This window comes from Ruegeria sp. CDSA141 (assembly GCF_059612005.1).
In genome coordinates, this window is sequence record NZ_JBXWPT010000001.1 from 56,082 (window position 1) to 509,354 (window position 453,273).

Consider the following 453,273-nt stretch of genomic DNA (forward strand, 5'->3'; position numbering starts at 1 on the left):
GAGCAGCTGAACGCACCGATTGATGTAATGGGATTGGCGGCTGATTCTGGTACGCCGTTCAAAACGCAGATCTATGCAGCATCTCTGGCCGCGATCCGTCTGGATAACACGCGCGAGGCATCATACCTGCGGCAACTGTCCACCGCGTTGGGCCTTTCGGACGCTGAAAGAGACCAAATTCACACCTATATGGGCGCTCCAACACTGCCTGGTTGAATCTGCACCCGATTCCTGAGCCGGTATCATCGGATTGGCCTTGACATGGGCGGTGCAGCGCGTAAAAGCGCACGCTCATAGGAATTCAACCGAAAGGCCCCTGCCTTTTCGGACGCAGGAGATAACCATGGCGAAGCCGACGACAATCAAGATCCGTCTGAACTCGACCGCGGGCACGGGCCACTTCTACGTGACCAAAAAGAATGCGCGCACCATGACTGAGAAAATGACCATTCGTAAATACGATCCGGTCGTTCGCAAGCATGTCGAGTACAAGGAAGGCAAGATCAAGTAATCTGCCGTTCCAAATGGAAATTCCGAAAAGGGCTCTGGTTCACAGAGCCCTTTTTCAGTTCTGATTTCCTGTTTTTGACAGGTGGCAATCCAAGCAGTCCGTTGCAGTGGCGCATCAGCGTTTGGTGCAATCGCATCCCCTGCGGCTTGCTTTTTGTGGGGACCTGCAAGTACGTTTCAGCAAACCGCCACAAAATGTTGACCGCCATGAAAAAAATCTTGTTATCCACAATCGCCGTTCTAACCCTAACGGCCTGTGAAGACCCGTTTAACCGCGAAGGTGTCGGGTTTACTGGAATCGATGGCGAACCACGCACGATTTCGGACGTACCCGGAGCCGTAGCCTTTCTGCCAGATGCGACCAACGTTCCTGCGGAACTGGCGGAACTGCGGACAGTCACGCTTTTGAGTGATGAGGTGGAATCTTCCAAGGTAGCATCGGTTGCAATCGATAACGGCGGCCAGACGCCAGACAACGCGGTGCAATTGCAAGGTAGCGACACGAACCTGTTCCTGAGCACTGTCAGCGTGAACGGCACTTTGTTTGGTGTGCTGCGCACGCCCTCCAACAGTGTGAAAGTCGACAATTCGATCGGTGTGAGCTTTGCGGAAGAAACAGAGCGTTTTACCGGCTGTCTGCCGGCTGGCAATGTCTTCCGCAAAGGTACATCCGAGAAGAGCTCGGGCTTTGCCATACCGCTAAACTGCAGTTGAACACATAAACGCTTCGGAAACAGAAAGCCCCGCCTGGTCAGGCGGGGCTTTTCATTTCCGGGCAAAAGAAGTCCGGTGCGCAAAGAAAAGGGCCGGTCAATGACCGGCCCCAAACCAATTCAGGTGTCAACAAGGGCTATTCTTGCTGGCCCATGAACATCAGCAGGAACTGGAACATGTTCAGGAACGAGATGTACAGGCTCAGCGCGCCGTCAAAGGCCGCTTTGTCCAGCCATTCCTGGTCGCCATGCGCAGCATGGGCGACGTACGTGTTCTTGATGTCCTGTGTGTAGAACGCGGTCAGACCGGCAAAGATCAGGATGCCGATGGCCGAAATGGCCAGCATCATCACACCAGATTGCAGGAACAGGTTGATGATCATCGCAACCAGCAGACCGATCACACCCATCATCAGGAAGGTGCCCATTCCGCTGAGGTTCCGCTTTGTGGTGTAGCCATAGAGGCTGAGGCCAGCAAAGGCGATCGACGTCACCAGGAAGGTCTGGGTAATCGAGTAGGGTGTGAAGACCAGAAAGATCGAGCTCATCGAGATGCCCATCACGGCGGCAAAGACGAAGAAGCCAAGCTGAACTGTCGCCGCCGAGCCGCGGCGCATCAGGGCACCCCAGCCAAAGAGGATAAAGGCCAGCGGCGCGAACATGACCACCCATTTCAGCGGTGACAGGAACAGCGTGCCGCCCAGGCTGGTCAGATAGCGATCTGCGCCGATCTGTGCGACCGCGTTGCTTGGATCGCTGGTAACAGCCAGACCCGCAATAGCCCATGCCGCCAGTGCAGTGATCAGCATGCCGACGGACATCGTGCCGTAGACTTTGTTCATGTGGGCGCGCAGGCCCTGATCAATCTCGGCGGCGCGCGCGCCGGATGCCGTCCGGATCGTATCGAATTGTGCCATCAAAGGGTCTCCCTAGTCGTCAAGTTACATCGCCCCGGCTATGCGGGGCGGTTTTCCATCTAAATATCGGCAACAAGGGGCTGTGTTTCAAGAGATTCCGGGCGAAAACCGACTAAAACACGCAACAAAAATGGCGACAGGCTACTCAAGGCCTCCTATCGCCATAAAAATATGAGTTTCACGGTTACCTTTTCCAGAATTGGGGGGCATCCCAGAAAAAGCGATTTGCTTCTGCAGATGCTTCTTCCCGGGTCACGCCGATATCTTCCAGCACGGCGTCGTCCAGCTGTGCCAGCTTCCGCCGCTGTCTGGTCAGCTCGAAGGCTTGAGAGATCAGGGTCACAAAAGAACGTTTGGCTGGTTTGCAAGGATGATGGATCGCGAGTTGGGTCATAACTTGTCCTTTCTGCATTCTCGATGGTTTCGCCGGTTGTCATCAATTTCCTTGATTGATATGGGTGAGTATGACATATTTTTAAAACGAATATTTTTGATGGAATGCATAAGGAATCGTGAAGATGCGAAACTTGGACATTACCACCCTGCGATCCTTTGTGGCGGTTTCGGATCAAGGCGGCGTTACCCGCGCTGCCGGATTTCTGCACCTGACGCAATCTGCGGTTTCCATGCAGCTGAAACGGCTGGAGGAGCTGTTGGGCCTGGAGTTGCTGGACCGAAGCGGCAGAACAATTGCCCTGACCGCATCCGGTGAGCAGCTGTTGGCTTACGCGCGCCGTATGATTGCCTTGAATGACGAAGTTATCTCGAAACTCACCGACCAGGCTTTTGAGGGTGAGGTGGTTCTGGGCGTTCCCCATGACATCGTCTACCCCGCGATCCCTCGGGTCCTACAGCGGTTCAACGCCGATTTTCCCCGCGTCAGGGTGCAGTTGGTGTCGTCCTATTCACTGCAATTGAAAGACATGTACAAGCGGGGCGAATGTGATGTGATCCTGACGACCGAACCGTCTTCGGCCGATGGCGCGGAGACCATAGCAGAGTTGCCGTTGCGCTGGATTGGTGCGCCGGGCGGATCTGCATGGCGCAAACGTCCGTTGCCTCTGGCACTTGGACGGCGCTGTCTGTTCAGACCGCAGGTCATTTCAGCACTGGATGCCGCCGGAATACCGTGGGAACTGTCGGTAGAAACCGAAAACGACCGTACAATAGAAGCCACGGTCAGTGCCGATCTTGCCGTACACGCAATGCTGGACGGGACCGAGGCCGCACATCTTGAACAGATCGACTCGGGCGGTGCTCTGCCGGATTTGCCAGCGCATATGATCAATCTATACGGTGGGGAGCCGGGCCGGGATGCGGTTGTCGAGGCTCTGGCCCAGTTGGTACGTCAGAACTTCAGACTGCTGGGCGGTACCCAATTGCGGGCAGTGGTTGGGTGATCGCGATCAGGGCGTGATCACGATCTTGCCTGTCGATTTGCGCTCTTTCAACAGCTGCATTCCGTGTGCGACGTCTTCAAGTGGCAGGACATGACTGATGTGCGGTTTTATCCGGCCCTCTGAATGCCATTTGAACAGGGTTTCAAAGCTGTTGCGCACAGCTTCGGGGCGGAACTTCAGATATCCGCCGATATAAACCCCGATCACACTCAGGTTTTTGACCAGCAGATGATTGGCGGGGATCTGCGGAACGTCACCCCCGGCAAATCCGATGGGCAGCAAGCGTCCCTCGGGGTTGGTGGCGCGGAAAGCGGCCTTGAACACATCTCCGCCGATGACGTCATAGACGACATCCGCGCCGCCCAGAGACTTGACCCGTTCCCGCAAGTCTTCGGAAGCATCGATCAGATGATCGGCACCGGCAGCTCTGGCAACGGCTAGCTTGTTCTCGCCTCGTGCCTGGGCGATAACTGTGGCGCCCATGAGTTTACCGATTTCGACGGCGGTCAGGCCAACGCCACCTGCAGCACCCGTGACCAGAAGGGTTTCGCCGGATTGCAGACGCGCCCTGTGTTCAAGGGCTATGTGACTGGTCGCATATGCGATCTGGATGGCGGCGGCATCTTCGAAACTGGTGCTGTCCGGCAGCAGGATCGCGCGGTCCGCGTCGAAAACGCCGTATTCCGCCAACCCGCCCTGACCTGAATAGACCGCGATCCGGTCGCCCGGCCTCAGCGTTGAAACTCCGGGTCCGACTGTATCCACGACGCCGGCGACCTCCATTCCCAGAGTGAACGGGGCAGGTGGAGTGTCCTGATACGAGCCCTTCTGCATCAGCAGGTCAGCGAAGTTCAGGCCACAAGCTTTTATCGCGACCCGCACCTGGCCTTTTCCCGGCTCAGGTTTATTCACGTCACAAAGCCGGGCAGACGCCCCGTGGGATGGAATGCAATAGGCCCGCATACGGTTCCTCAACAGTTTGCGACATAGGCGCGTGTGCCGTCAGAAAAGTCAATCCGTTTGCTTCGAAGAGGGAAAGGACCGTAGTTTCCGGGGGGGCGAAATCAAGTGGCCGAAAAAGAGATGCGCAAAGGCCCAAGGTAATACAACCACAAATCCCTGTAAGGTGTGCTGGACTCAACCAGCTTGAAAAAAATCTCAAAACCGGCATTATATACAGTCAGTGCTGCAAACGGGGGGGGGCGGTACAGTCCGTATTAGGGAGCGGTTAAGTGGAGCTCTCTAGAATTGCGATATCGGACGTCGCAAAATCCCGTGCAGATGTTTGTGTAGTATAGGAGAATACCAATGACTCATCACGTCGATGTCCATGTGGGCAAGCGCGTTCGGCATCGCCGCTGGCTGATTGGGATGACCCAGCAGCAGTTGGCACAGCAAGTTGGTATCAAGTTTCAGCAAATCCAGAAATATGAGACCGGTGCCAACCGAATCAGCGCATCCCGCCTGTGGGACATCGCCGAGGCGTTGGATGTTCCGGTCAGCTTTTTCTTCGAAGGTCTGGAAGAAGCCCAGAAAAGCGACGCGGACAAGAAATCTGTCCCTGCTGACCTGATGGGTGACAAAGAAGCTTTGGATCTGGTGCGCTCTTACTATGCGATTCCGGAAAACCAGCGTCGCCGCCTGTTCGAGCTGGCGCGGGTTCTCAGCGACGTTGCCTGACTGACTTGACTTTGTCGCGGATTGCCCGCACCTCAAGGGCATGCAACCGACGACACCGAGCGATATCGAAATTGCCGAAGAAATGGCCGAAGCAGCGCGAGCGGCCATACTCCCTTTTTTTCGTCAAACAAACCTAGAAACTGCCAACAAACTGGCCGACGGGTTTGACCCGGTCACCGTGGCTGATCGGGCCGCTGAACAAGCGATGCGGGAAGTTCTGGCGCGGCAACGCCCGGATGACGGTATTCTGGGCGAAGAGTTCGGCGAGCATAAGGGCACCAGTGGCCGCACTTGGGTATTGGATCCCATCGATGGGACTCGCGGGTTTATCAGTGGCACGCCAACCTGGGGCGTTCTGATAGCGCTGAGCGATCACGATGGGCCGTTCATGGGTGTGATCGACCAGCCTTATATCCGAGAGCGTTTTGTTGGATCGTCTTCCGGTGCTCACCTGACCGGTCCGCAGGGCACCAGCAGAATGCAAACGCGCAAGACCAGAACGCTGGATCAGGCAACTCTGTTTACCACCTTCCCCGAGGTTGGAACCCCGAAGGACCGCGCTGGGTTTCAGGCCGTGTCCGAGCAGGTGCAACTGACGCGCTATGGAATGGATTGCTACGCCTATGCGCTTCTGGCTGCCGGGCAGGCGGATTTGGTGATCGAGGCGGGCTTGAACTCTTATGATATTCAGGCGCCGATTGCCGTTATTCAGGCGGCCGGCGGTATTGTAACCGATTGGCAGGGTGGCCCTGCTCATGAAGGTGGCCGGGCCTTGGCTGCGGCAAACGCTGACCTTCATGCCGCAGCGCTTGAGATACTCCGCCAGTTCTGAATTCTGTTGCCCAGTGCGCCAAAGGCAACTAAACCGGTGATGGCCGGTTCTTGAGCCCGTTTTCCACCGGTTGACGCACTTCTTGCATGAGACGGGCAGATGCAGGAGCGCGAAATGACGGAAATCCTACTCAAGAATGCTGATCTGATCCTGACGATGGACGAGTCCCGGCAAGAGTTGTCCCGGGCTGATGTTCTGGTACGCGACGGGCAGATTGCCCGGATCGGGTGGGGGCTGGAAACACAGGGTGAGGTGCACGATGCCTCGGGCTGTGTGGTGACACCCGGCCTGGTAAATACCCACCACCATCTCTATCAAACTCTGACACGGGCGGTGCCCGGCGGACAGGATGCGTTGCTGTTTGGGTGGCTGCAAACGCTCTATCCGATCTGGTCGCGTTTTGGGCCGGAAGAAGTGTTCACCTCGGCCCAGATCGGTTTGGCAGAACTGGCGCTGTCGGGGTGCACGCTCAGTTCCGATCACCTTTACCTCTACCCCAATGGCGCGCGGCTTGGGGATACGATCGCTGCCGCGTCCGAGTTGGGGATGCGGTTCCATCCGACGCGTGGCGCGATGAGCATTGGCGAAAGCGACGGCGGCCTGCCACCGGACAGTCTGGTGGAAAAGGAAGCCGCCATTCTGGACGACATGATCCGGGTTGTTGATACGTTTCATGATTCATCCGAGGGTTCAATGTGCCGCGTTGGCCTTGCTCCGTGTTCACCGTTTTCCGTCAGCCGGGACCTGATGCGGGATGCAGCGTTGCTGGCGCGGGACAAGGGCGTGATGCTGCATACCCATCTGGCCGAGAATGATGAGGATATCGCCTATTCGCAGGCGCAATTCGGCTGCCGCCCGGGGCAATATGCCGAGGAATTGGGTTGGACCGGCCCGGATGTCTGGCACGCCCATTGCGTCAAGCTGGACGGGGCCGAGATCGATCTGTTTTCACGCACCAAAACAGGTGTGGCCCATTGCCCCTGTTCAAATTGTCGTCTCGGATCAGGCATAGCTCCGGTGCGGGCAATGCGGGATGCCGGTATCAAGGTTGGCCTCGGCGCGGATGGATCGGCCAGCAATGACAATGGCAACCTCATGCTTGAGGCGCGCCAGGCCATGTTGCTGCAACGGGTTGCCAATGGTGCAGATGCCATGTCGGCCCGCGAAGCGCTTGAGATTGCGACGCGCGGCGGGGCGGATGTGTTGGGACGTCCCGATTGCGGACGGCTGATGCCCGGAAAACGTGCCGATATTGCGGTGTGGGATACCCGCGGCATCGAAAGCGCGGGCAGTTGGGATCCGGCGGCGCTGCTTCTGGCGGGGCCGATGTCTGTGAAACACCTGTTCGTCGAAGGCCGCCAGATCGTGCGTGACGGGCACATAACGACCATCGATCTGCCCCGCGTGATCGAACGCCAGAACACGCTTGCCCGGGCGTTGCAGGCCTAAGTCGCCTGCTGTCCGCCGATCCAGACCTCTGCCACGGCGCGATCATCGCCCATCATGATGGTTGGGAAGATCGCCTCCCAAACATCTTCTGCATGGGCCTCGCGCTGGGCGATGGCGGGGGTCGAGGCGAGGTCGATCACGACCAGATCCGCCTCCATCCCCCGAGTGATGTTTCCGATGCAGTCGTCCATACGCAGGCTCCGGGCCGATCCGACCGTGCCCAACCACAGCAATTGCGCCGGATGCAGGGGACGACCGCGCAGTTGACCGATCTCATAGGCGGCGGCCATGGTGCGCAGCATCGAAAAGCTGGACCCGCCGCCGGTATCCGTGGCCAGACCGATCCGGTGGCCATCATGGATCAGCCCGTTCATGTCAAACAATCCCGATCCGATGAACGTGTTCGACGTGGGGCAATGAATCAAAGAGGCATCGACCTCGCGCAGCCGATCCCGTTCCCGGTCTTCCAGATGGATGACATGGCCATACAGGCCGTTCTGGCCCAACAGGCCAAATTTTTCGTAGGTGTCCAGATAATCCCTTGCATCAGGGAACAGGGACCGGACCCATTCGATTTCATCCGTTTGCTCGCTCAGATGAGTTTGCATGAGACAATGCGGATGCTCGGCCCAAAGCGCGCCCATGGCCTCGAGCTGTTCCGGGGTCGAGGTTGGTGAAAAGCGCGGCGTGATCGCATAGGACAAGCGATCGACGCGATGCCATTTTTCCAGCAGGGCGGCGGATTGGTCATAAGCCGTCTGCGCGGTGTCGCGCAGACCTTCGGGCGCGTTACGGTCCATGCAGGTCTTGCCGGCGACGACACGCTGCCCACGCTGTTGCGCCGCGGTGAAAAAGGCATCCACGCTTTCAGGGTGAATCGTGCAAAAACTGCACATGGTCGTGGTGCCGTGGGCGGTTGTGAGGTCCAGATACCGGTTGGCGATCTCGGTCGCATAGTCGAAATCGCCGAACTTCATCTCTTCCGGGAAGGTATAGGTGTTCAGCCAGTCGATCAGCCGTTTGCCCCAGCTGGCGATCATCGCCGTCTGTGGATAATGCACATGCGGGTCGACGAACCCAGCCATGATCAAGCGCGTTCCGTGATCCTTCGTGACTGCGTCAGGGTGGGCTTTTTTCAGTGTATCGACGGTGCCGACCTCTGCAATTCGCCCGTGTTCGACCACGACCGCTTCGTCCAGCCGGGTCGCCTCGGTCGGCTCTCCGTCAAAGGGTGAGCCTGTGAAACTCAGAACACGCCCTTTCAAAAGCGTCTTTTGCGCCATTTTCCCTGTTCTCCACCTGTTTGGAACCGCGCACTAGCATAGGCGGACGAAAGAAGTGGGTAAATCGGCGCATTGTCATTGTTTTCTGGTAGCTGCTTCTTCTATTTAAGGGCAAATCGAAAAAAAAGGGGCAGAGCATGACGACAGGCAGTGACGAAGCCGGACACGATCCGCCCCGGGATGAGGACGTCTATGCGCTCGATCCCAAGGCTGTGGCCGCGATCCTTTATGCAGTGGATATTGACGACCGCGATAAGCTGATCGAGTTGATGGAGCCGCTGCATTCGGCCGATATTGCTGACCTTCTTGAGCAGATCAACCCGTTTGACCGTTCCCGCCTGATCCGCCTGTACGACAAGGAATTTGACGGCGATATCCTGTCTGAACTGGATGAATCGGTTCGTGAAGAGGTGATCTCGGTTCTGAAGCCGGACGTTCTGGCAGAAGCCGTGCGCGAGATGGAAAGCGACGATGTCGTTGACCTGCTGGAAGACCTTGAAGAGCCGCAGCAGGAAACCATTCTGGACGCGTTGGAGGATTCCGAGAGGATCGCCGCCGAACAGGCGCTGTCCTACCCCGAGAATTCTGCCGGTCGTCTCATGCAGCGCGAAGTCGTCATGGCGCCTGAGCATTGGACCGTTGGACAAGCCATTGATTTCATGCGCGCCAATGACGATCTGCCGGAACAGTTCTATCACATTGTTCTGGTCGATCCGCGCCTGAAGCCTGTGGCGCAGGTGACGTTGGGCAAGCTGATGGCGACACGGCGTGAGGTGCCGCTGCTTGATCTGGCAGAAGAGGAATTCCACAGTATCCCCGTCGATCAGGACGAGGAAGACGTGGCCTATGCCTTCAACCAGTACCACCTGATCTCGTCCCCGGTGGTGGATGCCGATGGGCGTCTGGTTGGCGTTATCACCATCGACGACGCGATGGTGGTTCTGGATGAAGAGCACGAAGAAGACATTCTGCGTCTTGCCGGTGTCAGCAACGAAAGCTCTTTGTCCGACAGCGTGGCGGCAACCAGTCGGCGGCGATTGCCGTGGCTGGCGGTGAATCTGTGTACGGCGATCTGTGCCTCGCTGGTGATTTCACAGTTTGAGGCGGCGATTGATCAGTTGGTCGCCCTGGCCATCCTGATGCCGATTGTGGCCTCGATGGGCGGCAATGCGGGCACGCAATCGCTGACGGTAGCCGTGCGCGCACTGGCGACGCGCGACCTGACCAATGCAAACGTGATGCGGGTGATCCGGCGCGAGTTGCTGGTCGGTATGCTCAACGGGCTGTGTTTCGCCATCGTGTTGGGAACCGTGGGGATGTTGTGGTTCGATTCTCCGCTCCTGGGTGTCGTGATCGGGTCGGCCTTGGTCGTGAACATGATCATCGCAGGGTTTGCAGGTACGGTAGTACCGGTCGTGCTTGACCGCTTGGGCATCGACCCGGCGCTTGCATCGGGGACCTTTGTGACAACCACGACGGACGTCATGGGGTTCTTCATCTTTCTTGGGCTTGCCAGCGTGGTGCTACTGTGACCGATCTGACCGAAATCAAAGCCACAGCGCGCAAAGCGGCCTTTGCCCGCCGCAAGGCCGCGTTTGATGCCCGCTTGCCGGGTGCAGCCGGGCGCTTGTCCGAGGTTCTGGCAGGCCATCGCGGTGTGCCCCTGTCAGGTTATATGCCGATCCGGACCGAGATCGACCCGGTCCCCGCCATGGCCGAGGCGTCGGCCTATGGCCCGGTGGGTGTGCCTGTCATTCAGGCAGCCGGTCTGCCGCTGAAATTCTCTCGCTGGACACCAGAAGGCGCGCTCAGGGATGGTCCCTTTGGTGCAAAAGTGCCCCAGGTGGATGACTATTTCGACCCCGAAATTCTGATCGTGCCGCTGGTCGCCTTCGATGCAAATGGTGGCCGCCTGGGTTATGGCGGCGGGTTTTACGACCGGACACTGGAAGGTCTGCGCGCCAAACGCCCGACGCTTGCCATCGGCTTTGCTTTTGATGCGCAAGAGGCTGCGGACCTGCCTCTCGAACTGACCGACCAACCGCTGGACATGGTTGTCACGGAAAGCCGCGTGCTGACCTTCTAGCTGCTACTTCTCGAAGTGGCTGCGCAAGTAATCCCAGGCATCCACCTCGGTGCCGTCCTTTAGGATGCAGATGCCGTAGACGCTGCCGTCTTCGTTTTTTCGAAGTTGGTAGGTCCCGTCGTTTTCAATGCAAAAGGTCGCAGCGGGGTTGGGCATGGATGTCTTGGTGCCTTCGGCCGCGGCAGCAGTTGCCGCCAGAAGGCAGCCTGTCAGAACAATTGACGACTTCACGAAGAATTCCTTCCGTATTCAAGAGATGTCTCGAAACATTGCCGCGGCAGAATTTGATTTCAACCCCGAAGTCTGCCGGAAATTTCATGCTTCCGCCTTGTTATTGCCCTGCGCAGCCCCTACGACCCGGATCATGAGGATTTTATTTCTTGGTGATGTCATGGGGCGCGCGGGCCGCGCAGCCGTTCAGCAGCATTTGCCGCGTCTTCGCGACGAATGGCGGCTGGATTTTGTTGTGGTCAACGGTGAAAACGCGTCGAACGGAATGGGGCTGAGCGGTGATCACGCCAAGCTGCTTCTGGATGCTGGTGCGGATTGTCTGACGCTGGGTGATCATGCCTTCGACCAGAAGGATATGTTGCAATACATCGAGAAAGAACAGCGTATCGTGCGTCCGGTGAACTTTGCCAAAGGAGCACCGGGCCGGGGGCATCGACTTTTCAACGCGGCGGGCGGGCGCAAGGTTCTGGTGGTGCAGGTGCTGGGGCAGGTCTTCATGAAACGGCCGTTTGACGATCCGTTCTCGGCCATTGAACCGATCCTGAAGTCGCATCCTCGCGGAGGGCAGGCGCAAGCCATCATCGTGGACATGCATTGCGAGGCGACGTCCGAGAAGATGGCTATGGGCCACTATTGTGACAAGCGCGCAAGCCTCGTGGTGGGGACGCATACCCATGTGCCGACTGCGGATTCTCAAATTTTGCCCGGTGGCACAGCGTATCTGACGGATGCGGGCATGTGCGGCGACTACGACTCGGTCATCGGCATGGACAAGCAGGAACCGATGCGCCGCTTCATCACCGGTATGCCCAAGGCGCGGTTCACCCCTGCCAATGGTGAGGCCACGCTGAGCGGCGTGTTCGTGGAAACCAATGATCGCGACGGTCAGGCTAAATCTGTGCGTATGGTTCGCGTCGGGGGGCGTCTTGAACAGGCTGGACCTGATTAATCAACGTCAGGCTTGCTCTGCTGCGCTCAATGCGTGAAACTGCATGTCATCAGGCGCTTGGGCCCGGGTTCGGACAGAATACCACGAATGAATTTCCTTTCACTGACAGACACAGGCAGCGCAATTCTGGCGCTGCTCATCGTTGCGGGCATGTTCGTCATGTTCCTGCGCGAGGTTTATCCGACCGAGGTCGTGGCCATTGGTGGCGTCTCGCTGATGCTTGTCACAGGCATCCTGCCCTATCAAAGCGCGTTGGCGGTTCTGTCCAACCCTGCGCCCTGGACGATTGGCGCGATGTTCATCATCATGGGGGCTTTGGTGCGAACGGGGGCGTTGGACTCGTTCACCTCGACTGCGCAGAAACAGGCTCAGGTCAACCCGCGTTTCGCCATCGGGTTGCTTATGGCGTTTGTCGTGCTGGCTTCGGCGGTGGTGTCGAATACACCTGTTGTTGTGGTGATGATCCCGGTCTTTGTTCAGATCGCCCGCACGCTGAACGTACCTGCGTCGAAACTGTTGATTCCGCTGAGCTATGCCGCCATTCTGGGCGGCACGCTGACGCTGATCGGCACGTCGACCAACCTGCTCGTTGATGGTGTCGCTCGCGCTCAGGGGATGAAAGCCTTCACGATTTTCGAAGTCACGCCACTGGGGATCGCGCTGGTGATCTATGGCATGATCTATTTGCGGTTCATTGCGCCCAAGCTGTTGCCCGAGCGGGACAGCATGGCGTCACTGCTCAGCGATCGGTCCAAGATGAAGTTCTTCACCGAAGCTGTCATTCCGCCGGACAGTAACCTGATCGGGCGCGAAGTAACCGGGGTACAGTTGTTCAAACGCCCTGGTGTGCGTCTGATCGATGTCATTCGGGGGGACGAGTCGCTGCGGCGTAACCTGAAAGGCGTCGAACTGAAAGTTGGCGATCGGGTGGTTTTACGCACCGAGATGACCGAACTTCTGAGCCTTCAGAGCAACAGGGAACTCAAACGTGTGGATCAGGTATCTGCCGTTGAAACCAAGACGGTTGAGGTGTTGATCACACCCGGGTGCCGTTTGGTGGGGCGGACCCTTGGAATGATGCGGCTTCGGCGTCGCTATGGCGTTTACGTGCTGGCGGTGCACCGCCGTAACCAGAACATTGGTCGCCAGTTGGATGATTTGGTGGTCAGGGTTGGGGATACGTTGCTTTTGGAAGGTGCCCCGGCGGATATCCAGCGGCTTGCGGCTGATATGGACATGGTGGACGTCACACAACCATCGGCTCGAGCATTCCGTCGAAGCCATGCACCCATTGCGATTGGTGCTCTTGTAGGGATTGTCGTCCTCGCCGCGCTGGGCATTGCGCCCATCCTGTTGTTGTCGATTGTGGCCTGCGCCGTGGTTCTACTGACCCGCTGTATCGACGCGGATGAGGCGTTTTCCTTTGTTGAAGGTCGCCTGTTGGCGTTGATCTTCGCGATGCTGGGCATAGGGGCTGCGCTGGACAGCTCTGGCGCGGTTTCTCTGATCGTCGAAGCTGTTGCGCCGGGGCTCAGTGCCTTGCCGCCATTCCTGATTATCTGGGCGATTTATCTGCTGACCTCGGTGCTGACCGAACTGGTCTCCAACAACGCCGTTGCGGTTGTCGTCACTCCGATCGCCATCGGTCTGGCGCAGGCTGTCGGGATAGATCCGCGTCCGCTGGTCGTTGCGGTTATGGTGGCGGCCTCGGCATCGTTTGCAACACCGATCGGGTACCAGACAAACATGATGGTCTATGGTCCCGGAGGCTACAGGTTCACCGATTTCATGAAGGTAGGCGTGCCGCTGAACCTGACGGTCGGATTGTTGGCGTCCCTGCTTATCCCATTGATCTGGCCGTTATGATATCGGCACAGATTTGCCGCTTTGCTCGCGGCGTACTTGTAAATGTCGGATGAACAGCAATCTTTTGTAGAACTGATATTTAAAGGGTACTGCTATGCTGACACTCGTCCGCGCCACGTTTCCTGCGGTTGCTTTCGCCACCGTTTTGAGCGGCACATCGCTTGCTGGAACCGTCGAAGGAACTGCAACCTACCGAGAGCGTATTGCGCTTTCGCCCGACACGACCTTGTTCGTCGAGCTTCAGGATATCTCATTGGCGGATGCGCCGGCCGAAACGCTTGCCGCGCAGAGATATGCCCTGACCGGTGTGCCGGCGCAGTTTGAACTGACCTATGATGATGCGTTGATTCAGGACGGGCGCAACTATGCCGTGCGCGCTTCGGTCATGCAGGGGCAAAAGCTGTTGTTCACCACCGATACTGTCTATCCGGTTCTGACACATGGGGCCGAGAATTCAGCTGACCTGCTGATGATACAGGTGCAACACCAAGGTGCCGCGATGCTGGAAAACACCGAGTGGTACGCCTCGGGCCTCAATGGTGCGCCTATTGAGACAGAGAAACGTCCTGAACTTGCTTTCGGGCAGGGCGGGGCCTTTTCAGGAAACGGCGGTTGCAACCGGTTCAGTGGCCAGGCCGAGATTTCTGCCAATCGGATCGAGTTCCCGGACAATATGGCCGCAACGCTCATGGCGTGCCCACCCCCGCTGGATGAGGTCGAGCGGCAGTTTCTGAAAGCGATGCAAAGAGTCACGACCTTCGCGGTGCAAGGCAACGCGCTGGCCTTGCTGGATGCTCAGGGTGAGCCGGTGATCAAACTGGTACGCAAGTAAAAGGGCAGGGTTGTCAGGCGACGGCCCTCGATCGCCCTGCGTTGCGACCTGAAAAGATGCAGCCACCCAGGAACGTTCCCTCCAGCGCGTTGTAACCGTGATAGCCACCACCACCGAACCCGGCGACTTCGCCGGCAGCGAAGAGGCCGGGCACCACTTGACCGTCGGCACCGATCATCTGACTGTCCAGATTGGTCTGCAAACCGCCCAGCGTCTTGCGTGTCAGAACATGCAGCTTGACCGCGATCAACGGGCCGTTGGACGGATCAAGGAACTTGTGAGGTTTGGCGGTGCGGATCAGTTTGTCTCCACGATAATTGCGGGCTGCAAGGATCGCCATCATCTGCGCGTCTTTTGAGAAGGGATTGTCGACCTGAGAATCCCGCGCTTCGATCTGGGCGCGCAAATGGGCCTCGTCTATCAGCCCCCCACCCAAATGGTTCATTCCGTTGACCAGCTCGGTCAACGTGTTGGCAACAACAAAATCCTCGCCTTTCTCCTTGAATGCCTCGACCGGGGCGGTCGCTTTGGACCCGGACAGAATTCGTTGACGAATAACCTCTTTCCAGCTGCCTGACGTGAAGTCTGGGTTCTGCTCGGACCCGGACAGGGCGAATTCCTTCTTGATCACCTTCTGGGTCAGAACAAACCAACTGTATTCATACCCGGTTTTCAGGATTTCGCGCAGTGTCCCCAGCGTATCGAACCCGGGCAGGCAGGGGGGGTGCAACCGGTTTCCGCGTGCATCGAACCACATAGAGCTGGGGCCGGGCAGAATGCGAATGCCATGGGCGGGCCAGATCGGGTCCCAGTTGCGAACGCCTTCGGTGTAATGCCACATGCGGTCACCATTGATGACATGGCCACCTGCTTTTTCACTGATAGCGATCATACGACCGTCGACGTGAAACGGTACCCCTGCCACCATGTCCTGTGGCGGTTCCCCTAGACGATCCCTGGGCCAGTTCTGGCGCACCAACTCAAAATTGCCACCAATACCGCCAGAGGTGACGATCACAGAAGGCGCATAAGCCTCGAACTCGCCGACCTCGTCGCGGTTGGTTTTGCCGCCGCGCTGGGCGGTGTCATCGGCCAGAACCTCGCCGGAGACGCCTTTGGCGGTGCCATTCTGCATGATGATATGGCTGACCTGATGACGGTACTTCATCTGGATCAGCCCGGCACTGGCATGGTCGCGGACGCGACGGATGAAGTGTTCCAGCACTCCGGGGCCGGTGCCCCACGTGATGTGAAAGCGCGGGACAGAATTGCCGTGCCCGTTTGCGTAGGACCCGCCGCGCTCGGCCCAGCCTACGACCGGAAACCAGCGCAGCCCCATCTCGTGCAGCCAGGGGCGCATTTCGCCAGCTGCGAACTCGATATAGGCTTCGGCCCATTTGCGAGGCCAGGTATCTTCTTCCCGGTCAAACTGCGCGCTGCTCATCCAGTCGCGCAACGCCAGATCGTGGCTGTCGCGGATACCCATACGGCGTTGTTCCGGGGTGTTGACCATAAACAGGCCACCCAGGCTCCAGAATGCCTGACCGCCCAGAAAGCCTTCTGGTTCCTGATCGAGTATGATTACCTTTTTACCTCGGTCGCCCAGTTCAGCTGCGGCGGCCAATCCGGCCAGACCAGCACCGACAACGATCGCATCAGCAGTGTTGTTTGTCATAACGGTCCTTTCAGCGCCTGCGGAACCAGACAAGAAACGGCAGAACCACGGCGTACATCGTAATACCATAAACCGCCGAGGGCAGGGCCAGCGGGCTGAACCCGCTTTCGGTATTCGTAATCAGCGCCGCCAGTGTAATGCCCAGCGTGGAATTTTGAATTCCGGTTTCGATTGAAATCGTCTTGCACTCATTCCAGGACAGGTTTGATATCCTCGCCAGCCCTAATCCACAGAAAAGCAATACGATATTCAGAGAAATCAAGCCGGCGCCCATGATGCCGAGATTTTCGACGAACAGTTGCCAGTTCCCGGCCAGTGCAGCGGCAACGATCAGCACGAACAAAACGGTCGCGAGCGCCGACAACCCCGGCTCCACACGGTTTGCAAACCCCGTTGCAAAGTTGCGAATCCCTACACCAATGGCCACCGGTAACGTAGTGATCAGGAACAGAGCAACAGCCAGCCCGGTGATGGAAACGTCAGGGGCTTCGTCGCCCATGAAATGCGCGATCGACCAGGCGGCCAATATTGGTACGGTTACGATCGACAGAAGGCTGATCACGGCGGTCAGGCTGACTGAAAGCGCGACATCGGCCTTGGCGAGCTTTGACAGGATATTGCTGGTTACGCCGCCTGGACAAAAACTGAGCAGCATGAAACCAACCGCGATTTCAGGCGGCAAAGCAAAAATTTTGACCGTCACAAAGGCCGCCACCGGCAATAGAACAACCTGACTTGCCGCCCCGATGGCAAAGGCGCGACGTCGGCTCAGGACACGGCGGAAATCTGCGACCTCCAGTCCGATACCCAGAGACAGCATGATAACGGCCAGTGAAACCGGCAGGCCGACGTTAATAAGCAGATCCAAGGACAACTCCTCCCAAAGTTGCTTCAGATCAGCCTAAGCGAGGCGGGAAGGCTCAGGCAACCGCGCCGTTGGGTCACTCGTATCGTCTGACGAACCGGCGCAGGATCTCGCCGGGTTGTGTGACATCGGCAGAATGGCAGTGGTCGATCAGTTTCTGCGCGTCTTCAGGCGGGAAATAGCCGTGGTTCTTGTAGATATTGATGCGCTGTTCAAAATCCCTGGCGTCGGCTTCGGGATGGAACTGCGTGGCATATACGTTCTGCCCCCAGCGGATCATCTGGAACGGGCAGGGGTCTGACGCGACAAGGTGCACGCACCCTTTCGGCAGAGCCTGAACCGCTTCCTTGTGACCAACGAAAGCGTCAAAGGTGGCCTCCAACCCTGCGGTCAACGGGTCCTGCTGGCCTTCCGGGGTCAGATGGCAAGTGGATGGTCCGACGGGTTCGCCATATCGGGCCTTGCTGACGTCGCCGCCCAGATGCGCAGCCAGAATACCAAGGCCATAGCAGCAACCCACGAACGGGTGATCCCGTGCGATGATCTGCGGCATCAACCCCATGATCGTCGTCTCGATCCGGGCATCCAACGGGGATTTGGTCGCCGGGTTGTCACTGACGCATCCCGGTCCGCCTCCTACGATGACACCGGCGTAGTCCGTGACATCCAACCCCTCGGGCAGGTTTTCGCAGTCCAGACGGACGCGATGGGTCTGATCGGGCGACAACCCGCTCCGGTTCAGGATCGAGGCGTACTCGGCGTCGGACGCATCGGTTTCGGGGCGCAGTTGCAGAATCAAAAAGCGTTTCATGCGCAGCCTTTACCTGTCACAGCGGCCAGAACACAAGAATGGCAGGAACAGAAACGGCGATGATCAGCATCTCCAGCGGCAATCCCATGCGCCAGTAGTCACCGAATCGATAGCCGCCGGGGCCCAGAACCAGCGTGTTGTTCTTGTGCCCGATGGGGGTCAGGAACGCAGCCGAGGCCGCAACGGCCACGGTCATCAGAAACGGGTCGGGCGATACCTCAAGGGTACGTGCCATTTGTATCCCGACCGGCGCGGCGACAATGGCAGTGGCGGTGTTGTTCAACACGTCCGACAACGTCATCGTGACAACCATCAGTACCGTCAGAATGGCCCAGGCAGGCAAGCCGTCGGTCAATTGGATCAGAGCGTTTGCGATCAGTTCGGTGCCGCCGGATGTTTGAAGGGCACTGCCCAGCGGGATCATTGAGCCCAACAAGACGACCACAGGCCATTCGATATGATTGTAGATGTCAGCGATTGGCATGATCTTGGTCAATACATAGGCAATGACGACCAGCCCCAATGCGACAGGCAGGTAAATCAGCCCAACACTTGCCGCCAAAACAGCCGCAGCAAACAGACCAATAGCCAACCATGCCTTTTCATTTGCAGTTACGCTCAGCCCACGTTCAGCAAGCGGCAGGCAGCCAAGCCAATCGGTCACATCGGCAGAACGATCTCGGGGGCAAAGCAAAAGTAGGATATCGCCCGGCTCCACCTCGGTCTTGCGGACCTGCTCGGTAATGCGACGCCCTTGTCGAGAGATGCCCATCAGGACGGTGCTTTGGCGCCAAGCCAACCCGACACCTTGTGCCGTGCGTCCGGCGATGCGGGCGTTTTCCGGGACTACGATCTCGATTACCTCCAATCCATCGCCCTCGGCCGTCAACAGTTCCTGCCGTCGGGTGTCCGAGAAATCGAGGTTGAGGGCGGCACGAAACTCATCCAACGCTTCCGGACGGGCTTCTAATACCAGCGCATCACCTTCTTTGAGAGTGGCGTGCGCCGACCTGCCATAGCGACGTTTGCCATCGCGGATAAGGCCGATGATCGCCACGTCTGATTTCTCGGCAACTTCATAAAGCTCGCTGACCCGTTTACCGATATGAGCAGAGTCGGGTGGGACGGTCAGTTCGGCGATGTATTCGGCCAGTGCCTCAGATGTCTCGGCTTGCGGCCCGCGATTGGGGATCAGGCGCCATCCTACCAGAGCGACAAAGGCAAGGCCGGCGATCGCGGCCAGCCCACCGACAGGGGCGAAATCGAACATGTGGAACGGTTCGCCCAGTGTTTCCTGCCGGATCGATGCGATGATGATGTTCGGGGGGGTCCCGATCAGCGTGGCCATCCCCCCAAGAATGGTCGCAAAGCTCAGCGGCATCAGGGTCAGACCCACAGACCGGCCTGCTTTGCGTGCGGTCTGAATGTCCACGGGCATCAGCAGCGCCAATGCGGCCACGTTGTTCATGAAGGCCGACAAAACCGCGCCGATCCCGCCCATCAGCGCAATATGCGCGCCGAGGCCACGCGAGGCATCAACCAAAGTGCGGGTAATCAGGAAAACGGCTCCCGACCTGACCAGACCAGCAGAGACCACCAACACCAACGCCACGATGATGGTGGCGGGATGGCCGAACCCGGCAAAGGCATCATCCACCGGCACGACGCCCAGCACGACGCCGATCATCAGCGCAGCAAAGGCCACAAGGTCGTATCGAAACCGACCCCAAAGCAGCATTCCGAAGACCGTGATGAAAAGCGCAAAAAGAATGATCTGATCTGTCGTCATGCCGTCACCATACAAGCCAGTGAAGCCGTCGCAAGCCACTCTCTTGATCCTGCCCCCCGCAAACGTCTATATGAGCGCCGAACACGCAATCACGATGACGAGGACGCATTATGGCAGGCCACTCCAAATGGGCCAACATCCAGCACCGCAAGGGGCGTCAGGACGCCGCGCGGTCCAAACTGTTTTCCAAACTGTCGAAAGAAATCACCGTTGCCGCCAAGATGGGCGACCCGGATCCGGAAAAGAACCCGCGCCTGCGTCTGGCGGTGAAAGAGGCCAAGTCGAACTCGGTCCCCAAGGACGTGATTGACCGCGCGATCAAGAAATCCGTTGCAGGCGAAGGCGACGATTACGAAGAAATCCGCTATGAGGGCTACGGCCCCAACGGCGTGGCCGTGATCGTTGAAACCATGACAGACAACCGCAATCGCACCGCCTCGACTGTGCGTTCGACCTTTTCCAAGAACGGCGGCAATCTGGGTGAGACGGGCTCGGTCGGGTTCATGTTCGAACGCAAGGGCGAAGTTTTCTATCCGGCTACTGCGGGTGACGCAGACACCATTTTCGAAGCCGCAATCGAGGCCGGCGCGGAAGATGTCGAAAGTTCAGAGGATGGTCACGTAATCTGGTGTGCAGATACGGATCTGAACGAAGTTTCGAACGCGTTGGAGGCTGTGCTGGGTGAATCGGAATCCACCAAGTTGGTCTGGAAACCGACCACCACGACCGAGCTGGGTCTGGAAGACATGCAAAAGCTGATGAAACTGGTGGATGCGCTGGAAGACGATGACGACGTACAGCGTGTCACGACCAACTTCGAAGCCACTGATGAGGTGATGGCGCAGCTCTGAGCTGTTACAGAACCTGATTGTGAGACCCGGCTCAACAGACCGGGTTTTTTCGTTTTCGGACAGTTTCGAAGAGGTGTTGGCTGAACCCTTCGAAACGCTTAGGCTGGTACAACTTGGAAGTTCTGGGACGATGCCACCGAAAGATCCATGACGGATGTGACTGCTGATAAGACCAAGCGAAACGTGCCGGTTCTTGCTGGGCAGAGTATCGTGTCTCAGGTTGCGTGGACTCTGGGCAGCCCATCGGTGGTTTTGCCATTTCTGGCCGTGTCATTCGAATTGCCGATGTTCGTGGCGGGCGCGCTGGTTTCGGTGCGGATGATTGGCAGCATGATTTCCGACTTTTTCCTGGCGCAACCCATAGCGGCGAAATCGCAAAAGAAGCGCGCCATTGCTCTGACCGAAGCCGTTATCGGTGCCTGTCTTGTTCTGGCGATGGTGGCTGCCGCGACCGGGAACGTTCCGTTGATCGCAGTGGTTTTCGTGGCGGTCTTTTTCGTGATCGGCCTGGTGGATGAAGTTCAGAACCTGATGCTCACCGATCTGTTGGGCGATCATGTCCACTCGCGTTCGCGCATGGTCATGCATTACCTGCAACTTGGGGGCGGGGGCCTTTGTGCCATCGGTCTAGCCCTGTTGGTGCATCAGATCACCAAGGAAAACCCACCTTTTTCACGCCATTCAACCATGATCGGCGTATCGGTTGCGTTTTTCATGCTTTCAGGAGTTTTGATGCTGGCAATGACAGAGAATACCCGCTCTGCGGAACCGGTAAAAAAGACTGGAACCAAACCCAAGCTGTCGTTCACGGCCAATGCCCGGGGTATCCTTGGCATGTTCGAATACACCTGGTTTCGGCGTTACATGGTTATGCGTATACCTTTGGTGGCTGTGTCGCTATCCGTCCCGTTCTTCGCGCTGATAGCGGCAGAGGCGCATCATGGCTCGGCCAGGGGTCTGACCGCGATGATTGTTTCATCTGCTTCGGGCTATCTTGTCTCGGGGCCGTTGTGGCAGGTCGTGAATATGAAATCTCATCGTGCCGTCATGGTGGTCGGGACACTCCTGGTCGCCGTTACCGGAGGTGTTCTGCTGGCATTCCACTACATGGGTATCGATCACGATGTACACCTGCATGCGATAGCGCTGTTTGTTGTCACCGTCGCGGTGACCGGGATCAGCAGCGTGCGCAAGCTCTATTTTCTGGACGTCGCGCCCAAAGAGCAACGCGTTCAGGGATCCGCAGCTATCAAATCGTTTACTCGATTGTTGGCGGTGCTGCTTTCGGCAGGGCTGGCCGCAGTCGCCCATATGCATGAGGTTGCCTTGGCTGTCGCGTTCATAGTCGCGGCCAGTCTGATGGCTTGCGTGACGTGCTACCTAACGATGTCGCCCGACCGGGAAGATTCTCCCCGGCCACAGAGCTAATGCAGGTACATTCAGAAGAACGAGGAAATCTCTTCCAAAGGCTTCTTTAGCTTTGCCACAGAAGGTACGGTCGCGGTTTCCGAGGGATGACCAACTGCGATGATCATGGTTGGTTTCTCTGATGCGGGCCGGTCCAGTGCGTCGTTCAGAAAGCGCATCGGGTTCGGGGTATGGGTCAGGGTGCTGAGGCCGGCGTGATGTAGCGCGGTCAACAGAAAGCCGGTGGCAATGTTCACACTCTCGGGCACGTAGTAATTCTTGTACCGCGTCCCGTCTTCGAATTGCCCCCAGCGTTGGGCAAAGACCACGATCAGCCACGGGGCGGTGGTCAGGTGCTCTTTGACCGCGTTGGTCCCGATGGGTTCCAACGCCTTGATCCATTCATCGCCCGCCCCTCCCGCATAGAACCGGCGCTCTTCTTCTTCGGCTTCCTCGCGGATGCGCAGTTTCAGCTTTGGGTCCGAGATGGCAGCAAAGTGCCAGGGTTGATGGTTTGCACCTGACGGCGCTGTTCCCGCGGTGCGCAGGCAGGTTTCGATCACATCGCGAGCCACCGGGCGAGTGGAGAAATCCCGAACGGTATGTCGCCGGCGCATCTTTTCAAAAAAAGCCACGGCCGCGCCCAGCATGTCTGCATCACTGATCTCGCATCGGTCGGGCAGGGGAATGGGGTCATAACTGAGGGCGTCGCGTGAGAGCATTGGTTCCTCCGATCGAATGAGTCTGACTATTTGCCTTGCGACGGGAGCAAAACCCGTTGCGCAGCATGCTGGACCGCTTGTGTAAGGGGTTTGAGCGCTGGCGCAAGAACCCGTCCGACCTGCCAGCTAAGGGCGACGTCCAGTGGCGCATTGGGAACGATAGGGCGCAACTGTCCACGCTCCATGGCGTTTTGCACAAGGGCTGCCGGGTTCATGCCCCAGCCAATCCCGGCGATCGCGGCATCAACGAACCCTTGAGAAGATGGCAGGAAGTGCGAAGGCGGTGAAAGACGACTGCCGGTGCGATGTGCGATCCACGCTTTTTGCAGGCCGTCTTTCCTGTTGAAGACAAGGCAAGGTGCTTTGCTGAGCGTCTTCTCGGTCACGCCGTCCTTGAACCACGCATTGATAAAGTCCGGGCTGGAGGTTGGCAGATACCTCAACACGCCCAGTTCAATCGCGTCACAACCGCTTATGGTTTGTCCGCCGACGGTGACGGCGGCGCTGACCTCGCCTCGCCTCAGCCAGTCTGCCGAATGGTCCTGATCGTCGATCACAAGGTCGAACAGCATGTCGGGAACACGCGCCATCGCGTCAATGAACCAGGTCGCCAGAATGTCGGCGGGAACCGCAATGCGAACCCGCGCGGACCCGGGTTCTTGTACCAGCGCCAATTCACGGGCCAGTTGCGCCTCCAGCAGCCCGACATCTTCGGCGTATCGCGCGATGCGCTGACCTGCCGGCGTTCCGGTGCAAGGGGTTCCCCGATGTATGAGCGAGGCACCCACCCGATCCTCTAGCGCCTTTATCCGCTGGGATATCGCTGACGGGGTCACGGCCAGTTCCGCCGCCGCTGCATCAAAACTGCCATGGCGCAGAATGGCTGACAAAGCGGCCAATTGGTGAGGGTCCAGCAACATTAGCAGAGCTTAACCAAGGGAAACATCTTTAATTTGATAGATCGTATCGCGGCCATTAGTCAACGCAATGGCAACGCAGGAGATACCATGCCTACATCCGTGATCGCCGGTTTTGCGCTGGGTTTCAGCCTGATCCTCGCCATCGGGGCGCAGAACGCCTTTATTCTGAGGCAGGGCTTGCGGCGCGAGCACGTTTTTATTCTGTGCCTGACTTGTGCAGTGTCTGATGCCATTCTGATAGGAGCGGGCGTGGCAGGTTTTGGCACTCTGGCACAGGCTGCACCCTGGTTTGAGGCTGTGATGCGATACGGAGGGGCGGCATTTCTGATTTGGTACGGCGCGCGCAGCCTCCGGTCGTCCTGGCTGGGTGGTTCGGTGATGGAAATCGGCAATGGTGAGCGAACCAGCCTCAAGGCTGCGCTGCTGACGGTATTCGCGTTCACCTGGCTGAATCCGCATGTGTATCTGGATACGGTCGTGCTCATCGGCTCGATCTCGGCCCAATATGACGACCGGCTGGGTTTCGCCCTTGGCGCGATGACATCCAGCTTCGTGTTCTTCTTTTCGCTTGGTTACGGCGCGGGTATTCTGTCCCCGGTTTTTGCGCGTCCCCGGGCGTGGCAGGTTCTGGACGCCGGGATCGGCGTGGTCATGTTGGGTATCGCACTGAAACTTGTTATCATGTGAAGGGTTGTTCCCGGTTGGATTTCGGTGTTCAACCTAAACCATGTCAACACTCGCCGTATCGTCTCGCCCGCTTGCCGGAATGTTCTGGATGTTTGCCGCCGGCTTGTCCTTTGTTGTGATGACCGCGCTGGTGAAGTCGCTGGGAACATCGATGAATTCCATCCAGGCCGCCTTTCTGCGGTATGTGCTGGGTTTGGTGTTTCTTTTGCCAGCTATGCGGTCGATCATGGCGACACATCTGACACCCCGCCTGTTGACGCTGTTCGGTTTGCGAGGGGTCGTGCATGCGGTTGCGGTCATGCTCTGGTTCTTTGCCATGACACAGATACCATTGGCCGAGGTCACAGCTATGAATTACATGACGCCGGTTTACGTCACCCTGGGGGCAGCCCTGTTTCTGGGCGAAAAGCTGGCCTTTCGCCGGATTGCGGCGATTCTGGTCGCTCTGGGTGGCGTCCTGATCATTCTGCGACCAGGGTTTCGCGAAGTGTCACCGGGTCATCTGGCCATGCTGGGAACGGCCCTGACGCTGGGGGGGTCGTATTTGTTGGCCAAGATTCTGGTGCGTGATGTACCGCCATCCGTCGTCGTGGCGCATCTGTCGATCTGGGTGACCGTTGCCCTGATACCTTTTGCGATTGCCGTTTGGACGCAGCCAAGCCTGCGGGATCTCGGGGTTCTTTTTCTGGTGGCCAGCTTTGCGACAGCTGGGCACTATTTCATGACCTTGGCGCTTCAGGCGGCACCGGTGGCCGTTACACAGCCAGTAACGTTTCTTCAGCTGATATGGGCCACGATCTTGGGCGCTGCAGTGTTCCATGAAAGCGTTGACGTGTGGGTTGTCGCGGGCGGCACACTGATCCTTGCCGCCGTAAGCTTTATCTCATGGCGCGAATTCGTGCTGAACCGCAGGGACTTGACGCCTCCGAGTATTGCGCCGAAGCTGTAACGACACTGCTCCCCGATTTTTCATTAATTGACGAGTCAATAAAAACCCCCTAGCGTGGTCCCGTGACGCCTGCTCAAGGGGAGAACGATGCCAAAAGTCGGAATGGAGCCAATCCGCCGGGATGCGATTGTTCGTGCGACAATCGCTGAATTGGGCGTGAAGAAATCCCTTGATGTAACAGTCAGTCAGATTGCCAAGCGTGCGGGCATGTCCAGCGCTCTGGCGCACCACTACTTCGGCGGCAAGGATCAGATCTTTCTGGCTGCAATGCGGCAGATCCTGTCGGACTTCGGCAAAGAGGCGCGGGGCGAACTGAAAGCAGCCGCGCCGGACGACAGGGCGCAGGCAATTGTCAGGGCGTGTTTTGCGCCCTCTTGTTTCACACCCGATGTGATTGCGGCCTGGATGACCTTCTACGTGCTGGCTCAGACCAATGATGACGCTCTGCGCCTGTGGCAGATCTATCAGGCTCGCATCAAATCCAACCTGACCGACGCCCTGCGGCACAAGTTGGCCGACCCTCAGGAGGCGGCCGAGAACATGGTTGCCCTGATTGACGGTCTGTACATCCGGGCCGCACTCAGCGCCCCTGAAGAACCGCAACTGGCCGTGAACCACGCGATGCGTGTGCTCAACACTCTGCTCGAGGCTGAAAAATGACAAAACCGAACATTCTGATCCTGATGGTGGATCAGCTCAACGGGACTCTCTTTCCAGACGGTCCCGCTGACTGGCTTCACGCTCCGAACCTGAAGAAACTGGCAGAACGGTCAACCCGGTTTGCCAATGCGTACACGGCGTCGCCCTTATGCGCGCCAGGGCGGGCCAGCTTCATGTCCGGTCAATTGCCTTCGCGCACAGGCGTCTATGACAACGCAGCCGAGTTTCGCAGCGATATCCCCACATACGCACATCACCTGCGTCGGGCCGGGTATTACACCTGTTTGTCCGGAAAGATGCATTTCGTAGGCCCTGACCAGATGCACGGGTTCGAGGATCGCCTGACCACAGACATTTACCCGGCCGATTTTGGGTGGACCCCGGACTACCGCAAGCCGGGGGAACGGATCGACTGGTGGTATCACAACATGGGGTCCGTCACCGGCGCGGGCATTGCCGAGATTTCCAACCAGATGGAATATGACGACGAGGTCGCCTACAATGCCAAAGCCAAGCTTTATGATCTGGCACGCGGCAAGGATGACCGCCCATGGTGCGTGACCGTCAGCTTCACCCATCCGCATGACCCATACGTAGCCCGTCGCAAGTACTGGGATCTGTATGAGGATTGCGAGCATCTTCTGCCCAAGGTTTCTGACATCGGCTATGACAATCAGGACCCGCACGCTCAGCGGATTTTTGATGCCAATGACTGGCGCAGTTTCGACATCACCGAAGATGATATCCGCAAGTCCCGCCGCGCCTATTTCGCCAATATCACTTATCTGGACGACAAGATCGGGGAAATCCTCGAAGTGCTGGAAACGACCCGGCAAGAGGCGATCATCCTGTTCGTTTCGGATCACGGAGACATGCTGGGCGAACGGGGCTTGTGGTTCAAAATGAACTTCTACGAGGGTTCGGCGCGGGTGCCGCTGATGATCGCATCGCCTGATCTGCCTGCCGGGCGGATCGATACACCGGTTTCAACAATCGACGTGACACCAACCCTGGGGGCCCTGGCAGGTGTAGACATGGCCGAGATCGCCCCCTGGACCGACGGCGAAAACCTCGTGCCACTGGCGAAAGGCGTAGAACGAACCGCGCCAGTCGCCATGGAATACGCGGCCGAGGCATCCTACGCGCCGCTGGTCTCGGTGCGATATGGCAAGTGGAAGTACAACCGCTGTGCATTGGACCCTGATCAGTTGTTTGATCTTGAAGCCGACCCGCACGAACTGACCAATCTGGCAGACAACCCCGAACACGCGGGCACGCTGCAAACTCTGCGTGCCAAATCCGAGGCCCGTTGGGATCTGGATCACTTCGACGCCGACGTCCGCGCCAGCCAGGCGCGGCGCTGGGTTGTGTACGAAGCGCTGAGGCAGGGCGGATACTATCCGTGGGATTATCAACCGCTGCAAAAGGCGTCGGAACGCTACATGCGCAATCACATGGATCTCAACACCGTAGAGGAAAACGCCCGGTTCCCGCGCGGCGAATAACCTCTTCATATATTTGAAAATACTCCCGTCGAACATATCACGTCTCGGCGGGTCAGGAGTTGTGGAAATGGAAGCAGATTTTGTCATCGTCGGCGCAGGGTCCGCAGGCTGCGCAATGGCATATCGTCTGAGCGAGGCCGGGGCCTCGGTTCTGGTGATCGAACACGGCGGCACCGATATGGGGCCGTTCATTCAGATGCCGGCTGCACTGAGCTATCCGATGAACATGTCGCGCTATGACTGGGGCTATCAATCCGAGCCCGAGCCACACCTGAACAATCGCCGCCTGGCCTGTCCGCGCGGCAAGGTGATTGGCGGGTCTTCCTCGATCAATGGCATGGTCTATGTTCGCGGTAACGCGCGCGATTTCGATACCTGGGCGGAGATGGGGGCTGACGGGTGGTCTTATGCGGATGTTCTGCCTTATTACAAACGGATGGAGACCTGGCACGACGGTGGCCATGGGGGCGATCCGGCGTGGCGTGGCACCGACGGCCCACTGCATGTGTCGCGCGGCCCGCGCGCGAATCCTTTGTTTCAGGCCTTTGTGGACGCAGGCCAGCAGGCCGGTTACGAGGTCACAGACGACTATAACGGAGAAAAGCAGGAAGGCTTTGGCCCGATGGAGCAGACCGTCTGGAAAGGACGGCGCTGGTCTGCGGCGAATGCCTATCTGAAACCTGCGCTCAAGCGCGACAATTGCGATATCGTGCGTGGTCTTGCGTCTCGTGTTGTCATGGAAGACGGTCGCGCCATTGGGGTCGAACTGACCCGCGGCGGCAAGAAAGAAGTCATCAAGGCCCGGCGCGAAGTCGTTCTGGCGGCATCGTCTATCAACTCGCCCAAGCTGCTGATGTTGTCCGGTATCGGCCCAGCAGCGCATCTGGCCGAGCATGGGATCGACGTCGTTGCGGATCGTCCGGGGGTTGGGGCCAACCTGCAGGACCATCTGGAACTGTATATTCAACAGGCGTCGCTGCAACCTATCACGCTCTACAAACACTGGAACCTGTTCAGTAAAGGTCTGATCGGGGCGCAATGGCTGTTTACCAAAACGGGATTGGGCGCATCGAACCAGTTCGAAAGTGCGGCCTTCATCCGGTCGAAACCGGGCGTGGAATACCCTGACATTCAATACCACTTCCTGCCGATTGCGGTTCGCTATGACGGACAGGCCGCGGCCGAGGGGCACGGGTTCCAGGCGCATGTTGGTCCGATGCGGTCCCCGTCACGCGGGGCGGTCACATTGCGCTCGGCCCAAGCAGCAGACGCGCCGGTGATCAAGTTCAACTACATGAGCCATGAAGAAGATTGGGAGGACTTCCGCACTTGCATCCGGTTGACACGCGAAATCTTTGGGCAGGACGCCTTCAAACCCTACGCGGGCAAAGAAATCCAGCCTGGTGCCGCTGTCCAAACGGATGAAGAACTGAATGCGTTTATCGCGGAACATGCGGAAAGCGCCTATCACCCCTGTGGCACCTGCCGAATGGGGCGCGCGGATGACAAGAACGCGGTGGTCGATCCCGAAGGCCGTGTGATTGGTGTGGATGGGCTGCGCGTCGCGGACAGTTCGATCTTTCCACAGATCACCAATGGCAACCTGAATGCGCCGTCGATCATGGTGGGCGAAAAGGTGTCGGATTCGCTTTTGGGCAAAGATCCGTTGCCCAAAGCCAACGATCGCCCGTGGATCCACCCCGGCTGGGCAAAGGCGCAACGTTAACCTTTCCATACGGCCCCCGGTTGAATGCGCACGGAATACCGCGCATATCGGGGGCATGTTAAGGATTTGTTTAGCTTTTGTTCTTCTCATGCCAGGTCTGACCCACGCGGCGGAACGACTGACAGGCCGGGTTGATGTCATTGATGCGGATACCTGGGATGTCGGCGGCGTCCGGGTTCGGCTGCACGGCATTGATGCGCCCGAGCTGGATCAGACCTGTCAGGATTCCAACGGATCAAGCTGGCCATGCGGGGCGTGGGTCACTCATATGGTTCAGGAACAATTTCAGGGACGGATGACCACATGTGTCCCGCTGGATAGAGATCGCTACGGGCGCATCGTTGCTCGGTGCAGCGTTGAACACGAAGACGCCGCTGCCCAGATTGTAGAGCAGGGATTGGCCTTTGCGTACCGCAAATATTCGGACGCGTATGCAGGCGCCGAGCGGGTCGCGAGGATTGGAAGCAGGGGATTGCACAAGACACAGATTCGGGTGCCTTGGGTGCACAGGGCACGCAAGAAGCCGAAATCCTCTGAAACATGCCTTATCAAGGGAAATGTTTCGTCAAAGGGCGAAAAGATCTTTCACGCACCGGGCCAGAGGTACTATGCCAAGACCCGGATCAGTGCAGCCAAGGGCGAGCGATGGTTCTGCTCTGCTGCCGAAGCACGCGCCGCGGGGTGGCGTGCTACGCGACGCTGAATTCTGCAAGAATCCTGTATGAAATTGATCCGCGTCAAAGAAGGCGACGCGTCACGCTTCTACCACTGATATGCAACGACATATGAAGGAGCGAACAGAGATGTCCCACACCCCGCATGAACTGGCCGAAGAGTTTCCGGACAAGGTTGAACTGATGAGCCAGCTCAAGCAAACGGACGCGCATTTTGCCCGTCTGTCTGATGAGTATCACGAGGTCAATCGCATTGTGCATCGGGCCGAAACCAATGTCGAACCAATGGAAGAACTGGCCGAAGTTGATTTGCGCAAGAAGCGGGCAGCTCTGAAAGATGAAATCTGGGCGATTTTGTCCAAAGCTTAAAAAAACAGTGCCGGGGGCACTGTCCCTGTCCCGGTCTGGGTCGGGCTCCCCCGGCACACTTCTGGCCATGTGAAGATCAGGTGACTTCGTAGGGCAGGGTACCGCGCGTGTGGGTGTCGATGCTGAGGCGGCGTTCCAGCGGCGGGACCGAACGCTGGTGGCAGTTTTGTCGCTCGCAGATGCGGCAGGAAATGCCGATGGGCTCGTAGGCGCTGGCGTTGTTTATGTCGAGGTTGTCGGCATACACGAGCGCCGGGGCATGGCGTACCTCGCACCCCAGCGCAATTGCGTACCGTCTGACCGGCGCGCCGAATGAGCCTCCTGATTTCGACACATCCCGTGCCAGCGAGATGTAACGCACACCATCCGGTGTTTCTGCCAGTTGCCTGAGGAAATGGCCCGGCGTTTCAAAGGCCCGATGCACGTTCCAAAGGGGACAAGCGCCACCGAACCGCGCAAATTGAAGGCGCGTGGCCGAGTGCCGTTTCGTGATCGTCCCGGCCTGATCCACGCGAACGAAAAAGAACGGGATACCTTTTGCGCCGGGGCGTTGCAGCGTCGACAGTCGGTGTGCAACCTGCTCGATCGAGGCGCCGAACCGGTTGCTGAGCAGCTCCAGATCGTGGCGCTCTTCCTGAGCAGCGGTCAGAAACGCGGAATAGGGCATCAAGGAAGCGCCCGCGAAATAATTGGCAAGGCCGATCTTTGCGATGGACCGCGCCTCTTCGCTTTGGAACTTGGCAAAATCCAGAGTCGCTTCCAGCAGTTTGTCCTGACTGATCAGTGCGACTTGCAACAGCAGCTGAAACACTTGCGTTTGCGGAGCCGAGCGGGACGAAAGGCGAAGGACCTTGCTTTCGGCGTCATATGTGCGCAAGGGGGCGATGTCAGAGAACATCACTTGAATGCCGCGCTCCGTCAGGCTGTTCAAAGCAGCTTGCCGGATATTGCCCGGCCCTTCAGCGCGGTTGGCGAACAGTTCTGCCGCCCTGTCCACGGCGTCGATATAGTTGTCGCAATAGTGAAAGAAGTCCCGTACCTCCTCCCAGGGGCTGGCCTGCATACGGGCGTCTTCCCGTCCCAAGGCTTCGTCCAGAGAGGCGAGACGCTCATGTGTCTGCCGGTAGGTTTTGTGCAGCTCGATAAATGCGCGGGCCAATGCCGGGGCGTTTGATGCCGTCAGGCGTAAATCGGCGAGTGGCGGTAGAATATCCGCGAAAACCGGGTCGGCCAGAGCTTCGCGCATATCCGACACCAGCCGCTCGCTGTCACCGGTGCTGAGCTCGGTGACATCCATGCCAAACTCTTGCGCCAGAGCCAACACAACCGTCGTCGAGATCGGCCTGTTGTTGTTCTCCATCTGGTTCAGATAGGGGAGTGAAACACCCAGTTTCGCCGCGAATTCGCGTTGTGTCAGGGCCAGTCGCGTGCGCATTTCACGCAGTTTCGCGCCGGCATAGAGCTTTTGGGTGGCCATGAGGTGCCTTTGCAGGTTTCCTATTTTGGAAGACTAACTTTGCAAAGTTCTCGGGGCAAGTCGTTACAGCCCCAATTGACGCTCTCGCCGAATGACGGAACCAATTGCGAAAATCGCCAGAACTGCGGATGTGAGCATCAGCCAGAGCAAGGGCATGGCGCCGGTTTCCCGGGTCAGCAGGGTGCCTGCCAATGCACTTAGCCCGGCGCCGCCACCCAGCATGATCGCTCCGCTCAACCCCGAGGCGGTTGCCGCCAGATGCGGACGAACCGACAGTGCGCCGGAAGTTGCATTGGGGATGGCCATGCCGTTTCCGACGCCTACAAAGGTCATCAAGCTGAAAAAGCTGAGTGCGGTGCCCTGACCTGTGAGAAACAAAGATGCTGAAAGCGCAACACCCAACGCGTTAAGCAAGCTGCCCCACAGCACCATTCGGTTGATGCCAATCTGCATGGAAAAACGACCGCTAAGAAAGTTGCCAACAAAGTAGCCGACTGCGGGGGCGCCGAAATAAATGCCTACCTGCGCCGCGCTTAGTCCAAACAATTCGGTTCCGATAAAGGGTGCGCCGCCGAGATAGGCAAAGAAGGTGCCTGACGAAAAGGCGCAGGACAACGAATAGCCCCAAAAACGTGGCGATGTCAGAAGCTCGGGGTATTCCTTGAATTGCTGAACCAGGGTCTTGCCGCTTTTGGCTGATGTTTCTCCGAAATCCGCGAACGTCAAGGCAAGCGTCAAAGCCCCGATGGCAAAAGGCAGCCAGAAGTTTGCTTTCCAGCCAAAGCTTTCCTCCAGAAGTCCGCCGATCGCCGGGCCGATCATCGGAACCACGGCCATTCCCATGGTTACGTAACCGATCATGGATGCGGCCTGATCCTGATCGTACATGTCCCGGACAGCGGCACGGCTGAGAACCATGCCTACAACGACGACCGCCTGGCACATTCTGAAGGCCAGAAAGATTTCAGCGTTGGGGGCATAGATGCATCCCAGAGTAGCCAGCAGGAACAAACCAATCCCCCACAGCAGAACTGGCCTGCGACCAGCCTTGTCTGCAAGCGGTCCGATCAGGATTTGAAGAACTGCATTGACCAGAAGATACAGCGCGATCGACAGCTGCATGACCTTGTAATCGGTGCCAAAATACACTGCCATATTCGGCAGGCTGGGCAGGAACAGGTTCATGCTTAGCGCGGACAAGCCCGCGAGCAATACAAGTGTCGCCAATGTGGGTGGTGTGCGGTGAACCGCGCGAAAGCTGAACTGCATAGTTCACATGTATAGTCACGGAATTTTGGATTGCCAGCCATCCATCAATTCCATCGCAAAACTTAGCAAATTTACAGTTATCCAGATTGTTGTTGCTGAAAGTTTGCAAATTTGCCGAAAAGGGCTTTGGATAAGAAGGCCGAAAGGGTAGGGTCCCGGCAAATTTTACAAGGGATAATCGCCATGAAAGACATCCTTTCCGAGTTGGAAAACCGCCGCAACGACGCACGATTGGGTGGTGGGCAGAGGCGGATCGATGCCCAGCATGCGCGCGGAAAACTGACAGCGCGAGAGCGGATCGAGTTGCTGCTGGATGAGGGCAGCTTTGAAGAATTCGACATGTTCGTCAGCCATCGATGCACTGAATTCGGAATGGAAAATCAAAAGCCTGCCGGTGATGGCGTTGTCACGGGCTGGGGCACCATCAACGGGCGTATGGTCTATGTGTTCAGCCAGGACTTTACAGTCTTTGGTGGGTCGCTGTCCGAGACGCACGCCCAGAAGATCTGCAAGATTATGGATATGGCGGTCCAAAACGGTGCTCCGATTGTCGGAATCAACGACTCGGGCGGTGCGCGAATCCAGGAAGGTGTGGCATCTCTGGCGGGTTATGCCGAAGTGTTTCAGCGCAACATCACTGCGTCCGGCGTAGTACCACAGATCAGTGTGATCATGGGCCCATGCGCAGGAGGTGCGGTCTACAGCCCGGCGATGACCGACTTCATTTTTATGGTCAAAGACACCTCTTACATGTTCGTGACGGGCCCAGATGTGGTCAAAACCGTGACCAACGAAGTCGTCACAGCCGAGGAACTGGGCGGTGCCTCTACCCACACCAGGAAATCCTCGGTCGCCGATGCCGCGTTCGAAAACGATGTCGAGGCGCTGGCCGAAGTGCGTCGATTGGTTGATTTCCTGCCGCTCAATAACCGCGAGAAACCCCCGGTCCGCCCGTTCTTTGATGACCCTCACCGGATCGAGGCTTCGCTGGACACCTTGGTTCCGGATAATCCCAATACGCCCTACGACATGAAGGAACTCATCACCAAAATAGCGGATGAAGGTGATTTTTACGAAATTCAGGAAGATTTCGCCAAGAATATCATCACCGGCTTTGTCCGGCTGGAAGGTCAGACCGTCGGCGTCGTGGCCAACCAACCGATGGTACTGGCGGGATGTCTGGATATCGACAGTTCGCGCAAGGCGGCGCGGTTCGTACGGTTCTGCGACTGCTTTGAAATCCCGATCCTGACTCTTGTCGATGTTCCGGGCTTCCTGCCAGGTACGCAGCAGGAATACAGCGGTGTGATCAAGCACGGAGCAAAGCTGCTTTATGCATATGGTGAGGCGACTGTGCCAAAGGTCACCGTGATCACGCGCAAGGCCTATGGCGGTGCCTATGTGGTTATGGCATCCAAACACCTGCGTGGTGATTTCAACTATGCCTGGCCGACCGCCGAAATCGCGGTGATGGGTGCCAGGGGTGCAACCGAGATCATCCACCGGGCGGATCTGCATGATGCAGAAAAGACTGCACAGCATGTCGCAGATTACGAAGATAGGTTTGCGAACCCATTTGTCGCCGCCGAGCGCGGGTTTGTCGACGAGGTGATCATGCCGCACTCGACCCGCCGGCGTGTGTCCCGTGCCTTTGCCAGTTTGCGCGGCAAACAGCTTAAGAACCCTTGGAAAAAACACGACAATATTCCGCTTTGAACCATTCGGGGCGGCGTTGGTCGTCTCGGTTTGCTTGACCTTGGCAACCCAATTCCAGGCAAAGAATGCTCAAATATGCGGCGGAATTGACAAAAAGCGACAAATGGTTGAATGATCCGACCCGTCAGACATAGAACCGCGCAGGCCAAAAGCACTGCGCGCGCGATCCCGGAAGGAGGAGCCTGCCTTCGGCGGGTCCGGGATCGTGCCATGTGTCTGGTGTTGTGCGCGCTCGGCACTTCCGTTTTTGCCCAGACAGATAGTTTATTGCCGGTGCCGTCCGGTCAGCCGGTTCAGCTGAGCGATGTCCTGCTGGACAACAACCCGGGTGAGCTTTGGGTGCGTTTTCGATTTGTCGCCCCGAAAATCGGAGCATCTGTGGGGCGGATTGGCTATGATGTAGCGTCGAAGGACATGGAGCATCTGTGCCAGATTCTTGCCGTTCCCTATGTGGCTCAGCACGAATTGCAGCCATCTAGAGTTGTCATTTCCCTGTCTGATCGCCCGGTGGAATTTGGTGACAACGCTCCGGACGCGACACAGTATTTTGAAGCCTACCGGCTGGAGCAGTCCCGGTGTATCTGGGAGGGGCTTTGACCATGTACTTACGCTGTCATGTCTCCAAAGCATCTCAGACCAACGGTGCGGCTTTGGAGGTGCGCAACATGATCCCATCCCAATTCGGGTTCGAACTATTATTGTCTGCGACAAACAGCTGTGGAGTGTCGCCATGCTAAAACATCGCGGATTCCCCGGTCGTCTTTCGGGCACCGATTATCAGTTCACAATTCGGCGCGCCAATCCCAAAGGCGTTACACCGCTGACACGGCGGGAACGGTTCCGGGACCGGAAACCAGCGGACAAGCGCGCAGATATCGCGTTCATGGAAGCTTTGTGGGCCCATTTCGGCGATCAGCCATTCGAGCGGGGCAATCTGGATGCGGGGCGTCTCAGCTGGTTGTTCGGGCGCGAAGTCATTCCGGCGGAAGACCCATTTGATCCCGCAAGTTATGACGCAATGCTGGTGATCGATGTGAACGCTGCACGTGCGTCTTTTCCGGACATAATCGACGGGACAGGCTGATTGTGATTCAAACCGCCGCATATCAGCCCTTTAAGACCGGTTTCGGGATGACCCTGCCCGAAGCCGGGCAGGATCCGTGTGCGGAATCAGAAGTTCAACTGAGCGGCGAGCTGAACGCGGCTTCCGTCAAAGGTTCTGCCGGTCGGCGCGTCGTTCCGTTCGCCATAGATGTACTCGGCGCTGAGTGTCAGATCCTCAGTTGCCTTGTAAAATGCGTTGACGTGGATTGTTTCCAGCTCGGTAAACGACAGGGTTCCGGTCGAAGTCGGCAGGTCATAGTCTTCTTTTCCGTATGCAATGCCAACATTCCATTTCGGGCTCAGATCCTGCCGGAATTCGATGGTGTAGCCATCCACGTCGTTGGCCAGGCCATTCACGATGGGATCACCAAGGCCGATCAGGTACGGGCCGAGTGCCTCGCCGTTTACATAGTTGACCTGGAACAGGCCGCCCTGCCATGGGCGAACAGAGCCGGATATCGTGAACCCGGTTTGATCGACTTCGACATTGCCGGATTGCGCCTTGCCGTAGAGGCCGGACACACGCGCGACATACGTCCCGTCATTGTACTCGGCGGATGCGGTCAAAACCGGATCATCCGAATTCGAACCGCTGACATTCTCTTCGATCGAAACTGCGAAGGACGTGTTCGTTCCGAAAGAGTTGGTATAGCGAACCTGCGGAACCCGTGCGAAGGGAATACCAACAGGGCCGTTGAACTCCACCGAGGTCGGGTAGGTATCCAGCGGCATGAAGTTGGTCCAGGTCTGACCGATCAGCCAGTTGTCACCGATGGTGATATTGGCGTGGCGTACACGCAGTTCGGCTGTTCCGCCCGAACCAAACAGATCAAGTTCCAATTGCCCGCCGATATCGCCGATGCCGCTTGGGGTGGTGGTTCGCAGGCCGATCCGCGATTGGCGGACGGTGGCACCAAATGTGCCATCGGTCGCAGCCGAGGGTTCCCCGATGACATTCACGAACGCCGTATCCCCCTGATCGAAATCGAAGTCGTAGAAGAAGTCGGCCTTCACGTAGCCATAAACATCCAGAACGGTGTTACCGATGCGGAAGTCTCCGTTGGCGGGGCTGCTCTTGCCAGATTCCAGCGCCTCGACCCGGGCGCGCAAGGCGTCAAGCTCGGCTTGAGTTCCGGCATCCTGAGCAAAGCCAAGCGTGCCGGTCACACTGAGAGCAGAGGCAGCAAGCAGGAGTGCTTTTTTTCTAGTCTTCGTCATGTGGGTGTTCCTTTGAGTGCGAGTGTGCACAAGGACCGTTTCACGAGGTGCAAATCTTGGGAAATCACGAGAATGGGAAGTGAAGACTTTGATTTTTCAAGCAAATGTGTGTTTTTCACGGCGCTGAAACACGACGTCTTGAGCCGCTTGGATAACTCATTGGCGCAAGGCGGTTCTGTATGTCCAACGCTGACAGAGGGTCGTGATGCTGCAACTGCGAAACGTGCTGACAGCAGCTTGATCTGTCACGAAACCGTGACGGCAAAGCAGCTTGAAATGCCCGAGCAGTATCGAACGGGTATCGGCGCGAAGTTGCGCGGCATTTCCCGGTGTGGGCAGATTCCAGCCGAAATCCCGATTGGAAACAATACTGTGTTTGCTGGCAATATTGTGCTGTGCAAACTGGATGAGCCGTGCGGCTCTACTTTGCCTGCGCCGCACATGCACCTACTATTCCGTACCCCTTCCTTGCGCGGGCAGGCTTGTGTTCCCCACATAGTCCTGTCCGCGTTTTTCTTTTTGCTAGTAACGGACAAAAAGAGGCAAAATCCCGCACAAAATTCGCCTGCGCGTCCGTTGATATTGAATAACAATGCGTGTTTCGCGCATCTGACCCGAAAAGGACCAAGAAACCAAAAAGGGCAGATACTATGCGATTCTCACGCTTCATCCTTGTTGCGACGACCTGCGCGGGCCTGGCCGCCTGCGGAGACACCACGGGCGAACAGGCAATCCTCGGCGGAGGTGCCGGGGCAGTGGGGGCAGCGGTCCTCAGCGCGGACCCGTTGTTTGGCGCAGCAGTCGGTGCGGCGGGCAACGTGCTTTACTGCAAAACACAGAACACCTGTAACTAACGCATATTTTGCGGGGCGCGTGTCGTCCCGCCCGTCATCGCGTATCACGCCGTCGTGGGGATTGTTCTCTGCGGCGGCGTTTTGCGTTTCCAGAACACCAAGCCAAAGGACGTTCCATGTTCAATAAGATCCTGATCGCCAACCGGGGCGAGATCGCCTGCCGGGTTATCAAGACTGCCCGCAAGATGGGTATCGGCACCGTCGCCATTTTCTCCGACGCGGACAAGAACGCGCTGCATGTGTCGATGGCGGATGAAGCCATTCATATCGGCCCGCCACCTGCCAACCAGTCTTACATCGTGATCGACAAGGTCATGGATGCCATCCGCCAGAGCGGCGCGCAGGCGGTCCATCCGGGTTATGGCTTCCTGTCCGAAAACGCCAAGTTTGCCGAGGCGCTGGAAGCCGAAGGCGTGGCTTTTGTCGGTCCCCCGAAAGGTGCGATCGAGGCGATGGGCGACAAGATTACCTCGAAGAAAATCGCTCAGGAGGCAAACGTATCGACAGTTCCCGGATACATGGGGCTGATCGAAGACGCCGACGAGGCAGTCAAAATCTCGAACCAGATCGGCTATCCTGTCATGATCAAGGCCAGCGCCGGGGGCGGTGGCAAGGGTATGCGGATCGCGTGGAATGATGACGAAGCGCGCGAGGGCTTTCAGTCGTCAAAGAACGAAGCCGCAAGCTCGTTCGGGGATGACCGGATCTTCATCGAGAAATTTGTGACCCAACCGCGTCACATCGAAATTCAGGTTCTGTGCGACAGTCATGGAAACGGCATCTATCTGGGCGAGCGCGAATGCTCGATCCAGCGCCGGAACCAGAAAGTCGTGGAAGAGGCACCGTCGCCGTTTCTGGACGCAGTGACACGCAAGGCCATGGGGGAACAGGCCGTGTCTCTGGCCAAGGCCGTGGGCTATTCCAGCGCGGGCACAGTCGAGTTCATCGTTGACGGTGAAAAGAACTTCTACTTCCTTGAAATGAACACGCGCTTGCAGGTGGAACACCCTGTTACCGAATTGATCACCGGCGTTGATCTGGTCGAACAGATGATCCGCGTCGCAGCGGGTGAGAAGCTTTCAATCACGCAGGATGAAGTGGCGCTGACCGGATGGGCGATCGAAAACCGCCTGTACGCCGAGGATCCGTATCGCGGCTTCTTGCCGTCGATTGGCCGTTTGACCCGGTACCGCCCGCCACAGGAGACGGCAGCCGGACCGATGCTGGTCAACGGCAAATGGCAAGGGGATGCGCCCGAAGGGGATGTTGCCGTTCGAAATGATACCGGCGTCTATGAAGGCGGTGAGATCAGCATGTATTACGACCCGATGATTGCCAAGCTGTGTACCTGGGCTCCGACCCGCGAGCAGGCGATCGAGGCGATGCGCGTGGCGCTGGACAGTTTCGAGGTTGAAGGCATTGGCCACAACCTGCCGTTCCTGTCCGCCGTGATGGATCATCCGAAATTCATCAGCGGCGATATGACCACGGCGTTCATTACAGAAGAATACCCGGACGGGTTCGAAGGCGTGGAGCTTCCCGAGGCGGACCTGCGTCGGATTGCAGCGTCCTGCGCGGCGATGCATCGCGTTGCCGAAATTCGCCGGACCCGTGTGTCGGGCCGGATGGACAATCACGAACGCAAGGTCGGCACCGATTGGGTTGTCACCCTGGGGGGCGAGATCCAGTGGCCTGTCAAGGTGATGGCGGATCAGGATGGGGCTACGGTCAGGTTCGACAATGGTCAGGAAATGAGGGTGACGGGCGATTGGACCCCGGGCGATCAGCTGGCCACCATGATGGTCGACGGCGCGCCGCTGGTCATGAAAGTGGGCAAGGTCTCGGGTGGGTTCCGCATCCGTAACCGCGGCGCGGACCTCAAGGTGCAGATACGTACCCCGCGTCAGGCCGAACTGGCGCGTCTGATGCCCGAAAAACTGCCGCCCGACACCTCGAAAATGCTGCTTTGCCCGATGCCCGGCCTTGTCGTGAAGATCGACGTCGAAGTGGGGCAAGAGGTGCAGGAAGGTCAGGCGCTGTGCACAATTGAGGCGATGAAGATGGAAAACATCCTGCGCGCCGAGAAGAAGGGCACCGTTGCCAAGATCAATGCGGGCCCCGGCGACAGCCTCGCTGTGGACGAAGTGATCATCGAGTTCGAGTGATCATGATCGCGCGTTCGTCATACCAGTCAAAGCCTCCGGCATTCCGTGCCGGGGTCTTTCGGGGTGGCGAAAGCGTTCAGCCGCCTTCGCGGCGATCGCGGATTTCGCGTTCGCGCAGGGGGGTCTTGTCGATGGACCGGCCAATCTCGCGCACGCTCCACGGAGAAGGTTTGCGCAGTTTGACCACACCGTCCTTGTCGACGAATACCATCTGGAACCCACGCGGCCGCAACTGTGACCGGATCGGGGACCGCGCCGACGGATCGGTATCGGTCAGAACCACCACGTCGCGTTCACGCATGGCGGCCTCACCTTCGAGCAACATGTCGATCTGTTGTTGGAACCGCGGGTCCGCCGGCGTGTCGGCAAAGACCACGATCGGGCGGCTGACCCAGAGAAAATCGCTGAGTTCGCTGTCACCTACCGGGCGGACAAAGCTGTTATCCGTCGTCGCTGTGCCATCCGCCGCCCAGACGGACAGCGGGATTAGTGCCGAGAAAACAAAGGCAAGCGTGCGTATCATGTGGCCTCCTGTTCCTTCGAATATAGCCTCTGTGCCACCGATTGCGACCGACGATTTGTACCAAACACTCAAAATGTCGCGCTTGCGCCTGAATGAAACGGCCAAGTGCAAGACCTCAATGCGGAAGCTTTCGACTGCCGCCATCCGAATTGACGAGAGGAAACCGAAATGACCGACACGAAGGACTGGAAAGCGCTGGCCGAGAAAGAGCTGCGCGGACGTCCGTTGGACGACCTGACCAAAGAGACTCTGGAAGGCATCGCAGTCAAGCCGCTCTATACGCAGGAAGACACCGCCGCTTTGCCGCATATGGGCTCGCTGCCGGGCTTTGGTCCGTTTACACGCGGCGTGAAGGCCACGATGTATGCGGGCCGTCCGTGGACGATCCGCCAATATGCGGGCTTTTCCACCGCCGAAGAATCCAACGCATTCTACCGCCGCAATCTTGCGGCCGGTCAGCAGGGGGTTTCGGTCGCGTTCGATCTGGCGACGCATCGCGGCTATGACAGCGACCATCCCCGGGTGGTTGGTGATGTTGGTAAGGCTGGCGTGGCCATCGACAGTGTCGAAGACATGAAGATCCTGTTCGACGGCATCCCGCTCGATAAGGTCTCGGTCTCGATGACCATGAACGGTGCGGTGATCCCGATTCTGGCGAATTTCATCGTTGCGGGTGAAGAACAGGGGCACGACAAATCTGTCCTGTCCGGCACCATTCAGAACGACATTCTGAAAGAGTTCATGGTGCGCAACACATATATCTATCCGCCCGAACCGTCGATGAAGATCATCTCGGACATCATTGAATACACCTCGAATGAAATGCCCAAGTTCAATTCGATCTCGATCTCGGGCTATCACATGCAAGAGGCCGGGGCGAACCTGGTTCAGGAGCTGGCCTATACGCTGGCCGATGGGCGCGAATACGTTCGGGCCGCGACCGAAGCAGGTATGGACGTCGACAAGTTTGCAGGTCGCCTTTCCTTCTTCTTTGCCATCGGCATGAACTTTTTCATGGAAATCGCCAAACTGCGTGCCGCACGCACGCTGTGGCACCGGGTCATGACCGAGTTCGGGGCAAAGTCCGAGCGCTCAAAGATGCTGCGGACACACTGCCAGACTTCGGGTGTCAGCTTGCAGGAACAGGACCCCTACAACAACGTCATCCGTACCGCCTATGAGGCCATGAGTGCAGTACTGGGCGGCACACAGTCGCTTCACACCAACGCGCTGGACGAGGCGATTGCCCTGCCCACGGATTTCTCGGCCCGCATCGCACGGAACACGCAACTGGTGCTTCAGGAAGAAACCGGTGTAACCGATGTGGTCGATCCGCTGGCCGGGTCCTACTATGTCGAAAGCCTGACCAATGAGTTGGTCGAAAAAGCCTGGGGCCTGATGGAAGAGGTCGAGGAAATGGGTGGTATGACCAAGGCCGTGGCCTCGGGTATGCCCAAGCTGCGGATCGAGGAAAGCGCGGCACGCCGTCAGGCCATGATCGACCGGGGTGAAGAGGTCATCGTCGGCGTCAACAAATACCGTAAGGAACAGGAAGACCCGATCGATATCCTGGACGTCGACAACGTGGCCGTACGCGAAGCTCAGGTCGCACGGCTGGAACGTATCCGTGCAACGCGGGACGAGGCCGCCAGTCAACAGGCACTGGACGCACTGACCACGACCACCCGCGAGGGAGGAAACCTGCTGGCCGCCGCCGTCGAGGCCGCCCGTGCCCGCGCATCCGTAGGAGAGATCAGCATGGCAATGGAGAAGGAATTCGGCCGCCACCGCGCCGAGGTGAAAACCCTGGCCGGCGTTTATGGCGCGGCCTATGAGGGTGACGAAGGCTTTGCCGCGATCCAGAAATCCATTGAGGAATTCGCCGAGGCCGAAGGCCGCCGCCCCCGTCTGCTGGTGGTCAAGATGGGGCAGGACGGACACGACCGGGGTGCCAAGGTCATCGCGACCGCTTTTGCCGATATCGGGTTTGACGTGGACGTGGGCCCCTTGTTCCAGACACCGGCTGAGGCTGCGCAGGACGCGGTCGACAATGACGTGCATGTGGTCGGCATTTCCTCGCAGGCGGCAGGGCACAAGACATTGGCCCCGCAACTGGTGGAAGAGCTGAAAAAGGCCGGGGCCGAGGACATCATCGTGATCTGCGGCGGGGTGATCCCGCAGCAGGACTACCAGTTCCTATACGATCATGGGGTCAAGGCCATCTTTGGTCCGGGCACCAACATTCCCGAGGCCGCTCAGGACATCCTGCGCCTGATCAGCGAAGCGCGCGGCTGACGAAGGTCAGGTTTTTCTTCGAAACCTCTTGTGATCGCGCCTCTTTGGCGAAAACATACGGCCAGATCCGCAAGGATCTGGCCGTAAAACTTGCAGGAGGTGGCGCATGTTACTGGATCATCTGGCCGTCGCGGGTGAAACGCTGGAAGACGCAACTGCCCATATCGAACAAGCGCTTGGCGTTGCGCTGCAACCCGGCGGCAAGCACGAGACGTTCGGGACATACAACAAGTTGCTGGGTCTCAGGGGCGGGCTCTATCTGGAAGCGATTGCGATCGACCCGCAGGCGCAAACTCCGGGCAGAACGCGGTGGTTCGATCTGGACCGCTTTGAGGGCAGCCCGCGTCTGACCAACTGGATTTGCCGGGTCGAGGATATCGAAGCCTCGCTTTCGATGTTTCCAGATGGTGTCGGGAAACCGATCGACCTGACCCGGGGGGCGTTACGATGGCGCATGGCGGTTCCGCCAACCGGGCGCTTGCCGTTCGACAACCTGTTTCCCGCACTTATTGAATGGCAGGGCGACCTTCACCCGGTCGACATGCTGCAAGACAGCGCCTGTCGGCTGCGGCGTTTGGTTGTGTACCACCCGGATGCATTGACGCTGGCCAAACATCTGGGTGCATTGGATCATGTGGTGTTCGACACCGGCCCGGCCGCGCTCAGGGCGGAATTCGAGACTCCTCATGGGATTCGGGTGCTGGAATGATCATTCGCCCGGCCATGCGGGCGGATGCGCCCGCAATCGCCAGGATCACCAATGCGATCATTCGCGAGTCCTTGATCACGTTCACGACCGATGAGCGCAGCACGACGCAAATCACCGAGGACATCTCAGCGCGGGGCACCGGATTTCTGGTCGCCGAACATGATGGGCAAGTTGTTGGTTTTGCCACCTATGCCCAGTTTCGTGCGGGTCCCGGATACGCGCAGACGCGCGAACACTCGATCCAGCTGTCACCGGACGCGCGCGAAAAGGGCGTTGGGCGTGCTTTGATGCAAGCGCTGGAGGAGGCCGCACGAACCGACGGGCTGCATGTGTTGGTTGCAGGCATCTCCTCGGCCAATCCGGGCGCTGTGGCGTTCCACGCGGCGCTGGGCTTTTTGCAGGTTGGTCGAATGCCCGAAGTAGGGTTCAAATGGGGTCAACGGCTGGATCTTGTGCTGATGCAGAAAATTCTTTCGCCTGAGTGATCTGTCGCACCTGACAGTCCCGGATTGTGACGCTAGTGTATGCCCATGTCGATCTGGACCCGCATATCCGAAGCGCTCAGTGCGCTGGCCCAAGGCGAAAGCCTGACCGCAGTTTTTGAAAAACTGCGTTCGCCCCCGGAACGTTCGGTGGCGTTCACGATTGCAGTGATTGCGCTGGGCGCAAAAATGGCCAAGGCAGACGGTCAGGTGACACGAGACGAGGTTACGGCCTTCCGCGATGTGTTTCAGATCGCGCGTGAAGACGAAGAAGGTGCCGCGCGGGTCTTCAACATGGCCCGCACGGATGTGGCGGGGTATCAAGACTATGCCCGCAAAATCGCCCGGATGTTTGCCGAAGACAGCACCACGCTTTGCGACCTGATGGAAGGGCTGTTTCACATCGCCATGGCCGATGGGTTCTACCACCCCAATGAGAACGCGTTTTTGGAAGAAGTGAGCAAGATCTTCGGGCAGACCGACGCTCAATTCAAAGCATTGCGGGCGCGATTTGTGCCGGATGCTCCAAAAGATCCTTACACGGTTCTGGGTGTGCCGCAGGACATGCTATTGCCCGATATCCGCAAAGTCTGGCGACAACTGGTCCGCGAAACGCACCCGGACGCCATGATGGCGCGCGGTGTCCCGGAAGAGGCGATCAGACTGGCCGAGAAAAAGATGATCGATATCAACCGCGCCTGGGATGAGATCAACGGGGCGCGGGCCTGACAGGATGCGGCTGGCGACCTATAATATCGAATGGTTCGCAAATCTTTTTGATCAAAAAGACAATCTGATTGTCGATGACACCTGGTCCGGTCGGCATGACGTCACCAAGGCGCAGCAGGTCGAGGCGATTGCCAAAGTGCTGACCGCGATTGACGCAGACGCGGTATTGATCGTCGAGGCTCCGAACACCGGTAAACGCCAGAATACGGTGCGGGCCCTGCAAACCTTTGCCGAGGCATTTGATCTGCGCACCTCTGACGCGGTGATGGGGTTTGCCAACGACACGCATCAGGAGCTGGCGCTGCTTTACGACAGGACCGTTCTTACCGCGCGCCATGATCCCAGGGGTGACATCGACGACCCGTTGGCCCCCCGGTTCGATAGCGAGTTCAGGATCGATCTGGATATAGATGCGACCGAGGATGTTGTGCGGTTTTCCAAACCACCGATGGAATTGGCGGTGACCACGCAATCGGGCCGCGAGGTCCGGCTGATCGGCGCTCATTTGAAATCCAAGGCTCCGCATGGGGCTGAGTCGCGGGATGAGGCGATCCGTATCTCGATTGCCAACCGCCGCAAGCAACTGGCGCAGGCGGTCTGGCTGGCCAGGCGGGTCGAGATTCACGTTGCAAGCCAAGAACCTGTCATTTTGCTGGGAGACCTGAACGACGGTCCCGGGCTGGATGAGTTCGAACATCTGTTCGGCCGGTCTTCGGTCGAGATTTTGCTGCAAGCGGGGTTGTTCGACCCGCACGCGGTGACTGCTCATGGATTTCGGCCCGGATCGATACCCTCTACGGCCCGCTTTGCCCGCCCGAAAGAAGGCAGGTTTCTCGAGGCTCTTCTGGATTATATAATGATTACCCAGGATCTGCGTGCATACCGCCCGGGCTGGCGTATTTGGCATCCGTTTCGCGACGCGGTCTGCTGGTCCGCACCGGACCTGCGACAGGCGCTGTTGACGGCGTCGGATCATTTCCCGGTCACGCTGGACATCGACCTGTGACCTTTCACGCCTGCGGCAGGGGGACTATATATCAGGTATGAAACACGTTTTGCTGATCAGCATGATCACGGCTGGCATTGCCGCACCCGCCATGTCGCAGGAGGAAAACAGCAAATCCCTGATGGAGCAGGGGGCTGAACTGTTTTTTGAAGGTCTGCGCAAGGAAATGGATCCGGCGCTGGATGAGCTGCTGGGCCTCGCGGATGAGTTTGGCCCGGCGTTGCAGTCGTTCTTGCGGGAAATGGGCCCAGCATTGGCCGAGCTGGGGGCTGAGATCAAGGACTGGAGCGCTTATGAAGCGCCCGAGATCTTGCCCAATGGCGACATCATCATCCGAAGGAAGCAGGCCGAGGAACTGCCAGAGCCTGAAGACGAGAGTGATGAGTTGCCCGAAGGGGCAACTGATATCTGATCGGATCGATGGTCAGCCCTTGATGATCACGCGCGTATCGGATTTCAGGGCGTTTGCCAGAGAATTCAGGCGCGCTTCGGCAACTTCGCTGAACAGGGGGGCCGCTGCTTCGGGCAGATACAGCTCCAACTCGCGCTTTTTGGGGTAGAATTTCAGGCGCCCCATATTGGCGTCATTATGCATCCACAGCATCGCGCCAAAGCGCATCGCCTTGCCCAAGATCTCGGCCTCTTTCTGGCCTTTTTCGTCCAGCAGATCATACAAGGGTGCAAACCGGTTGCCCTCGCGTTTGTTGCGATACCGGTGCTGCAAGGCCAGCCCGATAAAGACACGTTCGGAATGCTTCAAACCACCCAGATTGGCGCGGGTGACGTTGTCGAAACAGACTTCGGCCCGGTAGTCGGGATGAGCACGCCAGCTGACATCGTGCAGAAGGCACGCAGCCTTGATCAGTCGAACGCTGCTGGGGGGGGCAGATTTGAACAGCGGCATCACGAAATCGTAGAGGTTGCGACCAAATCCGGGCAGGCGGGCATCCTTGGATTCGGAAAAAAGGCTTGCTTCGATCAACGGGTCGCGGTCGCGTAATTCCTGCGACATCTGTTCATACAGCAATCCTTCACGGATACCGTAGCTGGAAATGGCGATATCCTTTGGTTTGAACGTTCGGATCAGCCGGGCCAGAACATCCATCGCGTAGGGGATGAGCGACATGCGCGAGCTGGATACACCGGCCTGGCTGCGCAGCTTTTCATGATCGTTCTTTTCAATGAACTTGATCGTTTCGCGGACCTGTTTTGTCGTCATGCGGTATTCATGCAGAACGATCAGCGGATAGCCTCGCCGCAGCATGTCCAGCCGGGCAAATGCCCGCCAGCTGCCGCCAACCAGAAACAGACGATCCCGCTGCGGACCCATCTCATCGCGCAGCTTTTCCATCGTGCTTTTGATATGGGCCTTGCGTGCACGCCGTCCGCCCTTGATATCTCGCAGTTTCAGTGGCCCGAGCGCCGAGGTCAGGCGGCGGCCCACCTGACCGTCCCCGATCTCGGCCAGCTCCATCGAAGATCCGCCGATGTCGCAGATCAGGCCATAGGCGCCGGGCCATCCCAGCAACACACCCTGAGCTGAAAAACGGGCTTCTTCTTCTCCGGTGATGACTTCCACGTGCAGCCCGGTTTCCGCCTTCACCTGATTGCAGAAATCCGGTCCGTCCTTGGCCTCGCGTACAGCTGCCGTGGCCACGACATGCAGACCCGGCAATTCCAGATCCACCGCCAGATTCTGAAACCGTCGCAGCGCCGCCAGCGCACATTCGCGTCCACGCGGATTCAGTCGACCGGTCTCGGACAGGCCCGCGCCCAATTCGCACATGACCTTTTCATTGTAGAAATAGGCCGGCGATCGGGCCGCACCGTCAAAGATGACCATTCGGACCGAGTTGGATCCGACATCGACAACTCCGACACGCGACAATGCCCGGGTTCCAGGCTCGTCGAACAGTGGCTTTCCGAAAGGCCCCCAATCAGGGATGTCGGTTGCAGCGGTCTGATCCATGTGTCTTCCAGATAATGCTGTGTGAGGATGCGAAATTGGCGGGTGCGGGTCAATCACCCGTCTCGATCTCATCCGGGCTCATGTTCAGGACCCGCACGGCCAGGGAACGGGTGATGTCGCGCTTTTCCATGAGGGCCAATTGATCCAGCTGCGCAACCACGTCGGCCGCAGTTTCAAATCGCCGATCCATGTGTTTGACCAGATAGGCGATTACCTCGGGGCCGGGGTTCAGCTGCCGATCTACGAACAGTTTGGCCAGAACCGCACCCAGCAACGCATCGTCGGGCGGATCCAGCGCCACGTGATGGGCGCCTTCGACCCGGCTTTGCAGGTCGGCCAGTGGCAATTCCCAGAATTTCGGGGCCAGCCGACCAGTCATCAGCAGGGCGTTCCCTTCGGCCAGAACCAGATTGTGCAGATGAAAAAGCGTTTTTTGCTGGTCGGTATCGTCGGCGATCATGGGCACGTCTTCGACGGCAATTGGCCTGCGTGCCAGATCCGGGACGTCGTCATACCGCAGGTCAGCGGCCTGAATGATGCGTCCGCCGGTTTCCGCAGCCCAGACATGCGCCAGATGGGTTTTTCCTGCGCCAGCCGGGCCAGTCAGAACGAGCTTGTTTCCCGGCCAGGATGTGGCCGAGATCATCGTCACGGCCAAAGCATTGGCTGGCGACACAAAGAAATCTTCTCGCCCGAGCGCAGTCTTGGCGGGCAGATCAAAGCTGAGTTGTCGGGCCATTTACTCGGTTTCCTGATCCTGACCTTCAAGACCGGTATAAAGTCGGCTGTCCAGGTACAGCGATGTGGCAAATCGGGTCAGCACGCCCAATGCTGCGGCCACGGGCACGGCGATCAGCATGCCGACAAACCCGAACAAAGCCCCAAAGACAGACAGGGCCAGCAGCAGCCAGACCGGGTGCAGCCCGACAGAGCTGCCCACCAGCTTGGGTGTCAGGAAATTTCCCTCGGTGACCTGTCCGATGGCAAAGATGCCCGCGATCAGCCCGATATGAGCCCAATCACCCCAGAACTGAAACAGCGCCAGCCCGATGGCCAATGAGCCTCCGATCAGGGCGCCCAGATAAGGGATGAACGTGACCAATCCCGCAATGAAACCCACAATCAGGCCAAATTGCAGACCGGCAAGCATCAGGGCAACCGCATAATAGGTGCCAAGGATCAGGCAGACCGTTCCCATCCCGCGCACGAAAGAGGCCAGCACGGCGTCAATCTCACCGGCCAGCCGCCTGATGGTGGGGGCATGGTCACGCGGCAGGAGCTCTCCAATGCGGGCGATCATGCGATCCCAGTCCAGCAGCAAGTAAACAGCCACGACGGGTACGATCACCAGAAGGACAACAATATTTATCGCAGACCCAAGTGAAGCAATAACCGTTTCCAGAACATCCCCTGTCTTGGATTTCAGTGTTTCGCCGAAGGACAAAAGCATCTGATGCGTGTTCGACTCCCGATCCAGTAAGGACGGGAACTGTTTTTCAATGAACCCGCGCAATTGCTTGAACAGATCGGGCAGAACGTCGATCAGATCCAGCAGCTGGGTGATAAGAGCAGGTACCACCATCAAAATTGCAAGTACAAATCCCAAAACACCTACGACGGTGATAATTGCCGTGGCGGCCATACGCGACAGGCCCAGCCGCTCCAGCCGATCCGCAACGGGATCAAGGAAGTATGCAATTGCTCCGCCAATGACGAAGGGCAGCAGGACATCCCCCAAGGCCCAGAGGATCAACACAAAGACCGCAGCGGCGACGCTCCAGTATCTCAGCTGATCCTTTACCGGCAAAGCCATGGCGATCCCCTTGTTCAGGCCCTTGCCGGTGTTCTTGGCGTATCAAAGCCCATGATGCAAGCGCTTCATTGGGAAGGGCTTTGCCGGCTTCAATCGTGCAACGTCCCCAGTTCCGGGGTGCCTTCTTCCGCGGTTTCATCGGGCCAGTTGGTGCGCCAGATTTCCGCCGACCAGTGACCACAATGAACTGCCGGACGGTCGAAGCCGGGCAGGGCGGGCAACAATGGTTCAACAATGACGTCATGGCGGGGTACGGCGAAATAGGGGAACGAGTACCGCTCTTTGCCCGATCTGTTCACCACCCGATGTGGCGTGGATTTCAACCGCCCGCCTGACCACAGCTCCAGCATGTCGCCGATATTAACCACAAAGCCGCCAAGTGGGCAGTCCGGTGAAATCCACTTGCCGCTGCGGGTCTGCACCTCGAGCCCGCCCACCGGGTCAGGCGCGATGATGGTCAGTGCGTCCGTATCCTTGTGCGGATGGATGCCATAGCCCGCTTCATCCGCAGCCTGCGGGGGATAGTGTAGCAGTGTCATATTGGTCATCGGGTTTCGGAACGCGTCGCGCAAAATGCCAGAGGTCAAGCCCAGGCCGGATTCCAATGCGCCCAGCAACAGATCAGTGACACGGTCCAATTGACTCCAATAACTCAGGATGACCTCTTTGGCCTCGGGGACTTCAGCGGGCCACAGGTTCGGGCCGTACAGGGCACACTCAGCGCGCACGGGATCGGTGGCGGCAACCTCGTGGTGCAGTTTGTAACCCTCGTATTTGTCGGCTTTCCCGGATCCATCGTTGGGTGTGAAAAAACCCATCGGGATAAAACCGCGATAATTCTCGCGCGTGATGGCCTGATCCCATTTGCGGGAGTCTGTGATGGCAAAGATCTCTCGTGTGGTCTGACGGACGTGATCCACACATTGCTGAGACACATCTGTCCCGGTGATGGACAGAAACCCGATCCCCGCGCAGGCTTCAATAATGCTCTGTACCGTCGCATCAAAGGCTGCGGTGCCATGATCGTACAGCGGCGAGATGTCTATTGTCGGAATGTTGTCCATTAGTGAATCCTGACCCCCTGACGCTCTAGTTCCGTGTGTACAGGTGCCAGATTCAATTGATCCAGTTCCTGATTGCCCTTCAGCGACATCGCGGCTGCAACGCCCGCGCCCTGACCCATGACTGCGCAGCAGGCCATGTTTCGCGTGGCAGCATGGGCCACCCGGTCGGCACCGTGTGACCGTCCCGCAACCAACAGGCCTTTGATGCCCCTAGGCAGCATCGAGCGGTACGGGACCTGCATATACCGCCCCGTGGTCGGCAGGATCAGGATGCCATACCCGTCGATGAATTCGGGGTAGATGCCGATCGTGTCCTCGAACCGGCCCTGATGACGGGCGTCGTTTTCGGTCACGTTGTAAATCGCATCGATCTTGCGGGTGTCACGAATACCGATGGTCATCCCGAAATTCCGCAGCCGCGCGTTCTCGCAACCGGGCATAAACCGGCGCAAAGCTTCGATAGCCATCATCGATTGGCGGCGCCCTTCGATTTCACCGCGCGTCAGGCTGTCGGGGTCGGTACCATCGATCTCGGCCAGGTGGATGAGGTTCATGTAGGTGAGTTCGCCTGTGTCATGCATCGCGCCCCAGGTGCCGGCGATGGTGTTCAGATTCGGCGGGATCAGACCTTCATCAATCGCCTGCTGGAAGGGCTTGTGCACGAAGGGTGAGAACATGTCGTCCTCTTTCCCGCTGGTTTCGATATTCCACTCACCGCCGCCGCCCCAGTCCTTGTAGGTCTGCGGGTCTGCTTTGACGCCCTCGATAAAGGCACGTTTGTCGACGCCCGCCAGGTGGAACATGACAGACGCGGCCATCATGTCTTCCCGTGGCGTTTTATGCGTCGGAGCCCCCGCGCGATGGGCCACATCGGCGTCGCCGGTGGCATCGATTACCACCTTGGCCAGTATCGCCTCACGCCCGGCCTTGGATTCGGTGATGATGCCGATGATCCGGTCACCTTCCATGATGGGGGCGACGAATTGCCGGTGCAGCATTGGGTAAACACCCGCCTCTTCGACCAGCTTGTCCGCCACCAGCTTGAACCCCTCACTGTCGAGTTCATAGCTGAGCGACTGGCTTTCGGGCACCGCCGCGCCCATCTCTTTGGCGCGGGTTTCAAATTCCATCCCGATGCCGCCTGCCTCGACGGTTTGCTCGTGTCGGTACCACGCGAATCCTTCGACGCCGACGGCGGTGATGTTGCCGCCCATGCACCCGAACCGGTCAACCAGCGAGACGTCCACACCGGTCCGCGCTGCGGCCAGTGCTGTGGCCAAACCGGCAGGACCGGACCCGACGACCAGCACGTCTGTAGAGTGGATAACGGGAATGCTGCGGGCGGGTTCCTGAATGGTCTGCATCAAGGCCTCATGGGTTTTGAGTTTGCGCCACAATTGGAGTTCCTGATTGGAGGGTCAATCAAAAAACCGACTGATGCGAAGTCGCAAAAACACCAATGCCCGATTGCCCCCGGCGGTGGTTTGACATAATCACCTTTGAAGTCGAAATTTACCTTTGAAGGTTAACCCATGCGCCTCAGCCGTTACTTTCTGCCCGTTCTCAAGGAAAACCCTTCCGAGGCCCAGATCGTCAGCCATCGGCTGATGCTGCGTGCCGGGATGATCAAGCAGGCCTCTGCCGGGATATATTCCTGGCTGCCGCTGGGTTTCAAAGTGCTGCGCAAGTTGGAAAACATCGTCCACGAAGAACAGGCGCGGGCCGGTCACATCGCGATTCAGATGCCCATCATCCAGTCGGCGGATCTGTGGCGTGAATCCGGGCGGTATGATGATTATGGTCAGGAGATGCTGCGGATGAAGGACCGACATGACCGTGACATGCTGTTCACACCCACAGCCGAAGAATTGGTAACTGATATCTTCCGTGGCCACGTGAACAGCTACAAAGACCTGCCGCTGACGCTCTATCAGATTCAGTGGAAGTTCCGTGACGAAATCCGCCCGCGTTTCGGCGTGATGCGGGGCCGTGAGTTCTATATGAAGGACGGATATAACTTCGACCTCACGAAAGAAGACGCGTTGCACGCCTATAACCGCCATCTTGTCAGCTATCTGCGCACCTATGAGCGCATGGGCCTTCAGGCGATCCCGATGCGCGCAGATTCCGGACCCATCGGCGGCGATGATACGCATGAATTCCTGGTTCTGGCCGATACCGGCGAATCCGAGGTCTTCTATGACAGCGCCGTCACCGACCTGACCTTTGGTGATCGTGAGATTGACTATGACAGCCACGAGCAGTGTCAGGCCATTCTGGAAGAGTTCACCTCGAAATATGCACGCACTGATGAAACGCATGACGAGGCGCTGTTCAATCAGATCCCCGAAGAACGCCGCCGCGTGGCGCGTGGTATCGAAGTTGGGCAGATCTTCTACTTCGGCACGAAGTATTCCGAGCCGCTTGGCGCGACTGTGCAGGGCCCTGATGGAAAACCGGTTCCGGTGCATATGGGCAGCCACGGGATAGGCGTCAGTCGTCTGGTCGGCGCGATCATCGAGGCCAGCCATGACGACAAAGGCATCATATGGCCCGAGGGTGTGACCCCGTACCATTGTGGCATCGTGAATCTGAAGCAGGGTGATGAAGAAGCTGACGCCGCCTGCGACAAAATCTATAACGCTCTGACGGCCTTGGGGCTGGAACCGCTCTATGATGATCGCAACGAACGGGCAGGGGGCAAGTTTGCGACCATGGATCTGATTGGTCTGCCGTGGCGGATCACGGTCGGTCCGCGTGGTCTGAAGAATGGTGTTGTTGAACTGACCTGCCGCCGGACCGGCGAAAGCGAGGAACTGAGCCCCGAGGTCGCCGTTACCAAAGTTGCTGAAATCTACGAGCAGATTGCCTGAGCACAGGCATCCGTACCTGCTCTGATTGTCACGTTAAACTGACCTGATCCATGAAGGCGGCCATGATATTGCTCTGGCCGCCACTCGCGGCCTGACCAGGACACCCGGTTCAGACTTCAGCTTTGGTCCGCTGTCGGACGCTTTGCCAGGATGTCCCCATTGGCCCCGTCGCCCCGTGCCACCACGATCGGTCGGCCCAGTCGACTGACCAGTTCGCGAAACTCAAGGCCCAGAAACTGCAACCCGCAAACCCGCGCGTCCGTGGTTCGATCCGTTAAACACAGACGACCTTGCCGGAAAACCAGACGGTACCCTTTGTCTTTCAGAATATCCGTCAGATTGCCCCAGCTTGCCGCGCTGGCAAAGATTGGCCGAATGGCCGCACGCAGCAGCGCCGCTGTCTCGCAATCCAGTTCTGTCGATGCTTGGCGGGACGGAATAACCCCCGCACCGTTGGTTGAAATTTGAAAATTCATTGAGCGACCCCCGCTCCTTAAATGTGTTCCCCCGTAGGCAGGGTGACAAAGTTTCTGAAAATAATCAAAAAGAGTAATAAAATTTCGCGCCCATTGTTGCCTTTTCGATTCAGGAGCTCACAAAGCGCGATGATTAACTTCATACATGAAACAATATCGGTTTGTCTGTGATGCGCTTCACAACTCATGGTGTAACGCCAGCTTCCGAAGTCATCCGTTTGGCTCAATCGTTCCAGTTGCACACCGAGTTGATTCGGCTCATTCAGGCTGAGGAGTCGGGTCAGAGGGACAACCGGCTTGACCATCGGGTGAAATGCCGAAACTGTCCCCGCGAACAAGAACACCCGGAGCAGGTATGGCCAAGACCCCCCCGCCCTTTGCCTCTTTTGAATGGAAAATAGCCTGGCGTTATCTGCGGGCCCGCAGGGCCGAAGGCGGCGTCAGTGTGATGACCTGGATTTCGCTGATCGGGATCACACTGGCTGTGTTTGCCCTGATCGCGACACTGGCGGTCCGGTCCGGATTCCGTTCGGAATTTGTCGGCACCATTCTGGGCGCCAACGCGCATGTGACGGTCTATTCGTCAGGCGAGATCGATGCCCAGGGGCGGGTGGATCGCATAATCGCCGACTATGAGGAACGCGCCGCCCGTATCGCACAAGTGCCCGGCGTTCAACGCGCAGCTCCTTTGGTGAAGGGGCAGGTGCTGATCACCAACCGCGACCGCAGCAGCGGCGTTGAGGTGTTTGGCATCCGTCCCGATGATCTACTCGATCTGCCGGGTATTGCCCAGGCAGAGCAGGCTGTGGGGGACTTGTCAGAATTTCAGACGGGTGAGGATGTCATTGCAATTGGGTCAGGCGTGGCGCGCAGCATAGGCGCCACCGTGGGGGACGTCGTCAAGTTGACCTCGCCCAACGGGGTAAAAACCGCCTTCGGTACTTCGCCCCGCGTGAATGCCTATCGCGTTGTCTATGTGTTCTCGGCCGGGCGCTATGACATCGACCGCACGCGTGTCTACATGCCGTTTTCGCAGGCGCAGGGCTTTTTCAATCGCGAAGGTGTGGCGGATGAGATCGAAGTGATGGTGGAAAAGCCCGAAGAACTGGGCCCGATCCTGATTTCCATCCTCGAGGCATCAGGCGAGCGCAGCCAGATCTGGACCTGGCAGGATGCATCCGGTGGGTTCCTGCGGGCATTGGAAGTCGAGGATAACGTAATGTTCATCATCCTCTCGATCCTCGTTCTGATCGCCGCGATGAATATCGTCTCGGGCCTGATCATGCTAGTCAAGAACAAGGGCCGCGATATCGGCATCCTGCGCACCATCGGCCTAAGCGAAGGATCGATTCTGCGTGTCTTTTTCATCTGCGGCGCTTTTACCGGTCTGATCGGAACGGCTTTGGGGGTCATCCTTGGGTGCCTCTTCGCGATCTATATCGATCCGATCTTTTCGTTCGTGAATTACGTGATGGGCGGCGGCGTCTGGGATCCGTCGATCCGGGGCATCTATGCTTTACCTGCCGAGCTGCACCTGAACGATGTGCTCAAGGCCATCGGTCTGTCGCTTGGCCTGTCCTTTGTCGTCACCTATTTTCCTGCCCGTCGAGCGGCGCGGCTGAACCCGGTCGAGGCGTTGCGCTATGAATGATGTCACATTGCGTCTGAAGGGTCTGACCAAGACCTATCTGAAAGGCAAGCCGGGCGAAGTGCAGGTCTTGCGCGGAGTTGATCTGGATCTGCGCGCGGGTGAGGCCGTAGCGATGGTTGCACCCTCAGGGGCAGGTAAATCAACGCTTCTGCATATCGCTGGCCTGCTGGACATGCCCGACGAAGGAACCGTCGAAATCGGCGGGCGGAATGTGTCGGGCAAAGGCGACCGGATCAGAACCGCATTGCGTCGTCAGGATGTCGGGTTCGTATATCAATTCCACCACTTGCTGCCGGAATTCACGGCATTGGAAAACACCACTCTGCCGCAACTGGCCAATGGTGTGTCGGACAAGGCCGCACAGGCCCGAGCGCTGGACCTGCTGGACCGTGTCGGCGTGGCCGCACGCGCCAGCCACCGCCCCGCGGCGCTCTCTGGTGGGGAGCAACAACGGGTGGCGTTTTGCCGGGCATTGGCCAATGCGCCCCGTGTTTTGTTGGCGGATGAACCGACGGGCAATCTGGACCCCGAAACCTCGGATCAGGTCTTTGATACATTGATGAAGCTGGTACGGGACGAAGGGTTGTCGGCGTTGATAGCTACCCACAACCTTGACCTGGCGGCTCGCATGGACCGGATGGTTCGGCTTGAGAGCGGGGTCCTCAGGCCAGTTGAGTGATCGCAACGCCAATGGCCATGACAGCGATCCCGCCCATCCGCATGAAAGTAAGCGGCTCGACCTGTGCGCCGAACAGGCCGAAATGGTCGATGGCCGCGGCGCTGATCAATTGCCCGAGCAGCACAAAGAATACAGCGTTGCCCACGCCAAAATGTGGTGCGACGTGGGTGATCGACAGGACATAGAAAGCAATCAGGACACCTGCAAGCAACAGGTGTTTCGGCGCCTGGGCAACCTTGGACAAGGCCGCAAATCCGGGAAACAGCGCCATGATCAACGCCGAGGCGATGAAGGCAATGGCAAACAGCACAACAGCAGCCGTCGTTGGCGACCCGATGACTTTGCCCAGCGCCGCGTTAAGCGCGGCCAGGATCGGAATTCCAAATCCGGCGGCCAGCATGATGGCGGCGTATTGTGTCATTGCCCGAACCCTCTGCAGCATTTTCGTTGATCTGGATCATTGCGCCAAGACGCCCATCGGGCAACCCTGCAAATGTCAATCTTGGCAGGAGGATACGATGTTCAAGGCAACAATCGGAGTACTGGTTCTTGGGGTTTCGGCTGCTGCTTGGCAGGCCGCTTGGGCACAAGACGCGAAGACCGGAGAAGAACTTTATTTGCACCATTGCGCGACCTGCCATGGGATCGATGCAATGGGGCAGGGTCCGATGGCAGCCGTGTTGGTGGTTCAACCGAGCGATCTGACCACTTTGTCCAACGAAGAAGGCGTGTTCCCGACTGCCAGCGTTGTCGCCCGCATTGATGGTCGGGACCCATTGGTCAGTCATGGTAGCCCGATGCCGGTTTATGGCCCTTATTTTGATGGGCAGGACACATCCATGAAAACGCCGCAAGGTCAGCCTATTCTGACGAGCCAGCCCATCGTGGATCTGGTGGCCTATCTGGAAACACTGCAGCAGAACTAGGTTCCGCTGCAAATTCCGTCGATCTCGGCCTCGCTCCAGGGAAGTAAGATTGCGCGCTCACGCCCTTTTTGCGGAAGCGGTGACAGATCAAAATGCGCGCTCAGCATCGCGTGCAGCCGTTTGGTTCGGGTGGCCTGAGGGTCCAGCGCACGGCAGCAAACGTATTCCTCGACAATGGCGCCCTGCTGTTCAAACCCGTAGGACAGGAAGTCCGGCGACGTTTCGAGGTCGAATAGATACGGATCGCTGCGCCCACCATGTTCCGCCGCAGCACGCAGCGGGTGGTAACCGGTGGTCCGGCGGTTTTGCCACTGCCAGACATGCGTCAGTTCATGGGCCAGCAACATCGCGGCCACCAGGTTCATCTGATCCGGAAAATCAGACATGTAGTCTTCCAGATACCAGTCGCGCGCAAAGTAAACCTTGTTGAACAGGGCCACGGCTGCTGGCCTGCCTGTCACAGGCCCGGGTTCCACCGGAGGAAGGATACGCTCGCGGCAGGCCAGACGTGGGCGCTCCTCGCGGAAATACGTCACGTTGGCAACCGGCGCACCTTGGACCAATCGCACGCTGTCAAGATTAAGGGTTTCGCCCTGAATGGCATCCGCAAAATCACGCTCTTGCTTTGTCAATTGACGACCGCAGGAGGGCAGCAACAAAAGAGCACACAGGAATACGCGCAGAACCATGAGGTGAATCCTAGTCCGCTGCTTGCGATCCGCAAACCGTTTTCACAGGCTCATGGCCAAAACCCGGCTGATTTCCGTCAAAGACCGGCTGGATTGATCCATCCATGAATTAAAGGCCCGTTGCACCGCCGCCATGGCTTTTTTCGACGTGGCGGGCTTGTCGATCACGCCTTCGGCGATCAGGCGGGCGGTGACGTCCCGAGACAGAATGAAACTGTCGCGCCCTGCGAAACGCATCGCATACTGCGCCGAAGCTCCGCCAAGACGAGACCCGCGTTTGGCCAGCATGGCAAGAAGGTTGATATAGTCGTCAGAGGGCCAGCCGCCCAGAACCTTGCCCGCGCCGCCTTCTTCGCGCAGTTCCAAAAGGAACGCCGCGTTGTCCCGCACTGCTGCGATCTTGGTTCCATTGCGGACAATGCGTGTGTCTTGCAGTAAGGCATCAAATTTTTCATCATCCATGAACGCGCACCGACCCACATCGAAACCGTCAAAGGCGGCTTCGAACCCATCCCATTTGTTTTCGATGACCTTCCAGTTGAAACCGGCCTGAAAGACGCATTTCGTGATGATCGATAGCCACCGGTCCTCGGGCATTGCCGCCAGTTCTTCGTGGCTTTTGGGCTTGTTCAGCTGTGCTTCAAAGGCTTCGGCCCCACCGTGGCGAGAGGCGGTAATATCATAGATCTCTTTAAATGAACGCATAGACCCAACCTCAAAGCTGTCATGTAAAGAGTGTTTTGTTTTGCCTTCCTTTTGCAATGGGAATTTTGAGTGTTTGAAACTCACCCGTCAGGGCTAAAAACTCGAGCTCAACAAGAAAAAAGATTTATTACCGTCAAAGAAATCCTCGACAAACGGGCTTAAAACGGTTTGTGATTGACTCGTCAGTCAACATTCCGTGCCCGGGGCTAGGGATAATGACGAGTCGGGCAGGGGCCTTTGCGGCGTCTGCGGGGAAACATCAACGGTTTGGCGGGAAGAAAACTGCGCCGTTACAAACTGATCACTTTCCTTTTCCGACTGAACTTGTGCATGTTGCGGCATGGTATTGTCATCAGACAAAGATACCGGCGGGAAAAACCTCGCCGGGGTGGGCAAAACAAATAAGACAGGGAGAAAATCCATGAAAAAACTAAGTGTAAGCCTTATGGCCCTAACCGTTGCCAGTGCAGCGCACGCGGCGGATATGGGTGCCGTGGACGAGCCGATCAAACTGGCGATCAACGAATGGACTGGTCAGCACGTGACCACGCATGTGGCGGGTGAGATGCTCAAGGCAGCTGGCTATAACGTGGAATATGTGACCGCTGGTATGATGAACCAGTTCCAGGCGCTGGCCGATGGAGACATCGACGCGACGCTGGAAATCTGGTCGTCCAACGTGTCGGATGAATATGCCAAGAAGATCGAGGAAGGCACGGTTGTCGAAATCGGCGATCTTGGCCTGGATGCCAAGGAAGGTATCGCATACCCGGCGCATGTCGCCGATCTGTGCCCGGGACTGCCCGCGTGGGAAGCGCTGAAAGACTGTGCGCAGGTCTTTGCCACTGCGGAAACTCTGCCCGGTGGCCGTCTGGTCGACTATCCGGCCGATTGGGGCACACCTGGCGCGGATCGTATGGTCGGCCTGGAACTGCCGTTCAAGGCTGTCCCCGCCGGGTCCGAAGGCGCCTTGATCGCCGAACTTCGTGCTTCGACCGAGCGCAAGTCGCCACTGCTGATCACATTCTGGCAGCCGCACTGGGCGATGTCTGCCTATGACGTACAGTTCGTTGAACTGCCCGCAGGTGAAGAAGCGTGCTTTAACGATCCGGCGTGGGGTCCGAACCCGAACGCGGTGAACGATTGCGACTTTTCGCCCTCACGCATTTTCAAAGCTGGCTGGAGCGGTATGGAAGAGAAGTGGCCGGCCGCCTATGAAATTCTGACCAATTATCAACTGGCGGTCGAAGACCAGCAACCGATGATGGGCGCGATCGACGTTGACGGCGGAAAGGTCGAAGAAGTCGTCGCCGCCTGGATGGCAGAGAACGAAGGCAAGTGGCGTCCGGTCGTAGACGCAGCAACCCAGTGAGCGCACGTAAGTGACTGACGCGACTATGCCAGCCATCGCCTGCCGGAATCTCTGGCAGGTCTTTGGCCCCGGCGCTGACAAAGCCCTGACCGACGCGCTGTCTCGGTCAGGGAACGACGCCGAAAAAGCCGCCACCGACCTGCGCGAACGAGGGTTTATCCCAGCCGTTCAGGACGCCAATTTCGAGGTCAAGGAAGGCGAGCTGTTCGTCATCATGGGCCTGTCGGGCTCGGGTAAATCCACGCTGATCCGCTGTATCTCGCAACTGTTACCCGGCACGGGCGGTGAGATCCGGGTAGATGGCGAAAACGTCATCGGTGCCTCAAAAAAGGCCCTGACCGATCTGCGCCGTAAAAAGCTGGGCATGGTGTTCCAGCATTTCGGCCTGTTCCCACACATGACCGTTGCTGAAAACGTCGCATATCCTCTGCGCGTTCAGGGCGTTGGCAAGAAGGAACGGCTGGATCGTGCGCAGGAAGTGATCTCGCTGGTCGGACTGGAAGGGCGCGAAGACAGCTTCCCCCGGCAACTGTCAGGTGGTCAGCGTCAGCGTGTGGGGATTGCGCGATCTTTGGCCGTGAACCCCGATATCTGGTTTCTGGACGAGCCGTTTTCTGCGCTTGATCCGCTGATCCGTCGCCAGTTGCAGGACGAATTCCTGCGCATACAGGCGACCCTGAAGAAGTCGATCGTCTTCATCACTCACGATATTCAGGAAGCACTGAAGCTTGCTGACCGCATCGCCATCATGCGGGACGGCAAGATCGTACAGATCGGCACGCCTACAGATATCGTCCTGCGACCCGTTGATGACTATGTGCGCGAATTCTCCAAGGATGTCGCCAAGGGGCAGCATGCCAAGGTCGCCTCGGTCATGCGGAGCGAGGCAGAATGTGGCCCGGATGATCCCGGCCTGACCACGTCGATGACACTGGACGCAGCCCTGGCCCATTGCATGGAACTTTATGAACCCGTGCCGGTGCGTGATGTCGATGGCAATGTCGTTGGGACGGTGCACCCGTCTGATCTGGCTGCCGCACTTCAGGTGGATGAAACATGACCGCCTTGACTGACTTTCCGACGCAACGCAGCGCGCAGTTGACGGCGGGTGCGAAGGCCGCCCTGATCACGGTTATCGTCGGTGCGGCCTGCCTTGCTCTGGAGGGCATCGCCCCATGGCTGGTCAAATGGCCCGCCGCGTGGGAGTTGCCCGCAACCCAATGGGTGGGCGCGTTTCTGGACTGGTTTCTGAACCTGATCAAACCAGCGATGCGGTTGTTCTCGGATATGATGACCTATCCGATGAACTGGGCGAATTACGTGCTTGGCAACACACCATGGCCCATCCTGATCGGAATCGTGACCGCGTTGGGCTGGTACCTGGGCGGCTTGCCCATGGCCGCTCTCGGCTTTCTGGGCCTCAGCTTTGTGTTGGCGTCAGGCTACTGGGCTGAGAGCATGAACACGCTGGCCTTGGTCGCAGTATCCGTTCCGGTGGCGTTGATATTGGGTGGTGGCATCGGCATCCTCGCCAATGAGGTGCCGCGGGTCAAATCCTTCGTGCAGGCTGTTCTGGATGTGATGCAGACTGTGCCGACCTTCGCATATCTCACGCCTCTGTTGTTGCTCTTTGGCTTTGGTCCTGTTGTTGGCCTGATCGCCTCGGCCATCTACGCCGCGCCGCCCATGGCGCGCAACGTGATGCTGGGGCTGGAGCGTGTCGAGCCCGAGATTAAAGAGGCCGCCATAATGTCCGGCGGCACCCGGTTCCAGCAGTTGTTCCAGGTGGAAATCCCGGCGGCTGCGACGCAGATCATGGTAGGCGTGAACCAGTGCCTGATGGCGGCGCTGTCGATGGTGATCATCGCCGCCGTCATCGGCGGGTTCAACGACATCGGCTGGGAGGTCCTGCTGACCATGCGCAAGGCGCAGTTCGGGGAATCTCTGATGGCGGGTTTGGTCATTGTGGTCTTTGCCGTGGTGATAGACAGAATGAGCGGCACCTTGGCGACCGAGCGCAAACGTTATGACAGTCGTGTTGTCTGGGCAATTCTGGGGTTTGCCGTGCTTTTCACTGCCGCCTTCTCGGCATGGCTGCCGAACCCATCCGAACTGACCTTGCTGGACCCGATGGCCGAAGCCGTGGACAGTGGCCTGACTGCGTTCACTCAAGCCAATGGCCCATGGTTGGATGCGCTCAAGAACAATTCACTGTTCTATGTGCTGCTGCCTTTGCGGATCGGTCTGGATCAGGCCGTTCTGCCCTTTACCTGGGGCTTCCAGTGGACGCCGGGCATGAGCTTTGGTCTGTTCGCCGCAGGTGCGGGGATCGCGCTGTTGATGGCTTGGCGTGGTCGGCTGACAGGAGGTCTGATCGTCCTGATCCTGATCGGGATGTTGGAAACCGGTATTGCCAACCTGCCGTGGCTCTTTGTCCTGACCGGTGCCGCTGCTCTGGGCTGGGTGGCGGGGGGCTGGCGCCTGGCGGCGCTGTGTGTGGGGCTGCTTTGCACCATCCTCGTTTCGGGACTGTGGGAGAGAGCGCTGCTATCGCTCTACCTCAGCGGTGCGGCAGTGTTTTCCTGTGCGGTCGCCGGCGGACTGATCGGTCTTGCCAGCGCGGTCTGGGAGCCGGTCTGGAAAGTGGTTCGTCCGATCTGCGACATGTTGCAGACAATCCCGCTGTTCGTGTTCCTGATCCCGGTTCTTATGGTGTTCCAGATCGGTGAGTTCTCGGCCTTTCTGGCGATCTGTGCCTATGCGATCGTCCCGATGATCCGCTACACGCGGCACGGGCTGGTCAACACGCCGGACGAGATGATGGAGGCCGCGATTTCAAGCGGTGCGACCGAGTGGCAGATCATGCGCGACGTCCGTGCGCCCTATGCCGCGCCGACCATCCTGCTGGGACTGAACCAGACCATCCTCTATGCCTTTGCGATGCTGGTGATCGCCGCACTGATCGGCACCACGGGTCTGGGCCAGTCGATCTATCTGGCGCTGGGTCAGGCAGATGTGGGGCTTGGCATTTCGGCCGGGGCCGCGATGGCGATTCTGGCGCTGATTGCCGACCGGATCGTGCAGGGGTTCGCCGAAGAACGCCGTGCGGCGCTTGGGTTGTAACACAGCACGGGGGCGGTGAACCCGCCCCTATGCCTGACTTGATTTCGGACAAGGATACCACCGCCATCCTGATCTAGACCGACCCCAATAACGCGGAGATCTCCATGACCGGTTGGGCCCTATTCCTTGCAGCGCTCATTACATTTCTTCTCAGCCACGCGATTCCCGTTCGGCCCGCCGTGCGTGGATGGCTGATCGATACACTCGGACGCCGGGGGTATTTCACAGCCTATTCGGTTCTGTCGTTGGCCGTCCTGGCGTGGTTGATCATGGCCGCTGCAAACGCCCCTTATGTCGAGGTCATCCCGCCATTCGCGCTGCTGCGTTGGGCGCCGGTTCTGATCATGCCTATGGTCTGCTGGCTAGCTGTTGCAGGGCTGATTATTCAGAACCCGTTCTCTTTCGGAGGGCTGGGCAATCGGCCCTTCGATCCAGAGCAGCCCGGTATCCTGCGCACCACCCGACACCCGATCCTTGCCGCGCTGATGCTGTGGGCGGTGGCACATCTGCTGGCCAATGGCAGCCTGTCACATGTGATTCTGTTCGGTCTGTTTGCAGGTTTCGCGGTCATGGGCATGGCCCTTGTCGACCGGCGCAAGTCGAATGAGATGGGCTTTGAATGGGTCCGCTTGTCCCGCAACACGGCGCGGTTCTCACTGTGCGCACCACGTCCCTGGCCTCGTACCGGGGTGTGGCTGGCCGCGTTTGCCGTCTATGCGGTTCTGCTTCACCTGCACGCTCCTGTGATTGGTCTGTCCCCGCTTCCGTAAACGAGGGTGTGGCCGGGCGGTGCCTTGCGTGCTATTTGAGACGTCACAAACGAATTACAAGAGGTCCAAGATGCATCTGGCCTATGTCACCACCACCGATCGCGGCGCGACGGACCGCCTTCTGAGCGCCGTCGCGGAACGTCTGCTGGCGTCCGGAGCAAAACTGGCCGGTGTTGTGCAAACAAACACGGAATGCGCCGACAGCAGCAAATGCGATATGGATGTGCGGGTGCTGCCTGACGGTGAAACCATCCGCATTTCGCAGTCGCTGGGCACCCAGTCGCGCGGCTGCCGTCTGGACCCGGCAGCGCTGGAACGGGCGGTGGGATATGTGACCGCCTCTCTGGAGGGCGCGCCTCAGCTACTGATCATCAACAAATTTGGCAAGCACGAATCCGACGGTCGAGGGTTCCGCCCCGTGATCGGCGAAGCGCTGGCAATGGATATCCCGGTGCTGGTCGGCGTGAACGGTTTGAACGAGGAGAAATTCCAGACCTTCGCGGATGGTTCCGCGCAAGCCCTCCCGGCGGATCTGGATGCAATCGAGGCGTGGTTCAACAAGGTCTCGGAACTGCGCCCGGCGGCGGAATAGAACCTTCCAAACCGTTGTCTTACTGAAAAAAACGGCGCTGAAAAACAATCAGCGCCGCCTTATCTTTGGTGTTGGGTGCAACTAGGTTGTCTTAAGCCTGCGGTATCCGAACAGGCCCAAAACCGCCCCGATCAAAAGCAGTCCGCTTGCGGGAAGAGGCACCGGCGCAACCTGCAAATTGTCCACATTGAATTCGCCACACCATTGGTCGCACCAAACGGTATTGGACCCAAGGCCAAAGGGGAATTTGACGGCGTTGGGGATGTTCAGCGTGATCAACAGTTGATCAATGGCCGTGAACCCACTGGAAAAACCAAATGTGTTCCAAGCCGAAGGTCCGAACGTCTGCGTCGCAACTGTGGCACCGTTCAACAGGCCCGAAAATGTCAGGGTCGGGACTTTCGCAGTCCCCGCCATGAGCCATTGGTTGTAAGCCTGCGTTCCAAGCGCGGGTGCAGGACCGGATCCGGTCTTGTACACACGCGACAAGCCCGACAGATCCACGGATTGTGCCGTGAATTTCGAACCGTTTACTGCCTGCACCACCGTTGACAGCACGCCGTTGTCGTCGTGGAAGTTGATCTGATTTCCAAAGTTGTAGACAGCGGCATAGTCAAAAGTGAAACCCTGGCTGGTTCCTTGAAACGTTGTCAGCCCGCTTTGCGGATCATTCGGAAAGTTGTTGTCAAATGTAACGGTCAGCGCATTCGCTGCGCCCGCGATACAAACGGCAAGCGCCGCCAATAGCAGTCTCATAACAAGTCCCTCGCAAAAACGTGTTCAGACTAGCGGGCCACGCCCGGTTTCGCAACTTTTACGAGTCCTTGAAGTCGCATGTGCGCGTGCACCTGTAACGGAATCGTGCTGACAGGGCATTGTGACCATCTTTGAAACCTGCTGGAAAGATGGTGGGCGACCCTGGAATCGAACCAGGCGTGCGTCTCCGCGAGGGAGTTACAGTCCCCTGCCACACCTTGCGGCCTGTCGCCCACTGTCAGGCGTTGCACCTGACGTGGAGGCGTGATTACTAGCGCACCAAAGAAGCGTCAACAGGAAAAATTCGCTTTGACGCAGGAAACCGAACTCTTGGCCCGGAGGCCTGAAAAATGAAGAAACCCAAATGGGTCGTTGAAAAGGAACAGGCGCGTAAAGCTGCGGCTGCTGAAACCGTCTGGCTGTTCGGTCTGCATGCGGTTCGCGATGCTTTGATGAACCCAAATCGGCAGAAATTGCGCCTGATCGTAACGCGCAACGCGCGGGATAAACTGGCGGAAGCGATTGAATTCTCTGGTATAGAACCCGAGATGGTTGATCCGCGCAAGTTTACGGCGCCCATTGATGCAGGTTCGGTGCATCAGGGGGCCGCGCTGGAGGTGAAGCCACTGGACTGGGGCGGTTTGGCTGAAAACTGCATCGGTCGGGAAAACCCGCGCGTTATTCTTCTGGACCGTGTCACAGACCCGCACAATGTCGGCGCGATTCTGCGCTCGGCCGAAGTTCTGGGTGCCAGTGCCGTGATTGGCACGCGCCACCATTCCGCGCCTGAGACCGGGGCACTGGCAAAAACCGCCAGCGGCGCGCTGGAGCGTCAACCCTATCTGCGGATGCGCAACCTCGCCGACACAATTGTTGAACTACAGAATATGGGCTTTCTGGTCCTTGGGCTGGACGGTGAAGCAGATGTAACGATCGAAGGCGCGCTAAGCGACGGTCGGGACCGCCCCGTCGCACTTGTTCTGGGAGCGGAAGGCCCGGGATTGCGCCAAAAGACGAAGGAAACCGTGGATCAATTGGTGAAAATTGACGCAGCTGGGGGGTTCGGATCGCTGAATGTCTCAAATGCGGCGGCAATCGCCTTATATGCATCCCGGCCCTGACAAAAAAGGAGAGCGCTATTTCCGGTCCATCAAAAATCGCGACCTGCTGCTATTGTGGGACCCGGGCTGCCTTGGTCCTGAGAGGCAAAGAGCGGCACGAGCTGAGCTGTTCCAATTGTGGCGCCCCTTTGCACGATCTGAAGATGCTGCCAAAGCGGAAGGCTGCGCCTTCCAAATCGGTGCGATCTGCCATTTCTCACACTCCTTCGCGGAAGACCAAGCGAAAAAAGAAGAAAAAGAGCATGTTCTCGCGCGTTTTCGATGAAGCCTGGGATGTGATCGAAGATATCTTTGATTGAACGTATTTGGGTGAAGATCGTTCACATCCACGTCAACAGGGGTTCCGCATGCAGCAAAAAATTGCATCTTGATACCCCAGTGAATTCAGATTCTGACATGACAATGCTGACCCGACGTTCCACACTTGGCGCGCTGTGCGCCTTTTTTCTGGCTCCTGCCACCTACGCGCAAGATATGCCGGTCTATTACACCACCGAAGGGGTGGCGTTGGCCGGGTATGATGCCGTGTCCTATTTCGACAGTTCTACGCCCATAATAGGCATGCCCGAGAATTCAGTAATGTGGAAAGGGGCGCGTTGGCATTTCACCTCGCAGGAGAACCGCGAACTTTTTGAAAGCAATCCCCGTGCTTTCGCACCGCAGTTTGGCGGTTATTGTTCTTATGCGATGGCGATGGGGGTTCTGAAGAGTACAGACCCCAAGGCCTGGAAAGTTGTGGATGGTCGTCTTTACCTGACGCACTCGAAGGAGATCGAGGAGGTTTGGCAGCAGGATCAGGCGGAATACATTGAGATGGCTGAACAAAACTGGCCGGCGGCCCTCTATCGGGAATGAGCGGGAATCAGATAATTGTGAAGAGTCATCACAAAAATGCGCGTGCCCCCTTTTTTTTAACAAAGATATGCCTAAATGTCACAGTGACCGCGGAACGGAACTGCCGCGGGTCATTTCACTGTCCCTCGTTCCAACAACTGGCGCCCAAGGCTTCTTGGGCGCTTTTTTCTTTTTGGAACCCTGCTAAGGATAGGGCATGCCCCACTATTCCGATCAGCACCTGAGAACCATTCTGCAACGCACCAAGACCGTTGCCGTTGTTGGGGTGTCCATGAACCCGGTGCGACCCAGCTATTACGTCGCCCGCTACCTGTCGTTGAAAGGTTTCAACGTGATCCCGGTCAATCCGGGCCATGTCGGGAAAGACCTGTTTGGCCAGACGGTACGCGGCAGCCTTTCGGAGATATCCGAACCCGTGGACATGGTAGACATTTTCCGTCGATCCGAGGCCGTGCCTCCCATAGTGGATGAAGCGCTGGACGCTTTCCCGTCGCTAGGCACAATCTGGATGCAGATCGGGGTTGAACACCCCGAAGCAGCAGCCAAGGCCGAGGCCCGCGGTGTAGATGTCGTGATGAACCGCTGCCCTAAGATCGAATATCAGCGCCTGTTTGGCGAGCTGCGCATGGGCGGGTTTTCGACCGGGATCATCTCGTCCAAGCTTTAAGGCGTTTCAGGCTTGTATGGCTTCAGCCGGGCCACCTGTTCCTGTCGTCGTTTTTCCAGCACGACGTCACGTGGCACCCACTCATAGCGGGTATCCTCGACCAGCGGAGACCAGAAAAGCACCCCGCCATAGCGCCAGGGGTCCAGCACGACGCCCTCATACAGCGACTCTCCCTTGCGACTGATAATCGCCGTGCTGTGGTCGATCCTCAGCGGATTGTCGGCGTTGGCGATGGCGCGGTGCAACTCCAGCGTCTGGAAGTTTTCCTGTTTCAGACGACGTTCAATATCCTCGGCCCAATGCCAGCACAGACCACGCGGGCGCAAGCCCTTGTTGACCTTTGCATTGTGGATCAGCGGCGGATCGGTGATCTGGTATTCGCCCACCAGCTGCGCGGTATAGGAATAGGCGACCTGCGCTGCCCGGCGGGCCTCTTCAGGATCGATATCTGGGCCAAGCAGCTGAATCTCGGCTGTCAGGCGTTGCACCTCATCCCCGGTCGAGGCGGGAGGTGCAGAGCAAGCTGCACCAAGAGCAAGTGTTGCCACAAGCATCAGTACTCGGATCATGTCGCGCCCTCGGCCTGTCAGTCTGACGCCCGAGTATAGCGGCCATTGTAACGGCGCGGAACCCGGTCCTTACCCTTTGGGTCGGGCGGCTTTTTCGGCAATGCCGCTGACGCCCTGACGGCGCGCAAGCTCAGCCAGGACATCCTCCAGCGCTACGTCTCGCGCGGCCAGCATGACCAGCAGGTGGTACAGAACATCTGCCGCCTCAGCGGTCAACTTGGCCTTATCGCCCCTCGTGGCTTCAATAATGGCTTCGATGGCTTCTTCACCAAATTTCTCGGCGCATTTCTCGGGACCCTTTGCAAGCAGCTTGGCTGTCCAGCTTGAATCCGGATCCGCCCCTTTGCGCGTCTCAATCGTGGCAGAAAGGTCGTGTAGAATACTCATGTCAGCCTCATCGGAATGCCAGCGGCGGCCATATGTTCTTTGGCTTCGCGGATCGTGTATTCGCCGAAATGGAAGATCGAGGCAGCAAGCACTGCACTCGCGCCGCCTTCGGTGACGCCTTCGACAAGATGGTCCAGATTGCCGACACCGCCGCTTGCGATTACCGGCACGTCGACTGCATCGGAAATCGCGCGTGTCAGGGGCAGGTTGAAGCCAGCCTTGGTGCCATCGCGATCCATCGAGGTCAGCAGGATTTCACCGGCGCCTTTGGCGACAACGGTTTTTGCGAACTCTACCGCGTCAATGCCCGTGGGCTTGCGTCCGCCATGGGTGAAAATCTCCCACTTGCCGGGACTGACAGTTTTCGCGTCGATGGCGCAGACGATGCACTGGCTGCCGAATTGATCTGCCGATTCCGCGATCACATCGGGATTGGCAACGGCAGCCGAGTTGAAGCTGACCTTGTCTGCCCCGGCCAGCAACAGGGCGCGTACATCATCCTTGGTACGAACGCCGCCGCCGACTGTCAGAGGTACAAAGCACTGCTCGGCTGTGCGCTGTACCACATCGAACATGGTGCCGCGGTTTTCGTGGGTGGCGTGGATGTCCAGAAAACAGATCTCGTCCGCGCCTGCGGCGTCATACGCCTTGGCCGATTCAACGGGATCGCCTGCATCGCGCAGACCAACGAAATTCACGCCTTTGACCACGCGGCCATCGGCAACATCAAGGCAGGGAATGATCCGGGTTTTCAGCATCTGATCGTCCTTCGTTGCCGGACCTTTACCGGCAAAGCGTCGCTGATGCCACAGACGTTTTGACGCCCACGGCCCGGATCGCACCGGCCATGGTCAGCGCAGGTGTCCTGCTTTAGTGATTCCGGTTCTTCAGCAGTTTCAGCGCCGAGAGCAAGTTTGCCTTGTCATCGGTCCACGGCTGCGCGCCGTCGGTTTCAACGACTTGCCAGTTTCCGTCCTGCACAAAACTCTCAATTCGGGATTTGTCCGGGCTCAGGATCACAACGCTGCTGGTGGCGGCTCCGGTTTCAACCTGCTCTTCACCCACGGCCAGCCGTTGATGCGCAGCTGTCAGGTTCAAACTGTCGGCAATTCGTGCCAAAGGCTGGACCAGATCGTAGAACCGGTTCGTGATGTGGAACACCAGAACCCCATCGTCGGCTAGGCGGCTCGTGTACATCTCTACCGCCTCCCGTGTGATCAGGTGAAGCGGAATCGCGTCCGAGCTGTAAGCATCCAAAACCAGGATATCGAAGGCAAATGGCCTTTGCTTCAGGACGATCCGGGCATCACCCAGATGGGTTTCTGAATCGGGCGTGCATTCAGACAGATAGGTGAACAGCGAAGGGTCGCGTGCGATCTGGTCTACAGTCGCGTCGATCTCGAAGAAGTCCCAGTTTTGCGAAGGCTGCCGGTAACAGGCCAGCGCCCCTGTTCCCAGACCAACTATTCCGATGCTGCTGGATTGTTTGCCGAAATCTGACGTGATGACCTGCGCCATTGGTCCTTCGGGGTGATAATAGGACAGCGGTGTGGGCCGAGTGCCATATTCGGATTCGCGTTGCCAGCCATGCACCGTGGTGCCGTTCTTGTAGACGCGGTAGCCCTCACTTGAATACACCGAATGCACACCAAAGAAGCTGCGGTCTTCGAACACCGGATTGTTCTTTACTGCAAATGCAGGCAGCAGAACGACGGCAAGAACCACCGGGATACGCAAGGCCTGAGTCCGGAACAGGTACAGTACTGCAAATATCAGCACGAACAGGGCGCCTGCGCGCGGGATGTCCGCGCTCAGGGCCGCGACGCCCCGTGTCGCACCCGCGATGACGAGGATGAAAACACTTGCCGCAATGCCCATGATGACGTGGCGAAGGGCAAATCCCGGCGCGCGGACAAGGAATAATCCTCCGGCCAGGATCATGGTGATTGGCGCCTCCAACTCACGTGTGAAGGCAATTGGCGCAACGATCGAGTTGAACAACCCGCCAATCGCTCCGCCCACGGAAAGGGCAATGTAGAACACGGTCAACTGCTCGGCTGACGGACGCATGTCGTAAAGCAGGCGATGTGCAAAAAGAGCGATGACGAACAACACCGGGACATAGAGCAGGATGACCACCGGCGCGTCATGTTCGCTGACCACTTTGGACACCAGTACGACACCCGCCGCCAGCGCCGCCAGCATAGGCAGGTTCAAAGCGTCAAGCGTCAGGTGTTTCCATTTGGCGAAGGCAATGATGAAGGACAGGATGTAGACCGCCAGCGGAACGACCCAGATCAGCGGGAGAGCACCAAGGTCCGTGCTGACCCGCGTTGTGAAGGACAGCATCAATGAGGAGGGAATGAATGCGACGAACACCCAGATAGCTATTTGCCGCAGGGTGGGGAAACTGGCTTTAAGTGCTGTTTGCACCGACGACTCTGTGTGACGTGACCCCCGCAGGGCGATCATGCCACTGCCAAGCAAGAGCGCCCCGAACAACACAAAGCCGATCCGCCACACGCGGCTGATCTCAGCGGCCCCAAAAAATGGGTCTGCAACCAGGGGGAAAGCCAGCAACGCCAGCAATGATCCGACATTACTGGCGCTGTAAAGGAAATACGGATCATCCGCCGACGGCCCGCCCGACTTGGCGTACCATGACTGCAACAGGGGCGCATTTGCCGACAACACTGCAAAAGGTACACCTACACCTACGGCGAACAGGCCAAGCGTTTGCACTGCGGTCGAGGTCGTGGCGTTATAGCTCCAGCTTTCGCTGGTGGACAGCGGCAGGAAAGTCAGCGCTGCGACCCAGAGGGCAAAATGGGTAACGATCTGCCAGCGCAAGGGCAGAAATTTGGTCAAAAGATGTGCGTACACATATCCGAGAATCAGCACCACTTGGAAAAACAGCATTGCGGTGGTCCAAACTGCCGGCGCACCGCCAATTTTGGGAAGAACCAGCTTGGCAAAAAGCGGCTGGACAAAGAAAAGCAGACTCGCGCTTGTGAAAATCGCCGCGCAGAAGATCGCAATGGTTGCTGATCTGAATCTGGACGTGTTGGGAACGTCTAGGTTCGAAATACTCACGTTTGCCACCCGGGTTGTTGTGTTTGACGAGGGAATTAAGCGGGGATTCCGCCCGAATTATGGCTCAACGCAGTAAAATGTTTGGCTTTTGGTCGGATTGTTCGCAAAAGCAAGGGTAAAATGGGCATCTCCAATTCAGGCAAGGCTTTGCTGATGCCAGACTTGTGATTGTCAGATTTCCAAAACCTGTGAGAATTGGGGTGAATTTTATAGAAGGAAAACCGATATGCGTACTTTGATACTGGCTTCAATTCTTTCGTTCGGAGGGGCTCTTGCCGCCATGGCTGACGACATCATCAAAGTTCAAACGAATAAATCCGTAGTCGAGGCGCTGGATGATCTGGAGGCAGCGGTAGGCAACGCAGGAGCCACGGTGTTCGCCCGCATCGACCACGCGGCGGGGGCGGAAAAGGTCGGAACGCCCATCCCGGCCAATCAAGTGCTGGTATTCGGCAATCCTGCGCTGGGTACGCCGGCCATGCAGATCGATCCGCGTGCGGGGTTGTTCCTGCCGCTCAAGGTGCAGGCATATGAGGACGGCAACGGTCAGGTCTGGCTGGCCTATGAAGATCCCAAAGAGACGATGGATGAACTGGATGCTGTCGAAAAATCACCCGTCATCGAGAAAATGCGCGGCGCACTGGCCAAGCTGACCGCCGCCGCTGCGGGTTAAGACCTTTTTGGTTATGCGCTTGCGCTTTTCACACGCGCAAGCGCGTTTCGCGCGATCAGGATGTGAAACGGCAGGATCGCAGCAAGGTACAGTCGCCCACCCCAATTGTGACGATGTACCCAGGTGGCCAGCGAGATTCGGCCGTTTTCTGACAGGATTGAGACACGAAAATCCAGATGGCGGTCGTTGAATCCTGCAATCACTTCGGCCTCACCATCATATTCAACCGGAAAAATCCCCAGCTTGTCCGCAGCCTCAGGTCCTTTCGAGCTGAGGCCGAAAGGTGCGACCAACGCGCCACGCAATCGCACCAGCGCCATCGTCCATGCCGGAAACGCGGTAATGATTTCTGCGGCTCGACGAGGCGAGAGTTCCGATTCGACGCTGAAGCAGTCCAGAAAATCGCCGTCTTTATACCGTTTGTGCAGCAGGCTTTGCGCGGACAAATCAGAACGCTTTACAGGCGAATGGAACATTGAACTATTCTCTGAGAGTTGTCAGAGCCTCTTTCAGATCAATCGCCCCATCATAAAGCGCACGTCCGGAAATGGCACCGTTCAGGGCTGCGCCACAATCGCGCAGGGCGATCAGATCGGCGATCGATGACACGCCACCGGATGCGATAACAGGAATGTCTACCGTTCTGGCGAGGTCTGCCGTGGCCTCGATATTGGGGCCCTGCATGGCGCCGTCACGGTTGATATCTGTGTAGATGATCGCGGCCACGCCCGCGTCTTCGAAGCTGCGGGCCAGATCAGTCACCTGAACATTGGTTTCTTCGGCCCAGCCTTTTGTGGCCACCATGCCGTTGCGCGCGTCGATGCCCACGGCGATCTTGCCCGGGAACGCCTTGGCTGCTTCACGCACCAAGTCAGGGTTTTCGACGGCAACCGTGCCCAGAATAACCCGCGCCAGACCCTTTTCGACCCAGGTTTCGATGGTCGCCATGTCACGGATGCCGCCGCCCAATTGCGCAGGCACATTGCAGGTTTCCAGAATCGCCTCGACCGGGGCGGCGTTGATCGGTTCACCCGCGAAGGCACCGTTCAGATCGACCAGATGCAGCCACTCGCACCCGGCCTCGACAAAGGCGCGCGCTTGTGCCGCCGGGTCTTCGTTGAACACGGTGGCCTTGTCCATGTCACCGCGCAGAAGGCGCACGGCATTGCCGTCTTTAAGGTCGATGGCGGGGTAGAGGATCATGTCGGGCGGCCCTATATCACTGTTACACGCGCGGGATATCGCACAGGCAGGGCAGGGGATGCAACGCGACGCTGGGTCATTCTTGCCCGTCGCTGAATGCCGGGTCAGACTGCCCTCAAAACAGGGAGAAAACTATGAAGAGATTTACTTTTGCAGCGGGTTTGATGTTTCTCGCAACCGGCGCGATGGCTGCAGATCCCGTCGACGGTCTGTGGAAGACTGCACCCGGTGATACCGGCGGCTATCTGCACGTGACGATTTCCGAATGCGGTAGTGCGATCTGCGGAACCATCGACAGCGCGTTTGATGCGGATGGCAACGAGCAGCTGGAATATGAAAACCTCGGTAAGAAGATCATCTGGGACATGGTGCCCGAGGATGGCGGAAGCTATGACAGCGGCAAGATCTGGGCACCGGACCGGGACAAGACATACAATTCGAAAATGTCGCTGGACGGCCAGAACAAACTGACCGTCAAAGGGTGTGTGGCGGGCGGTCTGATCTGCCGCGGACAAACCTGGACGCGTGTTCAGTAGGCCTCAGGGTTTCCAGGTCAGGAAGTTGCCCAGCATGCGCAGGCCAACGTCCTGACTTTTCTCGGGGTGGAACTGCATTCCAACCATCGTGTCGCGGCCAATGACGGCCGTGACTTCCTGCCCGTAGTCCACATAGGCCAATCGCTGTGCCGGGTCGGATACGCGGAAGTGGTAAGAGTGGACGAAATAGGTGTGATCGCCGGATTTCACCCCGTTGAACACCGGGTGATCGCTGTCCAGAACAAGATCGTTCCAGCCCATATGCGGCACTTTCAGCGCTGTGTCTGACGGTTCGATCCTGACGACATCGCCGGAAATCCAGTCCAGACCATCCGTTTCGCTGTATTCATGGCCTTTGGTTGCCATCAACTGCATGCCCACACAGATGCCCAGAAACGGGCGGCCTTTCTGTTCGACCGCCTCGACCATCGCGTCATAAATACCCTTGTGACCACGCAGCTCGGCGGCGCATGCCGGAAACGCTCCGTCGCCGGGCAAGACCAAACGATCCGCGCGTGCCACAACATCCGCGTCCGAGGTGACGACAACCTCACCCGCGCCGACCTCTTGCGCCATGCGCTGAAACGCTTTTTCCGCCGAGTGCAGGTTGCCGCTTTCGTAGTCGATAATGGCGGTCAGCATTTACAACGCGCCTTTGGTCGACGGAATCGCGTCTGCCTTGCGCGGATCGGTTTCGACGGCGTCGCGCAGCGCGCGCGCAACGGCCTTGAATGCAGCCTCGGCGATGTGGTGGCTGTTGAAGCCGTGCAACTGGTCGATATGCAGCGTGATGCCGCCATGGGTGCTGAGAGCCTGAAAGAATTCACGCACAAGCTCTGTGTCAAACGCGCCGATTTTCTGTGTCGGCAGCTCCACATTCCAGATCAGGTAGGGGCGGCCCGACAGGTCCAGCGCACAGCGCACCTGAGCGTCATCCATCGGCAGGTGGCATTCGCCATACCGCCGAACACCTTTCTTGTCGCCCAGAGCTTTCGTCAGTGCCTGCCCCAGCGCGATGCCGGTATCTTCGACCGTGTGGTGGTCGTCGATGTGGTAATCGCCCTTGGCTCGGATCGTCATGTCGATCAGTGAATGACGTGCCAACTGGTCCAGCATGTGGTCAAAGAAGCCTACGCCGGTCTGGTTGTCATACTGGCCGGTGCCGTCCAGATTGACCTCGACCGAAATTTCGGTCTCGGCGGTCTGACGGCTGATCTTTGCGCTGCGCATGGGCGAATTCCTTTTGCTACAGGCGCGCTTATAGACGGGGTTGGTCCAGTTGATCCAGTGCCCGCGTCGCGATCGCTTCAAACTGTTGCAGGGGATTGCACCCAGGTCCGCGCCATGCCAGCCTGCCGGAAACTCGATTCAAAAGGCCCGGCTCATGTCCACCTGCGTTTTCATACAAATCCGTTGCAAACCCGGTACCACCTACAAGGTCGCCGAAGAGATTGCGTTACGCGAAATTCACTCGGAACTCTATTCCACCAGCGGTGAGTATGATCTGATGCTCAAGCTCTATATCCCCGAAACCGAGGATGTGGGCCATTTTATCAACGAGCACCTGCTGGTGATTCCAAACATTGAGCGGTCGCTGACCACGATGACGTTCAAGGCGTTCTAGCCCAACTCAAACGTCGTTACGCCAAAGATGCGAGTCAGGTCGATATCGGGTTCGTGATCGGAATACATTCGGGCCGTTTCGAACACCTTGTCCAGCCCAAGCTCGTCGGCCAGCGCAAAAGCAGCTGTGTTGGGCTGAGGCATATCGACGAAGACCTCATGTTCGCTGTGGTCTTCAGGAATTGCCTCCAAAAGTGCCCGCAGCAAAGCCTTCGCAATTTTGGAAGTATCTGCGAACAGCGGGCCAACCTTATAGCCGGTTAGGCAGGGGCGCAGAGTCGCGTAGCCGCGGACTTTACCATTCTCAGTGTAGAGTTTCGAGACATGGCTAAAGGCACTCAACCAGCTTTCCAGAAACAGATCGCGCGGGGCAGGGAATAGCTTGCGGTCGTAAGCTTTCAGGTCATCAGATGCGCTGTTCAGATCGGTTATGTGGTCAATCGGCGCGGTGCCCAACTTCGCCAAAACCCGTGTCTTCGTCCCGGAAAAACGGTAGTTGTTGTAGGCGAAGGTGAAGCCGGATTTGCGATAGTTGTCCTGTTGTTCCACCACACCATCCAGACCCATATTCCGGCCGGTGCAATGCGCCAGCGCGTGTCCCGCAATCTCAAGCCCGTGTCCGTGATGCCGGAAATCAGGTTTTACGATGTAGAAGCCAAGAAACGAAAACGCGTCGTTGTAATTAACTGCCGAAACCGAGGCGATCATCTCACCATCCAGGAACCCGCCCAGAAACCCTTCCGGGTCGGTCGGCCGAAAGCATTCGGCATCATGCACCCCCGGGTTCCATCCCTCACGCCCAGCCCAATCCACGGCGTGTTGGACTTCTTCGAAGGTCAGAGGGCGGATGATGTAATCAGACATGGGTAATGATCCTATAGTGCGCAATGCATCCAGAATGGCGCAACGCTCCACAAAGAACCAGCTTGTTTGGTGAGTTTGGTATCTGGAGCGGGCGAGGCGATTCGAACGCCCGACCCTAACCTTGGCAAGGTTATGCTCTACCCCTGAGCTACGCCCGCATCAGATACATATGTGGTCCAAAGACCTCTCAATGGAGCGGGCGAGGCGATTCGAACGCCCGACCCTAACCTTGGCAAGGTTATGCTCTACCCCTGAGCTACGCCCGCGCCGTTGAGTGAGGAGGGATGTATAAATTCCCACGCGGGGCTGCAAGCGGAAAAACACAAAAAAGAGGAAAAATCTTTCGACGGAACCCGGCTTCCGGTCCGTTCAATCTCAAACGCAGATCAAAAAAGACATGGGTGGAAGGGCTTTCATGATATCCGTTGCAGACATGAAGATAATGGCGCTGGCCGCAATGATTTTGCTGGTCACCGCGATGCCAGAACCGGACAATCACGCACACAATCGGATCACGCCCGTTTTGTTGAAAGCGCCCTATGTGATGACGACGGATCTGACGGGATAGCATCCGCCAGCCAACCTATAGCGCCAGAATCAGGTTTGTGATGGCCGAAATCAGAATGGCCAGGAAAGTCAGGCTCATGCCAGCCTGCCGCAGGATGACGATCTGGGGCGTGCGCCCAAATCCGTATGCGTGCAAAAGACGCCCGGCCAGCAACATCAAGCCCAGTCCATGCAAAATCAACCCACCTGCGCCCTGCAACTCTACCATAGCAATCAGCAAAAGGGCGATTGGGGCGTATTCGGCGCAATTTGAATGTGTCCTTATCGCCTTGATCATCAATTTGCTGCCCCCATCCCCGACAGAGATTTTATCGCTGCGGCGCTGCAGGATCACTTTGACGCTGAGTGCAACGTAAAGGATAGCAATCAGGGCCGCATAGATCGGGGTGATAGCAAGCATGGTGTTTCTCCGGTTCAGCATAGTAAAAGGGCCGCGTGGTTTCCCGCGCGGCCCTTTGAACTGTAACCGGTTCGTCAGCTTATTCCAGCTCGACCAGAAGGTCCTTTGCGTCAATCTGGCCGCCGGGCTGCACATGAACGGCCTTGACGGTCGCATCGCGCTCGGCGTGGATTCCCGTTTCCATCTTCATCGCCTCGATGGTCAGCAACATGTCGCCTTCCTTGATCTGTTGACCCGCAGTCACTGCGACGGTGGCCACAACACCCGGCATCGGCGCGCCGATATGATCCGGGTTGCCAACCTCGGCCTTGGGGCGCGCTTGCGTGCTTGACGTGACCATCCGGTTCGGAACCCGGATCACGCGCGGCTGGCCGTTGAGTTCAAAGAACACTTTGACCTCGCCCTTTTCATCCGTTTCGCCAATGGCCTGACAGCGGATTTCCAACGTCTTGCCGGGGTCGATTTCCGCCGTGATCTCTTCACCGGGCTCCATGCCGTAGAAGAAAGTGCGCGTAGGCAGCGTACGGACCGGGCCGTAAATCCGGTGACGTCCCATGTAGTCCAGGAACACCTTAGGATACATCAGGTATCCGTTCAGATCCTCGTCATCGACCTCTTTGCCTTCCAGTTGCTTGGACAGCTCTACGCGGGTGGCCTCAAGATCAACCGCAGTCACGTCCTTGCCGGGGCGCTCGGTGTTGGGGGCTTCGTCCTTAAGCACCTTCTTGATGATGGTGTCCGGAAAACCGCCCGGAGGCTGACCCAGATTGCCGCGCATCATGTCCACGACCGAGTCCGGGAAGGCCACGTCGGTATCGGGGTCCTCGACCTGTTCGCGGGTCATGTTCTGGCTGACCATCATCAGCGCCATGTCGCCAACGACCTTGGAAGACGGCGTTACCTTCACGATGTCACCGAACATCTGGTTCACGTCAGCATACATCTGCGCCACTTCGTGCCAGCGCTCTTCCAGACCCAGGCTGCGCGCCTGTGCCTTGAGGTTGGTGAACTGACCGCCGGGCATCTCGTGCAGATAAACTTCCGAGGCCGGAGCCTGCAGGCTCGACTCGAACGCCGCGTACTGGCCGCGGACGACCTCGAAGTAATCGCTGATTTCACGGATCGCCTTGATGTCCAGACCGGTGTCGCGGTCTGTGTGGCGCAGCGCTTCGACCACCGTACCCAGCGTCGCCTGGCTGGTGTTGCCCGAGAAGCTGTCCATCGCGCAGTCAACAGCATCCACGCCCGCTTCGGACGCGGCCAGAATGGTCGCGCTGGCAATACCGGCAGTGTCATGTGTGTGGAAGTGGATCGGCAGCCCGACCTCTTCTTTCAGCGCGCGGATCAGGATCTTGGCCGCGGCGGGTTTCAGCAGGCCCGCCATGTCTTTCAGGCCCAGAATATGCGCGCCGGCGTCGCGCAGCTCTTTCGCCATGCCGACATAGTATTTCAGGTCGTACTTGGCACGGTCCGGGTCAAGAATATCGCCAGTGTAACAGACGGTACCTTCACAAATCTTACCGGTTTCGACGACCGCATCCATCGCCACGCGCATGTTCTCGACCCAGTTCAGCGAGTCGAAGACACGGAACACGTCAATTCCTGTCGCCGCCTGACGCACGAACTCCTGCACCACGTTATCAGGGTAGTTCGTATACCCCACTCCGTTTGCGCCGCGTAGCAGCATCTGGGTCATCAGGTTCGGCATCGCCTCGCGCAGGTCGCGCAGGCGCTGCCATGGACATTCCTGCAAGAAGCGGTAGGCGACGTCGAAGGTCGCACCGCCCCAGCATTCGACCGAGAACAGCTGCGGCAGGTTCGCCGCATAGGTCGGGGCCACTTTGATCATGTCGATTGACCGCATCCGGGTCGCCAACAGAGACTGGTGCCCGTCGCGCATGGTGGTGTCGGTGATCAGCAGTTGGCGCTGGGCTTTCATCCAGTCTGCCACCGCCTGCGGGCCCTTCTGCTCCAGCAGGTTGCGCGTACCCATCTGCGGTTCGGCTTTCAGCGCGGGCGGCTTGGCCTCTTTCAGATCGGCGCGCGGTTCGGGGCGGTCCTTGGTCTCGGGATGTCCGTTCACCGTGATGTCGGCTATATAGGTCAAAACCTTGGTGCCTCGGTCGCGCCGCTTCTTGAAGGTGAACAGCTCGGGCGTGGTGTCGATGAACTTGGTTGTGTATTCGTTCGACAGGAAGGTCGGGTGCTTGAGCAGGTTGATGACGAAATCGATATTGGTGCTGACACCACGAATACGGAATTCTCGCAAGGCACGGTCCATCCGGCTGATCGCTTTTTCGGGCGTCGGGGCCCAAGCGGTAACCTTGGTCAGCAGCGAGTCATAATACCGGGTGATCACACCACCCGCATAGGCCGTCCCGCCATCCAGGCGAATACCCATACCGGTGGCCGAGCGATACGCGGTGATGCGGCCATAGTCGGGGATGAAGTTGTTCTGCGGGTCTTCCGTCGTGATGCGGGTCTGCAGCGCGTGGCCGTTCAAATGCACGTCTGCCTGGCTTGCAGCGCCGATCGCCTCTGCCAGAGGTTTGCCCTCGGCGATCAGGATCTGCGCCTGCACAATGTCAATGCCGGTGACTTCTTCGGTGACGGTGTGTTCCACCTGCACACGAGGGTTTACTTCGATGAAATAGAATTTGCCGGTTTCCATATCCATCAGGAACTCGACGGTTCCGGCACATTCATAGTTCACATGAGCGCAGATCTTGCGGCCCAGTTCGCAGATTTCGGCGCGCTGTTCGTCGCTCAGATACGGGGCAGGGGCGCGTTCAACGACCTTTTGGTTCCGGCGCTGGACCGAGCAGTCGCGTTCATAGAGGTGATAGATTTCACCGTGTTTGTCACCCAGGATTTGCACCTCGACATGGCGCGCTCGGATGATCATTTTCTCCAGATAGCCTTCGCCATTGCCGAAGGCGGCCTCTGCCTCGCGACGGCCTTCCAGGACTTTCTCTTCCAGTTCTTCTTCCGACTGGATCGGGCGCATGCCGCGCCCGCCGCCGCCCCAGGACGCCTTGAGCATCAGCGGGTAACCGATCTCGGCGGCCTCCTTGCGGATCGCGTCCATGTCATCGCCCAGAACTTCGGTGGCAGGAATGACCGGAACACCTGCTTCGATGGCTACGCGTCGCGCGCTGGCCTTGTCGCCGAGCGCACGCATGGTGTCCGCCTTTGGACCAATGAAGGTGATACCGTTCTTGACGCAGGCATCGACGAAATCCGGGTTCTCGGACAGCAGGCCATAGCCCGGGTGGATCGCGTCGGCACCACATTGCTTGGCAACACGGATAATCTCGTCGATCGAAAGATACGCGGCGACCGGCCCCATGCCTTCACCGATCTGATACGCCTCGTCCGCCTTGAACCGGTGCAGGCCCAGTTTGTCTTCTTCAGCGTAAACGGCGACGGTTCGTTTTCCCATTTCGTTTGCTGCGCGCATGACGCGGATGGCAATCTCGCCGCGGTTGGCGATCAGGATCTTGTTGAAGTCTGTCATGATAGGTCCCGGACTTTCGTGTATAGGCGTCTTATTGGGCGGAGAATACGCACACGTATATCCGTTCTTCTGGGTAGAACCGGCATGTTAACGCTCGCAAACGCCCTTTGGTCGCAGTGCCTTTATACTTATGCCGCGCCGCAGCATCAAATATTAAACGTTAACTCTCAATCTGACACAGGCTTGCCAATCCCATCTGACCCATATTAGCGTGCAGATCCTGTCTTAGGATATCGATGACATGTGCGGGCCCTTGTGCGCCAAGTGCGGCGAGTCCATACAAAAAAGCACGCCCGAGCATGACGAAATCCGCGCCAAGTGACATTGCCCTCAAGATATCCAGGCCGCCTTCGACGCCACTGTCGAAGATCAGGGGCAGGCGGGTCGCATCCCGGATAGAGGGAAGAATCTCAATGCTGGCCGGGGCCGCGTCAAATTGACGACCGCCATGATTCGACACCCACAAGGCGTCGACACCAACCTGTTCTAACCTGCTCGTATCCTCCGGGCGCAGGACGCCTTTCAGGACAAGCGGCCCGTCCCAATGGTCGCGCAGCCATTTGACATACTCCAGGTCTGGCGATGTTCGAAGCAGGTATCCGACATGTGCAGTCGGGGGCAGATCTCCGGGGTTTTCAATATACTTGTCCAGCGTTCGCATGTGCGGCACACCGTTGCGCAGCATGCCCATCGCCCAGGCGGGTCTCTGGGCGATCTGCGCCAGCACGCGCGGGGTCAGCTTTGGCGGTTGCCGCAAGCCCGATCGTGTCTGCCTTTCCCTGCGCGATGCGACGGGAACATCCGCTGTGAGAACCAGGGTTTTGAACCCGGCCTTGCGGACCCGGTTCAGCAGGTCCTTTCGAATATCCGGATCTCGGGGCGGATAAAGTTGGAACCAGGCATTGTCCCCAAGATGCGGTGCCATGTCTTCGGGGCTTTGGCTGGCTACTGTCGACAGAGTGTAGGGAATACCCGCCTTTGCGGCCGCGCTGGCAAGCAGCTGTTCCGCGCGAGGCCAGACCAGACCGGACATTCCGATCGGTGCGATCCCGAATGGCAACGGATACGGAGCCTCAAGAAACGTCTTTGACGTATCAAAGTCCAGCTCACCGTGCAGGATCGAGGGGCAGAGGCGCACGTCATCCAGGGCTTGGCGGTTCCGGTGCAGTGTCGTTTCCATCCCGGTTCCACTGTCGATATACTCCCACACAAAATGCGGCAGGCGACGGCGCGCACGGTGTTTCAGATCCGGTATGCCGGGATAGGTGCTGTGCAAGTCCATGCAGATTGATCCGACCTGCCAAGCGATTCGGCAAGTTTTTTAAGCTGCATCCTTAGATGGTTGCTGGCTTTCAGGTGACGTACGTTGGGCCTGGTTCTTGGTGCCACTTGAGACATGCACTTGGTTGCGGCCCTTGTCCTTGGCGACATAAAGCGCATCATCGGCCGCGCGCAGCAAGTCCTGCGGCATGGTGCCGTGGGCCGGGTAATGTGCGACCCCAAGCGATATCGTAATGCGCGGCAATGCCTTCTCACCATACCGTACGGATACAGCCTCGACCGCCTGGCGCAACTGTTCGGCGCGGGTCATGGCATCTTCGGGGCTGTTGTCAGGCAGGATCAGCATAAACTCCTCACCACCGATGCGGCAGGCGACTTCGTCCCGGTCGCACCCTTGCTCCAAGGCGGCGCCGACTGCGCGCAATACCATGTCGCCAGCATCATGCCCGTGAGTATCGTTGAACTTCTTGAAGTGATCCACGTCCACTGCGATCAGGCTTAGTGCAGCGCCCGTCTGCTGGCTGCGGCTGATGGACTTGCGCAGCATCTCGGTCATATGGCGGCGATTGAACAGCCCGGTCAGCGGGTCTCGTACCGATTGGTCATGAAGTTGATCCCGCATCCGGACATTGGCGATAGCCATACTGATCTGTTCGGCGCACAATTGGGCCAACTTGCGGCTCTTGTTGAAGCAGTCTTCGCGCCCCTCAAGTGCCCGCAGATGCAAGAGGCCAACGGTTTCCCCATGGGCCAGAATGGGAAAGCAGAAATAGGGCCGACCGTCATGCGGTTCGGCGTGTTCGCAGACAAAATCAATCTCGGATGCGCCGAACTCATAGGTCCGGCCGCGCCGCAAGCCCCAGCATCCTTCGGGATGAATGTGAGATTTATGAGTTCCACCGTTCCAGCTTGCGCAGCCATCCAGCACGTCGCGTGAGTTGGAGTAGACATACACACTGCCTTCGGCCTCTGGCAGGATATGGGTCATGAAGCGAGACACCATGTCGAACAGTTCATCCAGCGATCGGCTTGATTGCAGCCATTCGTTCAATTCACCCAGCAGGCGGACCTCGCGGGCAAGGCGCATCTGTTCGTCCATCAGTTCCCGCTCTTTTTTGGCCCGTTTGCGCAGATCGCGAACCTGTCGACGATTGGTGCGATGAACAATCAGGATAACTGTCGTCAGCGCCAGCAGGGCTATCCCGCTGAGCAGCGCCAGGGACAGGCGAACGCGGGTGATGAACAGGTTCCGCAGGTCCGTAATGTCAGAATAGAACTCGATGGCGCCCAGGAACGTCGCATCCTTGATGATCGGCGTGTAGACCTCGGCCACATGGCGGCTGCTCAGTTCCGTATCCCGGGAATTGCCGACAACAAAGGAATCAACTTCGGCAATCGGCTTCTCTTCGTGTTTGTAATAAACACCCCCGGCGGCGACGATCGACTGGAAATAGGGTTTCGTATTCACGAACCCGACGTCGCTTGCACGGGTCGACCAGGACACTTGCCCCGAAGCATCAAACAGCTTGAAGCGGTAAATGTCCGTGGTTTCGGGCAGTAGCTCCAAAAACTCCTGGTCATGCTCGGTCAATGCGTGAAAACGGAATGTCTGGCCAAGATCGTTCAGATGGCTTTCGATCTGGCGGCTCATCCGCATCGCGTTTTTTCGCAGGTCTGCTTCCAGCATGCGATCAACCACTGGCGCCGGGGCGGTATAGATCCCCCAGCCCGCTGCTGTTGTCAGCACGAGCAGCATCAGGGCCACGCCCATCATTTTAAGCCTCGAGGACTGACCTGTCAGTTCCGCCTGTTTCATATGTCCGCTCCCACAACACTCTGACAAGCATCACAGTCAGGATTTGACAGAGAGTTAACAGGGGCGCAGGGCGGTGGCGTCTTTGTTTAGAATTGAATGTAAAAAGAAGTGTGAAAAGTCTGCGAACAAGCCGTGAACAAACCCTTTCCCTTCGCGCTTTTCCAGCGTAGTTTGGGGCCATGAGCAGTTTTGACGAAATGGACGCCTTCGAGGGCGCATCGCTGTCGGCGCGGGCAATGGCTGCGCGCCCTTCGCCCTATCTGGATGAGCTGAACCCGGCACAGCGCGATGCGGTCGAGCGGCTGGACGGTCCGGTTCTGATGCTGGCCGGGGCTGGCACCGGCAAGACCAAGGCGCTGACGGCTCGGATCGCACATCTTCTCAACACTGCGCGCGCGCGTCCGAATGAGATTCTGTCGGTCACATTCACCAACAAGGCCGCGCGCGAGATGAAAGAACGGGTTGGCCGCCTGCTGGGACAGCCCGCCGAGGGGATGCCATGGCTGGGTACGTTTCATTCGATCTGCGTCAAACTGCTGCGCCGCCATGCGGAGCTGGTCGATTTGAAGTCGAACTTTACCATTCTTGACACCGACGACCAGCTGCGCCTTGTTCGCCAGATTTTAGATGTGGAAAAAGTGGATCGAAAGAAATGGACTGACCGTTGGTTCCTCCACAAGATTGGGTACTACAAAAACAGGGCGGAGTCGGCAGAAAAGGTTGGTGCCGGGAATGGGCAGCGAACTGATCGTATCCCAGGGGCCGCAGCGGATGGTACTGGATACCAGCGCTCAGTGGGTGATGTTTATATCCAATATCAGACCCGCCTGCGCGAATTGAACGCCGTCGATTTTGATGACCTACTGTTGCACATGATCACGATCTTCCAGACCCATCAGGATGTTCTGGAGCGATACCAACGCTGGTTTCGTTATATCCTGGTGGACGAATACCAGGACACCAACGTTGCCCAATATCTGTGGCTGCGCCTGCTGGCCGGGGGGCACAAGAACATCTGTTGCGTCGGCGATGACGATCAGTCGATCTATGGCTGGCGCGGGGCCGAGGTGGGCAACATCCTGCGCTTCGAAAAGGACTTTCCCGGCGCGTATGTGGTGCGACTGGAACAGAACTATCGCTCGACCCCGCATATTCTGGCGGCTGCGTCGAACGTCATTCGGGGCAATGAAAACCGTCTGGGCAAAGAGCTCTGGACCGATGCCGAGGAAGGCCACAAGGTCAACCTGATAGGCCATTGGGATGGTGAGGAAGAGGCCCGCTGGATCGGCGAGGAGATTGACGCGATGCAGGGCGGTACGCGGGGTATTCGCCCTATGAACCTCGACGAGATCGCCATCCTCGTCCGAGCCTCGCACCAGATGCGGGCCTTCGAGGACCGGTTCCTGACCATCGGTCTGCCCTACAAGGTGATCGGCGGCCCCCGATTCTATGAACGGATGGAGATCCGCGATGCCATGGGCTATTTCCGGCTTGTGGTCAGCCCCGAGGATGATCTGGCGTTCGAGAGAATCGTGAACACGCCAAAACGCGGACTTGGTGACAAGGCGCAGCAGACGATTCAGATGACAGCGCGTGAGAACGGGGTGTCTCTGATCGACGGCGCGCGGATTGCAGTCGATAATGGGCTGATCAAGGGCAAGGGCGGTAAGGCGCTGCGCGAGTTCATCGACGGTCTGGCGCGTTGGAATGCGATGACGCGTGGACCACGGATTGAAGTGGACGACGAGTCCGTGATCGATGACGGTTCACCCATGCGGTTCGGTGCGCCCGAACACACGCATATCGAGCTGGCGCAGATCATCCTCGACGAATCCGGTTATACGGCCCATTGGCAGAACGACAAGACGCCCGAAGCGCCGGGGCGCCTTGAAAACCTAAAGGAACTGGTCAATCAGCTGGACAATTTCGAGAACCTGCAAGGGTTTCTGGAGCATGTCAGTCTGGTGATGGACAACGAGCAGGACAGCGACGGGGCCAAGGTCTCGATCATGACCCTTCACGCGGCCAAGGGGCTGGAGTTTCCCGCCGTTTTCCTGCCGGGATGGGAGGACGGGTTGTTCCCCTCGCAACGGTCAATGGACGAATCCGGCCTCAAGGGGCTCGAGGAGGAACGTCGCCTGGCCTATGTTGGCATCACCCGTGCCGAGGAGGTGTGCACGATTTCTTTTGCCGCCAACCGGCGGGTGTTCGGGCAGTGGCAGAACTCCATGCCATCCCGGTTCATCGACGAATTGCCGGAAGATCACGTTGAGGTGCTGACTCCTCCGGGTCTTTATGGTGGCGGTCAGCACACTGCGGGCATTGAAACGCGTGCGGTCGAAGCCAATGTCTACAACTCGCCGGGCTGGAGGCGGTTGCAGGCGCGGCAGGGGCAGCATGGCATGTCGCAACCCAAAGAAAGCCGGAACACGGTCATCGACGCCACCGCAGTGGCCAGTTTCACACTGGGCGAACGGGTGTTCCACCAGAAATTCGGCTATGGTGCGGTGATCGGGATCGAGGGTGACAAGGTCGAGGTCGACTTCGACAAGGCCGGCACCAAGAAAGTGGTCTCGCGTTTTCTGAGCAACAAGGATGACGTCCCGTTCTGAGGCGTCATATCCCTTCGACCAGAATCAGATTGGTTGCGGCGGTGGCCTGCCGGATCTTAGCCAGTTCGATGTATTCCGGGTCGTCTTTCCAGGCTTTCGCCGCCGCAAGGTCCGGAAACTCCATCAATACAATCCCGCCGTCGGGCCAAACGCCTTCGATCCGTTCGACCGGTTTGGATGAGATTGTCAGCAAGCGGCCTCTGTGGCGGTCGAAAATCGGCATGAAGCCAGCCAGATAATCCTGATGCCCGTCCGGGTCGTGGATGTCGATCTGCGTGATGAAATAGGCTGCTATAACGTCCTCCGGATCAGAAATCAGGACGCTGTTTTACACCCCTGCTCGAAAAATAAAAAAACGGCGGTTCCCAGGGAGGAGGAGGGGAACCGCCGTCTTGTCAACATCAGAGCAGGGAGGAGGAGAGCCCCGATGTATTCGTGCCCGGGTTTGAGCCCGGTATGAGGAAGACGCGGCGACGTCAGGGAGGAGGAAGACGTCGCCGCGCGCTTTCAACATCGAGGCAGGGAGGAGGAGAGCCCCGATGTATCAGGATCCGGCGGGTTGGGGCCGGTATAGGGTGCGGCAACGTCAAGGAGGAGGAAAGACGTTGCCGCTGATTACAGACCCTAAGGGAGGAGTAAGGGCCTGATCTCAGTATTCGTGGCGCGCTTATTGCGCGATGTGATCGTTGGCGGCCTGCATGGCCACCCGGCGGATCATGGACCGATGCAGGCCCAGATCGGCCAGTTCACGATCCGACAGCCCTGCCAGTTCATTGACGGTCTGGCGATACATACGATAGCGGGCAAAGCGCGTCTTAGCGTTCTCCACCAGGGCTGCGATTCCGAACGCCGGTGCGCTCTTGGGTGCTGTATGTGTGCTTGCGACTGCCATGCTCATCATCCGTGTCTATTTGCTTTGCCGATAACGTTCGGCCCTTGCTTGAGATTGAAAATAGGCAAATGCTGCAATTGCACAATAGGTCACGTCGTCAATGCTGCTATGCAGCAAGCGCATAGATTGGTTCAGTTTTTTGCCTCGACTGGAAATGCGCCTTGAAAAATTGGGCATTACCCTGGGTCACTGGTGATGGTGCAAACATGGCCTTCTGGCGGCTTGCCCTCTAATTGAGCGGTGTTGGCTGGAATTTGGGCGAATAAACAACTCGAGTAGCTCCCGTGAGAGAAGCGGCAAGGCGAAGCGTGGCGCTTCACCAGCCCCTGAAGCTCAGTTTGCCGGTTTCAGGTTGCGGCGCGTGCAGCCGGAGATCCGCGGGAATTCATGGGCAGGTGTGGTTTCCGAGGGCACATTTCGCCGAAAACGCGCACGAACTTCGAACGATTCTGTGAGGCCGCAGCACAAAGACACGCAGTATTTCCACCCTTCAAGGCGGATTCCAGATTATTTCGGGAAATCATGGGAAAAAATTTCACGCCTCAAATTATCTATATATAGAGGTCGTGCCGTCATATTCTTCCACAAGTGGTGTCATTGCGTTCCGATTTCAGAGTGATACTGTGTCTTGAGCGTGTTTCATGGGGTGCGGTTCGTAAAATTCCTGTTGATTTCCATGAATTCCCATGGCATCCCTTGTACATCCGATGAGGACGAGGCAGCAGGGGCACCAAACGACCCCGACCAAAAATAATCAGGTTTCATACAGGCATCTCGCTTTCATCAATCAAGAGATCCGGCGCGCGGGCGAGCAGACATCCCCCCAGGTGGCGCGTGCAGCTGGACATCCCGCGAAGCGGGTCAATGCGGCGGGTTGATCAGTGGCAGCAGATCAACCCGCCGTTTTTCATCCGGGGGAACGTGAATTTCAAGTGGGGCGCAAGCGAAAGGGACAGTCGTCTTGGCGCGCAGGTTTAGAGGTGAAAGCCACCATAAGGTGGACACGAAGGGCAGGGTCTCGATCCCGGCCTCGTTTCGCCGTGTGCTTGAAGCGTCCGATCCCAACTGGCAGCCCGGAGACAATCCAGAGCTTGTGATCGTCTACGGCGATCATCGCCGCAATTTCCTTGAATGCTATACCATGCAGGCCATTGACGAGGTTGATGCCAAGATTGATGCCTTGCCGCGCGGGTCAATGCAGCGCCGGATGTTGCAGCGCATGTTCCATGGTCAGTCCTTTCCGACAAATGTGGATGAAACCGGGCGTCTGGTGTTGCCTGCCAAGCTGCGCAACAAGATCGGCCTTGAAGGTGAGGCGTTCTTTATCGCCGCCGGTGATACATTTCAGATCTGGAGGCCCGAGACCTACGAAGTCGAGGAGCTGGCCAAAACCGAAGAATGGATTAACGATCTGCCAGAGGACTTCGATCCTATGCAGTTCCTTGATGGCACCGAGGATGCGTAACGGCATGGCCGGCGCTGAGATCTCCTCCGACAAACCTCACGTTCCCGTTCTGTTGCGCCCCCTGCTGGCCGCGGTCGCACCTGTGTCCGGCGTCTGGCTGGACGGCACCTTCGGCGCAGGCGGGTACACCCGCGGATTGCTGGAGGCCGGGGCAGACAAGGTCATCGGCGTTGATCGTGATCCGCTGGCTTTTGATATGGCGTCAGAATGGGCGGGCGCCTATGGCGACCGGCTGGTGATGCAGCCCGGTGTGTTTTCTCGTTTGGACGAATATGCGCAGGATCTGGATGGCATTGTGCTGGACCTTGGCGTTTCCTCAATGCAATTGGATCAGGCCGACCGTGGATTTTCCTTCATGAAGGATGGCCCCTTGGACATGCGCATGAGCCAGGAGGGCGAAAGTGCCGCCGATCTGGTCAGCACCGCAACCGAGGCGCAGCTGGCCGACATCCTGTTCCACTATGGTGAAGAACGAGCCAGCCGCCGGATTGCCAAGGCGATTGTCAAAGCGCGCGCGGAAGAGCCGATCACCACGACCCTGCGTCTGGCCGAGATCATCGAATCCTGCCTGCCACGTCCGAAACCGGGGCAATCCCACCCGGCCACGCGCAGCTTTCAAGGGCTGCGGATCGCCGTGAATGCAGAATATGAAGAACTGTTTCAGGGGTTGATGGCCGCTGAGCGCGCATTGAAGCCTGGCGGGCAACTGGCTGTTGTCACATTCCACTCCATCGAAGACCGGATGGTGAAACGGTTCTTTCAGTCCCGCGCAGGCAAGACGGGGCGTGCGAACCGCTATGCGCCGGAAATTGAACAGGAACAGCCCCAATTCACGTTGAAAACCCGCAAGGCGGTGGGTCCTGACGAACAGGAATTGCGGGAAAACCCGCGTGCACGGTCAGCCAAACTGCGCGTGGCAATACGAACAGAGGCTCCGGCGGGGGAAATCGAATCGCGGGCCATCGGGATGCCGCAACTGGGGGGAAGGGCAAGATGAAGAGTGTTTTGTATGTGTTGACAGCTCTGTCCGTATTCGGCCTTGCCTTGTGGGCCTATCAGGAAAACTACCGAACCCAACAAGTGGTAAAGGAAACGCAGTCTTTGCAGCGCGAGATCGGAATGGCACAGGTGCGGCTGGCCGTTCTGGACGCGGAATGGGCCTATCTGAACCGCCCGGACAGGCTGCGCGAACTGGCCGACCTGAACTTTGAGCGCCTTGGCCTGCTGCCTTTGCGGGCCGAACAGTTCGGACGTGCGGATCAGATCGCCTATGCCGAAGACCCGGACCTGCCCGTGGTTGATCCGATTGAATTGCAGGCCATCACCGATATTCAGGCTTTGGGCGAGGTGCAGATTCCATGACACGCACCCCTTTGCGCCCCCTAGCCCGAATCCTTGATGCCCGCGCCCGGGGCGAAAACCCCAAGGCAATCGAACGTGAGAACATCCGCAAGCGTCACGAAGAGATGAAAGATCGCGCCCGCGCCCGCGCCGAAGGGCGTTTGCTGGTGCTTGGTCTGTTCTTCTTCTGCGCTTTTTCAGTCGTTGGTGTCCGCATGGGCATGTTGGCAACCTCAGAAGCACAAGAGCCTCTGGCCAGCGCGCCAGGGGCGGCGATTGCCATGCAGCGCGCCAATATCGTCGATCGCGAAGGGCGCATACTGGCCACCAATCTGGACACTTATTCCGTCTACGCGCAGCCCCCTCTGATGATCGACCCCGTGGCGGCTGCGGACCAGCTGGTCGCGATCTTTCCTGATCTGGACAAAGAGCGGCTGATCAAGGACTTCACCAGCAATCGCAAATTCCTGTGGATCAAGAAACGCATTTCGCCCGAGCAGAAGCAGGCCGTGCATGACATCGGCGATCCGGGCATCCTGTTCGGCCCGCGAGAAATGCGGCTTTACCCCAACGGGCGGCTGGCCGCTCATATCCTGGGCGGGTCCGGTTTTGGGCGTGAAGGCGTCAGCGCCGCCGAAGTGATCGGCGTGGCCGGTGTGGAAAAGCAGTTCGACGACTATCTGCGCGATCCGGCCAATGGCAACAAGCCTCTGCAACTGTCGCTGGACCTGACCATTCAGGCCGCAGTTGAACAGGTTCTCTATGGCGGCATGAAGATCATGAATGCCAAGGGGGCTTCGGCCGTTCTGATGAACGCGCATACGGGCGAGGTCATTTCAGCTGCTTCGCTACCTTCTTTTGATCCGAATGACCGTCCGCGTCCGCCGACCTCGGGCTTTGACCCCTCGGACAGCCCGCTGTTCAACCGTTATGTGCAAGGCGTGTACGAACTGGGGTCCGTTTTCAAGATTTTCACCGCCGCGCAGGCCGTTGAACTTGGATTGGTGAATTCGAACACCATCATCGATACGTCCGGGCCGATGAAGATCGGCCGCTTTCCCATCGGCGAATTCAACGGCAAGAACTACGGCAAGATCAGCGTGGCGGATGTGATCGTCCACAGCTCGAACCGTGGCACGGGGCGTTTGGCTTTGCAAATCGGGGCCAAACGGCAGCAGGAGTTTCTGGACGCGCTTGGCATGTTCGATCCGACCCCTTTCGAGATTGTCGAGGCCAAGGGCGGCGTGCCGCTGAAGCCGAAGAAATGGGGCGAGCTCAGCACCGTGACAATTTCCTATGGCCATGGCCTGTCGACCAGTCCGATGCATCTGGCCGCCGGATATGCGGCGATTGCCAATGGCGGGCACTACGTAAGTCCGACCATCCTGCGCCAGAACGGCTCGCAATACGGGCCTCGTGTTATGTCGCAGGACACCGGGCGTCAGGCGCAGAAAATGCTGCGCAAGGTGGTAACGGACGGCACCGCCAGTTTCGCCGAGGTCAAGGGCTATGACGTGGCGGGCAAAACCGGTACGGCCGACAAGCCCAAACCGCGCGGCGGGTATTACGACGACAAGGTCATTGCCACCTTTGCGACGATCTTCCCGGCCTACGACCCGCAATACGTTCTGATCGTCACGTTGGACGAGCCTTCGATCGTGGCCTACGGTGAAAAGCGTCGCACGGCCGGTTGGACTGCGGTGCCTGTTGCCGCCGAACTCATCGGTCGCGTCGCACCGTTGTTGGGGCTACGTCCCCGGCTTGAGCCTGAGGCGGGCGCTGCTATAACGCTGACCTCAAACTAGGCTGTCCGGAAGAGGTGGGTCATGGGCACAAGGACGAAGAAACTCAGCCAGCTGGCCCTGACCGCAAGAGAGGGCGCAAACCCAGATATCACTGGTCTGGCCGTTGACAGCCGCGAGGTGAAAGACGGTTTTCTGTTTGCCGCGCTGCCCGGTTCCCGCGTTCATGGCGGAGAGTTCATCCAGTTTGCCCTGCGCATGGGGGCCACTGCGATCCTGACCGATGCCAGAGGGGCAGAGATCGCCGAGGCCGAGCTGGCAGCCTCAGACGCAGCGCTGGTCGTGGTGGAAGACCCGCGTCAGGCGCTGGCCGGTGCCGCGGCGCTGTGGTTCGGGGCGCAGCCGCAAACCATCGTGGCCGTCACGGGGACGAACGGCAAAACGTCTGTTTCCACCTTTGTCCAGCAGATCTGGACCGAGCTTGGCCATGCCGCCATCAACCTCGGCACCACCGGGGTCGAGGGCGCCTGGACAGCGCCGCTGGCCCATACCACGCCCGAGCCGATCACCTTGCACCGCTGTCTGGCCGAGGCGGCTGAGAACGGCGTGACCCATGCCGCAATGGAGGCGTCGTCCCACGGCCTTGAACAGCGCCGTCTTGATGGCGTTCACCTGACCGCCGCCGGTTTCTCGAACTTCACGCAGGATCATCTGGATTACCACGAAACCTTCGAGGCCTATTTCAACGCAAAGGCCGGTCTGTTCGACCGGGTTTTGCCGCAGGATGGAACAGCTGTCGTCAACCTGAGCGACCCTAAAGGGGCTCAGATCAGGCGGATTGCCGAGGCGCGTGGTCAGTCGGTGCTCACGGTCGGGCTGGGCGATGCTGATCTGTGCCTGATCAACCAACGGTTCGACGCGACGGGGCAAGACCTGCGCTTTGCGTGGCAGGGTCGTGCGTTCCAGACCCGCCTGAATCTGATCGGAGGATTTCAGGCCGAAAACATTCTGCTGGCCTGTGGGCTGGTCATCGCAGCCGGGGACGGCCCCGAACGCGTTTTTGAAACTCTGCCCCACCTGACAACGGTTCGCGGGCGGATGCAACTGGCCGCCACGCGTGACAATGGCGCGACGGTGTTCGTGGACTATGCCCACACGCCTGACGCTGTCGCCACAGCACTCAAGGCGCTGCGCCCGCATGTGATGGGCCGTCTGATTGCCATTGTTGGCGCGGGCGGGGATCGCGACGCCACCAAGCGCCCGTTGATGGGCAAGGCGGCAGCCAACCACGCTGATGTGGTCTTTGTCACCGACGACAACCCGCGCAGCGAAGATCCGGCTGTGATCCGTGCGGCCGTGATGGCAGGCGCTTCAGAGGCCGCCGGCAAAGCCAGCGTGACCGAAGTCGGCGACCGTGCCGAGGCCATATTGCGTGGAATTGATGCGTTGCAACCGGGCGACGCTCTGCTGATTGCCGGAAAGGGCCATGAATCCGGACAGATCGTGGGGGATCAGGTTCTGCCCTTCGACGATGTGGAACAGGCCAGCATTTCCGTGGCAGCACTGGACGGGAGGGTCGCATGACGCTCTGGACAGCATCTGATGCGGTTGAAGCGACCGGTGGGCAGGCCACGATCGACTGGGTGGCAAATGGTGTTTCCATCGACACCCGCACCCTTCAGCCCGGCGATCTGTTCGTGGCGCTGAAAGCGGCGCGGGACGGGCATGATTTCGTAGCTCAGGCGTTGGAAAAAGGGGCAGGCGCCGCGCTGGTTTCCCGTGTTCCGGACGATGTACCCGTAGGAGCCCCCCTGCTGATCGTCCAAGACGTGCAGGCAGGTCTTGAAGCGTTGGGGCAGGCGGCACGGGCACGAACTGGTGCGCGCGTGGTCGGCGTGACGGGCAGTGTGGGTAAAACGTCGACCAAGGAAATGCTGGCGACAATCTTGGAAACGCAAGGGAAAACCCACGCCAGCGTCGCCAGTTACAACAACCACTGGGGCGTGCCACTGACCCTTGCGCGGATGCCGCATGACACCGAGTTTGCGGTGATCGAGATCGGCATGAATCATCCGGGTGAAATTGCCCCTCTCGCCAAACAGGCCCGCCCGCATGTGGCGCTGGTTACGACCGTGGCGGCGGTGCATCTGGAAGCCTTCGAGTCGGTGGCCGACATTGCGCAAGAAAAAGCGGCGATCTTCGAAGGGCTCGAACCCGACGGGGCTGCAATCGTCAACGCAGATATCGACCACGCGGACATCTTGCGCCAAACAGCGGTGGCGCAGGGGGCAGGGGTTGTCGATTTTGGCCGGAACGCAGCGGACTACCGGCTAACCGATGCTCGGGCAGAAGCCGACGCAGTGAATGCCGAAGCAAAGGTTGGTGATCACGTGATCCGGTTTGAGGTGAACTCTGCCGGTACGCATTTCGCCATGAACGCTCTTGGCGCACTGGCGGCCTGCGTCGAATTGGGGGTCGATCTGGATCAGGCCATCGCGGGCCTGAATGCGTGGTCGCCCGTCAAGGGGCGCGGGGTACGCGAAAGCTTGCCATTGTCAGGAGGTGGGCGGATCGAACTTTTGGATGACAGCTATAACGCAAACCCGACCTCGATGGAGGCTGCTCTGGATGTATTGGCCGCCTCTGGCGGTATCCGCCGCATTGCGTTTTTGGGTGACATGAAGGAACTGGGCGCCCAGGAAGAGGCCATGCATGCCGCCATGGCAGGTATCAAGGCGATGGAGCATGTAGATCAGGTCCATTGCATCGGGCCGTTGATGCAGTCGATGTACCACGCGCTGCCAGAAAAGAAACGTGGACTCTGGTTCGCAACCAGCGCCGAAATGGCCGAACATCTTCCTGCGTTGATCCGGGATGGCGACACGGTGCTCGCCAAGGGTTCACTCAGCATGGCATTGGCCGTGATTGTTGACGGTCTGCGCAAAATGGGGCAAGGGCGCGCGCTTGATGGGTGAACATGCCCGCGCGCCTCGTGTGAGAAAGGTATTGTCATGCTGTACTGGTTGACCGCTCTGTCGGACGGAGGGGATTTCTGGAACCTCTTCCGGTATATCACCTTCCGCGCAGGCGGTGCCTTCATGACCGCGCTGATCTTTGGGTTCATCTTCGGAAAACCCCTGATCAACGTGCTGCGCAAGAAACAGGGCAAGGGCCAGCCAATCCGTGACGACGGCCCCGAAGGGCATTTTTCCAAGGCAGGCACACCGACAATGGGCGGGTTGCTGATTGTCGGCGCTCTGGTCACGTCAACCCTTGTCTGGGCGCGGTTGGACAACCCTTATGTCTGGATGGTTCTTTTTGTGACCTTGTCATATGCGGCAATCGGTTTCGCGGATGACTACGCCAAGGTTTCAAAACAGAACACCCAAGGGGTTTCGGGCCGGATGCGTCTGGCTTTGGGCGTGATCATCGCCGTGCTGGCCTCGCTTTGGGCCACGTTGCACCACCCCGAAGCCTTGCAGAACCAGCTGGCGGTTCCAGTGCTCAAGGATACGCTGCTCAATCTGGGAATTTTTTACATCCCGTTTTCGATTGTCGTGATTGTGGGAGCTGCCAACGCGGTGAACCTGACCGATGGTCTGGACGGGCTGGCCATCATGCCGGCGATGATTGCGGCCTCGACTCTGGGCGTGATCGCCTATGCGGTGGGTCGGGTTGACTTTACCGAATATCTCGATGTGCATTACGTCCCGGGCACAGGTGAGATCTTCATCTTCACCTCCGCGCTGTTCGGAGCCGGCCTCGGGTTCCTGTGGTACAACGCCCCCCCGGCAGCAGTGTTCATGGGCGACACTGGGTCGCTGGCCCTGGGCGGCGCATTGGGTGCCATTGCCGTGGCCACCAAGCACGAGCTGGTTCTGGCCGTGGTCGGCGGCCTGTTCGTGGTCGAGGCGCTGAGCGTGATCATTCAGGTCCTCTATTTCAAGCGCACCGGCAAGCGGGTCTTCCTGATGGCCCCGATCCATCACCACTATGAGAAAAAAGGCTGGGCCGAGCCAACCATCGTCATCCGCTTCTGGATCATCTCGCTGATCCTGGCGATGATCGGTCTGGCGACGCTGAAGGTGCGGTGAAGTGATCAATTTTCTTGAATACCTACGACCACACATTGAATGGGTTGCCAATTCAATTCGATCACTTGTTGCCGCATTGGTTCTGGCGTGGGGTGTTTGGTACGTGGCTGAGTTGTTTGCAACGGAGAGTAACGCGAAGAGGTGGTTAGCCTTTTTCTCGGCAATAGCGGTGATTTTGCCGTTCATTTATTGTTTGTTGTGCAATGCACTCCTGATTTCGCTTCGAGGGCTGAAATATATTTCTCAGGATCAAGGCTTCAAAGCTGTTGAGAAGTTGGGTTGGGGTCTGCAGTTGCGGGTAATAGCCATAGCCTTAGGAATCGCATTGATCTTGTTGCCCTTTACGGTTGTAACACTCTTTGACGGATACAGGGCCGCGTTGTCGATTTCTTGGGGTATCCTGATTGTCTACACGATCGTTGCTGCTCTGTTAGTATTGTTGTGGAGCAAAAAAGGAACGAAGGTTTGATCCCGGTCAAAGGCTTTTCAGGACAGAAAGTTGCGGTTCTGGGGCTGGGCCGGTCCGGCTTGACCACAGCCCGCGCCTTGCACGCAGGCGGGGCAGAACCGGTCTGCTGGGATGACAACCCAGCGGCCCGTGATACCGCCGAGGAAGAAGGCTTCACCTGCGCCGACCTGCGCAAGCATGGAGCGTTTGAAGACATCGCCTCGCTGATCGTCTCACCGGGCATTCCGCATCTCTATCCCGAACCGAACCCTGTGGTGGCCGCAGCCCTGGAAGCTGGCGTGCCGGTCGATAACGATATCGGCCTGTTCTTCCGCTCTTTCGCGGGACCGGAGTGGAACAACTACGACACTCCGCCACGCGTGATCGCGGTGACGGGATCGAATGGAAAATCGACGACCGCCGCTCTGATCCACCACATTCTGACCGAGGCCGGTCGCGAGGTGCAGTTGGCGGGCAATATCGGGCGCGGGGTTCTGGATATCGATCCGGGCGGCGACGGTTCGGTCGTGGTGCTTGAACTCAGCAGCTATCAGACGGAACTGGCCCGTTCGCTGACCCCCGATGTGGCGGTATTCACCAATCTGTCGCCCGATCATCTGGACCGACATGGTGGTATGGGTGGCTATTTCGCAGCCAAGCGGCGTCTCTTTGCCGAAGGCGGCCCCGACCGCGCGATCATCAGTGTCGACGAAACCGAAGGCGCGTTTCTGGCGGGGCAACTGGCCGAAGGGCCTGCGGATGACCGGGTGATCCGTGTCTCGGTCGCGCGGAAACTGACCGGGCCGGGCTGGCAGGTTTTTGCGCGCAAAGGGTTCCTGTCGGAATACCGCAAGGGGCGGCAGGCGGGGTCTATCGACCTCCGCGCGATCAAGGGTTTGCCTGGTGCGCATAATCACCAGAATGCTTGCGCGGCCTACGCGGCCTGCCGGTCGCTGGGCCTTGCTCCCCGCGTGATCGAAGACGCGCTGCATTCCTATCCGGGTCTGCCGCATCGCAGCCAGATCATCGCCGAGGCGGATGGGGTCACCTATGTCAACGACTCCAAGGCGACCAATGTCGACAGCGCCCTGAAAGCGCTTATGGCGTTCAAAAAGATCCGATGGATTTGCGGCGGTCTTGAGAAAGAGGGCGGCATATCAGCCCTGAACACGGCGACGGGCGAGGTCATCAAGGCGTATGTGATCGGACGCGAAGCGGCTGGTTTTGCGATGCAGCTCGAGGCGGATACGCAGGTCTGTACGACGATGTCTGAAGCCGTTGAGCAGGCCATGGCGGATGCCCGACCTGGCGAGACAGTCCTACTGGCACCGGCTGCTGCCAGTTTCGACCAGTATGACAACTTCGAACAGCGCGGAGAGGATTTTGCAACGCAGGTCAGGCTCAGGCTGACAGAATAGCCATTTGCAATAGACCGCCGGCTGGGCCAAACTTGGATGCTATCAGCTTGACGCGGCACCACTATTGGTTTTGCTTGCCTGCAGACTCAACACGAGGTTATGACTATGCCATTTCGTAGACTTTCTCTGATCCTGCCTGCCATTCTTGTTGCGGGAGCCTGCACCAATACGGGTGCCAACTATCAGCCTATCGTGGACGGCCCGGTCGGTCCGAACTACAACGTGGATCTGCAGCAATGCCAACAACTGGCGGCATCGCAGGGCAGCGTTGATGGCTCTACCGCAGGGAACGCAGCAATTGGCGCAGTGGGTGCCGCGGCCGTTACTGGGATCGTTCAGGACAGCAGCGACAATCTTGGTCGCGCGGCTGTGGCAGGTGCCCTGGTTGGCGCTGGCGCAGATGTCATCAATAAAAACCAGAACAAAGAAGTCGTGGTGCGCAACTGCATGCGTGGGCGCGGGTATAACGTCGTAGGCTAATGCCCGGCGGCAATTGCAATACCTGCGGCATGGCCTGATGACCATGCCCACTGGAAATTGTAGCCGCCCAACCACCCGGTGACATCCACCGCTTCACCAATCGCATAGAGGCCGGGGACATCCTTGGCCTCCATCGTTTTCGAGGACAAGTCATCCGTGTCGATCCCGCCCAAGGTGACTTCGGCGGTGCGATACCCTTCGGTTCCCGACGGCACCAGTTGCCACGCAGACAGGGCCGAGGTCAGCTCGGCCAGTTTCGTGTCTGACTGATCCGCCAGCTTCCCGGACATCGGAATGATCCGGCACAGGTAGTCGACCAGCCGGGCCGGCAGATGCCGCGCCAATTCAGTGGTCAGCGCCTTGCGACCTGCGCTTTGCCGCTGTGCGCGCAACAGATCAAGCAGGGGCAGATCGGGGATCAGGTTCACCCGGATGGCCTCACCTTCGCGCCAGTATGACGACAATTGCAAAACTGACGGTCCGCTGAGGCCGCGATGGGTGAACAGCAGCGCCTCGTCAAAGCTGATTCGATCATTCGACAGTCGCACTGGCAGGGAAACGCCGGACAGGTCCCTGAACCGCCCATCCGAGAAGGTAAATGGCACCAATGCAGCGCGTGTTTCGGTCATACGCAGACCGAATTGCCCGGCAATGTCATAGGCCAGCCCGGTCGCGCCCATCTTGGGGATCGATTTTCCGCCCGTTGCCAGCACCAGATTGGTGCAGGTCAGGTGCTGCCGCTGTCCTTCACGTTCAACCTCCAGTGCAAAGCCGCTTTCGGTCTTGCGCAGATCACGCAGAGAGGTTTGAACCCACAGCTCTGTTCCTGCACCGCTCAATTCATCCAGAAACATCCGGATGATCTGTTTCGAAGAGCCATCGCAGAACAGCTGGCCCAGGGTTTTTTCATGCCAGGAAATGTTGTGACGTCCGACCAGATCGATGAAATCCCACTGCGTGTACCGTGCAAGGGCGGATTTGCAGAAATGCGGGTTCTGCGACAGAAAATTGCCCGGCCCGGCATACATGTTGGTGAAATTGCAGCGTCCACCGCCCGAGATGCGGATTTTCTCGCCGGGTGCCTTGGCGTGATCAATCACCAGCACGCGCCCACCGCAATGGGCCGCACACATCATGCCGGCAGCCCCGGCTCCAAGGATGATCGTATCGTAGGTCATGTGCTGCGCATGGCGTGGATTAATCGGGATGGCAAGGCCTCATGCCGAAGTAGTGCATGAGACGCACTACCCGCGCATTCCCAGATTTGAGGTCGACCGACATGGCGATTGCCAGATGTTCAGCGTGCTGTCATGCTGCGGCTTTAACGCAAAGAGGCTTTGACAAAACAAGCTGGCAAAAGGAATTTCCAATGCAGTTTCCCGAATTTATTTCGTCATTTCCAAAACTGGATGTGCCTTTTCCTGAAGACGTGGTGCAAACGGCCGTCATTCGATCAGATGCAGGGCTGGTCGCTTTCTTCACTTTCCTCAAGGACATGGAGCTTCCCCTGCATTCGCATGGTGCCCAATGGGGGACAGTGGTCGAGGGGGAAATTGAACTCACTATCGGTGGCCAGACCCGCACGTACCGCCCCGGCGACAGCTACTCGATTCCAAGCGGTGTGGAGCACGGAGGGATCATCAAGGCGGGGTCTCGTGTCATCGATGTGTTTGAAGAGCCCGACCGATATCCGATCAAAGGTTAGCGCAATGAGCAACGCCTTGTAGGTTTAATCACACGCCGCTCCACCAAGTGGCGCGGCTAACACTGCAATTTCCTAGGTCAGCCAGATGCAGAAGGGGGACACCTTGGGCAAGGCAGGTTGATTTCTGCCTTATTGCTTCATTCTGCTAGCCCAAAAACAAAAATCCCTGTAATGTCTCAAGCAGACCCCGAAAACGGGGCGTTGACGAGGCAGAGAGTGGCGGTATCTCATGACTGAGATGGTGTATGGCGCGGTCCAGGACCAGCGCGGCGAACCGATTCTACCGAAATGGTGGCGTACAATCGATCGCTGGACGATGTCCTGCGTTCTGATCCTGTTTGCCATCGGTCTGTTGCTGGGGCTGGCGTCTTCGCCACCGCTGGCCGGGCGAAACGGGTTCGATCCGTTCCATTATGTCGAACGTCAGGCCATCTTCGGCGGAATGGCGCTGATTGCGATGCTGCTGACCTCGATGATGTCGCCGACGCTGGTGCGGCGGCTGGCAGTGCTGGGCTTCCTGGGGGCATTCGTGGCGCTGGTTTTCCTACCCGTGTTCGGAACTGATTTTGGCAAGGGCGCGGTGCGCTGGTACTCGCTGGGGTTTGCCTCGCTTCAGCCGTCCGAGTTTCTTAAACCCGGCTTCATCGTCGTCGCTGCATGGCTGCTGGCTGCCTCACAAGAGATAAACGGCCCACCGGGGCGGATCTGGTCGTTTGCCCTTTGCATGGCGATAGTCGGCATGCTGGTGATGCAGCCTGATTTCGGCCAGGCCTGCCTGATCCTGTTCGGCTGGGGGGTGATGTACTTTGTCGCCGGGGCGCCGATGCTGCTGCTGGTCGGAATGGCCGGGTTTGTTGTCCTGGGTGGTATGTTTGCCTATTCCAATTCTGAACATTTTGCCCGTCGTATCGATGGCTTCCTGAATCAAGAGGTCGATCCGACCACGCAGTTGGGCTATGCCACCAACGCCATTCGTGAAGGTGGTTTGTTCGGTGTCGGGGTGGGTGAGGGGCAGGTGAAATGGTCTCTGCCGGACGCGCATACCGATTTCATCATTGCCGTCGCGGCCGAGGAATACGGCCTGATCCTGGTGCTCATCATCATCGCGCTCTATTCGTTGATCGTGGTACGCTCGCTGCTTCGCCTGATGCGGGAACGCGACATGTTCATCCGTCTGGCGGGCACCGGTCTGGCGTGCATGTTCGGCGTGCAGGCGATGATCAACATGGGTGTTGCGGTACGTCTGCTGCCCGCGAAGGGTATGACGCTGCCTTTTGTCAGCTATGGCGGCTCATCGCTGATTGCAGGCGGTATTGCGGTCGGCATGCTGCTGGCCTTTACCCGAAACCGCCCACAGGGCGAACTTGGCGATATTCTACGCGGACGAGGATAATGGGGACTCCATATCTGTTGATTGCGGCTGGTGGGACCGGGGGGCACATGTTCCCCGCTCAGGCGCTGGCCGAGGCGATGCTGAACAAGGGCTGGCGAGTGCGCCTGTCTACCGACCCGCGCGGCGCCCGCTATACCGGAGGTTTCCCGCATTCGACCGAGATTGTCGAGGCGTCCTCAGCCACTTTCGCGCGTGGCGGCCTGGTGGCCAAGGCTATGGCCGGTCCCAAGATCGCGGGCGGCATCGCCAGCACGGTGTTCCAGATGATGCGGGACAAGCCCGATGTTGTTGTGGGCTTTGGCGGGTATCCTTCGATCCCGGCGCTGAGCGCAGCGACCATGCTTAAAATCCCCCGCATGATCCACGAACAGAACGGAGTGTTGGGGCGTGTGAACCAGTTGTTCGCCACCCGCGTCGCGCAGGTGGCCTGCGGTGTCTGGCCCACGGGCCTGCCCGAAGGCGCACGTGGCATCCACACTGGCAACCCGGTCCGGGCTGCCGTTCTGGACCGCGCCGCAGCCGGTTACATTCCGCCCGGTGATTACCCGATGTCGGTCCTTGTCATGGGCGGGTCGCAAGGCGCCCGCATCCTCAGCGATGTTGTGCCCGGAGCCATCGCCGAACTGCCCGAAGACATCCGCAATCACATCCGCGTCTCGCATCAGGCGCGGGACGAGGACGGCGAGCGCGTCACAGCCTTTTACAACGACCACGGCATTCGCGCCGATGTGCAGCCCTTCTTCGGTGATGTCCCCCGTCGCATGTCGGATGCCCAGCTGGTGATCTCACGTTCAGGCGCGTCCAGCGTTGCCGATATCTCGGTCATCGGGCGCCCGTCGATCCTGATCCCCTTTGCCGCAGCCGCCGGAGATCATCAGACTGCCAACGCACGTGGGTTGGTACAGGCGGGCGGGGCCATCATGATCCCGGAAAAGGCACTTGACGTTCCTGCGTTGACACAGCAAATCACCACGGTTCTCACGAACCCTGAAGCCGCACAGAAAATGGCCCACGCCGCCTTGTCTGTCGGGGCACCTGACGCCACCGAGCGTCTGGCTGCCCTCGTCGAGCAATTGGCGCAGAAGGAGACCACATGAACCCAGCAACCAAACTTCCGCAGGACGTGGGGCCGATTCACTTTGTGGGGATCGGCGGGATCGGGATGTCAGGTATCGCCGAGGTGCTGCTCAATCTGGGTTACCGGGTGCAGGGCTCGGACCTCAAGGCATCGAAGATCACCGACCGGCTGGCAAGTTTGGGGGCCGAGATCTTTGTCGGTCAACGTGCTGAGAACCTTGAAAATGCTGCGGTTGTAGTTGTTTCGACCGCGATCAAACCGGGCAATCCGGAACTGGACGAAGCCCGGGCGCAGGGCCTGCCTGTTGTCCGCAGGGCTGACATGTTGGCCGAACTGATGCGCTTGCGCTCGAATATTGCCATCGCGGGGACTCATGGCAAGACGACCACGACCACCATGATGGCAGAACTGATGGTGGCGGGGGATTTCGACCCGACTGTGATCAATGGCGGCATCATCCATGCCTATGGCTCGAATGCCCGTATGGGACAGGGCGAATGGATGGTCGTCGAAGCGGATGAATCCGACGGCTCGTTCAACCGCCTGCCCGCGACCATCGCCATCGTCACCAATATCGACCCCGAGCATATGGAGCATTGGGGCGATTTCGACAAATTGCGCGACGGCTTCCATGAATTCGTATCGAACCTGCCTTTCTACGGTCTGGCCGTCTGTTGCACGGATCACGCCGAGGTGCAGGCGCTTGTCGGGCGTATCACCGACCGTCGCGTGCGCACTTATGGCTTCAACGCGCAGGCCGACGTGCGGGCCGAGAACCTGACCTACAAAGTCGGCGTTGCGCATTTTGATATCCATCTGCAATACGAAGACAAGGTGATCGAAGGCTGCACCCTGCCGATGCCCGGAGACCATAATGTCTCGAACGCGCTGTCCGCCGTGGCCGTTGCCCGCCATCTGGGCATGAAAGCCTCGGAAATCCGCGAAGCGCTGGCCAATTTTGGTGGCGTCAACCGCCGCTTCACCAAGGTCGGAGAAGTCGACGGCGTCACCATCATCGACGACTACGGCCACCACCCGGTCGAAATTGCGGCTGTTCTGAAAGCCGCGCGTCAGGCGACCGAAGGCCGCGTGATCGCTGTGCACCAACCGCATCGCTATTCGCGCCTGTCCAACCTGTTCGACGATTTCTGCACCTGTTTCAACGACGCCGATGTCGTGGCCATTGCCGACATTTTTGCCGCCGGCGAAGACCCGATCGAAGGCGCATCGCGTGATGATCTGGTACAGGGCCTGATCCGTCACGGTCACCGTCACGCCCGCGCGCTGCTGGACGAAAACGATCTTGAACGACTTGTGCTGGAACAGGCCCGTCCTGGCGATATGGTGGTCTGTCTCGGGGCCGGCACGATCAGCGCCTGGGCCAATGCTCTGCCCGAGAGATTGCAACGAAAACAAGCTGTTTGACGTCCCTTCTGTTTGGCGCACAACCTGAAAGTGTGGTAACCTGCCCGCAACTGTCGCATATCCTCGGAGGGGACAAGTGGACTATTCGATGATCCTTGCCGCCCTCTGGGTGATCTGTGCCACGATCGTGGCGTTCTTACCGATGCGCCTGCAGTTCCCGCCGGGTGTGACCCTGCTGATCTGTGCTCCGGTTCTGATCGTCTGGCTGGGTTATGACCACGGTTGGTTCTGGTCCGTTTTTGCCTTTGGCGGTTTCGTTTCGATGTTCCGCAACCCCATCCGGTTCTATTGGCGGAAATGGGTGCGAGGGGAGGTTATGGAGTGAACTGGTCCATCGCCCTTGCCGGTCTGTGGGGCGTTTCCGCGAATCTGCTGGCAATGATCCCCAGCAAAGACAACCACTGGACGCGCGCCTATATCCTGATCGCCGTGGGCATTCCGATTCTGGGGTATGTCACCTATCAAAACGGCCCGTGGATCGGCTTGCTGGTGCTGGCCATGGGGATGTCCGTGCTGCGCTGGCCCGTCATTTATCTGACCCGTTGGACAAAGACGAAAATGCAGGGCATGAAGGCGGCTGACGAATAACCGGCCAGTTTCAGGAGGTCCGCCATGGCGTCGGTCGCTACATTTGCCTATCTGCCAATTCTGTCTTTTCTGCTTGGTGCCGCCGCCGGTTTCACCGCGGGCCGCTGGCTGGGCCTGCGCGGCTTGTTATGGCTGATCGGTCTGGCCTCGGCCGTCGGCTTGGCGTTGATGGTCGTGCTGGCCGGAATTGGCACTGGTGAAGAAGAACAGGCCTTCGGCCCTCTGGTCTGGCTGACCGCCGGCGTACTTCCCTTTCTGTTCGCCACGGTCATGGGGGGTGTGGGCGGACGCAGCCTGGCGGTGCGCGCAGACATATGACAACGCTTCCTGCTCCCAAAGGTCGCCTGTCTCGGGCGCGTCCTCTCTCTGACCTCACGTGGCTTCGTGTTGGCGGTCCGGCCGATTACCTGTTCCAGCCTGCCGATATCGAAGACCTGCAAGCGTTCCTGCGGGAACTGCCCGCAGAAACCCCGATCTTTCCGATCGGTGTCGGTTCGAACCTGATTGTTCGGGATGGGGGTCTGCGGGCCGTCGTGGTCCGGTTGGGGCGCGGGTTCAATACGATCTCGGTTGACGGCAATACGGTTACGGCAGGGGCTGCGGCGCTGGATGCGCATGTGGCGCGCAAGGCGGCGGACGCCGGTGTCGACCTGACCTTTCTGCGCACCATTCCGGGATCCGTCGGCGGTGCGGTGCGCATGAATGCAGGGTGTTATGGCAGTTACACGGCGGATGTGTTGCGTAAGGCCATCATTGTCACCCGGCAAGGGGACCTTGTGGACCTAACACCCGAAGACTTGAATTTTCGCTATCGCCAGACGGACCTGCCGGAAGGTGCAGTGCTGATTTCGGCTGTGTTCGAGGCTCCTTCAGGCAATCCCGAAGATCTCCATACCCGTATGGAGGCGCAGTTGAAAAAACGCGACGAAACCCAGCCCACCAAGGATCGCAGCGCGGGGTCGACCTTTCGCAATCCGGCCGGGTTTTCCTCGACCGGGCAGGCGGATGATGTGCATGATCTCAAGGCGTGGAAGGTGATCGATGACGCGGGCATGCGCGGCGCGACGCTTGGCGGCGCGCAGATGAGCCCGAAACACTCGAATTTCCTGATCAATACCGGCTCGGCCACCGCTGCCGACCTCGAAGGCCTTGGCGAAGAGGTGCGAAAAAAGGTTTACGAAACAAGCGGCATCACGCTAGAGTGGGAAATCATGCGGGTCGGAGATCCGCTGAAAGAATAAAGCCCGGACCGTCAGACCAAAACAGGCAAATTCAGGCGACGGATCAAAGGCATAAACGCAGTACGGACCACCATATAAGGTCCGGGGACATTGAGGCGCACGTTGGGTATGTCGAGCAGGACAAACCCCAAAGTGGCGGTATTGATGGGTGGCCCCTCGGCGGAACGCGAGGTGTCTCTCAGCTCTGGGCGCGAATGCGCAGCCGCCCTTGTGGGAGAAGGCTTTGAAGTGGTCGAACTGGACGCAGGTCCCGACCTCTGCGCGCGCCTTGCGAACATCAAGCCAGATGTGGTTTTCAATGCCCTGCACGGCCGCTGGGGCGAAGATGGCTGTGTGCAGGGCCTGCTGGAATGGATGCGCATTCCTTACACGCATTCCGGCGTGTTGGCCTCGGCCCTGGCAATGGACAAGCAACGCAGCAAGGACGTCTATCAGGCCGAAGGTCTGCCCGTAGTTCCAAGTGTGATCGTTCCAAGGCTTGAGGTGATCGAAGCCCACGTGATGGAGCCGCCCTATGTGGCCAAGCCAAACAACGAAGGCTCCAGCGTTGGGATTTACATCGTCCACGAAAATGCCAATGGCCCGCCGCAGCTGTCCGAAGACATGCCCGATCAGATCATGGTCGAGAAATATGTTGCGGGGCGTGAACTGACCGTAACGGTGATGGGCGACCGCGCCCTGACCGTGACCGAGATCATGACCGATGGTGGTTGGTATGACTATGATGCCAAGTACAAACCGGGCGGATCATGGCACGTTCTGCCTGCCGATGTGCCACCGGACATCTTTGATCGCTGCATGGATTACGCCCTGCGCGCGCATGTTGCCTTGGGGTGCAGGGGCGTCAGCCGCACCGATTTCCGCTGGGATGACAGCATGGGCGCCGATGGGCTGTTCCTGCTTGAGACCAACACCCAGCCCGGCATGACGCCGACATCTCTGGCCCCGGAACAGGCCGCCCATCTGGACATGACATTCGGCCAGCTTTGCGCCTGGATGGTGGAGGACGCCTCATGCGACCGCTGACCGCCAGACGCGCGTTGGAAATCCATCGAACCAAACCCGTTGCAGGCCCGGATGCGGATTTTGCATCGGCCGACACTGAACAGCGCGATGGTCAACCGCTTCTGCGTCTGCGTGGCGCGCGGGTGTTTTCCCGCCCGGCCCGTCGCAGCGACCCGGCGCCGTCGCGCCTCAGCTACCGGCTCCAGCGCTGGATGCTGACACCTGGCATTCGCCTTGGTGTCAAGGTCGGCCTGCCGATCTGCGCCATTGCTGCAACTGTCGGCATCTTCTTTGCCTCGCAGGACCGTCGCGACGCACTTGCCGCTTATATCGCCGATGTGCGCACTTCGATTCAGGAGCGCCCCGAATTCATGGTCAACCTGATGGCCATCGATGGGGCGGGAACCGGCCTGTCCGAGGACATCCGCGAAATCGTGCCGCTGGATTTCCCGATCAGTTCCTGGGATCTGGATGTGGAACAGATCCGCGACACGATCACCGGGCTGGATCCGGTAAAATCCGCAACCGTCAGAATCCGCCCCGGAGGCATCCTGCAAGTCAATGTCGTCGAGCGTCAGCCAGTAATTGTCTGGCGAACGCATGACGGGCTCGAGCTTCTCGATGAGACAGGCGCGCATGTCAAGGAAGCCACTTCTCGCAAGGACCACGCTGATCTGCCGCTGATCGCGGGGGCGGGCGCCAGCGATCATGTGGGTGAAGCGCTGGAGCTTCTTCAGACCTCGCGCAGCCTGGGCAATCGCGTGCGCGGTTTGGTGCGCGTGGGAGAGCGGCGCTGGGATCTGGTGCTGGACCGTGGTCAGCGCATCATGCTGCCGACCGAACGTCCGGTGCGCGCGCTGGAACGCGTGCTTGCCGTGAACGAGGTGCAGGACCTTCTGGAACGTGACGTGGCCGTGGTCGACATGCGCCTCGGGCAGCGTCCAACCATCCGAATGACCAAAGCCGCCAGCGACGACTGGTGGAACACAAAAGTGACAGTGAGTAACGGGCAGTAACGACCATGATGACCGATCTTTATCAGTCCCAACGCGCCATGCGTCAGATGCGGCGGCAGGCTTTGCAACGCGGTGTGATTGCGATTCTGGATGTGGGCAGTTCGAAAATCGCCTGCCTAGTGCTGCGCTTTGACGGAACTGGTCGGCTGAGCGAGGACAACACCATCGGCTCCATGGCGGGTCAGACGGGCTTTCGCGTCATCGGCGCCGCGACCACCCGGTCGCGGGGTGTCCAGTTGGGCGAAGTTACCGCCATGCAGGAAACCGAACGTGCCATCCGAACCGCGCTTCAGGCCGCACAGAAGATGGCCGATATCCGCGTCGACCATGTGATCGCATGTTTCTCGGGCGCGAACCCGCGCTCTTACGGGTTGGATGCACAAGTCGACCTGGACGGTCAGATCGTGACCGAGGCCGAAGTGGGTCGCGTTCTGAACGCCTGCGACGTGCCGGATTATGGCGACGGGCGCGAAGTGCTGCACGCTCAACCGGTGAATTTCGCACTCGACAACCGCTCGGGCCTGATCGACCCGCGCGGGCAGATGGGCCAGAGCCTTGCAGTCGACATGCATATGCTGACCGTGGATTCGACAGCGATCCAGAACATCGTGCGCTGTATCAAGCGCTGCGATCTTGAACTCGCAGGTATTGCCAACTCGGCCTATGTCTCGGGCATCTCGGCGCTGGTTGAAGACGAGCAGGAACTGGGCGCGGCCTGTATCGACATGGGTGGCGGCACCACGAGCGTATCGATCTTCATGAAGAAGCACATGATTTATGCCGATTGCGTGCGCATGGGCGGCGATCACGTGACGGCCGATATCTCGATGGGTCTGGGTGTGCCTGCCGCCGTGGCGGAACGGATAAAGACATTCAATGGTGGCGTTCATGCCACCGGGGCCGACGACAGGGATATGATTGATATCGGTGGTGACACCGGTGACTGGGAACACGACCGCCGCACCGTCAGCCGTGCCGAGCTGATCGGTATCATGCGCCCGCGTGTCGAGGAAATTCTTGAAGAGGTTCGTGTACGGCTGGACGCCGCCGGGTTTGAACACATGCCAAGCCAGCAGATCGTGCTGACCGGCGGTGGCAGCCAGATCATGGGGCTGGACGGGCTTGCCACCCGCATTCTGGGCCAGCGCGTGCGCCTCGGCCGCCCCTTGCGCGTGCATGGCCTGCCGCAGTCAGCCACCGGGCCCGGGTTCTCGTCCGCTGTCGGCCTCAGCCTGTTTGCGGCCCATCCTCAGGACGAATGGTGGGATTTTGAAATCCCGGTCGACACCTACGCCGCGCGCCCGTTCAAGCGCGCCGTGCGGTGGTTCCGTGACAATTGGTAGGCACCTGCGCGGGTGTGCACTGGGCGCGGCCTTGCTGCCCGGCGCGGTCTCGGCCCAGACCATATTTACGCCCGAGGCGTTTCTGGATGCGGCTGTCGGCAAAACCCTCACGTTCTACGAAATTCGCAGCGGCGGTCTGGTCGGAACAGAACAGTTCCTGAACCGAAGTGTCTCGGTCTGGCGCGAAGAGGGGCAGGGCTGTGTCTACGGGCAGATCACAACGCCTAACGGTCAGATATGCTTTCTATACGACAATGACCCGGACGGCATTCCGGTCTGCTGGTGGCCATTTTTGCACGAAGGCCGGCTGATGGTGCGACTTGCCTCTTTCGCCGAGGGGGAAATACAGGAAGTGCGCTCCATGACCGAGCGCGGCCTGAACTGCCCAGGTGCTCCGCTCAGCTAAAGAAACCGGTTGCAGCAATTCAATTTATCCCTCAAGATATCCACAAGGCCCGGCAGAGGCCTCGCGGCAGGACCTGAGCAGTTTTCCGCAATGTAAATGACATTGGATCAGAGCGCGATGAACGAATGAGTCCTCGCGTTCATGTCGGTTGTCTTGTGATGGTCGCCGTTGTTTCCGCTATATCTGGCATGTCCTGCGAAATGCCGCCGGTTTCTGCCTTATTTCCTCCATATTTTGTGGGAAAACGCGATTTTTGACGTGACCTTTTGGCATCAGGCCGCTAGAATCGGACAAGGATAGGTAAGAAAAACACCGCTTTGGCGGGACATAAATACAGGCGGACAGAGCATGACATTGAATCTTTCGATGCCCGGGCACGACGAACTGAAGCCTCGGATTACAGTATTTGGCGTTGGCGGTGCAGGCGGGAACGCTGTCAATAACATGATTGAGAAACAGTTGGACGGCGTTGATTTTGTGGTCGCCAACACCGACGCGCAGGCGCTGCAACAAAGTCAGTCCTCGGCACGTGTGCAATTGGGTGTTAAAGTCACCGAAGGTCTGGGGGCAGGGGCCCGTCCGACCGTCGGTGCTGCCGCCGCCGAAGAAAGCATCGAACAGATCGTTGACCACCTTGCCGGCGCGCATATGTGCTTCATCACCGCTGGTATGGGCGGCGGTACCGGCACGGGCGCTGCTCCGATCATTGCGCAGGCCGCTCGTGAGCTGGGTGTTCTGACCGTCGGTGTTGTCACTAAACCCTTCCAGTTCGAAGGCGCCAAGCGGATGCGTCAGGCCGAAGACGGCGTTGAGGCATTGCAGCAGGTTGTCGACACGCTGATCATCATCCCGAACCAGAACCTGTTCCGTCTGGCCAATGAAAAGACCACCTTCACCGAGGCGTTTTCGATGGCCGATGACGTTCTGTATCAGGGCGTCAAGGGTGTGACCGACCTGATGGTGCGCCCTGGCCTGATCAATCTCGACTTTGCGGACGTTAGAGCGGTGATGGACGAGATGGGCAAGGCAATGATGGGCACCGGCGAAGCAACCGGCGAAGACCGCGCCGTCCAGGCGGCGGAAAAGGCCATTGCAAACCCGCTGCTGGACGAAATCAGCCTCAAGGGTGCCAAGGGCGTGCTGATCAACATCACCGGTTCACACGACCTGACCCTGTTCGAGCTCGACGAAGCCGCCAACCGCATCCGCGAGGAAGTGGACCCAGAGGCCAATATCATCGTTGGCTCGACGCTGGATACGGCCATGGAGGGCGGAATGCGTGTATCGGTTGTTGCAACCGGTATCGACGCCAGCGAAAAAACGACGGAAGTCCCTGTGGCTCGCCGCTCGATGTCAGAACCACTGACCCGCACGGTTTCGGCCGAAGATCATTTTCAGGAAGAAGCACCGGTTGCTGCGGAGGTGGCAGAGCCTGCCCCGCAGCGGGAAGAAAACCGCGAGCCTTCGCTGTTTGAAACCGCTGAAGAACCGGCGCAACCGCAATTCCAGCCGCGCGACGAGCGTGAAGATGACAGCCTGCCGCCGCCGGCCTACCAGCCGCGTGTTGCCGAATTCGAGCCGCAACCCGAGCATATTGAGCCAGCGCCCGAGGCATTTGTGGCACCGCGCGGACATGCCGCCGGCACCCCGTCGCCCGAAGCACTGCAGCGTTTGCAGGCTGCTGTTCAGAAGGTTCCGTCAGCGCCGCAGCCTCCAGCGGCGCCCCGACAATCCGATCCGGTTTCGCAGTCGGAACCCGAGGAGCGCTCGCGTTTTGGCTTCAATCGTCTGATCGATCGGATGACTGGCCATGCGTCTGATACGCCGGCACAATCGCCCCGGCAGCAACCCGTTTTGCGGCAGTCCGAGGCTACGGCGCCAATTCAGGAAGAGGTTGATCCTGATCAGGAGCGTATCGAAATTCCGGCCTTCCTGCGCCGTCAAGCCAACTGATCGCGGTAACAAAATCCACTCAAGGGGCTGCCATTTGGCGGCCCTTAATCATTTATTAACAGCATCTTGCAGGCATGTAAGCAGGGTTTTGCCGATCTGTCACATACATGTTTCAATCGGTTGCAAAGAGTGAGTTGAGCCTTGACGCGGGCTTCCTTAACTGAGTGTCCAACACAGTCCAAGCAGGCTGGACACCACTCACCGAGGCCCATTTTGCAACATACGCTCAAATCTCCGGTCACGTTTACAGGCGTCGGACTGCACAGTGGCAAGCCGGCGACCATGGTTCTGAAACCGGCGGCAGCTGGTCACGGGATCTGGTTCAAGCGGACGGATATTCAACTGGGCGATGCGATGATCCCGGCGCTCTACCATGTGGTCGAACGGACCCCGCTTTGTACGCGACTGGTGAATGATGCGGGTGTTTCGGTTTCCACGGTCGAACATATCATGGCTGCTCTGGCTGGTTGTGGCGTGCACAACGCGCTTATCGAGATCGACGGTCCCGAAGTTCCGATCATGGACGGCTCCTCGATTGAATTTGTGCGTGGCATCATGGCCAGGGGCGTGCGCCGTCAGGCCAGCCCGGTATTGGCCTATGAGGTATTGAAGACTGTCACCGCATCACGCGAAGGTGCCAGCGCCAGCATTGCACCCGCTGACGGGCTGATCATCGACTTCCACATCGATTTCGAAGACAGTGCCATCGGCAGCCAGAGCAAGACGCTGGACATGCGCAACGGTTCGTTCGCGCGCGAACTCAGCGATTGTCGCACGTTCTGCCGTCGCACAGATGTCGAGGCGATGCGCGAACACGGGTTGGCTTTGGGTGGCACGCTTGAAAACGCCGTGGTCGTTCAGGGCGTCGAAGTTCTGACACCGGGCGGTTTCCGCCGCGTGGACGAGGCCGTGCGCCACAAGATGCTGGATGCGCTGGGTGATCTCTATCTGGCTGGTGGGCCGATTTTGGGTCACTTCACCGGAAACAAGTCGGGTCATTCGCTGACCAACACATTGCTGCGCAATCTGTTTGAAACGCCGGGTGCGGTGCGCCCGGTACTGTGTACGCCGGAACAGGCCGCGCGCCTGCCGGGGCAGGGGTTGGTCGTGCACGAAATTCCCGAAGTGGCCTGATCAGATCAACTCTGACGACATTTGCGCCAGAAGTCGCATAAGGCGTTTTGCACCGGAATTTTATGTGCTAGACCATGGCTCAAATCGGGGCAAACCCCATTAAGCAAGACGACAAGGATGGGCGGTATGGTTGGCAGCAAAGCGGCAGTCAGATTCGCGGGTGCGATTCTTCTGGCAGCAGTTTTGACGGCATGCGGCAACGGCGGCGGCCTATTTAGTCGCAAGGGCGCTGACCGTGATCAGAACCTGGAAGGGTTTACGCCGGAACAGATATATACCCGTGGTGAATACGAACTGTCGCAGAATCGGTCGGACGATGCGGCGTGGTATTTTTCGGAAGTCGAACGTCTGTATCCGTATTCCGACTGGGCCAAGCGTGCGCTGATCATGCAGGCGTTTTCGTTCCATTCGGACCAGAATTACGAAGAAAGCCGCGCGGCGGCTCAACGCTATATCGACTTCTATCCGACGGATGAAGATGCGGCTTATGCGCAGTATCTGCTGGCACTCAGCTATTATGACCAGATTGACGAAGTCGGGCGGGATCAGGGCCTGACCTTCCAGGCGCTGCAATCTTTGCGGACCGTGATCGAGGTTTATCCAGACAGCGAATACGCCACATCTGCGGTTCTGAAATTCGATCTGGCTTTCGACCATCTGGCGGGCAAGGAAATGGAGATCGGGCGCTATTACCTGCGTCAGGATCACTATATCGCAGCCATCAACCGGTTCCGTGTTGTGGTCGAAGACTTTCAGACCACCTCCCATACCGCCGAAGCGTTGTATCGTCTGGTCGAGGCCTATCTGTCGCTTGGCCTGCTGGACGAAGCGCAGACTGCTGGCGCCATTCTTGGCTACAACTACCAATCCACGGAATGGTATGACGATGCGTACAAGCTGTTGACATCTCGCGGGCTTGATCTCAAGAGCCGTGGCAACAATTGGCTTAGCACGGTCTATCGTCAGACCATCAAAGGTGAATGGTTGTAATCGCGATGGCCTCGGGTCCGGGACGCTGAAGACCTTATGCTGCGCGCCCTAGATATCCGCGACATGCTGATCATCGACCGGCTGGAACTCTGCTTTCAGCCGGGCCTGAACGCCTTGACCGGCGAAACCGGTGCGGGCAAATCGATTTTGTTGGATTCACTGGGTTTTGTGCTTGGCTGGCGTGGTCGGGCTGAACTGGTGCGGCAGGGTGCCGCGCAGGGCGAGGTCGTCGCCGAGTTCGAACTTTCTGCCGATCATCCCGCACATGCGGTATTGGCCGAAGCTGGCCTGCCGGGTGGCGAAGAACTGATCCTGCGCCGGGTAAATACTGCCGAGGGGCGCAAGACCGCCTGGGTCAATGATCGCCGGTGCTCGGGTGAGGTGCTGCGGGCGCTGTCCGAGACCCTGATCGAACTGCATGGTCAGCATGATGATCGTGGTTTGTTGAACCCACGTGGTCATCGGGCGATGCTGGACGAATTTGCCCAGGTCTCGGAGCCGCTGTCAAACGTGCGAACGGCCTGGGCCGCGATGTCCCGTACCCGAAGAATGCTGGCCGAGACCGAGGCCGCTCTGGCTGCCGTCCGCAGCGAGGAAGAATTCCTGCGCCACGCGGTCGCCGAGCTTGACCAGCTTGATCCACAACCCGGTGAGGATGCCGAACTGGATTCCCGCCGCCGCATGATGCAAGGGGCCGAGCGGATTCGCGACGATGTTGCGCGTGCTTTTGCCCTGTTGTCCGGGGACGGGGCGGAAGGGGCCATGTCCGACGCCATCCGCTGGCTGGAAGGCGTCTCGGACAACGCGGCCGGCCAGCTGGAAGAACCGATTGCAGCGCTCGGGCGCGCAATGATCGAGTTGGGCGAGGCGCAGGACGGTGTGAATGCCTGCCTTCAGGCGCTGGACTTCAATCCGGCAGAATTGGAACAGGCCGAAGAACGCCTGTTTGCCATCCGTGCGCAGGCCCGAAAGCATGACGTGGCCCCGGATGATCTGGGTTCGTTTGCCGACACACTGCGTGACCGGTTGAACCGGTTGGAGGCAGGAGATGCCGACCTGGCCGACAGACGTGCGGCCGTGGACGCGGCGCAACAGGCCTATGATGCTGCCGCAACCGAACTAAGCGCCGCGCGCAAGGCCGCCGCCGGGCAGCTTGACGCGGCCGTCATGGCGGAACTGGCCCCGCTCAAGATGGAACGTGCTGTGTTCCAGACCGAAATCACCCCGGCTGAACCCGGCCCCGAGGGCACCGACGCGGTGGCATTCACCGTGGCCACCAACCCCGGTGCGCCGGCGGGGCCGTTGAACAAGATCGCTTCGGGGGGTGAGCTCAGCCGCTTCCTGCTGGCGCTCAAGGTCTGCCTGTCTGGCGACGACAGCGCCCGGACGATGATCTTTGACGAGATTGATCGCGGTGTCGGTGGGGCAACCGCCGACGCGGTCGGGCGCAGGCTGGCGTCATTGGCGCAGGGCGGGCAGGTTCTGGTTGTCACACACTCTCCGCAAGTTGCCGCACGGGCAGCGCATCACTGGCGGGTGCAGAAACAGGTCGCGAATGGGCAAACCCTGTCCACGGTTGTCCCCCTGGCCGAATCGGATCGGGTGGACGAAATCGCCCGCATGGTGGCGGGCGATACCATTACCGAAGAAGCTCGTGCCGCAGCACGGGCTCTGTTGCAGGCCTGATGGGGCGGTGGCGTAATTTGGTGCTCACACTGTCGCTATCTCACTTTTATATGGACGCCCCGTGGCTTACTAAGGGTTAAGTGATGATCCCTGAGGGCCAATGACCCAATCGACCCGCACCGTTCTGCGCAACCAGTTCAATCAGGCTCTGGCCGCGATCAAGGATGCGTGGCGGGTGATGCTGCGCCGGGGGCCAAGCCAGATCCAGTTCTGGTTCATCGCACTGGCCATCGGGATCGCAGCGGGTTTCATGGCGCTCGGCTTCCGCAAGGCCATCCGTGCGTTGCAGGCCTATCTTTACGACACCGATGACATACTGCTGCTGCACAGCCACGCCGAGAAACTGCCGTGGTTCATGGTTCTGATCATTCCCATCATCGGCGGTTTGATCGTCGGCGTGATCCTGAACCGGTTCACCAATGACGGGCGCGTGAGGTCGGTTGCCGATGTGATTGAAGGTTCGGCCATCACTGACGGGCGGGTCGAGGTCAAGGCCGGCATCGCGTCGTTTTTTGCCTCGCTGATCACTCTCAGTTCGGGCGGGTCAACGGGGCGCGAGGGCCCGGTGGTGCATATGGCCGGGGTCATCTCCACATGGGTCAGCAACCGAATTCACGCGGATGGGATCACGGGCCGTGACCTGCTGGGCTGCGCCGTCGCTGCGGCCGTGTCGGCCAGCTTCAACGCCCCCATCGCCGGGGCATTGTTCGCGCTCGAGGTCGTGCTGCGCCATTTCGCCGTTCACGCCTTTGCACCAATCGTCATCGCCTCGGTCGCGGGAACGGTGATCAACCGGCTGGAATATGGCGACGTGACCGAGTTCACTCTCGAGACGCCGGGATCGCTGCAGTTTTATGTCGAGCTTCCGGCCTTCCTGATCCTGGGCCTGATCTGCGGATTTGTCGCGTTGCTGCTGATGCGGTCGATCTTCTTTGCCGAGGATATCGGCAGCCATATCCAGAACCGTCTGTCAATTCCGGGCTGGCTGCGCCCTGCGGTGTCCGGGGCGATGCTGGGGCTGATGGCAATCTGGTTTCCGCATATCATCGGCGTTGGGTATGAAACCACCATCCGCGCTTTGACCGGTGATCTTGTGCTGACAACGGCAATCCTGTTTGCGGTGACCAAAACGGTTGCGGTTGCCATCACGATGGGGGGGCGCATGGGTGGCGGTGTTTTCTCGCCTTCTCTGATGGTTGGCGCGCTGACCGGGCTGGCCTTCGGGCTGATCGCGACCGGGTTGTTGCCGGACGTTTCGGGCACGCACACGCTTTATGCCTTTGCCGGTATGGGGGCCGTGGCTGCGGCGGTGCTTGGGGCGCCTATCTCGACCACTCTGATCGTCTTTGAGCTGACCGGCGACTGGCAGATCGGCCTTGCGGTTATGGTCAGTGTGTCCATGTCCACGGCGCTGGCCTCACGCCTGGTGGACCGGTCTTTCTTCCTGACCCAGCTGGAACGACGTGATGTCCACCTGGCCGCGGGGCCGCAGGCGTATCTGCTGGCAATGCTCCGAGCCGGGGCAGTGATGCGTCCGCTTGGGGATCAACGGTCGATCACGAAGGAAGAGGCACAGGGGCTGATCGAACAGGGCATGTGCATTCAGGCCAGCGCCACGCTGGAAGCCGCCATGCCTTACTTCGATCGTGACGACATCCCCTGCATTCCGGTTATCATTCTGGAAAAAGACGGATCCGAGACACCCGTTGGCGCGCTCTATCACGTCGACGCTCTCAAGGCATATAACAGGGCGCTTGCGGCAACGGCCGCTGAAGAGCATTCCTGAGTTTCACTCACCATACACGCTGGCTGCGTCACCCAGATAATTGTCCCACGCAAACCAGTACGAAATATGCCCGGCGACCCGAGGCAAACGCGCGCCCTCAGGCCCGATCAAAGCCTCTTCCGTGACGGTCCAACCGTTCCCTGCGCTATCCTGCAACCCGCTTTGTGTTGCCCGGAACTCATGAAATTTTCGTTCATAAGCACGCACACTACGCTCTTTGGGATCGCCAATCAGAACCAAAGGTGTTTGGCCGATCGCATCGTTGATCACAGGTTTGCCCTTGAACGCATCCAGAGGCCAGGCGCGGGCGGCACCAAACTGGCGCACGGCAAAGATGTAATCCTTCTGCCGATGCCGGGACCGATCCACAACAGCCGGGAACATCAGCTCACTCGAGGCGAAATAGTCGCGATAAACAACGCCCGATCCGTAGTTGCGCCGATGCCCGGTGTTCAGCGACAGAACACGGGTTTTGGGATGCGAGGTCTTCCAGCTGGCCCATGTCGTGATCACCACCGGGCGCTGTTTCAACGTGATGCCGCTGTTCACCAAAGGCCCCACAACAGGCTTGCCGGTATACTGGTTCCACAGCGAATGCGTTTCGCGGTCAAACATCAGCTTGTTCGAGCGATAGAGGAAACCTGACGACCCGAAAATGAACGGCTTTCGCCGCCCCGCCACTTGGGTTTCGAACAGGATGCCCGACCCGCAAAGCGTGCAATAGGCCAGCGCCACGGGCACGCCTCCGATCACCTCGTTGAACATCTCGTGCCATCCCATGATCCGCAGGGGATAGGCACGCTCATCGCCGTTGATGGCCACGCCAAACACCAGATCGTCGCCCTTCAGATACCCCGCATTTGAAGCAGAGATCAGGGTTGGGTTGTCCAGGGACGGAATACCATCCTTGGACACGCCGCCCCAGGCGATCTCTTCCAGGCGGATCTTCATCCTGTCACGTTGCAGATACTCAGACCGCAGAAACAGATCGAAATTCGGGTCGATCCCCAACAGAACCTCGCGCTTGAACGGGATCAGCGAAGGATGAGGGACAATTTGTGGGTTTCGTTCCTGCCACAGCATCCACTCGAACCAGTCATTGCCATAGCGCTGCCCGGTCACAGCCTGCATCACCTCGACGATCTCGTCCCGCCGCCTGTCGGCATAGCGCATCGCGGTCAGCAACCCGGCCACAACATCCGGCTGGCCGCGATCTTTCAGGTACGCCATCTGTGCCTCAAACGCGGTCCGACGCCCGTTCAGCGTGCTGCGCAATGCCTCCAGAACCGGATCCTGCTGCGCCCAAAGCGCTCCGGGTGCAATTGCTCCAGCCCCGATCATCCCGGCTAAACCGCGTCTTGAAATCTGCATGGAAGCCTCCGGTGGATATCCGGAAGAAGTGTGCCGCAAATGCCGCTCACGTGCATGCCACAGCTGCGTGAGGTGGGCTTCGAAGCAAGATTTCTTGCGAAGCTGAAATAAGAACCGGCTGGATGAACAATGAGTCGTTTCCGGAAATACTCCGGCCGGCTTAGCTTTTCCGCGACCAAGGTTGCGCCATTTTTGCAAGCCAAACACCAGCCGGACTTTTCGCCCAACGCGTCATTCGCTGCTGTGCTGGATTGATTTTCGTTGACGCGAAGATTGCGAACAGGCGAGGTTTAAGGGTCAGTTCGGATCATCTGAATGCGAGAATTCATGCGCCTACTCATCTTTGTTCTTCTTCCAATTCTGTTTGTCGGGATGATTGCGTTTCTGATTCTTGGATTGAAACCACCCAGCAGCATACGGCTAGCGACCGGGGTGAGCGGCGGGGGGTATTGGCAGATCGGCCAGCTTTACAAGGCAGAGCTGGCGCGAGACGGCATTCACATTGATTTGGTTGAAACCGCAGGTTCTGTAGAGAACATAAAGAAGCTTGTTTCCGGTGAAGTCGATGTAGCGATTGTTCAAGGTGGTCTGAATCTTCCTCGGGAAAGTGGATTGCAATCGTTGGGGGCCATTTTTCTTGAACCAATGGTGGTGTTTCGAGGAAAGCTCAGCCCAATTGGTGGCAATGCGGGGGAATGGGAGGGCATCCGACTTGCCGCTGGGGCAGAAGGGTCCGGAAGCCGTGCGGCTGCCATCGCCCTGATAGAAGCGGCGGGGCATAGGGATACCGGCATTACGCTTGTGGATGCAGGAGGACCTGATGCTATCGATGCGCTCTATTCCGGCAAAGCCGATGCTGCGTTGTTTGTTGCACCACTGGATGCGCCATATCTCATGGATGCGATTTTTGACCCTAACATAGAATTCGTCCCCATGGCGTTGGTCGACGCGCTTGCATTGAAACTCCGGGGGGCAAGTTCGGTTACCGTGCCCGCTGGGTCAATCACTCTCGACCCTCCAAGACCGCCCGAGGACGTAAAGATCTTAGCTTTGAGGGCATCAATGATTGCCGGGCCTGATCTGCACCCGGCAGTCGCAGATCGGTTGGTTACCGCAGCGAAGATCGTTCATGGTCAGCCCGGCATATTGCAGAGTTCAAGGGAATACCCGAAAACGGAGTCTCCGCCCGCTCCACTAAACGAAGTTGCTGAAGAGCTGATAAACACCGGGCCAAATTTTCTACATGCCGTTTTGCCCTATTGGATTGCTGCTCAGTTTGGCCGGGTTCTTTTATTGCTGTTGCCTTTACTTTTTCTCGCTCCGCTTTTGCGGCTCGTTCCATCCGGGTATGTGTGGTTCCAGAAACGCCGTGTCTGGCGTTTCTATCAGAAAATCGCAGCGCTGGAGGAAGAATTGGGGCAGGCTCGGACGCTGGGCGACGTAGACGCAGTGGCGGACAGCATTGAGGAACTGGATACCAGCATTGCTAACCTCAACCTACCGCTTGCCTACCGTCAGGTCGCGTATGACGCGCGATTGCATATCGATTTGATTCGACAAGAGATTGCGCGCCGCAGAGCTGCCAATGGGTCACCGGCGGTCGACAGGATGTCAAATGAGGGCTTTAAATCTGCTCCACCTTCACCGACTCGACGGGATAAAATGCCAGATGGTCCTTGATCTCGGCCACTGCCTGGGCCGGGTTTTCATAGCTCCAGACCGCATTGGCGGTCACGGATGACTTGTTGACGATGGAAAAATGCGTCGCGTCGCCCTTGCCAGAGCAGTGCGTTACCTTGTCGGTCCGGTCCAGAAATGCCATCGCAATATCACCGCGCGGGAAATAGATCACCGGATCCTTGTCGCCTTCATGCAGTTCCAGCGCGTTGTTCGTTTCGCCCAGAATCGCACCGCCCGAGCGGACACACCATTTGCCCGGCGCTTTCCGGATCGTGATCTCAGCCATTCCATTTCCTTCCGTCGTCGTATTTGGGCCTCTCCTCTGCCCGTTCTGTGTAACAGACCGGTGTCAGATTGGGGCAGTTGCGGCATCCAACCACAGTTGCGCGTCTTGTCCCAGCCTTGGGCGGACTTTTTCCGCAACGTCGCGGTGATAGGCATTCAGCCAGTCGCGTTCGTCCGCCGCCAACATTTCGACCATGATCAGCCTGCGGTCAATCGGCACAAAGGTCAGAGTACGCCAGTTCAGCATTGCGCGTTCGGCGTCGCTGGAGGGCAGGGCAGGCGCCTCTTCGACCACCACAAGGTTCTCGATTCGAATGCCAAAGGCATCCTCGCGGTAATATCCGGGTTCGTTTGACAGGATCATGCCGGGTTGCAGCGGTACATGGCTGACTTTCGACAAGCGCTGCGGCCCTTCGTGCACGCTCAGATAGGCTCCGACCCCATGCCCGACCCCATGATTGAAATCCTGCCCCGCCGACCACAGCGGCGCGCGGGCCACGCATTCGATATCCCGCCCTGCAAGGCCCGCAGGCCAGCGCAGCATCGACATGCCAATCATGCCCTTCAGAACACGGGTAAAGCAGGTTTTCTCCTCTGTTCCGACGTCACCAATGGCAATGGTTCGGGTGATGTCGGTGGTGCCGTCCAGATATTGCCCGCCACTGTCCAGCACCAGAATATGACCGTTTTCCAACTGGCTGTCGGTCTCTTCGGTCACACGATAATGCATGATCGCGCCGTTCGGACCCGTGCCTGCAATGGTATCGAACGAGATGTCCTGAAGCGCATTGTCCTTACGCCGGTTTTCTTCCAGCCGGGTGACAACCTGTGTTTCGGTCACGCTGCCAGGGGCCTTTTCGTCCAGCCAGCGCAACGTTTCGATGACCGCCACTGCATCGCGCAAATGCGCCTCGGCGCTGCCCGCGATTTCAGGCGCATTCTTGCAGGCTTTGGGCAGGGCACAGGGGTCGCCGCCATCCGTCATCGCATCGCCTAACGCATCCGCCACGATCTGAGGCACCGAAGCGTTATCCACTTGCACCGGCCCGGCCAGAGCCGCAACCGCATTCAGAAAATCTTCCGGCGCGCGCAAGGTCACCAGTGTGTCCAGATGATCCCTTACCCCGGCCAGTTTCGCGGCCGCCATGAACAGATCGACCTGACCTCCTGCATGCAGTATGGCAAAACCGTGGGCCACCGGATTGTAGGCAATATCCGACCCACGGATATTCAACAGCCACATGATCGAATCCGGCAAGGTGATCACCGCTGCCGTGTGTCCGGCCCGCCGTAGGTCGCCGGCCAGACGGGCGATCTTGCTGTCCGCACCTTCCCCGGCAAACTCAATCGGATGCGCCTTGACCGGGTTCATCGGTGGGGCCGGCTGATCTGCCCAGACCCGGTCCACAAGGTTCTCGCATCTCACCAGATCGATGCCCGATCCTTCCAGATCGCTTACTGTGCCTGAAATTTGCCCCGCCGCATGCAGCCACGGATCAAAGCCGATCCTTCCCCCGTTTGGCAACCGCTCTTTCAGCCAGGCGCTCAGGCTCACCTCTGGCCAGGGGACCGGAGTGAAATCCTCTGCAACCTGTGCCTTGACCTGGGTGCGATACCGCCCGTCGACAAAAACTCCGGCCACGTCGCGCAGGGCGGCGCAGAACCCGGCCGAGCCCGTGAACCCGGTCAGCCAGGCCAGACGCTCATCGTGTGCCGCGACATATTCGCCCTGATGCGCATCCGCGCGGGGGATCAGAAATCCGTCCAGCCCTTCTGGCACCATCTGTTCGCGCAAGGCGGCCAGCCGCGGGGGACCCTGTTCCGGTCGGGCGGTCACTTTGAAGGATTGGAACATGGGCGGCCTCATTCACAGCTTTTGGGCGTGACCCTGAGGCGCATTTCAAAAAAAGTCCAGACGGGATCACCCCGCTTGAAAAAGCCGATGTTCAGCAAAGCCAAACACCCCATCATTGGGAAAATACCCCCGCTGGACGCAAAGTCAGATTCAGCTGACCTTTCTCATCCCCATTACCCGCGCCCGTGCCCGCGGGTCACTGTCGAAAAGGGCTGCCAGTTGTTCGGTCATTGCACCGGCCAGTTGTTCAACATCGGTAATCGTAACGGCCCGGTCGTAATACCGGGTCACGTCGTGGCCGATCCCGATAGCCAATAATTCGACCATCTTGCGCTTCTCAACCATAGCGATCACGTCGCGCAGGTGTTTTTCCAGAGAGTTGGCCGGGTTCACGCTCAGCGTAGAGTCATCGACTGGTGCGCCGTCTGAGATCACCATCAGGATCTTGCGTTGCTCGCGCCGTGCAAGCATCCGCCGGTGCGCCCATTCCAGCGCCTCGCCGTCGATGTTTTCCTTCAGCAGGCCTTCTTTCATCATCAGCCCCAGATTGGGCCGCGCGCGACGCCAGGGGGCATCGGCCCCTTTATAGATGATGTGACGCAGATCGTTCAGACGCCCGGGTTGTTGCGGGCGGCCATCATTCAGCCACGCTTCACGTGCCTGACCGCCTTTCCACGCCCGCGTGGTAAAGCCCAGAATCTCGACCTTCACATTGCACCGCTCCAGCGTCCGCGCCAGTACATCGGCACAGATGGCGGCGATCGAAATCGGCCGTCCCCGCATAGACCCCGAATTATCCAGCAAAAGCGTGACAACCGTGTCGCGGAACTCTGTGTCTTTTTCGACTTTGAAGCTCAGCGGTGTGGTTGGGTTCGCCACAACGCGTGCCAATCGGCCCGCGTCCAGAATACCTTCCTCGCGGTCGAATTCCCAGCTGCGGTTCTGCTGCGCTTGCAGGCGGCGTTGCAGTTTGTTGGCCAGACGCGATACCGCCCCCTTCAACGGTTCCAACTGCTGATCCAGATAGGCCCGCAGGCGTTCCAGCTCGGCAGGTTCCGCCAGGTCTTCGGCGGCGATCTCTTCGTCATGGGTGTCCAGATAGACCTTGTAATCCGGGTCTGCCTCGGATGCAGGCGGCGGGGCAGGTGGCTCCAGCGGCGCTTCGCCATCCGGCATCTCAGCCTCGTCGCCCATCTCGTCCTCGGCCATTTCATCCATCGAGACCTGGGCCTGAGACTGATCCTGCTGCTCCTCCTGAGTTTGCTCAGGGGTCGCATCCGCGTCCTGATCGTCCTGATCGTCCTGGCCGGTACTGTCGGGATCGGGCTGGTCTTCGGCGTCTTCCTCGGCCTGGTCTTCCTGCTCGTCGTCCAGCTCATCTGGGTCATCCCCAAGCTGGTCGCCATATCCCAGATCCTTGATCACCTGACGGGCGAATTTGGCGAATTCCGCCTGATCCGAGAGGATTTCGTCCAGATTTTCCAGCGTTCCGCCAGCTTGCTCTTCGATGAACCCACGCCACAGGTTCATGATGTTTTCAGCGGCAGGGGGTAGATCACGCCCGGTGGCCAGATGCCGGATCAGGTACCCTGCCGCAACCGACAGAGGAGCATCGGCGGGTTGTTTGCACTGATCATACCCCCGCCGGATCGCTTCGTGCCCGATCTTCACATCAATGTTGCTGGCGGTGCCCGGCATATCCCGCGCGCCCATCGCTTCGCAGCGGGCGGTCTCCATCGCCTCGTACAGATCCCGCGCCATATCGCCCGGGGGCGCATAGCGCGCATGGGTCGCGTCGTCATGATACTTGCGCTGCAACGCCAAGGCATCCGCCGTGCCGCGCGCCAACAGCACTTCTTCGCGCGTCATCCGGCGCGAGACCTGTGGCAGCCGCATCGACTCGCCCGACATGCCCGAAGGGTCGACGGTATAAGTCACCGACAGCTCGGGATCATCGGCCATGACCTTGGTGGCTTCGGCCAGGGCCTTCTTGAACGGATCAGCAGGGTTGTCGTTCTTCTGTGCCATGTCCTTAAGACCTCATCAAAATGACCTGCCCGGCGTTGAAAACTGTAACGGATCCGACTTCATCTGGCCCAAAATATCCCCGCCGGAGGCATTGCGCCCAGAACGGGCGCAATTTGGGTGCTTACCCCAAGCTTGCACTCGCGGCACTCTCAGGCAACTCCTCATCGAAGCAGCGCTGATAGAACTCGGCCACGGTCTGACGCTCCAACTCATCGCACTTGTTCAGGAAGGACAGGCGGAACGCATAGCCCACATTGCGGAAGATCTCGGCGTTTTGGGCCCAGTTGATGACGGTCCGCGGGCTCATGACGGTGGACAGATCGCCATTCATGAAGGCGGTTCGGGTCAGGTCGGCGACGGTGACCATCTGGCTGACGGTCTTGCGGCCCTCTGCGGTGTTGTAATGCGGCGCCTTCGACAGAACGATCATCGTCTCTGCATCATGGCTCAGGTAGTTCAGGGTCGACACCAGCGACCAGCGGTCCATCTGCGCCTGGTTGATCTGCTGCGTGCCGTGATACAGACCCGTCGTGTCGCCCAGACCGACCGTGTTGGCAGTGGCAAACAGGCGGAAATTCGGGTTCGGCGTGATGATCTCGTTCTGGTCCAGCAGGGTCAGCTTGCCGTCATGCTCCAGCACGCGCTGAATCACGAACATCACGTCGGCGCGGCCCGCATCATATTCGTCGAACACGATGGCGACCGGGTTGCGCAGCGCCCAGGGCAGGATGCCTTCGTGGAACTCAGTCACCTGCTTGCCGTCGCGCAGTTTGATCGCATCCTTGCCGATCAGGTCGATCCGGCTGATATGGCTGTCCAGATTCACTCGTACGGCAGGCCAGTTCAGACGGGCGGCCACCTGTTCAATGTGGGTCGATTTGCCGGTGCCGTGATACCCTTGGATCATGACACGACGGTTATGGGAAAAGCCCGCCAGAATCGCCAGCGTGGTTTCCGGATCGAACTTGTAGGTATGGTCGATGGCCGGCACTCGGTCGCTGCGCTCGGCAAAACCTTTGACCGCCATGTCGCTGTCAATGCCGAACACGTCACGGACCGAGATATCCTCGGTAGGTTTTGCGTTGATATCGATCGATCCGTCAGCCATGCGCCTTGTCCTTATCCTTTGCCCCGCCTTGCCGGGTTTGAACCCGTGTGTGGTGCAACATATTGCGGGCAAGGGCAAGGGAAAGAGGCGCGTGTGCGAACTTAGGCGGGTGTTTCTTTGAAACTGGCCTTATTGACACCGGGCTACCTTACGCTCCGATATTCGCGGCTCGCTACGCAGATCTCAGATGGTGCAATTTCCAACGTGAGGCGTAGGTCATCCAATTTCTGAATTGCTCAAATTGCAATTTGAGAATTCATCGAGTTAAACTATTTCATTGTCTGCGCATAAGTAGCTTTCGGCTTGGTGTTAAACGGTAGAGGTTCGAATGTCGCTAACAATTCAGGGTCCCTCTTCGATTGCCATCCCAAGTGGATCGTCTTCCGTTATGCAGCAATACACGGCCACCAAAGCAGGCGCTTCGTGGAATGTGATTGTTTCAGGGACAGGAGGACTGGCCCCAAGTGATTATTCCGTTTCGATTTCACCGAACGGCGTTTTGACTGTCGATCTGACCTCTGGTGTTGTTATTCCTCCAAACACGCAACTGACCGTCGAGGTATTCGCGTCGACAGGTCCCGGTAACGGTAACAATGACTCTCTCATCGTGACCGTCGCTCTTCCGGCCGGAACAGTACCGTGTTTCGTGAAGGGTACGCTGATCGAAACTGAAAAGGGCTATCGTGCTGTTGAGGAACTATCAGTTGGGGATAAAGTGCGTGCTTCCAGTGGGGAAATTCTTCCAGTTAAGTGGATCGGAAAAAGGACTCTGAAGGCGGAAGATTTGAAACGTAACCCGCAATTGAGGCCCGTTTGCATCGAAAAAGGAGCGATAGGAAAAAACTTGCCTAGCCGTGATTTGTACGTTTCCCCGCAACACAGAATTGTTCTGGAAGGGTGGCGCGCAGAATTGTTGTTTGGAGAGGCAAAAATCTTCACCGCAGCAGTTCATCTGATCAACGACAAAACCATTCATCGGGTTCGATCCAATGAGTGCGTCACTTACTACCATATTGCCTGCAGTCGCCACGCCATACTGATGTCGAACGGATTGCCAACCGAAAGCTTGTTTCTGGGTGATATGGCGCTGAAGTCTTTTCGCCGTGAGGACGTTGAAGAACTGCTCGCACTGTTCCCCGAATTGCGTGACGGCACTGCAGAGTCGCAACAGACTCGCTTAAGTTGTTTGAAGCGCCGGGAAGCAATCGCATTGCGAAGCTCATACCCGGACAAAAATCCGAATAGTTGAAATTCGAACTGACTCTGGTCTGATCCTTTGTCTCAGCAAGTTCCTTCAAATGTGTTTTCTCGGATCGATTGCCATGGGCTACTTCAGGACGCAGCGCCATTTTCATGGCCTTGCGCGTTTCTGCCTTGCATCGACCGTCGCTTGCCTACAGCGAAAACCAAAGCTGGTCTTTGCGAAAGCCGCCTTTCACGAGGCGATCCGCGTTCAACACATCCGGAAACTCGTCTACCCAATCCCGAAACCTGTCATTTGTGACGATGCGTGCCTTGCTGTCCCGCGCCGCCTGCAAAATCAGCGGGTCCGCTGGCGTGCCTTTGGGGGCGACCATGACCTGCTTGGCGCGCAAGCCCAGGGCGCGGCTCAGCGTCCGGTCGTTCATATAGTGACCTTCGACCTTGTACCCGACATTCGCATCGAACATGACGCCCGGTTTGAACCCGGCTTGCTTCAAAGTCTCAAGGACCTTCTTCAACGTGCCCAGATCCGGGGTGCCTTCTTTCCAGTGCATGACGTTCGACCCGTCCACGATGATCCATGTATTGGCCCTGCGCCACCTGAACCAGGCCCTTACGAAAAGGATTGCGCTGGCCATCACGCAAATCAACGCCAAAAGGAACAGCCAATCGGCATCAGTCGGAATGAAACTGGCAGCGATGAGCCCGCATAGCGAGACGAGCAACAGGAAAATGGTCGTGCGCACGAAACTGGTCCTTGGAAACTCCTGTCCCAAATCCTCCACCACTTTCGCGTCGAATGAAACAGGGTTCCTTACAGAAATTGCGCAGTTTTTTTCAGGTTGTGTCGTCCGCGGCACCCAACCATTCAGGTTGAGCGTGTCGCGGAGGTAAAGCAGGGAAAGCTGTGACCGTTACTTGAAGTTCCGGCTGTCCTTGATCTGATCCCAGGCCCAGACGACCTCTTGCAATTGTTCTTCCTGCGAGCGGTCGCCACCGTTCATGTCCGGGTGCAGCACTTTGATCAGTTTCTTGTATGCCTTGCGGACTTCAGCCTTGGTCCAGCCGTCATTTGCCTCGAGAATCTCGATCGCACGGCGTTCGGTCGGCGGCAGGCGGCGTCCGCCACCCGTGTTGCGGCCCTTGTTCTGCGTGCTGTTGGCGCCGAGCACCTGATGCGGATCCTCGATCCCCAAACGGGCCCAGGCGCGCGCTTCGGGGTCGCCCATCGGCTTGGTCTCGCGCTCCCACACTTTGTCTTTTGATCGCTGCGCGTTCAACTCGGCCTCGGTGGTGCCGTCAAAGAAGTTCCATTTCTGGTTATACTCCCGCACGTGCTGTTGACAGAACCAAAAGAAATCATCCAGGACATCAGGTGCCTTCGGCGCGCGGAACTTACCCGGCTCTTCACATCCCTCGTGATCACACACCCGGACAGAGGTTTCGGACGCACCTGACATGCCTCGACGACCCCGCGGATTCTTCTTCTTGGCGCTGGAAACGGACATATCGAATCCGAAGGGGTCTGATTTCGCCATGCTCTAATCCTCAAGAACGCGTCTTTTCGACTCGGAGGCAGCAGTTTAATCTAAGCAGCCGAAAGTAGAAGAGGGGTGCGGCAATATTTTTGCCGCTGAGCGAAAAAATGAGTGTGACAGACGAAATCCGAACCCGCCTGCAAGCCGCCTTTGATCCGCGCGAGCTTGAAGTGATCGACGACAGCGAAAGCCACAGGGGCCATGCGGGCTATCAGGAAGGCGGCGAAAGTCACTTCAACGTCCGCATCCGTGCCAGCGCATTTGAAGGTAAATCCCGCGTCGCCCGCCACCGTGCCGTACACAAGGCGCTGGGCGACATCGTGCCGCGCATCCACGCGCTGGCTCTGGATATTGGTGACTGATGATCTTTGCGTGTCAGTCCGCCTTCATCTGTGCGGACGGCGTCGATGCCGAGATGGAATATTCTTCCTCCGTCATGCCCTCTTCGATTCCCTCGAATAGCGGGGTCGACAAGTAACGCTCGCCGGTGTCCGGCAGCATGACCAGCATAACGGACCCTTCCGGCGCGGATTCCGCCAACTTCATGGCCACCGCAAAGGTTGACCCGCCTGAAACCCCTGTGAAAATCCCTTCCTCCGAGGCAAGCCGGCGAGACCATTCTATCCCTTCTGGCCCGGGAATGGGGATCAGCTCATCATAGTAGGAATTGTCGATGGCTTCCTGCAGGACCCACGGGATGAAATCCGGTGTCCAGCCTTGAATCGGATGGGGTTCGAAACTGGGATGGCTTTCGGTCGGCTGGTGATCATCGTTTCGGGTGTTGACGTAACCCGATGACACGATGGCTGCGTTGGCCGGTTCGGTCAGTATGATTTTTGTTTCGGGACGCTCTTTCCGCAATATACGTGAAACACCCGAAACGGTGCCGCCGGTCCCATAGCCCGTCACCCAATAATCCAGTCGTTGCCCTTCGAAATCGGCAAGAATTTCCCGCGCCGTCGTGTTTTCGTGAATATCGGCATTGGCAGAAGTTTCAAACTGGCTGGCAAGGAACCATCCGTTTTCCTCGGCCAGTTCCTTGGCTTTGGTATACATGCCGAACCCTTTTTGCGCCTTTGGCGTCAGAACAACCTTCGCGCCCAGGAACCGCATCAGCTTTCGCCGCTCGACCGAGAAGCTCTCGGCCATCGTCACGACCAGAGGGTATCCCTTGGCCGCGCATACCATGGCCAGCCCGATCCCGGTGTTGCCAGAGGTCGCTTCGACAACGGTTTGTCCGGGTTTCAGCCGCCCGTCCCGTTCTGCTGCCTCGATGATATTCAACGCCAGCCTGTCCTTGACCGAGCCTGCCGGGTTGAAGGCCTCGAACTTTACATAGACGGTCACATGCTCTGGCGCGATCCGGTTGACCCGAATGCACGGCGTGTCACCGACCGTGTCGAGAATGCTGTCATACAGGCGTGCCTGCCCTTGTGTCTGCCGAATAGCCATTTCGATGTCCCTCCAGAATATCCGGCTAACATGCCACAGATTCCCTGAGGGTATAGCCCTTATTGCTTGCCAATATGGTTATGAAGACACGGGCCGTACCCGGATCGACTTGACGAACGTCAGGGCAAAAACGGACGTTCTGCACAAGGCCACAGGCCGATTGCATTCGGTCCGGCGGCCGTACCAGTCCCCAAGACTATGTTTTCGACGTGCCGCTTGCATCAGGTGCGTCATCAGACCGCTTCAACGACAAAGGAGGCTCGTCCGCCTCTGCTGCAATTGGTTTCGGCGCCTGCACCTCGTCGGGGCCCGGGATCGGCTGGGCCAGTGGGGTGTCATCCATCTCAGGTACTGCACCGACCCACGAGGCATCGACTTCTTCTTCCACCACGCGGCGAAAAACCAGCACATTGCGCCAGTTCGTGGTCGATCCGGTCAGACCCGAGCGTTCCTCGCTGGGCAGCAGTTCGGCCCGCTGGTATTCCCACCCATCCTGACCCATCTGATTCAGCAGTTGCTCGACCGAGACGGCAAAGCGGCCCTCAGCCGTCTTCACGCCTTTGGCTTTGACACCTTTTTGCGGGGCGGGGATGACCTTGTATTCGTAGCGCTTCATCTACTGTTCCTAAATGCGTTTCCGCGCCAACTTAACACGCTGCCCCCCGGGTGAAAGGGCCGTTGCCCATCTGGCGGAATTCAGCACGGACCATTCGCTTCAGCCTGTGCTGCCTTGGCCACAACCGACAGGCACAGTTCCGTCGCCAGCGCCATGTCCTGCACTGAAATCCACTCCAACGGGCCGTGGACGCATTGCATCCCGGTGAAGATGTTGGGGCAGGGGGTGCCGAATTCGGTCAGGCGCGATCCGTCCGTGCCGCCCCTGATCGGTACGGAAAGCGGTTCAATCCCCAACTCGCGACACGCATCCCGCGCCAGCTCGACCGGGGTCATGTCGTTTTCCAGCCAATAACGCATGTTGCGGTACTGGTGGCTGATGTCGCAGGTGATGGATGCGCGCGGTTCCGTGGCCTGCACGGCGGCGCAGACCTGACGCACGATGTCCCGTTGCGCCTCCAGCCCGTCCATCTCGAAATCACGCAGGATCAGCTTGATCTCCATCTCGGATGATCCGCCGTTCATGTCAGTGACATGGATGAAGCCTTCGCGCCCGTCTGTGGTTTCGGGCGTCATGGTGGCCTGAGGCAATGTCTGCACGATCTTCGCCGCCAGATGCGTGGCATTCACCATCTTTTCCTTGGCTAGCCCGGGATGGATCGAAACGCCCTCGATCCTGATCACGGCGCGGTCGGCCGAGAAACTTTCGTACTCGATCTCACCCGCTTGCTGCCCGTCCAGCGTATAGGCAAAATCCACTCCCAGATCCTTGGGCAATTGCTCCGTGACACCCCGGCCGATCTCTTCATCCGGAGTAAACGCGATGCGGATCGGACCATGTGGGATGTCCTGATTTTCGATCAAGTGCCGTGCCATGGTCATCAGAATCGATACACCGGCCTTGTCATCCGCACCCAGCAGAGTCGTGCCCGATGCGGTGATCAGGTCATGGCCGATCTTTTCGGCCAGATAGGGGTTTTCGTCCGGGGAAAGAACCAGGTCCGGGTTGTCGGGGAAGGTGATATCGCCACCGTTATACCCCTTGATCACCCGCGGCTTGACGCCGGTCGCGTTGAACTGAGGAGCCGTATCGACATGAGCCAGAAAACCCACGGTCGGACCCGGTGCTGTTCCGGGAATGGTCGCGACAACCACACTGTCGCCTGTCATCTTCACATCCTGCGCGCCGATCCCGGTCAGTTCATCGCGCAACAGGTTCAGCATGTTGAACTGGATCTCAGTGCTCGGTGTCGATGGGGATGTCTCGTCACTTTGACTGTCGATGGCGGCATAACGCACCAGCCGGTCTTCAAGTTCCTGATCAAATCTGTCTTGCATAATGGCGCACCTCTCTGGAACGGAAGAAAGAGCGCAAACAGGGGGAAGTCAAGCCGAAGGCTTGACCTCAAAACACAAGAAATCGCGATGTTTTCCATTGCACAAACCCGCCAAAGATTGCTGGCAGGCTTTTACAAAATGAAAGGTTTACGACCCCAGCTTCTTGCTGACCAGTTCGTTGACGGCTTTCGGGTTGGCCTTGCCGCCGGTCGCTTTCATGACCTGGCCCACGAACCAGCCCGCAAGCTTCGGGTTCACCTTGGCCTTCTCGACCTGTGCCGGGTTGGCGGCGATGATCTCGTCCAAAGTGGCTTCGATGGCACCGGTGTCGGTCACCTGTTTCATGCCACGATCTTCAACGATCTGCGCCGGATCACCGCCTTCTGTGTAAACGATTTCGAACAGATCCTTGGCAATCTTGCCCGAGATCGCATCCGACGAGATCAGGTCGATAATCCCCCCCAATTGTGCTGGTGACACGGGTGAATCGGTGATGTCGTGGTCTTCTTTCTTCAGCCGACCGAACAGTTCGTTGATGACCCAGTTCGCAGCCAGTTTGCCATTGCGGCCCTTTGCGACCTCTTCAAAATAGGCGGCGGATTCCACCTCGGCGGTCAGAACCGAAGCATCGTAATCGGTCAGGCCATATTCGCTGATGAAGCGCGCCTTTTTGTCGTCGGGCAATTCCGGCAGTTTGGCGGCGATATCATCAACCCAAGTCTGTTCGATCTCCAGCGGCAGCAAGTCAGGGTCGGGGAAGTAACGGTAATCATGCGCTTCTTCCTTTGACCGCATGGAACGGGTTTCGCCCTTGTCCGGGTCATACAGACGCGTTTCCTGCTCGACGGTGCCTCCTCCTTCGACGATGGCGATCTGTCGGCGGGCTTCGACCTCGATCGCCTGCTGGATAAAGCGCATCGAATTCATGTTCTTGATCTCGCAACGTGTGCCGAGATGCGAAAAGTCCTGTGTTTCCTGATACTTCTCATACGCACCGGGCAGACAGATCGAGACGTTCACGTCGGCGCGCAGGTTGCCGTTTTGCATGTTCCCGTCGCAGGTGCCCAGATACCGCATGATCTGGCGCAGCTTGGCGATATAGGCAGCGGCCTCTTCGGGGCCGCGAATATCGGGACGCGAAACGATCTCCATCAGGCAAACGCCCGTCCGGTTCAGGTCGACGAAAGACATATGCGGGTCCATGTCGTGTATCGATTTGCCCGCATCCTGTTCCATGTGGATACGCTCGATCCGCACCATTCGTGCGGTGCCGTCCCCCATCTCGACCAGCACTTCGCCTTCACCCACAATCGGATGATAAAGCTGTGAGATCTGATATCCTTGCGGCAGGTCGGGGTAGAAGTAGTTCTTGCGGTCAAAGGCTGATTTCAGGTTGATATTCGCCTTCAGGCCCAGCCCGGTGCGCACCGCCTGTTCCACGCAGTATTCGTTGATCACCGGCAGCATCCCCGGCATCGCCGCGTCCACAAAGGCCACGTTTGAATTCGGTTCGGCCCCGAATTGGGTGGATGCACCCGAAAACAGTTTGGCATTGGATGAGACCTGAGCATGCACCTCCATCCCGATTACCAGTTCCCAATCGTGCTTGGCCCCGGCAATGGTTTTGGGTTTGGGCATTTCGTATGTCAGATCGAGCATGGCGCGCCTCATTTCCGCAGAAGTCTAAGCCTGCGTATTAGGCCCGGCAGGGCCTAGGGGCAAGGGGGAATCCTGTCGTGTTCAGTTCTGGGAAAACTGCAGACCCGATGGTGTAAATGTCACATCCATACCGCTGCGCAGTTCTTCCCGAAACAGATCCGAGATCGCGCGCAAGGCATCGCGCTGACCGCGCGCAGCAAATCGTTCGGGTGAGTTGATGCGGACAGAGTTGTTGAACCCGTTGGCCGCGTGCGCCCAGATCAAGGGGTGCAATTCTGTCAGATGATCTCGGATTAGCCAATTTGCCGTGTCGCGCATCTGAGACCGGACAAGGTCAGCCTGATCGTTCAGACCCTGGCCGTTCTGGACGGTGATCGCACAGTAAGATGATAGCATGTTAATCATCTGCTGATCGGGCCGCAGGCGCACGATATCGCGCAGACCTTCAAGAAAATACTCTATATCAACGCGGGCACAGGCCTCGTCGTCCAGTGCGATGGCGTCAAACTGAACCCATGTGTATCCACCCGCGCCCCAGATATCCTGTGTTCTGGCGGCCGTGCGCAAGGCTTGCAGCTCCAGCTCTTCGTAACTGCCGAACCAGCGGGGCAGAAGGTGGCTGCCCATAGCGCGCATGTGGCGCTGATTGTGTGGATCCAGAGTGATCAGGCGTTCATATTCGTCAGACACCCGCGCGTTGGATTTGCGTTGACCAGCCAGTAATGCACACCGGGCCGCTGCAATCAGGGGGCTGTCGGGGGCGTTTTTCCTGCACTTAGGCAGGATCGCTGCGGCGCGGTCAAAATGAGCGGCGCAGCGTGACCGGTGCAAGGGTGGCAGCGTCGTGTCCGAGGCCGTGCCGCGCCAAGCCCATGCCAGATCGATATGGGCAAGGGCTACGACGGTGGCGATCATTGGATCATCGGGGTTGTCCGCCATCTCGCCTTCAAGTTCCGAGATGCCGCCCAACAGGTCGTAATCCGAGATGGCCTTGCCATCCGAAAGCGCATGTTCAGCAGCCAGGACCACGTCAGATCTGGCGCCGAACGCCAACAGATCGGCAACCGGCATACCATCTGAAACAGCGGCGCGATCCTGATCAGCCACGCGCATCTTTTCCGACAATTCCGTCCAGCGGTCCTGCCGGGTCAGGTAACGGCCATGTTCGATTGTGGAATGTCCGATCAGATCGTCGCTACCGGTTTTTGCGACAGGAATATTGAGCTGGCCCTGCTCGGGCAAGGCTGCCGCCAGCGCGGATTTTGTCGCGCACAGGTCTGCTGAAGTATTTGTAGGACTGGCTGTGGATGGGGCGAACAGTGCCCTTAGCGACCGAAACATGGCGAAACTCAAAACTGAAAAAACTGATAACTGACACCGAAGTCTGGCGGGATATCGGGTTCAAATCAAGTATATTGCCGAATAGTTTTCCTTTTTAGTGTCCAATTCACCCTTCAAAGGTCCAGTGTTTCAGAAAACGGTGAAATGATGCCGTTCTACGCGAATTCCGGCTTGGTTTAGAAGGGTTTCCAAATCCCGATGCGCCGGACGCGACTCATCCGGCAGACGGATTCGTTTACCGCAATGCAGAACAATCGACACACGAACGGAGAAATCCCAACGGGTGTCAAAGCGGAAATGGTCGATGTCGCGCAATGCGATCTCTCCCTGTCGATTTCCCGTGAACCAGCTTATTGCATCCTGATCCACGTGCATGCCCGCGCCGGTGTTCTGAACCAAGTCCCAAAGTGCGGGCAAGGTGGCCAACGAAAGCAGCCCGGCGATCCACCAGGCCGTGTCAAACAGGACAACCAATGCCAGCAACGCCACGTAAACACTGGCCAGGATGGCCAGCGTTTTTAAGTTCCGGTTGCTACGGGCGAAGCTGTAAGGCGTCATGCGCCGAGGATGCGGGACACCATTTCGGTTGTGTCCCGCGACAGGTTCGGTGTTTCCGCAATGCGGGAAAGCTGCGCACGCATCAGGGCCTGACGATCTTCATCATACCGTTTCCAGGTCTGGAACGCAGAGCACATTCGAGCAGTGGTCTGTGGGTTCACCGGGTCCAGACGGATCAGCCAATCTGCCAGCAGGGCATACCCGGCACCATCCGGCTGGTGGAACCCTGCGTGGTTCATCGCCAGGGCGCCCATGACGGCGCGGAACCTGTTCGGGTTTTTCCAGTTGAAATCTGAATTCCTGGTCAGAGTCGCGGCTGTTGTGGCTGCCGCCTCTGGTGCCGCCATTGCGATCTGCAAGCCAAACCACTTGTCCATCACCAGTCGGTCGTGCCGCCACTGGTCGTGGAAGGCAGCCAACTGAGCCTCACCTTTGCGGGCGCGAAGAAGGCAAGACAATGCAGTCAGTTGCAATGTCATGTTGTCTGCCTTGTCATACGCCTCAGCCGCCATCGCCCCGCCGTCCAGACGAGAGGTCAGTGCCAGCGCGGCGCTGCCAAGTGCCCGTTTGCCGGACTGTTCGGCGTCTGGGCTGTAGGGACCGTCCACCAAAGCCTCACTATCCAGGCGGGGCAGCAAATCCTGTACGTTCTGGGCAGTTGCCTGTCGCAGCGTTTCCACCGCGGCCCAGATCGCCATAGGGTCGGGCGTTTGACCGCGGTCATGCAGGGCTGCTGCCAATTCCGACTGTGTCGGCAATCCCAGCATCAACGCACGATAGGCCGGGTCAAGTTCGTCATTGCGCAGCACGGCCAACACTCCGTCAAGGTAATCGGTATCCGGTGCCGCATCCTCCAGGATCATCCGCATCAGGGTGTCCTGTGCCAGATCTCGTCCAGCCTGCCATCGGTTGAACGGGTCCGTGTCATGCGCCAGAAGAAACGCTCGCTCCGCGTTCGACTGGTCATGCTCCAGGATAACAGGTGCCGAGAAATCGCGCAGGATCGAGGGCGTGGGTTTCGCCGTTAGGCCGGTGAACTCAAAGCTCTGTTCGGCCTGTGCAAGTTCCAGCACTTCGGTCGCGTGAACCTCATCGCCGTTGGGTCCAAGCAAGCCAATTGCGACGGGGATGACCTGCGGCAGTTTCTCATCCTGTCCCGGCGTGGGGTCGGTTCGCTGTTTCAGCGTGAGAGTATACGTGCCGTCGGCCCAGTCTTCCTCGACCCTGACGCGCGGAGTGCCCGACTGGCTGTACCAACGTTTGAATTGTGTCAGATCACGCCCGGTGGTGTCTTCGAAAACCTTCAGCCAATCCTCGATCGTGCAGGCCTGACCGTCATGGCGTTCAAAATAGAGGTCTAGCGCCTTGGCATAGGCCGCATCCCCGACCAACCGTTTCAGCATGCCGATGACCTCGGCACCCTTCTCATAGACGGTAGCGGTGTAGAAGTTGTTGATCTCCTGAAAGCTTTCTGGGCGCACAGGATGCGACAACGGACCGTTGTCCTCGGGGAACTGCCGGGCACGCAGGTCTATGGCATCGTGGATGCGTTTCACCGGGGCCGAGCGCATGTCGGAGGTAAATTGCGCATCCCGGAATACTGTCAGACCTTCCTTGAGGCACAGCTGGAACCAGTCGCGGCAGGTGATGCGGTTGCCGGTCCAGTTGTGGAAATACTCATGCGCGATGATCGCCTCGATTCGTTCGAAATTGGCGTCGGTCGAAGTTTCGGGACTGGCGAGAACGGCGGACGAGTTGAAGATGTTCAGCCCCTTGTTCTCCATCGCGCCCATGTTGAAGTCATCGACGGCGACGATGTTGAACACGTCCAGATCGTATTCGCGGCCATAGACGTCTTCGTCCCATTTCATCGATCTTTTCAGAGCCTCCATGCCAAAGGCGCACTTGCCCTCGTCACCCGGGCGAACCCAGAGGTTCAGCTCAACGTTTCGGCCCGAATTGGTGGTGAACTGACCGGGATGTGCGATCAGGTCACCGGCGACCAGCGCGAACAGATAGGCAGGTTTGGGCCATGGATCGACCCATTCGGCCCAGCCTTCATCCTTGCCCGACGGGTTGCCGTTCGACAGCAAAACCGGCAAGTCACCATTAATGCGCACGGTGAACGTGGACATCACGTCCGGCCGGTCAGGATAAAAAGTTATCTTCCGGAAACCTTCCGCCTCACACTGTGTGCAGTACATCCCGTTCGACATGTACAGACCCTCCAGCGCGGTGTTGTTGCCGGGGTCGATTTCCACCTCGGATTCCCACAGGAACGGCGCGTCGGGGACATCCGCGGTTAGTCCTTTGTCGGTCACGTCTGGCTCGACGTCGGCACCGTCAATGGCGGCGTGGATCAAGTTCAGTTCTTCCCCGTGCAGAAAGAATGTGCGGTCAGTGGCGTCGGGATTGGGCCGGAACGCAATGCGCGAGGTGACGCGCGTGGCGTGCGCGGCCAGATCAAAGGTCAGGTGCACGCTGTCCACCAGGTAGCCAAACGGTGTGTAGTCTTTCAGGTAGATCGTGGTGGGGGCAGCGTCGCGCATCTTGGGCCTCGTGTCTGTTCGGGACTTGCGCGACGTTAGGGGCTTCGTTCGGGCGCTGCAACCGGCCCCCGCCATTGCCTTGTGGTTTTTGAAACAGCTTCAAGCTGAAGCGAATGCCCCAAATGACGGGATGAAAGTTGCCTATCGGAAACTTTCCGCCTAAGTCACGATGCATACAACGGCGCACAATCGCAGGAGAGCAGGAAAATGACGGACAGACAGACCCTGAGCGGACTGCAGATCGATCCGGTTTTGGCTGAGTTCATCGAGACGCAGGCGCTGCCGGGCACGGGCGTCTCTTCGCAGAAGTTCTGGGCTGGCATGGCGCGGATGGTGAGCGAACTGGGACCGAGAAACCGTGAGTTGCTGGCCAAACGGACCGAGATCCAAAGCCGCATCGATGGGTGGCATATGTCCCGAAAGGGGCAGAACACCAATGCCGCTGAATATGCGGCTTTCCTGGAAGAGATCGGGTATCTGGTTGAAGAAGGCGACGAGTTCCAGATTGAAACGGCCAATGTCGACCCCGAGATCGCCCTGACCCCAGGTCCGCAACTGGTTGTGCCGATTACCAACGCACGCTTTGCCCTGAACGCGGCCAACGCGCGCTGGGGCAGCCTGTATGATGCGCTTTACGGAACGGATGCAATGGGTGATTTGCCGGCAAGCGGTGGCTATGATGCGGCGCGCGGCGCGCGGGTGGTCGCATGGGCCAAGGCGTTTCTGGATGATGCTGTGCCTGTGGCGTCGGGATCATGGGCAGATGTCACCGAATTGGGTGTCACCGACGGTGTGTTGACCCCTGCGCTGGGCGATCCCGCCCAATTTGCCGGGTTTGGTGGTTCGGCGGACGAGCCCGACTTCGTGCTTCTGAAAAACAACGGTCTGCACATCCAGATCATGATCGACCCCACAAGCAACATAGGCGCGACCGACCCCGCAGGCATTGCAGATGTCCGGTTGGAATCCGCGCTGTCCACTATCATGGATTGTGAAGACTCAGTCGCCTGCGTCGATGCTGCCGAAAAGGTTGTGGCCTATGGCAACTGGCTGGGCCTCATGAATGGCGACCTGACCGAAGAGGTCACCAAGGGCGGCACCACGTTCACTCGGAAACTGGCAGAGGACCTGAGCTTTACCACTCCGTCGGGTGATCAGGCCAGGCTGAAAGGCCGGTCCTTGATGCTTGTGCGCAACGTTGGTCACTTGATGACCAACCCGGCCGTGCTTGACGCAGAAGGGCGCGAGATCGGCGAAGGTTTGATGGATGCACTGTGTACCACCCTGATCGCCATGCACGACCTGAAGCAAGACGGGGGCAATTCTGTCGAAGGTTCTGTCTATGTGGTGAAGCCCAAGATGCACGGGCCCGAGGAAGTCGCGCTCTCGGTCGAGATATTCGACATGGTCGAAGACATTCTGGGCCTGCCGCGCAATACCGTGAAACTGGGCATCATGGATGAGGAACGCCGCACCTCGGTCAACCTCAAAGAGTGCATTCGCGCTGCAAAATCACGGGTTGCCTTTATCAACACGGGTTTTCTGGACCGGACCGGCGATGAAATACATACCTCGATGGAGGCGGGTCCGATGCTGCCCAAGGGCGACATCAAGAATACGCCATGGATTGCGGCCTACGAAGATCGCAATGTCGATATTGGTCTGGCCTGTGGTTTGAAGGGCAGGGCGCAGATCGGCAAGGGTATGTGGGCCATGCCGGATCGCATGGGCGATATGCTTGAGGCCAAGATCGGCCACCCGATGGCCGGAGCGACATGTGCCTGGGTGCCGTCGCCCACGGCCGCGATCCTGCATGCAACGCATTACCACAAGGTCGATGTGCTGGCCCGTCAGGACGAGCTGGCGGCAGGGGGTGCGCGTGGCACGTTGAAGGATCTCTTGACCATCCCTTTGCTGGCTGGACGCAACCTGAGTGACGAAGAAATCACGCGTGAACTTGAAAACAATGCGCAGGGTATTCTGGGCTATGTCGTGCGTTGGGTCGATCAGGGCGTGGGCTGTTCCAAGGTCCCTGACATCAACGATGTCGGCCTGATGGAAGACCGCGCGACCTGCCGGATTTCGTCGCAGGCGCTGGCCAACTGGCTGCATCACAGCATCGTGGATGAAGCCCAGGTAATGGCTGCTCTGCAGAAGATGGCCGCCGTTGTGGATCGCCAGAACGAAAACGATCCGGGTTACACCCCGATGGCTCCGGGATTTGACGGCATCGCCTTTCAGGCGGCATGCGATCTGGTGTTCAAGGGTCGGGTTCAGCCCTCGGGCTATACCGAGCCGGTCCTGCATGCGCGCCGGCTGGAGTTGAAAGCCAGCCAAAGATAATCCCAATCAAGGCTCTCAGGCGGGTCGTTTGAGGGCTTTTTCGAACTCCAATCCGACAAGAGGACCATCAGATGTCAATTTCCCTACGCAAAGCCCGCACCATTATCCGCAAAACTCTGGAAAAGGGCCACGAGATGGAGTTGAAGCCGCTCTCTGTCGTAGTGCTGGATGCCGGTGGGCACGTTATTGCGTTTGAGCGCGAGGATGGTGCTGCACCGGGCCGTTTCGGGATTGCGCAGGGCAAGGCCTATGGGTCGGTCATGCTGGGAATGGCGGGCACCGCGCAGATGCAGCGCGCCGAAGCACAGGCCTATTTCATGGCCGCTGTGAATGGCGTCTATGGTGGTCAGGTCGTGCCGGTTCCGGGCGGAGTTCTGCTGCGTGATCGCAAGGGGGCCGTGATCGGCGCCGTGGGGGTTACCGGCGACACATCTGACAATGATGCGCTGGCCGCAATGGTGGGAATTGAGGCAGCCGGCCTGATCGGCGAGATTTAACAAGAGCGTTGTATTTATGCGTCTTTCCAGTTGAAGTGTGGATATATTCCTTCTTTTTGCTTATTTTCGGGAAATAATTCCGATTAATCAGGAAAGATCAGGACATATAGTGCGTGTTCGAACACGTCCCTGCGCTTTCATGCAGGGCGTGTATTCTTGCACGTTAAAACTGCTGCCGCTAGCTTCCTTGACAGTCATAACAACAGCAGGGAAAGCGGAATGTCTCGGCCTGTCGTCGGTATCATCGGCAACTCGTATCTCATGAACGACCAATACCCCACACATGCTGGGGGAACGATGAACTCGGATGCCGTGGCCAACGTGTCAGGATGTCTGCCGCTGCTGATACCGGCAGATCCGCGTTACGTGTCGGTCGATGAGTTGCTGGAGGTCTGCGACGGCTTTCTGCTGACTGGCGGTCGCCCGAACGTGCATCCGGAAGAATACGGTGAACCTGCAACCGATGCACACGGCGAATTCGACCGGGCACGAGACGCCATAACTCTGCCGCTGGTTCGCGCTTGCGTTGAAAGGGGTACGCCGTTTTTGGGCATCTGCCGGGGGTTTCAGGAAGTCAACGTTGCCATGGGCGGAACGCTTTATCCCGAGATACGCGATCTGCCGGGGCGGATGAACCACCGGATGCCGCCCGATGGAACCCTGGAGGAAAAGTTTGCTCTGCGTCATGTTGTGACACTGGAAAACGGAGGCGTTTTTCACAAACTGTTCGGCGCAGCCGAGGTCATGACCAACACCTTGCACGGTCAGGGCATCAAAACGATTGGGCAGCGCGTGGTCATTGATGGCCATGCACCGGACGGGACGCCCGAGGCGATTTACATCAAGGATGCGCCCGGCTTTACCTTGTCGGTTCAATGGCACCCGGAATGGGACGCGATCAATGATCCGGTCTCGCGCCCCCTGTTCGAAGCCTTCGGCGATGCGGTTAGAAACTGGAATTGTAGCAATCGTTCTGCAAGGCTAAGGCAATCTGCTTGACCGGCGCCTGCGGGCTGCCCTCGATTCCCCGTCTCTGAATCGCAACATTCGAATATTTGTTTATGAGACGAACCCAATACCCTTGTTTATCCGCCAGCAGGTCTGAATGCTTGCCCCCAAAGCCACGAAACGGTGCGAGATTGAGATATGCAAAGGTCAACCCAAAGGCGACTGCGTTCAGTTAGGTTTCTGGCAGCGACATTTTTTGCAACTTCCAGTTTTGCAGCTGAAGTGATGGCGCAGCAGTGCGGTTCTTTAGGTGAGTTGCTTTACATCGGACGCACGCGTGATTCAGCATCCTCCGTTTGGTTGTCCGCGACTGAGCAAGGCGGTTTTCGTTTGGAAGCCGCGCAAGGCAACACAACGGTGGACACTTGGAACAAGTCTCGCAGAGGCGTTCATCTAAGCTTTTCACCCTTTGTCTCAAACGGAAATGGTGGAGTGCACCGATTGTTCGAAATCGGTGGAGCACCAAATGGCAAGGATTGCCTGATCGATACGCAAAACCAACAGAGAAACTGGAGCTTGCCCGGTGGAGGTGGCGGCGGAGGCGGCTCCGGTGGCGGTTCAGGTGGCTCTGGCGGCGGCTTTGGCGGTGGAGGCGGTTCAGGTGGCTCTGGCGGCGGCTTTGGCGGTGGAGGCGGCTCAGGTGGCTCTGGCGGCGGCTTTGGCGGTGGAGGCGGTTCAGGTGGCTCTGGCGGCGGCTTTGGCGGCGGTGGCGGTTCCGGTGGCTCCGGCGGCGGCTTTGGCGGCGGTGGCAGTTCAGGTGGCTCCGGTGGCGGTTCCGGTGGCGGTTCCGGTGGCTCTGGTGGTGGTTTTGCTGGAGGTGGAACTGCGGCCGCTGTACCTCGTACTCGACCACAAAGTGCTGCTGACGGGGTATACGCTGTCGGTGTTGAGTGTGTTGACGCAGCGACGGGTAAACTTGACGCGGCTTTATGTGATCCCTCTGTTACTGCTCCTATTGTGGGCCCTCCTTTGACCGAAGGCCGAGATCTCGCGCTGCCGTCCACATGGAATGTATGGACAGATTTCACCTATACCGAAATCGAAGACACGCGCGGGGTCGGAGAAGTCGACATAAATGACAACTATTTTGCGGCAGGGTTTGACAGGCTTGTCAGGCCGGACTTGGTCGTTGGATTTCAGGTTGAATATGAAAACCTTGATGTCGAAGGGTTTCAGGGTCAATTCAGACAAGACACTAAAGGGCTTGCTGCGGGCCCCTATTTTGCCTGGCGCATGTCCGAGAGGTGGGTGCTGAATGGACTGGCGACCGTCGGCGAGTTTTCGACGGATGTGAACGTGCTGGGCTTAAGTGGCGATTTCGACCGGACCCGGTGGCGAGCCAATCTGGAGGCGATCGGTCAGTACGAGGCCGGGAATTTCCTGTTACGTCCGTCGATTGCCTTTGACTATTATAACTACAGCGCAGAAGACTATGATCTGAGCGGCACTGTGGCAGGTGTTCCGGTCAACATAATTGGCGAAGTTGCTTCAGCGACTTACAGCGCCTTAACCCCTGAGTTGGAAATCAGCAGGCCATTTGTCACTTCGCGATCGATCGTGTCTCCTTTTGCGACGCTGAGCGCGACATACTGGTTCGACCGGGACAATGTTGGAATAGGCGCTGGATCCCAGACCGACTTGACTTGGGCCACGCGCTTAGGGGTGCGCGGGCGCGCGAGTGAGGCCGTTTATGTCGAGGCGACACTGGGATATCTGAGTTTGTTCGAAGATGATTTGGATACGACCGAAGCGTCCGTTTTTCTTTCTGTCAGCTTCTGAACCTCAAGGGGCGAAAAAGGGGGGCGCCGCCTCAAGTCAAGAGGCGGCGCCAAAACGATCAGACCAGCAGGTTGAACTGATTGATCAGCGGAAGCGAGCGTGCGCGCTTGCCCGTCAGGTCGAAAAGCGCATTTCCGAGCGCCGGCATCGAAGGCGGTGTTCCGGGTTCGCCCGCGCCGCCCATATGCCGATTGGTTTCCAGTACGCGCACCTCGACCTGCGGGGCAGTGTGCATTCGCATCGCGTCATAGTCGGGGAAGTTGAATTGCTCGACTTCGCCTTCCGCAAAGGTGATCTCGCCGAAACATGCGGCAGACAGGCCGTACATCATACCGCCGAACATCTGCGCCTTGACGTTTTCCGGGTCCAGCGCCAGCCCCATGTCGCAGGCAATCCAGGCCTTGCTGATGCGGATGGTGCCGTCTTCGTCGACCACTTCGATGACCTGAGCCACCGGGGTGCCGAAGCTATATGTGAAGGCCACGCCGCGGCCGACGCCTTCGGTCGTCTGGCCGGCCCAGCCTGACATCTCCTTCACGGCTTCCAAACATCCCGCCGACGGCGCGTGTTCGTTCTTCATCAGATCCAGCCGGAACTCCAGCGGATCGCGGCCTGCGGCGTGAGCCATCTCATCCATGAATGTCTCATGAAAAAAGCCGTTATGGCTGTTGCCGACCGAGCGCCAGAAGCCCACGGGGACAGCCAGATCAGCAATGTGACCGCTCATGCGGTAATTCGGTACTGCGTAGGGCTGGTTGAAGAAACCTTCGACCAGCACTTTGTCGGGGCCGCCGCCGGGGAACCCGGTGTAGCGCTCGACCGCCTGTTGGGTCGGAGATTGCGCAGCGACCTTCCCGTCTATGAGAACGGCCGTGCCGTCCTGAACCGCGCCGCGCATCCGGGCGATGGCGCCGGGGCGGAAATAGTCGTGACGCATGTCTTCTTCGCGGCTCCAGGTTGTCTGAACCGGCGTGCCGGGCATGGCCATGGCAACCTTGGTGGCGATTTCGCCGAAATCCAATTCTCCGCGGCGTCCGAACCCGCCACCCAGATAGGTGGTGTGGATTTGGACGGCTTCGGTATCCAGACCGGCGGTGTTGGCAACGCGGAACTGGATCAGGGTCGGGGCCTGGTTTCCGCACCACAGTTCCAAAGCGTCGCCGGTAAACAGCGCGGTGGCGTTCATCGGCTCCATCGTTGCATGGGCCAGATAGGGCACGCGATATTCGGCGGTGATTTCCGTCGCGTTTTCCGGGCTTGCGCTGACATCGCCGTCGTCGCGCATGGTCGAGTTCGGTGCGTCGTCAAACGCCTCGGCGATCCTGGCAAAGATGCCCTCGGTTTCCGGCGGATAGGGCGCGTCGCCCCAATCAACGTCAATGGCCTCAACCGCCTGATTGGCCAACCATGTGTTGCTTGCGATCACGGCCACGCCTGTGCCCAGATCGACAACCTTCTCAACCCCGGGCATGGATCTTGCGGCGCTGTCGTCAAAACCATTCATTGCACCGCCCAGTTTGGGATTCATTCGGACGCTGGCGAATTTCATGCCGGGCAGGCGAACATCGACGCCGAATTCAGCGGTGCCCGTCGCCTTGCCCACCATGTCGAGACGCGGTTGGCTTTGGCCCAGATAACGCCATTCAGACGGGTCTCGCAACGGCACCTCAACGGGCTCCAGCCCGGAGGCATCCTCGGCAAGCATTGAATAGGCAATCTTGTCGCCGTTGGGGGCAATGACATGGCCTGACGCCGTTTTCAGATCCGAGGGGTCGACACCCAGCCGGTCTGCGGCAGCACGTTTCAGTGTTTCACGAGCCGAAGCACCGGCTTGCCGCATCCGGTCAAACCCATCTTTCATCGAGGTCGAGCCACCCGTGACTTGCAGGCTGAGCGTTTTGCCCAGAACGCCCAGTGCCTCGCCCAGATTGTGCTGGAAATTCGAGATATCGTACCCTTTGTTTGGCAACCCTTCGCCCACAAGGGCCGAGTTGTAATAGGCCGCCGCAGCGGGACCGTGCAGAACGGTGATCTGATCCAGATCGACATCCAGTTCTTCGGCGATCAGCGCGGCCCATGTGGTTTGGACGCCCTGACCCATTTCCGCGCGGGGCGCGAACAAGGTGACGCCGTTCTGGTCAATCAACACAAACGGGTTCAGTGCCGCCTCGCCCTCGCCGGGTTTCAAGGGGTTGGCCGCGGGGCGGGTAACGTAATAGGTGCCAAAGGCCACGCCGCCAACTATCGCGGCAGAGCCGATCAGGAACGTACGGCGGAGGATTTTTCCAACGGAAGCCATTGCTTACGCCTCCTTCAGCTTGGATGCCGCGTCATGGATCGCTGCGCGGATAAGGGGATAGGTGCCGCAGCGGCACAGGTTGCCCTGCATCGCTTCGTCGATGTCTGCGTCAGAGGGGTCCGGGTTTTCCGCCAGCAATGTAGCGGCCTGTATGATCTGGCCCGACTGGCAGTATCCGCACTGCGCGACCTGATGTTCGATCCAGGCCTGTTGGATCGTGGCCAGCGCGCCCGGTGAGCCGAGCCCTTCGATCGTGGTCACGTCACCCCAGACATCCGACAGTGCCACCTGGCACGAGCGCACGGCCTCGCCATCGATGTGCACGGTGCAAGCCCCGCATGCGGCCACGCCGCAGCCGAACTTGGTGCCGGTCAGGCCGACCTCATCCCGCAGAACCCAAAGAAGGGGGACGTCATCAGGCAGGTCCACCTGATGTTGCTTTCCGTTGATCTTCAGGGTCGTCGCCATGGCGCACCTCGTGTTGCTGTGGCTGGTTATGACATAATTGTATAAAAGTGTCAGGATGTCAATTGACAAATTGAGCAAAAAATGTCAGATCTTCAGGCATGAAAGATAACAGTGACGGCTCACGGCAACAGGCGATCCTAAATTCGGCGTTTCAGGCCTTTTCCACTTACGGATACCGAAAGACCTCAATGGACGACATCGCGCGCGGCGCGGGGATGTCTCGGCCGGCGGTGTATCTGCATTACAAGAATAAAGAGGCGATCGTCAGCAAGCTGACTGAGTTGTACTATGCCGAAAAGAGCGTCGCGGTGGCCGAAGCGCTGGCGACGCAGGGGTCGGTGCCCGAGGTTTTGACCCGTGCAGTTCAGGCGCAGACCGAAGGGATGGCAAAAATTCTGGCCTCTCCTCATGGGCTTGAGATACTCGACAACACAAAGTCTCTGTCTTCGGAAATCATAGCGGCGGGTGAGGCGAAATTGGCCGCGCTCTATGCGGACTGGCTGACGCAACAAGAAAAGGCGGGCCGGGTTCGCCTGCTGGCTGACGCGGCAGAGACCGGTCGGACGATCACTGCCACGCTCAAGGGGTTGAAGCTCATTGGCGCCGGTGCCGAGATCTATGAGCAGCAGGTCGCACAGGTTGCGGCCCTTTTCGGCGCCGGGCTCGAAGTCAGGTAACGCGCTGACGGATCTTGTATTCGGGCGTGTCCCACAGGCGGTTCTGCATGATATCGGCGATAATCTCGACGGCGCGTTCGACATCGCCTTCGTCGATATACAAAGGTGTAAAGCCGAACCGCATTATGTCGGGTGAACGAAAATCTCCGATCACGCCGCGGGCGATCAGGGCCTGCATGGCGGCATACCCTTCCTTGAAACGGAACGAGATCTGGCTGCCACGCAGCTCTGGATTGCGGGGGCTGGCCAGTTGCAGATCCGGGCAGGTTGCCTCGACGCGTTCTATGAAAAGCTCGGTCAGTTCAACCGATTTGGCGCGAACGTCGGTCATGTCCGCCATATCCCAGATGTCCATGGCGGCCGACAATGCCGTCATCTGGATGATGGGTGGCGTTCCCACCCGCATCCGCTCAATGCCGTTGCCGGGGCGGTAATCGAGATCGAAGGCAAAGGGCGCTTCGTGCCCCAGCCAACCGGACAGGGCGGGGCGTGTGTTGTCTGCCAATCTGGGTGCGACATAGATGAAGGCCGGTGCGCCGGGACCTCCGTTGAGGTACTTGTAAGTACACCCGACCGCTAAATCGGCGTTGCACCCTGAAAGGTCCACGGGAATGGCCCCTGCGGAATGGGCCAGATCCCAGACCGTCACTACACCGTTGGCATGTGCCAGTTCGGTCAGCGCCTTCATGTCGTGCATGCGGCCCGAGCGGTAATCCACCTCGGTCAACGTAAGAACGGCGACCTCTTCGGTGATCGCGTCGGCTACGGATTCGGGATCGACAATCCGCAATTCGTAGTCGTCGCCGAGTGACCGCAACAGGCCATCCGCCATGTACAGGTCCGAAGGAAAGTTCCCGTTATCCGACAGAACCACTTTGCGATCCGGATTCAGTTCAAGGGCCGACGCCAGGGCCTGATAGACCTTGATCGACAAAGTGTCCCCGGTCACCACGCTGTCGGGCTCTGCTCCGATCAGACGACCAATCCGGTCGCCAAGCCCGGTGGGCAAGCCCATCCAACCTGCCTTGTTCCATCCGGTGATCAGCATTTGGCCCCATTCTTCGGTCAGCATCCTTTGTACTCGCGCGCCTGCCGATTTCGGCAGAGGGCCCAGAGAGTTGCCATCCAGATAGATGACACCCTCGGGCAGGTCGAACATGGCTTTGGTTGCTGCAAAATCAGTCATGAAGGCTCGCTAACTTGTGTGAACGTCGGTGATTGCTTTTGAGGTAGTCGATCCTCAAACGTGAGTCCATGCGATGCGACATACTGGTCTTTTGCCATTTTGACCCAAAAGCGGTAGGACATCGCTCAGATGCGACATGTGCTCGATCTTGTCGTCACTCAATGAGGGCTCTGCATGCGCTGGATAGATGTGCCGCCGGTTTGGCTGATTGCTTTTGCTGCGCTTGCCTGGTTGCAGGCCAAGTATCTGAAACTCGGCCTGTCGCTTGAGGGCGGTTTGACGGATCTTCTGAGCGGGGTGTTGATCGGAGGTGGCCTCCTGATGGCTGTCTTGGCAGTGGTCGAATTCCGCCGCCACAAGACAACTGTCGTTCCGCATGAAACACCGTCGTCTATGGTGCAATCAGGTATCTACAAGCGCAGTCGGAATCCGATCTATGCAGGCGATGTTCTGATCCTTGCAGGTCTTATTCTTCGTTTTGACGCCGTATTATCCCTGGTTCTTGTACCAGTCTTCGCCTGGGTGTTGGAGCGTCGGTTCATCCTGCCGGAAGAAGATCGCCTGCGTCGAACCTTTCGCGCCGACTTCGCGCGTTATGAACGCAAGACACGGCGCTGGGTCTAGGGTGAATTCTGCAATGACATCACGTCAGAAATGCTGCGCTTGCGAAATAATGTTGCGCAGGATACATCTTTGCTTAACAAAGAATACCGATCACCCGCTCAGACAGAGTAAGAATTAGGGGGACTGCCAGTGAAGATAGGCACGCCAAAGGAAATACTGGACGGCGAGAACCGGGTCGCGATGACACCGGACTCGGCCGTGCAACTTCAGAAACTGGGCTATGAGTGCCTGATCGAAAAAGGAGCGGGTGTTGCCGCCGGTTTTTCGGACGCGGCGTATGAGGCTGCGGGCGTAGAGGTGGTCAAGACTGCAGCGTCGCTGTGGAAAACCGCAGATATCATCGCCAAGGTTCGGATCCCGACCGAGACCGAGCTGAAACGTCTGACCAAGGGCAAGACACTGATTTCCTTCTTCAACCCTGCGGGCAACGAAGAGGGGATGGAACTGGCCAAATCCAAGGGCGCGAATGTAATCGCCATGGAAATGGTGCCGCGTATTTCACGCGCGCAGAAGATGGACGCATTGTCGTCGATGGCCAATATCGCGGGCTACCGCGCGGTGATCGAGGCGGGCAACAACTTTGGCCGTTTCTTCACCGGTCAGGTGACGGCGGCCGGTAAGGTGCCGCCTGCCAAGGTTCTGATTGTTGGCGCCGGTGTGGCCGGTCTGGCCGCGATCGGGACGTCGACCTCGCTGGGTGCGATCACCTATGCCTTTGACGTGCGCCCGGAAGTGGCCGAACAGGTCGAATCGATGGGGGCCGAGTTCGTCTATCTGGACTTTGAGGAAGACCAGCAGGACGGTGCGGCGACCGGTGGCTATGCCAGCGTTCAGTCCGAGGAATTCCGCGAGGCGCAGCTGGCCAAGTTCCGTGAACTGGCGCCCGAGATGGACATCGTCATCACCACGGCGCTGATCCCCAACCGCGAAGCGCCTGAGCTTTGGACCAAGGATATGGTCGAGGCGATGAAGCCGGGCTCGGTCATTGTTGATCTGGCGGCGGAAAAGGGCGGCAACTGCAAGCTGACCGTGGCCGATGAGAAGATCGTGACCGACAATGGCGTGACCATCATCGGCTATACCGACTTCCCCAGCCGGATGGCGGCGCAGAGCTCGACGCTCTATGCGACCAACATCCGTCACATGATGACCGATCTGACACCCGAGAAGGACGGTCAGATCAATCACGACATGGAAGATGACGTGATCCGAGGCTCGACCGTGACCTATGAGGGTGAGATCACCTTCCCGCCACCACCGCCCAAGGTGCAGGCGATCGCGGCGCAGAAGAAACCCGAGGTCAAGGAACTGACCCCGGAAGAGAAAAGGGCGCAGGAGGTTGCGGCCTTCAAGGCACAGACCAAGCAGCAGTTTACCCTGCTGGGGGTCGGCGGTGCGCTGATGCTGCTGGTGGGGCTGGTTGCTCCGGCCAGTTTCATGCAGCACTTCATTGTTTTTGTGCTGGCAATCTTTGTGGGCTTCCAGGTGATCTGGAATGTCTCGCACTCACTGCACACACCGCTGATGGCGATCACCAACGCGATCTCGTCGATCATTATCGTTGGAGCCTTGATGCAGATCGGATCGGGGTCGTTCCTGGTTATCCTGCTGGCGGCGCTGTCTGTCTTCATGGCCGGGATCAACATCTTTGGCGGCTTCCTCGTAACCCGGCGCATGCTTGCCATGTTCCAGAAATCTTAAGGAGGCCGGGCACATGGATTATGGCTTCACTACTGCCGCTTATGTCGTTGCGGCTGTCCTGTTCATCCTTTCGCTCGGCGGTCTGTCGAACCAGGAAAGCGCCAAGCGCGCGGTCTGGTATGGCATCGTCGGTATGGCGCTGGCGGTTTTTGCCACGCTGGTCGGCCCCGGTTCCGGTCTGTGGCTGCTGTCGTTGCTGTTGATCGCGGGCGGTGGCTTTATCGGCCAGTATGTCGCGAAACGCGTGCAGATGACCGAAATGCCGCAGCTGGTGGCCGCGATGCACTCGCTGGTTGGTCTTGCGGCTGTGTTTGTTGGCTTCAACGCCCATTTTGAGATCGGCAACGTGGCGCAGGTCATGGCCATTGCTGACAGTGCAAGCCAGGCGGACCTGTCTGACCTGGGGGCTTTCGCCAAACTGATCGCCAAGAAAACCCCGGCTGAGCTGGCAATCCTGCACGTGGAACTGTTCCTGGGCATCTTTATCGGTGCGATCACCTTTACCGGTTCGGTCGTCGCCTATGGCAAGCTCGCAGGTAAAGTGACCTCGGCAGCGACCAAGCTGCCCGGAGGCCATGCGCTGAATGCGACGGCGGCAGGTCTCTCGCTGATCTGCCTGATCTGGTACACTGCCTCGGGCGGTCTGCTGCCGTTGATCCTTATGACGCTGGCGGCGCTCTTCATCGGTTATCACCTGATCATGGGCATCGGTGGTGCTGACATGCCGGTGGTTGTGTCGATGCTGAACAGCTATTCCGGCTGGGCGGCTGCGGCGATTGGCTTCTCGCTGGGCAACGACCTGCTGATCGTGGTCGGTGCGCTCGTGGGCTCGTCAGGTGCGATCTTGTCCTACATCATGTGTAAAGCGATGAACCGTCATTTTGTCAGCGTGATCCTGGGCGGCTTTGGCGGCCCGCAGGGTGAGCAGATGGCCGTTGAAGGCGAGCAGATCGCCATCGAGGCCGACGGTGTGGCTGCGGCCCTGAACGACGCTGACAGCGTGATCATCATCCCCGGTTACGGCATGGCCGTGGCGCAGGCGCAGCAGTCGGTTTCTGAGCTGGTGCGCAAGCTGCGTGCCAAGGGCAAGAATGTTCGTTTCGCTATTCACCCCGTTGCGGGCCGCTTGCCGGGCCACATGAACGTATTGCTGGCCGAGGCGAAGGTGCCGTATGACATTGTTCTGGAAATGGATGAGATCAACGATGACTTCCCGGACACGGATGTGGCCATCGTCATCGGCTCGAACGACATCGTGAACCCTGCGGCGCAGGAAGACCCCAACAGCCCCATCGCCGGGATGCCGGTTCTGGAATGCTGGAAGGCCAAGCAGGTGTTTGTGTCAAAGCGTGGTCAGGGTACCGGGTATTCGGGTATCGAAAACCCGCTGTTCTTCAAGGAGAACACCCGCATGTTCTATGGCGACGCAAAAGCCAGCTTGGACAAGCTGCTGCCCATGATCGAATGATCGCCAGGTTTGATCAGAGTGCAAAGGGCGCCTTAGGGCGCCCTTTTCTTTTTGAGTGTGCATGGGGGCGTTGCCCCCAAAACCCCCGGGATATTTCCAGCCAGATGAAGCAGGCGGAGTGTGGTAGTCTGGGGTGGAGCCGAGGATTGCAGGAGGTCGAAGATGGAGAAGGTGAACGGCATTGGCGGTGTGTTCTTTCGCGCCCGCGATCCAAAGGCGTTGAGCGCCTGGTATGAGAAGCACCTGGGCGTCAATTACTATGACCCCGTGCCCTGGAAGCAGCGTGAAGGCTATACGGTCTTTGCGCCATTCGCCGAAGACACCGAGTACTTCGGTCGGGCCGATCAACAGTGGATGATCAATTTCCGTATTGATGATCTGGCCGCGATGACGGCGCAGCTTGAGCAAGCTGGAATTACAGTGGAAGCCAATCCGGACTGGGACAGCGAGGTTGGAAAATTTGCCCGCATTCATGATCCCGAAGGCAACCCCATCGAGCTGTGGCAGCCAAATCAATGAGATAGCAGTGTTGTATACTATTGTATCCTTGTAAGTATATGAAATAAAAAGATAATTGATGTATCGTTTATGTGTCGTATAGTGCGCGTGACGAGGCGGAGCCCTGAATGACACCGATAGATGACCATCCCCTTCGCTATGCGCTGGCCAATGAACTGCATGCTCGACCGTTCCCGGTCGCGTCAATGCCCTGTACGGTGGTCTTTCTGGCGATCAAGAAACCAGAGGCTGCGGTCGCTCGTGATCGTCGTGAGGATTTGGCTCACTTGATCGACCTGCTGGACCGCCACGGCGCGCAGCATCCTCAACCTGATGCAACACATTACGCGGGTCAGATTGGTCGCCACTGGTTGAAGTGGGAGCAGCATACCGAATTCGTGACCTACACCGCGATCGCTCAGAACGTGAGTGATCGCGCCTTCAACCCGGCCGACTTTGAAGTCTTTCCGCCTGATTGGCTGATGGCCAGCCCGGGGCAAAGGGTAACGTCAGCGATGGTGCGCGTCGTTAAACGCGAAAGTGACGATGTGGTGAAGTCAAAACTGCTGGATTGGTTCGAGCCGGAAAGCCTGGCCGTGGCCAGAGTATTGGACGATGCCGCCATTTGCGCCAGTGACTTTCGTATCGATCCGGCAGGACATATGCGTTTTGCTTTGTTCGTGGCCGAGGGCACCGGACGGCGCCGGACGGGGCGAATTATTCAGCGCCTATGCGAAATCGAAACGTATAAGGCGATGTCGATGCTGGGTTTTGCGCGCGTCAAGCAGCTGATGCCGCGTATCGGGGAACTGGACGGGCAACTCACCCGGTTGATGGGGCAGATGACCGACAACTCGGCTCAGCCTGACGTGCTTTTGCAGGATTTGCTGTCAACGTCGATTGAACTCGAAACTTTGTCGGCCCGGTGCTCCTTCCGGTTCGGCGCCACGGGCGCTTATGAGGCTATCGTCAACCAGCGGATCGAAGTGTTGCGAGAACAGCGTTTCGAGGGTGGTCAGAATTTTGCCGATTTCATGATGCGTCGCTATGACCCCGCAATTCGCACCGTGAAATCTACGGAACGCCGCCTTCAGGCCTTGTCGGACCGGGCCATCCGTGCTGGTGAACTGCTGCGGACTAGGGTGGATGTTGAACGCAGCGCGCAAAACCAGGCGTTGCTGGAAAGCATGGACCGTCGCGCCGATCTGGCACTTCGTTTGCAGCACACGGTAGAGGGGCTTTCTGTCGTTGCCATCAGCTATTATGCGGTTTCGCTGGTCAGCTACCTTTTGTATCCGTTGACGGCCTCTGGCATCAGCAAAGGCATGCTGACAGCGGCGGTTACGATCCCTGTTGTCGCCGGGGTGTGGTACGCGGTCCGACGTATTCGCAAACGGCTCGGTTAAGCCGCAATTGCCAAGTTTCATCTGGCCTGTAGAAAGCGGGCACTTGGAACGCAGAGCGAGGGAGTCACATGATAAGCGTAGTTGCCGCATGGCGTGCTGTCGCCGCCATGTTCATTCTGAATGGTGCCCTGTTCGGGATCTGGGCGTCACGCATTCCCGCCGTGCGAGACAGGTTGGAACTGTCTCATGAGGCACTGGGATACGGTCTGTTGTTCATGGCGGCGGGGGCCGTCTGCTCGTTTCCGATAACCGGGCGACTGACGGATCGTTTCGGCGCTGTCGCAATCACCCGGATCATTGCGGTTCTGTACACAGTGTCGCTGATCTTGCTTGCCCTGGCTGATGGGTTCTGGGGGCTGGCGGTGTTCCTGTTTATCTTTGGCGCCTTCCACGGGTCCATGGATGTTGCGATGAATGCGTGGGCCGCTGAGGTTGAGCAGGCGTACGACAAACCCGTAATGTCCTCTTTCCACGCAATGTGGAGCCTTGGGGCCGGTCTTGGCGCACTCAGCGGGTATGTTGCGGTTCAGATGGGGCTAACAGTTCTTGAGCATTTCCTCTTTGCTGGTGGTGTGGTTGTTGGTCTGGCACTTGCCTCATCAACGGTAAGCTGGACGTCGAGACGATCCGATGGCCCCCAAAGTTCAGTCTTTGCGTTGCCGTCGGGCACGTTGATACTGGTCGGCTTTGCGGCCCTGTGCGGTGCCTTGGGGGAAGGGGCCGTCGCGGATTGGAGCGCGATTTATCTGCGTGACATCACGGCGGCATCTGAAAGTGTCGCCGCCTTGGGCTATGCGGTGTTTTCAGTGACCATGGTGGCGTTTCGACTTGCAGGTGCCGTTGTTATCACGCGGTTCGGCCCGGTCGTTACGGCCCGTTTCGGCGGTATTTGCGCCGCGTTCGGGGTTTTCGCGGTGGTTTCTGCGGCGACGCCTTTGACTGCGTTGGCCGGGTTTGCCTTGATGGGAATAGGCTATGCCGTGATCATGCCGCTGGCATTCAGCCGGGCGGCCAGCGATCCGAATGTGCCGCCGGGGCAAGCCATCGCAAGCGTTGCGACTTTGGGGTATGGGGGGCTGTTGATCGGGCCGCCGTTGATCGGTCTTCTGGCGGAATTGTTTGGCCTGCGTTTGGCTTTTGCCGTACTGCTGCCATTGGCCGTTCTGATCGTGCTGTTGGCCGGCGCACTGAAGCGCGCCGGCTAGGTTTAGTTCAACGACCGCGGATGCGCGGATCCAGCGCGTCGCGCAGACCGTCACCCAGATAGTTGACGCTGAGAACGGTAAGCGAGATCGCCAGACCGGGCCAGAACACGCGCTCGGGGTATTGCTGCAGATAATCGACACCGTCAAACAGCAGGCGGCCCCATGTCGGGAAGTCAGGTGGGAAGCCCAAGCCCAGGAACGACAACGCGCTTTCGGTGATGATGGCCGTGGCAATCCCCAGCGTCGCCGATACCATGATCGGAGACAACACGTTCGGCAGGATATGCCGCGCGATGATCTGCGAATTGCTGGTACCGATGGACCGGGCAGCCAGAACAAATTCGCGCTCTTTGATGGCCAACACGTCACCGCGTACGATCCGTGCTGTAGGCATCCACGAAGTGATGCCGATGGCACAGACGATCAGGATGAAGATCCCCCGCTCCAGCCCGAACGCGGCCGACAGGGGTTCGCGGAAGAGCAGCATCATGACCAGCAGCAAAGGCAGCAGGGGCAGGGCCAGAAACAGATCGGTCAGGCGCATGAGCGGGCCATCCAGCCGTCTGAAGAACCCCGCCAGAACGCCGATGAACGATCCCAGAAACAGCGCCAGCAACATCGCTGTGATGCCCACGGATACCGAAGTTTGCCCCCCCGACATCATGCGGGCCAGAATATCCCGGCCCAGTTGGTCCGTGCCGAAAGGATGCCCCCAGCTGGGTCCCTGATTTCGGGCTCGGATATCGATCTGCGTCGGATCAATGCTCCAGAGATATGGCCCCAGATACACGCCCGCCACGATGAAGATGAACAGGATCGCCCCGATCATTGCGCCTTTGTGTGTCTTGAACTGATCCCACACATCGCGCCATTGGCTGCGGGGTGGGGTGGCAAGTTCTTCCATCACGTCAGCAGTCGGCAGTGCGGTCGAGGCAGGAGCAAGCCCTTCGTCCGGGACCAGCGTATCGGTACGATCATGATCAGTCATAGCGAATCCTCGGGTCCAGAATGCCATAGAGAACGTCCGCGATCAGGTTGAACAGGACGATCAACACGGCAAAGATGAAGGTCAGGGTTTGCACCATGGGCAGGTCGTTTGCCTGAATTGCCCCGATCAGCAACTGACCGATACCATTCACCTTGAACACCTGTTCGGTGATGATTGCGCCACCGAAGATAGCCGGGATACCCAGCGCAATAACCGTCACCACGGGGATCATCGAGTTCCGCAGCACATGGACCATGACCACCGTGTATTCGCTCAGGCCTTTGGCGCGGGCGGTTCGGACGTAATCCTGATTGAGATTGTCCAGCATCGAGGCGCGCATGAACCGGCTGAGCTGCGCCGTGATTTGCAGGGCCAGAACCATGACGGGCATGATCATCTGTTTTAGCTGCAGCATGAAGCTGTCCCAACTGTTGACCACAAGCGTGGTGTCATAGATCGACGGGAACCAGCCCAGTTGGACCGAGAAGATCACGATCACCAGCACACCCGAAAAGAAGGGCGGGACAGAAAAACCGACCATCGACACGAAAGTACCCATCTGGTCAAACCAGGAATACTGACGATAAGCCGAATAGATCCCGATAGGCAGGGCGATCAGGATGGCGACCACGTATGCGGTGCCGACAACCCACAGGGTCTGGGGAATCCGCTGAACGACGATGTCCATGACAGGCGAACGGGTCTGCCAAGATATCACGCGCAGGTCGCCTTCGGAAAAGGTTGTACCGAACATCGAGTCGATCAGAACCTGCGGTTCGATCCAGAAGAACTGCACGATCCACTTCCAGAACCGGATATGCATCGGTTGGCCGAGGCCAAGCGCCTCGCGCATCTTTTCTTTGACTTCGGGGGGAACGGTGAGCGGAACCTGCGCCATCGGATCGCCGGGTGCGAGTTCGAGGAGCAGGAAGATGACGAGGCTGATGAACAGCAGTGTTGGAACCGCCAGCACCAGTCGTCTGATTGTAAAATTAAGCATTAAGAGGCGCCTTTATATGCGTCTTCTTGTTGGGGTGGTATGCAAATGACCGCGCCCCGATAACGATCGGGGCGCGGTTTTGCAAGGTCAGGGCTTAGGAACCGGTCTTGCGGTACCAGTCCGCAATGTTCCACAGCTCGCTGTCCCAAACGTTCAGGACAACGCCACCCAGGGTGTTTGCGTGCGCCGACAGACGACCACGGTGAACCAGCGGGATCATGCCACCGTTTTCAACCATGATGTCGTTCAGCTTTTTCGCGATCTCGGCACGTTGCTCAAGACCCGCAGTTTCAGCCAGCTGACCGTGCAGCTTGTCGAACTCTTCGTTGCAGAAGCGGCTGATGTTTTCACCCTGCCACTGGGTCTCGGGGCGAGGTGCCTTATCGCACAGGCCGTTGCCCAGATAGGACTGCGGGTCGGTGCCGTTGAAGGTGTTGGCGTACATCTCAACGTCAGCATAGAACTTCTGGAAGGTGTCAGGCGAGCCCGGGTCACCACCGAAGAAGACCGACGCGTTGATGTTGCGCAGTTCGGATTCGATACCGATCTGGCTCCACCACTCCTTGATCAGCGCCTGGAAGTCCTGACGGACAGCGTTGGTCGAGGTCTGGTAGACGATTTTCAAAGGAACACCGTCTTTTTCGCGAACGCCGTCGCCATCGGTATCCACGATACCCGCATCATCCAACAGCTTTTTCGCGCCTTCGATATCCTGCGTGTCGCAGGTCATCGAGGTCGAGTTGAACGCGGCAGGCGCCGGAACCCAGTTGCAGGTCACTTTACCAGCCTGACCATAGCCGATCTCCACCAGCAGCGGACGGTCGATGGCCATGGACATGGCTTTGTAAACGGCCGGATCCTTCAGGAACGGGTGCGGGTGCTTTGCGGTCGAACGCTCGCCTTCCGGTAGGTCGGGCGACGGGTTGGTCTGGTTCATCATGATACGCTCGACCAGCGGGCCGAAGCCTGCAACCGGCGTACCTTTGCCACCTTCCTGCATCTGTGCGATCACTTCAGGCGCCAACTGAAGGTTCCAGGCATAGTCAAATTCACCGGTTTCCATGACGGCACGACCAGCAGCAGTTGCGTCACCACCGCCCTTGAAGGTCACAGTCGCAAAGGCCGGTTTGGCCGGGTCACGATAATTGTCATTTGCCTTGAATGTAATCACGTCGTTCGGTTTGAACTCGGTGACGACAAATGGGCCGGTTCCGATGGGGTTGAAGTTCTGGTCGGTGCATTCAGGCGCTTTCGCACCAAGGCAATCGGCGAACTGTGCGGCCTGAATGATCGGGCTTTCGCCGCCGACAAACGGGCCATAGGGGAACGGTGTTGGCTTGTCGAAGGTAACTTTAACGGTCAGGTCATCAACAGCTTCGACCGAGGTGACGCCTTCGAACTTTGTCACCTGCGCGCAGCCACCTTCCGGGTGCATACAGTAATCGGCGGTGAACTTCACGTCAGCGGCGGTGAACGCAGAGCCGTCCGACCATTTGATTCCCGGCGTGATTTTCCATGTGATCGACGTCAGATCTTCGCTGACACCGCCATTTTCCACGGTCGGAATCTCGGATGCCAGATACGGCACCATGTTGCCGTCCTGATCGTAGCGGGCCAGAGGCTCGATCACCAGCGAAGCTGATTCCACGTCTTTCGTGCCGCCGGACAGGAACGGGTTCAGGATCGACGGAGCCTGCCAATAGATGATGCTGACATTGCCGTCCGAACCGCGCTCGGCAAAGGCCGCGGGGGCCATTGCCGTGCTTGCGATCGCACCAAGCAAAAGGGTTTTGATTTTCATAAGTCACTCCCGAATTGGACACGTTCGTGTCTCGATTATCTCCGCAAGGCCTGCGGGTTTGGCGTTGCCGTCTTGGGTTAAGGCTTTGACTAGCAAAGATAATAGCGCTAACGGTTTCCGTTGGCACCGCCGCCCCAAGCCGGTTACGTTGGGTATCGAAACAGAACTTGAGAAAAATGCAAGTGGTGCCGTCGCGAAAATGTGTAATGGGTTTGACTTTTCCCAGTGGCCCGCCGTAGCGTTCGGCATTCAGAACAAGAATAACGTCGTCAAGGGAGCGCGCACGTGCTGGATCAGCCTATTGCTCAAATCAGAAAACTACGGGTGGAGTTTCAGACGAAGGACGGTCCTGTTGTCGGCGTTGAGGACGTTTCGTTCGAGGTCAAACCAGGCGAAACCGTTTGTATCGTTGGCGAATCGGGCTCGGGAAAGTCGGTTTCGTCATTGTCTTTGATGCGGCTGGTCGAGTTCGGTGGCGGCAAAATCGCGGGCGGAGAGCTGCTGTTTGATCGTCGCGATGGCGAAGAAGTGGACCTGGCCAAGGTCGATCAGGATCTGATGAAACAGATTCGCGGCAATGAAATCGGGATGATCTTTCAGGAGCCGATGACCGCCCTGAACCCCGTTTTCACCGTTGGTCGCCAGTTGACCGAAGGACTGCGTATCCACAAGGAAATGTCGAAGTCACAGGCAGAAGCGCGGGCGCTTGAATTGTTGCGCCAGGTTCGCATACCTGAGCCTGAGCGCCGCCTGAAACAGTATCCGCACGAGCTGTCGGGCGGGATGCGTCAACGCGTTGTCATTGCGATGGCTATGGCCTGTGAGCCGCGCCTGCTGATCGCCGACGAACCCACCACAGCGCTTGACGTGACCATTCAGGCCGAAATTCTCGCGCTGATGGACCGTCTCAAGCGGGAAACCGGCACGGCTGTGATGTTCATCACCCACGATATGGCTGTGGTTGCCCAGATGGCCGACCGTGTCGTCGTCATGTACCGCGGCAACAAGGTCGAAGAAGGCACCGTCAAAGAAATCTTTGAAAACCCGCAGCACGACTATACCAAAGCCTTGCTGGCCGCGGTGCCGAAACTGGGCGAGATGCAGGGTAAATTTGCGCCCGAGCCGATGAAACTGCTGGGGGTCGAAGGGCAGAACATTGCACCGATCCCGGGCACAGACGAGGTTCTTCTGACCGTCAAGAACCTGACGACCCGGTTCCCGGTCAAAGGCGGGCTTTTGCGGCGCACGATCTCGAACGTTCATGCGGTCGAGGATGTCTCGTTCACACTGAACAAAGGTCAAACGCTCAGTCTTGTCGGCGAATCCGGGTGCGGCAAGTCTTCGGCGGGGCGCTCGATCCTGCGACTGGTCGAGCCTCTGGCGGGCGAGATTGATATGGACGGTGTTGATATCATGAAGCTTGAACCGTCTGGCTTGCGCAAGGCGCGGCTGGACATGCAGATGATCTTTCAGGATCCGTTCGCCTCGCTGAACCCGCAGATGCAGCTGGTCGATCAGGTGGCCGAGCCGATGCGCAACTATGGCGTGGCATCGGGATCGGAACTGCAGGACCGCGTGGCGCAACTGTTCGACAAGGTGCAACTGCCGCGCAGCTTCATGCGTCGGTTCCCGCATGAAATGTCGGGCGGTCAGCGGCAGCGGATTGCCATCGCGCGGGCTCTGGCCCTGAACCCCAAGCTTATCATCGCGGATGAGGCGGTTTCGGCCCTCGACGTGTCGGTGCAGGCGCAGGTTTTGAACCTGATGATGGAATTGCAGTCCGAACTGGGCCTGTCTTATCTGTTCATCAGTCACGATATGGCCGTGGTTGAAAGGGTCAGCCATTATGTCGGGGTCATGTATCTGGGTCGAATTGTCGAACTTGGGCCCCGGGCGCGGGTATTCGAGAACCCGCAGCATCCCTATACACAGGCGCTGATGAAGGCGGTTCCGATTGCGGACCCGAACAAGCGGAAATCGGAAAAGGATCTGAATTTCAAACCGATCCCATCTCCGATTCATCCCACTGACTACACGCCGGAACCTTCGCAATATCGAGAGGTTGAGGCCGGGCACTTCATTCTGACCACCGACAGCGGGTATTGACCCCAATGGCGAAACGCTTGACGCCGCTTGAGATCATGACAAAGTTGATCTCATTTCCGACCGTAAGCCGTGACACCAATCTGCCGCTGGTGGATTGGGTTGAGGAATATCTGCAAGGTCATGGAATCGCACCCCATCGGTGGCCGGACCCGGATCAACCGCACAAGGCTGCAATTTTTACGCATGTGGGTCCGATGGAAGAGGGTGCGCTGGTTCTGTCCGGGCATACGGATGTCGTGCCGATCGAAGGGCAGCCTTGGGATTCCGATCCGTTCACGGTGACCGAGAAGGACGGCAAGTATTTCGGTCGCGGCACCTGCGACATGAAGGGTTTTGACGCTCTGGCGATCTGGGCTCTGGTCGAGGCGCATTACGCTGAAATAAAGCGGCCGCTGCAACTTGCGCTCAGCTTTGACGAAGAGGTCGGATGCACCGGTGCGCCGCCCATGATTGAGGCAATGCAACAGGTCTTGCCCAAGGGATCAGCAGTGATCGTGGGTGAGCCGTCAATGATGCAGGCTGTGACGGGGCACAAGGGCGGGTTCGGCTTTGATACTCACATCGTGGGGTTCGAAGTGCACAGTTCGATCATGCATACCGGCGTGAATGCGATCATGGCGGCGGCACCTCTGATCGACTGGGCAAATCACAGAAATGCCGAAAGCATGGCCGCTGAGCCGAGCGAAATCGCGGTCGTATTTGACCCGCCGTGGACAACCTGTCATGTCGGAATGATAGAAGGCGGGACAGCCCACAACATCACTGCCAAAGACTGTCGGTTCATGATGGATTTCCGCACCGTGCCGGATGAGTCAAAGGCGCAATGGCAGGAAGCGTATTTTCAGCAGGTCCGCGCGGCCGAGGCACGGATGCAGGCTGTCCACCCTGAAACACGCATCGAACTGAAGGAACATTTTTCAATTCCGGGACTGGTGCCTGAACGGGACGGAGAAGCGGAAGCTTTAGTGCGCACGCTGACCGGGGATAATGCAAGCCACGTTGTCAGCTACGGGACAGAGGCGGGGCAGTTTCAGGAGGCCGGGTATTCAGCCGTGATTTGCGGTCCTGGTGATATTGCCCAGGCTCATCAGCCGAACGAGTTCATATCGATCGCGCAGTTCGATGCGGGGCACAAGTTTATGCAACGACTGGTTGAAAAGCTCGGCGCGGCGTAAGATTCAACATAGCATCAATTGTTCAGAGGAAGGTCTTGAGATGCCTGTCAAAAACAGACTTGCAGAAATGCACGGCGATATTGCCGCGTGGCGCCGCCACCTGCATGCGCATCCTGAATTGATGTATGACGTGCACGAAACCGCTGCTTTTGTCGTCGAGCGCCTCAAGGAGTTTGGTGTTGATGAGATCACTCCGGGAATTGGCAAGACCGGTGTCGTGGCCGTTATCCGCGGGCGGCAGGACACGACCGGGCGCGTAATCGGACTGCGCGCAGATATGGACGCACTGCCGATCGAAGAGGCGACTGGGCTGGACTATGCTTCTACCGTTTCGGGCAAGATGCACGCCTGCGGGCATGACGGGCATACCTCGATGCTGCTTGGGGTCGCCCAGTACCTGGCTGAAACCCGAAACTTCGATGGCACTGTTGTTCTGATTTTTCAGCCCGCAGAAGAAGGCGGTGCAGGCGGTCTGGCCATGTGTCGGGACGGCCTGATGGAACGCTGGGGCATTGATGAGGTCTATGGCATGCACAATATGCCGGGGTTGCCAGTGGGCGAGTTCGCGATCCGACCCGGCGCATTGTTGGCCTCATCTGATGAGTTCGAAATCACGATCACCGGCAAGGGCGGACACGCCGCCGCACCGCATGACGCGGTAGACACGACTTTGGTGGCCTCGCATATTGTCGTGTCGTTGCAATCGGTTGTGGCGCGCACCGTCGATCCGATCAAACGCGTCGTCCTGACCGTGGGCACGTTCGAAACGGACAGCGTCGCGTCGAACGTGATCGCGCACACCGTCCGTTTGCAGGGGACCGTCCGGACACTCGACCCAGAATACCGCACGATAGCAGAAGAGCGCGTGCGCAGGATCGCCGAGGATACGGCCTCGGCCTTCGGCGCAAAGGCAGATGTCGTCTGGACGCCGGGGTATCCGGTAACGGTTAACTCCGAGGCTGAGACGGCGTACGCTGCCGAGGCAGCCGAGGCCGTCGCGGGCAAGGTCAATGACAACACTGATCCGATCATGCCCTCGGAAGATTTCGCCTACATGCTTGAAGAACGGCCCGGAGCCTACATCTTTATCGGGAACGGGGACACGGCCATGTGCCATCACCCGGAATACAACTTTGACGACGACGCGATTCCCGCCGGCTGTAGCTGGTTTGCCGAGATCGTGGAACGACGATTGCGCGTCGCTTAAATCAGGGAGAATGCCATGCCGATCAAAAACCGCCTCGCAGAGATGCACGAAGAGATCACAGGTTGGCGGCGTGACATTCACCAACATCCGGAAATCCTGTACGACACGCACCGCACCAGTGCACTGGTGGCCGACAAACTGAAGGAATTCGGCTGTGACGAGGTCGTAACCGGCATCGGGCGTACCGGCGTGGTCGGGGTTATTCGCGGCAAAAGCGACACGCAGGGCCGCGTGATTGGTTTGCGGGCCGATATGGATGCCCTGCCGATGCAGGAACAGACCAGGCTGGACTATGCCTCGAAAACACCAAATGCGATGCATGCCTGCGGGCATGACGGGCATACTGCCATGGTCTTGGGAGCGGCAAAGTACCTGTCTGAGACGCGCAATTTCGATGGCACCGCAATCGTGATCTTTCAGCCCGCCGAAGAGGGCGGGAATGGCGCAGAAGCCATGTGCAAGGACGGTCTGATGGACCGGTTTGGCATTCAGGAAGTTTACGCGATGCACAATGTGCCGGGCGTGGCGACCGGGCAATTCGCAATCCGCTCAGGCCCGTTGCTGGCGGCGGCGGACGAGTTTGACATCCATCTTGAAGGGCGCGGAGGCCACGCGGCAAAACCCCATGAGACGGTCGATACAACCGTGATGCTGTCGCAACTGATTGTCGCGTTGCAGACGATCGTGTCGCGCAATGCGGACCCGATCCTGCAAGCCGTGCTGTCGGTGACGTCCGTTGAGACGTCTTCGACAGCGTTCAACGTGATCCCGCAATCGGCGCAGATACGCGGTACCGTGCGGACCCATTCCAACGAGATGCGTGATCTGATCGAACAGCGCCTCAAAGAGGTCGCCGAAGGGATTGCAGGAACATTCGGTGGTTCCGTGAAAGTCAATTACACGCGTGGCGTGCCGGTGACGATCAACGCCGAAACTCAAACGGGATATGCGGCAGAAGCCGCGGTCTCGGTCGGGGGCAGCTGCATCGAGGCACCGATGGTGATGGGGGGTGAGGATTTCTCGTTCATGCTGGAGGAACGGCCCGGAGCCTTTATCGTTCTGGGCAACGGTGACAGCGCCGGGTTGCACCACCCTGAATACAACTTCAACGACGAGATCATCCCGATCGGATGCTCATGGTTCGCAGAAATGGTCGAGCGCCGAATGCCGGCGGCTTGAACTGAATTAGGAGAGAGAAGACATGCCAGTCAAAAACCGCTTTGCCGAGTTGCAGGATGAGATCACCGCGTGGCGACGGGATCTGCACGAAAACCCGGAAATCCTGTTCGAAACGCACCGTACCAGCGCAATGGTGGCCGAGAAGTTGAAGGAGTTTGGTTGCGACGAGGTCGTCACCGGCATCGGGCGAACCGGCGTTGTTGGCGTGATCAAGGGCAAGTCGGACAGCAGGGGCAAGGTGATCGGTCTGCGGGCAGATATGGATGCGCTGCCTATCCATGAGGCGACGGGATTGGACTATGCCTCGAAAACACCGGGCGCGATGCATGCCTGCGGCCATGATGGCCACACGGCGATGCTTTTGGGTGCTGCGAAATACCTGTCGGAAACCCGAAATTTCGATGGGACGGTTATTGTGATCTTCCAACCTGCCGAAGAGGGCGGCGGCGGTGGTCGTGAAATGTGTGAAGATGGCATGATGGACCGCTGGAGTATTCAGGAAGTCTACGGCATGCACAACTGGCCGGGTCAACCTGTAGGTAAGTTCGCAATCCGTCCCGGTTCCTTCTTTGCCGCAACCGATCAGTTTGACATCACTTTTGAAGGGCGAGGTGGTCATGCTGCCAAGCCGCATGAAACAGTAGACACCACGGTACTGGCTGCGCAGGCGGTTTTGGCGCTTCAGACCATTTCCTCGCGCAATGCCGATCCGATCGATCAGGTCGTGGTGTCGGTGACGTCGTTCGAGACCTCGTCGAAAGCGTTCAATGTGATCCCGCAGACTGTTCAGATCAAAGGCACCGTGCGCACCATGAGCAAGGATATGCGGGATCTGGCCGAAAAGCGGATCAATGAGATCTGCAATGGAATCGCGGCCACGTTCGGAGGCACCGCAAACGTGACCTACATCCGCGGGTACCCGGTGATGGTGAACAGTGAAGAACAGACAGAGTTCGCCGCAGCTGTTGCCCGGTCGGTATCCGGCGATTGTGACGATGCGCCTTTGGTCATGGGAGGCGAGGACTTTGCCTTCATGCTGGAGGAACGTCCCGGGGCCTATATTTTAATGGGTAACGGCGATACGGCCATGGTTCACCACCCGGAGTACAACTTCAACGATAAGGCGATTCCCGCCGGGTGCAGCTGGTGGGCAGAGATCGTTGAGCAGCGTATGCCGGCGGCCTGATCGGACGAGTGGGGGCTCTGCCCCCACACCCCCGGGATACTTTTGGCCAGATGAAGAGGGATCCCGCCCGGTCACGTCAGGTCGAGCGAACAGGATAGCGTGTCAACAACAGAGTCCAGAGCGTTGCTTTGGGTCTTGACGCAGGTTTGGGCGGCGCTGCGGGCCTTTTTCAGGGCCTGACCGTCTGAAAGCCAATGCTCGACCGCCGCGGAGAGATCTTTTTCGGTTCGAACCTCCATGGCGCCACCGGTTTTGATCAACGGCGCGAATGTTTCTGCAAAATTGAAGTATCCGGGGCCGGTAATCACGGCGGCTCCGGCCTGTGCCGGTTCGAATGGGTTGTGACCGCCGATGTCTTTCAGAGAGCCACCCAGGAACACGATGGGACACAGCGCGTACCATGTGCCGGTCTCACCCAGTGTATCCGCGACATATACCTGGGTCTCGGCTTTGATCGGGGAATTTTCGGATCGGAACGCGGCGTTGAGATCGGAGGCTTCCAGTAGTTTGGCGATATCGCCGCAGCGCTCTGGGTGGCGCGGGATCAGCAGCAGCATCAGATCGGGCCAGCGTTCCAGAAGTGATTTATGCGCGGCCAGAACGCTTTCCTCTTCGCCTGCGTGGGTCGAGCTGGCGATCCACACCGGTCTGCCAGAGACTTGAGAACGTATGTCATCCAGTGTGTTGTGGTCCACGGGAAGGGGATCGGACATGGCTTTGAGATTGGTGCCGGGCCGGACGCGATCGGCAGGGGCACCCATCGACGTGAGGTTGGCTGCGGTTTTGTCGTTCTGCGTCAGGAACAGGTTGAATTTGTTCAAGACGAACCGCGCTGTTCCGGGGCGCTTTTTCCAACCAGCGACGGACTTGTCCGACAGTCGTGCATTCAGAAGGGCGAGCGGAATGCCGCGTTCGGCACTTTCAACAATCAACCGTGGCCAGATTTCACTTTCGACGAAAACCCCGCCCTCTGGTTGCCAATGGCTCAGAAAGCGCCGGACCGGACCTGAAGTGTCAAGCGGCGGGTATTGATGCCGTGTGCGGGGCGGCAGGCGTTTTTCGATAAGAGCCGCTGAGGTCGGGGTGCCGGAGGTGATCAGAAATTCGGTTTCGGGCAGGCGGTCAGCCAGCCGTCTGATCAGGCTGAGGACCGAAAGGCTTTCGCCAACGCTGGCGGCGTGGAACCAGATCAAACGCCCATTTGGCCTAGGCAGGCTGGCATGTCCAAGTCGTTCTTGTTGCCGCTCAACAGGTACGTTTGCTGCCCGCAACTTATTCCGAACAATTCGCCATATCAGAGGTGCTGCAAGAGACGTGAGGGTGCAGTACACATGATACAACGCCGTGGGGCGGCCGTTGTGATCCGGCATATCAGCCGCCTGTGTGACTCATGTGACGGCTCATCCTGCCATCGACGGCTTGGCGCGAATAGTCGAAGTCATGCCCCTTGGGCTTGAGATTGATGGCAGATCGGATCGCGTCTTCAAGTGGCTGTTCGGTATCAGGATGATCGCGCAGGGCTCCGCGCAGGTCAGACATATCTTCCTGACCCAGGCACATGTAAAGTTCGCCCGTGCAGGTCAGGCGGACCCTGTTGCAGCTTTCACAGAAATTGTGCGACAGCGGCGTGATAAAGCCGATTTTCTGGCCGGTTTCCTCGAGCCGCACGTAACGGGCCGGGCCACCGGTGCGTTCGGCCAGATCGGTGACCGAATAGTGGTTTTCGTATTCTTTCCGCACGTCTTTGAGCGACCAGTACTGATCCAGGCGGTCTTCGTTGCCGATGTCGCCCATAGGCATGACTTCGATCCAGGTCAGATCCATGTCCCGCTCGGCACACCAGTCCGTGATTTTCGGAAGTTCGGGTTCATTGAACCCTTTCAGCGCGACCGCGTTGATCTTGATCCGCAGGCCAGCCTTTTGCGCGGCGTCAATTCCGTCCAATACCTGTTTCAGGCGACCCCAGCGCGTGACCTTGGCAAACTTGTCATCGTCCAATGTATCCAGAGAGACATTCACCCGCCGCACGCCAGCGGCATACAGGTCTTCGGCGAAGCGGTGCAGTTGCGATCCATTTGTTGTCAGCGTTAGTTCTTTTAAAGCACCGCTGTCCAGGTGGCGTGTCATCGAGTTGAAGAACGTCATGATATTCCGACGCACCAACGGCTCACCACCCGTGATGCGCAGCTTTTCGACACCCATCCTGACGAAGGTCGAGCACATCCGGTCCAGTTCTTCCAGTGTCAGCAGGTCTTTCTTGGGCAGAAAGGTCATGTTTTCGGACATGCAATACACGCAGCGGAAGTCGCAGCGGTCCGTGACGGAGACGCGGAGATACGTAATGGCGCGGGCAAACGGGTCGATGAGCGGAGCTGTCATGATGTAATAGGTAAAGCCGTAACATGCCCGCGACAAGGGCGAACTGTGCTTTGCGCTGGAACAGATAGGCGCAGGGCTGTAGGTTTCAGCCATGAAGAAAACACTTGTTTTACTATTTGTGGTCATGGCTGGATGCGACGCCGTGCGGTCAACGACTGACCGAGTTTTAGGCCGTGGCGACGCGCCTGCCCAGACGGCACCCGACGCTGAAGTAGGTACCGCAGTTGCTGAAGAGGTGCTGCAACCCGAACCGGTTTCCGCGCGGCCTAACTGGGTCGGGGCGAAAACCACCATAGCCGGGCTTGGGGATCCGACCACTCCGGGGCGCTGGATGCAGACACCGCTGGTGGACACCGAAGTTACGGCGCGCGTAGTAGTGCCACGAACAGGGGCGCAGGCCTACATCACTTTGGTCCCGGTCTCCGGCCCGGACAGTAGCGGCAGCCGCTTGTCTCTGGACGCTATGAGGGCGTTGTTGGTGCCTTTCGACGAACTCGTTGAGGTCGAAGTCTACGCAGATTGATTTTTCAGGTATTTACCTGCTTCACGGCGGGCAAAGGGTTTCATGGTACCGCCGTGTTGGTTCAGAAAGGTGATGACACGCTTTGGGTCGTGTTTGGACAACTCTCGCAGCCACCAGGCGACGGATTTCTGAATGAACCAGTTGCGGTCCGGAACATATCCGGCAGCCCAGCCAAGGATGCGATCACGGCGGTGCAGGTCGTCGGGCTTGGGGTGGTTCTGTTTGGTCCAGGGCAGGGTTGCAACCAGGGCCGCGCGTCGGGTCCACATGTGATCGGACTGGGTCCAATGTTCAACCTGATCCAGTCGGTCAGGATCTGCTGAAAGCCGCTTTTGCATCGCCATGCACGCGTGATCCGCGACGGCCCATGCATCGAAATCCGGCAGCCAGCTTTGAAGCAAGTCCCAAACCGTCGCGTCAGGTCGGATGCGCGCCTGAGTCAAAAGCTTGGATGCAGCAAGACGCCCTTCGTGGATGTTTGTTTGCCATAACGCGCCCGCCAATGCGATCCGCGCCGGCACATCCAGTTCTTGCCGCCACGCCTTGGTCAGGTCGTTGAGAACCGGGTTTGCGACGCCCAGATAGATGCGATCCGCCTTATGATAACTAGCCATCTGGCTCGCCCGTTCGGGGTCACCATGCGCTTTGATCTGATCGAGATATCCGGTCAGCATGGGGATCACAATGGAACGCCTGTTGGTTTCCCATCAATCGTCTGGCCGTTCCTTTCCATCCAATAGGAACGGATTTCCTCATCTGATTTTCCATCTACCCATTTCTGCATTGTATCTCGGTCGGATTGGAACTCCATGAAAGGCACGGCATAGCCGCAGGAGGTCTGCACCATTTCGATGGACTGGTCATAGATTTGCCGTGCACTGCGGTGACTTGGGAAGAGACCGGCTAGGTCGTCCCAACCTTCGTTGCCAACATGCAGGCAACGCGCTGTTCCATAGGTGCGCAGAATCATCGGACGCGTTGCGAAAGAACACCACATCAGCGTCATCCGGTTGACCTGCAAAAGATGCCCCGCAGTTTCGTTGCCACTGCCAGTCAGGTTCATCCAGACAATACGGTTTGGTCCCAGTATACGCAGCGAGTCCATTCCTTTTGGGGAAATATTGACCCGACCTTCGGCCCCGGCAGTGCCGACGAAGAACATATGCTGTTCTTCAATGAACTTTTGATGCGCATCATCAAGCTGCGGGAACTGCTTGGCCATAAATCACTCCACCGTTACCGACTTTGCCAGATTGCGCGGCTGATCCACATCCGTGCCCTTGGCAACAGCCGTGTGATAGGCCAGCAGTTGTGCGGGCACCGAGTAGAGGATCGGTGCAAGGCTGGTGTGAACATGTGGCATGCGGATGGTGCTCCAGACACCGTCGCCGGCCTCGTCAATGCCATCATCATCAGAGACAAGGATCACTTTACCTTTCCGTGCCATCACTTCCTGCATGTTCGAGACGGTCTTGTCGAAAACCGTATCACGTGGAGCCATGACAACCACGGGCATATGCTTATCGATCAGGGCGATAGGGCCGTGTTTCAACTCTCCCGACGCGTATCCTTCGGCGTGGATATAGCTGATTTCCTTGAGCTTCAGCGCGCCTTCCATTGCCAGCGGATACATCAGGCCACGGCCCAGAAACAGGACGTCGCGCGCCTCGGACAGGCGTTGGGCGGCCTTGCGGATTGCCCGGTTCTGATCGAGTGCCGCGTTCAGTACAGTCGGCAACCCACGCAGCGCAGCGGCATGATCGGCGATTTCCTCATCCGTCAGCGTGCCCCGGTCTGCGGCGGCCTTGAGCGCCAGCATCAGCAGCACGCTCAACTGGCAGGTGAAGGCCTTGGTCGAGGCGACGCCGATCTCGACACCGGCATGGATCGGCAAGGCGATATCGCTTTCCCGAGCGATCGAGCTTTCGGGGACGTTGACGACCGAAACGATCTTGTCGGCCTTGCCCTCGCAATAGCGCAACGCGGCCAGGGTGTCGGCGGTTTCACCCGACTGGCTGACGAACAGGGCCAGCGTCCGGTCCGTGATCGGAGGTTCGCGATAGCGGAACTCGCTGGCAATATCGACCTCTACGGGCATTTTGGCCAGTTGTTCGAACCAGTACTTCGCGATCAGGCAGGCGTAAAACGCGGTGCCACAGGCCACCATGGTCAGGCGATCCAGCTTGCTGAAATCCAGATCCGTGTCCGGCAGCACCACGCGGTCGCCGCCCGTGGGCAGGTAGGACCGGATTGCTTCCGCCACAACGATGGGCTGTTCAGCGATTTCCTTGGCCATGAAGTGCTTGTGTTCGCCCTTGTCCGCGCGCGCATGATCCAGCTTGATCTTGCGCTTTTCCCGGTTTGCCAGCTCACCGGCCTCGTTGCGGATTTCAAGTGACGTCCTGGTCAGAACCGCGCGGTCGCCTTCTTCCAGATATGTGATCTGATTGGTCAGCGGGGCCAGAGCAATGGCATCAGACCCCACATACATCTCACCATCCCCATGGCCGATGGCCAGTGGTGATCCCTTGCGGGCCGCCACGATCAGGTCGTCCTCACCGTCGAACAGAAAGGCCAGTGCAAATGCGCCTTCCAACTGGTCGATTGTCTTGAAGGCGGCCTCAACCGGGGACAGGCCCAAGTTCAGGTGGTGTTCAGTCATAAGAGCAACCGTTTCCGTGTCGGTTTCGGTTTGGAAATCAATACCATGTTCGGCTAGTTCGGCCCTCAGGTCGCGATAGTTTTCGACGATGCCGTTATGAACGACGGCCACCGGGCCCGCCTTGTGCGGATGTGCATTGTTGACTGACGGGGCGCCATGTGTGGCCCAGCGGGTGTGGCCAATGCCGGATTTTCCGGGAAGAGGATCATGAACCAGTAGGTCGCTGAGGTTGACCAGCTTGCCAACCGCGCGCCGCCGGCCCAATGCGCCGTCGTTGACGGTTGCAATCCCGGCGCTGTCATAGCCGCGATATTCCAGCCGTTTCAGGGCTTCTACTAGAATGGGGGCGGCCTCGTGCTGCCCCAAAACACCTACTATTCCACACATTTCTCAGGCCTTTTTATCGTGGCGAGCCTTTTTCGCCTTCAACATATCAAACAATTTACGCGCATATCCGGGCTTGTTTTCCTGCTTGGCGCGGGCCACGGCCAATGCCTCGGGGTCCACATCCTTGGTCACGACAGTGCCCGTTGCGGTCATCGCCCCATCTCCTACAGTAACCGGGGCAACCAGCATGGTGTTCGAGCCGATAAAGACGTTCTCACCAATCGTGGTTTTATGCTTCATCACGCCGTCATAGTTACAGGTGATCGTCCCCGCGCCGATGTTGGTCGCAGCGCCAACGGACGCGTCACCGATATAGCTGAGGTGATTGACCTTTGCGCCTTCGGCGATTTCGGCATTCTTGATCTCGACAAAATTGCCGACCCGAGTGTTTTCAGCGAGTTCGGCGCCGGGGCGCAGGCGAGCGTAGGGGCCGACGACCGCGCCCCGGCTGACATGGCAGCCCTCAAGATGCGAAAAGGCCCGGATCGTCGCGCCGCTTTCAACAGTGACGCCCGGTCCGAACACCACATTCGGTTCGATCACCGTATCGCGCCCGACCACCGTATCCGCAGCCAGGTACACCGTCTCTGGAGCCATCAATGTGACGCCCAGGTCAAGAAGCTCAGCTCGGGCGCGCGCCTGAAACACGGCATCTGCAGCGGCCAGATCAACGCGAGAGTTCACGCCCAGTGTCTGTGCCTCATCGCAAGCGACAGCGGTCACGTTCAGTCCACGGCTGCGCGCAATTTCAACCACGTCAGTCAGATAGTACTCGCCCGAAGCGTTGTCGTTTCCGACCTCATCGATCAACGAAAACAGCAGCTGCGCGTTGCAGGCCAAAAGCCCTGAATTGCAGAAACTTATGGATCGTTCTTCATCTGAAGCATCTTTAAACTCGACAATGCGTTCCAGCACATCGCCATTCATGACCAACCGGCCATAACGGGCAGGGTCGACCGCCTCAAAGCCAAGAATGACCAAGTCATTCCCGGACCGTGCATCGATCATCCTTTCCAGCGTGTCGGGCTGCAAGAACGGGGTGTCGCCGTAAAGAACAATCACATCGCCATCGAATCCGCTCAATGCGTTCCGGGCCTGAGCGACCGCATGGGCTGTTCCCAACTGGTCTTCCTGAACGGCGATTCGCACATCTTCATCCTCGGCCATTGCAGCCTTGGCCACAGCTTCGGACCCGTGGCCGGTAACGATCACAGTACGTTCGGGCGACAGGACGGATCCGGCGCGCATCGCATGGATCAGCATCGGAACCTGAGCGATGGGATGCAGGACTTTGGGAAGATCCGAATTCATCCTGGTGCCTTTTCCGGCGGCAAGGATGACAAGGGCATTGCTCATGAAATCGTTTTCTCTTTGTGTTTTGTTGCGGTCCGTTTTATCCGCTGAGGTCAAAGGCGCAAGCCGTTCGGCAATCAAACAAGATTGCCGATTGAAACAGGACACGGCGAAAACCTGCCGAGCAAGGGGGCTAAATGCGCACCGTCATCTTCGATCTAGATGGTACTTTGGCGGATACATCCGGCGATTTGCTGGCTGCTGCGAACCATTGTTTCCGCGAGATGGGGCACGGGGATGTACTGGTCCATGGCGCAGATTCAGGTATAGCGCTGCGAGGTGGACGCATGATGTTGACCCACGGGTTAAAACGTGTCGGGGCCTATGACGAGGATACAGTCCAGGCCTACTATCCGGTTCTGCTTGAAGCTTATGCTCGGGACATCGACACCCACACCAGTTTCTATCCCGGCGCACTACAGGCGGTCGAGTTGCTGAGCAACGCAGGTTACGGTGTTGGCATTTGCACAAACAAACCGGAACATCTGGCCGAATTGTTGCTGACACGCATGGGGGTGCGGGACCGTTTTGCTTCTTTGGTCGGGGCCGATACGCTGCCGGTCCGCAAACCGGACCCGGCTCCGCTGCGGGAAGCTGCGCGCCGTGCCGGGGGCGATCCGGACTGGTGCGTGCTGGTCGGAGATTCGGATACTGACCGCAATACCGCAAAAGCGGCAGGCGTTCCTTCGGTGCTGGTTACCTTCGGCCCATCGGGGGATGACATGGCGGCTTTGGAACCCGAAGCACTGCTGCATCATTTTGATGATTTGCCCGGCCTCGTGCCCGATCTGATCGGTGCGGCAGCCTGAAACCTTGACCGGACCCTTTCGGAGCCTCAGAACAAGACCATGACCGACGTATTCTCTGGCAGCTTTACGCAGCAGGAACCCCTTCCGGAAGATGCAATCGACGCGGCTCTGGCCGTTCTGCGCCATGGGCGTCTGCATCGTTACAATGTCGCCCCCGGAGAGTTGGGGGAAACGGCCTTGCTGGAGCAGGAGTTTGCCGCCCAGATGGGGGCCAAATACTGCCTGGCGGTTTCGTCTGGCGGTTACGCTCTGGCCACAGCCTTGCGCGCGGTTGGCGTGCAACCCGGCGATCCGGTTCTGACCAATGCGTTTACACTGGCGCCGGTGCCGGGGTCGATTGCCTCAGTCGGAGGGCGGGCAATCTTTGTCGGTGTGACGGACGGCCTGACAATTGATCTGGATGATCTTGAGGTCAAGCTGGATCAGGCTCGTGTTCTGATGCTCAGCCATATGCGCGGACATCTGTGTGATATGGACCGGCTAACGCAGATGTGTGACGCAGCCGGCGTGATCGTGATCGAGGATTGCGCACACACGATGGGTGCAGCCTGGCGCGGTCAGTTGTCGGGGCGGCAGGGTGCAATCGGGTGTTATTCCTGTCAGACCTACAAGCATGTCAATTCGGGCGAAGGGGGCTTGCTGGTCACCGATGACGAGGAACTGGCGGCCAAGGCCACGATGTTGTCGGGGTCATACATGCTGTATGAACGCCACTTGGCCGCCCCGGGGCCAGAAGTGTTCGAGCGGATCAAGTACACCACACCCAATGTCTCGGGCCGGATGGACAATTTGCGCGCGGCGATCCTGCGCCCGCAATTGCGGGATCTGGACCGGCAGGTGGGCCGGTGGAACGAGCGCTATCGCGAGATCGAAACCGGGTTGCGCGGCACTCCGGGCCTGACGATTGTCGAGCGGCCCGAGGCGGAAACCTATGTTGGGTCTTCGATCCAGTTTCTGTTGCTGGATTGGTCGCCTGAACGGATAGCTGAAGTCATCAGCCGTTGCGCGGCTCGTGGGGTTGAGCTGAAGTGGTTCGGAGGTGCTGAGCCGACAGGTTTCACGTCGCGCTATGACAGTTGGCGATATTTTGAAAGCCAGCGGATGCCTGAAAGTGACCGCGTTCTGGCCGGCGTGATGGATATGCGCGTGCCTTTGACGTTTTCCCTGGAGGATTGTCGATTGATCGCCCGGATCATCCGGGCTGAAGTGAGTGCGGTTTATCAGTCTTAACTAAGCGGAGTGCGCCTGCGGCGCACGCTCGATCTTTTGAAACGCCGCCTGTTTCGGGCGGCGTTTTCCATTTCAGACGAGCTGTCACAAAGATTGACCGGGAACAGATTCGCTGCTAGAGATTTATTGAACACTTGTTCATTAAAGCGGAGGGAAGACGCAGATGTTCATGGCCACGATGAAGTTCGATCTGGGTGAGGATGTGAATGCCCTGCGCGAGATGGTGCATCGCTGGGCGCAGGAGCGTGTCAAGCCGATGGCGGTTGAGATCGACGCCACGAATGCCTTTCCGAACGAGCTGTGGAAAGAGATGGGAGAGCTTGGTCTGTTGGGTGTCACCGTGCCTGAAGAGTATGGCGGTGCAGGCATGTCTTATCTGGCGCATACGATCGCCGTGGAAGAGGTTGCGCGTGCATCGGCCTCGGTTTCCTTGTCATACGGGGCTCATTCCAACCTGTGCGTGAACCAGATCAAGCTGAACGGCACCGACGAGCAGAAGCAGAAATACCTGCCACGCCTGATTTCCGGGGAGCATGTAGGAGCGCTGGCAATGTCAGAGCCCTCGGCCGGGTCGGATGTGGTGTCGATGAAGCTGCGCGCTGAAAAGCGTAACGACCATTACCGCTTGAATGGCAATAAATACTGGATCACCAATGGACCGGACGCGGATACTCTGGTGGTTTATGCCAAGACGAATCCCGATGCCGGATCGAAGGGCATCACGGCATTTCTGATCGAAAAAGAGATGAAGGGTTTTTCGACCTCGCCCCATTTCGACAAGCTGGGTATGCGCGGATCGAACACGGCTGAGCTTATCTTTGAAGACGTAGAGGTCCCGTTCGAGAACGTGTTGGGCGAAGAGGGCAAGGGTGTGGCCGTGCTTATGTCGGGGCTGGATTATGAACGGGTCGTGCTGGCCGGCATCGGGACCGGCATCATGGCCGCTTGCCTGGACGAAGTGATGCCCTATGTGGCTGAGCGCAAGCAGTTCGGCAGACCCATCGGCAGCTTTCAGTTGATGCAGGGCAAGATTGCCGACATGTACACCGCGATGAATTCGGCGCGGGCCTATGTCTACGAGGTGGCCAAAGCCTGTGATCGGGGCGATGTGACCCGGCAGGATGCGGCGGCGTGCTGCCTTTACGCGTCGGAACAGGCGATGGTTCAGGCCCATCAGGCGGTTCAGGCGCTGGGCGGGGCGGGTTTCCTGTCGGATGCGCCGGTCAGCCGGATTTTCCGGGATGCCAAGCTCATGGAAATCGGCGCAGGCACCAGCGAGATTCGCCGGATGCTGATCGGCCGCGAAATGATGAATGAAATGCTCTGAGAGCAAAAAACGCCCTGCGGATGAGGAAACCGCAGGGCGTTTTGGAGACGGGATCAGAACCGATGGACGTAGGAAACACCGACCAGCCAGGGATCGATTTCCGCAGTGCCGATGGGGGCGCCGTTGAGCGAGACGTCCGAGTCAATGTCGAACCAGCGCACGTTCAGGCGGATCGCCCCGTTGTCGGTGACCATGTAATCCAGACCGGCCTGCAACGAGACGCCGAAGGAGTCATCGACCTTGATGTTACCCAGGGGCGATTGCTCGTCGAAGAAGATCGTATAGTTGAGGCCGGCACCGACATAGGGTTTCCAGGCGCTGTTGGTCGGGAAGTGATAGTTCAGCGACAAGGTGGGCGGCAACTGCTTGACCGTGGCCGCGTCCGTACCGCCAAGGGCAACGGTGTGTTTGAACGGGGTCGCAGCCAAAAGCTCGATACCCAGGTTGTCGCGAATAAAATACTCAGCAGTGAAAATCGGGCGGGTGTCCGCGTCGATCGTTGCTGCCGCACCAGCCAGCGTGCCGTTGTCGGATTTCGGGTCCAGATAGCCAACACCGATGCCCAGCGTCCAGTCCCCTTGCGACTGGGCCAAAGCTGGAGCCGCCAGGGCGACCAGTGCAGTAGACAGTGTCAAAGCGGCGAGTTTCTTTGTCATATTCTTGCCTTTGGTTATGTTGATGCTCTTGGTTTCGCAAAGGCGGTGTCCGGCCACTCTGATCTGCATCAAGTTTGCGTGATGCGTCCGCCCAAGATCACGTCGCGAAGCATCAGGAAAACAAGGGGAATTCGCGTTGCTGCACGCTGAACGCATACCGGGTTTGCGCTCAGAAGGAGGTTGGGACATACCGGACCGGCTGAACATGGCGCAGCAATGTCTGAACCATCCGGCCGATCAGGTGGCGCTTATCGATCTGACCGGATCAGGGCGGCGGCTGACAACCTATGGGCAACTGGCGCAAATGACTGATGGGATTGCCCGCGCCCTGCTGGCCGGCGTCCGGCCCGGTGATCGGATCGGAGTGCTGCTGAGCCAGTCTCCCTGGTGCACAGCGGCGCATCTGGCAATCTGGAAGATCGGCGGGACTTCGGTGCCCTTGTTCAAGTTGTTCAAGCAGGATGCGCTGCGGTCGCGGGCTGGCGATGCAGGCGTTCAGATCGTGCTGACCGATGCCGAAGGGGCGGATCTGCTGGGCGATCTGGCCGAACCTCTGATTGCATCCGAAATTGGCGAGGCGGGTCCGGCTGTACCGTTTGCAGCGACCGGGCCTGAAGATCCGGCTGTATTGATCTATACCTCAGGCACCACGGGCAGCCCGAAGGGCGCGCTGCATGGGCACCGGGTTCTGACCGGGCATCTGCCGGGCGTCTCGATCAGCCACAATCACCTGCGCGAAGGAGACTGCCTTTGGACCCCGGCGGATTGGGCGTGGATCGGCGGGCTGTTCGATGTGCTGATGCCGGGCCTTGCGCTGGGTATCCCGGTTGTCGCGGCACGGCTTGAGAAGTTCACCCCCGAAGCCTGCGCCGAAATCATTGCGCGGGGCGGGGTGCGGAATGCTTTCTTTCCCCCGACCGCGCTGCGGATGCTCAAGGCCGCGAATCAGGCGATCCCCGGTTTGCGCTCGGTCGCGTCCGGGGGTGAGCCGCTGGGGGCCGAGATGCTAGCCTGGGGCCAAGGTGCGTTTGGACTGACGATCAACGAGTTCTACGGCCAGACCGAATGCAATATGGTCGTATCCTCCTGCGCCAAGGATTTCCCCGTTCAACCCGGCTGCATCGGCAAGCCGGTGCCCGGGCATGAGGTCGCGGTGATCGACGATGACGGCAACCCGACCAGCGAGGAAGGCGATGTCGCCATCCGGCGCGGCTCGGCCTCGATGCTGTTGGAATACTGGAACCGACCCGAGGCGACGGCTGAGAAGTTCCGGGGTGATTGGTTGATCACCGGGGATCGTGGTGTTTGGGAGGGGGACTATCTGCGCTTTGTCGGTCGCGATGACGACGTGATCACCTCAGCCGGTTATCGCATTGGCCCCGCAGAGATTGAGGATTGCCTGCTAACCCACCCGGCGGTCGCAACGGTCGGCGTAGTCGGCAAGCCTGACCCGCTGCGGACCGAGATCGTGAAGGCTTATGTGGTGTTGAAACCGGGTGCTGAGGCCACGGGTGCCGAGTTGCAGAAGTGGGTCAAGGACCGTCTGGCGCAGTATTCCTATCCACGCGAGGTGGCGTTTCTGGAGGAACTGCCGATGACGGTGACGGGGAAGGTGATCCGCAAGGAGTTGAAGGCGCGGGCGGCGGGGGAGATTCATGAATGAAACGACTGCTGACACTTTGTGTTTTGACTTTTTGTGCCGCCGGCGGGCTTGTTGCTCAGGGAACGACAGAAACACTGGATGTCCCAACTTGGTTTGACAAATGCACGGCGCTATCCAGCACGGTCATAGCGAACGAAATGGATACTCGATGTATGTCTTCAGCATATGACTATTGCGAACTTGGACATCCGCCCGAGGAACGGCGCGCCTGTATGGAGAAGTTAAACGCTCATCTTCTATCCAAAACTGAAGCAATAGCGGAGGGCTTGCCTGATCAAGTAATAGGTTTGAGTGGCTTCAGGAAATGGTCTTACCCGCGGCGTTTAGAGGAATTCAGAAATGATGAATTCGATCCAGACTGTTCCCAAATGACAGAATTTATGTGCGAGACTTTTAACATCATCGTGCGATGGAGCGCAGCCAGAGATCTTGAACGATTGTCAGTTGCGCCTGGAGGACTGGAAGCAGAATGAAACTCACATCCAAAGCCATGCCCGCCTCTGAGGGCTTCAAGGCAAACCGCGCGGCCCATCTGGATGCGCTGGCGCAAATCTCTGCGGCTGCCGAAGCGGCCCGCATGGGCGGTGGCGAGAAATCCCGCGTGCGGCATGAATCGCGGGGCAAGATGCTCCCCCGTCGGCGGGTGGCGAACTTGCTGGACCCGGGGTCTCCGTTCCTTGAAATCGGGGCGACGGCGGCGCATGGGATGTATGGAGATGCCGCGCCCTGCGCCGGGGTGATCGCGGGGATTGGCCGGGTGCAGGGGCGCGAGGTCATGGTGGTCTGCAACGACGCCACCGTGAAGGGCGGCACTTACTATCCGATGACGGTCAAGAAACACCTGCGCGCGCAGGAGATTGCCGAGGAAAACCATCTGCCGTGCATCTATCTGGTGGACAGCGGTGGCGCGAACTTACCCAATCAGGATGAGGTCTTCCCCGACCGCGATCACTTTGGTCGCATCTTCTACAATCAGGCTCGGATGAGCGCGAAGGGTATCCCTCAGATCGCTGTCGTGATGGGCTCCTGCACGGCGGGCGGGGCCTATGTTCCGGCGATGTCGGATGTGACGATCATCGTGAAAGAGCAGGGTACGATCTTTCTGGCCGGACCGCCTCTGGTCAAGGCTGCGACCGGTGAGGTCGTCAGCGCCGAAGATCTGGGCGGCGGCGACGTGCACACGCGCTTGTCCGGCGTGGCCGACTATCTGGCTGAGGACGACGCCCACGCGCTGGCCTTGGCGCGTCGCGCGGTCGGGTCGCTGAACCTGCGCAAACCGCAGACGGTGGATTGGGCCAGCCCCGAGGACCCGGCCTATGATCCCGACGAGATTCTGGGTGTTGTTCCTGCCGACCTGCGGACCCCTTATGACATCCGCGAGGTGATCGCGCGTCTGGTCGATGGCTCTCGGTTCGATGAGTTCAAACCCCGGTTTGGCGAGACACTGGTGACCGGTTTCGCTCATGTCAAAGGTTGCCCGGTCGGCATCATCGCCAACAACGGTGTGCTGTTCTCTGAGGCCGCGCAGAAGGGCGCGCATTTTGTCGAGCTGTGTTCGCAACGTAAAATCCCGCTTGTGTTCCTGCAAAACATCACCGGGTTCATGGTGGGCAGGAAATACGAAAACGAGGGGATCGCGCGGCATGGGGCCAAGATGGTGACGGCGGTGGCGACCACTTCGGTGCCCAAGATCACGATGCTGGTCGGTGGCTCGTTCGGGGCCGGGAACTATGGCATGGCGGGTCGCGCCTATCAGCCGCGCTTCCTGTGGACCTGGCCGAATTCGCGGATTTCGGTGATGGGTGGTGAGCAGGCGGCTGGCGTTCTGGCCACCGTCAAGCGCGACGGGATAGAACGGCAGGGTGGCACGTGGTCCGCAGAAGAAGAGGCCGAATTCAAACGCCCGACGCTGGATATGTTCGAGGAACAGTCGCATCCACTCTATGCCTCGGCCCGTCTGTGGGATGACGGCATCATCGACCCGCGTAAAAGCCGCGATGTGCTGGCGCTGTCGCTGAGCGCCGCTCTTAATGCCCCGATCGAGGAGACACGTTTCGGCGTGTTCAGGATGTAAGATGAGCGAGAGTTTGAAAGACATCATGGCCCGCTATCCCGGTGCGCAAACCTTCAAATTCGGCGACAACCTCTTGCTGAGTGCAGAGCTTCTGGCTTTGGTCCGTTCTGGCCGTAAAACAGCGACCTGCGATGCGCTCTGCAACTATCCAGACGGCAGTCCTGAAATGCCGAAGCCCGGTCGACGCGATATTGCGCTGAACTGGGATGACACACCGGCTTTGGTCATTGAAACCGTCGATGTCTCGATCAAGCGTTATTGTGATGTGACCGAGGAATTCGCTTTGGCTGAAGGTGAGAATGAAACGCTTGAAGGATGGCGGGAAGATCATCGCCGTTATTTCCAACGAAACGGCGGCTTTGATCCCGAGATGAAACTCGTGTGCGAACGGTTCCGTCTCGTCGAAGATCTGGCAGTGGAAGGGTGAAAGACATGTTCAGTAAAATCCTGATTGCCAACCGGGGTGAGATCGCCTGCCGGGTGATGGAGACGGCTCAGAAGTTGGGCGTGTCCTGCGTTGCTGTCTATTCCGATGCGGACGCGGCGGCAAAACATGTTCAGATGGCGGACGAGGCGATTCATATTGGCGGTCCCGCCCCGGCAGATAGCTATCTGAAAGGGGATGTGATCATACAGGCGGCGCTGGATACCGGTGCACAGGCGATCCATCCGGGCTATGGGTTTCTTTCAGAAAACCCCGGTTTCGTGGATGCGGTTCAGGCTGCGGGTCTGACCTTTATCGGCCCCTCGGCGGATGCGATCCGCAAGATGGGCCTCAAGGACGCGGCCAAGGTGTTGATGGAGCAGGCCGGCGTGCCAGTCGTGCCAGGTTATCACGGGGACAATCAAGACCCCGAACATCTGGCAGGTGCGGCGGACACGATAGGCTATCCGGTTCTGATCAAGGCCGTCGCAGGCGGCGGCGGCAAGGGGATGCGGCTGGTCGAGAAACCGGAGGACTTCGCGGCCGCGCTGGACAGCGCGCGGGGTGAGGCCCGGACCGCCTTCGGCAATGATGCCGTGCTGGTCGAGAAATTCGTGGCCAAGCCCCGTCATATCGAGGTTCAGGTCTTTGGCGATGGTACGCATGCAGTGCATCTGTTTGAACGCGACTGCTCGTTGCAACGCCGCCACCAGAAGGTGATCGAAGAAGCCCCGGCCCCGGGCATGACATTCGAAATGCGTGAGGCTATGGGGCAGGCGGGCGTTCGCGCCGCCGAGGCGATCGGCTATAAAGGCGCAGGCACGGTCGAGTTCATCGTTGATGCCTCTGACGGGCTGCGCCCAGACAGGTTCTGGTTCATGGAGATGAACACGCGCCTGCAGGTGGAACACCCGGTAACAGAGGCCATCACAGGCATTGATCTGGTCGAATGGCAGTTGCGCGTAGCCTCAGGCGAAAACCTTCCCAAAAAACAGGATGATCTGGCGATCTCCGGCCATGCATTTGAGGCCCGGCTTTATGCCGAGGACGTTCCGAAAGGGTTCCTGCCAGCGACGGGAACGCTGACTCATCTGGTTTTCCCTGCCAATTGTCGCGCCGATAGCGGCGTTCGCGCGGGGGACACGATCAGCCCGTGGTATGACCCGATGATCGCCAAAGTAGTGGTGCATGGATCGACACGCGCCGTCGCGCTTGAGACGTTGAACCGGGTGCTGCAACAGACTGAAGTTGCAGGTGCTGTCACAAATCTGGCTTTTCTGGGCGCGTTGACGCGTCACGAAGGATTTGCCTCGGGCGATGTCGATACGGGGCTTATCGGTCGAGATATCGAAGCGTTGGTACAGGAACCTGAGCCATCGGTTGCAACGGCAGTCGCAGCTGCGATGACTGCACTGGATCTTGTGGATGTCGACCCGGAAACCGGGTTTTCTCTCTGGGCGCCGCTGCATCGCGCTGTGCAACTGTCCAGTAACGATGAAGTGCTGAAGTTGGACGTGCAGGTCGATGGGCCGGATCGCCAGATTTGGCAGATTGGCGAGGATCGCGTTGTTGCGGAACGTGCCGCCGGGCGATGGGCGTTGAACGGTAGGCAAATGCCTCGCGTTGCTGCAAACAATGGGACACTGACGGTTTTCACCAACTACGGTCAGAGCTTCGACATCATCGATCCGCTGGACCGGGATGCCAGCACCACAGGCGACACCAATGTGATCGAGGCTCCTATGCCCGGTCTGGTCAAAGCCGTCTTTGCCACAGCGGGACAAACCGTACAGGAAGGTGATCGTCTGGCCATTTTGGAAGCGATGAAGATGGAGCATTCTCTGCTTGCGGCGCGGGACGGGGTTGTTGCCGAGGTGCTGGTCGAGGACGGTTCGCAGGTCGAAGCCGGGGCTGCCTTGGTGAGGTTGGAGGAAGAAGCTTGACCTGTACCCGCGCAACGCGGCGTGCAAAGGTCAGACGATCTTTGTTTGAAGCGACAACAATCCAGAAGGAGGGGCGACATGGGTGACCTGGTCGAAATCTACGAGGTCGGGCCGCGCGACGGGCTGCAGAACGAAAAGCGCGAGATACCGGTGTCAGACAAGATCGCCTTGGTCGATTGCCTCAGCCGTGCGGGTTTCCGCAGGATCGAGGTCGCAAGCTTTGTCTCTCCGAAATGGGTGCCGCAGATGGCGGGATCGGCTCAGGTTCTGGGCGGAATCACCCGAGTGGATGGGGTGCGCTATGCCGCGCTGACGCCGAACATGCATGGATATGGCGATGCGCTGGCGGCCAAGGCGGACGAGATCGCCGTGTTTGCCTCGGCCTCCGAAGGATTCTCGAAAGCCAATATCAATGCCTCTATCGCCGAGTCGATTGAGCGGTTTACGCCGATTCTGGAGGCGGCGCGCCATGTCGACCTGCCTGTTCGCGGTTATGTCTCATGCGTGACGGATTGCCCATACGACGGTCCGACTCCGCCCGAAAAAGTGGCCGAGGTCGCTGATCGGCTTTTTGCGCTGGGCTGTTATGAGGTTTCACTGGGCGACACGATTGGACAGGGGACGCCGGATAAGGTCGCGCATATGCTTCTGGCGGTTCGCGAGAGGGTTCCGGTGACGCGACTGGCGGGGCATTTTCATGACACCAATGGGCGTGCGATCGATAATATCGACGCTGCATTGGCGCTTGGTGTGCGGGTGTTTGACGCAGCCGTGGGCGGGTTGGGCGGTTGCCCCTACGCCCCGGGTGCCGCAGGAAACGTAGCCACCGAGGCTGTTGTGGCGCACTTGCATCGCCTGGGATACGAAACCGGTCTGGATATCGACGTGATTGAAGAGGCGGCGCTGATGACCAGGGCTTTGAGAGGCTGACATGTTTGAAACGATCACGGTCTCGACAGATGTGCGTGGTGTTGCCACGCTCACTCTGAACCGGCGGGAAAAACACAACGCCATGTCGGGGCAAATGATCACTGAATTGACCGAGGCTGCATCACAACTGGGTCAGGATGACGCTGTCCGGGTGGTCGTTCTGGCAGCGGCGGGAAAGACGTTCTGCGCCGGCGGTGATCTGGGATGGATGCAGGACCAGATGGCGGCCGACAAAAAGACGCGTTTTGTCGAGGCGCGCAAGCTGGCCGAGATGTTGCAGGCTCTGAACACAATGCCAAAGCCTTTGATCGGGGCGTTGCAGGGCAATGCCTTCGGTGGTGGTGTGGGAATGGCAGCCGTGTGCGATGTCGCGATTGGGGTCGACAGTCTGAAGATGGGGTTGACCGAAACGCGCCTGGGGCTGATCCCCGCAACAATTGGCCCCTATGTCATCGCCCGCATGGGCGAAGCCCGCGCGCGCCGGGTGTTCATGTCAGCCCGTTTGTTCGATGCTTCCGAGGCCGTTGATCTGGGCCTGCTGGCGAAAGCCGTTTCGGCAGATCGGCTTTCGGACGCGGTTGAAGACGAAATTCGCCCCTATTTGTCTTGCGCGCCCGGGGCGGTTGCCTCTGCCAAGGCGCTGGTACGCTCTCTGGGTCCGCGCATCGACGATGCCGTGATCGATCAGACCATAGGCGAGCTGGTCGAACGGTGGGAAACACAAGAGGCACGCGAAGGGATCGCGGCGTTTTTTGAAAAACGAAAACCTGCATGGAATAAGTAGGTTTTACCAGGTTCCGCCAAGCCAAAGCCAAACGCTGGTACTGCGATTCTATGCCGCGCTGTCAAGCGCAGGTTTGATTGCGAAGGGGGCTGTGTTCGGTTGACCCTCTGACCCCGCAGGGATAGAGAATGTCCAGTCAACATGCCAATTGACGGCGCACCCGACAAGATGCGTGCGCAGGAAAGGAGCTATTCGTGGAAGACCTGCTGCGGGAGTACCTCCCGATTCTGGTGTTTCTGGCCGTTGCCGTGGGCCTTGGGATCGTCTTGATCCTGGCCGCCGTCGTACTGGCCGTCCGCAATCCCGACCCCGAAAAGGTCAGCGCATATGAATGTGGTTTCAATGCCTTCGACGACGCGCGGATGAAATTCGACGTCCGATTCTATCTGGTCTCGATTCTGTTCATCATCTTCGATCTGGAAATTGCTTTCCTGTTTCCCTGGGCGGTGGGCTTCAAGGACATCAGCGATGTCGGGTTCTGGTCCATGATGGTGTTCCTGGGCGTTCTGACCATCGGCTTTGCCTATGAATGGAAGAAGGGGGCGCTGGAATGGGAGTGATGACAGGTGCCAACACTGCCGGTGTCGACAAGGAAGTCGCCACCCAGGCCCTGAACGCCGAGTTGCAGGACAAAGGTTTTCTGCTGACCTCGACCGAAGACATCATCAACTGGGCGCGCACTGGCTCGCTGCATTGGATGACCTTTGGTCTGGCCTGCTGCGCGGTTGAGATGATGCATACCTCTATGCCACGTTATGATGCAGAACGGTTTGGTATCGCGCCTCGGGCGTCCCCGCGCCAGTCGGATGTGATGATCGTGGCAGGAACACTGACCAACAAGATGGCCCCGGCTTTGCGCAAGGTCTATGACCAGATGCCTGAGCCACGCTATGTGATCTCGATGGGCTCCTGCGCGAATGGCGGTGGGTATTACCACTATTCTTATTCCGTCGTGCGTGGATGTGACCGGGTTGTTCCTGTGGACATCTACGTGCCCGGCTGCCCTCCGACGGCTGAGGCCTTGTTGTATGGCCTGATGCAGCTGCAGCGTAAAATCCGCCGTACCGGCACAATTGTCCGCTGAGGAGAGAGCTGATGAGCGAAGCACTCAAGGAACTCGGCACACAGTTGGAGCTGAAACGGTCTGATTGTGTTCTGTCATGGGACGTAACCCACGGCGAACTGAACGTGGACGTGGCACCGTCGAATCTCGTGGAATTCGTCGAATTCCTGAAATCCGACCAGAACTGCAAATTCTCGACTCTGGTGGATATCACCGGCGTGGATTACCCCGAGCGCGCCAAGCGGTTCGACGTGGTGTATCACTTCCTTTCGATGTACCAGAACCAGCGCATCCGGCTGCGGGTCTCGATCCGTGAAGACGACATGGTGCCGTCAATCGTTGACGTGCACCCCTCGGCCAATTGGTTCGAGCGTGAGGTGTTCGACATGTTCGGCATCCTGTTCTCGGGCCATCCGGACCTGCGGCGCATCCTGACCGACTATGGGTTCCGTGGTTACCCACTGCGCAAGGATTTCCCAACCACCGGCTATACCGAAGTGCGCTATGATGAGGCGCAAAAGCGCGTGGTCTACGAGCCGGTCAGCCTGGTGCAGGAATACCGACAGTTTGATTTCATGTCCCCGTGGGAGGGTGCGAACTACATTCTGCCGGGGGATGAGAAACAGGAGACCGAATAATGGGTGGCATCTGGTGGCTGATCCTGTCTGCGCTGACCATCATTCCGATGGTGAAGATTTTGCCGTTCTTCGGGATCAACAAATACTGGTGCCTGCTATGTCTGGTTCCCTTTGGCACGATAGCCTTGCTGTGGTGGGTCGGGCTGAAACTGCAAGAGTTGGAGCGCCGCTGAGATGATGGGTGAGTTGATCATTCTGGGCGCGTTGGGGGTTCTGCTGGCGGGGGCCGCAGCCAAGGCCGCCGAGGCGGAAAAGGTTCGGGTTCGGGCCGATGCGAAAAAGAAACGAGGGCGTTGATGGACGGCTCAAGATACGATGACGGCAGCACGGACGCGCTGAGCGGAGAACAGAAGATCCGCAATTTCAACATTAACTTCGGCCCGCAACACCCTGCGGCGCACGGGGTTCTGCGTCTTGTGCTGGAACTGGACGGTGAGATCGTCGAACGCTGCGATCCGCATATCGGCCTGCTGCACCGTGGCACCGAAAAGCTGATGGAAAGCCGGACCTATCTTCAGAACCTGCCGTATTTCGACCGGTTGGATTATGTGGCGCCGATGAACCAGGAACATGCCTGGTGCCTGGCCATCGAAAAGCTAACCGGGGTCGAGGTGCCGCGCCGGGGCTCGCTGATCCGGGTTCTGTATTCCGAAATCGGACGCATCCTGAACCACCTGCTGAACGTGACCACACAGGCTATGGACGTGGGCGCATTGACCCCGCCGCTCTGGGGTTTTGAAGAGCGTGAAAAGCTGATGGTGTTCTATGAGCGTGCCTGTGGCGCCCGCTTGCACGCGGCCTATTTCCGCCCCGGTGGTGTTCATCAGGATTTGCCGCCGGAACTGCTGGACGATATCGAGGCATGGAGCCACGAATTCCCCACCGTTCTGGACGACATCGACGGCCTGTTGACCGAAAACCGCATCTTCAAACAGCGCAACGCCGATATTGGCATCGTGACCGAGGATGACATCCAGAAATACGGCTTCTCGGGCGTGATGGTGCGCGGATCCGGTCTGGCATGGGATTTGCGCCGCGCGCAGCCCTATGAATGCTATGACGAGTTCGAGTTCCAGATTCCCGTCGGCAAGAACGGCGACTGCTATGATCGCTATCTGGTGCGCATGGAAGAGATGCGCCAATCGCTGCTGATCATCCAGCAGGCCATCGTCAAAATCCGCGACTGCCCCGGTGACGTTCTGGCCCGAGGCAAGATCACCCCGCCGAAACGGTCGGACATGAAGACCTCGATGGAAAGCCTGATCCATCACTTCAAGCTGTACACCGAAGGCTTCCACGTCCCCGCAGGTGAAGTTTATGCCGCTGTCGAAGCCCCCAAGGGCGAGTTCGGCGTCTATCTGGTCGCCGACGGCACCAACAAACCCTACCGCGCCAAGCTGCGCGCACCGGGTTTCCTGCACCTGCAAGCCATGGATTACGTCGCCAAGGGCCATCAGCTGGCCGACGTCGCCGCCATCATCGGCACCATGGATGTCGTATTTGGAGAGATTGACCGCTAATGCTCCGCCGTCTTCATCCCGAACAACCCGAAAGCTTTGCCTTCACCGCTGCCAACCAGCAATGGGCCGAAGCGCAGATCACCAAATACCCCGAGGGGCGTCAGGCCAGCGCGGTCATCCCGCTGCTGTGGCGCGCGCAGGAACAAGAGGGCTGGTTGAGCCGTCCGGCGATTGAATCCGTCGCAGATATGCTGGGCATGGCCTATATCCGTGTGCTTGAGGTTGCCTCTTTCTACTTCATGTTCCAGCTTCAACCGGTTGGCTCGGTGGCGCATATTCAGGTCTGCGGCACGACCTCCTGCATGATCTGCGGGGCCGAAGATCTGATCGCGGTCTGCAAGGAAAAGATTGCGGCGAAAGCACATGCACTTTCTGCCGATGGCAAGCTGAGCTGGGAAGAGGTGGAATGCCTCGGCTCGTGCACCAACGCGCCGATGGCGCAAATCGGCAAGGATTACTACGAGGATCTGACGGCCGAGAGCTTTGGCAGGATCATCGACGATCTGGTGGCGGGCAAGGTGCCGACGCCCGGTCCTCAAAACGGACGTTATGCGGCTGAGCCGTTGAAGGGCCTCAGCAGCCTGACCGAGCATGAAGCTGGCAAGCCGCAATACAACGCCAGTGTTGAGCTGGCGACCGATCTGGGCGACACGGTCAAACGTATCGACGGGACTGAGGTTGCGATCCTGACGCCGTGGCTTGGCAAGGATGGCAAGCAGGCGGGTGCGTCGGCGGCAGCAAAACCTCCGAAATCGCCCGAGGCGCCGAAGCCGGCTGTGAAACAAGCGGCTGAGGCGAAAGCCAAACCTGTTGCCAAGGAAGCCGCGGCCAAGCCCGCAGACGTCACCGAAGATCAGCCCGAGACTCTGACCGCTGCACGCGACGGCAAGGCAGATGACCTGAAGCTGTTGAAAGGCGTCGGTCCCAAGCTGGAGCAGACACTGAACGAGCTGGGTTTCTATCACTACGATCAGATCGCTGCCTGGACGACCGAACACGTGGCGTGGGTTGATGCGCGTTTGAAATTCAAGGGCCGGATCGAGCGCGATAATTGGATTGAACAGGCGGCCAAGCTTGCGGCGGGTGAAGAGACCGAATTTGCCAAACGTGCCAAATCTGAGGGCACGTACAAAGACTAGACGGATGCCCGTCCGGGGTATCAGGGGAATATGGACAAGGACAAGGAACAGGCCATAGCCCGCAAGGGCCGACATATCGGGGTGGTCATCGCTGTGACCATGCTGATCTGGCTTGCAATGAACCTGTTCATTGGCCCCGAGCTGGGTTTGACGACCCGGCACGCTCTGCTGTTTGATCTCGCTGCTCTGGCGGGGTTCATCTATGCGGGGATCAACATTTTTCAACTCTGGCGCATGCGTCAGGACAGCTGAAGGTAACACGCGATGCTGAAGGATCAGGACCGGATCTTTACCAACATCTACGGGATGCATGAGCGCACGCTGAAAGGTGCGCAGGCCCGCGGGCATTGGGACGGCACTGCTGGCCTGATTGATAAGGGGCGCGACTGGATCATCCAGACGATGAAAGACTCGGGCCTGCGTGGTCGCGGCGGCGCGGGCTTTCCAACCGGTCTGAAATGGTCATTCATGCCAAAGGAAAGTGACGGGCGCCCGTCCTATCTGGTGGTCAACGCGGACGAATCCGAACCCGGAACCTGCAAAGACCGAGAGATCATGCGCCACGATCCGCATACGCTGATCGAAGGTTGCCTGATCGCGTCTTTCGCGATGAACGCCCACACCTGTTACATCTACCTGCGTGGCGAATATATCCGCGAGCGTGAGGCGCTGCAGGCGGCGATTGATGAGGCTTATGATGCCGGCTTGCTGGGCAAGAACGCCGCCGGTTCAGGTTGGGATTTTGATATCTTCCTGCATCACGGCGCTGGTGCCTATATCTGCGGCGAGGAAACCGCCCTTATTGAAAGCCTTGAGGGCAAGAAGGGCATGCCGCGGATGAAGCCTCCGTTTCCAGCAGGCGCTGGCCTGTATGGTTGCCCGACAACTGTGAACAATGTGGAATCGATTGCGGTCGTGCCGACCATCCTGCGCCGGGGGGCCGACTGGTTCGCTGGCTTCGGTCGCCAAAACAACGCGGGCACCAAGCTGTTTGCGATCTCAGGCCATGTGAACAACCCCTGCGTCGTGGAAGAGGCAATGTCGATTTCCTTCGAGGAGCTGATCGAGACCCATTGCGGCGGCATTCGCGGCGGCTGGGACAATCTGCTGGCCGTGATCCCCGGTGGATCCTCGGTTCCGTGTGTGCGCGGTGAGAACATGCGCGACGCGATCATGGATTTCGATTATCTGCGCAACGATCTGGGCTCAGGGCTTGGAACGGCAGCGGTGATCGTGATGGACAAGTCCACCGACATCATCAAGGCGATCTGGCGCCTGTCGAAATTCTATAAGCATGAAAGCTGTGGTCAGTGCACCCCATGTCGCGAAGGCACCGGTTGGATGATGCGGGTCATGGACCGTCTGGTGCGCGGCGAAGCTGAACTGGAAGAGATCGACATGCTGTTTGACGTGACAAAGCAGGTCGAGGGTCACACGATCTGCGCGCTCGGCGATGCGGCAGCCTGGCCGATCCAGGGTCTGATCCGCAATTTCCGGGAAGAAATCGAAGGCCGCATCAAGGCACAGAAATCGGGCCGTATGGGTGCGATGGCGGCGGAGTGAACGGGATGGACATGTTTGCAGAATACAGCCACGCGATTTCATCGGTTGTGCTTTTCACACTAGTGGTTCTGTTCCTGGCCCCGTTTTCAGCGCTGGCCAAGCAGGGCAAGGGCCTCGCGCCGGGGGCGACTCCAGAGCAGGATTATTCTGACCAGGCCTATCGTCTGAACCGGGCCTATCTGAACGGAACGGAAACGCTTCCGGCGTTTGTGGCCGTTGTGACCGCGGCGGTTTTACTGGGCGCCAGCCCGTTCTGGGTCAATCTTCTGGCGTCTGTCGCTTTGGTCGCGCGTTTGGTGATGCTGGTGGTGCACTTCAAAGGCATAGGTAAGCCAAACAGTGGCCTGCGGTCCGTGCTGTATGTATTGGGCTGGGCCTGCATGTTTGTGATTGGGCTTATGGCATTGGTGGCGGCGTTCTGATGGCGACCCGGCAGATGAGAACACTAAGAGGGATAATATGACGGTCCGAAAAACCCTTGTAGTCCTGCTGGTACTGGCAAGCGTGTCCGCCTGCGGCATCATCAAGCCGTCGGAAGATCGTCTTCTGTTCGACGGAAAGTCGTTCAAGGCCAAGGCGAAGCCGGTCGACAAGAAAGCATCGCCCACGGACTTTACTGTTGTGGTGAAGGGCGCGTCCGCGTCCTTGGACGGCGCGCGTGAAGCCGGTCGCCATGAAGGAACCAAGTTCTGTGTGCAGAATTTTGGATCTTCCCGGATCGATTGGAAAGTGGGGCCGGATACCGAGCCGCAAAACCTGCGCATCAGTGATGATCAATTGACGTTTGCAGGAAAATGCCAACGGCCATGACACGCATTTTTGCATATCACGACGTGGATTGCAGGCCGTTATTGCCTAGCAAGACCGGACCCTTTCGTTTTGGAACATCCAAAACGAAAGGAAGAACCATGTCTTTTGCAAAAACACTCGCCTTGGCCGCCGTGATCACGTTTCCGGCTGTTGCAGAAGCAAAGCCGCCCTTGAGGGATGTCAAAGAGATCGACGACGAACTCTATTACATCGCCATCGCAAATGAGATCTCCGAATTCTGTCCGTCGATCAGCGGGCGGCGATTGAAAGCGATCAGTGTTATGTGGGGGCTGCGGTCCAAAGCGAACAAACTGGGGTACTCGGACAGTGAAATCCGCTCATATGTCGACTCGGATTCAGAGAAAGACCGGATGCGCGCCAAGGGCGAGGCGTATCTGGCTTCGAATGGCGTGACCTATGACAACCCCAACACGTTCTGCACTCTAGGGCAGAAAGAAATCCAAAGAAACAGCGCTATTGGCGTTTATTTGAGGGCGAATTGAGAGCCATGTCTGACCTCCGCAAGATCAATATCGACGGACAGGAAATCGAAGTCGATGGCGCGATGACCCTGATCCAGGCTTGTGAACAAGCCGGGGTCGAAGTGCCGCGCTTCTGTTACCACGAGCGCTTGTCGATTGCCGGCAATTGCCGGATGTGCCTGGTCGAGGTTGTGGGGGGGCCGCCGAAACCTGCGGCCTCCTGCGCAATGCAGGTGCGTGACCTGCGTCCGGGGCCTGAGGGCCAGCCCCCGGTGGTCAAGACGAACTCACCCATGGTCAAAAAGGCCCGCGAAGGCGTGATGGAGTTCCTGCTGATCAACCATCCGCTGGATTGCCCGATCTGCGATCAGGGTGGTGAATGCGACCTTCAGGATCAGGCGATGGCGTATGGCATGTCCGGATCCCGTTTCAAGGAAGCAAAGCGGGCGGTCGATGATCTGGATCTGGGACCGCTTGTGGGCACCGCAATGACCCGCTGCATCAGCTGCACCCGCTGCGTGCGCTTCACCACCGAAGTTGCCGGGATAACTCAGATGGGTCAGACCGGGCGCGGCGAGGATGCCGAGATCACCTCGTATCTGAACCAGACTCTGGATTCGAATTTGCAGGGCAACATCATCGATCTGTGCCCGGTTGGGGCGCTGACTTCCAAGCCCTACGCCTTTACCGCGCGTCCGTGGGAACTGACCAAGACCGAAAGCATTGATGTGATGGATGCGCTTGGTTCGAACATCCGCGTGGATACGAAGGGGCGCGAAGTGATGCGGTTCCTGCCGCGTAACCATGATGGCGTGAACGAGGAATGGATCAGCGATAAAACTCGTTTTGTCTGGGATGGGTTGCGCCGCCAGCGTCTGGATAGACCTTATGTGCGTGAAAACGGAAAACTGCGCCGGGCCACCTGGCCCGAGGCACTGACCAAAGCCGCAGAGGCCCTGAAAGGCGCCGAGAAGCCTGCCGGTATCGTGGGCGATCTGGCTCCCGTCGAGGCGGTATTTGCGCTAAAACAGCTGATCGAAAGGCAGGGCGGTGTTGTTGAGTGCCGTACCGATGGCGCCAAGCTGCCTGCGGGCAATCGTGGTGCTTATGCCGGGACCGCAGCGATCGAAGATATCGACAGCGCCGAGCGCATCCTGCTGATCGGGACCAACCCGCGCGACGAAGCGCCGGTTCTCAACGCCCGCATTCGCAAGGCCTGGGCACATGGTGCCGAGGTTGCTCTGGTCGGTCCGGCGGCAGATTTGACCTACGATTATCATCATATGGGTGATGACCGTGCCGCGCTGCAAAAGGTCGTCGACATGGGCGGTGATGACGTGATCAAAGGCAAGGCATCTTTGATCATCGTCGGGCAGGGCGCCTTGCAAGAGGCTGACGGCGCTGCTGTTCTGGCTGCCGCGCAAACCATTGCTACCAATACTGAAAGTGGTCTGATCGTTCTGCACACTGCTGCGTCGCGCGTGGGGGGGATGGATGTGGATGCCACCAACGAGGGTGGCATGGACGCCGTCAGCGCCGCTGATGTGATCTACAACCTTGGTGCAGACGAAGTCGAAATTGGCGAAGGTGCCTTTGTTATTTATCAGGGCAGTCATGGAGACCGGGGCGCACACCGCGCCGATGTGATTCTGCCGGGCGCAGCCTATACCGAGGAAAACGGTCTGTTCGTGAATACCGAGGGTCGCCCGCAGCTGGCAATGCGCGCGGGGTTCGCACCGGGCGACGCCAAGGAGAACTGGGCCATCCTGCGTGCCCTGTCTGCCGAATTGGGTGCAACACTGCCCTTCGATTCGCTGGCGCAACTGCGCATTGCGCTGATCGAGGTGGTTCCGCATCTCGCCCGGATTGATGAAGTGGCGCAGAATGAGGTTCAGGCACTGGACGCCGGACCTCTGGGTAAGGCAAATTTCCGCAATACGGTCAGGGATTTCTATCTGACCAACCCAATCGCGCGTGCTTCGCAGTTGATGGCCGAACTTTCGGCGCAGGCACAGGCCCGTAAGTCAGAGAAGATTGCGGCTGAATGAACCACTCCTGTTTCATATCGCAACCAGATGTGGCAGCCGGGTGGCAGATGGCCGCGCCCGAATTGCGTGTGAATTTGAAGATTAAGGGTGGCGCAATGACGGCAGATGCTGTTTACACCAACGCGCCGACCCAGCCGCAAAATGCGCAGGCATCTGGCCTTTGCATCACACGCGGAAAACGGAATACCCACGGTGTGAGGACCAATGGCTGAATTCTTTAACACCCCAGGCGGAATAGCCATCATCATTCTGGCGCAAGTGCTTGCCGTTGTGGCCTTTGTGATGATTTCACTGTTGTTCCTTGTTTACGGAGACCGCAAGATCTGGGCTGCTGTCCAGATGCGCCGCGGCCCCAACGTGGTTGGCGTCTACGGCCTGCTGCAATCGGTGGCGGATGCCCTGAAATACGTGGTAAAAGAGGTCGTGATCCCCGCGGGCGCCGACCGGACTGTCTTTATCCTCGCGCCGCTGACATCCTTCGTTCTGGCGATGATCGCCTGGGCGGTGATCCCGTTCAACGATGGCTGGGTTCTGTCGGATATCAACGTCGCCATACTCTATGTCTTTGCCGTGTCTTCGCTCGAGGTTTATGGCGTGATCATGGGCGGTTGGGCGTCGAACTCAAAGTACCCGTTCCTCGGGTCGCTGCGCTCGGCTGCGCAGATGATTTCCTATGAGGTTTCGATCGGCCTGATCATCATCGGCGTGATCATCTCAACCGGGTCTATGAATTTCGGTGACATTGTACGTGCACAAGATGGCTCGTTCGGGTTCTTCAGCTGGTACTGGCTACCGCATTTCCCAATGGTGTTCCTGTTCTTCATCTCGGCCTTGGCTGAAACCAACCGTCCACCGTTTGACCTGCCCGAGGCGGAATCAGAACTGGTCGCCGGTTATCAGGTCGAATACTCGGCCACACCCTTCCTGCTGTTCATGGCCGGTGAATACATCGCAATCTTCCTGATGTGCGCGCTGACCTCGCTGCTGTTCTTCGGCGGCTGGCTGTCGCCGATCCCGGGCTTGCCTGATGGCGTGCTGTGGATGGTTTCCAAGATGGCGTTCTTCTTCTTCATCTTCGCAATGGTCAAGGCGATCACACCCCGCTATCGCTATGACCAGTTGATGCGACTGGGCTGGAAAGTCTTCCTGCCATTCTCGCTGGTCTGGGTGGTGTTCGTGGCCTTCGCGGCGAAATTCGACTGGTTCTGGGGCGCGTTTGCCCGTTGGAGCGTAGGAGGCTGATATGACCCAAATCGACTACACCCGCGCCGCCAAGTACTTTTTGCTGCAAGACTTCTGGGTCGGCTTCAAACTGGGGCTGAAGTATTTCTTCGCCCCCAAGGCCACCATCAATTACCCACATGAAAAGGGACCTCTGTCCCCGCGTTTTCGCGGCGAGCATGCTCTGCGTCGCTATCCGAATGGCGAGGAACGCTGCATTGCTTGCAAACTCTGCGAGGCGATTTGTCCGGCCCAAGCGATAACCATCGATGCCGAACCGCGCGAAGACGGCAGCCGCCGCACCACGCGCTATGACATCGACATGACCAAATGCATCTATTGCGGTTTCTGCCAGGAGGCCTGCCCGGTCGATGCCATCGTCGAAGGCCCGAACTTCGAATTCGCCACCGAAACCCGCGAAGAGCTGTTCTATGACAAGGAAAAGCTGCTGGATAATGGTGAACGCTGGGAAGCCGAGATTGCCCGCAATCTGGAATTGGACGCGCCGTACAGATGACTGACAGCCCGACAAACCCGTTCGAGCTGATGATGAAGCAGGCTCAGGACATGGCCAAGGCGATGAACCCGGCGATGGAAAACTTCTCGCCCAAGGGTTTCGAGGCGCTGTGGCCGACCATGCCCAAAGAGGTCATGGAGATGATGTTCGGCAACACCGTCAACACCGACGGGCTGGACGCCAAAACGCGCCTGCTGCTGACTCTGGCCGGGCTGACCTGTCAGGGCGCTCAGGCGGACTCGGCGGTACGTCAAACCGTGCGCCACGCGCTTGAGGCAGGTGCCAAGAAACAAGAGATCGTGGAAACGATCGGTCAGATGTCGGTCTTTGCCGGCATCCCGGCCATGACTCGCGCGCTGGATCTGGCGCAAGAGGTCATGGGTGACAACGAGGATGAGGATTAATGACCGTCTTTGCCTTCTATCTGTTTGCCATCAGCGCCATCACCGGCGGGCTGTTCACGGTGATCAGCCGCCAGCCGGTGCACTCGGTGCTGTGGCTGATCCTGTCCTTCCTGTCTTCGGCAGGGTTGTTCGTGCTGCTGGGGGCCGAGTTCGTGGCGATGCTGCTGATCATCGTCTATGTCGGCGCGGTCGCGGTTCTGTTCCTCTTCGTGGTGATGATGCTGGACGTGGACTTTGCCGAGCTGAAGGCCGAGATGGCGCGCTATATGCCGCTGGCCTTGCTGATTGGTCTGGTTATCCTGATGCAGTTCGTCATGGCCTTTGGGGCATGGGACAGCGCGCAGGGCGCGGCGGCCAATCTAGCCCAGCCGGTGCCAGTGGATCGCCACAATACCGAGGCGCTTGGCGTCATCCTTTATGATCAATACTTCCTTCTGTTCCAGCTTGCGGGCCTGATCCTTCTGGTGGCCATGATCGGCGCGATTGTTTTGACACTGCGCCACCGCAAGGACATCAAGCGTCAAGACATCATCGGCCAGATGATGCGCGACCCGGCCAAGGCGATGGAGCTGAAAGACGTGAAACCGGGGCAGGGACTTTGAGACCATGATCGGACTTGAACACTATCTTACGGTCGCGGCGACGCTGTTCGTCATCGGCATCTTCGGTCTCTTCCTGAACCGCAAGAACGTCATCATCCTGCTGATGAGCATCGAGCTGATGCTGCTGGCGGTGAATATCAACCTCGTGGCGTTTTCCAGCTTCCTCGGTGATCTGGTCGGGCAGGTATTCACCCTGTTCGTGCTGACCGTTGCGGCGGCCGAGGCAGCGATTGGTCTGGCCATTCTGGTCTGCTTCTTCCGCAACCGTGGCACCATCGCGGTTGAAGACGTCAATATGATGAAGGGCTAAGAGAACTATGGAAACCACCATCCTCTTTGCCCCGCTGGTGGGCGCGCTGCTCTGCGGGTTCGGCTGGAAGTTCATTGGCGAGAAAGCTGCCATGTGGACGGCAACGGGCCTGCTGTTTCTGGCCTGTTTGCTGTCGTGGATCGTGTTCTTGACCTTCGACGGGGTAACCCAGCAGATCGAGATCATGCGCTGGATCGAAAGCGGCTCGCTGTCGACAAGCTGGGCCATTCGTCTGGACCGGCTGACCGCGATCATGCTGATCGTGGTGACGACCGTCTCGGCGCTGGTGCACCTCTATTCCTTTGGCTACATGGATCACGACCCGCAGTGGCGTGAGGGCGAAAGCTATAAGCCGCGCTTTTTTGCTTATCTGTCCTTCTTTACCTTTGCGATGCTGATGCTGGTGACAGCGGACAACCTTGTTCAGATGTTCTTTGGCTGGGAAGGCGTGGGCGTCGCGTCCTACTTGTTGATCGGCTTCTATTACCGCAAACCGTCGGCCAATGCGGCGGCGATGAAAGCGTTCATCGTGAACCGAGTGGGTGACTTTGGCTTCGCTCTGGGCATTTTTGCGCTGTTCTTCTTGACCGACAGCATCAATTTCTCGGATATCTTTGCGTCAGCCCCCGCGCTAGCAGAGGAAAAACTGCACTTCCTGTGGGGCGAATGGACCGCCATCGAAGTGATCTGCGTCCTGCTGTTCATCGGTGCTATGGGTAAGTCGGCGCAGCTGATCCTGCACACCTGGTTACCGGATGCGATGGAAGGCCCGACGCCTGTGTCGGCCCTGATCCACGCCGCCACCATGGTAACTGCTGGCGTGTTCCTCGTCTGCCGCATGTCGCCGCTGATGGAGTTCGCACCGGGCGCGACCGGGTTCATCACCTTCCTTGGGGCCTCGACAGCGTTCTTTGCGGCAACCGTGGGTCTGGTTCAGACCGATATCAAACGCGTCATCGCCTATTCGACCTGTTCTCAGCTGGGGTACATGTTCGTTGCCGCCGGTGTCGGCATGTATTCAGCCGCGATGTTCCACCTGCTGACCCATGCTTTCTTCAAAGCGCTGTTGTTCCTCGGCGCGGGGTCGGTGATCCACGCCATGCATCACGAGCAGGAAATGACCGAGTATGGCGGGTTGCGGAAGAAAATCCCGTACACGTTCTGGGCGATGATGATCGGTACGTTGGCCATCACGGGTGTCGGCATTCCGCTTACCACGATCGGTTTTGCCGGGTTCCTGTCGAAAGACGCGATTATCGAAAGCGCGTATGCTGGCGGCACTGGCTATGCCTTCTGGATGCTGGTGATCGCGGCGATGTTCACCTCGTTCTACAGCTGGCGTCTGATCTTCCTGACCTTCTACGGCAAACCGCGTGGGGACAAGCACACCCACGACCACGCACATGAAAGCCCGATGACCATGCTGGTGCCTTTGGGCGTGTTGTCACTGGGTGCGGTGTTTGCCGGGATGATCTGGTACGGCAATTTCTTCGGCCATGCGGACAAGGTCGGCAAATTCTACGGTATTCCGGTGGCAGAAGCGTCAGAACATGCTGAGGCCGGTGATCATGCTGCGGCGGATGCTTCACACGATGAAGACAGCCATGCCGATGAAAGCCACGCAGACGACGGCCATACCGACAATGCAGAACATGGCGAGAAAGACGCGCATGGCAGTGACCACCACTATGTGTTCGCGGGCAAACCGGGTGAGGGTGCGCTTTATATGGCGCCGGACAACCATGTTCTGGACGAAGCGCACGCAGCTCCGAATTGGGTCAAGGTATCACCGTTTGTCGCCATGTTGCTGGGCTTTGTCGTGGCCTACTGGTTCTACATCGTGAACACATCGCTGCCGGCGCGTCTGGCTGCAAATCAACATCCGCTTTACCTGTTCCTGCTGAACAAGTGGTATTTCGACGAAATCTATGACGCTGTCTTCGTCAAACCCACTTTGGCGCTTGGCCGCTTCCTGTGGAAACGCGGTGACGGCAACACAATCGATGGCTTCCTGAACGGAGTAGCTATGGGCGTTGTTCCCTTCTTCACCCGCCTCGCCGGCAAGGCGCAGACCGGGTACATCTTTACCTATGCCTTCTGGATGGTGTTGGGCATAGCGGCCCTTGTGACCTGGATGACGATCGGCGGAGGGGCCCAGTAATGGACTATATCCTTTCGATCGTCACGTTTATCCCCGCCATTGCAGCAGGCATTCTGGCCTTGTTCCTGCAGGGTGACGATGCGGCCGCACAGCGGAACGCCAAGTGGATTGCTTTGCTGGCGACCACGGTGACCTTCCTGGTTTCCATCGGCATCTATACCGGCTTTGACTCGTCGAATCCCGGCTTCCAGATGGTGGAAGAGGGTGAGTGGCTGATGGGCCTCCAGTACAAGTTGGGCGTTGATGGCATCAGTGTTCTGTTCGTCCTGCTGACCACCTTCATCATGCCGCTGACCATTCTGGCCAGCTGGAACGTGACGGATCGCGTCAAGGAATATATGGTTGCCTTCCTGCTGCTGGAGACCCTGATGCTGGGCGTCTTCATGGCGCTTGATCTGGTGCTGTTCTATCTGTTCTTCGAAGCGGGCCTGATCCCGATGTTCCTGATCATCGGTATCTGGGGTGGCAAAGACCGGATCTACGCCAGCTTCAAGTTCTTCCTTTACACCTTCCTTGGCTCGGTTCTGATGCTGGTGGCCATGGTCGCGATGTATGCCGATGCGGGCACTACGGACATTGCCGCGCTGATGACGCACCAGTTCTCGTCCGAGGGCTTCAGTGTGCTGGGTATCTATGTTGTCGGCGGCATGCAGACCCTGATGTTCCTGGCATTCTTTGCCTCGTTCGCGGTGAAAATGCCGATGTGGCCGGTGCACACCTGGCTACCGGATGCCCACGTTCAGGCGCCCACGGCGGGATCGGTCGTACTGGCCGCGATCCTTTTGAAAATGGGCGGCTATGGTTTCCTGCGGTTCAGCCTGCCGATGTTCCCGGTGGGTTCAGCAGTGATGACCGATCTGGTGCTGTGGATGTCAGCGATTGCCGTGGTCTATACCTCGCTTGTGGCGTTGGTGCAGGAGGATATGAAAAAGCTGATCGCGTATTCCTCGGTCGCGCATATGGGCTTTGTGACCATGGGTATTTTCGCGGCGAACCAGCAGGGCATCGATGGCGCGATCTTTCAGATGCTCAGTCACGGGTTCATTTCGGCCGCGCTCTTCCTGTGTGTCGGCGTGATCTATGACCGGATGCACACCCGCGACATCGAGGCTTATGGCGGTCTGGTCATCCGGATGCCCGCATACGCGCTGGTCTTCATGCTGTTCACCATGGCCAATGTGGGACTGCCGGGTACATCCGGGTTCATCGGCGAGTTCCTGACCCTGATGGGCGCATTCCAGGTCAACACCTGGGTAGCGGCAGTGGCCGCGACCGGTGTGATCTTCTCGGCTGGGTATGCACTGTGGCTGTACCGTCGCGTGGTCTTTGGCGATCTGATCAAGGAAAGCCTGAAGGCGATGACTGACATGAGCGCCCGAGAGCGGCTGATCTTCGCCCCGCTGATCGTGATGACCATCCTGCTGGGTGTCTACCCGTCGCTGGTGACCGATGTGATCGGGCACTCCACAGCGGCGCTGATTTCGAACTATGACACGGCTCTGGCCGCGGCCGAGGCTGCGACCCAGACAGCCGCTTCGCATTAAGGGAGCTTTGGAGAAATGATCCAGGCTGATCTGACAATTATCCTGCCGGAAATCGTTCTGGCGCTTTATGCGATGGCGGCGCTGCTGGGGGCTGTCTACACGACAAAGGACGGGTTGGCGCCTCTGCTTGTCTGGACCACGGCAGGTCTTATGGCCCTTCTGGCAATCTGGATTGCGACTCAGGGTGAGGGTACAAACGTCGCCTTCAACGGCATGTTCGTCGATGACGGCTTTGCCCGTTTTGCCAAGGTGGCCATCCTGCTGTCGGCGGGAGCCGTTCTGGTCATGAGCCAGGAATACATGGCACGCCGTGATCTGCTGCGATTTGAATACCCGTTGCTGGTGGCACTGGCCGCCGTGGGTATGATGATGATGGTCAGCGCAGGCGATCTGATGTCCTTGTATATGGGCCTCGAGCTGCAATCGCTGTCTCTCTATGTCGTGGCGGCACTGCGTCGTGACAGTGCGAAATCGACCGAGGCAGGTCTGAAGTATTTCGTGCTGGGGGCGCTGAGCTCGGGTCTGCTGCTCTATGGTGCGTCGCTGGTCTATGGCTTCACCGGTACTACGTTGTTCTCGGGCATCATCCAGACAGTTCACCATGGCGATGTTTCGCTTGGTCTGCTGTTTGGCCTGATCTTCCTGATCTCGGGTCTGGCCTTCAAGGTCTCGGCCGTTCCGTTTCATATGTGGACACCGGACGTTTATGAAGGTTCGCCTACGCCGATCACGGCCTTCTTTGCCACGGCGCCCAAGGTTGCGGCGATGGCGTTGTTCGCGCGCCTGTTGCATGACGCGTTCGGCGGCATTGTCAAAGACTGGCAGCAAGTGATTGTCCTGCTATCTGTCCTGTCGATGTTGCTGGGTGCCGTGGCAGCTATTGGACAGCGCGATATCAAGCGTCTGATGGCGTTTTCGTCCATCGCCCATATGGGCTATGCGCTGATTGGTCTGGCCGCCGGTACCGAGCTGGGTATCAAGGCGATGCTGATGTATCTTGCCATCTACGTGACCATGAATATCGGCACCTTCGCCTTCATTCTGATGATGGAACGTGACGGCAAACCCATCACCGATATCGACGCGCTGCGCCAGTATTCAAAACGTGATCCGGGCAAGGCACTGGCTGTTCTGATCCTGATGTTCAGCCTCGCAGGTGTGCCTCCGATGCTTGGTTTCTTCGCGAAGTTCGGTGTCTGGCAGGCCGGTGTCAGTGCTGGTTTAACCGGGCTTGTGATCGTCTCAGCCATCGCTTCGGTTATCGGTGCCTTCTATTACCTGCGGATCGTGTTCTACATGTATTTCGGGGCCGAGAACGAAGAGCCAATCGAAACCCGGTCGACCCCTGTTCTGTGGGTGGCATTGATGGGGTCTGCAGCCCTGATGCTGATCGGTATCTTCTATCAGTTCGGCGTCGAGGGCGCGGCAGCAGCCGCGGCGGCCACGCTTGTCAACTGAACGTTTTGCACAACCGGAAAGAGGGGCTCGGTCGCGCGACCGAGCCTTTTTGATATGACCAAGTGGCCCCAAGGTTATGGCCTGCACGAAGTGCAGGAAGTCGACAGTACGCTGAATGAAGCGGCGCGGATTGCTCCGAATGCCCGTGGCCCCGTCTGGATCATGGCGCATCATCAGACGGCAGCGCGTGGGCGGCGCGGACGAAACTGGGCCAACCCGATGGGCAATCTGGCAGCGACCTTGCTGATGCGCCCTCAGGGCGCGCCGGATCAGGCGGCCTTGCGCAGTTTCGTGGCTGCGCTAGCCCTGTTTGACGCTTGCGTGGCTGTTACAGGGCGGGCAGCAGGTCTGTCTCTGAAATGGCCCAATGATGTCTTGCTCAATGGTGGCAAGCTCGCCGGTATTCTGCTGGAAAGCACGGGGCAGGGGCGTGGTGTAGCGCATTTGTCCATCGGCATCGGCGTGAATCTGGCAACTGCCCCCGACCCCGACGCTGTGGAACCCGGCGCGCTCCGCCCCGTTTCACTGTTGTCGGAAACCGGTGCGCATGTCTCGCCCGAGGACTTTTTGACTGAACTGGCCGCGGCCTACGCCAACTACGAAACCCAATTCGTTACCTACGGGTTCGAGCCGATCCGCACTGCCTGGCTGTCCCGGGCGGCCCGTTTGGGCGAGGTTATCACCGCTCGTACCGGAACGTCAGAAACGGTTGGGACCTTCGAAACGGTGGACGCAAGCGGTAACCTTGTCTTAAACACCGCCAAGGGCCGCGTGAGCATTCCTGCGGCGGATGTCTTTTTCTGAGAGGGGCGCAGATGCTTCTGGCCATCGATTGCGGCAATACCAATACCGTTTTCTCGATCTGGGACGGTGAGGAATTCCTGTGCACCCTGCGCACCTCGACCCACCACGCGCGCACTGCAGACGCGTATTTCACCTGGTACTCGACGCTGGTGAAGCATTACGGGATCGAAGCGGACATCACCGACGTGATCATCGCCTCGACCGTGCCGCGTGTGGTGTTCAACCTGCGCATCTTCGCCGATCGTTTTTTTGGCTGCCGACCATTGGTCGTGGGTAAACCCGATTGCCTGTTGCCTGTTCCGCCTCGTGTGGATGAAGGGACAGTGCCCGGTCCGGATCGACTGGCCAATGCTGTTGGCGCTTTTGATCGTCATGGCGGCAATGTAGTTGTCGTGGATTTCGGTACTGCAACGAATTTCGACGTCGTCGCTGCCGATGGTGCCTATGTGGGTGGTATAATCGCCCCAGGTGTAAACCTGAGCCTTGAGGCCTTGCACCAGGGCGCGGCAGCACTGCCGCATATCGATATCACCCGACCGGACAAGGTGATCGGAACGAATACGGTTGGTTGTATCCAGTCGGGCGTGTATTGGGGATATTCTGGTCTGATCGAGGGGCTGATCGCCCGGATCAAGGATGAGTACGGAATGCCGATGAAAGTCGTTGGAACCGGAGGGCTGGCCCCCTTGTTCGATCAGGCCGACGTGGGGTTCGACGCAATCGAAGATGATCTGACGATGCACGGGCTGACCGTGATCCATCGCTACAACAAGGATAATGGCTCCATATGAGCAGTGAAAGATTGATCTACCTGCCGCTGGGTGGCGCAGGCGAAATTGGCATGAACGCCTATGTTTATGGCTATGGTGAACCGGAGAAGGAGCGCCTGATCCTTGTGGATCTGGGGGTGACTTTTCCTGATATGGATACAACGCCGGGCGTTGACCTTATCTATGCCGATATCTCATGGCTGAAAGAGCGTGCCGACCGGTTGGACGGTGTTTTCATCACGCACGCCCATGAAGACCATGTCGGCGCCGTGGCCCATTGTTATGAAGCCTTGGGTGCACCGGTCTATGCGCGGGCCTTCACGGCCAATATTGCGCGACGCAAGATGGAAGAAAACGCGCACCCGACCGAGGCGGTGACGACCGCTTCCGCCTGGCCTGAACAGGTTTCCGTCGGGCCGTTCACGGTTGGCTTCCTTCCGGTTTCGCACTCGATTCCCGAAAGTGCCGCACTGGTCATCGATACACCCGCGGGGCGTGTTGTGCATTCGGGCGACTTCAAGCTCGATGCGGCCCCAGTCGTGGGCGAGGCTTTTGATCCTGACCTGTGGGCCGAGGTCGCCAAGCCCGGCGTCAAGGCGCTGGTCTGTGACAGTACGAATGTGTTTTCTACCCATCCGGGACGTTCAGAATCCGAAGTTGGCCCCGAGATCGTCAAGCTGGTCGAAGGCGCGGAAGGCATGGTCGTGGCAACCACCTTTGCCTCAAACGTCGCGCGGGTCAAAACGCTGGCCGAAGCGGGTGCACAGGCCGGGCGTTCAGTCGTTCTGTTGGGTCGCGCAATGCGCCGGATGATCGAAGCCGCGACCGAAACGGGTATTCTTGCGGATTTCCCAAAGGTGATCAGCGCCGAGGAAGCTCTGGATCTTCCGCGTCAGAACCTGATGCTGATCGTGACCGGCAGCCAGGGGGAACGACGGGCCGCAAGCGCCCAACTGGCCCGTGGCAAGTACCGTGGTCTGGAACTGGCCGAGGGCGATTTGTTCCTGTTTTCCTCGAAGACCATTCCCGGGAACGAGCGGGGCGTGATCTTCATCATGAACCAGCTCAGCGAGAAGGGCGTGGATGTCGTCGACGACAGTTCAGGCCTCTATCATGTCTCAGGCCATGCCAACCGGCCAGATCTTGAGAAAGTGCACGCACTGACCGACCCGCAAATTGTTATCCCGATGCATGGTGAGCACCGCCATTTGCGCGAGCACGTCAAGCTGGCAGAGCAGGGCGGTAGAACCGGAGTGCTGGCAGTGAATGGCACCATGCTGGACCTCAGCGGCAATGAACCGGTGGTCGTCGACTATGTCGAAACCGGTCGTACCTATCTGGACGGTACAGTGAAAATCGGTGCCCTTGATGGTGTGGTGCGGGATCGCATCCGTATGGCTCTAAACGGCCATGTTACGGTGACGGTTGTTCTGGACGAAGAAGACGAACCGTTGGGTGAGCCATGGTGCGATACCATGGGCCTGCCCGAAACCGGAACCTCGCGCGCTGCTTTGATCGAAGTGTTGGAAGAGGACTTGAACCAGTTCCTGATGCGGGCTGCTGCCAAGACCCTGCGCGACGACGACAAGCTGGAAGACGAAATGCGCCGCATCGTGCGGCAGACAGCCAAAGCCGAGATTGGCAAAAAGCCCGAAGTGACGGTGGTGATCAGCCGGATGCGGTGAAACCGATCCGTCAGTCGTGGGTTGGCATCGGATAGCCCCTGAGACGCAGGAACAGGTTGGCTTCTTCGTTGTTTTTGTAGAATGGAACCGACGATGGCGGCTCGGGGGACGTAACCCGGGCCGCGATTTCCGCCAGAACGACCTCGGTGATAAACGGCAGATCCAGATCCCGTGCCCGATCCAGTGGCACCCATTGCAGGTGCGACAGTTCATCCGAGGCGTGACTGAAATCATCCACATCACCTTGCAGAGCTTCGGCGTCGACCAGAAAGAACCGCGCATCGAACCGGCGGGGACGACCCGGTGGAGTTACCGCGCGAAAGACGAACTGAAGTGCCGCCGCAGTTGGCAGGTAACCCAATGCGGCAAAGCTCTGCCAATCGGCAGTAACATGCCCGGGCCAGGCACCCGGCTGGCCGAGAACAAGGCCAGTTTCTTCCCAAAGCTCGCGTATGGCGGCAGCGGCGAGGGCGTGTTGAACCTGTGGCTTAGCCTGTTCGCCCAAACGTTCAAAACACAAATCCGGCAAGTCCGTTGCCAAGGGAACATCCGCGTCAGCCGGATCAACCGCGCCACCGGGAAATACGAACTTATTCGGCATGAAGGCCGCCTTGGACCCACGCTGACCCATAAGGATCGTTGGGTTTTCCCATCTGTCCCGCAGTACGATAACAGTCGCTGCGTCCCGGATGGCGGATTTGTCAGGTGTCATGTCCAAACTGATCAACTGGTTCGGTTCACGCGGATTTTTCAAAGCCATGCATGCGACGCGCCCACTGATACGCCACCACGGCACCTTTCAGGCGCGGCAACAGGAACAGGGACAGGGCAACGCAAGCGATGGAGAAGCCAATGGCCATTGTCCACGGATCGGGCCGCCAATGAACATAGGACACGTGCAGAGCCGGCGCCAGCAAATGGCCCACCAGCAGGATTGTCAGGTAGGCAGGCCCGTCATCAGCGCGATGATGAAACAGTTCCTGCCCGCAGTTCGAGCAGGAATCATTGACCTTGAGATAGCTGTGCAGCAGCTTTCCTTCCCCACAGTTGGGGCATTTGCAGCGAAACCCTTTGATCAGGGCGGGCCATGTTTCACGCTCATCTTCGGTGGTCGTCTCGATCGTCTGATCCGTCATAATATAACTCGCGCATTAATCTTTGCCGGATAATGGGCCTGATCGTGCGGATTTAAAAGGGGGGTGCGTCGCTTTGCAACGCCTGCCTGGCACGTCGGCTCAGGGTGATTCCGGACCTTTCAAAAAAACATACCGGGTTCAGCGACGGAAATCCCGGCACAGTCCGTTTGAATGGGTATGAGCGGCGGCACTCGGGCCGCGTCAACAAAAGGAAACGGAAATGAAAAACGTTACATTCATCTCGGCCATTGTTATGTCAGCGGTTGCGATTACCGGTACTTCTGTTCTGGCCGCTGGCCCGGGTGGCCGTGAGCCGGTGTCCTTTCAGGAACTGGACGCCAATGGCGATGGCCAGGTGACGCAACAGGAGATGGAGGCGCATCGCGCTGCGCGTTTCACAGAGGCAGACACCAATGGTGATGGACAGCTGAGCCAGGAAGAAATGCAGGCCGCTGCCCAAAAGAAAGCAAGCGATCGGGTTGCCAGGATGTTTGAAAACAACGACGCGAACAAAGATGGCTTCCTGAGTCAGGATGAGTTGCCGAAACCGCGCCGGGCTGACAAGATGTTTGATCGGATGGATGCGGACAACAGTGGCGGAATCTCGGAACAGGAATTTGCCGATGCCAAAGACCGGATGGGACGGCACCAAAAGAAAAAGCATCACAAGTCGAACGCAAGCGATAACTGATGCAGGATGGAGGACCTGACCTCCCACCAACAAGACGCTCGCGGTGCGGATTGCGCCGCGAGCACACTCAGCGACGATGCGTTGCTGAGGCAATTTGCCGACGGCGAGGCGGGGGCTGCGCGGATCCTGACCGATCGTTTGGGGCCACGCTGTTACTCGGTTGCATTGCGCATGTTGGGTAATCGGGCCGAGGCGGAAGACGTGACGCAGGATGCGATGATGCGATTATGGCAGATGGCGCCGGATTGGGTGTCGGGTCAGGCCAAGGTTTCGACCTGGCTGTATCGGGTGACGTTGAACCTGTGTGTGGACATAAGGCGCAAGAAGACACCCGACAGGTTGTCGGACGTTCCCGAACCTGAAGACGGCAAAGCCAGCGTGGTTGAACGTATGCAGGATGAGGCGCGCAAGGATGCCTTGCAGTCGGCTTTGGCCGAGTTGCCCGAACGGCAGCGACAAGCGGTCGTGCTGCGCCATATTGAAGAGCTGCCCAACCCCGAAATTGCCGGGATCATGGGCATTTCGGTAGAAGCAGTTGAAAGCCTGACCGCAAGAGGCAAGCGAAGCCTGACCGCGATTTTGGCCGGACGACGAGAAGAACTGGGGTATGAAAATGGCGGATGAAGACCTGCAACTGGATCATTTGTTTGCACAGGCACAGCGGCAGCGACCGGCACTTCCGGACGATCTTGCTGTGCGAATCCAGACAGATGCTGAAACTGTTCGCCTCAGTCGCCTTGCGCCTGCGCCGCGCCCGAAACCTTCGATATGGAACAGGTTGATAAGCAATGTAGGAGGATGGCAGGGCCTTGGCGGGCTTGTCGCCGCAAGTGCTGCGGGTGTCTGGATCGGGTTTTCCGCGCCAACCTTTCTGCCTGATCCGGCCAATCTGCTGACGTCGGAAGAGACACCCTTCCTGGTGGCGGACCTTGGATTTGACTCGAGTTTTCTGGAGAGCACGGAATGAATGCTGATCCCAAGCCCAAACGCAGGTGGATGCCTGTCTTCCTGGTCGTGTCACTGGCGCTGAACCTGCTGATTGCGGGTGTCGCTGTTGGAACAGTGCTGCGCCTCAAGGGTGGGGACCATGCCAAAGCGCCGCCTGGCTTTGGTCCGGCTTTGTACCGCGCCCTACCCAAGGACGATCGAAAGGCGATGCGAGCCGAATTGTCGGGCTTGTACAAAACAGGGTCCAAGGGTCGCACTCAGGATTTTGAAGTGCTGAGTCAGGCGTTGCGCGCAAAGCCCTTTGACCCGGTCGCAGTCCAGGTTCTGTTGAAACAGCAAGCGCAGGCCACCGCCAATTTGCAACAAGCCCTGCAAGCGCAATGGCTGGCGCGCGTGACGGCCATGAGTGACGATGAACGGCAGGCCTATGCGGACCGATTGCAGGAGGTTGTCCGACGGGGGCCGCACGGGCACAAGAAAAGAGATTGAACAGATCAGGCGGCGCTTTGCCTGATACTCACCTGATTACGTCCTGCTTTCTTCGCGGCATAAAGTGCTTTGTCTGCGGACTTTATCAGGTTTTCCACGTTCTCGGCTGCACAGTCTTGCCGGGTGAAACCGGGCTGAGACAACTTCAACCCGATACTGACCGTTACTTCAACTTGTGCCCCCTGATCGGGCAACAGGAACGGGGCCTGGCAGATGCTGTCACAAATGGTTTCGGCCAGGTTCAACGCCTGTTTGAGCGACACATCCGGCGCACCGATCATGAACTCTTCACCCCCGATGCGAGCGACAAAGCCGCGGGACCCCAAGGCATTTTGCATACGTTCCGCCGCTTGCGTCAAAACGTAATCGCCGCTTGCATGGCCATGTCCATCATTGATTGCCTTGAAGTGATCCAGATCGGCCAGCATGATCGCAAAGCTGCGCCCCGTTCTGGCGGATTGGCGCGCGATCTGATCCAGTGCTCGCATGGCGTAGCGGCGATTGTGCAACCCGGTCAACGGGTCGATCCAGGATTCCGCGATGCCTCTTTTGAGAGAGACCCGCATTTGATCCAGCCGCGCTTTGCGGGCAATCTGGTTTTCCAGCCGCAGCAGAATCTCCTGCGCGCAGAACCCGCCGAGACAGACGGCATAGGCCCCTCGGTCCAGAGCTTCCGAAGCCTGTCCGGCGTCTTCGTCTTTCAGCACCCCGATCAACACTGTATGCCGAGTAACAGCACGTGATCTCAGGTCGGCAAGGATATTCAGGTCGGACGGGTTCGACCCCAGCTCAACCACGATCGCATCAGGAACAGACCCGGACAATACACCCCGCAGGTTTGACTGAAGATGCCAGTTCAAATCAAATTGACGTTGATCATCCAGGGCCTTTTGCCAAAGCGCGCCGGTTCGGGCCGTATGGGTCAGAATATCAACCCGCGCCGCTTTGGACGGTCTGATGATCGTTGGGGCTGGTTCTGCGAAGCCAATTGGTTGCGATCCGTTGCTGGCCTGCAGGTCCTGGGTGACTGCACGCGCACGCAATAGGCTGCGAATGCGCGCCAACAGCAAGGTGTCTTTGAACGGGTGTGTCAACACATCGTCCAGCCCATCCTTCAGTGCCCGCAAACGGGCGTCCCGGTCATTTTGCGCGGCAAGCGCCACGACCGGGACGTCATCAAGGCCGGGCTCCTTCACAATCGCCCTCTTCACATCCGCAGCCGTTCCGTCCGGCAACGTCTGGGCCGTCAGAACCAGATCAGGTTGCGTACGGCGCACGAGTGCGGGCAACCCTTCAAGCTTTTCACCCTGCACTACGTGATACCAGGCCGCTGTCAGCTGTACCTTCAGCATAATGCGATTGGTTGATACCCCGTCGAGGACAAGGATGGTTCCCTGCACAGACATAGTTGTTCACCGTTGATTGCATGCGTGAACAAAGTGTTTATGAGTCTGGTTAACAAACCCTTTCCAAGACCGAATCTGACCCAAGTTTATGCCGATATCCTCCGATTCCGCCGAAACTCTTGCGTTGACTGCCCTGGCCTGGCTGGTCAGCAATGACGAGCTTTTGCCTGTTTTTCTGGGCTCCACAGGTGCATCGATCGAGGATGCACGCGATCGGGCAAGCGATCCCGAGTTTCTGGCGTCGGTTCTTGATTTTCTGGTGCTTGACGATTCGTGGGTCATGGCGTTTTGTGACGCCAATTCACTCGCCTATGATCTTCCCGCCCAGGCAAGGGCGGTATTGTCCGGCGGCGCTGAGGTACACTGGACATAACCATATTTTTCCGCAGGAGCACCGGATGCCGATAGATGCGATCATCTTTGACAAAGATGGCACGCTGTTTGATTTTGCAAATACTTGGGGAGGGTTCGGACGCTCCATGCTGTTGCGCCTGTCCAACGGGGACGAAGATCGCGCGACCGATCTTGGCCGTGTCATAGGATATGATTTCGCTCAAGAGAAGTATACCGAAGACAGCATTGTCATCGCTGCTACGGTCGAAGAAATCGCAGGGGTTCTGGTTGCCCATGTCGATGGCGTGACCTTGCAGGAGATCATCGATTTGATGAACTCCGAGGCCGCCTCGGCCCCGCAGGTGCCCGCCGTTCCATTGGTTCCTTTCCTGGAAGGTCTGCATAATGCCGGAATAAAGCTGGGCGTTGCGACGAATGACAGTGAACATCCCGCTTTGCAGCATCTCGAATCTGTCGGGATAAGAGGGCATTTCGATTTCGTCGCCGGGTATGACAGTGGTCACGGGTTCAAGCCGGGACCGGGCCAGTTGCTGGCGTTTGCCGCGCATATCGGGGTCGAGCCATCTCGTATCGCGATGGTCGGCGACAGCCTTCATGACTTGCAGGCCGGGCGTGCGGCGGGGATGACCACGATCGGTGTTTTGACTGGTTTGGCCGAGGCCGATGCATTGGCACCGATGGCGGATGTGATTTTGCCGGATATCGGACATATTCCCGAATGGTTGGCCAAAATTTAATTTTCAAATCCGGGATTCGGCAAAACGGAATGAAAAACCGACATATTCTGTCGCAGACGGAGCGGCCATAGGCGTCTCTTCGGGTCTTGCTTGACGAAAGCAAGAACAGGAGGCACCGATGGCCGACACCAAGACACGCAAACGCCGCGGAGGAGGGCGTGCAGGGGCGGCTGCGCGCAGGGGCAGTGCAGCGATTGACCAGATGCCCTGGGACCCGCCGGTCAGTATCGATCGACCCACAGAACCTTTGGATCAGGCCGGAATCGAAGCGATCCATGAAGGGGCGATGCGCATCCTCGAAGAGATCGGGATCGAGTTTTACAACGAAGAGGCAATAGGCATCCTGCGCGAAGCCGGTTGCACCATCGACGGCGACAATGTCCGTATGGGCCGCGACTTTGTCATGGAGATGCTTGCCAAGGCTCCCAGCCAGTTTTCAATCACCCCTCGCAATCTGGATCGCAAGATCGAAATTGGCGGGAAGAACATCCTGTTCGGCAACGTCTCTTCCCCGCCGAACTACTGGGACATGGAGATCGGGAAAAAAGTGCCGGGCAATCGCGAGATGTGCCGGAATCTTCTGAAGCTGACACAGTACTTCAACTGTATCCATTTCGCCGGCGGATACCCGGTCGAGCCGGTCGATATCCACGCCAGCGTCCGCCATCTGGACGTGCTGTACGACAAGCTGACCCTGACTGACAAGGCGATGCACGCCTATTCGCTGGGCAAGGAACGTGTCGAAGATGTCATGGAAATGGTGCGCATTGCAGGCGGTTTGAGCCACGAAGAGTTCGAAGCCGCGCCGCGCATGTACACCAATATCAACTCAACCTCGCCGCTGAAACACGATCACCCGATGATAGACGGATGCTTGCGCCTGGCGCGGCGGGGACAAGCGATTGTAGTCACACCCTTTACGCTGGCCGGGGCCATGGCACCTGTAACTATGGCAGGCGCAGTGGCGCAGTCCCTGGCCGAGGCGCTATGTGCTATTGCGCTGTTCCAATATGTGCGTCCAGGTATCCCTTGTGTGATCGGTACCTTCACGTCGAACGTGGATATGAAATCCGGTGCGCCCGCCTTTGGAACGCCGGAATACATGCGTTCGACCCAGATGACCGGCCAGATGGCGCGGTTCTATGGTTTGCCCATGCGGTCTTCGGGTGTTTGCGCGGCAAATGTGCCGGACGGGCAGTCGGTGTGGGAGACTTCGAATTCTCTTTGGGCAGCCGTGCAATCGGGCACCAATATGGTTTACCACGCAGCCGGTTGGCTTGAGGGCGGTCTGATCGCCAGCCCGGAAAAGTTCATCATGGACTGCGAAATCCTACAGCAAATTCAACGCTATATGAACCCCGAGTTGACCGCCACAGGGCCGGACGAGATTGCATTGGATGCGATCAGGTCGGTCGGTAATGACGGTCATTTCTTTGGTATTCAGCATACCCAGGATCGCTATACCACGGCGTTCTATCAACCCTTCCTGAGTGACTGGAAAAACTATGAAGGATGGGAGGCCGCTGGCGGTATCTGGACGGCAGAACGCGCGCATCACATGTTCAAGGAGATCATCTCAAGCTTTGAGCCCCCTCCGATGGATGAAGGTATTCGCGAGGAACTGGCCGCATTTGTCGAACGTCGCAAATCGGAAGGCGGCGCGCCCACTGATTTCTGACCGGACAGGTGATATCGAACTGATACTCGGTTGCATTCGCTACAACTCAGGGTGGATTTTGGCTATTTGTTAAGATTTTTCGGGCCACAGTGCAAAGAACACCAATCTGGGGCATTTCATGCATGGTCTGATCAATCGGGCGATACAGTCCTTTGTCTGTGCGACCTACGGGCGATCCTGCTGGTTGCGCGTGACCGAAGCTGCAAGGCTGGAGTTTGTCGAGTTTGAAGCCATGCTCGTCTATGACGATGACATGACGTCCCAGGTAATGGAGGCGCTGAGTGCCGACCTTGATCGGCCGCAAGCCGAAGTTTTCGAGGACCTAGGGACGTATCTCGTGTCGCACCCGAATATGGAAGGATTGCGACGTCTTCTCAGGTTTGGCGGCGTCAGCTACGTGGAATTTCTTCATTCGCTCGACGATCTGGCGGATCGCGTGCGGCTGGCCGTGTCTGATTTGACCCTGCCAGCCGTGGAATTGAGAGAGCTGTCAGCCACGGAATTTCAGCTGAGTTGCTTCCGGGGCCTGCCGGGATATTCCAATGTCATGGTTGGGGTCCTGCGCGCAATGGCGGATGACTATGGTGCGCTGGTGATGCTGTCACACGAGGGGCAGCAGCAAGGTAGTGACGTCATTTCCATCATGTTGGTTGAAAGCGCTTTTGCTGAGGGGCGGCATTTTGATCTGGGGGCTCGGAACGGATGACAGATACCCAAGAACTGGCTGGTCTTCTGGAAACGCTTTGCCCGATGTTCCTGTTGGTGGACCAAAACGGGCATATTCAGCAAGCGGGTCCGACCTTGCAAAAGTTGCGACCTGAATTGCCGCTGGTGGGGCAGGGTTTTCTGGATGTGTTTGAACTGATCCGTCCCAGAACGATCACAACCGTTCCCGCCTTGATGTCAATGGCGGGGGCGAAGTTGCACCTGAGGTTTCATGATGAACCCCGCACAACCCTCAAAGGGTTGGTCGCTCCTTTGCCGCATTCCGGCGGCGCGGTCATCAATCTGTCATTTGGTATTTCAATATTGGATGCGGTGCGGGACTATGCGCTGACAAGTGCAGATTTCTCGGGCACGGATCTCGCGATTGAGCTGTTGTATCTGGTCGAAGCCAAATCCGCCGCGATGGAGGCATCCCGCTCTCTCAACCTTCGGCTACAGGGGGCGATGCTGGAAGCCGAAGAGCAGGCCTATACCGACACTTTGACCGGATTGAAGAACCGCAGAGCAATGGACCACTTGCTCGAGCATTTGGTTTCGGGAAATTCCACCTTCGCGTTAATGCATCTGGATTTGGACTTTTTCAAAGCCGTGAATGACAAGCTGGGTCATGCGGCTGGTGACTTCGTCTTAAAGGAGGCCGCCCGCATCATGCAGGAGGAGACACGAAACAATGATACTGTTGCCCGGGTTGGCGGGGATGAGTTTGTAATTGTTTTTAAAGACCTGACACGCGAAGATACCCTGTTCTCCATCGCAGGGCGTCTGATTTCAAGGTTGAACGAACCGATGTTGTTCCAGAATCAGCTCTGTACCATCTCGGTCAGTATTGGCACTGCCTTGTCCACGCAATTCAAAAGCCCCAACGCCGCCGACATTCTTCACGCAGCGGACTTGGCCCTTTATCAGGCCAAACGCGATGGCCGGTCTTGCCATCGCCTGTATTCAACGTTGAGCAAGGCGCAAACCTGAATTCGCCCAGAGAACAGGATGGGGATCGTATCGGGGCTTCAGGCAGATTCGAATGCCTCTGTCAGCTTTTTTGCGATCTGGGCCCGGATCGGAGGCGACTCTCCCACCACAGGCAGTAGGACGCCAGAGAACCCTGCACGATCCAGCTCTTGCGGTACATCTTCCTGAACATGTCCTCCGGTACAGGCAAAGAACGGAAGGCACAGCGCCTGATCTCCGGTACCGTTTGCCGCGTCAGAAATGGATGGTGGCTCTTCGACGAAACCGACGCAAACAGATTTGAAAGCAACCAAACCTCCAAGCTGTTCTGCAAACTGCAACGCTACGGTCGATGGGTTCCGACTGCGACCGGAACCATGCGCCGCAATGACCAGATCTGTGGACTGAGCGGCCCAGTGTTTGTCAGACAATTCCGTTCGCAGGGCCTCTGCGGTCAGGGCCGGCAGTTCTGGGTCGATTCCCAGCGGGTCTAAAATCTGCGTCGGATGATTCCCAAGCCGTTTGGGTAACGCGCTGGTGACAAACCACCCTTTTGCCATGAAAAGTGGGTAGATGACCGGGTTCTCTGGCACGCGTTCCAGCTTTGCCTCCAACGCGCCCGGTGCAGCCATAGTGGCCGAATGGACAACCACATTCTCTGCCAGCGCGTTGACCTTGGCGGCGAATGTCGCAAGTGCAGCTTCGGCCGGTTCCGGGTCTGATGGTTGGCCATGAGCGACGATAATAGCATGTGACATTCGGATCTCCTGCTGTGTTGTGCGATAGGTGTTTCACGTCGACCTGAAGTCAACACCACAGTTAGCCCAGAAGTGTCAGCCATAGCCAGACAGTCAGAATAGACGAGGCTGTACCAATAAGTACGGCCGACGCTGCTACCCGTTTTGCGCGGCCGTACATATTGGCGAAGATATAGGCGTTGAAACCCGGAGCCATGGCGGCATTCAAAACGCCCGACCGAAACAGGTCCTGCGGCAGGCCCACGGATTTGCCGAACATCCACACCAGACTGGGGTGCAGCATCAACGAGATACAGCAAACAAATGCGATGGTGCGCAGGTCGCCTTCAGGCTTGTATTTGACCAGCACACCGCCCAAGGCAAACAACGCCCCGGGCAGGGCAGCGCGTGTGATCAACCCCAGTGCTTCGTCGACCACGGCAGGGATCGCCAGGCCAGACAGGTTGACCAGAAACCCAAGGGCGATACCAAGGATCAGTGCGTTCTTGAACATTGCGGACAATACAGACCGTGCCATACGCATGCCTCCATGACCGCGATTTCGCACGACCTCCATCACCGTGATCCCAACGCCGTAACAAAACGGAGAATGGAAGGCGATGATCGCATAGTTGCCAGTCAGGTTCTCGGGCCCATATGCGCGTTCGGTAATCGGCAAGCCCAAGAGGACAGAGTTCGAGAACAGGCAACAAAACCCTATGGCGACGCAATCTTCCCAATCGCGACCGAAAATTATGCGCGCGCCGAACAGACCTGCGGTGAAACATAAAGCAGCGGCGGAATAGAAGCTGGCCAGAAGCCGGGGATCGAAACTGGCGCTGAGGTCCAGATGCGCGATGGCCAGGAACAAAAGGCACGGAATCGCAAAGCCTTGGGTGAACTTCATCAGCCCATCGACATGCGTTTCTTTGAAGTATCCTGTGCGGGTTGCAGTATACCCGGCTCCGATTACAAGGAAAACCGGAAGAATGACATCGATCAGGCTTTGCAGCATATGACCCCCGTGCGACGGGCCTGCAGCGATATCATGCGGGGGGCGGGCAGCGGCCTACTGCGACTGATGGATCACCATCCCGTCGAAGGCGGGGGTGATGTGATCGGGGGTTTCGGCGTCGACGGTCGCATAGTCGAGGTCGATATGCATGTTGGTCAATACCGCGCGCTTCGGTTGCAACTTTTCGATCCACCCGAGCGTCTTTTCCAGATGCGCATGCGTCGGATGAGGTGAGCGGCGCAGGGCGTCAATGACAAGGCAGTCCAGCCCTTTCATTTCGGGCCAGGCGTCGTCGTAAATCTCGGCAACATCCGGCAGATAGGCGAGTTGCCCAATGCGGAATCCAAGGGAATCGATCGAACCGTGATTCACCTTGAAAGGGCGAAACGGAATCGCGCCACCGGGACCGTCGATTTCAAATGGACCGTCGATAGACTTAAGCTCGAGGATCGGAGGATAGGGGGAGTCTTCCGGCTGAATGAACGCATATCCAAACCGCCCCAACAAAGCGTTCTGGGTGTCGCCATCCGCCCACACAGGAACACGGGTTTTCATGTTGAACACGATCATGCGCAAATCATCGATTCCATGCACATGGTCTGCGTGGGAATGCGTATAGACGACCCCGTCCAATCGCCCTGTACCTGTTTCAAGCAACTGGCTGCGCATATCAGGCGTGGTGTCGATCAGAACCGAAGTTGTGCCATCTGGCCCGTCGCGTTCGACCAGCATCGAACAGCGGCGCCGGACATTTTTGGGGTTCTCAGGGTCACAATCACCCCACTGACCGCCCAATCGCGGCACGCCGCCAGAGGATCCGCAACCCAAAATTGTAAATCGCAATCCGGTCATGCAGCGGCCTTGTACAGTGCTGCTTTGGTGAACAGCCGGTCGAAGTTTGCCTGCGTCTGGTCAGCAAAAGCGGCATAGTCCATGCCAAAGACTTCGGCCCCCTTACGCGCTGTGTGCGCGGTGTAGGCCGGTTCGTTGCGCTTGCCACGGTACGGCGGTGGAGCCAGATAGGGGGCGTCGGTTTCCACCAAAACGCGATCCACCGGGGCGCTTGCGAAAATGTCCCGTAATTCCTGGCTCTTGGGGAAGGCGGCTATGCCGGACATGGACAGGTAAAAACCTAAATCCAAGGCGGCCTTGGCCAGTTCAGCTGAGGATGAGAAGCAGTGCATCACGCAGGAATACGGCGCGTTGCGATATTCTTCGGCCAGAATGCTGGCCATATCTTCATCAGCTGCGCGGGCGTGAATGATCAGAGGTAACCCGGTGCGCTGGGCTGCTTCGATATGGATGCGCAAGGACTGTTTCTGAACTTCCGCGCTATCGGCGGTATAGTGATAGTCCAAGCCGGTTTCACCGATACCGACTAATTTTGGATGCTTTGCCAGGGCGACCAGATCTTCGACCGAGACCAATGGCTCGTCCGCGGCACTCATCGGGTGTGTGCCGGCGGCATAGAAGACCGGCGCGTGGGTTTCGGCAATCGCACGGACAGCGGGTTCGTTGCGCAGCTTGGTGCAAATCGTCACCATGCGGGTCACGCCAGCCTGGGCGGCACGCGTGATGATGTCGTCCAACTGGCCGTCGAAATCCGGGAAGTCCAGATGGCAATGGCTGTCAGTAATCTGGGGGGTGTCGCTCATCTGTTCTGACCGGCGGTTTCCTGTATCTTGAACACCGTATCTAGGACCAGAGCAGCAGGGTCAAGGTTGACAGCCTGACCATGTCGCGCCCGGGCTGTGATCGTCGCGGCGACCTCGGCCCAGCGACGGGCTTGATCCGGCGATGCTGACAGACGCGCCAGTGTTTCACTCTCGTTGGGGGCGGCTTCAGGAACCGGTGGTGTGCCTGTTGCCCCGGTCAGGGCCAGCCGTGACAGAGCAACGTCGATCAATGTTAGCAAAAGTTCAAACCGGTCTGCCGCGCCGCGCTGCGCCGCCGCTTCGGCCAAAGCCAGCGCGCGCTGGCGGTCCATACGGGGCAGGGTGCCCAGTATGGCGATCAGTTCGGCATAGATGTCCAGACCACCCAGATTGATCAAACGCACGGCGTCTCCGACTGAACCCGCCGCAAGCGCAGCAAGGTGTTCAGTCTGAGCGGGAATTTCGGTTTCCGTTTGTGAAAGGGCGGCTTGCATGTCTTGCGCGTTCAGCGGGCCGAGGCGCAGCGTGCGACAGCGCGAACGGATGGTTGGCAACAGGCGCGAGGGTTGGTGTGACACCAACAAAAGGGTGGTGCGCGCAGGCGGCTCTTCCAGCATTTTCAGCAACGCGTTGGCAGCGCTGACGTTCATTTCGTCCGCTGAATCCACGATCACGACGCGGCGGCCGCCGTCAGCAGAGGACAGGCCAAAAAACTTCCCGAGCTTGCGGATGTCATCCACGACGATCTCACTGCGCAGCCGTCCCTGATCGTTCAGCGATCTGGCTATCGCTGCCAAACCCGGTTCTGCCCCGGCCTGAATGCGATGGGCTACCGGGTGGTCAGGATCAATGTCGAGCGTCTCGGGCGGAGGCGGCGCGCCGAACAACCCGTCATCCTCTGCCGGAGGTGTAGCAAGCAGGAACCGCGCAATTCGCCAAGCCAGTGTCGCCTTGCCGACACCGCGTGGCCCTGTCAGCAGCCAACCGTGATGCAGACGGTCCGAAGTGTAGGCGGTCAGAAATGCCTGTTCAGCCGCGTCCTGGCCAAAAAGCCGAACGGTTTCGCGCGGATGTGGTGCACCCGGCACCTGATCCGGGGAAGGGATATCGTCGCTCATCGTCTACCGCAGTGCTGCCTGAACGATTTCTGTAACATCCTGCGCCACGCTGTCCATGTCCCTGTTGCCATCCACGATGTGAAACCTGTCCGGGAATTCATCGGCCAGCGCCAGAAAGCCGGCGCGCATCTTCTTTTGCAATTCCGGGCCAAAGTCCTCGAAACGTTCTTCGGTGCCTTGTCGCCCCTTGGCGCGTGCCAGGCCCGTTTCAGGGTCCATGTCGATCAGCAGCGTCATATCCGGTTCGCGCCCGATCATCATGCTGTGCAATTGATCCACGAGATTTCGCAGGTCGCCTCGGGACAAGCCCTGGTACATACGTGTGCTGTCTGCAAAGCGGTCGCAGATCACGACCTTCCCTGCTGCCAGCGCGGGTTCGATGGTACGCTCCAGATGGTCGCGACGGGCCGCGGTGAACAGCAGAATCTCGGTTTCGGCCGACCAGCGATCCGGGTCGCCTTCCAAAACCAGGCTGCGAATTTCCTCGGCCCCCGCAGAGCCGCCGGGTTCGCGCGTCAGTACCACCTCGTGACCCTGCGCACGCAGATGTTCCGCCAGCATCCGCGCCTGGGTTGACTTGCCTGAACCGTCAATGCCTTCGAAGGTCAGAAATAACCCCGCTTTCGTCACATCGACTCCAGCGGGTTGTTGATCACGTCTTTCAATACGATACTGCCAACAGTCAGCATACGTACCAAAAAACCGCCGATCGCAACATCTTCAGCTGCCACCAGCGGTCGCCGGATTTCCGGCAGACCTTCGGGTTTGATCACCAGTTCGGCGAGTTGCTGGCCTTTCTTGACGGGCGCATTGATCGGGCCCTCATAGACCACTTCGGCCTCGACATTCTGTGTGCCCAGAACCGGGAACAGCACGTTCAGATCACCATCGGGGACAAGCCCCACGGTCTTTTTCTCGCCCATCCATAGTTTGGCTTCGGCTATCGGCGTTTCCGCGTTGGCAACTGTCCTCTCGACAAAATTTCGAAACGACCAGTTAACCACGGCTTCAGCCTCCTCTGCCCGCTGGCCGGTGCTGTCGAGACCCGTCAGCACAAAGATCACCCGCCTGTCACCTTGTTTGGCGGACCCGACAAGGCCATAGCCCGCTTCTTGCGTGTGGCCGGTTTTCAGACCATCCGCACCGATATCAAGTCGCAGCAATGGGTTGCGGTTACGGGCATTGGACGGTGCGCGGCCATCGAACTCGAAAACCTCTTCGGCGAATAGAGGGTAGTATTCTGGAAAATCGGAGATCAGACGATCCGCAAGAACGGCCAGATCATGAACCGACATCATATGCCCGGCGGCGGGCCAACCATTTGAATTTGCGAAGTTCGAATTGTTCATGCCCATTTGCTTGGCTCGCTGGGTCATGTATCGCGCAAACCCCGCCTCGGTGCCATCCGGACTGAGCGCTTCGGCGATGACGACGCAGGCATCATTGCCCGACAAAACAATAATGCCGCGCAGCAGATCCTCGACACGAACGCGATCTTGCGTGTTCAGGAACATGGTCGATCCGCCATAGCTCATCGCGTGTTCTGAAACGGGCAGAGTTTCGTCCAGCGTCAAGCGTCCGTCCCGCAACGCTTCGAACGCAACGTAAAGCGTCATGAGCTTGGACATCGACGCGGGCGGCAACGGCTGGTCGGCCTCTTTCGACAGCAGTACGGTACCGGTGGTTTGGTCGATCACATATGCCGCACGGGCAGATGTATCAAAAGCCTGGGCAGGTATCGCCAGAACGGCTAACCCGAAAGCCAGAACGGATGTTCGCATTGAGGATAGCATGTTACGCCTCCCTGAATTAGTCGGTTACCGTGAACGCGTCTTTGAAGCCAAGGTCTTTCACGTCCTTTTGAAAGGCTTTTCGCTCGGCCCGGGTTGCGGCGGGGCCAACCAACACTCGCCAAACAGTACTATTTGCTGTTTTCAATTCTCGTACAACTGTGGGCATGCCGTTCCGACGCACTTTTTGGGCGGCTGACTTGGCGTTCGCCTCGACGCTGAAGGTTCCGATCTGAATAAACGGTTTGCTCAGAGGTGTCGCCGACGTTGTGGCGGCTGCGACAGGAGTGGCTTCTGACGCATCAATTGCGGCTGCGGCCCCCTCTACCGGATCCAGTGGGGTTTCGGTGATCGCGGCGGGGTCTTTCTTTTGCCACCATTTCCGTTTGGCAGGTTGCTCAGCTGGAGGCGTGACCGGTGCATCCGACAAAGAGGGTGACACCACGGCTTCGGCGGCTACGTCTGCGCTGTCAGTCGCCGTATCTGCCGCAGCCACGGCAGTTCCCGCGGCAGCAGCTGCGGGGGCTTTCTTCTGCCACCATTTCCGCTTGGCTGGTTTTTCGGCAGGTGTGTCGACTTGATCGTCCGTAGAAGTGGGCGTCTCGGCGTCTTCGCTTGCGGTCTCGGCGTTTTCAGCCGTTTCATCCGATGCACTGTCAGTCCCCGCTGCAACCGCAGCCGTACCAGCCGCAGCAACGGCAGGTTCCTTCTTTTGCCACCATTTTCGTTTGGCCGGTTTTTCCGAGTCTGTAGAAGCTTGAGTGTCGGAAGCTCCATCAGCAGCCGCGGCGGTGGTTTCAGCTGCCGATTCTTCTGCCTCCGGCGCATCCTCCGGCGATGGTTCTTCCAGCTTTTCCCGGCGCAGTGCGACGACGCTGACTTTTGTCGGCGCGCCCGCAAGCATTCCGAGCTCTTTCGCAGCAGCGGACGAGACCTGAAGCGCGGGTCCGGGCAGATCGCGCTCGCGCCGGAACAGGGCGCCAGTCACGGATTTGTTGTTAGAGGTGTTTCTGATCACGACACGCTCAGGTTGTGAAACGTCCGGGTGAGCAACCCAAACCCCGCCAAGGGACGGGCGGCCATCCCAAAGCCCTGCTTCGGTTGTCTGAAAAACCTCAGGGGCTTCGACATCACGCTTAGAGCTGGTGGTCACGTCGGGCAGGAGTTCTGTTTTCCCCGAATTTTCTTCCGGTTTCTCAGCCGATTCAGAAGTTGAAAAAGCCTCTTCGCATCCGGCCAGTATCGTCAAAGTCAACGCCAGATACGCCAGCCGTTTCGGCCCCGGGCGTGTCTCGATCGCTCGCTTCATCTGCTTATCCCTTGCCTGAAGGGGTTTCGTTTTCCGAACCCCGCTGCCGGTCTGCCGGTTCTGTATGCCAGCCTGTTACGGTCTTTCGAACGGATCATAACGTGGCTGAAGTGTCATGGAAAGACCGCTGCACAGGCTTCGGCAAGATTTCCCGATTTCGGCTTGCCTCTGGTCGAACTTCGCCTTAGACCCTGCTGTCGACGGGGAGGTGGCAGAGTGGTCGAATGCGGCGGTCTTGAAAACCGTTGAACGTGAGAGCGTTCCCAGGGTTCGAATCCCTGTCTCCCCGCCACTCATACCTGCCTCACTTCAGCGGTGTTTTCTAACCCGGAATCGTGCCGCAATTCCCGCGAGTTGGCGCATGCGTTTTCAATCAGAGACGGAGCAAACCGTACATTCAGAGGACACTTAACGCCCCAGTCTCAGTGCCGCATATTGGCGGGTTCGCTTTGGGCGGGATTTCCCTGATACCCGGCAGTTTACAGGGAATTTTCGTGAGATGGGCCTGGGACCTAGAGTTTATCCTATCAGAACCGTATGCTTTTCAGAGGTTTATGCTGCAAATTCCCTAAAAGGTGAAACAGGAAATTTTCTTGAGCGAACAGGGAATTGTTCCCACGGATCAGGGGGGCGAACCCTGTATCAGGGAGGCCGGTTCTTGAGGTGTCAAAAGTCGAACGGAAATTCCTGTTCAACCCAATCAAGTGCGAGGGTAACGCTGACCAGTCGCTTGAGTGTGAGTTCGGGCGACTGGGTTCCGAAGCTGAACTGGTCAAGGCGCAGGAGTTCATTGAGGGAACCTTGCTGTCGCGCTTTGACAACCCGGCCGAGGGGCGCGTCGTCATGGTTGCGCAGCGGCTGCACGAGATGGATCCGCCGGGCTACTTGCTCAAACGCGGAACCTATCGGCATCTGAACCTGCCTACCATCGCGCAAGAGCATGAGACGGTTCATCTCGGTCGAGGAAAGGTCATGCGCCGCAAACCGGGTGATCTGCTGTGCCCGTCGCGTCTGGATCAGGACACGTTGGATACCAAGCGTCGCGAAATGGGCGCGGTCGTGTTCAATTGCCAGTATCAGCAGAAAACCCGATTGCACCAGACGGCTCGCCCCTGCGCTGGGAGTGGTTCGGTACTTACGAAACCATCGATGATCCTCGCTGGCTCCAACTGGTTGTTCAAAGCTGGGGTACGGGCATGTCTGCGGATTCCCGGTCCGACTTCTCGGTCTATACGACCTGGGGCTTTCGCGAAAACGCATGGTACCTGCTTGACGTCTGGCGAGGGCAGGTGGTCTACACGGACCTGAAGTCCAAGCCATTGAGTCTTGTCAACCGCTGGGATCCCGACCACGTTCTAATCGAAGATGCGGCAAGCGGAAAACCACTCTTTGACGAGTTGTTCTTTGACGATCGCAGGCGGTACGAACGCATTAAGCCTGACAAAGATAAGGAAACCCGGTTCCAGTCAGCTTGTGCACCGGTGGAGGAGGGCAGGGTGATGTTGCCAATTGATGCGCCCTGGCTGGTGGCATTCAAACGCGAGCTGCAATCCTTTCCACGCGGACGCAACGACGATCAGGTCGACAGCGTCTCTCAATTCCTGAACTAGTCCAAAGGTCTGGGTTTCTATCGGCCCTTGGTCGCGATCACCAGATCAACATCGAACGACGGGAGCGCAGCCGTGAGCGGGTCAGACGGCGGTAGTTATATGAGCCAGACCAGGGGCGGGGCAGGGTTCGCTTGGGTGACACCTGATGCACCTGCTGCGACCGTTCTACATCGAAATTGGGAGGTGTCTCTCTGATCAAAGTTTGCCCGGGAACAAGTTGTGCCTAGGTCAGGAGAGGACCGGCCGCTACTAAAGATGTCTCCGGAAGAATTGGCGGAAAACAGACATTAGCTGCGCATTGCGCGAATGTCCGCAATGCGGACAAAGCGGTCATTCAGTCAAACCATTGCGGGCAACTTGGGTCAAATTGAACCATGGGCAATTATTTCATCGATTAATTAGATGTCCCAACTTCGATCCTTCCCGAACCAGTGCCAACTAAGTTGAAAATTGCATTCAATCTACGCCTGCACACCGCAAAAAAGCGGTCAAACCAAAGCCTGGCAACAGTGCGTCACCGCCAATCTAAGTTTACTCGGCTGGGGACCAATTTGGGCCGGGATCATAGGTCGATATCTCAGCAGTTTTATCAAGCGTATCCGGGCCAAAGTCTGCCTCGAACACGGTGCCGTTTTCACCCACGAGAAAAGAATGGATACCCGTTACTCCGTAATCCGCAGGCACCGCAAGCAAGGCGTGACCTGCGACGAACCGATCGCCGACAAAATAGGAATAGGCACCACCCGGAGCATTTGGCCCTTGCCCCTGCAAAATTGCAAAGTAGTAACCGAGGAAAGGTTCGGGTTCGAAATCAACCGCACCGTCGCTCCAGCCCGAGGCGGCGGCGCGGGCAAGGGCTGCGCCGACAAAACTGTCTTCTTCTGGCCAGAAGAGGCCGTTTCGTGCGCCGGGATCCGATATGATGGTTCGGGCAAATTCCATGACGCCATCGCCATTGTGATCCACAAGACGAAACGCCGCCTGAAGATCTACATAGGCCTCAAGCGTTTCGATTACTTCCAATTCATTCAATCCGATTTCACGGGCCGAAAGCTCCTCTAACCCGGCTTCCAAATCAAACTTCCAACCATTTTCAGCTTGTAGAATTGGGATCGGAAAGGGCCAACTATCTTCGCCAAGCAGAAGAAAAACCCCATTATCCTCGGGCTGAAAGCGGTATCCTTCAGCATACATGCCAAGCACCTCCTGCCTTCTTTGCTGATCTTCCACCGGATCACCTGTTCCGATTAGATCTTCTGCCTCTGGTCCGAAAATCTCGAGTAGCTTGTTCTGATTATCGGCCGTTAACGCTTCTACAAAAGCGTCCAGTGCGGTTTGCGGAGTTTCGAACAGGGCGCCGTCGGAAAACGCAGGTCCAGTAGTCACAGCGAGCACTAAAAAAGAATAAACCGATTTACGCATATTACCGCCTCCCCTTGCCTTTAGCAGCATGTCCCCGTTTGGACGCCTTGTGAGCTTTGCCGCCTGAAGATTTTTTCTTCATAGCCTTACCTTTGGACGCTGCTGGCTTGTGCTGAGCCGTGGCCTTTTTTACTTGAGGTTTCTTGGCTGCTTGCGGTTTCTTTTTGACAGACTTCTTCGCCGCATCCGGCCGTTTCGTCCGGTCGATGGCCTGCTGCTTGGCAGCAGCCTTGTCCAGATCAACGTTACCGCGATTCACCTGCGGCAAGGGCTTGCTCCCACTACCTCGATTGGCCAGAGCACCGCTCGCGATAGCCCCCGCCCCTGCACCGGCTGCAACTGCTGCCGCGCCTCCCCTGCTGATGTCGGCAGCACCGGACTCACGGCTCAGTTTTGCGCGGAGTTCGTCCGTGCGACCCTCGGGGCGGTTGACAGGCAGGTCGCCGCGACCACCTACCGGCCTTTTGTGATCAGAGATCTTGTCCTGGGCTTCCTTTTTTCGGTCAGGATCGGGGTTCCATCCGATGTTTGTACGGTCGCCAAGATCGATGTCATTGCCAATATTGACGTTGCCGTCGACGTCTATGTCGATATCTGGGTTTCTGTATATCGGGCCACCGCCCCATCCGCCGCAATTCCGGCACCCCCAGTAGCCATACCAGTCGTCGTCATCGTCGAAAATCTCGTCGATCAGCGCCACGGTGCCAAATGTCAGCAACGCCGCGCCGACTACGTCCCCGGTCGACGGGCCCGTATAGACAGTCTCGGGATTATACTGCGGGACGTACACTGTTTCGGTTTGTGTCGGAGTAATTACAACTGCGTCATCATCAGACACCTCGACAGTTTGCTCTGGCCCCGAAACAAGGGCTCCACTGTCAATTGCCTGATCCCGCATTACCTGTACTGCATCCAGCATATCATCGGATTGGGCGAGCATGGCGGTGCCGACTGTCTCAGTCCAATCGATGTGGGTGGCCATTTGACCAACGACTGCGGGGAACGCCGTGGCCAATACACTTACAGATGGATCCCAGCCCATAGCTTCGATTTCCGGCTCGAGCTCTACGGGGTCGCGGTCGGCGTTATCTAACAAATACCGTTCTGCTTTAACAATCTGCAGTGGCTGAGTGGCCGCAACAAGTATCTGTATGAGTAGAGTGTCGGGGAAAAGAGCCACCGGGGCTACCAAAGTTTGCAATTCAGCATCAGATAGAAGGCCGGATGAAGTCTCAGACGTATCTTCCGTTGCAACAGTATCGGACGCCTCTTGTGCAAACAGGGCGTTAGATGCGCTTAAACTGAGAGCAAAAATTATATATCTAAACATATTGCGATCCTTCAATTTATCGAAGGATCGCCTAAGAGCGTGATTCTGGCAACTGGCATGCCAAATGCAGGATCATTTAGTAAAACACGGTCATTGGCCAATCTGGCTTGAGCCGTCAATTTGCCTACAAGCCAGCTTCAATGGCGCAGGGCGATTAACTCCCAACAATACTGATTTGCGCGGCAAGACTCAGGGATTAATGGGGGCGATAACATACAGAGCTTTTAGTGCTTCGCTCGGCTCCACCCCCGGCAAAGCGAGACGGAAAATCTCTTCCATTGTGCCCTGAGCATACATTTCTGACAGAACACTATCGACAAAGAGTCGAAAATCATCGTCGCCCCTCGCAATGGCCAATCCTTGCTTTTCTATCGTCAATATTTCCTGGGATAGTTTGAATTTACCCTTCAACCCCGCAGAAATATAGTTGACCAGCAAAATCGACTGATCTGCAAAATACGCGTCGATTTCGCCGTCTCGAAGAGCTTTGATACCGTCTGGATGTGAAGCGAAACGAACCATAGCTGCGTCGATACCAGCGGATTTAAATGAATTCTGAACAGACGCCTCTGTTGTTGTGTTGCTTCTCATGCCAATCTTCTTTCCCGCGAGGGCACCCATGGTGCCCGCGGCCTCGATTGGTAACAATATGGACGTGCCATCGACATAAATTGGTATTGAGAAATCTACAATTTCGCGTCGGGAAAGTGTTATCGTCGCTGCCCCGCAGAGCATATCCACCTCTCCGGAAGCAACTTTGTCGAAACGATCTTTCGCGTCGACCGGAATGAACTGAACATTTAGATCCTTCAATTCCAGTTTCTTCGCAATAGCCTTCGCTACTTGATCGCAAATCAGCGGTGAGAGGCCAAACGGGCGACCTTGGTTGTTAATGTAAGACAACGGAGCAGCATCCGTTCGAAAACCAAATCGGATTTCGTTGTTCTTTGTTATCCTGTCGATTGTCTGGGCAACCGCGCCGGTTGTGAATAATACCGTCACAATAAGTATAGAAAGCAAGCGCATGGTTTTTCCTTATTTGGTAGCGTAACACCCTTGTGGAGGTGAAAAACACTCTGTGTCGAGAGTAAAACACATTCTGTCGCTTAGGAGTTGGTTTGTTGGTAACAAGGGCTGGCCCGGCAACAGAAGGAAAGCAAATCCTCGCAGTCGCGACAGCTAACGGGATACAACGGCACCTACTTGGGGCTTGATGCGGGCGCGGGTTCTTGCGTACCGGGCATATGTGCGAAATCTTCAAAGATCCTGTTTCAACTACAGGTCGTTGCGACAACACAAAACCGCAACAGTTTCTTTTAGTGGTGTAAACTATTGACCATCGCCGTGACACAGTACGTTAGGGTTTGTATTCGACGGCTAAGTTAGGCGAGGTATAATGGGTACTGATCTGCAATGGAGTTTGGCCAAACTTGGAACGCGCAATGCCGGGCCTTTTGCCTTAGTGTGCTTGTTTCTCTTCGCCTCCTGCGCAACCACAGACCCAGAACTTTTGAAGTCCGAATTGAATGCTCGACCCACTGCACAGAGTGCGTCGCCAAACGACTACGCTGGCGAAGTTCAATTTAGCATCTCCGACAAGATCCCCACACGAGAAAAAAGCGTACCTTACACGCTTAACGCCGGCATCAGCAGCGTGACGTCGACGCGCCTGGGTTTCCGCGGTCTCCTGGATCTGCGAGAGTTCCAAGTCCAAGCGCCCGCGCTCCTGTCGGGCACCTTAGAACAAAGTTGCTCTCTGAATGTTGACGTTAAACTCGACGACACCAGCGCCAAAGGTGATCTCATCGAGCTCGTAGGCTCAGTGGACGTCGAGCTTTATCGTTGTCGGGACAAGGAATCCGAGGGTGGCAACGGGCGTGGAGCACGCCTTATCTCGACGACTATCGGAGTCGCCGCAGCGGCACGCGCCAATGTTCGAGGGCAATGCGTCCACTTTGATCTTGCTGATGTCGTGCTTCAACCCACTGGGTTTGTCGGAGGGTTGTTTAATCTCATTGGCCTCACAGAACGCGTCGAAGAGGTCGTTCTCACCAAGGGAAAGGAGTTCACCGAAGAGAATGAGATTTGTCCGAAATTGCCCTCGGAGCTTTCGTCTCTGAAACCGGTTTTCGATTCTGGCGGTACCCGTGAGATTGGTGACGGTGGTATCGGTGTTGCGTTGAGCGGCTCAATCGACACCAGTGCGGTGACGATGATGGAGCTCCTGGCGGTTATGCAATCTCGCGGTATTGTTGGGGGGGAAGGATGATGCAGCGGATCTTTCTTCTGATACTTATTTCTGCCGGGTTTCTCGGAACTGCGCTGCTGGCTGAAGAGGTTAGCTTCATAGCAACCGGGGACGTCAATCTGGGAGATCGTGAGTTCCCGGCGGATTTGGCGTTGCGACTAAAAGATGTGAACGCGACAAGGATCTCGATCGAAAGTGTCGTCGACCTACGCCGGGCACAAGAAATACTTGTGGAGGAACTCAAAGGAGCCCCGATTGTAGACGTCTGCAACGCACTGATCGGTGTGACCGAAGCAACAGTTCGTACCGACGATACAGTGCTTTCGCTAAGCGGGAGGATCGAAGCAAAGCTCTTCCGATGCGAAAGCCGTAACGGCGGAAAATCTATACGCGGTAAGAAACTCTTCGCTGGTGGTTTAACGATGGGTGCTTCCGCTTCGGCAGAATTCAGAGATGACTGCCTTTATTTCCGTCTGAATGACCTGAGACTTGCTCCAGATCAACTCACCGATACGTCCGATGCAAAGGGCAATGTCGAAAAGGTTCGGCAGGTATTCTTCGAGACCGCGAACGCAATACTAAAAAGAAACCCGGTATGCCCAGAACTTCCTCCCGAACTTGTCTCTCTCTCGCCAGCTTACGACGCCGGTGGCACACTGGAGTTAGGGGAAGGTGGTGTAGGACTGTTCTTCCGAGGTTCAATCGAAACGAGTACTGAGGCGATTATTGACATCCTTCAGGTACTCCAGTCGAAGAAAGTGCTTCCACCTCCGCCCCGCTGAACCTAGCCAACGGCTTAGTGCGGCAGATAGAACTAAAACATTTCGAAGAAAAAGAGCGAGTCGTAGAAATATGCATGTAACGTAGTATCCAGCGTGCAATAGATGAGGTTGAAAATGTTCCGTTTTGCATCTGTTCTTACCATTTTGCTTGCTTTTTGCGCGCATGCCGAGGACATACCGAGCACTCAACCCGGCGACAGGCAGTATTCACCTTATCCACGGCAGAGCTTCCCCAATCAGGTCTTTTTTGGCGACACTCATTTGCATACGTCTTACTCTGCAGATGCCGGTATGATCGGCAATGTGCTAGGCCCTGATGAAGCGTACCGCTTTGCCAAGGGCGAGGTGGTGATATCCAGCACCGGTGTCGAAGCTAGGCTGCGCAGACCATTGGACTTTTTGGTGGTTGCCGATCATGCTGAGAACTTGGGTCTCGCGCCGCTGTTGGCAGCGAAAGACGCCACGCTTCTCACGACTGAATTTGGGCAACAACTTAATGCTGCCGTTGAGGCTGGTGATCCCGCTGGTGCATGGTCGATTTGGAGTGCCGCCAAATCGTCTGGTACAGACCCTTTGGCGGACTATCAGGAAATTTATGAGACCGCCTGGAGCAGTGTCACAGCTGCGGCTGAAACACACAATCAACCGGGGTTGTTTTCCGCGTTAATCGGGTTTGAATGGACGTCAAATCCACAGAGAAACAATCTGCATCGGAACGTAATATTCAATGGCGGGAAAGAGGGCGCCGACAAAATCATCCCGTTCTCAAATTTTGATAGCTTTGATCCTGAAAACCTTTGGGTGTGGATGGAACAAGCCGAAAAGACAACCGGCCAAAAGCTACTAGCCATCCCGCACAATGGTAACTTGTCGAACGGATTGATGTTCGATGAAGCCCGTTTGTCGGGGGAACCGTTCGATGTTGAGTACTTTGATCAGCGTGCCAAGTGGGAGCCTATCTATGAGATCACGCAAATGAAAGGTGACGGCGAAACACACCCGATGCTATCGCCAGATGACGAATTTGCTGACTTCGAGACATGGGACAAAGGGCAGCTTGGGCCTGAGCCCAAGACACCTGAAATGCTCCCACGAGAATATGCGCGCGCCGCCTTGCGCAGAGGACTGGGATACGAGGCGGAAACGGGAACAAACCCATTTAAGTTCGGCGTAATTGGCTCGACAGATGCGCACACGTCGCTTTCTACTGTTGGCGAGGACAATTTCTTCGGAAAAGTGGCTGCCGTTGAACCCACTGCGGACCCGATCCGATTCGAAGAAGTCGTGGGCGGCATCGGTGGGGACGAGAAGGTTGCCCAATATGCATGGCAAACTTCGGCGTCGGGAATGGCGGCAGTTTGGGCAAGAGAAAACACACGCGAGGCCATTTGGGACGCTCTTGCTCGGAAAGAAGTCTACGCAACCACAGGTCCGCGCATGCGCGTTCGCGTTTTTGCCGGATACGATTTTGAAGAAACGGACCTGCCACGTGCAGATTTTGCCGCGTATGGATATGAAAGAGGCGTTCCGATGGGGGCAGATTTGCAAGCAGACAATGACGGTCGTTCTCCACGGTTCCTCGTCCGTGCGCTGCGTGACCCCGATGGAGCCAACCTAGACCGCATTCAAATCGTCAAAGGGTGGTTAAATAGTGACGGGACAACTTCGGAACGTGTTTACGATATATCTTGCGGCGAGCGAGAACTAGTGAACGCGAAGTGTGGCGGGCCGGTTGGCGATACGGTTGACGTTGAGAGTGCTACTTGGACAAACGATATTGGTCAGGCAATTCTAGCAGGGTATTGGGAAGACCCGGATTACGATCCGGAACAAAGCTCTTTCTACTATGCCAGAGTGTTGGCAATACCAACGCCACGTTGGACAACATACGATGCAATTGTGTTCGGATCGGAGATCCCTGACGAAGCCCCGCGGTCGATACAAGAGAGGGCATACACATCGCCAATTTGGCACACACCTTAGGGACGATTGTAATAAGGCTGAAACCAGAATTTATTGGTCCGCTTTGGGCTTGAACCAGACCTTCGATGCGGCTGACGCAAATGGCCGCTTTGGGCCGTCCTCATCGAGGCGGTCCGGGCCTAGTTGCAAGATGCTGCGGATGCTCCGATGGCGGCTGCGAGCCTAAAGGGTCATGGGCAACGCCACAAAAGTCCGCGGAAATGTGCATTTTTGCGGTATTCCCAGAAATGTGTTGTGATGCTCTTTCCCAAAGTTGAATATGACCTCCTATTCAGAGGTGTTATACTTGGAACGCAAACTCGCCGCCAGGCGAAGGGCAGAAAAGTCCGCAACCCGGACGCCGGTCCTGATAAAACTAACGTCCGGTTCCAGCAAAAGCGGTTAGTGGGAGGTCACGCGGGCTTAAGCACCTCGCGAAGAATGAGTTTGAATGTCCGGTTCGGGCTGGCGACCGGTCTCTGATGCACGTGAAACGAACGGTTGCTGAGAGTCCAGCGAGAATCCATCAATATGCTTATTGATCCTTGTCAAGATTTGAGCGGGCAAGAAGTGGTACAGTCAATGGTAAATATGGGGGGATTCATGGAAGAGTTGATTGAAATCGGTAGGTCCTTCGTTCAGGCCATGCGTGAGCGCAGGGGCCTTGGAAGTGTTGATGAAATGTATGCCGAAAACGCACAGTCGATAGAGGCTGTCGTGCCTCCAGTTCGACAATTCCGCGTTTCAAAGGGGCGAGAAGCCATCAAGGGAAAAAGAGAGGATTGGTTGGCGTCGCATGAAATCCAAGAACTAGAAGTGGATGGCCCCTACGTCCACCCACCCAACCGCTTTGGAGTCCGCTTCAGAGCTGAAGTGATTCAGAAGGCTACGGGTGAGCGTATGACCCTGCGCGAGATCGCAGTGTATTCGGTGGCGGAAGGCAAGATTGTGCTGGAAGAGTTCTTCATGCTGCCGAAATAAGAAGAGCGAGCAACAACATTGTCTCTTCGTTGGTTAAACCCGTGCGCGCGACTCTTGGGCGAATTGAATTTCCGGAAGGAGGTCGGGAATGCAACACAGAACAGTGGCATATTATGTAGGAGTTGATACTGACGATGCGTCGATTTTGGAATGCGCTGAAACTGCCCGTAACCAGAACAGTCACTTGAATTGCGTGTTGATCGCGGACTTGCCCAACCTGCCTTACCTAAAGTATGGATCAAACAGGTTCGTTGAGGCGGGTCTTCCTTCAAACTGGTTGGATGTTCTTTACGGAAAAAATGCCGCCTTGAAGTCCCGCGCCACAGAAGTTGAAGCGCTTCTGGTCGGGCAGGGCGTATCTGCAAATGTAAATGCCTTTATGGGATCTGGAACAGAGTTACAGCATCTTGTGGCAGGCGAAGCCAATAGTTCAGATATCGCCTTTCTAGACGCTGAATTGCGAAAGGACCCCGATCTATTCCATAAGATCGCGTACGGAGTATTGTTTCATTCACCGGTCGCCCTGATGGTCAATGGAGATCCGTTTGCCCAACGCGACTGCATTTTTTTAACATGGAATGATAGCCTGCCTGCGTCTAGGGCTGCGCATTTAGCTTTACCCATTCTTCTGGCGGCCAACGAAGTTGTGATTGGGTGTTTTGATTTGCCGACGCCTGATGACGTAGAAGGTCAAGTGCCCGGAACTGACCTAGCTGGATGGCTCAGCCACCACGGTTGCACCGTGACCGTCTCGCAGTTCCCGCGCGGCGGGAATTCAATAGAACATTGCATTCAGGAACGCGCACGAGAATTGGGGGCCGACCTCGTTATTATGGGCGCTTACGGGCATTCCCATTTGCGTCAGTCGGTATTTGGGGGAACGACGCAAGCAATGTTGGAGCAGACAAGGTTGCCAGTGCTTTTCGGACACTGATGAAGTGAACGGGCGACTGTGACTTTCTGGGAGCCATAGCTATTAGAGTTCATCGGGTAATACGGGAGCAGCCAGTTGTTTTTGGGGGCTCGCTTGAGATTGATGCCGGTTTTCCCGACCGTTTCCGCTTAGAAATCTATCACAATTGACGTCAGCTCGTCCTAGTCTGTAAGTTCCCGTGCACCATCTCGTGGGTCGAAATTTTGACCGAGCAAGACGACGTGTTTTAGAATCTCCCTCTCAAAGTATCCGTAGTTTTCGGGCCTTACCTCGCCTGCGATCAACGCTGTCGCATTTGGTTCAAAACCTGTTCGCATAAGCATTTCATTGAGATAGTCGCACGCTTCTTCTCGACCTGGCGCGAAAGCAGCTTTTAGGCCGATGGAATCGATGTCCAAGAAATGGATTCTGCGATTGTCCTGACGGCTGAATTGCCTGGGCTCGAAGAGGATGATGTGGAAATTGAAATCAAGGATCGCAGGCTAATCCTGCGCGGTCAGAAGAATATTGCGCATGATGATACGGGCGATCTGCGTGTCAGCGAAAGAAGCTATGGGAGCTCTTCCAGAGCCATGCCGCTGCCAGACGCAGTGGAAATCGATAAGATTTCAGCAACATTCGACAAAGGCGTTCTGCATATCGAAATGCCGAAGACTGAGCCACACGATCCAAGCCGAAAGATCAAGGTATCGTCGAAAAAGACGGTCTGTTGGCGCGATACGGTGCTTGAAAATGCCAAAGCAGAGGGTCGATCATGGATCGGCCTTCTTCGAGTTGCGGACTGATGGTTTTCTTTGGTAAAATCCGGGAGCAATTCTTAAGTTATTGTATATATATGTTTTTTAACGCTCGCGCCAGACCATGGGTTTGGTGAAGCAGCGTGGTAGAATGCTCTCACGCGTTTGGATAGGGGACCACAATGCGAAAACCAGAAGAGAGCGGCATGACACCCTCAGGGAATGGTGGTGAAGGTGAGGTACGGGCCTTTCTGGAGAGCCTGACAGGTCCATCGCGCGGAAACGTGAACTGGCTTTTCGATAAAACCTTAACTGTTTCAGTTGACGGTGGAAGGGTGCTAAGCCTTCGACCTAGGGATGACCTGCCTCCCCATGATAACGATATTGCCACCCTACATTGGGCTGACGAAGGTTACACGATAACCGCGTCAGCAGGGCGCAATGTATGGGTAAACGGGCAAAATGCCTCATCGGCGTCTCTGAGGCATGGCGACATGATCGAGTTCGGCGAAAAGGGCCCAATGTCTCGATACAGATTGTGCGACCACTCATTTCCCGCACATCACACAGTCGAAGATATCCTCAGTGACGCATATGCTTACACCCGAACGAGCCGTCGACCTTTCGCTAAAAAGATGTCTGGTGCCCTGCGCGATAGCGGGCGGCGTCTTGCGTCTCAAACCACGGTACTGTTCAGGATCACAGTTCTTGCCACGCTTTTTGTGATCGCGGGGTTTGGGTACCTGCTTTATCAAAACGACCAGCGCTTGGCGGATAGTATCGAACAGGAGTCCCGCAAGATCGAAGCGGTCGCGTTTCTGCTCGCCCAGACGAGAGAAGATGCACTTACGCCTGATGACTTGGCTTCGTTGCGTGACGCTTTTGAGAACCAGGTTTTGTCGACCGAGCAGCGTCTTGGAACCTTGGAGCAACGGGCAGGGGCACCCACGCGGGTGATCGCTGCCTCCACTCGATCCGTCGCTTTCCTTCAAGGGGCTTATGGGCTGCGCCACGTGGAAAGCGGGAAGATTTTGCGGCACGTGCTGGGGCCGAAGGAAGAAAACCTGAAAACCCCGTTTGGCCAGCCTTGGATCGAACCGGACGGGACCGGCGAACCTGCGGAATTTCAGTTCACCGGAACCGGGTTTCTGATTGAAGGGGGCTCATTGATGGTCACCAACCGTCATGTTGCGTTGCCTTGGACCTCAGGGGATCGAGAGAAGGCGTTGAACGACGCTGGTCTCGAGCCTGAAATGTTGAGGCTGCTGGCCTATTTGCCTGATCAGACCGAACCAATAGAGGCGCGTTTGGTCAGGTTCAGTGACGTGGCAGACTTGGCGATTTTGGCAGTTGAGCCAAGCCGCGTTCAGGGCCTCGGAATTCCGTTGGCGGATGCCGCATCGCGCGTCGGCGAAGAGCTTTACCTGTTGGGATATCCAACGGGTTTGAAAGCTTTGATCGCGCAGGCTGGGCCAGGCTTTTTAGAGGAATTGGAAGCAGAAGGAACGTTGAACTTCTGGTCGATAGCGTCCCGGCTTTCTACACAAAGCAGGATACACCCGTTGGCAAGCAGAGGGATTGTTGCGCGGATAAGTGGGAGCGCCATCGTTTATGATGCCGAGACCACGACCGGTGGGAGCGGGGGCCCTGCATTGAATCGGCGGGGTGAAGTCGTTGCCATCAATGCTGCGATCCTGCCCGAGTTCGGAGGCTCAAACATCGGCGTCCCGGTCTCACATCTCAGAGCTCTGCTAGGAGAGGTAGAAAGCCAGTGATCATTCGCTCGTTCGGAAGCGTGAGTTTTGAACAAAGAACACTGTGGCCAGTGGAACGATCACTGAGATTAGGGCCACGGAGATCAGCAAGTACCCAAGCTGACTGTAGTCTGCAGTCGACGTGACCTCACCGGTCTCAGGGTTGGTGACAGCGCGCGTGATTACGTACGTCTGGTTGAGGTACTTGGTGCTGAGGCTGCTGGCCGACAATGCCATGTTTGTGAACGATGCCATTACCGCAAAAAAGGTCGCTTTCAACTGAACGGGTGCATTGCGGGCGATCCAAGCCAACATGGGGACCATGGCAATCTGCCCAAGCGGCGATTCAACGGCTGTATCAAGAATGGCAATGAACCTTGCGTCGACAACTCCGCCGGTACGCGCGGCTGTCCATTCATGCACGCCGTAGTAGAGGGCAAGGTTGGGCAGGGCTAGAACGCCCGCAGCGATTGTCAGCAATACGACCACATGCGCAATCGAACGATTGGCCATAAACGGTCGGAGAACAATCAACCCCAGCAACGCCAGTAGCGAAGTCAACAAAGCCAGGATTGCCAGGAACTGTTCATCGAACCCCAATTCATCGATTTCAAACCAAGTCAGGCCTGGTCCCGGCAGAGGAACGGCACGGAATACAAAAATGATTGTCGCTGTCCCGATCAAGGCTTTGGCTTGGGCTGGTTCCAGCTCTTTCAGTAGACGCGACATTAGGTACAGGATCACAGTCAGGGAAACCGCAAAAACAATCTCTTGCGCAAATTCGAAATCTGCGGTCCCCAGCACGATGCTAAGCACAACGAATGCGAGACCGCCGAGCAATATGGACCATTTGACTTCCGTGACTTCATCCGGTGTGCGGGGCGGGTGACCTCGCTTGGCAAGTTGACGCTGGATCAAGCTGTGAAGAACGACTCCGCTGACCGACAACAAGGGTATGGCCAGTGCTATCAGGTACACTTGGCCATAAAGCGCAAGGCGTTCGGGTTTTTGCAGTTCTTCGGTTCCAGAGAATATCCAGATGTTTACAGCCGCAACCGCCGCAAACCCGGAAATGATCGAGACTCTGCCCAAGGTTTGCATTGTTGTGTGCTGTGCACGGGCTTCTTCAGGCGTAAAGGGTAGGCCGTGCTGGTCAACCTTTGGGACCGCCTCAACGGTCATGGCGTCAGCAACTACGTCCTGAATGGCATAGCCCGAAGGCGCCAACAGCAACGCGACGACATACCAGTCTTCCAGTGGCATAATTGATGCCATTTGCGCAGGCGCGGTCACAAGCCCATACATTAAGAGCAGAGACAACGTGATCAGGGATGCGCCGAACAGGATCAGCAGGGACTTCCAGCGCCAGAACAGGTCCACGACATGGCCAAGCGGCATTTTGAGTATCCAAGGGATACCGGCCCAAAATGCGAGTCCTGCAACGAAAGAGGCGGATAAATCCAGATAGTCTTTTAGGAAGAAAGCGCCAACGACTGAGGTCAGCCCGGACACGCCGGCCGCAAAATAGACCATCAATGGCGGCAGATAGGACCATTGCAGCTGCTGAACCAGATCCACAAACGTTCTATGCCACCAGGCCGAAAGTTTTGATCCTATGGAAGTTTGGTCAGTCGTCATATGCCATGGCAGCTCGTTGAGGCCTTTGGGTTGTTTTGTCTAGTTAGAGAAATCCAGATCCGAAAAGCAATGCACTGGTGATCACCCCAAGGATCGGTACCACAATAGGAACGCGGAAATGCTTGGCGGCCTCGTCCGGCTGCATCTTCAGCTGGATCAGCGAAATGTTGACGAGCACAAAGACGCCCAGAACGATCTGGGATGTGCGCTCTGCCAGAGTCCCAATCGGCACAGTTTGGGTCAGCAGAACGATGATTACCACGACCAGCAAAGTAGCAACAACTGGAGTCTGCGTTGCTTTAGGCACTATCGCCAGAACCTTCGGCAAATGGTCACGGTCTGCTAGTCCGTAGATCACCCGCGAGGCCATGATCATCTGGATCAGTACTCCATTGACTGTCGCCAAAATCGCGACTGCGGAAAAGCCCTGTTTAATCACCTCGGGGGCGTTTGAAAACACAAGCGCGAGGGGTGCTGCGGACGTCGAAAGAACATCGATCGGAACAACAAGTAGAACCGTCATTGAGGTTCCAAGATACAACACGGTTGCCAGAACGAGCGTTAGCATAATCGCTTTTGGGATGGTGCGCACGGGGTCTTTAACCTCTTCCGCGACATTGGCCATGTCCTCGAAGCCAACAAATGCAAAGAAGGCGAGGAGTGATGCCGCGAAAATGCCTCTCCACGCGTCGAGTTCAAGCGGGGGAAGCATTGAACTGATCCCGTATCCCTGCGGATCTTGAATCGACATACCCCAGCCAATCACAAAGAGAAGGCCTGCGATCTCGATGATTGTAATGACAGCCGCAACGAAGACCGACTCAGTGATCCCCCAAAGCGCGATTAGACCCATAATCAAAACGACGCTGATGGTCAAAACAGGGATCGCAAATCCGGTTAAAGCGTGCAGGTATGACGCTGCGCCAATTGCAACAGCAGAGGCCGAGATAATCCCCGAAGCTGCGACCGCGAGCCCGACGAAAACCGCCATCCATCTCTTCTGAAATCCCGCCTCAACATAGGCGGCTTCACCTGCGCTGACAGGAAATTGTGTTGCGAGTTCTGCATACGAAAGCGCGGTGAGTGATACGACAAGCGCGGCTACAACGAACGAAAACGCCGCAAACGGTCCGGCAATGTCTGCTGTTGCGCCGACTAAAACGTAAATGCCCGCTCCGACCGTTACCCCAAGGCCATAAAGCGTGAGCAACGGGGTAGTAAGGGCTCGTCTGAGTTTCTGTTCGTTTGGATCAACAGAGTTCATAAGCGATTTCCACCAACTGCCCATTCAGAACGTCGTCGGTGGCGTCCTTCTCGGTTTTGTCCGCGATTGGCGGAGCGGCTCAATCCGATGGTCAAAGCTCCACCGAACGCCTTGTGTCTCAACGTCTGGGCGCATTGTGCGCCAATAAACTAACTGGGGGCTCGCCACCACTTCTGCCGAGCCCCCGGTGGGTGGAACTTCCACTCCTTAAGAATTCCGTTCACCTTTGTGTTTGCTTGGGGACAGACCGGTGAACGTAGAACACGCTAAAACATTCGTATTTCACTATGTGATTCCTGTTGGTGCTTTGATCTATGTCAATCAACTCGCGGTCGCCGGTCTGCGAGGCTGAATCCCAACCAACTGTCGTTTGCCTTCGGCCTCAAAGGCAAAGCAAACATGTGAGGCGGTTTGAGATTTAGGGTAGAATGCTATTCTGAATGCTCTGGAACCTGTTACCAACCTTGGGCTCGACTGGATGCTCTCAGATGGTAGCATCGCGTGTCGCATCACCTCTGGCGAATTCGTTGGCATTTGAACGCACTGGAAGGACTGCTGCCAGGGCGCAAGGGGGGTGAGGTCAATGACGAAGTGGCGTAGTTGGAGGCCTCCTGGATTGGACTTGGCGCGCGCTCAAGCGCCATTCGACCGAAAAACCAATCTTCGTGCTGAAGCGTGCAACATGAGCAAGGTCAAAGAAGTTTCTTAAGGATGCGGTTTAAATAGATCTGCATCCGGGGCAGTAAATTGGAGGAGCATATGCAGATTGTTAGCGGGATTTTACTGGCACTGTTCGTCACGGGACCCGTTCTGGCGCAGGACGTCAGCGTCGATGAGGGACGTGATTTGTATCGGACGTATTGCTGGCAATGTCACGGTTTCGAAGCGACCGGAGACGGGCCAATGGCGGAAATGCTGGCTATTCGAACGTCCGACCTCACCAAGTTGGCGGGCCAAAACGACGGTGTGTATCCAATAGATCGCATAGCTGAACAGATTGATGGTCGTTCACAATTGCTCGCCCATGGTGGCGAAATGCCAATCTTTGGCGCGGTGTTTGAGACAGACCAACAAATCGCGGTGGCTTTGCCCAATGGGCAACGGATAATGGTAGGCCTGCCGTTGGCGAATTTGATTGCCTTTTTGGAATCGATCCAGACTGACTAGTCACAGGCCGATTTACTAATCCGTATCAGCCGTGCGTCTGATTGACATGAGAGTCAGTGGCGGCCCCAACACTTCGAAGGCCACAGTGCTGGCTAGAGTAAAGGCCATGATGGACGCGGCCCAATTCGGAAATTGCTCTCCGGCAACGAGTGCCATTCCTACCGCGACACCAGCTTGTGGCAACAAAGCGGGACCGTACCAGTGGGTCTGACGGCGAGGCAGGCCGCCCAGTCTCGCTCCGCAATAACCCCCGACAAGGCGGGCAACGGCGCGCAAGATCAGGAAAAGAGCACCAGCCCAGCCCATCAAGCCGAAGGCTTCGATATCCAATGTGGCGCCAGCCAACAGGAAGAACAGGATCATGAATGGCCACTGAATGTGCTCGATCTCATGAAAAGCACGGTTGTGATGGCGGGCAAGATTCCCGATAACTGCGCCCGCAACCATGCCTGCTACCAAGAATGAAACCTCCAGCCAAAGCGCGAGGCCCGCTGTAAGAAAGACTATGCCCACTGCTTCTGCCTGCATTGGCTCTCCCGGGTTCAAGCGGCCGGTCAGGTAAGCGGATGGCGTGCCTAGTGCGAAACCCAACAGTATCGCCCCTCCGAAGTCCCACATCGCTGTGGTCGTGACGGTGGCCCAACCGTCCGAATGACCGGCCAGAACCAAGGCGATGCTGAAAACGATCAGACCCCAAGCGTCATCTATTGCGACTACGCCTTTTAATGTCTCAGTGAAGCTGCTGGACACCCCGGATTGTTTGATCACGTCTGTCATAGCGGCCGGAGCTGTAGCCGTGGCAATTGCCGCCAGCACCAACGCCAACCCGAACGGTACGCCAATCGCGGCCAGTCCAGCAGACACAATAACAAGGGTTGCAACCACGATTGAAATCGAAATCGTCAGAATGGCTCGACCATGCCGAACCAGGTTCTCGCGGGTCAAAGATCCTCCAAGAAGGAACGCGACCATCGTCAAGGCCACAATGGATATCTCGTCGAACCACATTACAAAGTCGATTGGGATTAACCCCATTCCAGCGTTCCCTGCGATCAGACCGAGGAAGAGTAAGGTTGTAACACGAGGAAGATGCGTGGCCCGGCCAAGTTGGTCGGCCGCCAATCCGGCAAGGAAGAGGACACCAAGGGCAATCAGAAAGCCGGCAATGTGCATAGAAAACCAAGCGTTAAGTTCTTGTCTAGACTACTCTAACCCCAACCCTGCCTGCTAGGAACCGATGACGGAGAGAATGCGAGTGTCCCGTCGCAGCTTAGGCCAAAGATACCTAAAAAGGGATATTGATCTGTATTAAGGCGAAAGCGCGCCGCACTTGGCACAATAACTCATTCGGAAATGAGGAAGAACTTTCGATGCCGACAACGAAATCTAACACAAATAGCTCGACCTCACTTTTGGGTGCTTTCAAGAAAATGCAGCCGCCCATGTCCGGCAATCCGGCCTTCGGTGCCCAGATCGAACAATATTGGGAAGCACAAGAAAAACTGCTCGAAGAAACAGAGGCCTTTGCGCAGCATTGGTTCGAACGGCGTCATGAGGCAGTCCGGACGGCTCTAAAAGCTGCACGCAATGTGTCTTCCGCGAACCCGTCCGATCCATTGAAAGCCCTTCAGAGCATGGCGGAATGGCAGCGCCATTCGGCTGAGCGGTTGGTTGCTGACGCGCAGGAATGGTTCGAAACCGTGTCCCGTTGTGCATCTTATGTCGCTGAAACCGAAGCTGAAGCTGTTAAGAAAACAGTTGATGATGTTGTAGCCGCTACAAAGAGCGCGGGGAAATCTTCAAAGTCTGAGCCTGTGTAGGTTTCCTGCTGCCGAGTAACCAAATTGAAGTCATCGGAGCAGTAGATAGGAGGTCAAATGTACAAGAATATCCTGATCCCGGTTGCTCTGGACCAAGAACACGACACACAAGCGTCGTTTGAGGCCGCGCGCCAATTGGCTGATACGGACGCTGTTTTCACCGTTGTACACGTCCAAGAGCCCATTCCGGCATATGTAGGGTCTCAGATTCCAAACGAAGTGCTTGCACATACGCGGCATGAGATATTGGAAAACCTGTATCAGACTGCCTCTGAAATTTCCGGCGCGAAGGTACAGCTCATCTCCGGGCATGCGGGTAGGGTTATTGTCGACTTCGCAAATCAGATCGACGTTGATTGCATAGTCTTGGCTTCGCACAAGCCGGGATTCGAGGATTTTTTTCTAGGTTCCACTGCGAACAGAGTTGTGCATCATGCCAGGTGTTCGGTTCACGTAATTCGGTGATCCAAAGATAGCGATGGTCTTGTCAGAAGAACTCTGCTTGAGCGGGGTAGGGGTGTTGCGTAGCTTTTGCCCATGACCAGACCCGCCTCTTTCAAATACTTCAAAACCAGTCCCGAGGTCATCCGCCTTGCGGTGATGCTGTACATCCGTTTCCCGCTCTCGCTTCGGAATGTCGAAGATCTGTTGCACGAGCGAGGCATCGACGTGAGCCACGAAACTGTCCGATATTAGTGGAACAGGTTTGGCCCGATGTTTCTGCTGAGATAAGGCGGAAGCGTGTTTAGCAGCTGCGCTCGTTCTCCAAATGGCAGTGGCACGTTGACGAGGTTTTCGTGAAGGTAAATGGTAAGCGGCATTATCTTTGGCGGGCTGTTGATCACGAAGGTGAGGTGCTGGAAGCCGTAGTCACCAAACGACGAAACAAAGCTGCAGCGCTGAAATTCCTCAAGAAATTGTTGAAGCGGCACTGTAATGCGGAAAACGTCGTCACGGATCGCTTCGCCTCATACAGAGCCGCGCTCAGAGAGCTGGGCGCGCTCAAAAAACAACAGACGGGCAGGTGGTTCAACAACCGCGTTGAGAATTCCCACCTTCCTTTCCGACGACGCGAACGCGCGATGCAACGGTTCAGACGCATGCGAAGTTTACAGAAATTCGCTTCCGTCCACTCCTCCGTCAACAACCACTTCAACCAGGAAAGATCGCTGACCAGCCGAGAATCCTTCAAGTTGAAACGCAGCGCCGCTCTTGCCGAGTGGCGCGAACTTGGCGCTGGATAAAGGACAGCGTCACTGGCCTAATAGAGACTGGTTCGAATTCGTCTGACAGCACCGTCACTCATACCCATCTCACGTTTCTTCCGTTTCCTGATCCGGATTCATGACGTAATTCCAGCCGGTTACGCGGCCTATTCTCGTGCAGAGATTATTCTGATCGCGCTCAGTGAATACTGTTAAAGCCCTGGTCCCTTGTGAGTGTCTGATCAATTGGGCCGCTCATTCCTGCAAGCGTTTCCCATTTTGGCCCACAGAAAGGGTGCCGCCATCCAGCACCTCAACGTAAACACCCATATCCATATGGCCCAGGTGCTTTCGAAGTATGAACGGGATTTTCAAGTCTCGTTGGGCCGTCTCAGGATTCACTTCGGTAGCGGCGCATCTCTTCGTCCGCGAAAGTATTCGCAGCCTGACATTGCCGAAAACAAAGGTGGAACCGACAGCGTCCAGCTCAGAAAACGGAGGTAATCCATCAATTTCAATATTCGCCCGAAATCTGGCCGGGTGGATGTCTGTGCCCAGCTTTCTGCTTAACGCATCAACAGAGCTTAAATTGAGAACCGATATCGCATTCATCATCTTCGGTGAAACGACTGAAACATCAGTGAAACGATGTGGGTGCGAAGACACGAATCTTGGCGGTTCAGGATCCTGTAGGCCCAGCGTATCGTAAAGGAGTCTGGCGGCGTCTGTTTCCCCCTGGGGTTCACTCATGTTGAAGTAGTGGGTGCTGCCGTCCACATCAATTTCCAACTGCCGAGTTGCGGCGTCGAAACGTGACTTGAGGCCGGCTAGTCCGGCTTCTTTCAGCAACACAACAAAGCGGTCTTTGGGAAGTGGCTTGGGGGCAGTTGGATCAAAGCCGGAATTGTAGCGAGCAAAGCCGAAGAGGCGGTCACCAGGAATACCCTCGCCAGCGCTCAAAAGTACTGTGTTCAGCGGTTCCGGACTCAGACCCTTGATGGGGTAACGACTTATTCTGACAATGGTGAGTCCGTTCATGCGTTGGTTTCCGGTCCGTCGTGAACAGTCGAATATGGCTTGTCTTGCATCTTTTGGACCCTCGATTTTCAGGCGCCCGGGCGGAAGCGGCAAGCCGGATATTATGCAATGCGGGGCCTGTGAGATCTGGCGACCCAAAGCTTCCAGCAGGTCAGTTTCAAAGAATTGCTTTTAGACTACCGGTTTTTTCCGTGGATTGTCGGAAAGTGTGCAAAGGGAGATGTTTATTTATAAAGTGATTAAAAACAAATAAATAATAGGATTAATTAAAGTGATTTAGGGTGGTTTGAGGTACGAACCTCAAAATTATCTAGACTTGAGGTGCGTACCTCAAATAGCCTTTGGAGTATGCCGCGATTCGCACATCCTCGATTGACGGCGTTAAAAAGGGAGGAATGGATGACTTACTCAAAACTGGCGTCTGCCAGCGCAATAGTCCTTGCCGCTACTACTCTTTCTACCAAGGCAAATGCTGAAGACCTGACACTGTGTTGGGCGGCGTGGGACCCGGCCAACGCGTTGGTTGAGCTTTCCAAGGAATTCGAGGCCGAGTCTGGCCATGCAATGAATTTCGAGTTCGTACCCTGGCCGAACTTTGCGGACCGGATGCTGAATGAGCTGAACTCCGGCGGGAAGCTTTGCGACCTGCTGATCGGCGACAGCCAATGGATCGGCGGCGGAGCTGAGAACGGTCACTATGTAAAGCTGAATGACTTCTTCGATGCCGAAGGTATCAGTATGGATGATTTCGCGCCGGCAACTGTGTACGCTTATTCGACGTGGCCAAAGGGCACGCCAAATTACTATGCGCTGCCTGCCATGGGTGATGCGAACGGTTGGTTCTATCGCAAGGACTGGTTCGAAGACCCCAATATCCAAGCCGCTTACAAAGAGGCAACCGGTCAAGATTTGCGCGAACCGGAATCCCAGAACGAGCTGTTGCAGATTGCGCAGTTTTTCCAGGGGCGCGAGATCGACGGAAAAACCGTGTACGGCGCTGCGATCTTTACCGAGCGCGGCTCGGAAGGGATAACGATGGGCGTGACGAGCGCTCTTTACCCGTGGGGATTCAAGTATGAAAACACGCCAGGCTCCTATGACATGGAAGGTGCGGTAAACTCTCCTGAAGCTGTCGAAGCTCTGGAATTCTACAAAGAGTTCTACAAGACGGCGACACCTCCGGGTTATACCAACTCTTACATGGGTGAAAGCCTGGACGCCTTTAAGTCAGGTCAGGTCGCCATGGCCATGAACTGGTTTGCGTTCTTCCCGGGTCTTTATGCCGATCCGAACACCGGTGGCGACAAGATCGACTTCTTTGTGAACCCGCCGCAAAATCAGGCGGGTTCGACGCTGGGCGGGCAGGGGATCTCTGTTGTCAGTTACTCTGACAAACAGGATGCCGCGCTTGAATACATCAAGTGGTTCGCGCAACCTGAAGTTCAGGCCAAGTGGTGGGAGCTGGGCGGCTATTCAGCGCATAATTCGGTTCTGGAAGACCCCGGTTTCGTGGACAGCCAGCCCTTCGCCGGTGACTTCCTGGAAGCCATGGCAGGCGTGCAGGACTTCTGGCAGGAGCCTGCCTATGCGGAACTGCTGTTGGCAATGCAGAAACGCATCCATGACTACGTGGTCGCCGACCAGGGCACCGCGCAGGAAGCGCTTGATCTTTTGATCGAGGATTGGACCGAAGTCTTCGAAGACGAAGGCAAGCTTTAATCCGGAAACAGGGCAGGAGCGGGTTTCGGCCCGTTCCACCATGACCCGTGCGTCCGAAACCGACAAGAACTGGCAAAGAAATGTCTGACAGGACCATAGATCGCGTTGCGCAGGCAACGCCCACGCGAGTTGCGCGCAAAATCAGGGGGCTATCCGATCGAGCGATCGCCTGGATATTCATTTCACCAACGATCTTCCTGCTGCTTGCAATCAACATCTTTCCGTTGATCTGGACGATCCAGCTTAGCTTTACGAACTACAAGGCGAACCGGATCGGGCGCGAGGTCAAGGATGTCGGGTTCAGGAACTACGAGCGTATCCTGACGGATTCCGATACCTGGCTGAATATGCAGGCAACTGCGCATTTTCTGTTCTGGACGATCTTTTTCCAGGTTCTGATCGGGTTCACCTTGGCATGGTTGATCAACAAGAAGTTCAAGGGAAACGACCTGTGGACCACGATCATCGTGTTGCCGATGATGCTGTCCCCGGCTGTAGTCGGCAACTTTTGGAAATTCCTGTATCAGCCGCAAATCGGCCTGTTCAACTACATCGTGTCCTGGTTCACCGGCAAGGAACCGTCGAGCTTTGAGATGCTGGGTTCGGTGACGTTGGCACCCTGGGCCATCGTGATCGTCGACACATGGATGTGGACGCCGTTTGTGATGCTGATTTGCCTGGCCGGGCTGCGCAGTATTCCCGACTATATTTACGAGGCTGCCGAGATCGACCGGGCCAGCAAGCTGCGGCAGTTCTTTACGATTACGATCCCGATGGTGCTGCCGTTCCTGATGCTGGCGGTGCTGTTTCGGGGAATCGAGAACTTCAAAATGTTTGACCTGGTGGTTCAACTGACCGGCGGTGGGCCGGGGTCTGTTACGGAACTCACTTCGATCAATCTCAAACGGGAAGCGTTTGAGAAGTGGCGAACAGGTTATGCCTCGGCATATGCGATCATCCTTTTCGTCACCGTGTTTGGCCTTGCGTCGATCTACGTCAAGGCCCTGAACAAGGTGAAACAGAGATGAGCAGTTTTTCCGTCACTGAACCTTCCAACCGGTCCAAGTGGATCGCCGGTTTTCTCGTCATCACTTATGCACTGATTACCATGATCCCGCTGGTGTGGATTTTGCTGACCGGTTTCAAGTCGCCCGCAGATGCCATCAGCTACCCGCCCAAGGTCGTATTCGACCCGACGCTGGAAGGATACGTCAACCTGTTCACAACGCGGACGCGGCAAACTCAGGACTTTCTGGAGGCAAACCCGCCGCAGAACTGGGCGGACGATATCGTGCGCCAGTATGACATGGTGATCGTCGGGCCTTCCAAGTTTGGCGAACGCTTCATGAACTCGGTGATAATCGGGTTTGGGTCCACGTTTCTGAGCATCTTTCTTGGCACCTTGGCCGCCTATGCGTTCAGTCGGTTCAAGGTGCCGCTCAAGGATGATCTTCTGTTCTTCATTCTCAGTACGCGGATGATGCCGCCAGTTGCTGTGGCTATTCCGATCTTCCTGATGTTCCGGAATCTTGGACTTAGTGACACGCATCTGGGGATGATCCTGCTTTATACAGGTGTGAACATCTCACTGGCGGTGTGGTTGCTGAAGGGATTCATAGATGAAATCCCCAGAGAGTACGAAGAAGCAGCGCTGATCGACGGCTACACACGCTTTCAAGCGTTCTACAAAGTGGTGCTGCCGCAGGCCGCGACGGGTATCGCGTCGACAGCAATCTTCTGCCTGATTTTCGCATGGAATGAATATGCGTTCGCCGTTCTGCTTACATCGGCCAATGCGCAGACAGCGCCCCCCTTCATCCCGACCATCATCGGTATTGGCGGCCTGGATTGGCCCGCGGTCGCGGCTGGTGCCACGATCTTCCTGTTACCCGTCATGATTTTCACCATCCTGATGCGCAAGCACCTGCTGCGCGGGATTACATTCGGAGCTGTACGCAAATGAGCGAGTTTCTGACAGGACTGATGCGACTTCGCCGAGGTCCGTGGGAGATGGTCGCGACCATCCTGATTGCAGTTGGTGTCTTCATGCTCATGCAGCCCTTTGTCCTGTGGGCGTTCACCTATTCCTTCATCGTCACGCTGATCGGAACCGTCATGTTCATCATCGTCAGCCATTTTCCGGAGTAGAAATGGCCCAGATTATTGTCAAAAACGTAAAGAAGATGTTTGGCGAGTTCACGGCTGTCCGTGAAAGCTCTTTCACGATTGAGGACGGTGAGTTCTTCATGCTGCTTGGACCGTCGGGGTGTGGAAAGACGACAACGCTCAGGATGATTGCGGGCCTGGAACTTCCTACATCCGGCGAAATCTACCTCGATGGCGAGGAAATCAGCCAAAAGCCGCCCTCACAGCGTGACATTGCATTCGTTTTCCAGATGTTCGCGCTGTATCCGCACATGAACGTTCGCAAGAACATCAGCTATCCACTGATATCACAAGGCATGTCACGTGCCGCTGTTACTGCCAAAGTCGAAGAAGTCGCCGGAATTCTGGGGATAACTGACATTCTCGATAACCCGGTGGGTGGGCTTTCAGGTGGCGACAGGCAGCGCGTGGCACTTGGGCGTGCGATCGTACGAGAGCCCAAGGCGTTCATGATGGACGAACCTCTTGGTGCTTTGGACGCCGAGTTTCGTGAGCATATGGCTGAAGAATTGCGCGCGCTGCACGATCGCATGGGAGCGACAACGGTTTACGTTACGCACGATCAGCTTGAAGCCATGCAGATGGGTGACAAGATCGTCGTCATGAACAACGCGGTGATTGAACAATTCGGAACGCCGCAAGAAATCTACGACAAACCTGCGACCATGTTTGTGGCGGATTTCATAGGATCCCCGTCGATGAACTTCCTGCCGTTTCAGGGAAAAGTGGCACCCGGTTCGGAAATGGTCAGGCTGAACGGTCATGACGAGGCGGTCCCGAAACTGATGGAGGGCGCGGAAGGGGAGCTGGTCTTTGGAGTCCGCCCGGAACATGTTTTGTTGTCCGACGACAGCGATTATCGGGCCAAGGTTCTGGCGGCAGAATACTTGGGAACAACCCAGATCGTGACAATGCAAAGCCCGAACGGCGAATTGAAGGCCCGCATTGGCGCAGGTGAAACAGTCGCGCCGGGTGAAACCGTGGGATTAGAGTTCCGTTCGACAACTGTGACCCTTTTTGAGCGGTCCACGGGCCGGGCGCTGAGATCTGCCTTGAACGATGAGGTGCTGACCGATGGCTGAAGTCGTTTTGGAGAACATCTCGAAGGCATTCGGAACTGTTCAGGCTGTCGACGATATCTCGATGACCATCCCCGATGGCGCTTTCGTTGTGCTTCTGGGTCCGACAGGTGCGGGGAAAACAACAACGCTTCGGTTGATTTCCGGCCTTGAGAAGATGGATACGGGATCAGTACGCATTGCCGGGCGAGACGTTGGACTGGAAACGCCTGCCCAACGCGATGTGGCGATGGTTTTCCAGCAGTATTCGCTGTACCCGCATATGACGGTGCGCGAGAATCTGTCGTTCCCACTTCGGTCGCCGATCCTCAAGACGCCTGAGGATGAGATCACGCAGAAAGTGAACGAAGTCGCGGAAATACTGCAAATCCCGCACAAGCTGGACAACAAAGCCACTGAATTGTCCGGCGGAGAGATGCAGCGTGTTTCGATTGGACGAGCATTGGTGCGCGATCCCCAGATTTTCCTGATGGACGAGCCCCTCAGTTCCCTGGATGCAAAGTTGCGGGCGGATTTACGCGTCGAACTCAAGAGAATTCAGGCGGACCTTGGGTCCACGCTCTTGTATGTGACCCATGATCAGATTGAGGCCATGACGATGGCCACACATATCGGAGTGCTGGAAGAGGGCAAATTGGTTCAGTACGGCACGCCCAGGGACATCTATGAAAATCCGCGCAGTGTTTATGTTGCCAGTCGGTTGGGTTTGCCACGGATAAATATCCTGCCGTCAGAGTTGTTCGGTGGGGATCACAAAGGCTCGCAGATCGGTCTTCGCCCGGAAAACATCGTAGAAGGCGAAGGCAGTGAGGCGCGTGTGATACGTGCGGAACACTTGGGCGACCAGACCCGGTTGCATCTGGACTTGAATGGCCATCCGGTCGTGACGTTGATCGATGTCCATCAGGATTACCCTGCAGGTAAGACTATCAAAATCCGTCCTCAAAACCCGTTGTATTTTGACGCGTCCGGAACGCGTGTGAATTAAGGAGCAAAAGCATGGCCCAGTTCCTCAACAAAAAAGAAACCCTCGTAACCGAGGCTATAGATGGTCTTCTTGCATCATCCGGCGGGGCACTGACCAGGTTGGATGGCTACCCCCATATCAAGGTTGTCTACAGATCGGATTGGGACAAATCGAAAGTCGCCCTTGTTTCGGGCGGAGGGTCTGGCCACGAACCTGCCCATGCAGGGTTTGTGGGCGCAGGTATGTTGACTGCGGCCGTATGCGGAGAGGTTTTCGCGTCCCCCTCGGTCGAAGCTGTTCTGGCGGGCATTCTGGCCGTGACCGGTGAGGCGGGGTGTCTGCTGATCGTCAAGAATTATACTGGCGACCGGCTGAATTTTGGACTGGCGGCCGAGCGCGCCCGCGCATTGGGGCGCAAAGTGGAAATGGTGGTGGTCGATGATGACATCGCCCTGCCTGATCTGCCGCAACCGCGCGGCGTGGCGGGAACCCTTTTCGTGCACAAAATTGCTGGCGCATTGGCAGAACGCGGGGCTGATCTGGATACTGTAACCAGGGCCGCAAAAAGCGTTGTCGAGAAAGTGGTCAGTATCGGCATGAGTCTGGACACATGTACCGTTCCAGGCTCTCCGAAAGAAGACAGGATTGCGCCCGGCAAAGCAGAGCTTGGGTTGGGTATTCATGGCGAGCCGGGTGTTGAGCAGGTGGAGTTCGCAAATGCCATGACCGCAATGTCCACCGTCGTGGAAAAACTGCAACAGCGAGTGGGGGCGGGTGACTGCGTGGCGCTGGTGAACAACTTGGGGTCTACGACGCCTCTTGAGATGTCTGTTCTGACGCACGCCTTGTCCGAAACCGGTATCGCGGGACATATTGTCGGTCCGGCACCGATGATGACTTCGCTGGATATGCACGGATTTTCTGTGTCGATCCTACCGGTTGATCCGGGTGATTTGTCAGCGCTGGAAGAGCCGGTCGAACTGGTGGCTTGGCCAGGGGTCAAAGCAATAAAGCCCGTCCAAGTTGCGCCTTTGCCTGATGGATTGACCCCGATTGATCCGATTCCTTCGAACAATCCGGCGACCAAGGAAACGATCACGCGTTTGGCAGAACTGCTGATCCGCGCCGAGAAAGCCCTGAACGAGTTGGACGCCAAGTCCGGTGATGGAGATACGGGCAGTACATTGGCGACAGCGGCCAGATCTCTGCAAGGCAGCCTGGATCGGATGCCGCTTGCGGACCTGACGCAGTTGTTTCCCGCGCTGGGCAATGAACTGAGCCAGACCATGGGGGGCTCGTCCGGTGTGATCCTTGCAATCTTCTTCAATGCGGCAGGCGACGCCTGTGCCAGTGGCGCGTCCATAGCAAAGTCTTTGGTTGAAGGTCTGAACCGGGTCAGCCAGGTGGGTGGTGCCAAAGTTGGTGACCGGACAATGATTGATGCTCTGGCACCTGCGCTTGCGGCGCTGCCTTCCGGGCTGGTTCAAGCTGCAAAGGCCGCACGCGAGGGTGCTGATAAAACCGCAAATATTCACCGTGCCAAGGCAGGCCGCGCAGCCTATGTTCCCGAAGAAAACCTGATCGGACATAACGACCCGGGTGCAGAAGCTGTTGCGTTGTTGTTCGAGGGCTTGGCACGGGAGATTGAGGGCTGAAAGAAACGTGGAAGACCAAAAACAAAAATTAGAATTGGTGAAAAAACCAACCGTTAATGACATCGCGCGCGTCGCAGGTGTCAGCTTGGCGACTGTTGACCGGGTCTTGAACAGGCGCCCCGGCGTGCGGGCCGTGACCGTTCAGAAGGTTCAAAAGGCAATCGATGAGCTGGGCTATGTGCGCGATACCGCTGCTGCCAACCTCGCGCGAAACCGTGTCTACAATTTCCTTTTTATTCTGCCGGATGCCGGCAATGAATTTGTCGAGGCGATATGCGATCAGATCGCTGAACAATCGCGCGATCAGTTCATCGAGCGAACACGGGTCACGATAAAAAAGGTCGCTCCGTTCGAGCCTCAAGACATCGTCAATATTCTGGATGGCGTCGACAGCCTGGACGTCGACGGTGTGGCCGTTTTCGGGCCGGAAACGCCTTCGGTCCGCGACGCTGTGAAGAGGGTCAGGGACAAAGGCGTTCCGGTGGTTGCGTTGGTGTCGGACTTGCCAAGTTCAGACAGAGATCATTTTGTCGGAATCGATAACGTTTCAGCAGGGCGAACGGCAGCTCAGCTGATGGGGCGCTTTGTGCATCGTCCGGGTAAGGTTCTGGTCCTGACAGGCTCACGTTTGGCACGTGATCATCTGGAGCGGCGTCAGGGTTTCGATCTTGTTGTCGCGGACGAGTTTCCTCATATCGAAGTCGTGGCGTCCGTCGAAGGCCGGGATGACCCAGAGCTGATCTACAAGATGATGCCGGGGATTTTTGAAACCTACCCGGATCTTGTCGGCATATACTCTTCCGCTGCGGGCAACGCGGGCCTGGTTCAATTTCTGTCAGAGAGCAGGATCAGCAAGGATCTGGTCATTATCGCGCACGAACTCACGCCACTCAGTCGAGACGCGCTGAACCGTGGCACATTTGACGCGCTGATCTCGCAAGACTCCGGGCACCTTGTCCGGTCCGCTGTTCGCCTTTTGCGTGCGACCTCGGACAAAGTTCCTTTCAACAAATCTCAGGAACGAATCCGTATCGACATCTATCTGAAGGAAAATTTGCCGCCATAGAGGCACAGTTTTTTGGGGAGGAAGCTAAATGAAGACGATCAAAGGGCCAGCTTTGTTTCTTGCACAATTTGCCGGAGACGAAGCGCCGTTCAATTCATGGGACGCCATTACCAAATGGGCGGCGGATTGCGGATACAAGGGTGTGCAGGTGCCCAGTTGGGACGGGCGGTTGTTCGACCTTGAAACGGCCGCTACAAGCACAGGCTATTGCGATGAATTCAAAGGCAAGGCCCAAGAGAACGGCGTTGAAGTCACTGAATTGTCAACGCATCTGCAAGGCCAGCTTGTCGCCGTTCACCCGGCCTATGATACAGCCTTTGATGGTTTCGCAGCCGAAAGCGTCAGAGGAGATCCCAAAGCCCGACAGGAATGGGCGGTTGATCAGGTCAAGAAGGCGCTTTCAGCTTCACGAAATTTGGGTATCTCTGCTCATGCAACATTCTCTGGCGCGCTGGCCTGGCCTTACGTGTATCCGTGGCCCCAACGTCCCGCCGGGCTGATCGAAACGGCATTTGATGAGCTTGCCCGCCGGTGGGTGCCGATCTTGGACCACGCAGAAGACTGTGGCGTTGATGTCTGCTATGAAATCCACCCCGGCGAGGATCTTCATGACGGGGTGACATACGAAATGTTCCTTGAACGCACAGGCAATCATGCGCGGGCTTGCATGCTGTACGACCCGTCACATTACGTTCTGCAATGCCTCGATTATCTGGACAATATCGACATCTACAAAGACCGCATTCGGATGTTCCACGTAAAGGATGCCGAGTTCAATCCGACCGGCAGGCAGGGCGTCTATTCCGGCTATCAAGGCTGGGTCGACCGAGCCGGGCGGTTCAGGTCACTTGGCGACGGGCAGGTGGATTTCAGCGCTGTCTTTTCGAAAATGGCGGCAAATGATTTTGACGGCTGGGCCGTGGTCGAATGGGAATGCTGCCTGAAACACCCCGAGGATGGCGCGCGTGAAGGTGCTCAGTTCGTTTCCGATCACATTATTCGCGTGACCGAGAAGGCCTTTGACGACTTTGCCGACGGCGGCACCGACGAAGCGGCCAATCGAAAAATGCTGGGGATAGGCTGATGGTAACAGGACGCAGTGAGGAAAGAGCGGGGCGCATTCGCCTTGGTATGGTCGGCGGCGGAAACGATGCTTTCATCGGCGGTGTCCACCGCATAGCCGCGCGGCTGGATGACAAGTTCGATCTGGTTGCAGGCGCGTTGTCCTCGACGCCGGAAAAATCCCGGGAAAGCGGCGAGGCGCTGGGCCTTGAACGGGTTTATGATGACTTCAAGCAGATGGCGATGCGGGAAGCGCGTTTGAAATCCGGGATCGAAGCGGTTTCAATCGTGACGCCCAATCACGTTCACTATGCCGCCGCACGTGAGTTCCTAAAACGCGGTATCCACGTGATTTGCGATAAGCCGCTTACATCAACCCTGAGCGATGCAAAGAAGCTGGTCAAAGCAGCCGGAAATTCAAACGCGCTGTTCATCCTTACCCATAACTACACGGGCTATCCCATGGTTCGGCAAGCTCGTGAGATGGTTGCCAACGGGGATATCGGCAAGATCCGCGTGGTTCAGGTCGAATATCCGCAAGACTGGCTGACTGAGCCACAGGATTTCAAGCAAGCTGAGTGGAGGACTGATCCGGAACGCTCAGGTGCCGGAGGATCAACCGGTGATATTGGAACTCATGCGTATAACATTGTCTGCTTTGTAACCGGGCTTAAGGCAGAAAGCCTCGCGGCGGATTTGCAGGCTTTTGTGCCGGGTCGTCAGGTCGATGACAACGCGCATGTAATGCTGAGGTTCGAAGGTGGAGCCCGTGGCATGCTGTGGTCATCGCAGGTTGCGCCCGGCAATGAAAACGCGCTGCGATTGCGTGTGTACGGTGAAAAGGGAGGCATCGAGTGGGCTCAGGAAGACCCGAACTATCTTTGGTTTACTCCTTACGGAGAGCCCAAGCGCCTGATCACCCGAAATGGGGCCGGGGCAGGGGACGCGGCCAATCGGCTCAGCAGGGTGCCGCCGGGACACCCCGAGGGCTACCTGGAAGGGTTCGCGAATATCTATGGTGAAGCAGCGGAAGCCATTCTGGCGTTCAGAAACCAGAGTTCGCCTGACGCATCCGTCGTTTATCCGACGGTTCACGATGGGCTTGGAGGCGTCAAATTCGTGACCGCATGTGTGCAAAGCTCTTCAAGAAATTCGGCTTGGGTAAAGCTGGAGTGAGGCATTCGGCTATTAGGGTTGAGTTGCCGGTTCCGTATGAAAAACCCGAGGTGAGGCGGGCGAGCGGGCGGGCACCTCAACAACTGGTGCCGGCGAACCGCACGAGCAAGATAAGGTCCGTGTCACAAGCACCGCGCCTTCAGTATTTCCGCCGCTTCATCAAAGGTTTGTACGCTACTCTCGGCCCGTGCAGTCAGATGAGCGCCCTCCAGCAAGGCCAATGTGGCGCGTGCTTCTGCTTTCGGATCCCCAACGCCCACGATCGAAAGATCTGCTTTACCAAGTGCAAACACTTCCTCGATCCACCGGGTCATCATACGCCGGAACGCGCGAATCTTGTCGGTGGCTTCTTTAGACAAGCTTTCCCGGCTGATGATCAGCGAGACACACAAGCACAGAGTTTGTCCGTCGTTCATAGCCGCGCGATACAGCGCGATCAGCGCACGCATTCGCTTGCCGGCCGTGTCATGAGTTTCCTCAATCTCGGCGCAGCGCCCGGTAAGCTCGGTATGGTAACGGTCCATCAAAGCTGCTGACAGCGCGGCTTTGGTTGGGAAGTGATAGTGAATCGATGCCTTGCGGATGCCCACCTCTTCGGCGAGGTCGGCATAGCTGAACCCGTCGAAGCCTCTGCTGCGCACGGCAAACTCGGCAGAATTCAGCAGAGCGGTCTTTGTGTCTATTTCCATGCCGCGTTCATCCTTTTTGCGCTCAACAATGCCGCGGTCGTCTCTGCTGCTTCCAATGCACCTTCAAGGTATCCCCCAAATTGTGCGGCTGTTTCAGTGCCACTGAAAATGATCCTGTCTTCCCAGATTCGCGTCATGGCCTTCGACAAGCCGTATTGCGGATGGGTATATAACGGCTGAAGGTCCAGATCGGTCGCTGTGAAGCGGTCGAACGCCCAGTCTTTCAGGAAAAGCGTGCTGGGTCTGGTTGCCTTGTGCCCGAACAATCGCCCCAACTGCGCCAGAACCTGCTGCCGCAACACCCCTTCATCCCGGCGAGTATGTGGGGGAATGCCGATGAAACCGAACAGCGCGAAGGGACCACCGCTGGCAGGTGACGCGTCGTGGATTTCCACCATGGGACCGCGTCGGCTCATGGCATCGCCAGACAGTCCGTCGTCACGCCAGAACGGAGTGTCATAGACCGCAAGCGTCTTGGCCTGACCTGCCATCCAAGTCGCGATTTCCCGCATGGCTGATAACGTGCCATCGGGCAAGGCGGGCTCAAAGATCAACTCAGCCGCGATACGTGGGGGTATGGCAAGCACTACATGCCTCGCCGAAATATGCCGACCCGATTGAGTGGTGACCCGAACCTCACCTTCAGATTGCGCCAATGCGGTGATCTGCGTGGACAGTTGGATTACCCCATCCGGTAACCGTGCCGAAAGCGCGTCTGTCAAGGCAGCGAGCCCCCCCATCAGACGATAGGACCCTTCCATAGATGAAAAGCCGCGGCTGCGCTTAACACGGCCCTGTTCATCTTCGAAACTCAGCGTGCCGGAACTGAATTGGTCAAACCTGTGCAGGCCCAGTCGTTCGATCAGCGCGGCAATCCGTGGCTGGCCGGGCCAGAACCAGGCCGGACCCATGTCGAAACGGCCGTCGCCCCGAGCCTCAGTCAGAATGCGCCCGCCCAGACGGTTGCGCGCCTCAACGACCAGCACCTCCTGACCTTGATCCACAAGCTGTGTCGCAAGGCTGAGCCCTGAAAGGCCCCCGCCGATGATGAGCGTATCCGTGCGCATGGTTCAGAACCCCTCACTTGAAGGGCGCAGGTCCAGCTTTTGGGGCCGGTCCGACCGGGGTTGTTGCGCCAGGGATGTTAGTTCACCCATCGGTTACGCCGCCGGCGGTCGCGCAAAAGGCAGGTGGCCTGTCTTCATCCAGATCCTGGCCCCGTCCGGCCCCGCAACTGCCGTCAGGCTTTTACCGTCAGGCAGGCGCAGCCAATCGTTTTTGACCAGTTCATCCCCGCCTTCGGTGATTGACCCGTCGATGATCAGCAGCTCGATCCCGCCAGATGCGTCCGATCTCAGGAACGCACCCGCGTCAAGATGGCTGTAGCTCACGACCTCGCGCTCATCCATATGCAAAACTGCGGTGGCGACACCGTCTATGGGCGCGCCCAGCTCATCCACCATGCTTTTGTGAAACTGGTTGCGATCGTCCATGTCGAACTGCCAGAGCTTGACGAAGATCGTGCAGCCCGGTTCCGAACCCGGAGTGTGTTGCGTGGTGGGCGGATTGCGGACATAAGTCCCCGCAGGATAATCGCCATGTTCATCCTGAAATACACCGTCAAGGACAATGAATTCCTCACCGCCAGTATGGGTGTGTGCAGAGAAATGACTGCCTGGCGCATAACGCACGATAGTGGTGGCCCGGGCGACCTCGCCTCCGATCCGATCCAGCATCCTGCGATCCACCCCCTTCATGGGAGAGGCCTGCCACGCAAGCTGGTCTGAGTGAACGACGACGCGGTCAGAGAAGTCCGAATTGATTTCCATTGGGTCAGTTCTCTTTGATGGTTACGACATGAAAACTATCTACTAGTAGGTAGATGAAAGCCAGCTTCAAAGTTTGGTTAGGCACCACTTTTCACAGAGAGTTGAACTGAGTCTGGTCAGAAGGACTTCGTTGAAGTGGGTGGGTGGACAAAAAATGAGAGGAGGTTCCACGCCGCCTTTACGGAAAGAGCGCGCGCAACTCAAAGAGCCAGACGCAATCAGTGTTTGCCGAAAGGTGGCTTTGCCTACCAAAAGGGCAAGCTGCCCGACCGTGTTGAGACTGGTTACGCTGTCTGCCCGAGCGATTTTAGCGCTCATTATACCTGTGGGCACTTCCGGTTTCGGAGATGTCGGACGCACCTCACTGAATCGCATTAAGTCGAAACTAACTTGCGATAATTCCGCATTCAAAAGGTAAAAAAACGTATCTCTTGAAGGGCAACGCATCCACATGCTTCACTTTTGGAGCCATGTAAGCCTGTGATTTTGCTGGCCCCAAAAACCCGAAAGGCACGGCCTTTCCAGACCTGAACCAGAGCGCATTACTGCCCGTATGGGCGAGAAAAACAAGCGCGGAAACTATTCAACACGGAGATATCAGATGAAAAAAACAGCAACGCTACTAGGAGGCGCGTCCTTTGCGATTGCCGGGCCGGTCATGGCCGCGGATATTGTAATCGGTGTGCCCAACTGGGCCTCGGTGAACGCGACGGCACATATTCTTGAAGTCGTGATCGAAGAAAACCTCGGCCTGGACGTGGAATTGCAAAACGGCACCAACCCGATTGTATTTGAAGCTATGGACAGCGGTTCAATGCAAGTCCACCCGGAAGTGTGGATGCCCAACCAGCAGAACCTGCATGATACCTATGTCAAGGAAAACGGCACCGTTGTCATGAACCAAAACCCGGTTCAGGCCGAGCAGGGTATGTGCGTGCCGACCTATATCGCGGAACAATATGACATCAAATCGATTGATGATCTGAGCGACCCCGACAAGGTTGCGATCTTTGATACTGATGGTAACGGAACACCTGAGGTATGGATCGGTGCGCCGGGTTGGGCTTCGACCGTTGTCGAGAAGATCCGGGCCAAGTCCTATGGCTATGACCAGATCTTCGATCTGACGGAATACGAGGAAACCATTGCCTATGCCAATTTGGCGAACGCGACAAAGGCGGGCGACCCGTGGATCGGGTTTTGTTACAGCCCCCACTATATCTTCGTGACACAGGACCTGACGGTTCTGGAAGAACCGCCCCACGATCCGGCCACTTGGACAATCGTTCAGCCCACGGATGATCCGGATTGGCTGTCCAAGTCCGAGGCGTCCTCGGCCTGGAACGGGGCGACGCTTCACTTGCACTACGCCAAGGAACTGGAAGAGACCTATCCCGAAGTGGCTGCCCTGTTCAGCAACTACCAGATGACAGGAGACGATCTGAGCGCGATGGGTAAGGCACTGGCGGTCGATAACGTCGAAGCCGCTGAGTTCGCCAAGGAATGGGTGGCTGCGAATGAGGACACCGTCATCGGCTGGCTGACTAACTAAATCACCACTCATTGGGCCGTCGCGCAAAACCGTGGCGGCCTTTTTCTGTCGGGCAGGGCATCGCCCTGTGGGGGAAAAATGGACGAACCTGTCGTAAAATTAGAAAACGTTTGGAAGATCTTTGGCTCGCGTGCTGAAGAGGCAATGGAAGCGGTCAGAAACGAAGGCATAGGCAAGCCGGAAGTTCTGGAGCGGTTCAATTGTGTTGTCGGCGTTCAGGGCGCCACGTTCGAAGTGCCGAGGGGTGAGATTTTCTGTATCATGGGGCTGTCCGGCTCGGGCAAGTCCACATTGGTGCGACACGTGAACCGGTTGATCGAACCTACGGCAGGTCGGATCGAAATTCTGGGTCACGATGTATCGAAGCTGTCGGAATCCGAGTTGCGCCGCATTCGCGCCCAGCAAATTGGTATGGTCTTTCAGCACATGGCGCTGATGCCGCATCGTTCAGTGCGTGATAACGTGGCCTATCCTTTGGAAATCCGAAAGGTTTCCAAGTCCAAACGCTGGGCTGTCTCGGATCACGCATTGAGCCTGGTAAATCTGACAGGTTATGAGGATCGACTACCCAAGGAGCTTTCGGGCGGGATGCAGCAACGCGTGGGGATCGCGCGGGCGCTGGCTTCGGACCCGGAAATCCTTTTGATGGATGAACCTTTCTCTGCCCTTGATCCGCTGATCCGCCTGCAATTGCAGGACCAGTTCAAAGCACTTGTGGCACAGTTGAAGAAGACCACATTGTTCATCACCCACGATCTGGATGAAGCCATTCGAATTGGCCACCGGATTGCGATCATGAAGGACGGCGTTATCGTGCAGATCGGAACACCCGAAGACATCGTCATGAACCCGTCCGACGATTACGTGCGGGAATTCGTTCAGGGCATCTCAAAACTTAAATTGGTCAAAGCGCATTCCATCATGGAGCCGTTGGACAGTTATTCAGGGCCACTCGACGGTGCGCCCCGAGCGGACGAGGGCGCGGATCTGGATCAACTGATCGACCTGGCCGTGAATTCTGATTTGCCGGTCGTCATCACGGATGCGGGCGTTGATGTGGGCGTCGTGACCAAGCCACGCTTGTTGCGTGGTATCCAGGGGGGCAAAAATGACTGATGCTGCAACAGAGATGAAAGTAACGGCCGCCTCTGATATCGAGGTCGATCGCGAGGCCCTGGATCTTTCCATCAAGGAGTTCGCTGGTCCGAACGGAGACTACTACGTCAACGTGTTCCACAAAATTCATGATGCGACCAGCGCAATTCCCAACACGTTCAATAAGTGGGCCGCCGTTCTGGGGCCATTCTGGTCTGCTTCACGCGCCGTTTGGGGCATGTTCTGGACCTTTCTGATCCTTGAGATCATCGCGTGGGTCCAAATCGGCAGGGGCGCGTGGGGCAATCCCGGCGCGGATTTCGCCGAGCGCGCAGCGCGTCAGCAGGAACGCGCGGCCGAGCTGTTGGCACGCGCAGCGGATGCCACGGAACAGGCCGATATCGACCGTTTCACCAAACTGGCCGAGAACATACAAAAAGCAGCGGCCACAAGTCTGGAAAGGGCTACCGCCGCCCAGTCCGAGGCGGCAGGCATCCTGATTACCGGGTTGTTGATGTTGCTGGTCTTCAAGGTGGTTCAAGGGTTCTACGCCGACCGCGTTTACGAAAAACAGTATTCTAACTGGCGCATCGATCCGGACAGCACGGAAAGCGGGCGTTCGACCCGTAACATCGTCATGGGTGCGATCCTGGTCGCTGCAATCGGACCTTTGATTGTTTACAAGTTCACCGTGAACGCATCCCTTCCATTGTTGGACGCATTCCCCGAACAGCAAGTGTCCGCGATCATACTGGGTGAAGGGAACGGCACACTGTTCTCGACTCTGGCGAGCTGGATGGAGGCCAGGATTGATGCAGCAGCAGCAGCAGGTGGCGACGTATTCGACGGGATCGTGGCGGGTGTCCGGTCGGTGCTTGATGCGCTGACAATTGCACTGATCGGGTCACCCTGGCCGGTGGTCATGTTGGTCATCTGTGTGACAGCCTGGCGTGCGGCGGGACCAAGGGTTGCCATCTTCACCGCATCTTCCTTGGCCTATATCGCGTTGCTGGGGTATTGGGACGTGGCGATGGAAACGGTTGCTCTGGTCGGTGCGGCGGTGCTACTTTGCGTGGTTTTCGGCATTCCGCTGGGTATCTGGTTCGGCAAATCGCAGCGCGCATATCGCGCGGCGGAACCGGTTCTGGATTTGATGCAGACGCTTCCCGCCTTTGTTTACCTTATCCCGATCATCGCCTTCTTTGGCACCGGCAATCCGCCGGGAATTCTGGCCACCATCATCTTCGGTATGCCGCCGGTCATCCGACTGACGGCACTGGGCATGCAAGGGGTTCCGGAAAGCATCAAAGAGGCTGCCGTCGCCTTTGGCGCGTCGAAATGGCAACTGTTGAAGGATGTTGAAATCCCTCTGGCGCTGCCATCGATCATGACGGGTGTAAACCAGACAATCCTGATGTGCCTGTCCATGGTCGTGATCATCTCGCTGATCGGCGGGGGCGGCTTGGGCAAGGAAATCCTTGAGGCGCTGCAATACGCCGCCAAGGGGCCGGGCCTGCTGGGTGGCTTTGCGATCCTGTTCCTTGCCATGGTCATGGACCGGATCGTGCAGGGCGCGTTCCGGCGAGAAGACGAAAAACTCTGAACGCAGACGCCCCCGGTTCCGATCGGGGGCGCTTTTCTTTGATCCGGGGAAACCATGACAGATCCGTATGAACAGTCGATGATGGACAACCTGTATTGGTGGGGCGTGCCTACATTGTTCCGTTGTCCCAATGTCGGGCCAGAAGGGCAGGATATCGCGCTGGCAGGTGTGCCGCACTCAACTGGCAACGGCACGACCGAAAGGGACCAGCACTTGGGGCCTCGTGCGTTGCGGCATGTCTCGGCCGTGCAACGCAGGGTGCATTCGGTTTTTGAAATTGATCCCTGGCAGAGCGCGCGGATCGCCGATGTTGGTGATGTGCCGTTTCCAAAGGCCAACGACAATGAAGATTGCATCGAACGCATCACTGAATTCTACAAGAACATAGACACCGCCGGAGCGCGCCCCGTTTCCATCGGAGGCGACCATTCCATCACCGGTGGAATTGTGCAGGCCCTGGGTGGCGGCAAACTTGCTGGCGGACAGCCGGTCAACTTTCTTCATCTGGACGCGCATACGGATGTCTTCACCAAGGTTGATCACTTTCTGGGGGCAAAGAAATCTGCGGCCCACTGGGGGGCCTATCTGGCCGATCAGGGGCAGGTGGATCCAACCCGTTCTATGCAGATAGGGTTGCGCGGCCATCCACGCAGTCTGGACTGGCTGCAGCCGTCGTACGATTACGGCTACAACATCGTCACCATGCGCGAGTTCCGACAGCGCGGATTACAGGACGTCGTAGCGCAGACCAAAGAGGTTTTGGGCGACCGCCCGGTTTACATCACCTTCGATCTGGACTGTCTTGACCCAACCGTCGCGCCGGCCGTGTCTAATCTGGAACCTGGTGAGAAGGGCTTTGACATCGATGAGGCGGTCGGCATCCTGCGCGCGGCGCGCGGTTTGAACATCGTCGGCGGCGACGTGGTCTGCATGATGCCGACCAAGGACAGCCCCAACAACATCACCGCGCTGACAGCCGCAGCGGTGATGTTCGAGATGATTTCGATGATCGCCGAGAATGTCGCGCGGGTCTAGTGCCGCGCGTCGATCGCCTGTGCCAGAACGCAAAGCAACTCGAACATCAGCGAGATGCCAAGCCACGCCGTTCCACCGTCGGGGTCGAATGGCGGTGACACTTCGACAAGATCGGCGCCGACAAGGTTCAGACCGGACATCTTGCGAATGACCTGCTGGGCCTGAAAGCTGTTGGGCCCGCCGATTTCAGGTGTTCCTGTACCGGGGGCGTAAGTTGGATCAACAAAGTCGATGTCATAGGTGCAGTAGGCCGGCTGCATGCCAACGATCTCGCGCACTTCGTTCATGACGTCGTCTATGCCCCGGTCGAACAGTTCTTCGATACGGATAATGCGGATGCCCTGTGCCTCTCCCCATTCGATATCTTCAGTGTTGTAGGCCGTGCCACGGATTCCGATTTGTACAAAACGCTTGGGGTCCACCAACCCTTCCTCGACAGCGCGGCGGAACGGGGTGCCGTGGGTGAACTTGTGACCTCCGAAATAGGTGTCGAACAAGTCCGTGTGACTGTCGAACTGGATCAGGCCAACCGGACCAGAAGCGGCCAGGGCACGCAGGACAGGCAGGGTGGTCAGGTGATCCCCTCCGGCCGTCAATGGTGTGATGTTGCGGGTTCGAAGATCAGTGTAGAAACGCGTAACCCGATCCAGCGTGTCTTCTATGTCGACAGGATTGGGGGCAACGTCTCCAAGATCCGCGCAGTTCACCATTGAAAATGGTGCTACACCCGTAACCGGGTTCATCGCCCTGATCATCGTGGAATAGTCCCTCAGTTGCCGTGGGCCATGTCGTGCGCCGGGCCGATTTGTGGTTCCGCCGTCCCAGGGAATACCTACTATGCCCAGTTCGACGTCCGTGATCCGTTCGTGTTCCATGTGCAGAATAGGCAGGCGCATGAACGCGGGGATGCCGGCAAATCGGGCGAGTTCCATGGCTGATACCGGTTGAAAAAATGAATCGGCCATGATTTCCCATCCTTTGTAAGTTTCTTCAGTGACCCTAACGGTTCGGCATCGTGCTGGGAATGCCCGCCATCATTCAGGGCAGGATACGAAAACGTCGGCGTATTTCGGCGTCTTGCTCTGAGGTGAGATACTCAGGGTGATGCGTGCTTAACACCTCTTGAGCGACTTGCCGCGCGGATGACCACGCATCCAGTGCACCGTCTGTTTGCCACGTGCGGGGCTCCTGACGATCGGCGAGCTTCGGATAGAAGTAATCTCGTTCCATGGCTTCATAGGTTTGCTCGCTGCCCAGAAAGTGCCCCTCGCCCAGAACCGAATGGCATATGGCGTCAAAGCCAAGGTTCGCTTCAGTGACCTCGATCCCGCGCAAGACGCGATATGTGTGCGAGTGCATTTCGTTGTCCAGAACAAAGGCCTCGAAGCTGACCCCGAGCAGAGATGCCGTCATCCCCGAGCTTTCATAAATCAGATTGCCTCCTGCCAGCGCTGCCGCCAGCGATGTGATGCCTTTTTCAGCGCCATGTTGGGCGTCGATGGCCTTGGCATCGGCCATCGAAGCGGCCACACCTGATGGCAAGCCCAGCCAGTTCGTGATTTGCGCTGACGCCGCATTCAGGATCGCAGTCTCTCCGCTGCCCCCTGCGAAAGAGCCGGTCCTGAGATCCACGATGAAGGGCCAGTTGGAAAAGATCATTGGAAAGCCGGGTTTGATCGTGTTGACCATCACGAGACTGGCCAGCGTTTCGGCCAGTGATTGCGCCAGAAATCCGGCCAGAGTTGCCGGGGCAGTTGCGCCCGCCTGCGCGGCCGTGATGCAGGACATCGGTATGTTATGGGCGATGCATTCATAAACCACATCCACGGCATCCTCGCCGTATCGCATTGGTGAAATGATCGGACTTATATGCGCTTTGAGGAAGGGGCGTTTGGCGAATTTCCCAGCCCCCCCGGCGACGATGTCCAGCATCTCGACGATCGGGCCGACATGTTCCGCCAACGTGAAAGACGTTGCCATTGGCTTGGTTGTGTTGCGTACCAAAGCGTAAACGGTGTTGACGTCCAGTTCGAACACATCGGGGACGTCGGTCGCCACGCAGCACCGGGTGAACCAACTGACATTGGCCAGCGTGTCCTGTAGCCGGGTGAAGTCATGTAGATCGGCCAATGTGGACGGGCGATAAAGCCCACTGTTCATATCAAGTGTCTGAACCGCAGCACCGCCGGTGCCAAAATACACGCGGTCTCCACCCACCTCGATGGACCGGTTTTCATCCCGGCCGTGGAAGGTGAACGTCTTCGCGGCCGAGGTGATGGCCTGTTTGACCATGGAACGGGGAAAAACCAGCCGGTTCTGTTCCCGGTCCTGAGCCCCCGCTTCCCTGAGGTCGATGGCCAGCCTTTCCGGAACATCTCCCATCCCCAACTCTTCCAGCAGACGCAGCGCGGTGTCGTAAATTTTCTCAATTTCCGAAATGCTTAAGGGCCTGAATGTCCCGCCTTTCTGACCGGGCGGGCAAGGATCAAAAACGGGCTTGGCCGCACGCTGTGCGTGCCGTGCCTTTCGACCGCTTCTTTTGACGCTCTCCGATGGCATTCGTTTACGTTACCTTGCGTTTTCCCGCACCGTAGGACCCAACTTGTCCCGGTATCAAAGAAGAAGTGCCGTTTTCAGAATCCGAAATCGCGGTTTCGATTTTCCGGCACCCGCAATTGCCCTGTTGTCTGCCCATCCCGTTATTCAGCAAGACTGGTGCCGAAAATGAAGGAGCAGTGCCATGAAGTCGCGTACCAGAGCCGTTGTGATAGGGGGCGGGATCGCCGGGTGTTCGACGCTCTACCACCTGACCCAGGAAGGGTGGACAGATGTGGTTTTGGTCGAACGGAATGAACTGACCTCGGGCACGACATGGCATTCGGCCGCGCAGGTAACAAATTTTGGCATGAACCAGACGATGGTCGGTCTGAAATCTCATTCGATTCATCTGTACAAGGAACTGGCCGACGATCCGGATTACCCTATCAACTATCACCACGCCGACGGTGGGATACGTCTGGCGAATACTGAAGGACAGATGCAAGGCTATCGTCACTTCGCGTCGATGGCGCGGGGGATGGACGTGCATTTCGAGGTGATCGATGCGGATGAATGTGCCCGGCGACACCCGCTGATTTCGACCGATAATCTCATCGGCGGGCTTTGGGATCCGCTGGACGGCGACATCGATCCAGCGCAACTGTGCCAGGCCCTTGCGCGCCGGGCACGCAAGGCGGGTGCCGAGGTGTATCGAAATACGCCGGTGACCGCGCTGACACAGCACAGCGATGACACTTGGACCGTGCATACCGAGCACGGGGATATCGACTGTGATGTCGTCGTCAACGCCTGCGGCTACAGGGTCAACGAAGTCGGCGCCATGATGGGTGTTCATCATCCTGTGTCGTCCATGGAACATCAGTATTTCCTGACCGAAGAAATCGAGGCTATCCGGGATGCCGGTCATCGGATGCCGCTGCTGCGCTGCCCGATCAGCGACTATTATTGCCGACAGGAAAAGAACGGGCTGCTACTCGGGTTCTACGAGCAGGGATGTAAGACCTGGGGTATGGACGGTATTGATCCGAACTTCGTGAACGCTTTGTGCCCGGATGATCTGGACCGTGTGACCGATGTGCTGGAAGGGGCCTTCGCGCGCATGCCTGCCTTGATGGAGGTTGGTATTCACACCGTGGTCAACGGGCCAATCACCTACACAATTGACGGGGCGCCTCTGGTCGGTCCAATCCCGGGAAAACGCAATGCGTTTTGTATCATTGGCCTGCGGGCCGGGCTGGGTGAAGGTGGCGGTCACGGATGGTTGCTGGCACAGCAGATCGTGCATGGCGAGGCATGTTATGACACGTGGTGCCTCGATCCCCGAAGGTTCGCCGGACATGCAAATGTGGAACTCACGGCAATAAAGGCGATTGAAGATTATCAGAACGAATTCAGGTTCCACTTTCCGCATGAACATCGCCCTGCAGGCCGACCCGCCAAGACGACCCCTCTGACGCCTGTTCTGGCATCCGAAGGGGCCGAGTTCACTGTGGTCAACGGGTGGGAGAGGGTGGATTTTATCAAACCCGATCCCGGATTTTCGCCGAAGCTCGGTTTCGATTTTGACGAAACCTTCGACTTGGTAGCTGCCGAAGTCGAAAGCACTCGAACCGGCGTCGGGCTTGCAGAGGTCAACGGGTTCAACCGCATCGAGATCACAGGATCCGACAGGCACGCATTCCTGGACCGGTTGTTTTGTGGATTTGTCTCTCGGCGTGACGGGCGTGTCGGGTTGGGATACCTGTTGAACGACCACGGTATGATCAAGGCAGAAGCGACGATTGCCAATCTGCCCGCCAGCGACCGGGGACCGGCCCGCGTTTGGTATGGCTCTGCCGCAGCGAGCGAATTTCACGACATGGATTGGTTGCGGCAACATCTGCGCAGCAATGAAGACGTTCAGTTGCGCAGCCTGACGAACGATCAGACCATTCTGGTTCTGGCCGGCCCGAAGTCGCGTTCTGTCTTGTCAGCCTGCGCCAGAGGAGATTGGTCGGCAGATGCGTTCCCTTGGCTCAGTGTGCGCGAGTGCTTTGTTGGTATTGCTTCTGCAACGGTTATGAACCTCAGTTTCTCGGGCGAGCTGGCCTACGAAATCCATGTTCCCAACGCCTCGCTCTATGCGGCCTATCTTGCCTTGCGCAAGGCGGGCGAAACGCACGGGCTGAAACTGTTTGGTGCCAGGGCTGTCGAGTCCATGCGCATGGAGAAGAGTTTTTTGCATTGGAAAGCCGATCTGATCACGGAATTTGATCCCTTTGAAACCGGTCTGGATCGCTTCGTCCGGTTGGACAAGGGCGCTTTCGTGGGGCGTGATGCCTTGTTGAAACGAAAGTCAGAAGGACCACGGCGCAAGCTGGTCCCTCTACGTATTGAGTCAACTCTCGGTCCGGCGCATCCTGGGGCTTCTCTGATGCAGGATGATAATGTCGTTGGTACTGTCACGTCCGGCGAATGGGGGCATCGCACGGAAATGAATCTGGCGCATGCCTTCGTTCATCCGTCCCTGGCGGAGGTTGGCCGCGAATTGGAATTGGATAGTTGCGGGAAACGAATAGGTGCGACAGTTATCAATCCAAGCCCATACGATCCGGATTTTACACGTATGAAAGCCTAGAAGCGAGCCTTTCGATCAACTTCACCATTGCCGAAGGGGCAATTCTTTGCTTCGCTAGTTTCGAACAAATCGAAACAATGGTCGGTTGCCGTGTCCAAATCTCTGAGTCTTCGATGGCTGGAAGTTTTTCAGCTGATCGCCAAATCCGGATCGATTCAGCAAGTCGCATCAGAAACAGATTTGTCGATCAGCACAGTTTCGAACCACCTGCGCAGCCTTGAAAGCGCGTTGGGCATTGAATTGGTTGACCACGGACGCCGCCCCATGGGCCTGACACCGGCAGGCGAGGTATTCGCTCGCTATGTGCGTGAGGGTCTGACTGTGCTGAAGCGCGGTGAGGCCGAAATTCGAACGGGAAACTGGCAGCACGCGACGGACCTGCGACTGGCTTTGATCGATGATTTTGACAATCAGATCGCGCCCGATCTTGTTCGTTTTCTGGCGCAGGCTCTGCCGCGTTGCAATTTCCGCCATTTCACCCGCCCCAGCCACGAAATTCTTGCCAAACTTCAGGAACATAAGCTTGACGTAGGCGTCGCCACTCGACCACTGGGTCGTACTGAGGGGCTGATCGAATACCCTTTGATGAGAGACCCCTTCATCGTCGTGGTTCCCAACAAGTTTGAAGGGTCTCCTGAAGAGCTGTTTAATCCAGATGCCAACCTGCCTTTGTTGAGGTATTCGCGTGACTATGTGATCGGCAAGCAGATCGAAACGCAGTTGGCCCGGAGCAAATACAGCCTGCCCAACCGGTTTGAGCTGGAGTGTAATCAATCCATCATCGGCTTGGTTGCGCAGGGCAGCGGGTGGGCAATCACGACCGCCGCGTGTTTCCATCGAACGCAGAGGTTTCACAACAGCGTAAAGGCTATGCCATTTCCCGGTAGCAACTTCGTTCGCACAGTGTCGCTGTTTACAACTGAAGTATACCCGGCAACGACATCGGTGCTGATCCAGAAGGCCATGAGCAAATTGATACGTCAGCATTTCACAAGACCGATGTGTGCCCGGCACAATTGGCTGAAAAATGAATTCCGTACCATGGAGATTGAGGGTGTGTAACCCGATTTGACCTGGCCGCCAAACAGCTGGCGGCTGAGGACACTTGAAAACAGTCGCTTGCGATATCCGCCTGCGGGATTTGTAATCCTTCCACCGGTTTCTTCTGCCTGCTTTACGCATCGCCAGGACGAGAGTTGATCTGAGTCCCAAGGTTCTACCACACTCACGGAGTGTCCTTGGGTTTGGTTTGATGGCCTTGCGCAGCCCGTTTGATCATGGCGCTTGCGGGGGCAGCAGTGTTGGTCGCCTTGAACCTGATCTATTGCCTGAAAGCATCCGGGAAATACCGGACCGCATTCGCTGTGGCAGGTGTTTTGCACCTTCTGGCATTGATACTATTCAGCAATGTCTCGGTGGTCTCAACGGTGTTGATGCTTGCTCGGCTTTGATTGGGTATGCAGTGTTGGTGGTTCGCAAACCGGACAGACGTTCGAAATGCAGTCTCCGTTGGTCGGCTCTTTTCGAAAGACTGTCGAATTCGTCTCGCCTCCGGCTCAAAGCGCTTCTAGTCTCTGAACAACAGGCAATCACGTCAACAGGAAGCCAAATGAGCTGGATCAGAACAATCCCATTCGAGCAGGCCACAGGCAGGCTGAAGAAACTCTACGACCGCGTCACGGGTCCGGACAACAATGTGGACAATATCATGATGGCGCATTCGTTGCGGCCGCATTCGATGGAAGGTCACATGGCGATCTACAAGGCAGTGCTGCATCACTCGGGCAACAAGATACCGAAGTGGTTCCTCGAGATGCTGGGCGTGTGGGTCAGTTCTCTGAACCGATGTGGATATTGCGTCGAACACCATTTCGCGGGTTTGCAGCGTTTGCTGGGCGATGAAGAGCGAGGAAATGCGATCCGGGCGGCGATTGAGGCGCGCGATCCGGCAGCCGCCCCGTTGGACGCAGCGCAAGTGGCGGCGATGACCTATGCACGCAAGTTGACTGAGGCTCCGGGCGATCTGGTCGAAGCGGATGTGACCGCTCTGCGTGACGCGGGGTGGGACGATGGAGAAATCCTTGAGATCAATCAGGTTTGTTCCTACTTTTCCTATGCGAACCGGACAGTTCTGGGGCTGGGATGTTCAACGGAGGGGGACATGCTGGGTTTGTCGCCCAATAACTCGGATAACCCTGACGATTGGGGGCATCGATAAAGCCTGAAGCAAGGGGTATCGGCAGATCCGGTGCGCTATACGGGCGCCAGCTTTGGCTATGGCCACGTCGGCCGAGGCCGGCTTGAAAATGTGTTATTGAGGATTCAGGCAAGGCCCGCTCGGGTACCACTAAACTCGGCGAATTCTTGCAACGTCAACTGCCTTGGCGCATCAGGCTTGCGCCGGTTCGGAAACAAATCGACTGGCGTCGCAGCTTGAAATACGGAGTTCGTATCGGAACCTCTGATCCGGTGTGGAATTCATGGGTTTTTGAGGCATCAATTTGACCCCAATCAAAGCGCATCCTTGGCCTTTCTGCTAGCTCCCCTTCGGGACAATAGAAAAGGAAAGATTTCATGGATGCCATTGCTCGGGTCAAAGTAGATTCAACTCAGACCAAGACTGGGCCGACCCCGGTTGCAGAGGTCGCAGAACCCAGCCCGGAAAAGATCCGGCAGGCGTTTGAAAGCGGCAAGTACCCCTACGGTCGCAAGATGGCGCGGTCGGTGTACGAAGAACAGAAGGCCAAATTGCAGGCAGAGTTGCTGAAGGTTCAGCTGTGGGCTCAGGAAACCGGGCAGCGCTTCGTTCTGCTGTTCGAAGGGCGCGATGCTGCTGGCAAGGGCGGTACGATAAAACGGTTCATGGAGCATCTAAATCCGCGTCAGGCTCGGGTCGTTGCCTTGAATAAACCCACTTGGGAAGAAAAGGGGCAATGGTATTATCAGCGCTATGTTCAGGAACTGCCAACAGTTGGCGAAATGGTGTTCTATGACCGATCCTGGTACAACCGCGCGGGTGTCGAGCGGGTGATGGGTTTTTGCTCTCCCAACGAATATCTGGAGTTCATGCGGCAGACGCCGGAGTTGGAACGGATGCTGGTGCGGTCGGGCATCCAGCTCTACAAATATTGGTTCTCGGTCACGCAGGAAGAACAGCAGCGTCGCTTCAAAAGTCGAGAGATTGATCCCCTGAAACAGTGGAAGCTGTCGCCGATTGACAAGGCGAGCCTCAGCAAGTGGGATGACTATACCGAGGCGAAAGAGGCCATGTTCTTTTACACCGATACGGCTGATGCGCCGTGGACGATCATCAAGTCGAATGACAAGAAGCGCGCGCGCCTGAATTGTATGCGGCATTTCCTGTCGACGCTGGACTACCCGGGTAAGGATCACGACACTGTGGGTGAACCCGATCCGTTGATCGTGGGGCAGGCGCATCACGTCATCCACCGGTCCGAGCATATTTTGGGTACAGCATTGCACCCGGACGCCCGTTAACCGCCAGGGTGCCTGCTCTTGCCGTGTGAGTAGGCACCGGAGTCTCATATTGAAATTTTGGTGATCTTCTCTTGTCCCGCGCCAAGCCCGCGCATATGGCTGGTGCAATGACAAAAGTGATGACCTATCCGGCCCACTTTCGGGCGATTGCCGTGCTTGGCCTGCCGTTGGTCGGTGGCCATCTGGCGCAGTTTGCCATCGGCCTGACCGACACTATCATGCTGGGCTGGTACGGGGTCGAGGCGCTGGCAGCCGTTACCTTGGCCAGCAGCTATTATTTCGTTTTGTTTTTGTTTGGCGCGGGGTTCGGTTGGGCTGTTATGCCAATGGTCGCCACCGCGGCGGCAGAAGGGGACGAAACCAGCATTCGCCGCTCGACCCGTATGGGGCTGTGGTTGTCGCTGCTGTACGCTGCGGTGGTAATGCCTTTGTTGTGGTGGTCCTATCCGATCCTGATCGCCATGAAGCAAGAGCCGCATATTGCTGAAACCGCGTCAGAATATCTGCGCATTGCCGGTTGGGGGTTGTTTCCGGCGCTTATCGTGATGGTGCTGAAATCCTACCTTGCGGCTCTGGAGCGAACGCAGATTGTTCTGTGGATCACGGTTGCGGCGGCGGTTGTGAACGGGTTTACCAACTATGCGCTGATCTTTGGCAACTGGGGCGCCCCGGAACTGGGCGTGATGGGCGCAGCGATCGCGTCGATCGCGACGCAGGTCGTTTCACTGGTTGCGGTTGTTTTCTATGTGGTCCGGACCCTGCCGGAACACAGCCTGTTCCAACGCTTCTGGCGGCCGGATTGGGAAATGTTCATCAGCGTATGGAAACTGGGCGTGCCCATTGGTCTGACAACCTTGGCCGAGGTGTCGCTGTTTGCAACATCAGCCGTAATGATGGGCTGGCTGGGTCAGGTCCCTCTGGCCGCGCACGGGATTGCCCTGAATCTGGCGTCGGCCACCTTCATGGTACATCTGGGGCTGTCCAATGCGGCCACCATCCGGGCCGGCAACGCGTTGGGCCGCCGGGACAAGGCGCATCTGGAAAAAGGTGCAATTGCCGTGACGGGCATGTCGCTGGTCATGTCCGTTGTGACCGTCATCCTGTTCCTGACATACGCCGAGCCGCTGATTTCTCTGTTCATGGAGGCCGATGATCCGCAGCGCGGACAAATTCTGGCTATCGGGACCGGATTACTGGCCATGGCTGCACTGTTTCAACTGGTCGATGGGGCTCAGGTAATTGCGCTGGGTCTGCTGCGCGGGTTGCAGGATGCCAAGATTCCCATGGTTATGGCGGCGCTCAGCTATTGGGTAGTGGGAATTCCAGCGTCATATTATTTCGGTTTCGTCCGTCAGATGGACGGCATCGGTGTCTGGCTGGGATTGGTGCTTGGTCTGGCCTTCGCGGCGGTACTGCTGATGGCCCGGTTCTGGTTGCATTCGGTGCGGCAGATGCAGGCGCCGGCAGAGCCTGCTTAATCTTTGCTCAAGCGGTCGGCCTTTTTCCGAACCAGAACCGTGCGCAGATCGTGCATCGCCATCAGCAACCTGTCGGTCACATCCTCAAGCTGTTCATCGCTTGCCTTGGACTGCGCCCATTGCGTGGTCAGATTCAGATAGTCGACAGCGCGGTGAATATCGTCAATGTCGCGCTGGGCCAGTACAACCCGGCGCTCTTCCATCCATTGGGCGATCTCTGCCTGATCCCGTTCGGACAAAGCCCGTTGCCCGTGCGGCTTGACCTCGCCGTTGCGGATGTTGACGACGGCTATCTGATCCATCTCAATCCGGCGTTGGCGGTTTTCTGTATCGATCCGAAACACGACGGCCCCGTTCTCACGGATGCGAAAGTAGTATTCGGGAAGGTCTGCAGACATGTTCACCTCAGAGATGCACAAAAGCGCTGTATACGACCGCAGGCTTCGGTCAGGGCTGCATCGGACGTAGCATAGCTGACCCGGAAGTTGGGTGAGAGGCCAAAGGCCGCGCCAAACACGACGGCGACATCCGCCTCTTCCAACAGGGCAGTGGCAAAGGCTTCATCATTTTCGATGACGGTTCCCGCGGGTGTTGTTTTGCCAATCAGCCCAGTGATTGAGGGGTAGACATAAAACGCACCCTCGGGTTTCGGGCAGGTTATTCCGTCAATCTCGTCCAACATGCGCACCACCAGATCACGGCGGCGTTTGAACGTTTCATTGTTCGGGGCCAGAAAATCCTGTGTTCCGTTCAGCGCTTCCACCGCCGCCCACTGGCTGATCGAGCAGGGGTTCGAGGTGGATTGCGACTGGATCTTGCGCATCGCAGAGATGAGTTCGACCGGACCGGCCGCATAACCGATGCGCCAGCCTGTCATGGCATAGGCTTTCGAAACACCGTTGCAGGTGAGCGTCCTGTCATACAGGCCGGGCTCCACCTCGGCAGGCGTGCAGAATTCAAAGCCGTCATAGGCCAGGTGTTCGTACATGTCGTCCGACATTATCCAGATATGCGGATGGCGCATCAGAACATCGGTGAGGGCCTTGAGCTCATCCCGGCTGTACCCTGCGCCTGTCGGGTTGGAAGGCGAGTTGAAGATGAACCATTTCGTCCTGGGGGTGATTGCGGCTTCCAGTTGTTCTGCCGTCAGTTTGAAGTTGTTGGCCAGCGTCGTTTCAACAACAACCGGCGTTCCTCCTGCCAGTAAAACCATGTCGGGGTAGCTTACCCAATAAGGCGCGGGGATAATAACCTTGTCACCGTCATTCATTGTTGCCATCAAGGCGTTGTACAGCGTTTGCTTGCCGCCCGTTCCAACCGAGATCTGCGCGGGCGTGTACTCAAGCCCGTGATCGCGCTTCATCTTGGCGCAAACCGCCTGCTTCAGTTCAGGAATGCCGTCTGGAGCAGTGTATTTGGTTTTTCCCGCTGCAATCGCTGCAACAGCAGCGTCTTTGATGTTCTGAGGCGTGTCGAAATCCGGCTCACCTGCGCTCAGGCCGATAACGTCGCGCCCGGCGGCTTTCAACTCGGCGGCCTTGGCTGTCATAGCGATTGTGGGCGAGGGTTTGACGCGTGACAGTGTCGCAGACAGGAAACTCATGGATGGCCTCGGTTTGTATGTTCAACCCGACTGTCATAGGGTGCAGCGGAATGACGATCAAGCCGTATGGACAATGTGAATTGGAGACCCGAGTGAATGAAGAAAAAGACTGGTATGGACCGGACTCTGCGACATTCGGGGACCGTTTGGCTGGCGCTCGCGAAGCGGCCGGAATGACCCAGGCCGAGTTGGCGCGTCGACTTGGTGTCAAGAAGACGACGATTGCCGATTGGGAAAACGATCTGTCCGAGCCACGCGCGAACCGATTGTCGATGATGGCGGGTCTGGTCAACGTCTCGATCATGTGGCTGCTGACCGGCGAGGGGGAAGGCATGGATGCCCCGGTGGGAGAGGGCGAAGGCGGTATGGAACTGTCAACCGCCGTGGCTGAACTGCGCGCCATTCGGGGCGAGATGCGGGTTTGTGCCGAACGTGCGGCGCGGCTGGAAAAGAAAATGCGCCTGATGCTGGAGCAGAAGAATTGAGTGAACCCCGGGACGTACGCATCAAGCGAATGAAAATGCGATCCATGCGGCGCGGGATTAAAGAAATGGACATTATCCTGTCCGCTTATGCAGATCGCAATCTGGCTGATATGGATGCGGCCGGGCTGGATGTTTTTGATGCGCTGCTGCACGAAAACGATCAGGACCTCTATCAATGGGTCACTGGTCAGGTGCGGCCACCGGCGCAGTTTGCCAGTTTGGTTTCAAGCATCGCGCAGACCTTTCAGAAATAAGAAAATACCAGCTTAACCGATTTTTCGGACTTTCAGGTCATCGTACCTCAAACAGCACGACTGAATCGGAGGGTCGGATGAGTATGGAAATGCAGGTCTCTGGGTTGGGAGCCAAGGGGTTCATGACCAGCTATCTTGAGGCGCTGGCCCTGGTGGAACGGCTGCACCGGTTGCTGCTGGACGTCATCAAGGATGAATTCGAGCGCGTTGGCGTGCTGGAAATCAACGCGGTTCAGGCGTTGCTGCTGTTCAATATTGGCGATCATGAAGTGACGGCGGGTGAGCTGAAGAGCCGCGGCTACTATCAGGGCAGCAATGTCAGCTACAACCTCAAGAAACTGGTTGAGATGGGGTATATGCACCACCAGAGATGCGAGATAGATCGCCGCTCTGTTCGCGTTCGTCTGACGCCAAGAGGCAGGGAAATCCGCAACATAGTATCCGACCTGTTTGCGCGTCACGCCGAAGGATTGCAAAGCAGAGGAGTGCTGGAGTTGGAAGGTATCGAAGACATCACCACGTCGCTGCGCCGCGTGGAGCGGTATTGGACGGACCAGATCAGATACATCTACTGACCGGGGCTGTGCATCGGACGGAATTAAAACCGTCCTGCACTGATGCACAGGCTTGGCGGCCTTGCTCAAATGCCGGTCCAGGGAACGGACCCGTGACAGCAGCAAACAGACGCGGAGTTATTGTGAGTCTTCATCGAGCGCACCAATCTGCAAACCGCTCAACTCCCGTTTCAGCTTTTTTCGCATGGCCCGTTCAAAATCCTCGAACCCCTGAGCGACTTCCAAAAAGGCGCCAGGACCATGCAAGACATTGTTTTCAAAGAAGGGAATCAGATAGAGTTCGCCTTCAAAATCAGCCGCGTTGATCACGAGGCCATTCACCACAACGTCCTGAAAGGGGAAGTGCCGATAGGCTATCTGCGGCCCGTAGCCATCGTTGTTGGAGCCATCCCCGGACAGATCAATTGTTTGAAACAAGCACTCGGGTGCTTGATTCATCAAGGTGGACCCGAAGGCAAGGGCATAGCCCATGGCGGTCGCGGATCCGGTATCCGATCGTACTGAATCACTTATCTGACCGGATGCGAAAAGCAGGTCAGAAATATCTTCGATCAGCAACCAATTCAAAATGACATGCTGCGTGGAACGTCCGCTCCATTCGTAAACAGCTAAGGCAACCGGCATGGGAGAAGAGAAAAAGGCCTCTTGCACGTCGGGTGCGATCAGCGCGGCGGCCAGTCCCTGCCGTTGCAGCATGTCCTCGGCCTCATCGACCGAAACCGAAATGTCCATCGCCAGTGCAAGGGCCAGACGACATTGTTCAGCCTTGATCGGGCTGGCCAGGACGGCCAACCCAAGTGTTATGACCCACCGGATCACCAGTGGCCGATGCTTTCCATGCTAGTCCAAGGTTCCTTGGGCTCCAGAGCATCGCCGTTTTGCAGAAGCTCGATCGAGATATTGTCGGGCGATCGTACAAAGGCCATACGACCGTCACGCGGAGGTCGATTGATCGTAACACCATTGTCCTGAAGGTGCCGGCAAACCTCGTAGATGTTGTCGACGCCGTAAGCGAGGTGGCCGAAGTGGCGGCTGTCGCTGGGCAGGTCGTCATCACCGTCCCAATTGTAGGTCAGTTCAATCGGAGCGTCTTCTTGTCCCGGAGGGGCCATGAAAACCAGTGAAAAGCGCCCGGCTTCACTGTCATAGCGGCGTGTCTCCTTCAGGCCCAGAAGTTCATAAAACGCCATGGATTTTTCCAGATCCTTCACGCGGACCATGGTGTGAAGATATGTCAGCGCCATTTGGCCATCCTTTTCGACTCAGTTTGCAAACAGCTTAGCGCGCCAACCTAGTGTGTCGAGAGCGCTGGGTATGGCGAATTGAAAATTGCGCGGGTTGCGGCATATATCGCGGTTCCGGTGTTGCGATTGGCGAGATATAGTAGGGGGCGACTCATTGCCAGAAAGGAAAATTTGATGCCGCTGTCCGCTGACCAACAGGCCGAGATCGAAGCGCAACGTGCGCAATCGCATCCCACTCGTCGCGTCGTTTCAGCGGGAATGGAAGATCACCTGTATACCGCGCATCAGGTTCTGGATCACGGTTTTGTTCGCGTCATTGACTACATGGGCGATGACGCCGCTATCTGTCAGGCTGCACGTGTGTCTTACGGCAAAGGAACCAAATCAGTTCAGAATGACGAAGGTCTGATCCGGTATCTGATGCGGCACTGGCATTCGACCCCTTTCGAAATGTGCGAGGTCAAACTGCATGTGAAGCTGCCGGTCTTCGTGGCGCGGCAGTGGATTCGGCACCGCACGGCCAATGTAAATGAGTATTCGGCGCGGTATTCGATTCTGGATCGTGAGTTCTATATTCCCGCACCCGAACATGTCGCCGCCCAATCAGAGGTGAACAATCAGGGCCGTGGCTCGGCTCTGGAAGGGGAAGAGGCTGCACGTGTCCTGGACATCCTGAAGGCAGACAGTGCCCGGTGTTACGACAATTACGAGGCGATGATCAGTCAGGACGGGCAGCAGGGTCTGGCACGTGAACTGGCGCGGATGAACCTGCCCGCAAACATCTATACGCAGTGGTACTGGAAGGTCGACCTTCACAACCTGTTCCACTTCCTGCGATTGCGCGCTGACCCTCATGCTCAGTACGAAATCCGCGTCTACGCTGATGCGATGTGCAAGATCGTCGCCGACTGGGTACCATTTGCCTACAAGGCCTTCGAAGACTACCGCCTTGGTGCCGTCAACCTGTCCGCTCAGATGGTCGAAAGCCTGCGGCGCATGCTGGCGGGCGAGGACGTCACACAGGAAAGCTCGGGTATGACGGCTCGAGAATGGCGCGAGTTCGAAGAGATCATTCGCAAATAGAACTTGAATTCGCACAGCGGTAGTTTATCCGGATTGTCATGGGATCGGAACGCTGGTTCCATGGCTCTTTTACTCAAGCTTGCAAATATTTCACGTGTGTCCGGGCTTGCATTGCATGTGCAGGCTGACGGCTCATTGCTTGGATTTGGTGAGGACTGTCGCACGTTTGCTCCAGAAACTAGAACGGCAATACTGAGCGGAAGGCGTGGCAACGTGCGTGCGCGGGCCCAGGCAGTTTGCGTAAGTCTGGACTATCCGGCTTGGAGGCTCGACCGCGGTCGTGACATACGCGAACGGGGTTTCCAGCACCGCGAAAAAGGACACAGACCAATACTGCCACGCCGATGCGAAGTCAGCGTGAGAACAATGGAACGAGACCGGTGAGGGGTGGCTGACGGCCGGAAAATTGGCCGCCATCCTTAATTGATTCACCCTGCAATCAGCGGGGATGTCGTTACAAGGGCTTCAAATCAGAAGCCATTTGCCGACCGTCGCGTCCGTCCTCCAACTCGTAAGAGACTTTCTGATTGTCAGCGAGTCCGGTAAGGCCGGACCGTTCTACGGCCGAGATATGTACAAACACATCTTTGCCCCCTTCATCAGGGGCAATAAAACCATATCCTTTGGTGGTATTGAACCATTTCACGGTGCCGGTAGGCATGTCCCGTGTCTCCTTCTACTTACGCATTGTCCCACAAATTGGTGGGGGCTGTGGTGAGCGACATCGTAAACCCGACTGGATCGCTATTTCTGAACAGTCCAATTCACATGTTTCGCCTTTTTCAACATTGCATGGTGATGTAAAAAATCAAGAATAACTGCCTGAAACTGGCAAGTTTGCCCAAAATGCAATCAAATGCAGGAACAGTAAAAAACATGCGCCTTTATGGACTGAAGACTTGTGACACCTGTCGCAAGGCATTGAAAACGTTTCCAGATGCAGAGTTTGTAGATGCCCGCAGCGATGGCGTGCCGGACTCTGTGTTGTCGCAAGCGCTTGCCGCCTTCGGCGACGCTTTGCTCAACACAAGGTCCACAACATGGCGTGGGTTGGATGACAACCAACGCGCGAAAACACCTTTGGAACTGTTGAAAGAGCACCCCACTCTGATGAAGCGTCCGTTGATCGAGAAAGACGGAGATCTGTTTCTGGGCTGGACAGCCGAAACACGAACGCAGCTTGGTATTTCTTAAGGAATGCTTATGTGCCTGCATGTAAAAGTGAGGATGTTCAATGCGTAATGCCGCCATGATTTTGGGCGTTATCGCCGGATTGATCGGTATGATCGTCGGGTTTTTCGGATATGCGAAGGTGGTCGTGATCGATCACGTCGGCGAGATAGAAGGAGTTCTGAGGCAGGCAGACAACCCTGATCTGATTCAGGCCGTGTCGATCATCGCGCCTTTGTTGGCCATTGTCGGGGGGGCGATGGCGCCTGCGCGTGCTCTTTTTGCCGGAATCTTGCTGCTCATTTCAGCGGGAGCGATGTATTATGCATTCGGATTTGGTGTCTTCACCATGTTCCCGATTGCATTTGCCGGGGTTGCCGGGGTGCTTGGGCTGGCAGCGGGTAAACCGGACCAGCCCAAAGCGCATTTCTAGGTCATTTCAGACGCAGGATCCGATCAAGTGAGATGGGGCCCGCACCGTTGATCACGATCACCAGCATCAGGAATGTCCACATCGTACGCTGATCCATTATGGATGGCGCCGCGTCGAACAGGCTGCCCAGTTTCACGCCATGGCCGGTGACATCGACCAGAGTCTGCACCCAGATGAAACCGATCATACCCAAGGCGGCCAGGCGGGTGAACAGACCGACAAGCAGCAGCGCAGGAAGGACGAATTCTGCAACCGTGCCAAAGAAAACGACGATACGTTGGAAGATTGTCATTTGGGATACGTCATAAAGGACGGCTTCGGCTGCTTTGGGGAAAATCTGACCGAAGGCACCTGCCGAAGGTGAAAAGATCGAACCGTCGATCTTCAGCATTGCCGAGTTCCAGTAATAGACCAGAAGGACAGCGACAAAGACCAGCCGCGCCAGCGTTGGTGTAAGCCAGTTGGACGCAAGGTCCACCTTTCCCAGAACGTTGTTGTGAAGTGAGATCAGGGCAGTCATGTCTCCAGCCTTTCGATAGTCACAGAAGTTAGTGCACCGCCCTGTAGAAGCAGTGCCAGAGTGGTTCCAAGGTCAAATTCAGGTTGCGTCGCTGCGGTTTTCTCAAACGCTTCGCCGATCATGTCGCCACCTTGTATGTGGGTTATCCAGTCTGCTCCGCCAGCGGGCAGCAGCTGGGCAACCGGGTCGAATTCCGGGCGTGTGATCAACACATCCTCCGCTCGTGCAACCGGTTTCGGTGCGTCGGCGTCGGTGTTGAAGCGCCAGATCGCGTGAATAGGCCAGTCTGAACGTATCACCCGCATGGCAGGGGCAAAACGCAACCGGGCCCGCATGACCTGTTCGGGGTCTACGGCCAGAGCTTCTGCCGGGGCAGGTTGGCTGTCGGCGGCGTGGTACGACTTGCGCAAGGCAAGTTCCATCCGCGCCACATCCGGCAAGTAACCAAGATGCGATAGCTGCTGCATTCCAGCCAGAAATTCGGGAAAGGCTTCACCGTAGAACATCATCAGCGGTGAAGATGGCGGGTGCTGGCGCAGAAATATCCCGGCCAGCCCATCCATATTCCCAGAGCCCAGCAACTTGGTGATGACTGGAAACGCCTGATGCATCGCCTCGGTCAAGGACACGGCGATATTGTTGCGATAGACGCTGAACCGACGACCGGCTGGCTGCGCCTGGGCGTCCAGCAAACCTTCGGGGACGGGGGCTGACGCATCCATCATGGCTGCGCGAAATTCGGATTGCGAAACGCTCATGCCGGGATCCGTTCCAGGGCGGTCTGCGCGCGAACGGCCTGTTCTCGCAAAACGGGCCAGTCCGGTACGTCGGTGTCCCACTCGACCAGGACGGGCTTCGGCCCCGTCCGTTCCAGCACATAATCCAACAACGCCCAGACCGGATCGACGACTTCACGCCCGTGGCTGTCGATCAGCAGCGGGTGGCCGTGATCGTCTTCATCCTCGTCATGACCGCCAAGGTGAATTTCCCCCACTTTTTCCAGTGGATAGGCATCGATGTAACCCTGAGGAGAGAAATCCAGATTGGTGGCAGAGACAAAGACGTTATTGACATCCAGCAACAAGCCACATCCGGTACGACGTGCAATTTCGCGCAGAAAGTCGGGCTCTGACCAGGCGCTTTCTTCAAAAGCCAAATAGCTTGAGGGGTTTTCCAACAGCATCTGCCGCCCGACAGTATCCTGCACCTGATCGATATGATCGCAAACACGTGTCAGAGTTGCGTCGGTATAGGGCAAGGGCAGCAGGTCGTTGTAGAAATGGGTGTCATGGGTGGACCAGGCCAGGTGTTCGGAAAAGCTGGCGGGGTTCAGCCAACCCACCAGTTGTTTCAGCCGGGCCAGATGATCAGGGTCCAGTGCGCCTTCGCCGCCAATGGACAGGCCAACACCATGGACCGAGATCGGGAATTGTTCGGAAAGATGGCGCAGCTGCGCCAGAGGTCGCCCGCCATCGCCCATATAGTTCTCCGCATGAATTTCCAGCCATGCGACGGGCTGCGCGTGTTCAAGTACCTGAGCGAAGTGTTGCGGCTTGTAACCTACGCCCGGAGCTGCGGGCAGGCGGTTCGACCTGTGGGCATCATCCAACATGGGCCAGTTCCTTGATCACGAAAGGGAAGGGGCGGGCGATGGTGCCCGCCCCCTGAATTCGTCAGGCGCTTCTTATGCCGGCAGGTCGCGATCCTGAGCTTCCAGCGAGCCTTTGCGCGGTGCGCCGTCGGCCTGTGCGGGCAGTTCGATATCCGCGCAGGTGCCTGCATCGACCAGGGTCCATGCGTTGCCCTGATAATCAACGGTCGAGGTGCCCGCGCAGGTGGTGCCGGGGCCAGCGGCGCAGTCGTTCTGACCGGCCAGCGATACGCCATAGCATTTTTCTTTTGCCTGAGCGGATGCAGTGGTTGCGGCGCCCGATACGGCGGCTGCGACTGCGGTTGCGACAACCAGGGACTTAGCTGTGTTCGACATCTCGGTAATCCTCTTGATGACTGGGTATGTCTGCTTGTGACAATGACAAAGGTAGTGGCTTGGTAGACAGAGTTGAATTCACGAGCCCGTGTCTCACAAGCACGTCAGGGGGCGGTGTGCCCTCTTGCAGCGTAACGCATTGTTTTTGATTGAAAAAGGGGGAAATGTTTCAATCTGGCCCCAAATCGGGGGCCAGATTTCTTGCGATTTCCTGCCGATTGTTACAGCAAATCCGGTGCGGTGGCTGCCTGCGACAGCTCGTTTGTTACAACGTCAAGCGGTTGTACCTGCGTCTGTTTTTCACCCAGACGCCGGACACTGACAGTGCGGTCGTCGACTTCGCGATGGCCGACGGCCAGAATGACCGGAACCTTGCCGACCGAATGTTCACGAACCTTGTAGTTGATCTTTTCGTTGCGAATGTCGGCTTCGGCCCGAACACCAGCTGCGCGCAGGGTTTCGATTACTTCGGCGACATAGTCATCCGCCTCAGAGGTAATAGACGCGACCACGACCTGACGCGGGGCAAGCCAAAACGGCAGCTTGCCTGCGTGTTCTTCGATCAGGATACCGATGAAACGTTCGAACGAACCCAAGGTTGCGCGATGCAGCATAACGGGACGGTGTTTACCGCCGTCAGCGCCGATATAGGTGGCGTCCAGACGCTCGGGCAGCACGAAGTCAACCTGGTGCGTACCGCATTGCCAATCGCGACCGATCGCGTCGGTCAGAACAAACTCCAGCTTGGGGCCGTAAAAGGCGCCTTCGCCGGGGTTGAGCTCCGGCTCGATCCCGGCAGCACGTGTCGCGCTGAGCAACGCGGCTTCGGCCTTGTCCCAGACTTCATCCGACCCAGATCGTTTCTCAGGGCGATCCGAGAATTTGACCGAGAAGTTTTCGAATCCCAAATCCTTGTAGATCCGGGACAGGAACCGGATGAACTCTGCGGTTTCAGACTCGATCTGGTCTTCGGTGCAGAAGATGTGCCCATCGTCCTGGGTGAAGCCGCGCACACGCATGATACCGTGCAGCGCACCTGACGGCTCATAGCGGTTGCACGAGCCAAACTCAGCCATACGCAGCGGCAGGTCGCGATAGGATTTCAGGCCCTGATTGAAGATCTGCACATGGCAGGGGCAGTTCATCGGCTTGAGCGCGTTGATCGCCTTTTCGCGCGCGTGCTCCTCGTCCACTTCGACGATGAACATGTTCTCCTGATACTTGTCCCAATGGCCCGATGCTTCCCACAGTTTACGGTCCACAACCTGTGGCGTGTTGACTTCGACATAGCCGCCGTTGCGCTGCTGGCGGCGCATGTAGTCCTGCAACTGAGTGTAGATCGTCCAGCCGTTGGGGTGCCAGAAAATCTGACCGGGCGCCTCTTCCTGCATGTGGAACAGGTTCATTTCGCGGCCCAGCTTGCGATGGTCGCGCTTGGCGGCCTCTTCCAGCATATGCAGGTGCGCTTTCAGCTTTTCCTTACCGGTGAAGGCCACGCCATAGATACGCTGCAACATCGCGCGGTCGCTGTCGCCACGCCAATAGGCGCCGGCGATGGACATAAGCTTGAAGGCATCCCCCGGAACCTGGCCGGTGTGTTGCAGGTGCGGACCACGGCACAGATCCTGCCAGTGGCCGTGCCAGTACATGCGCAGCGGTTCGTCGCCGGGAATGGCTTCGATCAGTTCGACCTTGTAGGGCTCGTTATTGGCTTTGTAGAACTCGATCGCGCGCTCGCGGTCCCAGACCTCGGTGGTGACGGGATCACGCTTGTTGATGATCTCTTTCATCTTTTTCTCGATGAGGCCGAGATCTTCCGGCGTGAACGGCTCTTCACGGTCGAAGTCATAATACCAGCCGTTTTCGATAACGGGGCCGATAGTGACCTTGGTCGCGGGCCAGATTTCCTGAACTGCGCGGGCCATGATATGGGCCAGATCGTGGCGGATCAGTTCATTGGCCTGAACTTCATCCTTCATGGTGTGGATGGCGATCTGCGCGTCGGATTCGATGGGCCATTGCAGGTCCCAGTGCTTCCCATCCACGGTGGCCGAGATGGCCTTTTTGGCCAGCGAGGTTGAGATATCGGCAGCCACCTGCGCGGGCGTGACGCCTGCGTCGAAGGAACGTGCATTGCCATCGGGAAAGGTGAGAGAGACGGATTGAGAATCCAGGGCCATATCGGCTCTCCTCGTCGGTTTGGCGCCCACTGAACGCCCGGTTGCGGGTTATGTGTGTTCGGCTGATGTGGCAGGTGCAGCAATTTCTGTCAAGTGCTGCAGGGTGCTTTGGCTGACGCAACGAGACATCGAATTCAGGAATTGCGACCATCGAGCTGCCGTGCATGATGTTCCCCAAAGAGAAAGAGGATTTCATGGCAGCGACGGAATTTCTGGAAACGGCTCAGGGGCGGCGACTGGCTTATCACAAAAGCGAAGGGTCAGGGCCGACCATCGTTTTTCTGGGTGGGCTCAAATCGGACATGGAAGGCACCAAGGCCGTGCATCTGGAAGTTTGGGCGCAGGCGCGGGGGCAATCGTTCTTGCGGTTCGATTATTCCGGCCACGGCGAAAGCTCGGGTGCGTTCACGGAATGCTGTATTGGTGACTGGCATCAGGACACATTGGCCGCAGTAAATGCATTGACGGACGGACCATTGATTGTGGTTGGCTCGTCGATGGGGGGGTGGCAGGCATTGCTACTGGCCAGGGCCATGCCCGAACGAGTTGCAGGCATGGTCACAATTGCTGCTGCACCGGATTTCACCGAGGACGGGTATTGGGTGTCTTTCAGCGACGAACAAAAAGCCGCGTTGAACACCGTCGGCCATGTCGAGTTGCCGTCCGACTATATGGAACCCTATATCATCACCAAGCGCATGATCGAAGACGGACGTCAGAATTTGGTTCTGCGGGGCGCTCTGGATCTGCCGTTCCCGGTTCGTTTCCTGCAAGGCACCGCAGACACGGCGGTTTCGACCGAAACAGCCGTGCGGCTGCTGGAACATGCTGCGGGTCCCGACATGCGGCTGTTGTTGGTCAAGGGGGCTGATCATCGCTTCTCGGACGAAAAATGCCTGGGCCTGATCGAGACCGCGGTTCTTGACGTGTTGGGAGAAACCTGATGCGGCGCTTTGGTTGGATTCTGGGGCGCGCGCTTCTGGCGCTGGTTGTTCTCGGCGGCTTGGTCTACTGGTTCGGCCCGGGCGAGGAAGTGAACCTGCACCCGACTTTTGATTCCCGGAAATTTGGTGAAGGTGTTCAGGTTTATTTTGAAAGCACCGAGTCCGCCTATGATGATATCGTTCCAGGTGTCGAAAAGCGCGTGGTCTGGCAGGACGGGTTCAAGGAACAGCGCACGCCGTATTCTGTTCTGTACATCCACGGTTTTTCAGCAAGTTCTGAGGAAATCCGCCCCGTGCCTGATCTGGTGGCTGACGCTTTGGGGGCCAATCTGGTTTTCACGCGGTTGCAAGGTCACGGTCGGGATGGGCCGGCGATGGCCGAGGGTACTGCCTCGGGCTGGATGCAGGACATGGCCGAAGGGCTGGCAGCGGCGCGTGCGGTCGGAGAGAAGGTGATCGTCCTTTCCACCTCGACCGGAGGAACACTGGCGGCGGCCGCTGCGTTGGATGTTGACCTCAGCCGGGACGTGGTTGGCATGGTCTTTGTCTCGCCGAACTTTGGTGTGAATACCGTCGCGGCGTGGGTGCCTTCCTTACCTTGGGCAAGAATCTGGTTGCCCGTTCTCATGGGGCCAGAACGCGATGTGTCAGGGCCGGACCCAGAGAAGAACAAGTACTGGACGTCGGTCTACCCGTGGGAAGCCGTCGTGCCGATGTCTGTGCTGGTGGATACGGTCTATGCGCTGGATTTCTCTGAGGCCCTGATACCCGCTTTGTTCTGGTTTTCGGATGATGATCAGGTTGTGCGGCCGGACCGGACGCACAAAGTGGCTGAGGCCTGGGGCGCTCCGGCAACGGTCAAGCTGGTTACGATGGGGCCGGATGACGATCCGTCTTCACACGTTATCGCGGGGCGGTTGATGTCGCCGGGTCAAACCGACGCGGCCGTTTCTGGTATACTGGAGTGGCTCAAGGGCTTGGGGGTGGAATAAACCCTGATCGGAAAAAAGGATGCAAGATGCTTAAGCCGGGCAGCATGTGGAGCCTTGAGACCCTGGGCCGCGTCCGCTTGTCCCGGCACTTCTTCATGCGTGATTTTCTGTATTCGGAAATCGGCAACTTCCACCAAAAGCAGAATATTCCGGACAACCCGGATCTGGCGATCGAAACAGGTCGCGCGTTTTGCGAAACCCTTCTTGACCCCTTGGAAGAGACATTTGGCCGGGTCGCCGTCAGGTCGGGCTACCGCTCACCGTCCTTGAACCGGTTTGGCAATGAAAACAAACTGAACTGCGCCCGAAACGATAATCCGTTGGAATGCCATATCTGGGATCACGGGGAAGGGGATGCGCGGATCGCCGGGGCATCCATCGTCATCCCGTGGTTCGCGGATCAATATGCGCAAGGCAGGGATTGGCGGGATCTGGCGTGGTGGATGCACGATCATCTGGAGTATTCCGAAATCTGGTTCTTCCCCAAGTTATGCGCGTTCAACCTTGTGTGGCGGCCCAGGCCGCATCGTCGGATCGACAGCTACATTGCTCCGCGTGGATGTCTGTTGAGGCCCGGCACTGAGCCGGGTGAAGACCTTTCTGCCCGGCAAGCCCGTTACGCCGATTTTCCGGCATTTCGAGCAATCGCCTACCCATGAAGTTTTCCTTGCCCGGTTGCGGCAAAACTTTCATCCTGAGAACAACTGGAAGGACTCGGAAAACCGAGCAGATGGAGACCCCCGCGTGATCGAGCCGCTGGTGTTGTTGCCTGGATTGATGTGTGATGCCCGCCTGTTTCGGCCTCAAATCGAGGTACTGTCACGGGCACGGCCTGTCACCGTTGCGCCGATATCCGGAGGTGAGCGTATCGAAGAAATCGCCTCGGGGATGTTGGATCAGCTTCCCCATCGGTTTGCCCTGGTCGGGCAGAGCATGGGCGGTGTTGTGGCGTTGGAGTTGATCCGGCGGGCACCGGAACGGGTGTCGCGCCTGTGTCTGATGTCGACAGACGCTCAGGCGGATACACCTCATATCGCAGCCAGTCGTGAGGACCTGATTATTGGCGCTCAGGGTGGGCGGCTGGAAGAAATCATGCGCCAACTGGTTGGCACCGATACATTGGCGCCGGGGCCAAGGCGAATCCCAATTCTGAATGATCTTTTGACAATGGCGAATGATCTGGGCGCCGAGACATTCGTTCGTCAAATGCGTGCCTTGCAGCGCCGGCCCGACCAACAGGGAACGTTGCGCCGCATCAAAGCCCCCACTTTGATCATGTGCGGCGTGCATGACACGCTTACCCCTGTCAAACGCCACTCGTTCATGTCTGACCTGATACCGGAGGCAGAGTTGAAGGTTGTCGAAAATGCGGGGCATCTTCTAACGCTTGAAGCACCTGATGCCGTGAATAACGCCTTGGAAACCTGGCTGAATATCCCGCAACGGTTTGACTAAGGGTAAAGCGCTGCGCGTTCGGCTTTCGAAATCACATTCGGTGTCACCGAAGGTTCGCCGGTCTCGTGGTTAAAAAACGGCGTATTCTTCCACCGTCCTGACAGGCGTGATCGCAAGGCGCGGTGCAAAAGGCCAAACGCCGCAAACCTGACCTTTTCGTGTTTTTGTTTTCCATTGGGTCGAGGGACAAACCCGCGGGTCTTGACCGGCCCCAATGCGGAACCATCACCGGTAATCCTGCTGACAATTAATCCTGCACAAGGTAAACGTGCAGTCTGTGGCGTCGTCGCCAACGGGGCGTTGCAGCAGCTGGCGTACCATCTCAGCATACCATTTTGGCTTAGTTTCATGGCCGAAAGGAATTGACCGCCAGCGGTAAAACCGATTTCATCCGGTGCCATCTGGAAAATGTCAACCGGGCCGGGGGCCGGGTCGGGCTGCCGGAAAAACAGCTGCGCCGCGCGGCAGTCATGACAAAAACACTCGACATGGGTTCCAAGCCGAACACCCCGGTCCGAGATTTGACCCTTCAACTGGCCGCAAATGCAGGAAAAGGCGAGACCAACATGTGTCGGCCCGCCCATGTTCTTCAGGCGACCTTGTTGCTATTCGCTGCGCTGCGGCGTTTCTTGCGGCTGTTTTCGTTCATGAAATCAATCACAAGCGGGCGGATGTTGTCGCGCCAGCTGCGGCCTGCGAAGATGCCATAATGGCCCGCGCCCGGCTCTACGTGGCTGGCTTTTTTGCTGTCTGGCAAGCCGGTGCACAGGTCCAGTGCAGCAATGCATTGACCGGGGGCCGAGATATCGTCATTCGCACCTTCGACCGATTTCACCGCAACGTCGGTAATCTTGCCGATATCAACCTTGTGGCCAGCGACAACAAATTCGTTGCGCGCAATCTCGCGGTTCTTGAAGACGCGTTCGACCGTTGACAGGTAGAATTCGGCCGTCATGTCCATGACCGCAAGGTATTCATCATAGAAACGGTTATGCGCATCCAGATCCGAGGCTTCGTTGCGGGTAACGCGTTGAATTTGATCGGAAAACGCCTTGGAGTGGCGATCGGCGTTCATCGACATGAACGAGGCCAGTTGCAGCAGGCCGGGATAGACCATACGCCCGACACCTTTGTACTTGAAGCCGACCCGTTGAATCATGGTCTCTTCCAGCTGACCCATCGTGACACGTCGTCCAAAGTCGGTAACGTCAGTCGGAGTTGCGTCCGGGTCCACCGGCCCGCCAATCAGTGTCAGAGTGCTGGGTTGAGCCTTGGGTTCCACCTCGGCCAGATAGGCTGTGGCCGCCAATGTCAGCGGGGCGGGCTGACACACCGCCACGACATGCGTGTCCGGCCCGAGTTCCTTCATGAAATCCACAAGGTAGAGAGTGTAATCCTCGACATCGAACTTGCCTGCAGACACAGGAATATCGCGCGCGTTATGCCAATCGGTGATGTAAACCTCACAATTGACCAGCAGGCTTTTGACGGTCGAGCGCAGCAGCGTGGCATAGTGGCCGGACATGGGCGCAACCAGCAGGACCTTGCGCGGTTGTTCTTCCCGGCCGTTGACACGGAAATGAACCAGATCGCCAAAGGGGCGTTCCAGAACAGTCGTGATCTCGACCAGATGATCCTTGCCGTCTTCGCAGGTGAAGGTTCGAATGCCCCAGTCAGGTTTGACAACCATTCGCTGGAAGGTCCGTTCAGTCACTTCGCCCCATGCGGCCATCCAGCTGAACGCCGGGTTGGGTGTCATGGAAAACAGCGGGTAGGACGCCATCGCGCTTGCGGTTGCACCAAGCCACTGGTTGGTGTTACGCATGGACTCCATGAGGTCGTAGGTCATCATATAGCGCATAAATGGGGCCTCCTGAGTGTCAGCCTGAGAGTTCGGACCATTCGTCGCTTTGCCCCCCAGCACCCACGACGTTATTCTGCATAGCAGCGAGGTTAGGGTGGAATTGTTAAAATGACAACTAGCGAAGGCCAAATGCCAGGCGTGTCCGAAGAACATATTGAACGAATTAAAGAAAATATGGAAAAGGTCGAGCAGCTCTCGAAGCGCCTGATCGAGATTATGGCGTCAAAAAAGCCGCACACCCCTGCGCTGGACGGCCCGAATCAAGAGCTTTTTGCACGAGCAGCAACGGCGTATTGGGCCGAGGCATGGCAAAACCCCGCCAAGTTATTGGAGCAGCAAATAGAATTCTGGGGAAAGTCGGTTTTGAACTTTGCCGAAGCGCAGAAAACGCTAACCTCAGCAGAAGACGAAAACGAGCTGGCCAAATCGGGTGACAAGCGGTTTTCCAATCCCCTTTGGGAAAAAAACCCGTATTTCCGCCTGATCCGCCAGCAATATCAGACAAATGCAGAAGCCATTGCTCAGGCAGTTTCGTCGGTAGATGATCTGGATGCCAAAGACAAACGACGCCTGCAATATTTCTCGCAACAGATCATTGACATGATGGCGCCGACGAATTTTCTGGCGACCAATCCGGATGCCCTGCAAAAAGCAGTCGAGACCGAAGGTCAATCGCTGGTCAAGGGGTTGGAGAATCTGGTTTCAGACCTTGAGGCCAATGACGGTGAGTTGGTCGTGAAACTGGCAGATGAAAGCGCGTTCAAGGTTGGCGGAAACCTGGCGACAACGCCGGGTGAGGTCGTGTATCGCAACCGGATGATGGAACTGATTCAATACAAGCCGGTGACCGAAACGGTTTACGAAACACCCATCATTCTGTTCCCGCCCTGGATCAACAAGTTCTATATTCTGGATCTGAAAGCCCAGAACAGCATGATCAAATGGATCACCGAGCAGGGCTATACCCTGTTTGTCGTGAGCTGGGTTAACCCGGATGAAAGCTATGCCGAAACCGGCATGGAGGATTATGTCCAAGACGGTTTCCTGACGGCAATCGAGACGGCGAAGAAGATCTGCAAGGTCAAACAGGTCAACGCTGTGGGCTATTGCATCGCAGGCACAACGTTGAGCCTGACTTTGTCCTTGCTGAAGCAGCGCGGAGACAAGTCCGTCAAGTCGGCAACTCTGTTTACGGCACTGACGGATTTTTCCGATCAGGGTGAGTTCACGCCATTCCTGCAAAACGACTTCATCGACGGAATCGAAGAAGAAGTGAACAAGGAAGGCGTTCTGCGGTCGTGGATCATGGCGCGCACCATGTCGTTCCTGCGATCACGCGACCTAGTTTATGGTCCAGCCATTCGCAGCTACATGATGGGAGAGGTGCCTCCGGCATTTGATTTGCTCTACTGGAACGGCGATGGTGCTAACCTGCCGGCAAAAATGGCCGTGGAATATCTGCGAGGTCTCTGTCAGCGCAACGAATTCGCCACCGACGGTTTTGAGTTGATGGGGCACAAGCTGAAACTCGAAGACGTGGATGTGCCTCTGATGGCCATCACCTGCGAAACCGACCACATCGCGGCATGGAAAGACTGTTACCGCGGCGTACAGAAAATTGGCTCGCGGTCCAAGACCTTCGTGGTTTCAGAATCGGGTCATATCGCGGGCATCGTGAACCCGCCCAGCAAGAAAAAGTATGGCCACTATATCAACCCGGATATGAAGCCGGACGCTAGCACCTGGCTGAAAGAAGCTGATTTTCACGAGGGGTCCTGGTGGCCCATGTGGAACGCTTGGTTGAAGAAGCGGTCCGGAAAGCAGGTTCCGGCACGCGAACCGGGCGATTCGAAGCACCCCAGCCTTACCCCCGCACCTGGAACCTATGTTGTTGCTAAGCCAAACGGCTGATTTCATTTTGAAACTTAAAAAATTCTGCATTGCAGCAAGAAAAAACTTGCAATGCTGCGATGCAGCAATCATATTGTCCTCAAGCTGATGAAAGCCGGGGTGGGCCCGGACCGGCTAAAAGGATTAGGACAATGGCAAAGACCCAAGACTTTACCGCGATCATGAAAGACATGATGGGTGCATTCCCGGTGGACACCACCGCAATGGAAGGCGCATTCAAATCGACCGCTTCGCTGAACGAGAAGCTGTCGGGCGTTGCTCTGGAAGCTGCTGAGAAATCGGCCGAGATCTCGAACAAATGGACCAAGGACACCCTGGCCAAGCTGAGCGAGATGTCTAAAGCCAAGGCAGAGCCTGCTGATTATGCAAAAGCCGCAACCGACTTCGCAAGCGCGTCGGCTGAAGTTGCTGCTGAAAACATGGCCGCTTTTGCTGAGATCGCGAAAAAAGTTCAGACCGAAACGGTTGAACTGCTGATGGCTGCTGGCAAAGACGTTGCGGAAGAAACAACCGCCGCCGTAAAAAAGGCGACCAACGAGGTCACCACTGCAGCCAAGAAAGCTGCAACTGCAAAGTAAGAAACGTCCGCGAAACGCACCCAACCCTCCCATTAGGTGCAATCGCGTTGGGCAGGTCCATTGACCTGCCCTTTCTTTTTGTGCTGCACTCGCATAACCTGTGCTGCAACGCATCATCCTTGGGGAGGGAATCCGGTGTCGGACCAAGAAAAACCGCTGCTGATCAAGCGCTATGCCAGCCGTCGGCTGTATAACACCGAGACCAGCGATTACGTGACGCTCGAAGATATCGCGGGTTTCATCCGTGACGGGCGCGAAGTACAGATCATTGATCTGAAAACCGGCGATGACCTGACGCGCCAGTATCTTCTGCAAATCATTGCCGAACATGAAAGCCGCGGTGAGAATGTGCTGCCGGTGAATGTACTGAACGATCTGGTCCGTAGTTATATGCTTCCGGGTGGGGGCATGATGCCTCAGTTCCTGCAAAGCTCGTTCGAGATGCTGCGGGAAAGTCAGAGCAAGATGGTGGAAAACATGAGTGCCATGAACCCGATGTCTCAGATGCCGGGTTTTGATGCATTGCAGGCGCAGCAGCAGGCTTTCCTGAAGGCGATGACCGGTGGGCTGTCAGGCGGATGGTCCGGTCCGGACAAGGACGAGGGAAAGTCTGAACCGAAAGAGGATCTGGAGGACATCAAGAAGCAGCTGGCGGAATTGCAGCAAAAACTGTCCAAGCTGAACTGATTTGTTCCGAACAAAGAAAAAGGCCCGCGCTATGCGGGCCTTTCTTGTTTGAAGTGCTGTCGTTTTACGTTCCATAAACCGGCATCGGGCCGGTCACTTCGCCAACCGATGCCAGCAGGATGTCTGCAATCACGTCCAGCTCATCGCGCGTCAGGCGCACGGGCAGACGAACATCGCACGCCTTCATCAGCATTTCGCGTGTCCTGGGCAGATCGAAAGTTTCCGGAAGGAACTGCCAGTTCCAGAAGGCGCGGGCATTGTCCTCACTCAGGCCGAACACCTGAACTTTGACGCCGCGCGCCTCGGATGCTTCGGCAAAGGCGCGGATCTCATCTTCCTGCATCCCGACCAGATTGAACTGGATCGAATCCGGCGCACGCTGCTCGGGGGGTAGCGGGGCAGGAACCTTGATATGGGGAGAGGTGTTCAGGCGACCGGCCACATAATCGTGGTTCGCCAGGCCATCGCGGACGCGGCGCGCCAGTTCCGGAATTTGTGGACGGATCACGGCGGCGCTGAGGTTGCTCAGGCGAAGGTTGTACAGCGGCAGCTTGTTCTGCCAGCGGGCAAAGGCCTCTTCCAGTTCGGGTGAGTTGTCGCCCTGCGGACCTTTGTGTTTCTTCCAATTGTGTTCATAGGCTCCCGACATGATGACGGCCCGCGCGACAAGATCTGCATCATTCGTGATCAGGATGCCACCTTCGCCGGCATTGATCATCTTGTAGGATTGGAACGAGAAACACCCGACCTTTCCGATCGTTCCGATATTGCGGCCGTGCCAAGTGGTGCCCAGCGAATGCGCGGCATCCTCGATCACAGGAATGTTGCGAGCGTCGCACAACGCCATGATCGCATCCATGTCGGATGTATGCCCACGCATGTGGCTGATGATGACCGCCTGAACGTTGTCCAGTTTGGCTTCGAAATCGGCAATGTCGATGCGGTAGTTTTCGCCCACTTCGCACAGAACGGGAATGCAATCGGCGTGGACAATTGACGACGGCACGGCTGCGAAGGTGAATCCCGGGATCAGAACACGCGCATCGCGGGGCAGATCAAGCGCCTTGAGCGACAGAAACAGCGCGGCCGAGCATGACGACACCGCAAGGGCGTATTTCGTGCCCAACAATTCCGCGAACTCGGCCTCCAGCAGGGCCACCGGGGCATCCTGCGGTGCGGTATAGCGGAACAGATCGCCCGACTGCATCAGGTCGTTAATGGCATCTTTTGCGGCTGTGGGGATGGGTTCGGCGGCATGAACGTTTGGTGGAAGCGTCATATTTGGATTTCCCGAATATTGTATTTGGGAAAGATAAAGCTATTCATGGGGCAATCCAAGCCCTCAATCGCCGGTTGGCAAAAATTCACCAATCTGTCGCAATTTAGGTGGATCAGATCCCAAGCCGGTCGCGCAGCGCGAACCACGTCATGGCCAGCACAAGCAGCGGATTGCGCAGGGCAGGGCCGCCGGGGAAAGACAGCGCGGGCACCCGTGCCATCGTGTCAAACCCTTCGGCCTGACCCTGAACGGCCATCGCCATGAGCTGCCCGGCATGGGTCGCAGTGCCGACACCGTGACCGGAATATCCCGAAGCCGAAAGGATATTGGGTGCGACACGGGCCAAATACGGCATCCGCCGCATGGTGATGGCCAGCGTTCCACCCCACGCATAGTCGATTTTCGCGTCCTGCAGATGCGGGAAAATCTCGGTCATGGGTTTGCGGACCTTGGCGGCGACATCCGATGGAAAGCGGTAGCCATAGCTTTCACCGCCTCCGAACAAGAGGCGACCATCAGCACTGAGGCGAAAGTAGTTCACTACGAATTTTGTATCTGCGACTGCCACATCCCGGGTCAAAACCCTCGCGGCGTCCTTTCCAAGGGGTTCGGTGGCCGCGATGAAATTATTGATGGGCATGACCCTGGCGGCGACGGAACGATTGAGATCGCCCAGGTACCCGTTGCAGGCCAGAATGACGTGCTCGGCCCGAACATTGCCGTGTGCAGTTCGGATCACCGCAGGCTGGGTTTCGTCAATCCCCATAACCTCGGTGCTTTCAAAGATACGAACACCCGCTTTGGCCGCGGCTTGCGCCAATCCCAACGCAAAGTTCAAAGGGTGCAGATGTGCCGCACCCATGTCCAGATACCCGCCCTTGTAAGCGGGTGATGGGCAAAGCGCGTGACCTGCGTTTTCGTCCAACAATTCGATCTGGTCATATCCGTACCGCTCAGAAAGATGGCCAGCGTGGTCATGCAGTTCTTTCTGCTCAGATCTGCTCAGGCCCAGGACGGCGACCCCGGGTTTCAGGTCACACGCGATCTGGTGTCTGGCGATCAGGGATTTGACCAGATCCTTGGCGTCTTCGGCCAAATCCCACAGCTTGGCGGCGTCAGCATCGCCAACAAGACGTTCGAGGTCTTCCTGATCCATCCGCTGCGCGCTGCCCAATTGGCCGCCGTTTCGGCCTGACGCGCCAAAGCCGACACGGTGGGCTTCAAGCAGCACGACGTCGAACCCGGCTTCGGCCAGATGGAGAGCCGCGGACAGCCCTGTATAACCGCCACCGACTACACACACATCCGCTTTGGTGTCTTCTGGCAACTCAGGAAAGCGATCCATCGGATTTGCCGTCGCAGCATACCAGCTGTCCGGGTACTCACCCTTGCAGTCATTGGAATAGAGCAGGTTCACGGAAGGTCTCAGACGTTGATCAGCAGGTGTTCACGTTCCCAAGGAGAGATGACCTGCAGGAACTCTTCGTATTCGGCCCGTTTGACGATGCCGTAAACGCGGGCGAATTCGGGGCCCAGAACCTCGTGCAGGGCAGTGGCCTCGTCAAACAGATCCAGCGCTTCTCCCATGACCTGTGGGATATCTCCTTCGCCTTCATAAGCGTCGCCATAGAACTGACGACGCGGGCGCTCTTGCTGAACTAACCCCAGATAACCGCAGGCCAGCGACAGCGCGATGCCCAGATACGGGTTGCAGTCCATCCCGGCGATGCGGTTCTCAACACGGCGCGCTTCCGGACCCGACAGGGGCACACGGATGCCGGTGGTACGGTTGTCCCGTGCCCATTCCAGATTGATCGGTGCCGCGTGATCTTTCACATAGCGCCGGTAAGAGTTAACGTAAGGTGCCATCACCGCCAGACCGGCGGGCAGATGGTTCTGCAACCCGGCGATGAAGTGATAAAACGCGTCGGTCTCGCCACCCTGTGGACCAGAAAAGATGTTCTGCCCGGTTTCCATGTCGATGATCGAGTGATGGATGTGCATGGCCGAACCCGGTTCTTCCTCGATCGGTTTCGCCATGAAAGTGGCGAAACAATTGTGCCGCAGCGCGGCCTCACGGATCAGACGTTTGAAATAAAAGACTTCGTCAGCCAGTTTTACCGGGTTGCCATGGCGCAGATTGATTTCCAACTGCCCGGCGCCGCCTTCTTGCGTGATGCCGTCGATCTCGAACCCCTGGTGTTCGGCGAAATCATAGATGTCGTCGATCACCGGGCCGAACTCGTCCACCGCCGTCATGGAATAGGCCTGCCGTGCGGCGGCGGGGCGACCTGAGCGCCCAATCATTGGCTTGATCCCTTGTGCCGGATCGACATTGGGAGCAACAAGAAAGAATTCCATCTCGGGCGCTACTACCGGTTTCCAGCCTTTGTCGTGGTAAAGCTGTACAACACGTTTCAGCACGTTGCGCGGGCTGTATGGAATCGGTTCACCATCCCGGTTGTAGGCGTCGTGGATCACCTGCAGCGTCCAGTCGCCGGTCCAGGGTGCGGCGGTGGTTGTTGAGAAATCGGGTTTCAGGATCATGTCCTTTTCGATGAACCCGTCATCACCGGCAGCTTCGCCCCAGCCCCCTGTGATGGTCTGGTAGAAGATGCTGTCGGGCAGGTGGAAATAGGATTGCTTTGCGAATTTTGATGCAGGCACCGCCTTGCCGCGCGCAATACCCGGCAGGTCTGAAATGATGCATTCAACTTCGTCCAGTCTCTGTCCGTGGAAATACGCCTTGGCGGCTTCCGGCAGTTTATCAGTCCAATCAGCCATCAGGCTCTCTCTTTCTTTAGAAAATCGGCCATGTGGCGCGCGATTTTGGCGTTGTCGTCCAGCGCGGTTTCGCGATTTGCGGCTTCGCGCATCAGATCCTCCGGGACGACGCCCTTGCCCCGAGTCCGCATCAGGCCTGCCACGAAACCGTTGGTGAATTCCGGGTGGGCCTGAACCGTCCAGATTGTGTCCCCATAAGCCAGCATCGCGTTTTCGCAGAAGGCATTCCGGCCCAGAACCCGCGCCTCTTTTGGCAATTCAACAACCTGATCCTGATGCCAGGCATTCAGCCATAATTTGTTGCCGTCATACTCGTATTCAGTACGACCTACAGCCCAACCTCCAGCGAACTTCTCGACCTTGCCACCCAGTGCCTGAGCAATGATCTGATGGCCAAAGCAAACGCCGATCAGCGGTTTTCCGCTTTGTTGGATCTCGCGCACCAACGCTACCAGCGGCGCAATCCAGGGCAGGGCTTCGTAAACCCCGTGACGAGACCCGGTAATGACCCATCCATCCGCATCATCTGCACTATCGGGGAAGGTGCCGTCCACGACGGCAAAGGTCACGAACTCGAACCCATTGCCAGCCAACAGCGTGGGGAAAAGCTCGTCATAATCCCCGAATTCATCCTGCAGCACTTCGGGGGTGTGGCCGGTTTGTAGAATACCGATTTTCATGTGTCACCAAATTTGATCAAATTAATCCTAACCGAGACTGATTGAAGCGGCAAGGGGGTCAAACCGCCTCGAGATAGCTCAGCCAGTGATCCTCGGGTGGGATGCTCGCAAATCGGGTGATCTCTTGCCGCTTGGTCATGGTCAGATAGCGGATCAGGTCTGCGGGGAACAGACGCGGCACCAATGGATCAGAGGCGAACCTGTCAATCGCACTCGACCAATCCGGCATCAGCTGAGGCAGGTCTGCAATGTCATAGGCGTTCCCCGTGATCGGGGCAGGTGGGGTCAAACCGTCTTCGATGCCAACAAGTGCCGCGCCCAGAACCGCGGTTAGCATCAGATACGGGTTTATGTCCCCGCCGGCGACGCGGTGTTCGATGCGCCGTGCAGCCGGGGGGCCGCCAGGGATGCGAATAGCTGCGGTTCGATTTTCATAGGCCCAGCAGGCCCCCGTGGGCGCATGTGCCCCTGGTATGAGCCGTGTGTAGGAATTCCCGTGGGGCGCAAATATCAGCGTACTGCCCGGCATGGCCGCGACACAGCCAGCGACGGCAGACCGCAAAATCTCAGTGCCTTCCGGCCCGTTGTTGTCGAACACATTGTGCCCGTTCTGGTCCACTACCGAGAAATGCACATGCATTCCGTTGCCGGCGTCATCAGTATAAGGCTTGGACATGAAGGTTGCCGCAAATCCGTGCTTGCGCGCCAATCCACGCGTCAATGCCTTGAAAAGCCACGTATCATCGGCACAGCGCATGGCGTCCTGATGGTTCAGGTTGATCTCGAACTGGCCGATGCCGCTTTCCGAGATGGCCGTCTGCGCGGGGATGCCCATTTCGGCGCAGCCGTCGTACAGTTCGGTGAAGAACGCTTCGAACGCGTCCATTTCAGCAACCGACAGAACTGCCTCATCGGTAAGGCGCCGCCCGGTGATCGGATTCACTGGCGGTTGCGGTTGCGCGCCAGACGCATCAACCAGTGTGAACTCCAACTCCGTCGCGGCAACAACGGACCAGCCGCGTTGTGCATAGCGGTCGAGTATGGCGGACAGAGCATGCCGCGGGTCGCCCGGGAACGGTACGCCGTCATCATCATACAGGCTCATTGGCACCAGCGCCGTTTCCGTATCCAGCCAGGGCACGGGGACCGGGCCGCGTTCGGTCGGGCGCAGCACTCCATCTGCGTCGCCGGTTTCAAAGACCAGCGGGCTACCGTCGATGTCTGCGCCCCACAGATCAACGTTCAGTGCCGAGAATGGCATTCGTACAGCCCCCTTTTCCAGTTTGTCCGCATAGACGGGGGGCACGCGTTTGCCGCGCATCTGACCGTTCAGATCACATGCGGCAACGCGGAAATTGTGCAGGGCGCTCAGGTCCATTGGGGGCTCCGTCGGTGAAACTCCCCAGTGATTTACTTCAATGGATCTGCTTTGTCATCAAATTTGATCAAATTTTGGCTTTGGTGTTCATGGAACTCCCCGCGCCGGTTTTGACCGGCGCGGGGAGGTGCTTTTAGGCGAAGCTTACGCCATGCGCTTCCATGGGCAATTGCGCCACATGCACACCTGACAGCGCATTGATCGCATTGGCCAATGCAGGCGCTGACGGTGGCGTGCCGGGTTCTCCTACGCCGGTTGGCGCTTCGGCTGATGGCACGATATGTACGTCAATTGCGGCAATATCCCCAATACGCAGCGGTTCGTAATCCGGGAAGTTGTATTGATCCACAGCACCGCTGGTCAGAGTGATCTGGTCACGCATCACGTGGCCAATGCCATAGCCGATGCCGCCTTCCATCTGGGCGCGCACAACATCCGGGTTCACGGCAATGCCGCAATCCACGGCACAGGTGACCTTTTCAATCTTGATGCCACTTTCTGGATCGCCCGAGACTTCGACCACTTCAGCCGCGTAAGACCCAAAGGACTTGTGAACAGCGATCCCCTGCGACCGACCTTCTGGCGCATTGCCCCAGTTTGCCTTTTCGGCCGCCAGTTTTAAAACAGATGCCTTTCGCTGCTGGTCCGGGTTGTCGTCGTCGGACAGATGGGCCAGGCGGAACTCGACCGGATCGCGCCTTGCCGCTTGGGCCACGAGATCCATCATGGTTTCCATCGTATAGGCCGTGTGAGTGTGTCCGACAGAGCGCCACCATAGTACCGAGGTTGCCTTGGGCGTATCTGTTAAACCCAGCGCCATTCCCGGAATCTGGTAGGGGCTGTCTGCGATACCTTCGATAGAGCTGTGGTCGACCCCGTCATGCACCGCGAAGGCCTCGAAGGCCGTGCCTTTCATGATTGATTGGCCAGCTACCTGATGCTGCCATCCGACGATTTTGCCATCGGCATCCAGGCCAACCCGGACCTTGTGGCCAAAGGCGGGGCGATAATACCCGCTGCGGATATCGTCTTCGCGCGTCCAGACCAGTTTCACCGGGCGCGAGCGGTCAGTGACGACAAAAGCCAGAGCTGCCTCGACCTGATAATCCGCATCCGGAGTTGCACGGCGACCAAAGGAGCCACCCGCCAGCATGGTCTTGATGTGGATCTTCTCAGCGGGAAGGCCAAAGATCTGCTGGTAGGCCATATGTGGCCCTGTCGGCATTTGCGCCCCGTCATGCAGAACGATGTCACCATCGGCTGTTTGCTCGATCGTGCAGTTCAGCGGCTCCATTGGAGCATGGGCCAGCAGTGGGAAGTAGAACGTTTTTTCAACGACCTTGTCCGCACCGTCGATGGCGGCTGCCACAGCTTCAAAATCTGCCTTGTTCACGTTATACGTGGGCTCAGCCTCCAGCGCGGCCATGATCTCGGCCTTGATCTGGTCCGAGTCACGGGTTTCTGCGCCGGACATGTCCCACTCGACCTCAAGCGCATCGCGTGCTTGAATCGCGGCCCAGGTGTTTTCGGCATAAACCGCGACACCGGCCTGATTGGGCAGGACGGCTGCATTGATATAGCCTTTGACCTCCTTCGATGCGCTGTCATCAAAACCCAGGGCGATGCCGCCCTTCGCTTCCGGGCGTTTGATCATGGCGACCATCTGGTTGGGCAGGTGAACGTCCATCGCGTAAATCGCCTGCCCGTTGCCCTTGATTGCCGAATCCTTGCGGCGCACCGTTTCATTTCCGATCAGGCGGAACTCGGACGGGTCTTTCAGGCGCGGCTCTGCCGGAGCGTCCAGTTGCGACGCAGCAGACACGAACTCAGCGATCGGAGCCGACTTGTCGCCCGCCTTGACGATGCCGTCTTCGATGGTGATGGCGGATGCATCCACGCCCCAGCTCTGCGCAGCGGCGTTGATCAGCATTTCGCGCGCAGCAGCACCGGCCTGACGATATTGCAGCCACGAATTCGCCATCGCGGTCGAACCGCCGGTGCCCTGGAATGGACCAAACAGCAGGTTGTTGTAGACGTTCGGATCCGAGGGGGCGAACTCGTATTCGATCTGGTCCATGGTCAGGCCGATTTCTTCGGCAATCAGCGTCGGCAGGCCGGTCGCTGGGCCCTGACCTTTTTCAAAGTGCTTGACGATGGCGGTCACGGTGCCATCCGCATCGATTTTCACGAACGGGTTGAGCTGGGCGGTCTCGGACGAGGCCGCGGCCAGTGCTCCGTCTGGACGGGTGCCGACCAGCAGGACGGCACCGGCAGCGGCGGCACTTTTCAGAAACCCACGGCGAGAGGTGTTGATGGTCATGGATCAGGCCTCCAGAATTTCAGACGCGCGCTGGATACCGGCGCGGATGCGTTGATAGGTGGCGCAGCGGCAGGCATTGCCGGACATGTACTCGTCAATCTCCTGAGCCGACGGTTTCGAGTTCTCGGACAACAGCCCGACAGCCGACATCACCTGACCCGACTGGCAGTAGCCGCACTGGACGACATCCAGCTCGACCCAGGCCTGTTGTATGGCAGCACCGATCTTGTCGTCACCGACAGCCTCGATGGTCGTGACTTCGGCACCTTCGACGTCTTCAATGAAAGTCTGGCACGAACGGACGGGTTCACCGTTCAGATGCACCGTGCAGGCCCCGCAGGACGCAACGCCGCAGCCGAATTTTGTGCCGGTCAGTTTCAGTTCGTCTCGGATCACCCAGAGAAGAGGCGTTCCGGGTTTGGCATCAACCTCGTGGGTTTTGCCGTTCAGGTTCAATGTAAGAGCCATGATGAGGGGGTCTCCTGTTGGTGCTGGTTTCCGCACTTGGTAAACTCTCGGGTTTACTCATGGCATATTGTTTTGCCTCTGTAAACTCCTGCGTTTACCTAGTGTTTGACCAAGGCGCGTCAACAGGTCTATAGCTCTGACATGAACGAATGCAGCGCACAGAATGCGTCCAAGCGCGCACAGATCATCGAAGCTGCCGTGGCCGAGTTCCAGGAAAAGGGATTTGCCGCGGCCAGTATGGACCGCATTTCAGCAAGGGCCGAAGTGTCCAAGCGTACGTTGTACAAGTACTTTGAAAGTAAAGAGAACCTGTTCCGCTCCATCGTGGTCGAATTGTCCAGTCGCTTTGCTGAAGTGCTGGAAATCCGGTATGAAAAAGGTCGTGACATTCGTACGCAACTGACCGAACTGGCCTGGGCCGAGGGACGTATTCTGATGCGGCCCGATGTTATCGCGATGGCCCGGATGGTGATCAGCGAAACCTTGCGCAACCCGACGCTTGCAGCGGAAGCTCAGGGCAAGCTGGACAAGACGGCGACGTTCATTGCCATGCTCAAGGATGCGGCAGAGGATGGGCAGCTTCGGATCGATGACCCGGAACGGGCCGGGCGCGAATTCATTGGCCTGATCAAGGCACGCGCCTTCTGGCCGCTGCTGTTCACGGGCGGGGCGCTCAGCGAACCCGAGATGACGGAAACGATCGAAAGCAGTGTCCAGATGGTGATGAGCCGATATGGTGTCTGATCGGAAACAGCTGAATCCTCAGGGTCGCCGTTGGGACGCCGCCAGAGGAATGTGTTAGGGCTTTTTGACTTGATTCGGATGGGCAAGACCACTGACAGGCAATCGGATTTCGGAGCATAGCAGGATGGAGGCGTTGCTGTGACAGGCAAGGCAACACAGGCAGCGCGTTTGAGCGTGGCGCCGATGATGGATTGGACAGATCGCCACTGTCGCTATTTTCATCGGCTGCTCAGCGCGGAAACGTTGCTGTACACCGAGATGGTGACGGCACCGGCGCTTGTGCGGGGCGGGGCGGTGCATCTGTTGGACCATTCTCCTGAAGAACACCCGGTTGCTTTGCAACTCGGCGGCTCTGACCCGGAAGAATTGGCGCAGGCCGCGCGTTTGGGGGCTGAGGCCGGGTATGATGAGATCAATCTGAACTGCGGCTGTCCGTCGGATCGGGTGCAATCCGGCACTTTCGGCGCTGTCTTGATGAAAAACCCATGCCGCGTTGCCGACTGTGTGGCTGCCATGCGCGAAGCGGTGAACGTGGATGTCACTGTTAAATGCCGCATCGGCGTGGATGACCAGGAGCCGGAAGAGGTATTGCCTGCGTTTCTTGAACAAATCCGTGCGGCAGGTTGCCAAAGGGTAACAATCCATGCCCGCAAGGCGTGGTTGCAGGGGCTGAGCCCCAAGGAAAACCGGGATATCCCGCCCTTGGACTATGACCTAGTGCATCGGATGAAGCATGAGTTTTCGGATCTTCACATATCGATCAATGGCGGCATCAACACGCTGGACGAGGCAGCCGCACATCTGGAAGCAGGTCTGGATGGGGTGATGATCGGCCGGGCCGCGTACCATCAGCCGGGCGATGTCCTGTCGGATGCTGACCGACGCATCTTTGGTACCGGAGCGACGCGTGATCCGTTCGCGATCGTTCAACATATGGTGCCTTATGTGGAACGGCACCTTGCCAATGGCGGGCGTTTGCACCAGATCACGCGTCATATGTTGGGCCTTTTCGCAGGTCGTCCCGGAGCCCGCGCATGGCGGCGTGCCTTGTCGGAAGGGGCTGTGCAGGATGGGGCCGGACCCGAGGTGATGCTGCGGGCGCTGGATCATGTGGCGCCCATGGCAGAAGTTTAAACGGCAGGGGGAACGATGCCCGAGACGATGTTGCTGGCCCAGATGCTGGGCCTTTTGCTTGTGATCGGAGCGCTGGCCGGCGTACTTGCCGGATTGCTGGGGGTTGGCGGTGGAATTGTTTTGGTGCCCGCCTTTTTCTATGCGTTTCAAACTCTGGGATATGGCGGTCCGCAGTTGATGCAACTGTGTCTGGCCACGTCGCTGGCAACGATAATCGTGACATCGGTCCGATCCGTTCTTGCGCACAATAAGAAGGGTGCGGTGGATTGGGATATCCTGCGCGGTTGGGGGCCGGGTATCGTCGTCGGGGCGATCATCGGGGTTCTGGTTGCTTCGGCTCTGCGCACCGAGGCCTTGCAGGCGCTGTTCGGCATATTGGGAATGGTGATCGGAGCTTACCTTGGGCTGGGACGTTCGGACTGGCGGCTAGGGGATGTCATGCCCGGCGGAATAACGCGGGCCATCCTGTCTCCCGCGGTCGGGTTTCTATCCGTTCTGATGGGGATAGGCGGTGGTAGTTTTGGTGTGCCGCTGATGAGTCTTTACAACACGCCGATCCACCGTGCCGTGGCAACCGCGGCCGGATTTGGTGTGATCATTGCCGTGCCCTCGGTCATCGGGTTTTTGTTCCTGGATATTGCACCGGAACATCGGCCACCGCTGACCATTGGGGCGGTCAATCTTGTGGCTTTCGGTATTGTCGTGGCAATGACGATGATCACCGCGCCTTGGGGGGTGAAGCTGGCCCATGCGATGGACCCGAAACCTTTGAAGCGCGTATTCGCTGTGTTCCTTACACTGGTGGCGCTCAATATGCTTCGCAAGGCAATAGGTTTGTGACCGACTTCCGCGTCAAGGGCTGGGTGAAATTCCCATATGATCGGGTGCTTGCAGCTTGGGTGGGTCATGCGCTGCCCGCCGCACGGGCCGCTGTAACGGACCCGGCCCATGCTAACTGGCTTGACTGCGAAGGGACGTGGTTCATTGGTGTCGACGCGTTGCCCAATGACGCGCAGGGCAGGGTTGGTCAATCGGGGCCTCTGGCCGGAGCCGCCATGTCATTCATTGCAGAGCGTTTTGGGGAATTGCCGCTTCACAAGGGGCAAGTCTCGGTCATGTATCCGGGATATCCACGTCCGCGTCGGGGGGAAAACGAAGCCGCCGCACGGTATCGCAAAAACCGGGACGCGGCCCATGTGGACGGCCTGCGCCCGATGGGGCCGGATCGTCGCCGCCGCGTGGATGAGCCGCATGCCTGGATTTTGGGTATACCGCTGACCAAGGCCAGCCGGAATGCGTCGCCCATGGTGTTGTGGGAAGGCAGCCATCATATCCTAGGTGCGGCGTTCAGGCGCGCTCTTGCGGGGAAGCCACAAGAGCGCCTGCATGAAGTCGATATTACGGATATCTACCAATCCGCCCGTCGCGAGGTGTTCGAAACCTGTCCGCGAATCGAATTGCCAGCCAAACCGGGCGAGGCTTACGTGCTGCACCGCCACTGTCTGCACGGGGTTGCCTTTTGGGCAGACACGGCAAATGCAGGGCCGGATGGACGGATGATCGCCTATTTCCGCCCGGAATGTGCCGGGGGTGTAGCGGAATGGATCGAATCCCCTTAACCTCCTGTCATTGTTTGGCTTTGGAGGTTTTGACCGATGATTACGGTCCATACGAATTCTGATGGTGCTTTGATAGAAGTCGAGTTGTCGGGGCAAGTCACCAGCGCCGACTACGCGGATGTCTTGGTTCCTGCGATCGAAGCAGCGCTGACCGAACACGACTCGGTTCGGCTTTTGGCCATCGTGCAGCCGGAGTTCAAGGGGTATGATTTGGGTGCGGCATGGTCTGACACCAAGCTGGGGCTCAGTCACTGGCGGGGGTTCGACCGGATTGCGGTTGTTGCCGATCAGGGCTGGGTGCAAACCAGCATCCGACTGGCGGCCCCGATCCTGCCGTGTCCCGTTCAGGTATTCGAATTGGCCGAGCTTGAGGCCGCGCGCCGCTGGATGCGCGAGTCGCTGGGATCCATTCACGTGACGGATCTGGAGGGCCCATGCGTGCAGATCAGCCTTTTGGGAAAGCTGGACCCGGAGGAATACAAGCAGGCAGAGCGCGACCTGGACGCTTTGTTGCATGATCGATCCGGGTTTCGCTTGTTGATTGACCTGAGGGAATTTGATGGCTGGCAGGGGTTGTCGGCTCTTGCAGCGCATTTTCGTCTGGCCAGCCGACATATCGGGCAACTGGACCGCGCAGCCATCGTTGGGGACAAAAGCTGGCAGCACATGGCGCAACGCGTAGCCAGTCATGTGTTGGGCACACGGACTCAGTTCTTTCCGTCCGAGGATATCGAAAATGCCAAAACCTGGTTGGCCGCCGGATAAGGAACTTCGCTATACCCTCACGTGTTTTGACTGATTCAACTGCCAGCAGGCGGCCCCTGTGTTGTGTCCGCAGGTCAGGGTAAAGCACCGTTGAACGCGAGGAGACCAACTCTGATTGGCTTTTTCCGCCGTTCCACGCTTTCCACCGGTCTTGACACCGTTCCGGACAAAAGTTGTGACGTAAGGGAACTGGTGGGTTTTTTCGTGGAATATCTGACGTTAACGTCAAACCAGACCAAAAACCGTGTGTTTTCCCCCTAATATTGACCGGAAGTGCCCTTACCTACGCCGTGTCGCTGCGGGCCTCCACTCACGTTGAACAGATGCGTTCATGAGCTGGCCCCTCTTGGAGCTCGACCTCGGCCCGCAGCGGCACAGTTATTGGAAGCGGGAAGTTTGCGATGACATTTAAGTTGTTGATGGAAAGATTTACTGCACGAAAGACGCCTTCATTCGAGGTGGTCAAGACCTGCAAGAAACATGTCCAACGTGCACGAGAAGAATCCGAGACTGCAAAAACGAGTAGATCCGAAATTGTAGCTCTGTTCGAGACCGAGCTGCGCGGGCAAGACACGAACAGGTCGGCCCACGACAAATCCAATGACCACAGGGATACGTCCCCAAAGCAGACTGGCTGACTTCAGGAGCCGTTTATGCGCGCTGCACGCCCGCCACGGCGTTTGCTGAGGCGCGGCTTTCTGGTTGGCAGGTTTTCCATGATTTCGGCGCGTTCGCTGCTGTCCATTTTGGACCAGCGGGTGATTTCATCAATCGTGCGATAACAGCCGGTACAGATACGTTCCGTGGGGTGAACGACACAGATCTGGACACAAGGGCTTTCGACCTCATTCCTTTTCCAAACCATATTCGTCATCACTGGTCTCCGACCCGTTACAAAAAGCGCAGCCTGTCCAGCGCCCCTTGCAAGATATAGCCGGCTGCAACGTGATCAATAACCTGTCCGCGACGTTTTCGTGTCGTATCCGCCTCAAGCAGTGCTTTTTCTGCCGCAACTGTGCTGAGCCGTTCGTCCCAAAATCCGATGGGCAAATCGGTCAGGCGGGACAAATTGCGGGCAAATGCCCGCGTTGACTGGCATCTTGGCCCTTCGCTGCCATCCATGTTCTTGGGCAACCCCAGCAAGATGCCCCCGATCTCGCGATCGGTCACAATTTCGATCAGGCGGGCGGAATCGAGCGTGAATTTCTTGCGCCGTACCGTTTCCAGCGGGCTGGCGACGCCGCGCATCCGGTCGGACACCGCGACGCCGATTGTCTTTTCCCCAAGGTCCAGCCCCATCAGGGCACTCATAGGTTGCAGCGCTGCTGCAAATTCTTCGATAGCGTCATGGATCATTGAGCGATCCCGGCTTGAAGGGCCGCCGCATCGATGATCTGCAACGCCTCTGAGTTGCCGGCAAACACTTCCATGGCCTCATCCCGTATATCGATGGCACGCTGGCCCTGGCCTAGAACGCCCAAGGCTGCGATCAGACGGGCCCATTCCTCGGGGGACCCGCCTTCTGTCGCCAGACGATCAGACAACTGGTCCACCATACCCTGAATCATCTGCTGCCGTTCTCCGGGGCTAAGCTCCGCGGCGGCGGCCATGTCTTCCTGACTGGGGCCGGGTGCCGTGCTCAGATCCGGTGCATTGAATACACCGGCCCGAAATGCCAGTTCGTCGATCTGAGCCCGTATCGCTCCGGCCCATGGCGCACCTGCCGGGGCATCCTGCAACGTTTCAACCCACATACGATAGGCGAGGTCCGGCCGCCCGATCTGGGCCAGCATCTGCCCCCAATAATAGCGTGCCGGGCCGTGACGAGGGTCACGGTTCAGCGCTTCGATCAGGGCCTGTTCCGCTTCGGGTGAGACGTAACCACCCGCCGCCAGAATCATCATTTCAGCCAAATCCGCGTAAGTGTCGGCCGTGGCAGTGTCGCCGGACAGTTCGATCACCCTTTGCTGCGCGGTGTACCCATCCTTGAAGTTGCCTGCATTCGTCTCGTGCTGCGCCAGCAGCATCTGACCCTGCAAATCGTCTGGCCGGTTCGCTACCGTTTCACGCAACTGCTTCAGCAGGTTCGCATAGCTTTCGTCCAGCTGCGCAGGTTGGGGCGGGGTCGCCAGCTCTTCCGCGGCGCTTTGGGATGGCCGGTTGGCGCGCACTTCTTTGGCCAATTCAAGCCGTGCGGTCAGAGGCATATCGGGTAATCCGACGGCCCCGGTGCGATTATACATCGCCAATGCGCCACCGATCAGAAGCAGCGAGATTGCCAAGATCGACAACGCTGAAACGGTACGAGAAGGCCCGGCGCCGGCGCCCTCTTTTTTCATCTGATCGTCTGCGGCCAGAATACGGCGGGAAATTTCCGTGCGGACCCGTTCAGCGTCGGCCTTGCCAATGACCCCGCGCGCCAGATCCCGGTCCACACCGGCCAACTGTTCGCGATAAACCCGCAGATCGTAAGCCGCAGCGGGTTCATCCCCACGGCGTTTGCGCAGCAGAGTAAAGCTGAGAAAAGCTGCGATCAGCAGCGCGACAAGAAAAATCAGAACCCAGAACGTCATGGTCCCTCCGAGGATGCTGCCCTGACTTAGACCTGTGAGGCGTCCGACAAAAGGGACAAATGGCCGCGAATGAGCGACATGTCGCAATAGTGCTATATTGCGGCGTTGCACGGCAGGGCTAAAATGCACTCACACGGCATATCTGCGCCCAATCACCGAACCGGATGGATTCGCACATGAAACACTATTCAGCCTTTGCTGTGGCGCGGGAAGCTCTGCGCTATCACACCGGATGGGAGCGCGCTTGGCGCTCACCCGAACCCAAGAAGCGTTATGACGTCATCATCGTTGGTGCTGGCGGTCATGGTCTGGCGACCGCGTATTACCTTGGTAAGAACTACGGTATTCAGAATGTCGCGGTTATCGAAAAAGGCTGGCTGGGCGGTGGCAACACCGGCCGCAACACGACGATCATCCGCTCGAACTACCTGCAAGACCCGTCTGCTGCAATCTACGAGAAAGCGCGCAGCCTCTACGAGGACCTGAGCCAGGAGCTGAACTACAACATCATGTTCAGCCCGCGCGGTGTCATCATGTTGGCGCAGACCCAGCACGAGATCCGCGGCTATCAGCGAACGGCCCATGCCAACGCCCTGCAAGGCGTAAAGACTGAATGGATCGGTCCCGAACGCGTCAAGCAACTGGTGCCTATCATCAACCTGGACGGCCCCCGGTATCCGGTTCTGGGCGGCCTTTGGCAGGAACGCGGGGGCACTGCGCGCCATGATGCGGTGGCGTGGGGCTATGCGCGTGCCTGTTCGGCGATGGGTATGGATATCATCCAGCAATGCGAAGTCACCGGTATACGCTCGGATAAAGGTCGCGTCGTCGGGGTCGACACCACCAAGGGTGCCATCGATTGTGACAAGCTGGGCATCGTCGTCGCGGGCCATTCGGGTCAGTTGGCCGAGATGGCGGGCTTCCGTCTGCCGCTGGAAGCCGTTGCGTTGCAGGCGCTGGTATCGGAGCCCATCAAACCCTGCATGGATGTGGTTGTGATGGCCAACACCGTGCACGGCTACATGTCTCAGTCCGACAAGGGCGAGATGGTGATCGGCGGGGGAACCGACGGGTTCAACAACTTCACGCAGCGCGGGTCTTTCCATCATATTGAGGAAACGGTGCGGGCGCTTGTCGAAACCTTCCCAATGATTTCGCGCCTGAAGATGCTGCGTCAGTGGGGCGGGATCGTGGACATGACCGGTGACCGCTCGCCCATCCTGTCGAAAACGTCTTTGCAGGGCTGCTTTATCAATGGCGGCTGGGGCACCGGTGGCTTCAAGGCAATTCCGGGATCGGGCTGGGGGATGGCGCAGTTGATGGCCACGGGACATTCACCGCTGACCGAAGCCTTCTCGCTGGACCGCTTCAAAGAGGGCCGCTTCATTGACGAAAGCGTCGCCGCCGGGGTGGCACACTAAGGGGGGTCCCCAAGGTGCCAGAAAACAGAATTCAGGTCGGCCCCCGTGCCGACCGACCGCCAAAAGGATGACAACATGCTAATCCTGAATTGCCCCTATTGCGGCGTAGACGCCGAAGAAACCGAACTGGCCGCTGGTGGTGAGGCGCATCTGAAGCGTTTCGGCCCGGGCTCGTCCGAAGACGATTTCCACGACTACCTGTTCATGCGTGAAAACCCGAAGGGTGTTCACTTTGAACGCTGGCGGCACGCCAATGGCTGCGGCAAGTGGTTCCACGCCGCTCGCTGCACGCAGACACTCGAAGTGTTCGGCACCTATTCCGCGCAGGTCACCGAGCCGCCGCAAGACATCAAGGATGCCATCACCGCTAAACGGCCCGGCTGGACGTGGAGAGAGTTCTCCTGATGCTTCATCTTTTCAAAAATACTCCCGCCGGAGGCTTTGACGCCTCCACATGCGAAAGGTCAGCGACATGAGCACCCGTCTCGCAAAACAAGGCCGGCTGATTGACCGGTCGAAGAAAGTTACATTTACCTTTAACGGCACTTCTATGCAGGGCTACGAAGGCGATACGCTCGCCTCAGCGCTGCTGGCCAACGATCAGATGATGATGGGCCGGTCGTTCAAGTACCACCGCCCCCGCGGAGTTGTCGCCAGCGGCGCGGAAGAGCCGAACGCCCTTGTCGGTCTGGGACAGGGCAACCGGTTCGAGCCGAACCAGCGCGCCACGACGACCGAGTTGTTCAACGGCTTGACCGCAATTTCACAGAACCATTGGCCAAGCCTTGAACATGATATCGGCGCGGTTAACACGGCGTTTGCCAGGTTCCTGCCGGCCGGATTCTACTACAAGACCTTCATCCACCCCAAGCCCTTCTGGAAACACGTCTACGAACCTTTCATCCGGCAGTCGGCGGGATTGGGCAAGGCGCCCGACAAGGACAACCGGGATGCCGACACTTATGAGCACTTCTACGCCTTTACAGATGTTTTGGTGATTGGTGGTGGTGTGGCTGGTTTGCAGGCGGCCAAGGCGGCGGCACAATCCGGTGCGAAGGTTCTGCTGATCGAGCAGACCGCGCATTGGGGCGGTCGCGCTCCGGTTGACGGAGGCACCGTCAATGGTGAGCCTGTGGATAAGTTCGTGGAACAATTGGTTTCCGAACTCGAAACAATGGACAGCGTTATTATGCGCACACGCTGCATGGGAGCGGGTGTTTACGATCATGGTTATGTGTTGGGATACGAACGTCTGACGGACCACACGCCGGGCGTGCAGGGCCCGCGCCACCGCTTGTGGCGTATTCGTGCCAAGCAAATTGTGACGGCAACAGGTGCAATTGAAAGACCATTGTCCTTTGCTGGCAACGATGTTCCGGGTGTGATGCTGGCTTCGGCCATGCGCGATTATGTCGTGAACTGGGGGGTGACTCCGGGGGATCGTGTCATCGTCGCCACCAACAATGATGACGCTTACCGCACCGCGATTATCCTGAAACAGGCAGGTGTGGATGTTTTGCGTATTGTTGACGCACGGGCAACGGCTGGACCTTTGGCGGAAGAAGCCCGCCAGTTGGGTATCCGCGTCGATCCGGGCAAAGCCATTGCCAAAGTCAAAGGCGGCAAGCGCGTCAAAAAGGTTGCCATCTGCAATCAGGAAGGTGTCGGCGGCGCGCGTGAAGAGGTTGAGGCGGATGCGGTCGCCATGTCTGGTGGCTGGTCTCCGGTCGTGCACATGTGGTCCCATTGCGGAGGCAAGCTGATCTGGGACGACGCGAACGCGCATTTCCGGCCAGATCCTGAGCGTCCACCGCTGGGGGCCGACGGCAAGGGGTTCGTTGTTGCTGCTGGCGCGTCCAACGGTCCTCTGGCGTTGCAAGATGTACTGACAGACGCGCATGTCGCCGGTAAGGCCGCTGCCAAGGCGGCTGGCTTCAAACCCAAGAACACCAAGGCGCCCGCAGGTGAGACAACCGTCGAAACGCCGATGGAAGCGGTTTGGCTCATGCCGGCAAATGCAGAAGTTCAATTGCGCATGAAGTCCTGGCTGGACTTCCAGAACGACGTCAAAGTTTCAGACGTCCAACTGGCTGCGCGCGAAGGGTATGAAAGCGTCGAACACACCAAGCGCTACACTACGCTGGGTATGGCAACTGATCAGGGTAAATTGAGCAACATCAACGGATTGGCAATCCTTGCTGATGCGCTGGAATCCGAAATCCCCAAGGTTGGCACAACGACCTTCCGCCCACCCTATACGCCTATCTCGATGGGTGCGGTCGGCGGTGAGGCACGGGGTGAGGTCTTTCAGCCAATCCGTCAGACACCGATGCACAACTGGCACGACAGGAACGGAGCCGACTGGGAGCCGGTTGGCCATTGGCGCCGTGCCTATGCCTATGTCCGCCCCGGTGAGTCTGTGCACGACGCGGTCAATCGCGAGGTCAAGAACACCCGCGAAAACCTCGGCCTGCTGGATGCCTCGACGTTGGGCAAACTGATCGTCAAAGGCCCGGATGCCGGCAAGTTCCTCGACATGATGTACACCAACATGATGTCCACGCTGAAGGTCGGCAAGTGTCGCTACGGTCTGATGTGTTCGGAAAACGGCTTTCTGATCGACGACGGCGTTGTCGCCCGAATCGACGAGGACACATGGCTGTGCCACACGACTACCGGCGGAGCCGAGCGCATCCATGGTCATATGGAAGAATGGCTTCAAACGGAATGGTGGGACTGGAAAGTCTATGTTGCCAACGTGACCGAGCAATACGCGCAGGTCGCCGTGGTTGGCCCCAACGCCCGCAAGGTGCTGGAGAAGCTGGGCGGCATGGATGTCAGCAAAGAGGCGCTGCCCTTCATGGAATGGCGCGATGGCAAGATCGGAGACTTCGTTTGCCGGGCCTACCGCATTTCGTTCTCGGGCGAGTTGTCGTACGAAATCGCCGTGCCCGCAAGTCATGGTCAGGCGTTCTGGGATGCCCTGATGGAGGCAGGTAAAGAATTCGGCGTCATGCCGTACGGAACCGAATGCCTGCACATCCTGCGGGCCGAGAAGGGCTTTATCATGATCGGCGACGAGACCGACGGCACCGTGATCCCGCAGGATTTGGGGCTGCACTGGGCGCTTTCGAAAAAGAAAGAGGACTATCTGGGCAAACGTGCCCATTCCCGCAGCCACATGGCGGATCCCGAGCGTTGGAAACTGGTCGGTCTCGAGACTGTGGATGGATCGGTTCTGCCGGATGGTGCTTACGCGGTGGGCGAGGGCGTCAATGCCAACGGTCAGCGCAATATGATCGGCCGTGTGACGTCGACATATTACTCTGCCAACCTCGACAAGGGTATCGCCATGGGGCTGATCAAACACGGTCCCGACCGCATGGGCGAGATCGTCGAGTTCCCGGGCACCGACGGAAAAACCTACAAAGCCAAGATCGTGGACCCGATCTTCTATGACAAGGACGGGGAGAAGCAGAATGTCTGAACCCATCAGCGCATTAAACCACGCAAGCTATTCCGGCATCGCCAAGATCGAGGAATGCGGTCTTCAGGGTATGATCACGCTGCGCGGCGACCTGTCCGACAAGGTGCTGGCCAAGGCCGTCAAGGATGCGACCGGCCAGAAAGTGCCCGGTCAGCGCGAGGCGCTGGTCAAGGGCGATACCGGCGTGGCTTGGATGTCGACGGACGAGTTGCTGGTGCTGGTGCCATACGCAGAAGTCGACGCCAAACTGGCCGACATGGTCGGTGCCCTGAGTGGCACCCACGCTTTGGCGGTCAACGTCTCGGATGCCCGCGCCGTCTTCTGTATCTCTGGTGCCAGCGCCCGCGAAGTTCTGGGTAAGGTTGCACCTGTCGATCTGTCGGCGGATGCTTTCCAGCCTGGCCAAATCCGCCGCTCACGTCTGGCGCAAGTGGCAGGTGCTTTCTGGATGGACGATGAACAGACCTTCCGGGTGGTCTGCTTCCGCTCGGCTGCGGATTACGTTTTCAAACTGCTCAAGGTTGCGGCGCAACCTGGCAGTGAGGTCGGGATCTACTGAAAGAAAAGAAGAATGCCCCGGTTCTACCGGGGCATTTTCTCATTTTACCGTGGAGCAGGTCCCGACCCCAAAGGGCTTGTTCGCAAAATTTCCCTGAACAAATGCCATGCGAACGGCGACTGTGTTGTCGGATGGTTTCAGGTTCGCTTGATATCGAACACGGGCATTGCCACCGGCGACCATTTTTTGATCGAGGTTCCAGATAACACGATACCCCTTGGCACCGCGGTCTTTGAATTTTGCTTTGGCCCAATCTTGGTACGACGTTGCGGCCATCGCCGAAGCTGTGGCGGGGTCAATCCGGAAAGCATACTCTGGCGCAATCCAGCCATGGGCGTCTTGCTTGGTCATCTTGCAATGATAGGTAACTGTTTCTGCCGTAGCGGTTTGTGCAAGCACTGCGGCGGTGACAATCAGGAAAAGTCTTTTCATTTTATCCGGTTGGCCGTGATTTTTGATGTACACACTCAAAGTGATACATCTCAGAAATGCAAGCAGGACTTCGCGTAAACAAAGAAAAAGTCGCCTGACGTTCTACCCATGCATGAGAATGGTGTGAAAACGGTTCAGGCCGTCTTTGGTCAGCAAGTCCGAAACCTTGAGAGGGTGCGCTTTGTCGTCCGACAGCCCCGAGTAAAACCCCAGTTCATTTATCAAAGCGCTGACACGTTCGTGCCTCTCGTTTTCCGGCAGCAATGGTGCGTGAAGCGATAGAAGCAGGGCAGGCCGCCGTTCCCTCAGCCACGCGGACAGAGTGGGTGCAACAATAAATTCCGCCCCTTCGATGTCCATTTTGACCAGCGAAACCCGTGACAGGTCGTTTGTCTTTTCGAATTGATCCCAGGCGATCGTCAGCGCATCCGATCCATGTGCGCCGTCGTGCAGAAGTGAGCTGGTGGAATCTCCGGGCTCACCGCGCACGGAGGCCATGCGTGCCACACCAAACCGATCTGACAGGGCGACTCCGAATGCCGAGACGTTCTGAACGTCATTCAGATCAAGGTTCCATGCCAGGTGCCGGAACGCGGTCGGGTCAGGCTCAAAACACCAGACATGCCGTGCCCTGCGTGCACCGTACAACACCGTCGGGCCAATCCACGCTCCGATATCCAGATAGTCGCTTTGCGGGGACAGGAACCGGTCAAGCACTGCAAAAGTTTCAGGTTCCCAAGCGCCCGCAGTGGCTTTGCGCCAGAATTTCGAATGATACGGGTCCAGACGAAAGGGCTCGCCGTTCAGATTGCCCGCATAATATCCGCGGGCGCGATAGAACATCTTGCGCACCTGTGTCAGCATCGCCTGCCTCCGGGTTTTCTTGTCTCGCCCCTTGACCTGCGGCGGCAGCCAAAGCATTTAACCTTGGGAACCGCAACTTACATTTAAACAGGGGGCCGACATGGCTTTTGAACTTCCTGATCTTCCTTATGCACATGACGCGCTGGCAGCCAAGGGTATGTCCGCGGAAACGTTGGAATATCACCACGACCTGCACCACAAGGCCTATGTCGACAACGGCAACAAGCTGATCGCCGGCACCGAATGGGACGGCAAGTCGCTGGAAGAGATCATCGTTGGCACCTACGACGCGAACGCTGTTGCACAGAACGGCATCTTCAACAACATCAGCCAGCTGTGGAACCACAACCAGTTCTGGGAAATGATGGGGCCCGGCGGCAACGCAATGCCCGGTGAGCTGGAAAAAGCTCTGACAGAAAGCTTTGGTTCGGTTGACGAATTCAAATCGCAGTTCAGCGCCGCTGGTGCTGGTCAGTTCGGTTCGGGATGGGCGTGGCTGGTCAAGAATGCAGATGGCTCGCTGGCCGTAACCAAAACCGAGAACGGTGTTAACCCGCTTTGTTTTGGTCAGACCGCGCTGCTGGGTTGCGATGTTTGGGAGCACAGCTATTACATAGATTTCCGCAACAAGCGCCCGGCTTACCTGTCGAACTTCCTCGACAATCTGGTGAACTGGGAAAACGTCGCATCACGGATGTAATGAATTGAACCGACGCCGGTTCATAAAGGGCCTGCTGGCGGTGACGCTGGCAGGCCTTGTTACGGCCGCCTACGGGTTCGTCATTGAACCCGCAGTGCGGTTGCGCGTGCGCAAATGGCGCATTCAGCGGGACGACTGGACGGCGCCGCCGCTCAGAATCGCCGTACTGTCCGATTTGCATGTCGGCGAACCCTATGTCGGCCTGAACCGCGTAAAGCAGGTGGTCCGCCGAACCAATGCGCTGGCTCCGGACGTGATCCTTCTGCTGGGTGATTTCTTTGCAAGCCACAAAGCTGTCTCGGACGCGGTGAAGATGCAGGACCTGGCACCCGTGCTTGCCGGGCTTGAGGCGAAGAATGGTGTCTTTGCCGTGCTGGGCAATCACGACTGGTGGGATGACAGGACGGCACAGCGGCGCGGATCCGGGCCCAATCACTACGCCGAAATCCTGGAACAGAATGGCATTTCGGTGTTGTCCAATACTGCCATCAAGCTCGAAACTCCGGGCATCTGGCTGGCCGGGCTTGAGGATCAGCTTGCGATCTGGCGCAAAGGCAAACCACAGGGATTGGACGATCTGGCAGGTACTTTGGGGCAGATCACCGATGACGCTCCGGTTGTGATGATGGCGCATGAGCCCGATGTTTTCCCCACTGTGCCCGAGCGGGTGGCCTTGACCCTTTCGGGGCACACACATGGTGGCCAGGTGCGCCTGTTCGGCTGGTCGCCCGTTGTGCCGTCGAAATTCGGCAACCGGTATGCCTATGGCCATGTACGCGAAGATGGGCGTGATCTGGTCGTGTCGGGCGGTATCGGATGTTCAATCCTGCCGGTTCGTCTGGGCGTGACGCCCGAAATCACCGTTGTCGAGATTTCCGCCTAAAGGGTTGATGACCAGACGGTGAAAACCCGCCGATACGCGCCCTTTTTGCATGACGGTATCTTGTTTGCTGCTCTCCAAAGCACATCTTTGAAAGGCGGAGGGAGAGAACCGCATATCACTTCAATCAATGATCGGGCTGCGCACTGTGCGTGCGCCAACGAAGCCGCATGTCCGGCAGGTCGAGGGATACCCAGAACACAACCTAATCAGGAGATCGCAATGGTCGCACTTACACAGGGAACTTGGGTTATTGTTGCAGATGGAGAGAAAGCGCTGGTGATGGAGAATATCACCGATGCCGACGATCCCAACCTTGTCGTCGTTGCTGTCGAAGAACAAGACGGTCCGACCGGGAAGCCGGCCGACCGCGCAGGTCGTCGCAACGACGGCGGACCAAATCAGAAATCAGCAGTTGAAGAACCCACGTGGAAGGCACACGCAAAATCTCTGTTTGTGCAGGATCTGGCGAATCTGTTGAATCGCAAGGGGCTGAAAGGGGCCTATGACCGGCTGGTTCTGGTGGCCAGCCCTCAGGTTCTGGGTCTGTTGCGGCGTCGGTTGCACAGCGAAGTGCTTGGAAAGGTCGTGGCAGAGGTCAACAAGACCCTGACCAATCATCCTTTGCACAAAGTCGAGCAAGTGGTGCGCCACAGTCTGCAACCCAAGGCCAGACTGGCCTGATCAATACGGCGGGCGGTTCAACCGCCCGCACGGTTTTCCATCGTCAGGTCAGTTTGTCCCGCAAGGCGACCATGGCTGTATCGGCGTCTTCAACCCAGGTGATGAAATTCGCCAGAGACGCGTCGGCAAAGCCTTGCCCGATCACCTGGTCCAACAATGTGTGCAATGCGTCCCAATACCCATTCACATTGACCACGACGATGGGTTTGTCATGCAGTCCAAGCTGGCGCCAGGTCAGCGCCTCGAACAGCTCGTCCAGCGACCCCGGACCGCCGGGCAGAACAACGACGGCATCAGCGTTCATGATCATGACCTTCTTGCGCTCGTGCATTGTCTCGGTGATCACGAAATGGGTCAGATCCGTTTTTCCGACCTCACGTTTGGCCAGGTGCACCGGAATGACGCCGAAGGTTTCACCACCGGCATTCTGTGCGGCACGGGCCACTTCACCCATCAAACCGACATCTCCGGCTCCGTAGACCAGCCGCCAGCCTTCCTGCGCCAGTAGGCTGCCAAACTGTCGGGCAGTTACAGAATAAGCCTTCTCGGCTCCATTGCGTGACCCGCAATACACACAGATTGATTTCTGAGACATTAAAGGTGGGCTCCGGGGTTGTGTCAGGGGTTTTGACCCGTGATAGCGGGATTGATAGGTTGGCTCAACTGTCCGCCGGAAAGCTCTTCAACGCAAAGCTTTTGCCAGGCGGAGTGAAAGGAAAATAATGGACGCCAAATCGGGAAACGGAAGCTCGGGCAATTTCATCTGGGGGGTGATTGCGGGTCTTGTTGCGATATTGGGCGCGGGTGGATTGTATCTGTCCGGCGTCTTCACCAAAGCGCCCGAGCCGAGCGCCCCGCAGGAAACCGCATCCGCCGTAGCCCCGGAACCTGAAGAGCAGGAGGCGCAGGTTTCGGAACCGGAAGCGGCTGAACAGGCGGCTCCCGCTGACAAAGAGCCCACGACCGAGCCTGCCGAGGACACAAGTGAAGCTGCCGAAGCCGTCTCTGACGCGGATACTGCCGCTGCAACGTCGGAAGATACCGCGCCCGAGCCAGCGGCCCCTCCGGTGCTGGATCAGATATTTGTTGAAGCGGATGGCACGGCGCTGTTGTCCGGCGATGCAGAGCCCGGAAGCCGGATCGAGGTGCTGCTGAACGGAGAACCCCTGCACACATTTACCGTAGACAGCAGCGGTCAGTTTGCCGAATTCGTTTCGATCCCTTTCAGCGACGCGGCTCAGGGGCTGGTCCTGCAAAGCTCGGATGGGTCGCGGACGACGCAATCCGACGACTACCTGATTGCGGCCTTGCCGCAACCGGTCGAAGAGGCACCCGTTACTGAAGAAGCTTCGGCATCGGATCAGGGCGCGCCCGCAGATGCAGCGGAAACCAGTACCGCGGTTGTCGATGTTGAAGCTGAGACTGAGTCTGACGCCAAGGTTCAAACGGCAGAACCTGAACCGGCTGATCCCGAAACCACGGTGCCTGAAGTCGAAGAAACGCAAACCGCCGACTTGCCGGCAGAGGCACCCGAACCGGATCAGCAGATTGCGGTGCTGCGGTCGGGCGAAGAAGGTGTTGAACTGGTACAGCCTCCTGTGGTGCGGGATACGCCCCCCGATCAGATCGCACTTGATACAATCGGGTATTCTGATACCGGAAATGTCCAGTTGACTGGACGTGTGCAGGACGGCGCAGCCGTTCGACTTTATCTGAACAATCGTCTGATCGCCGATCTCGACCCGCAAGAGGATGGATCCTGGCGCAGCGATCTGGAGGGAATTGATCCGGGTGTCTACACCCTGCGCGTGGATGCGGTGAATACGGAAGGGACGGTGCTCAGCCGGGTTGAAACTCCGTTCAAACGGGAACCGGCCGAGGTGCTGGATGCCGCAATAGCAGCCAACCAGACCAATGCGCAGGGGGGGGCACCGGTAATCCGTTCCGTCACGGTTCAACAGGGTGACACGCTGTGGGCCATCTCGCGCGACCGGTTTGGCGACGGCGTCCTGTATGTGCGGCTGTTCGAGGCCAATCGCGATCTGATCCGTGATCCGGATCTGATTTATCCGGGGCAGATCTTCACTATACCTGAACAATAATCGCCTCTGGCCCAAAAGGGCCGGGGGCAAATCTCTGACCGCAGATAAGGTACGTGATGAGACGAACACCTGCTATGACCTCGGACGATTTGGTGCGGAGTGACGAGCGAAGCTCGGGCTGGCGCACGATCCGCAAAGTGACCCCCTATCTTTGGCCGCAGGATGAGCCATGGGTAAAGCGCCGCGTGGTGATTGCCATGGTCATGCTGGTGCTTGCCAAGCTGATCGCGGTCTACACGCCGATCCTCTACAAGGGTGCGGTTGATGCGCTGGCAGGTGAGGGTGTGCCACCGGTGGCGCTGGGCGCAGTCGGACTGACGGTCGCCTACGGCGTGGCCCGGATGTTGACTGTGGGATTCCAACAGCTGCGAGACGCAGCCTTTGCCCCTGTGGGGCAAAGGGCCTTGCGGGCGCTGGCGCTCGAGACCTTTCAGCATATTCACAACCTCTCGATGCGTTACCACGTGTCCCGCCGTACCGGAGGTCTGAGCCGCATCATCGAACGGGGCGTCAAGGGGGTCGAGTTCCTGTTGCGCTTTCTGCTGTTCTCGATCGGGCCACTGATCCTGGAGCTGCTGCTGGTTGCGATCATCCTGATGTGGCTGTTCGATGTCTGGTATCTGGTGGTCGTCGCCGTCACCATTGGTCTGTATATCTGGTTCACCTTTGCCGTGACAGAATGGCGGGTGAAGCTTCGCCGCGAGATGAACGATCAGGATACCGAAGCCAATCAGCGTGCTATCGACAGCTTGCTGAATTTCGAAACCGTCAAGTATTTCAACGCCGAAGCCCGCGAAGCTAAACGGTATGATGTGTCAATGAAAGCCTATGCCGAGGCGGCACTGAAAACGGCTTACTCACTGGCGTTTCTGAACTTTGGCCAGTCTTTCCTGATCACCTGTGGTCTGATCGGAGTGATGGTTCTGGCTGCCGTCGGTGTTCAGAGCGGAAACCTGACCGTAGGCGATTTTGTCATGGTCAACGCCTACATGATCCAGATCACCGTACCCCTGAATTTTCTGGGGACGGTCTATCGGGAAATCCGGCAATCGTTGGTCGATATGGGGCAGATGTTTGATCTGCTCGAACAGCCTGCCGAAGTTACCGACAAGCCCTGTGCGCCCAATCTGAAGGTAAATGGCGGCGAAGTCACGCTGGACGACGTGCATTTCGGCTACGATCCGGAGAGGGAGATCCTCAAGGGTGTTTCATTGACCGTCCCGGCGGGTCAGACCGTAGCCATCGTGGGGGCAACGGGGTCGGGCAAGTCCACCATCGGGCGGCTGTTGTTTCGGTTCTACGATGTGACCAAAGGGGCGTTGAAGATCGACGGGCAGGATGTGCGGGATGTGACACAGACCAGCATGCACGCGGCCATCGGAGTCGTGCCGCAGGACACGGTATTGTTCAACGACAGCATCCGGTACAACATTGCCTATGGCCGCGATGGAGCCACCCCGGAAGAGGTCGAGGACGCAGCCCGAGCCGCACAGATCCACGACTTCATCACCTCGCTGCCCGACGGCTATGACACTATGGTGGGTGAGCGGGGGCTCAAACTCTCCGGCGGTGAGAAACAACGTGTGGGCATCGCGCGGACCTTGCTCAAGAACCCGCCGATCCTGTTGCTGGACGAGGCGACCTCCGCCCTGGACACGGATACCGAGCAGGACATCAAGGATGCGCTGGCGCGCGCAGGAGAGGGGCGTACGGTTATCACCATCGCCCATCGCCTCAGCACCATTGCCGAAGCTGATCGGATCGTGGTTCTGGAAGCCGGCGAGATCATCGAACAGGGCACGCATGACGAGTTGCTGGCGCAGTCCGGGCGGTATGCACAACTGTGGAACCGGCAGCAATCAGATGGGGAAGCAGCCTGAGGACCCAAAAATTGTGAGAACGTGGTAGGATGCAACGAACCAGGAGGGCGCCTGCCATGATGAACCGAATGAAATCACGACTGTCGGCTATTGTGATTACGACCTGTCTGCCAGTCGTTTTGGCCGCCGATCCCATCGTAGGTGTCTGGAAGACTGAGCCTGACCGCAAAAACCTGATCTCGCACATCAAAATCACGGCATGTGGGGATAAGTTCTGTGGTCAGATTCTTTCGGCTTATGACGCGTCTGGCAAGGAAGTCCAGACGCCGAATATTGGCAAAAAGCTGTTCTGGGATGTAACCGGTGAAGGCGGTGGAAAATACGGTGGGGGCGAGTTCTGGGTCCCGTTGATCGACGTGGATGCCGTGCCACAGATGACGTTGCAGGGGGACAAGTTGTCGGTCAAAGGATGCGAACACGAGATTTGCGCGCATCAGACATGGTCTCGATTGTGATGACGGCCAATGAAAAAGGACCGGTAATACCGGTCCTTCTCGTCTTATTCAGCGGCTTTCAGTGGCGACCCAGAAGGATGATCAGATTGTTTTGATCGGCTGTCCTGCTCAGGCCTTCCTGAATGCGTTTCATCCTCCCAGACAATCTCAGTGGCCTGCATCTGACGGGCAGAGCGTCCGATCGCCATGTCCTGCGCGATCTGGCTGGATCGACCTGCAGTCACGCGGGCTAGAACACGGCTGAGCCAGATAGCGTAGGTTGTCACCCAGACCCGCAAAGCCAGAAGCGACGGGGTCACAATCAGGGTCAGAACAGTCGCAATACCCAGACCAAAGACCACCGCCGTGGCCAGCTGCTTCCACCATAGGGCGGTGGGGCTATCGATCGAATAGCCGCCATTGATGAAGTCCAGCGACAAGCCGAACATCATCGGCGTCAGACCGGCCATCGTTGTCAATGTGGTCAGCAAAACCGGACGGATACGCGATTCCGCGGTGCGGATGATCGCCTCGATCCGGGGCATATAGCTGCTGTATTCCTGATAAGTATCGATCAGAACGATATTGTTGTTCACCACGATACCAGCCAACGCCACGATGCCGGTTCCGGTCATGATGATCGAGAAGGGCTGTTCCATCACGATCATGCCGATCAAAACCCCGGTGGTCGACAGAATGACCGCCAGCAGAACCAGAACCGAGTTGTAGAACGAGTTGAACTGCGCCAGCAGGATCACGAACATCAGCCCCAGGGCACCCATGAACGCGTTCACCAGGAAAGCTCCGGATTCTTCCTGCTCTTCCTGATCACCGGTCCATTCCCAGCTGATCGCGCTGGCGAACGGGCCGGTGTCCAGCCATTCCGTAAGAACCGCAATACGTTCGTTCGGGTTTATCAGTGAGAACTGAGCGTCACCGTCTTCAATTGCGCTGCGCAGCTGATCGACGCTTTCTGCGCCGGTCAGTTGCACCAATTCGTACGACTTTCCGCCCGCAGCGTTCAACACAGTGCCAGTAGCTGTGTAGCCTTCCGCCACTTCACGCATGACGGCCAGCCTTACGGGGTGCCCATCGGGGCCTTCGATCACGACCTTGCTCAGACCCGGTTCGACATCCGCTTTGACGTCATAGTATCGCTGCTGGTCGACGCGGTTGATCTCGGCCAGTTTGGCCACGGGCTTACGCGTCACGAAGTTGGACAAAGGCACCAAACCGTCCGGCGTGCGGACCTTGAGTGCATCCAGCGTCGATAGAACGCGGTCTTCTTCCGGCAAACGAACGCGAATTTCGATTTCTTCATCATTGCTGTCCGGGCGCATTTCGCCCAGAAGGATGCCGCGCGTGACCAACTGAACCATGGCACCAACAGTAGCCACATCGGCACCGAACCGACCGGCCTTGGCGACGTCCACGTCGATTTGCCAGTCGATACCGGGCAGGGGTAGGGTGTCTTCGGTCTTGATCAGGCCCGGCGTGGTGTCGAAGACCTCGCGGGCGGTGATCGCTGCCGCGGTCAGGTCTTCCCATCTGTCACCCTTGATGCGCAGATGCACAGGCTTGGCCGAAGCAGGGCCTTGCTCCAAGGGCAAAATCTCAACGATGATGCCGGGTATCGTCGCAAGTTGGGCATTCAGCTCATCAATTACGAAATCGCCATCATATTCGGGGGCAACGAAGTGCCGCTCGAACAAGCCCCATAGGGCGGATTCCGAGATGTTGGGTCGATCCTCCCACGGGATGATTTCGAACTGAACCCGGCCCACTGTGTCGGCCGGAGCCTGAGCGCCACCGTTATTCTGGTTCAGGCCGCCTTCGCCCGCAAAGGCAAAGACATTTATGACCGCAGGATGAGATCCGATGATCTCTTCGGCCTGAAGAACCATCGCGTCTTTTTCCGCCAAGGACAGGTTCCCGCGAGCACGAACATATGCGGTGGCCTGTTCAGGTTCGCTTTCCACGAAGAATTCAACACCTCGGGATTCCTGGGGGAACCAGACGAATGTCACGAAATACACCGCAGAGAAAACAACCAACAGAGAGACGATAGGCATGATCGGGTTGCCGACCAGGAACCGGATCACATGGCCAAACGCAGTGTGTTCGTCCGCAGTGTGAACATGGTCCTCTTCGGCGCGTTCAATTTTCGCCGCGCTCAGGGTTACGGACCCGGCAAACGCCCCGAACAGGAACAACAGTGCGCCGGCGATCGAGCCACCGGGCAGCAGGTAGTTTGGGTTAAGGACCTGCATCGCGCCCAGAAAGATCATGTACAGCGACGGCGGCACCATCAACACCCGTACCCACCATGGCGTGCGGGCCCGTAACCAGACTGAGGACCGGTCGAAGATGCGGCTTAGCCGACCGGAAACACCGCCCATGACAGGCAGATAGATCAGCGCCACAATCAGTGAAGCCGACAGAACGAAGATCAGCGTGACCGGCAGCATTCCCATGAACTCGCCAGGAATACCGGGCCAGAACAACATGGGCAGGAACGCACACAGCGTCGTCGCGGTCGAGGACACGATGGGCCAGAACATGCGCTGGGCGGCCTCGACATAGGCATGCATCGGGCCGACGCCTTCCTTGATGCGTTTGTCGGCGTATTCCACAACCACGATGGCGCCATCCACCAGCATCCCCACAGCGAGGATGAGGCCAAACATCACGATATTGGAAATGCTGACGCCCATGACGGCGAGAAACGCAAAACACAGCAGGAACGACGTCGGGATCGCAAATCCGACCAGCAGGGCGGCCCGCGTGCCCAGCGAGGCAAGAACCACGATCATCACCAGCGCGATTGCAGTCAGAACCGAGCCTTCAAGCTGGCTGACCATCGAGCCGACGATGCGGCTCTGGTCGTTCGATGTACCCAGGTCAACCGCCGCCTGAAGCTCGGGCGGCCATTTGGTCTTTGCGTTAGCTATAGTCTCTTTCACCTGCGCGACGGTGTCGATCAGGTTATATCCCTTGCGTTTGACCACCTGCAGCGCAACGGTCGATTCACCGTTGAAACGGGCCGTGCCTTCACGGTCTTCAAAGGTGTAATTGATCTGCGCCAACTCACCCAATGTAACGACCCGGTCACCATTGACCTTGATCGGCAGGCCATAAACATCCTGTGCGGTTTTGAAAGACGACGGAATCTTGACCGAGAATGTGCCCTGTGCGGTTTCAACCTCACCGGCCGCGATCAACTGGTTGTTGTTCCGCACCACGTTGATCAGTTCGTCCGCTGTCACGTTGTACGCCTCAAGCCGCAGCGGGTCGATCACAACCTCGAGCATCTCGTCGCGATTGCCCGCGATGCCGGCTTCGAGAACGGAATCCAGAGCCTCAAGATCGTCCTGCAGATCCTTGGCGACACGGGCCATCGTGCGTTCGGGAACGGAACCAGTCAGGTTCACGATGACGATCGGGAATTCGGAAAAGTTGATCTCAGTCAGGGAATATTGTTCTGCGCCTTCGGGGAAGTCCGCCTGAGCTGTGTTCATCGCGTCACGCACGTCCGCCATGATCGCGGTTTTATCCCAACCGAAGTCAAATTCCAGCGCGACCCCTGCATAGTTTTCGGCAGCAGTAGAGGTCATTTCCTTGAGCCCGTCGAGATCCGCCAGTTCGGTCTCCATCGGCTTGATCAGCAGGTTTTCAGAATCCTCCGCGGAAATTCCGGGAAACTGCACTGATACAAACAGGGCGGGGATTTCGATATCCGGCTCGCCTTCTTTTGGAAGCGAGACATAGGCAAATCCGCCTATAACGAGCGAGATGGCGATAAATGCCAATACCATTCGGGCCCGATCAGCAGCCCATGCGACAACGCCTGTCATTGGGATGCTTCCCGATAGGTCGGCGCAACGGTCACACCGCGTGTCACGAATTCCTGACCGACAACAATAATATCCGTCGTTTCGGGAAGGCCGTCGATCCACACGCCCTCTGCCGTGTCACGCAGAATGCGCACGGGCATGAAATCGACGACATTGCCGGCACCGACCGTACGGACGCCCAATTGACCTTCGTTGCTCAGGGTCAGTGCAGATTGAGGCAGCAGGTGTGCCTTGGTGCCCTCTGCCGCGATGCGAATGGTCGCGGTCTGACCGTCGCGAATGGTCAGATCCGGGTTCGGAACCGTGATTTCAACTTCGAAGGTGCGTGTTGTCTCATCCGCCGAGCGGCTAAGAAAGGTGACGCGGCCGCCAAGCTGCCGACCGGTGACCAGTGTTGCCGACGCCTCGGACCCCACCTGAACACGGTTGACCTCGGTTTCCGGAACATACCCGACCAGTTTGATCGGATCGAGCTGAATAACAGTCGCGCACAGTGACCCGGGCTGCATCAGGCTGCCCAATTCGGCGGTGTCGCTTTCCAGCAGACCCTTGAATGGGGCTTTGATGGTCAGGCGGCCAACCTCTCGCTGCGCGGCTTCGACAGCTGCTGCGGCGGCTTCGATTCCGGCCCGTGTGGCCTCCAGTCCGGCTTCTGCCGATTTAACACCTGCCTTGGCCGTGCTCATCGCAGCCTCGCTGGAAATCCGGCGGGTTTCCGAAGCAAACCCGGTTTCCGCCAGCTTGCGCGAAGCGGTCAGGTTGATTTCGGCCTCGGCCACAAGGGCGTGCGCCTCTAGCAAACGGGCTTCAGCCTCGGGGATGCGGCTTTCAGCTTCCAGTTTGCCAGCCAGGGCTTCGGCCAGTTGTGCCGGGCGCGTGCCGGGGTCGAGTTCACATAGGACATCCCCTGCCTCTACAAACGTGCCTTTGCGCTTGGGCTCCGAGATGACCGTGGACGTGGTTTCAGACAGAACTTCTACCTGCCGGTTCGCCTTGGTTTGTCCACGCAGCAGGACCGCGCTGTCAATTTCGCGCGCCTGCGAACGCAGGGCGACTACGCCAACGGCAGTAAAATCGGTATCGTCGGTTTCAACGGCTTCTGTCTGCGCCGCTTCTTCTGTGTCTCCTCGTCCGGCGAAGGCGAACAAAGAGTCACGCTCAAAAACAAGATAATAAAGCGCAACAATAACCAGAAGGGCGTTGATGAAAGAAATCAAACGCATACAGTATTTCTCCTAGAATTCGGTGCCAACAATAGCGGGCCTGTCTCGCTATGAAATGGGGCGTCGGCCGTGTAATTTCTACACTAAACTGAATAGTTCGGTTTAGTTTTTTTCGCAAGAGTGAAGCCAAGCCTTGAAAATGTGCAAAATCGGACCCTTGGCTTGGCGTTGGTGCCGGGGTATGACATGGCGCACTTATGCAAGACACACAGCCCAGGGGGCAGGAATGAGCGACACCGACAGTTTCATTGATGAGGTCACGGAAGAGGTGCGCCGCGACCGGATGTATCTGCTGCTGCGCCGCTGGGGCTGGGTTGGTGTGGCGGCCGTCGTGCTGATTGTTGGCGGAGCGGCGTTCAATGAGTACCGAAAGTCCCGCGACATGGCGCAGGCGCAGGATCTGGGTGACTCGATTCTGGCGGCATTGTCGGAAAACGATTCAGATGCTCGGGCGGCCGGGTTGCGGGATATAGAGGCAAAGTCGCCGGGCGGGGATGCAGTATTGAAGATGCTGCTGTCTGCGTCGCAGGTAGAGGCCGGATCGCGCGACGAGGCGGTCAACAGCCTGAACGCGGTTGCCATGCAGGGGGACCTGCCCGAGATTTATCGCGCGATCGCAAGCTTCAAGGCGCTGTTATTGCAAAGCGACACCCTGCCTGCTGCCGACCGTCGGCAACAGTTTGAGGCGCTGGCTGCGCCCGGTGCGCCCTTGCGTCTGCTGGCCGAAGAGCAACTGGCCCTGATTGACGTGTCCGAGGGCAATGTCGATGCAGCACTGGACCGCTTGCAAGCGCTGCGTCAGGACGCCGAGGTTGGTATCGATCTGCAACAGCGTGCGGCCCAGCTGATAGTCGCTTTGGGCGGCGAACCCGAGCCACTTGTGGCGCAACGGGGCTGACCAGGCGGGACAGAAAAGACTTAATGACAGGCGAGTTCGGAACACCATGGTAACAAGACATTTTTTCCGCGCGGGATTGCCGGTTGCGGCACTGGCTTTGACCGCATTGACCGCCTGTGAACCTCCCGAAGCGATTTTGCCCGGAGAACGTGAAGACATCCGTCCGGCATCTGATCTGGAAACGGTGGAAAAGAGCGGCTCTCAGCCCATTAACCTGCCGTCTCAAAAGGCGAACGCCAGCTGGCCGCAAAGCCCGGGGACGGCTGCTTACCGAACCACGAATGCGGCCCTGCGTGCCACGCCGCAGCGGATCTGGTCCGCTTCCATCGGGCAGGGCGACTCGCGCAAGCAACGGATCACCGCCGAACCAGTGGTTGCGGGAGGGTTGATCTATACGCTGGATGCGGGGGCGACCGTGTCAGCGGTTACACCGCAGGGCCAGTTGGCCTGGGATACCGACCTGATTCCGCCAAGCGACGGCGATGCAGACGCCACAGGGGGGGGCATGGCCTATTCGGACGGTGTTCTCTATGTATCGTCCGGGTTTGGGCGACTGACCGCACTGGACGCAAAAACGGGGGCAGTGCGCTGGCAGAAGCGACTGGATGCAACCGGGAGCGGCGCTCCGATGGTCAATAACGGGCTGTTGTACCTGGTAGCGGGTGACGAAACCGGTTGGACCATCAATGCCAAGGATGGCAAAATTGCCTGGCAAATCGAAGGCACGCCCAGCGTCGGTAACGTTCTGGGCGCACCGGCACCGGTGATCGCTTCGGACCTGGCAGTGTTTGCATTTGGGTCCGGTGATGTCGCAGCCACCTTCCGCCGTGGCGGAATCCGTCGCTGGAATGCTTCGGTCGCAGGAGGACGGCGGGGACGGGCAGCCGCGCAAATCGTCGACGTGACCGGCAGTCCGATGGTTGTCGGAGACACAATTTTTATCGGCAACCATTCTGGCCGGACCGTAGCCTTTGACGCTGCCACGGGTGAACGCCGCTGGACCGCTGATGAGGGCGCGGTTGACACTGTCTGGCCCGCAGGCAACAGCATTTTCCTAATCAGTGATCGCAGTCAGCTGGTGCGCTTGAACGCGGCGGATGGCTCGGTCGTGTGGGCGCAGGATCTGCCAAGCTTTGTCAAGGACAAGCGAGGCCGACGCGGACCGATCTTTGCACATTACGGTCCGATCCTGGCCGGAGGCCGTATTGTGATTGCGTCCAATGACGGGTATCTGCGCTTCTTCAATCCGGTTAACGGAGCACTGGTTCACCAGGTCGAAGTCCCCGGAGGCGCAACAACGGCGCCGGTTGTCGCCGGGCAAACGCTGTATGTCGTTTCCTCCAAGGGTGATCTACACGCTTTCCGTTGACGGTAAGATGCGCTAAAGGGCGCATCTTGAGTCTTGAAAGTTGAGTATCATGTCGCTGACCCTCGCCATCGTGGGGCGCCCGAATGTGGGCAAATCCACCCTGTTCAACCGCCTTGTGGGCAAACGTCTGGCCCTGGTCGACGACCAGCCCGGCGTGACGCGTGATCTGCGCGAAGGCGAAGGGCGTCTGGGTGATCTGCGCTTTACCGTGATTGATACGGCGGGTCTTGAGGATGCGACTGATGACAGTCTTCAGGGTCGGATGCGCCGCTTGACGGAACGTGCTGTGGACATGGCTGACGTATGCCTGTTCATGATCGACGCGCGCGTGGGTGTGACACCTACGGATGAGATGTTCGCGGAGATCCTGCGCAAACGGTCCAAGCACGTGATCCTTGCGGCCAACAAGGCCGAAGGCAATGCCGCGGATGCGGGTGTTCTGGAAGCTTACAATCTGGGTCTGGGTGAACCTGTCCGCTTGTCAGGCGAACACGGTGAGGGGATGACAGACCTGTATGCACAGCTGATGCCTCTGGCTGATGCGGCAGAAGAAAAAGAGGTCGAGGAAGCCCCGCAAACGGACATTGAGCTGGACGAAGACGGTGAGGGCGATACGCCGCTGATCACCTCTGCCAAGCCCTTGCAGGTTGCAGTGGTGGGGCGTCCGAACGCGGGCAAATCCACCTTGATCAACAAGATCATTGGCGAAGACCGTCTGTTGACGGGACCAGAGGCTGGGATCACGCGAGACGCAATCAGTTTGCGAATCGACTGGGCCGACCTGGACGGCGAAAGCACTCCGATGCGGATCTTTGACACCGCAGGGATGCGCAAGAAAGCAAAAGTACAGGAAAAGCTTGAAAAGCTTTCAGTGTCAGACGGTCTGCGCGCGGTAAAATTTGCCGAGGTCGTCGTTGTGTTGCTGGATGCCGCGATCCCATTTGAACAACAAGACCTGCGTATTGCCGATCTGGCCGAACGCGAAGGCCGGGCTGTTGTTGTCGCCGTGAACAAGTGGGATATCGAAGACAACAAGCAGGAAAAGCTGCGCGAGTTGAAAGAGTCGTTCGATCGTCTGCTGCCACAGCTGCGCGGTGCGCCGCTGATCACGGTATCTGCCAAGACGGGTCGGGGATTGGAGCGATTGCGCGCCGCGATTCTCCGCGCCCATGACGTCTGGAATCGCCGGGTGCCGACCGCTGCACTGAACCGCTGGCTGACCGCCATGCTGGAACAACATCCGCCGCCAGCCCCACAGGGCCGACGGATCAAACTGCGCTATATGACTCAAGTCAAGACCCGACCGCCGGGGTTTGTGGTGATGTGTTCGCATCCCGACAAGATGCCTGAAAGCTATACCCGCTATCTGGTCAATGGTCTGCGCCAGGATTTCGACATGCCGGGCACTCCGATCCGCCTGACGCTGCGCGGGCAGGGGGACAAAAACCCATATAAAGGGCGGCGCAAGAAAAACGCGGGTGCGCTGGCCAAGCATCTGAAGGGGCGCGGGTAAGCGCATTTCGGTGCGAGCAGATCAGTCTAACCGCCTGTCCTAACGTGCGGGTCAGTTGTCTAAGCCCTTGTTGACGAACAGCCGGTTGGCTTCTGCTGCTTCCGTGAAGCCTTCCGCATTACTGCTATCAGCTTCAATCGCTGTAGCCAGCGCCGTCGCTGCCGTGCCAGTCGTAAAGATTGAAGCGATGCGTGTGGTGCCGCCGAAAAGGCCTTTTTGTGCATCGGCATTATTGTAGGTCAGATCAAATGTTGAGACTAAACTGACCGCTTCGTCGGTGGGCCGTCTGTTGTTATTACGAGATTTAGGTGGGACAAGTGTTGTGACGCGCCGCTGTACACCCGCGTTCACTTCTACTGGAAGAGCTTTGGCCGGGTCTGAGCGCAGGGCGATATTCACGCCGCTGCGTTCGCCATAGACCAAGGCGCGGTCCTGAACTTCGGTGCAGTTTGAGAGGCAAAAGCTGCATAGCGACAGAATGAGAAAAGCGATTTTGGATTTGCATATTTTACCCATTGTCAATTTCTCCTGCAGACTGATTTCCGTTTCCGTTCCCGTTTTCGTCTTCACCGCAGGTCGCGAGTCTGGCGGCACCACTTGTTTTTTTTCCACTTCCGAGTTTTGCGGCAAGCTTGTTAGCGGCTTCGCCGGTAGAGATCACATCCGAATAACGGGTCAGGAAAATACTTTTGGTTTCCATTCGCGTGCAGCCGAAGACCGCCATGGCTTCGCGGTTGGTTCGCGGGTTGCCGTCGGAGTCGGTCCCGCCGGGTTCGATCACCGGAACAAGCGCGGCGAAATCGCGGTCGAAGCCGATCACAACTTGGCCTTGCTGCCGATTGGCACTGACTGCAGCATTGACGCCGACGACGGTATCATGTGCGACATAGAGCTGGTCGCCGCAGGCGCACAGGCCGCATACTCCTAATATTGGTAATAGTCCTTTCACGTTCGCGTCTCCTTCTCACATGAGGTTTCATCAAGCTGGTCAACTCTGGTCGAGGACAGGTCATCGAGATCCAGATACAGACTGCGTGCGATCTCGGCGTCTTTCGGGATATCCGCCAAAACAGCGGCCTGATGGCGACCGAGGGTCAGACCGCTCCATCTTCGGCCAAAGGCAATCTCCAGCCCTGTCGTGTCTGTCACTGATGCCGCAAGAGTTTGGTTGTTGATCAGCGCCTGACGGCCTGTCAGCTTTGTCGGTTCATCTTCGCAGATTCCGGCAAACACCAGAATCTCGTGATAGATGCCGAAACTGAAGATTGCGGTGCCTTGCACTGTGGCGACATGTAGTCCGCGACCGCGCAACTCGTGTACAACTGCATTGCCAGTCATGATAGCCGCTGAGGATGAGGTGCCGAAAGCGTTATACGAGCACCCCGCAAGCGAGACGCAAATCAATGGCGCAAATCGCAATATAATTCTCGAAATAGTCAATCAATGGACCTTAAAATACTGGTTCATATTCTGATTGGAAGTTTCCTTAGCGTCAACTCTGTGGGTTATGCGAATGATGCTGAAGCACTTCGAGACACGGTAAGACTGTGTTTCACAGGCGCGTCCTTCTCATGAGTGATCGCGTATTTTCTGGGTCGGTGATCCTCATGCAAGCGCGTAACTGCGCCAATTTTCAGCATTTTAGCTCTGGGGGCGTGACAGCCCGAGTTCTGCGCGTTAGCATTCAGGTGTGTGCATCTGTCTGCACATGCATGGATTGTACGCGGCCAACCCGCATCTAGATTTTGAACAGACAATAACAGGGCCATCGTGGGGAGCCGACTGGATGGATCTGAGGGAATACACAAGACACTACGCAGTTCAGGACAACAGATTGGCTGCACTGAGCTATTTTGGCACGTTTGCGGCGTATTTCGCATCGCTGGCTGTGGCGATCGCATTCGTGGATCGCTGGTATATCATGGTCCCGGCCGGGATTGTCTTCGCCTTTTCGGCAGTACGCCTTTACGTGCTGCAACATGATTGTGGGCACCATTCCCTGTTTGAAACGCGAACGCAGAACGAATGGGCGGGGCACGGTCTTTCCCCTTTCACCTTTGCGCCGTTCGAGGTGATGAAGCAGAACCACAATCTGCACCATGCGGGCATCGGCAACCTTGAGCATCGCGAGACCGGCGAAATTCACACGATGACATTGCGGGAATGGAATAACGCGGACTGGAAAACACGTTTGTTTTACAGGCTATACCGAAACCCCTTCATTCTGGTGCCGGTCGGTGCCTTGTTCACATACTTCATTCGCTATCGCTGGCCCAAGAATACTGTTCGTTTCGGTATCAAAGGCGTCTTGCTGCACAATGCCTCGATTGTCGTATTTTTGGGCCTGTTGTATCTGATCGCGGGCATGACCGGCATTTGGGTCTGGTTGGTGTTTTCTTTCCTTGGCGGAATGCTGGGTGTGTTTCTTGTGTATCTGCAACACAATTTTGAAGATACCTATTGGGATCGCCGTCCTGACCTGAACCCGCAGACTGCGGCGCTACATGGGTCTTCTGCGCTGGATTTCGGATGGTGGTTCGATACCGCCGTAGCCTGCATCACGCTACATGACATCCACCACTTCAATGCACGTATCCCATCGTATCGGTTGCGGGCCTGCCACTATAACCTGCCGCCTGAATTCACCCCTCGTCGGATCAAATTCCCCGAGGCAGTAGCGGCTTTGAACCTCAAGCTTTGGGATGAGGATGGGAAACGCCTCGTGCCATTCCCGAAAAATGACCAAACCGCTGGGCTGGCGCATAGCTGAGCCATCGGATCTGAGAAGGCAAGCGCTGAACTTGCGGATATGCATATCCAGTGTATATGCGATGAGGCAGGGCGATGGAGAAAGGACCCTTGGATGACTGTAGTGACCGACGTTAAAGGTGTGGGAGAGGCGCTGAAAAAAGCCCTTGCTGCCAATGGCTTTAAGACCGCAGAAGCGATAGCGAAGGCGTCACCCGCAGATCTGGTCAAGGTTCCTCGGGTCGGTGAGAGCCGAGCCGCCGTATTGATCGAAGCCGCAAAAGCGGCAATAGCCGCAACGCCCCCTGCGGGGAAGACTGGGGCGCGCAAGGCACCGGCACGAAAGCCGGCGGCCCAGAAGCCAACAGCTGCAAAACCAGCCGCCCGGAAGCCGGCGACACGAAAAGCCGCCCCGCGCAAGACAGTGGCTGCTGTAGCGGCCGAAAAACGGGCTGAAGAAGCTGCACGCAAGGCGGCAGAAGAACAAGCGGCGGCTGAAAAAGCCGCAGCCGCAGCCAAGAAAAAGGCCAAGGCCAAGGCGAAAGCTGAAAAAGCCTCAAAGAAACGCAAAGAAATAGAAGCAGTGTTTTCCAAGGCCAAGGATAAGGTGAAGGCAAAGTCCAAGAAGGACAAAAAATCGAAGAAGGACGGCAAGAAAAAAGACGCCAAGAAGGGCGAGAAAAAAAGTGACAAGAAGAAAAATCGCAAGAAGGGAAAGAAAAAGGCGAAGAAATAAATTCCTTCGCCCCCTCTTGCATAGTGAACCGGCGCCTGGTGGTGCCGGTTGCGTTTTTCAGGCCAGTGTGCCGTCCAGTTGCAGGGTCAGTTTGCCGCCCAGATAGGGGCTTAGGACTTCGGGCAGGGTCACGGTACCGTCCGCGTTCTGGCCGTTTTCCAGCACAGCGATCAGGCAACGCCCAACGGCCAAACCCGAACCGTTCAGCGTATGGACGTATTCCGGCTTGCCGCCACCTTCGGGACGGAACCTTGCGTTCATGCGGCGGGCCTGGAAGTCACCACAGGTCGAGACCGAGCTGATCTCGCGATAGGTGTCCTGGCCGGGCAGCCATGCCTCGATATCAAAGGTGCGGCGCGCGCCAAAGCCCATGTCACCGGCACACAAGATGACGGTGCGGTAGGGGATGCCCAGCTTTTCCAGAATGCCCTCGGCGCAGCGCAGCATGCGCTTTTGTTCTTCGTCCGGTTTATCCGGATGCGTGATCGAAACCATCTCGACCTTTTCGAACTGGTGCTGCCGCAGCATCCCGCGGGTGTCTTTGCCCGCGGATCCGGCCTCGGACCGGAAGCACAGGGAATGCGCGGTGTATCGGCGGGGCAGATAACTTTCCTCGATCAAAGTGTCGTTGACGATATTGGTCAGCGACACTTCGGAGGTCGGGATCAGCCACCAGCCCTCGCGGGTCTGATAGCTGTCTTCGCCAAATTTCGGCAATTGGCCGGTGCCCTGCATCATCTCGGATAGAACCAGAACCGGGCCGTTCACTTCGGTCAGCCCGTTTTCGGTGATATGGGTATCCAGCATGAACTGCGCCAAAGCGCGATGAATCCGGGCGACGCCACTGGACAGCAGCACAAATCGCGAGCCGGATAGTTTGGCTGCAGTTTCGAAATCCATGCCTTTTTGAACGGCTTCGATCTCGAAGTGTTCTTTGGGCGCGAAATCCAGTTCGCGCGGCGTACCCCAGCGGCTGACCTCGACATTGTCGTTTTCATCCGTGCCATCCGGCACGTCTTCGGCGGGCAGGTTTGCAATTCGGATCAACTGATCTGTCAGTAGGGCGTCCAGATCCTTGGCTTCGGTCTGCATACGTGCGATCTCGGCTTTTTTCTCGGCGACCAGCGCGCGCAGACGCTGGAACTCGGCCTCGTCTCCGCGACCTTTGGCAGCGCCGACTTCCTTGGACGCTTTGTTCTGTTCGGCTTGCGCCGTTTCGGCGGCCAGAATCTTGGCGCGGCGACTTTCGTCCAGCCTTAGCAAATCTGACGACACCGGCGCGTCCCCACGGCGCGCTAAAGCGGCGTCGAAAGCGGCAGGGTTTTCGCGAATGGCGCGGATGTCGTGCATGTCTCAGATCCTTGAATGCGTGAATCACTGAAACCGCTTATGCACCATCTGTCGGGCGGGGTGTAGCACCGGTTACGACTTATCAGCCTCTTCGTGGATTTCATGCGCCAGATGTCCGTCCCATTCTTCTGCCGGGATTTTTGGTTCCGGTGGATCTGCCATGTAAGACGGCGTCATGATCTGCACTTTGTTCTCGTTGAATACGGCGACAATGTTGCGATGCAGGTCCGAGCGAATTTTCGGAATGCTGCTGCCGCGGGTGGTATAGCCGTTGATCTGATAGTTGATGGCGTAGTCGGCCAGCGCTGTCCACAGCACGAAAGGTTCAGGCTTGGCCTTGATCCCCTTGGTGCGGTTGGCCGCCTCGATCAGCATTGCTTCGACCTTTTCGGGCGGCTCCTCGTATCCGATGCCAACCGTCGTGTGCAGCAGCAAACCACTGCCATCTGTTTTCTTCGAGAAATTCACGACGTCCGAATTCATCAATTGGGCGTTCGGGATCGAAATCAACTCGTTCTTGATGGATTTCAGATGCGTTTCCATGAGTTTGATCTGAACCACGTCGCCGATATGCTTACCGATCTGAATGCGGTCGCCTATTGAAGTGGAGCGGCGATAGATCACAAACAGCCCCGCCAACATGTTGGATACGACTGAGTTTGCACCCAGCGACAGCATGGCGCCGACCAGAATTGTCAGACCCTGGAAGGCGGCTGAGTCTGAGCCTGGGATGTAGGGAACGGCAAAGACCAGCGCGATCAGAATGACGACAACCCGCGCGATGTTGAACGTCGGATTGACCCAGTGCTTTTCAAAATCGTCCATTTCGAACGAACCGGCTTCGACCGCGTCGAAAAATACGCGCATGCCCTTGATTATGTACAACGTGATCCAGGCGATCAGGCTCAGCATAATCAGGTTCGGGATATAGCTGAGTATACCCTTGAATATCAGCAATACGGGCTCTGTCAGATATATCAGCAGCAGTTGAGCGAAATACCGTGTTTCAGCAAAGGCCAGAAGGACGAAGGACAGGTAGTAGTAGAAGCCAAGAAAGAAGATAACCAACAGGACAAAGTTAAGCCCGTATCGGATCAGGGCGGCTATCGCTTCGGCCTGAACGCTTTTGGCCGTCGCTGTTTCAACATCCTGCAGATAACGCTTTACCAGCTTCAGAGTGCGCCGCCTGATCCGACGGTGCAGCCATAGGATAACAAGCACGAAGACGACAAAGCCAATGGTCCATCCCGCAGCTTCAATTGCACCGGATACCCGCGCCTGCTCTGTACGGTTGGAACGGTAGGCAAGGATGGCCTCTTCGATGGCCTGACCGTGGAGAAAACCGAGGACGTCCAGCTCCATCTGGTCCAGTTCGGCATCTGCAACGGTCACGATGGATACGATCTCACCGTCGGCGCGAATGCGTATGCCCAGATCGGTCTCTTCGAAGGTGATGTCGACTGTGGGGCTTTCCGAGGCTTCGGCCACCTCAACAATCTTGTTCTGAACGCTTTCGGCCCGTTCCGGCGCGGGCAGGGCGCTGGAGCCGCGCAAGAAGAACAACATGTCGCCGTCGACGATGACGGGTGCTTTGAAACCTTCGGTTTCTTCCGCATTGGGCTCGGTGATTTCAGCAGGTGTTTCCTGGGCCTTTAGCGGCACTGCCAGGCACAAGAGAAAAGTCAGCAGGGAAAGCAAAAGCGTCAACGATTGGAACGGCTTGTAACGAGTTTTCATTGTCCCCCCTGACGCCTGACTATAGCAAAACTGAGATATCTGCATAGGACATATCTGCAACGTTCAAACGGTTCTTTAGGCACCTTTGTCAGGTTGCGGCCGGTCACATGACCACCTTTGCTTGCAAACACGCATTTCAAAGCATAGGTTCCGGCCAAATTTGCGGAACGGTGCCGCAAGATCTGAACAAAGGAATATCCCATGGAAGGTGGCGCAATCGCCCAGTTTCTCCCGCTGATCCTGATCTTTGCGATCATGTATTTCCTGCTGATCCGTCCGCAGCAGAAGAAGATGAAGGAACATCAGGCCATGGTCGACGCCGTGCGTCGCGGGGATCAAGTTGTCACCCAGGGCGGGCTGATCGGCAAAGTGTCGAAGGTCAAGGAAGGCGACAACGAGATCGAAGTCGAGATCGCCGAAGGTGTTAAGGTGCGTGTGGTCAAGTCGACCATTGCTCAGGTTCTGAATAAAACCGAACCCGCGAAGTAAACTCGACTTACAATTCCTTGAAAAGGCAGGGTAATGCTGCAAATTGATACCTGGAAGCGGGTTCTGATCTGGCTGGTCTGTGTGACTGGCCTGCTCATGGCCCTGCCAAACGCGTTTTACTCGCGGGTAGAACAATCGAACGACGCCAAGGCCGCGATTGAACTGGGCGTTGATACGCCTGAGATGCAGGCCGAAGCCGGGCAATGGCCGAACTGGTTGCCCTCATCACTGGTCAATCTGGGTCTCGACCTGCGGGGCGGTGCACATCTGTTGGCCGAAGTTCAGGTGCAGGACGTCTACGAGACCCGGATGGAGGCGATGTGGCCGGAAATCCGTGACGCCTTGCGCGATGAACGTTCAACCGTTGGAACAATCCGACGTCAGGACTCGGCCCCTGATGAGATTCGCGTGCGCATCAGCCAACCCGAGGGCATGTCGCGGGCATTGGAGGTCGTGCGCGGTCTTGCCCGTCAGGTGCAGACGCTGACCGGCGTCGGGGCCACGGATATCGAAGCACATGCCGATGGTGACACCCTTGTGGTTAAATTGTCCGAAGCAGAAAAGCTGGCCTCAGACGATCGCACAGTGCGTCAGTCGTTGGAAATCATCCGCCGCCGGATCGACGAAGTGGGCACCCGAGAGCCCACCATTCAGCGTCAGGGTGCTGATCGTATCCTGATTCAGGTGCCCGGCATCGGCAGCGCGGGCGAGTTGAAAGAGATCATCGGCACCACGGCGCAACTGACCTTTAACCCGGTTGCCGGACGCGGCACCGACCCGGATACCGTTGCAAGCATCGGTGAGGAAATCGTGCCGTCGATTGACGAAACTGGCGTTTACTACACCATTGAGTCCGCGCCGGTTGTTACCGGCGAGGAACTGGTCGATGCGCAGCCTGCGTTCGACCAAAACGGTCGTCCTGCGGTCAGCTTCCGGTTCAACACGTCTGGTGCGCGCAAATTCGGGGATTACACCCGCGACAATATCGGAGCCCCCTTTGCCATCGTTCTGGACGATGAGGTGATATCGGCCCCCGTGATCCAAAGCCATATTCCGGGCGGTTCGGGCATCATCACCGGCAACTTTACAGTTGAGGAAAGCACCAATCTGGCCGTCCTGCTACGAGCGGGCGCACTGCCTGCAGGTTTGGAATTCCTCGAAGAACGTACCATCGGACCCGAGTTGGGGCAGGACAGTATCGACGCGGGCAAAGTCGCCACCATCGTGGCCTTTGTCGCGGTGCTGGTATTCATGGCGCTCAGCTATGGTCTGTTCGGGATCTTCGCCAACATCGCGCTGATCATCAACGTGGGCCTGTTGTTCGGTCTGCTGTCCATGATCGGAGCAACCCTGACCCTGCCGGGTATCGCGGGGATCGTGTTGACAGTTGGTATGGCGGTGGACGCCAACGTGCTGATCTTCGAACGTATTCGCGAGGAACTGAAATCCGCCAAAGGTCCGGCCCGTGCCATTGAACTAGGCTATGAAAAGGCGTTGTCGGCCATTCTGGACGCGAACGTGACGACGTTCATCACTGCTGTGATCCTGTTTGCAATGGGCAGTGGCCCTGTGCGCGGCTTCGCAATTACTCTGGGCCTTGGCATTCTGACCTCGGTCTTCACCGCGATCTTCGTGACGCGCCTGATGGTCGTCATGTGGTTCGAACGCCGTCGTCCGAAAATGATCGAGGTTTGAAATGAGACTGAAACTCGTACCCCAGAACACCTCGTTCGATTTCTTTAACCGCTGGAAGGTCTGGCTGGGCATCTCGGCCTTGATGATGATCGTGGCGTTCACGTCCTTCATGCTTCAGGGGCTGAACTTCGGCATCGATTTCCGGGGTGGCACCACAATCCGGACGCAAAGCGCGGTTGAGATCGACGTGGGCACCTATCGTGACGCCATCGCTCCTCTGGAACTGGGCGATGTGACCATTACCGAGATTTTCGATCCGACTTTTGCGGATGACGAAAACGTTGCGATGATCCGCATTCAGGCGCAAGAAGATGCCGAGGCTGTCGAAGCTGCGACCATCACCGCCGTGGAAGAAGCGCTACAGCTGGTTGTTCCCGACATTCAGTTCGTGTCAGTGGAATCCGTCGGCCCCAAAGTCTCCGGTGAGCTGATCCAAACTGCCGTTATCGCGGTGGTGTTGGCGATCGGCGCGGTGCTTGTCTATATCTGGCTCCGGTTCGAATGGCAGTTCGCACTGGGCGCTGTGGCGGCACTGGTTCACGATGTGATCCTGACCATCGGTATATTCTCGGAACTGCAAATCCGCTTTGATCTGGCTATTATCGCGGCCCTTCTGACCATCGTCGGTTATTCGCTGAACGATACCGTGGTCGTCTTCGACCGGGTGCGTGAGAACCTGCGGAAATACAAAAAGAAAGACCTCAAAGAGGTGCTGAACATTTCGATCAACGAGACCCTCAGCCGGACCGTCATGACCTCGGTCACCACGTTGCTGGCGTTGATCTCACTTTATGTTCTGGGCGGCGATGTGATCCGCGGCTTCGTTTTCGCGATGATTTGGGGCGTGATAGTGGGCACCTATTCATCGGTCTTCGTGGCCTCGACCATCCTGCTGTGGCTGGGTGTCAAGCGCGACTGGTCCAAGCCGTCGAACACGGCGGGCAACCAGTTTGCAAATATCGATGCCTGAGGCTTTGCAACAGGCCCTGTCCCTGCCGGGGCTGGGTTGGTTGGTACTTACCATCGGAGCCGCGGGACTTGTCCGCGGCTTCACTGGTTTTGGCACCGCGATGATCTTTGTGCCGGTGGCCACTCAATTTCTGCCGATTGCTGATGTCGTCTTTCTGATGGCGGCGACCGGGATCGTATCGACCTTTGCGTTGGCGCCGCAGGCGTGGCGCGAATGCGACAAGACCGAAATCAGCACGATGGGCATTGCGGCGGCTGTGACCGTACCACTGGGCCTATGGATCATGGCGCAGGTCGATACCGTCGTGTTGCGTTGGATCGCCTGCGGCATCACTGGTGTGACCCTGTTGGCGATCGTCACCGGCTGGCGCTGGCAGGGGCAACTGAGGGCGGGCGGACGACTGGCTATTGGCGGAAGCGCGGGCGTGGTCGGCGGCATGACGGGTCTGACCGGACCGGTTGTCATTGTATTCTACCTTGCGAGTTCTTCGGATGTACGCAAGATCCGCGCCAACACGATCATTTTTCTGGCGTTGCTGGATGTGGCCATCGTCTTCAGTATCCTGATCGGAGGTGCTGCGGATCTGTCGATCCTGTGGATTGTCCTGCTGCTGGGCTTGCCCTATCTGACTACAACACTGATCGGCAAGGCTCTGTTCGATCCGAAACTCGAACGGATCTATCGCGCGGCGGCTTACTCGGTCATTCTGATAGCAGTGGTGTCCGGTTTGCCGATCCTGGATTGAAGGAGGGAAGAAATGCGCCTGAACCAGGTTACCTTTACAGATGCCAAACCAGTTGATGGTTACGGCCCGGGGTTCTTCCGCATTGGCGGTGATGTGTTTGAAGGCGCAGTTCTGACGGGCCCTGCAGGACCTGCAAACTGGGGTGGGTATGCAGACGCGCAACCACTTCTGGAATTGGCTGACGAGATTGACGTCCTGTTGATTGGTACAGGCAAAGACATGGCCCACATTCCCCAATCTTTGCGCACCCGGCTGGAGAGTGCCGGAGTCGGCGTCGAAGTCATGAATTCACCGGCTGCGTGCCGCACCTACAATGTCTTGCTCTCTGAAGGTCGCCGAATAGCGCTTGCTCTGATCCCGGTCTGACGGGATCCTTCATCTGGCTGAGAATATCCCGGGGTGTATGAGGGGCTGGCCCCTCACTCGGCCCTCTCTCAACAAGGCTCTCACAACCGAACTGCGGCAAATCCCACCTTTTGCCTCTGATGACATTCCGATAAGCGGGTGTCATGAGTCTGATTGTAACTGACCTGTCGATCACCCGTGGTGGCATTCCCGTCCTGGAGCATCTCAGCTTTCAGCTGCCTCCGGGCAAAGCCCTGATTCTGCGCGGACCGAACGGGATCGGTAAAACCACACTTTTGCGCACATTGGCCGGATTGCAACCGCCGCTGGAAGGTGAGATCCAGGGGGCAGAGGATCAGATCGCATATGCGTCCCATTCAGACGGGCTGAAACCGACGCTGACAGTGACTGAAAACCTAACGTTCTGGGCTGCTGTCTTTGGCACTAACGGTATTCAAACCGCGTTGGATGCTTTCCAGCTGAATGAGTTGGCGGACCGTCACGCAGGCAACCTGTCGGCAGGTCAGAAACGGCGGCTGGGACTGGCACGAATGCTGGTCACCGGGCGGCCGATCTGGATGCTGGACGAGCCGACCGTTTCGCTGGACAAAAATGCGGTGCAAATGTTCGCCGATGCAGTCCGCGCGCATCTGGGTCAGGGCGGGTCAGCCCTGATCGCCACCCATATCGACCTTGGTCTGGATGGCGAGGTTTTGGACGTCGGCCCGAACAAGGCCAAACCCAAACCCATTGACGATTTCGACGGAGGCTTCCTGTGATCGCCCTTTTGCTGCGCGACCTGAAACTGGCCTTCCGTGCGGGCGGCGGGTTTGGGTTGGGTCTGGCCTTTTTCCTGATCGTGACCGTAATGGTGCCGTTTGCAGTGGGGCCACAATCCTCGCTGCTGTCCACCATTTCGCCCGGTGTGCTCTGGCTGGGGGCGTTGCTGGCGTGTCTGTTGTCTCTTGACCGTCTTCTGGCGCTGGACTGGGAGGACGGATCGCTGGACCTGCTGGCCACGGCACCGCTGCCACTGGAATCTGTTGTGACCATCAAGGCGCTGGCCCACTGGCTGACCACAGGCCTGCCTTTGGTTCTGGCCGCGCCCTTTCTGGGTGTCTTGCTTAACCTGCCTGTGCCGGGCTTCTTCTGGCTTGTCATCTCGCTGCTGATCGGAACCCCGGCCATGAGCGTGATCGGCACATTTGGCGCAGCCCTGACCGTCGGCCTCAAGCGCGGCGGTTTGCTGTTGTCACTGTTGGTCTTGCCGCTTTACGTCCCCACCCTGATTTTCGGGGCCGAGGTCGCCCGGCGTGGGGCTACAGGGATGGACGTGCAGACGCCGTTGTTGATGCTGGCAGGGATCACGGCTGCGACGATCGCATTGTTGCCTTTTGCCAGCGCTGCTGTGTTACGTATCAATCTGCGGTGAACCGTCCTAGCTTTGATTGATGTCAATTGAGAAAACCTCCAACTCGGACTAGATAGGGCCCATGACAATCGCAGCCAAAGCCAACGCCCTCTGGGAATACGCCAACCCGCGCAAGTTTCTTGCGACCAGTGAACGGGTCCTGCCGTTCTTCTGGATCGTCTCGATCATCTGCATCGTCGTTGGGCTGGTCTGGGGGTTCTTCTTCACGCCGGACGACTACAAGCAAGGGTCGACGGTCAAGATCATCTATCTGCACGTACCGGCAGCGCTGATGGCGATCAATTGCTGGCTGATGATGCTGGCAACTTCTCTGGTCTGGCTGGTGCGGCGTCACCATGTCAGCGCGCTGGCGGCGCGGGCGGCCGCACCGATTGGGATCGTGATGACCCTGATTGCGTTGTTGACCGGGGCGATCTGGGGGCAGCCCATGTGGGGCACTTGGTGGGCCTGGGATCCGCGCCTGACCGCGTTTCTGATCCTGTTCCTGTTCTATCTTGGCTATGTCGCTTTGTGGGAAGCCATCGATGATCCGGACACTGCGGCCGACCTGACCTCGGTTCTGTGTCTCGTAGGGTCAGTGTTTGCGCTGCTCAGCCGATATGCAGTCAACTTCTGGAACCAGGGCCTGCATCAGGGCGCATCGGTCATGCGCGCGGCTGCCGTGACGGGTGCCGATACCGAAGAGAAGGTGAGTAACATCTACTTCTATCCGTTGTTGTTGTGCATCATCGGATTTGTTCTGCTGTTCATTGCGCTGGTATTGTACCGCACCGGGACTGAAATCCGCGCGCGTCGTATCAAAGCGTTGCTGGCGCGGGAAAGGGTGGGCGGATGATCCCCGATCTTGGAAAATATGCTGACGCCGTACTGTCGTCTTATGCCGTGTCCGTCGTGCTGCTTGTGGCATTGATCGTGTTCAGTGTGAAGCGAGGGCGCAAGATGCGCACTGAAATGGAAAAAATCGAACAAAGGATTTCGCGCAATGGCTAAGATATCGCCCCTGATGATCGCGCCGCCTTTGATTTTTGGCGCTTTCGCCGTGTTGGCCGGGATCGGTATGTTCCGTGAAGACCCCAACGCGTTACCCTCTGCCCGCGAAGGCCAACCGGCTCCGCCTGTGGTTCTGAGCGAGTTCCCGGAAAAGAAGCTGTTCGACGATGCCACGCTGCGGGATGGAGAAGTCAAACTGGTCAACTACTGGGCCAGCTGGTGCGCGCCATGCCGTGCCGAGCATCCCAATCTGGAAGCCCTGGCTGCCGAAGGTATCCCGGTCTATGGCATCAACTACAAAGACCAGCTGGGCAACGCCGAAGCGTTTTTGACCGAGCTGGGTGACCCGTACGCCGCGATTGGCCGTGACGAGCAGGGCCGCATGGCCTTGGATTGGGGGCTCTATGGCGTGCCCGAAACCTATGTAATCGATGGTGACGGCACCATCATCTTGCGCTTTGCAGGCCCGATTACGCAGCGTGTGATTGAAAACACTCTGCGACCGGCGTTGGAAAAAGCCGCGGGCGGTTAAGGCAGATCCTAAAGCCAAGCGAAAGCGGGTCTACAGGCGATACCCTCCTGTCACGCCCAGAACCTCTCCGGTTACGAATCCCGCCGCGTCCGAGGCCAGAAACCGAACGGCGCTGGCGATGTCTTCGGGTCTTCCGATCCGGCCCAGAGCCGTTTCCTTGACGAAAAGCGATGTCAGATCGTCTGGACGGGGGGCTTCGGGGATGTTGATGGCGCCCGGCGCAACCGCGTTGACACGGATGCCCTCCGGGCCAAGCTCTTTCGCCATTGCGCGTGTCCAGAGGTTCAAAGCGGCCTTGCTTGCCCCATAGGTCACGGCGTCGCGCGGTGGCAGTGTCGCGTTCATCGACGAAATGCTGACGATTGATGCGCCGCGGTTCAGATGCGGCAATGCCGCAGCCAGCAACGCGGCCGGGGCCAGAAGATTGAGGTCAAGAATGGCGCGATGGTCTTCAACCCTGAACGCTTGTTTCGGAGTGGCGCGAACAAGACCGGCGTTGTTCACGATCACGTCCAGTCGTCCGAAGTGATCGATGACCTTTTCGACGACCTGGGTGGGTTGATTGTCTTTTGTAAGGTCCGACTGAATTGCCAGAACCCCGCCTTTCAGCATTTCAGAATCGGGCTGGCTGGCCAACCAGGTGAAGGCAACATGGTGATCACGGCTCAGGTCTTCGACTATTGCCTTCCCGATCCCACGGGCGCCACCGGTTATCAGTGCAACTTTTTTCATGAACTCAGATGACCGGCAAAGCGCCCAAGATTCAACGTTGATTTTTGCGCTGTCGGAATGCTGTCACTTGCGCAGCAAAATCCAGAGCATTGCCGCGATGAACGCGAAGGTTACGAGATTCATCAGCGTGTCCGTGAGATCACCGATCAGCATTGCGTTGCCCCTCCTCACTGAGCCCGCGGAACAAGCAAACCATCAGCAGGACTGAAATGAAGACAAAGGGCAATGCGCCAAGCGAAATGAGGGTTTTCACCGAGTCCACTGATCCCGAAAGGATCATCGCGACACTCAGCAGCCCAAGCAATCCCCCCCAGATCAGCCGGACGCGCGGCGGGGGATTCTCGTCCCCGCCCGTCGAGAAGGTGCCCAGAACAAATGCCGCACTTACGACGCTGGTTACAATGAACAAAAAGGCGGCCAGTACCGTGGCAAGCGTCGTAATCACAGACAGTGGAAGCCGGTCGAGCAGGACGAAGGTTACGCGTTCAATGTTTGTCTGCGTATAGGACAAGAGTTCGCCAGCGCCATTGAGCGCCTCGAACAGGCCAATGCCACCAAATGCACCGAACCAGAGGATTGAAAACAGGGTGGGGGCGAACAACACTCCGATCACGAATTCCCGTATCGTGCGACCGCGAGATATGCGGGCGACAAAGACGCCCAAAAATGGGCCCCAGGCGATCCACCAGACCATGTAGGTAAGTGTCCAGTCGCTGAACCATCTGGTGACGTCATCGCCGAAGAACGTAAAGGTTTGAAAGCCCCTGGGAATGACATTGGTGACATAGTCCCCGAACCCCTGAACGATAGTATTCAGAAGGTATTCAGTGGGGCCAAGCACCACCGTGTAGGCAACAAGGCCGATTGCGATCAGCATGGCGGCATTGGACAAGCGCGCCATACCCTGACCCAGGTCGATTAGGAGTGCCGGGATATAGGCCGCGACCATTGCCAGAAACACGGCGCCAATCAGAAGGGCACCGACGGTTTCACGACCGCCCAGAACGGCGATGCCGTCTGCCACCTGAAATACGCCCATGGCCATGGAACCGCCGACACCAATGGCAATGGCGATGATCGCCATGAAATCCGAAAGCCATCCGACACGTTCAGCCCAGCGTTCGCCGGGAAACAGGCTTTTGATCGGCGCGCTGACCATCATCCCGGTGCCGCGCCGAAAACTGAAAAAGGCGATGGAAAGCGCGGTTGATCCGTATATGGCCCAAGCGTGTAAGCCCCAGTGAAAGTTCGTCGCCAGCATGGCTTGTTGCGCCGCGATGAAATCCGGTGCCATACCGTTGATAAAGTTGAAATGGGTCAACGGTTCCGCCACTGCCCAAAACAGCAGGCCGACGCCCATGCCCGCAGAAAACAACATCGAAATCCATGTAGCCGTGGAAAACTCTGGTTCCTCGTCATCCCGGCCAAGGCGAATATTGCCATAGGGTGAAAAGGCCAGAAACAGACATCCGATCAACATGCCCGAAGCGGCGAGCATCACGAACCAGCCGCGGCTGTGGAAGGTCTGTTGGACAATGCCACTGGCCCAGGTCACCAGACTTTGAATGTCCACGACGCCCCATATCCCGATCACTGCAATTACGCTGAGCGAACACACCAGCAGGGCGTTGGGTTTCTTCATAGCGATTGGTTTCCGTTTATGACCTTGCCTAACAGTTTCAGGTTTTCGAATAAATGACCAGAATACAAAAAACCCCCGGCAGATGGCCGGGGGTTTGAATTGCATGCTTTGCTATCGGTTATGATGCCTTTGCAAGATTGCGCAGGACGTAATGCAATACGCCACCGTTTTCGATGTATTCAATCTCGGGCGCGGTATCGATACGGCATTTCAGGGTGATGGTCTTTTCGGTTCCATCGCCATAAACGATGGTGCAGGGGACTTCCTGTAGCGGCTCGATTGTATCCAGCCCGTGTATCGAAACGATTTCATCCCCCTTCAGCCCAAGGGTTTTGCGGTTGTCGCCTCCTGTGAACTCGAACGGAATGACACCCATACCAACAAGGTTCGAACGGTGGATACGCTCAAAGCTCTCGGCGATTACGGCCTTCACGCCCAGCAGCGCCGTGCCCTTGGCCGCCCAGTCGCGGCTTGAGCCCGCCCCATATTGCTCGCCACCGAATACCACCAACGGGGTGCCATTCGCTTGATAGGCCATCGAGGCGTCGTAGATTGACGTCTGTTCGCCGTCCGGACCCTTGGTGTAACCGCCTTCGACGCCGTCCAGCATCTCGTTCTTGATGCGAATGTTGGCGAATGTGCCGCGCATCATCACCTCGTGGTTGCCGCGGCGTGAACCATATGAATTGAATTCACGCGGCTGAACCTGACGTTCGATCAGGTACTGGCCTGCGGGCGAAGTCGTCGCGAATGACCCAGCAGGTGAGATGTGGTCGGTCGTGACCATGTCACCTAGAATGGCCAGAACCTTGGCGCCTTCGATGTTGGAAATCGTGCCTGGTTCGGGGCCCATGCCCTGGAAATAGGGCGGGTTCTGGATATAGGTCGATGTCGGTGGCCAGTCATAGGTTTCTGCATCAGTGGTTTCAACCGATTGCCATTTTTCGTCCCCTTTGAAAACGTCGGCGTATTTCGACTGGAACGCTTCGCGCGTGACGGTCCGTTCGACCAATTCCGCGACCTCGTGTTGGGTAGGCCAGAGGTCTTTCATATAGACGTCATTGCCGTCCTTGTCCTGACCGATCGGCTCGGATGTCAGGTCAATATCCATGGTGCCCGCCAGCGCGTACACGACGACCAGAGGCGGCGAAGCCAGATAGTTGGCCCGCACATCGGGCGAGATCCGACCTTCGAAGTTGCGGTTGCCCGACAAGACCGAGGTGGCAACAAGATCGCCCTCCGCAATTGCCTCCGAGATTTCTTTTTGGATTGGCCCCGAGTTGCCGATACACGTGGTGCAGCCATATCCCACGAGGTTGAAGCCGATCTTGTCCAGATCCTCCTGCAGGCCTGCGGCCTCCAGGTAAGCGGACACAACCTGCGAACCTGGTGCCAGCGAGGTTTTGACCCAAGGTTTACGATCCAGACCCAGCGCGGCTGCCTTGCGCGCCACAAGGCCCGCTCCGATCATCACATAAGGGTTCGAGGTGTTGGTGCAGGAGGTGATCGAGGCGATCACGACCTTACCCGATTCCATGCCATAGTTTTCGCCTTTGACCTCAATCTGTTTGCCCATCGGGCGCTTGAAGGTCTCGGCCATTTCCCTGGTGAAAGCAGCTTTGGCGTCGGTCAGCGCGACATAATCCTGCGGGCGTTTGGGCCCCGAGATCGCCGGAACAATAGTGCCCATATCCAGGGACAGGGTGTCGGTGTAGATCGGCGCGTAGTTCTCGTCACGCCAGAAACCGTTTTCCTTGGCGTAGGCTTCAACCAGAGCGACACGATCTTCGTCGCGCCCTGTGTTGCGCATGTAGCGCAGCGTTTCGCCGTCGATTGGGAAAAAGCCACATGTTGCACCGTATTCCGGTGCCATATTGGCGATGGTCGCGCGGTCGGCCAGCGGTAGACGATCCAGACCTTCGCCGAAGAATTCAACAAACTTGCCGACAACGCCTTTTTCGCGCAACATTTCCACGACTTTCAGAACCAGGTCGGTGCCGGTGGTGCCTTCGACCAGATCGCCGGTCAGTTCAAAGCCCACGACTTCGGGGATCAGCATCGAGATTGGCTGACCCAGCATTGCGGCCTCGGCCTCGATCCCGCCAACACCCCAGCCCAGAACGGCCATGCCGTTAACCATGGTGGTATGGCTGTCAGTGCCAACCAGAGTGTCAGGATAGGCGACTTCGTCGCCGTTCTGGTCAGTATCGGTCCAAACGGTCTGTGCCAGATATTCAAGGTTCACCTGGTGGCAGATACCGGTGCCGGGGGGAACTACACGGAAGTTGTTGAACGCGCCCTGACCCCATTTCAGGAACTGGTACCGTTCCATGTTGCGTTCGTATTCGCGGTCCACATTCATCTGGAACGCACGCGGGTTGCCGAATTCGTCGATCATGACCGAGTGGTCGATGACCAGATCGACCGGGTTCAGCGGGTTGATCTTTTGCGCGTCGCCGCCCAGCGCCTTGATGCCGTCCCGCATCGCGGCCAGATCCACAACGGCCGGAACGCCGGTGAAATCCTGCATCAGTACACGGGCCGGACGATAGGCGATCTCGCGCGGGTTCTTCCCGCCTTTGGCACCCCATTCGGCAAAGGCTTTGATGTCATCGACCGAGACCGAGAACCCGTCATCCTCGAACCGCAACATGTTTTCCAGCACTACTTTGAGTGCGGCAGGCAGTTTGGAGAAATCGCCCAGGCCCGCCTCTTGCGCGGCGGGGATGGAATAATAGGAAATGGATTTACCATTCACGCTCAGACTGCGGCGCGTATTGGCGGTATCCTGTCCGACTTTGATGGGCATCTGTGGCCTCCCTCTCAAATGACTTGGATTTTAGGATTTGCTGAGTGTTATCTGCATCACCAAGGCCCCGTGTTCAAGGTCGAACAGGCGTTGAGAGGTAAATTTGTATACTATTGTACACTTTTTTCCTTGAGGGCGTGTGTCAATGTCTCAAGAAACCTTGATTGGCCGTTGAGCGTCAAAGCAGCTATCCCTGAGACCCAACCGCTCAACCCGAGAGTTCTCATGTTCAGATCCATTGCATTGACCACCGTGTTTTCCTGTTTTGTGGCGGCACAGGTCGCGGCCGAGGAAGACCCGGTGGTGGTCGAACTGTTCACGTCTCAGGGGTGTTCATCCTGCCCGCCGGCGGATCGGATCATGCATGATCTGGCCAAGCGGGACGACGTCATAGGGCTGGCTTTGCATGTCGACTACTGGGACTATATTGGCTGGAAGGACGAATATGCAGACCCTGATCATACGCTCCGGCAGCGGGCTTATGCCCGCGAGGGGGGGCGATCGATGATCTACACACCGCAGATGGTGATCAACGGGCAGCACGATATTGTCGGGGCGCAAGCCCGGGAACTTGATCAATTGATCGAAGCGCATCTGAAAGCAGCACCCGAAGCGTCGGTGACTGCCATTCGCTCAGCCGATGTGGTGACAGTGGATGTCACTCCAGTTGAGTTGCCGAAAGAAGAAACCTACGACGTGCATGTCGTTCAATACTCACCTATGCGGCACGCATCGATCCGTCGTGGAGAACTGGCCGGGCACGAGTTAGACTATGCCAATGTCGTTGAGGCCTGGCAGATTGCAGGGCAATGGGATGGAACTGCACCGCAAACATTCGCGGTTCAGCTTGGTTCAGATTTGCCGGCTGTCATTCTGGTGCAAAGGACAGGTCATGGGCCGATTGTTGCCGCGACCCGAGTCAAATGATCAGGGCATCTCTTCAGGCTTGATTCCCAATCCATTCCAATGCTTCCAGCGTCGGTGAATCCAGAACCATTGCCCCATATGCCGCCGTACCATCTTTTCCAGATCGTCGTTGGTGAATTGGGTCATCGTTTTCGGGTCCGTATGTGGCACCGGTTCATGCAGAACGATCTCAAAATCGATGCCGTTGGGCTGCCGTACCGCGTAACACGGAATCAGCTCAGCTTTGTATTTTATCGCCAATTCGGCGTTCAGCACGGATGTCACGGCGGGTTTGCCAAAAAACGTCAGCTCTTCACCGCCCATTGCGTGAAGATCGGATACAATGGCAATGATCCCGCCCTTTTTCAGCGAGCGCACCATTTCGACCATTCCGCGCCGTCCCTGTTCGAACATCGGGGCGCCTGTCTTGTAGAAGGCTTCGACATAAGCGTCGTTGAAATACGGGTTGGCCATCCTCCGATACAGGCAGCCGATGGGCTGACCGCTGTAGGTTTGCAGGGCGATACGCGCGGCAAGGTAGTGACCGAAATGGGCCGTAATCATCATGACCGGACGACCCTCGGCAATAGCCGCGTCAAACGCTGCGATACCTGGTCCTGAAATCTTGGCCTTGCTCTGACGTTCGATAAAGTCTTCCGGAGAAAAATGCTCCATGATCGCACGACCGGCATTGTCCGGCACATCGCGGCAAATCTGCCTGACTTCGGCTTCAGGCAAGTCTGGGCACGTCAGTTTCAGATTTCGACGGACACGTTTGCGAAACCCGACAACAGGTGCCAGAAACCGCACGATGGCGCCCATTGTTGCTATACGCCGTTCGTAGGGAATCATGCGCATAACGCCGATGACCCCCTGTAGAAACAGATTGGCGACATAGTATTTCCCAAGCTCAAACCGGCTGAGCTCCGACTTTTCAACGGGCATGGAGGTGTCTCACCGCGTGTTGCGAATTGCTGAGACAGACATACAGCCCGATGCCTGCAAGCTCAAGCGCCCAGGCGGGCAGAATGCCTGAACCTGCATCAGGTGATCGGACAGCGCAAAACTCCTGGTTTCACATATCAGGCCGTATCTTCCTCATCATCTTTTTCGATCAGAGTAATTGAACCGGCGTCGACCAGAGTGCGAATGGCGGCAACGACCTGTGTCATGGCGTCTTCGGCCTCTGTTTGCTTGACACGACCACGTTCGGCCATTTCCTCGCGCAGATTGTCGGCCATGCGGGACGAAATGTTTGACAGAATGAATTCAACAGAAGCCTTGTCATCATCAGCGGCGGCACCCGCCAGCGCCGTGACAAGAGCCGGCTGTTCCACTTCGCGCAGGATGGCGGGAACCTCGCGGGCAGCAATGCGGCTTGAGATATGGGCAAAGGTGAAGATCGACTGGCGCACCAAATCCGCAAAATCGGCGTCGTCCTCGTCAAGTGCGTTCAACAAGTCGTCTCGTGTAGCGGCCGGCGACTGATTCAGGATCGCGCCGACCCTCGCGCCGGGACCATTGTCGAAAGCCTGAGCAGGCTGCTGATCCAGTTGCGCGGCCAGCGACCAGCCAATGCGCTCAACCGCTTCCGGGGTTACATTTGTTGTTTTCGAGATGGCATAGGTAATTCGTCGCGCAACCGGGCCCGGCATGCGGCCCAGCATCTGTGCCGCCTGTGCGGTATCCATTTTTGAAAGCATGACAGCCGCCACTTCGGTGCTTTCCGCCTGAGCCATGGCCGCCAGATCCTCAATGGGTACGTCACGCAAGCGTTGCCATGGATCGCCGATCTGGCGCACCCCGGCGAGCTTGCGCAGGCGCGCGGCAGTCGATGGTGCGATCTTTCCGTTCACCGCGTCCAATGCACCTGCAAGCCCATGTGGAAATGCCAGCCCGATGTTGTCCAGAGCATCGCTGAATTCCTGGGTCACTGCGCCCAGAGTTGCGCGATCCACAAGGCCCATTTGCCCAAGCTGATGGGTCAACGTCTCTTGCAGGTCGTCGGGCAATTCCTCAAGCGGAATATCGGCGCCTTCGTTCAACAGAAGGCGCACGACAACGGCCGCTTTTTGCCGGCCGGTCAGTGTTCGCGGAACAATTTGCGGCGCACCGTCATCTCCCGCAGCAAGAGGGGCTGACCCCCCATTTGCCATTTGTATCAATGCGTTTGTGTCCTGCATCTGCCCGTAGTGCCAAAAATTCCGAACCACGGGCAGATTAGAGAGAGTCGGGTTAAATATTCCTGAAGCTCAGTAGTTGTAGGTCAACCCTGTCCGGATGGCGTCGCGCAGGGACGCTTCGGCCCACGTTCCTTCGCCGCCACGGGCTTTGATCTCACGCCATTGCTCGATTGCCAGATCGGTTTTGCCTTCGGCTACAAAGCCTTGCGCCATGTAGCTGCGCGCCAGAAGATTGTCGGGATTGGCATTGATGGCATTCTGATAAAAGACGTTCGCCAGCTCCAACTCGCCCATCTTGCGGTAGGTAAAGCCCCAATAGGTCAGCACGCGGTCATTGTCCTGATCCATGATCCGCAGGATATCCTGAGCGTGCCCATACTGCCCGTCATAGGCCAATTCGCGGACGGCATCGTATAGCTGATCATCCGATAGATTGGTTTTGTTGGGTTTGACGCACCGACCTCTGGATTCGTCGTAGACCCGACCGAACAAACACTTCTTGGTCGTATTCGTCGGTTTCGGCGGGCTGCTGCTGTCGCCGCCTGCGGCATGGACCACAGGGGCAAAGGTGAAGGCTTGCAAAGCAAGGGCTGAAGCTAACAAAAGGCGCATAATCCTACTCCGTTCTCGGGGCTGCTCTCAAAATCATAGTGCGATCTACAAAAAAGCTAACAGTTGAACGGTTGCTTTTATTCACAAGTCGGACAGAAATTCGTCAGCTGTTGACCGATTTCGTGCAGCTTTGCGTTTCAGTGTCCCAAGTTGTGCCCGGTGCGCAGGATTGCGTCTGTTTGGAATGCGCGCTGCATGCAAGGCCGGCAGATGCCACGCAAATAAGTGCAAGTGAGCAAAGAACGGTACGGATCATGGTGCCTCTCCCCAAAAGATCGTCCACAGAATAGCCGATTTCGGGCGGTCTGGCAAAAACAAGGCCCGGCCTGCGCATTGCAGACCGGGCCGTGCGAAGGGGGCGTCGACACGTACCTTATTCGCCGAATACCCGGGCGAAGATCGTATCCACGTGCTTGGTGTGATAGCCGAGGTCGAATTTCTCTTCGATTTCTTCGGGGCTGAGCGCGGCAGTCACATCGGCGTCCGCCAGCAGTTCCTCTTTGAAATCGGTGCGGTGTTCCCAAACCTTCAGCGCGTTGCGCTGGACCATGGCATAGGCATCCTCACGGCTGACCCCTGCTTGGGTCAAGGCCAGCAGAACCCGCTGGCTCATGACAAGGCCGGGGAATTTGTTCATGTTTTCCAGCATGTTTTCGGGGAAGATCAGCATCTTGTCGATCACGCCAGTCAGGCGGGCCAGCGCAAAATCCAGAGTGATCGTGGCATCCGGCCCGATCATGCGTTCGACCGACGAGTGCGAGATATCGCGTTCGTGCCAGAGGGCCACATTCTCCATTGCCGGGATCACAGCTGCGCGCACCATGCGCGCCAGCCCGGTCAGATTCTCGGTTAGCACGGGGTTTTTCTTGTGCGGCATGGCCGAGGAGCCTTTTTGCCCCATCGAGAAGAATTCTGCGCCCTCCAATACCTCGGTCCGCTGCATGTGGCGGATTTCGATAGCGATGTTTTCGATACTGCTGGCGATGACGCCAAGCGTCGCAAAGAAGGCCGCGTGCCGGTCGCGCGGAATCACCTGGGTGCTGATCGGTTCGGGCACAAGACCCAGTTTGTCACAGACATGTTCCTCGACTGCGGGATCGATATTGGCGAAGGTGCCGACGGCGCCGCTGATCGCGCCGGTTGCGATTTCCGAACGGGCATCGCGCATGCGGGACAGGTTGCGGTCCATCTCGGCATAGAACCGGGCAAAGGTCAGGCCCATTGTTGTGGGCTCTGCGTGGATACCGTGGCTGCGACCGATGCGTACCGTGTCCTTGTGTTCAATCGCGCGGCGCTTGAGCGCTGCCAGAAGCCCTTCAAGATCGGCGATCAGGAGGTCGGCCGCGCGCGTCAGCTGGACGTTGAAGCACGTGTCCAGCACGTCCGAGCTGGTCATGCCCTGGTGCACAAACCGGGCCTCTTCACTGCCAACATGTTCAGCGAGATGGGTCAGGAAGGCTATGACGTCATGTTTGGTGACGGCTTCGATCTCGTCGATGCGGGCGACGTCGAATTCCACATCCTTGGCCTTCCAAACGGCTTCTGCATTCTCACGCGGGATCACGCCCAGATCGGCCATGGCATCGCAGGCGTGGGCCTCGATTTCGAACCAGATGCGAAACTTGGTTTCGGGCGACCAGATGGCAACCATGTCAGGGCGGGAATAACGGGGAATCATTGGCGGCAGCACCTTTATGTGATTGGGATGAGGCGTTGGCGCGGGGTTTAGCCGCCTGTGCGCAAGGGAACAAGATGTGAGAGCAGGTATGAGACGGTTTGCCCTGTTTTTCTCCCTTTGGCCGGGTGTTTTGGTCGCCGGAGACTTCCAGAAACTGTCCGGAGAGGAAATCCTGACGACCTTGGCGGGCAAGAAGCTGGAATACGGCGCGGGTGTTTGGCAGGTTTTTGAAGCCAGCATGACCACGCAGTATTTCTCGGGCGGGCCCAGTGTCGGGCGCTGGGCGGTGAGAGGGGATCAATACGGCTCGACATGGCCACCTGCCGATTTGTGGGCTTGCTACGACGTCTGGCGAAATGGGGAAGCGATCCGTTTCGTTGATGATGCGGGCGGCCAGACCGTCGGGGTCTATGCGAAATAGATATCATGCGTTTGTCTGCAAGTTGGGGTGCGATGCTTGCAAAAGTCAGACAACATGTGTGGGGAACGGCAATACCAGAACGTGGTTTTCTTGGGTCTTTGCAACGCAGTGCTGGACAAGTCGCTCTTTCAGGGGTCAAGCTGAAGGCGAAGAAATTATCAGGTTATTGAGATATGCGTTTTTTATCATCTCCAATTCTTGCCGCTTGCGCCGCTGTCTGGCTGGGTGGGGCAGGATCAGCATTGGCCGACACTCCGGTGACATATACCGATGATGGTCGCGCGCTGTTTCGGTTCGACGTGCCCGATTTCTGGGTGCTGCGCACAGGCGGCCCGCGAGAGATCGAAGACACCGGGTTGGATGATCCGCGTGCGGTGGCACGGGTTATGGGGCTGCGTCCCGTAACGGACGATATGGTCTGGATGGGCTTTGTTTCGCCTGCCGGAGTTGCAACCATCCAGGATGGTGTCCGGTACTTGCAGGATATCGACAAGTTTCTGGTTAAAGACCCGACCATCACCAGCACCAGCGACACCCGCATCGGCGGGTTGCCCGCCCGGGTCTATCGCGGGACCGGGCGCAGGGATGGCAAGGGAGTGAGCTTTACGGCCACCATCATTGACTTGCCGCGCAACCGCGTCGCCATAGCCGTTGCTATTTTGCGAGATGGGGCAAACCCGGATTATGCTGACGATCTGAATGCCGTATTCGCGTCGTTCCAGTCGCTTCAGTGAGGGGGGGTAAGATGAGCTTTAGACTGATCAAACGGATTTCCCTCGCATTGGGGCTGGGGGCTGCGACTTTGTCGCTGTCGGCCTGTGACGGTGTAACAGTTGGCGTCGGATACGGGTATGACCCGTTCTATGACTCGATGCTGTGGAACGATTACTACCGCCGTGACATCAATGTGGATATCAATCCACCGGACCGGCCAAATCGTCCAGATCGACCAACGCGCCCGGATCGTCCGAAACCACCGGTTGCCAAACCGCCTGTGCGGCCAAGGCCCCCAACGGCACGGCCACCTGCCGCGCGTCCGCCGATACATCGGCCATCGCCACGCCGCTGATGGCATGAGGGCCGCCAATCTGGCGGCCTTCCATTCAAGGAAGAAGTTCGGTTGTTATATGTGCCGAGCCTTCGAGTGTCCGGTGAACCGGACATTTGTCTGCGATCTCTAACAAGCGCTGTTTTTGTTCCTGATCAAGCGGGCCACTCAGGCGGATCTTGCGGCGGAACTGATCCACTTTGCCCTCATTTGCCAAACCGGCATCCTGAGCATGAACTTTGTCATGGCAAACATCGACGCTGACACTGGTCAGTGGCCAGTGTTTGCGTCGCGCATACATTCTTATCGTCATGGACGTACAGGCGCCGAGACCGGATGAGACAAAGCCATAGGGCGACATGCCCTTATCCGTGCCGCCATAAGACACCGGTTCATCTGCAACTGCATGATGGTGCGGACCTGCCTGAATATCCTGCATAAAGCCATTCAGATCCGCCTCTGTCACGCGAACGACACCTTCCGGTGCACCAGGAGGTGGCGCAGGTGGGCAAAGTTTCAGATAGCGCGAGACCCAAGCCGAGATGACATCCGCGGCATATTCAGCGTCAGAGGCCCGCGTGATCAGGTGATCGGCATCGTCGAGGGTGACGAAGCTTTTTGGGTGCTTTGCCGCCAGAAAGATGGTGCTTGCGTTGTCGATACTGACCGTTTCGTCCCGTGGGGCGTGCAGGATCAGCAGAGCGGCCTTGAGATCAGCGATCGAGGCAGACAGGGCCGATCCCGCAATGTCGTCCACAAACGCTTTGCCAATTCGAAACGGGCGTCCGCCCAAGGTAACCTCGGCGCTGCCGTCCTGTTCGATCTGGGGCAGGGCATCCTCAAAATGATGGGACACATGAGAGGGATCGGCCGGTGCGCCCAAGGTGACCACGGCCTTAACCGTCGGAATTCCGGCACGCGCCCGCAAAACCGCTGCGCCGCCAAGCGAGTGACCGATCAACAGGGCAGGGGCCATGTTTCGTCCGGCCAGATATTGCGCGGCCGAGATCAGATCCTCGACATTCGAAGTGAAGGTGGTGTTGGCGAACTCTCCTTCGGAGTGACCCAGGCCGGTAAAGTCGAACCGAAGCACTGCAATTCCCATGGCCGCCAGACGGGCCGAAATGCGCCGGGCCGCAGGTATGTCCTTGGAGCAGGTGAAGCAATGGGCAAACAGGGCCGTCGCAAGGACCGGACCATCCGGCAAATCCAGCCGCGCGGCCAATTGGCTGCCGTCATGTCCGGCAAAAGTGATGCGTTCCGTGGGCATGTCGGCTCCTTGAGCGGTTCCGGGAAACATCCCCAATACTGTGTTCAAGGCCGCCGGGTCACAACCCTTATGTCAAACGCGTCACGTGAAGGTGAGAACGAAGCGAGCGCTTTGCGATCTGACAGATGCCTGAGGTGAGTGGCAGAAGCGGTCGTAACTCTGGGGTAGGTTGGATGGACATCAAAAATTGTGATGTTTTATTCAACAAACATTGGTTTCACTTATGGCATTGCCAGGCCCATCTACTCACCACAGCAATTGATAAAGGAGACACAGATGACACATGCAGACGCCGCCGCACACCTTCCCAAGATACTTCCAGTTACAGTTCTGGCGATTGTTCTGGCTGGCCTTTTGGGCTTCGCCGTCGGGCAGTCCCGGCCCGTTGTCTTCAGCGGGCCTCAGGATCAGGTAAGTCCAACTGTCGAAGACTGGCACGGCAACGTTCGCCGGTCGCATTGGTCAGAATGAGGCTTTGGCCTCAATCGAGTCCCATCAATCGGGCATCGAAGGGGTATTTCGTCAGGTTTTCATATCCGTCTTCGGTTATGAGAACCTGGTCCTCCAACTTGATACTGAAATCGCCGCCGACTTCGCCCACGCAGGCCTCGACACACAAGACCATTCCAGGTTCCAGCGGATAATCGTAAGCCCCCTCAACCGCCTTGTCCGGATAAGCAACCAGCGGCCATTCATCGCAAAGGCCGACGCCGTGCATCAGGCAGCCATATTTCTGCGCCTGAAACTTTTCGTCCAGCCTGTGGGAATTTGCAGTCAGTTCAGGGATCATCACGCCGGGTTTGAGCATTTCCATATTGGTCATGATGTGTTCATGTGCGTGTTGCATGGCGTAGATCATGTCTTCGCGCGGCTTCTGATCGCCAATCCACCAACTGCGGGAAATGTCGACGCAAATCCCGTAAGATCCAATAAGGTCGGTGTCGAACGAGATGATCTCGTTCTGCTGGGTGATCCGTGGGCCGCATTCCTGAAACCAAGGGTTGGTCCGCTGACCCGAAGCCAGCAGGCGGGTTTCGATCCACTCTCCACCACGCTTGATGTTTTCGGCGTGAAGAACAGCCCAGATATCATCTTCTGAGGTCTTGCCATCGCCAACATTGGCACGGGCAAAATTTTCCATTTCAGCAACGGCAGTTTCGCAGGCATGACTGGCGCAGCGCATGGCGAGGATTTCGTCGGGCCCTTTGACGGCGCGGGTCTTTTCGGTCAGCTCTTCGCCTTCCATTATGTCGAACCCCTGCGCCTCAAGCGCGCGCAATCCGTGCAGCATGATTTTGTCGACAGCCAGACGCTTGTTGCCGCCGCTGTGTTCTTCGACCAGCACGCGTACCTCGTTCGAGAATACATCCGCGGCCACGTCAACCTTGTCGCCCCGGTCAAAGTAAAACAGGTCAGCGCCAGAGCGCTGCTCGCGTACAAGTGGGTTGAAGGTGCTGAGGAAGGGTGAGTTCTTGTAATCCCAGATCACCATATAGCCATCCGCACACAGCAGGACCGCCCGAAACGGATTGTGGGTGTTCCACAGCTGCATGTTCGTGCTGTCGGTGACATAGCGGATATTCAGCGGGTCAAAAATCAGCAAGCCACCAAAGCCGCGGTCCACGATGGCCTGCGTCAGCCGCTTCCAGCGGTGTTCCCGCATCCGTGCCAGATTGGGAAGCTCCAGCCCCGCTGCAGCCCATTCGTCAAACGCAAGCTGCGTCGGCCCAATCTCGATCCTGTCATTTTCGTTTGGCGTACCATCGCCCAACGTCGCGCCTTGGCTGGGGTCAATCTTGCGCGTGTCTCGGTAGTGCTGGTTCATGGCTGGCCTCATTGCTTGTTCCAACTACAATTCATCTGCCGGAAACAATCGTCTGAGAAAAATGCGACGGCGAGGTTGTCGTTTTCGACCGACAAGAAAAGCTGCGCGTGCTAAGCCACTGGTATGAAGCGTATTCTACAAAACAAAATCCCATATGATGTCGGCAACCCACGCGCTTTGCCGGGTATTCAACCTGCAACCATGGAAAGCTGGCTGCATCAGGATGAGGCCTTTGCCGACCAGATGCAGCGCCGCGAGGAAGTGTTGGCTGAGCGGCGTGACGACGTTCTCGCGCTCGATCCTCAGGCCAAGCCTGCTGCCGTGGAATTACTGGATCTGGTGCTGATGCAGATCTACCCCACGGCCGGTGCAGAGGTCGTACGACCGGACGGTGTATCAGTCGCGATCGACCGGGATCGTCCGCTTGATACGCTGTGCAGGCTGGTACAGGAGGATTTTTGCATCCTGCAGAAACGGGCAGATGAACATGTACTAACGGGTGCCATACTGTGTTTTCCCGCCAGTTGGCGTTTGTCTGAGAAATTCATGCGACCGCTGATTGATATCCACGTGCCCGTGGAAAGTTATGATGCCAATCTCGCGAAGCGGGTGCAGAGGCTATTTGACGGTATTCAACCCGGCCGCCCGCTTTGGCGCTTCAATGCCCTGTGGTACGAAGACCCGGAGCTTTTCCAGCCTCGCAGTGCCAGTGAGCCGCGCGAAATACGGGACCGGCGTCAGGCGTCTTATCTGCGAAGCGAGCGGCAGACGTTATTGCGTTTGCCGAAAACCAACGCGATCGTGTTTTCCATCCACACATACGTTCTGGCCGCAAACGCGATCCCGGAAACGGAAAACCCCGCCTGATGGCGGGGCCTCCTAGGAGGGTCTTCGGTAATTCTTTTACATGCCCAAGGCGCCAGCTACATCTGCTAACGCGTTACTAGCGTTCAGCGAGAAAATGGCGAAAGTGAACACAAGCACCTGTGTGTTGAGGCGGAAATCCTCGCCCCGGATCAGGTTGACTGCGGCCATCGATACGGCAATCGGTGCCGAAACGCTGGCCAATACTCCGGTCATGCACCAGCTGCTGAGACGGAGGATGTCGCTTGGCCTGTCATCTTCCTCGGTGATGGCAGCGCCGGGTTCATTCTGGCCTGGCAGGTCGGCTTCGTCGCTTCGAAAAGCGATGCTGAGCAATTGTTCATCCGTCAGTTGAATCGGACGCGCGGCAGGAGCAAGAGGGGCGCTGATCGCGTCATCCTGTTCCGTCTGTTTCACCCCGGCGAACTGTCCGGTCAGTGACTGAAAGATTTGCTTGCGGTCCCGCGTTGCCCTGCTTGGTGTCAGCGTGTCAAAGGCGCTCATGAAATGCTCAACGGTAAGAACCGTGTGCGGTGATAACCATTCGACCCGCCGGGTCGAACAGATATCGACCATACGATACAGTGTAACCACCAGCATCAGTTCGGATATCTCGGCGTCATCCAAAAGTGGCGAGACTGGCGTGATCGTTAGTACCAATCTGTTTTGCGGATGCGACACGCGGGGCCTTGCCATGGTTTTCAACCCCGCGGCGCGATCCATGCGCTCGTAACGGTCTTGCTGTTCGGAGGCGCCGGTATCCAGAGTCATACGTACAAGATACTGGCTCGAGACGATGCTGGCCTCGGTTGCGCTGAGCAGGGTCTTGCGTTCGACCAGATGACCGTAGTCTTCCAGCGTCGTGGCAACGATAGATCCAAAGCGCTCTATCGCGCCGGTTGCGTCGCCGTCAAATTGCAGGCCGCCATGGTAGCTGTGCTTCCGAGCCACTGCCCCGTCCTTTATTACGTTCTGTTAGCTAGAGGCTAGCACCTCTTCTTGGAGAGAATTGGGCGAAAAATGCAAAAAAGTGAAATTTCCCGGCGATTGGTTACGCTTTGGAAACCAAGCAACTAAAGGCTTTTGTTTGTCACTGTGGCGGAAATGTGGCGAAATCGGGCGCAGCACGTGTTGCCGGTGCGGCGGGGCTATTTGTCGATTCGGGCGCCCATGATTGCGATGGATTGCTGATAGACAGAGGCTGCATTCCACTGCTGCAAGACGCGATAATTTGGTTCTCCGGGTTGATAGCCGCGCCCTGGCTTCCACCCTTTCTTTCGAAGAAAATTAGCGGTTGAGGCCAGTGCATCCGTCATGTTGTAGAAATCCACGCGCCGGTCCCCGGTGGCATCGACACCATAGGTCAGGGCGTTGCCTGGCAGGAATTGTGTGTGGCCCAGCTCGCCATGTTTTGCCCCTTTTGTCGCCATCGTAATGCTGCCCATGTCGACCAGTTTCAGTGCCCCAATTGCGTGGGGAATGAAGAACTCGGATCGGCGACAATCATAGGCCAGTGTTGTGATTGCGGAAACAACCTGACTGTCGCCCATGAAATTGCCAAAGCCGGTTTCCATGCCGTGAATGGCGATCAGAACGCCGGCAGGTACACCGTATTGCCGCTCAAAGGCTGCATAGTAGTTCGGATTGGCGGCTTTGCGTTTGCGGCCCTGTGCGACAATTGTATCGGCCCCCCGAACTCGCATGAATTTGTCCAGCGAGTATTTAAAGCTCTTCTGATTGCGATCCGCAGCAATCGTCCGCGAAGCATACTGTGTCTGAGACAGCGCTTGCAGCCCCTTCTTTTTTACCCCCGCCTTGCGTGCCTGTTTGGCAAAATCTGCCTTCCAAGCCTCGAACCCTGCGCTGGTGTTCCCGCAGGGTGCGGCCAGAACCGGAGAGGTCAGGGAAAGGGCAAGAATGGTGGCTAGGCGAAACATGGGCGCAATCCGATGAAATTAAAATCTGCGGTTAGCCTAGCGTGGGCTGCGTCTCGGGCAAAGCGGTTAGTAAAGGTCCAACTCGCCCTTTTTCCTTAACGTTTCGAACCATTCCTCAGGGGTGGCCTTGATGTGGGCGTGTTTCACCATCATTGCATTCATGTTTGGCAGGTTGGTCGAGTCCGGCCAGTCTTCGGGCTGCCACAGGTGCGAGCGGATCACACATTTCGGACAGTGTGCGAATGCAGTCTCGACATGAATGAGCAGGGCAAGTTTGGGTGGGTGTTCGTCAACGGCCATACTATCCAGCAACTGGGGGGCGGTACAGATGCGGGCTGTGCCGCGAATGCGGAGCGTCTCCATCTTGCCTGGAACAAGGAAGATTACACTGACGCGCGGGTCCTTCAGAACATTGTGGAACGTATCCACGCGTTTGTTGCCCGGTCGATCGGGGATCGCGATCAGCGTATCGGACAGCACCTGAACAAAGCCGGGCGGGTCGCCACGGGGGGAAACATCAAGGTGCCCGTCCGGGTTGGCCGATGCGATCAGGCAAAACGGTGAGATCGCGATGAAATCGCGGCACATCTGATCGAGTGAGGACAACTCCTTGGCAACGATCTGTGGCAGCGGATGGCCAGAGATCCGTCTCAGTTCCTGTTCGGATGTCACAAGGTTTGAGAATTTCGAGAAAGGTGAAGTATCGCGAGGCATGCTGTTGTCTCCGATCGGGAGTTTTCTCACCAGTCTGTTGGAACAAAGGCGGTTCGTCAAATCTTGTGGGCGGAAATGACAAGGGCGCCCAAACGGGCGCCCTGACAATTCGTTCCAGTACTCAGCTTAGCAGCTGTAGTACATACCGTACTCCACCGGGTGCGGCGTGTGCTCGTAGGTTTCCACCTCTTCCATCTTCAGTGCGATGTAGCCGTCGATCTGGTCTTTGGTGAACACATCGCCCTGAAGCAGGAAGTCGTGATCGGATGCCAGAGCTTCCAGAGCCTCGCGCAAGCTGCCGCAGACGGTCGGGATGTCAGCCAGTTCCTCGGCGGGCAAGTCGTACAGGTTCTTGTCCATCGCCTCGCCGGGATTGATCTTGTTCTTGATGCCGTCCAGGCCGGCCATAAGCAGGGCGGCAAACGCCAGATAGGGGTTGGCTGCCGGATCGGGGAAGCGCGCTTCGACACGTTTGGCCTTGGGGCTTTCGGTCCATGGAATACGCACACAACCTGAACGGTTGCGTGCCGAATAGGCGCGCAGAACAGGGGCTTCAAACCCGGGGATCAAGCGCTTGTAGCTGTTGGTCGACGGGTTGGTGAAGGCGTTCAGGGTCTTGGCGTGTTTCAGGATGCCGCCGATGAAGTACAGCGCCTCGTCCGACAGGTCGGCGTATTTGTCGCCAGCGAACAGCGGCTTGCCATCTTTCCAGATCGACATGTTCACATGCATGCCGGTGCCGTTGTCACCTGCGATCGGCTTCGGCATGAACGTGGCCGATTTGCCGTAGGCGTGCGCGACGTTGTGGATGACGTACTTGTACTTCTGCAACTCGTCGGCCTGCTTGGTCAGGCTGTCGAAGATCAGGCCTAGCTCGTGCTGGCACGAGGCCACTTCGTGGTGGTGCTTGTCGACCTTCATGCCCAGGCGCTTCATGGTCGACAGCATTTCCGAACGCAGGTCCTGAGCTTCGTCGATGGGGTTGACCGGGAAGTAGCCGCCCTTGACGCCCGGACGGTGGCCCATGTTGCCCATCTCGTATTCGGTGTCGGTGTTCCACGACGCATCTGTTGCATCAACTTCGAAGGATACTTTGTTGATGCTGTTTGAAAAACGAACGTCATCAAACAGGAAGAATTCAGCTTCGGGGCCCATGTAGGCAACGTCACCGATACCGCTGGACTTCAGGTAGGCTTCGGCTTTCTGCGCGGTTCCGCGCGGGTCGCGGCCATAGGCTTCACCGGTGTCGGGTTCAACGATCGAGCAGTGCAGACACAGTGTCTTTTCAGCATAGAACGGGTCGATATAAGCCGATGTCGTGTCGGCGATCAGTTTCATGTCCGAGTTTTCGATCGACTTCCAGCCTGCAATGGACGAGCCGTCAAACATGAAGCCTTCTTCCAGGAAGTCTTCATCGACCAGATCGACGTCCACCGTCACGTGCTGCAGCTTGCCGCGCACGTCAGTAAACCGGATGTCGACATAGGCGACGTCTTCTTCGCGGATTGTATTGAGAACTGCGTCTACGCTCATTCCCTTGGTCCTTCTGATAGATGTGTCAGTAATCTTGTGGGTTATAGTGCGTCCGAGCCGGTTTCACCGGTCCGGATACGAATGGCTTGGTCGACGGGGGACACGAAAATCTTGCCGTCTCCGATCTTGTCGGTTTTGGCGGCCGACACGATGGCCTCGACGGCGGCGTCGACCTGGTCGTCGTCCAATACGACCTCGACCTTAACCTTGGGCAGAAAATCGACGACATACTCGGCGCCGCGATACAGCTCGGTATGGCCTTTCTGGCGACCGAAACCCTTGACCTCGATGACGCTGAGGCCCTGGACGCCCACATCCTGCAATGCCTCTTTCACTTCGTCCAGTTTGAACGGCTTGATGATCGCTTCGATCTTTTTCATCCCGGTTCACCTTGAATGGTTGTCTCAGGGGCAGTGATCACGTCTAAGATCGGGCGGCAATGTGATTGCGATATCGTGGGGGTCGGAACGCTTGGAAAAACGGCTTGGCGCTAATTTTTGAGCGATATGCACAAAAAGTAATCAAAATAGAATCGAGCGAGGGGTGAAAGGATGGAATTGCTGACAGCGGCACAGATGCGGACCATCGAGCAAGCCGTCATCACATCCGGTGAGGTGACCGGTCTGGAGCTGATGGAGCGGGCCGGGCAGGGTGTTGTTGACGCGATTTTCGAGGAATGGCCGGTGTTGGACAGGCGAGGGGCCAGCCCCTCGCGCTCCCCGGGGTATTTGGGGCCAGATGAAGAGGATCCGCTGCGCGCAGTGGTGCTGTGCGGACCAGGCAACAACGGAGGTGACGGGTTTGTTGTGGCGCGGCTTTTGCTGGAGCTGGGGTGGGAGGTTGAGGTGTTTCTTTACGGGAACCCGGAAAAGCTGCCACCGGATGCGCGGGTGAATTATGAGAGATGGGAAACAAAGAACGAAGTTCGCGTATTCGCCGTCGACCGCGCCCCGTTAGAGGATGATTTTCTTCGGTTTCCGAATGAAATTGACCTGGTGGTCGACGGGGTTTTTGGCACGGGTCTCACCCGACCATTTGCCGGTGTGTTTTCCATGTTGGCCAACGCACCGGCTAGAACCCTGCTGCGAGATCGAGGCGTAAAGGTCGTCGCAATTGACGCGCCAAGCGGCTTGTGCGCCGACAGTGGTCGCATTCTTGGCAATGCGATAGTTGCAGACATGGCGGTGACGTTTCACAGCAGAAAGCTGGGGCATGTGCTGGGTGATGGTCCGGTAACCTGCGGAACGGTACGAACCAAGTCGATTGGCCTCGAAACATGGGAGGACAGTCAGATCGTTCACATGGCCCATCCCGACAGGATGAAGCTTTTGAAAGCTTCGGTCGACCACAAATATTCGCATGGCCACGCTTTGATCCTGTCCGGAGGCTCGGGCAAAACAGGTGCTGCGCGATTGGCGGCGCGGGGGGCTTTGCGGATTGGGGCGGGTCTGGTGACGCTGGGCGTGCCGCCGTCAGCGCAGACGGAAGCGGCCAGCCAGATCACGGCCCTAATGTTGCAGCGGGTGGACGGGACCGATGATTTGTCCGAAATACTGGAGGATACGCGCCTGAATGCGCTTTGCCTGGGGCCTGCGCTAGGATTGGCGAGGGCGCAGGCACTTGTGCCTATGGCCTTGGCCGCACGGCGGGCAACCGTGTTGGACGCGGATGCTCTGTCAGCCTTTGCCGAGGATCCCGACACCCTGTTCGCGCATTTGCACGGCAAATGTGTACTCACCCCGCATGGCGGGGAATTCGCCCGGTTGTTTCCGGATGTTGCCGGGGAGATGAACGCGCACCCGACCAAGGGACCGGCGTATTCCAAGGTGGACGCAACGCGTGCTGCTGCAAAACGAGCTGGGTGCGTGGTTCTGTTCAAGGGTCCGGACACGGTGATCGCTGCGCCAGACGGACGATGCGTGGTCAACGCGGCCGTATACGAAAGAGCGGCCCCCTGGCTGGCGACCGCTGGGGCCGGCGATGTGCTTGCAGGATTCATCGTAGGTCTGCTGGCGCGAGGTTTTTCGCCGATACAGGCGGCGGAAACTGCGGCGTGGTTACATGTGGAATGCGCGCGCCAGTTCGGGCCGGGTTTGATCGCGGAAGATTTGCCGGAACAGGTGCCGGACGTTTTGAAAAAGTTGAATATCTGAGTGGGTTGGGCGTGGAACGGCTCAATTCACGGCGAGTCGGCGGAAATTCGCCGTCAAGGTCCGCGTCAATGCAGACCGAATGTTTGCCAGACGCATAGCCGGAGGCCACAATTCATTTGCACAATTTGCTGTAAACTTGTGGTAAGATTCGTAACTGTATGATTTATAATGTTAAATGGTCGCGTATTCGATGAGATCTGTTGCGAATTTGCAATGTTTGCGAGGGAGTGAATGCGGACCACTGGAACGCTCGCAGTTAGTAAACAATTGGACATTACCTGAACCCCGAACCTTTCATGGTGAGTGAAATGAACCTTAACATTAAACCGATATCAGTAGCCGCTGTTCTGACTGCGACGACCGCCATCCCGGCTGCGGCGGAAATGAAGTACGAAAATAATAGCGGCGGATATGTACTGCTGTATGGACAGCTGCACCCCGCCTTGATCTCGGTGGATGACGGACAGGATACCGAGACCCGAGTTCTCGACAACGATCTGTCGAACAGCCGTGTCGGCCTGCGTCTTGTGCAGCCATATGGAAGTAACGAGTTCCAATTTTGGTTTGAAACAGGCCTTGGCCTGCCGGGGTCGGCGTCGGCCGATCAATTCGGAACCAACGCAGATGGTTGGAATCGTGAAGACATTCGCCACGTGGATTTTTCGCTGAAAGGTGGCTACGGCAAGTTTTCGGCAGGTCAGGGCAGCATGGTCGCTGATGGAGCCGCAGAGGTTGATCTGTCATATGTCGGAACCGCGCTGTATTCGTTTACCAACGATGAAAATGCAGGGTTCTTCTATCGCGACACGACCGGTTTTCTGAGCGGTATTACGGTTGGCGACAGCTCAAGCAACTTTGACGGCGCGCGCCGTGGACGGGTGCGGTATGATACCCCAGCCATCAACGGGTTTTCGGCCGGTTTTGCTTATGGTCAGAACATTTTGTCCAGCAGCGATGATGACGATTATTACGACGTCGGCCTGTTCTATGAAAACACCTTTGCTGGCGGTGTGGAATTCGCGGCAGCCGTTGCCTATTCGGTGCGCGAACGCGATGACAATTCGGGCGACCGCAAAGACACCATTGGTTCGGCGTCTGTTCTGCTGCCCAGCGGTTTGGGCTTTACGGTTGCAGGCGGTACGCGCGACGATGACCAGGCCGGTGCTACGGATCCGAACTATTGGTATGGTAAGATCTCGTACGAAGGCAACTGGGTGTCCTGGGGCAAGACCGGCGTCGGCATCGACTATTATGATGGCTCGGATTTCGAGAGCAACGGCTCGGATACCAAAGCCTGGGGTATCGCGGTCGTGCAGAAGGTCGAGGCGTTCAATACGGATGTTTACCTGAAATACCGCAACCACGATTTCGATGACGGCACATCCTTTGACAACAACGAAGCATGGGTTCTGGGCGCACGCTGGAAGTTCTGATCGTCTGACTGATCCAAGCGCGAACGCCCTGGTTTCCGGGGCGTTCTTTTTTGCGGTTTTGGTGATCAAATACCACTGGATTCAGCCTTTGCCCCTTGCGCGTGGGCGGCTGGGCAAATAGAAGGCGTCAAATTTGCCCGGCGCGCCCTTTTTGCGCGCCCCGAATCCTATGGGGACTACCATAATGCAGGTTACCGAGACGCTGAACGAAGGTCTGAAACGTGGCTACAACATCGTTGTGTCCGCAGCCGAGCTGGACGAGAAGGTCAACGAAAAGCTGACTGAAGCGCAGCCGGAAATCGAAATGAAAGGTTTCCGCAAAGGTAAAGTGCCAATGGCGCTGCTGAAAAAGCAGTTTGGCCAACGCCTTTTGGGCGAGGCGATGCAGGAAACCATCGATGGCGCCATGAACAAGCATTTCGAAGACAGCGGTGACCGCCCCGCGCTGCAGCCCGAGGTCAAGATGACCAATGAGGACTGGAAAGAAGGCGATGACGTTGAAGTCGCCATGTCCTATGAGGCGCTGCCAGCGATCCCGGAAGTCGACCTTAAATCGGTGAAGCTGGAAAAACTGATCGTCAAAGCTGATGATGCGGGCGTCGAAGAAGCGCTGAACAATCTGGCCGAAACCGCTCAGGACTTCAAAGCGCGCCGCAAGGGGTCGAAGGCCAAGGACGGAGACCAGATCGTGTTCGATTTCGTCGGTAAGGTTGATGGCGAAGAATTCGAAGGTGGTTCGGCAGAAGATTACCCGTTGGTTCTGGGCTCGAACAGCTTCATCCCGGGCTTCGAAGAGCAGCTGGTTGGTGTGAAAGCCGAGGAAGTAAAAGACGTCAACGTCACGTTCCCTGAGGAATACGGTGCCGAGCATCTGGCCGGCAAAGACGCTGTTTTCACCTGCACCATCAAGGAAGTTAAAGAACCGGTTGCAGCGGAAGTGAACGACGAACTGGCTAAGAAATTTGGCGCCGAAGACCTGGAAGCCCTGAAAGGCCAGATCGCAGAACGTCTGGAAGCCGAATATGCCGGCGCGTCGCGCGCTGTGATGAAGCGTGCTCTGCTGGACGTATTGGATGAGAAAGTCTCGTTCGATCTGCCGCCGTCGCTGGTTGAAGCCGAAGCAAAGCAGATTGCGCATCAGCTGTGGCACGAAGAAAATCCTGAAGTCGAAGGCCACGACCACGATCCGATCGAGCCCACGGACGAGCACATTAAGCTGGCCGAGCGCCGCGTGCGTCTGGGCCTGTTGTTGGCTGAACTGGGCCAGAAGGCCGAGGTTGAAGTTACTGACGCCGAGATGACACAGGCGATCATGAATCAGGCGCGCCAGTACCCGGGTCAGGAACGTCAGTTCTTTGAGTTCGTGCAGCAGAACGCGCAGATGCAACAGCAACTGCGAGCGCCGATCTTTGAAGACAAGGTTGTCGATTACGTGTTGGAACTGGCTCAGGTCACTGACAAGGAAGTCAGCAAGGACGACCTGCAGAAAGCTGTTGAGGCACTGGAAGAGGAATAATCCTCTTCCTTCCCTTCATCAGGAGAAGGGACAAAAAAACGGAGCCGCCTGAAATCAGACGGCTCCGCATGGGTGGCTTTTGTATCTATGAGGTGAGGGGGTCAGGCCTCATGAGCAAAAGCACGGGGGGTTTCTAAAAGAGCGGTTCTTTGCTCTGGCGTGAAAGTATCCGTGAGCGCTTCGATCAGCTTAAGGACGTCCTGCCGTTCAGCTTCCGTTTTTGCAGCGCTCATCTGTTCCACAAAGTATTTCTCGAGGTCGGTAAGTGGTTTGTGATCCTGGTTCGCCGGGTTTTGTTCTGCGGCTTTCTTCGCGGCAAACAGATCCAACGCCTGTTCTTCGTCCATAAAGACATCGTTGTGAATGCCCGCAAACTCACGCAGGCCGGCGATGCGTTCTTCCGTGCAGTCCAGCAGAGCGGCCAAGGCATGAACTTTGCCCATTGGCACTGTTTTGCCGACATAGTCGTATGGAGCGCAGTTCGAACGCTTCAGCACCCGATCCATGACCGGATCGATCACGGTGATGATGTCCTGAATACCTGCATTCTTTGCATATTCCAAAGATCCGATCATCAACTCGCAAGTTGCGTATGAGACCGAGTTCTTTTCTTTGCCACGAGTGAGACGTTGCGTGTCTACGCAGAAGCGGGTCGATTCCCACATGGTTGCGCTGCGAAGTGGTGCTTCGCCACAAAGAATCGACGAAAAGACATCCGACAACATGTGAGGTCCGGTGGTCTGGAGGGCACGCACGGCTGCGACGACATTCCCCTCGTCGTCGAGTCCGATTACATATGCCGGGTCCAGGTGATCGAACTCGTCGATTTCTTTTCCGTCTTGAATGTTGACGTCCCATCCTAGACGTCCCCCAAAAACACGTGCTCTCAACTCGAACATTTCGTCAAGAACTTCGCTGAACAAATGTCTGTTCAGGCCATCTACCACGATGATCATTTCTTCCCCCTTCGAGTGGTTGTTCGGTAACCTTGAAGTTACCGGACTCGGGGAGTTTTTCTATTGGGGGTTTCCCGTATTTTGGCGAAATTTGGCGTTTTTTTTGTTTAACTTGGGGTAATAAGCCCAATTGCAATCGCCCGGCCAACGGCCTGAGGGGTGGTCAGCGCAGTAAGCTTTTCTCGGCTGGAACGCAAGTGCACTTCTACGGTTCGGTGCGAAATAGACAAAATATCGCCGATGTCCTGTTGCGATTTCCCTGCCGCGACCCACTGCAAAATCTCTGTTTCACGTCTGGAGAGCGTTGGATGATACAATGCGCTGGTCAATTCGTCCGACGAAACCACGTTGTCATGGATGTGCACCGCCATGGATTGCAAGTCACTGATGACATGCGTGTATAGCTTGCGCCATTCCTCTTTGCTGCAGTTGCGCGTTGCGCTCAACAGGCCGATATCCCCGTAGGGGCCGCGCACGGGTATTGTAACGCCTTGGTTGGGCAGTCCAAAATCATGGGCATCCCGGAATACACGTTGGAAGTCAGGGCTGCGCTCCAAGCGGCTCCAATCCACTGGCGCAATGCTGCGGCGGGCCATATGGATGGTCGGGTCGATCATGATCAGACCCTGGTTTGTGTAGTGCTCATTCCAGGCATCGTCATACGTCACAAAGCCGGCCACCGTGCCTGCAGCAGGGTTCATGCCAGCATAAGCGGCATGATCCATGTCATGCTTCTCACAGATTTGCCTTAGAAATTCGGTGTAACGAACCTCGGAATCCGGCAGTGTGCTCAGATCGACAATTTCCATGTGGTGCCTACTAGCTGCGGCCCATCTTACAGCTCGATGGTGTCGTCGAGCATGCATATAACACAGAGTGGAACCCGTTTACCTCACCGAGTCAGAACACCACACTTTCCTAAACATGACAAGGCGAGGTACTAATTGTCTGCGCATTTCAAAATATTGAGACATTCAATAGAACATTTTTGTCACTATTCGGTAAAAAGTGCTAAAATCACGCGGCTTTCTGACGCCAATCACCGTCAGTTGGCGGATTTCAGTCCAGTTTCCACCAACAATCCGCGCGCTTTGGCCTCGGGGTAAAACCCTTTGGCATAGAGAAATATGGCCCGATCCTGATTGCCATCAGACAGAAGCCAGGCGCCGCGAAGGTATTTCCCGGCAAACTCGAGGTTGGTGTCCGCGTCCAAGAGGCCTTTGGCGTTTCCGGTGTATCCCATCGAGCGCGCGGTAGCCGGAAGGATCTGTAGCAGGCCGTAATAGGGGCGGTTGACGGCCCAGGGGCGATGTGTGCTTTCGCGAATAGCCAGCTTGTGAACAAGCTCTCGAGGAAGCTGGTAGTGGTCTGCCCATTTGTTGATCGACGCGCGAAGTTCCGGCGTTTCGTTTGGATAAAGCGGAGGGTTGAATAGCGGTGTTTCTGCCTTGGATACTACTCCTGCACTGCAAGCAGCCATCGGTGCTGTCAATAAGAGTGCCAAGAAACTGCGACGGGTGAACGGGGGCATTTTATTTCTCCGGACTTCGAGTGGCAATGATATGGCCTGAGTATTTTGCTGCAAGATTGTGGATGGAGTTGGGCTGAAATTTGCTGGTTTGGCTCGGAAACACAAAAAAGGCCGCGCTGAAGCACGGCCTTAATAGTATTCGAAGCGTCGCCGGATCAGGCTTTGGCTTCGTCTTCCTCAGCAGGGGCTGCTTCCGAAGCCAGCTCTTCGTCCTCGGACGCGGCCGAGCCGATGTCGTCAAACAGTTCAGCAATCTCGAATTCAGCGGCTGCTTCTTCTTCTGCGGCCAGTTCCTGGATCGATTTGCCCGAGGCTTGCAGTTCGGCTTCTTCTTCCGAACGCGCCACGTTCATTTTGATTTCGACTTCGACTTCGGGGTGCAGCTTGACTGCAACAGAGTGCAGGCCCAGCTCCTTGATCGGATTGATCAGGATAACCTGCTTTTTGTCGACGGTGAATCCGGCTTCGGTTGCAGCCTCTGCGGCGTCACGCGGGGTAACCGAGCCGTACAGAGCACCTGCATCTGATGCAGAGCGAATCACTACGAATTGCTGTCCGTCCAGCTTTTCAGCCAGTGCTTCAGCTTCTTTCTTGGTCTCCAGGTTGCGTGCTTCCAGCTGCGCTTTCTGGGCTTCGAACGACGCGATGTTGGCGTCCGATGCGCTCAGGGCTTTGCCCTGGGGCAGCAGGAAGTTTCGGGCGTAGCCGGACTTTACGTCAACGACGTCGCCCATCTGACCCAGTTTCGCAACGCGTTCGAGAAGGATAACTTGCATGTCAATCTCTCCTTACTTCACGGCGTAGGGCAGCAGGGCGAGGAAGCGGGCGCGCTTGATAGCACGGGCCAGCTCACGCTGCTTTTTCGCCGAAACGGCGGTGATGCGGGATGGAACGATCTTGCCACGCTCAGAGATGTAGCGCTGCAGCAGACGGGTGTCTTTGTAATCGATCTTCGGCGCGTTCTCACCCGAGAACGGGCAGACCTTGCGGCGGCGGAAAAATGGTTTTGCGGCCATGGTTTAGTGTCCTTTTCTCAGGCGTTGATCAACGACGCTCGCGGCGGTCGCCACGCTCGTCACGCTTCTGCATCTGAACCGATGGGCCATCGGTGTGGCCATCGACCTTGATGGTCAGAACGCGCATGACATCGTCATGCAGACGCATCAGGCGCTCCATTTCCTGAACCGCACCCGAGGGGGAATCGGTTTTCAGAAAGGCATAGTGGCCCTTGCGGTTCTTGTTGATCTTGTAGGCCATCGTCTTGACGCCCCAATACTCGCTGTCGACAAGCTTGCCGCCGTTGTCAGCCAGAACGGTGCCGAAATGTTCGACGAGGCTTTCCGCCTGCGCGTTGGACAGATCCTGACGCGCGATCATTACATGCTCATACAGTGGCATGTGCACTCCTGTTTATATCAAGGCGCATTTCATAGGCGGGGCCATCCGGTCCTTCGCGACCCTGCCACGAGAGGCTGCGCGATTCATTTGATTGCGAAGGATGGCCCCGTATACACGTTTGAACTACAGGAGCAAGCCCCGCCACATGTGCCTTTGAGACGCCGCCCATTTTCCTTTGGGCCGCCCAATTGCTGACGCTTTTCGGCTCAAAGTTGTTTTGCATACCGGACGTTACCCGGAACGAAACTGAAATTCGACAGTAACCTGATAAAGGGTGAAGTGTTATGACCGCGACAAATACAAACACATACCGGGAAGAAGCGGCAAGCTCGCGCTTTGAGCATTCGGTGCCGGTAATGATCGCCTTTGCGCCAAACTGGAAGGCCCGTTTGATCCTGGCGCGGTTGGTAGGAGCGTTCCTGATCTTTTCGGCGTTTTCGATGTGGCTCATGCCGGGTTCGATCGTTGGCGCAGATGTCTGGCCGATCAAGATGGTGGCCTCGATGCTGTTTCTGATCGTCGGTGTCAGTTTGCTAACGATTGAAGTCCTTGATCAGCGCCCGGATGCCTATTTTGATCCGATACGTCGTGAAGTCCGTGTTCTGCAAAAGAACGAGGACGGGCGCCCGCAGACGGTGTTGCGCCGCAGCTATGAGTCGCTGGGTGGCGCACGTTTTGAAGAAAACGAAGTTCACCTGTTTGATGTGGACGGAAGCCTTTTGATGAAGCTGCCCCTTGAATCGGCGGATGTCAGCCGAGCGCTGAAGGGACAGCTGAGCAAGAGCGTAACAATTTTCGGCTGAATTTTATTCTGTTCAAAAAGGAACAGATGCTGTGACTCGAAAAAGGTTGTGTGCCGCCGATAGGCGGCACATTTTGTTTGTAAGCAACCCAGACGGTTTGCATTCACAAAAACGCGGAGATTGTTATGAAATCCACCCTTCTTGCTGCTGCACTGGCCGTGTCGGCGACCACGGCATTCGCCAGCGCCGAGAAATACGTGTTGGACTCGAGCCACAGTCAGGTTGTCTTCAGCTATGACCACTTGGGCTTTTCAACCACAACCGGCATGTTCTCGGGTTTTGAGGGCGAAATCATGTTTGATCAGGAAGATCCCGCCGCCTCCAGCGTAAGCGTATCCATGCCGGTACTGGAAATGTTCACTGGCTGGAAACCGCGTGAAGATCACTTCATGACCGAGGATTTCTTTGGTGCGGTCGAGGGCGATCTGATCACCTTTACCTCGACGGGTATCGAAGTGACGGGTGAAAACACTGCCAAGATCACCGGCGACCTCACCATGAACGGCGTGACCAAGTCCGTTGTTCTGGATGCCAAATTGAACAAGGTTGATACCCATCCAATGGCAAACAAGCCATGGGCCGGTTTCAACGCCACCACAACTCTGGTCCGTAGTGAGTTTGATTTGGGCCAGTTCGCACCGTTTGTCAGCGACGAAGTGCAGGTGCAGATCTCGGTCGAAGCGCAAAAAGCCGAATAATCGCAAGACAACGAACAATAAAACCGCCGGTGATAGGATCACCGGCGGTTTTTTTTGCATTACTGTCCGCGAGACGCAGCGAGTTCTACGGTCACTGTTACGGTGAAGCCGAGCGAGTCTTCTGTGGGCTGTGATGTGCCTACGTCAAAATCCAACCGGTTCAGGTCAACCGAGCCAGCCATGGTCGCGGTGCCGTCCTGAAGGTCCAGCGAAAAGGGGAGTGTGATATCGATCGTCTTGTCACGGATTGTCAGCGGTCCGCGTGCTTCGTATCCGCTTTCGGTTCTGAAAAGGTCAGCTGTGAACTGGGCCGTCGGAAACTGGGCGTTGTCGAAGAAATCCGCCCCCATGGCCTGTTCAGTTACGGTTCCGAGGCTGAGAGATCCTATTGCAATCGTGACTTCGGCGGACCCGGCCGGGCCGGGGTCAGTGGGTTCGTCAAAAGCAATTGCGGCCGTCCAGTCGGAGAACGAGCCGGTGACAGGGCTGCCCAATTGCGAGATCGTAATGGACAGGGTGCCGTTCTGAACCTGCCAGTCTGATTGCACCTCGGCCAGTTGGACATCGGCGTCATCATCGTCGGCCTCACGTGCAAACTCGCCAGAGACCCAGCCGCCGGTGAGGGCAAGCGCCCAAACGGCCACCGCGGCGACGGCGGGGACAAGGGAATGGTGCTGCCGTGGAGGCTCCGGTGCGTCAGACCCACCCGGCAACATCCTGCGTAACGTGCTGTCTTTGTCTATGACGTGATGCTTCAACGCTCCGGCAACATGCAGGACCAGCGCGCCGACGAGCGTCCACATGAACAGCCAATGCAGAACGCCTGTCACCTCGGCCACAATGGTTGATTTCGGTACAAAAGGCAGATTTTGGCCGAAGGGCCAGAGGATTGGAGCAAACCCTTCGGTTGCGGCGTGGTGCACCCAACCGGTGAGTGGCACAAGCACCAGTGACCCATAGAGAAGCCAGTGGACAGTTTCGGCGGCGAAAGCCTCGGGCTTGTTGTCGGCATTCAACAGGCCGGGCTTGGTTTGCGTGAAGGCCCATACTATCCGAGCCAAAGCAACGAAGAACACGGTGACGCCAACGGTTTTGTGCAATGAGAATATGCGCGCCGCGCGTGCGATTTCGGCCTCGCTTGGGGCTGTGGGGGCATGCAATACGGCGTAGGCCAGGTTGTCCGCGATCCAGCCGAGCGGCAGGGCCGTGAAGATCAGCAACGCGGTGAGCCAGTGAAACGTCTTTGCGACACTTCCGTAGCTTGAGAAGGAATTGGTCGAGGCCATGGGTGCAACGCTCCGGGATTCTGTGCTGCGCCCAAGTTAAGGTTATCGGAGGTCGGCACAAGTAAGCGCTTGTGCACAGCCAAGGTGCCAGAATGCAGAACACAGGCAGTGCTTGTGCCAGACGATCAGTCAGTTTACACCCCGCCGCAACCTGACATCATCCATGAGGTTGCAATGACACTCGCGTTCGTTTTTCCGGGGCAGGGCGCCCAGACCATCGGTATGGGCAAAGCACTGGCCGATGCCTATCCGGCGGCACAGGCCGTCTTCGATGAGGTGGACGAGGCACTGGGAGAAAAGCTGAGCAGCGTAATCTGGGAAGGCGACATCGCCGATTTGACGCTGACTCAGAATGCTCAGCCGGCTCTTATGGCAACATCCATGGCGGCGATGCGAGCGCTGGAAACCGAAGGTGTTTCGGTCAATAAGGCGACTTTTGTGGCGGGCCATTCTTTGGGCGAATACTCGGCTCTTGCAGCTGCAGGGGCTTTGTCGATCGCGGACACCGCGCGCCTGTTGCGCACCCGTGGTCAGGCGATGCAAAGTGCCGTACCCGTAGGCGAGGGTGCAATGGCGGCCATTCTTGGATTGGATCTGGAGGCGGTACGCGCCGTAGCAGAAGAAGCCGCGCAGGGAGAGGTCTGTCAGGCTGCCAATGACAACGATCCAACTCAGGTCGTTGTGTCCGGTTCCAAGGCTGCTGTCGAGCGTGCCGCCGAGATTGCCAAAGAGAAAGGCGCAAAACGTGCCGTTATGTTGCCTGTAAGTGCCCCATTTCACTGCGCGCTGATGCAGCCTGCGGCAGATGTCATGGCGGAAGCGCTTGCTGCCGTCGAAGTAAAGGTGCCCTCGGTACCTTTGGTGGCCAATGTACGCGCCCAAGCAGTCAGTGATCCGGATCTGATCCGCCAGTTGTTGGTTGAACAGGTGACGGGTTCGGTTCGCTGGCGTGAAAGCGTGCAGTTCATGGCGGCGCAAGGCGTGACTGAGACATGGGAAATCGGTGCTGGCAAAGCGCTGTCCGGCATGATCCGCAAGATCGATCGTGCCATTTCAGGCAAGGCTGTCGGCACCCCGGAAGATGTTCAAAGGGCCATTCAGGCCGAATCGTAAGCTCAAAACGCGTCGTGGCCGGCGCACCAAGAGGAAAACCGAATGTTTGATTTGAAAGGTAAGAATGCGCTGATCACTGGTGCTTCGGGCGGCATCGGAGGCGATATTGCACGCGCGTTGCATGGTGCTGGCGCAGCGGTTGGATTGTCCGGTACACGGGTCGAACCTCTGCAGGCTCTGGCAGACGAACTGGGCGAACGCGCGCATGTGTTGCCGTGCAATCTGAGCGATCCGGAAGCCGTTGAGGCGTTGCCAAAGCAAGCGATCGAAGCAATGGGATCGGTGGACATCCTTGTGAACAACGCTGGTATCACGCGCGATAACCTGTTCATGCGCATGTCCGATGAGGAATGGCAGAGCGTGATAGACGTGAACATGACCTCGACGATGAAACTGTGCAAAGGTGTGATCCGGGGCATGATGAAGTCACGCTGGGGTCGGATCGTGAATGTCTCGTCCGTGGTGGCCGTAATCGGTAATCCGGGTCAGGCGAACTATGCGGCGTCAAAAGCCGGAATGATTGGTTTTTCCAAGGCCTTGGCGCACGAAGTTGCAACCCGCGGAATTACGGTTAACGCCGTGGCGCCGGGTTTTATCACGACGGCAATGACCGAGAAGCTGACCGAGGAACAGAAAAAGGGTCTGCTGTTGAAGGTTCCGGCGGGTCGCATGGGTGATCCCGAAGAAATTGCGGCGGCGGTTCTGTATCTTGCCAGTCCAGAAGCCGGCTATGTTACTGGAAGCACCTTGCATGTGAACGGCGGTATGGCCATGTTGTGATCGCCACAGGGGCGGCGCGAAAGCGTTTGCCTCTAGCGTCGACTATGCTATAGGCGGCGCATCTATGCGGGGCCGGTTGTTCAGGTCGGCCTTCGACTTCCCGGTTCGCCGGGACCCAAACCGCCCGAAACGGGCAAATCAAAGCCAACCCGTGCGGGCAAGGGCAGAATCGGGCAGACCGCCCTGTAAAGGAATGAGGAATAGACATGAGCGACGTCGCAGATCGCGTTAAGAAGATCGTTGTTGAGCACCTGGGTGTTGAAGAAGATAAAGTCGCGGAAAACGCGTCCTTCATCGATGATCTGGGCGCAGACAGCCTGGACACCGTTGAACTGGTCATGGCCTTCGAAGAAGAGTTCGGCATCGAAATCCCCGATGATGCAGCCGAAACCATCCAGACCTTCGGCGACGCGGTCAAGTTCATCAGCGAAGCGTCCTAAGCGTTTCCTTCTGATTAAAAGCGGCGCTTCCGGGCAACGGAGGCGCCGTTTTTTTGTGCCCGCTCAAAATTCATGCTTGCGCGTTTATATTCGGATACGCACTGTTTCCATTGAGGCAAAATTCAAAGTGGACAGGGCATGATAAGATCCACTCCCATGATAAATACCGCGCGTTTGACACTGTGTGCCATGCGCCCGGAGGACTTTGACCGGTTCGCCGAGATCTGGCGGGACCCGTGCGTTGTCCAGCACATCGGCGGCTCACCCCGTTCACGTGGCGAGGCGTGGGATTCATTTTTGCGCAACGCCGGACATTGGCAGATGGCCGGATTTGGTCAATGGGGTGTGCTTCAGCAGTCGAATCGAAAGCTGATTGGACAGGCCGGTTTCTTTTACGGAAACCGTCGGATGGGAGAGGATTTCGACGGCTTTCCCGAGGCAGGCTGGGTTCTGGCCCCTGAGGTACAGGGGCAGGGCTTGGGATATGAGGCGGCGAAGGCTGCTCATGACTGGTTTGACCGGGTGATTCCCGGGCCTTTGGTCGCGATGGTGAACGCGTCGAATTCCTCGTCGCAGAAGCTTGCCAAAAAGCTGGGCTATGTATTGATGCGTGAAGGGGTGTATAATGAAACCCCGGTGCACTTGTTAAGGCGCAACGGCCCACCTGCGTTCGCGTAAATCCGCCACTTCAACAGTATGCCGCAAAATGGCCAAACTGTGCCGATCCCGGTAATATTGGGAGGGCGTTCCAAGTGTATGCTGCCGAGGATTTTCAGAGCGATTGAGCGGAGGACCGAGCTCATGAGGATATACCCCACTATGGAACTGCAGAACGGCCGGTGTGTCACGTTGGACAAAGGTCGTTTGGACAACGCTATGATTTGGCATGTAAACCCGGTTGAGACAGCGCGAAGCTGGGCCGAGGCGGGTGCCGAATGGATGCACCTGACCGATTTCGACGCGATTGAGGGCAAAGATACCAACGTCGAATTGATTGAAGAGATTATCCGAGCGGCCGAAATTCCGGTTCAGTTGGCGGGTGGTATGCGGACACGTGAACAGGTGGAACGCTGGATCGACAAAGGGGTCGGTCGTGTCGTGATCGGCACGCTGGCAGCGCGCGAGCCGAATCTGGTCAAGGAACTGGCCAAGCTTTACCCGGATCAAATCGTGCTATCGGTTGATGTCTGGCAAGGTTTTGTGATGACGGATGGCTGGCGCAGCCAAAGCGCATTCACGCCCGAAGCGTTTATCGACGCGTTCGAAGATGCGCCGTTTGCCGCCATCGTAGTGACGGATATCGACAGCGACATGGATGACGTCGAGGCTCAGCTTGGTTTGATCTCGGGGCTTGCCGGACATTCGCGCACTCCGGTGATCGCAAGCGGGGTTGTGCGCACTGCAGACGATATCTCGCGGCTGGCGTATATTCCCAATATCTCGGGTGCGATCGTAGGGCGTGCATTGTTTCACAAGACACTTGACCTGACGGATGCTCTGGAAATGGCAAAATCGGCACATGAGCCGGTGGCACAGTTCCAATAAACCGCTCCGCCCTTTCAGCAGGACGCGTGAAAGGGCGGGCACCTCTTCCAATCGTTGAAAACAGTATAGTTTCGGGTGATAGGCGGCGGGAAGCCTCCTTGAAGTCGCCGTTGCTCTTGCCCCCGCACCCCGGGCCGGGGTAAGAGCGGTTCTCATAACAGGAAGCAGGCAAGAGGCACTTCATGCGCAGAGTCGTTGTTACCGGTCTTGGATTGGTCACTCCTTTGGCCAGCGGGGTCGAGGAAACCTGGTCGCGGCTGTTGGACGGAGAGTCCGGCGCTGGTCCTATCACGCATTTTGATGCGGAAGGCAGTGGCGTCACCACGACCTACGCCTGTGAGGTGCCGCGCGGGGATGGTACCAACGGAACGTTCAATCCTGATGACTGGATGCCGCCGAAAGAGCAGCGCAAAATTGAAGACTTCATCCTGTATTCCATCGCGGCCGCAGAAATGGCCTGCAAGGATGCGAACTGGTTGCCCGAAGATGAAGAGGACCGCCTGCGAACAGGTGTTCTGATCGGTTCAGGCATCGGTGGTTTGGGCTCGATCGCCAACACCGCCAATCTGATCCGTGACAAGGGCCCGCGCCGGGTGTCGCCGTTCTTTATTCCAGGTGCTCTGATCAACCTGGCGTCAGGTCAGGTGTCGATCCGTCATGGCTTCAAGGGACCCAACCATTCGGTCGTGACGGCGTGTTCCACCGGTGCCCATGCTATCGGCGACGCCAGCCGTATCATCCGTGCAGGTGACGCAGACGTTATGGTCGCAGGTGGCGGCGAAGGCTGCATCTGCGAGATCGGCATCGCCGGGTTCAACGCTTGCAAGGCGTTGTCGACCAAATATGCCGATAACCCCAAGGCGGCCAGCCGCCCTTATGACGTGGACCGTGACGGGTTCGTCATGGGCGAAGGTGCAGGCATCGTCATTCTGGAAGACTATGAGCACGCCAAGGCCCGCGGTGCGAAGATTTACGCTGAGGTGCTGGGCTATGGTATGTCGGGTGACGCTTATCACATCACCGCGCCTTCAGAAGATGGCGACGGGGCTGAACGCTCGATGCGGGCGGCGCTGCGCAGTGCGGGGCTGGAGCCAAAAGATCTGGACTATATCAACGCGCATGGCACCTCGACCATGGCAGATACGATCGAGCTGGGCGCGGTTGAGCGTTTGCTGGGGGATCATGCCGGGAATGCGACCATGAGCTCGACCAAGTCGGCAACCGGTCACTTGCTGGGTGCTGCGGGCGCGATCGAGGCGATCTTCTCGATTTTGGCGATCCGTGATCAGGTAGCCCCGCCGACAATCAATCTGGACAATCCAGCAGTGGAGACCCCGATCGATTTGGCTCCGAACGCAAAACGTGAGCGTGAGATCAATGTGGCCCTGTCGAACTCGTTCGGGTTTGGCGGCACCAATGCCAGCGTGATCTTCGGAAAGGCCAGCTAAATGTGGCGGGCCATTGCTTCGAACGCGCTGACCATTCTGGTGGTCGGCCTGTTCATGATGGGCGGGCTGATCCTTTGGGGGCAGAGCCAGTACAAGGCCGAGGGCCCGCTTGAAACCGCAATCTGCCTTCAGGTCAGAAGCGGATCGAACATGACGCGTGTCAGTCAGCAGCTGGAAGAGCAGGGCGCCATCAGCAGTGCCACGATCTTTCGGATGGCCGCTGACTACACGGATCGGGCGCAGCAGTTGAAAGCCGGTAGCTTTCTGGTACGGGAAGGTGCGTCGATGGAGCAGATCATCGACGAGATCACCAGCAGCGGTGCCAGCACCTGTGGGTCTGAGATTGAGTATCGTATCGGTGTGACGCGTGCTCAGACCCGTGTTCGCGAGTTGAACCCTGCGACCCTGGATTTCGTCGAAATCGCGTCGTTTGATCCGTCGGGAGAAGAGGTGCCTGAGGCCTATACCGAGAAACGCAATGAGGCGGACACGCGTTACCGCGTATCACTGGCCGAAGGTGTGACCTCGTGGCAAGTGGTCGAGGCGTTGAAGGCATTTGACGCTTTGACAGGTGAGGTGAGCGAAATACCTGCTGAGGGTATGCTGGCGCCTGACAGTTACGATGTTGTGGCTGGTCAGGACCGTAACGACATTCTGCAGGCGATGCAGGACACGCAACAATTGCGGATCAACGCCGTTTGGGAAAGCCGCCAGGACGAGTTGCCGCTGGAAAGTCCCGAAGAAATGCTGATCCTTGCGTCGATCATCGAAAAGGAAACCGGAGTTCCGCAAGAGCGCGGGCAAGTGGCCAGCGTTTTTGTGAACCGGCTGAAACAGGGGATGCGGCTGCAGACGGACCCGACCGTCATCTATGGCGTTACCAAAGGGCAAGGCACGTTGGGCCGCGGGCTGCGTCGCAGCGAGCTGAACAAGCCAACGCCATGGAACACCTACCAGATCGACGGCTTGCCGCCGACGCCGATTGCCAATCCGGGCTTGGCCAGCCTTGAAGCTGCTGTTGCGCCGGATGACACGGACTTCGTGTTCTTCGTTGCCGATGGTACGGGCGGCCATGCGTTTGCCGAGACTTTGCAGGAACACAATCGCAATGTCGCCAAATGGCGCGAGATTGAAGCAGAGCGGAACTCGGGAAATTAACCGGAACGAAACTGGTTTCGTTCTTAGTGTTACGCCAACGCCGGCTTGTGACCCGGCGTTGGCCTTTTATTGTGCAGGCCGACCTTACGCCGCAGGGCGTTTGCCGCGTGGGCGACGCCGTTTGTTTGCTGCGGGTTTTCCTTCCCCGTTGGCGGGTTTGGGTTTGAACCCCCGGCGGCGGTTGTTCGGGCGGCGCGCCGGTTTTTCAGGTTGCACAGCTTCGGGCATCGAGCCACTGGCAACTGGGATCTCGATCTTCATCAGCTTTTGAATCTGACGCAGCAGATCAACTTCTTCCGGGGAGCAGAAGGCGATGGCTTCGCCCTCGCGCCCAGCTCGGGCGGTGCGCCCGATACGATGGACGTAGTTGTCAGGCACCTCGGGCAGGTCAAAGTTGATCACGTAGGCGACGCCCGGGATGTCGATGCCTCGGGCCGCAACGTCGGTGGCCACCAGAATGTTGATTTCACCCGCGCGGAAGGCCTTGATCGCGCGATCGCGCTGACCCTGGCTTTTGTTGCCGTGGATGGATGCGGCGTTATAGCCGTCAGCTACAAGGCCCTTCATCAGCCGTTCTGCACCATGTTTGGTGCGGGTAAAGACCAGTGTTAGGGCATCCACATCTTTCGACAGGATTTCACGCAGCTTGATTGGTTTTCCGGGTTTGGAAACGAAGTGCAACGACTGCGTAATCTTGTCCGCCGCTTTGCCCGGAGGCGAGACCTGCACCCGCTGCGGGTTGGTCAGGTAGGCCCGGCTGAGTTCTTCCATCTGCTTCGGCATGGTGGCCGAAAACAGCATGGTTTGGCGTGGAGTGCCCAGTGCCGGCGCGATTTTGCGTAGTGCATGGATAAAGCCAAGGTCGAGCATCTGGTCAGCTTCGTCCAGCACCAGATGGCGTACCGCTCCGAGATTTACTGCACCACGTTCCATCAAGTCTATCAGGCGACCCGGTGTGGCGACCAGAATATCAGTGCCACGAGAGAGAAACATTATCTGTTTATTGATCGACTGGCCGCCTACAACGGTGGCCACGCGCAGCTTGGTGCCCTTCGTCAGGGTACGGAGGCTGTCGGCGATCTGGTTCACGAGTTCGCGGGTGGGCGCCAGGATCAGCGCCTTGGAGGTTTTCGGATCTGGCTTACCAGACTGGGCCAGAAGGTGATCGATCAGAGGCAGGCCAAAAGCCAGTGTCTTGCCGGTGCCGGTTTGAGCCAGTCCCAGAATGTCGTGACCATTCAGAGCAAGCGGAATCGCCTGGTTCTGGATCGGTGTGGGTTGAGTGAAATTGGCGCGTTTAAGTGCCTCGTTCAGTGCCGGGGCAAGGCCCAGCATATCAAAGTCGAACAAATAACTATCCTTTACAGCCCGGAGCGTTGGCCCGCGGACAGGTCATGAAGGGTCGCTCGTGGGCGACCGGCAGGGGTTGTGCGAGACCTCGGAACGAGCAGGCGCATCCTGCGCCATCCGGCCGTCGCGTCAAGAACCCTGCGTGATGGGGAACTGGAATGATAAACTGGCGCTGTGGGGCGGACCAGGTCCGCTCGGGCTCACGCTACAGCGCTGTGATGGTAGGCACATGAGGGTTCGGTGGTGGAATGTCAAGCGCGGTTAAAAACTCGGGTGATCTTCCGGGTTGAAAAAGGCACTAGGCAGTAGGTGATCACAGTGGCAAGCCAACAGCCCTGCTGATCTCTTTTCCAGCATTCACGGCCTGATAGGTTGGAAATGGCATCCTCTCGGCAGTGTCAATGTTGCGCCGGATCCAGTTTCGTTCTTCCAGCTGGTGAAGGGATGAGGACAGCGCCCGATCTGTAATGATCGTGAGGCCCGATTTGATTGCCGAGAAACGATGAGGGGTGCCTGCCAGCGCCAGAACTGGCACAGTCCATGTTTTTCGCAGAAGTCTGGTTTCATCCTCAGTTCGGGCGGTAATAATTATCTTGCTGGCGACTGACGCGGCTTTGATTCCGGTTGGCGTCAGTCGAAATTCTGAACGTAGAGGATGCCCGTGACCGGGATTTCTTTCGATCATTCCTAGATCAATAAGATGAGCAAGGCTGGTTGCAAAGGCCGTTCGGCTTGCGTTGGTTGCGGCCAAAAGCGGGGCTTGTCGGCCCGGAACTTTGGCATGCAGCAGGGCAAGAATGTTCAGTGACCAAGCCCGAGATGTCAGCTTGACAAGTGTATTGATGTCCATAAAGTACAGTAGCTATATTTTTGAGCAAAAGGAAGCCTTATGCCTCTCGTTTCATTGAAAAACACTATCACACTTGCGATGTCCGTGCAGGATCGACATGCCAGCGCAGATTGGTATGCCGTCAATCTCGGGTTTGAGCTTATCCACCACATTGATGAAGCGGGGTGGAGCGAAATGCGGACGAATGTCGACGGAGTCACTTTGGGGCTGGGCGAACAGGCCGAAGCCTCTCCGGGGAACTGCGTGCCTGTCTTCGAAGTCGCGGATATCGTGGATGCGCGCAGAAAGTTGGAGGCGGCTGGAGTGGAATTTGACGGTGAAACGGAAACGATTGAGGGGATGGTCAGCACGGCCACGTTCTATGATCCGGACAGGAATGCGCTGATGTTGGCGCAGGATTTGACAGGCCAGGGCTGAGAGCATCAGGTAAAGGAATACTCAACACAGCGGTCGCCCTGCGTTGCGCTCGTGTTGCGTAACTTATTGACATTACGTACGTAATTCCGTATTGGTTATGTCATGCTAGAAGAGGCGGGCGACGGCCCGGGGCGACCCGGTGGCCGTTTTTCGCTTCTCTCGTGCGGAGAAAACTCACGCATGAGGTCGCAGGCAAACATGACTTTGATTACCCCGGAAGAGCGGATTTCCCAGACGGCTGACTTGTTGCAGTCGCTTGAGAGGTCCATTCGAGATCTGCGGCAAGCAGCGGAAGAACTGCGCAAACAGATCGGAGCCGGGGAGGATGCAGATCTTGCTGGTTCAGCCAAGCAACTCGGGCAGTTAGAGGGGCTGATCCGAAGTTGTCAGAAAGTGGAGACAAGCTTTGTCGAACAACATCACAGACAAGCCGGAATTGCCCAAGGAGGGTACGCGCTCGATCTTGACCGAGCTCGGTTTGAAGTCGCGTGCAGGTTGGCTCGCCTCCGCGCCTGTTGCGGTGCAGAACAGATTTCTGAGTGAGATCGGGGAGGGGGGGCTGTGCGCCCTCCCTTTCCTTTTTGAATTCTGGGCACTGCCGCATCAATTGCCGCCTGCTGGTGATTGGCGGTCCTGGGTGATCATGGGCGGGCGTGGTGCGGGAAAGACCCGCGCCGGGGCCGAGTGGGTTCGGTCAATGGTCGAAGGGTCGAAGCCGTTGGATAAGGGGGAGGCATGTCGTGTGGCTTTGGTCGGTGAGACCTTTGATCAGGTGCGCGATGTGATGATCTTTGGCGATAGCGGGATATTGCAATGCTCGCCGCCGGATCGTCGGCCTGTGTGGAAGGCGTCCGAGCGCAAACTGGTCTGGCCCAACGGAGCCGAGGCGCAGGCGTTTTCGGCGCATGATCCCGAAGGGTTGCGGGGCCCGCAGTTCGATGCGGCCTGGGTGGATGAGCTGGCCAAGTGGAAGAAGGCGGGCGAGACATGGGACATGCTGCAATTTGCCTTGCGGCTGGGGGATCGGCCCCGGGTCTGCGTGACGACCACACCGCGCAATGTGAAAGCATTGAAGGAGTTGCTGGCGTCTCCGTCCACTGTTGAAACCCACGCACCGACCGAGGCAAACCGGGCCAATCTGGCGGATTCATTCTTGGCAGAGGTGCGCGCGCGGTATGCGGGCACGCGGCTGGGACGGCAGGAGCTGGATGGAGTGCTGCTGTCGGATGCTGAGGGGGCTTTGTGGACCGGATCGATGCTGGAGGCGGCGCGGTGTGCGCAAGTGCCCGAGCTGGACCGTATCGTGGTGGCGCTGGACCCGGCGGTGACGGCGGGGGCGGATGCGGATGCCTGCGGGATTGTGGTCGTGGGTGCTCAGCTACAGGGGCCGCCCGAAGAGTGGCGGGCTTATGTGCTGGCCGACCGGACGGTGCAGGGCGTTGGCCCGGCGGGCTGGGCGCAGGCGGCGATTGATGCGATGGATGAGTTCGGCGCCGAGCGGTTGGTGGCCGAGGTCAATCAGGGCGGGCAGCTGGTGGAAGAGGTTGTGCGGCAGGTGGACCCTCTGGTGCCTTATCGCGCGGTGCGGGCGTCACGCGGCAAGGTAGCGCGGGCGGAGCCTGTAGCGGCCTTGTACGAACAGGGGCGAGTGTCGCATGTCGCCGGGTTGAACGCGCTGGAGGAGCAGATGTGTCAGTTGACCGCGCGCGGGTTTGAGGGGCAGGGATCGCCCGACCGGGTCGACGCGCTGGTTTGGGCATTGCATGAACTGGTGGTGGGGCCTGCGGGGGCGTATCGGCGGCCGAGGGTGCGGAGTTTGTGAAATAGGGTTTCGCAAAGCACAATGCGGTTGCGCGAATGAGGACGAGGCTCTGGCAGACTTGAACTCTACGCTTGGTTGAGTTCAATTCAGAGATATGAGTTCAAGCGCTACACCATTCGAATATTGGGACCAAATAATTGCTCAAGACACCCTATCTTCTGGTAACTGCTGCACTTGCTGCAGCGGTCGCCGCCCATTTGTATTTTGAGCCAAACCCAGAGCTTGTCATAGGATTGATATTTGCCGCTGCAGGGCTTGGCGTGCTTATTGCGCACGTGAGAGCTCGTCGCACCTGGACGAAGACAAAGGGCAAAGTGGTGAAACTGGACTACAACAAGGAACGAATTGAGTTCGAGTTCTTTGTCTCAGGTCGTTCGTATTCCGGCATTAGTGGATCGGATCCAAATTGGCATCAGGTTGGGCAAGAAATAACCGTATACTACGATGAAAATAATCCAAATAACCACAAACACCACAGTTGGTCTAACGAACTGATCTTCGGTTGGGGGGTCCTTGTGATTGGGATATTTGCAGCAATTATGAATTCGGGGTTTTAGCCTTTAGGATGCATCTGATGAATTTCCTCCAAAACGTGTTTAGACCGCAGACTGCAGATGAGCTCCCCGTTCTGACGCGAGGTTTGCATGTCCGGTTAGTCTTTGTCGCAATTTTGGTGGTTGCGTCGATTTCTGGACAAAGATCAGTTCTTTACTACGTTCTTGCATTGCCTTGGGTATACGTCATTCTCATGTTTAGTGTGATCGAGGATAGGTTCGCAAACCGAAACGATCCAGGTGAATGACCCGTTGCCCACCCCCCGTACGCCCCATTCCCGAGGCTTAAACTTCTTTCCGTCATAACTCCTTTCAACAAGCCGGGCAGAGCGGCGGCAGAAAGGAGCACAGATGGTATTCGATTTCTTGCGTCGTGGATCGGCTGGTGAGGCGCCCGAGGCGAAGGCGAGCGCTGCGGGGCCGGTGGTGGCGTGGCAGACGGGCGGGCGCGTGGCGTGGAGCCCTCGGGATGCGGTGTCGCTGACGCGGACGGGGTTTTCGGGGAACCCGGTGGGGTTTCGCTCGGTCAAGCTGATTGCCGAGGCGGCGGCGGCACTGCCTCTGGTGCTGCAGGATCAGGCGCAGCGCTATGATGCGCATCCGATCCTGTCCCTGATGCGCCGTCCGAATGCGGCGCAGGGGCGGGCGGAGTTGATGGAGACGCTGTTCGGGCAGTTGCTGCTGTCGGGCAATGCTTATGTTGAGGCGGTGCAGGCCGAGGAAGGCCTGCCGGTTGAGCTGCATGTGTTGCGATCTGACCGGATGAGCGTGGTGCCGGGGACGGATGGGTGGCCCAAGGCGTATGACTATGCAGTGGGCGGCAAGAAGCACCGGTTTGCGGCGGAAAATATCTGTCACATAAAGTCGTTCCACCCGCAGGATGATCACTATGGGTTCTCGCCGATGCAAGCTGCGGCAATGGCGATTGATGTGCATAACAGTGCGTCTCGCTGGTCAAAATCTCTGCTGGACAATGCTGCGCGGCCTTCGGGGGCGCTGGTGTGGAAGGGCGGCGATGGCCATGGGGTGATGGCCGAGGATCAATTCCGCCGTCTTAGCGATGAGATTGAGCAGAACTATCGCGGGGCGCGCAATGCAGGCCGTCCGATGGTTCTGGAGGGGGGGCTGGATTGGAAGCCAATGGGCTTTTCGCCCTCGGACATGGAGTTTCAAAAGACCAAGGAAGCCGCCGCCCGCGAGATCGCGTTGGCCTTTGGGGTCCCGCCAATGTTGCTGGGGATTCAAGGCGACGCGACCTATTCGAACTATCAGGAAGCCAACCGGGCGTTTTACCGCCTGACCGTGCTGCCCCTGGTGACGCGGGTGGCGGCGGCGGTGTCGGAGTGGCTGGTGGGGTTCTCTGGTGAGGATTTGATGCTGAAACCCGACCTGGATCAGGTATCGGCGCTGTCGGCAGAGCGAGATGCGCAATGGGCGCGTGTCAGCCGTGCCGAATTCCTGTCGGACGCTGAGAAACGCGCGTTGCTGGGGCTGCCGGAGCGTGCCGATGAGTGAGGGATATCCGCCGTTCGATTGCGCGCCGGGCCTGCGTCTGGCCGCGCATGAGCGGGTGGCCGAGATTCAGCATGCGCATTTGTGTCGGCGGCTGGATCAGATCGAAGAGATGATGGAGCGGCTGGAACGCCGGTTGTGGCTGACGGTCTATGGCGTGGCGGCGGTGATCCTGGCACAGGCGTTTCAGTCTCTGTTGGTGGTGGCGCCATGAGTTCAGCAAGTTACACGGAGAAGTTCATGGATTTGGAGCATAAGTTTGCGCGGTTTGGCGACGGGTTGTCGGTGTCCGAGGACGCAGTGATCGAGGGCTATGCCAGCCTGTTCGGTCAGGTCGATCAGGGCAGCGATGTGGTGCAGCGCGGGGCCTATCAAAGCTCGCTTGACGGGCTGGTCAAGGCGGGTCAGCGGGTCAAGATGCTGTGGCAGCACGATCCGGCGCAGCCCATCGGTATCTGGGACGAGGTGCGTGAGGATAACCGGGGCCTGTGGGTCAAGGGGCGTTTGCTGGAAAGCACGCAGAAGGGCCGCGAGGCGGCGGAGCTGATCCGGGCAGGCGCGATGGATGGTCTGTCGATTGGCTATCGCACCAAGCGGGCGGTGAAGAATGACAAGGGCCAGCGGGTCCTGACCGAACTGGAGCTGTGGGAGGTGTCCTTGGTGACGTTCCCGATGCTGCCCAGTGCGCGGGTGGCGGCGGAGGGGCGAAACCCTGACGCCGAGGAGGCCCTGCGCTGTATTGCCGACGTATTCAACGATGCCCGGCAGGAGCTGGCGCGGAACTAGCGCGCCTCAAAACCACTCAGAACAGGACATGCTGATGAGCAAGACCGAAACCCCGGCCTTGACCGGAGAGGGTGCGCCCCTGGTTCAGGAGGTGAAGCAGGCGATGGCTGGCTTCGTAAATGAATTCAAGGGCCTGAAAGCCGAAGTTAAAACCAAACTGCAACAGACAGAAGAGCGACTGACCATGCTGGATCGTAAATCAACTATCGCGGCACGCCCGCATCTTGCGGCTTCGATCGAGGACGGAGCCCCACATCAGAAGGCATTTGATGCCTATGTGCGGTCTGGCGAAGATGACGGGCTGCGCGGCCTCGAGATGGAAGCCAAATCGCTGTCCTCAGCGGTCAACAGCGATGGTGGCTATCTGGTTGATCCGCAGACCGCCGAGACGATCAAGTCCGTTTTGAACTCGACGGCATCTATCCGGTCGATTGCATCGGTTGTGAATGTCGAGGCAAATTCGTTCGACGTGCTGATTGATCACACCGATGTAGGTGCGGGCTGGGCGGATGAAAACTCGGCCACGGCGGAAACCGGAACCCCGTCGATCGATCGCATCTCGATCCAGCTGCACGAGCTGAGCGCTCTGCCCAAGGCGTCGCAGCGTCTGCTGGATGACAGCGCCTTCGATGTCGAAGGTTGGCTGGCCGGGCGCATTGCCGACAAATTTGCACGCGCTGAGGCGGCGGCTTTCATCAACGGCGATGGCGTCGACAAGCCCAAAGGGTTGATGATCCACCGAGCCGTACCGAATGATGCGTGGTCCTGGGGCAGCCTGGGCTATGTTGCGACTGGTATTGATGCAGGTATCGACGCGGATGCGATTGTCGATGTGGTTTATGCGCTGGGCGCGCAATACCGGGTCAATGGCACCTTCGTGATGAATTCGAAGACCGCAGGTCTGATCCGCAAGTTGAAAGACAGCGATGGCCGCTTCCTGTGGTCCGATGGTCTGGCCGCAGGTGAGCCGGCGCGTCTGATGGGGTATCCGGTACTGATCGCCGAGGACATGCCGGATGTGGCATCCGACAGTTTCTCAATTACATTTGGTGACTTCCAGGCTGGTTACACCATTGCCGAGCGTCCTGATCTGCGCGTGCTGCGCGATCCGTTCAGCGCCAAGCCGCATGTGCTGTTCTATGCGACCAAACGCGTCGGCGGCGATGTCAGCGATTTCGCTGCGATCAAGCTGGTGAAATTCGGCACCGCCTAACGCGGGCTGAATCCGGGGGGCGCTGGCCCCTCGGACGGCGGGCGCGGGCCGGGGTGAGATCCTCTGCGTTGTCTAGCTGCTCCCCTCCGTCCGAGCAACGTGGGGCGGCGCGTGCCCGTCATTTTCCAAGGATGGGGCCCCGGAGGGGTCCGAGATTGCGGAGTGAGTGGATGATGTTGATCGAAGAGGCCGCCATCGCGGATGCGGCGCTGCCGGTGGATCAGTTCAAGGCGCATCTGAGATTGGGCACGGGTTTTGCCGAGGATGATGTGCAGAACGAAGTGTTGAAGGGGTTCCTGCGAGCCGCCATTGCGGCGATCGAGGCACGCACCGGCACGGTTCTGATCGCGCGGAACTTCTCGTGGAGTTTGTACAGGTGGCGCGACCCATCGGGAGAGGTGTTGCCCGTGGCCCCGGTGGTTTCAGTGCTGGCTTTGACGCTGACCGACAAGAGCGGCGCTGAAACGGCTGCAGACGCCGCAACTTATCGGCTGGAGCATGATAGCCAACGGCCCCGGGTGCGTCCTATGGGATCCAGCCTGCCTGCCATCAAAACGGGTGGTTCTGCTAAGATTTCTTTTGTCGCGGGGATGGCTCAGGATTGGGGCGGGTTGCCTGCTGATCTGGGGCAGGCGGTATTGCTGCTGGCGGCGCATTACTATGAATACCGAGATGAAACCTCATTGGGCGCGGGTTGTATGCCCTTTGGTGTCACCAGCCTGATCCAGCGCTATCGCATGGTGCGTTTCGGGGCGGGGATTTCGCAATGAAAACGCCGCATCTGAACCGTAAACTGGTGCTGGAGGCGCCAATGCGAAGTGCTGATGGGTCGGGGGGTTATACCGAAACATGGGCTGCGATGGGGACACTGTGGGCCGAAGTGACGGCGCGCAGTGGAGCAGAACGGCAGATCGCTGGAATTTCCGTGTCGCGTGTCGGGTATCGCATCGTGGTGCGTGGGGCGCGCATGGGGTCTTCGAGGCGTCCCGCGCCTGATCAGCGGTTTCGCGAGGGCAATCGGCGTTTTGTAATCCGGGCCGTGGCCGAACTTGACGCCCGCGGCAAGTACCTGACCTGTTTCGCAGATGAAGAGGTGGCGGCATGAGCTATGGCGTTTCTGCCGTTTTGCAGGCGGCCGTGTATCAGCAGCTTTCAGCGGACGCAGCAGTCAGCAGTCAATCGGGTGGCGCGATCTATGATGCAGTACCCGCAGGAACCGTGCCGCAGACCTATGTGATGCTGGGCCCGGAAGAGGTGCGAGACGCCTCGGACCGATCAGGCACGGGCGCAATACACCGTTTCACCGTTTCAGTGGTGTCCGAGTCGGCAGGATTTGGCGCTGCTAAGACACTGGCCGGCGCGGTGTGTGACGCGCTGGAAAACGCGCCACTTAACCTGGATCGCGGTCGGCTGGTGGGACTGTGGTTCGAGCGCGCTTCGGCCCGGCGTACCGGGACCGGCGGCACCATCCGCCAGATCGACCTGAAATTCCGCGCTCGCGTGGAAGATGACTAAGCAATCAACGGAGAGAGCACATGGCTGCCCAGAACGGAAAAGACCTTTTGGTCAAAGTGGATATGAACGGCACCGGCCTGTTCCAGACGATCGCGGGGCTACGGGCCACGCGAATCAGTTTCAATGCTGAAAGTGTGGATGTCACCAGCCTGGAAAGTCAGGGTGGATGGCGCGAGCTATTGTCTGGGGCAGGGGTCAAATCAGCTTCGATCTCCGGTTCCGGTGTATTCAGGGATGCCGGCACTGATGAGCGTGCGCGGCAGTTGTTCTTCGATGGTGAAACTCCGGCCTTTCAGGTCATCATCCCTGATTTTGGGGTTGTTGAAGGTCGCTTTCAGGTCACCAGCATCGAGTACGCAGGTTCGCACAACGGTGAGGCGACCTATGAGATGAGCATGGCCAGTGCCGGTGCTCTGACCTTTACGGCGCTTTGATCCGATGGCCAATCCGTGGACAGGCGAGGTGGCGCTGACCATCGATGGCGAGCAGCGGGTGCTCAAGCTGACGCTTGGTGCTTTGGCGGAGCTGGAGCAGGAGCTGAATGCAGGATCGCTGGTTGAGCTGGTGCAACGGTTTGAGGGCGGAGCGTATTCCAGTGCGGATGTTTTGGCCCTCATCGTTGCCGGTCTGCGGGGCGGTGGCTGGAACGTTGCCCGGGCCGACCTGATGCATGCCGAGATCGAAGGCGGCCCCATGGCTGCAGCCAGAACTGGAGCCGAATTGTTGGCGCGCGCCTTCATGGTGCCGGAGGGCACATGAGCGGGTTCGACTGGCCTGCCCTGATGAGGGCCGGATTTTTGGGGCTGCGACTGACGCCGGATCAATTCTGGCGTCTGACCCCGGCAGAGCTGCGGCTGATGCTGGGGCAGGGGTCCGGCGTGTCCGCAATGAACCGGGCGGGGTTGGATGCTTTGCTGGCGGCTTATCCGGACAAGACACAAGGAGAGCGTGATGACAGATCGTGACGGGTTTGATGACCTGCAAGAACGTGGAGAAGCGCTGGGCGATTCCCTCGGCGATGCTGCGACTATGGCGGCGGCGTTTGACAGCCAGATGAAGCGCATCAGTGCCGCATTTGAAGAGACCGGCAAGGATGTCGCCACGCTGGAGCGTGGCATGTCCAGCGGATTGCGCAAGGCCTTCGATGGTGTCGTTCTGGATGGGATGAGTCTTTCCGGCGCGCTGGATGTCCTGAAGAACTCCTTGATCCAAACGGCTTATGCGGCTGCGATCAAGCCGGTAACGGATCACTTTGGCGGAATGCTAGCCAACACGGTTGGCGGGTTGGTGAAGGGAATTCTGCCTTTTGCTGATGGCGGCAGCTTCAGCCAGGGCCGGGTGATGCCCTTCGCCAATGGTGGTGTGGTCAGCGGCCCGACAACGTTTCCCATGCGCGGCGGCACCGGGCTGATGGGAGAAGCCGGGCCTGAGGCGATCATGCCGCTGGCGCGTGGGGCCGATGGCAAGCTGGGCGTGCGGACGCAGGGTGCTGGGCGTGCTGTGAATGTGGTGATGAACATTTCAACACCGGACGTTCAAGGGTTCCGCCGGTCTCAGGGGCAGATAGCGGCCCAGATGAGCCGCGCGCTGGGGCGTGGCAATCGCAATAGATAAATCAGGGAGCAGCTGATGAATTTCCACGAGGTGAGATTTCCCGCCAGTCTAAGCTTTGGCTCGGTCGGCGGCCCGGAACGGCGGACGGACATTGTGACGTTGGCCAATGGCTTTGAAGAGCGCAACACGCCCTGGGCCCATTCGCGCCGCCGATATGATGCGGGGTTGGGAATGCGTTCGCTGGACGATATCGAGACGCTGATTTCGTTCTTCGAAGCACGACAGGGTCAGATGTTCGGCTTTCGCTGGAAAGACTGGTCGGATTTCAAATCCGGCAAGGCCACGGTGGACACCAGTTTCGGAGATCAGGTGATCGCCAAAGGCGACGGTACACGCACCGAGTTTCAGTTGATCAAGACCTACCATTCGGGCGGGGTCAGCTATGCGCGCCCTATCGTAAAACCGGTATTGGGTACAGTGCGTCTGGGTCTGGATCAGGATGAGGTCCGCGAGGGCGTGGATTTTGATGTTGAACTGACGACGGGCAAGGTCACGTTTGCGGACCCGCCGCCGGAAGAGATCGATATCACCGCGGGTTTTGAGTTTGATGTGCCGGTGCGCTTTGACACCGACAAAATCCAGACCAGTGTCGCCAGTTTTCAGGCCGGTGATGTACCGAACGTTCCTGTGGTTGAGGTGCGCATCTGATGGCTCAAGATATACAGGGCCTGCACACGCATTTGCAGAGCGGGATGACAACGGTCTGCCGTTGTTGGGCGATCAAACGCAAGGACGGTCAGGAATACGGTTTTACCGACCACGACATGGAGCTGAGTTTTGACGGGTTGACCTTCAAGGCCAGTACCGGCCTGACGGCCGCTGCCATCGAGCAAGCCACGGGCCTGTCCATCGACAACACGGAAGCAATGGGCGCTCTGTCTGACGCGGCCATTCGCGACGTGGATATCGAGGCAGGACGTTTTGACGGGGCCGACGTGCGCGCCTGGTTGGTCAACTGGGCCGATCTGGATCAGCGCGTCCTTCAGTTCCGTGGTTCAATTGGTGAGTTGCGCCGCTCTGGCGGCGCTTTCCATGCGGAATTGCGTGGCCTGACCGACTTGCTGAACCGCCCTTTGGGGCGTGTTTACCAGAAGCCCTGCACGGCTGTGTTGGGGGATCGGGCCTGCCGGTTCAACACCGACACACCGGGCTATTGGTTCGAAGGTGTGATCTCGGGTTTCGATGGCGGCACCCTTCTGCATGTTGCAGGGGGTCAAACCATTGAAGAAGGCTGGTTCGAACGGGGTCGCGTTGATGTTGTTTCCGGTTCTGCCAAGGGGTTGTGGTCGTCGATCAAGAACGACAGGCAGACTGCAACAGGGCGAGAGATCACACTTTGGTCCGGATTCGGGGCAAGCCTGGCGATTGGCGACAGTGTTAAACTGCGGGCAGGATGCGACAAGCGCATGGAAACCTGCCAGTTCAAGTTCGACAACTTTCTGAATTTTCAAGGGTTCCCAGATCTTCCGGGCGAAGACTGGGTCATGGCTGTTCCCAAGAAAAGCAAAGCCAATAGCGGAGGCAGCATACGGTGACGACGTGTAGAGAGGATATTGTGGCCGAGGCGCGCAATTGGCTTGGAACGCCCTATGTGCATCAGGCCTCGTTCAAGGGTGCCGGTGCGGATTGTCTGGGCCTGTTGCGGGGCGTTTGGCGCGCTGTGATCGGGCAGGAACCTGAATCTGTTCCGGCATACAGCATAGACTGGTCCGAGCCGCAGGGTGAGGAACGTATGTGGGTGGCTGCCAGGCGGCATCTGGTCGAAAAACCAATAGGCAAGATGGCTTCGGGGGACGTTCTGTTGTTTCGGATGCGCGACACAAGCGTCGCCAAGCATTTGGGCATCGTTTGTACCACGCAACCCGAGCCCCGCTTTATTCACGCGTATTCCGGCCATGGCGTGGTGGAAAACGCACTGAGCAGGCCTTGGTACCGCCGTATCGTTTCCTGTTTCGAATTCCCGATGGAGATGTATTGATGGCCACTATTCTTCTTTCCGCAGCCGGGGCTGCGCTGGGCGGTTCGATTGGGGGCACGGTCGCGGGCCTTTCAACCGCAGTTATCGGTCGGGCCGTCGGTGCGACGGTCGGGCGGGTCCTTGATCAGAAGTTCTTTAACCAGTCCGTTATGGGCAGTGGCAGTGAAGTCGTCGAAACCGGCCGCATGGATCGATTTCGGTTGACGGAAACCGGCGAAGGCGCGCCGGTGACCACCGTGTTTGGCCGTATGCGTGTGGGTGGTCAGGTCATTTGGGCTTCGGACTTTTTGGAGACCCAGACGACGACCACAGAGGGTGGTGGCGGGGGTGGCAAAGGAAAACCCAAGACCCCTGAGGTGACTACCGTCACGTACAGTTACTCGATTTCGCTGGCAATTGCGGTTGGCGCCGGTGAGATTGCCGATGTCGCGCGCATTTGGGCGGATGGAGAAGAACAAGATCGATCCGGCCTCAACATGCGGGTTTATCATGGCACGCGGGATCAGTTGCCGGATCCGCTGATCGAGGCAATTGAAGGTGCTGGAACAGTTCCGGCATATCGCGGAACGGCCTATGTCGTGATCGAGGACTTCCCGCTCGGCGCTTTCGGCAACCGGGTGCCGCAGTTTTCATTTGAAATTGTTCGCCCCACGCAGCGAGACATGCCCGATCATGACAGCGCGGTGTCTCAGATCGTGCGCGGGGTCGCCATGATACCGGGGACCGGAGAATACGCTCTGGCCAGCTCTCAGGTGAATTACTCACAATCTGGTAAAAGCTGGCCAGCCAACGCACATTCCGCGTCTGGTGCCTCGGATCTTGTATCCTCGACCGGTGCTCTGGAAAGCGAGTTGCCCAATTGTGATGCCGCATCACTGGTGGTGTCGTGGTTCGGCGACGATCTGAGATGCGGGCAATGCAAAATTCGGCCCAAGATCGAACAGCGTGAGATAGACAGCAACGATATGCCCTGGATCGTGTCTGATCAGGCCCGAAGCGACGCGGGGCTTGTGGCTCGGCAGAACGGCCGACCGGTCTATGGGGGGACTCCGGCCGATGCGGCAGTGGTCCAGGCGATCCGCCATCTGAACCAATCCGGTAAACGGGTGATGTTTTATCCTTTCATCCTGATGGAGCAATTGCCGGGGAACGGGCTGCCTGATCCCTGGTCGGATGCTTCAAGTCAGCCTCACCTGCCATGGCGTGGGCGGATTACCCTGGATGTGGCGCCGGGGCACCCGGGTTCTTCGGACCAGACGGCATGGGCCGATGCACAGGTCGCTGCGTTCTTTGGATCAGCACGTGCACAGGATTTTGCGATCAACCAGGATTCGAACGGATCGGGCGGTACCGGCGGCGGCACGGGTGGTCCGGTCAGGCCCAGACCGGGTGGCCGACCTGATGACAGAGGCGATACCGGTTTAACCTAGGTAACCGGGGGCGGTAACCTTGGCGGGTTGCTGGGGGACAGCGGCGTCACGGCCAAAGAAATCATCAAATACACCGGCCCTCAGGAATGGAGCCTGCGGCGTTTCATTCTGCACTATGCCATGTTGTGCAAGGCTGCCGGCGGTGTTTCGTCATTCTGCATATCGTCCGAGATGCGGGGCCTGACCCAGATCAGGGGGGCTTCGGGCTTTCCGGCCGTTGCGCAGCTTCGCGTCTTGGCGGCCGAGATCCGTCAGATTCTGGGGCCGGACACGAAAATCGGCTATGCAGCGGACTGGAGTGAGTATTTTGGATACCAGCCAGAAGGCACCGGCGACAGGTATTTTCACCTCGACCCTCTTTGGGCGGACGACAACATCGATTTCATCGGCATCGACAACTACATGCCGTTGTCCGATTGGCGTGATGGTGAACACCATCTGGACGCCGAGGCCGGCGCGCCTTCGATCTACGACCTGAGTTATCTTCGCAGCAACATTGAAGGCGGTGAAGGATATGACTGGTATTACGCCTCTCCGGAAGAGGCGGAAGCGCAGATCAGAACTCCGATCGAAGATCAGGGGCATGACGAGCCGTGGATCTGGCGATACAAGGACCTGCGCAACTGGTGGTCGAATCCGCATCACGAACGGATCGGAGGCGTGCGTCAACCCAACCCGACCGATTGGGTGCCCGGCTCGAAACCGATCTGGTTCACCGAGTTAGGGTGTGCGGCAATCGACAAGGGCACGAACCAGCCGAACAAATTCCTGGACCCAAAGTCATCGGAATCGCTGTTGCCTGCGTATTCAATCGGGCTGCGCGACGACTTCATCCAGGTTCAGTATCTGGCCGCGATGCTTGGCTATTGGAGCGATCCGAAGGTCAATCCGATCTCGGACATCTACAACGCGCCGATGCTGGATATGGCAAACGCGTATGTCTGGGCATGGGATACCCGTCCATTTCCTACCTTTCCAAACCTGAGAAGCCAGTGGGGCGATGGCGAGAACTATCCCAGAGGGCACTGGCTGAACGGTCGGTCCGGGTCTCGTACGTTGGCATCCGTGGTGACCGAGATCTGCCACGGCGCAGGTGTCACGGATATCGATGTCTCTGGTCTGTACGGTGTGGTCCGCGGGTATGTCATCGAAGATGTAACAAACGCCCGTTCCGCCTTGCAGCCGCTGATGCTGCGCTATGGGTTTGATGCGATCGAAAGGGATGGAGTGTTGAAGTTCCAGATGCGCGACGGGTACGGCGCAGTTGCCTTGAACCCCGATCATCTGGCGATCAGCAGCGATCTTGAAAGCTCGCTCGAATACCGGCGCGAGGCCGAGGCCGAGATGACCGGGCGCGTTCGCCTGCGTTTTGTTCAGTCGGACGCGGATCATGATGTCGTCGCGGAAGAGGCGGTTTTGCCCGATGATCGCACCCATTCCGTATCGGTGAATGAGATGCCCCTGTCCATGACCCGCACCGAAGGGCGGCAAACCGCCGAACGTTGGTTGAGCGAAGCCAGAGTTTCCCGCGATACGGTTCGGTTTGCGCTTCCGCCGTCTCAAGTGCACCTGGGGGCAGGAGATCTGGTTCGTTTGACAGACGCTGAAACCGGGCCGGTGTACCGGATTGACCGGTTGGAATCCGCTGACCTGCAACTGGTTGAAGCGGTCCGGATCGAGCAGGGCGTGTACAAGGCATCCGAATTGAATGACGACCCGGCAACGGTCAGACCGTATGCCGCGCCGGTTCCCGTGCTGCCGGTCTTTCTGGACCTGCCCTTGATCACCGGGGCCGAGGCCCCTCACGCGCCCTATCTGGCGGTTACCGGAGACCCATGGCCTGGGGCTGCAACGGTCTATTCCTCGTCCAGTGACGATAGCTATCGCCTGAGCGATGTCATTGCCCAACGGGCAGTGGTCGGCGTAACCGAAACACCGCTGAGGCGCGCCAGTTTCGGTGTCTGGGATGAGGGCCCTGCCTTGAAGGTCAGACTGCTTGCGGGTCAGTTGGAATCCCGTCCTCGCAGCTCGGTAATGAATGGTGTCAATCTCGCTGCAATCGGTGATGGAACACCCGGTAACTGGGAAGTTTTTCAGTTCTCTGACGCGGCGCTCGAGGCCCCGGACGTATACGCATTGTCCGGGCGGCTCAGGGGGCAATTGGGAACAGACGCTTTGATGCCTGATGTCTGGTCGGATGGATCAGTATTCGTTCTGCTGAATGACAGGGTGCAACAGATCAGCCTGCTGCGAAACGAAAGGCGTCTTGCCAAGCATTATCGCATAGGGCCTGCAACCCGCGGCTATGATGACGCGTCCTATCAACACCTGATTGCCTCGTTTGATGGCAACGGATTGCGCCCGTACGCGCCAGTGCACATGCGGCTTCGGTCTGGTGCTGCCGTTGATGAGCTTACCTGGATTCGACGTGCCCGAACAGATGCGGACGACTGGTCGGGGCTGGAGATCCCCTTGGGAGAAGAAAGCGAATCCTATCTGGTCCGTGTCATTGCGGGTGGAACCCTTGTGCGTGAAGAACTGACATCCGAGCCAAGGTGGACCTATTCGACAGCCATGAAAGCGGCGGATGGTCTGACAGGGGGTTATGAGGTCGACGTGGCCCAGGTATCTGCTGTATTCGGACCGGGTGCTTGGTCGCGTCTTGTGGTTGGCCAAGCAGCCTGATGCGGCCGGTTCTTCATGGGGATGTCAGTGCTGCGGCGCGCGCCTTGCTGGTCGTGCCGCAGCCGGACCGGGAGGCTTTGTTTACCCGGATGATCCACGAGGCGGAATTGGCCGACAGGCATTTGGAGCGCACGGGCAAGCTCCACCCGATTTACGGCAATGGTTCACTTATGGCCGTTGCGCGAAACAGGGTCCTGGCAGATGAACCCGGGTTTGATGATCTGCAATACTGTCAGTGTTTTGAGGTGGTTCTGCACCAGCTTGCCAGATTTCAGACTATCCGGACGCGCAGCTGACGCATTTGCTGGCCGCCAGATCCAGATTCAGCCGCCCATCCGGAATACGTTCGCCGCAGTCTTCGCAATATCCGAACTCGCCGTCGTCAAGCCGCGCCAACGCGGCCAGAAGCCGGCGTGTTTCTACATCGCGATTGGCCTGCTGTGCCTTGGCCATGGCCTGGTTTTGCAGTGCATCCATGCGACTCAGCCGTCCAACGGCCTGTTGATCCAGCTCGACAATGGCCTGAGCCTGCTGTCCCGAGGCTGACACCTCTTGCAATTCCGCCAATCGTTCGCGAATTCGTGTTTCGAATTGGGTGCGCTCTGACTCATTCATTTTCGTTACATGACCGATCATGGGTTTGCGTTTGGTCTTTTTGCCACTAAATGGCATTCTAGGCGCAGCAAAGGATTAAAACCATGTTCGAAAAGCGCAGCCATGTGACACCGGTTGATCCGGTCTGGAACCGTATCACATCCGAGGCCCATGCGGCCGTCGAGAAAGAACCCCTCATGGGGGGTCTCGTGCACGCCTGTATCCTACATCACCGCAGCCTTGAACGCGCGCTTTCATATCGGGTGGCGGCCAAGCTGTGCTCGAACGAAATGTCGATGATGGTCCTGCGTGAAGTTGTGGATGAGGCATATGCCGACGATCCGGGTTTGCTCGAAGCCGCCCGCGCGGACCTAATGGCCGTTTACGAACGTGATCCGGCCTGCCACCGGTTGCTGCAGCCGATCCTGTACTTTAAAGGTTACCAGGCCATGCAGGCGTATCGCGTGGCGCATTGGCTGTGGCGCAAGGGTCGTCACGATCTCGCGTATTTCTTCCAGATGCGTTCGTCCGAGATTTTCGGCATCGACATTCATCCGGCCGCAAAGATCGGCAAAGGCATCATGATCGACCATGCCCATTCCATCGTGATTGGCGAGACGGCAGTGGTTGGCGACAATGTATCGATGCTGCATTCCGTGACGCTGGGTGGAACCGGCAAGGAAGAAGAACAGCGCCATCCTACAATCGGAAATGGCGTGCTGATCGGGGCAGGGGCCAAAGTCCTGGGCAATATCGAAGTTGGCCATTGCAGCCGCATCGCCGCCGGGTCAGTGGTTCTGCAAGAAGTGCCGCCTTGCAAGACGGTCGCCGGTATCCCCGCCAAGATCGTGGGGGAAGCCGGGTGCGACCAGCCTTCGATCTCGATGGATCATATGCTGGGCAAGGATCAGTAAAAATTCAGCGGGAGCGGTTGGCACGTTTGTCCAACCGCTTGCGCCGCTGTTCTTCCCGCTTTTGTTTGCGAAGCTTTTGCTGGCTGTCCTGTGCGGCTTTCTGCTGGGCAATCGCGGCCGGATCGTTCGGCTTGAACTTTGAATGCGCACCCGGATAGCTGTTGGGTTTTGCCATGGCAAATTCAGGTGCCGTGGCTGCCGGAAACGCCAATACAATCAGGCTGAGAATGAGATTTCTTGAGAGTATCGCGCACCTGCCTTCCGTAGGCGTCTAAAGGAAGGAAGTGGGACGTCTTGATACACAGGGCAAACGGCGCCCCGATCACGTAAGTTCAATTCAGTGCCAAGAGATGAGACTGCACTCGCCCCAGGTATCAGGGGCGAGTGCATGTTTCAGGTCCTCAGGCCAGCATGACCATCGGGTTTTCAAGGTTGTCGACAATTGCCTTGAGCAGTTCTGCCCCCAACGCGCCGTCGATAACGCGGTGATCGACGGACATGGTAACGGACATCACAGTTGCCACCGTCAGCTCACCATCATCCCCGACGATCGGCTTTTTCACTCCTGTTCCCACCGCCAGAATACCGGCGTGAGGCGGGTTCACGATGGCGTCGAAATTGTCGATGCCGAACATACCCAGATTCGAGATTGCAAACGTGCCCCCCTGATATTCATGCGGTGCCAGCTTGCGCTCACGGGCACGGGCGGCGAGGTCCTTCATCTCGGTAGAAAGGGCTGACAGAGATTTCATGTCGGCGTCCTGAAGAACCGGGGTGAACAGGCCGCCCTCGATTGCGACCGCAACGGCCACGTCCGATGGCTTCAGTTGCAGCACCCGATCGCCCGCCCAGACTGCGTTGCAGGCCGGAACCTGCTGCAACGCGTTGGCAACGGCCTTGATGATGAAGTCGTTGACGCTCAGTTTCACGCCACGGCCTTCCAATTGCTTGTTCAACTGGCTGCGGAACTTCAGCAGTGCATCCAGCTTGATGTCGCGGCGCAGGTAGAAATGCGGGATGGTCTGTTTGGCCTCGCCCAGACGCGCAGCGATGGTTTTGCGCATACCGTCGAGCTGAATCTCTTCGTACTCGCGGCCCTCATACATCCGCGCGACCATATCCGCGGAGGGTCCAGCGGGAGCAGCTGCAGCAGCCGCTGGCGCTGCGGCCGCAGGAGTTGGTGCCGGTGCAGTTGCAGTTGCCCCTTCGACATCCGCTTTGACGATGCGACCATGCGGGCCAGAGCCTGCGATCTGCGCCAGATCAAGGCCTTTCTGCGCGGCAATCCGGCGGGCCAGAGGGGACGCAAAGATACGACCGCCATCTGCCTTGACCGGGGCGGCCGGGGCAGGGGCAGGCGCCTCGGATACCGCTGGCGCGGCAGCCTCGTTGCCCGCAGCGGCTGCAGGGGCAGCCGCCGGAACAACGGCGGACGAGGTCGAGATATCATCAGCGCTTTCGCCGTCTTCCAAAAGAACCGCAATGGCGGTGTTGACCTTGACCCCTTCGGTGCCCTCGGGGATCAGGATCCTGCCAATGGTGCCTTCATCGACGGCTTCGAACTCCATCGTAGCCTTGTCGGTTTCGATCTCGGCCAGCAGATCGCCGGAGGAGACGGTGTCGCCTTCCTTGACCAGCCATTTTGCAAGCGTGCCTTCCTCCATGGTCGGTGAAAGGGCGGGCATCAGAATTTCGGTGGGCATCTGTCTGTCGCTCCTTACCGGTAGGTCACTTGTTTGACGGCTTCGATCACCTCGTCCGTAGTGATCAGGGCCAGTTTTTCGAGGTTCGCGGCGTAGGGCATCGGAACGTCCTTGCCGGTGCAGTTGATGACCGGCGCGTCGAGATAGTCGAACGCTTCCTGCATCACAACGGATGAGATGTAGCTGCCGACCGAGCCTTGCGGCCAACCTTCTTCAACTGTCACAAGGCGATTGGTTTTCATCACCGAGTTGATTATCGCGCCGGTATCCATCGGGCGGATGGTGCGCAGGTCGATCACCTCGGCGCTGATGCCCTCTTCGGCCAGCCTGTCGGCGGCTTCCAACGCGTATTGCATGCCGATGCCAAAGCTGACGATAGTCACGTCCGAGCCTTCGCGCCAGATACGGGCCTTGCCCAGCGGGATGGTCAGGTCGTCTACCTGTGGCATGTCGAAGGAGCGACCGTAGAGGATTTCATTTTCCAGGAAGATCACCGGGTTTGGGTCGCGGATGGCTGATTTCAGCAATCCTTTGGCGTCTGCCGCCGAATAGGGCATGACGACTTTCAGGCCGGGGATCTGCATGTACCAAGCGGCATAGTCCTGGCTGTGCTGGGCCGCGACGCGTGCGGCGGCACCATTGGGGCCGCGGAACACGATCGGACAACCCATCTGACCACCGGACATATAAAGCGTTTTGGCGGCCGAGTTGATGATCTGGTCGATCGCCTGCATAGCGAAGTTGAACGTCATGAACTCGACGATCGGTTTCAGACCGCCAAAGGCCGATCCTACGGCGATACCGGCGAAACCATGCTCGGTGATCGGCGTATCGATCACGCGCTTGGGCCCGAACTCGTCCAGAAGACCCTGGGAAATCTTGTAGGCGCCCTGATACTCCGCGACTTCTTCGCCCATGAGATAGACGTCTTCGTCGTTGCGCATTTCTTCGGCCATCGCGTCACGCAGCGCTTCGCGAACGGTTTCGGATTTCATCTCGGCATCTGCCGGCCAGTCGGGCGAAAGATCCACCACCGGAGCGGCCGGGGCTGCGGCGACAGGAGCGGGGGCCTCGACCGCCGCAGGGGCGGCTTCTTCGGCCACCGCAGCGGCCGCGGGCGCAGCCGTGGGCAGGGCCGAGGCGTCTTCGCCTTCTTCGACCAGAACCGCAATCGGGGTGTTCACTTTGACCCCTTCGGTGCCTTCGGCGATCAGGATCTTGCCGACGATGCCCTCGTCGACAGCTTCAAATTCCATTGTCGCCTTGTCGGTCTCGATTTCGGCCAGGATATCACCGCTTGATACAATGTCGCCTTCCTTGACCAGCCATTTGGCCAGCGTGCCCTCTTCCATGGTGGGCGAAAGGGCGGGCATGAGAATTTCGGTTGCCATGTCTTTTTCGTCCTCTCAGGCGTAAATATCGGTCCAGAGCTCTTCAACGGCGGGCTCGGGGCTTTCTTTCGAGAATTCGGCAGCTTGATTCACGATCTCTTTGATTTCTTTGTCGATCGCCTTCAGGTCATCCTCGGTCGCGTGTTTGCCAGTCAGCAGCAGCTCGCGCACATGTTCGATCGGGTCGCTTTGTTCGCGGACTTTCTGAACCTCTTCGCGGGTGCGGTACTTGGCCGGGTCAGACATCGAGTGGCCGCGATAGCGGTAGGTCTTAATCTCAAGGATGTAAGGGCCCTTGCCGGCGCGACAGTGGGCAACAGCCTTTTCGCCAGCAGCTTTGACGGCCAGCACATCCATACCGTTGACGATCTCGCCGGGAATGCCGAACGCTTCGCCGCGCACATAGATATCAGGTGACGAGGTCGAACGCGCCTGCGCTGTGCCCATGGCGTATTGGTTGTTCTCGATCACGAAAACCACGGGAAGATCCCACAGGGCGGCCATATTGAAGGTCTCATAGACCTGACCCTGGTTTGCGGCACCGTCGCCGAAATAGGTAAAGGTCACGCCGCCGGTTTCCTTGTACTTGTCAGCGAAGGCCAGACCGGCACCCAGCGGAACCTGCGCGCCAACGATGCCATGGCCACCATAGAAATGCTTCTCTTTCGAGAACATGTGCATCGAACCACCCTTGCCCTTGGACAGGCCGCCTTCGCGCCCGGTCAGTTCGGCCATCACGCCGCCCGGGTCCATGCCACAGGCCAGCATATGGCCGTGGTCACGATAAGAGGTGATCCGCTTGTCGCCGTCCTGAGCTGCCGCTTCGAGCCCAACAACAACCGCCTCTTGTCCGATGTAAAGGTGGCAGAACCCGCCGATCAGACCCATGCCGTAAAGCTGGCCCGCCTTTTCCTCGAATCGACGGATCAGAAGCATCTCGCGGTAGTATGTCTTGAGTTCTTCCGCAGAAACATTTGGTTTCTTTGTGGTTTTTCGCGCAGCCATAGTGGCGATCTCCCCCTTTCGGCAAGATAGTTTAGCGTTAAACTATCTCATAAAGCATTTGGGGCTTTCTGGCGAGGGGAAATGTGACGCAGCGTCCGCGCGGGCGCGGCTGAGCTGAAATGCAAAGCGGTGCAACGATGTACCGAAGAATTACAGCGACCAAAAAGGATCAGCGGATTACGATTTCATCTGCCCGGATCATACCAAGAACCGAACGCGCCTGCTGATCGAGCAGGTCGAGATCCAGATAGGTATCAGACAGGCGCCGGGTCAGATTTTCCAATTCGGCGATTTGGGCATTAAGCTTTTCCAGGTCGTGTGACAGGGCGTCCCGTTCCCCAGCAATTTCGACCCGCCGAAACAGGCCATAGTCACCTTGCACGGCGGCGAAGGTGAAATACACACCAAGCATGAAAGCCACCGAGAAGAAGACGATTGAGCCCAGACCGGGCCGATGGGAACGGGACACTCTGTTTACCGCCGTATGAAAACTTGCCTCAAAAATGTGCCCTTTGCGGACATCTGAACACACTATGTCACAGGTGATTCGGGTTGTGAATCCCCTGATTCGATTTTTCATCAGTAATTTATGCCTGCTCTGGTGCAGGTCAGCGCCACGCTTGCAGCGCCTGGTTTCGTGCCTCGGTCTGCTCTTTCATGCAGGACCAGTAGAACATCGGGGCAGCACTGCCGCCTCCCGACAGTTCTTTGTCGCAGGTTGCGTCTCGGGCTTTCAGCCAGGCGCGTTGTTCGGTCAGAAGAGCATCACCTTCGCCGCGTGCAGCGGCTGCGGGTTTGATCTGTGCCCACAGCCGGTTGAGTTCGCGATCAGCGATTTCCCATTGTTCTTTGGCGCAGAAATTGGCGTCAAGTTGGGTCTGACCGCCGCAACTGGATTGAGCTGCGGCAGAGCAGGGCAGGATGGTAAGGACAAGAAGGTAAATTGGCTTCACGGTGAAATCCCCCGTTCAAAAAGGGATAATACCATGAACCCTATCAGGCGATCAAAAGCGGTAAGTGACGCCTATTGATCCAGCGCCGCGACACCGGGCAGCGCCTTGCCTTCCATCCATTCCAGGAATGCACCACCTGCGGTCGAGATGTAGGTGAAGTCCTTGGCTGCACCCGAAGCATTCAGGGCCGCAACCGTGTCTCCACCCCCGGCGACCGAGATGAGCTGGCCCGAACGGCTAAGCGCGGCCGCCTTCAAGGCGGCGGCATTGGTGGCGGCGTCAAACGGTTCCAGTTCGAACGCACCCAGCGGACCGTTCCAGATCAGGGTTTTGCTTTTGTCAAAAATCCCTGTGATCGCGGCGACACTTTCGGGGCCCGCATCCAGGATCATGCCGTCCTCTGGGCATTGATCTGCGGGCAGGACCTGATGAGGGGCGTTGGCCTCAAACTTTTCGGCCACCACAACATCGCGTGGGAGAACGATCTGACAACCAGAGCTTTCGGCTTTGGCGAGGATTTCGGCGGCGGTGTCTTTCATCGCAGTCTCGGCCAGTGATTTACCAACACTTATGCCCTGTGCGACGAGGAATGTATTGGCCATGCCGCCGCCGATCACCAGATAATCGACCTTGTCGATCAGGTTGCCCAGCAATTCCAGCTTGGTCGAGACCTTGGCTCCGCCCACAACCGCTGTTACCGGGCGTTCGGGCGCGCCCAACGCGTTTTCCAGAGCTTGCAACTCGGCCTGCATCAAACGACCGGCGCAGGCGGGCAGAAGGCGCGCGATGGCCTCGGTCGAGCTGTGGGCCCGGTGCGCCGCTGAAAACGCGTCGTTGCAGTACACGTCACCCAGCTTGGCCATGCCTGCGGCCAGATCGGCGTCGTTCTTGGTCTCTGCAGCGTGAAAACGCGTGTTCTCGAGCAACAGTACCTGACCGGGCTGCAACGCCTCTGCTGCCAGTTCGGCCTCGGTTCCAACACAGTCGGCGGCAAACAGGACTTTGGCGCCAAAAGCGCTTTCGAGGGTGGGGACCAGTTGCTTGAGCGACAGGTTTTCGCGTCGCTCCCCACCGGGGCGACCGAAATGGGCCAGAAGGATCGGTTTGCCGCCTGCGGCCAGAATGTCGCGCACAGTGGGCACGATTCTCTGAATACGAGTGGCGTCGGTAACTACGCCATCCACGACCGGAACATTGATATCCACACGTACCAGAACGCGTTTGCCGTTCAGGTCCATATCGTCCAGCGTTTTCCAGCCCATCGCGCAATCCTCGTCATTTGCAAATGATTTAGGCGGTTCTTTTCCTGCATTTTGCCCTCAGGTCAATGCGTCACTTGGCATTCGTACGCGTGCATCATAGGTATTTGCGCAAGATAAACGACAGGAGGGCCTCATGGCCGAGATCAAGGATCCCGAAAACACAATCATCATCGAGCTGAAAGACGGCAATGTCGTCATCGAGCTGCTGCCGGATGTGGCGCCTTTGCACAGCGCGCGGATGAAAGAACTGGCCCGCGACGGACAGTACGACAACGTAGCCTTCCACCGTGTGATCGACGGTTTCATGGCGCAAACCGGCGACGTGCAGCATGGCGATATGGAAGACGGTTTCAACCTGCGTATGGCTGGGACCGGCGGTTCGTCGCTGGCGAACGTTCCGGCAGAGTTTTCCAAGCTGCCCCATGATCGCGGCACTTTGGGCGCGGCGCGGTCGCAGAACCCGGATTCGGCCAACTCGCAGTTCTTCATCAACTTCAAGGACAACCACTTCCTGAACGGCCAGTACACTGTTTATGGCCGTGTCATCGACGGAATGGAGCATGTGGACGCCATCGTACGAGGCGAGCCGCCGGCGAGCCCTGACCGCATGATCAGCGTCAAGGTGGCGGCTGATGTATAAGTTCGCCGCCGCTTTTGCCTTGCTGGCCAGCCCTGCGCTGGCCACGGGTCTTGAGGTCGAGATCGAAGGTGAGGGAGCCAATGGCACTGTCACCATCGACCTGTTCGATGATATTGCTCCGAAACATGTTGAGCAGATCGCTGCTCTGGCCAATGAAGGCAAGTACGATGGCGTGGTGTTTCACCGCGTGATTGACGGCTTCATGGCGCAGACCGGCGACGTGGAACATGGCCGCCTGGGTGGTGACATGCGCCGCGCCGGAACCGGTGGTTCCGACCGTGCAGACCTTCCGGCAGAGTTTTCGGATTTCGAATTCGACCGGGGCGTGGTTGGCATGGCGCGGGCGCAAGACCCCAATAGCGCCAACTCACAGTTCTTTATCATGTTCGAACCGGGCCCGTTCCTGAACGGCAAGTACACGGTTGTTGGTCAGGTGACTGACGGCATGGACGTAGTCGACGCGATCAAACGCGGTGAGGGCCAGAACGGCGCCATTATCGGCCAGCCGGACGTGATGAAAAAAGTCACCGTTACCGAGTGAACGTGAAAAGCCCGGCGCTCCTCAAAACGCCGGGCTTTTTTATATGGTTGATTGCAAGAGAATCAATCGTCCGGTGACATTGCTTTCCAGATAAGCGCTCCGATCGCGCCGCCGATCAGCGGGGCCACCCAGAACAGCCACAGCTGCGACAGGGCAGGGCCGTCGGCAAACAGGGCGACGCCTGTGGACCGGGCCGGGTTGACCGAAGTGTTGGTGACCGGAATTGATACAAGGTGGATCAGGGTCAATCCCAGACCAATCGCGATGGGGGCGAAACCCGCCGGTGCCTTGTCCGAGGTCGCGCCCAGAATGATCAGGATGAAGAAAGCGGTCATCACGATTTCGATCACCAGAGCGGACATCAGGGAATACCCCCCGGGTGAGGCCTCACCATATCCGTTTGACGCAAATCCTCCGACGCCAGAGAACTCGGGCGCACCGCTGACAATCAGATACAGAACCACTGCGGCAGCGATGGCTCCGATGACCTGAGCGATCCAATACGGCAGCAGATCCTTGGCCGGAAACCGCCCGCCAATCATCAAGCCCAGGCTGACCGCCGGATTGAAGTGTCCGCCCGAGATATGGCCAACCGTGTAGGCCATTGTCAGAACCGTCAGGCCGAAGGCGAAGGACACGCCAAGCCACCCTATTCCGACATCCGCGACGCCCGCTGCCAATACGGCACTGCCGCAACCTCCGAGAACCAGCCAGAAGGTGCCGAAGAACTCGGCCAGTAGTTTTGATGACATGAAATTTCCTCCACAATGCAATGCGCTTAAGTGTAATTCATAAATTAACTTTTGTTAAATTGTGTCGAACGGGGAATTTCCCGGATACCCTCTCACCTTGGGTCGGAAAGCCATTAGGTCCATTGAGCAGGATCCAGGCGGAACAGCTTTGACAGTTGTTTGTAAACGCCCGGGTCCGAGTTGCGCAGCGCCTTGGGGCGCTCAAAGAACACTTCAACCGAAACGGCAAAAAACTCCTCGTGCCCTTCCGCGCCATAGGGGTCGATTATAGTTGGCTGCCTGGATTCAACGGCGCGCACATGCGCATCATAGGCTGTTAGGAACGCGGACTCCCATTCTGAAAAACTCTGGTTGTTGCTGAGAACAGGCACCCCGTTGGCCGACCCGGTCAGATCGTCGATCTGGTGGGCAAATTCGTGAAAGACAACATTTTGCCCGTCATGATCATTCATGGCGCCGCGCCGGCTGTGGGCCCAGGACAGGATCACCGGGCCGCGGTTCCAGCTTTCCCCGGTGCGCACGATTTCCTTCTCGGTGACGACATAACCGCTGTGCCGGCTCTGCCTGGATTTGAAAACGCTGGGATAGATCAGGATGGTGGTCAGGTTGTCATACCAGAGGTCGGTATTCACAACCAGCAGACAGGCTTGCGCGGCGATGGACACTTGCATGTCTTCGGTAACGTCCAGACCGTCGCACCCGGTGAATTCAACCTGATCAAGGAACAAGTTGATCTTGCCTTCCAGCTTTGCGCGCAGGCTCTGCGGCAGCCTTCGCAAGATCGGGACCTGAGCGTCAACAAGGTGCCGTTGACTGTCCGTCAACGGCGCGGCCAACAGGGCGTGACGCGCCTGTCGTTTGGACCAAAAGTAAAAGGTCAGACCTGCCGCGATCACTGCAACAAGTGTCAGGAAAATCAACATGACCCGACCCTAACGTGATCCCGACGGGATCAAAACAAGTTTCCCGGACAAGGGCTGCGGCCCCAAAAAAGAGACGCCGCTGGTCTCCCTGCGGCGTCTCCGGTCTGACCTGAGAGGTCGAATTATTGTTTGACGTCCGCCGCCGGGTTCGATCCGGCTTTGGCGCTGCGACCCGGGTTCAGCGGATCGTCCTGGCGCTGTACCGACCCTTCGAAATGCGCACCGCTTTCGATGGCGATGGTCTTGTGGATGATGTCGCCTTCAACGCGTGCGGTCGACGTCAGGCGCACCTTGAGGCCACGCACGCGACCAACGATGCGGCCGTTGATCACAACGTCGTCTGCGGTGACTTCACCCTTGATCGTCGCCGATTCACCAATGGTCAGCAGGTGGGCGCGGATGTCGCCTTCAACCGTGCCTTCCACCTGAATGTCACCAGAGGTCTTGATGTTGCCGGTGATGTGCAGATCCGAAGACAGAACCGATGCTGGCGGCTTGGGCTTGGGCGCTGTCGCAGGTTTCGACTCGGTCGGTGCAGGGGCCGCTGGGGTCGCCGGAGCGGCGGGTTTGGCCGCCTCAGGTGCCTTGGATGCGGGTTCGTTGATTTTGCTTTTAGAAAACATTTCTCGCAGCCTTGATGTAAGTCATTGGGTTTACAGGTTTTCCGTTCACGCGCACTTCATAGTGCAGATGCGTGCCGGTCGACCGTCCGGTGCTACCCATATCAGCAATATGATCCCCGCGCGAGACCCTTTGACCAACCTTCACATTGATCTTGGTGTTATGAGCGTAAAGTGTCTCAATTCCGAATGCGTGCTTGATTTTCACAAGCCGCCCGAAGCCGGATTGCCAGCCTGCGTGGGTAACGACGCCGTCCGCGGTCGCAAAGATATCCGTGCCTTGCGGCCCTGCGAAATCGACACCGTTGTGCATCCGGCGACCACCGGATTTAGGATCGCGCCGGTTACCGTAGCCACTGGTGAAACGCACGGCCGAATGTACAGGATTGGCAAAGGGGGCTTTTTCCGCCACAAGACGATACAGGTTCAGCTGATCCATCTGTTTCAGCAATGTGTTCGCGCGGGCTTCCTCGGCGGACAATTCGTCCACCTCACCACGCGTGCTAAGGGATAAAGGGGTCAGCGGACCGCCCATACCGCTATATCCGCGCCGGACCTCTTCGATGATGCGGTCTGTTGGCATTCCCGCTTGACGGAACATCTTGTCCAGCGGCTCGACCGATATCACCATGGCTTCTTCCAGCTGACGGAAAATCTCGTCGCTGCGTTCCTGCATAAGGCGGATTTCCAGCTCCAGATCGTCCCGCTGACCCAGTGCGTCACGGGCGTCTGCAGTGATCTTGTCGCGTTCCTCGGCCGTGCGTGCCAGAGCGTCCGTCATGAACGCCATCTGCACCGGGGCGCTGGAGGCTGCAACGTACATGTCAGCGTTGCTGGTTTCCTGCTTCAATGCAGCCAGTTCTGCCCGTGCATCTTCCCGCTGTTTCATGGTCGTGCGCAGCGTGGTCTGGATGACTTCGATCCCCGTCTCAAGTTCGCGACGTCGGTTTTCCGATGCCAGCAGTTCGGACTGCATGGCGGAAATCTGCTCCAGCGCGGCGTTGAATCGATCCTGGGCGGCAAGGGCTTCCTGCGCACGCGCGTCACGTTCAGCGGACAGGATATTCAAACGTTCCTGATAGGTGGCCTGGTCGCGTTTCGCCTGTTCCCGGAAGTTACCCGATCCGATGCTGTCCATCAGCAGAATGGCAGTTGCCACCGCGGTCCAGCCGACCATGACGGCAACACCGGCCACCGCGACCACCTGCGTTTCCGAACTTAGACGGATAAAGCGTGTATCTTTGTCAGATTTCAGAAAGACCCGGCGTTCCGGGAAGTACCGTTCAAGTACCGAGTGTATTTTTATTGCCAGACGTGTTCGCACGCGTCCTACCTCTCATCCCCAAGATCGGGACCGGTCGTGAGTGCCTGCCGCCCCTTGGGCCGATTGCATAAAGGGCAGGCAGCGTTCGGGCAAGTTTGTTGACACGCCAGTGGCCAACAGCGCAGAAATCCCCCCAAAGATCGGCGGGAAATTGCCGATATCAGTGTTCAAGCGTCAGTTTGTGATTTCGCCGGGCGCGGGCAGGTCTTCGGTCAGCGGCCAGTAAAAGTCGGGTGGCAGTCCGGCCTCTGCACGCTTTTCCTCGTTGAAGGGCGGTTTCAGGACGCCGTGGAAATACCGGCGAACCAGAGTGTGAAACACATCCTTCGGGTCGGCATTTTCCCGGCCGCACAGGGACTCGAACCACTTGGACCCATAGGCGACATGGCCGACTTCTTCGGCATAGATCACTTCAAGCGCTGCAATGGCCTGCTCGGCCCTGGCTTTGCGAAATATCTCGATCATGCCGGGGGTGACGTCCAGACCGCGCGCTTCGAGCACCATGGGGACAACCGCCAGCCGCCCCATCAGGTCGTCTGCGGTGTCCTCGGCCGCTCGCCACATTCCTGCATGGGCAGGCAGGGCGCCGTAGTAGCTTCCCATCTGTTCAAGGCAATCACAGACCATCTCGAAATGGCGCGATTCTTCCTCGGCGCATTTTACCCAATCATCATAAAACCCGATCGGCATCGACACATGGCCAAAGCGGGCGATGATGTCCCAATGCAGATCGACGGCGTTCAGTTCGATATGCGCCACGGCATGCAACAGGGCGATGCGTCCCGCTTCGGTGCCCGGCTTTCGCTTTGGTACTTCGCGCGGAGACAGGAGTTCGGGCTGGTCCGGGCGCGCGGGTTGCAGCGGCGGTGACGCGGTACCGATCTCGATCGGGCGGGCGTCGCCTATGCGCGACGCAAACCACGCGGCGGCGTGCTGTTTGGACAGGGTGGTCTTTTCCCGACCATCGGCCGTTTCAAGAACCTCGGTCGCCATCTGAGTCAGCGATTTGGACACCATGTTTCTCCGCCTGGTTATTTCTGTGGCTCTTAAACCGGATGGCGACCGCGGTCGAGAGCGTTACAGCGCGCGCACCGCTTCCAGCACCTCATCCACGTGGCCGGGAACTTTGACCTTGCGCCAAACGCGGGCAATCTTGCCTTCGGGGTCGATGATAAACGTCGAACGTTCAATCCCCATCGACTTGCGCCCGTACATGTTCTTTTCGACCCACACCCCGTAGTCTTCACAGACGGTCGAGTTCTCATCCGACAACAGCGGTGTTGTCAGCCCATGCTTGGCGACGAATTTGTCATGTTTGGCGACGCTGTCACGGGAGATGCCGAAAACTTGAGCGCCCGCATCCGCAAAGGCCTGAAGTTGTTCCGAGAAACCGATGGATTCCTTGGTGCAGCCCGGCGTATCATCGCGGGGGTAGAAGAACAGAACCACGGTGCCACCGCGCAACGCCGAAAGCGTCACCTCGCCGCCGCCGTCGCGCGGCAAAGTGAAGTCAGGGGCGATGTCTGAAACGTCGGGCATTGGAAACTCCGTTAAAGGTTTTAAAAGGCTGCCTGATATCATAGGGCAACACGTGCGGGTTGGAAGGCGTGGATAGCAATTTGAAGCAGCACGAAGACGACGATGGAGCAAAGCGGGAAAAACCCGCGCGCCGTCGGTCTCGCCGCCGGGCCGCCGGACTATGGGCCATGCGCGGCACTTTCATGCTGGTGCTGTTGGCGTTGTTCACTGGTTTCATGCTTGTCGGACAAAGAATGCACGCACCTGTCTGGCTGCGGGACAGGGTCGAGGCGCGGCTTGAAAAGGCCTTGGGCGGGCTGCAAATCCGGTTTGGTGACGTCAGTTTCATCATTCACGAGGGTTGGCGACCGCGTCTGCGTCTGACCGATGTGTTCATCAGCGATGCGGCTGGTCAGCAAATTGCGCAGGTGTCCGACATGCGCGCCAGTCTGGCCATGCGCCCTTTGTTGCGGGGGCACGTCCGCCCGAAAAGAATAATTCTGAGCGGTGCGCAAATCGCCGTGACCCGGAACAAGGACGGGGCACTGAGTCTTACGGTCGGATCCGGCAGCGCACCCGTGCAGGAAGCCCCGAACCTAGCACAGCTTATCGAAGCCTCGGATCAGGTCTTCCTGTCTCCGGCCCTGTCTGCACTGACGTCTGTCGAGCTTGATGCGATCACACTGGATTATCTAGATCTGCGGCAAGGGCGGTCCTGGATTCTGGACGGTGGACATATTCAGGCCAACCGGAGCGGCAGCGAGGTGCGTTTGGCGACCGGGTTCTCGGTTTTGGCAGGGCGTGACTATGTCAGTGCAATCGAGGCCAATTATTCAAGCGTCCTGGGGACGCCTGCGGCACAATTCGGGATATCGGTCACTGACTTGCCGGCCGAGGATATCGCGGGCCAAACACCCGCCCTTGCCTGGTTGCAGGTTCTGCGGGCCCCGATTTCGGGTGCCTTACGGGGTGGAGTCGATGAAAAAGGAGCTATCGGTACCGTATACGCAACTCTGAATCTGGGGGCGGGGGCCGTTCAGCCAAACCCCGAAACACGCCCGGTCCCCTTCGAATCTGCCCGCACGTATTTCACTTATGACCCTAAAGGGCAGATGCTGGACTTCAACGAAGTTTCAGTTGTCTCGGCCTGGGGCGAGGTGCAGGCTGACGGGAAGGCGATTTTGGAAGGTGCTGAAGATGGCGTGCTGGACAGCCTGTCTGCGCAGTTGCAGTTGTCCGGTATCAATGTGAACCCTGCAAACCTGTTCCCACAGCCTATTCAGCTTTCGCGGGCCAGCCTGGATTTCAAGATGGCGATCAACCCGTTCCAATTGCGGCTCGGTCAGATGACCATCGAAGATCCGGGCCATACGGTGCGTGCCTTTGGTGTCCTGAACGGGCGACCGGATGGCTGGGCGGTCGAGCTGGACGCACATCTGGACCAAATGACGTCGGACAAGGTTCTCGGATACTGGCCCGAGCGTCTGGCGCCGAAACCGCGAGAATGGGTGACCAAAAACCTGTACGAAGGGGTTCTGTCGGATATGGATTTTGCCCTGCGCCTTTTGCCCGGTTCGAAACCGGATCTCTATCTGGACTTCGGATTTGAAGAGGCGAAGATCCGGTTTGTCAAAACGCTGCCTCCGATCGAACAGGCGCAGGGTCAGGCCAGCCTGATCAACCGTAGGTTCACGGTCACTGCGCAGCAGGGTGTAGTGATTGCGGATGACGGCGGTGCGGTGGATGCAACGGGAACGTCCTTCATCATTCCCGACACGGATATCAAGAAATCTGCGCCCGCGATTGCGCGCATCCGGGCCAGTAGCAGTGTGACGGCCGCGTTATCCTTGCTGGACCGGCCTCCGCTCGAATTGCTTAGCAAGGCGGGGTTGCCCGTTGATGTGGCGAAGGGAACGGTGTCGTTGGCAGGAACTCTGTCCTTGCCCTTGAAAAAAGATCTCAAGTTCGAGGACACCGAGTTCCATTTCGATGGCAGGCTGGCCAATCTGTTCAGTGACAGGTTGGTGCCTGACTTTACCGTCAGCGCTGATCTGCTGGATCTTTCGGGTGATCAGTCCGGCGTTCAGATTCAGGGGCTGGGGCAGTTTGGGGACGTACCGCTGACGGCGCTCTGGCGGCAGCCGATAGATGGCAAGTCCGCAAAGCGAAGTACCCTGACGGGTCAGATCGAGCTGTCGCCGCGATTGATGGATGAGATCGGTGCGGGTTTACCTCCGGGCATGCTGACCGGAAAAGGGATTGCGGACATCATCTTGGGGCTTGGTGCCGGACCTCCTCCGAAACTGTCCGTTTCATCTGATTTGCAAGGCGTGGGGCTGGCCATACCCGAGCTTGGTTGGCGAAAGGGAACTAATTCGACAGGATCTCTGACAGCCGAAGCGTCTTTGGGATCGCAACTGAAAGTGGACAGCCTGCGCATAGATGCGGCGGGTTTGCGTACTTCTGCCTCGATTACGTTTCGTGAGAATGGCGAATATGATCGGGTTCGCTTCAGCTCTTTTGACCTGGGCGACTGGCTGGCGGTCCCGGCAGAGCTGATCGGACGCGGGGGCGCCATGCCGGATATCCGTGTTCTTGGCGGCGTACTTGATATGGGCCGCGCGAATTTCGGCGAAAGTGGCGGATCAGGCGGCGGGGGCGGCGCCGGGCCGAAACTGGACGTGTCGCTGGATCGCCTTCAGGTGACGGACACCGTCGCACTGACCGGGTTCCAGGGCGCATTTCAGACGACCGGCGGAATACAAGGGAACTTCAACGCGCGGGTCAATGGCGGCGCGCCGGTCAGAGGGCAGGTCAGCCCCAGAGGGAAACGAAGTGCTGTTGACCTGACGTCGCAAGATGCGGGTGCCGTGCTACGATCGGCCGGGGTTCTGACACAGGCACGGGGCGGAGAAATGGACCTCAAGCTTGAGCCTGTGGCCGCACCCGGCAGCTATGACGTGATATTGAAAATCACCAATACGCGGATCACCGACGCTCCGGCCATGGCAGCCTTGCTGAATGCCATCAGCCTTGTGGGACTATTGGACGAAATGGCCGGGCAGGGCATCTTTTTTGCAGCAATCGACAGCAGGATGCGGATCACGCCGACGGATATCAAGGTGCTCAGCGGCAGTGCCGTCGGGCCATCCATGGGCCTGTCTTTTGACGGTACCATCGATACGGTGAACGGAATGCTGAACCTGCGCGGTGCAATTTCGCCAATATACCTCCTCAACGCAGTTGGCAGCGTGTTCACGCGCAAGGGCGAGGGCGTCTTTGGCTTCAACTACACACTGACCGGTCCGCTTGCTTCGCCCAAAGTGTCGGTAAATCCTTTGTCCGGTCTTGCTCCTCTGTTCCTACGCGACCTGTTGCGTGCCCCGGCACCGCAAGTTCAGGATGGCCCGAACGCAGTGCCGCAGAAACCTGATGAACCAAAACCCACGTTTGGATCATCCCCAAGTGACCGCTGACAGGATATGGCCGAATCTGATGCAGGGTTGTAAGGCGCGGGCATGAAACTCAGCGATTTTGATTTCCACCTGCCCGAAGACCTGATCGCCACGCGGCCTGCCAGCCCGCGGTCCTCTGCGCGCCTGTTGGTAGCGCAAGGGAACGCGACGACCGACAGCCATGTGATCGATTTGCCTGAATATCTGCAGCCGGGCGACCGGCTGGTGTTGAATGACACCCGTGTCATCCCGGCGCGGCTGAACGGTCGGCGCCATCGCGACAGCGCGCAAGGGCCGGTTTCCGCCGGGATCGAGGCAACCTTGCTGGACCCGCAGGCCGACGGCACGTGGTCTGCGTTGATCAAGCCGCTCAAAAAAGTGAAGCTTGGGGAAGAGATTGTCTTCTCAGATGATCTCAGCGCCACACTGGACAGGGTTGCTGACGGCCAGGCGTATCTGCGCTTCAATCTCAGCGGCGAGGATTTCGACGCGGCGCTGGATCAGGCCGGAGCAATGCCTCTGCCGCCCTACATCGCAGCCAAACGCCCGGCTGATGAACGGGACAAAACGGACTATCAGACTATCTGGGCAAACCGTTCCGGCGCCGTGGCCGCCCCGACCGCATCGTTGCATTTCGATGATGCGCTGATGAAGGCGTTGGCCGAGCGAGGTGTAAGCTTCACGCATGTGACGCTTCATGTGGGGGCAGGAACTTTTCTTCCGGTTAAGGTTGAGGATGTCACAACCCATAAGATGCATGCTGAATGGGGACAGGTAAGCCCGGAGGCCGCGGCACAGATACGGGCAACCAAGGCGGCTGGCGGGCGTGTGATCCCGGTGGGGACAACAGCTTTGCGCCTGATCGAAAGTGCGGCAAGGTCAGGAAAGATTGAACCCTGGGAAGGCGACACGGATATCTTCATTTATCCCGGTTTCGAATTCCATGTCACAGACGCATTGATGACCAATTTTCATTTGCCGAAGTCCACTTTACTTATGCTGGTTTCGGCATTGATGGGGCAGGACCGGATGCGCGATGTCTACACGCATGCCATAGCCCGGAAATATCGGTTCTTTTCTTATGGCGACGCGTCGCTTTTGATCCCCTGAAGGGCGCGTATACAGCATCACGGATCGGGAATGTCGTAGACAAGCGCGACGTAGGCGGTCTTTGATCGCAGAACGACACTAAAATCAGGTTGGCATTAGTCGGAGGCCCCAATGATTCAGGTCCTTTCCAGCGCATGGGCGTTGTTGCTCGGCATGGGGTTGCTGATGGTCGGAAACGGCCTGCAGGGCACTATCCTGGGCGTTCGGGGTGAGATCGAAGGCTTTTCGACCCTTGAGATGTCATTTGTCATGTCGGCTTATTTTCTGGGTTTTCTGGGCGGTTCACGCCTCGCACCCGAGATGATCCGGCGCGTCGGCCATGTTCGGGTCTTTGCGGCCCTTGCGTCGTTCATTTCGGCCGTGATGATCATGTATCCGATGCTGACAGACCCGATCGCGTGGGCCCTTGGCCGAGTGGTGATCGGGTTCTGTTTTTCGGGCGTCTACGTCACCGCGGAAAGCTGGCTCAATAACGCGGCAAGTAATGAGAACCGCGGGCAGGCGCTGTCGCTCTATATGATTGTCCAGATGACGGGTATCATCAGTGCGCAGGCGCTTGTTCTGGTCGGCGACCCCGCTGGATACGAAACCTTTGTAATCGCCTCGATTCTGGTTTCGGTGTCTTTCGCACCTATTTTGTTGTCAATCTCGCCAACACCAGCCTTTGATACCACAAAACCGATGACCCTGAAGAAACTGCTGGAAACCTCGCCTCTGGGCTGTGTGGGCATGTTTCTGCTGGGGGGCGTGTTTTCGGCGCAGTTCGGTATGGCGGCGGTTTTCGGCGCTCGGGCCGGGCTGTCGCTGGTAGAAATTTCGACCTTCGTTGCGGCGTTTTATATCGGAGCAGTTGTTCTGCAATATCCGTTGGGCTGGTTCTCTGATCGCATGGATCGACGCTTTCTGATCCTTCTTGTGGCGCTCGCCGGTGCCGGCGGCGCAACTATCGCAATGATGATGGGTGGATCGTTTCCAATTCTGCTTGCCTCGGCTTTCCTGATCGGCGGCACCTCCAACCCGCTCTACTCATTGCTGATCGCGCATGCGAATGACTTTCTTGAATACGAGGATATGGCGGCAGCATCTGGCGGACTGGTGTTTATCAACGGTCTGGGAGCGATTGCCGGGCCGCTGATAACCGGTTGGTTGATGGGTGATGCCATTTTCGGGCCGTCGGGCTTTTTTCTCTTTATTGCGGCACTGTTACTCGCAATGGCACTCTACGCACTTTATCGAACGACACAGCGTGCTTCGATCCCTGTGGACGAAACCGGCACAATGTCGACGCTGTATCCAACATCCTCGCCAGTTGCGCTTGAAGTGGCACAGGAGGTTGCGATCGAAGCCGCCGAGGCCGAGCAGGCTGAGCAGGAAGATGCCTAGGACACAGGATTATGTCGCAAGTGTTGCAATATGTTACTGTAACAGTTCTGTAAAACGGCCTTAAATGACGTTACGTCCCAAATGCGGGCACAAGACGGAGTTTAAGGCAATGGTAACGCCTGAAGAAGTATTGAGTTTTTGGTTAGATGAGGTGGGTCCAAAGGGCTGGTATATTGAGGATGAAGCGTTGGATTCAAATATCCGCGCACGTTTTCAATCAACATGGGAGGCTGCGGCCGAGGGCAAGTTTTCGCTCTGGCTGACCTATCCCAGCGGGTCACTGGCTTACATTATTCTGACGGACCAGTTTTCACGCAACATGTTCCGGGGGCAGGCGCGTGCTTTCGCGACGGACCGAGCGGCTTTGGCCGCAGCAAAATGCGCTGTCGACAGGGACTGGGACAAGAAAATCGACGAACCGGCCCGGCAGTTCTTTTACTTGCCAATGATGCATTCGGAAAACCTGTGCGATCAGGAACGCTGCGTGCGTCTGATCTGCGAAAACATGAGCGGCGATACAAGCAATCTGCTTCATGCCCGAGCGCATCGTGAAGTGATCCGCAAGTTCGGTCGTTTTCCTTATCGGAACGAAGCACTGTCGCGCAATTCGACCCCTCACGAAGAGGCTTATGTCGACATGGGTGGCTACGGTTCTACTGTGCGTGAGCTGCAAGCGACAGCCTGAGATCGCCGAGACAGATTATGGAACCGCGCGACAACCGATAGAGCAGGGGCCCTTAGGACTCCGGCTTACACCCCTTGAGCGCCAGGACGCGCTCGGATGCGATGTCTGCTCCGGTCTGTATGGTCTGAGCGATCAGAACCTCTGGCGTGTCTGCAAGTTCAGTGAACCGCTCCTGCGTAGATTGCAGCTTTTGTTCAACAGCGTTTAGGCGGCGCAATGTTGCCTGGATGTTTTGCGCGGTTTGACTGTCCGTAACCTGGTGTTCCCTCATCAGCGTCGTCAAATCACCGCGCAACGCGGAAAGTTCGCCCCGAATGCCCTTCGCATCATCCCGAATAGGGGCAAGAACTTGTACGGTCTCTGAGAACTCTGCCGAGACGCTTTCGACTTTCGATGCCAGCTTCCAGCCCAAAAACAGGCACAGCGCCACAAGTATCAAAGTTGCGTTTAGCAGAGCAAGCGCCAGATCTTTTAGTGTTTTGGCCATGGTAAACTCCTTGATTTCAATGTGTTCACAAATGTCCGAACGGCGTCGGCGTTTCTGTTCTAGCCATAGCTTTGGCCGGGGTATAGGCTGAAATCCGCATATTCCGGTATGGTTTACCCTGCGTCGCATTTGTCGCGGGAACGCTTGTTGATGCGTTTCTGAAAATAGTTTAATGGTAAACTAAATTTTCATCACCTGCGCCGAGAGGAACACATGGCTGCACAATCCTATGATCTGATCGTAATCGGGGCTGGCCCCGGTGGCTATGTCGCCGCCATCCGTGCGGCCCAGCTTGGTCTGAAAACCGTCGTGGTCGAGCGCGAGCACCTTGGTGGCATCTGTCTGAACTGGGGGTGCATTCCCACCAAGGCATTGCTGCGGTCCTCCGAAGTGTTCCATCTGATGGAACGCGCCAAGGATTTCGGATTGAAAGCCGACAAGATCGGTTACGATCTGGACGCGGTCGTCAAAAGATCCCGTGGCGTTGCCGGGCAGCTTTCGGGCGGCATCGGCCATCTGCTGAAGAAGAACAAGGTCGCCGTGGTGATGGGTGAGGCGACGATCCCCGCAAAAGGCAGGGTCAGTGTCAAGACCGACAAGGGCACCGAAGAACTGACGGCCAAGAACATCGTTCTCGCAACCGGCGCACGGGCCCGCGAACTGCCCGGTCTCGAGGCTGACGGCGATCTGGTGTGGACCTACAAGCACGCGCTGCAACCGCCCCGGATGCCCAAGAAATTGCTGGTCATCGGCTCGGGCGCGATCGGCATCGAGTTTGCGAGCTTCTACAACACGTTGGGGGCTGACACGACTGTGGTCGAAGTAATGGACCGCGTGTTGCCTGTGGAAGATGCGGAAATCAGTGCATTGGCCAAGAAAGCCTTCACCAAACAGGGCATGACCATCATGGAAAAGGCCATGGTCAAGCAGCTGGATCGTGGCAAAGGCAAGGTGACCGCTCATATCGAGGTCAAGGGCAAGGTTGAGAAGCACGAGTTCGACACGGTGATCTCGGCTGTCGGTATCGTCGGCAACGTCGAGAACCTTGGTCTGGAAGCTCTGGGCGTAAAGATCGACCGCACGCATGTGGTGACGGATGAGTATTGCCGCACCGGTGTCGATGGTCTTTATGCGATCGGCGACATCGCTGGCGCGCCCTGGCTTGCACATAAAGCCAGTCACGAAGGCGTCATGGTCGCCGATCTGATCGCGGGCCAGCATGCACACCCGGTCAAACCCGAAAGCATCGCGGGATGTACCTATTGCCAGCCTCAGGTGGCCTCGGTCGGATATACCGAAGCAAAAGCCAAAGAGCTGGGATATGACATCAAAGTTGGTCGTTTCCCCTTCATCGGCAATGGCAAGGCCATTGCTCTGGGCGAACCGGAAGGCCTGATCAAAACCGTGTTCGATGCCAAAACAGGTGAACTTCTGGGGGCGCATATGATCGGTGCCGAGGTTACCGAACTGATTCAGGGGTATGTGGTTGGGCGGCAGTTGGAAACGACCGAAGAAGACCTGATGAACACGGTCTTCCCGCACCCGACTCTGTCAGAAATGATGCACGAAAGCGTGCTGGATGCGTATGGCCGCGTGATCCATATGTAAGGTCGTGCGCACGTTCCGGTCAGGCAGGGGGCTCTGCCCCCGCCTTGCTGCGCGCGGCTCCCCCGGGATATTTTGGGCCAGATGAAGCAGAGGTCCTTTATTCATCTGGCTGCAAGTATCCCGGAGCGCGAGGCCGAGCCTCGCTGAAAGCCGTTACCTGTTCAAAGCATCCAGAATTCGGGCCCAGGAACGGATGCCCTTGTGGAAGCTTTTGACGTCATATTTCTCATTCGGTGAATGGATGGCGTCGTCCTCGTTGGCATAGCCGGCCAGCATCGAATCGAGCCCCAGGACAGTGTTGAAGTACCCGACGACTGGGATCGAGCCGCCCATGCCTGTAAACACCGCTTCGCGGTGCCATTCGTCCGACAGTGCTTTGCGGGCGGCTTCGAATTCCGGGCGATCGATATTCATGACCGAAGCGGGCGAACCTTCCAGATCGTTGTCCCAAACAACTTTTGCATCCGGGGACAGGCGGTCCTCGACATGTTTGCGGATCTTGGTGCGTAATGCGTCCGGGTCCATGTCGCCGACCAGACGGCACGTGATTTTACAATGTGCTTCCGAAGGGATTACGGTTTTTGAACCGGCGCCATTGTACCCGCCCCACAGCCCGTTCACTTCAAGTGTCGGGCGCGCCCATTGTTGCTCTAGCGTTGAATAGGCTTTTTCGCCGTGCGGTTGGGTATATCCGACCGAGTTCAGGTAATCCGCTTCGTCGAAGCCGCAGTTTTGCCACTGACGCAGCTGGTCCTGAGGCACTTCATGAACGCCTTCATAGAAACCATCGACCGCGACACGCCCGGTTTCGTCATCATAGAATGAGGCAACGATTTTCGACAGTTCGCGCAGCGGATTCAGGCCCGGGCCACCGTAATGGCCGGAGTGCAGATCGATGCGGGGTCCGATGATGGTGAACTCGTCCTTCAGCATGCCGCGCAGTTGTGAGGCAATCGACGGAACACCTCGCGATAGCATGGATGTATCGCAGACCAGCGCCAGATCCGCTTTGAGTTCGGCCGCGTTGTCTTCGAGGAAGGGGACCAGCGAGGGTGAGCCGGATTCTTCTTCGCCCTCAAAGAAAAAGGTGATGCGGCAGGGCAAGGATCCGTGCACCGCTTTCCATGCGCGGCAGGCTTCGACGAATGTCATCAACTGACCTTTGTCGTCCGACGCCCCGCGCCCGCGGATGACAGGGCCATGCTCGGTGTCTTCGATGGCGGGATCAAACGGATCGCGTGTCCAAAGGTTCAGCGGATCGACGGGTTGCACGTCATAATGGCCGTAAAACAGGATGTGAGGTGCATCCGGGTCCTCTCCCACATGGCCTACGACCATCGGGTGCCCCGCGGTTTCCCGTTTTTCTGCTGCGATTCCGATACTGTTCAGGTCGGCAACCAGCCAGTCGGCTGCACGGCTGACGTCGGCCTTGTAAGCGGGATCGGTCGAGATCGAGGGGATGCGCAGCAGCTCCATCAGGCGGTCGATCGATGTTTGCAGATCTTCGTCAATCCGGTTCAGCACGGTGTCTAGCGACATGGGGATCTCCTGCTTGTCTGTGTTCGGGCGAACCCTAGCAGCGTTGACAGCGCCGTCCAGAGCGGTTGATCTGAATTCTGCATGCAAGACAGAACCGCGAATGACGCGGCGCGGCTGCGTCGTTTCCACGCGTCCGATGGCCGGAACTATACTTGCCGTGAGGATTGCAAGCTTATATTTGATGCAAATCAAAGTTGGGTTCACCTGTTCGGCTGTAACCAGCTGAATAAAGGAACACAAAGCTGCGGAAACAGGTTAAGCTGTGAGATGTGGCAGACTAATTGCCCAAGGGAAACCGGAAACGGGCATTCAAGGAGGGTCCGTTGGACTATACTGCTCAGCTCGATTCAGCGATTGCCAGGCTGCATGAAGAAGGACGTTACCGGACCTTTATCGATATCGAACGTCGCAACGGACATTTCCCCCACGCGGTGCGCACACGCTCGGACGGGTCGCAGCAGAACATCACCGTGTGGTGCGGCAATGACTATCTGGGCATGGGCCAGCACCCCGTTGTACTGAATGCCATGCACGAGGCGATCGATGCGGCTGGTGCGGGCTCGGGCGGCACGCGAAATATCTCGGGCACCACGGTTTATCACAAAAAGCTCGAGGCCGAACTGGCCGATCTGCATGGCAAGGAAGCCGCGCTGTTGTTTACCAGCGCGTATATTGCCAATGACGCCACCCTCAGCACGCTGCCCAAGCTGTTCCCGGGGCTGATCATCTATTCTGACGCGCTGAACCATGCTTCAATGATTGAAGGGGTGCGCCGAAACGGGGGCGCCAAGCGCATTTTCCGTCATAACGACGTGGCGCATCTGCGCGAATTGCTTGAGGCGGACGATCCTGCCGCGCCCAAGCTGATCGCCTTCGAGTCGGTCTATTCCATGGATGGCGATTTTGGGCCAATCGAAGAAATTTGCGATTTGGCCGATGAATTCGGCGCGCTGACCTATATCGACGAAGTGCACGCCGTGGGCATGTATGGCCCGCGCGGTGGCGGCGTGACCGAGCGGGATCGCCTGGCGCATAGGATCGACATCATCAATGGCACTCTGGCCAAGGCCTATGGCGTCATGGGGGGCTATATCGCGGCCAGTGCCAAGATGTGCGATGCCGTGCGGTCTTATGCACCGGGCTTTATCTTTACGACATCGTTGCCGCCTGCTGTTGCCGCGGGGGCTGCTGCATCCGTTGCTTACCTGAAAACCGCGTCTGAGTTGCGCGAGCAACACCAGACCCAGGCGAAGATCCTCAAGCTGCGGCTGAAGGGGATGGGCCTGCCGCTGATCGATCACGGCAGCCACATCGTGCCCGTGATCGTCGGCAACCCTGTGCACACCAAAAAGCTCAGCGACATGTTGCTGGACGATTATGGCATCTACGTGCAACCGATCAATTTCCCAACCGTCCCGCGCGGAACCGAGCGCCTGCGTTTTACCCCGTCTCCGGTGCATGGACCTGACGAAATGAACCGTCTGGTGCAGGCGATGGACGAACTTTGGTCACATTGTGCGCTAAATCGCGCCGAACTTGCCGGATAACCTAACGCCAAAGTGTGCAACGAGTTTGCCGCGTGTTAAGCTTACGTTAACAAAACGAGTAGACGAATCATTGTGGGGATGATTCGCCACTTACGCGAAATACGCGACAGGCAGAATGGGGCAGCAGGGATGATTGGGCGCAGATCTCAGCGCGATTCCGAAGAGGACTTAGATGTCAGACCAAAAGGGTTTGATGACTATGAGATTCGCCTAGGCGACAAGATGCGCGGTGAACGCGCTACGATGGGCAAATCCCTTCTGGATGTTCAGCGCGAGTTGCGGATCAAAGCCAACTATATCGCTGCAATTGAAAACGCCGACCCCGATGCGTTTGATACACCCGGCTTTATCGCCGGGTATGTGCGTTCCTACGCACGCTATCTGGGCATGAACCCCGATGAGACCTTTGCGTCTTTCTGCCAGGAAAGCGGATTCGAGGTCGCGCATGGCATGTCCGCCGAAGCCTCGGTGGTGCGGAAGCCTTCAGGTGCTCTGCCCGCACGCGGCCCAATGGGGCGTGACCCGTTCATCTCTCCCAACACGCCTTTTATTCCGGGCAAGGAGCCTCTGGTCAGCCAGATCGAACCCCGTGCCATTGGTTCGTCACTGGTATTGCTGGCGGTGATTGGTGGCATCGGCTATGGCGGCTGGGCTGTTCTGAACAGAATTCAGCAAGTACAGGTCAGCCCGGTTGAACAAGCTCCGGTGGTTTTGTCTGATCTGGATCCGCTGGATGCGGCGCGCAGCAACGCGTCAGATGATGCTGCACAGGTGGCAAGTGCCGAAGCATTGGACCGTCTCTATCGTCCGCAGGCACTGGATGTTCCGGTGCTGGTTGCGCGGGATGCTCCGATCTCTACGCTTGATCCGCGCGAGGTTGGAACTTTCCGCCCGCCCGAATTGCCGCAGTTCGAAGTGGCCGAACTGCACACAGTTGAAAAACCTGCCCTGCCGCAAGTGGTCGAACAGATCGACACCACGCTCAAGATCGTGGCTGTTGATCCGGCATGGATGCGCGTGACAGCTGCGGATGGAAGCGTCATTTTCGAAGGCACACTGGGTACCGTTGAGCAGGGCAGTGTGTTCGAAGTGCCCCTGACCGAAGAACCGCCGTCATTGCGTGCCGGCGCATCCGGATCAGTTTATTTTTCGATGAACGGTAAGCACTACGGCCCGGCGGGTGCTCCGGGCACCGTCGCCAAGGGTGTCGTTCTGTCGAAAGACGCCGTGTCCGAGGCCTATGCCGTCGCCGATCTTGAGGCGGAACAGAACAGCGCGCTCAAGCAACTGGTGGCGGAACTGCAAACCGAGGCGATAGAAACGCCCGCCGAGTGATCTAGCCATTGCGGTAACTCGGTTGCCGAACTATCTACAGTCGCAACTCAGGCAGACGCGGATCCGTCCTTATGTCCCTCAATCACGTACGCCCCTGGCGCGACATCTACCGTCGTAAATCCCGTCAAATTATGGTCGGTAACGTCCCCGTTGGTGGCGATGCGCCTATTGCCGTTCAGACCATGACCAACACGCTGACGACCGATGTGGCGGCGACCGTGGCGCAGGTGCAGGCGGCGGCTGAGGCCGGTGCAGATATCGTGCGTGTCTCGGTTCCTGATGAGGCGTCGTCCAAAGCGCTGAAAGAGATTGTCCGGGAAAGCCCCGTGCCCATCGTGGCAGACATTCATTTCCACTATCGGCGCGGCATCGAAGCCGCCGAAGCGGGCGCCGCATGTTTGCGCATCAATCCCGGCAACATCGGTGACGAAACCCGCGTGAAAGAAGTCATCCAGGCTGCGCGCGACCACAACTGTTCAATCCGGATCGGCGTGAATGCAGGAAGTCTGGAAAAGCACCTGCTTGAGAAATATGGCGAGCCGTGCCCCGAGGCGATGGTCGAGAGCGGGCTGGAACATATCCGCATCCTTCAGGACAATGATTTTCACGAGTTCAAGATCAGCGTAAAAGCCAGCGACGTGTTTCTGTCCGCCGCGGCCTATCAAGGTATTGCCGAGGCGACGGATGCCCCCATCCATCTGGGCATTACCGAAGCGGGGGGGCTGGTCAGCGGTACGATCAAATCCGCAATCGGCCTTGGCAACCTGCTGTGGATGGGGATCGGCGACACGATCCGCGTCAGCCTGTCTGCTGATCCGGTGGAAGAGGTGAAGGTTGGGTTTGAAATCCTCAAATCTCTTGGCCTGCGCCATCGGGGCGTCAATATCATCTCATGCCCGTCCTGCGCGCGACAGGGTTTTGATGTCATCAAAACCGTCGAGGCGCTGGAACATCGCCTTGAACACATCAAGACGCCGATGTCCCTTTCGATCATCGGCTGCGTGGTCAATGGCCCGGGCGAAGCGCTGATGACCGATGTTGGTTTCACCGGCGGCGGGGCAGGGTCCGGCATGGTCTATCTGGCCGGTAAGGCCAGCCACAAGATGTCCAACGATCAGATGATCGATCACATCGTGGAAGAGGTGGAGAAAAAGGCGGCTGAACTGGACGCGGCGGCTGAAGCGGCTGAGTAGTCGGGTTCCTCGCTACATCTAAAAAACCGGCATCTGTTGCGTGGCGCAATGGATGCCGCCGCCAAGTTCTCCCAGCACATCAACGTTAAGTGTTACGACGTCACGTCCAGGATAGTGTCTTGCAAGCGTTTCTAACGCGATCTGGTCTGTTTCCGCGTCTCCGAACCGGGCCGCAATCACGCCGCCGTTGCAGACGTAGTAATTGGCGTAAGAGGCGACGAAGTCCGGGTTCTTGACGCGGCGATAATGTGGTTCGGGTATCACGTCCATGTCCATGCCCGCTGCAACCAGACGATCATGGGTGTCCAACGCGGCCATGTGGAAAGGATCATGATTGTCCGGTCTATCCGGCAAGTTAATGATGCCCCGACCGGGGCCGGTAAAGCGGGCGAGACTGTCTATATGATAATCGGTGATATCTTCGCCCCAGACACCTTCGGACCAGATCATGCGCTTGGCCCCATAGGCTGCCAACAACCGTGCTTCGATCTCGTCGCGAGTGAGGCCGGGATTGCGGTTGTCATTCACCCACGAGCTTTCATGCGCCATAAGTGCCCCATGCCCATCCTGTTCGACACCACCTGCTTCGCCGATCAGTCCGGTCGGCTGCAGGGGCAGTCCCAGCCTTTCGGCCACTCTGTCGGCAATTCTCGCATCATGTGCGTGAACCTGCTTTCGCCCCCAACCATTGAACTGGATCTGTTTGACCGCAAGCTCGCCACGGTTGTTGATCGCGAACACCGGGCCTGCGTCCCGGCACCACAGATCTTCGGTCGGGACATCCCAAATCTCGATCGCCGCAGAAAGCTGTTTGCTGATATCTGCGTGGTATTCTGATCCGGCAAGCATTATGACGGGCTCAAAAGCAGAGATCGTGTTTGCGATTTCGGCAATGGTCCTCTGCACCATCTTCAGAAAAACGGGGTCGGGATGGACAGTGCGGCTGACCGGCCATTGCATGAAAGTACGATCATGCCGGGCTTCTTCGGCCGGGACGTAGAAGCCAGTCGCGGGCTGCGCAATAGACTGGCCAGAGAAACATGTGATGCCCAACGCTCCTCCGGCCATAAGAAATCCTCGCCGCTTCATGGCAGGCCGTCGACCAACCCTGCCTTAGCCGCGTTCGGCACGTATACCGTCAACGATCTGCTGCATCTGATCGGATGGCAAGAAGCCACGCAACATTTCGGTGCCCAGAACAAACGAAGGCGTGCCCGAGATCTGCATCCTCTGGGCCAGAGCGCGGGTGCGGGTGATCTCATCCGTGACGCGATCGCTGTCCATCGCCGCTATGATCTCGTCGCTGTTCAGCCCCAACCCGTCGGAGATGCGGCGCAGGGAAACTTCGCTTGGCTCGCCGGTGAATTCCAACAGGGCATCATGAACCTGCTTGTACGCATCATCGCCCGCCACGTGTTTGGTGGCCACAGCAAAGCGTGAGGATAGCACGGACGCATCACCCAGAATTGGTAATTCCTTGATCACAAGGCGAATATTGCCGTCTTCGGCCAGCAGACTGGCCACTTCGGGAACGGCACGGCGGCAATAGCCACACCGGTAGTCCATGAACTCGACCAGAGTGATGTCGCCATCCGGGTTGCCGCCAACCCAGCTAAAACCGTCATTGAACAGCTCATCCGCATTGGCGGCGACCAGCTCTTTATCCGCAGCGGCTTCGGCGACGGCATTGCGCTGTTCCAGAATGTTGATCGCTTCTACGATCACTTCGGGATTTTCCAGCAGGTATTCACGCACCTGAGCGCCAAATTCTGTTTTCTCGGCATCGCTCATCGCGTTCAGGTCCAGCGCCTGCGCCGAGGTTGCCGCCATGGAAAGCCCCAGAAGGGCGGGTGCAGCATGTCTGAGGATCATTTCCGTTTCCTTTTGTCTTTGTTGAGTCGTTCCGACGCAATCAACACGTCTTGCGCCCTTTGCCAACCCGGTGAGCCTTCGGGCAGTCGCGCCACGGCGCGTTTCGCGTGGATTCCGGCATCTTCCAGCCGCCCTTGCAGCGCATACCGTTCCGCCGTCACGGTCGACGCCATACCATCATTACCAACCTGAGCATAGGCAACACCAAGATCCTGCAACAATCTGGCGTTCCGGTAATCCCGGGCGCGGGCTTTTTCCAGCACGCTCAGGGCTTGTTTGGTTTGACCCTGCGCCAGCAACGCCCGCCCGTATCCAGCCAGGATCAGCGCATCGTTTGGAGCCATTTCAACAGCGTTTCCGTACGCTTCAATAGCCGCGCCTATTTGCCTGTTTTCCAAAAGAATTTGCCCCTTCAGATCATAGTAGTACGGGTCGCTTGGGCGCAGCACCAGGGCCTCGTCGATCGCATTGCGCGCGCGACCCAAATCACGGTTCTGATGATGGGCCGAAGCCTCTCGCATCAGGCGGATGTCCTGGGCGGTTTCCTCTTTGGCGCGCCGTAACGTCCAACTGGGTGAGCGCAAAAAGGCCGACAGCTTGCCTTTGACGCGGGCAAACCAGTAATCGGCATTGGCATTCTGAACTGCCTTGTCGCCAAACTCGTCCAGAAAGGCTTCGGCGGCGCGCAAACGTTCACGGCTGGTAGGGTGCGACCGCATATACGGGTCCTGGTTGGCGACGCTCAGCAATTCCTGACCTGCGAATTTCCTGTGCAGCTCCACCATGCCGCTGGGAGAAATTTGAGCCCATCGCAGATAGCTTGCGGCGCTTCGGTCAGCCGAAGCTTCTTCGGCGCGGGTATGACCCAGAAAGCTGCGGATTGCAGCGCCCTGGGTGCCAGCGGCAATACCAATGGCGGCTTCACCCCCGCCTGCCGCGGCCGCAAGCAGCGCCAAAGCTGTGCCAAGGCCAGCATTGCGCCGCGCGGCCTTCAGGTTTTCGGCGCGGCGGGCCAGATGGCCATTCGCGATATGCGCAGCCTCATGCGCGATCACCGCTTGCAGCATTTCGGGGCTTTCAACCGTTAGAATCAGCCCGTAATTCACATAGATCGCGTTGTAGTCGATGACGAATGCGTTGAACGTGTTGTCATTGACCACCAGGATTTGAACCCGGTTGGTGTTCAGACCTGCGGCACGCAGCACTGGAAACGCCAACTCGCGCAGCCCATGCTCGATATCGGGGTCGCGGATCAGGCTTTGCCCATGAGATTGCGTTGCCGCCGTCAGCCAGACGACAACCGACAGTATCAGAGCCGGGATTGACGTCAGCCGGGATACGCGTTCAAAAGCCATGGCTGCAACATGGGAGATGGGCATGAGAAACTCAACCCGGTCCGAGGTCGATCCCTTCATCGTGATGGACGTGATGGAGGCCGCGCGCCGTGCGGAAGAAGCGGGCCGCCATGTGATTCACATGGAAGTTGGACAGCCCGGAACCGGCGCACCCAAGGGCGCGACCGAAGCGCTGGCGAGGGCGATGGACCAAAGCCCGTTGGGTTATACGGTGTCCCTGGGGTTGCCTGCGCTGCGAAAGCGTATCGCGCGGCTTTATGGGGATTGGTACGATGTGGACCTGAACCCCGAGCGCGTGATCATCACGCCTGGATCGTCCGGCGGGTTTCTGCTGGCCTTCACTGCTTTGTTCGACAGCGGGGATCGGGTTGGAATCGGTGCGCCGGGATATCCGTCGTATCGCCAGATTCTCAGTGCACTTGGATTGGTACCGGTCGATTTGCCGACCGCGCCCGAGAACCGTCTGCAACCCGTTGCAGCGGATATTCAGGGAATGGGCCTGAAGGGTCTGATGGTGGCATCTCCGGCGAATCCTACCGGCACGATGCTTGATCACGCCGCCATGGGGTCGCTGATCGAAGCCGCACATGGGCAGGGGGCGTCTTTCATCAGCGACGAAATCTATCACGGTCTGGAATATGAAGCCAAGGCCGTGACAGCGCTGGAACTGACGGATGAGTGCTATGTGATCAACTCGTTCTCCAAGTACTTCTCGATGACCGGTTGGCGCGTGGGGTGGATGGTCGTGCCCGAGGATCAGGTGCGCGTGGTCGAGCGGATATCTCAGAACTTGTTCATCTGTGCGCCGCATGCCAGTCAGGTCGCGGCACTGGCCGCAATGGACTGCGAGGATGAGCTGCAGGCCAATCTGGACGTGTACCGCCGAAATCGCGCCCTGATGCTGGAAGGACTGCCCAAGGCCGGCTTCACGAAAATCGCGCCGCCGGACGGGGCGTTTTACGTCTATGCCGACGTGTCTGATCTGACCGATGACAGCCGCGCATTTGCGGCCGAGATTCTGGACAAGGCCGGTGTCGCGGTCACGCCGGGTCTGGATTTCGATCCGCAACGCGGCCATACGACGCTGCGGTTTTCCTATGCGCGTTCAACGGTCGACATTCAGGACGGGCTGGAACGGTTGCGCGTGTTCATGACCGAGCGGAAGGTGATCGGGGAACCTGCCTGAGCCGTTCACAAATCACCCCTTGTGGTATAGGCTGCCGGACAAACGATCTCGGGAAAACTTGAGGCCATGAGCAGGATCATCTTTTGCATCGCCCTGATCTGGGCGCTGTGCGGCAGTGCCGTCGCGCAGGACTTCAGTGCGCTGGCACGCATTCATCCGGACAAAAGCCGTATCACGGATGTAGGGCGAACCGGCGTCAGGGTGGATATCGGCCTCAGTCAGGGGGTGCCGTACCGGATATTCACCCTTCAGGATCCGTATCGGATGGTTCTGGACTTCAACGAAGTGGACTGGACCGGGCTGAACCGAACGGATTTCCTGCAATCCGAACGTGTCAGTGGCGTGCAATTCGGGGCCTATGTTCCGGGTTGGTCGCGGCTGGTATTGGAACTGGGCGCGCCAATGGCCGTGGACACTGCCGAGCTGTCGGTTGCCGAGGATTCGGGGGCTGCGCTGCTGTCCCTCAACCTCAAGGGCACGGATTTTGACACGTTCAACGCAACCGCGGGTGCGCCGCGCAATCCGGGTTGGGACTTGCCGGAACCGGCAGACCTGCCGCAGGTACCTTCGCGCTCTGCGGACCGACCACTGCGCGTGATGCTCGATCCCGGGCACGGTGGTATCGATCCGGGCGCCGAGATAGACGGGGTTGATGAGAAAACTCTGATGCTGACTTTTGCGCGTGAATTGCGCGAAGTTCTATTGCGATCAGGTGGTTATGAAGTGGTCCTGACCCGCGTTGACGACCAGTTCGTCTCGTTGGAGCGGCGGATCACCTTGGCGCACCGGGCCGGCGCGGATCTGTTCATTTCGCTGCACGCGGATTCCCTGTCCGAAGGCCAGGCGCATGGCGCGGCGGTGTACACCCTGTCTGCGGATGCATCAGACGTGGCCAGTTCAAAACTCGCCGAACGACATGATCGTGGGGATTTGATTTCAGGTATCGATCTAAATGGCGCCGACGATCAGGTGGCCGATGTTCTGCTGGATCTTGCGCGCCAGGAAACGGTGCCGCGGACAAAGCTGTTGGCCGGCGCGATCGCCAACGGAATGGCCCAGCAGGGCGGGCCGATGAATCGCAAACCGTTGCGGACCGCGTCGTTCTCGGTGCTCAAGGCGGCAGATATCCCGTCTGTTTTGATCGAGCTTGGGTTCCTTTCCAGCCCCAGAGACCGGGAAAACCTAAGAGATTCGGAATGGCGGGCCAAAATGGCGCTGGGGATTTTTCAGGGGCTCGAAGACTGGCGTCAGCAGGATGTGATCCGCAAATCCCTGATTGGCCAGTGACCTTACGACGCAAAACGGCTAGAATACGCTTGGTGTTTTGACCCTTGGGCGGTGCAACACTATATAGGCACCACCGCGAGAAAAAGGCAGTAACGTGATCCGGTTCATTCTTTCGATTTTTGGGGCGATCTTCAGCATCGTCACCTTGGGTATTTTCATGGTCGCACTGGTAATTGGTGCGGTGTTCTGGATGTATGGCCGTGACCTTCCCAGCCACGAATCTCTGGCCCAGTACAAGCCCCCGACTATCAGCCGTATCTATTCGGGCGAAGGGCAACTGATCGACGAATTCGCGCAGGAACGCCGCCTGTTCACACCGTCCGAGGAAATCCCTGATCTGGTGAAACAGGCGTTTATTTCGGCGGAAGACAAGAATTTCTACACTCATCAGGGGTATGATCCGCGCGGCATTATTGCAGCAGGCGTTGAAGCAGTCCGCACCAAAGGTGGCACCGTGCGGGGAGCGTCAACCATTACCCAGCAGGTGATGAAGAACTTCCTGTTGTCGGGCGACCGCCGGGCAGAACGAAAGATCAAGGAAATCATCCTCGCCACCCGGCTTGAGGATACCCTGGACAAAGAGCAGATCCTTGAGCTTTACATGAACGAGATCTTTCTGGGTCAGAACTCGTACGGCGTGACGGCCGCAGCGCAGACCTATTTCAACAAGACCTTGCAGGAACTGGCCCCGCATGAGGCGGCGATGTTGGCTGCGATGCCCAAGGCACCGTCGGATTATCACCCGGTTCGGCAAAAGGAACGCCTGCTGGCCCGCAGAAACTATGTGCTGCGGGAGATGTACCAGAACGGTTACATTGATCAGGCGACCTATGAGTCAGAGGTCGACATGCCGTTGCGCTCGGTCCAGAACGGTGATTTCGAAAGCTTCCGCACCGCTTTGCCGCCGCGCGATTACTTCACCGATGAAATCCGTCGACAACTGAGCGAAGACTTTGGTGAAGGTGAATTCTTTACCGGGGGGTTCACGGTTCGTGCGTCGGTGGACGAGCAAATGCAGGTCGAGGCCGCAAAGGCCCTGCGCACGGCGTTGCAGAAATATGACCGGTCTCGCGGGAAATGGCGCGGCACCGGCGAAGTGATTCCGGAAGAAAAACTGGCAGATGAGGCGCAGTGGCGCGAGGCGCTGTCGATCCTGGAAATCCCGCGCGATGTGGTGCTGCCGACCCGCTGGTATCCTGCCGTGGTTCTGAATGTTTCGGATCAACAGCTTACCGTCGGGATCGAAAACGGACCTGCAGATGGCATCATTCCGCGGTCCGATATCAAGTGGATGCAGGGTGATTTTGCTGCGAACTTCAAGCGCGGGGATGTGATCCTTGTTGTCGAGGGCGAAGAGGGGCAGTGGTCTGCCCGTCAGGTGCCCGAAGTTCAGGGCGGCTTTGTGGCGATGGATGTGAACTCGGGCCGCGTTCTGGCGATGCAGGGCGGGTTCTCGTATCAGGACACCGTGTTCAACCGCGCCACGCAGGCGCAGCGCCAGCCGGGGTCCAGCTTCAAGCCCTTTGTCTATGCTGCCGCACTTGACAGCGGATACAGCCCCGCAACCATCGTTGTGGACGCGCCGATCGAGGTAAACACGCCGCAGGGCTTGTGGCGGCCCAAGAACTCGTCGAACAAGTTCTACGGGCCGACGCCCTTGCGTACCGGGATCGAGCAGTCGCGGAACCTGATGACCATCCGTCTGGCACAAGAAGTCACCATGCCGGTGGTTGCAGGTTACGCCGAACGCTTTGGCGTCTATGACCGGATGGGGGCGTTTCTTGCGAACTCGCTGGGGTCCGAAGAGACGACGCTGTACAAAATGGTCGCGGCTTATGCGATGTTCGCGAACGGCGGTGAGCGGGTTGAACCCACTCTGGTAGACCGTATTCAGGACCGGTTCGGCAAGACCATCTATCGTCACGATGACCGTCAGTGTCTGAATTGTAACTCGACCTGGCTGGAGCCCGACGAGGCCCCGACTCTTGTTACAGATCGCGCGCAGGTCATGGATGCCATCACCGCCTATCAGCTGACGTCGATGATGAAAGGCGTAGTTGATCGCGGGACGGCATCGCGCGTTGTGAACCTGCCGGTGCCGACAGCGGGCAAGACCGGAACCACCAACGAATCCAAGGATGCGTGGTTTATCGGGTTTACCTCGAACATCGTTGCGGGCTGTTACATCGGCTATGACCGTCCGCGCCCGATGGGTCGGGGGGCCTATGGCGGTACACTGTGTGGCCCGGTGTTCCAGAGCTTCATGGAAAAAGCTGTTGAGAAATACGGCGGCGGTCCGTTTAAGGTTCCGGAAGGTGGTCATTTCATAAAGATCGACCGTTTCAGCGGTGCCCGTCTGCCGGACGACGCCAGCGGCGACTATGTCGTGGCCGAATTCTTCCGCGACGGCGTCGATGGGTTTATCGACCGTGTCTATGACGGTGGTTTTGCAATTGGTTCCGACCTGCCTTTGTTCGAGGAAGTGCAGCGCGCAGGCGTTCAGATTCAGACGTCAACGGGTGAAACCATCACGGTCGGGCCCAAGGCAACGCAAGGGGATCTGAGTACCGGTGGTCTTTACTGACAGGGACTGATCAAGTTGGGTAAGACACCCCTGATTCCGCAAATTTTGCTGGGTAAGCCTGGGCAGCTAAGCATCTCCCCGGGTGTCATCTCGGGCGGGCACGTGTTTCTCACCGGTATGACGGGGAGCGCGGCAGACGGTTCAATGCCGTATGATCCGGAACTACAGTTCCGGAACGCCTTTTCCAAGATTGCCGAGGTGTTAAAGGAAGCGAACCAAGGTTTGGATTCTGTGGTCGAGATGACGACCTACCATATTGAAATGCGAAAACATTTCGATCTGTTTGACCGTGTGCGCCTTGAGGTTCTGCCTGCGCCTTACCCGGCTTGGACCGCAGTTGAAGTTGCGGGACTTCGACGGGAGGGTGCCTTGGTTGAAATTCGGGCGATCGCACATCTTTCCGAGTGAGTCACGAGAGTCGCTCCATCCTTCCAGCCTGTCTTGTGGTGTCTCGCACCTCTTGCTATCACGCAGGCCTGATTGAGCAAGTTGGGACAAGACCATGCGCGCCGAAACCCAGAACATCATAGCGGAAATCGAAAAGTCGCTGGAGCTGCTGGCGCAGCGCATGGACTATGAGACCGCGCCGCATCGCCTTGAGGAATTCAATGCGCGTGTCGAAGATCCCAACCTGTGGGACGATCCCGAAAAGGCGCAGAAACTGATGCGCGAGCGGCAGATGCTGGTCGACGCGATCGAGACCTATGAGTCCATCAAAACCGATCTCAGCGACAATATCGAACTGATTGAGCTGGGCGAAATGGAAGAGGACGAAGAGGTCGTCCAGGACGCCGAGGCCGCGATCAAGGCGCTGCGTGGCAAAGCCGCAAAGAAAGAGCTTGAGGCACTGTTGGACGGCGAGGCCGACAGCAACGACACCTTCCTCGAGATCAACTCGGGCGCGGGCGGAACTGAAAGCTGCGACTGGGCCTCGATGCTGGCGCGGATGTATGTGCGCTGGGCCGAAAAAAAAGGGTATACGGTCGAGCTTCAATCCGAAACCCCGGGCGAAGAGGCAGGGATCAAATCTGCTGCGTACAAGATTTCCGGCCACAACGCTTATGGCTGGCTGAAATCCGAAAGCGGCGTACACCGGCTGGTGCGGATTTCACCTTTTGACTCCGCGGCCAAGCGGCACACCTCCTTCTGTTCGGTCTGGGTTTATCCGGTGGTGGACGACAATATCGAGATCGAGGTGAACCCTGCGGACATCCGCATCGACACCTACCGGTCATCGGGGGCGGGCGGTCAGCACGTGAACACCACGGACTCGGCTGTTCGGATCACGCACATTCCGACCGGGATTGTTGTGACCTCATCCGAGAAGTCGCAGCACCAGAACCGCGATATCGCCATGAAGGCTCTGAAATCGCGCTTGTATCAACTGGAACTGGACCGCCGGAACGCCGACATCAACGCAGCACACGAAGCCAAGGGGGATGCGGGCTGGGGCAACCAGATCCGGTCATATGTCTTGCAGCCGTACCAGATGGTCAAAGACCTGCGGACCAATTATGAGACCTCGGACACCAAAGGTGTGTTGGACGGCGATCTGGACGGGTTCATGGCGGCCACACTGGCCCTGAACGTTGCAGGCAAGAGCCGCTCCGAGGCGCAGGGCGACAGTTAGGGTGAAGCGTAACAGCCCTTTCCTGAACCTTCTGAAAGGGCATTGGCAGCTTATTCTGATCACAACTTTGGTCTTTTTGCTTTGGAACACACCGGTCGTGGTTCCGCTGAAGATACTGGTTGTCTTTTTGCATGAGTTGTCCCATGCCGTGACGATCCTGTTGACCGGCGGCTCTGTCGAAAGTTTTTCGATCTCATCGCAACAGGGCGGAGTGGTCGTCGGTCGGGGCGGCAACCGGTTTCTCAGCCTGTCTGCCGGATATCTTGGCTCACTGTTGCTTGGCATGGCCTTTTTGATCCTTGCCTTGCGAACAAAGGCCGACCGCGCCGTTCTGGCGGGTTTTGGCGGCGTCATGTGTCTGGTGACAGTTCTGTATATCCGCGACCCGTTCGCCCTGGCTTTCAGCATCGGAACCGGGGCTGCGATGATCGCTACGGCGTGGTATCTGCGCCCGGATGTGAGCGATCTGGTGCTGCGCGTGATCGGATTGACCAGCATGATCTATGTCCCTTTCGACATCTTCGATGACACGATCCGACGGTCTGGTGCGCGTTCGGATGCATTCATGCTGGCCGAGGAGTTCGGCGGCTCCACCATGTTGTGGGGCGGGATCTGGCTGGTGCTCAGCTGCATGGCGATTGCTCTTTGCCTGCGTCACTGGCTTGGGGTCGACAGCAACCTGCATTTTCGCAGAGCAGCCCGCTGACATTGCCGCCTGGGACGTTATTGAAAAGATACATCCAAACAGTGGGTTTAAATGATCTGAACTGCCCGCTAGGCTGCTGGAAACAACAGCAGAATGGCGTGCCATGGACCTGATCCGGATATCGGCTACAAACCTTTTGAAACAGTTGGCCAGCCGACAGGTTTCAGCCTCGGACGTGATGCAGGCCACACTTGATCGTATCGCTAAGGTCAACAGAGAAGTGAACGCCATCGTCGCACTGCGGGATGAAAATGATTTGATGGCCGAGGCGCAGGCCTGCGACAATAGCCCTGTCACCGGTCCACTGCACGGTCTGCCGATTGCGGTTAAGGATCTTGTGAATGTAGCTGGTGTCGTCTCGTCTCAGGGTTCACCGATGTTCAAGGGCTTCGTGCCGGATACTGACGATCTGATTGCCACCCGGATGCGTGCCGCGGGTGCTATCCTGATTGGCAAGACCAATACGCCGGAATTTGGGCTGGGCTCACACACCTTCAACCCGGTCTATGGCGCAACGCGCAATCCGTATGACGCCGATTTCACCTGCGGTGGTTCGTCCGGCGGGGCGGCGGTTGCACTGGCGACCGGCATGGTTGCATTGGCCGATGGCTCGGACATGATGGGCAGCTTGCGCAACCCGGCGGGCTGGAACAGTGTTTACGGCTTTCGTCCAAGCTGGGGCAGGGTGCCTTCCGATCCCGTGGGCGACAGTTTTTTGCATCAGTTGTCGACACTGGGCCCCATGGCGCGCTGCCCCGAAGATCTGGGTGTTCTGCTCGACGTTATCTCGGGTCCGGACCCGCGCTTGCCGTTGGCCGCTAAAAGTGCCCCGGTATCCCCGGTGACCGCCGTAGATTTGCAAGGGCTGCGGATCGGGTGGCTTGGCGACTGGGGAGGCGCTTTTCCGACCGAGCCCGGTATTCTCGACATCTGCAAAGACGCGATGGACGTTTTCGAAACTCTTGGAGCGCGGGTCGAGGACATCGCCCCGCCTTTCGATGCTGAAAAACTATGGACCAGCTGGATCACCTTGCGGTCGTTCAGCGTGGCCGCAGGGCTCGAACCTTTGGCTTCGCAAAAAGAGCATTTGAAAGACACGGCACAATGGGAGCTGGATCGGGGTTTGGCGATGAGTGCGATGGACGTGCACCACGCCAGTGTCATCCGCTCGGAATGGTTCCGTTGCGCGGTGAAACTGTTCCAACAGTTTGACGCATTGGTTCTGCCTTCTGCTCAGGTCTGGCCGTTTTCGGTTGATTTGCCTTACCCGACAGAGATCGCTGGCCGGGCCATGGATACCTATCACCGGTGGATGCATGTCACGGTACCGGTCAGCCTGATCGGCCTGCCTTGTCTGGCTGCGCCTGCGGGATTTGGTGCACAGGGGCTTCCCATGGGGTTTCAACTGTTCGGACCCAGAGGCTCGGACCAGAAACTACTGTCGGTCGGAGCGTCATATCACGCCGAAACCAACTGGCCAAACAAGAGGCCGGCGATGCCATAACGCCGGTCGGGGAGGAGGAAGACAACATGGACAAACCCTTTGGTGTTCCGGATATGCGACCGGTCGATACCGCCATGCTGCGCACTGCTTTGAAGCGTGCCTGGGCCGACTTTCGCCGCGCACCGCTAATCGGCCTGATCTTTGCCGGAGTTTACGTGCTGGCTGGCTGGGCGATGGCATGGGTAACCGTCCAGACCGGAACAACCTTCTGGCTGGTGCTGGCGGCCATCGGGTTTCCGCTGATCGGCCCGTTTGCCGCTGTTGGTCTGTACGAGGTATCGCACAGGTTGGAACAAGGCGAGCCACTCGATTTTGGCGCGATCTTCGGGGTCGTGCTGCAGCAAAGCCGCAGACAGTTGCCCTCGATCTGCGCGATCATAGTCGTCGTGTTTCTGTTCTGGTTTTTTCTGGGGCATATGATCTTTGCCCTGTTCATGGGTTTGGCGACGATGACCAATGTGTCGACGTCGCTCGAAGTGTTTCTGACGCTGAATGGCCTGACAATGTTGGCAGTGGGCACGGCGGTCGGGGCGGTTTTTGCAACCGTTCTGTATATGATCACGGTTCTGTCGATTCCGTTGCTGCTGGATCGTGAACTGGACTTTGTAACGGCAATGATTACCAGCTTCTCCTACGTGTCAGAGAACTTCCCTGTGATGCTGGCTTGGGGCGCGTTCATTGCGGTGCTGACATTTCTGGCGATGGTGCCGTGGTTTCTTGGGTTGCTGGTGGTCCTACCGCTGCTGGGGCATGCCAGCTGGCATCTGTACCGGCAGATCACGCAGAACGATGAAGGGGAAACACCAACCTGAGACGTTGTTTACGGATGCTGAGCCACATTGTTGGTCGACAATCGCGCAGCAGCAAAAATGGCCGTCGAGTCGTGCCCAAGATATTTCAGCACAACGGGTTCCGGTATTGTTGCGTTTGTTGGACTGATGACCGACCCACGCCACTGAACTGCCGTTCCCGTAGGGTCAGGAGAAATCAGATAGACCCGGCTATTCTGACCTTCCCGCTGGGAAGTCAGCATATAGACAGTGTCACCGCTTGAGGCCGCTATCCCTTGGATTTCCCGTGCTTTTGGTGTTGCGTCGGGCATCGCGGCGCGAGACACGTACCCACGGATCAACGTGCATTGGGCCAGCGGGCGGGCGTGCAGAAGGGTCATCCGGCGTTCAGCCGAGAGGCTTTCGATCACCGCGTAGAACCCGGGTAAAAACGGGGACTTCTCGATTGCATCCGCACCAGAACCCAGAAACTCGGTCAGGGCCGGAGTTGCGGGGTGTTCCTCGATCTTTTCGATCTCATCCAACGGTTTCAGAAGAATGCGGGCGTCCACGTCGAAGAACCGGCATATGCGATCCAGCACATCCGGTCTGGGTACGCTTTCACCCGAAAGGTATCTGTTGAATTGGGTGCGGTTCACGCCAAGTTTGCGGCACAGTGCCGAAACAGATCGGTATCGCCGTGCCAATTGCCGAAGATTCGCACCGAACGTTGCGCGAAGCTCAGCAGGACTGCGAATGTCGTCGGTCATTGGTGCCCACGTCTTGCTTAGTTTCCGGAAGAAACCATCATCGCACAGAAGCCAAAGCCCGGTGCGCATCGAAAAATCGTACAGAATGACCCCAAGCAACGTATCCCCACGTCGCGTTGCGGCCACAAGGCTAACGGCCCTATGCGTAAAGGCAATAGGCTTTATCTGGAAATGCCTGATCTTTATCTGGAAAAGCTGGCCTTATGGCAATTTTGGCGCATAGAGTGCGTTTGGGTTGAGTCCCCAGAGCTGCTTCAGCCTAAAAAGTGTTCCCGCCTTGGATGCCACAATGACCCCAAGGCGGGATGGGTCTTTAGTCGCCACGCAACAGGGCAGCAACGCCGGTGCGGGCGATTTCCATCAACCCCAGCGGGCGCATCAGATCGGCAAATGCGTCGATCTTGTCCGGCGCGCCGGTGATCTCGAAAATGAAAGAATTCAGAGTACTGTCGACTACATTGGCGCGGAAGATATCGGCCAGTCGCAGTGCTTCGACCCGCTTGTCACCTTCGCCGACGACCTTGATAATCGCCAGTTCACGTTCGACTGATGCGCCCTCGACGGTCAGATCATGCACGTCACGCACCGAAACAATCCTGCCAAGCTGCGCCTTGATCTGTTCGATGACCTGAGGGGTGCCGGTGGTGACGATGGTGATGCGACTCAGGTGGCCGGTGTGATCAACCTCGGCCACCGTCAGGCTTTCAATGTTGTACCCACGACCCGAGAAAAGGCCGATGACACGGGCCAGCACACCCGGTTCGTTTTCTACCAGAACCGCGATGGTATGGCGTTCTTGAACGTCCGAGAAGGTGGGCCGTAGGTTATAGGCAGAATGGCGGGTAGAGCCTTTTTTGATATGTAGGGCAGACATTTATGTCCCTTTCATCATCCATGAGATGTCGGGCGCAACGCGGCGCCCAACCAAATCTGTCGAATTTTGTTAAACCAGCACCGAACCTTTGGAGTCGATCACGCCCTGCGTCTCGGCCTCGCCCAACAGCATCTCGTTGTGCGCCTTGCCCGACGGGATCATGGGGAAGCAGTTCTCGTGCTTTTCGACCAGACAATCAAAGATCACAGGACCGTCGTAATTGATCATCTCCATGATCGCATCGTCCAGATCGGCGGGATCCTTGCAGATGATCCCCTTGGCCCCGAAGGCCTCGGCCAGTTTCACGAAATCGGGCAGGGCCTCGGACCATGAATGTGAATACCGCTCGCCATGCAGTAACTCCTGCCACTGACGGACCATGCCGAGGCGTTCGTTGTTCAGGATGAACTGTTTCACCGGCAGGCGGTACTGAACGGCGGTGCCCATTTCCTGCATGTTCATCAACCATGATGCTTCACCGGCGACGTTGATCACCAGCGCGTCCGGGTGTGCCATCTGAACGCCGATCGAGGCGGGGAAGCCGTAGCCCATGGTGCCCAGACCACCGGATGTCATCCAGCGGTTGGGGTCTTCGAACCCGAGATACTGTGCCGCCCACATCTGATGCTGACCCACCTCGGTGGTGATGTAGCGATCATGCTTTTTCGTCAGTTCTTCAAGACGTTCCAGTGCGTATTGCGGCTTGATCGACTTCTCGCTGTTGGTGAACGCCAGGCAGTTGATCTTGCGCCATTCCGCAATCTGGTTTTGCCACTGCTTGACATTAGCGGCGTCCGTCTTGCGCCCGCGCGACTTCCAGATCTTCAGAATATCCTCGAGCACATGCGCCACATCGCCGACGATCGGGATGTCCACGCGAATGACCTTGTTGATTGAGGACGGATCAATGTCGATATGTGCTTTCTTCGAGTTCGGCGAGAACGCATCGATACGCCCGGTGATCCGGTCATCGAACCGCGCACCGATGTTGATCATCAGATCGCAATCATGCATCGCCATATTGGCCTCGTAGAGACCATGCATCCCCAGCATCCCCAGCCAGTTTTCACCTGAGGCAGGGTAGGCGCCAAGGCCCATCAGGGTTGACGTGATCGGAAACCCTGTTGCGTCCACCAGTTCACGCAGCAACTGGCTGGCCGCGGGACCGGAATTGATAACGCCGCCACCGGTATAGAAAACAGGTTTCTTGGCGGTTTCTATTGCCGCAACCAGTTCTGTGATCTCTTCCAGATCACCTTTCATCGTCGGTTGGTAATGCGAGGTTGAAGGTTTCGGGCTGGCATACTCACCAGAAGCGAACTGCACGTCTTTCGGGATATCGATCAGCACCGGACCAGGACGTCCCGAGGTGGCCACGTGGAAAGCTTCGTGCAGGGTTTCAGCAAGAGAGTCCGTGTCCTTCACCAGCCAGTTATGCTTGGTGCAGGGGCGGGTGATGCCAACGGTGTCGGCCTCCTGAAACGCATCCGATCCGATCATGAAGGTCGGGACCTGTCCGGTCAGAACCACAATCGGGATTGAATCCAGCAACGCATCGGTCAGGCCGGTGACTGCATTGGTGGCACCGGGGCCGGACGTTACAAGCGCGACGCCCGGTTTTCCGGTCGATCGGGCATAGCCTTCGGCGGCGTGGATCGCACCTTGTTCGTGACGCACCAGTATGTGGCGAATGTCGTTTTGCAGAAAGATCTCATCATAGATGGGTAGCACGGCGCCACCGGGGTATCCGAATACCGTGTCCACGCCCTGATCCTTGAGGGCCTGAACCACCATCTTTGCGCCGGTCATCTCACGTGTCATCTGCTTTGCTCCGTTCGCGACATGTGTCTTGCGTTCGACAAAAAAAAGCCCCCGAGATTTTCGGAGGCGCATGGGTTCGATTATGGTTTACCGTTACCGGCCCATGCGCGTGGTTCCTACGATTACGACTAGCGTTCTCATCGCCAGAGGCTCCTTTTTGCTTGGAGGGGACATTATGTTCGGGGGGAAGGGGCGTCAACAGGCAATTGCACCAATTTTCTATCTCAGAGGCGGTATTTTGCGACATTTTATTGCGCAGATTGCCGCATGTCGGGAATTTCCGGGAATTGAGCCTGCGGTTTCACGGTTTCAAGCGCGGATGTGACGGTCTGAAAGCGTCAGGCCGATGTCCGAAACTGGCATGATCGACGCGTTTTTCTGCGCCACGCTGACCGTGAAGGGGTAGAAATCGGAGGCGAAAAATGTTGCAGAACCTGGTTGATCTCGGACGCTATCCGATCGATCGTCCGGATTCTCCGGCTTATGATCGACTGATCGAAGATCTGAGACGCGAATTGGAACAGGATGGATGTGCTGTTCTGCCGGGTTTCGTGCACGAGACAGGGGTCGAGCTTCTGGTGCAAGAAGCCGATGAGGTCGCGCCCAAGGCGCACCGGTCTTTCAATAGAACAAACGCCTATTTCACGAAGGACGATCCTAGGCTTGGCATCGCTCACCCGATCCGCCGGTTCTATGATCGTTCGAACGCCTTTGTTCCGGCGGACAATCTTTCAAAATCCGGACCGCTGCGTCGTATTTACGAGTTCGACGGTTTTCTTCCCTTTGTCCGGGATGCCCTGAATGAACCCGAGGACCGCTTCTTTCGCTATGATGATCCGTTGGCGGACGTGATCATCAATGTCGTGGAAGAAGGGCAGGGCTTTCCCTGGCATTTTGATACCAACAACTACACTGTGACACTGGCCATCCAGAACGGAGAGGTGGGCGGTGCGTTTGAATACGCGCCCAACCTGCGCTCGGCAGAGGATGAAAACTTTGAACTCGTGGCCTCGGTTCTTGATGGGAACATGGCACGTGTTCGTCGGCTGGAGTTACAGCCGGGGGATTTGCAGATTTTCAAGGGAAGGTATTCGCTGCACCGGGTCGCTCCTGTCAGAGGCAAGCGCCGCCGTTATGTCGGCATCTTTTCCTTTGTCGAGGCTGAAGGCATGTGCGGTGGCGTCGAGCGGACGCAGCAGTTGTATGGCCGCGTTTTGCCGCATCATTACAAGCGTGCGGGGCTGCGAAAAGATCAATTGCTGGATTGAAAGTTCAGCCTTGGTAGAATGCATCTGTTTCTTGCCCGGAGAGTCAGATGCCTCAGATTTTACAACTAACACCATTTGTGTTGTGCTCGTCCCTGCAGGACCAGATCGACTTTTATTGCAAACGCCTTGGGTTCACATGTGGGTTCACGCAAGACAATTATGCCTTTTTGAAACGTGGTCCTGTTGCGATCCGCCTTTTGGAGTGCCCACCCCGGGATGACGGCAAGCCACTGGGCGATGATCAGTCATTCTACATTGATGTTGAAGACATCGACGGGTTGTATGACAGCATGCGTGAAGGGTTGGCTGACTTACCCGACGGTCGTGTACGGCCACCCTTCAACCAGCCGTACAAGCAGCGTGAATTCCACGTTCTGGACGAAGACGGGACACTGGTTTTTTTTGGTGAGGGTATCTAACCCGGCGCGTAGTGCTCCCGCCCATCGTCAACACGCCTGCGGCGCGTATCCTCTGGTTGGGCCGGTCAGCGCTGCGTGCTGCGGCCCCGCAAAATTCAGAAACCGACGCCAGTACCTTGCAGTACGCCGTGTTCCAGCGCGTAGCGTGTAAGCCCGGCGGTTGAAGAGATGCCGAGTTTTCGCTTGATATTCTTGCGGTGCGTTTCGACCGTTCGCACGGAAATATCCAGCGTTTGTGCAACTTCCTTGTTGGATTTGCCCTGCGCCAGTTCCAGCAGAATGGTCTGTTCACGTCCGGTCAGCGCTTCGCGAACGTTGTCGCCTTTGGGCTTCAGTGATCCGCTGGCGCCTGTGCACAGATACTGTTCACCCCGCATCACCGCATCAATGGCCTGCTTGATCTCTTCAGTGGGTACATCCTTGAGCACGTAACCTTTGGCACCGTGGCTGAGCGCGGTCGAGATATATTCCGGGCTGTCATGCATCGAAAGGATCAGGACACGCGTTGCCGGCAGCCGTTCCAGAATGATTTCCGTGGCGCTGAGACCGCCGAGGCCGGGCATGTTCAAATCCATCAGGATCACATCCGGGGCAAGATCAACAGCCTGATCCACTGCCGCCTGTCCGCTGCCGAGCGTACCGACCACTTCGATCTCGTCATAGCTTTCGAGGATGGACTGTATGCCCTCGGCCACCATGGGATGGTCGTCGACGATAAGAACTCGGATGCTTTCGGCGCTCATGTGCCGGCCTTTCGGTTCGGAGTTGCGTCTTCCTGCGGTGGCAGAAGGTGGCTCAGCGGCAGGCTGACTTCGATGACAGTGCCGCCACGCGGTCCGCGTGATGACAGAATGCGCAGGGACCCGTCAAGCTGTTCGATGCGCTCTTGCATGTTGCGCAACCCGATCCCGGTGCTGGGGGTGCCCGGATCGGTCCGCAACCCCCGGCCATTGTCGGTGATCCGCATGGTCGCACCTTTCTTGTGCCCGCGCAGGTCTATCGTAACATGTGTGGCGCCCGAGTGGCGCTCGATATTGGTCAGCGCTTCCTGGGCAATACGATACAGTGCAATCTTGCTGTCCTGATCCAGCCGGTTGCGGAATACCACGGTCGAGAATTCGGTCTCGATCCCGGTTCGGTCCCGGAAATCGTCGGTCAGGGCTTTCAGCGCAGGCCCGAGGCCCAGATCGTCCAGCACGCCGGGGCGCAGGTCGCGACTGATGCGGCGGACCTCGGTGATGGCGGTGCCAAGATGGTCAATCCCTTTGTCCAGTGGATCGCGTGCGCCCGCGTCATCGCCACGGGACAGGCGCCGCCGCGCGTTGTCCAGCGCGTAACGAACACCGACCAGAATCTGGCTGATTCCATCATGCAATTCACGGGCAACCCGGCCTCGTTCTTCTTCCTGGGCATCAAAGACTCGCTGGGTCAGTTCCTTCAACTTGGCGTCCGCAAGTCTCCGCTCGCGGATGTTCAGCAACATGCCAGATGCAAAGACAATGAGCACTGCCGCCACGACGATCGCGCCGATATACATGAAGGTGCGTTGAACGCGGGCCTCGACCTCGGCCCGTGCATTGGCCACCGTTGCGACGATGTCGTCGATAAAAACCCCGGTGCCCACAACCCAGCGCCAGTCCTGAAGCCCGACGACATACGCGATCATCTGTGCCTCTTCCCCGGTCGAAGGCTTCTGCCACATGAAGCTGTGCCAACCTGCCCCCTGGCGGGCGAGACGGATGAACTCATCGACGATGGGGGTACCATCGCTGTCAGTCAGCCCTTCCCAGTTTCGGTTGATGAATTGCGTCTGGCGAGGGCTGACCAGATTGTTGCCGTCATAGTCGTAGACAAAGAAGAACCCATCCTGACCGTAGATCATTGCCGAAAGGATTTGGGATACGAGGTTTTTTGCGATCTCGTCATCTGGCTCGGCCCGGCCATAGATGTACGCGAACCCGTTGCGTGCCTGTGTCACGTAGTTGCGCAACTCTTCCTTCTTGGCTTCGATCAGACTGCGTTCCAGCGCCTTGATCTCACGCTCGGCGGTCGCGCGCGCCTCGTATGCCACAAGCACAGCGATTGCCGCCACGGCCACCACCAGCGGGATTGCCGCCACCAGTGACAATTTCTGCGCATAGGTCAGCGAGACCAGATGTCGGAGTCTTTGCATGGACGAATCGATACGCAAGCAGCGGCGAAAATGCAAAAAGATTGGGCTTTGCCCGGCAAATACAACGATAATCATTGTAATTGCCGGGCTTCACCGCCCGATTTCTGGTCGAAAAAAGCAAAGAAATCGATTCTCTACGCAGTAGTAGGTATTCCCTTTCACTTCGGCCACATTAGGCTGACGCGCACTGAATGCGACAGGTCCGGTTTTGCCGGACCGTGACTATGAAGGGGAGGAACACTCATATGGATCGTCGTTCATTTCTTAAAAAATCCGCGCTGGGCGGCTCGGCGGCTGCAGCGACCGCACTGGCGGCACCGGCTTATGCGCAGGGTCAGCGCACTCTGACCATGGTGACCTCATGGGGTCGTGGTCTGGCGGGTGTGTTTGACAGTGCGCAGCGTTGTGCCGACAGCATCAATGCCATGTCGGATGGCAGCCTGAATGTTGAAATCAAGGCAGCAGGCGAACTGGTTGGCGCGTTCGAAGTATTCGACGCGGTGTCGTCAGGTCAGGCCGACATGTATCACGCGGCCGACTATTACTTTGTAGGTCAGCACCCGGGCTATGCGTTCTTCACGGCCGTGCCTTTCGGTATGACGGCACAGGAACTGGTGAACTGGTACTATCATGACGGCGGTATGGAGCTGCATGACGAACTTGGCGAAATCTTTGGACTGAAGTCCTTCCTAGCCGGTAACACCGGTGCGCAGGCGGGTGGCTGGTACTCGAAAGAGATCAACAGCCCCGAAGACTTCAACGGTCTGAAGTTTCGCATGCCGGGCCTGGGTGGCAAAGCACTGGGTAAACTGGGCGCATCCGTTCAGAACATTCCGGGGTCGGAAGTGTATCAGGCGCTGTCGTCCGGCGCGATCGACGGTACCGAGTGGATCGGTCCATGGGCGGACGAAAAGGCCGGTTTCCAGGAAATCACCAAGACCTACTACACTGCGGGCTTCCACGAGCCGGGCGCAGGTCTGTCGCTGGCAACCAACCGCGACGTGTTCAATGAACTGACCCCGGCGCAGCAGAAGATCATCGAGATCGCTGCCGCCGAAGCGCACCAGTGGAACCTGGCGCAGTTCCTCGCCAACAATGGCGCAGCACTGCAGCGTCTGCAGGCCGGTGGCGTCAAGGTTCTGGAATTCCCGGACAGTGTCTGGGACGCGTTTGGTCAGGCAAGCCAGGAAGTTCTGGACGAGAACATGGGCGATGAGCTGTTCAAGAAGATCCATGACAGCGCCATGACGTCCATGGCTGCTTCGTCTGCCTGGAACAACCTGTCGTCGGGTGTCTACACAGCTCAGCGTGACCGTGTTCGCGGCTAAGCCTTTCTGATCCAAGGACAACCGGTTCCCCCGCGCGGCGGGGGAACCTTTCCCGTTGCGCTTGAAGACTTGGGCAAGCAACAATAATCCATGCGCAACTGAAGACGACCTGGGGACAACATGCAGGACGAAAACGGTATCTCGTTCTTCGGCGCCCTGTGGAATGGACTGGTCTGGTTCATTCAGAACATTGCCGAAGCTTTCTATAATTTCGGATACGCCATCACGCATCCGCAGCTATGGCTGGACTGGTCCGACAAGGCGTCGATCATGCGCTTTGTCTACTACGGCGGTTCTGTCGAGTTCTTCTTTGTGGTGTTGACGTTCTTTCTGGTTCTGACGGCCATCGGGCTGTACTACCGGAATTTCATGTGGGCCATCGTGCGAGGCCTTGAGGGGTTCGCCAACACCACCGGGCGGTTCTTTGCCTGGGCGGGCCTTCTGATGGTGGTCCAGCAGATCGTGATCGTTTTCATGCAGCGAGTGTTTACGCGCCCTGACATGTCCTTCGGTCTGGGTATTCCGTTCCAGATGGATATCAGCTGGTTTGCGGAAGAACTGAAGCTTTACAACGCCATGGTCGTCTGTCTGTGCTGTACCTACACGTTTGTGCAGGGCGGCCATGTGCGCGTTGACCTCATCTACGCCGGCATCAGCCACCGCGCCAAACGCGTGGTGGATATGTGCGGCGCGGTGCTGTTCATGATGCCAATGGCCGTGCTGACCTGGATGTACGGCTGGTACTTCATGTGGCGGCACCTGATCGTGCCGAAGCCGTCGGCCAGCGACACATTGGATCGTCTGGTGGCCAAGTCCCGCGCGCTGCGTTGGAACGTGGAAACCATCGGGTTCAGCCCCAATGGCTTTAACGCTTACTTCCTGTTCAAGATCCTTCTGGTGGCCTTTGCGGCCATGGTGTTCCTGCACGCCATTGCCTTCCTGTACCGGTCGTATCTGGAATATGTGGAAGGGCCGGAAAGCACTGGAAAATACCTCGACAAGGACAGCCTTGGTGAGGGTGAAGAAGCCTATGAAGGCGCGCATTAGGGACGGAGACCCAGACTATGTTATTCGGACTTGATGGCGTCGAGATAGGCCTCATTATCGTATTCTTCTGCCTCTTCGGGGGCATTCTTTCTGGGTTCCCGGTGGCCTTTGCCATCGGTGGGGCCGGGGTCATTTCCTTCGGGATCATTGCAGCGCTCGACAGTGCCGGGCTGTTGATCCACCAGGCAATCGACACCGGGTCGCAAGCCTATCGGGATCTGGTGAATTCCGGGGTCAAAGCGGATGCCGTATCCGTGTTCCGATACCCGGATTTACCAAGGATTGCCGAGCCGGTGTTTGTCTCGGGCTGGGAAACGGCACTGGATCGCAACGTTTCGTTCATCGTGAACCGCATGAACGAGCGCGTACTGGCAGGGCAGTCTATCGAGACCCTGTTGGCCGTGTTGATGTTCGTTCTGATGGGTATCACGTTGGAACGCTCGAAGATTGCCAACGATCTGCTGACGACGATGGCGCGCGTCTTTGGACCGCTTCCGGGTGGTCTGGCCGTGTCCATCGTGGTTGTGGGCGCGTTCTTGGCTGCTTCAACCGGCATCGTTGGGGCAACGGTTGTGACCATGGGCCTGCTGGCTCTGCCAACCATGCTGCGAAACAACTACTCGCCTGAGCTTGCCACGGGTGTGATTGCGGCGTCGGGTACGTTGGGGCAGATCATTCCGCCGTCGATCGTGATCGTTCTGCTTGGCACATTGGCGGGTGATCTGTACTCGACAGCGCAGGAGACGC

446 protein-coding genes, 4 tRNA genes and 3 pseudogenes (2 of these 453 running past the window's edge) are annotated in these 453,273 nt (G+C 57.8%); 276 read left to right on the top strand and 177 right to left on the bottom strand.

Going from position 1 to position 453,273, the window contains the following annotated elements:
- The 3 genes from AC2FLP_RS00285 to AC2FLP_RS00295 all read left to right on the top strand — a co-directional run.
- Positions 1-216: the 3' portion of a tellurite resistance TerB family protein gene (locus tag AC2FLP_RS00285; RefSeq protein ID WP_299895013.1), read on the top strand. It extends 492 nt beyond the left edge of the window; the window shows 216 of its 708 coding nt (coding positions 493-708); the start codon falls outside the window, past its left edge; it ends in the stop codon at positions 214-216.
- Positions 217-343: 127 nt separating this feature from the next.
- On the top strand, positions 344-511 hold the full coding sequence (gene rpmG, locus AC2FLP_RS00290) for a 50S ribosomal protein L33 (protein ID WP_037309480.1): 168 nt from the start codon (positions 344-346) through the stop codon (positions 509-511).
- Positions 512-717: 206 nt separating this feature from the next.
- A complete protein-coding gene (locus AC2FLP_RS00295) occupies positions 718-1,224 on the top strand; it encodes a hypothetical protein (RefSeq protein WP_162896730.1) in 507 nt (168 codons plus the stop codon).
- Between the two features lie 136 nt (positions 1,225-1,360).
- Here the strand turns inward: AC2FLP_RS00295 and AC2FLP_RS00300 are convergent, their stop codons facing one another.
- Both AC2FLP_RS00300 and AC2FLP_RS00305 read right to left on the bottom strand, forming a co-directional pair.
- Positions 1,361-2,140: a Bax inhibitor-1/YccA family protein gene (locus tag AC2FLP_RS00300; protein WP_117868245.1), complete on the bottom strand. Its 780-nt coding sequence runs from the start codon at positions 2,138-2,140 to the stop codon at positions 1,361-1,363.
- A gap of 184 nt (positions 2,141-2,324) precedes the next feature.
- Positions 2,325-2,534, bottom strand: a complete 210-nt coding sequence (locus AC2FLP_RS00305; RefSeq protein WP_496681517.1) for a DUF1127 domain-containing protein — start codon at positions 2,532-2,534, stop codon at positions 2,325-2,327.
- A 124-nt stretch (positions 2,535-2,658) separates the two neighbouring features.
- On the opposite strand from AC2FLP_RS00305, the gene AC2FLP_RS00310 reads away from it, so the two are divergent.
- On the top strand, positions 2,659-3,540 hold the full coding sequence (locus AC2FLP_RS00310) for a LysR family transcriptional regulator (RefSeq protein ID WP_117868247.1): 882 nt from the start codon (positions 2,659-2,661) through the stop codon (positions 3,538-3,540).
- A gap of 6 nt (positions 3,541-3,546) precedes the next feature.
- Here AC2FLP_RS00310 and AC2FLP_RS00315 read toward each other — a convergent pair whose 3' ends face one another.
- Positions 3,547-4,503 carry an NADPH:quinone oxidoreductase family protein gene (locus tag AC2FLP_RS00315; protein WP_496681514.1) on the bottom strand — a complete coding sequence of 319 codons (957 nt, stop codon included), beginning with the start codon at positions 4,501-4,503 and terminating at the stop codon, positions 3,547-3,549.
- 345 nt (positions 4,504-4,848) lie between these two features.
- On the opposite strand from AC2FLP_RS00315, the gene AC2FLP_RS00320 reads away from it, so the two are divergent.
- The 3 genes from AC2FLP_RS00320 to AC2FLP_RS00330 all read left to right on the top strand — a co-directional run bounded on the left by AC2FLP_RS00320 (position 4,849) and on the right by AC2FLP_RS00330 (position 7,501).
- Positions 4,849-5,220 (top strand): helix-turn-helix domain-containing protein, encoded by a 372-nt coding sequence (locus AC2FLP_RS00320; protein WP_170343628.1) that lies wholly within the window; start codon positions 4,849-4,851, stop codon positions 5,218-5,220.
- Positions 5,221-5,260: 40 nt separating this feature from the next.
- On the top strand, positions 5,261-6,052 hold the full coding sequence (hisN, locus tag AC2FLP_RS00325) for a histidinol-phosphatase (RefSeq protein WP_496681512.1): 792 nt from the start codon (positions 5,261-5,263) through the stop codon (positions 6,050-6,052).
- A 114-nt stretch (positions 6,053-6,166) separates the two neighbouring features.
- Positions 6,167-7,501 carry an 8-oxoguanine deaminase gene (locus tag AC2FLP_RS00330; protein WP_496681509.1) on the top strand — a complete coding sequence of 445 codons (1,335 nt, stop codon included), beginning with the start codon at positions 6,167-6,169 and terminating at the stop codon, positions 7,499-7,501.
- Here AC2FLP_RS00330 and guaD read toward each other — a convergent pair.
- A complete protein-coding gene (gene guaD, locus AC2FLP_RS00335) occupies positions 7,498-8,784 on the bottom strand; it encodes a guanine deaminase (RefSeq protein WP_496681507.1) in 1,287 nt (428 codons plus the stop codon). The two genes, AC2FLP_RS00330 and guaD, sit on opposite strands and share 4 nt — an antisense overlap.
- Before the next feature lie 137 nt (positions 8,785-8,921).
- Between guaD and mgtE the strand changes: the two genes are divergently transcribed.
- Together mgtE and AC2FLP_RS00345 are read left to right on the top strand one after the other, a co-directional pair.
- Positions 8,922-10,316 carry a magnesium transporter gene (mgtE, locus tag AC2FLP_RS00340; RefSeq protein WP_496681504.1) on the top strand — a complete coding sequence of 465 codons (1,395 nt, stop codon included), beginning with the start codon at positions 8,922-8,924 and terminating at the stop codon, positions 10,314-10,316.
- A complete protein-coding gene (locus AC2FLP_RS00345; protein ID WP_496681501.1) occupies positions 10,313-10,870 on the top strand; it encodes a 5-formyltetrahydrofolate cyclo-ligase in 558 nt (185 codons plus the stop codon). Before mgtE ends, AC2FLP_RS00345 begins: the two co-directional genes overlap by 4 nt.
- A 3-nt stretch (positions 10,871-10,873) precedes the next feature.
- On the opposite strand, the gene AC2FLP_RS00350 is transcribed toward AC2FLP_RS00345, so the two are convergent.
- Positions 10,874-11,101 (bottom strand): putative hemolysin, encoded by a 228-nt coding sequence (locus tag AC2FLP_RS00350; RefSeq protein ID WP_254683768.1) that lies wholly within the window; start codon positions 11,099-11,101, stop codon positions 10,874-10,876.
- Between the two features lie 133 nt (positions 11,102-11,234).
- Between AC2FLP_RS00350 and AC2FLP_RS00355 the strand changes: the two genes are divergently transcribed.
- The 3 genes from AC2FLP_RS00355 (at position 11,235) to AC2FLP_RS00365 (ending at position 14,748) form a co-directional block, all read left to right on the top strand.
- Complete coding sequence (locus AC2FLP_RS00355; RefSeq protein WP_496681498.1) at positions 11,235-12,050, top strand: TIGR00282 family metallophosphoesterase; 816 nt, start codon at positions 11,235-11,237, stop codon at positions 12,048-12,050.
- Positions 12,051-12,137: 87 nt separating this feature from the next.
- A complete protein-coding gene (locus tag AC2FLP_RS00360; protein ID WP_496681496.1) occupies positions 12,138-13,916 on the top strand; it encodes an SLC13 family permease in 1,779 nt (592 codons plus the stop codon).
- Between the two features lie 94 nt (positions 13,917-14,010).
- A complete protein-coding gene (locus AC2FLP_RS00365) occupies positions 14,011-14,748 on the top strand; it encodes a YbaY family lipoprotein (RefSeq protein WP_496681493.1) in 738 nt (245 codons plus the stop codon).
- A gap of 13 nt (positions 14,749-14,761) precedes the next feature.
- Here the strand turns inward: AC2FLP_RS00365 and AC2FLP_RS00370 are convergent, their stop codons facing one another.
- The 4 genes from AC2FLP_RS00370 to AC2FLP_RS00385 all read right to left on the bottom strand — a co-directional run bounded on the left by AC2FLP_RS00370 (position 14,762) and on the right by AC2FLP_RS00385 (position 19,888).
- Complete coding sequence (locus AC2FLP_RS00370; protein WP_117868256.1) at positions 14,762-16,423, bottom strand: FAD-binding dehydrogenase; 1,662 nt, start codon at positions 16,421-16,423, stop codon at positions 14,762-14,764.
- 10 nt (positions 16,424-16,433) lie between these two features.
- On the bottom strand, positions 16,434-17,291 hold the full coding sequence (locus AC2FLP_RS00375) for a bile acid:sodium symporter family protein (RefSeq protein ID WP_117868257.1): 858 nt from the start codon (positions 17,289-17,291) through the stop codon (positions 16,434-16,436).
- A gap of 73 nt (positions 17,292-17,364) precedes the next feature.
- Positions 17,365-18,099 carry a glutamine amidotransferase gene (locus tag AC2FLP_RS00380; RefSeq protein ID WP_496681489.1) on the bottom strand — a complete coding sequence of 245 codons (735 nt, stop codon included), beginning with the start codon at positions 18,097-18,099 and terminating at the stop codon, positions 17,365-17,367.
- A 16-nt stretch (positions 18,100-18,115) separates the two neighbouring features.
- Positions 18,116-19,888, bottom strand: coding sequence for an SLC13 family permease (locus tag AC2FLP_RS00385; protein ID WP_117872594.1), 1,773 nt, complete (start codon positions 19,886-19,888; stop codon positions 18,116-18,118).
- A gap of 110 nt (positions 19,889-19,998) precedes the next feature.
- Here AC2FLP_RS00385 and AC2FLP_RS00390 point away from each other — a divergent pair, with 110 nt between their 5' ends.
- Both AC2FLP_RS00390 and AC2FLP_RS00395 read left to right on the top strand, forming a co-directional pair.
- Complete coding sequence (locus tag AC2FLP_RS00390; protein WP_117868259.1) at positions 19,999-20,739, top strand: YebC/PmpR family DNA-binding transcriptional regulator; 741 nt, start codon at positions 19,999-20,001, stop codon at positions 20,737-20,739.
- 147 nt (positions 20,740-20,886) lie between these two features.
- The gene (locus tag AC2FLP_RS00395; RefSeq protein ID WP_117868260.1) at positions 20,887-22,167 is read left to right on the top strand and encodes an MFS transporter; all 1,281 of its coding nucleotides are present in this window, start codon (positions 20,887-20,889) and stop codon (positions 22,165-22,167) included.
- Positions 22,168-22,178: 11 nt separating this feature from the next.
- On the opposite strand, the gene AC2FLP_RS00400 is transcribed toward AC2FLP_RS00395, so the two are convergent.
- Together AC2FLP_RS00400 and AC2FLP_RS00405 are read right to left on the bottom strand one after the other, a co-directional pair.
- Positions 22,179-22,868 carry a nitroreductase family protein gene (locus tag AC2FLP_RS00400; protein WP_496681486.1) on the bottom strand — a complete coding sequence of 230 codons (690 nt, stop codon included), beginning with the start codon at positions 22,866-22,868 and terminating at the stop codon, positions 22,179-22,181.
- A gap of 26 nt (positions 22,869-22,894) precedes the next feature.
- Complete coding sequence (locus AC2FLP_RS00405; protein WP_299894946.1) at positions 22,895-23,788, bottom strand: LysR family transcriptional regulator ArgP; 894 nt, start codon at positions 23,786-23,788, stop codon at positions 22,895-22,897.
- An 87-nt stretch (positions 23,789-23,875) separates the two neighbouring features.
- Here AC2FLP_RS00405 and AC2FLP_RS00410 point away from each other — a divergent pair, with 87 nt between their 5' ends.
- From AC2FLP_RS00410 to AC2FLP_RS00440, 7 genes are all read left to right on the top strand, one after another.
- The gene (locus AC2FLP_RS00410) at positions 23,876-24,475 is read left to right on the top strand and encodes a LysE/ArgO family amino acid transporter (RefSeq protein ID WP_299894943.1); all 600 of its coding nucleotides are present in this window, start codon (positions 23,876-23,878) and stop codon (positions 24,473-24,475) included.
- A 40-nt stretch (positions 24,476-24,515) separates the two neighbouring features.
- The gene (locus AC2FLP_RS00415; RefSeq protein ID WP_299894940.1) at positions 24,516-25,424 is read left to right on the top strand and encodes a DMT family transporter; all 909 of its coding nucleotides are present in this window, start codon (positions 24,516-24,518) and stop codon (positions 25,422-25,424) included.
- An 87-nt stretch (positions 25,425-25,511) separates the two neighbouring features.
- Positions 25,512-26,084 (top strand): choline-binding transcriptional repressor BetI, encoded by a 573-nt coding sequence (gene betI, locus AC2FLP_RS00420; RefSeq protein WP_117868265.1) that lies wholly within the window; start codon positions 25,512-25,514, stop codon positions 26,082-26,084.
- Entirely contained in the window at positions 26,081-27,589 is a 1,509-nt protein-coding gene (gene betC, locus AC2FLP_RS00425; RefSeq protein ID WP_496681482.1) for a choline-sulfatase, read from the top strand. The genes betI and betC overlap by 4 nt, the downstream gene beginning before the upstream one ends.
- A gap of 67 nt (positions 27,590-27,656) precedes the next feature.
- Entirely contained in the window at positions 27,657-29,315 is a 1,659-nt protein-coding gene (gene betA, locus AC2FLP_RS00430; RefSeq protein WP_496681479.1) for a choline dehydrogenase, read from the top strand.
- A gap of 88 nt (positions 29,316-29,403) precedes the next feature.
- Complete coding sequence (locus AC2FLP_RS00435; protein ID WP_496681477.1) at positions 29,404-30,018, top strand: thermonuclease family protein; 615 nt, start codon at positions 29,404-29,406, stop codon at positions 30,016-30,018.
- 100 nt (positions 30,019-30,118) lie between these two features.
- Entirely contained in the window at positions 30,119-30,358 is a 240-nt protein-coding gene (locus tag AC2FLP_RS00440) for an HP1242/YdcH family protein (protein WP_496681475.1), read from the top strand.
- Between the two features lie 76 nt (positions 30,359-30,434).
- On the opposite strand, the gene AC2FLP_RS00445 is transcribed toward AC2FLP_RS00440, so the two are convergent.
- Positions 30,435-31,835 carry a helix-turn-helix domain-containing protein gene (locus AC2FLP_RS00445; RefSeq protein ID WP_299894925.1) on the bottom strand — a complete coding sequence of 467 codons (1,401 nt, stop codon included), beginning with the start codon at positions 31,833-31,835 and terminating at the stop codon, positions 30,435-30,437.
- A gap of 63 nt (positions 31,836-31,898) precedes the next feature.
- Entirely contained in the window at positions 31,899-33,104 is a 1,206-nt protein-coding gene (locus tag AC2FLP_RS00450) for a multidrug effflux MFS transporter (RefSeq protein WP_299894922.1), read from the bottom strand.
- A 183-nt stretch (positions 33,105-33,287) separates the two neighbouring features.
- On the opposite strand from AC2FLP_RS00450, the gene AC2FLP_RS00455 reads away from it, so the two are divergent.
- The 3 genes from AC2FLP_RS00455 (at position 33,288) to AC2FLP_RS00465 (ending at position 35,904) form a co-directional block, all read left to right on the top strand.
- Complete coding sequence (locus tag AC2FLP_RS00455) at positions 33,288-34,820, top strand: acyl-CoA carboxylase subunit beta (RefSeq protein ID WP_299894919.1); 1,533 nt, start codon at positions 33,288-33,290, stop codon at positions 34,818-34,820.
- Between the two features lie 111 nt (positions 34,821-34,931).
- Complete coding sequence (locus AC2FLP_RS00460) at positions 34,932-35,417, top strand: DUF6497 family protein (protein WP_496710043.1); 486 nt, start codon at positions 34,932-34,934, stop codon at positions 35,415-35,417.
- Between the two features lie 133 nt (positions 35,418-35,550).
- Positions 35,551-35,904, top strand: a complete 354-nt coding sequence (locus AC2FLP_RS00465; protein WP_117868273.1) for a hypothetical protein — start codon at positions 35,551-35,553, stop codon at positions 35,902-35,904.
- A gap of 86 nt (positions 35,905-35,990) precedes the next feature.
- Here AC2FLP_RS00465 and AC2FLP_RS00470 read toward each other — a convergent pair whose 3' ends face one another.
- A complete protein-coding gene (locus AC2FLP_RS00470; protein WP_496681470.1) occupies positions 35,991-37,142 on the bottom strand; it encodes a DcaP family trimeric outer membrane transporter in 1,152 nt (383 codons plus the stop codon).
- Between the two features lie 650 nt (positions 37,143-37,792).
- Here AC2FLP_RS00470 and AC2FLP_RS00475 point away from each other — a divergent pair.
- Together AC2FLP_RS00475 and AC2FLP_RS00480 are read left to right on the top strand one after the other, a co-directional pair.
- Positions 37,793-37,996 (top strand): hypothetical protein, encoded by a 204-nt coding sequence (locus AC2FLP_RS00475; RefSeq protein ID WP_117868275.1) that lies wholly within the window; start codon positions 37,793-37,795, stop codon positions 37,994-37,996.
- 116 nt (positions 37,997-38,112) lie between these two features.
- Positions 38,113-40,161 carry an acetyl-CoA carboxylase biotin carboxylase subunit gene (locus tag AC2FLP_RS00480; protein ID WP_496681468.1) on the top strand — a complete coding sequence of 683 codons (2,049 nt, stop codon included), beginning with the start codon at positions 38,113-38,115 and terminating at the stop codon, positions 40,159-40,161.
- Between the two features lie 76 nt (positions 40,162-40,237).
- Here the strand turns inward: AC2FLP_RS00480 and AC2FLP_RS00485 are convergent, their stop codons facing one another.
- Complete coding sequence (locus AC2FLP_RS00485; RefSeq protein WP_299894905.1) at positions 40,238-40,684, bottom strand: DUF4174 domain-containing protein; 447 nt, start codon at positions 40,682-40,684, stop codon at positions 40,238-40,240.
- A gap of 168 nt (positions 40,685-40,852) precedes the next feature.
- Here AC2FLP_RS00485 and scpA point away from each other — a divergent pair, with 168 nt between their 5' ends.
- The 6 genes from scpA to AC2FLP_RS00515 all read left to right on the top strand — a co-directional run bounded on the left by scpA (position 40,853) and on the right by AC2FLP_RS00515 (position 46,317).
- Positions 40,853-42,979, top strand: coding sequence for a methylmalonyl-CoA mutase (gene scpA / locus AC2FLP_RS00490; protein WP_496681464.1), 2,127 nt, complete (start codon positions 40,853-40,855; stop codon positions 42,977-42,979).
- Positions 42,980-43,085: 106 nt separating this feature from the next.
- The gene (locus AC2FLP_RS00495) at positions 43,086-43,688 is read left to right on the top strand and encodes a VOC family protein (protein ID WP_496681461.1); all 603 of its coding nucleotides are present in this window, start codon (positions 43,086-43,088) and stop codon (positions 43,686-43,688) included.
- Positions 43,685-44,173, top strand: coding sequence for a GNAT family N-acetyltransferase (locus tag AC2FLP_RS00500; protein ID WP_496681458.1), 489 nt, complete (start codon positions 43,685-43,687; stop codon positions 44,171-44,173). Before AC2FLP_RS00495 ends, AC2FLP_RS00500 begins: the two co-directional genes overlap by 4 nt.
- Positions 44,174-44,218: 45 nt before the next feature.
- A complete protein-coding gene (locus AC2FLP_RS00505) occupies positions 44,219-44,899 on the top strand; it encodes a molecular chaperone DjiA (RefSeq protein ID WP_299894896.1) in 681 nt (226 codons plus the stop codon).
- A gap of 4 nt (positions 44,900-44,903) precedes the next feature.
- The gene (locus AC2FLP_RS00510; protein WP_496681455.1) at positions 44,904-45,905 is read left to right on the top strand and encodes an endonuclease/exonuclease/phosphatase family protein; all 1,002 of its coding nucleotides are present in this window, start codon (positions 44,904-44,906) and stop codon (positions 45,903-45,905) included.
- 37 nt (positions 45,906-45,942) lie between these two features.
- Positions 45,943-46,317, top strand: coding sequence for a hypothetical protein (locus tag AC2FLP_RS00515; protein ID WP_496681452.1), 375 nt, complete (start codon positions 45,943-45,945; stop codon positions 46,315-46,317).
- 12 nt (positions 46,318-46,329) lie between these two features.
- Here the strand turns inward: AC2FLP_RS00515 and AC2FLP_RS00520 are convergent, their stop codons facing one another.
- The 5 genes from AC2FLP_RS00520 to AC2FLP_RS00540 form a co-directional block, all read right to left on the bottom strand.
- Entirely contained in the window at positions 46,330-47,874 is a 1,545-nt protein-coding gene (locus AC2FLP_RS00520) for a Ppx/GppA family phosphatase (protein ID WP_496681449.1), read from the bottom strand.
- A 49-nt stretch (positions 47,875-47,923) separates the two neighbouring features.
- A complete protein-coding gene (locus AC2FLP_RS00525) occupies positions 47,924-48,613 on the bottom strand; it encodes a P-loop NTPase family protein (protein WP_496681446.1) in 690 nt (229 codons plus the stop codon).
- Positions 48,614-49,687, bottom strand: coding sequence for an AI-2E family transporter (locus AC2FLP_RS00530; protein ID WP_117868285.1), 1,074 nt, complete (start codon positions 49,685-49,687; stop codon positions 48,614-48,616).
- An 89-nt stretch (positions 49,688-49,776) separates the two neighbouring features.
- Entirely contained in the window at positions 49,777-50,751 is a 975-nt protein-coding gene (locus tag AC2FLP_RS00535) for an isopenicillin N synthase family dioxygenase (RefSeq protein WP_117868286.1), read from the bottom strand.
- Positions 50,751-52,115, bottom strand: a complete 1,365-nt coding sequence (locus tag AC2FLP_RS00540) for an FAD-dependent oxidoreductase (protein WP_496681443.1) — start codon at positions 52,113-52,115, stop codon at positions 50,751-50,753. Before AC2FLP_RS00540 ends, AC2FLP_RS00535 begins: the two co-directional genes overlap by 1 nt.
- Before the next feature lie 168 nt (positions 52,116-52,283).
- Here AC2FLP_RS00540 and proS point away from each other — a divergent pair, with 168 nt between their 5' ends.
- The gene (gene proS / locus AC2FLP_RS00545) at positions 52,284-53,624 is read left to right on the top strand and encodes a proline--tRNA ligase (protein WP_117868287.1); all 1,341 of its coding nucleotides are present in this window, start codon (positions 52,284-52,286) and stop codon (positions 53,622-53,624) included.
- A gap of 116 nt (positions 53,625-53,740) precedes the next feature.
- Here the strand turns inward: proS and AC2FLP_RS00550 are convergent, their stop codons facing one another.
- A complete protein-coding gene (locus AC2FLP_RS00550; RefSeq protein WP_299641745.1) occupies positions 53,741-54,100 on the bottom strand; it encodes a hypothetical protein in 360 nt (119 codons plus the stop codon).
- A 17-nt stretch (positions 54,101-54,117) separates the two neighbouring features.
- Entirely contained in the window at positions 54,118-54,405 is a 288-nt protein-coding gene (locus AC2FLP_RS00555) for a hypothetical protein (RefSeq protein ID WP_496681440.1), read from the bottom strand.
- A 50-nt stretch (positions 54,406-54,455) separates the two neighbouring features.
- Here AC2FLP_RS00555 and AC2FLP_RS00560 point away from each other — a divergent pair, with 50 nt between their 5' ends.
- Positions 54,456-55,751 carry a lipoprotein-releasing ABC transporter permease subunit gene (locus AC2FLP_RS00560; RefSeq protein WP_496681437.1) on the top strand — a complete coding sequence of 432 codons (1,296 nt, stop codon included), beginning with the start codon at positions 54,456-54,458 and terminating at the stop codon, positions 55,749-55,751.
- Positions 55,744-56,430 (top strand): ABC transporter ATP-binding protein, encoded by a 687-nt coding sequence (locus AC2FLP_RS00565; protein ID WP_496681435.1) that lies wholly within the window; start codon positions 55,744-55,746, stop codon positions 56,428-56,430. Before AC2FLP_RS00560 ends, AC2FLP_RS00565 begins: the two co-directional genes overlap by 8 nt.
- Here AC2FLP_RS00565 and AC2FLP_RS00570 read toward each other — a convergent pair.
- Positions 56,414-56,851, bottom strand: coding sequence for a DMT family transporter (locus AC2FLP_RS00570; protein WP_117868292.1), 438 nt, complete (start codon positions 56,849-56,851; stop codon positions 56,414-56,416). The genes AC2FLP_RS00565 and AC2FLP_RS00570 overlap by 17 nt on opposite strands.
- 97 nt (positions 56,852-56,948) lie before the next feature.
- On the opposite strand from AC2FLP_RS00570, the gene AC2FLP_RS00575 reads away from it, so the two are divergent.
- A complete protein-coding gene (locus tag AC2FLP_RS00575) occupies positions 56,949-57,356 on the top strand; it encodes a c-type cytochrome (protein WP_496681432.1) in 408 nt (135 codons plus the stop codon).
- Here the strand turns inward: AC2FLP_RS00575 and AC2FLP_RS00580 are convergent.
- Entirely contained in the window at positions 57,353-58,045 is a 693-nt protein-coding gene (locus AC2FLP_RS00580) for a hypothetical protein (protein WP_117868293.1), read from the bottom strand. The genes AC2FLP_RS00575 and AC2FLP_RS00580 overlap by 4 nt on opposite strands.
- A gap of 42 nt (positions 58,046-58,087) precedes the next feature.
- Positions 58,088-58,750 carry a DNA-3-methyladenine glycosylase I gene (locus AC2FLP_RS00585; protein ID WP_496681429.1) on the bottom strand — a complete coding sequence of 221 codons (663 nt, stop codon included), beginning with the start codon at positions 58,748-58,750 and terminating at the stop codon, positions 58,088-58,090.
- Between the two features lie 421 nt (positions 58,751-59,171).
- On the opposite strand from AC2FLP_RS00585, the gene AC2FLP_RS00590 reads away from it, so the two are divergent.
- From AC2FLP_RS00590 to AC2FLP_RS00610, 5 genes are all read left to right on the top strand, one after another.
- Entirely contained in the window at positions 59,172-60,122 is a 951-nt protein-coding gene (locus tag AC2FLP_RS00590) for an ABC transporter substrate-binding protein (protein WP_117868296.1), read from the top strand.
- A gap of 10 nt (positions 60,123-60,132) precedes the next feature.
- The gene (locus tag AC2FLP_RS00595; RefSeq protein ID WP_299894861.1) at positions 60,133-61,182 is read left to right on the top strand and encodes a quaternary amine ABC transporter ATP-binding protein; all 1,050 of its coding nucleotides are present in this window, start codon (positions 60,133-60,135) and stop codon (positions 61,180-61,182) included.
- Positions 61,179-63,245 (top strand): ABC transporter permease, encoded by a 2,067-nt coding sequence (locus AC2FLP_RS00600; RefSeq protein ID WP_496681425.1) that lies wholly within the window; start codon positions 61,179-61,181, stop codon positions 63,243-63,245. Before AC2FLP_RS00595 ends, AC2FLP_RS00600 begins: the two co-directional genes overlap by 4 nt.
- Before the next feature lie 104 nt (positions 63,246-63,349).
- Positions 63,350-64,015 carry an NnrU family protein gene (locus AC2FLP_RS00605; protein WP_496681422.1) on the top strand — a complete coding sequence of 222 codons (666 nt, stop codon included), beginning with the start codon at positions 63,350-63,352 and terminating at the stop codon, positions 64,013-64,015.
- Between the two features lie 70 nt (positions 64,016-64,085).
- Complete coding sequence (locus AC2FLP_RS00610) at positions 64,086-64,607, top strand: DUF2478 domain-containing protein (RefSeq protein WP_299894852.1); 522 nt, start codon at positions 64,086-64,088, stop codon at positions 64,605-64,607.
- Between the two features lie 81 nt (positions 64,608-64,688).
- On the opposite strand, the gene AC2FLP_RS00615 is transcribed toward AC2FLP_RS00610, so the two are convergent.
- Positions 64,689-65,363, bottom strand: a complete 675-nt coding sequence (locus AC2FLP_RS00615; RefSeq protein WP_496681420.1) for a VPLPA-CTERM sorting domain-containing protein — start codon at positions 65,361-65,363, stop codon at positions 64,689-64,691.
- 150 nt (positions 65,364-65,513) lie between these two features.
- Positions 65,514-65,597 (bottom strand) — tRNA-Tyr (locus AC2FLP_RS00620).
- Positions 65,598-65,713: 116 nt separating this feature from the next.
- On the opposite strand from AC2FLP_RS00620, the gene rlmB reads away from it, so the two are divergent.
- The 4 genes from rlmB to AC2FLP_RS00640 all read left to right on the top strand — a co-directional run bounded on the left by rlmB (position 65,714) and on the right by AC2FLP_RS00640 (position 68,006).
- Complete coding sequence (gene rlmB / locus AC2FLP_RS00625; protein WP_496675613.1) at positions 65,714-66,484, top strand: 23S rRNA (guanosine(2251)-2'-O)-methyltransferase RlmB; 771 nt, start codon at positions 65,714-65,716, stop codon at positions 66,482-66,484.
- 17 nt (positions 66,485-66,501) lie between these two features.
- A complete protein-coding gene (locus AC2FLP_RS00630) occupies positions 66,502-66,783 on the top strand; it encodes a hypothetical protein (protein WP_496681634.1) in 282 nt (93 codons plus the stop codon).
- Positions 66,776-67,339: a YHS domain-containing (seleno)protein gene (locus AC2FLP_RS00635; protein ID WP_496681418.1), complete on the top strand. Its 564-nt coding sequence runs from the start codon at positions 66,776-66,778 to the stop codon at positions 67,337-67,339. Before AC2FLP_RS00630 ends, AC2FLP_RS00635 begins: the two co-directional genes overlap by 8 nt.
- A 196-nt stretch (positions 67,340-67,535) precedes the next feature.
- On the top strand, positions 67,536-68,006 hold the full coding sequence (locus tag AC2FLP_RS00640) for a CoA-binding protein (RefSeq protein WP_496681415.1): 471 nt from the start codon (positions 67,536-67,538) through the stop codon (positions 68,004-68,006).
- Here the strand turns inward: AC2FLP_RS00640 and AC2FLP_RS00645 are convergent.
- The 4 genes from AC2FLP_RS00645 to AC2FLP_RS00660 form a co-directional block, all read right to left on the bottom strand.
- Complete coding sequence (locus AC2FLP_RS00645; protein ID WP_117868305.1) at positions 68,003-68,575, bottom strand: hypothetical protein; 573 nt, start codon at positions 68,573-68,575, stop codon at positions 68,003-68,005. The two genes, AC2FLP_RS00640 and AC2FLP_RS00645, sit on opposite strands and share 4 nt — an antisense overlap.
- 69 nt (positions 68,576-68,644) lie before the next feature.
- Positions 68,645-68,962 (bottom strand): phosphoribosyl-ATP diphosphatase, encoded by a 318-nt coding sequence (locus tag AC2FLP_RS00650; protein WP_299894837.1) that lies wholly within the window; start codon positions 68,960-68,962, stop codon positions 68,645-68,647.
- Positions 68,959-69,720 carry an imidazole glycerol phosphate synthase subunit HisF gene (hisF, locus tag AC2FLP_RS00655; RefSeq protein WP_117872606.1) on the bottom strand — a complete coding sequence of 254 codons (762 nt, stop codon included), beginning with the start codon at positions 69,718-69,720 and terminating at the stop codon, positions 68,959-68,961. The genes AC2FLP_RS00650 and hisF overlap by 4 nt, the downstream gene beginning before the upstream one ends.
- Positions 69,721-69,832: 112 nt before the next feature.
- The gene (locus AC2FLP_RS00660) at positions 69,833-71,881 is read right to left on the bottom strand and encodes a fused MFS/spermidine synthase (protein WP_496681411.1); all 2,049 of its coding nucleotides are present in this window, start codon (positions 71,879-71,881) and stop codon (positions 69,833-69,835) included.
- Between the two features lie 400 nt (positions 71,882-72,281).
- Here AC2FLP_RS00660 and AC2FLP_RS00665 point away from each other — a divergent pair, with 400 nt between their 5' ends.
- Positions 72,282-72,728, top strand: a complete 447-nt coding sequence (locus AC2FLP_RS00665; RefSeq protein WP_299894828.1) for a DUF302 domain-containing protein — start codon at positions 72,282-72,284, stop codon at positions 72,726-72,728.
- An 11-nt stretch (positions 72,729-72,739) separates the two neighbouring features.
- Here the strand turns inward: AC2FLP_RS00665 and AC2FLP_RS00670 are convergent, their stop codons facing one another.
- Entirely contained in the window at positions 72,740-73,204 is a 465-nt protein-coding gene (locus AC2FLP_RS00670) for a DUF2867 domain-containing protein (protein ID WP_117868307.1), read from the bottom strand.
- Between the two features lie 4 nt (positions 73,205-73,208).
- Positions 73,209-73,931 (bottom strand): 1-(5-phosphoribosyl)-5-[(5-phosphoribosylamino)methylideneamino]imidazole-4-carboxamide isomerase, encoded by a 723-nt coding sequence (hisA, locus tag AC2FLP_RS00675; protein ID WP_496681409.1) that lies wholly within the window; start codon positions 73,929-73,931, stop codon positions 73,209-73,211.
- 134 nt (positions 73,932-74,065) lie between these two features.
- Here hisA and AC2FLP_RS00680 point away from each other — a divergent pair, with 134 nt between their 5' ends.
- Complete coding sequence (locus tag AC2FLP_RS00680) at positions 74,066-74,467, top strand: DUF2147 domain-containing protein (protein ID WP_117868309.1); 402 nt, start codon at positions 74,066-74,068, stop codon at positions 74,465-74,467.
- Between the two features lie 3 nt (positions 74,468-74,470).
- On the opposite strand, the gene hisH is transcribed toward AC2FLP_RS00680, so the two are convergent.
- Together hisH and hisB are read right to left on the bottom strand one after the other, a co-directional pair.
- Complete coding sequence (gene hisH, locus AC2FLP_RS00685) at positions 74,471-75,109, bottom strand: imidazole glycerol phosphate synthase subunit HisH (RefSeq protein ID WP_117868310.1); 639 nt, start codon at positions 75,107-75,109, stop codon at positions 74,471-74,473.
- Positions 75,110-75,697, bottom strand: coding sequence for an imidazoleglycerol-phosphate dehydratase HisB (hisB, locus tag AC2FLP_RS00690; RefSeq protein ID WP_117868311.1), 588 nt, complete (start codon positions 75,695-75,697; stop codon positions 75,110-75,112). It lies immediately after the preceding gene.
- 154 nt (positions 75,698-75,851) lie between these two features.
- On the opposite strand from hisB, the gene AC2FLP_RS00695 reads away from it, so the two are divergent.
- Positions 75,852-76,091, top strand: a complete 240-nt coding sequence (locus AC2FLP_RS00695; protein ID WP_117868312.1) for an Lrp/AsnC family transcriptional regulator — start codon at positions 75,852-75,854, stop codon at positions 76,089-76,091.
- Here the strand turns inward: AC2FLP_RS00695 and AC2FLP_RS00700 are convergent.
- The 3 genes from AC2FLP_RS00700 to AC2FLP_RS00710 form a co-directional block, all read right to left on the bottom strand.
- Positions 76,088-76,954, bottom strand: coding sequence for a GNAT family N-acetyltransferase (locus AC2FLP_RS00700; RefSeq protein WP_299894814.1), 867 nt, complete (start codon positions 76,952-76,954; stop codon positions 76,088-76,090). The genes AC2FLP_RS00695 and AC2FLP_RS00700 overlap by 4 nt on opposite strands.
- 83 nt (positions 76,955-77,037) lie before the next feature.
- Positions 77,038-77,112: transfer RNA gene (locus tag AC2FLP_RS00705), tRNA-Gly, on the bottom strand.
- A gap of 33 nt (positions 77,113-77,145) precedes the next feature.
- A tRNA-Gly gene (locus AC2FLP_RS00710) sits at positions 77,146-77,220 on the bottom strand.
- Between the two features lie 149 nt (positions 77,221-77,369).
- On the opposite strand from AC2FLP_RS00710, the gene AC2FLP_RS00715 reads away from it, so the two are divergent.
- Complete coding sequence (locus AC2FLP_RS00715) at positions 77,370-77,522, top strand: hypothetical protein (RefSeq protein WP_162896733.1); 153 nt, start codon at positions 77,370-77,372, stop codon at positions 77,520-77,522.
- A gap of 15 nt (positions 77,523-77,537) precedes the next feature.
- Here the strand turns inward: AC2FLP_RS00715 and AC2FLP_RS00720 are convergent, their stop codons facing one another.
- The 4 genes from AC2FLP_RS00720 to AC2FLP_RS00735 form a co-directional block, all read right to left on the bottom strand.
- The gene (locus tag AC2FLP_RS00720; RefSeq protein WP_496681404.1) at positions 77,538-77,921 is read right to left on the bottom strand and encodes an MAPEG family protein; all 384 of its coding nucleotides are present in this window, start codon (positions 77,919-77,921) and stop codon (positions 77,538-77,540) included.
- 79 nt (positions 77,922-78,000) lie between these two features.
- Positions 78,001-81,438: a pyruvate carboxylase gene (locus AC2FLP_RS00725; RefSeq protein WP_496681401.1), complete on the bottom strand. Its 3,438-nt coding sequence runs from the start codon at positions 81,436-81,438 to the stop codon at positions 78,001-78,003.
- Between the two features lie 160 nt (positions 81,439-81,598).
- A complete protein-coding gene (locus AC2FLP_RS00730) occupies positions 81,599-82,720 on the bottom strand; it encodes an alpha-hydroxy acid oxidase (RefSeq protein ID WP_117868317.1) in 1,122 nt (373 codons plus the stop codon).
- Between the two features lie 39 nt (positions 82,721-82,759).
- A complete protein-coding gene (locus AC2FLP_RS00735; protein ID WP_496681396.1) occupies positions 82,760-84,535 on the bottom strand; it encodes a sensor domain-containing diguanylate cyclase in 1,776 nt (591 codons plus the stop codon).
- 179 nt (positions 84,536-84,714) lie between these two features.
- On the opposite strand from AC2FLP_RS00735, the gene AC2FLP_RS00740 reads away from it, so the two are divergent.
- Positions 84,715-87,147 (top strand): ATP-dependent helicase, encoded by a 2,433-nt coding sequence (locus tag AC2FLP_RS00740; RefSeq protein ID WP_496681393.1) that lies wholly within the window; start codon positions 84,715-84,717, stop codon positions 87,145-87,147.
- A 4-nt stretch (positions 87,148-87,151) separates the two neighbouring features.
- On the opposite strand, the gene AC2FLP_RS00745 is transcribed toward AC2FLP_RS00740, so the two are convergent.
- Positions 87,152-87,466 (bottom strand): DUF1330 domain-containing protein, encoded by a 315-nt coding sequence (locus AC2FLP_RS00745; RefSeq protein ID WP_496710046.1) that lies wholly within the window; start codon positions 87,464-87,466, stop codon positions 87,152-87,154.
- A 348-nt stretch (positions 87,467-87,814) separates the two neighbouring features.
- Positions 87,815-88,039: a DUF1127 domain-containing protein gene (locus AC2FLP_RS00750; RefSeq protein ID WP_117872612.1), complete on the bottom strand. Its 225-nt coding sequence runs from the start codon at positions 88,037-88,039 to the stop codon at positions 87,815-87,817.
- Positions 88,040-89,000: 961 nt separating this feature from the next.
- Between AC2FLP_RS00750 and mraZ the strand changes: the two genes are divergently transcribed.
- The 10 genes from mraZ (at position 89,001) to AC2FLP_RS00800 (ending at position 99,027) form a co-directional block, all read left to right on the top strand.
- Positions 89,001-89,504 (top strand): division/cell wall cluster transcriptional repressor MraZ, encoded by a 504-nt coding sequence (gene mraZ, locus AC2FLP_RS00755; RefSeq protein ID WP_496681391.1) that lies wholly within the window; start codon positions 89,001-89,003, stop codon positions 89,502-89,504.
- Positions 89,505-89,508: 4 nt separating this feature from the next.
- Complete coding sequence (gene rsmH / locus AC2FLP_RS00760; RefSeq protein ID WP_299894793.1) at positions 89,509-90,501, top strand: 16S rRNA (cytosine(1402)-N(4))-methyltransferase RsmH; 993 nt, start codon at positions 89,509-89,511, stop codon at positions 90,499-90,501.
- The gene (gene ftsL / locus AC2FLP_RS00765; RefSeq protein ID WP_117868323.1) at positions 90,498-90,866 is read left to right on the top strand and encodes a cell division protein FtsL; all 369 of its coding nucleotides are present in this window, start codon (positions 90,498-90,500) and stop codon (positions 90,864-90,866) included. The genes rsmH and ftsL overlap by 4 nt, the downstream gene beginning before the upstream one ends.
- Positions 90,863-92,650, top strand: a complete 1,788-nt coding sequence (locus AC2FLP_RS00770; RefSeq protein ID WP_496681388.1) for a peptidoglycan D,D-transpeptidase FtsI family protein — start codon at positions 90,863-90,865, stop codon at positions 92,648-92,650. Before ftsL ends, AC2FLP_RS00770 begins: the two co-directional genes overlap by 4 nt.
- Before the next feature lie 21 nt (positions 92,651-92,671).
- Entirely contained in the window at positions 92,672-94,171 is a 1,500-nt protein-coding gene (locus AC2FLP_RS00775) for a UDP-N-acetylmuramoyl-L-alanyl-D-glutamate--2,6-diaminopimelate ligase (RefSeq protein WP_496681385.1), read from the top strand.
- On the top strand, positions 94,168-95,562 hold the full coding sequence (locus tag AC2FLP_RS00780) for a UDP-N-acetylmuramoyl-tripeptide--D-alanyl-D-alanine ligase (protein ID WP_496681382.1): 1,395 nt from the start codon (positions 94,168-94,170) through the stop codon (positions 95,560-95,562). Before AC2FLP_RS00775 ends, AC2FLP_RS00780 begins: the two co-directional genes overlap by 4 nt.
- Positions 95,563-95,598: 36 nt before the next feature.
- The gene (gene mraY, locus AC2FLP_RS00785; protein ID WP_117868327.1) at positions 95,599-96,681 is read left to right on the top strand and encodes a phospho-N-acetylmuramoyl-pentapeptide-transferase; all 1,083 of its coding nucleotides are present in this window, start codon (positions 95,599-95,601) and stop codon (positions 96,679-96,681) included.
- A 1-nt stretch (position 96,682) separates the two neighbouring features.
- Complete coding sequence (locus AC2FLP_RS00790) at positions 96,683-97,150, top strand: hypothetical protein (protein WP_496681378.1); 468 nt, start codon at positions 96,683-96,685, stop codon at positions 97,148-97,150.
- The gene (murD, locus tag AC2FLP_RS00795; RefSeq protein WP_496681375.1) at positions 97,147-98,547 is read left to right on the top strand and encodes a UDP-N-acetylmuramoyl-L-alanine--D-glutamate ligase; all 1,401 of its coding nucleotides are present in this window, start codon (positions 97,147-97,149) and stop codon (positions 98,545-98,547) included. The genes AC2FLP_RS00790 and murD overlap by 4 nt, the downstream gene beginning before the upstream one ends.
- Positions 98,548-98,652: 105 nt before the next feature.
- Complete coding sequence (locus AC2FLP_RS00800; protein ID WP_254683773.1) at positions 98,653-99,027, top strand: glycine zipper family protein; 375 nt, start codon at positions 98,653-98,655, stop codon at positions 99,025-99,027.
- Here the strand turns inward: AC2FLP_RS00800 and AC2FLP_RS00805 are convergent.
- The gene (locus AC2FLP_RS00805; protein WP_496681372.1) at positions 99,024-100,205 is read right to left on the bottom strand and encodes a BaiN/RdsA family NAD(P)/FAD-dependent oxidoreductase; all 1,182 of its coding nucleotides are present in this window, start codon (positions 100,203-100,205) and stop codon (positions 99,024-99,026) included. The genes AC2FLP_RS00800 and AC2FLP_RS00805 overlap by 4 nt on opposite strands.
- A 191-nt stretch (positions 100,206-100,396) precedes the next feature.
- Here AC2FLP_RS00805 and AC2FLP_RS00810 point away from each other — a divergent pair, with 191 nt between their 5' ends.
- From AC2FLP_RS00810 to AC2FLP_RS00890, 17 genes are all read left to right on the top strand, one after another.
- Positions 100,397-100,732 (top strand): cupin domain-containing protein, encoded by a 336-nt coding sequence (locus AC2FLP_RS00810; protein WP_117872617.1) that lies wholly within the window; start codon positions 100,397-100,399, stop codon positions 100,730-100,732.
- A 229-nt stretch (positions 100,733-100,961) separates the two neighbouring features.
- On the top strand, positions 100,962-102,125 hold the full coding sequence (ftsW, locus tag AC2FLP_RS00815) for a putative lipid II flippase FtsW (RefSeq protein ID WP_299894763.1): 1,164 nt from the start codon (positions 100,962-100,964) through the stop codon (positions 102,123-102,125).
- Positions 102,125-103,222, top strand: coding sequence for a UDP-N-acetylglucosamine--N-acetylmuramyl-(pentapeptide) pyrophosphoryl-undecaprenol N-acetylglucosamine transferase (locus AC2FLP_RS00820; protein ID WP_496681368.1), 1,098 nt, complete (start codon positions 102,125-102,127; stop codon positions 103,220-103,222). Before ftsW ends, AC2FLP_RS00820 begins: the two co-directional genes overlap by 1 nt.
- Complete coding sequence (gene murC / locus AC2FLP_RS00825; protein ID WP_299894756.1) at positions 103,219-104,628, top strand: UDP-N-acetylmuramate--L-alanine ligase; 1,410 nt, start codon at positions 103,219-103,221, stop codon at positions 104,626-104,628. The genes AC2FLP_RS00820 and murC overlap by 4 nt, the downstream gene beginning before the upstream one ends.
- A gap of 76 nt (positions 104,629-104,704) precedes the next feature.
- A complete protein-coding gene (locus tag AC2FLP_RS00830; protein WP_205511894.1) occupies positions 104,705-104,953 on the top strand; it encodes a DUF2484 family protein in 249 nt (82 codons plus the stop codon).
- Positions 104,950-105,216, top strand: coding sequence for a DUF2484 family protein (locus AC2FLP_RS00835; protein ID WP_117868335.1), 267 nt, complete (start codon positions 104,950-104,952; stop codon positions 105,214-105,216). Before AC2FLP_RS00830 ends, AC2FLP_RS00835 begins: the two co-directional genes overlap by 4 nt.
- 24 nt (positions 105,217-105,240) lie before the next feature.
- The gene (locus AC2FLP_RS00840; RefSeq protein ID WP_299894749.1) at positions 105,241-105,534 is read left to right on the top strand and encodes a hypothetical protein; all 294 of its coding nucleotides are present in this window, start codon (positions 105,241-105,243) and stop codon (positions 105,532-105,534) included.
- Positions 105,531-106,457, top strand: coding sequence for a UDP-N-acetylmuramate dehydrogenase (murB, locus tag AC2FLP_RS00845; protein ID WP_496681364.1), 927 nt, complete (start codon positions 105,531-105,533; stop codon positions 106,455-106,457). The genes AC2FLP_RS00840 and murB overlap by 4 nt, the downstream gene beginning before the upstream one ends.
- 102 nt (positions 106,458-106,559) lie before the next feature.
- Positions 106,560-107,483 carry a D-alanine--D-alanine ligase gene (locus AC2FLP_RS00850; protein ID WP_299895723.1) on the top strand — a complete coding sequence of 308 codons (924 nt, stop codon included), beginning with the start codon at positions 106,560-106,562 and terminating at the stop codon, positions 107,481-107,483.
- Positions 107,471-108,478 carry a cell division protein FtsQ/DivIB gene (locus tag AC2FLP_RS00855; protein ID WP_496681362.1) on the top strand — a complete coding sequence of 336 codons (1,008 nt, stop codon included), beginning with the start codon at positions 107,471-107,473 and terminating at the stop codon, positions 108,476-108,478. Before AC2FLP_RS00850 ends, AC2FLP_RS00855 begins: the two co-directional genes overlap by 13 nt.
- A gap of 8 nt (positions 108,479-108,486) precedes the next feature.
- Positions 108,487-109,821, top strand: a complete 1,335-nt coding sequence (ftsA, locus tag AC2FLP_RS00860) for a cell division protein FtsA (protein ID WP_496681629.1) — start codon at positions 108,487-108,489, stop codon at positions 109,819-109,821.
- Positions 109,808-110,227 carry a hypothetical protein gene (locus AC2FLP_RS00865; protein ID WP_496681359.1) on the top strand — a complete coding sequence of 140 codons (420 nt, stop codon included), beginning with the start codon at positions 109,808-109,810 and terminating at the stop codon, positions 110,225-110,227. Before ftsA ends, AC2FLP_RS00865 begins: the two co-directional genes overlap by 14 nt.
- A 348-nt stretch (positions 110,228-110,575) precedes the next feature.
- Positions 110,576-112,180 carry a cell division protein FtsZ gene (gene ftsZ / locus AC2FLP_RS00870; protein WP_496681356.1) on the top strand — a complete coding sequence of 535 codons (1,605 nt, stop codon included), beginning with the start codon at positions 110,576-110,578 and terminating at the stop codon, positions 112,178-112,180.
- A gap of 213 nt (positions 112,181-112,393) precedes the next feature.
- A complete protein-coding gene (lpxC, locus tag AC2FLP_RS00875; RefSeq protein WP_496681353.1) occupies positions 112,394-113,314 on the top strand; it encodes a UDP-3-O-acyl-N-acetylglucosamine deacetylase in 921 nt (306 codons plus the stop codon).
- Between the two features lie 126 nt (positions 113,315-113,440).
- On the top strand, positions 113,441-114,304 hold the full coding sequence (locus AC2FLP_RS00880) for an outer membrane protein assembly factor BamD (RefSeq protein WP_117872623.1): 864 nt from the start codon (positions 113,441-113,443) through the stop codon (positions 114,302-114,304).
- Between the two features lie 36 nt (positions 114,305-114,340).
- The gene (gene recN / locus AC2FLP_RS00885) at positions 114,341-115,990 is read left to right on the top strand and encodes a DNA repair protein RecN (protein WP_496681351.1); all 1,650 of its coding nucleotides are present in this window, start codon (positions 114,341-114,343) and stop codon (positions 115,988-115,990) included.
- A 100-nt stretch (positions 115,991-116,090) separates the two neighbouring features.
- Positions 116,091-117,776 carry a chloride channel protein gene (locus AC2FLP_RS00890; RefSeq protein WP_496681349.1) on the top strand — a complete coding sequence of 562 codons (1,686 nt, stop codon included), beginning with the start codon at positions 116,091-116,093 and terminating at the stop codon, positions 117,774-117,776.
- A 3-nt stretch (positions 117,777-117,779) separates the two neighbouring features.
- Here the strand turns inward: AC2FLP_RS00890 and AC2FLP_RS00895 are convergent, their stop codons facing one another.
- Positions 117,780-119,147 (bottom strand): DUF3179 domain-containing protein, encoded by a 1,368-nt coding sequence (locus AC2FLP_RS00895; RefSeq protein ID WP_496681348.1) that lies wholly within the window; start codon positions 119,145-119,147, stop codon positions 117,780-117,782.
- 327 nt (positions 119,148-119,474) lie between these two features.
- Between AC2FLP_RS00895 and AC2FLP_RS00900 the strand changes: the two genes are divergently transcribed.
- Positions 119,475-120,827 (top strand): TAXI family TRAP transporter solute-binding subunit, encoded by a 1,353-nt coding sequence (locus AC2FLP_RS00900; protein ID WP_496681346.1) that lies wholly within the window; start codon positions 119,475-119,477, stop codon positions 120,825-120,827.
- On the opposite strand, the gene AC2FLP_RS00905 is transcribed toward AC2FLP_RS00900, so the two are convergent.
- The 4 genes from AC2FLP_RS00905 to cobS form a co-directional block, all read right to left on the bottom strand.
- Positions 120,772-121,113, bottom strand: a complete 342-nt coding sequence (locus tag AC2FLP_RS00905) for a DUF427 domain-containing protein (protein WP_299638585.1) — start codon at positions 121,111-121,113, stop codon at positions 120,772-120,774. The two genes, AC2FLP_RS00900 and AC2FLP_RS00905, sit on opposite strands and share 56 nt — an antisense overlap.
- A gap of 63 nt (positions 121,114-121,176) precedes the next feature.
- Positions 121,177-122,967, bottom strand: a complete 1,791-nt coding sequence (locus AC2FLP_RS00910; protein WP_299894720.1) for an aminopeptidase P family protein — start codon at positions 122,965-122,967, stop codon at positions 121,177-121,179.
- A 150-nt stretch (positions 122,968-123,117) separates the two neighbouring features.
- Entirely contained in the window at positions 123,118-124,995 is a 1,878-nt protein-coding gene (gene cobT / locus AC2FLP_RS00915) for a cobaltochelatase subunit CobT (RefSeq protein WP_117868349.1), read from the bottom strand.
- 121 nt (positions 124,996-125,116) lie between these two features.
- Positions 125,117-126,103: a cobaltochelatase subunit CobS gene (cobS, locus tag AC2FLP_RS00920; RefSeq protein ID WP_299894715.1), complete on the bottom strand. Its 987-nt coding sequence runs from the start codon at positions 126,101-126,103 to the stop codon at positions 125,117-125,119.
- Between the two features lie 328 nt (positions 126,104-126,431).
- Between cobS and AC2FLP_RS00925 the strand changes: the two genes are divergently transcribed.
- Positions 126,432-127,352, top strand: coding sequence for a Hint domain-containing protein (locus AC2FLP_RS00925; RefSeq protein ID WP_117868351.1), 921 nt, complete (start codon positions 126,432-126,434; stop codon positions 127,350-127,352).
- Between the two features lie 145 nt (positions 127,353-127,497).
- Here the strand turns inward: AC2FLP_RS00925 and AC2FLP_RS00930 are convergent, their stop codons facing one another.
- On the bottom strand, positions 127,498-128,052 hold the full coding sequence (locus AC2FLP_RS00930; protein WP_254683774.1) for an NYN domain-containing protein: 555 nt from the start codon (positions 128,050-128,052) through the stop codon (positions 127,498-127,500).
- A 168-nt stretch (positions 128,053-128,220) separates the two neighbouring features.
- A complete protein-coding gene (locus tag AC2FLP_RS00935; protein ID WP_117868352.1) occupies positions 128,221-128,844 on the bottom strand; it encodes a J domain-containing protein in 624 nt (207 codons plus the stop codon).
- A 107-nt stretch (positions 128,845-128,951) separates the two neighbouring features.
- Between AC2FLP_RS00935 and AC2FLP_RS00940 the strand changes: the two genes are divergently transcribed.
- Positions 128,952-129,206: a BolA family protein gene (locus tag AC2FLP_RS00940; RefSeq protein ID WP_117868353.1), complete on the top strand. Its 255-nt coding sequence runs from the start codon at positions 128,952-128,954 to the stop codon at positions 129,204-129,206.
- Positions 129,207-129,219: 13 nt separating this feature from the next.
- On the opposite strand, the gene AC2FLP_RS00945 is transcribed toward AC2FLP_RS00940, so the two are convergent.
- The 7 genes from AC2FLP_RS00945 to pepN all read right to left on the bottom strand — a co-directional run bounded on the left by AC2FLP_RS00945 (position 129,220) and on the right by pepN (position 138,356).
- Positions 129,220-130,296: a PLP-dependent cysteine synthase family protein gene (locus tag AC2FLP_RS00945; RefSeq protein ID WP_496681341.1), complete on the bottom strand. Its 1,077-nt coding sequence runs from the start codon at positions 130,294-130,296 to the stop codon at positions 129,220-129,222.
- 196 nt (positions 130,297-130,492) lie between these two features.
- Positions 130,493-130,912: a DUF4177 domain-containing protein gene (locus AC2FLP_RS00950; protein ID WP_299894704.1), complete on the bottom strand. Its 420-nt coding sequence runs from the start codon at positions 130,910-130,912 to the stop codon at positions 130,493-130,495.
- 80 nt (positions 130,913-130,992) lie between these two features.
- Positions 130,993-132,249: a peptidase T gene (pepT, locus tag AC2FLP_RS00955; protein WP_299894702.1), complete on the bottom strand. Its 1,257-nt coding sequence runs from the start codon at positions 132,247-132,249 to the stop codon at positions 130,993-130,995.
- Positions 132,250-132,396: 147 nt separating this feature from the next.
- The gene (gene gatB, locus AC2FLP_RS00960) at positions 132,397-133,908 is read right to left on the bottom strand and encodes an Asp-tRNA(Asn)/Glu-tRNA(Gln) amidotransferase subunit GatB (RefSeq protein WP_117868357.1); all 1,512 of its coding nucleotides are present in this window, start codon (positions 133,906-133,908) and stop codon (positions 132,397-132,399) included.
- 81 nt (positions 133,909-133,989) lie between these two features.
- Complete coding sequence (locus AC2FLP_RS00965) at positions 133,990-135,249, bottom strand: hypothetical protein (protein ID WP_496681338.1); 1,260 nt, start codon at positions 135,247-135,249, stop codon at positions 133,990-133,992.
- 129 nt (positions 135,250-135,378) lie between these two features.
- Positions 135,379-135,807 carry a hypothetical protein gene (locus tag AC2FLP_RS00970; RefSeq protein ID WP_496681336.1) on the bottom strand — a complete coding sequence of 143 codons (429 nt, stop codon included), beginning with the start codon at positions 135,805-135,807 and terminating at the stop codon, positions 135,379-135,381.
- Positions 135,804-138,356, bottom strand: coding sequence for an aminopeptidase N (pepN, locus tag AC2FLP_RS00975; protein WP_496675679.1), 2,553 nt, complete (start codon positions 138,354-138,356; stop codon positions 135,804-135,806). Before pepN ends, AC2FLP_RS00970 begins: the two co-directional genes overlap by 4 nt.
- 207 nt (positions 138,357-138,563) lie before the next feature.
- On the opposite strand from pepN, the gene AC2FLP_RS00980 reads away from it, so the two are divergent.
- From AC2FLP_RS00980 to AC2FLP_RS00995, 4 genes are all read left to right on the top strand, one after another.
- The gene (locus AC2FLP_RS00980; RefSeq protein ID WP_496681333.1) at positions 138,564-140,699 is read left to right on the top strand and encodes a malate synthase G; all 2,136 of its coding nucleotides are present in this window, start codon (positions 138,564-138,566) and stop codon (positions 140,697-140,699) included.
- A 71-nt stretch (positions 140,700-140,770) separates the two neighbouring features.
- Positions 140,771-141,196: a GlcG/HbpS family heme-binding protein gene (locus tag AC2FLP_RS00985; RefSeq protein WP_299894687.1), complete on the top strand. Its 426-nt coding sequence runs from the start codon at positions 140,771-140,773 to the stop codon at positions 141,194-141,196.
- Positions 141,197-141,415: 219 nt separating this feature from the next.
- A complete protein-coding gene (locus AC2FLP_RS00990) occupies positions 141,416-142,195 on the top strand; it encodes a gamma-glutamyl-gamma-aminobutyrate hydrolase family protein (protein WP_117868362.1) in 780 nt (259 codons plus the stop codon).
- Positions 142,196-142,636: 441 nt separating this feature from the next.
- Complete coding sequence (locus AC2FLP_RS00995) at positions 142,637-143,983, top strand: autotransporter outer membrane beta-barrel domain-containing protein (protein ID WP_496681330.1); 1,347 nt, start codon at positions 142,637-142,639, stop codon at positions 143,981-143,983.
- A 58-nt stretch (positions 143,984-144,041) separates the two neighbouring features.
- Here AC2FLP_RS00995 and AC2FLP_RS01000 read toward each other — a convergent pair whose 3' ends face one another.
- Positions 144,042-146,282, bottom strand: a complete 2,241-nt coding sequence (locus AC2FLP_RS01000; protein WP_496681328.1) for a xanthine dehydrogenase family protein molybdopterin-binding subunit — start codon at positions 146,280-146,282, stop codon at positions 144,042-144,044.
- 3 nt (positions 146,283-146,285) lie between these two features.
- Entirely contained in the window at positions 146,286-146,750 is a 465-nt protein-coding gene (locus tag AC2FLP_RS01005; RefSeq protein WP_299894676.1) for a (2Fe-2S)-binding protein, read from the bottom strand.
- Between the two features lie 98 nt (positions 146,751-146,848).
- On the opposite strand from AC2FLP_RS01005, the gene AC2FLP_RS01010 reads away from it, so the two are divergent.
- Positions 146,849-147,427, top strand: a complete 579-nt coding sequence (locus AC2FLP_RS01010) for a TetR/AcrR family transcriptional regulator (RefSeq protein WP_496681326.1) — start codon at positions 146,849-146,851, stop codon at positions 147,425-147,427.
- On the opposite strand, the gene kynU is transcribed toward AC2FLP_RS01010, so the two are convergent.
- Positions 147,420-148,613, bottom strand: coding sequence for a kynureninase (gene kynU, locus AC2FLP_RS01015; RefSeq protein WP_496681323.1), 1,194 nt, complete (start codon positions 148,611-148,613; stop codon positions 147,420-147,422). The two genes, AC2FLP_RS01010 and kynU, sit on opposite strands and share 8 nt — an antisense overlap.
- Before the next feature lie 174 nt (positions 148,614-148,787).
- Between kynU and AC2FLP_RS01020 the strand changes: the two genes are divergently transcribed.
- The 6 genes from AC2FLP_RS01020 to AC2FLP_RS01045 all read left to right on the top strand — a co-directional run bounded on the left by AC2FLP_RS01020 (position 148,788) and on the right by AC2FLP_RS01045 (position 155,515).
- Complete coding sequence (locus AC2FLP_RS01020) at positions 148,788-149,237, top strand: methyltransferase family protein (protein WP_299894667.1); 450 nt, start codon at positions 148,788-148,790, stop codon at positions 149,235-149,237.
- A gap of 129 nt (positions 149,238-149,366) precedes the next feature.
- A complete protein-coding gene (locus AC2FLP_RS01025; protein ID WP_299894664.1) occupies positions 149,367-150,938 on the top strand; it encodes a Re/Si-specific NAD(P)(+) transhydrogenase subunit alpha in 1,572 nt (523 codons plus the stop codon).
- 13 nt (positions 150,939-150,951) lie between these two features.
- Positions 150,952-152,406 (top strand): NAD(P)(+) transhydrogenase (Re/Si-specific) subunit beta, encoded by a 1,455-nt coding sequence (locus AC2FLP_RS01030; RefSeq protein WP_496681319.1) that lies wholly within the window; start codon positions 150,952-150,954, stop codon positions 152,404-152,406.
- Positions 152,407-152,568: 162 nt separating this feature from the next.
- Entirely contained in the window at positions 152,569-152,925 is a 357-nt protein-coding gene (locus AC2FLP_RS01035) for a VOC family protein (protein WP_496681316.1), read from the top strand.
- 107 nt (positions 152,926-153,032) lie between these two features.
- Positions 153,033-154,310: a DUF3422 family protein gene (locus AC2FLP_RS01040; protein ID WP_299894655.1), complete on the top strand. Its 1,278-nt coding sequence runs from the start codon at positions 153,033-153,035 to the stop codon at positions 154,308-154,310.
- Positions 154,311-154,378: 68 nt separating this feature from the next.
- Positions 154,379-155,515 (top strand): MFS transporter, encoded by a 1,137-nt coding sequence (locus AC2FLP_RS01045; protein ID WP_496681314.1) that lies wholly within the window; start codon positions 154,379-154,381, stop codon positions 155,513-155,515.
- Positions 155,516-155,522: 7 nt separating this feature from the next.
- Here AC2FLP_RS01045 and AC2FLP_RS01050 read toward each other — a convergent pair whose 3' ends face one another.
- The 3 genes from AC2FLP_RS01050 to AC2FLP_RS01060 all read right to left on the bottom strand — a co-directional run bounded on the left by AC2FLP_RS01050 (position 155,523) and on the right by AC2FLP_RS01060 (position 159,304).
- The gene (locus AC2FLP_RS01050) at positions 155,523-156,503 is read right to left on the bottom strand and encodes an ABC transporter permease (protein ID WP_117868374.1); all 981 of its coding nucleotides are present in this window, start codon (positions 156,501-156,503) and stop codon (positions 155,523-155,525) included.
- A complete protein-coding gene (locus AC2FLP_RS01055) occupies positions 156,496-157,503 on the bottom strand; it encodes an ABC transporter permease (protein WP_117868375.1) in 1,008 nt (335 codons plus the stop codon). The genes AC2FLP_RS01050 and AC2FLP_RS01055 overlap by 8 nt, the downstream gene beginning before the upstream one ends.
- A gap of 94 nt (positions 157,504-157,597) precedes the next feature.
- Entirely contained in the window at positions 157,598-159,304 is a 1,707-nt protein-coding gene (locus AC2FLP_RS01060; RefSeq protein WP_117868376.1) for a peptide ABC transporter substrate-binding protein, read from the bottom strand.
- 285 nt (positions 159,305-159,589) lie between these two features.
- Here AC2FLP_RS01060 and AC2FLP_RS01065 point away from each other — a divergent pair, with 285 nt between their 5' ends.
- From AC2FLP_RS01065 to AC2FLP_RS01085, 5 genes are read left to right on the top strand one after another with little or no spacing between them, the layout of a single operon-like run.
- Positions 159,590-161,410: an ABC transporter ATP-binding protein gene (locus AC2FLP_RS01065; protein WP_496681311.1), complete on the top strand. Its 1,821-nt coding sequence runs from the start codon at positions 159,590-159,592 to the stop codon at positions 161,408-161,410.
- A 5-nt stretch (positions 161,411-161,415) separates the two neighbouring features.
- Positions 161,416-162,585 carry an acetylornithine deacetylase gene (argE, locus tag AC2FLP_RS01070; RefSeq protein WP_299894648.1) on the top strand — a complete coding sequence of 390 codons (1,170 nt, stop codon included), beginning with the start codon at positions 161,416-161,418 and terminating at the stop codon, positions 162,583-162,585.
- Between the two features lie 40 nt (positions 162,586-162,625).
- Positions 162,626-163,792, top strand: coding sequence for a M20 aminoacylase family protein (locus AC2FLP_RS01075; protein ID WP_299894645.1), 1,167 nt, complete (start codon positions 162,626-162,628; stop codon positions 163,790-163,792).
- Between the two features lie 15 nt (positions 163,793-163,807).
- Positions 163,808-164,971 carry a M20 aminoacylase family protein gene (locus AC2FLP_RS01080; protein ID WP_299894642.1) on the top strand — a complete coding sequence of 388 codons (1,164 nt, stop codon included), beginning with the start codon at positions 163,808-163,810 and terminating at the stop codon, positions 164,969-164,971.
- A 22-nt stretch (positions 164,972-164,993) separates the two neighbouring features.
- A complete protein-coding gene (locus AC2FLP_RS01085) occupies positions 164,994-166,157 on the top strand; it encodes a M20 aminoacylase family protein (RefSeq protein ID WP_496681308.1) in 1,164 nt (387 codons plus the stop codon).
- A gap of 71 nt (positions 166,158-166,228) precedes the next feature.
- Here AC2FLP_RS01085 and AC2FLP_RS01090 read toward each other — a convergent pair whose 3' ends face one another.
- Both AC2FLP_RS01090 and moaA read right to left on the bottom strand, forming a co-directional pair.
- Positions 166,229-167,527 (bottom strand): 3-deoxy-D-manno-octulosonic acid transferase, encoded by a 1,299-nt coding sequence (locus tag AC2FLP_RS01090; RefSeq protein ID WP_496681306.1) that lies wholly within the window; start codon positions 167,525-167,527, stop codon positions 166,229-166,231.
- A gap of 1 nt (position 167,528) precedes the next feature.
- Entirely contained in the window at positions 167,529-168,536 is a 1,008-nt protein-coding gene (moaA, locus tag AC2FLP_RS01095; RefSeq protein WP_117872627.1) for a GTP 3',8-cyclase MoaA, read from the bottom strand.
- A gap of 91 nt (positions 168,537-168,627) precedes the next feature.
- Between moaA and AC2FLP_RS01100 the strand changes: the two genes are divergently transcribed.
- Positions 168,628-169,059, top strand: coding sequence for a hypothetical protein (locus AC2FLP_RS01100; RefSeq protein WP_299894635.1), 432 nt, complete (start codon positions 168,628-168,630; stop codon positions 169,057-169,059).
- Here AC2FLP_RS01100 and AC2FLP_RS01105 read toward each other — a convergent pair.
- From AC2FLP_RS01105 to glmU, 4 genes are read right to left on the bottom strand one after another with little or no spacing between them, the layout of a single operon-like run.
- The gene (locus AC2FLP_RS01105) at positions 169,047-169,733 is read right to left on the bottom strand and encodes a DNA alkylation repair protein (RefSeq protein ID WP_496681304.1); all 687 of its coding nucleotides are present in this window, start codon (positions 169,731-169,733) and stop codon (positions 169,047-169,049) included. The two genes, AC2FLP_RS01100 and AC2FLP_RS01105, sit on opposite strands and share 13 nt — an antisense overlap.
- A gap of 5 nt (positions 169,734-169,738) precedes the next feature.
- Positions 169,739-170,281 (bottom strand): pyridoxamine 5'-phosphate oxidase family protein, encoded by a 543-nt coding sequence (locus AC2FLP_RS01110; protein WP_496681302.1) that lies wholly within the window; start codon positions 170,279-170,281, stop codon positions 169,739-169,741.
- Positions 170,282-170,284: 3 nt separating this feature from the next.
- Positions 170,285-172,108 carry a glutamine--fructose-6-phosphate transaminase (isomerizing) gene (glmS, locus tag AC2FLP_RS01115; protein ID WP_299894625.1) on the bottom strand — a complete coding sequence of 608 codons (1,824 nt, stop codon included), beginning with the start codon at positions 172,106-172,108 and terminating at the stop codon, positions 170,285-170,287.
- Positions 172,109-172,111: 3 nt separating this feature from the next.
- On the bottom strand, positions 172,112-173,464 hold the full coding sequence (gene glmU, locus AC2FLP_RS01120; protein WP_496681300.1) for a bifunctional UDP-N-acetylglucosamine diphosphorylase/glucosamine-1-phosphate N-acetyltransferase GlmU: 1,353 nt from the start codon (positions 173,462-173,464) through the stop codon (positions 172,112-172,114).
- 134 nt (positions 173,465-173,598) lie between these two features.
- Between glmU and AC2FLP_RS01125 the strand changes: the two genes are divergently transcribed.
- The 3 genes from AC2FLP_RS01125 to AC2FLP_RS01135 all read left to right on the top strand — a co-directional run bounded on the left by AC2FLP_RS01125 (position 173,599) and on the right by AC2FLP_RS01135 (position 176,827).
- On the top strand, positions 173,599-174,270 hold the full coding sequence (locus AC2FLP_RS01125) for an HAD-IA family hydrolase (protein ID WP_299894619.1): 672 nt from the start codon (positions 173,599-173,601) through the stop codon (positions 174,268-174,270).
- A gap of 39 nt (positions 174,271-174,309) precedes the next feature.
- Entirely contained in the window at positions 174,310-175,500 is a 1,191-nt protein-coding gene (locus AC2FLP_RS01130; RefSeq protein WP_299894616.1) for a DegT/DnrJ/EryC1/StrS family aminotransferase, read from the top strand.
- Positions 175,501-175,663: 163 nt separating this feature from the next.
- Positions 175,664-176,827, top strand: a complete 1,164-nt coding sequence (locus AC2FLP_RS01135; protein WP_117868389.1) for an isovaleryl-CoA dehydrogenase — start codon at positions 175,664-175,666, stop codon at positions 176,825-176,827.
- 53 nt (positions 176,828-176,880) lie between these two features.
- Here AC2FLP_RS01135 and AC2FLP_RS01140 read toward each other — a convergent pair whose 3' ends face one another.
- Positions 176,881-177,483, bottom strand: a complete 603-nt coding sequence (locus AC2FLP_RS01140; RefSeq protein WP_117872632.1) for an OmpW/AlkL family protein — start codon at positions 177,481-177,483, stop codon at positions 176,881-176,883.
- A 136-nt stretch (positions 177,484-177,619) separates the two neighbouring features.
- On the opposite strand from AC2FLP_RS01140, the gene AC2FLP_RS01145 reads away from it, so the two are divergent.
- From AC2FLP_RS01145 to AC2FLP_RS01295, 31 genes are all read left to right on the top strand, one after another.
- A complete protein-coding gene (locus tag AC2FLP_RS01145; RefSeq protein WP_496681296.1) occupies positions 177,620-179,146 on the top strand; it encodes an AMP-binding protein in 1,527 nt (508 codons plus the stop codon).
- Complete coding sequence (locus AC2FLP_RS01150) at positions 179,143-179,619, top strand: hypothetical protein (protein ID WP_496681293.1); 477 nt, start codon at positions 179,143-179,145, stop codon at positions 179,617-179,619. The genes AC2FLP_RS01145 and AC2FLP_RS01150 overlap by 4 nt, the downstream gene beginning before the upstream one ends.
- Positions 179,616-181,220 carry a carboxyl transferase domain-containing protein gene (locus AC2FLP_RS01155; protein ID WP_496681290.1) on the top strand — a complete coding sequence of 535 codons (1,605 nt, stop codon included), beginning with the start codon at positions 179,616-179,618 and terminating at the stop codon, positions 181,218-181,220. Before AC2FLP_RS01150 ends, AC2FLP_RS01155 begins: the two co-directional genes overlap by 4 nt.
- Before the next feature lies 1 nt (position 181,221).
- The gene (locus AC2FLP_RS01160; protein ID WP_496681288.1) at positions 181,222-181,647 is read left to right on the top strand and encodes an ASCH domain-containing protein; all 426 of its coding nucleotides are present in this window, start codon (positions 181,222-181,224) and stop codon (positions 181,645-181,647) included.
- A 5-nt stretch (positions 181,648-181,652) separates the two neighbouring features.
- Positions 181,653-183,587, top strand: coding sequence for an acetyl/propionyl/methylcrotonyl-CoA carboxylase subunit alpha (locus tag AC2FLP_RS01165; protein ID WP_496681286.1), 1,935 nt, complete (start codon positions 181,653-181,655; stop codon positions 183,585-183,587).
- 78 nt (positions 183,588-183,665) lie between these two features.
- Entirely contained in the window at positions 183,666-184,517 is an 852-nt protein-coding gene (locus AC2FLP_RS01170; protein ID WP_299894596.1) for a hydroxymethylglutaryl-CoA lyase, read from the top strand.
- Position 184,518: 1 nt separating this feature from the next.
- Positions 184,519-185,301, top strand: a complete 783-nt coding sequence (locus AC2FLP_RS01175; protein WP_299894594.1) for a crotonase/enoyl-CoA hydratase family protein — start codon at positions 184,519-184,521, stop codon at positions 185,299-185,301.
- Between the two features lie 194 nt (positions 185,302-185,495).
- Positions 185,496-185,861 carry an NADH-quinone oxidoreductase subunit A gene (locus AC2FLP_RS01180; protein WP_050602775.1) on the top strand — a complete coding sequence of 122 codons (366 nt, stop codon included), beginning with the start codon at positions 185,496-185,498 and terminating at the stop codon, positions 185,859-185,861.
- Positions 185,852-186,385, top strand: a complete 534-nt coding sequence (locus AC2FLP_RS01185) for a NuoB/complex I 20 kDa subunit family protein (protein WP_010442777.1) — start codon at positions 185,852-185,854, stop codon at positions 186,383-186,385. The genes AC2FLP_RS01180 and AC2FLP_RS01185 overlap by 10 nt, the downstream gene beginning before the upstream one ends.
- Positions 186,386-186,396: 11 nt before the next feature.
- Entirely contained in the window at positions 186,397-187,002 is a 606-nt protein-coding gene (locus tag AC2FLP_RS01190; RefSeq protein WP_117868397.1) for an NADH-quinone oxidoreductase subunit C, read from the top strand.
- A complete protein-coding gene (locus AC2FLP_RS01195; RefSeq protein ID WP_010442775.1) occupies positions 187,002-187,175 on the top strand; it encodes a hypothetical protein in 174 nt (57 codons plus the stop codon). Before AC2FLP_RS01190 ends, AC2FLP_RS01195 begins: the two co-directional genes overlap by 1 nt.
- A gap of 1 nt (position 187,176) precedes the next feature.
- On the top strand, positions 187,177-187,299 hold the full coding sequence (locus AC2FLP_RS01200; RefSeq protein WP_256367742.1) for a hypothetical protein: 123 nt from the start codon (positions 187,177-187,179) through the stop codon (positions 187,297-187,299).
- Complete coding sequence (locus tag AC2FLP_RS01205; RefSeq protein ID WP_205511898.1) at positions 187,299-188,522, top strand: NADH-quinone oxidoreductase subunit D; 1,224 nt, start codon at positions 187,299-187,301, stop codon at positions 188,520-188,522. Before AC2FLP_RS01200 ends, AC2FLP_RS01205 begins: the two co-directional genes overlap by 1 nt.
- On the top strand, positions 188,522-189,661 hold the full coding sequence (locus tag AC2FLP_RS01210; RefSeq protein WP_496681280.1) for an NADH-quinone oxidoreductase subunit E: 1,140 nt from the start codon (positions 188,522-188,524) through the stop codon (positions 189,659-189,661). The genes AC2FLP_RS01205 and AC2FLP_RS01210 overlap by 1 nt, the downstream gene beginning before the upstream one ends.
- A 30-nt stretch (positions 189,662-189,691) precedes the next feature.
- On the top strand, positions 189,692-189,913 hold the full coding sequence (locus AC2FLP_RS01215) for a DUF5337 domain-containing protein (protein WP_299638355.1): 222 nt from the start codon (positions 189,692-189,694) through the stop codon (positions 189,911-189,913).
- 12 nt (positions 189,914-189,925) lie between these two features.
- Positions 189,926-191,224, top strand: a complete 1,299-nt coding sequence (nuoF, locus tag AC2FLP_RS01220; protein ID WP_299894579.1) for an NADH-quinone oxidoreductase subunit NuoF — start codon at positions 189,926-189,928, stop codon at positions 191,222-191,224.
- A gap of 5 nt (positions 191,225-191,229) precedes the next feature.
- Positions 191,230-191,646 carry an MAPEG family protein gene (locus tag AC2FLP_RS01225; protein WP_117868402.1) on the top strand — a complete coding sequence of 139 codons (417 nt, stop codon included), beginning with the start codon at positions 191,230-191,232 and terminating at the stop codon, positions 191,644-191,646.
- A gap of 37 nt (positions 191,647-191,683) precedes the next feature.
- On the top strand, positions 191,684-192,034 hold the full coding sequence (locus AC2FLP_RS01230) for a hypothetical protein (RefSeq protein WP_496681277.1): 351 nt from the start codon (positions 191,684-191,686) through the stop codon (positions 192,032-192,034).
- Positions 192,035-192,132: 98 nt separating this feature from the next.
- On the top strand, positions 192,133-192,537 hold the full coding sequence (locus tag AC2FLP_RS01235) for a DUF5333 domain-containing protein (protein WP_117868404.1): 405 nt from the start codon (positions 192,133-192,135) through the stop codon (positions 192,535-192,537).
- 5 nt (positions 192,538-192,542) lie between these two features.
- Entirely contained in the window at positions 192,543-194,564 is a 2,022-nt protein-coding gene (gene nuoG / locus AC2FLP_RS01240; protein ID WP_299894572.1) for an NADH-quinone oxidoreductase subunit NuoG, read from the top strand.
- Between the two features lie 204 nt (positions 194,565-194,768).
- Positions 194,769-195,806, top strand: coding sequence for an NADH-quinone oxidoreductase subunit NuoH (gene nuoH, locus AC2FLP_RS01245; protein ID WP_299894569.1), 1,038 nt, complete (start codon positions 194,769-194,771; stop codon positions 195,804-195,806).
- 1 nt (position 195,807) lies between these two features.
- Positions 195,808-196,302, top strand: a complete 495-nt coding sequence (gene nuoI, locus AC2FLP_RS01250) for an NADH-quinone oxidoreductase subunit NuoI (protein ID WP_299638336.1) — start codon at positions 195,808-195,810, stop codon at positions 196,300-196,302.
- Positions 196,299-196,706 carry a carboxymuconolactone decarboxylase family protein gene (locus AC2FLP_RS01255; protein ID WP_299894566.1) on the top strand — a complete coding sequence of 136 codons (408 nt, stop codon included), beginning with the start codon at positions 196,299-196,301 and terminating at the stop codon, positions 196,704-196,706. Before nuoI ends, AC2FLP_RS01255 begins: the two co-directional genes overlap by 4 nt.
- On the top strand, positions 196,706-197,308 hold the full coding sequence (locus AC2FLP_RS01260) for an NADH-quinone oxidoreductase subunit J (protein WP_085821135.1): 603 nt from the start codon (positions 196,706-196,708) through the stop codon (positions 197,306-197,308). Before AC2FLP_RS01255 ends, AC2FLP_RS01260 begins: the two co-directional genes overlap by 1 nt.
- A 4-nt stretch (positions 197,309-197,312) precedes the next feature.
- Complete coding sequence (gene nuoK / locus AC2FLP_RS01265) at positions 197,313-197,618, top strand: NADH-quinone oxidoreductase subunit NuoK (protein WP_005984024.1); 306 nt, start codon at positions 197,313-197,315, stop codon at positions 197,616-197,618.
- Positions 197,619-197,625: 7 nt separating this feature from the next.
- On the top strand, positions 197,626-199,779 hold the full coding sequence (gene nuoL, locus AC2FLP_RS01270; RefSeq protein WP_299894561.1) for an NADH-quinone oxidoreductase subunit L: 2,154 nt from the start codon (positions 197,626-197,628) through the stop codon (positions 199,777-199,779).
- Positions 199,779-201,323, top strand: a complete 1,545-nt coding sequence (locus AC2FLP_RS01275) for an NADH-quinone oxidoreductase subunit M (protein WP_496681271.1) — start codon at positions 199,779-199,781, stop codon at positions 201,321-201,323. The genes nuoL and AC2FLP_RS01275 overlap by 1 nt, the downstream gene beginning before the upstream one ends.
- Before the next feature lie 15 nt (positions 201,324-201,338).
- Positions 201,339-202,781, top strand: coding sequence for an NADH-quinone oxidoreductase subunit NuoN (gene nuoN / locus AC2FLP_RS01280; protein ID WP_117868412.1), 1,443 nt, complete (start codon positions 201,339-201,341; stop codon positions 202,779-202,781).
- 54 nt (positions 202,782-202,835) lie between these two features.
- Positions 202,836-203,585 (top strand): biotin--[acetyl-CoA-carboxylase] ligase, encoded by a 750-nt coding sequence (locus AC2FLP_RS01285; protein WP_496681268.1) that lies wholly within the window; start codon positions 202,836-202,838, stop codon positions 203,583-203,585.
- A gap of 11 nt (positions 203,586-203,596) precedes the next feature.
- Positions 203,597-204,376 (top strand): type III pantothenate kinase, encoded by a 780-nt coding sequence (locus AC2FLP_RS01290; RefSeq protein WP_117868414.1) that lies wholly within the window; start codon positions 203,597-203,599, stop codon positions 204,374-204,376.
- Positions 204,373-206,040 (top strand): ribonuclease J, encoded by a 1,668-nt coding sequence (locus AC2FLP_RS01295; protein ID WP_496681266.1) that lies wholly within the window; start codon positions 204,373-204,375, stop codon positions 206,038-206,040. The genes AC2FLP_RS01290 and AC2FLP_RS01295 overlap by 4 nt, the downstream gene beginning before the upstream one ends.
- A gap of 10 nt (positions 206,041-206,050) precedes the next feature.
- Here AC2FLP_RS01295 and AC2FLP_RS01300 read toward each other — a convergent pair whose 3' ends face one another.
- A complete protein-coding gene (locus AC2FLP_RS01300; protein WP_117872634.1) occupies positions 206,051-206,752 on the bottom strand; it encodes an NUDIX hydrolase in 702 nt (233 codons plus the stop codon).
- Positions 206,753-206,777: 25 nt separating this feature from the next.
- The gene (locus AC2FLP_RS01305) at positions 206,778-207,176 is read right to left on the bottom strand and encodes a DUF983 domain-containing protein (RefSeq protein WP_299894547.1); all 399 of its coding nucleotides are present in this window, start codon (positions 207,174-207,176) and stop codon (positions 206,778-206,780) included.
- A gap of 220 nt (positions 207,177-207,396) precedes the next feature.
- Here AC2FLP_RS01305 and AC2FLP_RS01310 point away from each other — a divergent pair, with 220 nt between their 5' ends.
- The 4 genes from AC2FLP_RS01310 to AC2FLP_RS01325 are packed head-to-tail and all read left to right on the top strand — an operon-like array spanning position 207,397 to position 209,304.
- Positions 207,397-207,867, top strand: a complete 471-nt coding sequence (locus AC2FLP_RS01310; RefSeq protein WP_299644330.1) for an EF-hand domain-containing protein — start codon at positions 207,397-207,399, stop codon at positions 207,865-207,867.
- Positions 207,868-207,873: 6 nt separating this feature from the next.
- The gene (locus AC2FLP_RS01315; protein ID WP_117868418.1) at positions 207,874-208,491 is read left to right on the top strand and encodes an RNA polymerase sigma factor; all 618 of its coding nucleotides are present in this window, start codon (positions 207,874-207,876) and stop codon (positions 208,489-208,491) included.
- Positions 208,481-208,834: a hypothetical protein gene (locus AC2FLP_RS01320; RefSeq protein WP_496681262.1), complete on the top strand. Its 354-nt coding sequence runs from the start codon at positions 208,481-208,483 to the stop codon at positions 208,832-208,834. The genes AC2FLP_RS01315 and AC2FLP_RS01320 overlap by 11 nt, the downstream gene beginning before the upstream one ends.
- Entirely contained in the window at positions 208,831-209,304 is a 474-nt protein-coding gene (locus tag AC2FLP_RS01325; RefSeq protein WP_117868419.1) for a periplasmic heavy metal sensor, read from the top strand. Before AC2FLP_RS01320 ends, AC2FLP_RS01325 begins: the two co-directional genes overlap by 4 nt.
- A gap of 5 nt (positions 209,305-209,309) precedes the next feature.
- On the opposite strand, the gene AC2FLP_RS01330 is transcribed toward AC2FLP_RS01325, so the two are convergent.
- Positions 209,310-210,710 carry a diguanylate cyclase gene (locus tag AC2FLP_RS01330; RefSeq protein ID WP_496681259.1) on the bottom strand — a complete coding sequence of 467 codons (1,401 nt, stop codon included), beginning with the start codon at positions 210,708-210,710 and terminating at the stop codon, positions 209,310-209,312.
- Between the two features lie 88 nt (positions 210,711-210,798).
- Between AC2FLP_RS01330 and AC2FLP_RS01335 the strand changes: the two genes are divergently transcribed.
- From AC2FLP_RS01335 to AC2FLP_RS01355, 5 genes are all read left to right on the top strand, one after another.
- Positions 210,799-211,083 carry a DUF3572 domain-containing protein gene (locus tag AC2FLP_RS01335; RefSeq protein WP_117868421.1) on the top strand — a complete coding sequence of 95 codons (285 nt, stop codon included), beginning with the start codon at positions 210,799-210,801 and terminating at the stop codon, positions 211,081-211,083.
- Positions 211,084-211,108: 25 nt separating this feature from the next.
- Positions 211,109-211,801, top strand: coding sequence for an HAD family hydrolase (locus AC2FLP_RS01340; protein WP_496681255.1), 693 nt, complete (start codon positions 211,109-211,111; stop codon positions 211,799-211,801).
- Between the two features lie 118 nt (positions 211,802-211,919).
- Positions 211,920-213,479: a trimethylamine methyltransferase family protein gene (locus AC2FLP_RS01345; RefSeq protein ID WP_117868423.1), complete on the top strand. Its 1,560-nt coding sequence runs from the start codon at positions 211,920-211,922 to the stop codon at positions 213,477-213,479.
- Between the two features lie 118 nt (positions 213,480-213,597).
- Positions 213,598-214,185, top strand: coding sequence for a heme NO-binding domain-containing protein (locus tag AC2FLP_RS01350; RefSeq protein ID WP_117868424.1), 588 nt, complete (start codon positions 213,598-213,600; stop codon positions 214,183-214,185).
- Complete coding sequence (locus tag AC2FLP_RS01355) at positions 214,182-215,174, top strand: diguanylate cyclase domain-containing protein (protein WP_117868425.1); 993 nt, start codon at positions 214,182-214,184, stop codon at positions 215,172-215,174. Before AC2FLP_RS01350 ends, AC2FLP_RS01355 begins: the two co-directional genes overlap by 4 nt.
- 38 nt (positions 215,175-215,212) lie before the next feature.
- Here AC2FLP_RS01355 and AC2FLP_RS01360 read toward each other — a convergent pair whose 3' ends face one another.
- The 8 genes from AC2FLP_RS01360 to AC2FLP_RS01395 form a co-directional block, all read right to left on the bottom strand.
- Positions 215,213-215,911, bottom strand: a complete 699-nt coding sequence (locus AC2FLP_RS01360; protein WP_496681251.1) for a CbiX/SirB N-terminal domain-containing protein — start codon at positions 215,909-215,911, stop codon at positions 215,213-215,215.
- A 61-nt stretch (positions 215,912-215,972) separates the two neighbouring features.
- Positions 215,973-216,905, bottom strand: a complete 933-nt coding sequence (locus tag AC2FLP_RS01365; RefSeq protein WP_117868427.1) for an AEC family transporter — start codon at positions 216,903-216,905, stop codon at positions 215,973-215,975.
- Positions 216,906-216,959: 54 nt separating this feature from the next.
- Positions 216,960-217,757 carry an MBL fold metallo-hydrolase gene (locus AC2FLP_RS01370; protein ID WP_299894513.1) on the bottom strand — a complete coding sequence of 266 codons (798 nt, stop codon included), beginning with the start codon at positions 217,755-217,757 and terminating at the stop codon, positions 216,960-216,962.
- Entirely contained in the window at positions 217,754-218,560 is an 807-nt protein-coding gene (locus AC2FLP_RS01375) for a TatD family hydrolase (RefSeq protein WP_496681248.1), read from the bottom strand. Before AC2FLP_RS01375 ends, AC2FLP_RS01370 begins: the two co-directional genes overlap by 4 nt.
- Positions 218,557-219,678, bottom strand: a complete 1,122-nt coding sequence (locus tag AC2FLP_RS01380; protein ID WP_496681246.1) for a DNA polymerase III subunit delta' — start codon at positions 219,676-219,678, stop codon at positions 218,557-218,559. The genes AC2FLP_RS01375 and AC2FLP_RS01380 overlap by 4 nt, the downstream gene beginning before the upstream one ends.
- 3 nt (positions 219,679-219,681) lie before the next feature.
- Positions 219,682-220,308, bottom strand: a complete 627-nt coding sequence (gene tmk / locus AC2FLP_RS01385) for a dTMP kinase (protein ID WP_117868431.1) — start codon at positions 220,306-220,308, stop codon at positions 219,682-219,684.
- Positions 220,305-221,471 (bottom strand): D-alanyl-D-alanine carboxypeptidase family protein, encoded by a 1,167-nt coding sequence (locus tag AC2FLP_RS01390; RefSeq protein WP_299894506.1) that lies wholly within the window; start codon positions 221,469-221,471, stop codon positions 220,305-220,307. Before AC2FLP_RS01390 ends, tmk begins: the two co-directional genes overlap by 4 nt.
- A gap of 16 nt (positions 221,472-221,487) precedes the next feature.
- Positions 221,488-222,777, bottom strand: a complete 1,290-nt coding sequence (locus AC2FLP_RS01395; RefSeq protein WP_496681243.1) for an SPOR domain-containing protein — start codon at positions 222,775-222,777, stop codon at positions 221,488-221,490.
- Positions 222,778-222,979: 202 nt separating this feature from the next.
- On the opposite strand from AC2FLP_RS01395, the gene AC2FLP_RS01400 reads away from it, so the two are divergent.
- Positions 222,980-223,069 (top strand) — tRNA-Ser (locus tag AC2FLP_RS01400).
- A 374-nt stretch (positions 223,070-223,443) separates the two neighbouring features.
- Here AC2FLP_RS01400 and AC2FLP_RS01405 read toward each other — a convergent pair.
- Positions 223,444-223,875, bottom strand: a complete 432-nt coding sequence (locus tag AC2FLP_RS01405) for a hypothetical protein (protein WP_496675373.1) — start codon at positions 223,873-223,875, stop codon at positions 223,444-223,446.
- On the opposite strand from AC2FLP_RS01405, the gene terL reads away from it, so the two are divergent.
- Positions 223,845-224,387 carry a phage terminase large subunit gene (terL, locus tag AC2FLP_RS01410; RefSeq protein WP_496681241.1) on the top strand — a complete coding sequence of 181 codons (543 nt, stop codon included), beginning with the start codon at positions 223,845-223,847 and terminating at the stop codon, positions 224,385-224,387. The genes AC2FLP_RS01405 and terL overlap by 31 nt on opposite strands.
- A gap of 531 nt (positions 224,388-224,918) precedes the next feature.
- Here the strand turns inward: terL and AC2FLP_RS01415 are convergent.
- The 3 genes from AC2FLP_RS01415 to AC2FLP_RS01425 all read right to left on the bottom strand — a co-directional run bounded on the left by AC2FLP_RS01415 (position 224,919) and on the right by AC2FLP_RS01425 (position 228,165).
- Positions 224,919-225,773, bottom strand: a complete 855-nt coding sequence (locus AC2FLP_RS01415; RefSeq protein WP_496681239.1) for a DUF2950 family protein — start codon at positions 225,771-225,773, stop codon at positions 224,919-224,921.
- Positions 225,774-225,810: 37 nt separating this feature from the next.
- The gene (locus AC2FLP_RS01420; protein WP_496681237.1) at positions 225,811-227,139 is read right to left on the bottom strand and encodes a DUF3300 domain-containing protein; all 1,329 of its coding nucleotides are present in this window, start codon (positions 227,137-227,139) and stop codon (positions 225,811-225,813) included.
- A 189-nt stretch (positions 227,140-227,328) separates the two neighbouring features.
- Positions 227,329-228,165 (bottom strand): amino acid ABC transporter substrate-binding protein, encoded by an 837-nt coding sequence (locus tag AC2FLP_RS01425; RefSeq protein WP_496681234.1) that lies wholly within the window; start codon positions 228,163-228,165, stop codon positions 227,329-227,331.
- A 370-nt stretch (positions 228,166-228,535) separates the two neighbouring features.
- On the opposite strand from AC2FLP_RS01425, the gene AC2FLP_RS01430 reads away from it, so the two are divergent.
- The 7 genes from AC2FLP_RS01430 to AC2FLP_RS01460 all read left to right on the top strand — a co-directional run bounded on the left by AC2FLP_RS01430 (position 228,536) and on the right by AC2FLP_RS01460 (position 236,558).
- A complete protein-coding gene (locus AC2FLP_RS01430) occupies positions 228,536-229,408 on the top strand; it encodes a hypothetical protein (RefSeq protein WP_496681231.1) in 873 nt (290 codons plus the stop codon).
- Positions 229,405-230,169, top strand: coding sequence for a hypothetical protein (locus AC2FLP_RS01435; RefSeq protein WP_496681229.1), 765 nt, complete (start codon positions 229,405-229,407; stop codon positions 230,167-230,169). The genes AC2FLP_RS01430 and AC2FLP_RS01435 overlap by 4 nt, the downstream gene beginning before the upstream one ends.
- A gap of 114 nt (positions 230,170-230,283) precedes the next feature.
- Positions 230,284-232,152, top strand: coding sequence for a DUF3604 domain-containing protein (locus AC2FLP_RS01440; protein ID WP_496681227.1), 1,869 nt, complete (start codon positions 230,284-230,286; stop codon positions 232,150-232,152).
- Between the two features lie 582 nt (positions 232,153-232,734).
- Positions 232,735-233,112, top strand: a complete 378-nt coding sequence (locus AC2FLP_RS01445; protein WP_496681225.1) for a SnoaL-like domain-containing protein — start codon at positions 232,735-232,737, stop codon at positions 233,110-233,112.
- Between the two features lie 88 nt (positions 233,113-233,200).
- Positions 233,201-234,046 carry a universal stress protein gene (locus tag AC2FLP_RS01450; RefSeq protein ID WP_496681222.1) on the top strand — a complete coding sequence of 282 codons (846 nt, stop codon included), beginning with the start codon at positions 233,201-233,203 and terminating at the stop codon, positions 234,044-234,046.
- A 401-nt stretch (positions 234,047-234,447) separates the two neighbouring features.
- Positions 234,448-234,831, top strand: a complete 384-nt coding sequence (locus tag AC2FLP_RS01455; protein WP_299894473.1) for an Hsp20/alpha crystallin family protein — start codon at positions 234,448-234,450, stop codon at positions 234,829-234,831.
- A gap of 134 nt (positions 234,832-234,965) precedes the next feature.
- Positions 234,966-236,558, top strand: a complete 1,593-nt coding sequence (locus AC2FLP_RS01460) for a trypsin-like peptidase domain-containing protein (protein ID WP_496681219.1) — start codon at positions 234,966-234,968, stop codon at positions 236,556-236,558.
- Here AC2FLP_RS01460 and AC2FLP_RS01465 read toward each other — a convergent pair whose 3' ends face one another.
- Positions 236,559-238,175, bottom strand: coding sequence for an MFS transporter (locus AC2FLP_RS01465; protein WP_496681216.1), 1,617 nt, complete (start codon positions 238,173-238,175; stop codon positions 236,559-236,561).
- A 43-nt stretch (positions 238,176-238,218) separates the two neighbouring features.
- Complete coding sequence (locus AC2FLP_RS01470; protein WP_496681214.1) at positions 238,219-239,439, bottom strand: APC family permease; 1,221 nt, start codon at positions 239,437-239,439, stop codon at positions 238,219-238,221.
- Between the two features lie 759 nt (positions 239,440-240,198).
- Between AC2FLP_RS01470 and AC2FLP_RS01475 the strand changes: the two genes are divergently transcribed.
- Positions 240,199-240,606, top strand: a complete 408-nt coding sequence (locus tag AC2FLP_RS01475; RefSeq protein ID WP_496681212.1) for a c-type cytochrome — start codon at positions 240,199-240,201, stop codon at positions 240,604-240,606.
- Positions 240,607-240,621: 15 nt separating this feature from the next.
- Here AC2FLP_RS01475 and AC2FLP_RS01480 read toward each other — a convergent pair whose 3' ends face one another.
- Positions 240,622-241,779, bottom strand: a complete 1,158-nt coding sequence (locus AC2FLP_RS01480; RefSeq protein ID WP_496681210.1) for a cation:proton antiporter — start codon at positions 241,777-241,779, stop codon at positions 240,622-240,624.
- Positions 241,780-241,976: 197 nt separating this feature from the next.
- Here AC2FLP_RS01480 and AC2FLP_RS01485 point away from each other — a divergent pair, with 197 nt between their 5' ends.
- Both AC2FLP_RS01485 and AC2FLP_RS01490 read left to right on the top strand, forming a co-directional pair.
- Positions 241,977-242,426 carry a phasin family protein gene (locus AC2FLP_RS01485; protein ID WP_496681207.1) on the top strand — a complete coding sequence of 150 codons (450 nt, stop codon included), beginning with the start codon at positions 241,977-241,979 and terminating at the stop codon, positions 242,424-242,426.
- 57 nt (positions 242,427-242,483) lie between these two features.
- Complete coding sequence (locus tag AC2FLP_RS01490; protein ID WP_496681205.1) at positions 242,484-242,891, top strand: universal stress protein; 408 nt, start codon at positions 242,484-242,486, stop codon at positions 242,889-242,891.
- On the opposite strand, the gene AC2FLP_RS01495 is transcribed toward AC2FLP_RS01490, so the two are convergent.
- Positions 242,829-243,104, bottom strand: coding sequence for a hypothetical protein (locus AC2FLP_RS01495; protein ID WP_496681637.1), 276 nt, complete (start codon positions 243,102-243,104; stop codon positions 242,829-242,831). The two genes, AC2FLP_RS01490 and AC2FLP_RS01495, sit on opposite strands and share 63 nt — an antisense overlap.
- Here AC2FLP_RS01495 and AC2FLP_RS01500 point away from each other — a divergent pair.
- Positions 243,024-243,670, top strand: a pseudogene (locus AC2FLP_RS01500) (IS6 family transposase). The gene AC2FLP_RS01495 and the pseudogene AC2FLP_RS01500 overlap by 81 nt on opposite strands.
- Before the next feature lie 216 nt (positions 243,671-243,886).
- Here AC2FLP_RS01500 and AC2FLP_RS01505 read toward each other — a convergent pair.
- On the bottom strand, positions 243,887-244,669 hold the full coding sequence (locus AC2FLP_RS01505) for an MOSC domain-containing protein (protein ID WP_496681203.1): 783 nt from the start codon (positions 244,667-244,669) through the stop codon (positions 243,887-243,889).
- A gap of 399 nt (positions 244,670-245,068) precedes the next feature.
- Between AC2FLP_RS01505 and AC2FLP_RS01510 the strand changes: the two genes are divergently transcribed.
- The 10 genes from AC2FLP_RS01510 (at position 245,069) to AC2FLP_RS01555 (ending at position 255,559) form a co-directional block, all read left to right on the top strand.
- On the top strand, positions 245,069-246,388 hold the full coding sequence (locus AC2FLP_RS01510; RefSeq protein WP_299894452.1) for an ABC transporter substrate-binding protein: 1,320 nt from the start codon (positions 245,069-245,071) through the stop codon (positions 246,386-246,388).
- 80 nt (positions 246,389-246,468) lie between these two features.
- Positions 246,469-247,416 carry a carbohydrate ABC transporter permease gene (locus tag AC2FLP_RS01515; RefSeq protein ID WP_117868495.1) on the top strand — a complete coding sequence of 316 codons (948 nt, stop codon included), beginning with the start codon at positions 246,469-246,471 and terminating at the stop codon, positions 247,414-247,416.
- Positions 247,413-248,351 (top strand): carbohydrate ABC transporter permease, encoded by a 939-nt coding sequence (locus AC2FLP_RS01520; protein WP_299636840.1) that lies wholly within the window; start codon positions 247,413-247,415, stop codon positions 248,349-248,351. The genes AC2FLP_RS01515 and AC2FLP_RS01520 overlap by 4 nt, the downstream gene beginning before the upstream one ends.
- The gene (locus AC2FLP_RS01525; RefSeq protein WP_299636841.1) at positions 248,348-248,536 is read left to right on the top strand and encodes a hypothetical protein; all 189 of its coding nucleotides are present in this window, start codon (positions 248,348-248,350) and stop codon (positions 248,534-248,536) included. Before AC2FLP_RS01520 ends, AC2FLP_RS01525 begins: the two co-directional genes overlap by 4 nt.
- A 2-nt stretch (positions 248,537-248,538) precedes the next feature.
- On the top strand, positions 248,539-249,636 hold the full coding sequence (locus AC2FLP_RS01530; protein WP_496681198.1) for an ABC transporter ATP-binding protein: 1,098 nt from the start codon (positions 248,539-248,541) through the stop codon (positions 249,634-249,636).
- Positions 249,629-250,621 (top strand): ABC transporter ATP-binding protein, encoded by a 993-nt coding sequence (locus AC2FLP_RS01535; RefSeq protein WP_496681195.1) that lies wholly within the window; start codon positions 249,629-249,631, stop codon positions 250,619-250,621. Before AC2FLP_RS01530 ends, AC2FLP_RS01535 begins: the two co-directional genes overlap by 8 nt.
- Positions 250,622-250,632: 11 nt before the next feature.
- Positions 250,633-252,255: a dihydroxyacetone kinase subunit DhaK gene (locus tag AC2FLP_RS01540; RefSeq protein WP_496681193.1), complete on the top strand. Its 1,623-nt coding sequence runs from the start codon at positions 250,633-250,635 to the stop codon at positions 252,253-252,255.
- 37 nt (positions 252,256-252,292) lie between these two features.
- The gene (locus AC2FLP_RS01545; RefSeq protein ID WP_299636844.1) at positions 252,293-253,321 is read left to right on the top strand and encodes a LacI family DNA-binding transcriptional regulator; all 1,029 of its coding nucleotides are present in this window, start codon (positions 252,293-252,295) and stop codon (positions 253,319-253,321) included.
- 28 nt (positions 253,322-253,349) lie between these two features.
- Positions 253,350-254,405: a sugar phosphate isomerase/epimerase family protein gene (locus AC2FLP_RS01550; protein WP_117868502.1), complete on the top strand. Its 1,056-nt coding sequence runs from the start codon at positions 253,350-253,352 to the stop codon at positions 254,403-254,405.
- Complete coding sequence (locus tag AC2FLP_RS01555) at positions 254,405-255,559, top strand: Gfo/Idh/MocA family protein (RefSeq protein WP_496681189.1); 1,155 nt, start codon at positions 254,405-254,407, stop codon at positions 255,557-255,559. Before AC2FLP_RS01550 ends, AC2FLP_RS01555 begins: the two co-directional genes overlap by 1 nt.
- 122 nt (positions 255,560-255,681) lie before the next feature.
- Here AC2FLP_RS01555 and AC2FLP_RS01560 read toward each other — a convergent pair whose 3' ends face one another.
- The 3 genes from AC2FLP_RS01560 to AC2FLP_RS01570 all read right to left on the bottom strand — a co-directional run bounded on the left by AC2FLP_RS01560 (position 255,682) and on the right by AC2FLP_RS01570 (position 258,077).
- Complete coding sequence (locus tag AC2FLP_RS01560; protein WP_496671586.1) at positions 255,682-256,248, bottom strand: TetR/AcrR family transcriptional regulator; 567 nt, start codon at positions 256,246-256,248, stop codon at positions 255,682-255,684.
- A complete protein-coding gene (locus AC2FLP_RS01565) occupies positions 256,239-257,315 on the bottom strand; it encodes a flavin monoamine oxidase family protein (RefSeq protein WP_496681185.1) in 1,077 nt (358 codons plus the stop codon). The genes AC2FLP_RS01560 and AC2FLP_RS01565 overlap by 10 nt, the downstream gene beginning before the upstream one ends.
- A 93-nt stretch (positions 257,316-257,408) precedes the next feature.
- Complete coding sequence (locus AC2FLP_RS01570) at positions 257,409-258,077, bottom strand: cupin domain-containing protein (protein ID WP_496681182.1); 669 nt, start codon at positions 258,075-258,077, stop codon at positions 257,409-257,411.
- Between the two features lie 601 nt (positions 258,078-258,678).
- Here AC2FLP_RS01570 and AC2FLP_RS01575 point away from each other — a divergent pair.
- The 4 genes from AC2FLP_RS01575 to AC2FLP_RS01590 all read left to right on the top strand — a co-directional run bounded on the left by AC2FLP_RS01575 (position 258,679) and on the right by AC2FLP_RS01590 (position 263,362).
- Positions 258,679-259,629, top strand: coding sequence for an ABC transporter substrate-binding protein (locus tag AC2FLP_RS01575; RefSeq protein WP_299636850.1), 951 nt, complete (start codon positions 258,679-258,681; stop codon positions 259,627-259,629).
- Positions 259,630-259,707: 78 nt separating this feature from the next.
- Positions 259,708-260,745, top strand: coding sequence for a quaternary amine ABC transporter ATP-binding protein (locus AC2FLP_RS01580; RefSeq protein WP_171362600.1), 1,038 nt, complete (start codon positions 259,708-259,710; stop codon positions 260,743-260,745).
- Entirely contained in the window at positions 260,738-262,327 is a 1,590-nt protein-coding gene (locus tag AC2FLP_RS01585; RefSeq protein WP_117868508.1) for an ABC transporter permease, read from the top strand. The genes AC2FLP_RS01580 and AC2FLP_RS01585 overlap by 8 nt, the downstream gene beginning before the upstream one ends.
- A 54-nt stretch (positions 262,328-262,381) precedes the next feature.
- Complete coding sequence (locus tag AC2FLP_RS01590) at positions 262,382-263,362, top strand: arginase family protein (protein ID WP_496681178.1); 981 nt, start codon at positions 262,382-262,384, stop codon at positions 263,360-263,362.
- Here the strand turns inward: AC2FLP_RS01590 and AC2FLP_RS01595 are convergent.
- Together AC2FLP_RS01595 and AC2FLP_RS01600 are read right to left on the bottom strand one after the other, a co-directional pair.
- A complete protein-coding gene (locus AC2FLP_RS01595; RefSeq protein ID WP_496681176.1) occupies positions 263,359-264,327 on the bottom strand; it encodes an agmatinase in 969 nt (322 codons plus the stop codon). The two genes, AC2FLP_RS01590 and AC2FLP_RS01595, sit on opposite strands and share 4 nt — an antisense overlap.
- Before the next feature lie 73 nt (positions 264,328-264,400).
- Positions 264,401-265,921 carry a trimethylamine methyltransferase family protein gene (locus AC2FLP_RS01600; RefSeq protein ID WP_496681173.1) on the bottom strand — a complete coding sequence of 507 codons (1,521 nt, stop codon included), beginning with the start codon at positions 265,919-265,921 and terminating at the stop codon, positions 264,401-264,403.
- Between the two features lie 181 nt (positions 265,922-266,102).
- On the opposite strand from AC2FLP_RS01600, the gene AC2FLP_RS01605 reads away from it, so the two are divergent.
- From AC2FLP_RS01605 to AC2FLP_RS01625, 5 genes are all read left to right on the top strand, one after another.
- Positions 266,103-268,538 carry a GcvT family protein gene (locus AC2FLP_RS01605; RefSeq protein ID WP_496681170.1) on the top strand — a complete coding sequence of 812 codons (2,436 nt, stop codon included), beginning with the start codon at positions 266,103-266,105 and terminating at the stop codon, positions 268,536-268,538.
- A gap of 90 nt (positions 268,539-268,628) precedes the next feature.
- Positions 268,629-269,600: a LysR family transcriptional regulator gene (locus AC2FLP_RS01610; RefSeq protein WP_299636856.1), complete on the top strand. Its 972-nt coding sequence runs from the start codon at positions 268,629-268,631 to the stop codon at positions 269,598-269,600.
- 547 nt (positions 269,601-270,147) lie between these two features.
- Positions 270,148-270,756, top strand: coding sequence for a carboxymuconolactone decarboxylase family protein (locus AC2FLP_RS01615; RefSeq protein ID WP_299894416.1), 609 nt, complete (start codon positions 270,148-270,150; stop codon positions 270,754-270,756).
- A gap of 356 nt (positions 270,757-271,112) precedes the next feature.
- Positions 271,113-272,036, top strand: coding sequence for a polyphosphate kinase 2 (gene ppk2, locus AC2FLP_RS01620; RefSeq protein ID WP_117868514.1), 924 nt, complete (start codon positions 271,113-271,115; stop codon positions 272,034-272,036).
- A 107-nt stretch (positions 272,037-272,143) separates the two neighbouring features.
- A complete protein-coding gene (locus AC2FLP_RS01625) occupies positions 272,144-273,514 on the top strand; it encodes an MATE family efflux transporter (protein WP_496671654.1) in 1,371 nt (456 codons plus the stop codon).
- On the opposite strand, the gene AC2FLP_RS01630 is transcribed toward AC2FLP_RS01625, so the two are convergent.
- Together AC2FLP_RS01630 and AC2FLP_RS01635 are read right to left on the bottom strand one after the other, a co-directional pair.
- A complete protein-coding gene (locus tag AC2FLP_RS01630; RefSeq protein WP_117868515.1) occupies positions 273,511-273,912 on the bottom strand; it encodes a hypothetical protein in 402 nt (133 codons plus the stop codon). The genes AC2FLP_RS01625 and AC2FLP_RS01630 overlap by 4 nt on opposite strands.
- Before the next feature lie 2 nt (positions 273,913-273,914).
- Positions 273,915-275,117: a pyridoxal phosphate-dependent aminotransferase gene (locus tag AC2FLP_RS01635; protein ID WP_299894409.1), complete on the bottom strand. Its 1,203-nt coding sequence runs from the start codon at positions 275,115-275,117 to the stop codon at positions 273,915-273,917.
- Between the two features lie 50 nt (positions 275,118-275,167).
- On the opposite strand from AC2FLP_RS01635, the gene AC2FLP_RS01640 reads away from it, so the two are divergent.
- The 3 genes from AC2FLP_RS01640 (at position 275,168) to AC2FLP_RS01650 (ending at position 276,431) form a co-directional block, all read left to right on the top strand.
- Entirely contained in the window at positions 275,168-275,602 is a 435-nt protein-coding gene (locus AC2FLP_RS01640) for a helix-turn-helix domain-containing protein (RefSeq protein ID WP_496710044.1), read from the top strand.
- Between the two features lie 29 nt (positions 275,603-275,631).
- Complete coding sequence (locus AC2FLP_RS01645; protein ID WP_117868517.1) at positions 275,632-275,856, top strand: succinate dehydrogenase assembly factor 2; 225 nt, start codon at positions 275,632-275,634, stop codon at positions 275,854-275,856.
- A gap of 77 nt (positions 275,857-275,933) precedes the next feature.
- A complete protein-coding gene (locus AC2FLP_RS01650; RefSeq protein ID WP_299894401.1) occupies positions 275,934-276,431 on the top strand; it encodes a MarR family winged helix-turn-helix transcriptional regulator in 498 nt (165 codons plus the stop codon).
- 117 nt (positions 276,432-276,548) lie between these two features.
- Here AC2FLP_RS01650 and AC2FLP_RS01655 read toward each other — a convergent pair whose 3' ends face one another.
- The gene (locus AC2FLP_RS01655) at positions 276,549-277,250 is read right to left on the bottom strand and encodes a DUF1194 domain-containing protein (protein ID WP_299894399.1); all 702 of its coding nucleotides are present in this window, start codon (positions 277,248-277,250) and stop codon (positions 276,549-276,551) included.
- Positions 277,247-277,675: a VOC family protein gene (locus AC2FLP_RS01660; protein ID WP_299894397.1), complete on the bottom strand. Its 429-nt coding sequence runs from the start codon at positions 277,673-277,675 to the stop codon at positions 277,247-277,249. Before AC2FLP_RS01660 ends, AC2FLP_RS01655 begins: the two co-directional genes overlap by 4 nt.
- Positions 277,676-277,849: 174 nt before the next feature.
- Here AC2FLP_RS01660 and thyX point away from each other — a divergent pair, with 174 nt between their 5' ends.
- The gene (gene thyX, locus AC2FLP_RS01665) at positions 277,850-278,758 is read left to right on the top strand and encodes an FAD-dependent thymidylate synthase (RefSeq protein WP_299636863.1); all 909 of its coding nucleotides are present in this window, start codon (positions 277,850-277,852) and stop codon (positions 278,756-278,758) included.
- A gap of 454 nt (positions 278,759-279,212) precedes the next feature.
- Here the strand turns inward: thyX and AC2FLP_RS01670 are convergent, their stop codons facing one another.
- Positions 279,213-279,419: a cold-shock protein gene (locus AC2FLP_RS01670; protein WP_010439113.1), complete on the bottom strand. Its 207-nt coding sequence runs from the start codon at positions 279,417-279,419 to the stop codon at positions 279,213-279,215.
- Between the two features lie 215 nt (positions 279,420-279,634).
- On the opposite strand from AC2FLP_RS01670, the gene AC2FLP_RS01675 reads away from it, so the two are divergent.
- The gene (locus AC2FLP_RS01675) at positions 279,635-279,952 is read left to right on the top strand and encodes an ArsC/Spx/MgsR family protein (protein ID WP_299894393.1); all 318 of its coding nucleotides are present in this window, start codon (positions 279,635-279,637) and stop codon (positions 279,950-279,952) included.
- Between the two features lie 40 nt (positions 279,953-279,992).
- The gene (locus AC2FLP_RS01680; RefSeq protein ID WP_117868521.1) at positions 279,993-280,361 is read left to right on the top strand and encodes a hypothetical protein; all 369 of its coding nucleotides are present in this window, start codon (positions 279,993-279,995) and stop codon (positions 280,359-280,361) included.
- A gap of 1 nt (position 280,362) precedes the next feature.
- Here AC2FLP_RS01680 and AC2FLP_RS01685 read toward each other — a convergent pair whose 3' ends face one another.
- From AC2FLP_RS01685 to thrS, 5 genes are all read right to left on the bottom strand, one after another.
- On the bottom strand, positions 280,363-280,881 hold the full coding sequence (locus AC2FLP_RS01685; RefSeq protein ID WP_299894388.1) for a DoxX family protein: 519 nt from the start codon (positions 280,879-280,881) through the stop codon (positions 280,363-280,365).
- Positions 280,878-281,639, bottom strand: a complete 762-nt coding sequence (locus tag AC2FLP_RS01690) for an HvfC/BufC N-terminal domain-containing protein (RefSeq protein ID WP_117868523.1) — start codon at positions 281,637-281,639, stop codon at positions 280,878-280,880. Before AC2FLP_RS01690 ends, AC2FLP_RS01685 begins: the two co-directional genes overlap by 4 nt.
- Positions 281,636-282,493: an MNIO family bufferin maturase gene (gene bufB, locus AC2FLP_RS01695; RefSeq protein WP_299894384.1), complete on the bottom strand. Its 858-nt coding sequence runs from the start codon at positions 282,491-282,493 to the stop codon at positions 281,636-281,638. The genes AC2FLP_RS01690 and bufB overlap by 4 nt, the downstream gene beginning before the upstream one ends.
- A gap of 72 nt (positions 282,494-282,565) precedes the next feature.
- Entirely contained in the window at positions 282,566-282,868 is a 303-nt protein-coding gene (locus tag AC2FLP_RS01700; RefSeq protein WP_299894381.1) for a BufA1 family periplasmic bufferin-type metallophore, read from the bottom strand.
- Between the two features lie 221 nt (positions 282,869-283,089).
- Positions 283,090-285,048, bottom strand: coding sequence for a threonine--tRNA ligase (gene thrS, locus AC2FLP_RS01705; protein ID WP_496681162.1), 1,959 nt, complete (start codon positions 285,046-285,048; stop codon positions 283,090-283,092).
- A gap of 194 nt (positions 285,049-285,242) precedes the next feature.
- Here thrS and AC2FLP_RS01710 point away from each other — a divergent pair, with 194 nt between their 5' ends.
- From AC2FLP_RS01710 to AC2FLP_RS01725, 4 genes are all read left to right on the top strand, one after another.
- Complete coding sequence (locus AC2FLP_RS01710) at positions 285,243-285,992, top strand: alpha/beta fold hydrolase (RefSeq protein ID WP_496681159.1); 750 nt, start codon at positions 285,243-285,245, stop codon at positions 285,990-285,992.
- Positions 285,992-286,984, top strand: coding sequence for an alpha/beta hydrolase (locus AC2FLP_RS01715; protein ID WP_496681158.1), 993 nt, complete (start codon positions 285,992-285,994; stop codon positions 286,982-286,984). The genes AC2FLP_RS01710 and AC2FLP_RS01715 overlap by 1 nt, the downstream gene beginning before the upstream one ends.
- Before the next feature lie 44 nt (positions 286,985-287,028).
- Positions 287,029-287,643 (top strand): hypothetical protein, encoded by a 615-nt coding sequence (locus tag AC2FLP_RS01720; protein WP_117868528.1) that lies wholly within the window; start codon positions 287,029-287,031, stop codon positions 287,641-287,643.
- 85 nt (positions 287,644-287,728) lie between these two features.
- A complete protein-coding gene (locus AC2FLP_RS01725; RefSeq protein WP_496681157.1) occupies positions 287,729-288,439 on the top strand; it encodes an alpha/beta fold hydrolase in 711 nt (236 codons plus the stop codon).
- Here AC2FLP_RS01725 and AC2FLP_RS01730 read toward each other — a convergent pair.
- Positions 288,436-289,023, bottom strand: coding sequence for a DUF6151 family protein (locus AC2FLP_RS01730; RefSeq protein WP_496681156.1), 588 nt, complete (start codon positions 289,021-289,023; stop codon positions 288,436-288,438). The two genes, AC2FLP_RS01725 and AC2FLP_RS01730, sit on opposite strands and share 4 nt — an antisense overlap.
- Positions 289,024-289,028: 5 nt before the next feature.
- A complete protein-coding gene (gene phaZ / locus AC2FLP_RS01735; RefSeq protein ID WP_496681155.1) occupies positions 289,029-290,300 on the bottom strand; it encodes a polyhydroxyalkanoate depolymerase in 1,272 nt (423 codons plus the stop codon).
- A 111-nt stretch (positions 290,301-290,411) separates the two neighbouring features.
- Here phaZ and AC2FLP_RS01740 point away from each other — a divergent pair, with 111 nt between their 5' ends.
- From AC2FLP_RS01740 to phaR, 3 genes are all read left to right on the top strand, one after another.
- Positions 290,412-292,214, top strand: a complete 1,803-nt coding sequence (locus AC2FLP_RS01740) for a PHA/PHB synthase family protein (RefSeq protein WP_496681154.1) — start codon at positions 290,412-290,414, stop codon at positions 292,212-292,214.
- A gap of 131 nt (positions 292,215-292,345) precedes the next feature.
- Positions 292,346-292,792 carry a phasin family protein gene (locus AC2FLP_RS01745; protein WP_117868532.1) on the top strand — a complete coding sequence of 149 codons (447 nt, stop codon included), beginning with the start codon at positions 292,346-292,348 and terminating at the stop codon, positions 292,790-292,792.
- Positions 292,793-292,927: 135 nt separating this feature from the next.
- On the top strand, positions 292,928-293,479 hold the full coding sequence (gene phaR / locus AC2FLP_RS01750; protein ID WP_117868533.1) for a polyhydroxyalkanoate synthesis repressor PhaR: 552 nt from the start codon (positions 292,928-292,930) through the stop codon (positions 293,477-293,479).
- Between the two features lie 64 nt (positions 293,480-293,543).
- Here the strand turns inward: phaR and AC2FLP_RS01755 are convergent, their stop codons facing one another.
- The 7 genes from AC2FLP_RS01755 to AC2FLP_RS01785 form a co-directional block, all read right to left on the bottom strand.
- Entirely contained in the window at positions 293,544-294,758 is a 1,215-nt protein-coding gene (locus AC2FLP_RS01755; protein ID WP_299894362.1) for a DegT/DnrJ/EryC1/StrS family aminotransferase, read from the bottom strand.
- A 112-nt stretch (positions 294,759-294,870) separates the two neighbouring features.
- Positions 294,871-296,175, bottom strand: a complete 1,305-nt coding sequence (locus AC2FLP_RS01760; RefSeq protein WP_496681151.1) for an NAD(P)/FAD-dependent oxidoreductase — start codon at positions 296,173-296,175, stop codon at positions 294,871-294,873.
- Between the two features lie 8 nt (positions 296,176-296,183).
- Entirely contained in the window at positions 296,184-297,542 is a 1,359-nt protein-coding gene (locus tag AC2FLP_RS01765) for a glutamine synthetase family protein (protein WP_117868539.1), read from the bottom strand.
- Positions 297,542-298,222 (bottom strand): type 1 glutamine amidotransferase, encoded by a 681-nt coding sequence (locus AC2FLP_RS01770; RefSeq protein ID WP_299894356.1) that lies wholly within the window; start codon positions 298,220-298,222, stop codon positions 297,542-297,544. The genes AC2FLP_RS01765 and AC2FLP_RS01770 overlap by 1 nt, the downstream gene beginning before the upstream one ends.
- A 58-nt stretch (positions 298,223-298,280) precedes the next feature.
- Complete coding sequence (locus AC2FLP_RS01775) at positions 298,281-299,600, bottom strand: glutamine synthetase family protein (RefSeq protein WP_299894353.1); 1,320 nt, start codon at positions 299,598-299,600, stop codon at positions 298,281-298,283.
- A gap of 133 nt (positions 299,601-299,733) precedes the next feature.
- Positions 299,734-301,920 carry a xanthine dehydrogenase family protein molybdopterin-binding subunit gene (locus AC2FLP_RS01780; protein WP_496681148.1) on the bottom strand — a complete coding sequence of 729 codons (2,187 nt, stop codon included), beginning with the start codon at positions 301,918-301,920 and terminating at the stop codon, positions 299,734-299,736.
- 3 nt (positions 301,921-301,923) lie between these two features.
- A complete protein-coding gene (locus AC2FLP_RS01785; RefSeq protein WP_299635926.1) occupies positions 301,924-302,388 on the bottom strand; it encodes a (2Fe-2S)-binding protein in 465 nt (154 codons plus the stop codon).
- Positions 302,389-302,529: 141 nt separating this feature from the next.
- Between AC2FLP_RS01785 and AC2FLP_RS01790 the strand changes: the two genes are divergently transcribed.
- The 5 genes from AC2FLP_RS01790 (at position 302,530) to AC2FLP_RS01810 (ending at position 306,650) form a co-directional block, all read left to right on the top strand.
- Positions 302,530-303,132, top strand: coding sequence for a TetR/AcrR family transcriptional regulator (locus tag AC2FLP_RS01790; protein WP_299635928.1), 603 nt, complete (start codon positions 302,530-302,532; stop codon positions 303,130-303,132).
- Between the two features lie 138 nt (positions 303,133-303,270).
- Positions 303,271-304,266: a tRNA dihydrouridine(20/20a) synthase DusA gene (gene dusA, locus AC2FLP_RS01795; RefSeq protein WP_496681144.1), complete on the top strand. Its 996-nt coding sequence runs from the start codon at positions 303,271-303,273 to the stop codon at positions 304,264-304,266.
- Between the two features lie 15 nt (positions 304,267-304,281).
- Entirely contained in the window at positions 304,282-305,106 is an 825-nt protein-coding gene (locus AC2FLP_RS01800; protein WP_299894303.1) for a sulfite exporter TauE/SafE family protein, read from the top strand.
- Entirely contained in the window at positions 305,103-305,885 is a 783-nt protein-coding gene (locus tag AC2FLP_RS01805; protein WP_496681141.1) for a hypothetical protein, read from the top strand. The genes AC2FLP_RS01800 and AC2FLP_RS01805 overlap by 4 nt, the downstream gene beginning before the upstream one ends.
- Positions 305,886-305,921: 36 nt before the next feature.
- Complete coding sequence (locus AC2FLP_RS01810) at positions 305,922-306,650, top strand: SpoIIAA family protein (protein WP_299894297.1); 729 nt, start codon at positions 305,922-305,924, stop codon at positions 306,648-306,650.
- Positions 306,651-307,290: 640 nt separating this feature from the next.
- Here AC2FLP_RS01810 and AC2FLP_RS01815 read toward each other — a convergent pair.
- From AC2FLP_RS01815 to ccmI, 3 genes are read right to left on the bottom strand one after another with little or no spacing between them, the layout of a single operon-like run.
- The gene (locus AC2FLP_RS01815) at positions 307,291-307,524 is read right to left on the bottom strand and encodes a DUF1289 domain-containing protein (protein WP_117868549.1); all 234 of its coding nucleotides are present in this window, start codon (positions 307,522-307,524) and stop codon (positions 307,291-307,293) included.
- 17 nt (positions 307,525-307,541) lie between these two features.
- A complete protein-coding gene (ruvX, locus tag AC2FLP_RS01820; protein WP_117868550.1) occupies positions 307,542-308,006 on the bottom strand; it encodes a Holliday junction resolvase RuvX in 465 nt (154 codons plus the stop codon).
- Entirely contained in the window at positions 308,003-309,223 is a 1,221-nt protein-coding gene (gene ccmI / locus AC2FLP_RS01825; protein WP_496681137.1) for a c-type cytochrome biogenesis protein CcmI, read from the bottom strand. Before ccmI ends, ruvX begins: the two co-directional genes overlap by 4 nt.
- Positions 309,224-309,399: 176 nt before the next feature.
- Between ccmI and AC2FLP_RS01830 the strand changes: the two genes are divergently transcribed.
- The 4 genes from AC2FLP_RS01830 to AC2FLP_RS01845 all read left to right on the top strand — a co-directional run bounded on the left by AC2FLP_RS01830 (position 309,400) and on the right by AC2FLP_RS01845 (position 314,690).
- Positions 309,400-310,644: a sarcosine oxidase subunit beta family protein gene (locus AC2FLP_RS01830; protein ID WP_117872663.1), complete on the top strand. Its 1,245-nt coding sequence runs from the start codon at positions 309,400-309,402 to the stop codon at positions 310,642-310,644.
- Positions 310,645-310,719: 75 nt separating this feature from the next.
- On the top strand, positions 310,720-311,049 hold the full coding sequence (locus tag AC2FLP_RS01835) for a sarcosine oxidase subunit delta (protein WP_496681134.1): 330 nt from the start codon (positions 310,720-310,722) through the stop codon (positions 311,047-311,049).
- Positions 311,050-311,116: 67 nt separating this feature from the next.
- Positions 311,117-314,131: a sarcosine oxidase subunit alpha family protein gene (locus AC2FLP_RS01840; protein WP_496681131.1), complete on the top strand. Its 3,015-nt coding sequence runs from the start codon at positions 311,117-311,119 to the stop codon at positions 314,129-314,131.
- Positions 314,124-314,690, top strand: a complete 567-nt coding sequence (locus tag AC2FLP_RS01845; RefSeq protein ID WP_117868553.1) for a sarcosine oxidase subunit gamma — start codon at positions 314,124-314,126, stop codon at positions 314,688-314,690. The genes AC2FLP_RS01840 and AC2FLP_RS01845 overlap by 8 nt, the downstream gene beginning before the upstream one ends.
- Positions 314,691-314,729: 39 nt before the next feature.
- On the opposite strand, the gene AC2FLP_RS01850 is transcribed toward AC2FLP_RS01845, so the two are convergent.
- A complete protein-coding gene (locus tag AC2FLP_RS01850; RefSeq protein ID WP_299894275.1) occupies positions 314,730-315,161 on the bottom strand; it encodes a hypothetical protein in 432 nt (143 codons plus the stop codon).
- A 63-nt stretch (positions 315,162-315,224) separates the two neighbouring features.
- The gene (locus AC2FLP_RS01855) at positions 315,225-315,986 is read right to left on the bottom strand and encodes an FkbM family methyltransferase (protein WP_496681127.1); all 762 of its coding nucleotides are present in this window, start codon (positions 315,984-315,986) and stop codon (positions 315,225-315,227) included.
- Between the two features lie 100 nt (positions 315,987-316,086).
- Here AC2FLP_RS01855 and AC2FLP_RS01860 point away from each other — a divergent pair, with 100 nt between their 5' ends.
- The 3 genes from AC2FLP_RS01860 to AC2FLP_RS01870 all read left to right on the top strand — a co-directional run bounded on the left by AC2FLP_RS01860 (position 316,087) and on the right by AC2FLP_RS01870 (position 318,250).
- A complete protein-coding gene (locus tag AC2FLP_RS01860; protein ID WP_113789565.1) occupies positions 316,087-316,686 on the top strand; it encodes a superoxide dismutase in 600 nt (199 codons plus the stop codon).
- Positions 316,687-316,690: 4 nt separating this feature from the next.
- Positions 316,691-317,569, top strand: a complete 879-nt coding sequence (locus tag AC2FLP_RS01865) for a metallophosphoesterase (protein WP_299894267.1) — start codon at positions 316,691-316,693, stop codon at positions 317,567-317,569.
- A gap of 219 nt (positions 317,570-317,788) precedes the next feature.
- Positions 317,789-318,250, top strand: coding sequence for a baeRF12 domain-containing protein (locus AC2FLP_RS01870; RefSeq protein ID WP_299894264.1), 462 nt, complete (start codon positions 317,789-317,791; stop codon positions 318,248-318,250).
- Between the two features lie 43 nt (positions 318,251-318,293).
- On the opposite strand, the gene AC2FLP_RS01875 is transcribed toward AC2FLP_RS01870, so the two are convergent.
- Positions 318,294-318,845 (bottom strand): LOG family protein, encoded by a 552-nt coding sequence (locus tag AC2FLP_RS01875; protein ID WP_496681122.1) that lies wholly within the window; start codon positions 318,843-318,845, stop codon positions 318,294-318,296.
- 127 nt (positions 318,846-318,972) lie between these two features.
- Here AC2FLP_RS01875 and AC2FLP_RS01880 point away from each other — a divergent pair, with 127 nt between their 5' ends.
- From AC2FLP_RS01880 to AC2FLP_RS01890, 3 genes are all read left to right on the top strand, one after another.
- Positions 318,973-320,352 (top strand): LysM peptidoglycan-binding domain-containing protein, encoded by a 1,380-nt coding sequence (locus AC2FLP_RS01880; protein ID WP_496681119.1) that lies wholly within the window; start codon positions 318,973-318,975, stop codon positions 320,350-320,352.
- 74 nt (positions 320,353-320,426) lie between these two features.
- On the top strand, positions 320,427-322,232 hold the full coding sequence (locus AC2FLP_RS01885) for an ABCB family ABC transporter ATP-binding protein/permease (protein ID WP_496681625.1): 1,806 nt from the start codon (positions 320,427-320,429) through the stop codon (positions 322,230-322,232).
- A gap of 68 nt (positions 322,233-322,300) precedes the next feature.
- Positions 322,301-322,687, top strand: coding sequence for a DUF2147 domain-containing protein (locus AC2FLP_RS01890; protein WP_496681116.1), 387 nt, complete (start codon positions 322,301-322,303; stop codon positions 322,685-322,687).
- 44 nt (positions 322,688-322,731) lie between these two features.
- Here the strand turns inward: AC2FLP_RS01890 and AC2FLP_RS01895 are convergent, their stop codons facing one another.
- Positions 322,732-326,520, bottom strand: coding sequence for an efflux RND transporter permease subunit (locus AC2FLP_RS01895; protein ID WP_496681113.1), 3,789 nt, complete (start codon positions 326,518-326,520; stop codon positions 322,732-322,734).
- Positions 326,517-327,743: an efflux RND transporter periplasmic adaptor subunit gene (locus AC2FLP_RS01900; protein ID WP_117868564.1), complete on the bottom strand. Its 1,227-nt coding sequence runs from the start codon at positions 327,741-327,743 to the stop codon at positions 326,517-326,519. The genes AC2FLP_RS01895 and AC2FLP_RS01900 overlap by 4 nt, the downstream gene beginning before the upstream one ends.
- Positions 327,744-327,969: 226 nt before the next feature.
- Between AC2FLP_RS01900 and AC2FLP_RS01905 the strand changes: the two genes are divergently transcribed.
- The 3 genes from AC2FLP_RS01905 to der are packed head-to-tail and all read left to right on the top strand — an operon-like array spanning position 327,970 to position 331,523.
- The gene (locus tag AC2FLP_RS01905) at positions 327,970-328,641 is read left to right on the top strand and encodes a hypothetical protein (RefSeq protein ID WP_299894231.1); all 672 of its coding nucleotides are present in this window, start codon (positions 327,970-327,972) and stop codon (positions 328,639-328,641) included.
- Positions 328,642-328,687: 46 nt separating this feature from the next.
- Positions 328,688-330,010 carry a PQQ-like beta-propeller repeat protein gene (locus AC2FLP_RS01910; protein WP_117868566.1) on the top strand — a complete coding sequence of 441 codons (1,323 nt, stop codon included), beginning with the start codon at positions 328,688-328,690 and terminating at the stop codon, positions 330,008-330,010.
- Positions 330,011-330,059: 49 nt separating this feature from the next.
- The gene (gene der, locus AC2FLP_RS01915; RefSeq protein WP_117868567.1) at positions 330,060-331,523 is read left to right on the top strand and encodes a ribosome biogenesis GTPase Der; all 1,464 of its coding nucleotides are present in this window, start codon (positions 330,060-330,062) and stop codon (positions 331,521-331,523) included.
- A 51-nt stretch (positions 331,524-331,574) separates the two neighbouring features.
- Here der and AC2FLP_RS01920 read toward each other — a convergent pair whose 3' ends face one another.
- From AC2FLP_RS01920 to AC2FLP_RS01930, 3 genes are read right to left on the bottom strand one after another with little or no spacing between them, the layout of a single operon-like run.
- Positions 331,575-332,039: a hypothetical protein gene (locus tag AC2FLP_RS01920; protein WP_299894163.1), complete on the bottom strand. Its 465-nt coding sequence runs from the start codon at positions 332,037-332,039 to the stop codon at positions 331,575-331,577.
- Entirely contained in the window at positions 332,032-332,472 is a 441-nt protein-coding gene (locus AC2FLP_RS01925) for a hypothetical protein (protein ID WP_496681107.1), read from the bottom strand. Before AC2FLP_RS01925 ends, AC2FLP_RS01920 begins: the two co-directional genes overlap by 8 nt.
- Complete coding sequence (locus AC2FLP_RS01930; protein ID WP_299894158.1) at positions 332,469-332,861, bottom strand: hypothetical protein; 393 nt, start codon at positions 332,859-332,861, stop codon at positions 332,469-332,471. The genes AC2FLP_RS01925 and AC2FLP_RS01930 overlap by 4 nt, the downstream gene beginning before the upstream one ends.
- A 448-nt stretch (positions 332,862-333,309) precedes the next feature.
- Here AC2FLP_RS01930 and AC2FLP_RS01935 point away from each other — a divergent pair, with 448 nt between their 5' ends.
- The gene (locus tag AC2FLP_RS01935; protein WP_496681104.1) at positions 333,310-334,293 is read left to right on the top strand and encodes a fatty acid desaturase; all 984 of its coding nucleotides are present in this window, start codon (positions 333,310-333,312) and stop codon (positions 334,291-334,293) included.
- 93 nt (positions 334,294-334,386) lie between these two features.
- Complete coding sequence (locus tag AC2FLP_RS01940) at positions 334,387-335,007, top strand: helix-hairpin-helix domain-containing protein (protein WP_496710045.1); 621 nt, start codon at positions 334,387-334,389, stop codon at positions 335,005-335,007.
- 57 nt (positions 335,008-335,064) lie between these two features.
- Here AC2FLP_RS01940 and serS read toward each other — a convergent pair whose 3' ends face one another.
- Complete coding sequence (serS, locus tag AC2FLP_RS01945) at positions 335,065-336,357, bottom strand: serine--tRNA ligase (RefSeq protein ID WP_496681098.1); 1,293 nt, start codon at positions 336,355-336,357, stop codon at positions 335,065-335,067.
- 72 nt (positions 336,358-336,429) lie between these two features.
- Positions 336,430-338,094 (bottom strand): mechanosensitive ion channel family protein, encoded by a 1,665-nt coding sequence (locus AC2FLP_RS01950; protein WP_496681096.1) that lies wholly within the window; start codon positions 338,092-338,094, stop codon positions 336,430-336,432.
- 201 nt (positions 338,095-338,295) lie between these two features.
- Here AC2FLP_RS01950 and yajC point away from each other — a divergent pair, with 201 nt between their 5' ends.
- From yajC to AC2FLP_RS02000, 10 genes are all read left to right on the top strand, one after another.
- Complete coding sequence (yajC, locus tag AC2FLP_RS01955; RefSeq protein ID WP_117868574.1) at positions 338,296-338,583, top strand: preprotein translocase subunit YajC; 288 nt, start codon at positions 338,296-338,298, stop codon at positions 338,581-338,583.
- A gap of 33 nt (positions 338,584-338,616) precedes the next feature.
- The gene (gene secD, locus AC2FLP_RS01960; RefSeq protein WP_496681093.1) at positions 338,617-340,278 is read left to right on the top strand and encodes a protein translocase subunit SecD; all 1,662 of its coding nucleotides are present in this window, start codon (positions 338,617-338,619) and stop codon (positions 340,276-340,278) included.
- A gap of 1 nt (position 340,279) precedes the next feature.
- Complete coding sequence (secF, locus tag AC2FLP_RS01965) at positions 340,280-341,248, top strand: protein translocase subunit SecF (protein WP_117868576.1); 969 nt, start codon at positions 340,280-340,282, stop codon at positions 341,246-341,248.
- Positions 341,241-341,993 (top strand): sulfite exporter TauE/SafE family protein, encoded by a 753-nt coding sequence (locus AC2FLP_RS01970; RefSeq protein ID WP_299894140.1) that lies wholly within the window; start codon positions 341,241-341,243, stop codon positions 341,991-341,993. Before secF ends, AC2FLP_RS01970 begins: the two co-directional genes overlap by 8 nt.
- A gap of 12 nt (positions 341,994-342,005) precedes the next feature.
- Positions 342,006-342,359, top strand: a complete 354-nt coding sequence (locus AC2FLP_RS01975) for an Mth938-like domain-containing protein (protein ID WP_299894137.1) — start codon at positions 342,006-342,008, stop codon at positions 342,357-342,359.
- A 143-nt stretch (positions 342,360-342,502) separates the two neighbouring features.
- Positions 342,503-343,117, top strand: a complete 615-nt coding sequence (ccmA, locus tag AC2FLP_RS01980) for a heme ABC exporter ATP-binding protein CcmA (RefSeq protein ID WP_299894133.1) — start codon at positions 342,503-342,505, stop codon at positions 343,115-343,117.
- Positions 343,114-343,770 carry a heme exporter protein CcmB gene (ccmB, locus tag AC2FLP_RS01985; protein ID WP_299894130.1) on the top strand — a complete coding sequence of 219 codons (657 nt, stop codon included), beginning with the start codon at positions 343,114-343,116 and terminating at the stop codon, positions 343,768-343,770. Before ccmA ends, ccmB begins: the two co-directional genes overlap by 4 nt.
- A gap of 61 nt (positions 343,771-343,831) precedes the next feature.
- Positions 343,832-344,605 (top strand): heme ABC transporter permease, encoded by a 774-nt coding sequence (locus AC2FLP_RS01990; protein ID WP_496681088.1) that lies wholly within the window; start codon positions 343,832-343,834, stop codon positions 344,603-344,605.
- Positions 344,602-344,760: a heme exporter protein CcmD gene (gene ccmD, locus AC2FLP_RS01995; protein ID WP_205511904.1), complete on the top strand. Its 159-nt coding sequence runs from the start codon at positions 344,602-344,604 to the stop codon at positions 344,758-344,760. Before AC2FLP_RS01990 ends, ccmD begins: the two co-directional genes overlap by 4 nt.
- Complete coding sequence (locus AC2FLP_RS02000) at positions 344,753-345,292, top strand: DsbE family thiol:disulfide interchange protein (protein WP_117868582.1); 540 nt, start codon at positions 344,753-344,755, stop codon at positions 345,290-345,292. Before ccmD ends, AC2FLP_RS02000 begins: the two co-directional genes overlap by 8 nt.
- A gap of 30 nt (positions 345,293-345,322) precedes the next feature.
- Here the strand turns inward: AC2FLP_RS02000 and AC2FLP_RS02005 are convergent, their stop codons facing one another.
- The 3 genes from AC2FLP_RS02005 to acnA form a co-directional block, all read right to left on the bottom strand.
- On the bottom strand, positions 345,323-346,024 hold the full coding sequence (locus tag AC2FLP_RS02005; protein ID WP_299894121.1) for an SDR family NAD(P)-dependent oxidoreductase: 702 nt from the start codon (positions 346,022-346,024) through the stop codon (positions 345,323-345,325).
- Between the two features lie 139 nt (positions 346,025-346,163).
- Positions 346,164-347,666, bottom strand: coding sequence for a BCCT family transporter (locus tag AC2FLP_RS02010; RefSeq protein ID WP_496681083.1), 1,503 nt, complete (start codon positions 347,664-347,666; stop codon positions 346,164-346,166).
- A 118-nt stretch (positions 347,667-347,784) separates the two neighbouring features.
- Complete coding sequence (gene acnA / locus AC2FLP_RS02015; RefSeq protein ID WP_496681080.1) at positions 347,785-350,475, bottom strand: aconitate hydratase AcnA; 2,691 nt, start codon at positions 350,473-350,475, stop codon at positions 347,785-347,787.
- 225 nt (positions 350,476-350,700) lie between these two features.
- Between acnA and AC2FLP_RS02020 the strand changes: the two genes are divergently transcribed.
- Complete coding sequence (locus tag AC2FLP_RS02020) at positions 350,701-351,402, top strand: DUF1223 domain-containing protein (protein ID WP_496681078.1); 702 nt, start codon at positions 350,701-350,703, stop codon at positions 351,400-351,402.
- On the opposite strand, the gene AC2FLP_RS02025 is transcribed toward AC2FLP_RS02020, so the two are convergent.
- The 4 genes from AC2FLP_RS02025 to purB all read right to left on the bottom strand — a co-directional run bounded on the left by AC2FLP_RS02025 (position 351,403) and on the right by purB (position 355,854).
- Complete coding sequence (locus AC2FLP_RS02025) at positions 351,403-352,326, bottom strand: lysophospholipid acyltransferase family protein (RefSeq protein WP_496681075.1); 924 nt, start codon at positions 352,324-352,326, stop codon at positions 351,403-351,405.
- A 137-nt stretch (positions 352,327-352,463) separates the two neighbouring features.
- Entirely contained in the window at positions 352,464-353,537 is a 1,074-nt protein-coding gene (locus tag AC2FLP_RS02030; protein ID WP_496681623.1) for a flagellar motor switch protein FliG, read from the bottom strand.
- 96 nt (positions 353,538-353,633) lie between these two features.
- The gene (locus tag AC2FLP_RS02035; RefSeq protein ID WP_496681072.1) at positions 353,634-354,176 is read right to left on the bottom strand and encodes a tetratricopeptide repeat protein; all 543 of its coding nucleotides are present in this window, start codon (positions 354,174-354,176) and stop codon (positions 353,634-353,636) included.
- 373 nt (positions 354,177-354,549) lie between these two features.
- Positions 354,550-355,854, bottom strand: a complete 1,305-nt coding sequence (gene purB, locus AC2FLP_RS02040) for an adenylosuccinate lyase (protein WP_496671415.1) — start codon at positions 355,852-355,854, stop codon at positions 354,550-354,552.
- Positions 355,855-355,942: 88 nt separating this feature from the next.
- Between purB and AC2FLP_RS02045 the strand changes: the two genes are divergently transcribed.
- Complete coding sequence (locus AC2FLP_RS02045; RefSeq protein ID WP_496681069.1) at positions 355,943-356,275, top strand: hypothetical protein; 333 nt, start codon at positions 355,943-355,945, stop codon at positions 356,273-356,275.
- A 173-nt stretch (positions 356,276-356,448) separates the two neighbouring features.
- Complete coding sequence (locus AC2FLP_RS02050; protein WP_117868592.1) at positions 356,449-357,009, top strand: hypothetical protein; 561 nt, start codon at positions 356,449-356,451, stop codon at positions 357,007-357,009.
- A 180-nt stretch (positions 357,010-357,189) separates the two neighbouring features.
- On the opposite strand, the gene AC2FLP_RS02055 is transcribed toward AC2FLP_RS02050, so the two are convergent.
- Together AC2FLP_RS02055 and AC2FLP_RS02060 are read right to left on the bottom strand one after the other, a co-directional pair.
- Entirely contained in the window at positions 357,190-357,378 is a 189-nt protein-coding gene (locus AC2FLP_RS02055; RefSeq protein WP_171204977.1) for a hypothetical protein, read from the bottom strand.
- Entirely contained in the window at positions 357,379-358,593 is a 1,215-nt protein-coding gene (locus AC2FLP_RS02060) for a bifunctional alpha/beta hydrolase/OsmC family protein (protein WP_171204976.1), read from the bottom strand.
- Positions 358,594-358,869: 276 nt separating this feature from the next.
- On the opposite strand from AC2FLP_RS02060, the gene AC2FLP_RS02065 reads away from it, so the two are divergent.
- Complete coding sequence (locus tag AC2FLP_RS02065) at positions 358,870-359,064, top strand: hypothetical protein (RefSeq protein WP_496681064.1); 195 nt, start codon at positions 358,870-358,872, stop codon at positions 359,062-359,064.
- 10 nt (positions 359,065-359,074) lie between these two features.
- On the opposite strand, the gene dddP is transcribed toward AC2FLP_RS02065, so the two are convergent.
- Positions 359,075-360,418: a dimethylsulfonioproprionate lyase DddP gene (dddP, locus tag AC2FLP_RS02070; protein ID WP_496681061.1), complete on the bottom strand. Its 1,344-nt coding sequence runs from the start codon at positions 360,416-360,418 to the stop codon at positions 359,075-359,077.
- Between the two features lie 123 nt (positions 360,419-360,541).
- Between dddP and AC2FLP_RS02075 the strand changes: the two genes are divergently transcribed.
- Positions 360,542-361,285, top strand: a complete 744-nt coding sequence (locus AC2FLP_RS02075) for a heme-dependent oxidative N-demethylase family protein (protein ID WP_496681058.1) — start codon at positions 360,542-360,544, stop codon at positions 361,283-361,285.
- 36 nt (positions 361,286-361,321) lie between these two features.
- Here the strand turns inward: AC2FLP_RS02075 and AC2FLP_RS02080 are convergent, their stop codons facing one another.
- From AC2FLP_RS02080 to AC2FLP_RS02100, 5 genes are all read right to left on the bottom strand, one after another.
- A complete protein-coding gene (locus AC2FLP_RS02080) occupies positions 361,322-362,233 on the bottom strand; it encodes a hypothetical protein (RefSeq protein WP_496681055.1) in 912 nt (303 codons plus the stop codon).
- A 197-nt stretch (positions 362,234-362,430) separates the two neighbouring features.
- A complete protein-coding gene (locus tag AC2FLP_RS02085; protein WP_117868598.1) occupies positions 362,431-363,219 on the bottom strand; it encodes a lytic murein transglycosylase in 789 nt (262 codons plus the stop codon).
- Between the two features lie 66 nt (positions 363,220-363,285).
- The gene (locus AC2FLP_RS02090; RefSeq protein WP_496681052.1) at positions 363,286-363,933 is read right to left on the bottom strand and encodes an MSMEG_1061 family FMN-dependent PPOX-type flavoprotein; all 648 of its coding nucleotides are present in this window, start codon (positions 363,931-363,933) and stop codon (positions 363,286-363,288) included.
- Positions 363,934-364,059: 126 nt separating this feature from the next.
- Positions 364,060-365,466, bottom strand: coding sequence for a type I glutamate--ammonia ligase (gene glnA / locus AC2FLP_RS02095; protein ID WP_117868600.1), 1,407 nt, complete (start codon positions 365,464-365,466; stop codon positions 364,060-364,062).
- Positions 365,467-365,507: 41 nt separating this feature from the next.
- Positions 365,508-365,846 (bottom strand): P-II family nitrogen regulator, encoded by a 339-nt coding sequence (locus tag AC2FLP_RS02100; protein WP_117868601.1) that lies wholly within the window; start codon positions 365,844-365,846, stop codon positions 365,508-365,510.
- 171 nt (positions 365,847-366,017) lie between these two features.
- Between AC2FLP_RS02100 and AC2FLP_RS02105 the strand changes: the two genes are divergently transcribed.
- The 3 genes from AC2FLP_RS02105 (at position 366,018) to tig (ending at position 370,568) form a co-directional block, all read left to right on the top strand.
- A complete protein-coding gene (locus AC2FLP_RS02105; protein ID WP_496681047.1) occupies positions 366,018-367,619 on the top strand; it encodes an NAD(P)H-hydrate dehydratase in 1,602 nt (533 codons plus the stop codon).
- A gap of 308 nt (positions 367,620-367,927) precedes the next feature.
- The gene (locus AC2FLP_RS02110) at positions 367,928-369,052 is read left to right on the top strand and encodes a porin (protein WP_299894080.1); all 1,125 of its coding nucleotides are present in this window, start codon (positions 367,928-367,930) and stop codon (positions 369,050-369,052) included.
- A gap of 184 nt (positions 369,053-369,236) precedes the next feature.
- Positions 369,237-370,568 carry a trigger factor gene (gene tig / locus AC2FLP_RS02115; protein ID WP_117868603.1) on the top strand — a complete coding sequence of 444 codons (1,332 nt, stop codon included), beginning with the start codon at positions 369,237-369,239 and terminating at the stop codon, positions 370,566-370,568.
- A 101-nt stretch (positions 370,569-370,669) separates the two neighbouring features.
- Here tig and AC2FLP_RS02120 read toward each other — a convergent pair whose 3' ends face one another.
- The 6 genes from AC2FLP_RS02120 to rpsF all read right to left on the bottom strand — a co-directional run bounded on the left by AC2FLP_RS02120 (position 370,670) and on the right by rpsF (position 374,453).
- Complete coding sequence (locus AC2FLP_RS02120; protein WP_496681043.1) at positions 370,670-371,524, bottom strand: acyl-homoserine-lactone synthase; 855 nt, start codon at positions 371,522-371,524, stop codon at positions 370,670-370,672.
- 107 nt (positions 371,525-371,631) lie between these two features.
- Positions 371,632-372,333, bottom strand: coding sequence for an autoinducer binding domain-containing protein (locus AC2FLP_RS02125; RefSeq protein WP_496681040.1), 702 nt, complete (start codon positions 372,331-372,333; stop codon positions 371,632-371,634).
- Between the two features lie 236 nt (positions 372,334-372,569).
- Complete coding sequence (locus AC2FLP_RS02130) at positions 372,570-373,055, bottom strand: transglycosylase SLT domain-containing protein (RefSeq protein ID WP_496681037.1); 486 nt, start codon at positions 373,053-373,055, stop codon at positions 372,570-372,572.
- A 155-nt stretch (positions 373,056-373,210) separates the two neighbouring features.
- Complete coding sequence (gene rplI, locus AC2FLP_RS02135; protein ID WP_496681034.1) at positions 373,211-373,831, bottom strand: 50S ribosomal protein L9; 621 nt, start codon at positions 373,829-373,831, stop codon at positions 373,211-373,213.
- 12 nt (positions 373,832-373,843) lie between these two features.
- Positions 373,844-374,071, bottom strand: a complete 228-nt coding sequence (rpsR, locus tag AC2FLP_RS02140) for a 30S ribosomal protein S18 (protein WP_005608650.1) — start codon at positions 374,069-374,071, stop codon at positions 373,844-373,846.
- 28 nt (positions 374,072-374,099) lie between these two features.
- Entirely contained in the window at positions 374,100-374,453 is a 354-nt protein-coding gene (gene rpsF, locus AC2FLP_RS02145) for a 30S ribosomal protein S6 (RefSeq protein ID WP_117868608.1), read from the bottom strand.
- A 284-nt stretch (positions 374,454-374,737) separates the two neighbouring features.
- Here rpsF and AC2FLP_RS02150 point away from each other — a divergent pair, with 284 nt between their 5' ends.
- Both AC2FLP_RS02150 and AC2FLP_RS02155 read left to right on the top strand, forming a co-directional pair.
- Positions 374,738-375,256 carry a hypothetical protein gene (locus AC2FLP_RS02150; RefSeq protein ID WP_117868609.1) on the top strand — a complete coding sequence of 173 codons (519 nt, stop codon included), beginning with the start codon at positions 374,738-374,740 and terminating at the stop codon, positions 375,254-375,256.
- Positions 375,257-375,381: 125 nt separating this feature from the next.
- Positions 375,382-375,954: a YceI family protein gene (locus tag AC2FLP_RS02155; RefSeq protein ID WP_117868610.1), complete on the top strand. Its 573-nt coding sequence runs from the start codon at positions 375,382-375,384 to the stop codon at positions 375,952-375,954.
- A 59-nt stretch (positions 375,955-376,013) separates the two neighbouring features.
- Here the strand turns inward: AC2FLP_RS02155 and AC2FLP_RS02160 are convergent, their stop codons facing one another.
- Positions 376,014-377,240, bottom strand: coding sequence for a cytochrome b/b6 domain-containing protein (locus tag AC2FLP_RS02160; RefSeq protein ID WP_496681030.1), 1,227 nt, complete (start codon positions 377,238-377,240; stop codon positions 376,014-376,016).
- A 174-nt stretch (positions 377,241-377,414) separates the two neighbouring features.
- On the opposite strand from AC2FLP_RS02160, the gene fabD reads away from it, so the two are divergent.
- The 7 genes from fabD to mltG all read left to right on the top strand — a co-directional run bounded on the left by fabD (position 377,415) and on the right by mltG (position 383,724).
- Positions 377,415-378,353 (top strand): ACP S-malonyltransferase, encoded by a 939-nt coding sequence (gene fabD, locus AC2FLP_RS02165; RefSeq protein ID WP_496681028.1) that lies wholly within the window; start codon positions 377,415-377,417, stop codon positions 378,351-378,353.
- Between the two features lie 42 nt (positions 378,354-378,395).
- Entirely contained in the window at positions 378,396-379,133 is a 738-nt protein-coding gene (gene fabG, locus AC2FLP_RS02170) for a 3-oxoacyl-[acyl-carrier-protein] reductase (protein WP_117868612.1), read from the top strand.
- A 206-nt stretch (positions 379,134-379,339) separates the two neighbouring features.
- Positions 379,340-379,573: an acyl carrier protein gene (locus AC2FLP_RS02175; RefSeq protein ID WP_008756330.1), complete on the top strand. Its 234-nt coding sequence runs from the start codon at positions 379,340-379,342 to the stop codon at positions 379,571-379,573.
- Between the two features lie 138 nt (positions 379,574-379,711).
- A complete protein-coding gene (locus AC2FLP_RS02180; RefSeq protein WP_117868613.1) occupies positions 379,712-380,251 on the top strand; it encodes a GNAT family N-acetyltransferase in 540 nt (179 codons plus the stop codon).
- Positions 380,252-380,374: 123 nt separating this feature from the next.
- Positions 380,375-381,118, top strand: coding sequence for a 1-(5-phosphoribosyl)-5-[(5-phosphoribosylamino)methylideneamino]imidazole-4-carboxamide isomerase (locus AC2FLP_RS02185; protein WP_496681023.1), 744 nt, complete (start codon positions 380,375-380,377; stop codon positions 381,116-381,118).
- A gap of 182 nt (positions 381,119-381,300) precedes the next feature.
- A complete protein-coding gene (gene fabF / locus AC2FLP_RS02190; protein ID WP_117868615.1) occupies positions 381,301-382,566 on the top strand; it encodes a beta-ketoacyl-ACP synthase II in 1,266 nt (421 codons plus the stop codon).
- The gene (gene mltG / locus AC2FLP_RS02195; RefSeq protein WP_299894049.1) at positions 382,567-383,724 is read left to right on the top strand and encodes an endolytic transglycosylase MltG; all 1,158 of its coding nucleotides are present in this window, start codon (positions 382,567-382,569) and stop codon (positions 383,722-383,724) included.
- An 84-nt stretch (positions 383,725-383,808) separates the two neighbouring features.
- On the opposite strand, the gene AC2FLP_RS02200 is transcribed toward mltG, so the two are convergent.
- Together AC2FLP_RS02200 and AC2FLP_RS02205 are read right to left on the bottom strand one after the other, a co-directional pair.
- Positions 383,809-385,074 (bottom strand): DEAD/DEAH box helicase, encoded by a 1,266-nt coding sequence (locus AC2FLP_RS02200; RefSeq protein ID WP_299894046.1) that lies wholly within the window; start codon positions 385,072-385,074, stop codon positions 383,809-383,811.
- 313 nt (positions 385,075-385,387) lie between these two features.
- Positions 385,388-385,924, bottom strand: a complete 537-nt coding sequence (locus AC2FLP_RS02205) for a winged helix-turn-helix transcriptional regulator (RefSeq protein WP_299894043.1) — start codon at positions 385,922-385,924, stop codon at positions 385,388-385,390.
- Positions 385,925-385,963: 39 nt separating this feature from the next.
- On the opposite strand from AC2FLP_RS02205, the gene AC2FLP_RS02210 reads away from it, so the two are divergent.
- The 20 genes and pseudogenes from AC2FLP_RS02210 (at position 385,964) to AC2FLP_RS02305 (ending at position 401,746) form a co-directional block, all read left to right on the top strand.
- Positions 385,964-386,341, top strand: coding sequence for a VOC family protein (locus AC2FLP_RS02210; RefSeq protein ID WP_117868619.1), 378 nt, complete (start codon positions 385,964-385,966; stop codon positions 386,339-386,341).
- Positions 386,342-386,861: 520 nt separating this feature from the next.
- Positions 386,862-388,163, top strand: a complete 1,302-nt coding sequence (locus AC2FLP_RS02215; RefSeq protein WP_496681620.1) for a DNA-packaging protein — start codon at positions 386,862-386,864, stop codon at positions 388,161-388,163.
- A gap of 137 nt (positions 388,164-388,300) precedes the next feature.
- A complete protein-coding gene (locus AC2FLP_RS02220) occupies positions 388,301-388,720 on the top strand; it encodes a DUF3592 domain-containing protein (RefSeq protein ID WP_496681016.1) in 420 nt (139 codons plus the stop codon).
- Positions 388,721-389,068: 348 nt separating this feature from the next.
- Positions 389,069-390,232 (top strand): phage portal protein, encoded by a 1,164-nt coding sequence (locus AC2FLP_RS02225; RefSeq protein WP_496681014.1) that lies wholly within the window; start codon positions 389,069-389,071, stop codon positions 390,230-390,232.
- Positions 390,225-390,443, top strand: coding sequence for a GTA head formation protein, RCAP_rcc01685 family (locus AC2FLP_RS02230; RefSeq protein ID WP_299894033.1), 219 nt, complete (start codon positions 390,225-390,227; stop codon positions 390,441-390,443). The genes AC2FLP_RS02225 and AC2FLP_RS02230 overlap by 8 nt, the downstream gene beginning before the upstream one ends.
- Positions 390,444-390,469: 26 nt before the next feature.
- On the top strand, positions 390,470-391,015 hold the full coding sequence (locus AC2FLP_RS02235) for an HK97 family phage prohead protease (RefSeq protein ID WP_496681010.1): 546 nt from the start codon (positions 390,470-390,472) through the stop codon (positions 391,013-391,015).
- Between the two features lie 34 nt (positions 391,016-391,049).
- On the top strand, positions 391,050-392,228 hold the full coding sequence (locus AC2FLP_RS02240) for a phage major capsid protein (protein WP_299894028.1): 1,179 nt from the start codon (positions 391,050-391,052) through the stop codon (positions 392,226-392,228).
- A gap of 170 nt (positions 392,229-392,398) precedes the next feature.
- Positions 392,399-392,998, top strand: a complete 600-nt coding sequence (locus AC2FLP_RS02245) for a head-tail connector protein (protein ID WP_117868623.1) — start codon at positions 392,399-392,401, stop codon at positions 392,996-392,998.
- On the top strand, positions 392,995-393,333 hold the full coding sequence (locus AC2FLP_RS02250; protein WP_496681007.1) for a phage head closure protein: 339 nt from the start codon (positions 392,995-392,997) through the stop codon (positions 393,331-393,333). The genes AC2FLP_RS02245 and AC2FLP_RS02250 overlap by 4 nt, the downstream gene beginning before the upstream one ends.
- Entirely contained in the window at positions 393,330-393,743 is a 414-nt protein-coding gene (locus tag AC2FLP_RS02255; RefSeq protein WP_299894021.1) for a DUF3168 domain-containing protein, read from the top strand. The genes AC2FLP_RS02250 and AC2FLP_RS02255 overlap by 4 nt, the downstream gene beginning before the upstream one ends.
- Before the next feature lie 20 nt (positions 393,744-393,763).
- The gene (locus tag AC2FLP_RS02260; RefSeq protein WP_117868626.1) at positions 393,764-394,177 is read left to right on the top strand and encodes a phage major tail protein, TP901-1 family; all 414 of its coding nucleotides are present in this window, start codon (positions 393,764-393,766) and stop codon (positions 394,175-394,177) included.
- Between the two features lie 4 nt (positions 394,178-394,181).
- Positions 394,182-394,502, top strand: a complete 321-nt coding sequence (locus tag AC2FLP_RS02265) for a gene transfer agent family protein (RefSeq protein ID WP_117868627.1) — start codon at positions 394,182-394,184, stop codon at positions 394,500-394,502.
- On the top strand, positions 394,499-394,708 hold the full coding sequence (locus AC2FLP_RS02270) for a rcc01693 family protein (protein ID WP_117868628.1): 210 nt from the start codon (positions 394,499-394,501) through the stop codon (positions 394,706-394,708). The genes AC2FLP_RS02265 and AC2FLP_RS02270 overlap by 4 nt, the downstream gene beginning before the upstream one ends.
- Positions 394,695-395,357 carry an RcGTA-type gene transfer agent tail tape measure protein gene (locus tag AC2FLP_RS02275; RefSeq protein ID WP_171204954.1) on the top strand — a complete coding sequence of 221 codons (663 nt, stop codon included), beginning with the start codon at positions 394,695-394,697 and terminating at the stop codon, positions 395,355-395,357. The genes AC2FLP_RS02270 and AC2FLP_RS02275 overlap by 14 nt, the downstream gene beginning before the upstream one ends.
- Before the next feature lie 15 nt (positions 395,358-395,372).
- Positions 395,373-396,005 carry a DUF2460 domain-containing protein gene (locus tag AC2FLP_RS02280; RefSeq protein WP_117868630.1) on the top strand — a complete coding sequence of 211 codons (633 nt, stop codon included), beginning with the start codon at positions 395,373-395,375 and terminating at the stop codon, positions 396,003-396,005.
- Positions 396,005-396,892, top strand: a complete 888-nt coding sequence (locus AC2FLP_RS02285; RefSeq protein ID WP_299894011.1) for a phage/gene transfer agent baseplate hub protein — start codon at positions 396,005-396,007, stop codon at positions 396,890-396,892. The genes AC2FLP_RS02280 and AC2FLP_RS02285 overlap by 1 nt, the downstream gene beginning before the upstream one ends.
- Positions 396,889-397,335: an NlpC/P60 family protein gene (locus AC2FLP_RS02290; protein WP_171362673.1), complete on the top strand. Its 447-nt coding sequence runs from the start codon at positions 396,889-396,891 to the stop codon at positions 397,333-397,335. Before AC2FLP_RS02285 ends, AC2FLP_RS02290 begins: the two co-directional genes overlap by 4 nt.
- Positions 397,335-398,657 (top strand): annotated as a pseudogene (locus AC2FLP_RS02295) (baseplate multidomain protein megatron); the annotation flags it as partial. The gene AC2FLP_RS02290 and the pseudogene AC2FLP_RS02295, both read left to right, overlap by 1 nt.
- Positions 398,658-398,816: 159 nt before the next feature.
- Positions 398,817-401,450 (top strand): annotated as a pseudogene (locus tag AC2FLP_RS02300) (baseplate multidomain protein megatron); the annotation flags it as partial.
- Positions 401,450-401,746, top strand: coding sequence for a DUF7742 family protein (locus AC2FLP_RS02305; protein WP_496681002.1), 297 nt, complete (start codon positions 401,450-401,452; stop codon positions 401,744-401,746). The pseudogene AC2FLP_RS02300 and the gene AC2FLP_RS02305, both read left to right, overlap by 1 nt.
- Here the strand turns inward: AC2FLP_RS02305 and AC2FLP_RS02310 are convergent.
- Positions 401,727-402,065: a TraR/DksA family transcriptional regulator gene (locus AC2FLP_RS02310; protein ID WP_299894003.1), complete on the bottom strand. Its 339-nt coding sequence runs from the start codon at positions 402,063-402,065 to the stop codon at positions 401,727-401,729. The genes AC2FLP_RS02305 and AC2FLP_RS02310 overlap by 20 nt on opposite strands.
- A gap of 83 nt (positions 402,066-402,148) precedes the next feature.
- Between AC2FLP_RS02310 and cysE the strand changes: the two genes are divergently transcribed.
- Positions 402,149-402,958 carry a serine O-acetyltransferase gene (gene cysE / locus AC2FLP_RS02315; protein ID WP_299894001.1) on the top strand — a complete coding sequence of 270 codons (810 nt, stop codon included), beginning with the start codon at positions 402,149-402,151 and terminating at the stop codon, positions 402,956-402,958.
- A gap of 4 nt (positions 402,959-402,962) precedes the next feature.
- Here the strand turns inward: cysE and AC2FLP_RS02320 are convergent, their stop codons facing one another.
- The 7 genes from AC2FLP_RS02320 to AC2FLP_RS02350 all read right to left on the bottom strand — a co-directional run bounded on the left by AC2FLP_RS02320 (position 402,963) and on the right by AC2FLP_RS02350 (position 409,272).
- On the bottom strand, positions 402,963-403,133 hold the full coding sequence (locus tag AC2FLP_RS02320) for a hypothetical protein (RefSeq protein ID WP_496680997.1): 171 nt from the start codon (positions 403,131-403,133) through the stop codon (positions 402,963-402,965).
- 226 nt (positions 403,134-403,359) lie between these two features.
- Positions 403,360-404,661, bottom strand: coding sequence for a pyruvate dehydrogenase complex dihydrolipoamide acetyltransferase (locus AC2FLP_RS02325; RefSeq protein WP_496680995.1), 1,302 nt, complete (start codon positions 404,659-404,661; stop codon positions 403,360-403,362).
- A gap of 14 nt (positions 404,662-404,675) precedes the next feature.
- Positions 404,676-406,052 (bottom strand): pyruvate dehydrogenase complex E1 component subunit beta, encoded by a 1,377-nt coding sequence (locus tag AC2FLP_RS02330; protein WP_299893996.1) that lies wholly within the window; start codon positions 406,050-406,052, stop codon positions 404,676-404,678.
- Positions 406,053-406,067: 15 nt separating this feature from the next.
- A complete protein-coding gene (gene pdhA, locus AC2FLP_RS02335) occupies positions 406,068-407,057 on the bottom strand; it encodes a pyruvate dehydrogenase (acetyl-transferring) E1 component subunit alpha (RefSeq protein WP_117868638.1) in 990 nt (329 codons plus the stop codon).
- A gap of 169 nt (positions 407,058-407,226) precedes the next feature.
- Positions 407,227-407,526, bottom strand: coding sequence for an FtsB family cell division protein (locus AC2FLP_RS02340; protein WP_162896755.1), 300 nt, complete (start codon positions 407,524-407,526; stop codon positions 407,227-407,229).
- A gap of 139 nt (positions 407,527-407,665) precedes the next feature.
- Entirely contained in the window at positions 407,666-408,010 is a 345-nt protein-coding gene (locus tag AC2FLP_RS02345; RefSeq protein ID WP_496671312.1) for a lysozyme inhibitor LprI family protein, read from the bottom strand.
- 71 nt (positions 408,011-408,081) lie between these two features.
- Positions 408,082-409,272: a phosphoglycerate kinase gene (locus AC2FLP_RS02350; RefSeq protein WP_496680990.1), complete on the bottom strand. Its 1,191-nt coding sequence runs from the start codon at positions 409,270-409,272 to the stop codon at positions 408,082-408,084.
- Positions 409,273-409,405: 133 nt separating this feature from the next.
- On the opposite strand from AC2FLP_RS02350, the gene AC2FLP_RS02355 reads away from it, so the two are divergent.
- The gene (locus AC2FLP_RS02355; RefSeq protein WP_117868640.1) at positions 409,406-409,912 is read left to right on the top strand and encodes a peptidylprolyl isomerase; all 507 of its coding nucleotides are present in this window, start codon (positions 409,406-409,408) and stop codon (positions 409,910-409,912) included.
- Positions 409,905-410,453 (top strand): peptidylprolyl isomerase, encoded by a 549-nt coding sequence (locus AC2FLP_RS02360; RefSeq protein WP_117868641.1) that lies wholly within the window; start codon positions 409,905-409,907, stop codon positions 410,451-410,453. Before AC2FLP_RS02355 ends, AC2FLP_RS02360 begins: the two co-directional genes overlap by 8 nt.
- Before the next feature lie 62 nt (positions 410,454-410,515).
- Here the strand turns inward: AC2FLP_RS02360 and aqpZ are convergent, their stop codons facing one another.
- The 6 genes from aqpZ to AC2FLP_RS02390 all read right to left on the bottom strand — a co-directional run bounded on the left by aqpZ (position 410,516) and on the right by AC2FLP_RS02390 (position 415,611).
- The gene (gene aqpZ, locus AC2FLP_RS02365; RefSeq protein WP_117868642.1) at positions 410,516-411,205 is read right to left on the bottom strand and encodes an aquaporin Z; all 690 of its coding nucleotides are present in this window, start codon (positions 411,203-411,205) and stop codon (positions 410,516-410,518) included.
- A gap of 113 nt (positions 411,206-411,318) precedes the next feature.
- The gene (locus AC2FLP_RS02370; protein ID WP_496680986.1) at positions 411,319-412,128 is read right to left on the bottom strand and encodes a M90 family metallopeptidase; all 810 of its coding nucleotides are present in this window, start codon (positions 412,126-412,128) and stop codon (positions 411,319-411,321) included.
- Between the two features lie 122 nt (positions 412,129-412,250).
- Positions 412,251-412,751, bottom strand: a complete 501-nt coding sequence (locus AC2FLP_RS02375) for a bactofilin family protein (RefSeq protein WP_117868644.1) — start codon at positions 412,749-412,751, stop codon at positions 412,251-412,253.
- Positions 412,741-414,072, bottom strand: a complete 1,332-nt coding sequence (locus AC2FLP_RS02380; protein WP_496680983.1) for a DUF5930 domain-containing protein — start codon at positions 414,070-414,072, stop codon at positions 412,741-412,743. Before AC2FLP_RS02380 ends, AC2FLP_RS02375 begins: the two co-directional genes overlap by 11 nt.
- 174 nt (positions 414,073-414,246) lie before the next feature.
- The gene (locus tag AC2FLP_RS02385) at positions 414,247-415,089 is read right to left on the bottom strand and encodes a ferritin-like domain-containing protein (protein WP_496680981.1); all 843 of its coding nucleotides are present in this window, start codon (positions 415,087-415,089) and stop codon (positions 414,247-414,249) included.
- Positions 415,090-415,149: 60 nt separating this feature from the next.
- Positions 415,150-415,611 carry a peroxiredoxin gene (locus AC2FLP_RS02390; RefSeq protein WP_117868647.1) on the bottom strand — a complete coding sequence of 154 codons (462 nt, stop codon included), beginning with the start codon at positions 415,609-415,611 and terminating at the stop codon, positions 415,150-415,152.
- Positions 415,612-415,691: 80 nt separating this feature from the next.
- Here AC2FLP_RS02390 and AC2FLP_RS02395 point away from each other — a divergent pair, with 80 nt between their 5' ends.
- From AC2FLP_RS02395 to AC2FLP_RS02410, 4 genes are all read left to right on the top strand, one after another.
- A complete protein-coding gene (locus tag AC2FLP_RS02395; RefSeq protein WP_496680978.1) occupies positions 415,692-419,066 on the top strand; it encodes a YhdP family protein in 3,375 nt (1,124 codons plus the stop codon).
- A gap of 42 nt (positions 419,067-419,108) precedes the next feature.
- Positions 419,109-420,155 carry a tRNA preQ1(34) S-adenosylmethionine ribosyltransferase-isomerase QueA gene (gene queA / locus AC2FLP_RS02400; RefSeq protein ID WP_299893961.1) on the top strand — a complete coding sequence of 349 codons (1,047 nt, stop codon included), beginning with the start codon at positions 419,109-419,111 and terminating at the stop codon, positions 420,153-420,155.
- A 111-nt stretch (positions 420,156-420,266) separates the two neighbouring features.
- Entirely contained in the window at positions 420,267-421,538 is a 1,272-nt protein-coding gene (locus tag AC2FLP_RS02405; protein WP_117868650.1) for an MFS transporter, read from the top strand.
- Between the two features lie 109 nt (positions 421,539-421,647).
- The gene (locus AC2FLP_RS02410) at positions 421,648-422,223 is read left to right on the top strand and encodes a DUF924 family protein (protein WP_496680975.1); all 576 of its coding nucleotides are present in this window, start codon (positions 421,648-421,650) and stop codon (positions 422,221-422,223) included.
- A gap of 52 nt (positions 422,224-422,275) precedes the next feature.
- On the opposite strand, the gene AC2FLP_RS02415 is transcribed toward AC2FLP_RS02410, so the two are convergent.
- Positions 422,276-422,710: a hypothetical protein gene (locus tag AC2FLP_RS02415; protein ID WP_496680973.1), complete on the bottom strand. Its 435-nt coding sequence runs from the start codon at positions 422,708-422,710 to the stop codon at positions 422,276-422,278.
- Between the two features lie 213 nt (positions 422,711-422,923).
- On the opposite strand from AC2FLP_RS02415, the gene lpdA reads away from it, so the two are divergent.
- Entirely contained in the window at positions 422,924-424,318 is a 1,395-nt protein-coding gene (gene lpdA, locus AC2FLP_RS02420; RefSeq protein WP_299893954.1) for a dihydrolipoyl dehydrogenase, read from the top strand.
- Positions 424,319-424,471: 153 nt separating this feature from the next.
- On the opposite strand, the gene AC2FLP_RS02425 is transcribed toward lpdA, so the two are convergent.
- Positions 424,472-425,857, bottom strand: coding sequence for a dipeptidase (locus AC2FLP_RS02425; RefSeq protein WP_496680970.1), 1,386 nt, complete (start codon positions 425,855-425,857; stop codon positions 424,472-424,474).
- Between the two features lie 323 nt (positions 425,858-426,180).
- Between AC2FLP_RS02425 and hemA the strand changes: the two genes are divergently transcribed.
- From hemA to ispG, 3 genes are all read left to right on the top strand, one after another.
- Complete coding sequence (gene hemA / locus AC2FLP_RS02430; protein WP_299893951.1) at positions 426,181-427,404, top strand: 5-aminolevulinate synthase; 1,224 nt, start codon at positions 426,181-426,183, stop codon at positions 427,402-427,404.
- Between the two features lie 129 nt (positions 427,405-427,533).
- Positions 427,534-428,739 carry a helix-turn-helix domain-containing protein gene (locus AC2FLP_RS02435; RefSeq protein WP_496680966.1) on the top strand — a complete coding sequence of 402 codons (1,206 nt, stop codon included), beginning with the start codon at positions 427,534-427,536 and terminating at the stop codon, positions 428,737-428,739.
- Positions 428,740-428,810: 71 nt separating this feature from the next.
- Complete coding sequence (gene ispG / locus AC2FLP_RS02440; RefSeq protein ID WP_171723081.1) at positions 428,811-429,932, top strand: flavodoxin-dependent (E)-4-hydroxy-3-methylbut-2-enyl-diphosphate synthase; 1,122 nt, start codon at positions 428,811-428,813, stop codon at positions 429,930-429,932.
- Positions 429,933-429,950: 18 nt separating this feature from the next.
- On the opposite strand, the gene AC2FLP_RS02445 is transcribed toward ispG, so the two are convergent.
- Genes AC2FLP_RS02445 through AC2FLP_RS02455 form a run of 3 tightly spaced genes read right to left on the bottom strand, consistent with a single transcriptional unit; the run spans position 429,951 to position 433,183 of the window.
- On the bottom strand, positions 429,951-431,021 hold the full coding sequence (locus tag AC2FLP_RS02445; protein WP_496680964.1) for an agmatine deiminase family protein: 1,071 nt from the start codon (positions 431,019-431,021) through the stop codon (positions 429,951-429,953).
- Between the two features lie 24 nt (positions 431,022-431,045).
- Positions 431,046-431,804, bottom strand: coding sequence for a DsbA family protein (locus AC2FLP_RS02450; protein WP_496680962.1), 759 nt, complete (start codon positions 431,802-431,804; stop codon positions 431,046-431,048).
- Positions 431,801-433,183, bottom strand: a complete 1,383-nt coding sequence (locus tag AC2FLP_RS02455) for a M48 family metalloprotease (RefSeq protein WP_496680960.1) — start codon at positions 433,181-433,183, stop codon at positions 431,801-431,803. Before AC2FLP_RS02455 ends, AC2FLP_RS02450 begins: the two co-directional genes overlap by 4 nt.
- On the opposite strand from AC2FLP_RS02455, the gene AC2FLP_RS02460 reads away from it, so the two are divergent.
- The 8 genes from AC2FLP_RS02460 to AC2FLP_RS02495 all read left to right on the top strand — a co-directional run bounded on the left by AC2FLP_RS02460 (position 433,182) and on the right by AC2FLP_RS02495 (position 442,868).
- Complete coding sequence (locus AC2FLP_RS02460; protein ID WP_496680958.1) at positions 433,182-434,345, top strand: pyridoxal phosphate-dependent aminotransferase; 1,164 nt, start codon at positions 433,182-433,184, stop codon at positions 434,343-434,345. The genes AC2FLP_RS02455 and AC2FLP_RS02460 overlap by 2 nt on opposite strands.
- 66 nt (positions 434,346-434,411) lie before the next feature.
- Complete coding sequence (locus AC2FLP_RS02465; protein ID WP_117868660.1) at positions 434,412-435,632, top strand: N-acetylmuramoyl-L-alanine amidase; 1,221 nt, start codon at positions 434,412-434,414, stop codon at positions 435,630-435,632.
- A gap of 94 nt (positions 435,633-435,726) precedes the next feature.
- On the top strand, positions 435,727-438,216 hold the full coding sequence (locus tag AC2FLP_RS02470; protein ID WP_496680955.1) for a penicillin-binding protein 1A: 2,490 nt from the start codon (positions 435,727-435,729) through the stop codon (positions 438,214-438,216).
- A gap of 15 nt (positions 438,217-438,231) precedes the next feature.
- The gene (locus tag AC2FLP_RS02475) at positions 438,232-438,624 is read left to right on the top strand and encodes a RidA family protein (RefSeq protein ID WP_299893938.1); all 393 of its coding nucleotides are present in this window, start codon (positions 438,232-438,234) and stop codon (positions 438,622-438,624) included.
- A gap of 94 nt (positions 438,625-438,718) precedes the next feature.
- Positions 438,719-439,846, top strand: a complete 1,128-nt coding sequence (gene prfB / locus AC2FLP_RS02480; RefSeq protein ID WP_117868663.1) for a peptide chain release factor 2 — start codon at positions 438,719-438,721, stop codon at positions 439,844-439,846.
- Position 439,847: 1 nt separating this feature from the next.
- Positions 439,848-440,552, top strand: coding sequence for a M50 family metallopeptidase (locus tag AC2FLP_RS02485; RefSeq protein WP_496680951.1), 705 nt, complete (start codon positions 439,848-439,850; stop codon positions 440,550-440,552).
- A 103-nt stretch (positions 440,553-440,655) separates the two neighbouring features.
- On the top strand, positions 440,656-442,056 hold the full coding sequence (locus AC2FLP_RS02490) for an amidase (protein ID WP_496680949.1): 1,401 nt from the start codon (positions 440,656-440,658) through the stop codon (positions 442,054-442,056).
- A gap of 26 nt (positions 442,057-442,082) precedes the next feature.
- Positions 442,083-442,868, top strand: coding sequence for a DUF2189 domain-containing protein (locus AC2FLP_RS02495; RefSeq protein ID WP_117868665.1), 786 nt, complete (start codon positions 442,083-442,085; stop codon positions 442,866-442,868).
- A gap of 8 nt (positions 442,869-442,876) precedes the next feature.
- Here AC2FLP_RS02495 and AC2FLP_RS02500 read toward each other — a convergent pair whose 3' ends face one another.
- From AC2FLP_RS02500 to AC2FLP_RS02510, 3 genes are all read right to left on the bottom strand, one after another.
- A complete protein-coding gene (locus AC2FLP_RS02500) occupies positions 442,877-443,596 on the bottom strand; it encodes a helix-turn-helix domain-containing protein (RefSeq protein WP_496671254.1) in 720 nt (239 codons plus the stop codon).
- A gap of 313 nt (positions 443,597-443,909) precedes the next feature.
- Positions 443,910-444,470, bottom strand: a complete 561-nt coding sequence (gene ilvN, locus AC2FLP_RS02505; RefSeq protein ID WP_117868667.1) for an acetolactate synthase small subunit — start codon at positions 444,468-444,470, stop codon at positions 443,910-443,912.
- Positions 444,471-444,539: 69 nt separating this feature from the next.
- Positions 444,540-446,291: an acetolactate synthase 3 large subunit gene (locus AC2FLP_RS02510; RefSeq protein ID WP_117868668.1), complete on the bottom strand. Its 1,752-nt coding sequence runs from the start codon at positions 446,289-446,291 to the stop codon at positions 444,540-444,542.
- Positions 446,292-446,713: 422 nt separating this feature from the next.
- On the opposite strand from AC2FLP_RS02510, the gene AC2FLP_RS02515 reads away from it, so the two are divergent.
- Positions 446,714-447,559: a HalD/BesD family halogenase gene (locus tag AC2FLP_RS02515; RefSeq protein ID WP_117868670.1), complete on the top strand. Its 846-nt coding sequence runs from the start codon at positions 446,714-446,716 to the stop codon at positions 447,557-447,559.
- Positions 447,560-447,606: 47 nt separating this feature from the next.
- On the top strand, positions 447,607-447,978 hold the full coding sequence (locus AC2FLP_RS02520) for a bleomycin resistance protein (RefSeq protein ID WP_117868671.1): 372 nt from the start codon (positions 447,607-447,609) through the stop codon (positions 447,976-447,978).
- A gap of 95 nt (positions 447,979-448,073) precedes the next feature.
- Here the strand turns inward: AC2FLP_RS02520 and AC2FLP_RS02525 are convergent, their stop codons facing one another.
- Entirely contained in the window at positions 448,074-448,721 is a 648-nt protein-coding gene (locus AC2FLP_RS02525) for a response regulator transcription factor (protein WP_117868672.1), read from the bottom strand.
- On the bottom strand, positions 448,718-450,151 hold the full coding sequence (locus AC2FLP_RS02530) for a cache domain-containing protein (protein WP_299893921.1): 1,434 nt from the start codon (positions 450,149-450,151) through the stop codon (positions 448,718-448,720). The genes AC2FLP_RS02525 and AC2FLP_RS02530 overlap by 4 nt, the downstream gene beginning before the upstream one ends.
- 245 nt (positions 450,152-450,396) lie before the next feature.
- Here AC2FLP_RS02530 and AC2FLP_RS02535 point away from each other — a divergent pair, with 245 nt between their 5' ends.
- The 3 genes from AC2FLP_RS02535 to AC2FLP_RS02545 form a co-directional block, all read left to right on the top strand.
- Complete coding sequence (locus tag AC2FLP_RS02535; RefSeq protein WP_117868673.1) at positions 450,397-451,479, top strand: TRAP transporter substrate-binding protein; 1,083 nt, start codon at positions 450,397-450,399, stop codon at positions 451,477-451,479.
- 120 nt (positions 451,480-451,599) lie between these two features.
- Positions 451,600-452,526 carry a TRAP transporter small permease subunit gene (locus tag AC2FLP_RS02540; RefSeq protein ID WP_299893919.1) on the top strand — a complete coding sequence of 309 codons (927 nt, stop codon included), beginning with the start codon at positions 451,600-451,602 and terminating at the stop codon, positions 452,524-452,526.
- A gap of 17 nt (positions 452,527-452,543) precedes the next feature.
- Positions 452,544-453,273, top strand: partial view of a TRAP transporter large permease gene (locus AC2FLP_RS02545; protein WP_496680942.1) — the 5' end (the start) only. The gene runs 1,625 nt beyond the window's last position; only the first 730 of its 2,355 coding nucleotides appear in the window; it begins with the start codon at positions 452,544-452,546; the stop codon falls past the right edge of the window.

Coding starts and splice junctions, on each gene's coding strand:
- AC2FLP_RS01950 (WP_496681096.1), bottom strand. CDS start 338,094: ATGAAAACTCGTTACAAGCCGTTCCAATCGTTGACGCTTTTGCTTTCC.
- AC2FLP_RS02100 (WP_117868601.1), bottom strand. CDS start 365,846: ATGAAAAAGATCGAAGCGATCATCAAGCCGTTCAAACTGGACGAAGTG.
- AC2FLP_RS00750 (WP_117872612.1), bottom strand. CDS start 88,039: ATGGCAGTCGCAAGCACACATACAGCACCCAAGAGCGCACCGGCGTTC.
- AC2FLP_RS02280 (WP_117868630.1), top strand. CDS start 395,373: ATGAATTTCCACGAGGTGAGATTTCCCGCCAGTCTAAGCTTTGGCTCG.
- AC2FLP_RS01335 (WP_117868421.1), top strand. CDS start 210,799: ATGCCGATATCCTCCGATTCCGCCGAAACTCTTGCGTTGACTGCCCTG.
- AC2FLP_RS01425 (WP_496681234.1), bottom strand. CDS start 228,165: ATGCGCTTGCTTTCTATACTTATTGTGACGGTATTATTCACAACCGGC.
- AC2FLP_RS01140 (WP_117872632.1), bottom strand. CDS start 177,483: ATGACAAAGAAACTCGCCGCTTTGACACTGTCTACTGCACTGGTCGCC.
- AC2FLP_RS02270 (WP_117868628.1), top strand. CDS start 394,499: ATGAGCGGGTTCGACTGGCCTGCCCTGATGAGGGCCGGATTTTTGGGG.
- AC2FLP_RS01370 (WP_299894513.1), bottom strand. CDS start 217,757: ATGACCGGATTGCGATTTACAATTTTGGGTTGCGGATCCTCTGGCGGC.
- secD (WP_496681093.1), top strand. CDS start 338,617: ATGCTGCAAATTGATACCTGGAAGCGGGTTCTGATCTGGCTGGTCTGT.
- acnA (WP_496681080.1), bottom strand. CDS start 350,475: ATGCCCATCAAAGTCGGACAGGATACCGCCAATACGCGCCGCAGTCTG.
- AC2FLP_RS01340 (WP_496681255.1), top strand. CDS start 211,109: ATGCCGATAGATGCGATCATCTTTGACAAAGATGGCACGCTGTTTGAT.
- AC2FLP_RS00585 (WP_496681429.1), bottom strand. CDS start 58,750: ATGCGTTCATTTAAAGAGATCTATGATATTACCGCCTCTCGCCACGGT.
- AC2FLP_RS01490 (WP_496681205.1), top strand. CDS start 242,484: ATGTACAAGAATATCCTGATCCCGGTTGCTCTGGACCAAGAACACGAC.
- AC2FLP_RS02535 (WP_117868673.1), top strand. CDS start 450,397: ATGGATCGTCGTTCATTTCTTAAAAAATCCGCGCTGGGCGGCTCGGCG.
- ftsZ (WP_496681356.1), top strand. CDS start 110,576: ATGACATTGAATCTTTCGATGCCCGGGCACGACGAACTGAAGCCTCGG.
- AC2FLP_RS01550 (WP_117868502.1), top strand. CDS start 253,350: ATGAAGACGATCAAAGGGCCAGCTTTGTTTCTTGCACAATTTGCCGGA.
- secF (WP_117868576.1), top strand. CDS start 340,280: ATGAGACTGAAACTCGTACCCCAGAACACCTCGTTCGATTTCTTTAAC.
- AC2FLP_RS01075 (WP_299894645.1), top strand. CDS start 162,626: ATGCCTGTCAAAAACAGACTTGCAGAAATGCACGGCGATATTGCCGCG.
- AC2FLP_RS01300 (WP_117872634.1), bottom strand. CDS start 206,752: ATGACACCTGACAAATCCGCCATCCGGGACGCAGCGACTGTTATCGTA.
- AC2FLP_RS02490 (WP_496680949.1), top strand. CDS start 440,656: ATGGACCTGATCCGGATATCGGCTACAAACCTTTTGAAACAGTTGGCC.
- AC2FLP_RS00495 (WP_496681461.1), top strand. CDS start 43,086: ATGTTACTGGATCATCTGGCCGTCGCGGGTGAAACGCTGGAAGACGCA.
- AC2FLP_RS02390 (WP_117868647.1), bottom strand. CDS start 415,611: ATGCCCGACGTTTCAGACATCGCCCCTGACTTCACTTTGCCGCGCGAC.
- AC2FLP_RS01215 (WP_299638355.1), top strand. CDS start 189,692: ATGGACAAGGACAAGGAACAGGCCATAGCCCGCAAGGGCCGACATATC.
- rsmH (WP_299894793.1), top strand. CDS start 89,509: ATGGCCGGCGCTGAGATCTCCTCCGACAAACCTCACGTTCCCGTTCTG.
- AC2FLP_RS02445 (WP_496680964.1), bottom strand. CDS start 431,021: ATGAAGCGGCGAGGATTTCTTATGGCCGGAGGAGCGTTGGGCATCACA.
- AC2FLP_RS01325 (WP_117868419.1), top strand. CDS start 208,831: ATGAATGCTGATCCCAAGCCCAAACGCAGGTGGATGCCTGTCTTCCTG.
- AC2FLP_RS02030 (WP_496681623.1), bottom strand. CDS start 353,537: ATGGCAAATGGGGGGTCAGCCCCTCTTGCTGCGGGAGATGACGGTGCG.
- AC2FLP_RS01855 (WP_496681127.1), bottom strand. CDS start 315,986: ATGCTGACACAGGTGCGCAAGATGTTCTATCGCGCCCGCGGATATTAT.
- AC2FLP_RS00580 (WP_117868293.1), bottom strand. CDS start 58,045: ATGGTTCTGCGCGTATTCCTGTGTGCTCTTTTGTTGCTGCCCTCCTGC.
- AC2FLP_RS01790 (WP_299635928.1), top strand. CDS start 302,530: ATGAACGAATGCAGCGCACAGAATGCGTCCAAGCGCGCACAGATCATC.
- AC2FLP_RS02110 (WP_299894080.1), top strand. CDS start 367,928: ATGAACCTTAACATTAAACCGATATCAGTAGCCGCTGTTCTGACTGCG.
- thyX (WP_299636863.1), top strand. CDS start 277,850: ATGCCGCTGTCCGCTGACCAACAGGCCGAGATCGAAGCGCAACGTGCG.
- AC2FLP_RS00300 (WP_117868245.1), bottom strand. CDS start 2,140: ATGGCACAATTCGATACGATCCGGACGGCATCCGGCGCGCGCGCCGCC.
- AC2FLP_RS02330 (WP_299893996.1), bottom strand. CDS start 406,052: ATGGCAACCGAAATTCTCATGCCCGCCCTTTCGCCCACCATGGAAGAG.
- fabD (WP_496681028.1), top strand. CDS start 377,415: ATGACACTCGCGTTCGTTTTTCCGGGGCAGGGCGCCCAGACCATCGGT.
- AC2FLP_RS01090 (WP_496681306.1), bottom strand. CDS start 167,527: ATGCCGGATCACAACGGCCGCCCCACGGCGTTGTATCATGTGTACTGC.
- AC2FLP_RS02260 (WP_117868626.1), top strand. CDS start 393,764: ATGGCTGCCCAGAACGGAAAAGACCTTTTGGTCAAAGTGGATATGAAC.
- AC2FLP_RS00400 (WP_496681486.1), bottom strand. CDS start 22,868: ATGCTCTCACGCGACGCCCTCAGTTATGACCCCATTCCCCTGCCCGAC.
- AC2FLP_RS02465 (WP_117868660.1), top strand. CDS start 434,412: ATGAGCAGGATCATCTTTTGCATCGCCCTGATCTGGGCGCTGTGCGGC.
- AC2FLP_RS02355 (WP_117868640.1), top strand. CDS start 409,406: ATGGCCGAGATCAAGGATCCCGAAAACACAATCATCATCGAGCTGAAA.
- nuoL (WP_299894561.1), top strand. CDS start 197,626: ATGGAAACCACCATCCTCTTTGCCCCGCTGGTGGGCGCGCTGCTCTGC.
- argE (WP_299894648.1), top strand. CDS start 161,416: ATGGCGAAACGCTTGACGCCGCTTGAGATCATGACAAAGTTGATCTCA.
- AC2FLP_RS01535 (WP_496681195.1), top strand. CDS start 249,629: ATGGCTGAAGTCGTTTTGGAGAACATCTCGAAGGCATTCGGAACTGTT.
- AC2FLP_RS01740 (WP_496681154.1), top strand. CDS start 290,412: ATGACAACTAGCGAAGGCCAAATGCCAGGCGTGTCCGAAGAACATATT.
- mgtE (WP_496681504.1), top strand. CDS start 8,922: ATGACGACAGGCAGTGACGAAGCCGGACACGATCCGCCCCGGGATGAG.
- AC2FLP_RS00360 (WP_496681496.1), top strand. CDS start 12,138: ATGAATTTCCTTTCACTGACAGACACAGGCAGCGCAATTCTGGCGCTG.
- AC2FLP_RS00670 (WP_117868307.1), bottom strand. CDS start 73,204: ATGTTCCATTCGCCTGTAAAGCGTTCTGATTTGTCCGCGCAAAGCCTG.
- AC2FLP_RS00530 (WP_117868285.1), bottom strand. CDS start 49,687: ATGGCTTTGCCGGTAAAGGATCAGCTGAGATACTGGAGCGTCGCCGCT.
- AC2FLP_RS02050 (WP_117868592.1), top strand. CDS start 356,449: ATGCGTTTTTTATCATCTCCAATTCTTGCCGCTTGCGCCGCTGTCTGG.
- AC2FLP_RS01170 (WP_299894596.1), top strand. CDS start 183,666: ATGGGTGACCTGGTCGAAATCTACGAGGTCGGGCCGCGCGACGGGCTG.
- AC2FLP_RS02410 (WP_496680975.1), top strand. CDS start 421,648: ATGGTAACGCCTGAAGAAGTATTGAGTTTTTGGTTAGATGAGGTGGGT.
- ccmD (WP_205511904.1), top strand. CDS start 344,602: ATGATCCCCGATCTTGGAAAATATGCTGACGCCGTACTGTCGTCTTAT.
- AC2FLP_RS01625 (WP_496671654.1), top strand. CDS start 272,144: ATGACAAAAGTGATGACCTATCCGGCCCACTTTCGGGCGATTGCCGTG.
- AC2FLP_RS02235 (WP_496681010.1), top strand. CDS start 390,470: ATGGATTTGGAGCATAAGTTTGCGCGGTTTGGCGACGGGTTGTCGGTG.
- thrS (WP_496681162.1), bottom strand. CDS start 285,048: ATGGCCCTGGATTCTCAATCCGTCTCTCTCACCTTTCCCGATGGCAAT.
- AC2FLP_RS01590 (WP_496681178.1), top strand. CDS start 262,382: ATGACAGATCCGTATGAACAGTCGATGATGGACAACCTGTATTGGTGG.
- AC2FLP_RS02130 (WP_496681037.1), bottom strand. CDS start 373,055: ATGCCCCCGTTCACCCGTCGCAGTTTCTTGGCACTCTTATTGACAGCA.
- mltG (WP_299894049.1), top strand. CDS start 382,567: ATGTGGCGGGCCATTGCTTCGAACGCGCTGACCATTCTGGTGGTCGGC.
- gatB (WP_117868357.1), bottom strand. CDS start 133,908: ATGCTCGATCTGACATACGAAATGCCCAAACCCAAAACCATTGCCGGG.
- AC2FLP_RS00950 (WP_299894704.1), bottom strand. CDS start 130,912: ATGAAGCGCTACGAATACAAGGTCATCCCCGCCCCGCAAAAAGGTGTC.
- AC2FLP_RS01910 (WP_117868566.1), top strand. CDS start 328,688: ATGGTAACAAGACATTTTTTCCGCGCGGGATTGCCGGTTGCGGCACTG.
- AC2FLP_RS02085 (WP_117868598.1), bottom strand. CDS start 363,219: ATGTTTCGCCTAGCCACCATTCTTGCCCTTTCCCTGACCTCTCCGGTT.
- AC2FLP_RS00305 (WP_496681517.1), bottom strand. CDS start 2,534: ATGACCCAACTCGCGATCCATCATCCTTGCAAACCAGCCAAACGTTCT.
- AC2FLP_RS02230 (WP_299894033.1), top strand. CDS start 390,225: ATGAGTGAGGGATATCCGCCGTTCGATTGCGCGCCGGGCCTGCGTCTG.
- hisA (WP_496681409.1), bottom strand. CDS start 73,931: ATGATCCTCTACCCCGCCATCGACCTTAAAGACGGCAATGCCGTGCGC.
- AC2FLP_RS01365 (WP_117868427.1), bottom strand. CDS start 216,905: ATGCTGCAAAGCCTGATCGATGTCATTCTTCCGGTTTTCCTTGTAATC.
- AC2FLP_RS00645 (WP_117868305.1), bottom strand. CDS start 68,575: ATGATCCGAGTACTGATGCTTGTGGCAACACTTGCTCTTGGTGCAGCT.
- AC2FLP_RS00990 (WP_117868362.1), top strand. CDS start 141,416: ATGTCTCGGCCTGTCGTCGGTATCATCGGCAACTCGTATCTCATGAAC.
- AC2FLP_RS01890 (WP_496681116.1), top strand. CDS start 322,301: ATGAAATCACGACTGTCGGCTATTGTGATTACGACCTGTCTGCCAGTC.
- AC2FLP_RS01580 (WP_171362600.1), top strand. CDS start 259,708: ATGGACGAACCTGTCGTAAAATTAGAAAACGTTTGGAAGATCTTTGGC.
- AC2FLP_RS00800 (WP_254683773.1), top strand. CDS start 98,653: ATGCCATTTCGTAGACTTTCTCTGATCCTGCCTGCCATTCTTGTTGCG.
- AC2FLP_RS01030 (WP_496681319.1), top strand. CDS start 150,952: ATGGATTATGGCTTCACTACTGCCGCTTATGTCGTTGCGGCTGTCCTG.
- AC2FLP_RS01290 (WP_117868414.1), top strand. CDS start 203,597: ATGCTTCTGGCCATCGATTGCGGCAATACCAATACCGTTTTCTCGATC.
- ftsL (WP_117868323.1), top strand. CDS start 90,498: ATGAAGAGTGTTTTGTATGTGTTGACAGCTCTGTCCGTATTCGGCCTT.
- AC2FLP_RS02125 (WP_496681040.1), bottom strand. CDS start 372,333: ATGGAAATTGTCGATCTGAGCACACTGCCGGATTCCGAGGTTCGTTAC.
- AC2FLP_RS01435 (WP_496681229.1), top strand. CDS start 229,405: ATGATGCAGCGGATCTTTCTTCTGATACTTATTTCTGCCGGGTTTCTC.
- AC2FLP_RS01345 (WP_117868423.1), top strand. CDS start 211,920: ATGGCCGACACCAAGACACGCAAACGCCGCGGAGGAGGGCGTGCAGGG.
- AC2FLP_RS00615 (WP_496681420.1), bottom strand. CDS start 65,363: ATGAGACTGCTATTGGCGGCGCTTGCCGTTTGTATCGCGGGCGCAGCG.
- AC2FLP_RS01035 (WP_496681316.1), top strand. CDS start 152,569: ATGGAGAAGGTGAACGGCATTGGCGGTGTGTTCTTTCGCGCCCGCGAT.
- AC2FLP_RS00605 (WP_496681422.1), top strand. CDS start 63,350: ATGACCGGTTGGGCCCTATTCCTTGCAGCGCTCATTACATTTCTTCTC.
- ccmI (WP_496681137.1), bottom strand. CDS start 309,223: ATGACGTTCTGGGTTCTGATTTTTCTTGTCGCGCTGCTGATCGCAGCT.
- AC2FLP_RS01310 (WP_299644330.1), top strand. CDS start 207,397: ATGAAAAACGTTACATTCATCTCGGCCATTGTTATGTCAGCGGTTGCG.
- nuoN (WP_117868412.1), top strand. CDS start 201,339: ATGATCCAGGCTGATCTGACAATTATCCTGCCGGAAATCGTTCTGGCG.
- AC2FLP_RS02090 (WP_496681052.1), bottom strand. CDS start 363,933: ATGCCTCGCGATACTTCACCTTTCTCGAAATTCTCAAACCTTGTGACA.
- AC2FLP_RS00775 (WP_496681385.1), top strand. CDS start 92,672: ATGGGCACAAGGACGAAGAAACTCAGCCAGCTGGCCCTGACCGCAAGA.
- AC2FLP_RS00310 (WP_117868247.1), top strand. CDS start 2,659: ATGCGAAACTTGGACATTACCACCCTGCGATCCTTTGTGGCGGTTTCG.
- AC2FLP_RS01570 (WP_496681182.1), bottom strand. CDS start 258,077: ATGGAAATCAATTCGGACTTCTCTGACCGCGTCGTCGTTCACTCAGAC.
- AC2FLP_RS01460 (WP_496681219.1), top strand. CDS start 234,966: ATGCGAAAACCAGAAGAGAGCGGCATGACACCCTCAGGGAATGGTGGT.
- rpsF (WP_117868608.1), bottom strand. CDS start 374,453: ATGCCACTGTATGAGCATGTAATGATCGCGCGTCAGGATCTGTCCAAC.
- AC2FLP_RS01430 (WP_496681231.1), top strand. CDS start 228,536: ATGGGTACTGATCTGCAATGGAGTTTGGCCAAACTTGGAACGCGCAAT.
- AC2FLP_RS01670 (WP_010439113.1), bottom strand. CDS start 279,419: ATGCCTACCGGCACCGTGAAATGGTTCAATACCACCAAAGGATATGGT.
- guaD (WP_496681507.1), bottom strand. CDS start 8,784: ATGGCGCAAAAGACGCTTTTGAAAGGGCGTGTTCTGAGTTTCACAGGC.
- AC2FLP_RS00475 (WP_117868275.1), top strand. CDS start 37,793: ATGCGATTCTCACGCTTCATCCTTGTTGCGACGACCTGCGCGGGCCTG.
- AC2FLP_RS01465 (WP_496681216.1), bottom strand. CDS start 238,175: ATGACGACTGACCAAACTTCCATAGGATCAAAACTTTCGGCCTGGTGG.
- AC2FLP_RS02520 (WP_117868671.1), top strand. CDS start 447,607: ATGCCTCAGATTTTACAACTAACACCATTTGTGTTGTGCTCGTCCCTG.
- AC2FLP_RS01605 (WP_496681170.1), top strand. CDS start 266,103: ATGAAGTCGCGTACCAGAGCCGTTGTGATAGGGGGCGGGATCGCCGGG.
- AC2FLP_RS01755 (WP_299894362.1), bottom strand. CDS start 294,758: ATGACGCTTCCACCAAACGTTCATGCCGCCGAACCCATCCCCACAGCC.
- AC2FLP_RS01900 (WP_117868564.1), bottom strand. CDS start 327,743: ATGCGTTTGATTTCTTTCATCAACGCCCTTCTGGTTATTGTTGCGCTT.
- AC2FLP_RS02045 (WP_496681069.1), top strand. CDS start 355,943: ATGAGACGGTTTGCCCTGTTTTTCTCCCTTTGGCCGGGTGTTTTGGTC.
- AC2FLP_RS02160 (WP_496681030.1), bottom strand. CDS start 377,240: ATGGCCTCGACCAATTCCTTCTCAAGCTACGGAAGTGTCGCAAAGACG.
- AC2FLP_RS02025 (WP_496681075.1), bottom strand. CDS start 352,326: ATGCCCGTTGAAAAGTCGGAGCTCAGCCGGTTTGAGCTTGGGAAATAC.
- rpsR (WP_005608650.1), bottom strand. CDS start 374,071: ATGGCCGCAAAACCATTTTTCCGCCGCCGCAAGGTCTGCCCGTTCTCG.
- lpdA (WP_299893954.1), top strand. CDS start 422,924: ATGGCTGCACAATCCTATGATCTGATCGTAATCGGGGCTGGCCCCGGT.
- AC2FLP_RS01175 (WP_299894594.1), top strand. CDS start 184,519: ATGTTTGAAACGATCACGGTCTCGACAGATGTGCGTGGTGTTGCCACG.
- hisF (WP_117872606.1), bottom strand. CDS start 69,720: ATGCTGAAAACCCGGATCATTCCCTGCCTTGATGTTGCCGATGGCCGC.
- AC2FLP_RS01230 (WP_496681277.1), top strand. CDS start 191,684: ATGACGGTCCGAAAAACCCTTGTAGTCCTGCTGGTACTGGCAAGCGTG.
- AC2FLP_RS00385 (WP_117872594.1), bottom strand. CDS start 19,888: ATGACGACAGATCAGATCATTCTTTTTGCGCTTTTCATCACGGTCTTC.
- AC2FLP_RS00805 (WP_496681372.1), bottom strand. CDS start 100,205: ATGACCTACGATACGATCATCCTTGGAGCCGGGGCTGCCGGCATGATG.
- fabF (WP_117868615.1), top strand. CDS start 381,301: ATGCGCAGAGTCGTTGTTACCGGTCTTGGATTGGTCACTCCTTTGGCC.
- AC2FLP_RS02155 (WP_117868610.1), top strand. CDS start 375,382: ATGAAATCCACCCTTCTTGCTGCTGCACTGGCCGTGTCGGCGACCACG.
- glmS (WP_299894625.1), bottom strand. CDS start 172,108: ATGTGTGGAATAGTAGGTGTTTTGGGGCAGCACGAGGCCGCCCCCATT.
- AC2FLP_RS01775 (WP_299894353.1), bottom strand. CDS start 299,600: ATGGACCTGAGCGCCCTGCACAATTTCCGCGTTGCCGCATGTGATCTG.
- AC2FLP_RS02185 (WP_496681023.1), top strand. CDS start 380,375: ATGAGGATATACCCCACTATGGAACTGCAGAACGGCCGGTGTGTCACG.
- AC2FLP_RS02325 (WP_496680995.1), bottom strand. CDS start 404,661: ATGCCCACCGAAATTCTGATGCCCGCCCTTTCACCGACCATGGAGGAA.
- AC2FLP_RS01130 (WP_299894616.1), top strand. CDS start 174,310: ATGACCGACGTATTCTCTGGCAGCTTTACGCAGCAGGAACCCCTTCCG.
- AC2FLP_RS02255 (WP_299894021.1), top strand. CDS start 393,330: ATGAGCTATGGCGTTTCTGCCGTTTTGCAGGCGGCCGTGTATCAGCAG.
- AC2FLP_RS02515 (WP_117868670.1), top strand. CDS start 446,714: ATGTTGCAGAACCTGGTTGATCTCGGACGCTATCCGATCGATCGTCCG.
- ppk2 (WP_117868514.1), top strand. CDS start 271,113: ATGGATGCCATTGCTCGGGTCAAAGTAGATTCAACTCAGACCAAGACT.
- AC2FLP_RS00295 (WP_162896730.1), top strand. CDS start 718: ATGAAAAAAATCTTGTTATCCACAATCGCCGTTCTAACCCTAACGGCC.
- AC2FLP_RS01540 (WP_496681193.1), top strand. CDS start 250,633: ATGGCCCAGTTCCTCAACAAAAAAGAAACCCTCGTAACCGAGGCTATA.
- AC2FLP_RS01525 (WP_299636841.1), top strand. CDS start 248,348: ATGAGCGAGTTTCTGACAGGACTGATGCGACTTCGCCGAGGTCCGTGG.
- AC2FLP_RS00965 (WP_496681338.1), bottom strand. CDS start 135,249: ATGTTTCGGTCGCTAAGGGCACTGTTCGCCCCATCCACAGCCAGTCCT.
- bufB (WP_299894384.1), bottom strand. CDS start 282,493: ATGTTGGATGATGCCCACAGGTCGAACCGCCTGCCCGCAGCTCCGGGC.
- AC2FLP_RS00890 (WP_496681349.1), top strand. CDS start 116,091: ATGACCCAATCGACCCGCACCGTTCTGCGCAACCAGTTCAATCAGGCT.
- AC2FLP_RS01800 (WP_299894303.1), top strand. CDS start 304,282: ATGCCCGAGACGATGTTGCTGGCCCAGATGCTGGGCCTTTTGCTTGTG.
- AC2FLP_RS02245 (WP_117868623.1), top strand. CDS start 392,399: ATGATGTTGATCGAAGAGGCCGCCATCGCGGATGCGGCGCTGCCGGTG.
- AC2FLP_RS00700 (WP_299894814.1), bottom strand. CDS start 76,954: ATGTCTGATTACATCATCCGCCCTCTGACCTTCGAAGAAGTCCAACAC.
- AC2FLP_RS01200 (WP_256367742.1), top strand. CDS start 187,177: ATGATGGGTGAGTTGATCATTCTGGGCGCGTTGGGGGTTCTGCTGGCG.
- AC2FLP_RS00900 (WP_496681346.1), top strand. CDS start 119,475: ATGCGCCTACTCATCTTTGTTCTTCTTCCAATTCTGTTTGTCGGGATG.
- AC2FLP_RS01050 (WP_117868374.1), bottom strand. CDS start 156,503: ATGACTGATCATGATCGTACCGATACGCTGGTCCCGGACGAAGGGCTT.
- ispG (WP_171723081.1), top strand. CDS start 428,811: ATGTCCCTCAATCACGTACGCCCCTGGCGCGACATCTACCGTCGTAAA.
- glmU (WP_496681300.1), bottom strand. CDS start 173,464: ATGAGCAATGCCCTTGTCATCCTTGCCGCCGGAAAAGGCACCAGGATG.
- AC2FLP_RS02005 (WP_299894121.1), bottom strand. CDS start 346,024: ATGAAAAAAGTTGCACTGATAACCGGTGGCGCCCGTGGGATCGGGAAG.
- AC2FLP_RS02375 (WP_117868644.1), bottom strand. CDS start 412,751: ATGTTTTCTAAAAGCAAAATCAACGAACCCGCATCCAAGGCACCTGAG.
- AC2FLP_RS02000 (WP_117868582.1), top strand. CDS start 344,753: ATGGCTAAGATATCGCCCCTGATGATCGCGCCGCCTTTGATTTTTGGC.
- AC2FLP_RS02385 (WP_496680981.1), bottom strand. CDS start 415,089: ATGGTGTCCAAATCGCTGACTCAGATGGCGACCGAGGTTCTTGAAACG.
- AC2FLP_RS00405 (WP_299894946.1), bottom strand. CDS start 23,788: ATGTTGCTGGACCCTCACCAATTGGCCGCTTTGTCAGCCATTCTGCGC.
- AC2FLP_RS01880 (WP_496681119.1), top strand. CDS start 318,973: ATGGACGCCAAATCGGGAAACGGAAGCTCGGGCAATTTCATCTGGGGG.
- AC2FLP_RS01720 (WP_117868528.1), top strand. CDS start 287,029: ATGTGGAGCCTTGAGACCCTGGGCCGCGTCCGCTTGTCCCGGCACTTC.
- AC2FLP_RS00840 (WP_299894749.1), top strand. CDS start 105,241: ATGGCGTCGGTCGCTACATTTGCCTATCTGCCAATTCTGTCTTTTCTG.
- AC2FLP_RS00525 (WP_496681446.1), bottom strand. CDS start 48,613: ATGGCCCGACAACTCAGCTTTGATCTGCCCGCCAAGACTGCGCTCGGG.
- purB (WP_496671415.1), bottom strand. CDS start 355,854: ATGATTCCCCGTTATTCCCGCCCTGACATGGTTGCCATCTGGTCGCCC.
- AC2FLP_RS00440 (WP_496681475.1), top strand. CDS start 30,119: ATGTCCCACACCCCGCATGAACTGGCCGAAGAGTTTCCGGACAAGGTT.
- AC2FLP_RS00730 (WP_117868317.1), bottom strand. CDS start 82,720: ATGGACTTGCACAGCACCTATCCCGGCATACCGGATCTGAAACACCGT.
- AC2FLP_RS00320 (WP_170343628.1), top strand. CDS start 4,849: ATGACTCATCACGTCGATGTCCATGTGGGCAAGCGCGTTCGGCATCGC.
- AC2FLP_RS02460 (WP_496680958.1), top strand. CDS start 433,182: ATGAGAAACTCAACCCGGTCCGAGGTCGATCCCTTCATCGTGATGGAC.
- ftsW (WP_299894763.1), top strand. CDS start 100,962: ATGACTGAGATGGTGTATGGCGCGGTCCAGGACCAGCGCGGCGAACCG.
- ruvX (WP_117868550.1), bottom strand. CDS start 308,006: ATGATCCATGACGCTATCGAAGAATTTGCAGCAGCGCTGCAACCTATG.
- AC2FLP_RS01515 (WP_117868495.1), top strand. CDS start 246,469: ATGTCTGACAGGACCATAGATCGCGTTGCGCAGGCAACGCCCACGCGA.
- AC2FLP_RS01630 (WP_117868515.1), bottom strand. CDS start 273,912: ATGTCTGCAGACCTTCCCGAATACTACTTTCGCATCCGTGAGAACGGG.
- AC2FLP_RS01730 (WP_496681156.1), bottom strand. CDS start 289,023: ATGGGCGGGCCGACACATGTTGGTCTCGCCTTTTCCTGCATTTGCGGC.
- kynU (WP_496681323.1), bottom strand. CDS start 148,613: ATGACTGATTTTGCAGCAACCAAAGCCATGTTCGACCTGCCCGAGGGT.
- AC2FLP_RS00590 (WP_117868296.1), top strand. CDS start 59,172: ATGAAAAAACTAAGTGTAAGCCTTATGGCCCTAACCGTTGCCAGTGCA.
- AC2FLP_RS02205 (WP_299894043.1), bottom strand. CDS start 385,924: ATGGACATCAATACACTTGTCAAGCTGACATCTCGGGCTTGGTCACTG.
- AC2FLP_RS02240 (WP_299894028.1), top strand. CDS start 391,050: ATGAGCAAGACCGAAACCCCGGCCTTGACCGGAGAGGGTGCGCCCCTG.
- AC2FLP_RS01780 (WP_496681148.1), bottom strand. CDS start 301,920: ATGACCATCAACACCTCTCGCCGTGGGTTTCTGAAAAGTGCCGCCGCT.
- AC2FLP_RS00945 (WP_496681341.1), bottom strand. CDS start 130,296: ATGGCTATTCGGCAGACACAAGGGCAGGCACGCCTGTATGACAGCATT.
- AC2FLP_RS00720 (WP_496681404.1), bottom strand. CDS start 77,921: ATGCTTGCTATCACCCCGATCTATGCGGCCCTGATTGCTATCCTTTAC.
- AC2FLP_RS01380 (WP_496681246.1), bottom strand. CDS start 219,678: ATGAGCGACGATATCCCTTCCCCGGATCAGGTGCCGGGTGCACCACAT.
- AC2FLP_RS00735 (WP_496681396.1), bottom strand. CDS start 84,535: ATGAAACAGGCGGAACTGACAGGTCAGTCCTCGAGGCTTAAAATGATG.
- AC2FLP_RS01305 (WP_299894547.1), bottom strand. CDS start 207,176: ATGACGGATCAGACGATCGAGACGACCACCGAAGATGAGCGTGAAACA.
- AC2FLP_RS00880 (WP_117872623.1), top strand. CDS start 113,441: ATGGTTGGCAGCAAAGCGGCAGTCAGATTCGCGGGTGCGATTCTTCTG.
- AC2FLP_RS01680 (WP_117868521.1), top strand. CDS start 279,993: ATGCGTAATGCCGCCATGATTTTGGGCGTTATCGCCGGATTGATCGGT.
- AC2FLP_RS01715 (WP_496681158.1), top strand. CDS start 285,992: ATGCGGCGCTTTGGTTGGATTCTGGGGCGCGCGCTTCTGGCGCTGGTT.
- nuoK (WP_005984024.1), top strand. CDS start 197,313: ATGATCGGACTTGAACACTATCTTACGGTCGCGGCGACGCTGTTCGTC.
- ccmA (WP_299894133.1), top strand. CDS start 342,503: ATGAGTCTGATTGTAACTGACCTGTCGATCACCCGTGGTGGCATTCCC.
- AC2FLP_RS01295 (WP_496681266.1), top strand. CDS start 204,373: ATGAGCAGTGAAAGATTGATCTACCTGCCGCTGGGTGGCGCAGGCGAA.
- AC2FLP_RS01205 (WP_205511898.1), top strand. CDS start 187,299: ATGGACGGCTCAAGATACGATGACGGCAGCACGGACGCGCTGAGCGGA.
- AC2FLP_RS01930 (WP_299894158.1), bottom strand. CDS start 332,861: ATGACTGGCAATGCAGTTGTACACGAGTTGCGCGGTCGCGGACTACAT.
- AC2FLP_RS02350 (WP_496680990.1), bottom strand. CDS start 409,272: ATGGGCTGGAAAACGCTGGACGATATGGACCTGAACGGCAAACGCGTT.
- AC2FLP_RS00810 (WP_117872617.1), top strand. CDS start 100,397: ATGCAGTTTCCCGAATTTATTTCGTCATTTCCAAAACTGGATGTGCCT.
- pepN (WP_496675679.1), bottom strand. CDS start 138,356: ATGCGCGACGCTGCCCCCACCACGATCTACCTGAAAGACTACACACCG.
- AC2FLP_RS00415 (WP_299894940.1), top strand. CDS start 24,516: ATGTCAACACTCGCCGTATCGTCTCGCCCGCTTGCCGGAATGTTCTGG.
- AC2FLP_RS02225 (WP_496681014.1), top strand. CDS start 389,069: ATGGTATTCGATTTCTTGCGTCGTGGATCGGCTGGTGAGGCGCCCGAG.
- rpmG (WP_037309480.1), top strand. CDS start 344: ATGGCGAAGCCGACGACAATCAAGATCCGTCTGAACTCGACCGCGGGC.
- AC2FLP_RS00515 (WP_496681452.1), top strand. CDS start 45,943: ATGAAACACGTTTTGCTGATCAGCATGATCACGGCTGGCATTGCCGCA.
- AC2FLP_RS00660 (WP_496681411.1), bottom strand. CDS start 71,881: ATGCTGTTTTTCCAAGTGGTGCTGATTCTCGGATATGTGTACGCACAT.
- nuoF (WP_299894579.1), top strand. CDS start 189,926: ATGCTGAAGGATCAGGACCGGATCTTTACCAACATCTACGGGATGCAT.
- proS (WP_117868287.1), top strand. CDS start 52,284: ATGCGCCTCAGCCGTTACTTTCTGCCCGTTCTCAAGGAAAACCCTTCC.
- AC2FLP_RS01560 (WP_496671586.1), bottom strand. CDS start 256,248: ATGGAAATAGACACAAAGACCGCTCTGCTGAATTCTGCCGAGTTTGCC.
- AC2FLP_RS01360 (WP_496681251.1), bottom strand. CDS start 215,911: ATGTCACATGCTATTATCGTCGCTCATGGCCAACCATCAGACCCGGAA.
- AC2FLP_RS01785 (WP_299635926.1), bottom strand. CDS start 302,388: ATGGCTCTTACATTGAACCTGAACGGCAAAACCCACGAGGTTGATGCC.
- AC2FLP_RS00985 (WP_299894687.1), top strand. CDS start 140,771: ATGTCAATTTCCCTACGCAAAGCCCGCACCATTATCCGCAAAACTCTG.
- AC2FLP_RS02020 (WP_496681078.1), top strand. CDS start 350,701: ATGTTCAGATCCATTGCATTGACCACCGTGTTTTCCTGTTTTGTGGCG.
- AC2FLP_RS01935 (WP_496681104.1), top strand. CDS start 333,310: ATGGATCTGAGGGAATACACAAGACACTACGCAGTTCAGGACAACAGA.
- AC2FLP_RS01860 (WP_113789565.1), top strand. CDS start 316,087: ATGGCTTTTGAACTTCCTGATCTTCCTTATGCACATGACGCGCTGGCA.
- AC2FLP_RS01970 (WP_299894140.1), top strand. CDS start 341,241: ATGCCTGAGGCTTTGCAACAGGCCCTGTCCCTGCCGGGGCTGGGTTGG.
- yajC (WP_117868574.1), top strand. CDS start 338,296: ATGGAAGGTGGCGCAATCGCCCAGTTTCTCCCGCTGATCCTGATCTTT.
- AC2FLP_RS00480 (WP_496681468.1), top strand. CDS start 38,113: ATGTTCAATAAGATCCTGATCGCCAACCGGGGCGAGATCGCCTGCCGG.
- AC2FLP_RS01285 (WP_496681268.1), top strand. CDS start 202,836: ATGACCAAGTGGCCCCAAGGTTATGGCCTGCACGAAGTGCAGGAAGTC.
- AC2FLP_RS00640 (WP_496681415.1), top strand. CDS start 67,536: ATGCCCCACTATTCCGATCAGCACCTGAGAACCATTCTGCAACGCACC.
- AC2FLP_RS01110 (WP_496681302.1), bottom strand. CDS start 170,281: ATGGCCAAGCAGTTCCCGCAGCTTGATGATGCGCATCAAAAGTTCATT.
- AC2FLP_RS01810 (WP_299894297.1), top strand. CDS start 305,922: ATGATTACGGTCCATACGAATTCTGATGGTGCTTTGATAGAAGTCGAG.
- AC2FLP_RS01920 (WP_299894163.1), bottom strand. CDS start 332,039: ATGGGTAAAATATGCAAATCCAAAATCGCTTTTCTCATTCTGTCGCTA.
- AC2FLP_RS01100 (WP_299894635.1), top strand. CDS start 168,628: ATGAAGAAAACACTTGTTTTACTATTTGTGGTCATGGCTGGATGCGAC.
- AC2FLP_RS01440 (WP_496681227.1), top strand. CDS start 230,284: ATGTTCCGTTTTGCATCTGTTCTTACCATTTTGCTTGCTTTTTGCGCG.
- AC2FLP_RS00770 (WP_496681388.1), top strand. CDS start 90,863: ATGACACGCACCCCTTTGCGCCCCCTAGCCCGAATCCTTGATGCCCGC.
- AC2FLP_RS01870 (WP_299894264.1), top strand. CDS start 317,789: ATGGTCGCACTTACACAGGGAACTTGGGTTATTGTTGCAGATGGAGAG.
- AC2FLP_RS01125 (WP_299894619.1), top strand. CDS start 173,599: ATGCGCACCGTCATCTTCGATCTAGATGGTACTTTGGCGGATACATCC.
- AC2FLP_RS00910 (WP_299894720.1), bottom strand. CDS start 122,967: ATGTTCCAATCCTTCAAAGTGACCGCCCGACCGGAACAGGGTCCCCCG.
- cysE (WP_299894001.1), top strand. CDS start 402,149: ATGTTCGAAAAGCGCAGCCATGTGACACCGGTTGATCCGGTCTGGAAC.
- AC2FLP_RS01555 (WP_496681189.1), top strand. CDS start 254,405: ATGGTAACAGGACGCAGTGAGGAAAGAGCGGGGCGCATTCGCCTTGGT.
- AC2FLP_RS00535 (WP_117868286.1), bottom strand. CDS start 50,751: ATGGACAACATTCCGACAATAGACATCTCGCCGCTGTACGATCATGGC.
- AC2FLP_RS01080 (WP_299894642.1), top strand. CDS start 163,808: ATGCCGATCAAAAACCGCCTCGCAGAGATGCACGAAGAGATCACAGGT.
- AC2FLP_RS00820 (WP_496681368.1), top strand. CDS start 102,125: ATGGGGACTCCATATCTGTTGATTGCGGCTGGTGGGACCGGGGGGCAC.
- AC2FLP_RS01830 (WP_117872663.1), top strand. CDS start 309,400: ATGAAACACTATTCAGCCTTTGCTGTGGCGCGGGAAGCTCTGCGCTAT.
- AC2FLP_RS01615 (WP_299894416.1), top strand. CDS start 270,148: ATGAGCTGGATCAGAACAATCCCATTCGAGCAGGCCACAGGCAGGCTG.
- AC2FLP_RS00465 (WP_117868273.1), top strand. CDS start 35,551: ATGCTAAAACATCGCGGATTCCCCGGTCGTCTTTCGGGCACCGATTAT.
- AC2FLP_RS00410 (WP_299894943.1), top strand. CDS start 23,876: ATGCCTACATCCGTGATCGCCGGTTTTGCGCTGGGTTTCAGCCTGATC.
- AC2FLP_RS00980 (WP_496681333.1), top strand. CDS start 138,564: ATGACGGACAGACAGACCCTGAGCGGACTGCAGATCGATCCGGTTTTG.
- AC2FLP_RS01010 (WP_496681326.1), top strand. CDS start 146,849: ATGAAAGATAACAGTGACGGCTCACGGCAACAGGCGATCCTAAATTCG.
- AC2FLP_RS01510 (WP_299894452.1), top strand. CDS start 245,069: ATGACTTACTCAAAACTGGCGTCTGCCAGCGCAATAGTCCTTGCCGCT.
- AC2FLP_RS00695 (WP_117868312.1), top strand. CDS start 75,852: ATGTCCACCTGCGTTTTCATACAAATCCGTTGCAAACCCGGTACCACC.
- AC2FLP_RS00970 (WP_496681336.1), bottom strand. CDS start 135,807: ATGACGCCTTACAGCTTCGCCCGTAGCAACCGGAACTTAAAAACGCTG.
- AC2FLP_RS00715 (WP_162896733.1), top strand. CDS start 77,370: ATGATATCCGTTGCAGACATGAAGATAATGGCGCTGGCCGCAATGATT.
- pepT (WP_299894702.1), bottom strand. CDS start 132,249: ATGCAAGACAGATTTGATCAGGAACTTGAAGACCGGCTGGTGCGTTAT.
- AC2FLP_RS00470 (WP_496681470.1), bottom strand. CDS start 37,142: ATGACGAAGACTAGAAAAAAAGCACTCCTGCTTGCTGCCTCTGCTCTC.
- AC2FLP_RS02250 (WP_496681007.1), top strand. CDS start 392,995: ATGAAAACGCCGCATCTGAACCGTAAACTGGTGCTGGAGGCGCCAATG.
- AC2FLP_RS00315 (WP_496681514.1), bottom strand. CDS start 4,503: ATGCGGGCCTATTGCATTCCATCCCACGGGGCGTCTGCCCGGCTTTGT.
- fabG (WP_117868612.1), top strand. CDS start 378,396: ATGTTTGATTTGAAAGGTAAGAATGCGCTGATCACTGGTGCTTCGGGC.
- AC2FLP_RS01685 (WP_299894388.1), bottom strand. CDS start 280,881: ATGACTGCCCTGATCTCACTTCACAACAACGTTCTGGGAAAGGTGGAC.
- AC2FLP_RS01105 (WP_496681304.1), bottom strand. CDS start 169,733: ATGCTGACCGGATATCTCGATCAGATCAAAGCGCATGGTGACCCCGAA.
- AC2FLP_RS01835 (WP_496681134.1), top strand. CDS start 310,720: ATGCTAATCCTGAATTGCCCCTATTGCGGCGTAGACGCCGAAGAAACC.
- AC2FLP_RS01455 (WP_299894473.1), top strand. CDS start 234,448: ATGGATTCTGCGATTGTCCTGACGGCTGAATTGCCTGGGCTCGAAGAG.
- AC2FLP_RS00355 (WP_496681498.1), top strand. CDS start 11,235: ATGAGGATTTTATTTCTTGGTGATGTCATGGGGCGCGCGGGCCGCGCA.
- AC2FLP_RS01990 (WP_496681088.1), top strand. CDS start 343,832: ATGACAATCGCAGCCAAAGCCAACGCCCTCTGGGAATACGCCAACCCG.
- AC2FLP_RS02540 (WP_299893919.1), top strand. CDS start 451,600: ATGCAGGACGAAAACGGTATCTCGTTCTTCGGCGCCCTGTGGAATGGA.
- AC2FLP_RS01055 (WP_117868375.1), bottom strand. CDS start 157,503: ATGCTTAATTTTACAATCAGACGACTGGTGCTGGCGGTTCCAACACTG.
- AC2FLP_RS01165 (WP_496681286.1), top strand. CDS start 181,653: ATGTTCAGTAAAATCCTGATTGCCAACCGGGGTGAGATCGCCTGCCGG.
- AC2FLP_RS01355 (WP_117868425.1), top strand. CDS start 214,182: ATGACAGATACCCAAGAACTGGCTGGTCTTCTGGAAACGCTTTGCCCG.
- AC2FLP_RS01225 (WP_117868402.1), top strand. CDS start 191,230: ATGGACATGTTTGCAGAATACAGCCACGCGATTTCATCGGTTGTGCTT.
- AC2FLP_RS02415 (WP_496680973.1), bottom strand. CDS start 422,710: ATGGCCAAAACACTAAAAGATCTGGCGCTTGCTCTGCTAAACGCAACT.
- AC2FLP_RS02105 (WP_496681047.1), top strand. CDS start 366,018: ATGGAATTGCTGACAGCGGCACAGATGCGGACCATCGAGCAAGCCGTC.
- AC2FLP_RS02075 (WP_496681058.1), top strand. CDS start 360,542: ATGAAGCGTATTCTACAAAACAAAATCCCATATGATGTCGGCAACCCA.
- AC2FLP_RS01895 (WP_496681113.1), bottom strand. CDS start 326,520: ATGACAGGCGTTGTCGCATGGGCTGCTGATCGGGCCCGAATGGTATTG.
- AC2FLP_RS02010 (WP_496681083.1), bottom strand. CDS start 347,666: ATGAAGAAACCCAACGCCCTGCTGGTGTGTTCGCTCAGCGTAATTGCA.
- AC2FLP_RS01445 (WP_496681225.1), top strand. CDS start 232,735: ATGGAAGAGTTGATTGAAATCGGTAGGTCCTTCGTTCAGGCCATGCGT.
- AC2FLP_RS01940 (WP_496710045.1), top strand. CDS start 334,387: ATGACTGTAGTGACCGACGTTAAAGGTGTGGGAGAGGCGCTGAAAAAA.
- AC2FLP_RS01210 (WP_496681280.1), top strand. CDS start 188,522: ATGCTCCGCCGTCTTCATCCCGAACAACCCGAAAGCTTTGCCTTCACC.
- aqpZ (WP_117868642.1), bottom strand. CDS start 411,205: ATGTCATCAAAACTACTGGCCGAGTTCTTCGGCACCTTCTGGCTGGTT.
- AC2FLP_RS00575 (WP_496681432.1), top strand. CDS start 56,949: ATGTTCAAGGCAACAATCGGAGTACTGGTTCTTGGGGTTTCGGCTGCT.
- AC2FLP_RS01330 (WP_496681259.1), bottom strand. CDS start 210,710: ATGTCTGTGCAGGGAACCATCCTTGTCCTCGACGGGGTATCAACCAAT.
- AC2FLP_RS01975 (WP_299894137.1), top strand. CDS start 342,006: ATGCGCCTGAACCAGGTTACCTTTACAGATGCCAAACCAGTTGATGGT.
- AC2FLP_RS01675 (WP_299894393.1), top strand. CDS start 279,635: ATGCGCCTTTATGGACTGAAGACTTGTGACACCTGTCGCAAGGCATTG.
- AC2FLP_RS01195 (WP_010442775.1), top strand. CDS start 187,002: ATGGGTGGCATCTGGTGGCTGATCCTGTCTGCGCTGACCATCATTCCG.
- AC2FLP_RS02120 (WP_496681043.1), bottom strand. CDS start 371,524: ATGATCATCGTGGTAGATGGCCTGAACAGACATTTGTTCAGCGAAGTT.
- AC2FLP_RS02425 (WP_496680970.1), bottom strand. CDS start 425,857: ATGTCGCTAGACACCGTGCTGAACCGGATTGACGAAGATCTGCAAACA.
- hisB (WP_117868311.1), bottom strand. CDS start 75,697: ATGCGCAGCGCAAAGATCAGCCGTCAGACCGCCGAGACCGAAATTTCG.
- AC2FLP_RS01700 (WP_299894381.1), bottom strand. CDS start 282,868: ATGTCGAACACAGCTAAGTCCCTGGTTGTCGCAACCGCAGTCGCAGCC.
- AC2FLP_RS02370 (WP_496680986.1), bottom strand. CDS start 412,128: ATGTTGATTTTCCTGACACTTGTTGCAGTGATCGCGGCAGGTCTGACC.
- AC2FLP_RS01520 (WP_299636840.1), top strand. CDS start 247,413: ATGAGCAGTTTTTCCGTCACTGAACCTTCCAACCGGTCCAAGTGGATC.
- cobT (WP_117868349.1), bottom strand. CDS start 124,995: ATGGCACAGAAGAACGACAACCCTGCTGATCCGTTCAAGAAGGCCCTG.
- betA (WP_496681479.1), top strand. CDS start 27,657: ATGGAAGCAGATTTTGTCATCGTCGGCGCAGGGTCCGCAGGCTGCGCA.
- AC2FLP_RS01770 (WP_299894356.1), bottom strand. CDS start 298,222: ATGAAAATCGGTATTCTACAAACCGGCCACACCCCCGAAGTGCTGCAG.
- nuoG (WP_299894572.1), top strand. CDS start 192,543: ATGTCTGACCTCCGCAAGATCAATATCGACGGACAGGAAATCGAAGTC.
- AC2FLP_RS01450 (WP_496681222.1), top strand. CDS start 233,201: ATGCAACACAGAACAGTGGCATATTATGTAGGAGTTGATACTGACGAT.
- AC2FLP_RS02405 (WP_117868650.1), top strand. CDS start 420,267: ATGATTCAGGTCCTTTCCAGCGCATGGGCGTTGTTGCTCGGCATGGGG.
- AC2FLP_RS00510 (WP_496681455.1), top strand. CDS start 44,904: ATGCGGCTGGCGACCTATAATATCGAATGGTTCGCAAATCTTTTTGAT.
- AC2FLP_RS01475 (WP_496681212.1), top strand. CDS start 240,199: ATGCAGATTGTTAGCGGGATTTTACTGGCACTGTTCGTCACGGGACCC.
- AC2FLP_RS00390 (WP_117868259.1), top strand. CDS start 19,999: ATGGCAGGCCACTCCAAATGGGCCAACATCCAGCACCGCAAGGGGCGT.
- AC2FLP_RS01060 (WP_117868376.1), bottom strand. CDS start 159,304: ATGAAAATCAAAACCCTTTTGCTTGGTGCGATCGCAAGCACGGCAATG.
- AC2FLP_RS00550 (WP_299641745.1), bottom strand. CDS start 54,100: ATGAATTTTCAAATTTCAACCAACGGTGCGGGGGTTATTCCGTCCCGC.
- mraY (WP_117868327.1), top strand. CDS start 95,599: ATGCTGTACTGGTTGACCGCTCTGTCGGACGGAGGGGATTTCTGGAAC.
- AC2FLP_RS00555 (WP_496681440.1), bottom strand. CDS start 54,405: ATGGTCAAGCCGGTTGTCCCTCTGACCCGACTCCTCAGCCTGAATGAG.
- murC (WP_299894756.1), top strand. CDS start 103,219: ATGAACCCAGCAACCAAACTTCCGCAGGACGTGGGGCCGATTCACTTT.
- AC2FLP_RS02060 (WP_171204976.1), bottom strand. CDS start 358,593: ATGCCCACGGAACGCATCACTTTTGCCGGACATGACGGCAGCCAATTG.
- queA (WP_299893961.1), top strand. CDS start 419,109: ATGAAACTCAGCGATTTTGATTTCCACCTGCCCGAAGACCTGATCGCC.
- prfB (WP_117868663.1), top strand. CDS start 438,719: ATGCGCGCCGAAACCCAGAACATCATAGCGGAAATCGAAAAGTCGCTG.
- nuoI (WP_299638336.1), top strand. CDS start 195,808: ATGACCCAAATCGACTACACCCGCGCCGCCAAGTACTTTTTGCTGCAA.
- AC2FLP_RS01000 (WP_496681328.1), bottom strand. CDS start 146,282: ATGGCTTCCGTTGGAAAAATCCTCCGCCGTACGTTCCTGATCGGCTCT.
- AC2FLP_RS01045 (WP_496681314.1), top strand. CDS start 154,379: ATGATAAGCGTAGTTGCCGCATGGCGTGCTGTCGCCGCCATGTTCATT.
- AC2FLP_RS02175 (WP_008756330.1), top strand. CDS start 379,340: ATGAGCGACGTCGCAGATCGCGTTAAGAAGATCGTTGTTGAGCACCTG.
- AC2FLP_RS01505 (WP_496681203.1), bottom strand. CDS start 244,669: ATGAACGGACTCACCATTGTCAGAATAAGTCGTTACCCCATCAAGGGT.
- AC2FLP_RS00650 (WP_299894837.1), bottom strand. CDS start 68,962: ATGAGTATTCTACACGACCTTTCTGCCACGATTGAGACGCGCAAAGGG.
- rlmB (WP_496675613.1), top strand. CDS start 65,714: ATGAAGAAACCCAAATGGGTCGTTGAAAAGGAACAGGCGCGTAAAGCT.
- AC2FLP_RS02360 (WP_117868641.1), top strand. CDS start 409,905: ATGTATAAGTTCGCCGCCGCTTTTGCCTTGCTGGCCAGCCCTGCGCTG.
- AC2FLP_RS00455 (WP_299894919.1), top strand. CDS start 33,288: ATGAAAGACATCCTTTCCGAGTTGGAAAACCGCCGCAACGACGCACGA.
- AC2FLP_RS01660 (WP_299894397.1), bottom strand. CDS start 277,675: ATGGCGCTGACATATCTTCACACCATGGTCCGCGTGAAGGATCTGGAA.
- AC2FLP_RS00370 (WP_117868256.1), bottom strand. CDS start 16,423: ATGACAAACAACACTGCTGATGCGATCGTTGTCGGTGCTGGTCTGGCC.
- AC2FLP_RS01390 (WP_299894506.1), bottom strand. CDS start 221,471: ATGCTATCCTCAATGCGAACATCCGTTCTGGCTTTCGGGTTAGCCGTT.
- cobS (WP_299894715.1), bottom strand. CDS start 126,103: ATGGCTGACGGATCGATCGATATCAACGCAAAACCTACCGAGGATATC.
- AC2FLP_RS02210 (WP_117868619.1), top strand. CDS start 385,964: ATGCCTCTCGTTTCATTGAAAAACACTATCACACTTGCGATGTCCGTG.
- AC2FLP_RS01640 (WP_496710044.1), top strand. CDS start 275,168: ATGACGATCAAGCCGTATGGACAATGTGAATTGGAGACCCGAGTGAAT.
- AC2FLP_RS02055 (WP_171204977.1), bottom strand. CDS start 357,378: ATGGAAGGCCGCCAGATTGGCGGCCCTCATGCCATCAGCGGCGTGGCG.
- AC2FLP_RS01635 (WP_299894409.1), bottom strand. CDS start 275,117: ATGAGTTTCCTGTCTGCGACACTGTCACGCGTCAAACCCTCGCCCACA.
- AC2FLP_RS00940 (WP_117868353.1), top strand. CDS start 128,952: ATGAGTGTGACAGACGAAATCCGAACCCGCCTGCAAGCCGCCTTTGAT.
- AC2FLP_RS01160 (WP_496681288.1), top strand. CDS start 181,222: ATGAGCGAGAGTTTGAAAGACATCATGGCCCGCTATCCCGGTGCGCAA.
- AC2FLP_RS00725 (WP_496681401.1), bottom strand. CDS start 81,438: ATGACAGACTTCAACAAGATCCTGATCGCCAACCGCGGCGAGATTGCC.
- AC2FLP_RS01480 (WP_496681210.1), bottom strand. CDS start 241,779: ATGCACATTGCCGGCTTTCTGATTGCCCTTGGTGTCCTCTTCCTTGCC.
- AC2FLP_RS00380 (WP_496681489.1), bottom strand. CDS start 18,099: ATGAAACGCTTTTTGATTCTGCAACTGCGCCCCGAAACCGATGCGTCC.
- AC2FLP_RS01845 (WP_117868553.1), top strand. CDS start 314,124: ATGTCTGAACCCATCAGCGCATTAAACCACGCAAGCTATTCCGGCATC.
- AC2FLP_RS01595 (WP_496681176.1), bottom strand. CDS start 264,327: ATGGCCGATTCATTTTTTCAACCGGTATCAGCCATGGAACTCGCCCGA.
- AC2FLP_RS01260 (WP_085821135.1), top strand. CDS start 196,706: ATGACCGTCTTTGCCTTCTATCTGTTTGCCATCAGCGCCATCACCGGC.
- AC2FLP_RS02500 (WP_496671254.1), bottom strand. CDS start 443,596: ATGACCGACGACATTCGCAGTCCTGCTGAGCTTCGCGCAACGTTCGGT.
- ilvN (WP_117868667.1), bottom strand. CDS start 444,470: ATGTCTGCCCTACATATCAAAAAAGGCTCTACCCGCCATTCTGCCTAT.
- AC2FLP_RS01745 (WP_117868532.1), top strand. CDS start 292,346: ATGGCAAAGACCCAAGACTTTACCGCGATCATGAAAGACATGATGGGT.
- pdhA (WP_117868638.1), bottom strand. CDS start 407,057: ATGGCTGCGCGAAAAACCACAAAGAAACCAAATGTTTCTGCGGAAGAA.
- AC2FLP_RS00905 (WP_299638585.1), bottom strand. CDS start 121,113: ATGGCTGAGATCACGATCCGGAAAGCGCCGGGCAAATGGTGTGTCCGC.
- AC2FLP_RS02455 (WP_496680960.1), bottom strand. CDS start 433,183: ATGCCCATCTCCCATGTTGCAGCCATGGCTTTTGAACGCGTATCCCGG.
- rplI (WP_496681034.1), bottom strand. CDS start 373,831: ATGCAAGTTATCCTTCTCGAACGCGTTGCGAAACTGGGTCAGATGGGC.
- AC2FLP_RS00780 (WP_496681382.1), top strand. CDS start 94,168: ATGACGCTCTGGACAGCATCTGATGCGGTTGAAGCGACCGGTGGGCAG.
- AC2FLP_RS00935 (WP_117868352.1), bottom strand. CDS start 128,844: ATGGCGAAATCAGACCCCTTCGGATTCGATATGTCCGTTTCCAGCGCC.
- AC2FLP_RS00520 (WP_496681449.1), bottom strand. CDS start 47,874: ATGGATCAGACCGCTGCAACCGACATCCCTGATTGGGGGCCTTTCGGA.
- AC2FLP_RS00610 (WP_299894852.1), top strand. CDS start 64,086: ATGCATCTGGCCTATGTCACCACCACCGATCGCGGCGCGACGGACCGC.
- murB (WP_496681364.1), top strand. CDS start 105,531: ATGACAACGCTTCCTGCTCCCAAAGGTCGCCTGTCTCGGGCGCGTCCT.
- AC2FLP_RS01885 (WP_496681625.1), top strand. CDS start 320,427: ATGACCTCGGACGATTTGGTGCGGAGTGACGAGCGAAGCTCGGGCTGG.
- AC2FLP_RS01275 (WP_496681271.1), top strand. CDS start 199,779: ATGGACTATATCCTTTCGATCGTCACGTTTATCCCCGCCATTGCAGCA.
- AC2FLP_RS01085 (WP_496681308.1), top strand. CDS start 164,994: ATGCCAGTCAAAAACCGCTTTGCCGAGTTGCAGGATGAGATCACCGCG.
- AC2FLP_RS01020 (WP_299894667.1), top strand. CDS start 148,788: ATGCGCTGGATAGATGTGCCGCCGGTTTGGCTGATTGCTTTTGCTGCG.
- AC2FLP_RS00680 (WP_117868309.1), top strand. CDS start 74,066: ATGAAGAGATTTACTTTTGCAGCGGGTTTGATGTTTCTCGCAACCGGC.
- AC2FLP_RS02450 (WP_496680962.1), bottom strand. CDS start 431,804: ATGATCCTCAGACATGCTGCACCCGCCCTTCTGGGGCTTTCCATGGCG.
- AC2FLP_RS02435 (WP_496680966.1), top strand. CDS start 427,534: ATGATTGGGCGCAGATCTCAGCGCGATTCCGAAGAGGACTTAGATGTC.
- AC2FLP_RS01875 (WP_496681122.1), bottom strand. CDS start 318,845: ATGTCTCAGAAATCAATCTGTGTGTATTGCGGGTCACGCAATGGAGCC.
- dddP (WP_496681061.1), bottom strand. CDS start 360,418: ATGAACCAGCACTACCGAGACACGCGCAAGATTGACCCCAGCCAAGGC.
- recN (WP_496681351.1), top strand. CDS start 114,341: ATGCTGCGCGCCCTAGATATCCGCGACATGCTGATCATCGACCGGCTG.
- betI (WP_117868265.1), top strand. CDS start 25,512: ATGCCAAAAGTCGGAATGGAGCCAATCCGCCGGGATGCGATTGTTCGT.
- glnA (WP_117868600.1), bottom strand. CDS start 365,466: ATGAGCGTAGACGCAGTTCTCAATACAATCCGCGAAGAAGACGTCGCC.
- AC2FLP_RS01185 (WP_010442777.1), top strand. CDS start 185,852: ATGGGAGTGATGACAGGTGCCAACACTGCCGGTGTCGACAAGGAAGTC.
- hisH (WP_117868310.1), bottom strand. CDS start 75,109: ATGCTGACCGCCATTATCGACTACGAAAGCGGCAACCTGCACTCGGCG.
- AC2FLP_RS01350 (WP_117868424.1), top strand. CDS start 213,598: ATGCATGGTCTGATCAATCGGGCGATACAGTCCTTTGTCTGTGCGACC.
- AC2FLP_RS00895 (WP_496681348.1), bottom strand. CDS start 119,147: ATGCAGATTTCAAGACGCGGTTTAGCCGGGATGATCGGGGCTGGAGCA.
- ftsA (WP_496681629.1), top strand. CDS start 108,487: ATGACCGATCTTTATCAGTCCCAACGCGCCATGCGTCAGATGCGGCGG.
- AC2FLP_RS01710 (WP_496681159.1), top strand. CDS start 285,243: ATGGCAGCGACGGAATTTCTGGAAACGGCTCAGGGGCGGCGACTGGCT.
- AC2FLP_RS01395 (WP_496681243.1), bottom strand. CDS start 222,777: ATGAAGCGAGCGATCGAGACACGCCCGGGGCCGAAACGGCTGGCGTAT.
- AC2FLP_RS00365 (WP_496681493.1), top strand. CDS start 14,011: ATGCTGACACTCGTCCGCGCCACGTTTCCTGCGGTTGCTTTCGCCACC.
- AC2FLP_RS02495 (WP_117868665.1), top strand. CDS start 442,083: ATGGACAAACCCTTTGGTGTTCCGGATATGCGACCGGTCGATACCGCC.
- AC2FLP_RS02285 (WP_299894011.1), top strand. CDS start 396,005: ATGGCTCAAGATATACAGGGCCTGCACACGCATTTGCAGAGCGGGATG.
- AC2FLP_RS00540 (WP_496681443.1), bottom strand. CDS start 52,115: ATGCAGACCATTCAGGAACCCGCCCGCAGCATTCCCGTTATCCACTCT.
- AC2FLP_RS00740 (WP_496681393.1), top strand. CDS start 84,715: ATGAGCAGTTTTGACGAAATGGACGCCTTCGAGGGCGCATCGCTGTCG.
- AC2FLP_RS02275 (WP_171204954.1), top strand. CDS start 394,695: ATGACAGATCGTGACGGGTTTGATGACCTGCAAGAACGTGGAGAAGCG.
- AC2FLP_RS02310 (WP_299894003.1), bottom strand. CDS start 402,065: ATGAATGAGTCAGAGCGCACCCAATTCGAAACACGAATTCGCGAACGA.
- AC2FLP_RS02035 (WP_496681072.1), bottom strand. CDS start 354,176: ATGCGCCTTTTGTTAGCTTCAGCCCTTGCTTTGCAAGCCTTCACCTTT.
- AC2FLP_RS01375 (WP_496681248.1), bottom strand. CDS start 218,560: ATGAGCGACACCCCCCAGATTACTGACAGCCATTGCCATCTGGACTTC.
- AC2FLP_RS00435 (WP_496681477.1), top strand. CDS start 29,404: ATGCCAGGTCTGACCCACGCGGCGGAACGACTGACAGGCCGGGTTGAT.
- serS (WP_496681098.1), bottom strand. CDS start 336,357: ATGCACGACATCCGCGCCATTCGCGAAAACCCTGCCGCTTTCGACGCC.
- AC2FLP_RS01585 (WP_117868508.1), top strand. CDS start 260,738: ATGACTGATGCTGCAACAGAGATGAAAGTAACGGCCGCCTCTGATATC.
- AC2FLP_RS01190 (WP_117868397.1), top strand. CDS start 186,397: ATGAGCGAAGCACTCAAGGAACTCGGCACACAGTTGGAGCTGAAACGG.
- AC2FLP_RS01645 (WP_117868517.1), top strand. CDS start 275,632: ATGAAAATGCGATCCATGCGGCGCGGGATTAAAGAAATGGACATTATC.
- AC2FLP_RS01235 (WP_117868404.1), top strand. CDS start 192,133: ATGTCTTTTGCAAAAACACTCGCCTTGGCCGCCGTGATCACGTTTCCG.
- betC (WP_496681482.1), top strand. CDS start 26,081: ATGACAAAACCGAACATTCTGATCCTGATGGTGGATCAGCTCAACGGG.
- AC2FLP_RS01765 (WP_117868539.1), bottom strand. CDS start 297,542: ATGGCTGATTGGACTGATAAACTGCCGGAAGCCGCCAAGGCGTATTTC.
- AC2FLP_RS02525 (WP_117868672.1), bottom strand. CDS start 448,721: ATGAGCGCCGAAAGCATCCGAGTTCTTATCGTCGACGACCATCCCATG.
- AC2FLP_RS01600 (WP_496681173.1), bottom strand. CDS start 265,921: ATGCCATCGGAGAGCGTCAAAAGAAGCGGTCGAAAGGCACGGCACGCA.
- AC2FLP_RS01150 (WP_496681293.1), top strand. CDS start 179,143: ATGAAACGACTGCTGACACTTTGTGTTTTGACTTTTTGTGCCGCCGGC.
- AC2FLP_RS00445 (WP_299894925.1), bottom strand. CDS start 31,835: ATGGCCACCCAAAAGCTCTATGCCGGCGCGAAACTGCGTGAAATGCGC.
- scpA (WP_496681464.1), top strand. CDS start 40,853: ATGACCGACACGAAGGACTGGAAAGCGCTGGCCGAGAAAGAGCTGCGC.
- AC2FLP_RS01690 (WP_117868523.1), bottom strand. CDS start 281,639: ATGAGCGTTTCGCAATCCGAATTTCGCGCAGCCATGATGGATGCGTCA.
- AC2FLP_RS01840 (WP_496681131.1), top strand. CDS start 311,117: ATGAGCACCCGTCTCGCAAAACAAGGCCGGCTGATTGACCGGTCGAAG.
- AC2FLP_RS02305 (WP_496681002.1), top strand. CDS start 401,450: ATGCGGCCGGTTCTTCATGGGGATGTCAGTGCTGCGGCGCGCGCCTTG.
- AC2FLP_RS00460 (WP_496710043.1), top strand. CDS start 34,932: ATGATCCGACCCGTCAGACATAGAACCGCGCAGGCCAAAAGCACTGCG.
- AC2FLP_RS01255 (WP_299894566.1), top strand. CDS start 196,299: ATGACTGACAGCCCGACAAACCCGTTCGAGCTGATGATGAAGCAGGCT.
- AC2FLP_RS00570 (WP_117868292.1), bottom strand. CDS start 56,851: ATGACACAATACGCCGCCATCATGCTGGCCGCCGGATTTGGAATTCCG.
- AC2FLP_RS02530 (WP_299893921.1), bottom strand. CDS start 450,151: ATGCAAAGACTCCGACATCTGGTCTCGCTGACCTATGCGCAGAAATTG.
- moaA (WP_117872627.1), bottom strand. CDS start 168,536: ATGACAGCTCCGCTCATCGACCCGTTTGCCCGCGCCATTACGTATCTC.
- AC2FLP_RS02510 (WP_117868668.1), bottom strand. CDS start 446,291: ATGACACGTGAGATGACCGGCGCAAAGATGGTGGTTCAGGCCCTCAAG.
- AC2FLP_RS01320 (WP_496681262.1), top strand. CDS start 208,481: ATGGCGGATGAAGACCTGCAACTGGATCATTTGTTTGCACAGGCACAG.
- AC2FLP_RS01905 (WP_299894231.1), top strand. CDS start 327,970: ATGAGCGACACCGACAGTTTCATTGATGAGGTCACGGAAGAGGTGCGC.
- AC2FLP_RS01530 (WP_496681198.1), top strand. CDS start 248,539: ATGGCCCAGATTATTGTCAAAAACGTAAAGAAGATGTTTGGCGAGTTC.
- hisN (WP_496681512.1), top strand. CDS start 5,261: ATGCAACCGACGACACCGAGCGATATCGAAATTGCCGAAGAAATGGCC.
- AC2FLP_RS02180 (WP_117868613.1), top strand. CDS start 379,712: ATGATAAGATCCACTCCCATGATAAATACCGCGCGTTTGACACTGTGT.
- AC2FLP_RS01135 (WP_117868389.1), top strand. CDS start 175,664: ATGTTCATGGCCACGATGAAGTTCGATCTGGGTGAGGATGTGAATGCC.
- AC2FLP_RS00665 (WP_299894828.1), top strand. CDS start 72,282: ATGCGTACTTTGATACTGGCTTCAATTCTTTCGTTCGGAGGGGCTCTT.
- AC2FLP_RS01155 (WP_496681290.1), top strand. CDS start 179,616: ATGAAACTCACATCCAAAGCCATGCCCGCCTCTGAGGGCTTCAAGGCA.
- AC2FLP_RS00505 (WP_299894896.1), top strand. CDS start 44,219: ATGTCGATCTGGACCCGCATATCCGAAGCGCTCAGTGCGCTGGCCCAA.
- AC2FLP_RS01815 (WP_117868549.1), bottom strand. CDS start 307,524: ATGACGAATATGGTTTGGAAAAGGAATGAGGTCGAAAGCCCTTGTGTC.
- AC2FLP_RS01650 (WP_299894401.1), top strand. CDS start 275,934: ATGAGTATGGAAATGCAGGTCTCTGGGTTGGGAGCCAAGGGGTTCATG.
- AC2FLP_RS00450 (WP_299894922.1), bottom strand. CDS start 33,104: ATGCAGTTCAGCTTTCGCGCGGTTCACCGCACACCACCCACATTGGCG.
- AC2FLP_RS02150 (WP_117868609.1), top strand. CDS start 374,738: ATGACCGCGACAAATACAAACACATACCGGGAAGAAGCGGCAAGCTCG.
- AC2FLP_RS00560 (WP_496681437.1), top strand. CDS start 54,456: ATGGCCAAGACCCCCCCGCCCTTTGCCTCTTTTGAATGGAAAATAGCC.
- AC2FLP_RS01005 (WP_299894676.1), bottom strand. CDS start 146,750: ATGGCGACGACCCTGAAGATCAACGGAAAGCAACATCAGGTGGACCTG.
- AC2FLP_RS00330 (WP_496681509.1), top strand. CDS start 6,167: ATGACGGAAATCCTACTCAAGAATGCTGATCTGATCCTGACGATGGAC.
- AC2FLP_RS00485 (WP_299894905.1), bottom strand. CDS start 40,684: ATGATACGCACGCTTGCCTTTGTTTTCTCGGCACTAATCCCGCTGTCC.
- AC2FLP_RS00600 (WP_496681425.1), top strand. CDS start 61,179: ATGACCGCCTTGACTGACTTTCCGACGCAACGCAGCGCGCAGTTGACG.
- AC2FLP_RS01470 (WP_496681214.1), bottom strand. CDS start 239,439: ATGAACTCTGTTGATCCAAACGAACAGAAACTCAGACGAGCCCTTACT.
- AC2FLP_RS01315 (WP_117868418.1), top strand. CDS start 207,874: ATGGAGGACCTGACCTCCCACCAACAAGACGCTCGCGGTGCGGATTGC.
- tig (WP_117868603.1), top strand. CDS start 369,237: ATGCAGGTTACCGAGACGCTGAACGAAGGTCTGAAACGTGGCTACAAC.
- AC2FLP_RS00925 (WP_117868351.1), top strand. CDS start 126,432: ATGTCGCTAACAATTCAGGGTCCCTCTTCGATTGCCATCCCAAGTGGA.
- AC2FLP_RS02065 (WP_496681064.1), top strand. CDS start 358,870: ATGACACATGCAGACGCCGCCGCACACCTTCCCAAGATACTTCCAGTT.
- nuoH (WP_299894569.1), top strand. CDS start 194,769: ATGGCTGAATTCTTTAACACCCCAGGCGGAATAGCCATCATCATTCTG.
- phaZ (WP_496681155.1), bottom strand. CDS start 290,300: ATGCGCTATATGATGACCTACGACCTCATGGAGTCCATGCGTAACACC.
- AC2FLP_RS01565 (WP_496681185.1), bottom strand. CDS start 257,315: ATGCGCACGGATACGCTCATCATCGGCGGGGGCCTTTCAGGGCTCAGC.
- AC2FLP_RS01040 (WP_299894655.1), top strand. CDS start 153,033: ATGACACCGATAGATGACCATCCCCTTCGCTATGCGCTGGCCAATGAA.
- der (WP_117868567.1), top strand. CDS start 330,060: ATGTCGCTGACCCTCGCCATCGTGGGGCGCCCGAATGTGGGCAAATCC.
- AC2FLP_RS00500 (WP_496681458.1), top strand. CDS start 43,685: ATGATCATTCGCCCGGCCATGCGGGCGGATGCGCCCGCAATCGCCAGG.
- AC2FLP_RS01485 (WP_496681207.1), top strand. CDS start 241,977: ATGCCGACAACGAAATCTAACACAAATAGCTCGACCTCACTTTTGGGT.
- AC2FLP_RS00855 (WP_496681362.1), top strand. CDS start 107,471: ATGCGACCGCTGACCGCCAGACGCGCGTTGGAAATCCATCGAACCAAA.
- AC2FLP_RS01575 (WP_299636850.1), top strand. CDS start 258,679: ATGAAAAAAACAGCAACGCTACTAGGAGGCGCGTCCTTTGCGATTGCC.
- AC2FLP_RS02265 (WP_117868627.1), top strand. CDS start 394,182: ATGGCCAATCCGTGGACAGGCGAGGTGGCGCTGACCATCGATGGCGAG.
- AC2FLP_RS00395 (WP_117868260.1), top strand. CDS start 20,887: ATGACGGATGTGACTGCTGATAAGACCAAGCGAAACGTGCCGGTTCTT.
- AC2FLP_RS01420 (WP_496681237.1), bottom strand. CDS start 227,139: ATGTTTAGATATATAATTTTTGCTCTCAGTTTAAGCGCATCTAACGCC.
- AC2FLP_RS00565 (WP_496681435.1), top strand. CDS start 55,744: ATGAATGATGTCACATTGCGTCTGAAGGGTCTGACCAAGACCTATCTG.
- AC2FLP_RS02320 (WP_496680997.1), bottom strand. CDS start 403,133: ATGGCAAAACCCAACAGCTATCCGGGTGCGCATTCAAAGTTCAAGCCG.